Here is a 325,788-nt window from a genome sequence, read left to right on the forward strand (position 1 = left end):
CGAATGGTGAACTCTTCGCCGAGATAGACCCGGCGCACGGCGGCGTCGGCAACGACCTCCTCGGTGGTTCCGCTCATCAGCACCTGGCCATCGTGAAGGATGTACGCTCTGTCCACGATCTCGAGCGTCTCACGGACGTTGTGATCGGTGATGAGCACGCCGATGCCACGGTTCTTCAGGTCTGCCACCAGCGCACGGATGTCGCCAACCGCGATGGGGTCGACCCCGGCGAACGGCTCGTCGAGGAGCAGGTACCGAGGCTCGGATGCAAGCGCGCGGGCGATTTCCACGCGCCTGCGCTCGCCGCCCGAGAGCGACAGCGCCGATGACCGGCGCAGATGGGTGAGGGAGAATTCCTCGAGCAGCCGTTCCAGCCGTTCCCGCCGCTCGTCACGGTTGCGGATGCGCAGCTCGAGAATGGCGCGGATGTTGTCCTCGACATTCATGCCGCGGAAAACGGACATCTCCTGCGGCAGATAGCCGATGCCGAGTCTTGCCCGCCGGTACATGGGCAGGAACGTCGCCTCCTGCCCATCGATCCGCACCTCACCCGCTTCGGGCGTGATGAGCCCGGCGATGGCATAGAAGGTGGTTGTCTTGCCCGAGCCGTTTGGCCCGAGAAGGGCAACCACCTCGCCACGGCGCAGATCGAGGCTGACGCCGCGGATCACCACGCGGCCGCGATAACCCTTCATCAGGTCGCGCACGATCAGCCCGCCTGCGGGCTCGATACCGGACGCGCCGGGGCTCATGCTGTCGTCGCGCGCGGTCACTGAGACTGCTTTGGCACGAGCAGGGTGTTGACGTTGCCTTCCATCAGCCCCTGTCCGGTGTCGAGACGGTAGGTGAGCCTGTCACCCGTCACCACCGTATCGTTCTGGGCCACGAGCACGTTGCCGGTCATCACGATGGTCTCGGTTGCCAGTTCGTACACGGCATGGTCGCCCTCCGCGATGTCGGGCTTGGCGCCGGGCTGGTCGGGCTTTGCCTGGATCAGCACCACATTGCCATCGGCCGTGAGGCGGCGCACCTCGGTATAGCCACCTTCCTCGTTCGTCGTGTACTCGACGAGCAGTCTGTCTGCCTTGAGCGTCATGGAGCCCTGACGCGCGATGACGTTGACTTCGAAGAGAGCCGTGTTCGCCTCGCGGTCGAGGCGCAGCTTCTCTGAAGTGATCTCGATCGGCAGGCCGGAATCCTGACGGCCGAGGTCCATTGCCGCGCCTCCCTGCGCCGGAGGATCGGCGGTGATCGTGCCATCGCCCTGGGCAAGCGCCGGGCTCGCAGGCGGCAGGAAAAGCGTGGCGGCCATTGCGGTGCCAAGCATCATGAGCAAGCACAGGCGTCTCACGCGAAATCCTTTCCGCTCTGCGTCAGGCAATGACTGATTACCCTCGAACCGCGTCAGGGAGCAAGGCTTGCCCCGGATTGCCCGGCCCCGTGCACGGCCGTTTCCGGCTAATGGGCGAAGATGTCGATCTCGGACCAGCCGGCGAGGTCGAGCAGGGCGCGGTCGGGCAGGAAGTCGAAGCAGGCCTGCGCGAGCGCGGTGCGCCCTTCGCGCTCGAGCAGGCTGTCGAGCACCTCGCGCAGCCGGTGCAGGTAGAGCACGTCGGAGGCGGCATAGTCGAGCTGGGCGGCGGTGAGCTCGGGCGCGCCCCAGTCGCTCATCTGCTGCTGCTTGGAGATGTCGATGCCCAGAAGCTCCTGGGTGAGGTTCTTCAGCCCGTGCCGGTCGGTGAAGGTGCGGCAGAGCTTCGAGGCGATCTTGGTGCAGTAGACGGGGCGGGCGACGACCCCGAAGGCGTGCGCGAGCGCGGCGATGTCGAAGCGGCCGAAGTGAAAGAGCTTGAGCCGCTCGGGGTCGGCGAGGAGACGGGTGAGGTTTGGCGCCTCGCGCTGGCCGGGGGCGATCTGCACCATGTGCGCGTCCCCGTCGCCGGCCGAGAGCTGCACCAGACACAGCCGGTCGCGGTGCGGATTGAGGCCCATGGTCTCGCAGTCGATGGCCACGACCGGGCCGAGATCGAGACCCTCGGGCAGATCGCCCCTGTGCAGATGATTGGCCACGGCGCCGCCTCCCTTCTTCTTCGCCTTCGCCACTAGGCAATTCGCGTTCCGCCCGCAAGCGGGCAGCGCATGGCATCCGCTTGGACAGGGGCGCAGATTCGCGATAACAGGAGGCAAGCTTCACCAGCGGGAGAACGCCCTTGAGCGACAGCACCGACAAGCGGCGACGTCCGCTTACCCTGCGGGACGTCTCCGAGGCGGCGGGCGTGAGCGAGATGACCGTGAGCCGCGTGTTGCGCAACCGCGGCGATGTCAGCGAAGCCACGCGCCAGAAGGTTCTGGAAGCCGCGCGGCGACTTGGCTACGTGCCCAACAAGATCGCCGGTGCGCTGGCCTCGCAAACCGTCAACCTCGTTGCCGTGATCGTGCCGTCGCTGTCGAACCTCGTCTTTCCCGAGGTGCTCGCGGGGATTTCGGAGGTGCTCGACGAGACGCCGCTGCAGCCGGTGATCGGCGTCACCCAGTATCAGCCCGAGCGCGAGGAGCGGGTGCTCTACGAGATGCTGTCATGGCGCCCCTCGGGGGTGATCGTGGCGGGGCTCGAGCACACCGAGGCGGCGCGCGCCATGCTCAAGGCGGCCGACATGCCCATCGTCGAGATCATGGACAGCGACGGCGAGGGCGTGGATTCGGTCGTGGGCATCTCGCATCGCCGGGCGGGGCGGATGATGGGCGAGGCGATCGTGGAGAACGGCTATCGACGCATCGCCTTTCTCGGCTCCAAGATGCCGCTCGATCACCGCGCGCGGAAGCGTTTCGAGGGCTTCACGGAGGCACTGGCCAAGGCCGGCATCGAGGTTGCCGACCGCGAGTTCTACGAGGGCGGCTCGGGGCTGGTGAAAGGCCGCGAGATGACCGAGACGGTGCTCAGGCGCACGCCCGATCTCGACTTTCTCTACTACTCCAACGACCTGATCGGGGCGGGTGGGCTCTTGTGGTGCCTCGAGCAGGGCATCGACGTGCCCGGGCAGGTGGGGCTGGCCGGCTTCAACGGCCTGCGGCTTCTTGACGGGTTGCCGAAGAAGCTCGCCACGATGGACGCCTGCCGCGCAGAGATCGGCCGCGAGGCGGCGCGCATCGTGGTCGAGCGTGCGCATGGCGTGCGTATCGAGCTCGAACCCCGGCTCGAGCCGGGGGACACGCTGATTCGCCCGCGCGGCGCCTGAGCTTGCGTCACCCGTCGTGGGGGCCTCCAGGCCGGCGCTCCGCTCCCGCGGGGCTGCGGGGGCGCCGGTCAGGAGGCTTCCGCCCCGCCAGAGGTGAGGCGCTCGATCAGGGACTGGAGCCGCTCCGCCCCGTCGGAGATCAGCGCGTTGCTCTTCGCGCGAAGGGCCTCCACCCAGGCCGCGTAATTCTCGACCCAGGGCTTCGCCGCGGGCAGGCTGCGTCCGATCTCGGGCGCGAGCAGGTAGACGATCGCGCCGAGCGAGACGGTGAGGACGGCCAGCGAAAATCCCATTCGGAAACCGCGGCGTCGGCGGAGCGAGGCCGGCGCCGGTGTCGTCGCGGCAGGGGCTTCTTCCTCAGCCCGCTCCGGTGCGGCGGCCGGGCGGAGGGTGGAGCTGATCTCCTCCACCTCCGGCAGGGCGTGGCGCCGGCCCTGCGGCGCAGGCGGCGCCTCGGCTTCGCTCTCGACCTCCTCCGGCGCGTCGAGGGCATCATGAGCGTCGGCAGCGGAGGGGCGGCGGGAGGGGGTCTCGAGGCCCAGCTCGGGCTGGGATTCAACCGCCTCGCCGCGACGGGCGCGGGCCTCGCGCTCGGCCTCTTCGCGCAGCAGTTCCGCCACCGCCGGGTCAAGCCGGCGCCGGGGCGCGGGCTTTTCCTCCGCCACCGGCCGCCTCGTCTGCGGGGGCTCTGCCCCGCTCGCGTGGTTCTCGGGAGCAGCTTCCTCTTCGGGGAATGCCTCTCCCAGCTCCTCGGCAAGCTCCCGGTCGAGATGGGCGGGACGCTGAAACCAGGTGTGCCCGCAGTTCGAGCACTGCACATCGCGCCCCGATTCCGGGATCACGGCGTCATCCACCTCATACTGGGCGCCGCAGTTGGGACAAATGATGCGCATCCGAACTCCCCGCCCGGCTCAGTCGTCTGGTGCCGGCCCCACGCCTTCGCGCCGTGCCGCGCGTTGGCCGAGTTGTAGCAGGCATGCCGCCCCCTTTAAAAGCCTGCCGAGGCGGGCGCAATTGCAAGGCCCGGCGTCTTGCGGCACAACGGGCACAACCAGGCGCGCGAGGCAGGCGGTGATCGAGTTTCGGGATGTGGCCTACAGCTACGGCGGGGGCGAGCTTCTGACCGGCATCACCCTGTCGCTGGCGCCGGGGTCGTTTCACTTTCTCACCGGCCCCTCGGGCGTGGGCAAGACGACTTTTCTGAAGCTCTGCTACGCCGAGCTGATCGCCACCGCGGGCACCATCGAGATCTTCGGTCAGGACACCCGCAGCATGAGCCGCGATGCCATCGCCCGGTTGCGCCAGCGTGTGGGTGTCGTGCATCAGGATTGCGAGTTTCTCGACCACCTGCCGGTGGATGAGAATATCGCCCTTCCCCTCACCGTTTCGGGCCGGGAAGCGCAGATCGGCAATGACCTTGACGAGCTTCTCGCGTGGGTGGGCCTGCGCGAGCGGCGCCATGCCCTGCCGCCGGAGCTCTCGGGTGGCGAGCGGCAGCGCGCGGCACTGGCGCGGGCGGTGATCACCTCGCCCGAACTCATCATCGCCGACGAGCCCACCGGCAACATCGACTGGGAGATGTCGCTGAAGCTTCTGAAGCTGCTCATCGAGCTCAACCGGCTCGGAAAGACGGTGCTAATCGCCACCCATGACCTCAACCTCATCCGCGCCGCGCGGGCCGCGCAGGCCTCCGCCCGCGTGCTGAGAATCAGGAACCGCCGGGTCGAGCCCGCGGGGGCGGAGCTTTGAGCGTGCTCGGCGATCTTCTCGCGCTTCTCGCCGGTGACCGGCGCGCCGACCGCGTGGTGCCGCCCACCGGCTTTACCGCGCGACTGACGGTGTTCGCTTCCGCTGCAATGGCGTTTCTGGCCGTCTTCGCGCTGGCACTGTCGCTGGCCACGGGGCGGCTTGCGGAACGCTGGAGCGAGGAGCTCGCGCGCTCCTCCACCATTCGCATCTCCGCCCCGCCGGGGCAGGTGGAGGTGCAGACGCAGGCGGTGCTGCGCATTCTCGCGACCACCCCCGGCGTGGCCTCGGCGCGCGCGCTGAGCGCGGCGGAACAGCGCGCGCTGCTGGAGCCGTGGTTCGGGCCTGACCTTGACCTCTCGGCGCTGCCGGTGCCGCAGCTGATCGACGTGGTCGAGACGGCCGAAGGGTTTGACGCCGAGGGGCTGCGCCTGCGCCTTGCAGCGGAGGCGCCGGGCGCGGTGCTGGACGATCACACCCGCTGGCGTCGCCCGCTGGTCGCTGCGGCCGGGCGGCTCGAGGCGCTTGGGCTGATGTCGCTGGCGCTGATCGGGGGCGCGACCGCGGCGATGATCGTGCTGGCCGCGAGTGCGGCGCTCGCGGCCAATGCGCGGGTGATCCGGGTGCTGAGGCTCGTGGGCGCGCGGGATGTCTACATTGCCCGCGCCTTCGTGCGCCGCTTCACCCTGCGCAGCATGGCCGGGGCCGGGGCGGGCACGCTCGCCGGCATGGCCGCGGTGGCGCTTCTGCCCGAGCCGGGGCCGGAGGCAAGCTTTCTGACCGGCCTCGGCTTTGTCGGAGCGGGCTGGCTTGCGCCGCTCGCCATCCCCGCTCTTGCGGGTGCGGTGGCCTTTGCCGCCACCCGCTTCGCCGCCTTCCGAACGTTGAAAGGGCTGACATGAACGCGCTTGCCTGGTCCTGGCAGTGGCTGCGGTCGCTTGCCTTCAACACCCAGATGTATGTGATGATGGCGCTGATGGCGCTGTTCTTCACCCCGCTTGCGATGGTCTCGCGCGCCTGGGCCTTCCATGGCGTGCACACCTATTGCCGCTGGGTGCGGTGGACGGCGCGCTGGATGGTCGGCATCCGCACCGAGGTGCGCGGGAAGGTGCCCACCGGCGAGGTGCTGATCGCCGCGAAGCATCAGTCGTTTCTCGACATCATCATCATTGTCTCGGTCACGCCGCGCCCGAAGTTCATAATGAAGAAGGAGCTCAAATGGGCGCCGATCCTCGGCTGGTATGCGCTCCGCATCGGCTGCATTCCGGTCGATCGCGGCAAGCGCGGCGCGGCGATCGCGCAGATGGTGGCGGCGGCGGCGAAGGCGCGGGGCGAGCCGCAGCAGCTCATCATCTACCCACAGGGCACGCGCGTGCCGCCCGGAGAGAAACGGCCCTACAAGGTGGGCACCGCCGTGCTCTACGAGACGCTCGGCGTCCCTTGCGTGCCGGCGGCCACGAATGTCGGCCTGTTCTGGCCGAAGCGCGCAGTGATGCGCAGGCCGGGGCTTGCGGTGGTGGAGTTCCTGCCGCCGATTCCGCCCGGCAAGCCGGGCCGCGCCTTCCTCGCCGAACTCGAGGAGGTCATCGAGAGCGCCTCCGACAGGCTGATGGAAGAGGCTGGATTTCACCTCCCCAAGCCTGGTGCCGCCGCTGCAAGAGGCGGTTAGCACGCAGCGACTTCCCCAGATCAAGCGAGGTGTTCGCCTCGGGGCGTTTGGCTAGCCTGTGCGCCGGGGGTGTCTTCGGGGCAAGCCGGGGACGGGAAGACATGAAGGGTGACAGTCGAAGGAGGCGCATCTCCTTTCCGGTGACCGTATGGTATGATGAGGAAAGGGAGGAAATCTTCATCGCCCGGTTGACCGGGCAGGTGTTCGTGACCAGCGTCAGCCGTCATGAAGGGGACGAGCGCTTCCATGCCGAGCTGTTCGAGGCGCTCGGCGAGGTTCTTCGCGAGGCGGGAGCCCCGGCACCGGCCCGGGGCGGACCGATCCGCCGGCACTGAAAGCCGAAGCTGCCCTGCCGCCCCGATTTCAGAGCAGTCCTTGCGCTAGAAACCGCTTTCGGAGGTCTTCCTGAGGGCGGGCGCCGAGGTGGGAGATCACCTCTGCCGCGGCGGAGTTGCCCATGCGCCCGCAGCTCTCTAGGTCGTAGCCGTGCGTGAGACCCCAGAGAAAGCCTGCGGCAAACAGATCGCCCGCGCCGGTTGCGTCCACCACCTGCGTCGGCAGGGCGGGCACGTGCCAACGGCGCCCCTCCGAGAGGATATGCGCGCCGTTCTCGCTGTCGGTGCAGACGACCGTGTCGATCTCCGCGGCAGCGCGGGCAAGCGCCAGCTCGAAATCGTCCGTCTCATACATCGAGAGGATCTCGGCCCGGTTCGCGAAAAGCAGGTCCACATCCTCGCGCAGCATCCGTGCGAAGGCCTCGCGGTGACGCTCGATGCAGAACGGGTCCGACAATGTGATGGATACCCGCCCTCCGGACTCGCGCGCCGCGCGGATGGCGCGGGCAAAGGCCTCATGGCTTTCCGGCCCGTCAAAGCGGTAGCCTTCGAGAAAGATCCACTCCGCTTCCGCGATCTGGTTCACGTCGATGTCGGAGGGCGAGAGGAATTCCGTCACGCCAAGATAGGTGTTCATCGTGCGCTCGCCGTCGGGGGTGACAAGCACGATGCAGCGCCCCGTCTCGGCGGGGTGATCCGCCGGCGCGAAAGGGGTTTCGTAGACCGCGCCCTGCGCACGCAGGTCATGGGCGAAGATGGCGCCAAGCTGGTCGTCCTTGACCTTGCCGACATATGCCGTTCGCCCGCCAAGCGCGGCGATGCCGGCGATGGTGTTGGCCGCCGAGCCGCCCGACATCTCCTCGGCCGGGCCGATCCGGTCATAGAGCTCCAGTCCCCGCCGCCGGTCGACGAGTTGCATGATCCCCTTCTGGATGCCGTTCTCTTCGAGAAAGGCGTCGTCGCAGTGGGTGAGGATGTCCACCATGGCGTTGCCGATGCCGACGACGTGGAAGCGCTTGGTCACTCGGTCTTCTCCTCGTAGGGACACAGATCGCGGATCAGGCAGTCAGGGCAGCGCGGCTTGCGCGCCTTGCAGATATAGCGGCCGTGCAGGATCAGCCAGTGATGCGCATGGCGCTGGAACTCGACCGGCACGTTGTCCTCGATGGCGCGCTCGACGGCCAGAACATCCTTGCCCACCGCGATTCCGGTCCGGTTGCCGACGCGGAAGATGTGCGTGTCCACCGCCTGCGCGGGATAGCCGAAGGCCACATTGAGAACGACGTTGGCCGTCTTTCGCCCGACGCCCGGAAGCGCCTGCAGCGCCGCGCGGGAGTCCGGAACCTCGCCGCCGTACTGCTCGACGAGGATGCGAGAGAGGGCGATCACGTTCTTTGCCTTGTTGCGGAAGAGCCCGATCGTCTTGATGTATTCGATCAGCCCTTCCTCGCCGAGCTCGAGCATCTGCGCGGGGGTGGTGACGCGGGCGAAGAGCGGGCGCGTCGCGCGGTTCACGCCCGCATCGGTTGCCTGGGCGCTGAGCACGACGGCAACCAGAAGCGTGTAGGCATTGACGTACTCGAGCTCGCTCCTCGGTTCGGGATTGGCGTCCCTGAACCGGGTGAAGATCGCCCTCAGCTGGTGATAGTCGAGCTGCTGTGCCATCGCCCCCTCATGCCGTGCGGCGCGCGTGTGCACAAGACCGGCCAGAAGTCCTTCGCGCAAGTTCCGGGTCGAAGCGGAAGCGGCATGCGCGCTATACCGTGCGGCATGCAAGCCATTTCGCGGAGCGTGAACGTGACCGACGGGAACCCCGAGCGCGCCTATCACTACGCGGTAATCCGCCGCGCCATCGAGATCATCGACGCCGCCTGGCCCGAGCCGGTGTCGCTCGAGCGGCTCGCGGCCGAGATGAAGATGAGCCCCGCGCACTTTCAGCGCGTCTTCAGCCGCTGGGTGGGCGTCTCGCCCAAGCGCTACCAGCAGTATCTCGCGCTCGATCACGCCCGTGCGCTGCTGCGCGAGCGTTTCACCACGCTTGAGACGGCGCAGGCGGTGGGACTTTCGGGCAGCGGGCGGCTGCACGACCTGTTCCTGCGCTGGGAGGCGATGAGCCCCGGCGACTACGCCCGGCGCGGGGCGGGGCTGACCATCCGCTGGGGCTGGTTCGACAGTCCCTTTGGCGAGGCGCTCGCCATGGGCACCGAGCGCGGCCTTTGCGGGCTGGCCTTCGCCGCCGAGACCGGGCGCGCGGCGGCGATGGAGGACATGACAAGCCGCTGGCCGGAGGCGCGCTTCGTCGAGGACGCCGCGGCCATCGCACCGTGGGTGGAGGCGGCCTTCGGCCTTTCGGGCGAGGCGCGATTGCATCTCATCGGCGCGCCCTTCCAGATCAAGGTGTGGGAGGCCCTTCTGGCCATTCCCTCGGGGCACGTGACGACCTATTCCGCAATCGCCGGCGCCATCGGCCAGCCGCGTGCGGTGCGCGCCGTGGGCACCGCGGTGGGCCGCAATCCGGTCAGTTGGCTCATTCCCTGTCACCGCGCGCTCCGCAAGACAGGCGGTCTGGGCGGTTACCACTGGGGGTTGCCGGTGAAGCGCGCGATGCTCGCCTTCGAGTCGGCACGTGCCGAGGGTGCGGCGAAGGCGTGATCCGATCGGCGAAGTATGGCCCATGCCGGGGCTTCTGCAGGCACGGCGATGCAGGTGCGTTTCCCTTGCAGGGATCAGGTGTTATGTAAGGGGCAACTAAAATAACCGCATGAGGCATGCCATGGCACGAGCACGCTTGAAGACCGTCACCGCAATCGTCGCAGCGCTCGCCGTTTCCGGCTGCTCGATCTGGGATCGCATGAGCGAACAGGAACAGACGACAACTGCCGCGACGGTCGGCGCCGTCGGCGGCGCGGTGGCGGGAGCCCATGTCGCCGGGGGCGGAAACCGTACGCTGGGGGCGCTGCTGGGTGGAATACTTGGTGCCGGCACCGGCGTTGCGGTTGCAGACAGATACTGAGTTTCCCGGCAATTGCCGGACATGTCACGGGAAGGGGTAACCGATGATCCTGCGAACGGTTGTATCGCTTGTTGCGGCTGCGGCGCTTCTGGCCGCCTGCGCCGATCCCGAAACCGATCCGCGCGCGCGCACGAAGACCGGTGCGCTCCTCGGCGGGCTGACGGGCGCGTTGATCGGCAGCCAGATCGACTCGAAGGACGGCAACAACACCGAGGGTATCATCATCGGTGGCGTCGCGGGGGCGCTCACCGGCGCCGCGATCGGCGACGCGCTCGACAAACAGGCTGCCGAACTGCGGCAACGGCTTGATGGGCGGGTGCGCATCGTGCGGCAGGGCGACGAGCTTGTCGTCGTGATGCCGAACGACATCCTCTTCGAGTTCGACAGCGCCGAGGTGGCACCCGAGCTGGTGCCCGACCTGCGCGAGCTCGCCGCCAGCCTCAAGCGCTACCCCGGCACCATCGTGGAGGTTCAGGGGCACACCGATGGCGTCGGCTCCGCGGCCTACAACCTGCGCCTGAGCAAGGAGCGCGCCGACAATGTGCGCGCCATCCTCGTTGGCGCCGGTGTCGAGCCGAGCCGTGTCATCGCCGTCGGCATGGGAGAAAACGTCCTGCCGCCGGGGGTGTCCGCCATTCCGGAGAACAACCCGCTGCGCCGTCGGGTGGAGATCTACATCCGGCCCGCACGCTAGCCGCAGGGCGGGGCGGCAGGGCGGCCTCGAGCGCTTGCCTTGCCCCCTTTCCGGGCGATAATCGACGGGGAGGGGGAGTGATGAGGCCATGCCGTTCCAGAAGATCGAGCCCGAGAAGCTGGCGCAGGCGGTGATCCGGCAGATCGAGCTTCTGATCCTGCGGGGCATCCTGCGACCGGGGGAGAGATTGCCTTCGGAGCGGGAGCTGGCGCAGAAGCTGTCGGTTTCGCGCCCAAGCCTGCGCGAGGCGCTGGCCGAGCTCCAGGAGCGCGGGCTTCTGGTCACCCGGCCTGGCTCGGGTGTGTATGTGGCCGATGTTCTCGGCTCGGCCTTTTCGCCGGCCCTGATCCGCCTGATGGGCGCCCATGACGAGGCGGTGTTCGACTACATCTCTTTCCGCCGCGACATGGAGGGACTTGCCGCGGAGCGGGCGGCGCGGCTCGCCAGCGAGACCGATCTGAAGGTGGTGGCGGCGATATTCGCCAGGATGGAGGCCGCGCATCAGCGCCGCAACCCGGAGGAGGAGGCGCGGCTTGATGCGGAGTTCCACCTCTCCATCATCGAGGCTTCACACAACATCGTCATGTTGCACATGATGCGCTCGATGTACGACCTGCTGCGGCAGGGCGTGTTCTACAACCGCCGGATCATGTTCGAGCAGCGCACCCGGCGCATCAGCCTCCTCGACCAGCATCGGGCAATCAATAACGCCCTGCAGGCCCGCGACCCCGAAGGCGCGCGCGCGGCGGTGGAGGCCCACCTCGACTACATCGAGGCCTCACTGCGCGATCACCGGAAAGCGGAAGCCAACGAGGCGGTTGCGCGACAGCGCTTCCAGCACGTGCAGGCGCGACGCTGACAACCCGTCTGACGAGGCACACGGCCCGCTCCGTGCCCGCGAAGCAGGGCAGGCGGGGTTTCGGAAGAGGGAACGATCCGGTTGCCGCGCTATCCTTGGCTGCGAAACGATTCGTTTACCTTCTTTGGGCTGGATCGTTTTTCTCTAAAATAACGAATCTTGATTGTGTGACCGGTGCGATTGCAGCATCGCGCTGGTTCGCGTGGGCAGGGTTGCCCGTCCGAGGCAAGGACTTCGTGGCAGCGCCGTCAGGCGGGCGGGATCAGAGAGGAGCGAAAGATATGACCGAGAAGGTTGATGCTGGGCGCCCCGAGCAGGGCTCGCAATCCTTCGGATCCCGTCCCGCGGCTGGTTTGACCTTCACTTTCGACGAGGCGCTCAGCGATCTGATGCGTAGTTCTGTCGAGGTGTCGGACCCTTAGGCGCTCGGACTCTTTGTGCGCGATGCGGTCCTCACCTACCTGCATCTGGGGCAGCTTCGCGCCGCGGGGGTTGAACTGCTTGCCCGGCGCGCCGAGGACGGCCGCGAGTTCCGGCTGCGGCTGCCGGACGAGCAGAGTTCGCAACTGCAGGAAGCAGAAGCGGGCGCTGCCAGGGCGAAAGGCGGCAGAGCATCTGGGCGCGCCGGCTGAATCCGTGGCCTGTGTGGGTTTGCGCATCCGGCTGAGCGCCTCCAGGGCAGATTGCTGAACAGCGCGGTGGACAAAAGATGAGCTGCTGGCGGGTGCGAATGGGGAAAGGGGGCGTACCATGACGGTTTACACGAATTACCGCATCGTCGGATCCAACGATTTTGGCGCCGCTCTGACGGCGGTAGGCGATATCGATGGTGACGGTATCGTAGATTTCGCCATTGGTGCGCCCAACTGGACGTCGTGGGGGGACTGGGAAGGGACCGCGTGGTTGGTTTCGGGGGGCCGACCTCGCCGCGGCCGATGCCGCCGATGGGACGGTTGATGGCATCATTCAGGCCGAGAACCTGCACAGCTTCGCCGGCAGTTCGAGCTACCGCTTTCTTGCCGGACAGTTCAACAACCTTGCGTCCAACGGTGCCGGGACCACGCTCGCGTCCGGCGACGTGATCGGCGACAGCCGACCCGAGATCCTCATCGCCCACCCCGACGCCACCCGGAACGTGCCCGGCTGGGGCGGCGTGAACGTGGGCAAGGTCTACATGATCGCCCCCGAGGATATGGCGGCGCTCGATGCCCAGGACGGCGCCACGGATCATCAGATCGACCTCGGCAACACCCGCCTCGCCGGATGTTACAGCTACGAGTTCCGGGGCGAGGCGACAAATCCCGATCTCCATCTCAGCGCGGTCATCGGTGGGCAGGCCGGCGCGTCGGTGGGCACGGTTGACGACCTGTGGGGTGACGGCAAGGACGAGATACTGATCGGCGATCCCCGCTGGCAGCGCCCCACAAGCTCGGACCTCTATGTCGGCAATTATTGTCCCGGCGCCAGCGCGGTTACCCCGGCGCCAGCGCGGGCGCGCTTTATGTGATCGATTCGTCTTCCCTGGCAGCTGCCGATGCCGACGGAAGCGGCAGCCATGATCGCCAGATCGACCTCGAGGACGTCGCCAAGTACGGCCAGACCTACAAGATCGTCGGTGGATGGGGTGGGGGGAACAACCCGTTTGGCGAGCCGATCGTCTGGGCCGGCATGGGCTCTTCGGTAGCCACCGGGGATGTGCTCGGCGACAGCCGGGAGGATATCCTCGTGGGTGCCGGCGAGAGCAGCATGCAGGGTCCGTTTTCCGGCGCGGTCTGGCTTGCTGCACCCGGCGCGATAGAGGATCACTCGACCACGGCGCCCGATGGCCAGAAGATCGTCAATCTCAACGACGACTGGGTCGGGGGGACCAACCAGAACTGGTACACGATCTCTGGCGAGAAAGGCTACGACGAGCTGGCCAGCGGGCCCAACAGCCTTGACGCCGGTGCCGATCTCGACGGCGATGGCCGGGCCGACATGCTGATGGGCGCGCGTTTCTACGACTGGAAGCCCGGCCGGACCCTGCATGTGCCCGCGGACGCCGATCTGGAGAATGTGGGCGCCGCCTATCTAGTCGCGTCGAGCGAGCTGTCCATCATTGACGGCAACGACGACCATTACATCAAGCTGCAAGATGTCGTCGACCGCAATCAGCCGGGCGATCCGTATCCGTCGCTGAACACCCGATACAGCTACAAGTTCCTCGGCGAGGAAGCGCACGATCAGGCCGGCATGGCGGTCAAGATGCTCGGCGACGTTACCGGCGATGGGGTGGCCGACCTTCTGATCGGCGCGCCGCGCGGCAACACCGAGCCCGGCAAGGCCTATCTGATCTCGGGCGGCGCGCTCGAGGATCTCGATAGCCTCGACAGTATCGATCAGCTGATCTACCTCGGCAATGTCGCTGGCGTCGGTGGCTCCTACAAATTCGTCGGAACCTCGATTGACGTGTTCGGCGACGGTTCGGTCATTACCGGCGACGGTGCGGGCTCGAGTTTTGCCGATCTCGGCGACATGGACGGTGACGGCCGGACCGACTTTGCGATCGGCACTTCCACCGGCAAGAGCTACGTGATCGGCTCGACGGACCTTTACAACCTCGACGCTGTTGACGGGGCGGTCGACGGGGTCATCCACCTCGAGAACGTGCCCTACGAGCCCGAACTCGTCACCTACGACGCGATCCGCACGTCGATTCCAATCAGCGGCTTGCAGGCACAGAGCCCGCTCAGGGTGGCCGACGGAGAACTCGAATCGGTGGTGGAGCCAATCACCTTCCAGCTTGCGACGCATGGCAAGCTGAGCGAGGGCGACATCGCGACGATCGACGGAGTGGACTACGTGGTCTACAATGTCGCCGACGGCAAGGGCACGGCTATCCTGGATACCCCGGGCCCCGGTACCACCCCCAAGGGGATGAACTTCACCGCGTTGCGGATGAACCCTGTGGTGTCGGGAACGGGCCCCAGCCTCACGCTGATCATTCCCGACGACCCGGATGGCGACTTCGAGCGGATCAACGCCATACAGGTGAATTCGATCAACGCTGCGCCCTCCAACACTGCGGCGGCATTGGTCGATGGCGACAACCTGGTCACGTTGGTGTGTTTCGCCGCCGGGACGCGAATCATCACGCGCCATGGCGAGGTGACGGTTGAGCGGCTCCAGCCGGGTGATGAGGTGCTCACGCTTGACAACGGCTTCAAGCCGCTGCGCTGGGTGGGGTCCACCAGGCTGCGCACTTGCGAGCGTACCGCGCCGATCCGTATCCGCGCCGGCGTGTTCGGCAACAGCGAGGACCTGTTCGTCTCGCCGCAGCACCGTATGCTGATCCGCTCGCCTCTGGCCGAACTGCTTTTCGGCGAGCACGAGGTGCTGGTTGCCGCTCGCCATCTGGTGGATGGTGAACGGGTCGATCGTGTCAGTGGCGGCGTGGTGAGCTACTATCACCTGCTTTTCGACCAGCACGAAATCATCTTCGCAAACGGCGCGCCGACCGAGTCGCTCTATCCCGCCCCGGACGTGGTGGCCGAGCTGCCCGAGCCCATGCGCCAAGCGCTGTATGAGCGGCTTCCTGCACTGCGGGACGGGCGCACGCCCGGTGGTTTCGAAAGCCTCGCGCGGGTCGCGCTTCGTGGCAGGGAGGCCCGGATCCTGTGGCGTGAGATGGCGCGAGGCCGGGAACATCAGCCACAGCGGCAGGTGGCGCCGGCCAGCTACGCCTTGGCGCGCTGAGCGTCGCCCGACCGGCCCCGTCAGCGGGCGCCGCGGACGGCCACAAGCCTTCCCCCGCCTGGCTCAAGCCGGTTCCGCCGCTTCAGCCGAATACCGCGTCAAGAGCCGCCCGCTGCTCCGGCGGGCGGCATCTGCCATGTTGCGCCTGCCCGCCGGGCCAGGCTGCAGGCGCCACGGTCAGCGTCAATGGTGCGTGCGGCAAAGTAACGAACGCGCATCATGGTCGCCCATGTCTCGAGGGAAACCTTCCTCGAACTTGCAGAGCTGGGCGCCGTGCTGATGCTTGGTAGCGGAGGAGGGACTCGAACCCCCGACACGCGGATTATGATTCCGGACCAAAAATCAATGACTTCAACAATCGCGATTGAAAACCGGGGCCGGACATAGCGGGAACGTAGAGCGAAAGTTGAAAACCGGCTCACGCCCGGCGAATCGCCCGTGATGCCGCCGCTCGCGCCGGATCAGGTCGGCACGCCGACCGTCAAATAGTGGATCGCGAGCCGCACCGCGCCGCCCGTGAAGCTGCCGCCATTGGCCGTCAGCACCACCGGCGTGTCGGCATAGAACGCCGTCGGACCGATCACCCCCGCATTCGAGCTCCCGGCCGCTACGCCCAATGAGCCGCCGAACTTCGCGGGCTCCCCGGCGATCCCGCAGTCGTAGCTGGTGGCGCCCGTGATCTCCGTGCTCGTCCGCGTCGACACCCCGAGACAGATCGCGCGGTTCGGAATCACGATCCCCGACGTGACCGAGGCGCCCGACAGCCCCGACAGCTCCTCCTCCGTCACCGCGACGCCCGTAGACCCGCCCAGCGCGCCGCGCGCCACCTCGACGGACTCCCCGACCGACAGCAGGCCCAGCGCCGCCCCAAGCGGCTGCCAGATCGCGCCATCGTAGACCAGGAGCGCGCCCTCGTCCTCGACCCACAGGCGCCATCCCGCGCGGGGCGGCAGGCGCATCCACGCGCCGTCAGTCCAGAGCGCGACGTTCAGATCCCAGCCCGACCATTCCGCGCTGCCGCCGGAGGCTACCAGGTAACGATCGCCCTCGGCCGGCGAGGAAGGCGGTGCGGCGAGATCCCGGTCCTTGACCGAGAGCTGCACAAGCCCATCGAGCAGCCGCAGCGCCTCGTTATGGGTGACGTGCTTTTGCGCCTGGGCAGCCTCGAGGAAGGGCAGAAGGAGATGCGTGCTGGTGGCCATGACGATACCTCAGAACCTGAGAGTGACTGCGGCCGGCGTCCCGCGCCCGACCGCCTGCGAGAGCTGGAAGATGCGGATCGAAAGGCTGTCGCCGGGCCCGAGCGGCGCGCCCCAATCCGCGACCTGATCGGCCTCGGAGTAGAGCACGCTGGTGGTGGTCGAGCTGAGCACCCGCCTGACCGTGGCACCATCAAGGATCTCGACCTCCCAGGCCTCCGCCTCCTCCAGGAACGGCACCTCGAGGCTTTCCCAGCTGTCGGCCGAGAGCGCCCGTGAGCGCCGCACCCAGCGGATGGTGTAGTCGCCCGGCACGCGACCGCGCCGCCAGGGCTGCTCGACATGCGCCGGCGCGAAGGGCCGGAGCCCCACGCCCGCCGGCGTGAACGACAGCGCCGTGTAGGAGGCATCATCGACCGGTCGCACCGACGGGCCGATCCGCCAGTTGAAGGCCGTGCCGATCTCCGCTTCCGAGACCTCGAGCGGGAACAGCGCCTGATCGAGCACCACCACCCGCGCCCCGGTCGGCGCCGGATCGCCCATGGCCCATTCCGTGCCGCGCTGGCCGCGCAGGAGCCGCGTGAGCCGATACCGCCCCGGCGCCTGCAGCTCGGCCGTGCCGGCCTGCAGGATCTCCCACAGCCCCGCCGCGCTCTCGACCGCGAAGGCATTGGCGCCCGCGAAGAGCTCGAGATCGCTCACGCTGGCAAGGCTCCCATAGGCCAGATCGAGGATGAGCTCGTTGCCGAGATCGAAGCGCGATGTGGGCCCTGCATGGAGATCGAAGGCAAGCCGGCCGAGCCGCGCCCGCCGCGTCACCGTCCGGTTCAGCGTCCAGCCGTCGAGCGTGTGGCTGCGGAACACCGCCATCTCGCCCGGCCAGGGCGAGGCATCCGCCACCATCCAAGGCCGATGCGCCGGGATGTCCTCGCGCAGCTGCGGCAGATCGAGGATGCGCATCGCGGGCGCGCCGAACACCGCCGGCGTGGCGACCGCGCTTTGCCGTGCCGGCCCCGGAGGCAGGTCATAGGCCTCGCGGTCCACCGCCACCGCCTCGATCCCGCGCGCCTCCGCATCCGCCGTCGAGACGATGCGCAGATCCCGCGCATGCCCCCCGGCCGTGAAGGCAAGGAGATCGGCAGGCTCGAGCGCGAGCCGCGAAGGTGGCAGGCGGAAGCTGACCCCGTCGCGCCCCGTCCATGCCTCCATCAGCGCCCGACGGCAGCGCCGCTCCGCCTCCTCGGGCGCGACCGCCAGCGGGAAGCTTTCCGAGCCGATGCGGGCGGAATCCACTGTGATGCGCCGCGCCTCCACGAGCGCGGCGTCATAGTCGCCGTCGGCCCGCGCGACGCGCCACTTGAGCGCCTGCGGCAGCTCCGTCTCCTGCGCCCGCACGATCTCGAAGGCCTCGCCCTCGCGCGCGGCAACGAGATCGTCCTCTGACAGCGTGGCCACCGGCGCCTGCGTCCGCATGCGGAAGCGGATCACGCCCTCGCTCTCGACGGCATCGAAGCCGAAATGCCGCGCCAGCATGGAGATCGACGTCCGCGGCGACTCGAGCGCCGTGATGACATAGCCCTCCACCGCGCCCCACAGCCCCGAGACGTCGATGCGCTCCTCCGCCAGCCCCGCGCGAAGGCAGAGATGCCGCACAAGAGCCGCGAGCGAGACCGCCCCGAGCCGGCCCGTGAGCCAATGCCCGAGCCGCCAGTTGTCCCCGTCCGTCCAGACATCCGTCAGCGCCGGGAAGAAGGGATACGGCCGCGCGTCCCATGTCCAGGCGGCGCACTCCGCCACCTCCACCATGGGCGCGCGGTAGACGCCCGAGGCGGGATTGTTCGACGGATCACCCCAATAGAGCCAGCTCGCCTCGAGACAGGCCCGCTGGATGGCGTCGTCCCGCCAGCCGCGGGAGAAGTATGGCAGCGCGCTCTCCGAGGATTTCGGATCGACGAACACGTTCGGCTGATTGGTGCCGCGATCCACCGCCGGGCAGCCGAGCTCCGTGAAGCGGATGGGCTTCGACTCCACCACCCAATCCGTGCTCGAGCGCCCCTCGATCACCGCCTCCATCCCGAAGGCGAGCACATCCTCGCCGGCCGTGGCCGAACGCGGCCCGAGGCGCAGCTGGTAGTTGGTGGCGGCAATGGTGACGTCCACCACCATGTCGATGCGCCAGACGCCGGCGCCGAGATCGACAAGCGCCTTCGAGACCATCGGGTTGGGGCCCTCGAACCAGCTCTCGATGGCGCCGGAGCTGAAATTGATCACCACCCCCGTGTCGCCCGCGCCCGAGGCCGCGAAATCGAGCATGGCCTTGCCCGAGCTTCCCGCCGAGACATAGGCCGAGATCGCGACCCGGTCGCCCGGCGTGAATGTGAAGAAGCCAGGCGTCGCCCCGTGCCACGTCGCCCCGCCGCTCCCGATCAGCGCCGGCGCGGTGAAGCCGCGATGGCTGCCGGCGCCGGACGTGAGCGTGACACCCGAACCGACGGGATTCCAGCCGAGCGGCGCCGCGCCCTGGCTCACGATGCCAAGCCGCATGCCGGCCGGCCGGTCGTGATGCGGCTCCCGCCACCAGCTCGCCAGATCCTTGAAGCGCCAGATCCAGTCCTCGCCGTAATCGCCATCCGAGATCGGGCTGCGCAGCTGGGCCTCGCGGTCCGCCGCGCTGGCATAGAACCAGTCGAAGCCCTCGCCCCCGGCGATGTTCGATTGCAGGTAGGCACGGTCATACACCGCCGGCGCGCCCGCGACCGCGTCCGCGTGCTCGAAGCCGTCGCGCCAGTCGGAGATCGGCATGTAGTTGTCGATGCCGACGAAATCGATGTTGGCATCCGCCCACAAGGGATCGAGATGGAAGAACACGTCACCGCTGCCGTCCTTCGGCTGGTGGCCGAAGTATTCCGACCAGTCGGCCGCATAGCTGATCTTCGTGGATGGCCCGAGGATGGAGCGCACATCCGCAGCAAGCATCTGCAGCTCCGCCACCGCCGGATAGCTGGTGGCACTGTCGCGGATGGTCATCAGCCCCCGAAGCTCCGAGCCGATCAGGAAAGCATCGACCCCGCCCGCCGCCGCGCAGAGATGCGCGTAGTGCAGGATCATCCGCCGCAGGCCCCAGTCGCCTGACGGGCCGGTATAGCTGACCGACTCGCCCGAGACCGCGAAGTCCGCCGGCGTCGCCTCACCGAAGAAGGCAGAGACCTGCGCCGCAGCAGTCGCTGTCTTGTCGACCGTGCCCGCGTAACCCGCCGCCGGCGAGCAGGTGATCCGCCCGCGCCAGGGATAGGCCGGCTGGCCCACCGCGCTGGCATTATCCGACCAGGGATCGGGCAGCGCGTTGCCGGGCGGCACGTCCATGAGGATGAAGGGATAGAAGGTCACTCTAAGCCCACGCGCCTTGAGCTCGCGGATCGCCTGCACCACTGCGAAGTCCGCCGGCGTGCCGCCATAGACAGGCCGGCCCTCGCCGTCCGTGGACACCAGATGCGCCTGCTCGCGGGAAACGCCGTTGACCGACCACTCCTGCGGCGTCGTGGTCTTCGCGGCAAGCTCCACCCCCGGCCGGATCTCGCAATCCCCGGCACGCAGATCCGTGCCGAACCAGGCGACCACCAGCGACACGCTCTCGACCGCCGGCGCCAGCGCCTCGAGCCGGTCGAGCGATTCCACGATGTCGGCGTTGACGCTCGAGGCGTTCTGGTTCTCCGCCTCCTCCTCGCCCTCGCCAAGCACCTTGCGGATGGGCTCCGTCGCATAGGCGAAATCGCCCGAGGCCGGGATCATGGTGACCGCCCGGCAGAGGCCCTCCGCCGTGTCCGGATCGGCCAAGGGCCGGAACACCTCGAAGGTCAGCTGCGGGATGCGATTCCCGAAGGGCGTGAGATCGAGCTCCTCGAACACCGCATAGGCCGTGCCGCGATAGGCAGGCGTCTGCCCGGCGCCCATCTTCGCCTCGATGAAGGGATCGGGCAGCTGCGCCTCATCACCGGGATACCAGCGCCAGGTCACGCCGGTCAGGTCGAGAAGCTCCGCATCCGCCCATATCCGGCCGATGCCGGTGATCGGACCCTCGCAGAGCGCGATCGCGAAGGAGGCCGAATAGGAATACTCCGTGGTGGTGACCGTCGGCCCGCCGCCCTTGCCCCCGCCCTGCGTTGTGGTGGTCACGTGCTCGGTGAAATCGGTCGCCCAAATGACGTTGCCGCCGATCCGCATGCGCCCGAAGGCGCGCGGCAGCACCGCGCCCTCCGTCGAGGACGTGACGCGAAGGGACTCGAGCCGCGCGCCCTCATACCGCTGGTCGGGCTGCAGCGAGCCGATGATCCAGCTGTCGACGACCGAGCCCAAGGTCGACCCGAGAAACCCGCCGATGGTGGCGGCAGACACCCCGAGGATCGAGCCTCCGATGGCGCCGCCGATGGCCGAGCCGACCGCACCGAGAATGAGCGTCGCCATCAGCGCCTCCGGGCTTGCGGATAGAGGAAGGCGAAGGCCTGGCGCCGCCGCCAGAAGCGGGTAAAGGGTTCCTCGATCACGCCGAGCCGCTCACGCGCGTGGATGAGGGTTCCGACGTCGGTGAGGATGCCGAGATGCTTGGCGATGGCCCGCTCGCGCATGCGGAACATCAGGAGCGTGCCGGCAGGCGCCTCCGCCGGAACAACCTCGATCATGCAGGACCGCGCGCCCTCGGCGAGCACCTCGCGCGGCCCGGTCTCGCCCCAGTCGCGGGAATAGGGCGGGATCGGGAAGGGCTCCGGCCCCACCACCTCGCGCCAGACGCCGCGCGCAAGCCCGAGACAGTCGCAGCCCGCGCCGCGCAGGCTGGCCTGGTCGTGGTATGGCGTGCCGAGCCAGCCGCGCGCGGCCGCGATCACCTTACCGCGCGCGGCCGGGCGCCGGATGAAGCCCACGCTCACAGCACCTCTCCCGAATTCGCGCCGCCCTTGCGGGCATAGCGCAGCACCGCGTCGTCACCCGGAATGTGCGGAAAGCCCCGGAAGTTGAGCGCATTTGCAAACTTCGCCGCGCATGTGCCGAGCGCCTTGTCGCAGCCAGCCCGGATCTCGAACGCATCTCCCGGCGCGATGCCGCGCACGGGCTTCTCGAGAAGCGAGATGGTCACGCCCGAGCTCGTCACCGAATGCATCGAGACCTCCGCGCGCCGGCCGGCATTGGCGCCGGACGTCCAGCTCACCGTGCCGAAAGAGAACCACCCCGCCGCGAAGCCCGAGAGGCCGGAGGCGGAGAAGGCCCGGTCACGCAGCACCTCCACCACGCTGCCCGCTCCCTTGAAGGCGGGATCCTCGAGGTTCACCCCGCAGCGCGCGTCCCCGAGCTCCGCGTCGCAGGAGAGCTGGTAGGTCCGCCCGACCGTCTGGTTCAGAACATGCGCAAGGCTGCGGACCTCGGCGGTGAAGGCGACGCGCCCGCGCCGGATCTGGCCGATCGAGCCCAGCCGCATCAGCACCCGCTGCGAGACGTCCTGCCAGTTGACGCGCCAGACCTCGACCGTGGCGTTGTCCCAGCGCCCGTCGAGGATGTCCGTCTCGGTGATCGCATCCGAGCGCAGCACGCCCTCCGCGTCCTGCGCATCGACCGCCAGATCGGAGCCCGCGCGAATCTCCGAGGCCGCGAAACCGCTGTCGGGCTCAAAGCTCGTGCCGTCGAAGTTGAGCGTCCGGTCGTGGTCGGTGAAGCCGAACACCTGGGCATCCGCGCGCGTGATCCGCCAGCACCAGGCGAGCGTTGTCGTGCCCTCGTCGAGATGGGCCTGAAGTGCGGGATCGAGCGCCTTCATCGGCACGCCCCCGTCATGCGGTCATCGAGATCGGCGATCCACGCCGCCCACGGGCGCGGCACCTCAGCCACCGACGCAGCTGGCGGGCGCGCCAGACGTGCCTCGGCATAGGCCGCGCAGCCCGCATCACCAGGCGCCGTCGTTGCGGCGCAGCCGCTCAGCAGGATCATCGCCGCCGGCGCGGCCCTCCGCCACCGCCGCGCGGCCCCGCTCCATCCGCTCAAGAGTGTCCTCCAGCGCATCGCGCTCCGCCTCCCGCCGTCCCTCGCGCCGCCCCTGCGCCCGGCCGAGCAGCCGGCCGGCCAGAAGCCCCCCCAACAGCCCGGCCGCGCCCAGCGCCCAGGCCAGAAGCTGTCCGAGATCACCGATCACCCCGGAACCCCCGCTCGATCCGGTCTCGCAGGCCGATCAGGCCGAGACCGAGGAAGATGAGCCCGGCGGGCGAGGCGTCACCCGAACCGGCAAGCAGCGAGATCAGGCGCGCCAGCTCCGACAGCGAACCGCTTGGAGGCAACACCACCGACGCGACGCCCGTCGCAACCGAGAGAACCCCCGCCCACCAGGTCAAGGATTTCGGTCGGATGTAGCGCAGGCCCATCAACGCCTCCTCCCCAACAGCCGCCAGAGCGCCGAAATGAGCCGCCCCGGCCACCCCGCATCCCCGGATGCATCCGCCGCGCCCGCATCAAGCCATGCCAGAATCGCCGCCGGCTGCAGCAGTCGCACCGGCGCGGAGAAATCAACCTGGCCCCTCTCGTCGGCGCGCCAGACCGGCACCGACCCGATCACATACCGCCCGGTCCGGAACAGCTCCTGCTCCGCCTCGCGGCGCGGAATGATCGCCTCCGGCCGCCGCCAGCCCATGAAGGCCCGCGCCGCCGCCTCCCGATCACCGGAATTCAGATGCCGCGTCAGCGCCGCGCGGCCGATCCCGCCGGTGTTGAAATGGAAGGAAACGAGCGCGTCGAACTCATGCTGGGCGAGCGGCACCCGCACCGCCTCGAGCACTTCCCGCTCGACCCGCCGCAGATCGCCGCGGAACAGCTCTAAGGCCTGGGCCAAGGCCGCGTCCAGATCCTCCGGCATCCCGCGCGGCATGCCAGCCGGATCCGGAGGCCCGGCCGCAGCCGTGTGACCGATTCCGAACGTCCACGTTCCCCCGGAGTCACGATACGGCGCAGGCACGATTCCCTCGTGCCGCGCCAGGGCCATCATGCCCCGCGCGCTTGTCCTCATTCAGCCCTCGCAGATTGCCGTCGTCAGACGAGCGCGGAGATCACCAGGATCACCACCGCTCCAATCACCCCGATCCGGACCCGCCGCCAGAACAGCTCGACGGGATCGAGTGAGCGCTCACGCGCCGCCTGAACGCGCCGCACAAGCCCGCTCATTTGTCCTCCTGATCCGACACGTCCCGCTGCGCCGCCCGCAGCCGAGCGTGAACCATCTCCACGAAGGCCGCCCCGAACACCCCGACGAGATACGCCGCCGACCCCGCCGCTCCACCCGCCGGGATCGCCGCCTCCGGAAGTCTCAGCCATGCCGCGATCACCACCATCGACAGACTCCCCATGCCAGCCGCGATGAACGCGCCGATGACGATGTGCCGCAATGCGTCGCGCAGACGCATGCGCGTGGTCAGCGCGCTCGTCGCGCCGCCCAGCGCCCCCCACAGAGCCAGGATCACCGTGCTCGAGGCGAGCACCTCCCTCATGACCGCCGCGATCCATCCGCCACCCGGCTCGCTCATCACCTGCACCACATATAGACCGATCAAGCTATTCGCGCACCTCGACAAGGGGAATCGAGGCGATCGAGCCGAGCCGCTCGACATCGAGCGTCACGTCCAGCGCATCGCTCTCGAACCGCACCGGCACGTCGAACTCGAAGCCGGCCGAGATGGTGACCCCCGCCCCCGGAGGCACGTCGAAGGTCACCACGCCCGTGCCGGTATCGACCGTCCAGCCGTCCGCCTGCTCGAAGCCGTCGAGCGCCACCCGCACCGTCCCCGCAACCGGCTTGCGGATCGCCCGCGTCCAGCTCTGTGCGCCCGAGGCGTAGGCCTTCGCCAGCTGAAAAGCCGTCGTCGCGCCGTCCCCGGTGCCGATCACCTGATCGGTCGCCGAAGGCGTCTGCGATGGCAGGCAGGACTTGTAGTCGGCCCAGTCCTTGAACCGGAAGCCGTAAAGGCGCCCGTTGCGCGCCTCGAAGAAGGCGACGACGGCAGCGAGATCATCGGCGCGCCGGATGCCGTAGGCGACGTCATAGCGCCGCCGCGAGTCGGCCCAGCTCGCGTTGCGCTCCTCGAGTCCCGAGGCAAGCTCCACGATCTGCGTCCGCCGCTCCGGCCCGCCGCGAGCGCGCCGGCTGATGTCGTCGGGAAACCGCACATCGTGAAACGCCATGGCTCACAGCCCCCGCCGGCCCAGCGCGACCGCCCGCGCGATATCCGCCGCAACCTGCGTGCGCGACTGCCGGAAGCTCTCCACGTCGCGCGCGACGATGGTCACATTCACCCCGCCGCCCCCGGCGAAGGCCTGCGCCTCCCGCCGGCTCAGCACCCGCTCGCCACGCTGCAGGATCGCCGGAACCTCGTCCGCGCGAAGCCCGGCCCACCCGCCGGAATGCATGCGCGGCGCGCCCGCGAAGGCGAGCGCCGGCACCATGCGCGATGGCGCCGGTCCTCCGACCTCGCCACCACCATGGAAAATGCTCGCGCCTATGCTGCCGAGCACGCTCGACAACCCTGACGCCAGCGGCCCGACGATGTACTTCCGAGCAGCCAGCCGCGCCAGATCGGCGATGATCGACGTCACAAGCTCCCCCACCTTGAGCTGCCCCGTCCTGACGAACTCCGCCACCGCGTCCTCGGCACTGCGGAAGGCATTGACGAGGCTCTCCCCGATATCGCCCGCAATGCTGCGCGCCTGAGCGGCGTACTCCGAAAGGCTCTTCACCACAGCCGCCAGGCCCTGCGCCTGCGCCTCACCGCCGCCTCCCCCGGCTCCGCCCGCCGCCGCGCCAGCCTGCTCGATGCTCCGCGCGAGCTCCTCCGCCACCTCCTGCGCCTCCTCGAGAGCCTGCGCGCCCTCCTGGCCCGCCGCCCGCATCGCCTCCCGCAGAGGCTCAAGCGACTCGAGCGGCCTCATGATCCGGTCCGCCAGGATATCCGCCTGATCGCCAAGATTGCCGGCGTAATACCGATACTCCTCGGCTGTCTTGCGCAGCTCATCCACCGCCTGCCCCGCGAAGGCCGCGTCGAGTCCGACGTCGAGCGCGAGATCCTTCATGCCGGGAATCTTGAACAGCCCCTCCGACAGGAGCTTCAGGAACCGCGCCCATTTGTCCTGCATGAAGGCGAGCGCGTCGACCCAGGCCGCCCTCATCCGCCAGCCGACAGCCTCCACCCGAAGCGCGATGGTCCAGGCACCCTCGCGGATCCGGCCCCACACCTCGACCGCCACATCCCCCAGGAGCTTCAAGGCCTCACCGAAGCCGCCCGCGCCCTGCACAAGCCTCGAGAACTGGTAGATGAGCTCGCCCGCACCGACGATCAGCGCGCCGATGCCGGTCCGGATGAGCGCCCCGCGCAGGACAACGAGCGCCGTGGCGAGGCCCTGCACCGACAGCGCCGCCCCCGCCAAGCCCACAACCCATCGACCGGCCATGAAGGCGGCGAAGGTCGTGGCGTAGGTGCCGAGACGCGCCAGATTATCGAAGACAAGCGTGATCGCCTGCCCGAGCAGCCCCGACCGCTGCGCCACCGCCGCCAGCGCATCCGCCACCGCCTCGAGCGCCGGCGCGGCCGCGACCGCCAGCTGGTTAGAGAGCCCCCGCCAGATCAGCCCGAGCCGCGAAATTGCGTCATTGGTGCGCTCGATCTGGTCGGCATCCGCCTCCGACACCGCCACCCCGAAGGCCTCGACATCCGCCGCCGCCTGCCGGAGCGTGGCCGTATCCACCCGGCTGAGCGCCACATAGGCCGTATCGCCGAACAGCTGCGAGAACAGCGCCGCCTGCTCCGCCTCCGATCCCTGCTCGCGGATCGCCTCCGTCACGCGCGCGATCCGCTCATCGAGCGGCAGCGCCAGCAGCTCCTCCGCATTGAGCTTCAGCCGCTCGATGGCCTTCGCGCCCGGCCCGCCGCCATTCTCCGCGAACAGCGACAGGCGCCGCGTGAGCCGCGATGCACCCTCCTGCAGGCCCTTGAAGGCAACCCCCGAAAGATCGGCCGCGCGCGCCAGCACCTGCACCGACTTGACCGTGGTCTGCAGCGACTGCGCCAGTTTCGCCTGCGCATCGACCGTCTCGAGACCCGAGCGCACCATGGCGACGCCCGCCGCGGCAACCGCCGCGGCCATCGCCGCCGCCGCCAGCTTCGCCTGCCGCGCGATCCCGGCAAGCCGCGCATTCGCCGCCTGCACCTCCGCAGACAGACGCCGGAAGCCGCGCTCGCCCGCCCGGCCCGCGTCCTCGAGCTCCGCCTTGAGCTGCCGGCCCCCGACCGCAACGAGCCGGACGCTCACCCGCTTTTCAGCCATCGCGCTCCCCGATCCTCGCATTCAGCGCGCGCACAAGCACCGCCTCGATGGGCGGCACGAGCTCCGCCACCGCCGCCGGAGGCACGCCCAGCGCGGCTGCCAGCGCCAGCACCGCCGTCATGTCATAGCCGAGCACGGCCCCCGGCACGGCACGCAGCTGCCCGCCCGCGCGCTGCACCACATCCCATACCTGCGCGCCCTCCAGCGTCCGCGCGGCGTGCTCCCTCATCGGGCAGTCCGGGCACTCCTGAACGCAGGCTCCACAGTAGTCGGCGCCCCCGCCGAAGACCCACTCGGCGAGAGCGCAGAGGCGTTTTTTTCCTGCTCCAGCAACAGGCCCTTCGAGACATAAACAGCCTGGAAGGCCTCGAAGACCGGCCACAGATCCAGAAACGCATCGATCGCCTCCGGCGACGGCTCAAGCGCGTTGCCCTCCCCGTCTCCGACGCCCTCCCAGGCCAGCACCGCCCGCCGCGCCAGCGCCTTTGCGAAGGCCAGCGCCCGCTCCTCATCCGAGGCCTCCGCCGGCACCGCCTCCACCGCAGGATCCCCGCGCGCCCCAACCATCAGCGCCGTGGTCAGCGGGCGCAGCTGCACCCGTACGCCCGGCGCCAGCTCATACCAGCGCGGCTCATTGGACAGATCGAGCCTCAGCATCAGTAGGCCGCCACGTCGTTTACCAGCTCGACGGTGCACATCCGGCCGAGCGCGCCGTCCACCGCCGCCTGCCAGTCGAAGGAGGCCTGCACGCCGCGCGGCCCGTCGATGGAGATGCGCGGCACCGGCAGATAGACCTCATGCGCCGTGAAGGTCAGCCGCTCACCCGAGGCGCGCGTGTATTCGAACACAAGCTCGCAGGCCGTGCCGGCAATGGCCTGGTCCACAAGCGTCGAGTCCGCGAAGCGCACGTCGATCGAGCCGGTGAGCGCCGCGATGGAGGGATCGGCGCCGTCGATCTTGCCGTCATCGCGGATGGTCTCGATCCGGTCCAGATTGTTCGCGTAGCTCACCTCGGCAGACACCACATTGCCCAGGGCAACACCCTCGCGCCGGATCTCGCCGTTGAAATGCCCGAAGCGCTCGATCGTGACCTCCGCCGGCGTGCCGGCCCCCGAGCTCGAGGCGACCGCCTCGCCCTGCGCAACGAGCTGCGCCGTCGCCGTCAAAAGCCCCGACCGCTCCATCCGCCAGCCCAGCCGGTCGAGAACGCAGCCCGAATACATCGCGAAGCGCGGCACCTCCGGCATGCCGATCTCGACCGACATGCTCGGCAGCGACCAGGAGCCCGAGCGAAACTCATGCGTATAGGGCCCCGCGCCCGTCGTCGTCGGATCCCCGAACGCCGCCTTGAGCCAGAAGCCGAAGGCCTCGGCGTCGAGCGGCACGGTGATGTCGCCATCCGCCGTGACCGCGTCCTTCAAGGGCGCCAGCGGGTCGCGGCCGTAGCCCAGCAGGTCCGATTCCAGAAGCGGCTGCTCCGCCCCGAGCGAGCTCGAGACGAACGGCATCTTCGTATATCCCGAGACGGGCGCCACCCCGTAGCTCGACTCCCACGCCAGCGCCATCTGCGCCCGCGCGCCCTGTGCCCGCGCCATTTCCTGCTCCTTCCGATGATCAGATCACTCAAGCGGATCGCCGGTCGCGTAGTGCAGCACCACCGGCACCACCGCCGCCTTCATTCCCTCGCCGCCGTCCTCGGAGAGCTCCTCGGGCGCCGGCGCCTCGGGCTCCGCCCAATCGCAGACCCCGCCAAGCGTCCGGTCCCCCGCCAGGGCCACCCCTATCGCCGCGCAGAGCGAGTCGAACACCGCCTCGCGATTGGACCCGTCCGCCAGCACCTCGAGCTGCGCGCGATGCTGATAGACGTATGTCGGAGGCGACAGCAGCACCTCCGGCTCGCCGGGATCCCCGTCCCGAAGGATCACAAGCCCCCCGGCCGGCACCCTCGCCGGCAGCGAGCCCCCGCGCCGGAACGCCGCGCCCGCCGGCAGGCCCGCCTCGATCACCGCCGCCAAGGCCTGCAGCACCTGCTCGGATTTCCGCATTCACCCCTCCAGCGCCGCAGCGCCCGTGCCCGTTTTTGGCACCTACTGGTTGGTCGAAAAAACGGGCATGCCCTACGCGACCGGCCCCGAGCGCTCCCGCTCGACCAGGCAATCCACCACGGCGCCGATCACGCTCGCCGCCTCCACCTCCAGACCCGAGAAGGTCGCGACCTCGACACGCCCGAGCGATCTCTGCAGATCCTCTGCCCGCGCGCCCCATTGCAGCGCCAGCGAGATCACCACGCAGGCATCATCCAGCGCCGCCGCCACGTCGGAACCGTAGCGGAAGCCGGAAGCAAACACCTCGCGCGGCGCGCCGGTCGCCGGATCGAGCCCGATCGTGACCGCGATCTCGCCCCCGCGCCATGATATCACCCGCGTCTCCGACGGACGGCGCTCAGGCAACCTCTGCCGCATCAGTCCCTCCACGCCGCCACGATCCGCCCCGGAATTTCCGCCTCGATCCGCCGCGTGTCCCGATCGAGATCGAGCCGCTTCTCGAGCCGCACCTGCGGCACAAGGACGAAAACCGGAATCGAGGCCAGACCCCGGCCGGTCTTCGAGCGCGAGCGCATGGCGCGGCCGCGCTTGTTCAGCCTGCCCTCGGCCACCAGGATGCCGCCGCCCGACCGGCGGCGGATGAAGCGCAGCCTGATGCCCGTCCGCGCCTCGAATTCCCTCGGGCTCGGCCGCCTGCCGCCGCGTCCGCGCCCCGCCGCCGGCAGCGGGATGGCCAGAAACCGGCCCCCGCGCGCCCGCACCACCGCGCCGTCGTCGAACGTGCCCACGATATGCGAAGCCCGCGACCATACCAGCGCCGCCGCACGGATGCTCTCGCCCTCACGCGGATAGCCCTGCGAGCGGATCGAATTCGCGAGCCGCCGACCGAGGCCCGCCCGCTGGATCTGCGCGCGCCACGCCGCCTTGAGCTCCGCGCCCGCGCCATGCACGCCGCGCGTCACCGCCCGCTCGCCGTCGCGCACGACCTCGCGCATCGCCGCCGCCGCGCCGGCAACCTCACGCAGCTCCAGCCGCATCAGACCGGCCTCACCTCCGCCGTCCAGACAAGCCGACGCTCGTCACGCCGCGGCTCACCGACCACCTCGACCGTCTCACCGCCGATCTCGAAGCGATCCCCGATGGCCAGATCCGGCACGCTCCCGACCGGCACCCGCACCACATAGCCGTCCCCGACCGCCACCGTGCCCTGCCAGTCGACAAGCTCCTCCGGCCGCGCGCGAATGATGCGCACCGGGATGCCGGGCCCGGCGCCACCCGGCAGCCACGTCGCATCGTCGGCCATGTTGCGATCCGCGAACAGCGCGCGGATCGCAGTCTCCAGAGCGCTCATACGGCCGCGCCGTTGAGCCGCACCCGCCCCGTGGTGTCGGCCGAGCCCGCCGCCTGCCAGGCGACCCCGATAAGCGTGTTCGCCCCGGCGCCGTCAGACGTGGTGCACTGACCGGCCCCCACGTCCCAATAGACCTTGTCGCCCGCGCTCCAGGCCTGCGCCCCGGCCTTGGGCAAGTCATAGACCCCGGTCAGCACGATGACGCCCGAGGCGCCCGAGGCGATGTCGCCCTCGGCCACCCCGAAGATCGAGCCCACAAGCACGCCCTGGCCGCTCGCGATCGCGGAGCCGGCCGTGATCTGCATCCGGTCGCCCGGATAGACGAAATTCCGCATGAGTTTTCCCTTTCGATTTCACTCGCGCGCGGGAGCGGCAGCGCCGCCCCGGCGCATCCCCCGCCGCCGGGAGGATTGACGGCAGGAATGGACACGCCCGGACCCCGCCGGACGCATGTTCGGTTCCCGGCCGGGGCGACCGCCGAAACCCCGGCCGGGAAGGCCGCGCAGACCCTCAAACGCGCGGCCAAGGCGCGCCGCCAAGGAGAGCAACGGCGCGCAACCTCACTCAGGATCAGGCGCCGGCGTTGCGGAACAGACCCCGCCAGTCGATGGCCTTCGCCGCAAAATCGTGGCGCGCCTTGATCTCGACGCCATCGACCTCGAAGCCCTGACGCACCTCCGTGTAGACGCCCTCCTGACCCTCCAGATAGGCGTACTCCACCGTGTCGATGCGCGCCGCATCCGCCGCCAGGAACCACGGATCGGTCCCCGAGTCGGGCAGCAGCCGCGGCTCTTCCACCACCTCGAGCTGGCCCGCGAAGGCATTGACGTCCGAAGCCGAGGCCGGCGTGGTCGCCGTCACGTGCTTGCGCGCCTCGACCGCCCGCGAGCCCGGAGGCACGATCAGCCACCGCGGCAGCACCGAGATCTTGCGCCCGTCAAGGCCCGTCTGCGCGGCGAACTTCCGGTAGGCCTCCGCCAGCGAGTCCTCCGTGATGGCCGCGGCCGTGCCCTCGTTGCCGTGAGCGGCATCGAACAGAGGATTGCCGTCGCCCATCTGCGGGTTCGTCGACAGGATCGAGTAGACGATGTCCGACTCCAGATCCGCCGCCGCCGCGCCGAACGCCGCCGGGATCCGCGTGAAGGCGTCGAGATCGTCGTTGATCAGCACCTGCCGCGTGATCCCGATGATCCGCCCGTAGGTCAGCAGCGCATAGACCTCCCGGCTCTCCGAGATCGTGCCATAGCGGAACTCGCCCGACTCCGGCACATACACAAGGCTCGGCGCGCCGGAGAGCTGCGTCACCGAGACCTGCTTGAAGTCGGAGATCGTCCGGCGCCGCGCCCAGCGCGTGAAGGTCCGCGCTGCCCGCGTGTAGGCCTGGCGCAGCGTCTTGTTCGCCACATTCGCCAGGATCAGCGGGAAATCGCTCGTCGAATGCATGCCGGCCCGCCCGAGAAGCGCGGCGCCCGCAAGCTCCATCCGGCCCATGCCGCGCGTCGACACCCCGCCGCGCTCGAGCGCGTGGCGCGCCAGCTCCAGAAGCGAGCGCCCGATGAACTCCCGCGAGCCGGAAGGCAGCTCGAACTCGGTCGGGCTGTGCCGGTGCAGCAACGCCGCCGCCATCGCCTCGCGATAGCCGCCGTCGTCGCGCCGCGCCTGGGCAGGCGCCGGCTCGCCGCGGCGCGGCGCCTCCGCCTGCGCCTCCGCCAGATGATCGAGGATCGCCGCGCGCGCCTCATCCAGCGCCACGCCACGCTCGATCAGATCGGCCCCGAAGGACTGCGCCAGACCGTGCCGCTCGCAAAGCCGCAGGATCTCCGCCGCCGTCCGACGCGCCTGCGCCGCCGCATCCGCGCCCGCCGCGGGCTTCTCCGCCGGCTCGCTTCGCTTTTCGGCCTGCGCCTCACTGCGCTTCTCCGCAGTCCCGGCATCCACCGCCTGCGGCTCCTCCACGGCCGCCGCCGCGACCGCGCCCTTCTCCGTCCGTTTCATGGTCGTCCCTTTCGATTTCGCCGCCCCGCCCGCGGCACCTCTCCACTCGAGCACGCACTCCGCGCGCTCGCCCTCATCGGAGCGCACCCGCGCCCCCGCGTCCGCCGGAATGGCCACCGCCGAAATCTCCAGCGGCTCCCAGTCCACCGCCCGCCACAGCTCACGCTCGCCGTCGCGCTTCTCGATCTCGTAGCGGTGCACCCGGTAGCCGACCGAGACCGCCACATGGCCCTCGAGGATGCGCCGCACCACCGGCCTCGCATCTTCGGCCTGCGTGAGCCGCACCTGCGCCACCCCGATGCCGCCCTCGAGCCGCACCGAGCCGGGCACCACCGAGCCCAGGATCGAATGCACCTGACCGGCCCAATGCGTGTCCAGGAACGGCGCCCCGGCATCGAGCCGCTCGAGCCGCACGGCGCCGGGCTCCACCACGAGCTCCTCGTCGTACTCCGTCACCGAATCCCAACCCTCGAACCGCCGGCGCTGCACCCGCGCGCCCGTGGTCCAGACCACCTCGATGACGTCACCCTCCTTCGCCCCGCCCGAACCCTGGACGCGCCTCACCTCCGCCGCCCGCCGTTCGACGGGCAGCATCACCGTATCCCTCGGCATGACCATGCTCCTGTTACTGATCGCCCGACTCCGACGGGCCGGATGCCGCCGCAGTCTCCGACGGCTGCTCCGAGCCGCCCTTCGTCGTCCGCCGCGGATCGCTGTCGAAAACGAGCCCCGCCGCGTCCATCATCTCCGCCGCCTGCGCCCATTCCCCCAACACCGCGTCCGGATCATAGCCGCGCTTCGCGATCATCTGCTGCGGCGTGGCGAAGCCCGCACGCACCTCGAGGATGTCCGCCTGCACGTCCTGCAGCGGATTCACGCTCTCGAAGCGCGGCGGTCCCCACTCGGCCGGGATGTCCGGCCGCGGCACGAGCCCCGCCGTGAATGCCGCGTCCATCACCCAGCCCCAGATCCGCTCGCAGAACATCGGGATGACCGTGTGCCACTGCACCGCCTCGACCATCCGCCGGAACTCGTTGAGCCCGACCCGCGAGCTCGAGAAGTTGACCTGGGAGAGATCGCCCGTCAGCAGCGCATACGGCACCCGGAAGCCCGCCGCGATGGTGTGCTGCTGCACCCGATTCCACTCGTAGATCCCCGACGTCGACGCCGGATTGTTGAACTTCACGTCCTTGCCGTGCCGGACGTAGGAGATGAGCCCCGGCTCAAACTGCTCGACCCGGTTCCCGTCGCTGTCGATCACCACCGGCGCGATGGACTCGCCCTCCTCGTCGGCAAAGACGAAGGCGACCGTCGAGGCCTCGATCTTCTTCCGCGTGAGCTCCGCCGTCCGCCAGTCCCCGAGCTCGCGCAGGCCCGTGATGGCCGGCACGCCCCAGGGCACGCCCCGGTTCTGCACCCGCTGCCGCTCGAACAGATGCGCCACGTCCTCGGCCGGCACCCGCTGCGACTCCATGCTCCGCCCGACCCAGGCCGTCCGGTCGCCGGGATGATCGCGATAGAGCCAGTAGGCCCGGCGCCGCCCCTGCGCGTCGTACTCGATCCCCGACACGATGCGCCCGCCATCGGGCAGCTCCTCGTTCTTGCCGTCGTCCAGATGATCCGCCTCGAGGATCTGCACCTGCAGCGGCACCGGCAGGCCATCGGACGTCCGGCGCCGGATGCGCCGCGCGATCACCTCGCCGCCCTCGATCATCTCGCGCACCGCCAGCGCGGTCAGCCCGTGAAAATCCGTATGCCCGTCGGCATCGGCGCGCGCCGCCCAGCGCCGCCACACCTCGTCCGCCCGCCTGTTCTCCTCCGCATCCGGCCCGGCCGCCCGCGCCCGGATCCCGGCGCCAACGATGTTCGAGACAAGCACCTGCACCGCGTTTGCCGCGAGCGCGTCGTTGCGTACGAGATCGCGCATCCGCTCCCGCAGGGCCGGGCCCGCCGCCGCGATCTCCGCGTCCGCGCTGGTCCCGGCCGCGATCCAGCCCTCGGTGCCGCGCCCGCGCCGCGCCGCCTCGTACTCGCGCCGCTCCGGCGCGGCGCGTCCACCGCCCAGCGCCCCGAGTATGCGCCCGAGCATGGACCGCCGGCGCCTCATCGCGGCCTCCTGAAGGAAGCGAATCCTGCGACCGCGGCCGGGCCCGAGGCCGACGCCAGACGCTGCTCAATGTAACGGATCCGCGCCAGCAGATCGGCCGCCGAGCCGTAGGTCACCTGATGCTCGCCGGTTTTCACCGTCAGCGTCCCCGACGCATAGGCCCGCCGCAGCGCCTCGAGCTCCTCCTCCGAAAATCCGCTCATCCCCTGCCTCCTCTCGGCCCGAGCCAGCTCTGCCGCCGCTTCGGCAGCTGCGCGGGATCCGGCCCCGCGCCGGGCTCGCTCACCACCCGCCGCGCCTCCGCCGCGCCTCCGACCGGCTGAGGCGGATCGAGCTCAAGCTCGCGCTGGATCCAGACCCCTTCATCCCACCGATCGATCCCGACAAGCCAGGCTGCGGCGCGCGCGTAGACCCGGCAGTCCAGCGCCTCGTTGCGCTCACGGACCTGCTGCCACTCCAGCCTGGTCCGGCCGCCCCGGAGATTGACCGTAACCAGCTGCTCCGCCGTCAGCTGCCGCACCCACTCCGACGTGATCCCGCGCGGAATGTGGATGTAGCCCGCCGGCCACCCCTTGCCCTCCGCCAGCTCCTCATCTGTCGGCGCGTTCAGCCGAAGATAGCGGTAGGTCTCGGACTTGAAGAAGCCCACCTGGATCGTCCACAGCTGCACCCCGCGCCTGACCTTCCGCCCGCGCCGCGTGACCTCCACCCAGCGCGGCCCGTCCACCGGACTGCCCGAGGCCGCGTGATGCACGCCCTTGATCGCCATGACCCGATCGCGCGACTGCCCGCGCACCCAGGCGTAGACCGCCTCCGTCGTGACCCCGTCGCCGGAGTCGATGGCCAGCCGCTGGATCGGCATCTCCGAGCCGCCCGGATGCCGCCAGGTCCGGCGCAAGAGCTCGTCGAGCGCCCCGATCACCCGCGGCGCGCCCATCTCGCCCTCGATCACCACATGCTCGATCAGCCACGACCGCAGATTGCGACCCCAGCCCCACACGTCGACCTCGACCCGGTCGCGCTGCACGTCGGCCCCGGCCGTCAGCAGGACCGCGCCCTCGGGCAGCTCCCCGAGCTGGTGCGGACCGCGCCGCTCATAGAGCCGCTCCCAGTCGGGCGCCTCGCCCCGCTCCGCCCAGGTCTCCCCGAGCATGGTGTTCTTCACCACCTTCAGCGCCGCGTCGTTGCCCTGCGCCGCCTCCCAGGCCCGCGCGATCGCCTCCCAGCTCTGCCAGCCGAGCGGCGAGTAGAGCGCCGAGAGATGGAAGCCCACCACCCCGGCCCGCCGCGCCTCCTCCACCTGCTCGGGCGGCGCCGTCGGGATCCAGCACGCCCCGTGCTCCTCCCGAAGGATGCGCGCCTTGTGCCGCTCCTCGAAGGGCTCCTCGCAATGCTCGCAGACGTAGGCGACCTGCTCCGGCAGCCCCTTCGGCCAGCGCAGGCGCTCGAACTTCAGCCACTGTAGCCCGCCGCAATGCGGGCAGGGAACGTGGTAGCGCCGCTGATCGGACGCCAGAAACTCCCGCTCGACCCGGCTCACGCCCCGGATCGTCGGCGTCGACACCACGAACACCTTCGCGCGATGCCCGTACGTCGCGGTGCGCGCCTCCGCCAGCGCCACCGGATCGCCCTCGCCGTCGACGTCGCCGGGATAGGCGTCGACCTCATCGAGGAACACGAACCGCGCCGGCATCGAGCGCAGCCCCGCCGCCGAATTGGCGCCGGTCAGGATGAACTGCCCGCCGCGGAACGACTTCGAGAACGTCGTGTTGCCCGAGTCGCGTGAGCGCGCCGGCGCCACCAATTCCCGCAACGCCGGGCTCTCCGAGATCAGCGGATCGATCCGCTGCTGCGACAGACGCTTCGCGAGCTCCGTCGTCGGCTGCACCGCCAGCACCGGCGCCGCCGCGCGGTGCATGATGTAGCCTATCCAGTTGTTGCCCACCTCCGTCGCGCCGATCTGCGCGCCCTTCATGAACACCACCTTGCGGGCCGGCGACATGGGCGACAGCTCGTCCATGACCTCCCGCAGATACGGCGTCCGCGCGGTCCGGTACGGCCCCGGCTCCGCCGCCGCCCGCTGCGGCAGGATGCGGTGCCTGTCAGCCCACTCCGAAACCGTCTGGCGCGGATCCGGCGCGAGGCCCGAGAGCCAGGCCGCCCGGAGCGCCGCCTCGCCCTGGAACGCCTCAGCCTGCGGCATTCCGACCATCGCCCCCCAGCTTCACCTTCACCTCCGACTGCTCGGCCAGAAAATCCCACAACGCCCGCTCGAGCACCTGCTCGAGCTCCCGCGCCTCAACCCCAAGCTCCGCCGCCATCTCCGCCGACACACGCGTCGGCCACGCCAGCAGCGCGTCGCGGACCCGCCGCGCCAGCGCCGTCACCATCTTCTCCGCCGCCTCGCGCGGAACAAGCTCGCCCTCCTGCTGCCGGAACTTCTGGCGCATGAGCTGCGCCTCGTAGAAGGTCTTGGCCGTCCGCGCCTTGTTGATGTCGATGCCGCCCGCGCCCTCGATCCCGGCACCCGGCGCCACGCCCGGCCTGGCGCCCGCCCGCTCGCGCGCATCCGCAGCCTCGTCGAACTCCCGAACCGCCTGCCGCTGCTCCTCCGTGAAATTCTCCGCCCGGCGCGCCACACGCTCCAGACGGCGCTGCTCCGCTTCCCGGCGCCGCCGCTCTTTCTCCTCCGGCGAAAGCGCCTTCCCCGCGTGAACCCCCCGCTGTTTCGCCGGATCCGTGTTCGCATCCCACTCGCGCATCGCGCGCTCGGGATCGATCGACCCGTCCGGTTCGAGCGAGATCCGGCCCGAGGCGATGGCCTTGTTGACCGCCGCGCGGCTCACGCCCCGAAGCGCCGCGAACTCGGCCTTCGTCACCCCCATCGCGACCGCCTCAATCCCCGAACCAGGCAGCGAACTCCTCGGCCGTGATCAGGCCCGACCCGCCGCCCGCGCCCTCATGCGGATCCGATGCAGCTCCCCCGGACCCCTGCGACAGCCAGCGATCATAGACCGCCTGGATGATGGCGCGATTGTCCCGCGACCTCCCCGACCAATCCCACAGCCCGTCGAACCACTGCCCCCAGAACTCGGCGATCCCGTCGTCCACCGAGATGTCGAAGTTCTCCGTCCGCAGGTTCTTGTTCAGGTTCATCGAGGACCGCCACGCCGCCCGCCGTCCCGGCCCGCCGTCCACCACGATGACCTTCGCATGCACCGCGCAGCAGCGGAACGTATCCACCCCGAAACGCTCGATCATCGGGCCCGCGAACTGCGGGCTCTTCTCGAAGGTTGCCCGGTCCAGCAGGAAGCGCACGTCCGTGGCGAGACCGAGGAACTTCAGCTCCTGCAGCCGCTCCACGTCATAGATCCCCGTCGTCCAGGTCGAGACCCGCACCGAGCACGGATGCAGCTGCTCGACCATGTGCTCGACCGCGTCGATGGCCGAGAACTGCCCCGCCGTGGCGCCGGTGATGTGCACGCCCGGCTCAAGCGGGCCGATGCACTCCGCCGCCGTATCCACGCGGCTGATCACCTTCTGCACCGACGCGCCAACATAGCGCAGCGCGCGCGGGCGCCGCAGCCGAGCGGGCAGCGCCGGCTCCTTCCGCCTGCGGCTCATGCCAGCACCCCGTTTTCACGTTAGACCGATTTTTATCGTTGTTTTTCAGCGTGTTAGCTTGGCGAATCGAGTGTTTTCTGCCATGGTGGAGACATGGAAAGGAGACCCGCCATGACCCCCAAGACCCGCCCCATGAACCTGATGGAGGCCCTCCAGAACCCCGAACTCCGCGAACTCATCGACAGCATCGAAGACATGATCGTCTCGATGCGCGGGCGCGGCCACGACCCCATCCTGGCCGAGGCCTTCGAAAACGCCTGCGCCGAGCTCGAGCGCCGCACCGGCATCGATTACCGCAACTGACCCCGCAGGGAGACACCGCCATGATCGCCAACCGCCGCCGCTCCGCCATCCCGGCCATGACCACCGCCGAAAAGGCCAAGCTCCTGAGCGGTCCCGCCCTCATTGACCTCGCCACCGGCCGCAGCAACTGGTGGCGCGCCATCGCCCTCGCGGAACTGCGCGAACGGATCGCCACCGGCGACGTCAACGACATCGACCATGACGCCGCGGAAGCCCTCGGCCTGATCTGATGCACCCGAACCAGGCACGCGAACTTCACCGGCAGGCCTCCGACAAGGAGGCCTACGGCATCACCAACACAGGCCCCGCATGGAACCGACTGCAGGAGAGCCGCCGCCGCCGGATGCACCCGGCCCTCCGCCGTCTGGCCGAATGCCTCGATCTCTTGACAGACGCTGCCCTGCTCGTCCTCGGATGGGGGGCAGCGCTCGCGCCGCTGCTCCTCCTGCTCCTCCCATGACCGCCAAGCCAACTCACGCCGCCTCGCGACGGCGCGTCCTCGCAACCGCCTCAAAAGACCGGCCGTCCTCGTCCACCGCCTCAAGGCCCGAATACCCCTCCCAGCGCCGAACGATCACGTCCACGAAACGCGGCTCGAGCTCCACAAGCCGCGCCCGCCGCCCGAGCTTGTGGCAGGCGATCAGCGTCGACCCCGACCCGCCGAAGGGATCCAGCACCACGTCCCCAGCCTGGCTTGAATTCTCGAGCATCTCCGCGATCAGCGCCACCGGCTTCATGGTCGGATGATCAGATGAGCGGCTGGGCTTGTCGTGGCGCAGCACCGAGCCCTCCACCGCCTCGATCTCGAGGCCCGACCCCGAGATGATGAGGCACTGGCCCGCGATCTCCACCTGCACGCGCCCGTCGGGCAGGATCTGCACCGGCGCACCCGGCCGCTCCATCACCGTCGTCCGCGCCCGGCCCCCATACCAGGGATGAGCCGCGCCCGGCTTCCAGCCGTAGAGGATCGGCTCGTGCCTCCATTGGTAGTCCGACCGCCCGAGAACCAGCGACTGCTTCACCCATATGAGGCACCCGCTGAGCTTCAGCCCGGCATCGCGGAAGGCGCGCCGGAAGGCGAGGCCCTCCGTGTCCGCATGCGCCACATACACCGGCCCCCCGGCCCGAAGATGATCCGCGGCAACCGACAAGGCAGAGACCAGGAAGCGCCGGAAAGCACCATCGTCCATGTCGTCGTTGGCGATCCGCCCGGCCTTCGACTCATAGGCCACGTTATAGGGCGGATCCGTCCACACCATGTCCGCCAGATGCCCATCGAGCAGCCGGCCCACCACCTCGCGATCGAGCGCGTCACCGCAGATGACCCGGTGCTCCCCGAGGATCCAGAGATCCCCCGGCCTCGACACCGGAGCCGCCTCCGGCTCGTCCTCCGGCACATGGTCCTCATCGCCCAGCGCCGGCGCGGGCACGTCCCCCTCCAGATCGCCGGCAAGGAGCGCATCGAGCTCGTCGTCCGCAAAGCCGAGCACGTCGAGATCGAAGCCGCTCTCGAACAGCGCCTGCAGCTCCGCCGCGAGAATCTCCTCATCCCAGCCGGCATTCTCCGCGATCTTGTTGTCGGCGATGACGAGCGCCCGGCGCTGCTCCTCCGTCAGATGCCCGAGCTCTATCACCGGCACCGACTCGAGCCCGATGCGCTGGGCGGCAAGCAGGCGTCCGTGGCCCGCGATGATCACCCCCTCGGCGTCAACCAGGATCGGATTCGCGAAGCCGAACTCGCGGATCGAGGCCGCGATCTGCGCGATCTGCCACTCCGGATGCGTCCGCGCGTTGCGCGCGTAAGGCGCCAGAGCGCTCACCGGCCGGTATTCGACCCTGAGCTTGCCAGATCTGCTCACGCCACGTCCCCCGAAATCCACACCGCCGCCGCCGAAGGCGACACTCCGCGCCAGCGCAAGAGCCCGAGCGCCTCCTCGACGTGCCATCCGCTTGTGGCCACATCGTCGACAACCAGCACCGGCCCGCGCGCTTCCCCGATCAGCTCGAGCGGCTCGATCCGGCCCGCCCGGCGAGGATGCGACGATCCGCCCTCGACAACCCGGTCGCCGAACAGCTGCACATGGTCGAGCCCGAGCTCGCTCGCGACCGCCCGCGCAAGCCGCTTGCCGAAGCACTCCTCCGTGCCGCTGTTCCCGCAGGCGATGTTCGTCACGCGCCAGCCCTCGAGGCCACCGAACAGTCGCCGGATCACCACCGCAAGCTCCTCCGATGCCGAGCGCAGGAGCGGCTCCGGAGCCGAGCGCTTCGCCTCCCGAAACGCCGCCACGTCCCGCTTGCGCGTCCGGCACCGCCAGGCCCGGCAGGCGATCCAGGACACATCGTGGCGCGAGAACACCGCCGGCCGCCAGACCGTCTGACCGACGATCCCCTCGCACCCGCTCCGGCTGTCGACCCCGCGCTCACGCCGCCGCCGCAACGGACGCGCCTCGGCGCCCGACTGCCCGAGCATGCGCACCGGCAACAGATCGAGCCCGAGCCGCTCCGCTGCCAGCACCCGCGCCGCGCCCGCGACAACCCGGCCGTCCTCCGAGATCACCACCGCTCCCCGCGCGGTGCCGGAAAGGAGCTCCCGCTCTGCCAGCTCCACCGCATCCGCAGGCGCCTCCGGCGCGAACTTCGCAACGAGCTCGGCCGCGCGCATCATCCGCGCAGGCATGGTCAACCCCCGCCACTCTGCCCAGCGCCGTTAACCCAAACCCGAAACCCAAACCCGAAACCCAAACCCGAAACCCAAACACGGAACCCAAACGAAATGCCTGACGCTAGCGAAGCACGGGGCCCCGCCCGCCCGCATACGTTTCCGCGCCGGGAAGGACCCGAGGCGGGCCCCCCGGCCCCTGAAGCGAAAGGGAAAGCCAGAAAAAAGGCGCGAGCCATGCGGCGCGCGCCCCTCCGATCTTGCCGGGAATCATCCCGAAAAATGGGCGAATGGGCAAGGATTTTTTTCAACCGCGGCGATAGCCGTGCTCCAGCAGGCTTGCACCGATTTCTCACCCCCATCCCGCGACTGCTTCAACGCCCATCCCGCCAAGCCGCCAGAAGATCCTCGATCCCGCGAGCGCGCGCATGCTTCAGCCGGTCGCGGCTCAGTCCGCTCTCCGCCTGAACCTTCCGTCCAGGCACTCCCGCAGCGAGCGCATAAACCGCGCGGCGGATGCGCCGCCAGTCACCGAGACCGCGCAGCGCGTGCCCGTGCCAGACCTCGAGCACCTCGTCGCGCAAGGCGATTTCCGTGGCGTCCGGATGCGGAGCCCGCGCCGCCGGCGGCTCGACCTCCTCCGTCTCGCCCCGCAGCGCCGCAGCCACCCGCTGCCACCAGGTCACCTCGTCCGGCGCGAGCCAAGCCCCCGGCGACGCCGACGGATACCCCGACCTCGGAGGCGGAGCGTCCGCGCGCGCGGAGACACGGATCGCGTGGCAGAGCATGCCCCACATCACCGCCCGATCGTCGAGCTTCGAATTCCCATGGGCATAGCGCGCAGCGAGATCATGCTGCACCGCCCACCGCCAAAGCCGCTCCCGTCGCGACACCGCCGCCGCCCGCGCATGCCGGGTCATGCCCCGCCTCCCTTCACCGCCTCCCCCGGAACAGATCGCACACACCGCGCCCGGACCCGCACGCCGGCCTCCGACAGCGCCCCGAGCGCGTCGTCAATCGAACGCACGAGCGCCCAATGATGCCCCTGATCCTCGACCGCGTCGCGGAACGCACGCTGCGCCGCGCTCACCCGCCCTCCCGGCGCCTTGACCTCGAGAAACACCACGCGCCCGCCGGCCAGCACCACAAGATCAGGCCAGCCCGGACAGACGCCCATCCCGACCAGGATCGCCTGCGCCCGCCGCGCGGCCTTTCCGCCGGCACGCCGCTCGTTCGGAGAGTGATGGATGATCGCCGTGCCCGGCAGCGCAAGCCGCAGAGCCCGTACGATGGCCCGCTGGATCGCCGCCTCCCGCGCCCGTGCCATCAGACGCCGCCCTCCGTCCCGCGCGCCGCAGCCACCGCGTCCAGCACCCGCGCCACCGCCTCCTGCAGCGCGCCGCGATCAAGCCCCGCGCGCCCCGGACCCTCGCGCGCCTCCATGACCCGCACCGCCCCGTCGTGCAGACGCTCGAACTCCTCGAGGCGCCGCCGCGCCGCCTCCTCGCCGTACACCTCGATCCACCGCGCAACCAGTTCCCGCCGGCGCTGGGCGATGACGTCCTGCGACACCGCGCCGGTCCGCAACATCTCCAACGCATCCCGTCCCCACAGATCGCCCTCGCCGAATCCGGCGCCCTCGTTCACCCGGCGCGCCCGAACCTTGAGCGACCAGCCCCATGACCCCACGTCCCCGTCGCAGCCCGACCCCTCCGGCACAGGCACCTGCGAACGGGCATCAAGACCCGCGCGCTTGACCTCGCTTGCCATCGGCCACGCCCGCGTCCGCGCCCGCTCATCGAGCAGATCCAGCACCCGGCCGATCCACAGATCGACCCCGTGGGGCGGAGCCGTCCGCAGGAGCACTCGCAGCAGCGTGTCCGCCTCCTCCTGCAGCGCCTCGTCCGTCGTCAGATACCGCGGCGGCTGATACCGCTCGAGCCACGCGTTCAGCCGGTCCGCAACCATGCGCTTTTCAGCCGCCTGCATCGCCACCGCCCCCCTCGATCTCCTCGGGCAGACGCGCCCGCACCCGACGGCGCGCCGGCTCACCACCCGCCACAGGCGCCGCCACGCCAGCCGCCGCGCGCGCCTTCTCCTCCGCGAACCGCTTCATCGCGAAATCGAAGGCCTCCGGCCCCCGAGACGGCTCCCGGTAATTCGCCTGCGTCTCCGTGACCGCCCGCACGATCTCATCGTCCGAAAGACCGAGCGATCGCCACCCAGCCACGTGCAGCAGCGCGGCAGGCGGCATCCACCGCGCCGGCAGATGCCCGGAGCGATGCCCGGCTGCGAACAGCACGCGATCAAACAGCTGATCGAGGCCACCAGATGTTGTGTCCGGCGGATTACTCGCGCACGCGCGCGCCTCCCCACCCCCCCCTTGTTCAAGGATGGTTCTAGGATGGTTAGGGTGAATCTCCTTCACCCCATGGGGTGAATCTCCTTCACCCCTGGGGTGAATCTCCTTCACCCCTTCCTGGCCCGAGGGGTGAATCTCCTTCACCCGTGAATCTGCTTCACCCCAAGATGTAGTGTCCGTCCGCCGCGCCTCCTCACGCGTCGACGGCAGCCCAGCGATGACCTCGATGGCCAGCCGGTACTCGATCGTCGCGCCGTTCCGGCACGGACGGGTCCCGACCTCGACCAGGAACCCCGCATCGACAAGCGCCTTCATCGCCGTCTGGACCGCGCGCTTGCTGAGCTCCAAGTCGGCCGCGATCCGCCCCTTCGCAGCCCAGATGCCGCCGCCGTCGTCGCACGCCAGATCCGCCAGATACATGGCCACGGCCTTTGCCGTGGCCCCGAGGCCCAGCCGACTGCGCCGGATCAGGCTCGCCACCTCCACGCTCATGGCCAGTCTCCCGCCCGATCCAGCGCTTCCCGGCACGGCGGCAGCCAGCACAGCCGCGTCCCGCCTGCCCGCACCTGAGCCTCGAAATCCCACACCAGCCAACAGTAGGCCGTGGCCGTCGAACCCCGCCGATCAAGCCGGCCCCGCAGCATCGGAACCCGCTCAGCAAACTGCAGCACGGCGCTGGGCGGATGCACAGAGTACAGCCGCTCCCACCGCCCGACGCCCTCGAGGAACTGCGTCCGCACAAGCATCGCGACACCGCGACGCGATGTCGACAACGCGATCCAGATGAAGCTCTCGGCGAGCCGGAACGGCGGATTTGTCACCGTCCAGTCAACCCAGCGCAAATGCCACTGCGACAGGTAATCCTCGACCGCGTCGAGATTGCCCGCGCCGTAGTCGTGCACGTCGATCTGCTCGACCGTGCCGAAGTACTCCCCGAGCGCCCGCGCCAGATCCCCGCGCCCGGCCGCCGGCTCCCGGCACCGCTGCTGCGCGAGATCATGCCCCTGCCGCAGAAGCCACTCGCAGAGCGCCCGGCCGGCCCAAGGCGGCGTCGGGAAATCGTCCAAACCGGCCACGTCCGGCCCGCGGTGCGCCATCACCGCGCTGCCGCCGCGCGGCATGCCCCCATCAGGCTCCGGCATCTCGCTCCCCCGTCGAACCGCCAGCACTGGAAACGCTGTGTTTACGGACAAGGCGATGGACCTGCCCACGCGGCACGCGCACCGTGGTCTCCCATGCCTGCCAATCGATCATCCAGCGGCTTCCCTTCTCACCGCATGGGCCGCGACGAGATCGTCAGCGGTGACCGCCAAGCCTCTCCGCTTGGCTCCCGCCAGCAACGCTTTCCAGTAACGAGCCGGCACCGACCCGCGTTGAAACCACCTGTGGACGGCCACGATCGAAAGGGTCTCATCCGCAACGCGAGCGTCCTCCCAGACCGATGCGCGGTCCGGCCACAGCCGCAAAATTCCGATCACCCGGCTCTTCGACATGCTCCAACAAAATGACCGAATCGGTCACCTGTCAACATGCCAAAGCGGAAATTGCCTCAAGGCCACAGCCGGAGCACGGTAAGCACATGCTCAAGACAGACAACGCGCGCCTTAGTGACCATACGAGACATCAGATGAGCCCCGAGCAGATCGGGCGCCGGCTCGCGCTGCTGCGCCGCGCACTGGGGTTGCGGCCATCGGAAATGGCGGACCTTCTCGGTATTCCGCGCACCTACTGGTCGCGCTTCGAGGGTGGCAAACGGGCGATATCAGACACCGTGGCGGCACTTCTTGTCGAAAAATTCGGTGTTACACTCGATTTCATCATCCTCGGTCGGTGGGATAAACTCCCACTCGACCTCGCTGAGCGGATGCGTGAAATCGAGCGCTCCGACCAAGCCTCCTCACTGCCGAAGAACAGCTGATCCAGGCTCTCGCCCGTAGTCTCCGCCAAAAGCGCCAGCAGCAGCAACCGCGGATTCGATGACCAGAACCGCATACGAGACTCCCTCTTGCACGTTTCCCGCATTGAGTGTGGAGGTGCGTATCCGCGCGATCAACAGGCCGGAGCAGAGTGACCAAATAGGTCATTTATTGCATTGACGATGACCGATTTGGTCATTACGCTGCGTTCAGATCAGATCACAGGCGCAGCCATGTACCCGCAGCACACCCTACCCGCCGAGCCTGTCCACATCATCGCCAACCCACAGCGCTACAGGGACCGGCCCGAGCTGATCGTCCTTGCCTGGGCCGCGCTCCTGACCGCGCGTGGCACACGCATGCGGCAGTCCCGAATCCTCCCTGCCTGCGGCATGAACCGCAGCGACCGGGCGGCGCTCTCAACCGCCGCCCCACCTGCCGGCCGGGAGCCCAGTTTCCCACACCACTCACGGATCCCGGCCGGCCTCTGTTCAGGAGGCACAATGCAACCGATCGACCGGATCAGGCAGAATACCCTCAGTGCCCCGAATTGCACCTTCTGGTGCGGAGATCCCGTCTTCTTCCGGCGCGGTCCCGCAGCGCCCGAGGAAAGGGGGCGCGTGGTCGGCCGTACCTTGGGCCCGCGACCGACCTACGACATCGAGACCGGCGACGGAACCCTTGTCCCTGGTGTCGCGATAGTGCGGCTCGACGAGGAGACGCTCACCGCCCAGCGCGCGGCACAGACGCTGGATGGCGAGGCAGCCAATGGCGGATCGTGAATTCAGCCGCGCCGAGCCGCCGCTCTCGACGAAGCACGAATGCGCCAGCGCGTCTACCGGCGCTGGATCGCACACGGCCGGATCACCGAGACCGAAGCCGAATACCGGATTGCGATCATGAAATCCATTGCAGCCGACTATGCCGAGCCGGAGGCGCCGAACCTGTTCGGAGACCATGATGAGTGAACGGACGATTCTCCGCGCAAGCCAGATCGAAGCCGCCGTGCGGGCGGCAATGCGCGCCGGGCTCAGCCGCGTCCGCGTCGTCGTTGACTACCGCGCCGGCCGCATTGAGATAGACGGCGCCCCTGACGAGGATCTGGCCGGACCGCCGTCCTTCGATTTCGTCGACTTCCGGGCCCGGCAATAGACCCCGCCTGAAATGAAGCGCCACGCACCGCCATACGTCTACCGCCGCACCGCCAAGGGCCGCACCTACTGGTACTATGAGCGCGGAGGCGTCCGCGTCCCCATGCCGCCGCCCGATCACCCCGATTTCCCCGAGAAATACGCACTCGCCAGACGCGGCACGCCGCTGAAGCCCGCGCCGAACCGGCGCACCTTCCGCCGACTGATCGAGGACTACCGCGCCTCAGCGCGCTGGGCGAAGCTCGCGCCGCGCACACGCCGCGACTACGAGCGCGTGCTTCTGTGGGCCATCGACAGGATCGGCGAGCTCGACCCCGCGAAGATGGAGCGCCGCCACGTGCTCCGCGCCCGCGACGAAAACCGCGACCGCATGCGCTTTGCGAATTACATCGTGCAGGTTCTGAGCGTTCTGTTCGAGCAGGCCATCGACCAGGGCTGGATGACCCACAACCCCGCGCGCGGGATCCCGATGCTCAAGAAGAAGGGCGACGGACCGCACCGCCCGTGGCCACAAGACAAGCTCGAGGCCTTCGCCGCCGCCGCTGAGCCAGACACAATCGCACGCACGGCCATGGAGCTCTGCATCGGCACCGGCCAGCGGATCGGCGACGTCCTGAAAATGCGCTGGTCCGATATCCGCGACGGCGGCATCGAAGTCCGGCAGGGCAAGACCGGCAGCCGCCTGTGGATCCCCTTCACGCCACGCCTCGCCGCCTACCTCGCGCGTCTGCCCCGCCGCGGGATGACGATCGTCTGCGGTCGCGACGGCCGGCCTGTCACCTACCACTACGCCGCAGCCGAAATCCGTCGCATCAGAGACCGCATCGGCGCGCTCGACTACACGATCCATGGATGGCGCTACACCGCCGCCGCCGAGCTCGCCGCAGCGGGTTGTTCCGACGATGAGATTCAGGCGATCACGGGCCACAAGGCTCTGGCGATGGTCGCGAAGTATGCCGGGCCGAGCCGGCAGGAGGCCCGAGCGCGGGCCGCGCAGGCGCGCCGCTCTGGGCGGAAGGGCGGCGCATGACCGCTTCTCTCATAGCCTTTCACGGAATCCTTTCGGCGCGCGCTGACCTCCGAAGGATTCGATTGAAACGAGCTGGCTTCGTTGATTTTGGTCCTGAGCGTGCGGGGCGCGGCGAGCGCGAAGAAGACGGCCGGTGACCTAGAGTTTTCCGTCGGGTACCCATAGAGGCAAGTACCGCGCAGGAAGTGACAAAGGGGGCAAACGTTTGGCGGAGGGCATCGTTGCGATAGACTTGTTCTGCGGCGCCGGGGGGCTGACGCTTGGTCTCGAGCGAGCGGGTGTCAAGGTAGCTGCCGGAGTGGATCTCGACGACCGATTCCGCTGGGCCTACGAGAAGAACTCAAGGTCGTCCTTTCTGCACGCAAACGTAGCCCGATTGTCTGCGGAGGATCTCAAGCCATTCTACGCCAGAGCGCGCGTTCGCGTCCTCGCGGGCTGCGCGCCATGCCAGCCATTCTCCACATACGGCAGAACGAGATCCGCGCCGGACGATCGCTGGGCGCTGCTGAAGTCATTCGCGAGAATCGTGTCGGAGCTGCGCCCGGATGTAGTGACCATGGAGAACGTGCCCGGGCTGCGGGATCATGAAGTGTTCGATCGATTCGTCTCCTCGCTCCACGACAACGGCTATGGCGTCGGCCATGACGTGGTTGACTGTGCGAACTTCGGAGTGCCCCAGCATCGACGACGGCTGGTGCTCGTCGGCGTGCTGCAGGGACGCGCCGCGCTGCCTCGCTCGACGTCAAGCGAAGCCCCGAGCACCGTGCGCGACGCGATCGGCCATCTGTCGCCACTGCGGGCCGGCGAAACTGACCCCCGCGATCCTCTGCACGTCGCGTCCCGACTTTCGCCCCTCAATATGGCGAGGATCCGAGCCTCGCAGCCCGGCGGAACGTGGCGCGACTGGCCCGAGGACCTGCGCGCAGCTTGCCACCGGCGTGGCACTGGGCGCACCTATCCCTCCGTGTACGGAAGAATGAGGTGGGACGAACCTGCCCCGACGATCACAACTCAATGCTATGGGTTCGGCAGCGGGCGCTTCGGCCACCCCGAACAGGACAGGGCGATATCGCTGCGTGAGGCGGCTCTGCTGCAGTCCTTTCCCCCCGACTGGCAGCTATTCCCGCAGGGAACTCGGCCCATATTGAAGGCCGGCGGCACGGCGATCGGCAACGCCGTGCCACCCAAGCTAGGGGAGGCGATAGGCAGGGCCATCCTCAGGAGCGTCGAGGAAGCACCGACCGCAGCAATTTCGTGAGCCCTTCGCAGCCCACCGTTTCGCATTCCCAGATGGTGACGACATTCCAGCCCTCGGCCGTCAACGCGTGCCCATTCGCCTCGTCGCGAGCGACGTTTCGAGCGAACTTCGCCTCCCAGAACTCCGCGTTGCGTTTCGGTGACGTCGCCCTCTTGCAACCCGGATGCCGGTGCCAGAAGCAGCCGTTTACAAATATGCAGGTGCGATACCTCGGAAGCACGATATCCGGCGTGCCGGCAAGATCGCGTCTGTGAAGGCGGAACCTGTAGCCCATCGCATGCAGGCACTTCCGGACTCGCAGCTCCGGCGTCGTGTTCTTCCCTCGAACCGCGGCCATGATGTGGCTACGGGAAGGGTCGGTGCCGCCGTCAGGCATCGATGGTCCCATCCTCCGCGTGGGTCTCGCCAATCTCGATCTCTTCGTCAAAGAGGCGATCCAATGTGGCGAGCTTGTTGGTCTTCTCCATGAATTCGGAGTACGCGCGGTTGGCCTTGTCCAAGAGGTGCTCGTACGTCACGACGACGGCGGAAGGCTCGACGGTTCGCATGAGCTTCTCGGCCTTCTCACGATCCTTTTCTGGCATACCTTGGCCGACCACTACGACGATCGTGTGTCTTTCGCGGGTGGCGGCGTCCAGATATTCCTTGTAGGATTCGCACTGCTCATAGAGCTCGGTGGCCTTTGGCCTTGCGGTGTGGCGCTTGAGTTCGACAAGAACATATCCTCCTCCCGCCCGTCGCAGACGGATATCCACCCTCTTGAATTTGTCCTTGGTCGCCTCGTCGTCTGCGAAGGCGTCGCCCCCTAGAGTCCAAAGCTGCCTCTCCATTACCTCGTCGTCCGTAGCGTGGTCCCACGACGGGTCGAGCAGCCACAGGTGGTCGAAGAGATGCTTCTGAAACACCTTTTCGAGGGTGCTGTGGTCCTCAAGGAGCTTCTGAAGGTCCTTGACCGCTTGGATCCGGCCGCGAACGATGTCCCGATATGCGGCGACTTCCAGTTCGTCGTAGTTGGTCAGGATCCTAATGACCGCCTCCGGGTCTGACCGCTCTGCCGCCTCGCGAAGCTCGTCTTCGCGTCCGTTCAGTCTGATCCGCTCGAAGCCCATGACGGCCGCACGAAGAAGGGGCTTCTCGTCTTTGACCGGGAGCGCGTCCTCCGCTTCGAGTTCGGCAATGGTGCGAAGCAGGTTCGCTGCCTTGTCGCGCCATCCCTCCGGCAGGCCATCCAGCCACTCCCTCAGCTTAGGATAGCGCCGCAGCCGGTCCTCGTGCTTGTTCGCCGACCGGAGTCTCTTCCATTCCGCCTCCATCCGTCCCAGCTGCTTTCGAAGGAATTCCTGCAGCTTCGCGACGCGCTCATCGTCCTCCAGAAGCCGTTGACGGTCCGAAAGGATGATGTCGGGCTTGTCGTCGAGGTCGAGGAAGTCGGCCGCGATCTGGCCGGTGACGTAAGAGTAAAAGTGCTGCTTACCCTTCACCTTCGGAAGGACATTCTCGGCGGCGATCCGCCCCCTGGCGAAGATTGGCAGCGCATTGGCCTCCCCGCCGATCGGGCGCCTGGTGGTCGCGATCCAGCCCTCGACCTTCCAGTCATTCGGCCAGTCCTCCTCCCTGCCGGGGAACGCGAAGGTTTCCAAAGAGGCAGCCGCGGCCGGGAGAGGCACCTCCACGCCTTCAGTCTTCCACAGGAATTCGATGTCTTCGAGATCCTTCCGATCCGACTGATCGATCTTTTGTCCGTTCACCAAAACCGAGAAGTCGCTCCCAAAGAGGACGGCAAAACGGCGGGCGAGCGCGCGGCGAATGTTGTCGATTCCGGTCGCCCGCACCCTGTGCGCCCGTAGGCCTTGCAGAATCAGCCTCGTGCCATGCGGGGTTGGCGCGTCTTCTGCCGGTTCGGCAGGCAGTTCGAATTCCGGCACCTCCGCGCCCTTCCGCGCGGTTCTACGGATTTCGGCCACGTTCATGAGGAAGCCGACCGGTGCGGACCCCTCCCTTCTCGTCGCGATCCGGATCTGATCGGCGATGCTCATGAGAGAGAGCTTGCCGAGGCCCTTGCGCCCCATCACCTTCCTGCCGCCGGGCGTACGGTCGCCTTCGTTCCGGCGCTGGTATCCGATCGTGAGGAACCGGTCCTGGACGGCTTCGCGATCCATGCCGTGGCCGTCGTCCTCTATGACCAGCTTCTGCGCATCGCGGAAGTTATCTGCAAGTCCGTTCTCGCCGCAAATGTAGATGGACACTTGGCTCGCGTCCGCGTCCCACGCGTTGGCCACGGCCTCTGTGAGCACGGCAGCCACGTTGCTGTAGAGCCCGTCAGACAGATGATCGAAGATCGATAGCTGAACGCGAAACTGGAACCTGTCGTCGTTGGAAGCATGCATCCTGCGCGCCACCGCTTGCTGCCTCAAGGCTTCGCCACTCTAATTGCACGATGATGTCGCGACAATCGTCCCGCGAGACATTATCCGGAAATTCGCCCGGCATCCGCACGCCGTCCCGAAAGTGAAGGATGAGCCGAGGATCCAACCCTTCTCCGGCGAGCTTGCCGACTCCTCCAATGGGCGGTTAACGGTTCAGCATGGACCGCCTGACCCCCGCCGCCCGCTCCGAAAACATGTCGCGGATCCGGAGCCGTGATACGAAACCGGAGCTGCGCGTCCGGAAGGCACTTCATGCAATGGGCTTCCGCTTCCGATTGCACCGCCGCGATCTGCCAGGTCGGCCGGACATCGTCCTGCCGAAGCATCGCACCGTGGTGTTCGTCCACGGATGTTTCTGGCACCGTCATTCGGGCTGCCCCAACGCCGCGGAGCCCAAGACCCGCGCGGAATTCTGGCGCCGGAAATTCGAGGCCAACGTGGCGAGAGACGCCAAGGCGCGGGCGGAGCTCGAACGTGCAGGATGGAAGGTCGTGGTGATATGGGAGTGCGAGACCGGGAACCCCGAGACGCTCGAGCGCGTCATCCGGGAGCGTCTGCCCGCGCCTGCCGTTCGCGCACCAGCCCGAGAAAATCGTGGAACCGCATGAGCCAGCCCTCCGCGGTGCGGTCGTAGGCCGCGTGCAGACTTTGCGGAACCACGAGGCGCAGGCTGTTGCGCCGCATCTCGTCCATCTGGTGGACGGAGACGCCGGCCTGCAGGGTCAGGAGGTGCTTCTCCGGTATCCGCTCCGCCTCGGCCAGCACCTGCCGCCAGCGATCCTTCAGCGTCGACTTCACGCCGAGCATCGTCAGCAGCCGCGCATCGAAGGCCCGATCGTGGTACTCGCGCGCGCCCGGAAACAGAAAGTCCGGACGCGACCTGCCCTCGGTGGACGCGCCGCGGTCGTAGCGCAGGCGCCACGCGCGGATTGCCTCCTCGACGTGGTGCTCGAGCGAAAGGCCCATCCGCGACTTGCGCCGGTTGAGGAAGGAAAGCGCCATCTTCAGTAGTCCTTCGACATCCGGATCGCCGCCGGCGCTCCAGTGTTCCGGCAGGTGCATGACGAACCAGCTGCGCTCGAGACGCCGGAAGAGCGCTTCCTCGAAGTCCAGCCATGCCATCAGCGCGCCGTCCGGATCCTCCCGCGGATCAGGCGCCTCCGCTTCCGCGCGCGCCAGACCGGAAACCACGCTTGTGGAGGGGAAGCTGCCGCCGGAGGCCCGAAGCAGGTTTTCGGCCAGCTCGTCCAGCCGTCCCTCCTCCGGGCTGCCGGCATCGATCCCGAGCTCGTCGAGAATGAACCGTGCGGCGAAGTCGAGCTCACGGTCGCTGTGCGCGATATCCTGGAACAGGAAGCCGCTCCCGACCTCGTCCCCGACGTCGAACAGCCAAAGGATGCCCGGCTCGAGCTGCGAGCCGGCCGGGACGACGACAACGAGAAGCTCGCCGTCCGGTCGCCTGGCGATGAGCAGAAGGTCGCCTTCCGACGCCAGCTCCATGACCTCGTTGGACGGGAAGTACAGTCGCCATTCCGAGCGCGTGGGATGCCGTTCGCGCGCGTCGTACCATGTCAAAAAGCCGTCGGCCGAGAGGCCTTCGTTCTCGCCTCCCAGCCAGATGAATTTCGCGGGCATGCGTTCACGCCGCTCCGTGCCGAGCAAGCGCCGCAGCGCCAGCGTGCCATTGAACTCATGCTGATTCGAGGCAGCCGGCTCCGCCTCCACCGCGGCAAGCCGCTTGACCGCGACGCCCGTGAACAGACGGGAAAGGCGCTCCCTCCGCACGCCCCGCCCTCTATTCCGCAGCGACGCCCGCCGGGTGACGGCTGACCGCTCCGGCGAGGGATGCGATGGTCGGCTCCATGTGCCGGGCAACGGCCTCGACGACCGGAACGACAACCGCGTTTCCGAACTGCCGGTAGGCTTGGGTGTCGGAGACGGGAATGACGAAGTCCGCGCGGCCGGGCCGCTCGAAACCCATCAGCCGGGCGCATTCGCGCGGCGTCAGACGCCGCGGATTTCGGCCGTGGCCCTGCGGCACGAGGATCTCCGAGCCGTCCTTGTAGTAGCGGGCCGAAAGGGTTCGGGCCACGTCATCGGGCCCTGCGAGGCCGAAACCGAAGCCGTTCCCACGGCGCCGGTGCTTCTCAGCATAGTCCTGCAGGTAGCGCCACAGCTTGTCCGAGAGAGTGTATTTCGGGAGCACGCGGCCGGCGTCATCCAGGTAGGCGGGGTCACGGGGCTCGGTGCCATCCTCGGCATGCAGGATCGTGCGGAGCTTCGGTCCCGCTGCCGGATCCGGAACCGCCATTTGCGAAAGGTCCACAGGCGCCGCCAGATCGCGCCGGACGCCGGCGATGAAGATGCGCTCGCGGTGCTGCGGCACGAACCCCTTGGCGTCTATCACCCGCCAAGAGACGTCGTAACCGAGCTCGCGCTCGAGGGTCCGCATGATCACGCTGAACGTGCGGCCGCGGTCGTGGCTCGTCAGGTTCTTGACGTTCTCGAGAAGGAACGCGGCCGGCCGGTGGTGGGCGATGATGCGGGCGACGTCGAAGAACAGCGTGCCCTGCGTGTCGCAGGCAAAGCCGTGAGCGCGGCCGAGCGCATTCTTCTTGCTGACGCCCGCTATGGAGAAGGGCTGGCACGGAAAACCGGCGAGAAGGACGTCATGCGCAGGGATTTCCTCAGCCCCGACCGCCCGGATGTCGCCGGCGAACACATGGTCGGGACCGTCGCGGAAGTTTGCCCGGTAGGTCGCCTGCGCATGCCTGTCCCACTCCGAGGTGAACACGCAGCGACCGCCGATCGCCTCGAAGCCGAGGCGCAGGCCACCGATGCCGGCGAACAGGTCGATGAACCGGAAACGCTCGGGGCGCGGGGCGGGCATACCGGCGATCTTCTCGAGCGCTCTCAGGACGTGCGCGGGCGCGCGGGCCTCGCCGTTCTCCCAGCGGTAGGCGGAGCTCTTTGAGACACCCAGCCTCGCTGCGGCTTCGGGAACTGACACGGCTGCGGCTCTGCGCAGTCTGGAGAAGTCGCTCATGGTTCCTGCCCTGGGTCAGTTTTTCCCACATTGGCATGGGAACAATGACCGAACAAGGTCTAACCTGAGATGAACGGGATTCCGGGTCAGGACAGAACAGGAACGGAACGGGAAAGTTGAAAACCGTTTTGAAAACCGCCTTCGGGCCGGCAGCGGCAAGAAGGCAGGCGAAGCGGAATCAGGCAGGAAAATCAGAGGGTAAGCCTGGTAGCGGAGGAGGGACTCGAACCCCCGACACGCGGATTATGATTCCGCTGCTCTAACCAACTGAGCTACTCCGCCAGCGCGGCAGGGAGGTAAGCGAGTCCGCCGCGCTCGTCAAGCAAAATCCATGCCCCGCCCGGCACCTCCTAGGCCAGCGTGCGCGCGGCGATCCGGGCGATGCCGCGGCATTCGGGAACCGGCGTGAGAACCGTGCCGTCGCGGAAGAAGCTCGAGAGGTTGTCGCAGGTGAGATCACCCATCGCCTGTCGCGTCTCCACCGTCGCCGAGCCGATGTGCGGCGTGAGCACGACGTTCTCCATGGCCTTCAGCGCATCGGGGATGTGCGGCTCCTTCTCGAACACGTCGAGACCCGCGCCTCCGAGAGCCCCGCGCTGGAGGGCGTCGATCAGCGCCGCCTCGTCCACCACCGAGCCGCGCGAGACATTCACGAGGATTCCCTCAGGCCCCAGCGCCTCGATGACATCGGCATTGACAAGATGCCGCGTCTCCGCCCCGCCAGGGGTGATCACGAACAGCACCTCGGTCCCGCGTGCAAGCTCGACCGGCGTGGCGGCGTAGCTCCAGGGCACATCCTTGGGTGCGCGGCTGTGGTAGCTCACCCTGGCGTCGAATGCCTCCGCCCGGCGTGCGATCGTCTCTCCGATCCGGCCGAGACCCAGGATGCCCACCCGCCGGCCCTGCACCGAGTGGGTGAGCGCAGGCGCGCCCTCTCGCTCCCAGCGGCCCGAACGCGCCCAGTTGTCCATCACCACCAGGCGCCGGGCCACCGCGAGCCAGAGCATGATGGCGGTATTGGCAACCTCGTCATTGAGCACGTCAGGGGTGTGGGTCACGACAATGCCCCGCGCTGCGGCCGCCTTTGCGTCGATGGCGTCGTAGCCGACGCCGAAGCTTGAGATGATGCGCAGGTTCGGCAGCGCCGCCATCAGCTCCGGGGGGACTCCCCAGTGCCCGTCGGTCGCCACGGCTTCGATCTCGGGGGCATGGGCGGCGATGAAGGCGTCACGGTCAGGCTGTCTGAACAGCTCATGCACGGTGAACTCCGCCTTGAACCGCTCCATCATCCGCTCGGTGACGTTGCCGATCACCAGAAGCCCGGGCTTCCTCTCGCCTGCCATGCGCGTTTCTCCCTCCCGTCTGCCTGTTCCATGCCCTAGCCGAAGCGTGGGTGGAATCCTAGTGTGGGAAGAGGGGTTTGTGACGGAGGCAAGGGAGGAGCCGATGAGCAGGCTTTTCGATCTGACGGGCCGGCGCGCGCTGGTGACGGGGGCGAGCTCGGGGCTGGGGCTGGCCATTGCGCGCGGACTGGCCGAGCATGGGGCACATGTGGTGCTGAATGCGCGCAACGCCGAGCGTCTCGCGGCCGCCACCGAGTCGCTGAGGGCGGACCGGCTGTCGGCAAGCGCCGCGGCCTTCGACGTCACCAATCCGGCGGAGGTGGCCGAGGCGGTGGCCGATATCGAATCTCGCGGCGCCATCGACATTCTGATCAACAACGCCGGTATCCAGCACCGTGCCCCGCTGGAGGAGTTTCCGGAGGAAAAGTGGCAGGAGCTCTTCGATACGAACGTACGCGGCGTCTTTCTGGTGGCGCGGGAAGTGGCGCGCGCGATGATCCGTCGTGGACGGGGCAAGATCGTGAACATTGCCTCGGTGATGTCTGAGCTCGCCCGCCCGGGGGTGGCGCCCTACACCGCGACGAAGGGCGCCATCCGCAATCTCACCCGGGGAATGGCCGCGGACTGGGCGCGGCATGGGCTGCAGGTCAACGCCATCGCGCCGGGCTATTTCCGCACCCCGCTGAATGCCGCTCTGATCGAGGACGAGGCGTTTTGCGCCTGGCTCGAGTCGCGTACCCCTGCCGGCCGCTGGGGCGAACCGCACGAGCTTGTGGGCGCGGCGGTGTTCCTTTCGAGCGATGCCTCTTCCTTTGTCAACGGTCAGGTGATCTATGTCGACGGCGGCATTACCGCCACCGTCTGAGGGGGAGAGCGAAGCACATGACCGACAATCCGACCATTGCCTTTCTCGGCACCGGACTGATGGGCATGCCCATGGCGCGCAATCTGCTGGCCGCTGGCTTTCCCGTGAGGGCGTGGAACCGTACTGCGGCGAAGGCCGCGCCACTGGCCGCCGATGGTGCGACGGTCTGCGCAACCCCCGCGGAGGCGGTGCAAGGGGCGGATGTGATCATCTCGATGCTTGCGGACGGGAGCGCCACTGCATCGGTGCAGGCCGACCCGGCGCTGCGGGCGGCGCTGAAACGCGGCGCGATCTGGATCGAGATGGCCTCGGTGAAGCCCGAGGAGGCGCGCAATCAGGCCACCGATCTCGCCACGCTGGGGGTGGCCCATCTCGACGCGCCGGTTTCGGGTGGCACGAAGGGGGCGGAAGCGGGAACCCTGGCCATCATGGTTGGCGGGCGCGCCGAAGACTTCGAGCGCGTCCGGGCGGTGCTGGAGGCGATGGGCAATCCGGTTCTTGTCGGCCCCTCCGGGGCAGGGGAGCTGGCCAAGCTCGCCAACCAGGCAATCGTCGGAATCACCATCGGCGCGGTCGCCGAGGCGATGTTGCTGCTCGAGCGGGGCGGTGCCGATCCTGCTGCGGTGCGGCAGGCGCTCAAGGGAGGCTTCGCCGATTCAATCATACTGCAGCAGCACGGCGCGCGGATGACCGACCGCGACTTCGCGCCGGGCGGGCCGGCGCACCTGCAGCTCAAGGATCTCGACAACGTGCTCGCGGAAGCCGCGGCCGTTGGCGCAACTCTTCCGCTCACAAGGGAAATGCGTGACCGGTTCGACCGTCTCGTAAACCGGCTTGGCGGGCGTGAGATGGACCATTCGGCACTGTTTCTGGAGCTTCTCGAGCGCCAGGCCGAGGCCGGCTGAAGCGCTCAGATCAGCCGTTGCCATCGCGCCCCGCAGCGCAATGCGCGTCCGGGCAATGCTGCGCGTGCGAAGGTCTGCGCCTCTGACATGCTACGATATGTGTGGTATATCAAGTTGTTGTTGCATTGGTCGGACCATACGTTAGGCTGCCCTTGGTGGACGCGCGCGGTGTCGCGCCGTGCGGTCCCGCAACTCGACCATCTGGGAGGAGGACATCATGACCCTTTTGAGATCCGCTGCGACGGCCGTCGGCCTTGCCGCTCTCTTCGCCGCCGGTGCGGCCAGCGCCGAGACGGTGATTCGCCTGCAGACGCACTATTCGCCGGAGCACCCCTCGGGCCAGCTCGTGGCCAAATATGTCGACAACGTCGAGACGATGTCGAACGGCGAGATCAAGTTCGAGGTGTTCTATTCCTCGTCGGTGGTGAAATCCCCCGAGACCTTTGACGCCGCGGCCACCGGCATTCTCGACTGCGACATGACCGGCGGCGGCTATCAGGTCGGCAAGAACCCCGCCTTCCAGTTCGTGGGCGACATCATGGGGGGTTATGCCACGCCCTACCAGCAGCTCAGCTGGCTCTACTACGGCGGCGGCTGGGACGCGGCCCAGGAACTGTACAACAAGTACAACATGCAGCTGATCGGCTGGTGGGTGTACGGGCAGGAGTCGCTTTCCTCCTCGAAGCCCCTGCCGGGCATCGAGGCGCTGAAGGACTGGAAGTTCCGCTCGCCGCCGGGGATGGAGACGCGCATTTTCGAGAAGCTGGGCGCCAAGCCCATCGTGATGGACTTCACCGAGATCTTCACCGCGCTCGAGACCGGCATCATCGACGGGGCGGATGCCTCGGGGCTCGCCAACAACGTCGGCCTTGGCCTCTATGACCTCGTGAAGCACGCCACCTTCCCCGGCTTCCACTCGATGCCGTCCGACCACCTCGCCTGCCGCAAGGATCTGTGGGATTCGCTCGACCCGCATCTGCAGCGCATCATGCTGGTGGCCATGGAGTCGCTGGCGCTGCACACCGCCATCTCCACCGAGGTGAAGAACAACGAAGCCGCGGTGATGCTGCGCGAGAAGGGCGTGACGCTGTGGAGCTGGTCCGAGGAGGACCTGAAGAAGTTCCGCACCGTGGCGCAGGAGACCTGGGACGAGTTCGCCACCACGCCCGAGGCGAAGGCGCTCGTGGCCAGCCACCGCGCCTGGATGAAGAAGCTCGGACTCGTCGACTGATCCGACATCCGGCCTGCAGGCCAAAGGCAACCGGCAGGCCTCCCGCAAGCGGGGGGCCTGCTTTCCGAAAGGCTGGAAGGCGGCCTTGGCCGCCTGTCGATACGGAGTGGAGAAGTGACATCCGAGGCGGCTTCCAAGGGCGTCTTGCCCGAGACCAGCAACGGCCAGTTGCGCGAATGGTTGCCCGCGGTGGGGGTGGTGGCGCTGGCGGCATGGGTGATCTGGAACATGCCCTCCTACATGCTGGTGACCATCGGCGGCAACGCCAACATGCAGGAGACCTACCGCACCGCGACATGGCTCGATTGGGTGATCCTGGCGCTGCTGCCGGTCGTCTTCATCCATGGCGTGCTGACCGTGCAGCGCAGCCACCTGGAATATGCCGAGTGGGGCGTCTTCGACCGCGTTTCCGTCTTCATCGGGCGGGTGACGATGCTGCTCGTCGTGCTCATGGTCTCGGTGATGATATTCGAGGTCGTGCTGCGCTACGTCTTCGAACGCCCAACCCTCTGGGCCAACGAGCTGACGCTGTGGATCGCCGGGTTCCTGTTTCTGTTTGCTGGCCTCTACGCGATGCAGCAGCGCAGCCACATCGCCATCTATCTCGGCTATGACTTGATGCCGCGCTGGGCGCAGCGCCTGGCGAATGTCCTGACAGTCATTTTCATCCTGCTCTTCAATGCCGCGCTGATCTGGGGGGGCTGGGGGGAGGCCAAGGCGCAGTTCCTCCGCTGGGAGACTTTCGGCACCGCGTTCGACCCGCCGATTCCGGCAACGCTTTCGCCGATGATCCTGATCGTGGTCACGCTGGTGTCGATTCAGGCGGTGTCCAATCTCATTCGTGACTGGAACCGGGAGCCGGAACATCACTCGGCGGTTGACGAGGTCGACCCCGAAGAGATCGCCGCGATCAAACGCGCGCTGGGGAGAGACGACTGATGCTCGATATCGGCACCATTTCGCTGATCCTGCTTTTCGGCATGCTGTTCCTGCTGGCCATCGGCATGCCGCTGGGTTTTGCCTCCGCCTTCCTCGCCGTCGCCGTGCTGGTGATGCGCTTCGGGCCCGACCTTCTGTTCCGTCAGTTCGGCTCGGGACCGCTCGCGATCCTCTCTAAGCGCATCTACGACCTGATGACGGATTACGTGCTCATATCGGTGCCGCTGTTCATATTCATGGCGGCGCTGCTGGAGCGCTCGGGCATCGCCAAGGAGATGTACAACTCGCTCAACGTCTGGCTGAGCCGGACACGGGGCGGCATTGCTATCGTCACCTCGATCATGGCCGTCATCATGGCGGCGATGTCGGGGATCATCGGCGGCGAGGTGGTGCTTCTGGGGCTGATCGCGCTGCCGCAGATGCTGCGCCTTGGCTACAATCAGAACCTTGCCATCGGCACGATCTGCGCCTCGGGCAGTCTCGGCACGATGATCCCGCCCTCGATCGTGCTGATCATCTACGGCCTGATCACCGAAACCTCGATCAAGGCGCTCTTCACCGCGGCCTTCCTGCCGGGCTTCATGCTCGCTTCCTTCATCATCATCTACATCATCATCCGCACCCAGCTCGATCCTGCGCAGGCGCCGCTGCCCGAGCCCGGTCCCGACGATCCGCCGAGCGGCGAAAAGACGGTGCTGTTCCTCACCTTCCTGTCGATCATCACGGCCGGCGTTTCGGCGCTCGGATTTGTGCGGGCGGTCTTCTTCACCGTCACCGGCCAGAACGTGGCGATCGAAAACGTCGATCCGATCATCTTCGGCACGCCCGACTACATCTGGAAGACGGCCCTGATTTTCATCGTGTCGCTGGCGTTGATCTTCTTCGTCTTCGGCACGCAGCGTGCCATCCGTGCATGGCAGATGGGCAAGGGGCTCGTCGCGCCGCTGGTCATCATCGGGGTGGTGCTGGGCTCGATCTACATGGGCATCACCGGCATCACCGAGGCCGCCGGCATGGGGGCGGTGGCGGTGTTCTTCATCACCGCGATCCTGCACAAGTCCTGGCCCGAATGGCGTCAGCGCCTGTGTGAGACATGGGTCTGGCTCCTGGCCGGCCTTGCAGGCGCCGTCGTGCTTGCATGGGCGCTGAGCCTGACCGGCAGGATCGGCTTTCAGGAGGCGCTGGTGGTGCTTGTCGGCATCGGCATCGTGAGCCTCGTCATGCGCCTCGAGGACATGCCGGTGATCGTGTGGGAAAGCCTGATGCGCACCCTGAAATCCACCGGCACCATCATCTGGGTGACGATCGGGGCGACCGCGCTGGCCGGCGCCTACACCATTGCCGGCGGGCCGACCTATGTGGCCAACCTCATCGTCGGCGCCGACATGCCGACCATGGGCATCATCCTTGTGATGATGGTGATCTTCCTGTTCATGGGCGCCTTCATGGATTGGGTGGGCATCGTGCTGCTCATCATCCCGGTCTTCCTGCCGATCGTGCTGCGCCTGCCGGTCGAGGAAATCGGCGTCTTCGGTCAGCTCGACCCGCGGCATGTGGCGATCTGGTTCGGGGTGGTGTTCTGCATGAACATGCAGGTCAGCTTCCTGTCACCGCCCTTCGGGCCGGCGGCCTTCTACCTCAAATCGGTGGCACCGCCGCACATCTCGCTCACCGACATCTTCAGGGGCTTCCTGCCCTTCATCGTGATCCAGATCCTCGCGCTGTCGGTGTTGCTGATCTGGCCGCCGATCGTGTCGCTGCTGCTGCCGTGAGCGTGGTGGCGCCGATGACCGGGGCCAAAACCGTGCGCACCGGCCTGATCGGTGCGCACATCGGCGCCTCGCGCTTTGCTGCGGCACTCGAGCTTCTGGCCCGGGACAACGGGCTGGAGCTCGAGTTCCGCAGCATCGACACCGCCGGACAGGAGAACTTCGACCTCTGTGCAACGCTCGCCGCCCTGGCCGCCGAGGGGCGGACGGGCACCGCAGTGACCCACCCCCACAAGCGGGCCGCGGCCGGCTGCGCGGGGATGCGGCTCGCCCCGGAGGTCGCCCGCGTGGGGGCGATCAATACCGTTCTGTTCAGTCCTGACGGGGCGATCGGCGACAACACGGACTACCTTGGCTTCCTCGGCGCATGGCGGGCGCAAATGGCTGACCGCAGCCCAGGCCGCGTCGCAATGGCCGGGGCGGGAGGCGTGGCGGCGGCGGTCGGCCATGCGCTCAAGCGGCTCGGCGCCGAGGAGATCGCCATCTGGGATCTCTCCGCCGATGCCGCGGAGTCGCTCGCGCGGGCCATTGGCGCGCCGGCGCGCGCGGTCGCTCTCGCGCAGGCCGGGCAGGCGGTCGCCGCTGCGCAGGGGCTTGTGAACTGCACACCGCTCGGCATGCATCATCATCCGGGCGACGCCTTTGCCGGAATGAGCCTTTCGGGGGCTGAATGGGCCTTTGACGCCGTCTACACGCCCACCGACACCGTCTTTCTGCAGCGCGCTGCCGCGGCGGGGCTGCGCACGATCACCGGCTTCGAGCTGTTCCGGCACATGGCGATTGCCTCGTTCGAGCGCTTCTCGGGCATCCGTGTCGAGGAGCAGGCCGCGCTTGAACGGCTCGCAGAACTCAGGCCGGCGGAGGCGGCGCCATGAGCCAACCGGCCGCACAGCGCCGGCTCTTGGGATGACGGAGCGCGAGACGAGAAGGATGGAGGCACCGTCCAACGCACCACCCAGGGTCGCCTGTATCGGCGAGGCGATGGTCGAACTCGCCCTCGACGACGTTGCGCCTGACGTCGCGCGGGTGGGCTTCGCGGGCGACACCCTCAATACCGCCGTCTACCTCAAGCGCGCCCTGCCCGAGGCGCATGTCGCCTACGTCACCCGGCTCGGAACGGACCGTTTCTCGGAGCGCATGATCTCCTTCATGCAGGCCGAGGGCCTCGCGACCGATCTCGTCGGACGCAGCCATGAGCGCGTTCCCGGCCTTTATGCGATCACCACCGACAGGGCCGGCGAGCGCTCCTTCACCTACTGGCGGGACCGTTCGGCGGCTCGTCAGCTTTTCGAGGTCGAACCGCCGGCCCTCGAGGATCTGGCCGGATTCGATCTTGTCTTCCTGTCGGCCATCAGCCTCGCCATCATGTCGGCGGAAGCGCGCGCGGCGTTGCTCGAATGGCTGCCGGCATATCGTGCCGGCGGCGGGCGCTTGGCTTTCGATTCCAACTGGCGCCCGGCGCTCTGGCCCGATCGCCCCACCGCGAGGGCCATCATCGAGGCCGCCTGGCGGCAGACCGACATCGCCCTGCCAAGCCTCGATGATGAGCTGGCGATCTTCGGTGAACGGCAGGAGGGCGAGGTGCTCGCCCGGCTTCGGGAATTCGGCGTGCGTTCGGGAGCGCTCAAGCGCGGTGCCGCGGGGCCGCTGGCGCTTGACGGAACGCCGGCCGGCCCCTTTGCACCTGCAACGCGCGTGATCGACAGCACCGCCGCCGGCGACAGCTTCAACGCCGCCTACCTGGCGGCCAGGCTTCGGGGGCTTTCCGAAGCGGAGTGTCTTGCCGCGGGTCACGCGCTTGCAGCTCGGGTGGTGGGCGCGCGCGGCGCCATATTGCCGCGCGAGGAAACGGGCTGAGCGCGGCATGCTGACCTTTGCCGCCGCGGTGTTCTTTCTCATCATCACCCCCGGTCCGGGCGTTCTTTCAACGGCCGGTGTGGGGGCCGGTTTCGGCGGCCGCGCCGGGCTGCGCTACGTGGCGGGGCTCTGCATCGGCACCAATCTCGTCGCGCTCGCCGTGGTCACGGGGCTTGCCGCGGTGATCCTCGCCGACCCGCGCATTCGCTGGGCACTCTTTGCCGCCTCGACCGCCTATCTTCTCTATCTCGCCTTTTGCATTGCCACGGCCGGCGCGCGGCTCGCCTTCATCCGCCACGCCCGCGCGCCGGGGCTCGTGAACGGGGTGATCCTGCAATTCATCAACCCCAAGGCATATGCAGTGAACACCGCGCTGTTCACCGGCTTTCCCTTCCTTGGCACCTCGTATCTGGGCGAGGTTCTGGCCAAGTTCGCGATCGTCAATGCGATCTGGCTGCCCATCCACCTTCTCTGGCTCTGGGCTGGCATCCGCCTCCATGAGCTTGATCTCAGCCCCGCCGCACACAGGGCGATCAACATCGGCATGAGCCTTGCCATGCTGGCGGTGGTGGCGCTTGCGGCGGGGGATTTTTTCGCGCGGTTCTGAGCGCCCCTCAGCCGTAGCGGCGCACGAAATTGCGCAGGATCAGGGGCGGTGCCTCCACCGGCGCGGCGTGGCACATCTCGATGAGCCTGTCGGCATCCTCGGGCGGGAAATAGCCGTGGTTTCGATAGGTGCGGATGCGGGTCTCGAACACCGCGCCGTCGGCCTCGGGGTGAAACTGCGTGGCATAGACGTTGCGGCCTGCGCGGATCATCTGAAACGGGCAGGTCTCGGAAGCGACGAGATGCGCCGCGCCCTCGGGCAGCGCCTGCAGCGCCTCCTTGTGGCCGACGAACGCCACGAATTCGTCCGGGCAACCTTCCAGAAGCGGATCGCGCCGGCCCTCCTCGGTCAGCCGGCAGGCCGAGGTGCCCACCGGCTCCGACCAGCGCGCCTTGCTCACCGGCGCGCCGAGGAAATGCCCCAGGATGCCGATGCCGTAGCAGCAGCCGAGAAAGGGTACATCCTCGCCCACGATCTCGGGCATGAGCCGCATGACCGCCGCCTCGCACTGCGCCTCCGCAGGTGTCTTCTTCTCCGGCGGGTCGGAAACGCAGCCAGGGCCCCCTCCCACGATCACCCCGGCGAAATCGCGCGCGCTGAGACCTTGCGGCAAGGGCTCCTGATCGAGCCGGATGCGGTGGGCGCGGGCGCGAGGCAGCCCGCCCTTGTCGAGGAGCGCCTCGAATTCCTCTTCGGCCGCGTCGCTCTCGGGCCGCAATTGCAGGATCAGGAAGGGTTTCATCGGTGCGCTCCAAAGGGTGTCCTGCCCGCTAGCGGCCCCGGAGGGCCAAGGTCAAGCCCGCGCGATGTCGCGCGCGTCGCGCCAGCGGTACCACGCCACCACAGCGGGCAGGAACCAGGGCCGGCCGGTGTAGAAGGGCCGGGTGGGGAAGGGCAGGTCGTCAAAGGCTGTCGCGCCCTCCGCGCGGCCGAGGATCTTCAGCCCGAGCTTCCAGCCAAGCCAGCTCGCCATCCCCACGCCCGAGCCGCAGTAACCGGCGGCAAACCAGATGCCCTCGTGCCGGCCAATGTGCATGAGCGTGTCGAAGGTGTAGCCGACAAGCCCCGACCAGCTGCGCTCGATGCGCGTTTGCGAAAGCTCGGGGAAGAGCCGGGCGAGCTCGGCCCTGAGCCGCGGCCCCGACACCTCCGGCCCCACATCGCCCGCCGCCACCCGACCGCCGAAGATGACGCGGGAGCGGTCGGGAGAGGCCGAGTAGTAATAGACCACCCGCCGGCTGTCGGAGATCACCCGGTCGGTGGGAAAGAGCCTGTCCATCAGCGCGCGGGGCACCGGCTCGGTCGCAATGACATGGCTGCCGATGGGAATGATCCGCCGTCTCAGCCAGGGCAGGAGCGGGCCCGAATAGCCGTTCGTCGCCACCACCAGCTCGCGCGCCGCGATCATGCCGCGCGTGGTCTTCACGGCAAAGCCCGCGCCGTCGCGCGCGATGGCGCGTGCGGGGCAGTGGCCGACGACCGTGGCGCCGGTCGCCTTCGCCGCGGCGAGATAGCCGGCAAGCAGCTTGCCCGGATGCACCCGCGCATGGCGCGGATAGACCACGCCGCCGTGATAGAGCGCGCTGCCGAGCTCGCGCGCCTGCTCGCTTCGCGGCACCACATGCGCCTCGATCCCCTCCTCGCGGTGCAAACGCTCGGCCTCGCGCGCGAGCGTCTCGTAGGCCTGCGGGGTATGGGCGGCGTGAAAGCGGCCCGCGCGGCGGAAGTCGCAGGAAATCCCAAGCTCGGCGATGCGCGCCTCGATCCATTCGAGCTGCTCCTTGCCCGCCTCGCGGATCGCCCGCGCCCGCTCCAAGCCAAAGCGGCGCGACAACTCCTCGAGCGAGGGTTTGACCGAGGTGCCGATCTGCCCGCCGTTGCGGCTCGAGCAGCCTTCGCCGGGCGCGCCCGCGTCGATGACCACCGTGTGCCGGCCCGCCCGTGCCGTTTCGATCGCCGCGTTGAGCCCGGTGTAACCCGATCCGATGACAAGCACATCGGCGCGCGCGGGCAGGCGCGCCTCGCCCCTGTCGCCCAGCTCGGGGATGTCGCGCCAGTGGCTGCGCGGCGCGTAAGCGGGGGAGAAGAGATCGTCTGCCAATCTGCCCTCTCTCACATCTCGCCCGGTGCTACCTGGCAGCCCGTGACGAGCGCCTGCCGGATCGCCTCCACCACCTTGAGCGTCGCAAGCCCCTCGCGCGCGGGCACGAGCGGCGCCTCCCGCCCCTCGATCACGGCAGCGAAGTGGCGGATCTGGCGCAAGAGGGGATCCTCGCGCGTCACCGCCACCGTTTCCGGGGCGATCGGCTCCCACCAGCCGCGTGCGCCGGGGTTGCGCCACAGCCGCATGTCAGGGACCGAAAGCGCGGCACGAGTGCCGGCGATGCGGTAGCAGGACTGGCCGGTGACCGGATAGGCGGGGTTCTCGGCCGCCGTCAGCTCCCAGCTCCAGGGGGCAACGGCGGTGTCGGAGACGCTGAGCGTAGCCACCGCGCCGGAGGCGAACTCGAGGATCACCGCGGCGGTGTCCTCTACCGCGAAGCCGCGCCGGGCGCTGGAGGCCGTGGCCTGCACGCCCGCCACCTCGCCCATGAAATGGCGCATCAGGTCGATGTCATGGACGAGGTTGATCAGGATCGGCCCGCCGCCCGGCTGGCGCCGCCACTCCGGCGCGAAGTAGTCCTCGGGCTTGTAGAGCCAGCAGATGCCGTCGGCGGCGACAAGCTCGCCGAGCGCCCCGGTCTCGATCAGCCGCTTCGTGGCCGCGGCGAAGGGGCTGTGACGGCGGTGATGGCCGACGAGCACCGGCACGGCCGCGGCCTCGGCTGCCTCCACCAGCCGCGCTGCCTCCGCCGTCGAGGTGGCGAGTGGCTTCTCCACCAGCACGGGCACGCCCGCGGCAACGCAGGCAAGGGCCTGTTCGACATGCAGCCGGTTCGGCGTGGCAAGGATCACGCCTTGGGGCGCAGGGCTTACCTCAAGGGCGGCAGCGAGGTCGGGAAACCACGCTCCGCCTGCGCCCTCGGCCACCGCCTGCGCTGCGGGATCGGGGTCGATGACCGCGTGAAGCCGCACGGCACCGCTTTCGGCGATTGCCTTGATGTGCTGGCGGCCCATGAGCCCGCCGCCGGCCACCGCGATTGCAACGCTCATCGCGCGCTCACTCCTTTACCCGCCGCACCGGCTCGAAGCAGAACATTCCGCCCTGATAGCGGTGCACGGGGTCGTCGGGGCGGGGCGGGCCGTCACGCTCGATGATCCTTGCGCGCCACTTCTCGCTTGAGTCCCTCGGCCGCCAGCCAAGCCAGGCGGTCTTGGAGTTGTCCCACCAGCCCGCCTCGTTGTCGGAGGCGCCATAGACGATCGGGCAGCCCAGCACCGGCACCTCGAACATCCGCTCGATGAGCGCCACCATGTCATCGGCCGAAAGCCAGGTGGAGAGCATCCGGTAATCCTTCGGCTCGGGAAAACAGGAGCCGATGCGCAGGATCAGTGTCTCCTGCCCGAACTTGTCGAAATACATCCGCGCCAGCGCCTCGCCGAAGCATTTCGAGACGCCGTAAAGCGAATCGGGGCGGATGGGCGAATCGGCGTCGAGCCGCTCGGTGACCGGGTGAAAGCCGATCGCGTGGTTGGAGGAGGCGAAGAGGATGCGCGGCTGCCCGTGCGCGCGGGCCGCCTCGTAGAGGTTGAAGAGCCCGATGATGTTGGCCTGAAGGATGGGCTCCCATGGCTGTTCGGTGGAGATCCCGCCCATGTGCAGGATCGCGTCGCAGCCCTCGACCATGGCATCGACGGCCGCCGCATCGGCGAGGTCGCACTGCACGATCTCTTCGCCCGGCTGCGGGTCGGGAATGGGGGCGATGTCGGCAAGGCGCACCACCCGCGCGCGCCCGCGCATCCGCTCACGCAGCATCGAGCCAAGGCCCCCGGCCGCTCCGGTGATCAGCAATCTTTCCATCAGTGTCCCTTTCTCCTGCCCTTGCCGCCCGGCGGGCTTTGGCCTTCACTGTCGCGGGCAGGCGCGCCGCCTGCAACCCCGCCCGTGATCCCGCCTATCGAGGAGCTGCCCATGAAGATTGCCGCCATCACGCCCCACCTTCTGCGTCACCGGCTCGAGACGGAGGAGCAGTTCCAGTCTTCCTTCTCCACCTTCACCGACCGCTGGGCCTGCCTCGTCGAGATCACCTGCGAGGACGGCACCATCGGCTGGGGCGAGTGCCTCGGCCCCTCGCGGACCATCGCCGCGGCGGTGGAGGAAATCGCGCCGCTTCTGATCGGCCGCGATCCGCGCGAGGTCGAGCGGCTGTGGGGCGAGGTTTACGCGGCCATCCGCGATCAGGGGCGGTCGGGGCCGCAGTTCTCGGCGCTCTCGGGCATCGACATCGCGCTGTGGGACATCTGCGGCAAGGCCTATGGCCAGCCGGTGCACCGCCTTCTGGGGGGCGCGTGGCGGCGCGAGGTTCAGGCCTATGCCACCGGCGGCTTCCGCCCCGTGACCGGAGAGCATCACGCCCGCGTGCTCGAGGAGGTCGCAGGCTATGTCCGGCAGGGCTTTTCGGCGGTGAAGATCAAGATCGGCTATGACGCGCGCGAGGATGCCGAGCTGATCCGCGCGGTGCGGGCGCGCATCGGCCCCGGCGTGCGGCTGATGATCGACGCCAATCACGGCTACGATGCCGTGGAGGCAGCCTGGCTCGGCCGCGCGGTGGCCGACTGCGACATTCACTGGTTCGAGGAGCCGGTGGTGCCCGAGGCGCTGGGCGCCTATGCTGAGCTCAAGCGCGCCCAGCCGCTGGCGCTTGCCGCCGGCGAGACATGGTCCGGCCGGCATGAATTTGCCCGGCCGATTGCCGAGCGGGTGGTGGAGATCCTCCAGCCCGACCTGTGCGGCTGCGGCGGCTTCACCGAGTTCCGCAAGATCGTGGCGATGGCCGAGACGGCCGGGCTCAGGGTGGTGCCGCATGTGTGGGGCTCGGGGGTGGCGGTGGCCGCGGCGCTGCAGGCCATTGCCGCCCTGCCGCCTATTCCCAAGCGCCACGCGGCCGCGCCGGTGATGCTGGAGTTCGACCGCACGCCGAACCCGTGGCGGATGGACATTCTCGCCCGGCCCATCGAGCATCAGCGCGGTATCGCCGCCGTGCCGGAGGGTGCGGGGCTCGGCATTGAGGTCAACCGCGCCAAGGTGCTTGCCTGGTCGCCGGACCCGTGAGGCGGCTCAGCCCTCGGCCGCCTCGACCACTTCCTTGAACTTCGAAAAGAACTGGGCGGAGAGCTTCTTCGCCGTGCCCTGGATCAGCCGGCTGCCGAGCTGGGCAAGCTTGCCCCCGATCTCGGCGCGGGCGGTGTAGGCAAGAATCGTGGCATCGCCATCTTCGGTGAGGGTGACATTGGCGCTGCCCTTGGCAAAGCCCGCCGGCCCGCCCTTGCCCTCGCCCGAGAGGCTAAAGCTTTCTGGGGCGTTTGAAGGGTCGAGCGTGACCCTGCCCGAAAAACGGGCCTTCACGGGGCCGACCTTGAGCGCGACCTTCGCCTCGAGATCGGTGTCGGAGTGCTTGACGAGTTCCTCGCATCCAGGGATGCACTGGCGCAGGATCTCGGGGTCGTTGAGCGCGGCATAAACGCGGTCCCGTGGCGCGTTGATGCGGATTTCTTCGCTGAGTTCCATCGGCCGGTCTCCTCCCTCCTTGGCGCGGTGGAAGAACAGAAGCCGAGCGGCGGCCGGGCGTCAACCGCGCCGGGGGGCTTGCCCCCCGGACCCCCCAGGGTACTTTCGCCAGGATGATGGGCACTTGGGGTCTTCCCAATCAGCGGGGGCGCGGAAATGGCCGAGAGCAAGCTGGCGGTGGGATTTGTGGGCGTGGGGCTGATGGGACATGGCATGGCCAGGAACATTCTTGCCGCGGGGCATCCCCTGACCGTGATCGCCCACCGCAACCGCGCGCCGGTGGAGGATCTGGTCGCGCGGGGCGCGCGCGAGGCGCAAAGTCTCGAGGAGCTTGCCGCTGGAAGCCATGTGATCTTCATCTGCGCACCCGGCTCACCGCAGGTCGAGGCCATTGTCGAGGGGCTTTGGGAAGGGCTGCGGGAGGGGGCGGTGGTTGTTGACTGTTCCACCTCCGATCCGGCCTCGTCCGCGCGGTTGGCCGAGCGGCTGGCGGCCCGCGGTGTGGGATTTGCCGACGCCCCGCTCGGCGGCACGCCCGTGCAGGCCGAGGAGGGGCGGCTTCATACCATGGTGGGTGCGACCGATGAGGTGTTTTCCCGCATCGAGCCGGTCATTGCCACATGGGCCGAGCGGATCGTGCATATCGGCGGCCCCGGCGATGGGCATCGCATGAAGCTCATCAACAACTTCCTCTCGCTCGGTTACGCCGCGATCTATGCGGAGGCGTTGACGCTTGCTGCCAAGGTGGGGCTGGGGCCGAAGAAGGTGGACAGTGTGCTGCGCGGCAGCCGCATGGACTGCGGCTTCTATCAGACCTTCATGGGCTACATCATCGAGGGCAACCGCGAGTCCCACAAGTTCACACTGGCCAACGCCTACAAGGATCTGCGCTATCTGGAATCGATGGCCAATGCCGCCGGTGTGGCCAACCCCGTGGGCAATGCCGCCAAGAACAACTTTGCTCTCGCAGTTTCCGCCGGAGGCGACGGGCCCAAGGACTATGTGCCGCATCTCGTGGAGTATGTGGGGCGGCTCAACGGGGCGACGTTTTCACCCGGCAAGGAATAGCCCGGCGCCCTCGTCGGAGCCTTGTGGCGCGAGGAATTTCCGCAACGCTATTCGGCCGCGCGCCGCAGCGACAGCATCAGGTTGAGAAACTTCTCGCCCTGCACCGCCACGTGCCGGCGCAGAGCCTCGGCCGCCTCTTCGGCATCGCCGCGCTCCAGCGCCTCTACGATGGCCTCGTGCTCGCTCATCGACTGGGCCATGCGCCCGCGCAGGCGGAGCTGGCGACGCCGGAACGGTTCCAGCCGTCTGTGCAGCGCGCGCGTCTCGGCTTCCAGAAAGCTGTTGCCCGACTCGCGGTAGATGATCTGGTGAAACCGGGCGTTGGCGCTGTAATAGCTGTCCGGGTCACAGGCATCGACGGCTGCCTGGCATCTGGCGTTTGCGTCGCGCAGTTCCGCCAGGGCTGCCTCGGAGATGCGCCTGGCCGCCAGGCGCCCGCAAACGACTTCAAGCTCGGCCATCACCTCGAACATCTCGACGAGTTCGACCGGCCCTGGCTGGCGCACGAAGGCACCGCGGCGCGGAACCAGTTCGACCAGCCCGGACAGCGCCAGCCGCTGAAGCGCCTCGCGCAGGGGCGTGCGTGAAACCCCGAAGTGGCGCGCAAGCCGCACCTCATCGAGGCGCTCGCCATCGGCGTAACTGCCGTCGAAGATACGCTCCTCGATCTCCTTGGCGATGATGTCGGCGCGGCGCAATTCCATGACGGCAGCCTATCAGCACGTGACTCAGAACACAATCACGACGATCTTGTATACAAGATGGTTGACCGCCAAAACAGAACGTGCCTATCGTTGCGTCACTTTCCGGCCCGCGGCCGGAACCTGACGGGAGGAAGACATGAATACCATGCTCAAGACCGCGGCAGCGGTGGCGATTTTCGCGCTGGGTGGCATCGCCGAAGCGCGCGAGCTGCGCCTGTCTCACCAGTGGTCGAACCAGGACGTGCGCCACCAGGTGGCGCAGATTGTCGCCGACGAGGTCGCGAAGGCGAATGTGGGGCTCGAGATCAGGATTTTCGGATCCCAGTCGCTGTTCAAGGCGCGCGAGCAGTACAAGCCGCTCTCGCGCGGCCAGCTCGACATGACTGTTCTGCCGCTTGCCTATGCCGCCGGCCAGCAGCCGGCCTACAACCTGACGCTGATGCCCGGGCTGGTGAAGAACCACGACCATGCTGCGCGGCTTTCGCATTCGCCGTTCATGAAGGCGCTTGAGGAGAAGATGGCCGAGGACGACGTGATGGTGCTCGTCCACGGCTACCTTGCGGGCGGTTTTGCCGGCAAGGACAAGTGCATCACCAAGCCGGAGGACGTGAAGGGGCTGCAGATGCGCGCCGCCGGCAAGGCCTTCGAGCAGATGCTGGCGGGTGCCGGCGCCTCCATCGCCTCGATGGCGTCTTCCGAGATCTACAACGCCTTCCAGACCGGCGTGCTCGATGCGGCCAACACCTCGTCGTCGTCTTTCGTGAGCTACCGGATCTACGAGGTGGTGAACTGCTACACGCCCGCGGGCGATGTGGCGCTGTGGTTCATGTATCAGCCTCTGCTGATGAACAAGAGCACCTTCGAGAGCCTGACGCCGGAGCAGCAGAAAGCCCTGCGCGATGCGGCGGCGAAGGCGGAGGCCTTCTATCTGGAGGAGGCCAAGAAACAGGACGCCGAGTCGGTTGAGGTGTTCCGCAAGGCGGGCGTTCAGATTGCCCAGATGACTCCGGAGGATTTCGAGGCATGGCGGGAGATCGCCAGGCAGACGTCCTACAAGGCGTTTCTCGAGGACGTGCCGGATGGGCAGAAGCTTCTTGATCTTGCGCTTTCCGTGGAGTGACACGGTGGCGGAGTGGCTCTCGGGCCGCTCCGCCTCCTCGTCTTGCTCCTGATCTGCATCGCGGAGGAAAACGCCGCCATGGTTGGAATGACGCGCACCGTCGTCGCCCGTAGCGGGAACAACCCCTTTCTGCGTGCCGTTGGGGTGCTGTCCACCCTGGCCGGCTGGTGCTCGGCCGGCATGATCCTCGCCGCGGTCCTCATCACCTGCCAGATGATCGTCATCCGCTTCGTGCTCAACGGGTCGACCATCTGGCAGACGGAAGCGGTGGTTTATCTCATGGTTGCGGCGACGCTGATCGGACTTCCCTATGTCCAGCGTCTGCGCGGGCATGTGAACGTGGACCTGCTGCCGATGTCGCTGCCGCGGCGATGGCGCCACGCTCTGGCCGTTCTTACCCTGTCGGCCTCGATCGCCGTTGTCTCGGTGATGCTGTTCTACGGCTTCGAGTTCTGGCACATCGCCTGGGAGCGCGGCTGGCGGTCGGACACCGTCTGGGGCGTGCGCCTCTGGATCCCCTATCTTTCGATTCCGGTGGGCTTCGGGTTGCTGCTTCTTCAGCTCGTCGCTGACCTTGTCGCGGTGCTGACGGGGGTTGAAGAGCCCTTCGGTCTGGAGGAAGCCTGATGGACCCGCTCCTTCTCGGCGCTCTGGTGGCGGTGGCCACAATTCTGGTTCTGTTTTCGGGAGTCTCGGTGGCGATTGGCCTGCTGATCGTCTCGGGCGGTTTCCTTCTGGTGTTCGATGGCGTGCGGTCGCTGGAGCTGATGCCGGAGATCTTCTTTGGCAAGCTCGACAGCTTCGCGCTCCTGTCGATCCCGATGTTCATCATCATGGGGGCGGCGATCTCCTCGACACGGGCAGGCGCCGATCTCTATGAGGCGCTGGAGCGCTGGCTGACCCGCGTGCCGGGCGGGCTTGTGGTCTCCAACTTGGGCGCGTGCGCGCTTTTTGCGGCCATGTCGGGCTCAAGCCCGGCCACCTGTGCCGCGATCGGCAAGATGGGCATCCCCGAGATGCGCAAGCGCGGCTATCCCGACGGGGTGGCGGCGGGTTCCATCGCCGCGGGCGGCACGCTCGGCATTCTGATTCCGCCCTCGGTGACGATGATCGTCTACGGCATTGCCACCGAAACCTCGATTGGCCGGCTGTTTCTCGCGGGCGTCATCCCGGGGCTGATGCTGGTTGGGCTGTTCATGGCCTGGTCGCTCTACTCCACCTGGGCCTCGGGCAACGCCGCGACCCTCTCGCCCGGGCGCTACAGCTGGCGCCAGCGCTTCGAGATCCTGCCGCGAGTGCTGCCCTTTCTCGTAATCATCCTCGGCGTGCTCTATGCCATGTATGGCGGGGTTGCCACGCCTTCGGAGACCGCCGCGGTGGGCGCGCTTCTGTGCCTTCTGATCGCCATGGTGATCTATCGGCTGTGGGATCCGCGCGCGCTATGGGCCGTCTTGCGCGACAGCACCCGCGAGAGCGTGATGATCCTGTTCATCATCGCTGCGGCCGGGGTGTTCTCCTACATGCTGAGCTCGCTCTTCATCACTCAGTCCATTGCCGCCTGGATCGGCACGCTCGAAGTCAACCGCTGGGTGCTGATGGGGGCGATCAACATCTTTCTGCTGGTCGCGGGGTTCTTCCTGCCGCCGGTGGCGGTGATCCTGATGGCCGCGCCGATCCTGTTGCCGATCATCACCAGCGCGGGTTTCGACCCGATCTGGTTTGCGGTGGTGCTGACCATCAACATGGAAATCGGGCTGATCTCGCCGCCGGTGGGGCTCAACCTCTATGTCATCAACGGCATCGCGCCCGACATCTCGCTGCGCACCATTCTCGTGGGCTCCCTGCCCTATGTGGCCTGCATGGTGCTGGCGATCATCCTCCTGTGCATCTTCCCCGGGCTCGCCACCTGGCTGCCCGATCTGGTGATGGGGCCCAGCTTGTGACGCGGCTTGCCGACCTTCTCGCCACGGTCTTCGAGCGACGGCCGCGGCGGCTCTCGCGCGGGCGCGTCGACGACCGCCCGCTCGTGGAGCTTGCCCGCGAGCTTCTCGGCTCGGCGGGGGAGGCCTCGGGGCTGGCGCTGGCCGATGCCATCCTGACCCGCTATGAGGCGCTTACCGACGAAGGCAAGCTCGCCTTCCTCCGGCAGATCGCCGCCGAGATGGACATTGACCCCGAGGCGGTGCGGCGTGCGCTCGCCGCCTATGAGGCCCGGCCCTCGCGCGCCACTTACCGCGCCTTTTCCGCCGCTGCCGAACCGGCGCGGCAGGAGCTCATCCGGCGGCTTAACCAGGTGCCGGGCGCGACGGCACGGCTTGTGCGCATGCGGGCCGATCTGTTGCGGCTGGGGCAGGGGGAGGCGCCGCTCGAGGCGCTAGATCTCGACTTCCGCCATCTCTTCGCCTCCTGGTTCAATCGCGGCTTTCTGGTGCTGCGACGCATCAGCTGGGAGAGTCCCGCGCATATCCTCGAGAAGATCATCGCCTATGAGGCGGTGCATGCCATCGACAGCTGGGATGACCTGCGCCGCCGGCTGCAACCGGACGACAGGCGCTGTTTCGCCTTCTTCCACCCCGCCATGCCCGATGAGCCGCTGATCTTCGTCGAGGTGGCGCTCACGCGCGGCATCCCCGGCTCCATCCAGAAGCTCCTGGCCGAGGATCGCGCGCCGATGGCGGCGGAGGAGGCCGACACGGCCGTGTTCTATTCCATCTCCAACTGTCAGAAGGGGCTCAGGGGCATCTCCTTCGGCAATTCGCTCATCAAGCAGGTCGCGCACGACCTCGCGGCCGATCTGCCGGGACTCAAGACCTTCGTGACGCTCTCGCCGATACCGGGTCTCATCGGCTGGCTGAAGGATCAGGGCATCGCCCATGACGTACAGGACGGCGAGGCGATGCGGGCGCTCGCCGCGCATTACCTTCTGCACGCCAAGGCCGCCGACGGGCTTCCGCTTGATCCGGTGGCGCGGTTTCACCTCGGCAATGGCGCGATACTGCATGAGGTGCACGCCAATGCCGACATTTCGGCGAAGGGTCTCGCCCAGTCGGGCGGCACGATGGTGAACTACCTCTACAAGCTCGACCGGGTCGCCCAGAACCATGAGCTCTTCGTCACCAGGCGCGAGGTTGTCGCCAGCCCCGAGCTGCGGGCGCTGGCCGAACGCGCGCCGCTCGAGACAGGCAAGGAACGCTGACGACATGGCCAATCCGCTCTACGACACGCTCTTCGCGCCGCATGAAGGCAAGACCAAGCCTTTCCTGCTTCTGCCCGATGGGGGAGAGGTCAGCTATACGGCGTATCTCGACACCGCCGCGCGGCTTGCCAACACGCTGCGCGATGCCGGCCTGAAGCCCGGCGATCGCGTTGCGGTGCAGGTGGAGAAGTCGCCCGAGGCGCTCGCCCTTTATGCCGCGGCGGTGCGCTCGGGTGTGGTGTTCCTGCCGCTCAACACCGCCTACACGGTCGAGGAGCTGAGCTATTTCATCGAGGACAGCGGCGCCGGGCTGGTCGTCTGCGACCCCGCGCGGCGCGAGCTGCTCGCCCCGGTCGCCGCCCGTCTCGGCGCCGGGCTCGAGACGCTGTCGGCCGACGGCGGTGGCTCGCTGATGGAGCGCGCGCGCCGGATGCCGACCCGCTTCGAGACGGTCGATCGGGGGGAGGATGACCTTGCCGCGCTCCTGTACACCTCCGGCACCACCGGCCGCTCGAAGGGTGCGATGCTGACCCAGCGCAACCTTCTGTCGAACGCGCTGACGCTGGTCGAGGCCTGGCGCTTCACCGAGGATGACGTGCTTCTGCACGCGCTGCCGATCTTTCACACGCATGGCCTGTTCGTGGCGACCAACGTCATTCTCGCCGTTGGCGGCAGCATGATCTTCCTGCCGAAGTTCGACATCGACCAGATCATCGCCAATTTGCCGCGCGCCACGGCGATGATGGGCGTGCCCACCTTCTACACCCGCCTTCTGGACGACCCGCGCCTCACGCGCGAGCTCGTCGCGCACATGCGGCTCTTCGTCTCCGGCTCGGCGCCGCTTCTGGCCGAAACCCACCGCGCCTTCGAGGAGCGCACCGGCCATCGCATTCTCGAGCGCTACGGCATGACCGAGACCAACATGAACACCTCCAACCCCTATGATGGCGAGCGGCGGGCCGGCACGGTGGGCTTTCCGCTGCCGGGGGTGGAGCTGAAGATCACCGACCCGGAGACAGGCGAGGAACTGCCGCGCGGCGAGATCGGCCAGATCGAGGTGCGCGGGCCCAACGTGTTCATGGGCTACTGGAACATGCCGGAGAAGACGAAGGAGGAGCTGCGCGAGAACGGCTTCTTCATCACAGGCGATCTGGGGCTGATCGACGAGGACGGTTACGTGCACATCGTCGGCCGCAACAAGGATCTGATCATCTCGGGCGGCTACAACATCTACCCCAAGGAGATCGAGATGGTGCTCGACGCCCAGCCCGGCGTGAAGGAAAGCGCCGTCGTGGGCGTGCCGCACCCCGATTTCGGCGAAACGGTGCTGGCGGTGATCGTGCCCGAGAAGGAAGGACGGCCCGAACGCGCCGCGCTCGAGGCGGCCGTCCGCGAAAATCTCGCCAGGTTTAAGCATCCGCGCGAATACATCTTTCTGGATGAGCTGCCGCGCAACACCATGGGCAAGGTCCAGAAGAACGTGCTGCGCGAGAAATATCGCGACCTGTTCACCGGTTGATTCAGGCGGGTCCATGCTGCCTTTCCCAGGAAGGCGCAAGGCTCATTGCTGCGGCAAGGTATTGCCGCCGGCGCCGTTTATGGCGAGGTTGGCCTTGAGAGCCGAGCCGGGGGAGGGGGAGCACGATCGTGCCCGGAGACCAGCGGATCATCGTGGCCCATGATCTCACCGGGCGTTCGACCGATGCCCTGCAAAGGGGCGCCCGGCTGGCCCGAACGCTCGGCGCGCGGCTGGTGATCGTCCACGCCGTGGATGACGGCCTTCCCGCCCGTCTGTCCGAAACGGTGTCCTCGCTCGCCCGCGACGAACTCGAGAGGCTGGCCGCCCCGCTTCGCGCCGAACTCGGCGAAGGGCGGGTAGACGCGTTGCTGCTCCACGGGTCACCGTGGAGGATGGTTGTCGAGGCGGCGAATGCCCCTGATTGCCGCCTTCTGGTCATCGGTCCCCACCGATGGCGCGGGCTCGGCGAGCTTTTCGCGGGGAGTTTTGCCGAAAGGATCCTTCGCGCGGCACAAAGAGACGTCCTCCTGGCCCGCCTGCCGGCGGTGGACGACCATGGCCGCGTTCTGGTGGGTATCGATTTCTCTCCCGCGTCCCGCCGCGCGCTGCTTTCGGCGGCCGAACTGGCCCCCGGGGCAGAGATCATTCTGGTTTCGGCCTATCACGTCCTCTTCAGGGGTATCATCGCACGCGGTCACGATCCGGGGGAGGACCCCGCCCTGGAGGCCGAGAAGAGACGCCTTGAGCGGGAGATCGGATCGCAGATGGACGATTTTCTTGCGGACATGCCCGAAAGGCTGCGCGGCGCCCGGCGCATCATCGCCGAGGGCGGGCCGGCGGCGCTGCTCTCCTGCCTCGCCGAATACGAGGAGGCGGATCTGATCGCCGTCGGCGCCCATGCGCGCGGGCGCCTGGCCGAACTGCTTCTGGGCTCCACTGCTCGCGATCTCGCCGATTTCGCGCCCTGCGACCTCCTGGTCGCGCGATAGGGCCCATCAGACAGGCAGGGGACCGACAGTTGCGGCAGTTCTTGGGGCGCCTCGCGTCCGCGTCATGCCGCGTGACTTTTCGCGCGGCTGAATCGGTGCAAGGCTGCGACAGGCCGCGTGGCCGACGGCTGCCGGCTGGGATAGTGTCTTTTTCGACGGATGAAGCGAAGAGCGCCGCCGAGATGAGGAGCGGCAGGAGGAGCGGCGCGACGAACCGCCTGAAGGCGATGACGCCGCTTTCGGTGAGCGGCACCTGGCCAGGCGGCAACAGCCATGAGATCAGCACCAGAAAAGCCAATTGGATGAGGCTCGAGAATACCTGTGCCTGTCGCGTCGAGCGGGTGCACCACGGCGCCGAATGGCCCCCGCCGAGGTGGCACGAGGTTCCGAATTCCTGAACCGCGGTGATGAGGCGAAGAAGCAGCGAGAGGGACTCCCAGCCGCTGAGCCGCGGCGGCGGCGGTCCCGGCCCCTCATGTGCGGGCGCCGGCCGCAAGTGTACCGAAGAAGTGAAGGCAATGGGCCTCCGAAACGACATCGGTGAAGGCAAGCGCCAGTCGCATGCCGCCCCGAGTCCCCGCTGAGCCGGCGAGGCCCTGGCGCCATGACGGTCAAGCCGGGCGATATTGTGGCGGATCGCGGTACCGAAGGCCCAGGCGAGCGCACACAATAGCCCCATGGCCAGCGGCGCGGCACAACCGTAGGAGTCGAAGAGTATTGGCCCCGGGATGAGAAAGCCGTTCCCGATGATCGAGACGAGCGGCGTCACGATTGCGCGCCAGACCTCGCGCATCCACAGCCGCGGTCGCAGCAGCGCGACGAGAACGGCGAGCGAAGTTCCCGCGATCATCGCGTCTTCGAGCATCGACGCCTCTCCCGTCACGGCGCCCATATGGACAAGTTTGCCCCGCTGTGAAAAGAGCGCGGCGACAGGAGTGAGCCAGATGACCACAACCCGCTTCGCCCCCTCGCCCACGGGCTATCTGCATGTGGGCAACCTGCGCACCGCGCTGTTCAACTTCCTCATCGCGCGCAAGGCGAAGGGCACCTTCATCCTGCGTCTCGACGACACCGACCCGGAGCGCTCGAAGGAGGAATATGTCGAGGCCATCCGCGAGGATCTGACCTGGCTCGGCCTTACGTGGGACCGTGAAGAACGCCAGTCGGCGCGGCTCGACCGTTATGCCGAGGCTGCCGACCGGCTGCGCGCGGCGGGCCGGCTCTACGAGTGTTTCGAGACGCCCACCGAGCTTGAGCTCAAGCGCAAGAAGCAGCTCGCCATGGGCCGCCCGCCGGTCTACGACCGGGCGGCGCTGAAGCTCAGCGAGGAGGAGAAGGCGAAGCTCCGCGCCGAGCGCCCCGCCCACTGGCGGTTCAAGCTCGATCACGAGCGCATCGAGTGGGAAGACGGCATCCTCGGCCATCAGTCCATCGATGCGGCCTCGATCTCAGATCCAGTGCTCATCCGCGGCGACGGGCAGGTGCTCTACACGCTTGCCTCGGTGGTGGACGACCTCGAGATGGGCGTGACCGACGTGGTGCGCGGCGCCGACCATGTGACCAACACCGCCACCCAGATCCAGATCATGCGCGCTCTCGGCGGCACGCCGCCGCGTTTTGCCCACCATTCGCTGCTGACCGGCCCCAAGGGCGAGGCGCTGTCCAAGCGGCTGGGCACGCTCGCCCTGCGCGACCTGCGCAAGCGCGGGGTGGAGCCGATGGCGCTTCTGAGCCTTCTCGCCCGCCTCGGCTCCTCCGACCCGGTGGAGCTGCGTCACTCGATCGACGAGCTCGCCGAGGGCTTCGAGCTCAGCCACTTCGGTGCGGCGCCGACGAAGTTCGATGTGAACGACCTCTTCCCGCTGACCGCGCGCTACCTGCAGTCGCTGCCCTATGAGGCGGTGGCCGAGGACATCGCCGCCGCCGGCGTGCCCGAGCATCTGGCCCGCCGCTTCTGGGAGGTGGTGCACGAGAATGTCGAGACCCGCGCCGATATCGCCCGCTGGTGGCGCATCTTCCGCGACGGCCCCGAAACGCGGCCGATCGCCGAAGAGGACCGCGCGTTTGTCGAAGAGGCGCTGAAGCTGCTGCCCCCCTTCCCGTACGGCCCCGACAGCTGGGCGGAATGGACCGGGCGGGTGAAACAGGCGACAGGCCGCAAGGGGCGGGCATTGTTCATGCCGCTGCGCCTTGCCCTCACCGGCGAAGAGCGCGGGCCGGACATGGCCGGGGTGATGGAGCTTCTGCAAGAGCCCCCGCGCCTTTGATGCCTCCTCCCTTTCATCACCCTGCGAAAAATACCCCGGGGAGCGCGAGGGGCAGCGCCCCTCGCTCCCGTCATCGGTGCCGGGGGCTCAGGTCGCCTGAATGACGCGGGCCTCGATGTCGCGCAGCCAGTCATCCACGAGCACGCGCTCTTCGGGCCGCAGCGACCGGGCGCGCGGATAGCGCGGGCCGTCGCGGTCGTTCAGGATCGGCGCATCCCAACCCGCGGTGGTGAGAAAGAACCGCGCCACCCCCTCTTCGCCGAACTCGCGCAGATAGCCCTGCACCACCGTGTCGAGATAGCTCAGAAGCACCGGATGCGCCTCGTCCGGGCGGCCATGCCGACCCTCCGGGATGGTATAGATGTGCACCGCCACCGGCCGGCCCACGGGGTGATCGGCGGCCTCCGTCACCGGCCGCCGCTCATAGGCCCGCTCGCGTTCATCCAGCGCCCGCCAGTCGCCACCCGGCACTGCGGCCATCAGCCCCTCGATCTCGACGTCCGGCGCCGGCTCGGCGGTGAGAAAGGCCACCGGCCGCAGCGCCGTGTGCCGCCACACCCGCCGCCAGCCCTTCACCCGCGCAGGGTAGGCATCGACGTAGCCATGGGTGGCGCGGTTCACGAGGCTGCCGTAGCCAAAGAAGAAGGGGTCTGCCATGGCCCGCAACATCGTCATCGTCCGGGCCGCGCGCAAGGGCTTGCCCGCCCGTGCACGATGGCATACCGTGAGACGCGTCCGCAGAGGGAGAATCCGGCTTCGCGCCGGTGCCGAAGGAGCAACCGCCCCGGTAAACTCTCAGGCCCCAGGACCTTTGCGGGCGAAGACACTCTGGAGAGAGGCGCGAAAGCGTCCGCCGAAGGGATAACGATCTCAGGCGAAAGGACAGAGGGGGCACCAAAGCGGGCGGGGGACGCTCGCGAGGGTGCCGGGCGCGCGTGATCCGCCCCGGCCGCAATGGCAGGAGGGGCGGCATGGCCGAACTGAGACGCACCGCGCTTTACGATCTTCATCTGGAGCTTTGCGCGCGCATGGTCCCCTTCGCCGGCTGGGAGATGCCGGTGCAATTCCGCCTTGGCGTGATGAAGGAGCATCTGCACACCCGCGCCGCCGCCGGGCTCTTCGATGTCAGCCACATGGGGCAGGTGATCCTGCGGCCTCGCTCAGGCTACATGGCCGAGGCGGCGGCCGCGCTCGAGGCGCTGATGCCGGTCGATGTCCTCGGTCTTGCCGAAGGGCGTCAGCGCTACGGCTTCTTCACGAATGACGACGGCGGCATCATCGACGATCTGATGTTCGCCCGCCGCGCCGATCACTTCCTGCTGGTGGTCAACGCCGCGCGGCGGGAGGTCGATCTTGCGCTCCTGAAGGGCGCGCTTGAGGACCGCTGCACGGTGGAGGAGGTGCCAAACCGCGCGCTTCTCGCGCTCCAGGGCCCGGCGGCGGAGGCCGCGCTGACGCGGATCGTACCGCAGGTGAGCGCCATGCGTTTCATGGATGCGGGCGTTTTTCACATCCCCGGCGCCGATCTTTGGATCTCGCGCTCGGGCTACACCGGCGAGGACGGATTCGAAATCTCGGTGCCCGAGGCCGAGGCGGTGAGTTTCGCGCGCAGACTGCTCGAGATGGAGGAGGTCGAGCCCATCGGGCTCGGCGCGCGCGACTCGCTGCGCCTTGAGGCGGGACTGTGCCTCTACGGCAACGAGATCGACGAGGCGACAAGCCCGGTGGAGGCGGGACTCGTCTGGGCGATCCCGAAGGTGCGCCGCCGCGGCGGGGCGCGCGAGGGGGGCTTTCCCGGTGCCGCGCGCATCCTGCGCGAGCTCGAGGAAGGCCCCGCGCGTCGGCTCGTCGGGCTCCTGCCGGAGGGGCGCGCGCCGATGCGGGCGCACACGCCCCTGTTCGCATCCGAAGAGGGCGGCGATGCGATCGGCGAAGTCACATCCGGTGCCTTTGGCCCCTCGGTCGAGCGGCCCGTGGCGATGGGATATGTCACGACCGGCAACGACCGGGAAGGCACGGCGATTTTCGGTGAAGTGCGGGGCAGGCGGCTGCCGGCGCGTGTTGCGCGGCTGCCCTTCTTCCCTCACCGTTACAAGCGATGACTCAACACGTGCGAGAACGGAGAACGGGACATGGCCGTGAGCGAGACGAAATATACCGAGGAACATGAATGGCTGCGCCCCGAGGATGACGGGGTGGTGGTCGTCGGGATCACCGAATACGCCGCCGAGCAGCTTGGCGACATCGTCTATGTCGAGCTGCCCGAGGAAGGCACAACCGTCACCAAGGGTGACGAGATCGTGGTGATCGAAAGCGTCAAGGCCGCCTCCGACATCGTCGCCCCCGTCGATGGCGAGATCGTCGAGGTCAACGAGGCGCTCGCCGACAACCCCGGCCTCGTCAACGAGGACCCGCTCGGCGACGGCTGGTTCTTCAAGATCAAGCCTTCCGACATGAGCCAGCTCGACGAGTACATGGACGAGGACGCCTACAAGGAAATGATTTCCTGAGGAGTGCCGGGCGATGACCTTCACCCCCACCGACTACAAACCCTACGACTTCGCCAACCGCCGCCACATCGGCCCTTCGCCGTCGGAGATGGAGGAGATGCTGAAGGTGGTGGGGGTAGAGAGCCTCGATCAGCTCATTGACGAGACGATCCCCGCCGCGATCCGCCAGAAGGAGCCGCTCGACTTCGGCAAGCCCAAGTCGGAGCGGGAGCTCCTGTGGCACATGCGCCAGGTGGCCAAGAAGAACCAGGTCTTCACCTCGATGATAGGGCAGGGCTTCTACGGCACTGTCACGCCCTCCGTCATCCAGCGCAACATTCTCGAGAACCCCGCCTGGTACACCGCCTACACCCCCTATCAGCCGGAGATCAGCCAGGGCCGGCTGGAGGCGCTGCTGAACTACCAGACGATGGTGGCGGACCTCACCGGCCTCGAGATCGCCAACGCCTCGCTTCTCGACGAGGCGAGCGCGGCGGCGGAAGCCATGACCATGGCGCGGCGTCTGTCGAAGTCGAAGGCCAATGCCTTCTTCGTTGACGAAAACTGCCACCCCCAGAACATCGCGGTGATCGAGACCCATGCCGAGCCCCTCGGCATCGAGATCGAGGTGGGCGATCCCGAAGCGATGGACGCGAGCCGCTATTTCGGCGCCATCTTCCAGTATCCGGGCACCTACGGGCACATCCGCGACTTCACCGCGCAGATCGCCGCGCTGCATGAGGTGGGCGCGCTCGGTATCGTCATCGCCGATCCGTTGGCGCTGACCATCCTGAAGGAGCCGGGCGCGATGGGGGCCGACATTGCCGTGGGCTCGACCCAGCGCTTCGGCGTGCCGATGGGCTATGGCGGCCCGCATGCCGCTTACATGGCGTGTCGGGACTCGATGAAGCGGGCGATGCCGGGGCGGCTTGTGGGCGTTTCCGTCGACAGCCATGGCCATCGTGCCCTGCGCCTTGCCCTGCAGGCGCGCGAGCAGCACATCCGCCGCGAAAAGGCCACCTCCAACGTCTGCACCGCGCAGGCGCTTCTGGCGGTGATGGCCTCGTTCTATGCGGTTTTCCACGGGCCGGAAGGGCTCAAGGCGATCGCCCAGCGCATTCACCGCAAGACGGTCCGCGTGGCGCGCGCGCTCGAGCAGGCAGGCTTCACGGTCGAACCCGAGGCCTTCTTCGACACCATCACGGTGGAGGTCGGCCCGCTTCAGGGCGTGATCTTCGACGAGGCCGCACGCCAGCGCATCAACCTGCGCAAGGTGGGCCGCACGAAGCTCGGTATCTCGCTTGACGAGACCACGCGGCCGGCGACCATCGAGCGGCTGTGGTCCGCCTTCGGCATCCACCGCCGCGATGACGATTTCACCCCCGAATACCGCATCCCCGACGCGCTGCAGCGTACCTCGGAGTATCTCACCCACCCGGTCTTCCACATGAACCGGGCCGAGACCGAGATGATGCGCTACATGCGCCGGCTCGCCGACCGCGACCTTGCACTCGACCGGGCGATGATCCCCTTGGGCTCCTGCACCATGAAGCTCAACGCGGCGACCGAGATGATGCCGCTCTCCTGGCCGGAGTTCAGCCAGATCCACCCCTTCGCGCCCGCCGATCAGGTGGCCGGCTACACCGAGCTCATCGAGGATCTGGCCGAGAAGCTCTGCCAGATCACCGGCTATGACGCCATGTCGATGCAGCCCAATTCCGGCGCGACGGGCGAATACGCGGGGCTTCTGACCATCAGGGCCTGGCACCGCTCCCGCGGCGAGGGGCATCGCAACATCTGCCTCATCCCCGTCTCGGCGCATGGCACCAACCCGGCCTCGGCGCAGATGGCCGGGATGAAGGTGGTGGCGGTCAAGTCGGCGCCGAATGGCGACATCGACGTGGAGGATTTCCGCAGGAAGGCCGAGGAGGCGGGTGACAATCTCGCCGCCTGCATGATCACCTACCCCTCGACCCACGGGGTGTTCGAGGAGACGGTGCGCGAGATCTGCGACATCACCCATGAGTTCGGCGGGCAGGTCTACATCGACGGCGCCAACCTCAACGCCATGGTCGGGCTGGTGAAGCCCGGCGAGATCGGCGGCGACGTGAGCCACCTGAACCTTCACAAGACCTTCGCCATTCCTCACGGCGGCGGCGGCCCGGGCATGGGGCCGATCGGGGTGAAGGCGCATCTCGCCCCCTTCCTGCCGGGCCACCCGATGACCGACGGCCGCCCCGGCGCGGTGGCGGCCGCGCCCTTCGGTTCGGCCTCGATCCTCACCATCAGCTGGGCCTACATCCTGATGATGGGCGGGGCGGGGCTGACGCAGGCCTCGAAGGTGGCGATCCTTTCGGCCAACTACATCGCCAAGCGGCTCGAGGGCGCCTATGACGTGCTTTTCAAGGGCAAGGGCGGGCGCGTGGCGCATGAGTGCATTCTCGACACGCGCCCCTTTGCCGACAGCGCCCATGTCACGGTGGAGGACATCGCCAAGCGGCTCATCGACAACGGCTTCCATGCGCCGACGATGAGCTGGCCGGTGCAGGGCACGCTGATGATCGAGCCGACCGAGAGTGAGACCAAGGGTGAGCTCGACCGCTTCTGCACGGCGATGCTGGCCATCCGCGAGGAGATCCGCGCGATCGAGGAGGGCCGGATGGACGCCGAGAACAACCCCCTGAAGAACGCCCCCCACACGGTGGAGGACCTCGTCGGCGAGTGGAACCGGCCCTATACGCGCGAACAGGGCTGCTTCCCGCCCGGCGCCTTCCGCATCGACAAGTACTGGCCGCCGGTCAACAGGGTGGACAATGTCTATGGCGATCGCCATCTGGTGTGCACATGCCCGCCAATGGAGGCCTATTCCGAGGCGGCCGAATAGCGGAAGTCGCGATGCGGTCCTTCATTGCCGTCGATCTGCCGGAGGAGCTGCGCGAGGCGCTCATGGCGCTGCAGCGGGAGATCCCGGTGGGCCGCATCATGGACCCCGAGACACTTCACCTGACGCTGGCATTTCTCGGCGACGTGCCCGAGCCCGTGCTGGCCGAGCTCGACGAGGAGCTTGCGGCCATCCGCACCGAACCGCTCACGCTCAAGGCGGCCGGCCTCGGGACATTCGGCGAGCCCGAGCCCTTCGTGCTCTGGGCGCGTGTGGAGCCTACGCCCGAGCTCGAGCGGCTGCAGGCGGCGGTGCGGCGGGCGGCCGAGCGGGCGGGCCTGCGGCTCAAGCGCGAGCGCTTTCGCCCGCATGTGACGCTTGCGCGCTTCCGCCATCCGGGCCCCGGCGAGTTGCGGCGGCTCGGGCAGTTCCTGCAGAGCCACGGGGCGGTGAGTCTTCCCGAGGCGCGGGCCTTGAGCTTTGGCCTTTACCGCTCGCACCTGCGCCCGGACGGCGCCGTGCATGAGCCGCTGGCCGTCTATCCGCTGCGCTGAAGCCGCCTGACGGCGAGGTATCAGAAATCCACCGCGATGCCTTTGCGCTCCCAGTCGCCATAGCGCGTGGGCTCGGGGCCTTCGCGCCCACCGATTTCCTTCGGCATCGGCCGGGCAGCAGCCTCGGCGGCGCGGCGCCGCGCCTCGGCCTCGGCCAGCGCGCGGCGGGCGGCTGGCGGCAGATCGGGGCGTTCGCCCTGTTGTCTGTTCTCGGGCATTGCCTGTCTCCCCGGTTGCGAGGTGATCGGGCAGTGTTATATCCCCCCGGACCTGTTCCACAAGCCAAAGGCGTGCCGCTCATGAGCAAGGGACTGGCGGCGCGTGCCGCCGCGCTCGACATTCTCGTCACGGTTCTGGAGCGCCGCCTGCCGCTGTCGGAGGCGGTCCCGCCCGCCGTCGCCGGGCTCGAGCCCGCCGAGCGCGCCCGTGCCGCGCGGCTGGCCGGCGAGACGCTGCGCTGGCTCGACCGCGCCGACCGCATGCTGAAGCCCTTCCTCTCGCGCCCGCCGCCCCTGCGGGTGCGCAATGTGCTGCGGCTCGCTCTGGTGGAGATCTTCGTGGCCCAAGCCCCGCCGCACGCCGCCGTGGACGCGGCGGTGAGCCTCGCGCGCCGCGGGCCGCGCGGCAAGGCGATGGCGGGGCTCGTCAACGCGGTGCTGCGGCGCGCGACGGCAGAGGGGCCGGAGCGATGGGAGGCGTTGGCCCTCCCGCGTCTGCCCAAATGGCTGCGGGCGCCTCTTCTGAAGCGCTGGGGGCGGGAGGTGGTGGAGGCCATCGAGGCGGCGCATCTGCGCCCCGCGCCCCTCGACCTCACCCCGCGCGACGGCGATGCGCAGGCGCTGGCGGAGCGGCTGGGCGCCATGGCGCTGCCCACGGGCAGCGTGCGCCTTCAGGACAGCCCGCAGCTCTCGGCCCTTCCGGGCTATGCTGAAGGCGCGTGGTGGGTGCAGGATGCCGCCGCCGCCCTTCCCGCGCGGGTGCTGGCTGCGAAACCGGGGGAGCGCGTGCTCGACCTTTGCGCCGCCCCCGGTGGCAAGACGATGCAGCTCGCAGCCGCCGGGGCGCAGGTGACGGCGCTTGATCTTTCGCCCGAACGGCTCGAGCGGGTGGCCGAGAACCTCGCCCGCACCGGCTTGCAGTCCGAGCTTGTCGCGGCCGATGCGCTCGTTTGGGAGCCGCCCGGCGGGGCGCTCTTCGATGCCGTTCTCGTCGATGCGCCCTGTTCGGCGACGGGTACGATCCGCCGCCATCCCGAATTGCCGCATATCCGCGACGCGCGCCGTCTGGGCGAGCTCACCGCGCTGCAGGCGCGCCTGCTCGACCGCGCGGCCGCGCTCACGCGGCCGGGTGGGCGCATCGTCTTCTGCACCTGCTCGCTCCTGCCTGCGGAGGGCGAGGATCACATCGCGACCGCGCTCGCCCGCAACCCCGCGCTGCAGCTTGACAGTGTCGCCCTCGATCTGCCCGGCGTCGAGCCCGGATGGATTGGTGCCGAAGGGCTCAGGACGCGCCCCGACTACTGGGGCGAGATCGGCGGAATGGACGGCTTTTTCATTGCCGCCTTGCGCAAATCCGCCTGACCGGCGGGCTTGGGCGATGACAGACGCCCGCCCAGCGCGTATGATCGCACGAAAACGGCTCCGGCAAGAACAAGATCGAGGCAAGGCAGGACGTGTCCCGTTCCGAAGGCTGGGCGGCGCGGCGGACGCGCTGGATGAACCGGTTGCATGCGCGCCGGGCCGCCTTCGCGCGCCCAGCCACCGGCTTTGTCTCGCAGCCCGAGCCGAAGAGCATCGGCCGCTACGCCCGCGGCCGTCAGCTTGTCGCCGGCAACCTGCAGTTCGCGGGCCACATGGTCGAGGCGCCCGGCGCCATGCTGTGGGAGGTTCCCGCCCCCGACCTTGCCTATGAACTCGAGCGGCAGGGCTTTGCCTGGCTCGACGATCTCGCCGCCTTCGGCGACGGAAAGGCCCGCGCCTGCGCCCAGAGCTGGACGGCCGGCTGGATCGAGCGTTACGGCCGCGGGCGGGGGCCCGGCTGGACGCCTGACCTCACCGGCCGGCGGCTCATTCGCTGGATCAACCACGCGCTGTTCCTGCTCAACGGCCAGTCGCGGGAATTCTCCGAAAGCTACTACCGTTCGCTGGCCCAGCAGACGGTGTTTCTCAGCCGCCGCTGGCATGCGGCCTCTCCGGGCCTGCCTCGCTTCGAGGCGTTGACCGGACTCATCTATGCCGGGCTTTCGCTGATCGGGATGGAGCGGCTCGTCGGCCCGGCCGTTGTTGCGCTTTCACGCGAGTGCGAAAGCCAGATCGATGCGGGCGGCGGCATCCCCACCCGCAACCCCGAGGAGCTTCTCGAAGTCTTCACCCTGCTCACCTGGGCGGCGTCGGCATTGTCGGAGGCCGGGCAACTCGCCGATGCCGCGCACATCGCCGCGATCGAGCGCATTGCGCCGACCCTGCGCGCCCTTCGCCATGCCGATGGAGGGCTGGCGCGGTTCCATGGCGGGGGGCGTGGGGTGGAGGGCCGGCTCGATGCCGCCCTTGCAGCCTCCGGCGTGAGAACGCAGCCCCAGCCTGGCCGCCGTGCCATGGGGTTTGCGCGGCTCTCGCATGGACGCACCACCGTCATCATGGATGCCGCGGCGCCACCCTCCGGGCCCGCGAGCCACAACGCCCATGCCTCGACGCTTGCCTTCGAGCTCACCTCCGGGCGGCGGCCTTTGATCGTCAACTGTGGCTCGGGCGCTCCCTTCGGCGAGCAATGGCGGGCGGCGGGGCGCGCCACGCCCTCGCACTCGACCCTGTCGATCGACGGTTATTCGTCGTCGCGTCTCGGCGGGCGGCGGCTGATCGGAGGGATCGAGCGCGAATTCCTGGAGGACATCCCCCGCGACGTGCGCTTTCGCGCGGGCGAAGATTCCGGCGGCAGCTCGGTCATCGCCGGGCACGACGGCTATGTGCCCACGCACGGCCTGACACATGCGCGCGCGCTCGAGCTTGCCACCTCGGGCCGCGCGCTTGCCGGCGAAGACACGCTCGGCTGCGTCCGGCCCGAACACCGCAGGCTCTTCGACGCGGCGATGGACAGGGTGAAGCTCGCCGGCATCCCTTTTCGGATCCGCTTCCACCTGCACCCGGACGTGGATGCCGAAGTGAACATGAACGGCGCAGCCGTGTCGCTGGAGCTGAAGTCGGGCGAGATCTGGGTGTTCCGGCACGACGGCAGGGCCAGGCTCACGCTGGAGCCTTCCGTCTACCTCGAAAAGGGGCGGTTGCGGCCCCGGCCGTCGCTGCAGATCGTGCTCTCCGCGCGCGCGCTCGAGCCGGCGACACGGATACGCTGGACATTGGCCAAGGCCACCGATACCCCAAGCGCCGTGCGCGACCTCGCGCGCGACGATCTCGACCTCGCCACCTGACGAACAGACATCCGAGAACCGGACCCTGCTGCCATGACCGATCTTTCCCCCGTGCGCCGCGCGCTGATTTCCGTATCCGACAAGACAGGTCTCGAAGAGCTCGCCCGCGCTCTTGCCGCGCGCGGGGTCGAGCTGGTCTCCACCGGTGGCACCGCGCGGGCGCTGCGCGCGGCCGGGCTCGAGGTGACGGACGTGGCCGAGATCACCGGCTTTCCCGAGATGCTCGACGGGCGGGTGAAGACCCTGCACCCGATGGTGCATGGCGGGCTTCTGGCGCTGCGCGACAACCCCGAGCATGTCGCCGCCTGCGAGGCGCATGGCATCCGCCCGATCGACCTTCTCGTGGTCAACCTCTACCCCTTCGAGGCCACCGTGGCCGCCGGTGCCGACTACGAGGACTGCATCGAGAACATCGACATCGGCGGGCCGGCGATGATCCGCGCAGCGGCGAAGAACCACGCCCATGTGGCCGTGGTGGTGGATGTGGAGGACTACGGCGCGCTCCTTGCCGAGCTCGACGCCCACGATGGGGCGACAAGCCTTGCCTTCCGCCAGCGGCTGGCGCTCACCGCCTATGCGCGCACGGCCGCCTATGACGCCACCGTCTCGGGCTGGCTTGCCGCGGCGCTGGGCGAGGAGGCCCCGCGCCGGCGCGCCTTTGCGGGGCGTCTGGCGCAGAAGCTGCGCTATGGCGAGAACCCCCACCAGCGCGCCGCCTTCTACGTTGACGGCTCCAACCGGCCGGGTGTGGCCACCGCGACCCAGCATCAGGGCAAGGAGCTTTCCTACAACAACATCAACGACACCGATGCCGCTTTCGAGCTCGTTGCCGAGTTCGACCCGGCCGAGGGACCGGCCTGCGTGATCGTCAAGCATGCCAACCCCTGCGGCGTGGCGCGCGGTGAGACCGCCCTTGACGCCTACCGCGCCGCCTATGACTGTGACCGCGTCTCGGCCTTCGGCGGCATCGTCGCGCTCAACACCACGCTCGATGGCGACACCGCCCGCGCCATCACCGAGATCTTCACCGAGGTCGTCATCGCCCCCGAGGCCGACGAGGAGGCGCGCGCCGTCTTCGCTGCGAAGAAGAACCTGCGGCTCCTGACCACCGGCGGGCGCCTGCCCGACCCCGGGGAACCCGCGCTTTCCTTCCGGCAGGTCTCGGGCGGCTTTCTGGTGCAGGACAAGGACGTGGGCCAGCTTGCGACCCATGCGCTCAAGGTGGTGACGAAGCGCGCCCCGAGCGAGCGTGAGATGGCCGACCTGCTGTTTGCCTGGACGGTGGCAAAGCATGTGAAGTCGAACGCCATCGTCTATGCCAAGAACCGCGCCACCGTGGGCATTGGCGCGGGGCAGATGAGCCGGGTCGATTCCACCCGCATCGCCGCGCGCAAGGCGCAGGACATGGCCGAGGCGCTGGGGCTTGCCGAGCCGCCCACCCGCGGCTCGGTGGTGGCGTCGGATGCCTTCTTCCCCTTCGCGGACGGTCTCCTTGCCGCCGCCGAGGCCGGGGCGACGGCGGTGATCCAGCCCGGCGGCGCGATGCGCGACGAGGAGGTGATCGCGGCGGCGGACGAAGCGGGGCTCGCCATGGTCTTCACCGGCATGCGCCACTTCCGGCACTGAGCGCGCGCCCGCGATGCGGCTCACGATCCTCGCAGCGCTCGCCGTTTTCGCGCTCGACCAGTGGACGAAGATCGCCGTCGTCCACTGGATGAACCTGCGCCATCTCGGCACCATCGAGGTGCTGCCGCCATGGATCACCTTCCGCATGGCGTGGAACTACGGGGTGAATTTCGGCCTCTTCGCCGACCACTCCCCCGCAACCCGCTGGGTGTTGGTGGCGCTGGCGCTGGCCGTCTCGGCCTGGGTGCTGTGGTGGGTGCGCCACGATCAGGGACGCGCGGTGCGGCTCTTCGCGGGCATGCTGGTGGGCGGGGCGCTTGGCAATGTCGTTGACCGCATCCTCTATGGCGCGGTCGCCGATTTTCTCAATGTCACCTGCTGCGGCATCGACAACCCCTTCGCATTCAACGTGGCTGACATTGCCATCTTCATCGGCGCGGCCGGGCTCGTCTTTACGCATCGCGGGCACAACAGCAGGTGACGGCGCTGCGGCGATGGTCTAAACCATGGTGCGAGCGGCGCAGGATCCGGCAAATGGGGGTAATGCAATGACGAGGGGAACGGCGAGACTACTGCCGGCGCTTCTGGTCGTGGCCGTTCTCTCGGCCTGCGCAAGCGATGAGCCGAAGCTGCTCAATCTGAAGAAGACGGGTGCCGGGCCTGACGAGTTTGCCGTGGTTCCCTACAAGCCGCTGCAGCAACCGCAGGATTACGCCTCGCTTCCCGAGCCCACGCCGGGGGCCGGCAATCTGGTCGATCCCACGCCGAAGGCCGATGCGATTGCGGCGCTGGGCGGCCGGCCAACAGTGGCGCGGGGCGTTCCGGCAGCGGATGCGGGGCTCGTCTCCCATGCTTCCCGCTACGGAGTGGACGGAGCGATTCGCACGCGCCTTGCCGCGGAGGATCTCGAATGGCGACGCCGGAAGAGCCCACGGCTTCTGGAGCGGCTGTTCAGCGTGACCACCTACTACCGCGCCTACCGCAGGATGGCGCTTGACCAGCATGCCGAGCTCGAGCGTTTCCGCGCCGCCGGTGTCTGGACCCCTGCCGCCCCGCCGGAGCGCAAGTAGCATTGCGCTCACATTCGCGTGGCCGGGGTTGACGGCGGAGGTGCGGGACCCGATCCATCGGTCGCGGACCATCGGGGAGGCACCATGCGTCACATCCTGATCTCAGCGCTTGCATGGCTGGCCGTGGCGATTGCCGCGCCTGCGGCGGAGATGTCGAGCTTCACCCTCGACAATGGGCTTGAGCTGGTGGTTCTCGAGGATCACCGCGCGCCGGTGGTGGTGCACATGGTCTGGTATCGCGCCGGCGCCGCCGACGAGCCGCCGGGCCGCTCGGGCATCGCCCATTTTCTTGAGCACCTGCTGTTCAAGGGCACCGACGAGCTGGCGCCCGGCGAGTTCTCGCAGATCGTGGCGCGTCAGGGGGGCTCCGACAACGCCTTCACCTCGTGGGACTACACCGCCTATTTCCAGCGCGTGGCCTCCGATCGGCTGGAGCTGATGATGAAGATGGAGGCCGACCGGATGCGCGATCTCCGCCTACGCCCCGAGGACATCGCCACCGAGCGCGATGTCATCATCGAGGAGCGCAACCAGCGCGTCGAGAACGACCCCGGCCGGCTGTTTCAGGAGCAGAAGGCGGCGGCGCAGTTTCTCAACCACCCCTACGGGCGGCCCGTGATCGGGTGGAAGCACGAGGCCGAGGCGCTCACGCTCGAGGACGCGCTTGCCTTCTATCGCCGCTTCTACGCCCCCAACAACGCCATCGTCATCGTCGCCGGCGATGTCGAGCCCGACGAGGTGCAGGCACTGGCCGAAAAGCACTATGGCCCGCTTGAGCCCACCCCCGGCCTCGGCCCCCGCATCCGCCCGCAGGAGCCGCCGCAGACGGCGGCGCGCCGGCTCACCTTCCGCGATGCGCGCGTGGGCCAGCCCTATGTGACGCGCAGCTATCTTGCGCCTGTGCGCGAGCCGGGCGACCAGCGGCAGGCCGCGGCGCTGATGCTGTTCGCCGAGCTTCTGGGCGGCGACCCGCAGACCTCGGTTCTGGCGCGCAAGCTGCAGTTTGAAGAGAAGGTGGCGCTTTACACCTCCGCCTTCTATGACGCCGTGGCTTATGACCCTTCCACCTTCGGCCTCGCCATCGTGCCCGCACCGGGGGTGAGCCTCGCCGAGGCCGAAGCCGCGCTTGACCGCGCGGTGGCCGAGTTCTTGGAGGATGGGGTGGACGAAGCCCATCTCGCCCGCATCAAGATGCAGCTCCATGCGCAGGAGATCTACGGGCAGGACAGCCTGCAGGGGCTCGCTCGCCGCTACGGGGCGGCGCTCGCCTCCGGCCTCACGCTCGCCGACATCGAGGCGTGGCCCGAGATCGTGCAGTCGGTGACGGCCGAGGAAATCATCGCCGGTGCCCGCGCGGTGCTGGTGGAGGAGCGCTCCGTCACGGGCTGGCTCATGCGCCCCGAGGATGGGGCGGCGCAGATGCAGGAGGTGAGCCAATGATCCGCGCCGTTCTTTCCGCGCTCATGGCGGTTGTCGCGCTTGTCGTGACCGCGCCCGCGCAGGCGGCCATCGAGATTCAGGAGGTCACCTCGCCCGGCGGCTTCAAGGCCTGGCTGGTGGAGGAACATTCCATCCCCTTCGTGGCCATCGAGCTGCGCTTTCGCGGCGGCGCCTCGCTTGATGCGCCGGGCAAGCGCGGGGCGATCAACCTGATGACGGGGCTGCTGGAGGAAGGCGCGGGAGAGATGGACTCGCAGGCCTTCGCCGCCGCCCGCGAGGCGCTTGCCGCCCGCATCAGCTATGACGTGGGCGATGACGCGCTGGCGATCTCGGCGCGGTTTCTCACCGAGAACCGCGCGCAAGGGGTGGAGCTTCTGCGTGCCTCGCTGGTCGAGCCGCGCTTTGACGAGGACGCCATCGAGCGGGTGCGCGCGCAGGTCATTTCCATCATCCGCTCAGACGCGAAGGATCCCGAAGCCATCGCCCATGACACCTTCGCGCGGCTGGCCTTCGGCGATCACCCCTACGGCTCGAACCCCAATGGCACCGAGGAGAGCGTCGCGGCGCTCACGCGCGATGACATCATCGATGCCTGGCGGCGGGTGATCGCGAAAGACAGGGTCCATGTCGCGGCCGTCGGCGACATCACCGCCGAGGAGCTTGCCGCGATCATGGACCGGCTCCTTGGCGATCTGCCCGAGACCGGCGCGCCCATGCCCGGACCCGCGCCCTGGCTTCTGAAAGGCGGGCTCACCGTGGTGCCCTTCGAGACGCCGCAATCGGTGGCCGTCTTCGGCCAGCCGGGGATCGAGCGTTTCGACCCGGACTTCTTCGCCGCCTATGTGCTCAACCACATCCTTGGCGGTGGCGGCTTCTCCTCGCGGCTGATGACTGAGGTGCGCGAGAAGCGCGGGCTCACCTACGGCATCTACACCTGGCTTGCCGACAAGGATCACGCCGATCTCGTCATGGGGCAGTTCGCCTCCGCCAATGACCGGATCGCCGCGGCGATCGAGGTGGTGAAGGACGAATGGCGGCGCATTCACGAGGAAGGCGTGACCGAAGAGGAGCTCGCCGACGCCAAGACCTACCTTACCGGTGCCTACCCGCTGCGGTTTGACGGCAACGGCCGCATCGCCTCCATCCTCGTCGGCATGCAAATGGTGGGTCTGCCCATCGACTATGTGAAGACCCGCAACGCCAGGATCGAGGCGGTCACGCTCGAGGATGTCGCGCGGGTGGCCAAGCGGCTCCTCGACCCCGGCACGCTTCACTTCGTCGTGGTCGGTCAGCCCGCGGGGCTTGAGGCGAGCAACTGAGCATACTGGCCGAATCGCGAAGGCTCATGCTAGTGCTTGTGGCATGGGCCTTGCAGACACCAAGATAAGCCACGCGCTGCCGCAGATCCGCCAGCTGGACGAGGCGGCGATCAACCGTATTGCCGCGGGCGAAGTGGTGGAGCGGCCGGCCTCGGCCGTCAAGGAGCTCGTGGAGAACGCGCTTGACGCCGGCGCGCGGCGCATCGAGGTCGACTACGCCAACGGCGGCAAGACGCTGATCGCGGTGCGCGACGACGGCCACGGCATCGCCGCCGATGCGCTGCCGCTCGCGCTTGCCCGCCACGCCACCTCGAAGATCGACGGCTCGGACCTCACGAACATCGCCAGCTTCGGCTTTCGCGGCGAGGCGCTGCCCTCGCTCGGCGCGGTGGGCCGGCTGCGCATCGCCAGCCGCCCCGCAGGCGCGGAAGGGGCGGAGATCACCGTGGAAGGCGGGCGCATGGGGCCGGTGCGCCCGGTGGCCACGCCCTTCGGCACGGTGGTGGAGCTGCGCGACATCTTCTTCGCCACACCGGCGCGGCTGAAGTTCCTCAAGTCCGACCGCGCCGAGGCGCAGGCGATCGCCGATGTGGTGCGCCGTCTGGCGATGGCCGCGCCCGACACCGCCTTCACGCTCACCGACCGCACCGGCGGCGCGCCCCGGGTGGTGTTCCGCGCCGAGGCGGAGACGGGTGACCTTTTCGATGCGCTCGGCGCGCGGCTGGCGCGGCTTCTGGGCGCGGAGTTCCGCGACAATGCGCTGCCCATCGAGGCCGAGCGCGAGGGCATCCGCCTGACGGGTTTTGCCGGCCTGCCCACCTTCTCGCGCGGGGCGGCGAATGCGCAGTATCTCTTCGTCAACGGCCGGCCGGTGCGCGACAAGCTTCTGCACGGCGCCCTGCGCGCGGCCTATGCGGATGTGCTCGCGCGCGACCGTCACCCCGTGGCCGCGCTGTTCATCGAGCTCGCTCCCGCCCGGGTGGATGTCAACGTCCACCCCGCCAAGGCCGAGGTTCGCTTCCGCGAGCCGGGGCTTGTGCGCGGGCTCATCGTCTCGGCGCTGCGCCACGCGCTGGCCGAAGCCGGGCACCGCGCCGCGACCACCGTGAGCGCCGCCACCCTTGGCGCCTTCCGGCCGGAGCCCGTGGGGCCGCGCGTCTACCAGATGGACCGCCCCTCACCGGCAGCACGCGCGGCAGGCTACGCCGCGCAGGCCCCCGCACCCGGCTTTGCCGAAGCCGCGCCGCCGGCCGCGCGCCCTGCCGAGGCGCCCGCAGAGCCGGGCGAGGAGGCGCTTTCCCGCCCGCTCGGGGCGGCGCGCGCCCAGCTTCATCGCACCTACATCGTCGCCCAGACGGCCGACGGCATGGTCATCGTCGATCAGCACGCCGCCCATGAGCGCCTCGTCTATGAGCGGCTCAAGGCGCAGATGGCAGAGACGGGTGCCGCGAGCCAGGCGCTGCTCATCCCAGAAATCGTCGAACTCTCCGAGGCCGACGCCGAGCGGCTTCTGGCCGAGGCGGAAACGCTCGCGCGCCTCGGGCTTGTCATCGAGCCCTTCGGCGGCGGCGCGGTGGCGGTGCGCGAGACCCCGGCCATTCTCGGCCCCGTCGATGCCGCAGCGCTCGTCCGCGATATCCTCGATGCGCTTGACGAGACCGGCGAGGCGCTGGCCGTCTCGGCGCGGATCGAGGCGATCCTCTCGCGCATGGCCTGTCACGGCTCGGTCAGGGCAGGGCGCGAGATGCGCGTGGACGAAATGAACGCGCTTCTGCGGCAGATGGAGGAGACGCCGCTCTCGGGCCAGTGCAATCACGGCCGGCCGACCTATGTGGAGCTGAAACTGGCCGACATAGAGAAGCTTTTCGGACGCAGATGATCGAGATTGCCGGCCAGAGCTACGCCCTTGACGACCCGCTAGTGATTGCCGCGCTCGCCGGCGGCGCGCTGGTGCTCGTCGTGCTCGCGCTTCTGATCCTCGCCGTGCGCAATGCCGGCCGCGCCTCGCGCCTGGCCGAGCCGCTGGCGCGCGAGCTCGGCCGGCTTGGCGAGACGGTGCAGACGCTCAGCGCAGGCCAGCAGCAGCTGGCCGGCGGGCTCACCCATGTCGCCGAGGCGCAGGCCGCGAGCCAGGCCAGCATGCTGCAGCTGATGGAGGCGCGGCTTGCCGAGGTCTCCCGCCAGATGGGCGAGACGCTTCAGGGCTCGGCCACCCGCACCGCGCGCAGTCTGGGTGAGCTTCAGGAGCGGCTCGAGGCCATCGACCGCGCCCAGGCCAAGATCGAGAAGCTTTCGGGCGATGTGCTGAGCCTGCAGGACATCCTGTCGAACAAGCAGACGCGCGGGGCGTTCGGCGAAATCCAGCTCAACGACATCGTCAGCAAGGCGCTTCCACCTGACAGCTTCACGCTGCAGGCGACGCTGTCGAACGGCCGCCGCGCCGACTGCCTCATTCACCTGCCCAATCCGCCCGGCCCCATCGTCATCGACGCCAAGTTTCCGCTCGAGGCCTATGAGCGCCTGCGCGCCGCCGGCGACAAGCGCGAGGCGCAGGAGGCGGCGCGGCTCTTCCGCACGGCCGTGCGCACCCATATCCGCGCCATCGCCGAGCGCTACATCATCGAGGGCGAGACGGCCGATGGCGCGCTGATGTTTCTGCCCTCCGAGGCCGTTTATGCCGAGCTGCACGCGAATTTCGCCGATCTCGTGCGCGAGGGCTTCGCGCTGAGGGTCTGGACGGTCTCGCCCACCACGTGCATGGCGACGCTGAACACGATGCGCGCGATCCTGAAGGACGCGCGCATGCGCGAGCAGGCCGGTGCCATTCGCAAGGAACTGGCGCTTCTGCACGCCGATGTCGAACGCCTCGGCACGCGGGTGGCGAATCTCGACCGCCATTTCGGGCAGGCGGCCAAGGACATCGACGAGATCAAGATCTCTGCCGAGAAGGCCAGCCGCCGGGCTCGCCGGCTCGACAGCTTCGATTTCGAGGAACTGGCACCGGAGGCCGATGGAGCGCCCGTGGCCGCACTTCCGCGCCGGACGGGCGGCGAGGGCTGAAGAGCTTGGGCTGATCGAGATCAAGGAGCTTCCCGACGCCACGCCGCAATCTGAGTGCGACATGTGCAAGGAGGTGCAGGGGATGCTGCAGATCAGGCCAAGGCGGGTTGTCCACGTCATTGTCCGCGCCCGCGAGCTCGACGCCAAGGTGGGCCGCTGGGACAGCCCCGGCGACAGCGAGGATATCGAGACCATCCTCGAGATGCGCCGCGGCGATGCCACCGAGCGCGAATTGAGCGCCTTCATCCGCGCCCTCAACGAGGACGAGAAGGCAGGTCTCGTCGCGGTGATGTGGATCGGCCGTGGCAGCTTCGAGCCCGAAGAACTCGAAGAGGCGATCGAGACGGCGAAGGCCGAGGCGACATCTCCGACGGAGAGCTACCTTCTGGGCATCCCGCTTCTGGCCGACTACCTCGAGGAGGGGATGGAGAAGCTCGGCTACGACGTGAGCGCGCTCGAGGAGGAGTTTCTCTGACCGATGCATCGCGATGCGCGGTCGAACGGCCGTTCAGTTCAGCGCAGACATCCCGTCGGGACGAGGGCATGCGCGCAGGGCCATCGGCATAATCCTGCCGAGGTTCAACCATGCGGAGTCTTTCGAGAGTCTGCTTGCGTGCAGGATTTATACTTCAGGGTTGAGGAGAGATAAATTCCGTTCATGATTTGTTGCCTTCAAGAAGCGATGTGATTGCGTCTGCCTCGTGTATCGCAGCGGAAATTCGCGAATGGGAAGACAATGATTCATTGATTTCGATACCGATGAGTAATAACAGGGGCCATCTCGAATACAGCGGTATCGAACCTCCAGGAGAAAAACATGAGCGAAGCGGATGATCGCGCGCTTGTCGAACTGACGGCCGAAATCGTTTCGGCCTATGTCAGCAATAATCAGCTTTCGGCAGGCGAGCTTCCCGGGTTGGTCAGGGATGTGCACGAGGCACTCTCGGGGCTGAGCGGAGACAGGGAAGGTGCGGATCAGCAAGCCGCCGCGCAGCAGGCGGAGCCCGAGCCAGCGCGCGCGCCGGCCGTGCCGGTCAACGCCTCGGTGCGCGACGACGCCATCACCTGCCTTGAGTGCGGCAAGTCCTTCAAGACCCTCAAGCGACATCTCTCGAGCGAACACGGCCTTGACCCGGCTGCCTATCGCGAGCGCTGGCACCTGTCGAAGGATTATCCTCTCGTCGCCCCCGCCTACAGCCGCAGCCGCGCGAAGACCGCCAAGTCGATCGGCCTTGGCCGCAAGGGCGGAAGGCGCAAGAACGGGTAAGCCAAAGCGAGCCAACCGGCTGTTAACTGGTTGGCGCTAGCGTCGGGGCATGATCGTTTCGCACTCCCGGCGCATCGTCTTCTTCTCCTTCCCCAAGACCGGGTCGGAGACACTGCGCAGTCTGCTGGCACCGATAGGGGAGGAGCCCGTGCTCCCCTATCACTCCCGCAGCCGGCTTTACCCGTTCTATCCGCACATGCCGCCGCGCGAGGCCGAGGCTGTGTTCCGCGCCCGCGGCTGGGACTTCTCGGCCTATCGGCGCATCACGGTCGTGCGCAATCCCTATCCACGGCTGGTGTCGCTCTACCGGATGATCCTCGAGGCTGACGGGCTGTGGCGCCTGCGCCGGCGCCTCGGCCTCGGGGTTCCGGACTTCGAAAGATGGCTTGTGTCGACACGCCCTGACGGGCGGGGCGGGGGCGGCCGGGCGCATCAGCGCTGGCGGCGCTTCGGCACGTGGTCGGCGCGGGCCTGGCTGCATGATGCCAAGGGCCGCCCGCTCGTGACCGACGTCCTGCGGCTGGAGCGGCTCGCCACGGACCTGCTTCCGCTTCTCGCCGATCTCGGGCTTGCCGTGCCGGCGCAACTGCCGATGATCAATGCGAGGCCCCGGGTGGATTGGCGCAGCTGGTACGGCGAGATGACGCGGGCCCTGATCGCACGCCGCTACGCGTGGGATCTGCAGACCTTCTACCCGGAGGAACGCCCCGATGAGCTCCTGCCGCGGGCAGCATGAGACATGGTCCGGCGATGCCCGGGGCGCGGCGGCCCCTTGCCGCGCGCCGGAGGCCGTGGTTGTCATTCCCACCCTCGACGAGGAGCAGCACATCTCGGCAGTCCTCGACGGCATCCGCGCCGATGACGCGGCGGTGCCGGTGCTCGTCGTCGATGGCGGCAGCCGCGATGCGACGCCCGCCATCGTCCGCAGGCGCATGGGGTGGGACAGCAACCTTTATCTCCTCCGCAACCCGCGGCGGTTGCAGGCGGCTGGCGTCAATCTCGGGGCGCTGGTGGCGCGCGACATGGGCGCGCGCATATTGCTGCGCCTCGACGCGCATGCCCGCTATCCGAAGGGTTTCATCCCCGGCGTGTTGGCCGCTCTCCGACAATCCGGGGCCGACAGTGTCGTGGTGCCGCTGATCGCCGCCGGGGCGCCCGGCTGGCAGGCCGCCGCGGCGGCGTTGCAGCGCAGCTGGCTCGGGCATGGCGGCGCCGCCCACCGGCGCGGCGGGCGGCGCGGCTGGGTCGAGCATGGGCACCACGCGGCATTCAGACTCGAAACCTTCCTGCGCCTCGGCGGATATGATGCCGATCTGCCTGCCTGCGAAGATGTGGAATTCGACATGCGCCTGTGCGCCTGCGCGGGGCGCATCTGGATGGAGGATCGCTGGCCGGTCTCCTATCGCCCGCGCTCCTCGCCGGGGGCGCTGTGGAGGCAGATGCGCCGCAATGGCCATTGGCGCCTCACCGTGGCGCGTGCCCGGGGCCAACCCCTCCGCGCCCGCCAGCTGCTTCCGCTTGCCGCGACGGGCGGGGCCGCGGCCTCGCTGTTGGCGGGCCTGTTCGTGCACCCGGCCCTGGCGTTGCCGGCGGCAGGCTATCTTGGACTTGTCCTTGCGCTATCCCTCGCCGCGGCCGGTATCGGCCATGCTCGCCGGGTCTTCCTGCTCGCGGTACTTTCCCACACCGCCTACGCCGTCGGGATGCTCGGGGCGGCGATGGCCGCAGCGGCATCGCGATCTGCGCGGACGGTCCATCACGCCGGAAGCGGGCGCCGCGGCCTCATGGCGCGCGGGAGGGTCGCATGAGCTGGCCGAACCTGTTTCTGATCGCCGCGCCAAGGGCCGGCTCCACGCAGCTCGCGCGCTGGCTCGACAGCCACCCCGACATCGCGCTCGCGCCGATCAAGGAACCCAACCATTTCTCGGCCCACGAATTTCCCTGTGACTATGTCGCGCGTCACCACCTCGATGATGTCAATCCGGCGCGCTACGTGCGTTCGCTCCGCCGCCGACCGGCGCAGTTCGCCATCTTCCGCGATGCCGGGCACTATCGCGCCCTCTTCGCCCCCCTCACCGCGCGCTGGCGGTGCGATGCCTCCACCACATATCTCGCCTGCCCGGAGGCGCCGGCAGCGATCCTCAGCGCCTGCGGTCCGGGCGCACGTGCCATCACGCTCACCCGCGATCCGGTGGCACGCGCGATTTCCCACTATCGCCTGGCGCTTCGCACGGGGCGCTGGCGCGGTTCCCTTCGCGCGGCGATCGAGCGGGAGCTGTCGCCGCTCTGCCCGCTGCCCGAGCGCTTCGTGCTGCGTCCGTCGCGCCAGGCCAAGGGAGTGACGCGCGTGGCGGCCGTTTTCGGGCCGGAAAGGCACCTTGCCCTGACCTTCGAGGAGATGACCCGCGATCCTGCCGCGACGCTCGCGCGGGTGGCCGCCTTCCTCGATGTCGATCCGGCCGGATTCGACCTCTCGCGGGAGGGGCGCAACGCCAGCCGGGCGCCGCGCTGGCCCGCCCTCAACGCATGGGCGCAGGCAACCGGTCTCAAGACGGCGCTGCGGCGGGCGCTGCCCCCGCGCGCCAAGCGCGCACTCGGCCGGATCTATTTCCGCGACTTCCCGCCGCCGCTTCCGAGCCGCGAGGAGATTGCCCTGCTCGAAGCGGCGCTGGCCGGCGAGATGGAAGGGTGCGCAGCATGAGGTTGTTGCTGGCGCATGGGGATCTCGCGGCCGCCGGAGGGGCCGAGGCCTACGCGGAGGCCATCATCGCATCGCTCGCTCGAATCGGCCATGCTCCGGACGTTCTCGACATCCACGGCCTCAGGCGCTGTGACGCGGCGCGGGTGGATCGCATCCTGCTCCGCCTTGGGCGCATGCCGGTGCTGCGCAGATTCCACCTGCTGAAATATGCACTCGTCTGCCGGCTGCTGCCGCGCGTGGCCAGAGGCTACGACGGTGTCATCCTGAGCTATGGCGAAGGGCCGCCGCTTGAGGTGCCGACACTGGTCCTGCGCCACGCACCGGCGCTGTTCTCGGCGCGGCGGAGCGATCTCGAGGCTCTCGGCGCCGCCGGTCGCGGGGCGCTGTACCTGCGCACGCGTCAGGCCTATGCCCTTGCCATGCGGTGGCTTGCCGGCCCGAAAACGCCGGGGCCGGCCTCGATGACCGTGACCAACTCACGATGGACGGCAGCGCGCCTTCCTCGCTCCGCACGGCCCGCCACGCTCGTGTATCCGCGCGTGGTCCCACCACGCGTGGGGCCGCAGCGTCGCTTGCGCCACCGCATCCTCATGCTCGGCCGGATGGAGCGCAACAAGCGCATCGAGGAGGGCATTGCGATTGTCGAGCGGTTGAGGGCCGAGGGGTTGCCGGCCGAGCTCGACGTGGCCGGTCGTGCCGCGACGGCCCATGCCCGGCGCCTGCTGCGCCGACACGCCGGCCGGGAATGGCTGCGGTTCCATCCTGATGCGTCGCCGGCAACCGTGGCGACATTGCTTGCGCAGGCACGCTTCGGCCTGCACTGCTATCGCAACGAACACTTCGGCATTGCCGTGGCGGAGATGATCTGTGCCGGTCTCGTTCCGGTGGTCTTCGACGGCGGAGGGGTTTGCGAACTCGTCACCGAACCCGAATTGCGCTTTGCCAATGCGCAGGAAGCGGCCGCGCGGCTCTTTGCGCTGATGATGCGGCCCGCGGCCGAGCTTGAAGACCTCTCCCGCCGCCTGCGGCAGGGCGAGGCGCTGCGCGCGGCGCTGAACTTCGAGGATCGGCTTGAACCCGTTCTCGCCCGGTTTCTGGATAAGGCCGGATGAAGGTGCCGATCGAGGTCCTCGCGCTCAGGGTCTGGGCGCTTGCGGCAGGGGTGGCGCTCTGGATGCCGGCGCTCATGGTGCCGGTTGCCGGCCTGCCGTTTCAGCCGCTTGATCTGATCGTGCCCGCGGGCTGGCCACTCATCGCGGCGCATGTGCTGCGGCTGCCGGCGGGGCTGATGGCGGTGCTTTTGGCGACACTGCTGTCGCTCGGGCTCTCCTGGCTGGTTTCGGGAGGCGAGGCGATCGTGCTTGCCTGGACGCTCGCCTTCGCGGTGCCATTCGTGCTTCTTGTCGGGCTCGCGGTGGCGGAGAAGGGGGCCTGCCGCGGCTTTCTCCGCGGTTTCCTTGCTGGCGCCGGGGGTTCGCTGGCGTTGTTCGCGCTGCAACTGCTGGTCGGGGCCGAGGCGCTCGACTTCCGCAACAACCACGCATTCCGCCTGCCGCCGCAATACGGGCGCGGCTTTGCCCTCATGCCCGAGGTCTCCACATTCGCCGTTCACGGGATCATCGCGCTTGCGGCACTGGTGCCCTTCGCGCTTGCCGGCGCGCAGGGGGCGGTGCGGCACGCGGTGCGGCACATGGCCCGGCTTCTCGCCTTGGTCCTCGTCATCGGGTTGCTCTTCACCCGATCGACGAGTCTGCTCGTGCTGATGCCGCCGCTCACGGCTCTCGCGCTGGCCAAGACGACGCGCGCGAGCTTCAACGCCTTGCTGCTCACCGCCATCGTGATGAGCGGCGTTGGGCTCCTGGTGGTGCTGTTCATGCAATCCTTCTACGTCGAGCGGTTGGAGAGCGCTTCGGCCGAGCGTTCGGCGGCGATGCGCCTTGCCTCGCTCATCGGCGGGCTGTCGGTGCTGTGGGGGGAGGAGATCTTTGGTGTCGGGGTCGGTCGCAACGATCTGGTGGCGCACCGGGCCTTCGAGGTGGCGCGCATGCTCGGGTTGAGCTTTGGCGCCTTGCCCGAGGGCGTGAACGCCCAGCTCGTCGGCCGCATCTTCGAGGAGGGCTGGCCGGCGACGCTGGGTTTTGCCGTCGCGGGCTTAATGCTCATGAGCGCGCTACGTCGGGCGCGGGAGCCGGAGGATGTGGCCCTGGCACTTGTCGCCGCGGGCAGCCTGATGAGCGCGGCGATCGTCGTGGGCTACCGTGGCATCTACACGAACTGGCTGTGGCTGGCGATACCGGCCGGGCTGCTGGCCCGGTGGCAGGCTGCGCGCAGGCGCGCGGCAAGCATGAAGGCGGGCGAGGCTGCCTCGATCGAGGAAAACCTCGGCGCGCTGCTGGCTCCGGGCTGGCGGTGTCCGCCCTGCAACGGGATGCGGGGTGGCCATGACGGGGCGCCGACAGTGGGATGACAGGCGCGGGGATGACAGGCGCGGCGGTCCGGCGGACAGCCAGGGCAGGGCGCGCGCCCTTTCCACCCGCATCAGCCGCGCGCCTTTGTGCGCCGGTGTGCTCCGGGTTGGGCGGCTGCCGCGTGCCGGGGCGCCGCGCCTTGCAACGCGGCGCGGCCGTCCGGGTATCGCGCGGCCACGCTCAGTCGCGTGGCGTGAGGCGGTCGGCGAAGGCTTCCATCACGCGGGCATACACCTCGCGCTTGAACGGCACGATTCGTTCGACCAGATCGCGGGGGCTCAGCCAGGCCCATTCGGAGAACTCCGGGTGTGCCGTGGCGATGTTGATCTGGCTGTCGTCGCCAAGAAACCGCATCAGGAACCACTTCTGTTCCTGCCCCCGGTAGCGGCCCTTCCAGACCCTGGAGCGGATTTCCGGCGGAAGATCGTAGCGCAGCCAGCCGGGGGTTTCGGCCTCGATCCGTACCAGCTCGCGCGGTACGCCGGTTTCCTCCTCGAGTTCGCGCAGCGCCGCCTCAAGGGGGCTTTCCCCCTCGTCGATGCCCCCCTGCGGCATCTGCCAGGCGGGCGTTTCACTGTCACGGCGCTGGCCGGCAAAGACCATCCCGTCGCGGTTGACGAGCATCACGCCGACGTTGCGGCGGTAGGGCAGATCCTGCTCTGCCGCGTTCCCTGATCCCATGCGAAGCTCTTCCGTCTTGAGGGAGGGGCGCCTGGCCATGAGCCCGGCGCCCCTTCGCGTTCAGCGCCGCGCCGCCGCCTCGAGCGCGCGCAGGCCGCGCAGCAGGTCCACCACATAGGCAAGCTGGAAGTCCTCGTCGCGCAGCTTCGCGGCCTCCTCGGCGGCCTTCAGCTCCTGCTCGATCTGCTCGCGCTCCTCGGGCGTAAGGCTGTCATTTTCGAGCCGGCCGCGCAGGTCGGCCTCCGAGCGCGTGCGCCGGGCGGCGCTTTCGTCTTCGTCTTCGCCGCTCTCCCGCGGCGGCAGCTGGTGCACGACGATGTCGGGGGCGATGCCGAGCGCCTGGATGGAGCGGCCCGAGGGGGTGTAGTAGCGCGCCGTGGTCAGACGCATGGCGCCACCATTCCTGAGCGGCATCACCGTTTGCACCGAGCCCTTGCCGAAGCTCTTGGTCCCGACCACGATGGCGCGGGCATGGTCCTGCAGGGCACCCGCGACGATCTCGGAGGCCGAGGCCGAGCCGTCATTGATCAGCACGACGATGGGCTTTCCTTCCGCCATGTCGCCGGGCGTGGCGTTGTAGCGCTCGGTGTCCTCGGGGTTGCGGCCGCGGGTGGAGACGATCTCGCCCGCATCGAGGAAGGCATCGGCAACGTCGATCGCCGCTGGCAGGAGCCCGCCGGGGTTGTTGCGCAGGTCGATCACGAAGCCGTCGACATTGTCGATGCCGCCAAGCTCCTCCACCGCCTTCTTCAGCCCTTCCTCGAGATTGGGGAAGGTCTGCTCGTTGAAGGTGGTGATGCGCAGCACCACCGTCCGGCCCTCGGTGCGGGTGCGCACGGCGGTCAGCTTGATGGTGTCGCGGATGATCTTCACGTCAAAGGGCTCGTCGACCCCTTCGCGCACCACGGTGATGGTGATCTCCGAGCCGACCGGCCCGCGCATCAGGTCCACCGCCTCGTCAAGCGTCATGCCGAAGATCGACTGGCCGTCGACATGGGTGATGTAGTCGCCAGCCTGAATGCCGGCCTCGGCTGCGGGCGTGCCGTCGATGGGGGAGACGACCTTGACCACGCCATTCTCCATCGTCACCTCGATGCCGAGGCCGCCGAACTCGCCACGGGTCTGGATGCGCATCTCGGCGGCATCCTCCGGCGAAAGATAGCTCGAATGCGGGTCGAGCGATGTCAGCATGCCGTCGATGGCGGCCTCGATCAGCTCCCCTGGGTCCACGGGCTCGACATACTGGGCGCGGATGCGCTCGAAGATGTCGCCAAAGAGGTCAAGCTGCTCGTAGACCGTCGCCCGGTCGGCCTTTTCCTGCGCAATGAGCGGGCCGGCGACCTGGGTGGCCACGAGGCCGCCGATGACGATGCCCGACAGGGCGGCGATCAGGAATCTCTTCATCGCGTCCTTACCTTTCATCCGGCGGTGAACCAGGGTTCGGGGTCCACCGGCTCGTTGTCCTTCCTCAGCTCCATATAGAGCGTTTCCGACAGCTCTCCGCCACCCCCGCGCGGCGCCTGCGACAGAAGCTCCCGCGCCTCGGGCGCTTCCCCACCCATCAGGCCCACGGGCGCGCCGGCCTCGAGAACCTCCCCGATCTCCCCATAGACTTCATCGAGCCCCGCCAACACAAGCAGATAGCCGCTCGCGGGCTCAAGTATGATCACGTTTCCGTAGTCGAGCAGCGGGCCGCGGTAGCGGATGGTCGCGGGCCAGGGGCTGGTGACGAGAGCCCGCGGCGGGGTGGCGATGACGAGGCCGGGGCGGCGGATGCCGGCGGCATCCGCCTCGCCGAAGCGGCGCAGGATGCGCCCTGTCACCGGCAGGGGCGTGCGCCCCCGCATCCGCTCGAAGGCGGGCATGACCGGGCCCTCCTCCGGGGCGCGGCCGCCGATCTCCGCCAGACCGCTGGCGAAGGCGGCGAGCGTCTCGCTCGAGGCGATGAGCGAGGCCACCGCCTGCGGGTCGGCGAGAAAGCGACGGGGTAGCTCCTCGCGGTTCGAGATCGCTTCGCTGAGCCGCGCGCGTGCCTCCTGCACGCCGACAAGCGCCTGCTCGAGCTGGTCGGCCGCCCTGGACTGAAGCTCGCGGAGAATGGCGAGTTCCTCAAGCTCGCGGCGCAGCGCCTCGGCCTGTTCCTTGAGCGCCGGCGTGACGTCGCCAAGGATCATCCCCGCCCGCGCGGTCGCCAGCGGGCCGGCGGGGTGAAGCAGAAGCTCCGGCACCTCCGCCCCGCCGATGCTCATCAACGCGCCGAGCAGCCGCGAGAGCTTCTCGCCCTCGGCCTCGAAGCGGCGGGTCAGCTCTGCCTCGCGGATGGCGGCGCGCCTGAGCCCCTCGCGAAGCGCCATGAGCCCCTCCTCATAGGCGCGGATCACCTTGGTGAGCGCCGCCACGCGGTCGTGCGCCCCTTCTGCGCGCTCGAGCGCGATCTGTGCCTGCTCAAGGGCGTGCGCGGCGCGCAGGGCGAGCTGGGCAGGGTCGGTCGGGGCGGCGGGCAGCGGCCGGGTGAGGGCAAGGCCCAGGAGAACAGCTGCCGCGAGCCGCCGCCATCTCATCGCCGGATGAGGCTCTTGCCGGTCATCTCGGGGGGCTGGTCAAGGCCCATGAGCTCAAGCACCGTGGGCGCGAGATCGGCCAGCCGGCCGGAGGCAAGCGACACGCCCTGAGGCCCGCCCACCAGCACCACCGGCACGGGGTTCATGGTGTGGGCGGTGTGCGGGCCGCCTGTCTCGGGGTCGATCATCATCTCGCAGTTGCCGTGGTCGGCGGTGACGATGATTGCGCCGCCCGTCTCCTCCACCGCCTCGAGCGCGGCGCCTAGCCCGCGGTCCACCGCCTCGCAGGCCCTGATCGCCGCCTCTAGGCTGCCGGTGTGGCCGACCATGTCGGGGTTGGCGTAGTTGACCACGATGAAATCGTAGCGCTTGCGGATCGCCTTCACGAGATGTTCGGTGACCTCGGGTGCCGACATCTCGGGCTTGAGGTCATAGGTCGGCACCTTGGGCGAGGGGGCCATGTAGCGGTCTTCGCCCGGCTCCGGCTCCTCCACCCCGCCGTTGAAGAAATAGGTGACGTGGGGGTATTTCTCCGTCTCCGCGATGTGGAACTGGGTGAGCCCCTTCGTCGCGATCCAGTGCGCGAGCGTGTTCTTCACCACCACGGGGGGGAACATCACCCCCATCAGCTCGTCGAGCCGCTCGCCGTAGGAGGCCATGCCGCAAAGCGCCGCCCAGCGCGGGCGCGGGCCGGGGTCGAAGGCGTCAAACTCGGGGTCGACGAGGGCGGAGAGGATCTCACGCGCGCGGTCGGCGCGGAAATTGACGAAGAAGAGGCCGTCGCCGTCCCGGGGCGGCTCGTAGCCTTTGATGCGGGTCGCGCGAATGAACTCGTCGGTCTCGCCGGCCTCGTAGGCGGCCTTCACGGCGCTCACCGCATCGGGCGCCTCGCGCCCCTCGCCGCGCAGCACGAGCGCGGCGGCCTCGGCCACCCGCTCCCAGCGCTTGTCGCGGTCCATCGCGTAGTAGCGGCCGATGACCGTGCCGATGCGCGCGCCCTCGGGCAGCGCGGCCATGATCTCGGCGAGCTGCTCGGCAGCCGATTGCGGCGGCACGTCGCGCCCGTCGGTGATGGCGTGGATCTGCACCGGAATGCCCGCCTCGGTCATTGCCCTGACCGCGGCCAGCATGTGCGCCTGATGGCTGTGCACGCCGCCCGGCGAGGCGAGCCCGATCACCTGCGCGGTGCCGCCCGAGGCTTTCAGCCGGTCGATGAAGTCGCGCAAGGCGGGGTTCTGGAAGAAGGAGCCATCCTCGATCGCCAGATCGATGCGGCCAAGCCCCAGCGCCACCACGCGCCCGGCGCCGATGTTCATGTGGCCCACTTCGGAATTGCCCATCTGGCCGGTGGGCAGGCCCACGTCGGGGCCGTGGGTGACGAGCGTGGCGCGCGGGCAGCTTGCCCAGATGCGGTCGAAGTTCGGCGTGTCGGCCAGAAGCGGCGCATTGCCCTCGCGCTGCTCGCTCAGGCCCCAGCCGTCGAGAATGCAGAGGACTACGGGTCTTGGTGTGGTCATGGAGGGCTCCGTCTCGCTGGCGCGGTTCTAGGGCGGTGCGGCGCGCAGGGCAACCGTATCAAGGAGCCGCCGCCCGAGTGGCATCTGCGCGACCATTGAGGCGCGGGGGCACTTCCTCGACGCGCAAGCCTCACGCGCGGTGATAGGGCGCCCCGGCAAGGATCGAGGCGGCGCGGTAGAGCTGCTCGGCCAGCATCACCCGCGCGAGCATGTGCGGCCATACCATGCGCCCGAACGACAGGGTGAAGTCGGCCTCGGCGACAAGATCCGGCGAAAGACCGTCGGCGCCGCCGATCATGAAGGCGACTCCGGCGCGGCCGGCATCGCGCCAGCCGGCCAGCCTTGCGGCAAAGTCGGGCGAGGAAAGCTGCTGCCCGCGCTCGTCGAGCGCCACCACCACGGCGCCACGCGGCAGGGCATTGCGCAGTAGACGGGCTTCGGCGGCCGGGCCGCCGCCCTTGCGATCCTCGACCTCCGTCAGCCGGAGCGGACCGAGGCCGATGGCGCGTCCCGTGCGCTCGAAGCGGGCCACATATGAGTCGACAAGCTCCCTCTCGGGCCCGCCGCGAAGGCGCCCGACGGCACAGATGGCAACCCGCACGCGCGCCTCAGGCGCCCGCGCGCGCCCGCTCGGCCGGGCTCATCCACATCTTCTCGAGTTGGTAGAACTCACGCACTTCCGGCCGGAAGACATGAACGACGACATCGCCGGCATCGATCAGCACCCAGTCGCCGGCTTCCTTGCCCTCCACCTTGCTGGACAGGCGGAACGCCAGCTTGAGCCTTTCGACCAGCTTGTCCGCGATTGAGACGACCTGCCGGCTGGAGCGGCCGGAACAGACAACCATGTAGTCTGCCACATCCGACTTGCCGCGCAGATCGATCGAGACGATGCTTTCGGCCTTGTCGTCTTCGAGTGAGGAAAGAACCCTTTCAAGCAGCACTTCGCTTGAGGGATTCTCGGGTTCGGCGGCGAGCAGCGCCGCCTCCCCTACGGTCGCATGACGGACCGTCTGGGCAGTGTGAGACAGGGTCGCACCCTCCTTGCTGCACGCCGATCACGCCCCGGCGCCGGGCATGGTGAAGAAATAGCATTGCAGGGGTGAAATCTCAATGACAGCCAGAGCCTGTCGTGCCGCGGTGTGCGCGATTCCGCAAGTTCGGGCAGGCGCGTGCACCGGCCGTCTGGCGTCGACCGCGCGGACAGGCTAGCAAAACCCGGCGGAACCGTGCAGACAGACGGGGGATCTTCCATGAGACTTGCGGGCAAGACCGTGCTTGTGACCGGGGCCAGCCGCGGCATCGGCCGGGCAGCCGCGGAGGCGTTTCATGCCGAGGGCGCCAATGTGGTGCTCGTGGCACGCTCGGAGAACGCGATTGCCGAACTCTCCGGCAAGCTTGGCGAGCGTTCACTGGCGGTGCCTTGCGATGTCAGCCGTCTGTGGGAGGTGCAGGCCGCGGTGGATGCGGCGGTGAAGGAATTCGGCGGTCTTGACGTTCTGGTCAACAACGCGGGGGTCATCGAGCCCATCGGCCATCTTGGCGAGGTCGATCCCGAGGCCTGGAGCCATTCGCTCGACATCAATCTCAAGGGCGTCTTTCACGGCATCCGCGCCGCGCTGCCGGTCATGCTTGCGGCCGGCGGCGGGACGGTGCTGAACGTCTCCTCGGGGGCGGCGCACCGGCCGCTTGAGGGCTGGAGCCAGTACTGCGCCGCCAAGGCCGGGGCGGCGATGCTGACGCGCTCTCTCGATCTCGAGTATCGCGCCCGCGGCATTCGCGCGATGGGGCTGTCGCCGGGTACGGTGGCCACCGACATGCAGCGCGCGATCCGCGAGAGCGGCATCAACCCCGTCAGCCGGCTCGACTGGTCGGAGCACATCCCGCCCGAATGGCCGGCGCGGGCGCTTGTCTGGATGGCAACGCCCGAGGCCGACGCCCACCTCGGCGAGGAGCTGTCGCTGCGCGATCCGGCGCTGAGGGCGCGGCTTGGGCTTGGTGACAAGGGATGACCGGCGCCCCTTTCAGCGCCGGAGACGGCGCGGGCCGGGCGTGCGGGAGTGAAAGGCGGGCGGGCGGCGCTTCACCCAGGCGATGAAGCGGGCAAGGCGGGGATGGGCGCGCAGCGCCTCGATGGTGTTGTAGGCGCGGGCGAGTTCCGCTTCGGTGAGCGTGGCGTGGATTTCGGCATGACAGATCTGATGCAACAGCACCACCGGCCCGCCCTTGCCGCCCTTCGAGCGCGGGACGAGGTGATGCAGGCTGGCGCGTGCCTGCGGTGGAATCGGGCGGTCGCACAGCGGGCAGATCGGATGCTCCTCGCTCATGGCCGCATGGTTGTGCCGCAGCGCGCGGCGGTGCAAGGGATTTGGCGATGACGGCGACGGAACGCGAGGCGGCGGCGCTGGTCATTGGCGGCGGGCCGGCGGGGCTTGCGGCGGCGGAGGTGCTGGCCGAGGCGGGCGTGCCGGTTCTGGTCGCCGAGGCCAAGCCGAGCGTGGCGCGCAAGTTCCTGATGGCCGGAAAATCGGGGCTCAACCTGACAAAGGATGAGCCCTTCGCGCAGTTCCTGGCGGCTTACGGCGGGGCAGCGGCGCGGCTCCGGCCGATGCTCTCGGCCTTCGGGCCGGAGGAGGTGCAGCGCTGGGCGGAGGATCTTGGCGAGGCGCTCTTCATCGGCTCGACGGGCCGCGTGTTCCCGCGTGCGATGAAGGCCTCGCCGCTCCTTCGGCGCTGGCTCGGCCGGCTCGAGGCGGGCGGTGTCACGCTGGCCACCCGCTGGCGCTGTCTCGGGCGCGCGGGGAAGGCATGGCGCTTTGCCACGCCCGAGGGCGAGGTGCGGGTGCGGGCGCGCGTCACCGTGCTTGCGCTTGGCGGGGCAAGCTGGCCGCGGCTCGGCTCCGATGGCGCGTGGGCCGCGTGGCTCGGTGACGCGGGCGTTCCGCTCACCCCGTTCGTGCCTTCGAATGCCGCTTTGCGGGTGGAGTGGTCGCGCCACATGGCCCGCCATTTCGGCGCGCCGGTGAAGGGTGTCGCGCTGGAGGCGGGCGGGCAGAGAAGCCGCGGCGAGTTCGTGATCTCGGCGCAAGGGCTTGAGGGCGGGGGCATCTACGCCCTGTCGGCGGCGCTGCGGGAAGGGGCGCCGCTCGTCCTCGACCTTGCGCCCGATGTGCCTCTGGAGAGGCTTGCCGGCCGGCTCGCCGCCCCGCGCGGCAAGCGCTCGCGCGCCAGCCATTTGCGCAAGACCGCGCGGCTTGAGGGCGCCAAACTCGCGCTCCTCAACGAATTCGCCCGGCCGTTGCCCGAGGAGCCGGGCGCGCTTGCCCGACTCATCAAGGCGCTGCCGGTGCCGCACCTGGGGCTTGCCGGGCTTGAGCGGGCGATTTCCTCGGCCGGCGGCATCCGCTGGGAGGGGCTGAGCGAGGGGCTCGAGCTTCTCGCCATGCCCGGGGTCTTCGCGGCGGGCGAAATGCTGGACTGGGATGCGCCGACGGGCGGTTATCTGCTCACCGCCTGTCTGGCCACCAGGCGCTGGGCGGGGCGGGCGGCGGCGCAGAGGCTCACAGGCTCCAGTCGATGAGCGGCCCCCTGGGCACGATCCCGAGCGGATTGCGCAGGGGCGAGGGCGCGAAATAGCCCTGCTTATAGGCCTCGAAATCCACCGTCCCCGCGACGCCGGGCATGTGATAGATGCGCCGCGCATAGGCCCAGAGGCGGGGGTAGTCGACGAGCCGGCGGATATTGCACTTGAAGGCGTAGTGATAGGCGACATCGAAGCGCGCGAGGGTGGGAAAGAGCCGCAGGTCGGCCTCGGTGAAGCGCTCGCCGACGAGCCAGTCGCGGCCCTCGAGATGCGCCTCGATGCGGTCGAGCGTGTCGAAGAGCGCCGTCACCGCCTCGTCATAGGCGGCTTGGGTGCGCGCAAAGCCCGCGCGATAGACGCCGTTGTTGACGGTGCGGTAGATGAGCGCGTTCCACTCCTCGATTTCGGGCGCGAGCCCCGGCGGGGTGAGGTCCGGTCCGCGCCCGAAGCTGCCGAACATGCGCACGATGTCGGCCGATTCGTTGGAGACGATCTGTTCTGTCTGCCTGTCCCAAAGCACCGGCACGGTGACGCGGCCGGTGTAGGGCGGGCGCTGGCGGGCATAGACCTCATGGAGCGCGCGCACATGCAGGCAGGGGTCGGCATGGGGGCCGACATCGTCGAACACCCAGCCCTCCTCGGTGCGGCGGACGCGCGCGTAGGAAACCCCGATGGCCTCCTCGAGCCCGAGGATCACGCGGGCCAGAAGCGCCCGATGCGCCCAGGGGCAGTTGATGGCGACGTAAAGATGATAGCGCCCCGGCTCGGGGGTGAAGGGGCCGTCAGGCGTGATCCAGTGGCGGATGGTGGAGCGCGCGCGCAGGAAGCGGCCGTGCTCGTCGGTGCCGGGGCCCGGATCCTCCGGGTGCCAAACGCCCTTGACCATCAGTCCCATGACCGTGACCTGCCGCCTATTGGCCAAGCGCCCGGCGGTAGGCGGGGCGGGAGAACATGCGCGCCAGATACGCCTCGAAGGCAGCATTGTCGACAGGAAACTTCGCCGCCTTTGCCCAGCTGCCGCAATGGGCCGCGATGATGTCGGGCACGGTCATCTTCTCGCCCATGAGAAACGGCCCCTCGCCCAGCCGCTCGACGAATCGTTCCACGCTGGTCTCGAACTCCCATTTCAGGCTGTCCTTGACCTCGGGCACGCGCCAGTCCTCCGGCAGCACGAAGCTGTGGCGCGCGGCCGTCCACAGAAGCGCGTCGAACTCGTCGAGGAGAAAATGGGTATGCCCGTCCTGACGGGCGCGCTGGAGCGTGCCGGCGGGAAAGGTGAGCGCGCCGTGCCGGTCGGCGAGATACTGCATGATTGCCGTCGAATCGGTCAGCGCCTCGCCCTCGACCAGCATCACCGGCACCTTGCCCGCCGGATAATGGGCGCGCACCTCTTCGGACTGCGGGGCGGCGGGCATGTGCTCGTAAGGCGCACCCAGCTCCTCGAGCATCCACAGAACCCGCAGCGTGCGGCTGCGGCGGTTTCCGATCACGGTGTACATTGGCGTCCCCTCCCGCATCCCATGGCGATATGAGCGCATGGGGGCATGAATGACCAGCGCCCGCGCCTCATCGCCGGCGGTTCATCATCGCCAGCCGAATCAGGGCCCGCTCCACAAGCGCCATCTGCGGGGCGTGCTGGCCGGCCGAGCGCAGCTCAAGGTCGGTGTCGATGAGCAGTTGCAACGCCCGCGCCGCGCGCTCCGCTCCCCAGCCCTGGGCCTGCCGCAACAGCCTGTCGCGCCGCGGCCCGTAGACGGGCGGGCGCAACCGCCCCACGCCCTCGGCCGCGCCGTCGGGGTGGCTGGCCACCGCAAGCAGGCTGCGGAAGTGGCGCGTGGCCCCGATGAGCACCGTTGCCGGGGCCACACCCTGCCCGGCGAGGCGCTGCATCATGAGCCCGACATCGGCGGCCCGCCCCTCCGCGACGGCGGTGATGAGCGCGTCGAGATGCGCCTCGACGGTCAGCGGCGCGACCGCCTCCACATCTTCAACCGTGACCGGCCCCGGAGGGTCGAGCTTGTAGAGGGCGAGCTTTTCGACCGTCTGGCGGAAGTCGCCGGGGTCGAGTGCACGCGAGAGGTGCACGAGGGCTTCCATCGCCTCCGCCGTGACCTCGCCAACGCCCGCCGCGGCAAGCGCGGCCTCGATCTCGGCGCGCGAGGGCGGATCGTCATAGATGCCGATGGCGAAGGCGTGGCGCGCGCCCTCGAAGAGCTTGCGCAGGGGCGAGCGCGGCGCGAGCTGGCCAGCGGTGACCACGAGCTGGGCATCTCCCGGCTGCCAGGCCTCGAGCGCAGCGGCGATGGCCGGAGCGGCGGCATCGCCCGCGCCTTCCACATGCACCACGCGCGGGCCAGCGAAGAAGCCTTGTGCCTTCATCGCGTCGGCAAGCGCCGCCGGGTCACGCCGCAGGTCGGCGCCCTCGATGCGCTCAAGCCGCATCTCCGCCTCGCCCTCGGGGCCGATGAGCGCCGCAATCACCTGCTCCCGACGCAGCGCCACCCGCATCGCATCGGCGCCGTAGAGAAGCACGCCCGCGGCCTCCCGGGAGGGTTTGGCGAAAAAGGCCTGCGCGTCGCGGCCGGTGAGCTTCATCGTCGCATCACAGTGGCGCGGTCAGAAGGCGCGCCACCAGCTTGTCGGCCAGAATGGTGATCAGCCGCTCGCGCGCACCCGTAGCGGCCGCATCATCGGCGATGGCGGCGGCGGTCGTGGAGTAGGCGGTGAAACTCTCCACCTCGCCGCTGTCGAGCGTCTCGCCCGTCGCGGCGTCGCGCAGCGTGTAGCTGAGCTTGCCCACCAGATGATAGCGCGTGGTGCTGGCGGAGCTGTTGATGCCAAGGCCGCTTGAGGAAATCGACAGGCTGTAGCTGAGCCGGTAGCGCGGGTTGCGCGGCACGCCCAGGCGCCGCTCCAGTGCCTCGACAAGGAGGAAACCGTCGCGGTTGGTCGGGTCATCCGCCTTGACCTGGCCTTCGAGCGCCGTGCCCTTGCCCCCCGGTGCGTAGGCAGGACGGAAGCCGCAGCCGGCGGCAAGCGCCAGCGCGGCGAGCCCGGCAAGGGCGCGGCGGCGATCAAACCACGACATTCACGATCCGTCCCGGAACCACGATCAGCTTCTTCGGCGCTCCACCCTGAAGCGCCCTCTGCACAGCCTCGTCTTGAAGCACGCGCTTTTCAACCTCCTCGCGAGGCAAATCCTTGGGCACGACGATTTCCGAGCGCCGCTTGCCGTTGATCTGGATGGGCAGCGTCACCGTGTCCTCGACCAGCATGGCCGGGTCGGCCTTGGGCCAGGGCGCCTCGGCGATCAGCCCCTCACCGCCCAGCATCTGCCAGACCTCCTCGGCCAGATGCGGGGTCATCGGCGCCATGAGCTGGGCCAGCGTGCGCATCGCCTCGCGCTTGGCCTCCGCCCCCGCCTTCGAACGCGCAAGCGTGTTGGTGAAGGCGTAGAGCCGGGCGATGGCGGCGTTGAAGCCGAAGCTTTCCACCCCCATGGTCACGTCATGGATGGTGCGGTGCATGGCGCGGCGCAGCTCCTCGTCGGCCTCTGGCGAGCCCGCCTCGGATGAGGCGGCGATCTCCGCCGCCAGCCGGTGCACCCGCGCCAGATGCTTGTGCGCGGCCTCCGCACCTGCGGCCGTCCATTCCACGTCGCGCTCGGGAGGGCTGTCGGAGAGGACGAACCAGCGCGCGGTGTCGGCGCCGTATTGCGCGATGATCGCCTCGGGGTCGACGACGTTCTTCTTCGATTTCGACATCTTGGCCGAAGGGATCACCTCCACCGGCTCGCCGGTGGCCTTCAGCCGCGCGCCGGCCTCGGTCTTCTCCACCTCCTCGGGCAGGTGGTACACGGGCCGGCCGCGCTCGTCGCGCGTCATGTAGATCTCATGCGTGACCATGCCTTGCGTGAAGAGCGCCTCGAAGGGCTCCTTCGACTTCGCCGGCAGATGGCCGCAAATGTGCATGGCGCGGGCGAAGAAGCGCGAATAGAGAAGGTGCAGGATCGCGTGTTCGATGCCGCCGATGTACTGGTCAACGTTCATCCAGTAATCGACATCCTCGGGCACCGTCGGCGTCTTCGCCCAGGGGTTGGTGAAGCGCGCGTAATACCACGAGGAGTCAACAAAGGTATCCATCGTGTCGGTCTCGCGCTTTGCCGGCGCGCCGCATCGGGGGCAGGGCACGTCGCGCCATGTCGGGTGACGGTCGAGCGGGTTGCCGGGGCGGTCGAAGGTCACGTCATCGGGCAGCAGAACCGGCAGGTTCTCCTTCTTCTCCGGCACGGTGCCGCAGGCCTCGCAATGCACCACCGGGATCGGGCAGCCCCAGTAGCGCTGGCGGCTGATCCCCCAGTCGCGCAGGCGGTACTTGGTCACGCCCTGACCAATGCCGTGCTTCTCGCAGAAGCGGATGGCGGCCTCGATCGCCTCCTCGCCGGTGGCGATCTCGGGCCAGGCGAAGTTCTTGAGCCAGCGCACCTTTTCCGTCTTGGGCGGGACGAAGGCGGCATCCTTCACCGGCTCGCCCCCCTCGAGGGCAACGAACGTGTCGATCACCGGCAGGCCGTATTTGCGGGCGAAGTCGAGGTCGCGCTGGTCATGGGCGGGGCAGCCGAAGATGGCGCCGGTGCCATAGTCCATCAGCACGAAATTGGCGATCCAGACGGGCAGCTCCCAGTTCTCGTCGAAGGGATGGCGGACGCGCAGCCCCGTGTCGATGCCCTTCTTCTCGGCGCGCTCGATCTCCTCTTCCGAGGTGCCGAGGCGGCGAGCCTCGGCGTTGAAGGTGGCGATCTCGGGGTTCTCGCGCTCGAGCACCTTTGCCAGCGGATGGTCAGGCGAGATGGCCACGAAGCTTGCGCCCATCAGCGTGTCGGGCCGGGTGGTGTAAACCTCGATGCGGTCATGGCCGTGCGGGCCGTTCACGAGCGAGAAGGCAAATTGCAGCCCGCGGCTCTTGCCGATCCAGTTTCGCTGCATCGTCTTGACCTTCTCGGGCCAGTTGTCGAGCGAATCGAGCGCCTCGAGAAGCTCCTCGGCGAAGTCGGAGATGCGGAAGAACCACTGCGTGAGCTCCCGCCGCTCCACGGGCGCGCCCGAGCGCCAGCCCTTGCCGTCGATCACCTGCTCGTTGGCAAGCACGGTCATGTCGACCGGGTCCCAGTTGACCACTGCCGCCTTGCGGTAGACGAGCCCCTTTTCCATGAAGTCGATGAACATCGCCTGCTGCTGGCCGTAATAGTCGGGATCGCAGGTGGCGAATTCGCGCGTCCAGTCGATGGAAAGGCCCAAAGGCTTCATCTGCCCGCGCATGGTGGCGATGTTGGAATAGGTCCAGTCCTTGGGGTGGCCGCCACGCTCCATCGCCGCGTTCTCGGCGGGCATGCCGAAGGCGTCCCAGCCCATGGGGTGCAGCACGTTGAAGCCGGTGGCCTTCTTGTAGCGCGCCACCACGTCGCCCATGGTGTAGTTGCGCACATGGCCCATGTGGATGCGCCCCGAGGGGTAGGGGAACATCTCGAGCACGTAATACTTGGGCCGGCTCTCGTCGCGCCGGGCAATGAAGGTTTCGGCCTCTTCCCAGGCCTTTTGCCACTTCGGTTCGATCGCGGCGGGATCGTAACGCGACATCTGCGCCTTCCTCCGGACATGACAACGCCGGGCGGCGTGATACTGTGGCCGCGCGGGCGCGTCCAGCGGCGCGGGAGATTCAGAGCTTGCTGTCGGCCACGCGAAGCTGGCGGGCGCGGGTGAGGATGGCGTCCTCCACCGCGCGCACCGTATCGGGGCTCACGGGGCCCGAGCGGGTCATCAGCGAAACCTGCAGCGAGCGGGCGTCAAGCGCCGGGTCGCGCACGTAGATGATGGCGCGGTACGGCCGCCCGCCGCCCGGCGGCGTGCCGTAGCCGGTGACGATCACGCCCGAGAACGGGTCCACCGCCTCGATCGGCAGGAAGGAGAGCACGTCGAGCGCGGCGTTCCAGATGTAGCGGTTGACCTCGACGGTGGTGTTGGGGTCGTCCTGGTCGGTGAAGAGATCCCAGATCGTCTCGCGGTCCTGCTCCTCGCCGGTGGCGGTGGCGTCGCCGCCCACGCGCAGCTTGAAGAAGTCGCCGCGGCCCTGCCCGGAGCAGCCGGCAAGCCCGAGCGCGGCGGCCAGCATAAGCGGCATGAAGAGATGGTGTATCGAGGATCGAGTCTCCACGGGCGCCCCCCAACAGCCTGTTCCGGCCTCCGGTCTTTCAGGGTGTAACCCGCGCGCGGGGGGCAAACAAGGCGTTATCTATGGCGGCTTTCCGCCGAAATGCCGCCCCGCTGCCGCCCCACTGTGGCATGGCTGCATCAATCGCGCGGGCATCTCGGGCCGAGGGCGGGGGCGTTCTTGCATTCCCCGGCGGCTGGCGCGACATACCGCACATACTCAAGTCGGAACCACCGGGTTGAGGTGCTTCTTTTAACGAGATGAGGGAAAACCATGAAAAAGGTTCTCTTTGCGACGACGGCGCTGGTGGCTTCCGCCGGCTTCGCCTCCGCCGAGATCGCGCTGTCGGGCTCCGGTGAGATCGGTGTGTTCGGCGGTGATGCTTTGGCCGGCGCGCCGTACACCGGCAACCTGCAGTTCCACACCGATGTGGACGTGACCTTCAAGATGTCCGGCCAGACCGACGGCGGCATCGAGTTCGGTGCGGTGGTCGATCTTGACGAGAACAGCGCATTTGATCCGGAGACGCAGGGCGGCGAATACCTCTATGTGAAGGGCGCCTTCGGCACCCTGACCATGGGCGACACCGACGGCGCCTACGACTTCGCGCTGACCGAGGTCAACCTCGCCGGCGGTTCGCTCATGGACGACGAGACCGAGCACGGCGGTTTTAACGGCAACGCGGGCCTCGACGGCTTGTTGGGCTTGGGCGACGGTCAGATCGCGCGTTACGACTACGCCTTCGGGGACTTTGCCTTTGCTCTGTCGGTCGAACTGGATGACACCGGCGTCTCTTACGATCCGATTTTCGGTGTCGGCGCCAAGTACTCGGCCTCGATGGGCGACATGACCGTTGGCTTCGGCATCGGTTATCAGACGGTATCTTATCCGGGCGGCGACACGAGCATCATCGGCGCTAGCGTTAACGCGGATTTCGGCAATGGCTTCCAAGCGGCGGTGAACTACTCCGATCTGTCTTCGACGCCCACGAGTCCGCTCGATTATACCCACTGGGGAGTCGGCGTTGCCTACGAGATGGACGCGTGGACCTTTGCCGCGAACTACGGCACCTACGACCGGGTGCTCGTCGGTGCTGATGCCGAAGGTTTCGGCGTTGTCGTGAACTACGACCTCGGCGGCGGCGCGGTCATCCAGGCCGGCTACGGCAACACCAGCCCGGAAGTTGGCACCAGCTACGACACCTACTCCTTCGGTCTGTCGATGTCCTTCTGATCCGGCCGGATCAACGGACCACGGGAAGAGCGGGCCCTGCGCCCGCTCTTTTCGTTTGCCCCGTGCTGCGCTAAGCCGCGGGGCAGCGCTTACCCGCGAAGGAAGGCCCATGCTGCCGCTCAACCCCGCGCGCATCCCCGCGCTTTACAGGGAAGCTGTGAATCACCTCGCCGCCGGCCGCAGGGCCGAGGCACGGGCGCTTCTCGAGCGGATCCTCGCGGTGAACCCCAGGTTCGCCGAGGCGCAGTTTCAGCTGGGCCGCGTGGCGCTGGCCGAAGGCAAGCCGGACGAGGCCTGCGCCGCCTTCGCCCGCGCCGCGGCGCTGAAGCCGGACGAGGCGGCGATCTGGCGGTCATGGGCCGAGGCCGCGGCGAAGGGCGGGGCGGCGGCCTCGGCCGAACTCCTGCGCGCGGCGCGCAAGGCGCGCCTGCCCGAGCCGCTCATGCGCCAGGTGGAAGCCGCCCTTGCCCCCCCGGCGCGCCCTCGCCCCTCCACCGGTGGCGCCCCGCCCGAGGCGCTGAAGGCGATTGTCGCGGCGCTCGAGAAGGACCGCTTTGCCGAGGCGGCGGCGAAGGCGCGCGCCCTTCTCGCCCGATATCCCAGCTCTGCGCCCGCTCATGCCATGCTGGCGGCAGCGGAAGGCGGGCTTGGGCGCTTGGAGGCCGCCGAGGCGGCGCATCGCAAGGCCATTGCGCTGGCGCCCGACTATGCCGAAGGGCGCGCGAATTTCGGCCGCTTTCTCGTGGAGCGCGGACGGCTCGAGGAGGGGATCGCCGAGTTGCGCGAGGCGATTCGCCTGAGCCCCCGCCTTGGCCTTGCCTGGGGTCACCTCGCGCTCGCGCTGGAGCGCATGGGCAAGACCGACGCCGCCGCCGAGGCCGCGAAGCGCGCGCTGGCCCTCGGGGCGGACGGGGCGGAGACGCGGCTTGTTCTCGCCCGGTGCCAGATGGCGCAGGCTGAGCCCGAACCCGCGCTCAAGACCCTTGCGCCGCTTCTGAGCGCAAAGGCGCCGCCGCTCGAGGCGCTTCTTCTGCGGGCCGAGGCTCTCGCCCTTCTCGACCGCACGGATGAGGCGATCGCCGCCTGTGACGCGGCCATCGGGGCGGCGCCCGACAGCCCCGCCCCGCTTGCCGAGAAGGCGCGGCTCATGCAGCGGCTCGGCCGCTTCGACGAGGCCGAGGCGCTCTTCCGTGCCGCCATCGCCAAGGCGCCCGAGGACGGGCGGGCCTTTCGCATCTTCATGGCCAGCCACCGCGCCACGGCGGACGATCCGCTGATCGCCGAGATGGAACGGCGCTGGGAAGACCCGGCGATCACCGGCATGAACCGCGCCGAATTCGGCTTCGCGCTTGCCAAGGCGATGGAGGACATCGGCGCCCACGACAAGGTTTTCACCTATCTGCGCCCGGCAAACGCGATCATCCGCGCGCGCTACCCCTTCGACCGCGAGGCGCTGAGGCGCGATCTTGACGCGATCATGGAGGCCTGCGCGGCGCTCGATTTCTCGCCGCGCGAGATCGAGGGTGCGAGCGACTATGCGCCGATCTTCGTGGCCGGTCTGCCCCGTTCGGGCACGACGCTGGTCGAATCGATTCTCGCCGCGCACAGCGCCGTGACGGCGGGGGGCGAGCTGGGGCTTGGGCGGGGAGCGGCGGCGCGGCTCGTCTTCGGCACCGGGGGCAAGGCGACCGCGCCTCTGACCGAGGCCGCCATTGCCGCCGCCGGCCGCGAGGCCGAGGCGGCGATGCGCGCGCGCTTCCCCGCGGCGCTGCGGCTCACCGACAAGTCGGTGCAGACGCACAATTTTCTCGGCCTGATCCGGCTGATGCTGCCGCGTGCCGCGCTGGTGGTGGTCGAGCGCGACCCGCGCGATTCGCTTCTGTCGATGTATCGCAACCTCTTCGCGTTCGGCCGGCACCGCTACGCCTATGACCTTGACGACCTGGCCTTTTACTGGCGCGAATACCGCCGCATCATGCGCTTCTGGCGCGAGCGCATGCCGGGCGGCTATCACGTCGTCCGCTACGAGGATCTCGTTGCCGACCCGGAGGCGCAGGCCCGCGCGCTGATCGCCGCCTGCGGGCTTGAGTGGGAGGACGCCTGCCTTGACTTCCACAAGACCAAGCGCCGGGTGGACACGCTGAGCCTTCACCAGGTGCGCCAGCCGATCTATCGAAGCTCCATGAAGGCTTGGGAGCGTTACGCGGACGAGATCGCGCCGCTTCTGGAGGCGATCGAGGAGATCGAGGCGGAGGAGGCAGCGCATGGGCAGTGAGACGGGGCTCAAGGCGATTCTCGAGCGGCTGCGCGCGGCCGAGCGCCGGGCTGGGCGGCCCGAAGGCTCGGTGACGCTCATCGCGGTGTCAAAGAAGCAGCCGCTCGAGCGGATCGAGGCGGTGCTTGAGGAAGGCCACCGCGTCTTCGGCGAGAACCGGGTGCAGGAGGCGGCCGGCAAGTGGCCCGCCTTCCGCGAGCGTTACGAAGACATCGAGCTGCACCTGATCGGCCCGTTGCAGACCAACAAGGTGCGGCAGGCCTTCCGCCTCTTCGACGCCATCCAGACGGTCGATCGCCCCAAACTCGCCCGCACCATCGCCCGCATCGCCGAGGAGGAGGGCCGTTGCCCGCGGCTCTTCGTGCAGGTCAACACCGGGGCGGAGCCGCAGAAGGCCGGCGTGCTGCCGCAGGAGGCGGATGCCTTCATCGCCGAGTGCCGAGATCTGGGGCTCGTGATCGAGGGGCTCATGTGCATCCCGCCGGTGGATGAGGAGCCGAGCCTGCATTTCGCGCTTCTCGCCAAGATCGCCGCGCGCAACGGCATCACGGGGCTCTCGATGGGCATGAGCGCCGATTTCGAAAAGGCGGTGGCGTTTGGTGCCACCCATGTGCGGGTGGGCTCGGCCATCTTTGGCGAACGCATGGAGGGCTGAGTGCCGCGCCACCTTGTGCCGCGCCCCGCCGCCCTCTACATCGGTGCCCATGCGTCGCTGGATCCCCTTCGTCAAATCGCCGCCGCTGGTCGCGGTCATCCGTCTCTCGGGGCTGATCGCCGCCGGCAACCGTGTCGGCGCCCTCAACGATCAGGCGCTCGCTCCGGTCATCGAGCGCGCCTTCCGCCGTGGCAAGCCTGACGCCGTGGCGCTTGAGCTCAACTCGCCGGGCGGCTCGCCCGTGCAGAGCGCGCTCATCGCTGCGCGCATCCGCCGGCTCGCCGGGGAGCGCGGGGTGAAGGTCTACGCCTTTGTCGAGGACGTCGCCGCCTCCGGTGGATACTGGCTTGCCTGCGCGGCTGACGAGATCTGGGTGGATGAAAGCTCAATCGTCGGCTCGATCGGGGTGATCTCGGCCGGCTTCGGCTTTCACGATTTCATCACCCGGCACGGGATCGAGCGGCGGCTCTACACCGCCGGCAAGTCGAAGGCGCGGCTTGATCCCTTCCTGCCGGAGAAACCGGAGGATGTGGCCCGGCTTCGCGAGCTGCAGGATTCCATCCACGCGGCCTTCATCGAGCAGGTGAAGAGCCGCCGGGGAAGCCGCCTTTCCGACGATCCGCGCCTCTTCGAAGGCGAGGTGTGGACGGGGCGCGCGGCGGTCGATCTCGGGCTTGCCGACGGGCTGGGGCATCTGGTGCCGAAGATGAAGGAGATCTTGGGCGACAAGACCCGTTTCCTGCGCTACGGCCCGCGGCGGCCGTTTCTGGGCCGGCTCGGCGCGCAGGCGGCGGAGGCCGCGCTTTCCCTTGCAGAGGAGCGCGCGGCCTACGCGCGCCTCGGTCTCTGACATGCTGATCAAGGCCGTTTCGCTTTTCCTTGTCTTCATCGCCGTGCTGGCGATTTTCGGCAAGCTGCGGGTGCCCGGCGTGGGGCGCATCGCCTCGCGCAAATGCGACAGGTGCGGGCGCTATCGCATCGGCAAGGGGCCATGCGATTGCGGCAGATCCTGAGGACTTTGCAGGCGGCGCGGGGTTGCTATCTTCGGAACGGAGCAGTTGGCGGGTGACGATGTCGGATCGGCGTGCACTGGTGACCGGGGCAGGAAGGCGACTTGGCCGGGCGATGGCGCTTTACCTTGCCGGGCGCGGCTTTGACGTCGCGGTGCATTACGCAAGCTCACGCGAAGCCGCGGAGGAAGTCGCCGCAGCGATCCGCAAGATGGGGCGGCGGGCGGTGGCGCTGCCTGCCGATCTGCTGCGGGAGGAGGAGACGGAGGCGCTGGTGCCTCAGGCCGCGGAAGCGCTCGGCGGGCCGCTCGGCGTGCTTGTGAACAATGCCTCGATCTTCGAATACGACAACATCACTACCATGACCCGCGAGAGCTGGGACCGGCACATCGAGTCGAACCTGCGCGCGCCGGTCCTGCTGACCCAGCGCTTTGCCGGGCAGGCGCCGGAGCCGGAAATCGACCCGATGGGTGAGCCGGTGGCGCGGGCGCTCGTGGTCAACATGATCGATCAGCGCGTGCGGCGGCTGACGCCCGAGTTCATGTCCTACACGGTGGCCAAGATGGGGCTCTGGGCCTTCACCCGCACTGCCGCTCAGGCGCTGGCGCCCCGGGTGCGGGTCAATGCCATCGGACCCGGGCCGACCCTGCGCGGTCACCGTCAGAGCGAGGAGCACTTCGCCCGCCAGCGCGCGGCGACGATTCTGCAGCGCGGTGCTAGCCCCGATGATGTTACGGCGGCGCTCGGCTATTTCCTCGATGCGCCGGCGGTCACTGGGCAGCTTCTGTGCGTCGATGGCGGCCAGCATCTGGCGTGGCAGACGCCCGATATCCTCGGCCCCGAATAGGGCGCAACGTTGCGCGGCCCAGGGATGGCAGGCGGCATTTGTGCACCGGCTCGCCGGCGCGTTACAGGGCCGTCACAATTCTCCTTGTTTTTCATGGTTTTGTAAGGCGTCAGTTTTTTTGTATCATGAAATCAATACCTTGCGGATTTGCCTAAAATTTAGGCAAACCGAGCGAAGGCGGGGGATTCAACGAAAATCCGGCGCCGGCGCAGAGTTTTCACCAGAGTTGTCCACAGGAATCGTGGAAAGCTTTCCTCTTGCCTTCCGCGCCCCAGATATTGCAGCGAGATACGGAATCAGATGATCGAGCAAATGGACGAGGAAACTCCCCGGCAGGAGCAGCAGGCAGGCCCGGTCCGCGCTGGTGTGGAAGTGATCCGAGGCTACCTGCGCCAGCTTGACGGCTCGCCCGGCGTCTACCGCATGCTCGATGCGAAGGGCGCGGTTCTTTACGTGGGAAAGGCGCGCAATCTGAAGAAGCGTGTCTCGAATTATGCGAAGCTTTCGGGGCATTCGCCGCGGATACAGCGCATGATCCGCGAAACCGCCTCGATGATGTTCCTGACCACACGCACCGAGACCGAGGCGCTGCTTCTGGAGCAGAACCTCATCAAGCAGCTCAAGCCGCGCTACAACGTGCTTCTGCGCGACGACAAGTCGTTCCCCCACATATTGGTGGCGAAGGATCATCCGTTCCCGCAGATCCGCAAGCACCGCGGCGCGCGCAGGGAGAAGGGCAGCTATTACGGCCCCTTCGCCTCGGCGGGCGCGGTGAACCGCACGCTCAATCAGCTGCAGAAGGCGTTCCTGCTGCGCAACTGCTCGGACTCGGTGTTCGAGAGCCGCACGCGGCCCTGTCTTCTCTACCAGATCAAGCGCTGCAGCGCGCCCTGCGTGGGGCGGATCTCGGAAGAGGACTACGCGGCGCTGGTCGCCGATGCGGAACGCTTCCTCCAGGGGCGCTCGACGAAGGTTCAGGAGGAGCTGGCGGCCGAGATGCAGGCGGCCTCCGAGGCGCTGGAGTTCGAGCGCGCCGCGGCGCTGCGTGACCGCATCCGCGCGCTCACCGAGGTGCAGGCGGTGCAAGGCATCAACCCGCGCGGGGTGTCCGAGGCGGATGTGATCGCGCTGCACATGGAGGGCGGGCAGGCCTGTGTGCAGGTCTTCTTCATCCGCGCGAACCAGAGCTGGGGCAACCGCGACTTCTACCCGCGCACCGGCTCCGGTGCGGGGCCGGAGGAGGTGATGCGCGGCTTCCTCGGCCAGTTCTACGACAACAAGACACCGCCGGCGCAACTCATCCTTTCCCATGACGTGGAAGACCGCGAGCTTCTGGAGGAGGTTCTCTCCGAGCGCGCGGGCCGGCGCGTGCGCATCTTCGTGCCGCAGCGGGGTGAGAAGGCCGAGCTTGTCGCGAACGCCCTGCGCAACGCGCGTGAGAGCCTTGCGCGCAAGATGTCGGAGTCGGCCACCCAGGCCCGGCTTCTGGAGGGGCTGGCGGAGGCCTTCGGGCTCGATGCGCCACCGCGGCGGATCGAGGTTTACGACAACTCGCACATTCAGGGCGCGAATGCCGTGGGCGCGATGATCGTGGCCGGGCCGGAGGGTTTCGAGAAGGGGCAGTACCGCAAGTTCAACATCCGCGGCGAGGAGCTGACCCCCGGCGACGACTTCGGCATGATGCGCGAGGTGCTGACCCGGCGCTTCAAGCGGCTTCTGAAGGAGGACCCGGAGCGGCAGGGCGCGGGCTGGCCCGACCTTCTGCTGATCGACGGCGGCGCGGGGCAGGTGAGCGCCGTGGTGGGCATTCTCGAGGATCTGGGGGTGGGGGATGTGCCGGTGATCGGGGTTGCCAAGGGGATTGACCGGGACGCCGGCAAGGAGGAATTCCACCGCCCCGGCAAGCCGCCCTTCGCACTCAAGCGCGGTGATCCGGTGCTCTATTTCGTGCAGCGGCTCAGGGACGAGGCGCATCGCTTCGCCATCGGCGCGCACCGGGCAAAGCGCGCCAAGGCCGTGGGCGCGACACCGCTTGACGAAATTCCCGGCGTGGGGCCTGCGCGCAAGCGGGCGCTATTGGCGCATTTCGGCAGTGCCAAGGCGGTCAGCCGGGCGGGCCTTGCCGACCTCAAGGCGGTTGACGGGATATCGGACGCGCTTGCCGAGACGATCTACGGCTTCTTCCACGAAGGGGGGTGAGGGCGGTTGTCGAAACGGCGAGCGCCCGGCCGTCAGACCGGGCGCTCGGGCGTCCTTTCAAGTGCCCCGTCAGTGGCGGTGGACCGCGCCCCTCACATCCCCGGATAGATCGGGAACTGTGCGCAGAGTTCGGCAACCTTCGCCTTCACCGCCGCCTCGACATCGGCATTGCCCTCGGGGCCGTTCGCGGCCAGCCCGTCGATGACCTCGACGATCCAGTCGCCGATCTGGCGGAATTCGGCCTCGCCGAAGCCGCGCGTGGTGCCGGCCGGCGAGCCGAGGCGGATGCCCGACGTCACGGTCGGCTTCTCGGTGTCGAAGGGAATGCCGTTCTTGTTGCAGGTGATGTGCGCGCGACCAAGGGCCTTTTCGGTGGTGTTGCCCTTCACGCCCTTCGGCCGCAGATCGACCAGAAGCACATGCGTGTCGGTGCCGCCTGTCACCAGCTCGAGCCCGCCCTTGACGAGCTGATCGCCGAGCGCCTGGGCATTGGCGATGACCTGCCGCGCATAGGCCTTGAACTCGGGCCGAAGCGCCTCGCCGAAGGCCACGGCCTTGGCGGCGATCACATGCATGAGCGGGCCGCCCTGGATGCCGGGGAAGATCGCCGAATTGACCTTCTTCGCGATCTCCTCGTCATTGGTCAGGATCATGCCGCCGCGGGGCCCGCGCAGTGTCTTGTGGGTGGTGGTGGTGGCGACATGCGCGTGGGGGAAGGGTGAGGGATGCACGCCCGCCGCCACGAGCCCGGCGAAATGGGCCATGTCCACGAGAAGATACGCCCCCACCTCGTCGGCGATGGCGCGCATGCGGGCAAAGTCGATCTGGCGTGGAATGGCCGAGCCGCCGGCGATGATGAGCTTCGGCTTGTGCTCGTGTGCGAGTGCGGCGACCTGATCGTAGTCAAGCCGCATGTCCTGCCGGCGCACGCCATATTGCACGGCGTTGAACCACTTGCCCGACTGGTTGGGCCGCGCGCCGTGGGTGAGATGCCCGCCGGCATCAAGGCTCATGCCAAGAATGGTGTCGCCCGGCTTCAGAAGCGCCGTGTACACGCCCTGATTGGCCTGGCTTCCCGAATGCGGCTGGACATTGGCGAAGGCGCAGCCGAAGAGCCGTTTGGCGCGTTCGATGGCCAGCTCCTCGGCCACGTCCACCCATTCGCACCCGCTGTAGTAGCGCCGGCCCGGATAGCCCTCGGCGTATTTGTTGGTGAGCACCGAGCCCTGCGCTTCGAGCACCGCGCGGGAGACGATGTTTTCCGAGGCGATGAGTTCGATCTCGTTTCGCTGACGGCCGAGCTCACCCATGATGGCGGCGTAAAGCTCGGGGTCGCGGCTCTCGAGCGGTTCGGTGAAGAAGCCGCTGTCGCGGTGGGTGACGTTCATGTGGCGCAGTCTCCGCAATTGTCGAGGCTCGCGGCTCCATAGCGCAAGGGGGGCGGGCGCAAAAGGCCCGGCGCGGCATCTGCGGCGATTGGCGCGACATTCCCGCCCGCCATGCGAAAGGCTTGTGTTTCGTCTTGCGCGCGGCAATCGTGTTGGCGATGCGCCGGGGAGCCTGCATGCCAAAGCCGCCGAGAATAGCCTTTCTTGCCAGTGACATTGCGCTTGCGCAGGAGGCGCGGCGCGTGCTTGCCGCACGCTACGGCGACGTGCCGGTGGAAGAGGCCGATGTGATCGTGGCTCTCGGCGGCGACGGGTTCATGCTGCACACGCTGCATCGCACCATGGACCTCGAGACGCCGGTCTATGGCATGAACCGAGGCACCGTGGGCTTCCTGATGAACGCCTATTCCGAGGACAATCTCATCGAGCGGCTCGCGGCGGCCGAGGAGACGGTGATCAACCCGCTCGAGATGCTGGCGGTTGACCCCGAGGGGGGCGAGCACCGGGCGCTCGCGATCAACGAGGTCTCGCTTCTGCGCGCGGGTCCGCAGGCGGCCAAGCTGCGCATCTCCATCGACGGGCGGGTGCGGATGGAGGAGCTGATGTGCGATGGCGCCCTTGTCGCCACGCCGGCGGGCTCGACCGCCTACAACTATTCCGCCCACGGGCCGATACTGCCGATCGGCTCGGATGTGCTGGCGCTAACGGCGATTGCCGCCTTCCGCCCGCGCCGCTGGCGCGGCGCGCTCTTGCCGAAATCGGCGCATGTGCGCTTCGACGTGCTCGAGCCCGAGAAGCGCCCGGTGATGGCCGATGCCGACAGCCGCTCGGTGCGCCGCGTGCTGTGGGTGGAGATCCAGAGCAAGGACACGATCCGCCATCGGCTCCTTTTTGACCCCGGCCACGGGCTCGAGGAGCGGCTGATCCGCGAGCAGTTCGTGTAGCCCCGGGCAGCCTAGCCAGTGCTCTTTTCCGGCATCGGTGGGCGCGGCGGGGCGTGAAACATGGGCGCGCTGTCATCCCGCTCGCTCTGGAACGGGCGACGCATGCGCACCCCTGTGCCGTTTTCCTCCGCCTCGGCCTCGGCGCGGCGCAGCGCCTGCGCCACCTCCCGTGACCATGGCAGCGCATAGGCGCGCGGGGCTTCCTCGCCCGGCAGCAGCAGCCAGAGCCAGATCGCCTTGCCTTCCATGTAATGCGAGGCAATGAGCCGCGCCTCCTCGCTTCCCGCCTCGATCAGCTCGAGCCGCACCGGCTTCGGGCGCCCCATCAATTCGGCTCCGGCGATGTAGCCGGCGGCAAGCCCCGTCGCTGCGAGCCCGAGCGCGGCGGCCCGCCAGGGGCGCGAAGCGGTTGCGCCCGCAACACCTGCAAGGGCCAGGATCGGCAGGGCGATGGCGAGGAAGGCGAAGAACAGGATCGAAAGGCTCATCGGGTCTCTCCCTCAGCCCGCCGTGCGCAGCGGTTTGGGCAGATCGTGCAGGCTGCCGGGTTCCAGCCTTCCGCGCGCGTCCAGGCGGAAGCGCGCCACCGTGATCTCTTCGTTCTCGCGGCGAAGCACCACCTTGCGGCTGGTGATCCGCGTGACGCGGGCGCTTTCGGGGTGGCGGAGGGAAATCGTCACCGTCACCGCGAGCGGCAACGGCGAGCGGCGCGCGTTGAAGAGATGCAGGTTCACCGTATACTCGCCAGCGGGCGCCCCCCGGGAAAAGGCGAACTCGTAATTGAGCTCGGTCTCGTCACGCTCGATGCCGAGATCGTCGCGCAAGAGGTCGAAGACCCGCCCCGACTTGCGCGAATACCCCACCGGCTGGTCGCCCGGCCCCTGCACCCAGAGGTCCACATCAGCCGGCAGCCCGTCGGCCCAGCGCGCCTCCACCACCACATTGCCCGCAGCAGGCGTCTCGCCCTCGGCGGCAGGCGGGTTGAGATGCGGTATCATCAGGATCACCATGGTCACGAAGCCCGCCAGCGTCAGCATGATCAGATCGCGGAAGACGGTGCCTTCGCTCTCGTCAAACCCGTCAGTCTCGAGCATGGGCCTCCCCCTCCTCGACAAGAGCGAGCACCAGCGCCGAAGCCGCGGACGACAGGATCTGGTGGTTCACGGTCAGCCACAGGCTCAGCACCGAGCCCTCGAGCGTGGTGTAGAGCGCAACCGACATGCCCTCGATGAGCCGGGTGACCATCTCGCCAACCTGCCCCGCATCGGTGGCCATGCCGGCGCTGACACCCGAAAGCGCCATGATGAAGCCGAGCACGGTGCCGATGAGGCCGAGCAGCACGAGGCTGCCGGCGATCTGGCGTATGGGCTGGAGGCTGCCGGCCACGCGCGCCCGCAGCGCGTTTGCGGCTATGGCGCGGGCGGGCGCGCTGCGTGCCTGTGTCGCGGCGCGATGTTCGGCCACCCAGCTTCCGGAAGGCGCCAGGCCCTCGCGGGCGCGGTTTTCGGCTCCAAGGCGATGCGCCCGCAGGAAACTCAAGAGGAGCCCCACGGCGAAAAGTGCGGTAATCACCGAAGTCAGCCCCGTCGTGTCGGCGGAGAAGACGGCCTGCGCCCAGCCCTCGCCGAAGGCCGCGCCGAGCGCGGCGAGTGCCCCGAGGTTGAACAGCGACAGGCGGAACATGACACCGCCCCGAAAGCTCCTGTGGCGCGTCGGGCTCATGGGCCAGCCCATGGACGAGGTGGCGTTGTCAATGAAGGTCATGGCGGGTACTCCGGCCGCTTGAGTTTCGCGTTCCGTATGCAACGGCGCGCCGGGGCCGTGCCGCAGACGGGCCACGTGCAGCCGGGCCCGGGCATGATTTCGCTCGACGGTCGCCGCAACGGGACGACTGCAAGCGTCGACAGAAATGTTTTCGATCGCGTGAAGGTTTTCCGCGAGACGTTTACCGCCCCTTAGCGCACCGCGCGTAACGGCGCAGACTGGCGGGGCGATTCGCGCGTCACAAAGGGCGCCCGCGATCGTGCGCAGGCGCCCTGAGCCTCGTTTGGCGAGCGGTCAGCCCTTCGGATATCCGAGCGTCTTCAGCGCCTCGGCGATCTCGTCGAGAATGGCCGGGTCGTCGATGGTGGCCGGTGTCTTGAACGGCTCGCCATTGGCGATCTTCACCATCGTGCCGCGCAGGATCTTGCCCGAGCGCGTCTTCGGCAGCCGCTCGACCACCACCGCCTGCTTGAAGGCGGCCACCGGGCCGATCCGCTCGCGCACGAGGCTCACGACTTCGGCCACGATTTCCTCATGCGGGCGGTTGCAACCAGCGTTCAGGCACAGAAATCCCACCGGAAGCTGCCCCTTGAGCTCGTCGGCAACCCCGATGACCGCGCATTCGGCCACATCCGGGTGGCTCGCCAACACCTCTTCCATCGCGCCGGTCGAAAGCCGGTGGCCGGCGACGTTGATGACGTCATCGGTGCGGGCCATGATGAAGAGGTAGCCGTCCTCGTCCTTGTAGCCCGCGTCGCCCGTCTCATAAAAGCCGGGGAAGCGGGACAGGTAGGACTTGATGAAGCGCTCCTCGGCGTTCCAGAGTGTGGGCAGGGTGCCAGGGGGCAGGGGCAGGCGGATGACGATGGCGCCAAGCTCGCCCGCTGGCAGCTCCTTTCCCTCCTGATCGAGAATGCGCACGTCATAGCCCGGCATCGGCACGGAGGGAGAGCCGTACTTGATCGGCAGAAGCTCGATGCCGAGGGGGTTGGCGGCGATGGCCCAGCCGGTCTCGGTCTGCCACCAGTGGTCGATCACCGGCACCTTCATTACCCGCTCGGCCCACTGGATGGTGTCGGGATCGGCGCGCTCGCCTGCGAGAAACAGCGCCCGCAGATGCGAGATGTCGTAGTTCTCTATGAGCTTGCCTTCGGGGTCGTCGCGCTTGATGGCGCGAAAGGCAGTCGGCGCGGTGAAAAAGGAGCGCACCTTGTGCTCGTCGATCACCCGCCAGAAGGTGCCGGCATCGGGCGTGCCCACCGGCTTGCCTTCGAAAACGATCGTCGTGTTGCCGTGAATGAGGGGCCCGTAGACGATGTAGCTGTGGCCCACCACCCAGCCCACGTCGGAGGCCGCCCAGAACACCTCGCCGGGCTCCACGCCGTAGATGTTCTTCATCGTCCAGTTGAGCGCCACGAGCTGGCCGGCGGTGTGGCGCACCACGCCCTTGGGCTGGCCGGTGGTGCCGGAGGTGTACAGGATGTAGCTGGGGTGGTTGCCCGCCACCGGCACGCAGTCCACCGGCTCGGCATCGGCAACGAAGTCCTGCCAGTCGATGTCGCGGCCCTCGACAAGCTCGGCGCGCTGCTGCTCGCGCTGGAGGATGACGCAGAACTCGGGCTTGTGGGATGCCATCTCGATGGCACCATCAAGAAGCGGCTTGTAAGGCACGATGCGCCCCGGCTCGATGCCGCAGGAGCCGGCGATGATCGCCTTCGGCGTGGCGTCATCGATGCGCACGGCAAGCTCGTTGGCGGCGAAGCCGCCGAAGACGACGGAGTGAATCGCCCCGATCCGCCCGCAGGCGAGCATGGCGATCACCGCCTCGGGCACCATCGGCATGTAGATGACCACGCGGTCACCCTTCTCCACACCCCGCGCGGCGAGCGCGCCAGCGAGACGCGCCACCCTGTCTTTCAGCTCGGCGAAAGTGATGCTGGCCTTGGTGTTGGTGACCGGGCTGTCGTAGATGATCGCCGGCTGCTCGCCGCGCCCCGCTTCAACATGGCGGTCCACGGCGTTCCAGCAGGTGTTGCACAGCGCATCCGAGAACCACTCGTAGATCGGCGCCTTCTCGTCAAAGAGCGCCCTTGACGGCGGGCGGACCCAGTCGATGGCCTCGGCGGCCTTCATCCAAAAGCCTTCAGGATCCTCCTGCCAGGATTTGTAGACCTCGGCGTATCTCATGATAGTAGCTCCTCCCCCGATCGCGATCCTGTTAACGCGGTGTTGCCCATGCGACAAGCAAGCGCCCTGCGACCGGCCGTCACTGTTGACGCTAAAGCGGCGCGGCGGGCATGTGTGCGAAGCTCGAAAGGGCTTCATCGGAAAAGGGCGCGGCGCCGAAGGAAGAAAAGTGAAGATGACACGGCTGGCTTTGGCGAGTGCCTGTCTTGCGGTGGCAATCGAAGGCTTGGGCGCCGCGGCCTCGGCCGATGGGCTCGAACCCGGTGCGCTGTGCATCGGTTGTGACTTCGCGCAGATTGACCTTGCCGGGCGTGACCTCGCCGGTGTCGATCTTTCCGCCGCACGGCTGACCCGTGCGGTGCTCGCGCGCGCAAACCTTGCAGGGGCTCTATTTGCCGGCGCCGATCTGCGGGGCGCCGATCTCTCGCATGCGGTTCTTGCCGAAGCGACTCTCGTGGCCACTCAGATGGCCGACGCCCTCCTTGTCGGAGCCAATCTCGCAAGCGCCGACCTCAGCGCTGCGACGCTCGACGGCGCCGATCTGTCGGATGCATCCCTGGTCGGAGCGCGGCTTCTGGGCGCGTCACTTCGCGGCGCGCGGCTGTCCGGCGCGGCGTTTTCAGGCGCGGATCTGACCGGCGCCACCCTTCAGGGCGCGGAGCTTGGCACTGCAACCCTCGACGGCGCACGCCTTTGCCACACGATCATGCCGGACGGCCGGGTGGAAAACGCCGGCTGCTGAACCGGGGCCGGCGCTCACCCGTAATGCGCCACCGGCGTGCCGGCGAGCGCGGCGATGTTGAGAAGTCCGCGCGGCGTGATCGACGGGGTGACGATATGGGCGCGGTTGCCCATGCCCATGAGGATCGGCCCCACCTCCAGCCCTCCCGCGCGCAACTTCAGGATGTTGCGCACGCCGGACGCGGCATCGACCGAGGCAAAGATCAGCGCATTCGCCCGGCCCTCGATACGCGAGCGCGGAAACAGGCGCGCGCGCAGCTCGGGGTCAAGCGCGGTGTCCACATGCATTTCGCCTTCATAGACGAAATCGCGGGGCTCGGAGTCGAGGATTTCCAGAGCCGCGCGCATCCGCCGCCCGCTGTCGATGTCGAGGTTGCCGAACTGCGAGTGCGAACAGAGCGCAATCTTCGGCCGCATCCCGAACCTGCGCATGTGGCGTGCGGTGGCAATGACAGTTTCGGCTATCTGCTCGGGAGTGGGCTGGTCGTGAATCTGGGTATCGGCGATGAACAGGGGGCCTCCCTCGAGGATCATGAGGCTGAGCGCGCCCACCGGGTGCAGCCCGTCGCGGGCAAGCACCTGGGCAACGTAACGCAGATGCCAGAGATACTGGCCAAAGGTGCCGCAGATCATGCTGTCGGCCTCGCCGCGGTGCACCATGACCGCGGCGATTGCGGTGGTATTGGTGCGCATCACCGCCCGCGCGATGTCGGGTGTGACGCCGCGCCGTTCCATCAGCTGGTGATAGGTTGTCCAGTAGTCGCGATAGCGCGGGTCATTTTCCGGGTTCACAAGCTCGAAGTCGCGCCCGGGCCGAATGGGCAGACCGGCGCGCTCGGCACGCGACTCAACGACCTCCGGCCGGCCGATCAGGATCGGCTTGTCGGTCGTCTCCTCGATCATGGCGTTTGCCGCGCGCAGTACCCGCTCGTCTTCACCCTCGGCAAAGACGATGCGCCGAACCGCGGTGGCGGCGGCTTCAAACACCGGCCGCATGATCAGTGCCGAGCGGAACACCGAGCCCTCGAGCTGGCGGCGGTAGGCTTCCAGATCGGGCAGCGGACGCGCGGCCACGCCCGACTCCATCGCCGCCTTGGCCACGGCGGGCGCGACGGCGCTGATGAGCCGCGGATCAAAGGGCTTGGGGATGAGGTAGTCGGGGCCGAAGGTCAGCGTCTCTCCGCGGTAGGCGGCCGCGGCCTCGGCCGAAGTTGTCGTGCGCGCAAGCGCCGCGATCGCCTCGACGCAGGCAAGCTCCATCGCGTCGTTGATCTCCGTGGCGCCGACATCGAGCGCGCCGCGGAAGATGAAGGGAAAACACAGGACGTTGTTGACCTGATTGGGATAGTCGGAGCGGCCGGTGGCAATGATCGCATCCGGCGCCGCCTTGCGCGCTTCCTCCGGCATGATCTCGGGCACCGGGTTGGCGAGCGCGAAGATGATCGGCCTTCTGGCCATCCTTGCCACCATGTCGCGGGTCAGCACTCCCGGCCCTGAAAGGCCGAGAAAGAAGTCGGCGCCCTCGATCACCTCCGCAAGGCTGCGCGGCCCCCCAGGCTGGGCGAATTCGGCCTTTTGCGGGGTCATGTCCTCGGTGCGGCCCTCGTGCACGAGCCCATGGAGATCGACGAGCCATATGTTCTCACGCTTCACCCCGAGCTTCAGCAGCATGTTGAGGCAGGCAATCCCCGCCGCCCCACCGCCGGTGGAGACGACCTTGATGTCCTCGAAACGCTTGCCGGCGACGGCAAGAGCGTTGGTGGCGGCGGCTCCGACCACGATCGCCGTTCCATGCTGGTCATCGTGAAAGACCGGAATGTTCATGCGCTCGCGGCAGATTCGCTCGACAACGAAGCAGTCGGGCGCCTTGATGTCCTCGAGGTTGATCGCGCCGAAGGTCGGCTCGAGCGCGCAGATCATCTCCGCCAGTCTCTCGGGGTCGGACTCGTTGAGCTCGATGTCGAAGCAATCGATGTTGGCGAACTTCTTGAACAGGACGGCCTTGCCCTCCATCACCGGCTTGGAGGCCAGTGCCCCGATGTTGCCGAGCCCGAGCACCGCCGAGCCATTGCTGACCACGCCCACGAGATTTCCCCGTGCAGTGAGGCGGCTGGCCTCGGCGGGGTCGGCCTTGATGGCAATGCTGGCCTCCGCGACCCCCGGCGAGTAGGCCAGCGACAGGTCCCGGCCGTTGGCGAGTGGCTTGGTCGCCCGAATCTCGAGCTTTCCGGGCCTCGGTTCGGCGTGATAGCGCAGCGCCGCTTCGCGGAATGCCTCCTGGCGCTTTTCCCTTGCCTTCTTCGTCTTCGCCACGGCACGACTCCTTCAAGAGGGTTGTTTAACGTTAAACCATCGCCGCGGGCGCGCATCAAGACGCGGTATGCGCGCCGTGCGCTTGCCAACGCGGGGGACCCGATCCACTCTGGGGCGGGATGATGGTTCGGAGAGGTGAGGGATGTCCCTGATCGATGCCGCGCGCGCGGTGCGTGACAACGCCCATGCGCCCTATTCGCAGTTCAAGGTCGGCGCCGCCATTCGCACGGCATCAGGGCGGGTCTACGCTGGATGCAATGTTGAGAACGCCGCATACCCGGAGGGCACCTGCGCCGAGGCGGGGGCCATCGCGGCCATGGTCGCGGCAGGCGAGCGGGAGATTGCCGAGGTGGCGGTGATCGCCGACGCACCCGAGCCGGTGCCGCCCTGCGGCGGCTGCCGCCAGCGACTGGCGGAATTCGCCGGCCCCGAGGTTCCGGTGATCATGGCGACGGTTCACGGCCGGACGCGCACCGCGACGGTGGGCGAACTGCTGCCCGGAGCGTTCCGCAAGGTGCATCTGCCGAAGGACTGAGCCTATGGACGCTCCTGCGATCCTCTATCGTCTGCGCACCGGTCAGCCCCTGTCAGACGAGGAGCTTGCGTGGTTTGCCCGTGGGCTGGCTGACGGAAGTGTCGGCGACGCGCAGGCCGGAGCCTTTGCCATGGCTGTGTGCCTCAAGGGCCTCTCCGAGGCTGAAAGGGTGGGGCTCACATTGGCCATGCGCGACTCCGGTCATGTCATGGCGTGGAGCCTGCCGGGGCCGGCCATCGACAAGCACTCCACCGGCGGGATCGGGGATGCGGTGTCGCTGATCCTTGCCCCCGCGCTTGCCGCCTGCGGCGCCTATGTGCCGATGATCTCGGGGCGGGGGCTTGGCCACACCGGGGGCACGCTCGACAAGCTCGAGGCGATTCCGGGGCTGTCCACCGAGGTGGATGAGGAGCGTTTTCGCGAAATCGTGGCGCGCTGCGGCGCCGCGATCGTCGCCGCCACCGCCGAGCTCGCCCCGGCCGACCGGCGGCTCTACGCGATCCGCGACATCACCTCGACGGTCGAGAGCATCGACCTCATCACCGCCTCGATCCTCTCGAAGAAGCTCGCCGCGGGGCTCGAGGCGCTGGTGCTCGACGTCAAGGTGGGCTCGGGCGCCTTCATGGCCACGATGGAGGAGGCGCGGGCGCTGGCGCAATCGCTGGTCAGGGCGGCGAACGGGGCGGGCTGCCCGACCCGCGCGCTTATCACCGACATGGATCAGCCGCTCGCCCGCGCCACCGGCAACGCTTTGGAGGTGGCCGAGGTCATGGCTGTGCTGACCGAAGGGGCAGAGGGGCGGCTCAGGGAGTTGAGCGAGCGGCTTTCGGGCGAGCTTCTTGCGCTTGCCGGTCTAGTCGCCTCGCCCGAGGAGGGCGCGGCGCGCGCGGCCGACGCCATCGCCTCCGGCGCCGCGGCCGAGCGCTTTGGCCAGATGGTCACGGCGCTGGGCGGGCCGACGGACTTTCTTCAGAATTGGCGCACGCAGCTTCCCGCAGCCCCGGTGGTCCGCGAGGTGCCTGCGCCGCGTGCGGGCTATGTCGCTGCCATCGACGGGCGGGCGCTTGGCAATGCCGTGGTGCGGCTGGGCGGCGGGCGGCTTGTTGCGGGCCAGAAGATCGACCCTGCTGTCGGGCTGTCCGACCTTGCGCTTTTGGGGGAGCACCGGGCAGAGGGAGAGCCGCTGGCCTGCGTCCATGCTGCAAGCGAAGAAGCCGCCGCGCGTGCCGCCGAGGCCGTGGCCACCGCATACGGGCTTGCCGAGACGCCGCCCGCGCTGCCGCCGCTCGTCCATGAAAGGATCGCCTGATGCCGCGCGCTTTCCTGATCGTGCTCGACTCGGTTGGCTGCGGTGGCGCGCCGGACGCTGCCGATTTCGGCGACGAAGGCGCCAACACCCTTGCCCATATCGCACAAGCCTGCGCCGCGGGCCGCGCCGAGGAGGGCCGCTCAGGGCCGTTGCGTGTGCCGAACATGGACCGTCTCGGCCTCGGCGCCGCGGTGCGGCTTGCCTCGGGAGAGGCAACGCCCGGTCTTGAGGCCGAACCATTGGGATTCTGGGCCGCGGCGACCGAGGTCAGCCCCGGCAAGGATACGCCCTCGGGCCACTGGGAGCTTGCCGGCGTGCCTGTCCCCTGGCAGTGGCACTACTTTCCCGACACCGAGCCCTGCTTTCCGCCCGAACTCGTCGCCGAGGTCTGCCGGTTCGCAGGAACGACAGGCATTCTCGGCAACCGCCACGCCTCGGGAACGCTGATCATTGAGGAACTCGGAGCCGAGCACATGCGCACCGGTTGGCCGATCTGCTACACATCGGTGGACAGCGTCTTTCAGATTGCCGCGCATGAGGAGACCTTCGGCCTCGAGCGGCTCCTGAAACTGTGTGCCGATCTTGCGCCTACCCTGCACGCCATGCGCGTGGGCCGGGTCATCGCCCGCCCCTTCATCGGCGATCCCGAGCACGGCTTCGTGCGCACGAGGAACCGCCGCGACTTCGCCATTCCGGCGCCTTCGCCCACGCTGTGCGACTGGGTGCATGATGCTGGCCGGCCGGTGCATGCGGTGGGCAAGATCGGCGACATCTTCTCGCATCGCGGCATCAGCGACGAGGTGAAGGGCACCGACGCCGAGCTTTTCGAGCACATCGTCGATCTGGCAGGTCGCGCCGAAGAAGGCTCGCTGACCTTCGCCAATCTCGTCGAGTTCGACTCGAAATACGGCCACCGCCGCGACGTGTCGGGCTATGCGCGCGCGCTCGAATGGTTCGACGCCGAGCTTCCGCGCCTTCTTGAGCGTCTGCGCGACGGTGATCTTCTGGTCATCACCGCCGACCACGGCAATGACCCGACCTTTCGTGGTACCGACCACACCCGCGAGCGGGTGCCGGTGCTGATCCACGGCCGCGGAACGGGTTCGGCCGGGCTCGTCGGTTTCGTCGATGTCGGCACCTCCGTTGCGGCGCATCTGGGCGTCGCCGCGCAAGGACCGGGGAGGAGCTTTCTGTGAGCGAATGGCAGGAATTCCCGAAGATCGAGCTGCACCTCCATATCGAGGGCGGCGCGCCGCCCGAGTTCATCCGCCAGCTTGCCAGCGAGAAGGGGGTGAGCCTTGAAGGCGTCTTTGCCGAGGACGGCGCTTACGCCTTTCGCGACTTCGGTCATTTCCTTCAGGTCTATGAGGCCGCGACCTCGGTGTTGCGGACGCCCGAGGATTACCTGCGCCTCACCCGCGCCGTGCTCGCCGAAAGCGCCGGTCATGGCGTGATCTACACGGAGATGTTCCTCTCGCCCGATTTCTGCGGCGGGCGCGATCTGGCCGCCTGGCGCGAGTATCTCGCCGCCATCGGGGAGGGCGCGGCCCAGGCCGAGCGCGAACATGGCATCATCATGCGCGGCATCGTCACGCCCATTCGCCACTTCGGCCCCGACAAGGCGAAGGAAACCGCGCTGTGCGCGGCCGAGACGGCGGGCGATTTCATCACCGGCTTCGGCATCGGCGGGGACGAGCGGGCGGGCAAGCCCCGCGACTTCGCCTGGGCCTTCGACTGCGCCCGCGAGGCGGGGCTGAGGCTCACGGCCCATGCCGGCGAATGGGAGGGGCCGGACTCGGTGCGCGCCGCGCTTGACGATTTGCGGGTGGAGCGCATCGGCCACGGCGTGCGCGCCATCGAGGACCCCGGGCTTGTGGAGCGGCTCGCGCGCGATGGCGTGGTGCTCGAGGTCTGCCCCGGCTCAAACGTCGCGCTTGGCCTTTACCCGCGGCTTGAGGATCACCCCATCGCGCGGTTGCGCGAGGCGGGGGTGAAAGTGACCGTCTCGACGGACGATCCGCCCTTCTTCCGCACCACCATGACGCAAGAATACGATGACCTCGCGCGGGCTTTCGGCTGGGGGGCGGAGGATTTCGCCGAGATCAATCGCGTTGCGGCGCAGGCGGCCTTCTGCGATGAGGCCATCCGCGATGCGATCGTCAAACGTCTGGAGGCCGCGCCATGAAGGATCACCTCAACATCGTCCGCCACCCGCTGGTGCAGCACAAGCTCACCCTGATGCGCGACAAGACCACGCCAACGGCGGTGTTCCGCCAGCTTCTGCGCGAGATCAGCCAGCTTCTGGCCTACGAGGTGACGCGCGAGCTCGACATGACCACGCGCCATATCGAGACGCCGCTGGCGGAGATGGACGCCCCGGTGCTTGCCGGCAAGAAGATGGCGCTGGTGTCGATCCTGCGCGCGGGCAACGGGCTTCTCGACGGGGTGCTTGAGCTTATCCCTTCGGCGCGGGTGGGCTTCATCGGCCTCTATCGCGACGAAAAGACGCTTCAGCCGGTGCAGTACTACTTCAAGGTGCCCACCGAGCTTGGCGAGCGACTGGTGATCTGCCTTGACCCGATGCTGGCCACCGGCCATTCGGCGGCAAAGGCGGTTTCGCTCCTGAAGGAGGCGGGTGCAGACAACATCCGCTTCCTGTGCCTGCTCGCCGCGCCGGAAGGTGTGGCGTGCATGAAAGCCGAACACCCCGATGTGCCCATCGTCACCGCCGCGCTGGACGAGAGGCTCAACGAGCAAGGCTATATCGTGCCCGGCCTCGGCGATGCCGGTGACAGGATGTACGGCACGAAATAGCGCCGGAGTGCCTGCCGTCGCCATGCGAGCGTGATCGGCTTGGCTGCCTTGTCCGTGGCTGATCTCCTGAAGGGAAGTTCAGCGGCGAATCTCTTCGCGGTGCACATCGGTCGCCTCGGCCTCGTCAGCCAGTGACAGACAACGCGCCAGCGCGGAAAAGCTTTCGGCAATACCCTGCGGCTCGCGCTCTGCGATGAAGGCATCAAGCGCTGGCCAGGCGCGGATGGCGGCATCAAGCTCCGGATCGGAGCCGGGGCTGTGGAGGCCTGCCCGTATCATCAGCTCTGATTGGGCATAGGCGCCGAGGAGCCGCCGGGCACGGTTGATGAGCGCGTTCTCCTCCGCGCTGGCAGCCTCCGGCAGCGACCGCGACACCGAGCGCAGCAGGTCGATCGCCGGGAACCTGCCCCGCTCGGCGATCTGCCGGTCAAGCACGACGTGGCTGTCAAGCACGCCCCGCAGGATGTCTGCAACCGGCTCCTCCATATCGGAGCCGGGAACGAGCACGCTGAAGACGGCGGTGATGTCGCCGCTCGCGCCCGCGCCGGGGCCCGCGCGCTCGCACAGTTGGGTGATGAGCGGGGCAATGGATGGAGGGTAGCCTCCAAGACTCGCTGTCTCGCCCGCGGCCAGTGCGACCTCCCGGTGCGCCTCCGCAAGGCGCGTCACTGAATCGCACAGGAACAGAACCTGACGACCCTGGTCGCGGAACCATTCCGCAATGGTCATCGCGGCTGGGGCGCAGCGGCGTCGCAGCATCGGCGGCTGATCGGAGGTTGCCGCCACGACCACGGCCCGGCGCATGGCGGTCGGGCCAAGAACGCGGTCGGTGAACTCGCGCAGCTCCCGGCTTCGCTCACCGACCAGCGCGATGACCACGACATCCGCCGCGAGTCCGACAGCCAGCCGCGCGAGGAGAGTCGACTTGCCGACGCCCGAGCCGGCAAACAGGCCGATGCGTTGACCTCTCACGATTGGCAGCAGGGTGTTGAACACCCTCATGCCCGTCTCCAGACGGGCGCCAAGCGTGCGCCGCTGCGCGGCGGGAGGAGGTGGGCCTGCCGTGTCGCGCGCCGTGGAGCCGCGCAACAGCTCTCGTCCGTCGAGAGGACGCCCCAGAGGGTCGATGACGCGGCCGAGCCAGCCGTCATGGGGCGAAAGCCGTGCGGCTCCCACCAGAAACACCCGCTCGCCGACGGCCAGTGCCCGGTGGCCCGTCCCGGCGGCAAGGACCGTGACGCTCTCAGGAGTGATCGCGACGACCTCGCCAAGCGCACCTTCGGGCGGGGGCGCGCCGATATGCACGAGATCACCGAGGCACGCCTCCTTTTCGAGACCGCGCAGCCGCAGAAGTCCGGCCTCTATCGCCTCGATCCGTCCGACGCTGAAGGCGCGGCGGATGGCCGACAGCTCGCCACCCAGAAGCTCAAGCCCCGGCATCTGTGCTCCTTCATGCTCGCGTGCACGACAACCGTTTCTAAACGAATCGCGGTTAAGCCAGTGTTGAAACGGCTCGTGGGAGAAGCCCCGATGCACGATGGATTGGAGATTTTCCGGCTGGCCTCCGGCCTGGCCCGCCATGCCGGAGCCCGCCAGGCGGTGGTTGCAACGAACATCGCCAATGCCGACACTCCAGGTTACCGGGCACGCGACCTCGTTCCCTTCTCGGAAGTTCTCGCCGAGCAGCCTCCGCACCCGTGGAAGGCGACCCGGGCAGGGCATTTTGCGATGGACGGAGAACGTGCGGAAGAGAGCGCGCATCTCATCCGCGTCGATGTTGCGAGCCCTGCCGCCCCAAACGGCAACAGCGTCTCGCTTGATACCGAAATGATGCGCTCCGCCGAGGTGCGCCAGCAGCACGATCTGGCGCTGTCGGTCTATCGCTCGGCACTTGGTGTGCTGCGCAGCGCGCTCGGGCGGGGGAGATAGGTCATGGGCATGCTTGGCGGCCTTCTCGAAAGCCTTCGGCAGGCGGCAAGCGGCATGCGCGCGCAAACGACGCGACTGCAGGTCGTCAGCGAGAACGTGGCCAATGCCGACACGCCCGGCTACCGCCGCAAGACCCTGTCGTTCGAGACCCATGGAACCGAGAAGGGCGCGTTGCCCCTAGTGCGGGCAGGACGTGTCAGGCTGGACGGCAGTCCACTGAGGAAAATTCACGATCCGGGCCACCCGCTCGCCGGGCCGGACGGGAGTTATTTCGGCTCCAACGTGAATCTGATGATCGAGCTGGCCGACGCCCGCGAGGCACAGCGCAGCTATGAAGCGAATCTGCGCATGTTCGACCAGGCGCGGCAAATGTCGGCCGGTCTCCTCGAGCTCTTGCGCAGGTAGGAGGGCAGGCAATGGATATCCGTCAGGGTTATGCGGCGCTGGCCTATGCGGCAGGCCGTCAGCATGCCGCACCGTCACGCAACGCCGAAGCGCAGCCGGGAGAGGCTCTTGGCAAGCTGGCGCGTGACTTTGCCGAAACGCTTCAGCGTGGAGAGGAAACAGCCCGCGCGGCGATGACCGGCGGAGCCGACCCGCAGGCACTCGTGGAGGCGCTGGCGCAGACCGAGCTGGCGGTGGAGACGGCGGTGACCGTGCGCGACAAGGTCGTCGAGGCGTATCAGGAAATCCTGAGGATGCCGGTGTGATGTCTGAACTCGTGCTTTACGACACGCTGCGGCAGGGGCTGTGGATCGCGGTGGTCATTTCCGCCCCGATGCTTTCGGTCGCGCTGGTGACAGGCGTGGTCATCGGCCTGTTCCAGGCGCTGACCTCCGTGCAGGAAATGACGCTGACCTTCGTGCCCAAGCTCGGGGCGATGCTCGCCGTCTTTTGGGTGAGCATGAGCTTCATGACCGAAGCGCTGGTTGAATTCTTCACCGCTGGCCTCGTGCCGCTGATCGCGGGAGGCTGAGCGATGGCCAATGTCGGCTATGTCACCCTGACCCGCCTTTCGGGCCTGAAGCGCGAGTTCGACGCAATTGCGCAGAACGTCGCCAACATGTCGACCACCGGATACCGGCGCGAAGGGGTCATCTTCTCCGAATTCATCGCTCGTGGCGGAAACGCGGGGGGGGCGCTGTCCATGGCGGCGGGGCGCGCGCGCGTCTTCGACATGGCGCAAGGCGGTTTGCAGCAGACTGGCGGTCGCTTCGACTTCGCCATCGAGGGAGAGGGCTTCTTCCTGCTGGAGACGCCCGATGGCCCGGCGCTGACCCGTGCTGGCAGCTTCACGCCGAGTCCCGAAGGCGAACTGGTGGCGCCCGACGGCGCGCGGCTTCTCGACGCGGGCGGCGCGCCGATCTTCGTGCCGCCTGACGCGCGCAACATCGCGCTTGCCACCGATGGTACGCTGACGGCGGACGGCCAGCCGATCGCCCAGGTCGGGCTCTATGCCGCTTCGCAGCCGGAGCGGATGAGCCGTCTTCCCGGCGCGCGCTTTGCAGCCGAAGGGGGCGTCGAACCAGTTGCAGGCGGGGTGATTCTCCAGGGGTTTCTGGAGGGTGCGAACGTTCAGCCGGTCACCGAGATCGCCCGCATGATCGAAGTCCAGCACGCCTATGAGGCGGGCAGAAACCTTCTCGAACGCGAGGACGAGCGCATTCGCGATGTTCTGCGCACGCTTGGAAAATAGGGAGGCTCACGATGCGTGCCCTCAGAATTGCCGCCACCGGAATGAGCGCCCAGCAGATGCGTGTCGAGGTCATCTCGAACAATCTCGCGAACATGTCGACCACCGGCTACAACGCCCGCCGTGTCGAGTTTGCCGACCTGCACTACCAGCAGGTCATGCGGGCGGGCACGATTGCCGCGGCCGATGGCACGATCGTGCCCACCGGGGTCCAGCTGGGCCTTGGGGTGCGCCCGGCCTCCGTCACGGTGCAGCTTGCCCAGGGCTCGCTCAGCAATACCGGGGGCGATCTCGACCTGGCCATCGAGGGGCAGGGCTACATAGAGGTTACCTTGCCGTCGGGAATATCCGCCTACACCAGGGACGGCGCGCTCAAACGCTCGGCCGACGGGCTCATTGTGACCTCCGAAGGTTACCCGGTGGTTCCCGACATCACCATTCCCGAAGATGCCCGGTCGATCTCGATCAATGCCGAGGGCGAAATCTACGCCTATTTCGCCGACCGCGTTGAACCGGAGCTGCTTGGGCAGATCGGCCTGACGGGGTTTGCCAACCCCAAGGGGCTTGAGGCGATCGGCGGCAACCTGTTTCTGGAGTCCGCCGCCTCGGGTCCGCCGCTCGTCGGCACGGCCGGCGAGAACGGCCTTGGAACCTTCCGCCAGGGGTATCTGGAGGACAGCTCCGTCGATGCGGTGCGCGAGATCACCGAGCTGATCGAGGCGCAGCGCGGCTACGAGCTCAATTCCAAGGTGATATCGGCGGCAGATCAGATGCTCGCGGCAACCTCGCAAGTGCGCTGATGGCGCGCATCGTCTGCATGGTCCTGATCTGTCTGGCCGGCCCGGCCCTTGCCGAGGCTCTGGTCGCGGCACGCACGATCCGCGCGCAGGAGGTCATCACTGCGGCGGATCTGAGCGTCACGCCGGCAGCGATCCCGGGGGCGCTCTCTTCTCCCGAAGAGGCGATCGGGCTGGAGGCGCGGGTGGCGCTCTACGCGGGCCGCCCGATCCGTCCAGAGGATCTCGGACCCCCAGCCGTCATCGAGCGCAATGCCATCGTCACTCTCGTCTACCGGAAGGGCCGTCTGACCATCACCGCCGAGGCGCGGGCGCTGGGCCGAGCAGGAGTCGGAGACGTGCTGCGCGTCATGAACCTCGCGTCCCGCAACACGGTGGTGGGGCGGGTGCGCGAGGACGGCTCCGTGCTCGTCGGAGAGGCGCGGGCGGTACAGCCGGAAAGGAGGGCTAGCCGATGAGAGCAACTCCCCTTCTGATGATAATCTGCATCCTTGCCGGATGCGGCCGGCTTGCCGAGGTGGGCAAGGCGCCGGACTTCACGCCGCCGGGCCAGAGCCTGGAAGTCCAGGTAATGGAGTCGGCTTCGGGATATCTGCCCTTCGCCGATGACGGCGCGCCCAAGGCTGCTTCGTTGTGGACGCGCGAGCCGCGCTCTCTGCTTGGTGACCGCCGGGCGCGTGAGCCCGGCGACATTCTCACCGTCGTGATCGAGATCGACGATCGCGCCGAGATTTCAAACAGCACCAAGCGCAGCCGGAGCGGATCGGAAAGTCTCGACATCGGGGCGTTGTTCGGGCTGCCCGAGCGCGCCGGCAGGATACTGCCGGAAGGTGCGGGTCTCGACCCCGCCGTCAAGACTGACTCAAGTTCATCTTCATCCGGCGACGGATCCGTGCGGCGCAAGGAGAAGCTCACGCTTCGCATCGCTGCAACGGTCGTCCGACAACTGCCAAACGGCGTGCTCGAGATTGCCGGAAGCCAGGAAGTGAGGGTGAATTTCGAGATGCGCGAGCTTCTGGTCACGGGTTTTGTCCGCCCCGAGGACATCTCGCGCAAGAACGAGATCACCTACGACAAGATCGCCTCGGCGCGCATCAGCTACGGCGGTCGCGGGCAGATCACCGACGTGCAACAGCCGCGCTATGGCCAACAGATAGCCGACATCATCCTGCCATTCTGAGGGGGCCGATGCTTGCCAGACTTCTGCCGCTGATGCTGGCCCTCACGGGGCTGGGTGCGGGCGTGGGCGCGGGGCTCGCGCTCAGGCCGCCAGCGCACGCCAACCCCACGGACGAGAGCGACGTCACGACATGTCTGCCTGCGGCAGCGGCCGCCGATATCGCCGCGGTCGCGCCGCCGGAGAAGAGCGGCGAGGTGGAATATGTGAAGCTCAACAACCAGTTTGTCGTGCCGGTGGTGGCTGAGGGCAGGGTGCGGTCCCTGATCGTCCTGTCGATCACGCTCGAGGTCGCGCCGGGGCGCACCGAGCTCGTGTATGCGCGGGAGCCCCGGATCCGCGATGCCATGCTGCAGGTACTGTTCGACCATGCCAACACGGGCGGGTTCTCCGGAAGCTTCACCGACGGTACGCGCATGGCAGTGCTGCGCCGCGCCCTCAGAGAGGCCACCGCCAAGGTTCTCGGGCCGGCACTCTACGACGTTCTCGTCACGGATATCGTGCGTCAGGATGCCTGAGGTCCTTCACCTGCCGGTTCCCGGCTGACCGCCCTTCACCAGCATTTTCAGCACCTCCGCACGTCCGTGGGCGTGCGCCGCTTCCGCCCTCGCTTTCGCCAGTGCGTTCGTCGTTGTCTCGAGTTCGGCGGTGAGAGATGCGATCCTGCAAGCACACCAGCGCCGGTGGCGTTCGGCAGCGAGCGCCTCTTCCGCCCAGCGGCCTGAAATCGGTGCCTCGCGAGATCCGGGGGCGCGTCCGGGTCGGGCCTGGTCCCGAAGTTGGGCGATTTCCTCGGCCAGGGCGCGGTGCCGGGCTTCGGCCTGTGCAAGCGTGGCCATGCTCCGTTCCGCCAGGGCATGGGCGAGCTGCGCGAGTTTCCGAAGTTCCCGCTTCTGTTCCGAGGTCATCGCCAGCTCCGTTGGGCTTTCTCCCGCATGCGGTCGGCAAAGCGTATGGCCGCGGCGACGGCACGGTAGTGCTCGGGGCGGATCTCCTCTCCGATCTCCACCGTGGCATGCAGCGCGCGCGCGGTTGGTGGATCGCGGCGGATCGGCACGCCGGCTTCTTGTGCCGCCTCTCGGATGCGCAGGGCAATTCTATCCACGCCCTTGGCCACGCAGACCGGGGCGGAGCCGGGCGCGCGGCTCCACTGCAGTGCAACCGCATAATGCTCCGGGTTGACGATGACGACGTCGGCGCGCGACACCTCCGAGAGCATCGCATTCGTTGCGATCTCGTAGGCGCGCTGCCGTCTTGCCTGCCGCAAATGCGGATCACCCTCTGTTTGCTTGGCCTCATCCATGAGTTCTCTGCGCGACATGCGCATGCGCCTGAGGTGTTCGGCACGCTGGAAAAGGGCATCAATCACCCCGATGACTGCGGAGATGCAGACCACAATCGCGAGGAACTGCAGTGTCAGGCCAAACAGCAGTGCCGTCGCCTGGCGCGGAGATTCGAAAAGCGCCGAAAGAATCTGCTCGAGACGCAGGCTGATGAAAGTAAACAGTAGAACTCCGAAGACACAGAGCTTGAGGAAGCTCTTCCCGAACTCGAAGAGTCCGGCGCGGCCGAATTTTTGTGCCGCGTTCGAAAATGGAGATATGCGAGTGAGGCGCGGCTGCAGCTTCTGTGGAGCAATGACCAAAGCGCGTTGGAGCAGGAGGGAACAGAGAACCACGGCAGCCGGGACGCCGAGCCACGGAATTGCGTGGCCGACCGCCGTGACGATTATTCTTCCCGCTCGTGATTGGGCCGGCTCGGAGAACAGTTCGGCGGCAAGATCGGGGGCATGCGATACGAGCCCGGCGAATGAGTGTCCCATGCTTCCGAGGCTCGTGCTTCCGAAGGCAAGCGCCGCCAGGACAAACCCTCCATAGGCCGCAGCCGTGTTGAGATCTTGCGACCGGGCAATCTCGCCGCGCTTGCGCGCGTCGGCCAGCTTCTTTTCGGTGGCCTCATGCGGCTTGTCGCCACTGCGCTCGTCTTCGTCACTCATCGTGCTCAAGGCGCGTAAGGGTTCGCGAGCGTGGCCATCAGCCAGGCGTTCCAAACTGACAACAGCGCCGGAAGTGCGAGCAGAAGCATCACGAGGCCACCGGCGGTGATCGCCGGAGCCCCGACAAAGGCGACCATGAGCTGGGGCATGGCGCGGTTGATGACTCCGAGCGCGACATTGTAGAGCAGCGCGCCGATCGCGAAGGGAGCCGCGAGGCTGAAGGCCATGGCAAAGGCGCGCGCCACAGTCCCGATCCCCCACTCCGAGACAGCAGCAGCATCGGGCAATCGGCCGGCCGGCAGCGGGCCATAGGACATGATGATCGCTTCGGCGATTTGCAGGTGCAACCCTGTGGTCATGGCCAGGGCGAGACCGCTTACATACATCACTTGAGCGATTGCCGGCTGCGGCTCGGGTCCGCTGGAACCGAGCAATTGCGACAGCGAAGTTGACTGAGCGATGATCGCTCCTGCCATCTGCAGCGCCTGCACCATGAGCCGCAGAGCAGCCCCAAGCGCCAACCCCGCGGCGGTTTCGGTGGCGACAAAACGAAAAAGCTGCATCGGTCGGGAAACGGCAAGATCCGCTCCTGCGGTCGGAGCTATGGCCGGCGCGACGACCGCGGTGAAGGCGAGGGCAAGAACAAGCCGCACCCGGACTGAAAGCTGAAGCGAGCCGAAACCGGGCAACAGAGCCATTGCAGCGCCGACGCGGAAGAACACGACGCTCCAGAGCAACGCCATACTTTGCAAGGGCGCAAGTAGCGGCAGATGAAGGACATCGGAAAACGTGCCCGTTGACGGACTCATGCCGCGACCGTCCCAACCAGTGTGGGGCGGCTCTCCGTCCCGATTTCCTCGAATGAGAGCACCGGATTCGTAAGCCCTCTCGCCCGAACAATGGCTGCCAGGTACCGCCGCCGGCGGGCGGAGGTGACGAGTCCGGGGAAATTCCCGCCCTCGGCGGCGTGCGCGAGACAGTCCGTGATGCCTTTCGTCAGCTTCTGAAAATGCTCTGGTGGCAGTGCGACATCGCAAAGCCCTGTCGGGCGTTCCAGTTCGTGGGTCTGGAAAAGCTGTTCCCAGACTGGGTCTAGCTGTATGAGCGGAAGGGTTCCGTCCGCCCGACGGATCTGGGCGACTATCTGAAAGCCCAGCCTCTGGCGCACATGATCCGCGATGCCCTCGGCCGTGGAGTGCAGATTGCGCGCTTCGGCTATGGCCTCGAGGATCAGTGGCAGATTGCGGATCGAGACGCGCTCTTCGAGCAGGAGCCGCAGAACGGTGAGCAGCAGATCGGTCGGCACCTTGTCAGGAATGAGTTCGTCGAGGAGGCGGCGGTTGGCCTGAGCTCGCTCCGGGTCCGAGACAGAAGTGAAGGCGTCGAGCAGGCGCCTCAGGCCTCGCAAGCTCAAAAGGCGCGGGAAATTCGACTTGACGACTTCGAGCATATGGGTGGCCAATACCTCATTGGGGGTAACGATTGTCGCCCCGGCGAGCGCCGCACTTTCCTGATCGGCCGGGCTTATCCAGCGGGCGGGGGCGCCGTAGACCGGCTCGCGAACGTCCTCTCCGGCAGGCAAGGACGCCGTTTCATCACCAGGAATGGCCAGGACGCGTTCCACACGCAGCCTGTCCTCGGCCTGAATGACCCCTTGTATCCGGATGCGGTACCCCCCGGATGGGAGTGACGGCTCGTCGGTCAGGCGGATCTCGGGAAGGATCAGGCCGTAGGTTGTGGCAATGTGGCTGCGCATGCTCGCAATGCGTGCGTCAAGTCCCGTTGCCGGTTCGAGAACGGTTGCAACAAGGTCCGGCGCAAATTCCAGGTGAATTTCGTCAAGGTCGAGCGTGTCGCCAAGCGAGGGAGCGGCGGGGCGCGCCTCGCCTTGAGCGGCTTCCGTCTCCTTTACGTCGTGGGCGGTGGCGCGGCGCTGAATGTGGAAGCCGGTCCCGGCGAGGGCAATGGCGCCAGCCATAAAGGGGACCATCGGAAGGCCCGGCACCAGGGCGAAAAGGGCCAGCAGCAGCCCTACCGTTATCAGCGCGGCGGGATACCGGCCGAATTGCGAGATGAGCGCTACATCGGTTGACCCGGTCGCTCCACCGCGAGCGAGGAGAAGTGCAGAAGCAACGGATATGATCACCGCCGGGATCTGGCTCACGAGCCCGTCCCCAACCGTGAGAATTGCATAGGTCTCAAAAGCGCGCGCAAGCGGCATGCCATGGGCGAGAACGCCGATGGAAAGCCCCATGACCAGGTTGAGCAATGTGATCAGCAGGCCTGCAACAGCGTCACCTTTGACGAATTTCGATGCACCGTCGAGCGATCCGAAAAAGGTTGTCTCCAGCTGTTCCTTTTCGCGGCGTGCCTTGGCCTCGGCGTGGTCGATGGCACCAGCGGACATGTCGCTGTCAATCGCCAGCTGCTTGCCCGGCATGCCGTCAAGGGCGAAGCGCGCTCCCACTTCTGCCATGCGTGCGGCGCCTTTGGTGATGACGACGAAATTGACGATGAGAAGGACGCCAAAGACGACCAGGCCAAGAAAGATGCTGCCGCCCATGACGAACATGGCGAAGCCCTCGATCACCTCGCCTGCCGCATCAGTCCCCGTATGGCCGTTGCCGATGATCAGTTTTGTCGATGAGACGTTGAGCGCCAGCCGCAGCATGAGAGACGCGAGCAGGACCGTCGGAAAGGAAGAGAAATCGAGCGGCTTTTCGATGAACAGCGTGATGGTGAAGATCAAAATGGCGAGCCCGAAGGAAGCGGCCAACCCCACGTCGAGCACCCATGCGGGCATGGGCAAGATCATCATGGTGATCACCGCCATCAAGGCGAGCGCCAGCACGATCGTGGGCTGGAACAGCGCCGAGCGCAGTGTCTTCATGGCTTGAGACCTTGGACAAGCGGCATTGGGCCTTGCTGCACAAGCGGTACCAGCGAGCCGAGCCGAGGCTCGTGTGCGCGCGCAGAGGACAACAGCGGACCGGTGGCGTTACCCTGTAGCGTCCTGTCCGTCGATCCTGCGGGAGGATCGCCTTGGGTTGATGCTGGCACTTCGAAACGCGCGAGTATTGCGCGAAACCGGTTCCGATAACGGCTGGCATGAACCTCTTTCCGAGAGTGATAGGCACCCGCCGCAGTCACCCAATCGCCGGTCTCGCGGTGCAGCTGCTTCAGGAAGCGGGCAGCGTACATAGCGCTGGCGACGGGGTCGAACATCTCCGCCATCGACGAAAATGCGGAGCCGTGCCAGCGGTAATTGATCTGAAAACATCCGAGGTCAAGATTTCGCTCACCTCTTGCGTGGAGGGCTCTGGCAAAGTCGAGCGCTTCGCGTCTCGATTCAAACCAGTGGCCTTCTCCGGCAGCGTTGACCGTCCAAGGCCAGGGCCCGAACCGCTGACCGAGAGGCCGCCCGGATTCGGCCAAGGCGATGGCCTGAAGAACGCGGTCGGGCACACCGTATGCCGCCGCGGCACGTCGGGCGGCCCGCTCGCAAGTCGCCGCCCATGCGCTAGCCGGATTTGGCGCAGAAACAAGTACGGTAAGCAGCGCCATCGAGAACGCAATGAGCGGAGGGATCAATCTCCATCTTTCAGTGCGCGTCATGAAGACAGACCCCGAATGGCAAACGTTGAACCTCGTTGGAGAAGACTAGCGAGAAGGCCTTACCAACTCATTGTCGTCGACAGGCTCCTTGGCGGCGCGACTGAGCAGTGCGGCAACTTGCCCGCGCAACATGGCGCTCTCGGAGAGAAGTCGTCGGCTCGAGGCCAGTGTCGGTGCGGATGTAACACTGCTGCCGGTCGCGGGAGGAAGGGCGGAGGTGCCTTGGCTGTGGGACAAGCTGGAAGTCGGGGAACTGTCGCCCTTCTCTCCCGGCGCCCCGGGCTCTTGCAGTGCATTGCCATGGCCTCTGGAAATTCGCTGGGTCGTGGCTGCCGGCGGTTCATGCTCAGGCGACCCCGCATGTTGCAGGAGCATGGAGGCTCCGTAGGCTCTTTGCTGTGCGCGCAGGATCCGGGTGCGCAGCGTGCGGACCGGTTCGCTTTCGTTGTCAAGACCTTCGATCATTCGTCCCGCGAGATCGGGAAGACCGTGCCGCGCGAGCCCGGTAGCCAACGCGAGCCTTGCTCTTTGCTTTGCGGGGCCTGTCGGGATACGCCGGCCGAGACGCAAACAGAGAGGCAACAAGCGCGGGAACTGTGTTGATTGAACTGTCCGCTCGATGGTTTCGGCCGACAGAATCGCCAGAGTGTCATTGGGGGCTGGTCGGGCGTCCAGTGACCTGATCAATTCCTCGATTGCATCTTGCCACCGACCGGAGGCCATGAGGGCCTCGATATGCTGCTGCTTGAGCGCATCGCCGAGGGGAGTGCCTCTGAATTCCACCGAGCGCGCCGAGAGTTCCTCGATCATTGCGCGCCCGGCAGTTCGACCTGCCGCCAGTTCGCGCTTTGCAAGGGCGAGCAGGGCCCGCGCCGCTTCCTCGCCGGTTCCGCGCCGCAATGTCATGAGCGCCGCACGGGCCTCTGCTTCCGCGTTCTCGCCGGTCGACAGTGCCGAGGCGAGCCGCATCGCCGCGGTCACCGGGCCCGGCGCCCTTTCGTAGCTCGACCTGATCGCGAATGCGGGCTGGGGCAGGTTGTCGGCGGTGAGGCGAGCCACCAAAGGCGGACCGAGAAGGCGTCGCAAGTGGGATGGAAGCTCAGCGAACGCGTTGACAATCGCCTGGGCATTGATGTCATGCGGCCGATCCATCTCGGGTTGGGAGAGATAAGCCCAGAGCGCAGCCCGCCCGGAACAGGAATGTTGACCACTGAAGATGTCTGCCGCGTCTCCCAGGTGTCCATCGATAATGCGCGCGATCGCCTTCAGGCTGGCGCTGTCCGAGGGCGCTTGAGCCCCGAATGCCTCAAGCACGGCGATGGCTTCCGCGCCGAATCCCCAGAACAACAGGTGCCGGGCCCTCGAAAGCACCATCTCCGGCACGGGCCTGTCGCGGTCGTCGAGCAGCTGGGCGCGGTGTCGGGACAGGTCCGGAAAGGGCAACTCATCGCTCCAGGACGGGACGTCGAGAAGCTCGTCGGGCAAACACGGAATGCCTTGATCGGTCACGGGGGGCTCTTCCGCGCCACTTCCGAACCATTCGTCTATGACGCTTTCCACCTGAATATTGGAGCTTTCCCTTTCCCCCGGTTCGCCAATGCGGTCCGTGCTTGTGCGGCTCGAGGGGGCGCCGCGCTCCCCGGCCTCTGGTGAAGGCTTGCGGTTATGCATGGCGGCACTCTGGCGAGAACTCGCGCTGTCGCCAGCCTCGGGAGTGGGCAAGCCAGTGGCGATGGCGACGAGGCCCTGGCTGGCGCCGCGCGCGAGGTCTTGCAGAAGCGCATGGAGTAGATCCCCTCGCCGCCCATCGGTCGCATGCATGGAGGATGCCTTGGGGAGCACCATCGGGGTGATCGTCTGGACAGTGCCCGGCTGATTGTCTCCCGGCTTGCTCTGCGTCGGCCGAGATTGCGTTTCGGCATGTGGCTTCCGGCCGTCGGCGATGACCCGCCAGATCGCGAGAGTGTCTCCGTGGAAGGCGTTGAACGTCGAGGAAGATGGTTTGCCTGTGGGAGCGCGGTCGGGGGTGGCGGCGGGGGCATCCATGACATCGACGACGAGGCCCGCGTCGACGAGAAAACTGCGTATGCGACAGTCGCAAGCCAGCCCGATCTCGATGCTGTCGGGGCCGGTGCGAGATATCCGTTCGATCCGGTGACGCGTGATGAAGCGGAAAACATCCTGCGTCACAAAGCGATGCTCTCCTTCGATCCAGACTGACACTCGCCGTTCGTCCGTGTCCACGCTCCAATCGGGCATCGGCGAAATCAGGAATACGAGTCGCGAGAAGTCGGGGTGATCGCCTGAGCGAACGCGTATCGTCGCCCCCCAGGAAGGTTCCGCGAAGCTCAGGATCAGGGTGATGAGAATGATTGCAAGTCGTGGAATCGCTCGGGTGGCGGTGCATCGGGCCGCCGGGATGGCCTTGAGGAAGGGGCCTCTGACAGTCGTCGCTCCGCTGTGGCGGCCCGGTGCACTTATCGAAAACCTTGCCGGTGAACGGTCCGGCTGGCACGCGGAGGCGCATCGCAGGGCGTCGCGTCCCGCGCGGTCGGACAAGGCGCGGCGGCATGTTCGGCGCCTCATGCTGCCTCCTGCTTCACTTTTCGAAGCGCATCCTCGAGTTCGCCATAGCTGGGACGAACATTGTGGGGCGTGTTCTGCCGGCCGACCTCGATACAGATATTTGTTGCGTGATTATGAAGATTTGCGACCAAGACCTCGCGGATGAGCTGGTAAAATTGCGCGTCCTCCTCCACCACGGCCTTCAATCGCGCGGCGAAGGGGCCCACGATCCCGTAGGCGAGGAATACTCCAAGAAACGTACCGACGAGCGCGCCGCCGATCAGCTTTCCAAGGATTTCGGGAGGTTGGTCGATCGAGCCCATGGTCTTGATCACGCCGAGCACTGCGGCAACGATCCCCAGGGCAGGCAGACCATCGGCCATGGTCTGCAGGGCGTGGCTGGAGTGAAGCGCGTGATGAAGGGATGCCTCCATGCGCTTTTCGAGCACCTCCTCGACCTGGTGGGGATCGTCATAGTTCATCGACGCGGAGCGGAGCGTGTCGCAGATCAGTTCGATCGCCTCGTGGTCCTGCAGGATTCTCGGGTACTTCTGGAAAATCGGCGAGTTTCCGGGCGCTTCGATATGCTCCTCGAGGGCAACAGCGTTTTCGCGCGCAAGCCGGATAAGCTCGAAAAGCAGGCACAGCAGGTCGCGGTAGTCGGGAGCTTTCCAGCGCGTGCCCTTGAAGACCTTTCCGAGGTCCCTGATCGTGCTTTTTATTGCTGCCAGATCGTTTGACAGCACGAAAGCCCCGACCGCAGCCCCGCCGATCATCGTCAGCTCATAGGGCAGGGACTTGACTATGATGGACATCTTGCCGCCGGCAGCGAGATAGCCGCCGAAGACCATGACGAAGATTACGATGATACCGACGACACCGATCATGGGCCTGTTCCCGTCCCTCGCGTCGACAAGGATCGTCGAGACCGGTTAAGGGAGGCTTTGCGCTGTGGGATTCTTCTGCGCTGAGGCGCGCACTATTCCCTGGGCGCTCCGGCGTTGCGCCCGGCGAGCACGACGCTGATCGCATAGGCTGCCCGAGGTGTCAGGCCCGCCATGATTGCGGCGGCCGCGTCGGGGCGCATCCGGGCCAGGAAACCGGCCGCAAAATCCGGAGCCATCTGGCTGAAGAGTTCGGCCGCCTCCTTCGGTTTCATGTTCTCGTAAACAGCCGTCAGGCGGGAGATGTCATCCTCGGCGCCGGTCTCGACACGGCTGATCGTGCCTGACAGGCGCGCCTCGGCGTCTTCGAGTGCCTCGAGCTTCTGGAGTATTTCCTTCCTGGTCGCCGCCAATCTGGCCTCTTGAGCGGCGATCGCTGCCTCACGTTCTTCCACCTTTTTGAGGCGCGTGCTCAGCTCCGTGACCAATGCGCCGATCTCGTCATCCGAGGGACAGCTGGTCACCGTCCTGGTTCCTGTCGCTGGCTCCGCGGGAGACGGGTGCACCTCGATCCCGAGCGTCGCGGCGTCCCGCGAGGTCAAGGCGTGCCCTCCGCCGTAACCGGCCGCGGCGCGCACCACCGCAGAGGAGACAAGGAGCGCGGCGATCAGCATCAGCACGCCTCCTCCCCGCGCAATCCGCCTCGACCGGGTGTTGGCAGGGTTGATCGCTCGCTTCATTCGGCGGCCTCCCGCGGATTGGGCCGTCGGCTTCTGAACAGCGTCCCGACGCGCTCTTCCTTTGCAAGTGCTTGTTTTACAGCGGCTTCGCCTTCCTGGCGTTGCGTGCCCGTGCGCATGATCGTGGAAGCGCCATCGCTGGCTCCGCCATCTCGCGCGCTCTGCTTCTCAGTCCTCGAAGTGTCGGAAGCGCCGGGAATGTCGTGCATGGACGCGACAAGCAGCTCCAGTTTGCGGGCAACGGCGTCGGCTCTTCCGGTCAGCTCGGCCAGGTCCCGCGTGGCGCTTCCGGCCGTGTCCTGTGCGCTCTGAAGCGCTCTGGTCATGTCGTCGACCTGGGCAGAAAGAACGGCGATTGCGCCACCGACGCCCTTCTCAAGATCGGTGAAGCGGCTCAGGCGGCGCGACAGGATGAAACAATAAAACGCCGCCCCGGCTGCTCCCCCGATCAGCAAGATGTCGGCGATCTGCTCAAGCACTGGCATGGACGGCTCGCTTTTCAGTTCAGGACGAATTCCATGATGAGCAGGTCGCGCACGCGCTCCTCCCCCGCGACGAGCTGGATCCGTCGGAGCAGCTGCGCCCGCAGGCGAATCAGCGCAGAGGGCGCCTCGAGCTCGGAGGGCTCGACGGCGCGAAGATAGCCGTTGATGACGTCAACCACGCGCGGCATCAGCGCGGCGACCTCGGTTTCGCTTCCGGCGCGGACTTCGAGCTCGGAGCGGAATTTCAGATGTCGGTTCCGACCCGCCCGGCCAAGGTTGATCACCACTGGCTCGACGGGAACAAAGGCGATGTTGTTCAACGGGCTGTCACTTGTTTCGGTCGCGCCCTCGACGCCGTTGTGCGCGCGCGTTGCACCGTCGTGCTCGGCCTTTCCGGCGCCTTCACCGATGGGAAGCAGACCGAGGTAGCTCGCTGCGAAGCCGCCGGCTCCCATGAGCAGGAAGCCGACAACCCCGATCAGGAACGGCAGTTTCGACCGCTTCCTTTCCGCTTCGGCCGCTGCCTCGGTTTCCGGTGCCCCTGTCAAGCAGACCCTCCATCGATCGCCTCTGCCGCGGCTCGTCATAACCCCGGAGCAACTAACCGATTGTTAAGTCCGGTCGAACAAGGATGCGTTGCAGCGAATTTGGCGTTCGCGCGCCGGGGCGGCCGGCAAGTGACTTCCAGAAGGAGGTGTCGTGCAGGAGATTCTCTCGCGGCTTGCGGCGCTGGACATGCGGCGGCGGGTGGTCCTCGCGGTCGCGGCTCTAGCCATGCTCGCGGCGTTTCTGGGGATACTGCGCATTGCGGCGATCCCGGAAAGGGCGCTGTTGTACGCCGGCCTAGAGCCGGGCGCTGCCGGCGAGGTCATCGCGGCTCTCGAGCAGCGGGGCGTCGCATTCGAGGTTCGCGGAGAGGCGATCTTCGTTCCCGTCGCCGAGCGTGACGCGCTCCGCATGGCGCTTGCCGCCGAAGGGCTGCCGGCCAATTCGCCCAAGGGCTACGAGCTGCTCGATTCGCTCACGGGTTTTGGCACAACATCGCAAATGTTCGATGCGGCCTATTGGCGGGCCAAGGAAGGCGAGCTTGCGAGAACCATTCTCGCGTCGCCGGGCATGCGAAGCGCGCGCGTGCACATCTCCAGCCCGTCGACCAACCCTTTCAGGCGCGATGTGCGGCCCACGGCCTCGGCCAGCGTGGTCGCGCAGTCGCGCCTGAGCCCGGCGCAAGCGCGCGCCATCCGGTACCTGATCGCCTCCGCGGTGGCCGGTCTCACGCCCGAGGACGTATCGGTCATCGATGCGGCGGCGGGAGTGGTCGTGACGGGAGACGACGCGGACGAGGCCGCCTCGGCAACCGATCGGGCGGAACGGCTGCGGCGCAACATCGAGCGGATCCTCGAGGCGCGAGTGGGTCCAGGGCGCGCCGTGGTGGAGGTGAGCGTCGAAACCGAGCGCGCGCGCGAGGCGATTACCGAGCGACGTTTCGACCCGGAGGGACGGGTGGCCATCAGCTCCGACACGCGAGAGCGCACCAGCACGTCTCAGGAAAGGGGCGGTGCCGCGGTCACGGTGGCCAGCAACCTGCCCGACGGAGACGCAGGCGGGGACGAGGCGAGCCAGGCCGAAGACAGCGAAACGCGCGAGATCGTCAACTACGAAGTCTCCGAGATCAGGCGCGAGGTGGTGCGAGCGCCGGGGAGTGTGCGGCGCATCTCGGTCGCGGTGCTCGTCGATGGCATCCGCGAGACGGATCCGGCAACCGGCGAGATCGGCTGGCGCCCGAGAAGCGAAGAGGAACTGGCGGCTCTGCGGGAGCTTGTCGCCTCGGCCGTGGGCTTCGATGCCGACCGCGGTGATACGATCACATTGAAGTCGATGGAGTTTCCCCCGCTCGAGCCGGTCGGAACCGAAGCGGCGCCTACACCCTTCGCGTTGGCCGAGTTGGACCTCGCGCGGCTTGTTCCGCTTGCCGTTCTGGCCCTTGTCGCGCTTGTCCTCGGCCTTGGGGTTGTAAGGCCGATTCTGGCGGCAAGGGGCCGGCCGGAGCCGTTGGCGCTCACGCCCCGGGAACGGGCGGCGCCGGCGCTCGTCAGCGGCGCGGGCGGTGCAGGCATGCCGCGGGAGCCGACAGGCCTGCCCGCCACGGAACCGGCGCAGGCGATTGCGGTGTTGCCCTTCGAGGCCGGTGAGGGGCGACCCGAGGGCGCCGCGGAGGGGCCGCGCACATCGGAGGATCCCGTCGAGCGTCTGCGGACCCTGATCGAGGCGCGGCGCGAAGAAACCGTGCGCATCCTGCGCAGCTGGATGGATGATCACGAGGAGGCGGGCTGATGTGCGCGGCGGTTCTTCTCGAGGAGTTCGCGCAGGAGCCGGGCCGGCCGGGCTCGGACGCGGAGCCGCCGGCCGGCGGCAGTCCTTCCGCAGCGCAGTCGTTGCAGCCTACGTCCGTGCAGGAAGCGTGTGCCTCGCGCACATGGGAGCAGGGTTACCAGGCGGGCTGGGACGACGCGGTGCGGGCGGAGGCTGAGTCGCGGCAACGGATCGGGGCGGAATTGGCCCGCAGCCTTCAGGAGATCAGCTTTACCTTCTTCGAGGCGCGCGCGGAGGTGAGCGCCGCGCTTCAGCCGCTGCTTCGGCAGATGGTCGAAGCGGTGTTTCCGGCCGTCGTGGCCGATGCGCTTGCCCTTGCCCTGTCCGAGCAGATCGACGAGCTCCTCCTCGAAGCCTCGCCCGGGCTCGAGCTTGTCGTCGCACCCGGGGCGTGGCCAGCCATTGCGGAGAGGTTTGCAGAAAGGCTCCCACCTTCGGTGACGATTGTGGAGGCGGCGAGTCTCGCGGAGGGGCAGGCGTATCTGCGCGCCGCGCGCAGGGAGCGGCTGATTGACGTGAACGCGGCGATCAAAGCGGTCCGGACGGCGGTGGAAGCGTTTTTCGAACAGCAGAGAGAGGAGAAAGCTGCCAATGCCTGAGAACAAGCCGCAGCCCGCCGCGCCGCCGGGCGATGGTTCCGGCCGCCCCTTCTGGGAGGTTCCGATCGAGGTGCGGGTCTGCGTGGGGCACGCGCGGCCACGGATCGGCGAGCTTCTGGCACTTGGTCCCGAGGCGGTCCTGCCCCTAGATCGGCGGGTCGAGGATCCGGTTGAGCTTTATGTGGGTGACCAGCTGATTGCGCGGGGAGAGCTCCAGGAGCTCGACGGCGATCGGGCAGGCCTGCTCGCGGTGAAGCTCACCGAGCTGGCGCGCTCATCGGCCAGGGAGTGAGGCGATATGGAAGGTGGCCGAAATGCGTGATCCTGCGGTCCGCGACCGGCGTTCCGCGGACCGGGCTTGCGGCAAACCAGGCGCGTGGCGGGGCGTTCGGGCCGCTATCGCCGTGGCGCTGCTGCTCTGTGCGGGGACTTGGGCACAGGAGCTTCAGGCACAGGAGCTGACGATTGATCTCGGCGAGGGCGGGAGCCTCGCGGCGAGGACGATCCAGCTCTTGCTGCTGGTCACCGTGCTCAGCCTCGCGCCGGGGCTCGCGATGATGATCACGTGTTTCCCGTTCATCGTCACCGTGCTGTCGATCCTGCGCCAGGCGATCGGGCTGCAACAGGCGCCCCCCAACATGCTCATCGTCACTCTGGCGCTGTTTCTGACCTATTTCGTCATGGAGCCGGTCTTTACACAGGCGTGGGATGCCGGGGGCAAGCCGTTTGCCGATGGCGAGATGGAACTCGAGGAGGCCTTTTCGGCGGCCATCGAGCCGTTTCGAGCCTTCATGCTTGCCCGTGTGGAGCCCGAGACCCTGAGCCGCCTTGCCGCGCTGCGGCCGCAGCCGCCGGGTTCCCCGGGAGCGCCTCTCTCGATTCTGGTGCCGGCGTTCCTGCTCAGCGAAATCGCCCGTGCCTTCCAGGTGGGGTTCGTGATCTTTCTGCCGTTTCTCATCATCGATCTCGTGGTGGCGGCGGTGCTGATGTCGATGGGCATGATGATGGTGCCTCCGGCGGTCGTTTCCCTGCCATTCAAGCTTGCCTTCTTCGTGGTTGCCGACGGCTGGACGCTGGTTTCCGAGGCGCTCGTGCGCGGCTACCTCTCGAACTGAACGGCGCGCGTCGCACGAAGCCTCGCGGATGTCCTGCCCGTGTACGGCCTGCACCGTCACGTGCCTGCGATTGCACGATGCAACTTGCGGGCAAGCAGAGAGAAAAATCTGGAACGTGAGGCTCGGACGTCGCGGCACTTGGCCTTGACCTGTGGTGCAAAATCCGCACACACTGCCTCACGCAGAGGGGGGACCACTGCCTTCGCACGTTTTGGCCGGTTGCGACCGGCCATCCAAACCGCTTTGAAAGGCGGACAATCAGGAAGAGGTAAAAATGAAGACAACCGCTTTGCTTGGGGCTCTGACCGTGGCCGGTCTTTCGGCCGGCGCCGCCGCGGCGGCAACGCTCGATGACGTCAAGGCCCGCGGGCATCTAAACTGTGGCGTGACCACCGGCCTGGCCGGGTTTGCCGCGCCGAATGCCAACGGGGTGTGGGAAGGTTTTGACGTGGCTGTCTGCCGCGCTGTTGCCGCGGCGATCTTCGGCGATCCGATGGCGGTGGAATTCACGCCGACGACGGGACAGACCCGCTTCACCGCTCTCGCTTCCGGCGAGGTGGACATGCTGGCGCGCAACACCACCTGGACCTTCACCCGCGATGTCGACCTGAAGTTCGACTTCGTCGGCATCAACTATTACGACGGTCAGGGTTTCATGGTGCCCAAGTCGCTCGGCGTCAGCTCCGCCAAGGAGCTTGATGGCGCCACCGTGTGCATCCAGACCGGCACCACCACCGAGCTCAATCTCGCGGACTTCTTCCGCGCCAACAACATGGCTTACGAGCCGGTGCCGATCGAGACCAACGCCGAAGCGCAGCAGCAGTTCCTCGCTGGCGCCTGTGACGTCTACACCACCGACGCCTCCGGCCTTGCCGCGACGCGCGCGACCTTCGAGAACCCGCAGGACTACGTGATTCTGCCGGAAATCATCTCGAAGGAGCCTCTCGGCCCGCTCGTGCGTCATGGGGACAACGAATGGGGCGATCTGGTGCGCTGGGTGCTCAACGCGCTGATCGCGGCGGAAGAGCTGGGCATCACCTCGGCAAACATCGACGAACTGGCCAAGGGCACCAGCAACCCCGAGATCAACCGCATTCTCGGCGTCGAGGGCAATCTTGGCGAGATGCTCGGCCTGTCCAAGGACTGGGCGATCAACGCGATCAAGGCCAACGGCAACTATGGCGAGATCTTCGCCAAGTACATCGGCGAGAACACCCCCATCGGGCTCGCCCGTGGCCTGAATGCCCAGTGGAAAGACGGCGGGCTGCTTTATTCGCCGCCCTTCCGCTGATATCGGAGACTGCAGTGGGGGGCGCGGTCGGCTGATCGCGCCCCTTCCGCATACCCGGGAATCGGCAAGCAAGGCCGGACCTGACCGCGCCGGGCGGGACGGGAGACCCGCGGCGGCGCTGCGGAAAGGGAGCATGGGGGAGCGCCCGCGATGACAACCGTGACCGACCCGCGCAGCGAGTCGTTTCGTCTCAGCCAGCTCATCTACGACACGCGCTATCGGTCGCTGACCATTCAGGCCGTGGCAATGGCGTTGATCGTGCTGATGCTCAGCTGGCTGGTCAGCAACACCGTCCAGAACCTGCAGGCGCTGGGCAAGGACTTCGACTTCGGGTTTCTTTTCGAGCGCGCCGGTTATGACATCAACCAGCGACTCATCGAATATGATTCGAACTCCACCCACGGGCGGGCCGCGCTCGTCGGAATACTCAACACGCTTCTGGTGGCGTTTCTCGGCTGCGTGACGGCCACCGTCCTTGGAATATTCGCCGGCGTGCTGCGCCTCTCGAAGAACTGGCTCGTCTCGCGGCTGATGGCGGTTTACGTCGAGGGGTTCCGCAACGTTCCGCTGCTTTTGTGGATCATCGCGTTCTTCGCCATCATGACCGAAGCGATGCCGGCTCCCCGCGCCTTCAGGACGGGTGAGGCGGAGATGGCGCTGTTCGACACCGTGGCGGTGACCAACAGGGGCGTCTACATTCCCGCGCCGGTCCTGCATGACGGTGCGGGGGTGCTCATCACTGTCCTTCTCGCCTCGCTCGCGGGTATCTGGGCGTTTCGCCGTTATGCGCGCCGCCTCCAGGACGAAACCGGCAGGATCCTGCCGGTCGGCTGGATCTCGCTCGCCATTCTCGTCTTGCCAAACCTTGTCGCCTATTTCCTGCTCGGCCGCCCGATCACTCTCGACTACCCGGAGCTTGGCGGCTTCAACTTCAAGGGCGGGCTGCATCTGCGCAACTCGCTGATTGCGCTGTGGCTGGCGCTTTCGGTTTATACCGGGGCGTTCATCGCCGAGATCGTGCGCGCCGGCATCCTGTCGGTCAGCAAGGGGCAGACCGAGGCCGCCTATGCGCTGGGGCTCAGGCCCGGGCGGACCATGCGGCTTGTTATCCTGCCGCAGGCGCTCAGGGTGATCGTGCCGCCGCTGATCTCTCAGTTCCTCAATCTCACCAAGAACTCCTCGCTGGCGATCGCGGTCGGTTACATGGATGTGCGCTCGACGCTTGGGGGGATCACCATCAACCAGACGGGGCGCGAGCTCGAGGGCATGCTGCTGCTGGGCGGTTTCTACCTTGCGGCGAGCCTCATCATCTCGGCGGTGATGAACTTCTACAATGCCTCCATCAAGCTGAAGGAGCGGTGAGATGAGCGAGACCCACGCAGAAGCCGGGCTTGCCTATGTGCGGGAGACGATGCTCCCGCCGCTCGAGCCGCCGCTCACCGAGACCGGCGCAATCAAGTGGATTCGCGAAAATCTGCTCTCGTCATGGCTCAACGTCATCCTGACGGCGGCGTCGATCTTCGTGATCTGGTTCCTGTTGAGCCATATCATCCCATGGCTGTGGCACACGGTGTGGAATGCGGGTTCGCTCAACGAATGTCGCGAGGTGCGCGATGCCCTGTGGGGGCCTGACGTGCCCTCGGCCTGTTTCGCCGTGATTCACGAGCGTTGGAACCAGTTTCTCTTCGGCTTCTATCCGGCCGAGCTCTACTGGCGTCCGGTTCTGGCCCTGGTGCTGTTCTTCGTCGCGCTCGCCCCGGTGCTTTTTTCGGAAAAGGTGCCGGGCCAATTGCTGGTTGTCACGGTCGTCTACCCCTTCGTCGGCCCCTGGCTGATCTGGGGCGGGTCGTTCTGGTTTCCGGGGCTGATCGCCCTCGGTTTCGTGGCCGCGTGGCTTGCTTGGAGACTGACCTCTTCTCGCTGGGGGGCAATCGTCGGGACGCTGGCAGCCATTGCCGCAGCCGTCGTGTGGTGGGGGGTGCTCACCCCGCTTCTCGATGACGGAATTAATCGGCTCGTCGGCGGCTTGAAGATGGAAGCAACCGAAGCGCGACTGGCGGAGGCGGTGGAGACACTTCCCCAGCGCATCAGCGCGCTCGAAGAGACTCGCGATGCGCTCGACATTCGTATCCGCGAGGCGGAGGAGCGCAAGGCGGAGCTGATCGCGCAAATCGTCGAGGCACGCGCGAACGGTCGTGTCGACGCGCTCGACACCCTGCGCACCGAGCTTCTGGCACAGATGAGGCTTCTTACCGACCTGCGCCTTGAACGGCAGGAGCTGAGCCAGCGCATTGGCCGCCTTTCTGCCGAGCTGTCGGAGACCTCGGGCCTGCTCAGCTCAATTCGCTCGCTGCCGGAGCGTCTCGCGGCTCTACCGGAGCTCAAGCGCAAGGAAAGGGAGCTGCGTGACGCCCTGCCGCCCGAGGCGGCGGCGCTGGGCCGTCTCGTGCCGATTCCGCCTGACCTGCCGGCCGAGGCCGCCGAGGCGCTCAAGGCGTGGCGCGCTGCGGCTGACGCTGTGACGACAGCCGAGCAGAGCATTCAGCACACCTACGCCGCGGTTGCGCTCACCGGGCTCAAGCCCGTTACCAGCCGGGAAATCGGCGGCTTCATGCTGGCGCTTATCATCGGCATCGCCGGAATCGTGCTGTCGCTGCCGCTGGGTATCCTGCTGGCGCTCGGGCGGCAATCCGAGCTCCTGATCATAAACAAGTCGTCGGTGGCCTTCATCGAAACGATCCGGGGCGTGCCGCTGATCGTGTGGCTTTTCACCGCCTCGCTGTTGCTCAACTACTTTCTGCCGCCGGGCACCAATTTCGACCTCATGTTGAGGGTGATCATCATGGTGACCCTTTTCGCCGCGGCCTACATCGCCGAGGTGGTGCGCGGCGGCCTCGCGGCATTGCCGCGCGGTCAGTATGAGGCCGCGGCGGCGCTCGGGCTCGATTACTGGAAGTCGATGCGGCTCGTCATCCTGCCGCAGGCGCTTAAGATCTCGATCCCGGGGATCGTCAACACCTTCATCGGCCTGTTCAAGGATACCACGCTCGTGGTGTTCATCGGGCTTCTGGACCCGATCGGGCTGACCAACACCGTGCGCGCCGACAGTGCATGGAACGGCATCTACTGGGAGCTGTTCGTCTTCATTGGCGCGCTGTTCTTCATCTTCTGCTTCGGCATGGGGCGCTACTCGATCTATCTCGAGAAGAAGCTCCACACCGGGCACTGACAGGGAGGGCCTAGAGCATGGCCGATGTGGCAACCGTCTCCATTGCCGAGCGCGAGATCAACCGGAGCCAGATGAAGGTTTCGGATGAGGTCGCGATTCAGATCGAGAACATGAACAAGTGGTACGGCTCGTTCCATGTTCTGCGCGACATCAACCTCACCGTCTATCGCGGCGAACGTATCGTCATCTGCGGGCCGTCGGGCTCGGGAAAGTCGACGCTCATCCGTTGCATCAACCGGCTTGAGGAGCATCAGAAAGGACGCATCGTCGTCGACGGCACGGAACTTTCCTCGGACCTGAAGAACATCGACAAGATCCGCTCCGAAGTGGGGATGGTGTTTCAGCACTTCAATCTGTTTCCCCACCTGACCATCATGGAAAACTGCACGCTCGCGCCGATCTGGGTGCGCAAGATGCCGCGCAAGGAGGCCGAGGAAATCGCCATGCATTTCCTCACCAAGGTCAAGATCCCCGAGCAGGCAAACAAGTATCCCGGCCAGCTTTCCGGTGGCCAGCAGCAGCGCGTGGCGATTGCCCGCGCGCTCTGCATGCGCCCGAGGATCATGCTGTTCGACGAGCCTACCTCGGCGCTTGATCCGGAGATGATCAAGGAAGTGCTGGACACAATGATCGAGCTGGCGGAAGAGGGCATGACCATGCTCTGCGTTACCCACGAGATGGGTTTTGCCCGCCAGGTGGCGAACCGTGTCATTTTCATGGATCAGGGCCAGATCGTGGAACAGAACGAACCCGAGGAGTTCTTCAACAATCCACGCTCGGACCGCACGAAGCTGTTCCTGAGCCAGATCCTCGGTCACTGATGCCGCCGGCGGCCCGCCGTCAAGCGCGCCGTGGATCGGGTGGTTCCATCAGGGTGATCGGTGAGCCGGGCGCTTTCGCGGGAAGCGGGGCGCCCGGTCTCAGCCGAGGTCGCGGGGCACGGTGAAGGCGGCGACCTCGCCCATGCCCCACTCTGTTTCGCTCCAGTCGTTGACCGGCATGTCAATGACGGTTGTGGCCGCCGTGGGGTAGCGTTCGAAACGGGCATGGCGCGGGGGCTCCGAGACGAGAGCCCGCGCGGCGAGGCCGACGCCTGGATTGTGGGCGACGAGAAGCACCGGGCTTGCCGCGCCCGCGCGCCGCAGCGCCGCAAGGATGTCGTGGGGCGGGGCATGATAAAGTTCCGGAAGCCATCGCACCTCGGCGCCACTTTGCAACGCTGCTTCCATCTCTTCCCAGGTCTCGCGGGTGCGCCGCGAGTCCGACGAGAGAACCAGCTCGGGCACATCGCCCCGTTCCCGCAACCATGCCCCGATGGCGCGGGCCGCGCTGCGCCCGCGCGCATTCAGCGGACGGGCGTGATCGGTCAGAGTGGGGTCGTCCCAGCTTGATTTGGCGTGTCTGGTGAGAATGAGGCGCAGGCTCATGTCAGAAAGGCCTTCATGTGGAATGACGCTTGTGCCTCCTTCTGGAGATGGTCTCGCGAAAGCGGACAGGCGCAACGTACGGCGCAGCCGCGTCGCATGCAGCTCTGCCCTTCCTCGCCGCGCAGCCAGGTTCGGCAGGCGCGGACATCATACCCGTCCGGCCCGATGGCTCCAACCGGGCAGGCGCAGAGGCAGGGACGGGTGGCGCAGCTGTCGCAGGGCCGGGTGGACGCCGTTTCCGGCAACGCGATGCGGCGGCTGAAGATCAGTGCGCCGCGGTAGGAAACCATGAGGCCGGCGCGGTCGTGCACGAGCATGCCTGTGGGCGAAGGCCAAGCCCTCCCGCTGCGACGCGCCCAGGCGAGAAAGGGCGGGTAGGGCGGCCCGTCAGAGGGGAAGATGGCCCTCGCACCGAAGGAGCGCGCGATCGCACCGATGACCCTCTTCGACCATCGGTCGAGCGGGTCTGGCAGCCCGTCGCGCGATTCTGGGCTGTCGGTGAAGCGTTTCCACATCGCGCCCGCCGGTCCGGGGCCGACGAGCAGGAGAGTGGCGGCGGTGGCAGGCAGTGCATCGCCGGCGGTGGGGTGGAAACCGCCCAGCACCGCAAGGCCGTGGGCGGCGGCCGCGGCTTCGATATTGGCAAACGCGTTGGCCAACTGGATCAGCCGGCACGAATGAGCGTGCCGGCACCGTGATCGGTGTAAAGCTCCAGAAGGCAGGCGTTGGGTGCGCGGCCATCGAGGATCACCACCGCGCGCACGCCGCCAGAGATGGCGGCCAGCGCGGTTTCGGTCTTCGGGATCATGCCGCCCGAAATCACGCCCTCGGCGGTCAGGCGGCGGATCTCGGCGGCGGTGAGCTGGGTCAGCACGTTGCCTTCGGCGTCCTTCACGCCCTCGACATCGGTGAGCAGCAGCAGCCGGTCGGCTGCGAGGGCCGCGGCAATGGCGCCGGCAGCCGTGTCACCGTTGACGTTGAACGTCTCGCCGTGCCGTCCCGTCCCGATGGGCGCGATCACCGGAATCATCTCGGCTTGTGCGAGCCGCCGCAGGAAGCCGGCGTTCATGTCCTTCGGCGTCCCGACAAAGCCAAGCGCAGGGTCGGCCGGCTCGCACACCATCAGGTTGGCATCCTTGCCCGAAAGCCCGATCGCCTGCCCGCCCTGGGCGTTGATCGCCTGCACGATCCGCTTGTTCACCCGCCCCGAAAGCACCATCTCGACGACTTCGACGGTGGCCTCATCGGTCACCCGCTTGCCGCCGACGAACTCGGAGACGATGCCAAGCTTCTTGAGCATGGCATTTATCATCGGCCCGCCACCGTGAACGATCACCGGATTCACGCCGACCTGGCGCATCAGCACCACATCGCGGGCAAAAGAGTCGAGCGCCGCGTCATCTCCCATGGCGTGGCCGCCGAGCTTGATGACGACGGTGGCGCCGTCGTAACGCTGAAGATAGGGCAGCGCGGCCGACAGGGTGCGCGCGGTTGCGATCCAGTCTCGGTTCATCGGCTGTCGTCTCATCGGCTGTGGCTCCGGCGGCGGTGGGCAATGTGGTAGCCCGAGGGTGGCGGCGGCTCAAGCCTGCGAGTCGATGCCGGCGATGATGGCCCGCAGGGTGGCCATGCCCTCCCCCGTCTGCGAGGAGGTCATCAGGATCTCCGGATAGGCGGCGGCATGGCGCGCGAGCCGCTCGCGCACCTGATCCAGCACCCTTTTGCGGCCGCCTGCCTTGATTTTGTCGGTCTTGGTCAGCACCAGCTGAAAGGTCACCGCCGAGCGGTCGAGAAGGTCCATGATCTCTTCATCGACCGGTTTCACCCCGTGGCGCGCGTCGATGAGAAGGAAGGCGCGGCGCAGGTTGGGCCTGCCTGCGAGGTAGGATTTCATCAGCTTCTGCCAGCGCTCGACGGTCCTGACTGGCGCGTTGGCGAAGCCATAGCCGGGCAGGTCAACCAGATAGTGCGTCTCGCCGAGGGCGAAGAAGTTTACCTCCCGAGTGCGCCCCGGCGTGTTGGAGGCGCGGGCCAGCCCCTTGCGTCCGGTCAGCGCATTGATGAGGCTTGACTTGCCAACATTGGAGCGGCCGGCAAAGCAGACCTCCACCCGGTCTCCAGGCGGCAGCCCCTCCATGCTCACCACGCCCTTGAGAAACGATACCGGCCCGGCGAAGAGCCGGCGCCCGGCCTCTGCGGCCTCGGCCTCCGGTTCACCGGCAAGCGGAAAGGAAAGGCTCGTCATCTCACGCCGCCCTTCATGTCAAAGCGGCTCAACCGGATCGCCAACGGCAACGCGCCCCCCCGCCACGACTTCCGCGTAAATACCGAAGTCGCGATGGCCCCAGCCCTCTTCCAACACGCCGAGCGTATCGGCATCGCGTCGGCCGGTATCGGGGTTTGCCGTCGTGGCAAGGCAACGCGCGATGCGCTCACGCACCTTCAGGCGCGCCTGGCCAAGTCGAAGCTCGCGGCCGATCCATTCGAACTCCTGCCATGGGGCGAGCCCCTCCAGCCAGAAGTTGCCCCGCCAGCGTTTGGGAGAAAGCGGCCGGCCAAGGCGCTGCTCAACGGCGCGGTGCGAGGACAGATTGGTGATGCTCACCGAGGGATAGTCGGTATCTGTCCATCCCCTTTGCCTGCCCGCCCGCACCAGTGCCACGGGGGCGGCGCGCCCCTCGGGCATCAGCGGACGAACCCAGTCCAGAAAGGCCGCCTGCTCGCATTCGGGGTCGAAGGAGAGCGACCCGATCTCGGGATGATGCAGCGTCAACCGCCCTGAAGCCTCCTCAAGACGCGCCTCCATCGCCATCAGCGCCGGCGCTTTCGCGCCTCTCGTGAAATTCACGCACGGGGCCCATCCGCCATCCTCGGGCAGGCGCGCGGCCTCGTGTGCCACGGCCCAGCGGCGATCCCACGGCAGGGTGGCACCGGCTGCAAGCGTCACCGCCTCCAGCGCCTCCCGCCCGTGTCCCTTCACGGGATAGCGCCAGATGCCGGCGACCAAGGCGGTCATTTCTTCGCTCCGCTTCCCTTCGTCCTGCCACCGGCCGGCTTGTCTTCGTTCGCCTTCCTGTTGCGGCGGAAGCTCGCGAGGATGTTGCCGAACACATCGGGCTTGTAGCCGTGCATGCGCATGATCGTGTACTGCTGGATGAAGGTCAGCGTGTTGTTGGCGATCCAGTACAGGATCAGCCCCGAGGCGAAGTGGCCCAGCATGAACATGAAGATCCACGGCATCCAGGCAAATATCATCGCCTGTGTGGGGTCTGCGGGAGCCGGGTTCAGTTTCTGCTGCAGCCACATGGTGATGCCGAGCACGATGGGCAGGGCACCGATCGAGAAAAGGTACAGGATGGAATCAGGTCCCGGCGCGTCCCACGGCAACAGGCCGAAGAGGTTCATCCAGCTGGTCGGATCGGGCGCGGAAAGATCGCGGATCCAGAGAATCCACGGCGCGTGGCGCAGCTCGAGGGTGACGAAGATAACCTTGTAGAGCGAGAAGAAGATCGGGATCTGCAGCAGTATCGGAAGGCAGCCCGAGGCCGGGTTCACCTTCTCCTTGCGATAGAGCGCCATCATCTCCTGCTGGAGCTTCTGGCGGTCGTCGCCGGCGCGTTCCTTGATCTTCTCCATCTCCGGCTGGAGCTCTTTCATCTTCGCCATCGACACGTAGGACTTGTAGGCGAGGGGAAAGAGGATCGCCTTGATGATCACCGTGAGGCCGATGATCGCCCAGCCCATGTTCCCGATCAGCTTGTTGAGCCAGTGCAGCGCCATGAAGATCGGCTTGGTGAGGAAGAAGAACCAGCCCCAGTCGATGGAGTCGACAAAGCGCTCCACCCCTTCCTCGTTCTGGTAGCGCCGGATCGTCTCCCACTCCTTGGCGCCAGCGAAGAAGCGGATGGTCGAGGAGGCGGTTTCACCGTTCGCCAGGTCGCGGGCAGGCATGATCGCCTCGGCCTGATAGATGTCCCGGCGTGCGTCGTACTTGGCCACGGCGCGGAAGGCGCTCTGCTGATCGGGGATCAGCGTGGTCATCCAGTAGTGGTCGGTGAAGCCGATCCAGCCGGAGCGTTCGACGGGCGTGACCTCGGCCCGCGCGCCCAGCGTCTCGTCATAGGGGTAATCGGCGATGTCGTCGTAATCGGCCTCGGTCAGCGTGCCGTCGGCCATCTGGATGAGGCCTTCGTGCAGGATGAAGAAGTTCTTCAGATCCGGTGGCAGGCCGTGCCGGGCCACGAGCCCGTAGGGGGCGAGGCGGACGGTCGCGCCCGAAGTGTTCGTGACGCTCTGGGTGACGGTGAACATGTAGTCCTCGTCCACCGCGATGGTGCGGCGGAAGACGAGCCCCGCGCCGTTGTCCCACACCAGCGTGACCGGTGAGCCCGGCGCCAGGGTCTCGCCCTCTTCGACCCGCCATGGCGTGCGCGCGCCGGGCACCGCGTCGAATCCGAGGCTGCCGCCGGGGGCCCACCCGAAAAGCGCGTAGTAGGCATGCTCCTCTCCCGTCGGCCGCAGAAGCGAAACCTCCGGGCTGTCGGGCTCGATCGTCTGGCGGTAGTCCTTGAGCCTCAGCGTATCGATCCGCCCGCCGGCAAGGGCGATGGCACCGTCAAGGCGGGGCGTGTCGATGGCGATCCGTCCCATGTCCTCGATGGAGGCGTCCGCCGCCGTGGCGCCGGGGGCCGAGGGCGCCGTGGTGGCGGTGGCTGGCGCCGGGGTGGACGAGCCGGCAATCGGAGCGCTGCTGACCGGCAGTTCCGGTGGCTGGGCGTTTGGCGACGGCTCCTCCGGCGGGAAGAGCACGAACCAGACCAGGATCACCAGGAAGCTCAGCGCCGTCGCCAGGATCAGGTTCTTGTTCTGATCATCCATTTTCGGCCACCACTCGCGTTTTCAGGTGGGGCCGGTTCAACAGCCCGTCTCGGCAAAGGTCAAGCGGAATTGAGGGCTGATTCTCGCTGTCTCGCCTGCAACCGGTCCGCCGGGAGGGGCGCGCAACGCACCCGGCGCACGGCCGGGTGCAGACCCGCAGACGTGTGCCGAGGTGGGCCACGCGGCACGCGGGCGGCCCGCCGCTCAGCCGGCGGCGCGACGGTGCACCGCCGCGGGAATGGCCTTTCGTCGCCGTTCGGCCAGCCAGCGCAGGCTGTCGGCGAACGGCATCGGCCGGGCAATGCCGTAGCCTTGCACATGACCGCAACCGAGCTGTGCGAGGATTGCGTGCTCGCCAAGGCTTTCAACCCCTTCGGCCAGAGTGTCCACCCCAAGGCGTGCCGCGAGTTCGAGGATGGCCGACACCATGCGGCGCTGTTCCTCGTCGCTGTCCACCCGGGTGACGAGCGAGCGGTCAATCTTGATGCGTCCCACCCGGAACCGGCGGATATTGGCAATTGCCGCGTGACCGGTGCCGAAGTCGTCAAGGTCGATGTTGCAGCCAAGCTCGGCAAGCTGTGTCACGTTGCGGATGATGACGTCCGCGCCCATTTCCGAGATGGCCGACTCCAGCACTTCGACGACCAGACGGCCTGGGGCGATTCCGGCAGAATCACGGGCCCAGAGGATGCGTTGCGGGAGTAGCGGGTCGGCAAGATCCTCGTGGGAGAAGTTGACGGCAACCCGCGGCACGTCAAACCCGGCCTCGTCCCAGCCCTGAATGGCCCGGGCGGCCTCGCCGATCATGCGGTCGGTGAGCTTGCGTTGCAGCCCTGCGGACTCGATCACCGGCAGGAATGCCGCAGGCGCAATCACGCCCCGCTCTCGATGCACCCATCGGGCAAGCGCTTCCATGCCGCTCACCGCGCCCGTCTCGGTCGATACCTGCGGCTGAAACCAGGCCACGATCTGGCCCTCCTCGAGTGCCGTGGCAATCTCGGCCTCGATGCCGCCGGTCGCCTTCGCCCGGCGCGCCGCCGACGCTCCCGGTACATGGGCACGGATCGAGCCGGGCCCGTTCAGTCGCGCGGCGCGCAGTGCCTCGTGGGCGGCGCTGCGGCACGCCGCCCCGCAGGCTTCGGGTGCGTGCCACGGCAGGCAGAAGCCCACGGACGCGGTCGCGTGGAGCCGCTGCCCGCCAATCGCAAGGGGGGTGGCAAGCGCCTTCTGCAGGCGTGCGGCCAACTCGATCAGGGCTTCAAGATCAAGGTTCTGAACCGGCGCCAGGGCAACGGAGAACCCGCCTTCTCCGTCCCGGGCAACGACATCTCCGGCGCGCAGGGCGCCCTGTAGCCGCCAGCCCCATTCCCGCATCGCTGCGGCCCAGGCGGGCTCGCCGAGCCGCGGCCGCAGCGTTTCCCAGTCATCGATCGACAGGGCCAGACAGGCGCTTCTGCGACCGGTTTCCTCCGCCTCGGCATACGCCATGTCAAGTGCCGCCTCGACGGCCAGCGGAAGGGCAAGACCGGTGTCCGCGTCCCGTCCGCCGTCGAACTGATTTCGCCTGTTGCCGCCGAAGAGATGCAGAAGACCTGTCGCCGCCGGCAGGAACATCGCCGAGACGAGCAGCATCGCTTCACCGCCATACCAGTAGCCGGCCAGAGTGAGTGCGGGGACGAAAGCCAGGAGCTGCGGACCCATCAGAAGGGTGCGCAGCGCGGCAAGGCCCGCAGTGGTGATCTGTATCAGTCGGTGAAGCATCGATCCCTCTCCGAGAGGCCAGGGGAGTGCCCGGAGTGATCCGGGCTCGCGGGCTCGATGCTAGGAAGCCGTTCGCGAAGGGGCGGTTAATCCTCGTCGTCAAGTTGCGAAGGATTTTCCCGATCACCCGCCGTTTCCTTCCGTTGCAGCCCGGCGAAGTCGAAGAGGGCAGGATCGAGCAGGTGCGACGGGCGCGCGTTCATCAGCGCGCGGAACATCTTCTGCCGGCGCCCCGGATGCGCCTTTTCCCATTGGTCGAGCATCGCCTTGACGGCCATGCGCTGCAACCCGTCCTGGCTGCCGCACAGATTGCACGGGATGATCGGGTAGCCCATCGCACGGGCGAAGCGCTCGCAGTCGGCCTCGGCCACATGTGCAAGCGGACGCAGCACGAAAAGATCGCCCTCCTCGTTGAGGAGCTTGGGCGGCATCGTGGCCAGGCGAGAGCCGTGGAAGAGGTTGAGAAAGAATGTCTCGAGGATGTCGTCGCGATGGTGGCCGAGCACCACCGCCGAGCAGCCTTCCTCGCGGGCAATGCGGTAGAGGTGGCCGCGGCGGAGGCGCGAGCAGAGAGCGCAATAGGTACGCCCTTGCGGCACCTTGTCGGTGACGATGGAATAGGTGTCCTGATACTCGATGCGGTGCGGCACGCCCATGCGCTCGAGAAACTCCGGCAGCACCGTTGCCGGAAAGCCCGGCTGGCCCTGATCGAGATTGCAGGCCAGAAGCTCGACCGGCAGAAGCCCGCGCCATTTCAGCTCATGCAGGATGGCCAGAAGCGTGTAGCTGTCCTTTCCGCCCGAGAGGCAGACGAGCCAGCGTGCGCCGCGCTCGACCATGCCGTATTGCTCGATCGCTTCCCGCGTCTGCCGGACGATCCGCTTGCGCAGCTTGCGGAACTCGGTCGTCGAGGGCGCGCCGTGAAACAGCGGATGGATCTCGTCGGTGTCGTCGAGCATTGGGATCCTCAAGGCCGGCTGGCCTGCCTTATCCGAGCAGCGGCGAGAGCGTCAATGTCCGCGGGCGCCAGGGGATGCGGCACCCGGCCCCCAAAAGCAAGGCCTAATCGGGCACGTTGTCCACGCCCGAACCGCCCCAGGGGTGGCAGCGGGCGATGCGGCGGGCGGCGAGCCAGCTGCCCTTCAGCGCACCGTGCCTTTCGAGCGCTTCAAGGGCATATGCCGAACATGTGGGCTCAAAGCGGCATGAATGTCCGACCCATGGCGAAAGCAGCAGCCGGTAGGCGCGCACGGGCAGGGCGACGAGATGGGCGAGCGGGCTCATTTCCCTTCCCTGGTGTTGCGATGCAGAGCCTCGAGCGCGCGGCGCAGCTCCTCGCGCATGGTGGCAAAGTCGCGGCTCGCCGTCACCTCCCTGCGCCCGACAAGCACATAATCCCATCCGGGCCGCCCATGGGCCGGCAGTTCGAGCCGGGCGATCTCGCGCAGCCGCCGCTTGGCTCGGTTGCGCTGCACGGCGCCGCCAACCTTCTTCGAAGCGGTGAACCCGACGCGGATGCGCCCCTCGTCGGGCTCGTTCTCGCCGCGGCGGCGGGCCTGAAGGATGAAGCCGGGTGTGGCCCGGCGCTGGGCCCGGGCGGCACGCAGGAAGTCCGCGCGGCGCTTGAGCCGCTCGACACGAATCGAAGCCGCCGGGCAGGGCGCGGCCGGCCTTTCGACTGGCTCGCGCGTGCCCGACGGCCCGTGCATGGTCTGATCCGGCGCTGACGCCCTCAGGCGCTCAGCCGCTTGCGCCCGCGCGCGCGGCGGGCGTTGATGATCTTGCGCCCCGCCTTGGTGGCCATGCGCGCGCGAAAGCCGTGACGACGCTTGCGCACGAGGTTGGAGGGCTGGAAAGTGCGTTTCATGTCCGTCTCCGTCTCGTCGCCCGAACCGCGCTTGCTGCAGCGGCGGACGACCCTCTTGCTGAACCGCTTGCCGGGCCTCTCGGGGCCGGGAAATCCTCGAAGCCCGCCTGTTAGCGGCAGGCCGGGGCGGTGTCAATCGCGCGGTGCGGGATGCGACTTCCGGGCTCACGTCACATCAAGGCGGCGTGAGCGGACTTCCACCCGGTTGCGGCGCCTATCATGTTGTTGCGACGGATTGTGCCAGTCGTGAAGGACGAAGGGATGAGCGAGATGAGCGAACCGGCGCGCCGGCGGGGCGCGCTCCATGTGCTGCCGCTGATGGCAATTCTCGGCGTCGCCGTGGTCGGTGCCCTCACCCTGCGCGATTGGCTGACCTTCGAGATCCTCGCCGCCAACCGCGAGGCGCTTATCGCCCTGCGCGACGCGAATTATCTGGCTGCGGTCGGTCTCTTCATGGCAGCCTATGTGATCATCGTCGCCTTCTCGCTGCCCGGCGCGACGCTTGCCACGCTGACCGGTGGCTTTCTGTTCGGCACCTTTCCGGGCGTGTTCGTCAACGTCACCGCCGCCACTCTCGGCGCAACGGTGATCTTCCTGGCCGCGCGCTGGGGGTTCGGCGAGCGCCTTGCCGCGCGGATGGACGAGAGCCAAGGCGCCATCCACCGCATCAAGCAGGGGATCGACGAAAATCAGTGGTCGGCCCTTTTCCTGATTCGGCTTGTGCCCCTGATACCCTTCTTCGTGGCCAATCTCGTCCCGGCCATGCTGGGCGTGCCGCTGCGGCGCTTCGTGATATCCACCTGGCTCGGCATCATGCCCGGCGCTTTCGTCTACACCTCTGCCGGCGCGGGGCTTGGCGCGGTCTTCGACGCCGGAGATGCACCCGACTTTGGGGTGATCTTCACCCCGCCGGTGCTGATCCCGCTCATCGGCCTCGCGGCGTTGGCGGCGCTGCCGATGCTGCTCAAGCTTCGCCGCCACGCGCGAAGGGCTTGACCCATGGCGCGGATCAACACGGATGTCTGCGTGATCGGTGCCGGAGCCGGGGGGCTGTCGGTGGCCGCGGGCGCCGCCCAGATGGGCGCGCGCGTGGTGCTCGTCGAAGGCGGGCGGATGGGCGGGGACTGCCTCAATTACGGCTGCGTGCCGTCAAAGGCGCTGCTGGCGGCGGCGAAGCATGCGCAGGCCATGCGCGAGGGCGCGCGGTTCGGCATCACCCCGGTGGAGCCCGAGGTCGATTATGCCGCGGCGATGGAGCACGTCGCGCGCACCATTGCGGCAATTGCCCCCCATGACAGCCAGGAGCGCTTTGAAGGGCTCGGCGTGAAGGTGATCCGCGAGTGGGGGCGTTTTCTGTCGCCGCGCGAGCTTCAGGCCGGCCCACATGTGATTCGCGCGCGCCGCTTCGTCATCGCCACCGGATCCTCGCCGCTGATACCGCCGATCCCGGGGCTTGATGGCGTGCCCTACCTGACCAACGAAACGCTCTTCGACCTGCGCGAGCGGCCCCGGCATCTCATCGTCATCGGCGGCGGGCCGATCGGGCTGGAGATGGCACAGGCCCATCGCCGGCTGGGCGCTGCGGTAACGGTGATCGAGGGGATGAAGGCGCTCGGCCGCGAGGATCCCGAATGCGGCGCGATCGTGCTCGACCGATTGCGCCGCGAGGGGGTGGAGATCGCCGAGCACATCCCGGCCGAGGCGGTCCGCCTGACGGAGGACGGCGGGGTAGAGGTGATCGGCGCCGACGGCAGGCGGTTCGCCGGTTCGCACCTGCTGGTGGCGGTGGGTCGCAAGGCCAATATCGAGGGGCTCGACCTTGAGCGCGCCGGAGTCGCCCACGACGGGGTGATCCGCGTTGACCGCGGGCTGCGCACCACCAACCGGCGCATCTATGCGATTGGCGATGTGGCCGGCGGGCCGATGTTCACCCATGTCGCGGGCTACCACGCCAGCGTCGTCATCCGATCCATGCTCTTCGCGCTGCCCTCGCGGGCAAGGCAGGAGCATCTGCCCTGGGCAATCTACACCGACCCCGAGCTTGCACAGGTCGGGCTTGCGGAAGCGCAGGCCCGCGCGCGCCACGGCGATCGCATCGAGGTGGTGCGCGTCTCCTATGCCCAGAACGACCGGGCAATGGCCGAGGGCCGGACGGAAGGGCTCATCAAGGTGGTCGTCCACCGCGGGCGGCCCGTGGGCGTGAGCATCGCCGGCGCTCAGGCCGGCGAGCTTGCCAGTCTCTGGGCGCTCGCCATCGCCGCGCGGCTCAGGATGAGCCATGTCGCGGGCATGGTCGCGCCCTATCCGACGACCATGGAGCTTGGAAAGCGGGCGGCGGGTGCCTATTTCTCGCCGCGTCTTTTTGATAGTTCTGTCGTGAGGCGCGCGGTAAGGCTGGTGCAGCGGCTGATCCCCTGAGGCGCCCATGACGGGGTAGGGTCATGTTTCTCAACACCCTCTCGGGCCGCTTCCTGATCCTGACGGTCGTGTTCGTCATGCTGGCCGAGGTGCTGATCTTCGTGCCGTCCGTGGCGCGGTTTCGTCAGGATTACCTCGTCGCGCGGCTCGAACGCGCCCAGATCGCGGCGCTGGCGGTGCTTGCCGACGACATGATCGACGAGACCCTCGAAAGGGAGCTTCTCAGCACCGCAGGGGTCTACAATGTGGTGCTGGTGCGCGACCAGTCGCGTCAGCTGATGCTGAGCTCACCGATCCCGAGCCCGGTTGATGCAACCTACGACATGCGCGACCCGGGGCCGTTGGAGCTGATCGTGGATGCTTTCGCCTGCCTGATGTCGCCGGGCGACAAGGTGATTCGGGTCATCGGTGCGCCGGTCCGCCATGCGGGGCAGCTGATCGAGGTGACCATGCCCGCGGCACCGTTGCGCGCGGCGATGATCGAATACGGGCTGCGCATCCTGGTGCTCTCCGCCGTGATCTCGATCATTACCGCATTCTTCCTGTTCCTGGCGGTGCGCCGCGTGCTCGTCAGGCCCATCGCGCGGGTGGTGGAGGCCATGACCCGCTACGCGGAGGCGCCCGAAGACGCGCGGCGGATCATCGAACCCTCCGCGTCGGTGGTCGAGCTCCGGCAGGCAGAAGAGGCTCTGCGGGCGCTGCAGACGCAGCTGACCGCCGCGCTTCGGCAGAAGCGGCGGCTTGCCCAGCTTGGCGAAGCGGTGGCGAAGGTGAGTCATGACCTGCGCAACATGCTCACCACCGCCCAGCTTCTGGCCGATCGTATCGAGCGCAGCGCCGACCCTTCGGTGGCGCGCGCCGCTCCGAAGCTCGTGGGGTCGATCAGCCGCGCGGTATCGCTGTGCGAGTCGACCCTCGCCTTCGGCCGGGCCGAGGAGCCGCCACCATCGCTGCAGCGTCTGTCGCTGGCCCAGCTGGTGAGCGAGGTGATCGACAGCGAGGCGCTTGCCATGAGCGATGGCGCGCGCGTCTCCTTCATCGATGATGTGCCCGCAGGCATGCAGATCCGCGCCGACCCGGAGCAGCTTTACCGTGTTCTTGACAATCTGGTGCGCAATGCCCGGCAGGCCATCGAGGCAGCGGGGGTGCCCGGCGAGGTGCGCATCTCGGCCCGCGAGGACGAGCGAGAATGGATAATCAGCGTCAGCGACACCGGCCCCGGCCTGCCGGAGCGCGCGCGCGACAAGCTCTTCACGCCGTTTGAAGGCGGCACGCGAAAGGATGGCACCGGTCTAGGGCTTGCCATCGCGATGGAGCTGGTCCGCGGGCACGGGGGGCGCCTCGAGCTTGCCGAGACGGGTCCGGGAGGAACCACCTTCGTCATCCGCCTGCCCAAGAGCATTGTCGCTCTCGAGGCTGCGGCGGAATGAGCGGGATTTTGGCCAACTCCCCCCTTGTCAATCGCGGCCGGTGCGATTAGGTGAACGCCGCACGCGCTGGTAGCTCAGTTGGATAGAGTGCTTGACTACGAATCAAGAGGTCGGGGGTTCGAATCCTCCCCAGCGCGCCACTTCTTTCCTCTTCCGAAAAGCTGAAACCGCGCCCAGCATGTCGCATGCGATTGCGCGGCGGCGTCAGGTCTGGAACAACTGCGCCACGCGCATTGGCGAGCGGAGGCGGCGGTGAAAAGCTACAGGATCGCGTCCATACCCGGCGACGGGATCGGGCCCGAAGTGATCGAGGCCACGCTCGAGGTGCTGGGTGTGCTGGCGACGCGCGACGGCGGTTTCGGGCTTGACGTGACCGGTTTCGACTGGGGGTCCGAGCGCTATCGCCGCACCGGCGCGCTCATGCCGAAGGACGGGGTGGAGCAGCTGAAGCGCTTCGACGCCATCCTCTTCGGCGCGGTCGGAGCACCCGATGTGCCCGATCACGTCACGCTCTGGGGGCTGCGCCTGCCGATCTGTCAGGGGCTCGACCAGTATGCCAACGTCCGTCCTACGCGCATCCTGCCAGGTATCGCCTCGCCGCTTGCCGGCATCGGTGCGGGTGATCTCGACTGGGTGATCGTGCGCGAGAACTCCGAGGGCGAGTATTCCGGCCACGGCGGGCGCGCGCATCGCGGGCTGCCGCTCGAGGTGGGCACCGAAGTGGCCATCTTCACCCGTGCGGGCGTGGAGCGGATCATGCGCTTTGCCTTCGAGACGGCGCGATCGCGCCCGCGCAAGCTTCTGACCGTGGTCACGAAATCCAACGCCCAGCGGCACGGCATGGTGATGTGGGACGAGATCGCCGAGGAGGTCTCGGCCGAGTTTCCCGACGTGACGTGGGACAAGATGCTCGTCGACGCGATGACGGTGCGCATGGTGAAGAATCCGCGCTCTCTCGACACCATCGTGGCGACCAACCTTCACGCCGACATCCTCTCCGATCTTGCCGGCGCGCTTGCCGGCAGCCTCGGCGTGGCGCCAACCGCCAATCTCGACCCGACGCGCCGCAACCCCTCGATGTTCGAGCCGATTCACGGATCTGGTTTCGACATCACCGGCAAGGGCATCGCCAACCCGGTGGCCAGTTTCTGGACCGCGGCCATGATGCTCGAGCACCTGGGCGAGGCGGCATCGGCCGGCCGGCTGATGCGGGCGGTGGAAAAGGTCTGCGCGGCGGGCATCCTTACGCCCGATGTCGGCGGCAGCGCCACCACGCGCGAGGTCACCGAAGCCGTTTGTGAGGCGATTCGCGCAGCCAACGCCTGAGGCTCCTCGCCGAACGGCGCTAACGTTGCGTCAACAGGGCACGCTCCTGCCCCAATCCTGCCCATTTCCGCGGCCACACTGGGGGCTGCGCGGGGCATGATCCGCGCGCCTGACGGGCAGAAAAGCGGCATCAGACCGCGGCTTGACGCCGATGCGAAACGACGGGCAGGGGCAGACATGAAACATCAGTGGCAGCCCGCGCGTGCGGGACATGGGTTCATTTCCATCTGGGGTCACGTTGCTGGAAGGCTGGCGTTCATCCTTCTTTCAGCCTGCCTGATGCTTCTGGGCGGCAGCCCCCGGCCCGCCGCCGCCATGCCGGAACACGATGCCACCATGGTCGTGGGCGTGCGCGCGCATCTTGGTGTGCATGACGCCATCCGGCGCTGGCAGCCCACGATCGATTACCTGAACGAAAAGATCGCCGGCGCGCGCTTTATCCTCAAGACCTATCCCACTCCCGAGTCGGTGATCGATGGGGCCGCCATGGGCGAGTTCGATTTCGTGATCACCGACCCGGGCAGCTTCGTGACAATGGAGGTCGAGCACGGGGTCAAGAGCCTCCTGTCGCTGGTGGTGTCCTGGCAGGGGCGGCCGGTGCGGCAATTCGGCTCGGTCATCTTCACCCGGAGGAGCGACTCGCACATCGTCTCGCTCGGTGATCTGCGCGGGCGCACGCTGATGGCGGTTGCCCCTGATGCCTTTGGCGGCTGGCTCGTGGCGAAGGAAGAGTTTCACGAAAAGGGATACACGCCGGAAAAGCATCTCAAGAGCATCTTGTTTGCCGGCGGTAACCAGCGGAATGTCGTGCGTGCGGTTCAGGAAGGGTGGGTTGACGCGGGCGTCGTGCGCACCGGTACTCTCGAGCAGATGGCGGCGGAGGGGCGGATCGACCTGTCGGCCTTCCACGTCGTCGCGCCGCGCCGCGTCCCGGGCTTTCCGTTCCTGCTGTCAACCGATCTCTACCCGGAATGGGTTCTCGCTGCGAGCCCGGCGGCGCCGGAAGCGTACAGGGCTGCCGTGATCGATGCCCTGCGCGCCCTCCCGCCGGACAGCCGCGCCGCGCGCGAGGGCGGCTATGTCGGCTGGACGCTGCCGCTCGACTACTGGCCGGTGCATGTTCTCTTCCAGGAGCTCAAGGCCGGCCCCTACACGGACTATGGCGAGGCCACGCTTGCCGATGCGCTGTGGGAAAACCGCTACTGGCTCGTCGGCATCGCCGCATCCGTCATCGGCCTGATCTTCGCACTCGTGATGCTGGCGCGCCATGAGCGGCGACTCGCGCGCGCCAATGCCGAGCTTGCCGGGCTGCGCGGCACGGAGATCGAGTTCTATCGCCATGTGCTCCAGTCGCACGCGATCGTCACCATCACCGATGCCGACGACTGCATCGTCTATGCCAGTGACCGGTTCCTGGAGATTTCCGGCTACAGCCGCGAGGAAGTGATCGGGCGGCGCCACGACTTCCTGCGCTCGGGGCTGCATCCGCCGGAATTCTACGAGGAGATCCGCCGCACGGTCCGCCGGGGCGAGACCTGGACCGGGGAAATCTGCAACCGCCGCAAGGACGGCTCGCTGTGGTGGGTGCAGACCTCGATCATCCCGAAGATGGACCCGACCGGGCGCATCATCGGTTATGCCTCGATCCGCACCGACGTGACCGCACTCAAGGCCTCGCAGCGGGAGATGAACCTGCGCGAGTTTCTCGACTGCGTTCCGGGCGAGAGCTACAAGTTCTGGGCCGAGGATCATCGCATCTTCTTTGCCAACAGCCTGGCGCTCAAGGCGACCGGCCTCAGCGAAGGCGAGATCAAGGGCCGCACGCTGTACGAGTTCCTGTCGCCATGCGACGCGCATCGCCTGCGTCAGCTTCTCGAGGACATGCCTCTTGAGCGTGGCCAGACGGTGGAGTTCGAATGCGAGCGCCGCATGCCCGATGGCCGGCGCGTGCCGACGCGCTTTCATATCCACCTGCTCATGCCCGAAGGGGGCGCGCCGTGCTTTCTGGCGACGCTTCACGACATCTCGGGTCTCAGCCACGCCCGCGATCAGGTCGAGCAGCTTTCGGCGACGCTCGACGAGTTCCAGGAACAGATATACATGTTCTGGCCCGAGAACCGCCGCTTCTTCTACGTCAATCGCGCCGCGCGCGAATGGGTCGGGCTGCCGGAGGAGGAGATCTTCCGGCTGACCCCGGCCGATCTCGAGGGTGGCTTGAGCGAGGAGGAATGCGACCGGCTTCTTCGCCCGATGATCGAGGGCAGGCGCCACCAGGCCGTCTTCTGCCGTGAGCTGCGCATGAAGGACGGGCGGCTTCGCACCATCGAATATGACGTGAAGTATGTTCGCCCTGAAGGCCGCCGCCCCCGTTTCGTGGCCGTTCTGCGCGACGTCACCGCGCGCGCGCGCGCCGAAAGAGAGGTGCGCCAGCTCAAGAGCACGCTCGATCTCATCGATACCGAGATCTACATGTTCTGGCCGGAGAGCTACGAGTTCACCTATCTCAACAAGAAGGCGCTGAGGCGCATCGGCTGGCGCGAGACCGAGTGGCACGGCAAGCACACCTACGACAACATCACCGAGCAGCAACAGGCGCTTCTGGAAGAGCGCTGCCGCAAGCTCATCGAGGGCCCCGAGCGCTCGATGGTGTTCGAATACCGTGATCGTCACGGAACGCCGCTCGAGATCTATCTGCACCTGATCGAGCCCGAGGGTGAACCGCCGCGCTTCATCTCCGTCTATCGCGACATATCCGAACGCAAGCAGGCGGAAAAGGCCAAGAGTCAGTTCCTTTCCACCGTAAGCCACGAGCTGCGCACGCCCCTGACCTCGATCAAGGGCTCGCTGGGGCTGCTCAAGGCCGGGCTTGGCTCGGCCGACCCGGCGCGCGTCGCCTCAATGATCGACATCGCCTACGCCAACGCCGATCGCCTGCACCGGCTGGTTGACGACATTCTCGACTGGGAGAAGATCGAGGCCGGCAAGATGACCTACCACATGGAGGAATGTGACCTCGTTGAAGTTCTGCGCGATGCGGTGACCCACAACGAGGCCTACGGCCGCCAGCATGGCGTTCGGTTCCGGCTCGATGCGCCCAGGCATCCGGTGATGTGCCGGCTCGACCGTGACCGGATCGCCCAGGTGCTGGCCAATCTGCTGTCGAATGCGGCCAAGTTCTCCGGCGACAGCGACGAGGTTGAGGTGATTCTCGAGCTGGCGCCGAGCGGCACCGAGGCGGTGGTGCGTGTTCGCGACCACGGCATCGGCATTCCCGAGGCGGCCAAGGCAACGATCTTCGATCGCTTCACACAGGCCGACTCCTCCGACGTGCGCAAGGCAGGCGGAACGGGTCTTGGTCTCAGCATCAGCCGCGCCATCGTCGAGGCGCACGGCGGCACCATGGATTTCGAGAGCACCGAGGGCGTCGGCACGGTGTTCTACTTCGACCTGCCGCTATCGATTCCGGCCGAGGCAGGCGACAGCCCCGAGAAGGATGCCGGCAAGCTCACGGCTGAAGAGGACGGGCCGCGGGTGCTTGTCATCGAGAGCGGCACCGAAATGGCGATGGATCTGTGGCTGCGCCTTGAGCAGGCCGGGTGCCGCGCCCGTGTCGTGACCTCCGCGCCGGCGGCGCTCGAAGCCATGGCCGCCGATACGTTCGAGGCGGTCGTCATCAATGCCGCCCTCGCCGGAGGGCGGAGCGCGGCGCTGTTGCGCAGGGTGCGGCGCGACTCCGCGACCAAAGGCTGCGATGTCATCCTCTACACCCCGGCCGACGGCGGGGCGGATCGTGACGAGCGGCTCGACACGATTGTCGCGACCACGGTCGCCCGCCTGCAGCACGGGGGCGCAGGCAACGTTGCCGCGCAGGCTGCAGCTGCGGGCGCGACGCCGGGCGGCAAACGGCGCCGGGCACTGGCCATCGGCGATCGCCACGCCGACCCCGAGCTTGTCAACTCGCTCGCACGCTCCGGGGCGGAGGTTATCCGCGTCGGTGCGCTTTCACAGGCAGGCCGCCGGCTGGAAGGGGCCCTTTACGACGTGGTCGCGCTGGATCCCTCGGAAGCGGTGTTCGAATGGGAAAAGGCGCTTGAAGCCTTCATCGGCGGGGCATGGCCGCGCGTATCTGTGATGGTCTTCGCCGGGCGTCGCAGCGGCGGCAACCAGGGCCCCGGAGGGAACAGCGCCGGCCACGCGTTCTCAGCGTCTGCACGCCCGGAGGGGAAGCGCAAGCGCAGCGCGGGCCGCGACGGGCCGGACACGGCCAAGGCAGCGCCCGCCGCAAGGAATGGCGCGGAAGCGATCAAGGGATGACAGGGAAAGGTCCGAGGGAAGAGAAATGCGAGAATTGAAGAAAATTCTTCATGTTGAGGATGACCCCGATATTTCGGAGATCACGCGCATGGCGCTCGAGGGGCTGCACGGCTTTGCCGTCTGTTCCTGCCTGGAATGGCGAGACGCGCTCGAGAAATGTGTGGAGTTCAAGCCCGATCTCTTGCTTCTTGACGTGATGATGCCCGGCAAGACCGGCCCCGAGCTGCTCACGGAGCTGCGGCGCCTGCCCGGCATGGAGCGGACGCCGGCCATATTCATGACCGCCAAGGTGCAGGCCTCGGAGATCGAGGCATTTCTTGCAGCAGGCGCCATCGCGGTGCTGACAAAGCCCTTCGATCCGATGACACTCGGTGATCAGATCCGCGCGGAGTGGGCACGCCACGCATCCGCCGCGGCGGCCGAAGCCTGAGCTTCCCCGGCGCCAGCCCGCTCGTGCCGGTTCGGAGAGACCGGCGTCGGCGCTGCCGGCGCCGGCTTGTCGCCTTGGGAGGCCGGACCGGGCCACGCCCGGAAGAGTGGCGCTGCGGGCCGCGTGCCTGACAGGCGCGGCCCTCGCGTTCGCCAGGATCGGCCATTTCGGGGCTCGTGAGGTGCCGGGCAGGCGCCATTCCTGACGCCGCGTCCCGGTTCGTGTCGGCGGACGTTTGCGCGTTCGGCCGGGTCAGCTGGCGCGTTCGGCGCGCTCTATTTCGCGGATGAGCAGCTCAAGCCGCGCCGCCACGCGCGCCAGAGCGGCGGGAGCGACATTGCCCGCGGCGAGCTGCGCCTGGGTTTCGTGCTCGCACTCCGCGGCGCGCGTGCCGAGTTCGGCGAACCCGAGTGTTGCGGCCGTGCCGTGTATCTTGTGAGCGCGAAATTGCACCTCTTCCAGGATGTCCTGCGTTGCCCGGCCGGACACGAGTTGATCAAGAAGCGGGCGCAGCCGCGCGCCATGCTCGCGAAGCTGCTCGGCGTAGCGTTTGCGGATCCTGGCGATGGCGTCTTCCATCGGCATCCGGCATGGCCTCCCCTAGCAAACGGTCGAATGGCCGCCCGCGCAGCACCACCCGCCTACCAGTAGACGTGCGTCAACTCCCTTTGCCGCGGCGCGCCGCCCGTGACGGTGGGCAAAATGGCCGCGCCAGCTCGCTTTCCGGCGACAACGCGCAAGGCCTTTTTCTCGACCGCCTCGATCGCCTCGTGCAGCGGCGCCAGCGCGCCGCCTGCGCGGAAGAGACGGTGCGCCGCGGGTTCGCCGATGACGGCCGCAACCGGAATCGGTGTCGTGTCGTCATAGACCGGCATGATCTCGTCGAGCCGCACCTGCAGGTTTGCCTTGAGGTCGGCGCACAGCGCGTCGGCATCGCGGCGGTCGCAGGCGATGGTGAAAAGCCCCGAGCCGCGGTAGGCCATCAGATAGGCGTGGCCGCGCATGCTTTCGGCCAGAGCCTCGGCGATGTCGGTGAGGAAAAAGCGGAAGCTTCGCGCCGAGCAGCGCTCGAAGATCTCGGCGATGTTGGCCACTTTCGCCGCCAGGATCGACGACATGAACTGACGGCCGCGGCTCAGTTGCAGGAGGTAATTCTCGAAGGCGAGGTATTCGATCATCCCGTCGATGTCGGGGATGCTCACCGGCTCGGTGAGCAGCGCGCGGTCCTTGATCTCGCTTTCCTTGCGCGCCGACATCAGTGCGACCTGGTGTTCAAGGGCGCGGCGGCGCTCCTCGATGATGGTCTCGGCGTTGCGCAGCCGGGTGATGAGCTCGATCACCTCGAAGGGCTTGGTGATGTAGTCCGAGGCACCGGCGGCGAAGGCGCGGTCGATATAGGACTTTTCGGCCATTGCCGTGAGCATCAGGATCGGCGCCCGCGCATATTGCGGAAACTGTCTGATGCGCCGGCACAGCTCGATGCCGTCCATCTGCGGCATCTGGATGTCGAGCAGAAAGCAGTCGAAGGGTTGGCGCGCGGTGTTCAGGATCTCGAGCGCCCTGGCGCCCGAATCGGCAACTTCAATGTCGGCGTATCCGGCGCTGGCCAGGATCTCGCGCAGCAGCTCGAGGATGATGGCGTCGTCATCGACCGCGAGGATCCGTATCATCTGCTCCTGCCTTTCCCTCTTCCCGCGGAGCCTTTCACGCTGCGGGATGGCTCGATTCATGTTTGATTCGAGTGTGGGTTGTAATTGTGGCGAAATCTCGACCATTTCGGTCAAGCGGACAGGATGCAGGGTCCTTTCGGAGTCATTCGCTGGCGACGGAAGACTGGCTGGGGTGGTAGGATTCGAACCTACGGTACACGGTACCAAAAACCGCTGCCTTACCACTTGGCTACACCCCAGCGGTGGGCAGCTAGTTACTCAACCACGGCGCCCACTGCAAGAGCCGCGTGGTGAAATTTTCCGGCGACGGAAGGGTTCAGAAGCCCGTTCGGCGCGCCTTGGCAACGCGGTCGAGAGCCACCAGTTCGGCCAGCAGATCGGGCAGCCACGAGAGGGGCAGCATGTTGGGCCCGTCCGACGGCGCGCGGTCGGGGTCATCGTGGGTTTCGAGAAACACGGCCGCAACGCCGACAGCCACCGCCGCCCGGGCGAGAACCGGCGCCATGCGCCGGTTGCCGCCCGATCGCCCCGAGGCCCCGCCGGGGGACTGCACGGCGTGAGTCGCATCCATCACCACCGGATGGCCCGATGCCCTCATGACCTCAAGGCCGGTCATGTCGGCAACCAGTGCGTGATAGCCGAAAAAGGTGCCGCGCTCGGTAAGAACCACCGCCTCGCCACCGCCTGCCGCAACCTTCGCCGCGGCATGAGTCATGTCCGCGGGGGCGAGAAACTGCCCCTTCTTGATGTTCACCGGCTTGCCGGTGGCTCCGGCCGCGATGAGAAGATCGGTCTGACGGCACAGGAACGCCGGAATCTGCAAGAGATCCACCGCCTCTGCGGCCGCGGCGCACTGGCCCGGCAAATGCACGTCAGTTGTGACCGGAAGGCCGAAGTCGCGCTTGATCCGTGCGAGAATGGCGAGCCCCTCTTCCATCCCCACGCCGCGCGGCGCGTCGGCCGAGGTGCGATTGGCCTTGTCGAAGCTGGACTTGAAGATGAGAGGCACACCTGCCGCCTCGGCGATGCCCGCAAGACGGCCGGCCATCATGCGCGCATGCGCCTCGCTCTCGATCTGGCAGGGACCGGCAATCAACGCGAGCGGCAGGTCATTGCCGAGTTCGACCCCCCCGACGCTGACGTGTCTCACCGCGCGCTCATCCCGAAACCTGCTCGCGCAACACCGAGGCGGTGAGCGAGATCATCAGGTAGATGCCCGAGAAGATGACGAGCGCCAGCACGGAATTCTCGAAGGCGCGCGGATAGGTCGCCTCATCGGGGGCCACCGGGCTCACGCCCATCGACAGGAAGCGGGTCTGGCGATTGGCCTCGATTCGCGCTGCCTCGAGCTGCTGCAGCGCCTGGGTCATCATCAACTGCCGTGTCTGCAGCTCGGTCTCGGCCAGCCGGAGCTGCCCGGTGATCTGCGCGAGCGAGGCGGAGTTGGTGCCGCTCTGGGTCATCTGTGCGCGCAACTCGGCGATGAGCGCCTCGAGGCGTTCAATATCGCCCCTCACGCCCTCCACGCGCGCCCTGTTGGGGCGGGGGTTGTCGAGGAGCTGCTGCAGTTCCAGCCGTTTCTGGAGCAGTTGAGTTTCGAAGGTGGTGATCTGTCCGAGCAGCGCGCCGCTTTCGGCGGCGGGGTCGAAAACGCCCAGCCGCTCCTGCAGCTCCTGCACCCGGCGCTGGGCCTCGATGAGCCTGGCTTCCGCCTCCTCGAAGGCTTCGCGCGCGCCCTTCATCTGATCTTCACGCAGGCGATGGGTGAGCTGATCGACCTGCTCTTCGGCATATTCGATCAGCTTTCTCGAGAAGGCGACGCTCAGTTGGGGGTCGGGCGCGATCACACGCATCTTTACCACGCCTTCCGTCGGATCGTAGCCGACCTTCACCACCCGCCGATAAAGCTTGTAGGCGTCCTCCATGGAGGCGTTGGGATCCAGCCTTTGAAGCGGGTCGATCGTGGGGGCGCTGAAGTGCTTGCGAAAGCCCAAGTCCGCGTCGAGGCGCAGCATCGCATCGCGCGACTGCAGATAGCCCTGAACGGTGATCGAGTCCTGCGATGTGGCGAAGCCGGTTCCCGAAAACAGCCCGCCGAGCTGAGAGGTGGAAGGGGCGTCCGCCTTCTGGATGACGAACTCGGTGTTCGTCTCGTACATCGGTGTGGCGATCGCGAAGTAGTAATAGCTCGTGATGATTGTCGGCAGCACCACGAAAAAGAACAGCCGGACCACGAGCTGCGCCATCTTGCGCCGGCGGCGGCGGACGATGTCGCGCTGCATGCGCATGATCTGGGCCGCACGCTGATCTTCGGCGAGAACCTGGGTCGAGGGGACAGGCGCTGCCTTCACCGTTTGCGGGAGCTTCGGCTCGGTCTCCTCGCCGCCGCCGCGGTTGGGGACCACGAGCTCAAGCATGTTGGCGCGCTCGAAGGGGTCGATTCCCCGCTGGCGCAGCAAGCGCACGGCATCGAAATCGGACGTGGGCGAGAGCCCATGCCTCTGGGCCACGCGCCGCGCCATGCGAAGCTGGCGGCCGGTGAGCCCTTCGCGGCGGATGGCGTCGATTTCGGCCTCGGCCCTCACTTCGGCGGCCGATGACACCTCGGCTCCGGCCCGCGCGGTGGGATAGGCGCGGCTGCCCAGCCCGTCCTCGACTTCGGTGTCGAGCGGATTCTCACCCGAGGCGCGCTGCCCGGCTTCGGGGCGCGGCTGCGCGTCGGCGGCAGGTGCCTCGGCGGCCGGACCGCTTCTGCGGATGCGGAATTTCCTAGCCTTGGGCTTGGTAGTCATAGAGGGCCCTCGCTTCCTCGAGCGTATCGAACATGTAGAGCTGCCCGTCGCGAAGGACAGCGGCCGAGCGGCAGAGCTTTTCAAGTGTCTTCGGCTGATGCGAGACGACCACAACCGTGCGGTCGCGAAGCCGCTCGCGCAGGATGTCGCCAGCCTTGCGGTTGAATTCCACGTCCGTGGATGAGGGCATGCCCTCATCGATCAGGTAAAGGTCGAAATCGAGCACCAGAAGCAGCGCGAAGTTCAGCCGCGAGCGCATGCCCGAGGAATAGGTTCCGATCGGCATGTCGAAATATTCCTCAAGCCCGCATACCCAGCGGCAGAAGGCCTCCACGTAATCGGGGTCGAGCCCGTAGAGCCGGGCGATGTAGCGCACATTTTCCCGGCCGGTGTGCCGCGGCACCAGCCCGCCCATGAACCCGAGCGGAAAGGAGACGCGGCCATAGCGGCGGATCCTGCCTTCATCGGGCTTCTCCAGGCCGGCCATCATGTTGACGAGCGTGGTCTTGCCGGTGCCGTTCGGCGCGAGAATCCCGAGCGAATTGCCGCGTTCCACGACAAAGGAGGCGCGGTCAAGGATGACCTTGCGACGCTTGCCGGTCCAGAAGGACTTCGACACGTTCTCGAATTCGAGCAGTCGCTCCGCAAACACCGTTCCGCCGCCCTGTCCTGCCTGCCTGACGTGTGGCCTCTTCTGCCGCGGCTTGCCGCCGCTCGTGCCATCGCGGTCAGATAGCGCGGATTTTGGTCAAGATTATGTCCAGACTGTTTTTCGGAACTCAACAGTTGACGCAACGGTGTCCGTGAAGTGACAGGGGCCGCACACTTGCCGCGCGGCCCCTTTCGAGTGGCATTCCTCGCGGCGGTTCAGCCGTGCTGCTTCTGCACCCGGAAGAGAATGCCGGCGATGACCGACATGGCAGCCGCCCCGAAGCTGAACAATGCGCCCATCTTGGCCGCGTCCTGCACCGGGCCGGCCTCGAACGCGACCGAGGCCACGAACAGGGCGACCGTGAAGCCGATGGCGGCCACGCAGCCAAGCACAAACAGATCCGCCATGCGCATGCCGACCGGCAGGCCGAGCTTCAGCGGCCCGGAGGCGAGCCAGCCGAACAGGAAGATGCCCACGGGTTTGCCGACGAGCAGCCCGGCCAGGACCAGCCAGGTCGGCGTACCGATGGCGGCGAACTCGACGCCGGCGTTGGCCAGCCCGAAGAAGAACAGAATCACCTCCACGGGCTGCTTGAGCATGTGCTCGATGTCGTTGAGCAGATCGTGAAGGAACCTTTCCGCGTCCGCAAAGATGCCGAATGCCCGGTCGGCGTGCGGAATCGCCGGAATGACCGGCAGCAGGCCGAGGGCCGGGTGCAGCCCCGCCTCCTGAAAGCCGTACCAGCTCAGCGCGCCGGCAATCGCATAGGGCCAGAATGACAGCCGCTTTCGCACCCATGTGGAGTTGGGGCGGGCCTGATTGCCGCGGTCGAGCCGGCGCGGCAGCCAGTTGAAGAGGACGAAGGCGGCCAGGGCCGCTCCCGCCGAAAGCAGAAGCCACTGTGGCGCGAGTTCGCCGGAAGGGTAGAAGACGGCCAGAATGATGAGCCCCGCGGCGTCATCGGCGATGGCAAGCAGCAGCAGGAAGCGCACTGCAGGGTGACCGGCGCCGAAGACCATCCGTCCCACGAGATAGGAGAACGCGATGTCGGTGGCCGTCGGTATGGCCCAGCCGCGCGCAACTGCATCGTAGACATCCGAGCCGAGGAAGGCGGCAAGGCCGAGATAGACGGCGACCGGGCCCGCCATGCCGCCAATCGTGGCGATCAGCGGCGTCGCGGCCTTCCGGCCGCGCAGCGAGCCGTTCTCGAGGATGATGGCTTCCCACACCTCCTTGCCGGCGATGAAGAAGAAGAAGGCCATCCCCACGTCGTTGACGAGGTAGTGGAGGGTCAGCGTCCTGTGCACTTCTCCGGCTTCGTCGTAATGGGCATGGCCGATGATGAAGTCGTCGATCAGCACGTACTCGACGAAATCATGGTATCCGTGCGGGTCCAGGTTGGCCCACACCAGCGCGACGAGTGCCCCTCCGATCAGCAGAAGCGAATACTCGGAGAGGAAGTTCCAGACCTTGTACATGCGAATTCCCTGTTGCTGATCGCCGCTTCGGATAGTGGAATCGCCACAGACCGGCAAGCGCGGCAGCGGGTGCGGCGGCGCGGGTCGATTTGCACTTTTCCGGCGATCGGCTACACGGGCTTCATGCAACCTGCCACCGCCGCCGAATGGCTTGACACGCTTAAGGCCGAGATCAGGCGCTGCCGCCACTGCGCCGCGCGCTTTGCCGCCACGGCGACGGCCCATGAGCCGCGGCCGGTGGTGTGGTTCGGCGCGACGGCGCGCATTCTCATTGTCGGTCAGGCGCCGGGAATGCGCGTGCATGAGGCGGGCGTGCCCTTCCGCGACCCTTCCGGCGACCGGCTGCGCGAATGGATGGGGGTGGATGAGGCCACCTTCTATGACATCTCCCGCATCGCCATCGTGCCGATGGCCTTCTGCTTTCCAGGCTATGACGGGCGCGGTGCCGATCTGCCCCCGCCGCCCGATTGCGCGCGAAAATGGCGCCAGCGCGTGATGGAGGCATTGCCGCGCCCGCGTCTGACGCTGCTCATCGGCGGCCATGCCCAGCGCTGGCACCTCGGACGGGAGGCCGCACGGGCCGGCGTCACGCGCACCGTGGCAAACTGGCGTGCCTGCGCGCCTGATGTCCTGCCCTTGCCGCACCCGTCCTGGCGCAACACGGCCTGGCTCAACCGCAACCCCTGGTTTGCCGAGGAGCTCATCCCCGAGCTGCGCCGGCGCGTGAAGGAGGCTCTGGCCACATGACCGCGCCCACCCCGCTCGACCGCGCCCACGCCGCCATGGCCGCCGCGCCCGAGAACGAGGCCGCCCGGCTCGCCTTCTACCGCCGCCTTGCCGATGCGGAGCTCTTCCTGATGCTGCGGGAGGAGCCGCGCGGCGAGGAGATCGAGCCCGAGGTGTTCGAGGTGGAGGGCGCGCCCCATGTGCTTGCCTTCGACACCGAGGAGCGGCTGGCCGACTTCGCCGCCCGCCCGGTGCCCCATGTGGCACTTTCGGGTCGCACGCTTGCCCGGCTTCTGGCCGGGCAGGGGGCAGGGCTTGGGCTCAATCTCGGCGTGCGCGCGTCCGAAACCGTGCTGCCGCCCGAGGCCGTGGCTTGGCTTGCGGCCGCGCTCCCGCCCGAGCCGCGCCGCAGCCAAGGGCGGATCGTTGAAGCCCGCCCACCCGCGGGTGTTCCCGAAGCGCTTCTCGAGGCGCTCGCCGAGAAGCTCGCGGCGGCGGCGGGTCTGGCGCAGGCCGCATGGCTGGCCGAGGTGCGCTACGAGAGTGGGGCGCCAGCCCAGCTCCTCGCCTTCGAGGGCGCGCTGCCCGGTGCCCAAGAGGCACTGGCGCGGGCCTGTGGCGAGGCGCTCTCGCTCTCGGGCATCGACGCGGGCGCGCTCGATGTCACCTTCCTTGAGCCGGGCAGCCCGGCGATCGAGCGTCTTTCGCGCGTGGCCCTGCGCTTCGACATTCCCGAGGCGCCGACCGAAACCGTATTGACGCCTGCCGCGCCCGGTACCGATCCGGGAAGTCCGCCGAAGCTGCGCTGAAGGCGCGGGGAATGCCGCCTCAATAGCCGCGTTCGCGATCGACCAGATGCAGGAGCGGCTCGCCCTTCTCGGCGCGGGCGATGTTCTCGGCAATCATCCGCGCCGCGCTTGAGGGGCGCGTCTCCGACGCGATGTGCGGCGTCACCGTCACCCTGGGATGGGTCCAGAACGGATGCCCCGCAGGGAGGGGCTCGGTGCGGAAGACATCGAGCGTGGCATGGGCGAGATGTCCCGAATCGAGCGCCGCGAGCAGCGCCTCGTCGTCGATGAGCGCCCCCCGGCCGGGGTTGATGAGCACGGCGCCGCGCGGCAGCCAACCGAGCCGTTCGGCGTTCATGAGCCCGTCGGTGTGCGGGGTCAGCGGCAGGAGAAGCACCACGATTTCCGCCTGCGCGAGCACCGCCCTCAGCCCTGCCTCGCCATGATGGCAGATGACACCCGGCATGTCCCTGGGGCTGCGGCTCCAGCCGCTCACGGCGAAGTTGAGCCGCGCCAGCGCCTCGGCGGCCGCGCCGCCAAGCGCGCCAAGGCCGAGCACCGCAACGCGCCGGTCGCGTGCGAGGGGCGGCGGCGTCGGCTCCCAGCGGTGCTCCGGGTTCACGATATGCGCATCCATGCCGAGGTGGTGGCGCAGCACGTGGCCGACGACATATTCGACCATGCCTTCCACAAGGCCCGGATCAACCATCCGCGTCAGCGGCTGGGTGAGGGTGGGGTTGGCAAGGAAGCTCTCCACCCCGGCCCAGGTGCTCAGAACCGCCCGTGCCCGGCTGTAAGGCGAGAAGTCCCGCACCGGGCCGTTGGGGGCGGCAACGATGTAGTCGACCGACGCCGGGTCATCGAAGGCGGTTGCCAGCTCCACCTGCAAGCCTTGCGCCTGGAACGCCTCGCGCAAGGGCGTCTCCCACTCCGCCCAGCGTTCCGTCGGTGCCGAGAACAGAACACGCAACGGTCTCATCCGCGGCTCCTTGGCCTGTGCACATGGGCGCTCTGAACGAGCCCGAAGGCGCCCATGAGAACCATCATCGCCGAGCCGCCGTAGCTGACCAGCGGCAAGGGCACGCCGACCACCGGCGCGAGCCCCATCACCATCGACATGTTGACCGCGAAGTAAAGGAAGAAGGTCGCGGCTATCCCCAGCGTCAGCAGCGCGCCGAAACGGTCGCGGTTGGTCAGCGCCGAGTGGATGCAGAAGCCGACAATGAGGACGTAGAGCAGCAGCAGCGAGAAGCTGCCGACGAAACCGAACTCCTCGGCGAGCGTGGTGAAGATGAAGTCGGTGTGCTTTTCGGGCAGGAAGTTCAGACGCGTCTGCGTGCCCTGCATGTAGCCGCGCCCCGCCCAGCCGCCCGAGCCCAGCGCGATCTTGGCCTGGGTGATGTGATAGCCGGCGCCGAGCGGGTCGCTGGAGGGGTCGAGAAAGGTGTCGATGCGGCGGTACTGATAGTCCTTCAGAAGCTGCCATGAGGTGCCGCGGCTGGCAAAGACGGCGCCGACAAGCCCGCCCGCAGCCCCGGCGACGGCGGCGAAATAGGCCCAGTGAACCCCGGCGAGGAACATCACGACCGCCCCGCCGGCCAGAAGCAGCAGCGCGGTGCCAAGGTCCGGCTGCTTGAGCACCAGCGCCGTGGGTATGAGGATGAGCACGAGCGGCACCGCAACCCACAGCGGATGTGACACCTTGCGCACGTCGAGCCAGTCGTAATAGGCGGCCAGCACCATGACGAGGGTGATCTTGGTCAGCTCCGAGGGCTGAAGCCGGATCGGGCCGAGAGCGATCCAGCGCTGGGCGCCCATGCCGGTGACGCCGAAGAACTCCACGAACAGGAGGAGGACAAGGCTCAGCGCAAAGGCGAGGCCGGCGACGTTGCGCCAGAACCAGATCGGCACCATGGCGACCCCGAACATCACCCCGAGACCGAGCGCAAAGCGCTTCATCTGCGGCTCGGCCCAGGTCGAGAATGCCCCCCCCGACACCGAGTAGAGCATCACGAAGCCCACCGCCGCGACCGCGAGGGTGAGCAGCACCAGCGGCCAGTTCATGTAGAGGATCTTGCGCGGCCCGGTCGGAATGCGCTGGACGGTGTATTCGAGATAGCTCATGCCCGACTCCTGCCCCGGCCGTCCTCGCCGTTGCGATACTGGCGCAGGTTGAGCGCCCGCAGCCGGTCCCCGATCTCGCGGCGCTGGGCGGCGGGATAGGCCTCGAGCGGCGGCATCCCGCCGCTGAGCGCGGCCAGCATGATGTCACGGGCGATGGGGGCTGCAGCCGTCGAACCGCCGCCGCCATGCTCGACCACCACCGAGCAGGCGAGGCGCGGTGCGTCATAGGGGGCGAAGGCCACGAAGAGCGCGTGGTCGCGCTGCTCCCAGGGAACCTCGTCATTGTCGAGCACGCCGCTCTCGCGTTCGGCGGCGGAGATGTTGCGCACCTGGCTTGTGCCGGTCTTGCCGGCAATCTTCATCTCGGCAAGCTCGACTCGCGAGCTCCAGGCCGTGCCGCGGCGGTTGTTGGTGACGGCGAGCATGCCGCGCCGGACGAGACGAAGGTGGCCCGGATCGATTCCCAGATCCCGGGCCGGGGCAGGGGGCTGCTCGGCTTCTCCGAGCCGGCGCACGAGGCGCGGCTCAAGCGCGCGTCCGCTCGCCAGCCGCGCCGTCATCACGGCAAGCTGCAGGGGCGAGGCGAGCACATAACCCTGACCGATCCCCGCGTTGAGCGTGTCGCCGATCAGCCAGTCGGCGCCGCGGTTGCGCCGCTTCCAGTCCTTGTCCGGGGTGAGCCCGCGCGCCACGGCCGACAGCGGCAGGTTGAACTGCGCGCCAAGCCCCAGTCGTCGCGCCATGGCGGCGATCTTCTCGATGCCGACCTTCTCGGCGACCTCGTAGTAATAGACGTCGCAGGATTGCTCGAGGCTGTCGATCAGGTTCACATGCCCGTGCCCGCCCCGCTTCCAGCAATGGAAGCGCCGGCGCCCCAGCTCCTTGTAGCCGGGGCACCACACGGTTTCTTCAGGCTTGATCACGCCCTCCTCGAGCGCGGCCAGCGCCACCACCATCTTGAAGGTGGAACCCGGCGGGTAGGTGCCCTGAACGGCCTTGTTGGCCAGCGGCCTGAGCGGCGTGTCGGTGAGTGCGCGGTAGTCCGCCACCGAGATGCCGCGGACGAACTTGTTCGGATCGAAGGACGGCGAGGAGGCAAGGGCAAGGATATCGCCGGTTTCGGTGTCGAGTACCACGGCCGACGCGCTTTCGCGGCCCAGCCGCGCCTGCACGAAGTTCTGCAGCCCCGCGTCGATGGTCAGCTCCACATCCGCCCCCGGCTGACCGGGCTGCCGGTCAAGCTCGCGCATGACGCGGCCGACGGCGTTGACCTCGATGCGCCGCGTGCCGGCCCGCCCCCGCAGGGCGTCCTCGAGCTTGGCCTCGACCCCCGTCTTGCCGATCTGGTAGCGCGGGATCTGCAAGAGCGGATCAGGATTCTCGATGCGCGACAGGTCATAGTCGCTGACCGGCCCCACATAGCCCACCACATGGGCAAAGTCCTCGCCCAGCGGATAGACGCGCGACAGCCCCACCTCCGGGTTGACGCCGGGCAGGGCAGGGGTGTTCACGGCCACCTCTGCGACGTCTTCCCAGTGCAGCCGCTCGGCCACGGTGACGGGGACGAAGGGGCTGCGGCGGTAGATCTCGGCGCGCACCCGCTCGATGTCTTCCGTCTCGAGCGGCAGGAGCCGCGCCAGCCGCGCAAGCACCTCATCCACATCGCCCGCGTCCTCGCGCACGATGACGATGCGGTAGAGCTGTTCGTTGTCGGCCAGCACCTCGCCATTGCGGTCGAAGATGCGCCCCCTAGGTGGCGGCAGCAGGCGGACGTTGATGCGGTTTTCCTCGGCGAGCAGGCGGAATTCGCTCGACTGTTCAAGCTGCAGGTGGCGCATGCGCGCAACGAGGATCCCGACGACTCCGAGCTGGGCGCCGGCCAGGATCAGCCCGCGCCGGGTGATCCGGCGCTCGCTCTCGGCCTGATCGCGGGGTGTGCGCTTCATACCCGGCCCTCCAGCGGATCAACCTCGCCGGGCGCGGCGCGCCGTATGCGCAGAACCTGGCGCACGACAAGCACCGTGAGCGGATAGGCCAGAAGCGTTGCCGCCGCGCCGGCTGCGGCCATCGTAAGCGGGGGCTGCGGCACCATGGTCAGCCAAAGGACAGTGCGGTAGGCGAGAAGCATGGCCAGAAGCGTGCCTGCCACGGTGAGCCATTCGGTGACGAAGGGGGTTTCCTCGTTCACGGACTGGTGGACGCGCAGGTATTCGGTGCCGAGCACGACCATGGCCGTCCACAGTCCCGGTGGCCGCATGTAGAGAAGGTCGGTTGCCAGAAACACCGCCGCGATGAGCGGAGCGGGCAGATGGCGCGGGCGGCGCATGACGATGGCGAAGGTCAGGGCAAGCATCACATCAGGGCCGGGATAGCGCCCGGCCTCGACGCTGATCGGGAGGATGTCAAGAAAGATGAGAAGCGCGCACAACGCCACATAGAGCGCACGGTTCGTCCAGCGCCGCAAGGCCTTGGGATCAACCATCGCCCACCTCCGCGCCAGCCTGCCCGGCGGGACTCAAGACGGGCGGTGCTTCGTCGGGAACGACAAGCGCGCCGGGATCCTCGATTCTCTCGACCGGGTACGAGCGCAGCACGCGCAGAAAATCGAGTCGCTCGTAGTCGGCGGCGAGGCGCACGCGAAAGCGCCCTTCAGGATCCTGCACCACCTGACCCACGAGAATGCCGGCGGGGAATACCCCCCCGTCGCCCGAGGTCACCACCCTGTCGCCCGGGCGGACAAGTTCTGGCTTCTCGATGAACTCGATCGGCGGCAGGTTGGAGTTGTCGCCCGAAAGAAGCCCGGTCTGGCCCGAGGGCTGGATCGTCACCGGAACGCGGGAGTTGGAATCCGTCAGCAGCAGCACGCGCGAGGTCCGCTCGCCCACCCCCGAGATGCGGCCCACGAGCCCGAGCCCGTCGGTGGTGGCCCAGCCATCGACGATGCCGTCACGGTGCCCGACATTGATCAGCACCGACTGGCGGAAGGGCGAACCGGCGTCGGCCAGCACCACTCCCGTCACCCAGGTGAGCTTGGGGTCAAGGCGCACCTTGTTGAGATCGAGAAGCTTGGCGTTCTTCTGTTCGAGCTGCAGCGCGGCCTCCTTCCAGGCCTTCATCTGCTGCAGCTCGCGCCTGAGTTCCTGGTTCTGCTCGTAGATCCGGGCATAGCTCTGGAACTCCGAGATCATGTCGGCCATTCGCGCCACGGGAATCAGCGCCCAGTCGAAGGAGGGCAGCACCCGGTCGATGATCTGCGCCCGAAGGCGCTCGACCCGCGGGCTGTCGATGCGCCAGAGCAGGAACAACGCCAGAAGGAACACCACCAGCGTTCCGATCAGAATGCGCCTGATCGGGCGGACGTACGTCTCGCCATTGCCCCGGTCTCTTGCCACGGTCGCCCCTCGCCCAGGCTTCGGTCGATCCGTCCCCCGCCCGCAAACCGCGCCCGGCTTCCGGGCACGGTCTCGGGTCTCAGCTCTCGTAGTCTATCACGTGGCGGAGCTGTTTTTCGTATTCTAGGGCCTTGCCGGTTCCGAGCGCCACACAATTCAACGGCTCGTCTGCCACCGAAATCGCAAGCCCGGTCTGCTCCCTGAGCGCCAGATCGAGATCCCCCAGAAGCGCGCCGCCGCCGGTGAGCATCACGCCGCGGTCGACGATGTCGGCGGCAAGATCGGGCGGCGTGGCCTCGAGCGCGGTCATCACCGCCTCGCAGATCTGCTGCACCGGCTCGGCCAGCGCCTCGGCCACCTGCGCCTGGTTGATCTCGATTTCCTTCGGCACCCCGTTCAGGAGATCGCGCCCGCGGATCTGCATGCTTGCGCCGCGCCCGTCGTCGGGCATGCGCGCGGTGCCGATGGAGGTCTTGATCCGCTCGGCGGTGGACTCGCCGATGAGCAGGTTCTGCTGACGTCGCAGGTAGCTGATGATCGCCTCGTCCATGCGGTCGCCGCCCACCCGGATCGAGCGCGCATAGACGATGTCGCCAAGGCTGAGAACCGCCACCTCGGTGGTGCCGCCGCCAATGTCCACGACCATCGAGCCAGTCGGGTCGGTGATCGGCATGCCCGCGCCGATGGCCGCGGCGATCGGCTCGGCGATGAGCCCCGCGCGCCGCGCGCCCGCCGACAGCACCGACTGGCGAATCGCCCGCTTTTCCACCGGCGTCGCGCCATGGGGCACGCAGACGATGATCTTCGGCTTGGAGAAGGTCGTGCGCTTGTGCACCTTGCGGATGAAGTGCTTGATCATCTCCTCCGCGGTGTCGAAGTCGGCGATCACGCCCTCGCGCATCGGCCGGATCGCCTCGATCGAGCCGGGCGTGCGCCCCAGCATCAGCTTGGCGTCCTCACCCACCGCGAGCACCTGCTTGCGCCCGTCCTTGACGTGGTAGGCAACCACCGAGGGCTCGTTGAGGATGATCCCGCGGCCCTTGACGTAGACGAGCGTATTGGCGGTGCCGAGGTCGATCGCCATGTCGGAAGAGAACAGGCCGGCGAGAGAAAGCATGTCGTGTGATGTCCCATTGCCCGAAGGGGCCGATACCGGCCCGGCCCAACGGCCGCCCGGCGCCCCCGTCCGTCGCTGCGGGTTATAGGTAGTCGCCGGGCCGAGGGAAAGGCCCCGACCCGGCGCACCGGCACATTTCCGCCGCGGTCCCGCGGCGGCTGCGGGCGCTCAGCCCGCGTCCTTGTAGGAGATTTCCTTGCGGTCGCTGCCCAGCTTCTGGCGGCGCATGATCAGGCGGTTGAGCGCCATGATATAGGCCTTGGCCGAGGCCACCACCGTGTCGGTGTCGGAGGCCTGCCCGGTGGCGATGCGCCCCTCCTCCTCCATCCGCACCGAGACGGTGGCCTGCGCATCCGTTCCCTCGGTGACGGCATGCACCTGATAGAGTTCGAGCCGGGCGTCGTGCGGGTAGATCTTCTTCACCGCGTTGAAGGCGGCATCCACCGGCCCGTCGCCCGTGGCGGTCACCTGATGGTCCTTGCCGTCCACGCTCAGGATCATGTCGGCCGATTGCGGCGCCTCGGTGCCGCAGATCACCCGCAGGAACTTCAGCTGCAGATGATCGGTGGCGTGATCGGCGGCCTGATCCTGCACGAGCGCGATCAGGTCGTCGTCGAACACCTCCTTCTTGCGGTCTGCAAGCGCCTTGAAACGCACGAAGATGTCGTTGAGCTGGTTGTCGGCGACCTCGAAGCCGAGTTCCTTGAGCTTGGCGCGCAGTGCCGCCCGGCCCGAGTGCTTGCCCATCACGAGGCTGGTGGATTTCAGCCCCACATCCTCGGGCCGCATGATCTCGAAGGTGTCGGCGCTCTTCAGCATCCCGTCCTGATGGATGCCGGACTCGTGGGCGAAGGCGTTCTTGCCGACGATCGCCTTGTTGTATTGCACCGGAAAGCCCGACACGGCCGAGACGCGGCGCGAGATGTTCATGATCTTGGTGGTGTCGATCCGGGTGCGGTAGGGCAGGATGTCGTTGCGCACCCGCATTGCCATCACCACCTCCTCGAGCGCGGTGTTGCCGGCGCGCTCGCCGAGCCCGTTGATGGTGCACTCGATCTGCCGCGCGCCGCCTTCCACGGCAGCCAGCGCATTGGCCGTGGCCATCCCGAGGTCATTGTGGCAGTGGGTGGAGAAGATCACCTCATCGGCCCCCGGCACCTCTTCGATCAGCCGGCGGATGAGGCGGGCCGATTCGAAGGGCACGGTGTAGCCGACCGTGTCGGGAATGTTGATGGTGGTTGCACCCGCCTTGATGGCCACCTCGACCACGCGCTTGAGGTAGTCCCACTCGGTGCGGGTGGCATCCATCGGCGACCACTGCACGTTGTCGCACAGATTGCGCGCGTGCGTCACCGTGTCGTGGATGCGCTCGATCATCTCCTCCTTGGTCAGGTTGGGGATGGCGCGGTGCTGGGGCGAGGTGCCGATGAAGGTGTGAATGCGCGGCTGGCGCGCGTGGCGCACCGCTTCCCAGCAGCGGTCGATGTCCTTGAAATTGGCGCGCGCGAGCCCGCAGACGACCGCGTTCTTCGTGCGCTTGGCGATCTCGGAGACCGCGAGAAAATCACCTTCCGAGGCGATGGGGAAGCCTGCCTCGATGATGTCCACGCCCATCTCGTCGAGAAGCTCGGCGATCTCCAGCTTCTCCTCATGGGTCATGGTGGCGCCGGGGCTCTGCTCGCCGTCGCGCAGCGTCGTGTCGAAGATCAGGACGCGGTCCTGCTCGGTGGTGGTGGCGGTATCGGTCATGGTCGTGATCCGTTCGAGTTCCTTAGGCCAGTGTGTCTGCCGGCGCGGGCGGATACCTCTGAGCGTTCGCGCCGAAGGGCACGCTCAGAGGCGGCTAAGGAGAAGCAGGGTCGGGGCAAGCGGATGCGGCGCGCGCGCGGCGCACGGAACCGGGATATGAACGCAGCCCATCATGGCGCGCATCATAGGCCGAACGGCGCGCGAGGCAACCGCGGAATCGCCTCTCAGGCCATCAGGCCGAGTTCGGCGTCGTCGGCGATGCGGTCGTACTTGTCACGCGGCGGCCAAGGGCGCTCGCGCCAGTGGGGTGAAAAGGCAAAGCTCGACTTCTGCCGCCCTTCGGGCAGGGCTCCGTTGCCCACACCCACGGCATAGTCATAGTAGAGCTTGATGATTTCCTCGCGGCTCACCTGTTGCACGGCGGGATGCGCGAGGCATGCGTCGCGCCAGCGCCGGGCGCGGTCGTAGTCCTCCCCCTCGGGCAGGTCGAAGCCCTCGTAGTAGTCCAGAAACCAAAAACGCATGAACATCGGCGTATAGACTGCCTCGACGAGGCCGAAGTCGTCGAACAGGAAAGTACCGCCGGGATTGAAGTGCCCGAGCTCGGCGTTGAGCCAGCGCCAGTGCGCCAGGTGCGCCTCGCGCAAGGCGTCGGTGCGGGCGCGGTCGCGGTTCATCACGAACAGGTAGCCCGACATGGTGAAAGGCCCCTCGCGCGAGATCAGGAAGCGTTCCACCGAGCGTTCCCACGGGTCGCGCCGGGCCACTGGCCGGGCGTCGAAGGCTTCCTCGACGTATTGCAGGATCACGAGGCTTTCCTTGATCACCCTTCCGTTGCCGAGATCCATGATCGGCAGCGCGGTCGTGCCGCGCGAGAGTGCCAGAAGATTGGCGTCGCGCGGCCGGGTGATGTCGACGACCTCGAAGCGGATGGCATCGGAAATGCCTTTGAGCGCAAGCAGGATCTCCACGCGCTGGGAAAAGGGGCAGACGGGAATGTGGTAGATGCGAGGCACCATTCGCCGACACTATCGGCGGCGTTCCATCCCGCGCAAGAGCAACCTTCTATTCGCTCACGGTTCCTGCGCCGGCATCCGCCCCCGCCGGCTCCACCAGCGCGCCGTTTTCCCACATGCCCGAGGCCTCCTCGCCGCCGGCATAGCGGATGGTGCCCTGCCCCTGCCGCTTGCCGTTGACGAATTCGCCTTCATAGACCGAGCCGTCGGGATAGCGGGCCACGCCGCGGCCGCTGATCTCGCCGTTCTTCCATTCGCCAGTGTAGGTGAACCCGTCGGGCATGGTGATGGTGCCCTGACCGTGGCGCTGGCCGTCGCGGAATTCGCCCTCGTAGACGGTGCCGTCGGGATAGACGGCGCGGCCGGTGCCGTGGCGTTTGCCATCCACCCAGTCGCCCTCGTAGACGTAGCCGTCGGGGTAGGTCATCTTGCCCTTGCCGTGGATGCGCCCGCCGAGGAACTCGCCCTCGTAGACGAGCCCGTTGGCATAGCGCGCCACGCCCGTGCCCTCGATCACGCCGGCGCGCCACGCGCCCTCGTAGGAGGAGCCGTCGGGATAGGTGATCTTGCCCGTTCCATCGGCCAGATCGTTGCGGAACTCGCCCTCGTAGACCGAACCGTCGGGGTAGGTCACGCGGCCCACGCCCTCGATGTGCCCGTCAACCCATTCGCCGTCATAGACATAGCCGTCGGTGGCGGTGAAGACGCCGCGGCCGTGACGCTTGTCGTTCAGGAACTCGCCTTCATAGGTGTCGCCATTGGCGTAGATGACCTTCCCGCGCCCCTGCCGGCGGCCATTGACGAACTCGCCCTCGTAGACATCGCCGTTGGGCTGGGTGAGCGTGCCACGCCCGTTGATCTCGCCGCCCTTCCATTCCCCCGAGTAGACGGTGCCGTCGGGCAGGGTCAGCGTGCCGAAGCCTTCGCGCAGCCCGGCAACGAGATCGCCCTCATAGACGGCGCCGTCAGGGTAGGTGATGCGCCCCTTGCCCTGCTTGACGCCATTGACCCAGTCACCCTCGTAGACATAGCCCGAGGGGCTTTCCATCCGGCCCTTGCCGTGATGCATGGCGTTGAGAAAACCGCCCTCATAGCGCACGCCATTGGCATAGACGGCCACGCCCTCGCCGGTGATCTTGCCCTCGACCCAGTCACCCTCATAGGTGCCGCCGTCGGCAAAGGTGATCTTGCCGTAGCCGTGCGGCTTGCCCTTCTCGAAGCGGCCCTCGTAGACCGAGCCGTTGGGAAAGCGCGCCGTGCCCTGGCCCTTGATCTCGCCCTCGACCCATTCGCCGGTGTACTGATAGCCGTTCGGCAAGGTGTAGGTGCCGAAGCCGTGCATCTTGCCGTCCTTGAAGGTGCCCTCGTAGACACCCCCGTCATCGAACTGCTTGACGCCTTCCTCGGTGCCGGACTGGGCAAGAAGCCCTCCGGGCGCCATGCCGATCACCAAGGAGGCCACCATCGCCGCAGTGAAGGCGCGCACGCTCATCCCGGCCCACGTCTTTCGATCCCGCATCTTCATCATACTGCCCGAAAGCCCCCAACTCGCTTTCGTCAAACTAGGCCAGCAGCCCGCATCTGGCAACGTCCTCGGCCTGCGGCTGCTTTCCCCCCGCGCGCGATCTGGTAAGACAAGGCGGCAGCGACGAGGAAAGGCGCGAGATGGCAGAAACGTTCCGCATCACCCTGGCCCAGCTCAACCCGACCGTGGGCGCGATCGACGAGAATGCGTGCCGCGCGCGAGAGGTATGGGCCGAGGCAAGAGAGGCCGGCGCGGACATGGTCGCCTTTCCCGAGATGTTCGTCACCGGCTACCAGACGCAGGATCTGGTGATGAAGCCCGCCTTCACCGCGCACGCCATGCGCGCCATCGAGGCGCTGGCGGCGGACTGCGCCGATGGTCCGGCCATCGGCATCGGCGGGCCGTTTGCCGCGCAAGGGCGGCTCTACAATGCCTGGCACGTTCTGGACGGGGGCACGGTGCGCGCCCGTGTGCTCAAGCACCGCCTGCCCAACGAGGGCGTCTTCGACGAGGTGCGCCTGTTCGACCCCGGCCCGATTTCGGGGCCCTACCGCATCGGCCCCATCCGCATCGGCACGCCGATTTGCGAGGATGCCTGGCACGCGGAAGTGCCCGAGGCGCTGGCCGAGACCGGGGCGGAAATCCTGCTCGTGCCGAACGGTTCGCCCTATTACCGCGGCAAGTTCGACAGGCGCATGGCGCACATGGTTGCCCGCAATGTCGAGACCGGCCTGCCGCTCGTCTATCTCAACATGGTCGGGGGGCAGGACGACCAGGTCTTCGACGGCGGCAGCTTCGTCTTGAACCGCCGCGGCGCGCTCGCGGTGCAGATGCCGCTGTTCGAAGAGGCCGTGACCCATGTGGACTTCGAGCGCCGCGAAGAAGGCTGGGTGGCGCTGCCAGGCGAGCGCGCGCGCTTTCCCGACGAGTGGGAGCAGGACTATCGCGTGATGGTCGAGGCCCTGCGCGACTACCTGCGCAAGACCGGCTTCTCCAAGGTGCTGCTGGGGCTCTCGGGGGGCGTGGACAGCGCGCTGACCGCGACCATCGCCGTCGATGCACTCGGCCCCGAAAACGTGCGCTGCGTGATGCTGCCCTCCGAGTACACGTCGCAAAGCTCGCTGGAGGATGCCGCCGCCGTGGCCAAGGCGCTGGGCTGCCGTCTCGACACCCTGCCCATCTCGGGGCCGCGCGCGGCGGTGACCGAGGCGCTCGCCCCCTTCTTCGAGGGGCTCGAGCCGGACGTGACCGAGGAGAACATCCAGTCGCGCCTGCGCGGGCTTCTTCTGATGGCGCTTTCGAACAAGTTCGGCGAGATGCTCCTGACCACCGGCAACAAGTCGGAGGTGGCGGTGGGCTATGCCACGATCTACGGCGACATGTGCGGCGGCTACAATCCGCTGAAGGATCTCTACAAGACCCGCGTCTTTGAAACCTGCCGCTGGCGCAACGAGACGCATCGGCCGTGGATGAAAGGGCCGGCCGGCGAGGTCATCCCTCAGAGGGTCATCGACAAACCGCCCTCGGCCGAACTGCGTCCCGATCAGAGGGACGAGGACAGCCTTCCGCCCTATCCCGTGCTTGATGCGATCCTCGAGGGGCTCGTGGATCGCGAGGCCTCGGTGGCCGAACTTGTGGCCGACGGGTTTGACGAGGCGACGGTGCGCAAGGTGGAGCGGCTCATCTACATCTCCGAGTACAAGCGCTTCCAGGCCGCGCCCGGTGCGCGCCTGACCAGCCGCGCCTTCTGGCTCGACCGCCGTTACCCCATCGTCAACCGCTGGCGCGACCCCGGCGAGCCGCTCTGAGCCGCGCTCAGAGCTGCGTGAGTTCGCACTGGGCGAGCAAGGTCTCGGTAAGCTTTCGGTCGCACAGCCGCGTGGCCTCCGAGGCGACCGCCGCCGCCGCCGCGGCCACGCCCGCCTTCAGCGCTTCCGCCACCGGTTCGCCGCGCGCGAACCAAAGCGCGAAGGCGCCAACGAAGCTGTCGCCCGCGCCCACCTTCGAGACGACCGGCACGCGCGGCGCGACCGCATGCCAGCGCCCTTCGGCGTTGGCGAGCACCGAGCCATCGGCGCCACGTGCCACGATGACGTTTCTCGCCACGCCGCGCGCGACGAGCTCGCTGGCGAAATCCGCGCTGTCGGTGCGGCTGGGCAGCTTGCGGCCGGCAAGCGCCTCGGCCTCGGCGTCATCCATGCGCAGGCAGAACACCGTCTCATGCGGCTGGCCGGCAAGATGCACGAGCGCCGGGCCGGAGGTATCGACGATCAGCCGCGCGCCGCGCCCGCGCACGTGCTCCGCAAGGATCGAGGGAAACTCCTTGGCCACCCCCGGCGGCTGCGAGCCGGAGAGCACCACCAGCGTGCCGTCGCCAGTGGCCTGATCGATGGAGACAAGGCCACGCGCGACATCCTCCTCCTGCCATGCGGGGCCGGGCATCACGAATCGGTACTGCTCGCCGCTGGCGGCATCGGTGACCGAAAAGCTCATCCGCGTCTCGCCGGGCCCCTGAAAGGCGACGGTCGGAACACCTTCGAGCGCCAGAAGCTGCAACAGCCGCGCCCCGTTCGCCCCGCCGATGGCGATGAGCGCCGTCGCCTGCCCGCCAAGCATGCGGATGGCGCGGGCCACGTTGATGCCGCCGCCGCCTGGGTCCACATGCGGCTCCGAGCAGCGCAGCTTCACGTCGGGAATGATTCTCGGTGCGGTGGTGGCAAAGTCCACCGCCGGGTTGAGCGTGATGGTGAGAATGTCGGTGCGCATGCGCCCTCCGCCTCGCGCGAATGATGCCGCCCCATGCCATGAAACGGCAGGTTAGCGCAAACGGCTTGCATGGCCACCGGGCGATGGGCTTGACAGGCCGTCGCCGCCGGTTAGGGTCGGGCTCAGTCAGGGGAGTCCCGCCAAGGGGACTGAGAGGCTGACGGGGTTTCCCGAAGGGAACCCGGCGAAGCGACCCTTTGAACCTGACCCAGTTGATACTGGCGTAGGAAGACCGGGAGGATTTCCGCCACAAGCGATCACGCGGCGGTCCTTTCGGGCCGGAGCGGCCCATTCGTGCAGGCGCACAGCAATGCGGGCCGCCTCTGTCCCCTTTCTGCAAAAGTCGTCTTCTGGGTCTCGTCGCAAGAGGAGACCGAGATGAAGGACACCGCCACCCCCACCGTCACCACCGGCCCGCTGCCGGCCTCGCGCAAGATCCATGTCGCGGGGCAGTTGCACGACATCCGGGTGCCGATGCGCGAGATCGCGCTGAGCGGCGAGCCGCCGCTCACCGTGTATGACAGCTCCGGCCCCTATACCGACCCCGAGGCGCGGATCGACATCGCCCGCGGCCTGCCGCGTTGGCGCGGTGCGTGGCTGCGCGCGCGCGGCGACGTGGAGGAATGGGACCCGCGCCCCGTCACCGCCGCCGACAACGGCTTTGCCAAGGGCGCGCGGCTTGCGCCGGAATTCCCCGTGCGTCACCGCCCGCTGCGCGCGCGGGAAGGGCGCGCGGTGACGCAGCTGGCCTATGCCCGCGCCGGCATCATCACGCCCGAGATGGAATATGTCGCCATCCGCGAGAACGAGCGCCGCACCGCCGCCCATGCGCGCGATGGCGAGCCCTTCGGCGCCGACATCCCCGACCTCGTGACGCCGGAATTCGTGCGCCAGGAAATCGCCGCCGGCCGCGCCATCATCCCCGCCAACATCAACCACCCCGAGCTCGAGCCGATGATCATCGGCCGCAACTTCAAGGTGAAGGTCAACGCCAATATCGGCAATTCCGCCGTCACCTCGGGCATGGAGGAAGAGGTGGAAAAGATGGTCTGGGCCATCCGCTGGGGCGCGGACACGGTGATGGACCTCTCGACGGGGCGGAACATCCACAACATCCGCGAATGGATCATCCGCAACAGCCCCGTGCCCATTGGCACGGTGCCGATCTATCAGGCGCTCGAGAAGGTGGGCGGCGTGGCCGAGGATCTGACCTGGGAGATCTTTCGCGATACGCTGATCGAACAGGCCGAACAGGGGGTGGACTACTTCACCATCCACGCCGGGCTGCGCCTGCACATGATCCCGATGACCGCCAAACGGGTAACCGGCATCGTCAGCCGGGGCGGCTCGATCATCGCCAAGTGGTGTCTGCACCATCACCGCGAGTCCTTCCTCTACGAGCATTTCGAGGAGATCTGCGACATCGCGCGCGCCTATGACGTGAGCTTCAGCCTCGGCGACGGGCTGCGGCCCGGCTCGATTGCCGACGCCAATGACGAGGCGCAGTTCGCCGAGCTGCGCACGCTTGGGGAGCTGACGAAGATCGCCAGGGAGAAGGACTGCCAGGTGATGATCGAGGGCCCCGGCCATGTGCCCATGCACAAGATCCGCGAGAACATGGAGGAGCAGCTCAAGCACTGCCACGAGGCGCCCTTCTACACGCTGGGGCCGCTCACCACCGACATCGCGCCGGGATACGACCACATCACCAGCGCCATCGGTGCTGCGATGATCGGCTGGTTCGGCACCGCGATGCTCTGCTACGTCACGCCGAAGGAGCATCTGGGCCTGCCCGACCGCGATGACGTGAAGACCGGCGTCATCACCTACAAACTGGCCGCCCATGCCGCCGATCTGGCCAAGGGCCACCCCGGCGCGCGGGCACGCGACGACGCGCTGAGCCGGGCGCGCTTCGAGTTCCGCTGGGAAGATCAGTTCAACCTTGGGCTCGACCCCGACACCGCCCGCGCCATGCATGACGAGACCCTGCCCGCCGAGGCGCACAAGCTGGCGCATTTCTGCTCCATGTGCGGGCCGAAGTTCTGCTCGATGAAGATCAGCCACGACATCCGCGCCGAGGCCGAACGCCAGAAGGGCATGCAGGAGATGGCCGGGAAATTCCGCGAGAAGGGCGCGCTCTACGTGCCCGCCGAGGCGGAGGAGGGGTGATGATCTCGGTCCTTGGTGGGGGAGTGGCGGGGCTCTGCGCCGCCACCGCCCTGGCCGAGCGGGGGCTGGCGGTGGAGGTCATCGAGTCCGAGGAGGCGCCCGCGCCAGTCTCGCTGCTCGCCGGCGGGATGCTCGCGCCCTTCTGCGAGGGCGAGGCGGCGCCGGCTCAGGTGGTGCAAATGGGGCTCTCGGCCGCCGACTGGTGGGAAGCGCATGGCGCCAAGGTGCACCGGCGCGGCACGCTGGTCGTCGCGCCCGCGCGCGACGCGGCCGAGCTTGACCGCTTTGCGCGGCTCACGCGGGGCCATGAATGGGTCGATCCCGGCGCGCTGGAGCCCGACCTTGCGGGCCGATTCGCGCGTGGCCTCTTCTTCCGGGTCGAGGCGCACATGGACCCTTGCGCCGCGCTTGCCGCACTGCGCAGGCAGCTGGCGGCGCGCGGGGTGCGCTTCCATGCCGGACCGGCGCGCGGGCGGATCGTCGATTGCACCGGCTGGGCGGCGGCGGCGCATCTGCCCGACCTGCGCCCGGTGCGCGGCGAGATGTTGATGCTCCGCGCGCCGGAGGTGACGCTCTCGCGCACCGTGCGGCTCCTGCATCCGCGCTTTCCCTGCTACATCGTCCCGCGCGGGGACGGGCAGTACATGATCGGCGCGACCATGGTGGAAAGCGCGCGCCCCGGCCCCGTCACCGCGCGGGCGGTGATGGAGCTGCTGTCCGCCGCATGGACCGTGCACCCCGCCTTCGCCGAGGCCGAGGTCACCGCCACCGGCGCGGGCCTGCGCCCCGCCTTTCCCGACAACATTCCCGCGATCCGGCGCGCGGGCGAGCGCATCCACGTCAATGGGATGTATCGCCACGGCTTTCTGTGCGCGCCGCATCTGGCCGAGGCCCTTGCGGGCGAACTGGTCGAGGAGCTTGCCCCATGCGCATCGAACTGAACGGACAACCGCTCGAAACCGAGGCCCCCGATCTCGCCGCGCTTCTCGCCGAGCGCGGGCTCACGCCTGAAACCGTCGCCACTGCGCTCAACGGCGCCTTCGTGCCGCGCGAGCGCCGCGGGGCAACGCCGCTCAGCGAAGGCGACAGGGTCGAGGTTCTCTCGCCCATGCAGGGGGGCTGAAATGTTCTATGGCGTCGAATTGACCTCGCGGCTGATGCTGGGCACCGCGCAATACCCCTCGCCCGCCGTGCTGCGGGCGGCGATCGCGGCCTCGGGCACGCAGGTCATCACCGTCAGCCTGCGCCGCGAGGGGGCGGAGGGCGCGCGGTTTCGCGAGATCATCGCCGAGGCCGGCTGCCGCATCCTGCCCAACACCGCCGGCTGCCACAGCGCCCGCGAGGCCGTCACCACCGCGCAGATGGCGCGCGAGCTGTTCGGCACGAACTGGATCAAGCTCGAGGTGATCGGTCACGCCGACACTCTGCAGCCCGATCCCTTCGCGCTGGTGGAGGCCGCGCGCATCCTCTGCGCCGAGGGCTTCGAGGTTTTCCCCTACACCACCGAGGATCTGGTGCTGGGCGAGAAGCTGGTCGAGGCGGGTTGCCGGGTGCTGATGCCCTGGGGCGCGCCGATCGGCTCGGGGCAGGGGTTGCGCAATGTCGAGGGGTTGCGCGCGATGCGGGCGCATTTCCCCGACACGCCGCTCGTGATCGACGCCGGGATCGGCACACCGTCGGACGCCGCGCGCGCGATGGAGATGGGGTTTGACGCGGTGCTTCTCAACACCGCCGTGGCGCGGGCGGGCGACCCTGTCACCATGGCGCGCGCCTTCGCCCGCGCGGTCGAGGCCGGGCGGCTGGGGTTCAAGGCCGGGCTGATGCCGCGCCGCGACATGGCCCAGCCGTCGACCCCGGTCTTCGGTATGGCGGAGCTCGGCTGATGCTCGACCGTTTCTATCTCATCTGCGGCGATGCGGCGCTGATCGAACGGCTTGTGCCTTTGGGCGTGCGCACGGTGCAACTGCGCGCCAAGGGCCTTGCCCCCGAAGCACTCCGGGCCGAGGCGCTGCGCGCGCGCGACATCTGCGGGTGCCACGGCGCGACGCTGATCCTGAACGATCATTGGCAGCTTGCGCTCGATCTCGGCATCGGCTGGGTGCATCTGGGGCAGGAGGACCTGGACAGCGCCGACATCACCGCCCTGCGGCGCGCGGGGGTGCGCTTCGGGCTCTCCACCCATGATGAGGCCGAGCTTGATCGCGCGCTTGCCCTGGACCCCGCCTATGTGGCGCTCGGGCCGGTCTGGCCGACGCTTCTGAAGCAGATGAAATGGGCGCCTCAGGGCCTTGGGCGCGTGAGCGAGTGGAAGCGCCGCATCGGTGCGCTGCCGCTGGTGGCGATCGGAGGCATCACGCCCGAGCGCGCGCCCCTGGTGCTTGATGCCGGGGCCGACAGCGCCGCCGTCGTCACCGACATCGCCACCGCGCCCGACCCCGAGGCGCGTTGCCGCGAATGGCTTTCCGTCACCCGAAAGGCGGCGCCATGAGCCGCTACAGCCGCCAGGAAATCCTGCCCGAAGTCGGGCCCGCCGGTCACGCCCGCCTTGCCCGGTCGCATGTAGTGGTGGCAGGTGCGGGCGGGCTTGGCGCGACGCTCCTGCCGCTTCTGGCAGGCGCAGGCGTGGGGCGCATCACCCTCTATGACCCCGACCGCGTGGAGGAGCACAACCTCCACCGCCAGACGCTCTACCGGATGGATGACATCGGTCGCCCCAAGGCCGAGGCCGCGGCGCGGCACCTCGCCGCCCTCAACCCCGAAATCGCCGTCGAGGCAGCCGCGCGCCCGCTCTGGCCCGACCTCGAGGCGCGGAGCCTTGCCGGTGCGGATGCGGTGATCGACGCCGCCGACATGCTGGCGGCGAGCTATGCGCTTTCCGACCATTGCCACGCCTCGGCCACCCCCTTCATTACCGCCTCGGTGCAGGGGCGGCGGGGCTATGCAGGCGGCTTCTGCGGCGGTGTGGCGCCAAGCCTGCGCGCCGTCTTCCCCGACCCGGACCCCGGCGCACAGAGCTGCGCGAGTGCGGGGGTGATGGGGCCGGCGGTGGCGCTTCTCGGCGCGCTGCAGGCGCAGATGGCGCTTGCGGTGCTGCTCGGTCACGAACCCTCGCCGCTCGGTCTGATGGTCAGCACCGATCTTGCCAGCTGGCAGATCTCCCACTTCCGCTTCGAGGGCGCGCCCGAGCCCACCCGCCCGCTGCCGGAGGTGGTCGCGCCGGGCCAGATCGCAGCGGGAGACGTGGTGATCGACCTGCGGCGGGGCGAGGACGCAACGGCCGAAGCGCCCCGGGGCCGCCGCGTCGTGTTTCTCTGCGCAACCGGGCTGCGCGCCTGGCGCGCGGCGCGCGCGCTCATCGCCTCGGGCCATGACCGCGTGGCCATTGCCGCCGCCGGGGCAGGCCCGTGAGCGCGCGCGTTCTCTTCATCGGAGGCACCGACTCGAGCGGCGGGGCCGGGCTTGCGCGCGACATCACGACTGCCGCGCGGCTTGGTGCCGAACCGGCGGTGGCGGTGACATCGGTCACGGCGCAGTCCGATGAAGCGGTCGCCGCCGCGCATCATCTGCCGCCCGCCCATGTCGCCGCGCAGATCAGCGCGGCGGGTCCGGTCGCCGCCGTCAAGTCCGGCATGCTGGCCAATGCCGCCATCGTCGAAGCTGTTGCCCGGAGCCTGCCCGACGCGCCGTTGGTGATCGATCCGGTGCTGGCGGCGAGTTCCGGTCACGCCCTGATCGATGCGGAAGGCGTGGAGGCGCTTCTTGCCCTGCTCCTGCCGCGCGCGGCCCTCCTCACCCCAAACCTGCCCGAGCTTTCCCGTCTTGCCCGGCATCTGGGGCTGGCACCGGATGCGCCGGTGCACGCCTGCACCGGGGCGCTTCTTGCGCAGGGCTGCGGCGCGGTGCTGGTCAAGGGCGGGCATGGCGCGCCCGCGGCCGTTTGCACGGACGCGCTCTATACCGCGCCGGACAGGCCGCCCCAACTCTTCGAGGGGCCACGACTTGCCGGCAGCCTGCGCGGAACCGGTTGCAGGCTCGCGAGCGGCATCGCCGTTTTCCTCGCCCGCGGCCTTCCTCTCGAGGCAGCCATCGGGCGCTCGCGCGCCGAGCTCCTCTCGGAGTTCCGCCGCGCCATTCCGGCGGGTGCCGCCAAGCGGTGACCACGGCGCGCGGCCGTGGCCACCTGCGTCGCAATCAGCTCGGGATCGAACCCTTCAGCCCCTCGACATAGAAGTTCATGCCAAGAAGCGTGCCATCGTCGGCCACCTCGCCCTCGGCGAGCCAGGGCGAGCCGTCCTGCTTGTTGAGGGGCCCCGTGAAGGGGTGATATTCCTTCTTCCGCATCGCCTCGATCAGCGCCTCGGCCTCGGCGCGCACCTCGGCCGGCAGCCGCTCGGACATCGGGCCGATCTTGACCATGCCCTCGGCGATGCCTTCCCAGGTCTGGGCCGGTTGCCAGGTGCCGTCCATCACCTCGCCCACGCGGCGGATGTAGTAGGGCGCCCAGTTGTCGATGATCGAGGTCACCCGCGGCCAGGGGGCATAGGCCGACATGTCCGAGGCCTGCCCGAAGGTCATCACATTGCCCGCCTCCTTCGCCACCGCCTGCGGCGCGGTGGAGTCGGTGTGCTGCATGACCACGTCGCAGCCCTGATCGATCAGCGCCTGGGCCGCGTCCCCTTCCTTGGCCGGGTCGAACCAGGTGTAGACCCAGACCACCACGAACTCGACATCCGGGTTGACCTTGCGCGCATGGATGTAGGCCGAGTTGATCCCCCGGATCACCTCCGGGATGGGATAGGAGGCGATATAGCCCACCTTGTTCGTCTTGGTCATGCGGCCGGCGATGGTGCCGATCACCGCGCGGCCCTCGTAGAAGCGCGCCGAGTAGGTGGCGACATTGGGCGCGGTCTTGTAGCCCGTGGCATGCTCGAACTTCACGTTCGGAAACTTCCTGGCCACGTTCAGCGTCGCATCCATGTAGCCGAAGGAAGTGGTGAAGATCAGCCCCGCGCCCGAAAGGCACATCTGCGTCAGCACCCGCTCGGCATCGGCGCCCTCGGGCACGTTTTCCTGATAGAAGGTCTCCACCTTGTCGCCGTAATGGGCCTCGACGGCGAGCCGACCCTGATCATGCTCATGGGTCCAGCCCAGGTCACCGATCGGCCCGACATAGACGAATCCCACCTTCAAGGGATCGCCTGCCGCCCTCAGCGGCGTGGCCAGAGTGCCCGCAGCCGCGGCCGCCATGCCGCCCAGAACCGTCCGTCTCTTCATCTCCATCATCCTTTCCCCCTGCTGGTTTCGGGCGGGATTGCCCGTCCTTTCCACGTTTACGCCGCTATGTGGTGGCATGAAAGACCCGGCCGAGCGAGGCCGGCGCGTTCAGCGCCGCCCGGCCCCGCCCCGATGACATGACGACGAGCACGAGAATCGTCACCACATAGGGGCTCATCGACAGGTACTCGACCGGCACGGCGAGCCCTGCTGCCTGCAGATTGAGCTGCAGCACGGTGACCCCGCCGAAGAGATAGGCGCCGAGAAGCACGCGCCACGGCCGCCACGAGGCGAAGACGACGATGGCAAGCGCGATCCAGCCCGCGCCGGCCGTCATCCCTTCCGTCCACTGCGGCACGCGGATGAGGCTGAGATAAGCCCCGCCGAGGCCCGCACAGGCCCCGCCAAAGGCGATGGCGCCAAGGCGGATCGCCACCACCCGGTAGCCCAGCGCGTGCGCCGCGTCATGGCTCTCGCCCACCGCGCGCAGGATCAGCCCCGCGCGGCTTCGGTTCAGAAACATCCAGACAGCGGCGACGAGGGCGAGCGAGAGATAAACCATCGCGTCATGTCCGAAGAGCACGCGCCCGAAGAAGGGGATATCGCCGAGCGGGCCGAGATCGAGCTTGGCCATCGCCGGGGGCGTCACCCCCACGTAGCCCTGCCCTACAAGCGCCGAGAGCCCCAGCCCGAACAGCGTGAGCGCAAGCCCCGTCGCCACCTGGTTGGACAGGAGAAACTGCGTGAGCACCCCGAACAGCATCGACAGTGCCGCCGCGCCCGCCGCCGCGCCGAGAAAGCCGAGCGCGGGGCTGCCTGTCTCCACCGCCACGGCAAAGCCGCAGATGGCGCCAAAGATCATCATTCCCTCGACCCCGAGGTTCAGCACGCCCGCCTTCTCCACGACGAGCTCGCCGATGGCCGCCAGCAGGATCGGCGTGGAGGCGACCATCAGGGCCGCGATCAGAACCTCGGGGGAAATTCCGCTCAGATTCACCGCGCCACCTCCCCGCGCCCGAGCCGGACGCGGTAGTTCGTCAGCACGTCCACCGCGAGCAGGAAGAACAGCAGCATGCCCTGAAACGCCTGAATGGCCGCTGCCGGCAGGCCCAGCATGAACTGCGCGAGCTCGCCGCCGATGTAGGTGAGCGCCATCAGAAGCCCCGCAAGCAGAATGCCCAACGGATGCAACCGGCCGAGAAACGCGACGATGATCGCCGTGAAGCCATACCCCACGTTGAAATCGATCGAGATCTGCCCCGAAGGCCCGGAAACCTCGAAGAGCCCGGCGAGCCCCGCGAGCGCGCCCGAGACGCCGAAGCAGAAAACCACCAGCGCATTCGGCCGTACCCCGGCAAAACGCGCCGCCTTCGGCGCCTCGCCCGCCAGCCGGATGTGAAAGCCGGTGATGTGGCGGTTGAGCAGCACATAGGCGCCGATCACGGCCAGAAACGCCGCCACCACGCCCCAATGCATCCCCGTGTTCGCCAGAAGCTCGGGATTGTGGGCGGAGGGGTACTGCTGAAGGTTGCGGCTGCCCGGAAAGCCCCCGCCCTCGGGGTTGCGCATCGCTCCCAATGCCATCGAGGCCAGGAGCTGCTCGGCCACGTAGACCAGTAGAAGCGAGACGAGAATCTCGTTGGTGTTGAAGCGTGTCTTCAGGATCGCGGGGATCATCGCCCAGAGAAACCCGCCAAGCGCCCCGGCCAGAACCATCGCCGGAAAGATGAGCGCGGACTCTGCCGGATAGAGCGCCAGCGCCACCCCCGCCCCGCAGATCGCGCCGATGATGTACTGCCCCTCGGCGCCGATGTTCCACACGCCGGCGCGAAATCCCAGCGAAAGGCCGATCGCGATCAGGATGAGCGGGCCCGCCTTCACCAGAAGCTGCGGCCGCGAGTAGGCCGCGAACTGCTCGTTGAACAGCGGATCCCAGAAGATGGTGCGGATCGCCGCCACCGGATCCTTGCCGAGCGCGGCGAAGAGCGCGCCGCCCGCCAGCATGGTGAGCGCCACCGCCAGAATCGGGGTTGCCGCCGTCCATGCCCGCGAGGGCTCAGGCCGCCGCTCGAGCCGGATCATGCCCGGCGCCCCATCATCCTGGTGCAAATACCCCCGCCGGAGGCTTGAAAGTCTTGGCCCTCAGCCCGCCACATGCGCCACCTCCATGTCATGCGCGCCGCCCATCATCAGCCCGATTTCGTCCACCGTCAGCTCCGCCGTCGGGCGCGGCGCACTGAGCCGCCCCTCGTTGAGCGCGGCGAAACGGTCGGAAATCTCCATCAGCTCGTCGAGATCCTGGCTGATCACAACCACCGCCGCGCCCTCGGCGGCGAGATCCATCAGCGCCTGCCGGATCGCCGCCGCCGCGGCCGCGTCCACCCCCCATGTCGGCTGATTGACCACAAGCGCCAGCGGGCGCTGCAGAATCTCCCGGCCGATGACGAATTTCTGCAGATTGCCCCCCGAAAGCGAGCGCGCCGCATGCTCGGGGCCGGGGGTGCGCACGTCGAAGCGCTCGATGATGCGGCAGGCAAACTCCCGCGCCGCGCCCCAGCGCACGAAGCCCCGGTTGAGAAGCCGCTGGCGCACCGCCCCGGTCATCAGCGCGTTCTCGGTCAGCGTCATGTCGGGCGCCGCCGCATGGCCAAGCCGCTCCTCGGGCGCCGCGAGAAGCCCCAGCCGCCGCCGCGCGGTGGGGCCGAGCTGACCCACCTCGATGCCGCAGAGCCGGATCGCGTCGGCCGGCGCCAGCATCTCGCCCGAGAGCGCGGCCAGAAGCTCGTCCTGCCCGTTGCCGGCCACCCCGCCGATGCCGAGAATCTCCCCCGCATGCACCTGCATGGTCACCGACTTGAGAGAGGTGCCGAAGGGGCTCGGCGAGGCCAGCGACAGCGCCGCCACGTCAAGCACCACCTCTCCGCGTGGCGCGGGCGGGCGCGAGGGCGTCATCAACTCCTGCCCCACCATCATCTCGGCCAGTTCCCGCGCCGATAACGCCTGCGGGTCCGCGCGGCCCACCACGCGCCCGAGCCGCAGGATCGTCGCCCGGTCGCACAGCGCGCGGATCTCCTCGAGCTTGTGCGAAATGTAGAGAATCGACGTGCCCTCGCCCGCCAGCCGGCGCAGCGTGGCAAAGAGGATCTCGACCTCCTGCGGGGTCAGCACCGAGGTCGGCTCGTCCATGATCAGAAGCCGCGGCTCCTGCAGAAGGCAGCGGATGATCTCCACCCGCTGCCGCTCGCCGGCGGAGAGATCGCCGACCACGCGCGCGGGGTCGAGCGGCAGCCCGTAGGTCTCGCTCACCTCGCGGATGCGGTGGGCAAGCGCGCGCATGGGCGGCGGGTTCTCCATGCCAAGCGCGACGTTCTCGGCCACGCTCAGCGCCTCGAAGAGCGAGAAATGCTGAAAGACCATCGCCACGCCGGCCGCGCGCGCCTCATGCGGGCTTGCCGGGGCGTAGGGGCGTCCGTCGAGCGTCATGCGCCCGGCATCGGGGCGCACGAGCCCGTAGATCATCTTCACCAGCGTCGACTTGCCGGCGCCGTTCTCGCCCAGAAGCGCGTGAATCTCGCCCTTGCGGATGTCGAAGGAAACGGCGTCATTGGCCAGCACGCCCGGATAGGCCTTGGTCAGCCCCTCGATGCTGAGAAGCACGTCGCTCACGCCGCCCCCTCCCGTGCCGCGGCCGCCGGCGGGGCGGCCAGGAATTCCGCCGCCACCCCCACGGCGATGGCCTGCGGATGCTTGCCGAGCTCGGGCCGGCCGATCGGGCAGCGGATTCGCGCGATCGCCTCCGGCCCGTGGCCGAGGGAGGCAAGCCGCGCCCGGAACCGCGCCCATTTGCTGGCCGAGCCGATGAGCCCCGCCGCGGCAAAGCCGTGGCCGAGCAGGAGGTGGCATATCTCCAGATCGAGGGCGTGGGAATAGGTGAGGATGAGATGCTCCGCCTGCCGCGGCGCCGCGGCCACGGCCGGGGCGGGGGTGGCGGCAACGAGCATGGTCACGCCCTCGGGGATGGTTTCGGGAAAGCGTTCCTGTGCTGTGTCGATCCAGGTGATCGCCACGTCGGGCAAGGGCGCCATGACCTGCACGATCGCCCGTCCCACATGGCCCGCGCCCCAGACCCAGAGCTGGCGGACCGGCGCTGCGAGGGGCTCGATGAGCCAGCCACCCTCAAGCCGTGTCGGCGCCGCCGCGCCCTCGCTGCGCGCCCGCGCGGCAAGGCGCGCGAGCGCAAGCGGCGGCTCGGCGCTCGCGCCCTCGACCCGGCGCAGGGCCGCTCCCGCGCCGAGCGCAGCGAGACGCGCCTCGTCCCAGACCTCGGTCACCAGCGTCACCGCGCCCCCGCAGCACTGGCCGAGCGCAGGCCCGAGCGGCACGCGGCTGACGAAGGCCGCGCGCCCCGCCGCGAGTGCCGCGCGCGCCGCCGCCACCGCCTCGAACTCGAGTGCGCCGCCCCCGATCGTGCCTTCCTGACCGCCTTCCCAGACAAGCATCGCCGCGCCCGCCTCGCGCGGGGCGGAGCCGGCGACGTCGGCCACCAGCACCCGCGCCACCGGCCCATGCCGGGCAATGGCCCTCTCAAGCGCGGCGCGGTCGAAGCTCATCTCGCGCGCACCCTCTCCACCGCCGCCAGCACCCGCTCGGGCGTGGCCGGCGCGTCGAGCGCGGGGTAGGCGGCGCCGCAGGCGGCGATGGCATCCGACAGCGCCATGAAGGCCGAGATTGCCAGCATGAAGGGCGGCTCGCCCACGGCCTTGGAGCGGAAGATCGTCTCCTCCCGGTTGCGCCCCTTCTCCCACAGCCGCGCCTCGAACACCGCCGGCCGATCGGAACAGGCAGGGATCTTGTAGGTCGAAGGCGCGTGGGTTCTGAGCCGCCCCTCGTCGTCCCACACGAGCTCTTCGGTCATCAGCCAGCCCGCGCCCTGCACGAAGCCGCCCTCGACCTGGCCGAGGTCGATCGCGGGGTTCAGCGAGCGGCCCGCGTCATGCAGGATGTCCACCCGCAAAAGCCGGTTCTCGCCGGTGAGCGTGTCGATCACCACCTCCGAGACCGCCGCGCCATAGGCGAAGTAGTAGAAGGGGCGGCCCTGGCCGCGGATGCGGTCCCAGCTGATCTTCGGCGTGGCATAGAAGCCGGTGGCCGAAAGGCTCACCCGCCCCTCGTAGCACTCGCGCGCGGCCTCGGCAAAGCTCAGCCGGTCGGCGCCGACGCGCACTTCACCGTTCTCGAACACCACGCTTTCCGGGTCGGCCTGGCGCGCGGCGGCCAGATGCCGGGCCATGCGCGCCTTGATCGTCTCGCACGCCTCGCGCACCGCCATGCCGTTGAGGTCGGAGCCCGAGGAGGCCGCCGTGGCGGAGGTGTTGGGCACCTTGGCGGTGTCCGTGGCGGTGATGCGCACCGCCTCGAGCGGTACGCCGAAGCTCGCCGCCGCCACTTGCGCCACCTTCTGGAAGAGGCCCTGACCCATCTCGGTGCCGCCGTGGTTCATGGCAATCGAGCCGTCCTGATAGACATGCACGAGCGCGCCGGCCTGGTTGAGATGGGTGAGCGTGAACGAGATGCCGAACTTCACCGGCGTGAGCGCAATGCCGCGCTTGAGCACGGGGCTCTCGGCGTTCCACGCCGCGATCGCCCGCCGCCTTGCGGCATAGTCCGCGCGCTCGGCAAGCTCTTCGACGAGCTCGTGAAGGACGAAATCCTCCACCGTCTGCCCGTAATGGGTGGTCTGCAGCGCGGGCGCGCCCATCGGCGCATAGAAGTTTGCCCGCCGCACTTCGAGCGGGTCGTGCCCCAGCGTGTGGGCCACGTGGTCGATCACCCGCTCGATGCCGAGCATCCCCTGCGGCCCGCCGAAGCCGCGAAAGGCGGTGGCCGACTGGGTGTTGGTCTTCAGCCGGTGCGAGGTGATGCGCACGGCCGGCAGGAAATAGGCGTTGTCGGCATGCAGCATCGCCCGGTCGCACACCGGCAGCGAGAGATCCTGGCTCCAGCCGCAGCGGGCGTAATGGGTGAAGTCCACCGCGAGCAGGCGCCCCTCGTCGTCGAAACCGGCGCGGTAGTCGATGCGGAAGTCGTGCCGCTTGCCGGTGATGAGAAAGTCGTCGTCGCGGTCATAGCGCATCTTGCAGGGCCGGCCGGTGCGCTGGGCGGCGAGGGCGCAGGCCACGGCGAGATGGGCGTTCTGGCTTTCCTTGCCGCCGAAGCCGCCGCCCATGCGGCGCACCTCGACGCGCACCATGTGCATCGGCACGCCCAGCGCATGGGCCACATGGTGCTGGATCTCGGTGGGATGCTGGGAGGAGGCGTGAATCACCATCTCCCCCGCCTCCTGCGGCAGCGCCAGCGCCGCCTGCCCCTCGAGATAGAAATGCTCCTGCCCGCCGATCTCGATCCGCCCCTCCACATGGCGCGGCGCGGCGGCAAGCCGGGCCTCGACATCGCCGCGGCTCCAGATGCGCGGGCCGTCCTCGAAGCGGGAGTTCGCCGCCAGCGCCTCCTCGATGGTCAGGATCGGCTCCTCGGGCTCGTAGAGCACGGCCGCCTTGCGCGCCGCCCGCCGGGCGGCAAGGTGGCTCGTGGCCACGACGCAGAAGATCGGCTGGCCGGCATAGAACACCTCGCCCTCGGCCAGGAGCGGCTCGTCATGCGCCGAGGGCGAGACATTCACCCGCCGGGGAAGGTCGGCGGCGGTGAAGACATCGACGACGCCGGGCGCGGCGCGCACCTCGGTCAGGTCGAGGCTGGCGATGCGCCCGCGGGCGATTTCCGAGAGCCCGAAGGCCAGCGAGAGGGTTCCGGCGGGCGTCGGAATGTCATCGACATAGCGCGCGGTGCCGGTGACATGGCCGCGCGCGGCGTCATGGGGCAGGGGGCGGTGCACGCTCACGGGGTGACCTCCAGCACATTCACGTCCAGCACATTCACTGGCGCGCCAAGATCCTCGAGCAGGCAGCGGCGCAGCATGTTCCGCGCCGCCGCAAGCCGGTAGCCGGCCGAGGCGCGCATGTCCGAGATCGGGGTGAAATCCTCCGCGAAGGCGGGCAGGGCGGCTTCAACGGTCTCTTCCGTCCAGGGCTCGCCGGTGAGCGCCGCCTCCACCGCGCGGGCGCGTTTCGGTATCTCGGCCATGCCGCCGAAGGCGATGCGCGCCACGCTCACGCGGCCATTCTCGACGGTGATGTTGAAGGCGCCGCAGACGGCCGAGATGTCCTGATCGAAGCGCTTGGAGAGCTTGTAGACGCGCAGCCGGTCGGGCTGGCGGGGAAAGCTCACCGCTTCCACGAACTCGCCCGGCCGCCGGTCCTGCCGGCCATAGGCGACGAAGAACTCCTCGAGCGGCATCTCGCGCCGCTCCTCCCCCCGCCGCAGGTGCAGGCGGGCACCAAGCGCGATCAGCGCCGGCGGGCTGTCGCCGATGGGCGAGCCGTTGGCGATGTTGCCGCCCACCGTGGCGGCGTTGCGCACCTGCACCGAGCCGTAGCGGCGCAGCATCTCGGCAAGGCCGGGGTGCAGATCGGCCATGGCGGCGTGAAACTCGGCCACCGTCACCGCCGCCCCGATGCGCACCTCATGCTCGCCGATCTCGATGCCGCGCAGCTCGGGGATGCGGGCGATGAAGGCAACGGGCGCGAGGGTGCGCAGCTTCTTCGTCACCCACAGCCCCACATCGGTTGCGCCGGCAACGAGCATCGCGTCGGGGTGGGCGAGATACCATTCGGCGAGCGCTTCGGCGCTTTCGGGTATGAACGCCATCTCGTCCGCTTCCTGCGCGCCGCGAGGCAGAGCCCCGAAATCCTCGGCAAGCCAGTCGGGCACCGGCGCCTCGGCGGCGGCGCGGGCGGCGCGGATGATCGGCGCATAGCCGGTGCAGCGGCACAGGTTGCCGGCCAGCCGGTTGTCGAAGTCACGCTCGCCATTGGCATGGGCGGCGGCGAGGGAGACGACGATGCCGGGTGTGCAGAAGCCGCACTGGCTGGCGTGATGGTCGATCATCGCCTGCTGGACGGGGTGCAGCCGGCCGTCGGGCGCGGCGATGCCCTCGATGGTGCGCACGGCAAGCCCGTCGAGCTGCGGAAGGAACAGGATGCAGGCGTTGACCGTGCGCCAGCGCGCCTCGCCCGGGGCGCGGACCATCACCGTGCAGGCGCCGCAGTCGCCTTCGTTGCAGCCCTCCTTGGTGCCCTTGAGCCCGCGCTCCTCCCGCAGCCAGTCGAGCAGGGTGCGCGTCGGCTCCTCGACCTCGATGCTTACTGCGGTGCCGTTCAGCAGAAAGGTGATCCGCATGTTTCCCCCTTCACGGGCGGCGGTGCCAGTCATGTCACGTTTCCGGTGCCCCCCGGCAAACTGCCGTGGTGCCGGGGCAGTCCGCCGGTGGCTTCCGCGGAGTCCGATGTGACAACGGATCAGCCGCGGCTGGCAAGAGGGACGGGCCTTGCGGGCTTCGGCGGGGCGTCAGCAAGCACCTTCCAATAATGCCGAAAGATCGGGGGCGATCATAATGGACAGGGCGAAACTGATCCTTCCGGGGCAGTGTGCCTCGCGCGCCACGCCGCAAGCAGAAGTGTCGAGGCCCATGCATGACCACAACTGATAGCGAATCGTGATTCACTTCGCTGCGGCGGGGCGCTACTGTGTGCCCATGGGCCAGGCACCGCGATTCATCCATCTGCGCGTTCACACCGAATACTCGCTGCTCGAAGGAGCGGTGCGGCTGAAGACGCTGCCCAAGCTTTGTGCGCAAATGGGCATGCCGGCGGTGGCGGTGACCGACACCAATGCCATGTTCGCCGCGCTGGAGTTTGCGGTGACGGCCTCTGCGGCTGGGATCCAGCCCATCATCGGCTCCCAGATCGATCTCGACTACGACACTCCCGCCCCCGGCGAGCGGTCGCGCCCGCCCGCGCCCATCGTGCTCCTGGCCAAGGACGAGACCGGCTATCTCAACCTGATGAAGCTGCAGAGCGCGCTCTACCTCGACCCCGCGCGCGAGGCTCCGGCCGTGGGGCTTGAAGCGCTCGACCGCCACGGCAAGGGGCTCATCTGCCTCACCGGCGGGCCGGACGGGCCGGTGGGCCGCCTCCTTCAGGCCGGTCAGCGGCAGAAGGCCGAGGCGCTGGTGGTCCGCCTTGCCGAGATCTTCGGCGACAGGCTCTACATCGAGCTGCAGCGGCATCCGGGCGAAGGCGGCGCGTTGCCCGAGGCCGAGCGGCTCACAGAGCGCGGGCTTGTCGAGATCGCCTATGCCCGCGACCTGCCGCTTGTGGCCACGAATGACGTCTATTTCCTCGACGCCGAGATGTTCGAGGCGCATGACGCGCTCATCTGCATCCGCGAGGGCGCCTATGTCGACCAGCAGGAGCCGCGCCGCCGGCTGACCCCGCAGCACTATTTCAAGTCGCCCGAGGAGATGGCCGCGCTCTTCGCCGATCTGCCCGAGGCGATCGAGAACACCGTCGAGATCGCGCGGCGCTGCGCCTTCTGGCCGGAAAAGCGCAAGCCGATCCTGCCGCGCTTTGCCGAGAACGAGGTGGAGGAGCTGCGCCGACAGGCGCGCGAGGGACTCGAGGCGCGGCTGAAGGTGATCGAACCCGCCGCGCCGGAGGAGGAGTATCGCGCCCGTCTCGAATTCGAGCTCGGCATCATCGAGCAGATGGGCTTTCCGGGCTACTTCCTGATCGTTGCCGACTTCATCAAATGGGCCAAGGCGCAGGGCATTCCCGTCGGGCCGGGCCGGGGCTCGGGCGCTGGCAGCCTCGTGGCCTATGCGTTGACCATCACCGATCTCGACCCGCTGCGCTACTCGCTCCTCTTCGAGCGCTTCCTCAACCCCGAGCGCGTGTCGATGCCCGACTTCGACATCGACTTCTGCATGGACCGCCGCGAGGAGGTGATCGCCTACGTGCAGGAGAAATACGGCCGCGAGAAGGTGGCGCAGATCATCACCTTCGGCGCGCTTCTCTCGAAGGCGGCGGTGCGCGACGTCGGCCGCGTTCTGCAGATGCCCTACGGGCAGGTGGATCGGCTGTCGAAGATGATCCCCGTGGAGGGGGTAAAGCCCGTCTCGATCGAGCGCGCGCTTGCCGAGGAGCCGCGGCTGCGCGAGGCCGCCCGCGCCGAGGAGGTGGTGGACAGGCTCCTGACCTACGGCCAGAAGCTCGAGGGGCTTCTGCGCAACGCCTCCACCCATGCCGCGGGCGTGGTGATCGGCGATCGCCCCCTTGACGAACTCGTGCCGCTCTACCGCGACCCGCGTTCGGACATGCCGGCAACCCAGTTCAACATGAAATGGGTCGAGGCGGCGGGGCTCGTGAAATTCGACTTTCTGGGGCTGAAGACGCTCACCGTCATCCAGCACGCCGTCGACATGATCCGCGCGCAGGGGCGCGCGCTGAACATAGCCGCAGACGGACGCGTGCTTTACGACCCGCCGCCGGGGCACGAATACGACATCGGCCAGATCCCGCTCGATGATCCGGCCACCTACCGGCTCTATTCGGAGGCGCGGACCGTGGCGGTGTTCCAGGTGGAAAGCTCCGGCATGATGGATGCGCTCAGGCGCATGAAACCCACCTGCATCGAGGACATCGTGGCGCTCGTGGCGCTCTACCGGCCGGGGCCGATGGAAAACATCCCCAAGTACTGCGAGGTCAAGAACGGGCTGCGCGAGCGCGAGTCGATCCACCCCAAGATCGACCACATCCTCGAGGAGACGCAGGGCATCATCGTCTATCAGGAGCAGGTGATGCAGATCGCCCAGGAGATGGCGGGCTACACGCTGGGCGGCGCCGACCTGTTGCGCCGGGCGATGGGCAAGAAGATCGCCGAGGAGATGGCGAAGGAGCGGCCCAAATTCATCGAAGGCGCGGTGAAGAACGGGGTCGACAGGGCCAAGGCCGAAGAGGTCTTCGCGCTTCTGGAGAAATTCGCCAATTACGGCTTCAACAAGTCCCACGCCGCCGCCTATGCCGTGGTCAGCTACCAGACCGCGTGGCTCAAGGCCAATCACCCCGTCGAGTTCATGGCCGGGGTGATGAACTGCGACATCCACCTTACCGACAAGCTCGCCATTTATGCCGAGGAGGCGCGGCGGGGGCTCGGGATCGAGATCGTGCCGCCTTGCGTCAATCGCTCCGGCGCCATGTTCAGGGTGGAGGAAGGGCGCATCCTTTATGCGCTGGGCGCGCTCAAGAATGTTGGTGTGGAGGCGATGCGGCTCATTGAGGAGGCGCGCGGCCACAGGCCCTTTACGACGCTCTTCGATTTCGCCCGCAGGGTGGATTTGCGCCGCATCGGCAAGCGCGCGATGGAGATGCTGGCGCGGGCCGGCGCCTTTGACGCGCTTGAGCCGAACCGCGCCCGCGTTCTCGCCTCGGTCGATGTGCTGATGGCCTGGTCGGCGGCGGTGCACGAGGAGCGCGCCTCGGCTCAGGTCTCGCTTTTCGGCGAGGCGGGGGAGGGGCTGCCCGAGCCGCGCCTCGCCCAGTCCGAACCCTGGCTGCCGGGCGAGCAGCTGCGCGAGGAGCATCAGGCGATCGGCTTCTACCTCTCGGGCCACCCGCTTGACGATTACATGGCCTCGCTCAGGCGCAAGGGCGTGCTGACGCTCGCCGAGCTTCAGGAGCGCGCGCTCCAGGGGCCCCTGGTGGCGAAGATCGCGGGCACCGTCGCCGGCCGGCAGGAGCGCAAGTCGGCACGTGGAAACCGCTTTGCCTTCGTGCGCCTGTCCGACCCGACGGGGCTGTTCGAGGTGACGGTGTTCGCCGACACGCTGGAGAGCGCCCGAGACCATCTGGAAGCCGGCGCCAATGTGGTGCTGACGGTCGAGGCGGAGGCCGAGGCCGACCAGCTCAAACTCCGCGCCCGCGCGGTGGCACCGGTGGAAAGCATCGCCGAGAGTGGTGCCGGCGGCTGTCTGCGCGTCCATGTTGCCGAGGAGGCCGCGGTGCGCGCGGTGGCCGATCTTCTCGAGCGTGTGGGCAGGCAGTCGGGCCGGGGCGCGCGCGGCGAGGTGCGGCTGGCGCTGATGGCCCCGGACCTGCCCGGCGAGGTCGAGATGATCCTTGGCGACAACCTGCCCGTTGCGCCTTCGGTTAAGGCGGCGCTGCGATCGTTGCCCGGTGTCGTGGCGGCAGAGGAGGTGTGAAATGATCGCGCGGCACGCACTCGCGGTGATGATCTGCCTCCTTGGCCTTGGCGGCTGCGGACTGTTCGGCAGCAGTCTCGAACCGGCGAACCGGCGCGACGCGGAGCTCGTCGTCAGCGACGTGCCGGGGCAGGAGCAGACGGTTTTCGTCCGCTCAACCCGGCCGCGGCTTCTCGGTCAGATCTTCCGGCGTGTGCCCGGTGATCCCGGCCCGGCGCGGCGTGCCGAACTCGCGGCGGCAGCGGCGGAACATGTCGAGGCCGTGCCTGCCGGGACGGTGCTTGTGCCGGACTGCGAGATTGCAGAAGCCGAGCTCGGCCCGCAAGTCGATACCACGCCTGCAGGCTTTGCATTGCATGACCCGTCACCGGGAAGCACCGAGCCTCGCGACATGTTCGTCACGGGTTTCGCCGACGGCTGCTCGCGCAGGCTGGTGGCCGCATCCGCGACCCTTGGAAGTGCAAGCGCGCATGAAGCCGTGCGCTACAACCCGCTCAACGAAGCGCCCTGGTCGGCGACGGATATTGCCTATCAGCACGCGCGGCTTCCGTTTTGCGGGACCGCGATGCAAGCCTGTCCGCCGGCCGCGCTCGACGAACTTGATCGCCGCTTTGCGTTTCTCAGCCATTACGACCGTTTCGGTCCCGAGGCGCGCTGGCAAGTGATTCTCCTGCGCGCCCCGCACCAGACGCTGCAACAGCCTCGGGAAACGGGCGACAGGCTAGCCATGCGCTAAGCGCCAGACCCTCGGCTCAGGTCGCATGTTGGCCGGCGGGGCCCAAGCCCTGACTGCGCGGCTGCGCCAACCGCCTCGGGCGGCTGGATGCGGCGTCACGTGGCGCGGCTGCGGTTGGCGCTGAAACCAGCGCCTTCGGTACGGGTGTTCGGCGCGCGGGGGAGAGCTCCGTCTGATCCGGGAGCCCCGCCGGATCGCCAGAGAGAGTGCGCGCGGCATGCGCGGGCATGATCGGCAGGGCCTGCCTGTCTCCGTTCGCCCCGGATCCTCGTGACGGTCTTGCGCGCCTATTGCACGATGAATTCGGCATGAAGTGCTCCCGCCGCCTTGATCGATTTGAGGATGTCGATCATGTCGCGCGGCGAGACGCCCAACGCGTTGAGCCCCGCGATCACCTCCGATAGCGAGGTTCCGGCCGGCACCTCGGCAAGACCGATCCCCTGCTGTTCCTCGATCCCGGCCTCCGATCGCGGAACAACCACCGTCTCTCCGGCGGCAAACGGGTCAGGCTGCACGACAAGGGGGGCCTCCTCGATCCGCAGCGTCAGGTTGCCTTGGCTCACGGCCACCCGCGAGATGCGCACGTCCTCTCCCATTACGATGGTACCCGAGCGCTGGTCCACGACCACCCGGGCCCTGCGCTGAGGATCGACGGGAAGATTCTCGATCCGGCCGATGGCGTGCGCCGCAGAGGCATCGCCCGCGCGCGCGACGTCAAAGCGCACCGTGCCCGCGTCCAGCATCCGCGCGACGGGTCGGCCATAGGCCTCGTTTATGGCCGCCTCGATGCGCGCGGCGGTGGTGAAGTCGGGCGTTCGCAGCGCGAGCCGCACCTCCGAAAGCGAGCTGAAATCGAAATCGACCTCGCGCTCGATTCGCGCACCGGAGGGAATCACGCCGGAGGTAGGGACGCCCTGAACCACCCTCGCACCTTCTCCCTCTGCCGATGCGCCGCCGGCGATGATGGTGCCCTGCGCAACCGCATAGACCTGCCCGTCAGCGGCATTGAGCGGGGTCATCACCAGCGTGCCGCCAAGCAGGCTCTTGGCATCGCCGATGGCCGAAACCGTCACGTCGATCGTCGATCCGGCGCGCGCGAAGGGCGGCAGTTCGGCGGTGACGAAAACGGCGGCGACGTTCTTCGGCCGGAACTGCTCGCCGGTGACGTTGACACCCAGCCTCTCGAGGAGACTGGACATGATCTCTTCGGTGAACGGCGCGTTGCGGATCCCATCGCCGGTGCCGTTGAGGCCCACGACAAGGCCGTAGCCGATCAGATCGTTGCCGCGCACCCCGTCGAAATCGACGAGATCCTTGATTCTCACCGGGCTCGCAAACGCAGGGGCAAGCCAGCCCAGAATGCACAGTGTCAGCAGCAAGCGTCGCAGTGTCATCGCAGATACTCCACCAACGTCAGGCGCGACATCCGCCCGGTCATGGCATAGAGCGCCTCGATCTGACCGCGCACCTGCTCAAGTGCCGATGCGGTGGCGTAGGGATCGGCCGACACGAGCTCGCTGCGGGCGAGCTGAAGCGCGGTGATCTCGGCCCCGTTCGCCGCCTTCGCTTCCTCGATCCGCGCCTCGGCCCTGCCCACTGCGGCCGAGAGGGCGGCCAGCTCGCCCGCTCCGGTCAGGATGCGCTCGCCGGCCTCCCGGGCCAGCGCCGCTCGCTCCTCGTGCCGCCCCGAGAGCGCACCGCGCGCGAGCAGCCCTGCCATGGCATAACCCTTGAGCAAGCGCCGTATCTCGGCATCCCCCGCGGTGATCTCGAAGCGGGCATCCACTCCCGACCCGACTCGCATCGGCGCAAGCGGGGTGTCCGCGCCGAGATAGCCCAGACTGCCGTAGCCGCCACCCGTGGCGTCGAACCAGGCGTCGACGCGTGCCGCGACGCCCTCGGCCGTGGTCTCCGAGGCGATCTCCGCCTCCAGCGCGTCGAGCATGGTGTCGGCATCGGCGACCGCCGGACCCGACGTGGCAACGCCGGCAAAGATCGAGCGGTCGGCAACGCGGGTGTTCAACGCGGCGAGCACCGTTTCGAATTTCGCGAGGGTGTCGACGGCGGCGGCATGAAGCTGGGTCGCCTCGCCATGGGTTCCGGCCTGAACGAGCGCGGTTCCGGCGTGATTGCCGCTGCTCTCGAGCGTCGCCAGGGCGGCCTGGGCGGCGCTGCCGATGAGCGCGGCTTCGGAAGCGCTCACCTGATAGGCTTCCAGGGTCGAGATTCCCGCCTCGATTCCGGCCAGCGCTCCAAGATCGCGACCGAGTGCCTGAGAGACATCGCGCAACTTGCCGGTGGTCAGCTCGCCCGCCAGCGCCTGTATCTCGCGTTTGAGCCGCAGATTGGCCAGCCGGTTCTGGAAACCGAGGGCAAGATCGCCGATCGCGCTGAGGCTCATGGCTCAGATCCTCGTGATTGCCTGCAGAAGCTCATCGAGTGTGGTCAGAACGCGGGCATTGGCGGCAAAGGCCTGCTCCACCTGCATGAGGATCTGCAGTTCCATGTCCGTGTCGACTCCACCTTCGAGCTCCATCTGTCGCAGGGTTTCGCTGCGGGCGGCGGCAAAGCTCTCGTCGCGTTCGCTGGCCTGGCGTTCAGCGGCAACGCCGGAGACGAGGTCACTGATGAGGCCCTCCGAGGTGCGGGCGACGCCGCCGAAGTCCCCGGAGGCCGGCACCCTCGGGGCAAGGAGGGCCTCGCGGCGGGCCTGCAGGATGCGGGCATCACCCGGCGGGCCGGGAGCGGCGGCGGCGAGGCCGTCGCGCAGACGCCAGAGCTCGCCCGCCGCAGGGTCGACAAGGGGATTGAGGAAAATGCGTGCCGCAAGCCCGGTTTCGTCACCGCCCGAGAACGCCGCGCCGGCGTCGGTGAAGAGCCCCGGCGCGCCCGCTGCAAGTGTCGGATCGCTGGCCGGATCGGAGAGGCGCTCGACGAGGTCGCGGGCGACGGCATCAAGCCGTGCCTGAAGCGCGGGCGCCTCGGTATCGCGCAGGGCGAAGAGCGCGGCCAGCTCGCCTCCGCCAAGGCGGGCGCTTCCGCCGGACGTGGCGACCGGGCGGCCATTGAGCGCAAGCCCGGACAAGGCGCCCCCCGCCAGCGTCATTTCCGGGGTGATGACCCCGACAGGCGTGAATTCGAGCCGGGCCGGGCGACCCTCCAGCAGCGGCGCGCCGTCGAGGCTGTAGAGCGCGATGCGCCCATGGTCCTGCGGCACGATCCGCACCGGCACCAGCGTTGCGATGCGATCCACGAGCCGCTGCTGCTCGTCCGCGAGCGCGGAAGTGTCCCGACGGGCGGCGGAAAGCCGGGCGATCTGGCCGTTGACCTCGGCAAGCTGCTCGAGGGTGGTGTTGATCGTGGCCACGGCCTCGCCAATGGCGGCATCGGCACGCATGCGCTCCTGCTGCACCAGCGCGGAGGCCTCGTTGAGCTTGGTGGCCACGGCCTCGGCGCGTCGGGCGATGTCCTCGAGACGCGCGCCACTGTCGGGGCGGCTCGCAGCCGAAATCAGCGCGGCGTCGAGATCGGCAAGCCGGGCGGAGAGGGAACCCGCCTGATCGGGTGTGCCAAGAGCCTTTTCGGCATTCGCGTGAAACTCTGCAAGGCGGGCGGTTGCTGCCCGGGAGGCCTCGGCGGTGCGGCGGTCCTGCAGAAGCTGAAGGTCGGTGTGCCGCAGGATACCTGCAACGCGCACTCCATTGCCCTGCCCGTCGAGCACCTGGGTGGCGCGCTGCAATTCCCGCCGTGCGTAACCTTCGGTCAGCGCATTCGAGACGTTGCCGGAAATCACCTCGGCATTGCGCGACGCAACGCCGAGGCCCGAAAGGGCGGCGGTCATGGCCGAGGAGATGCTCATGGGCGCAATACCTCACGGGGCGCGCGGCGGCCCTCAGCGTTTGATGTTGGTTGTCTCCTGCAGCATTTCGTCGACCGTCTGGATGACCTTGGCATTGGAGGAGTAGGCGCGTTGGGTCTGGATGAGCTGGGTGAGCTCGGCGGCGACGTCGGTTGCGCTTTCTTCGCGGGCGAAGCCGATCACCTCGCCGGTGGGGCCATCGCCGGCATCCCACAGGAAGAAGGGGCCGCTTTCGGGCGAGATTCGGTACGCCTGGTTGGGCAGGGCCACGAGACCGTTGGGATTGGGCACGGCGACAAGCGGGATCTGGTAGATCTTGCGGGTGAAGCCGGTGTCGTAGATGGCGTGCAGATAGCCGTTGGGATCGACCTCCACCGATACGAGATTGCCCACAGGCGAGCCGTTCTTCGAGATCGAGACCGGCGCGAAGCTGTCCGAGAGCTGGGTCATGCCCGCCGGATCACCCAGAACGCCGATGTCAAGCGACAGGGGGCCGCCGGCGAGGTTGAGCGCGATCTCGCCACTGGCAGGATCGTAGGCCCCGCCCGAGATGACGCTGACGGACTGGAGCGTGCCGCCATCGCCACGGTTGCCGCTGAAAGTGAGCACATACTCGCCGACGGTCGCGCCGCCGGAGGCCGAGTCGCGAATGGTCATCGTCCACTCGTTTGAGGCGCCCGAAGCCGGCACCGTGGGCGTGAAGCTGATGTCGAGCGTCTCGGATGTGCCGAGGTTGCCGAAATACTCGATGGACAGATCCTGGGCATTCCCCGCGGCGCCGGCAACGGTCTCGGTGGCCGGGAGATTGACGCCGAGTGAGATCGCGGTGGTGGGGTCGCCGGCGAACTGATTGCCGTTCACCCTGACCGGCTCGAGCCCGGCCACGGTGTCGCGCGGGAAGCTCGGGATCGTTCCGTCAACTTCCGCCGGCCAGCCCATGAGGACATGCCCCGCCTCCGACACCAGCAGACCCTCGTCATTGGGGCGGAAGGAGGCGGTTGTCATCAGCATGAGGGGATACTCGCCATTGTCATTGTTGACATCGACGAGTGTCGTCACCGGCAGCATGCCTCCGCCGGAGACGGCGATGTCGGTGGGGTTGGATGTGGAAATGAGCGGGCCGCGCTCGTCGATGAGGCGCTGGCTAGAGGCGCGTACGCCGCCGGCCGAATAGCTCGTGCCGCCGCGGGTCTGGATGACCATCGAATTGAAGTCGGCCTGCACGCGCTTGTAGCCGTAGGTGGAGGAATTGGCGATGTTGTCGGAAATTGCCGCAAGGCGCGTGGCGTTGGCGTTGAGGCCCGAGACGCCGGCCGCGAGGGAGGAGGAAATCGTCATCAGATGCGCCTTTCTGCTGCACCGCGCTGTCTGATGACGATTTCTAAACCGCCGGACTTAACAGCCGGCTAATGTCAAAAATGCTGGCGAATTTCCCACCGTATCAGAAGTTTGCGTCGACTCCCGGCAGGCGCAATTCCTTTATCAGGTCGCGCAGCTCCTGGCGCGCAGCGAGATTGGAGATGTTGAGCTGCTGCACGCCGATGTCCTTCAGGTCGAGAAGCGTGAGGCCGCGCGGAAAGAGCTCGCGGAAGATCACCCGTTCGCTGAAACCCGGCGCCACGCGAAAGCCGATGCGGCGGGAAAGTTCGGCCAGTGCCTCGCCCATCTTCTTCTTGTTGTGCATCTGCTGGGCGCCGAGACGGTTGCGCACCACCACCCAGTCGATGGGCTTCAAGCCCGCCCGGGCGCGCAGCTGCCGCGCGCTCCAGACCATCTCGGAATAGATCGATGGGCCGAGAATCCGGTTGGTCTCGGGGTCGACACGGGCGAGAAGATCGAAATCGACAAAGCTGTCGTTGAGCGGCGTGATGAGCGTGTCGGCGAGCGAGTGGGCCACCTGACTGAGGCGCGTGTGGGAACCGGGGCAGTCGAGCAGGATGAAGTCACACCGTCCTTCAAGCGCGGCCACGGCCATCGAGAGGCGCCTGTCGTAGATGTTTTCGCCCTCTGCCAGACTGGCGCGGTCAACTTCGGGCAGATCCTGGAACTCCGGCACAGGCAGGCTGAGGGAATGGCGCTGCATGAAGCTCAGGCGGTTCTCCATGTAGCGCCCGAGCGTCTTCTGCCGCAGATCGAGATCGATCACGCCGATGGCATGGCCCATCCGCGCCAGCGCCGTGGCAACATGCATTGCCACGGTGGATTTCCCGGCACCACCCTTTTCGTTGCCCACGACGATAATATGCGCCACGTCTGCCGTTCCTTGCCCTGTGAACCGCCGCCGGCGGGATCGGCGCGACTATAGGGTCCGCGAATCGGTTATTGAAGCATTCGCGAATTGCGTCGCGCGGATTTTGCCGGGCGGCTTGCCGAGACGAAGACGCCGCCCCGGAGGGCGGCGCCAGGAAGACCCATGGGAAGGCCCGTCAGAAACCGAGGCCTTCGTATTTCTTCTTGAACTTGGAGACGCGCCCGCCGGTGTCGACCAGTCGCTGGCCGCCGCCCGTCCACGCGGGATGCGAGGAGGGGTCGATTTCCAGTGCCAGCGTGTCGCCTTCCTTGCCCCAGGTGGAGCGCATCTGAACCACCGTGCCGTCGGTCAGCTTCACCTCGATCAGGTGGTAATCGGGATGGATGTCCTTCTTCATCGCGCCGCTCCTCAGGCTTCGGCTTCGCCCGACACGGGCTTGTAGTTGCTGTCTTCGGCGATCCGGGCCGACTTGCCGCGGCGCGAGCGCAGATAGTAGAGCTTCGAGCGCCGCACGCGGCCACGACGGACCACCTCGATGTATTCGATGTTGGTCGAGTAGAGCGGGAAGACGCGCTCCACCCCTTCGCCAAAGGAAATCTTGCGCACCGTGAACGAGCCGGAAATGCCCTTGCCGTTCTTGCGGGCGATGCAGACGCCTTGGTAGTTCTGCACCCGGGTGCGGTTGCCCTCGGTCACCTTGTAGCCCACGCGCACCGTGTCGCCGGGCTTGAAATCGGGAATGGTCTTGCCGAGCTGAGCGATCTGCTCGGCTTCGATCTGGGCGATCAGGTCCATGCCTGTCACTCCTCTCTTGCCTCCGGTTCGCCCGGAGAGTTGATGCCGCCCCAGAGCTCCTGGTCTTCTGCCGGGTCCGCGCCGCGCGCGCCCGCCGGAGAGTGAGGTCGCCGTTTGCCGTGTTCCAAGCCGCTCGGCCTGCCTGTCCGCGGTGATGCCGAAGAAAGCGCCACCCGTTGCCGGTCACGCAAAGGCACAAGCGTCCGAGTCGGTCGCCCGCCCGGAATGCGCGGCTTCTAGGCGATGGCGGCGGCAAAGGCAAGCCCGGCGCGGCTCATTTCCCGTCATCCGTTTTGCCGTGCCGGCGCAGCCAAGCATCCCACAGGTCCGGCCGGCGCGCGCGGGTGACCTGTTGCGCCATCTCGTGGCGCCACTGGGCGATGCGGCCATGGTGCCCGCTCATGAGAACCTCGGGAATGGCCCGCCCGCGCCACTCCGCCGGCCGCGTGTATTGCGGATGCTCCAGAAGCCCCTCGGAAAAGCTTTCCTCCTCGGTCGAACTCTCGTTGCCGAGAACGCCCGGCAGAAGTCGCACCGTTGCATCGATGAGCGCCATCGCCGCGATCTCGCCGCCGGTCATCACGAAGTCGCCAAGCGACAGCTCCTCAAGCTGGTATTCCTCGATCACGCGCTCGTCGAGGCCCTCGAAACGGCCGCAAAGAAGCGTCGCACCCTGCGCCCGCGAAAGCCGGATCGCATCGGCCTGCCCCATGCGTCTGCCGCGCGGGGTGAAGTAGATCACCGGCCAGCGGGAGCGGTCGGCGGGGACGCCTTCGGCGGCGGCGTCGAGGGCGCGCCCCACCACATCGGGGCGCAGCACCATGCCGGCACCGCCGCCGGCCGGGGTATCGTCAACGTTGCGATGGCGCCCGACACCGAAGTCGCGCAGTGCAATCGTCTCGAGCCTCCACAACCCGGCGGACAGCGCGCGTCCGGTCAACGACAGCCCGAGAATGCCGGGAAACGCCTCCGGCAGGAGCGTGATGACGCGTGCCGTCCACGCATCTTTCCACGCCGGGGGCTCGGCCATGAGATCACGCGGTCGGGCGCTGGGCCGGATCGAGAGCCTGCCATGGGATCGGGGCTTGCCAGTCATCTCTTGCCGGTCATCTCGCTCTGCAACTGCGGCATTGGCGGACATCTCGCCGTCGGCGCGCCCGCCTCACGCCCCGCTCCCGCCTTCACCGCTGCCGGAGGAGTCCGGGAACAGCCCGGCTGGCGGATCGACGACGATGCGCCCCGCCTCCAGGTCCACGGTCGGAACCACATCGCGCGTGAAGGGCACGAGCACTCCCGCGCCAAGCCCCGGCCCGCGCACCTCGAGAAGATCGCCCGCGCCGTGATCGAGCACCGCTGCCACGCGCCCGAGAAGCTGCCCGCCCGTGTCGCGCACCTCGAGGCCGATCAGATCGGCGTGATAGTATTCCTCCTCGCCCGTGGGCGGAAGCGCGTCACGGTCGGCATAGAGCCGCATGCCGCGCAGGGCCTCGGCCTCTTCCCGCGTCTGAACCCCGGACAGACGCGCCGCGAAGCCGCCCTTGATCGGGCGCTCGAGCCTGATCTCGAAGCAGCGCGTTCCGTCCTCGCTCCAGAGCGGGCCGTAGGCGGCGATCGCCTCGGGCTCGGAACAGAAGGATTTCAGCCTGACCTCGCCGCGCACGCCGAAGGCGCCGGCGATGGCACCGAGGCAGACGCGGGCGGGCCGTGTGCGGTCCTGCGGCATTTCAGCGAAGCTCCACGACGGGCAGGCCGCGGCGGGTTTCCCAGCCGGCGCGCTCAAGCTCGGGTATGTCGCTTTCCTCGGCGGGCCAGCCAAGGCAGAGGTAGGCCACAAGTTTCCAGTCGCCGGGCACGGAGAGTGCCCGCGCCAGCGCCTCGGCGTCGAGAATCGACACCCAGCCGAGCCCGAGCCCGCGCGCCCTCGCGGCCAGCCACATCTGCGTGATGGCGGCGACCACCGAGTAGCGGCGGGTCTCGGGCATCGTCGCTGCGCCCAGCCCCATGCCCTGCTCGGTGGCCTCGTCGCAGAACACCGCCAGCTGCACCGGCGCTTCGCGCATCCCCGAGAGTTTCAGCCGGCTGTAGAGCGCGGCGCGCTCGCCGGCGTAACCGGCAAGCGCGCGGGCATTGGCGGCCTCGAAATTGGCCAGGGCTTCGGCGCGGGCGGCGGCACTTTCGATGCGTATGAGGCGCCAGGGCTCGCTCAGCCCCACCGAGGGGGCCATGGCGAAGGCGGCGAGGCACTCATCGAGGGTTGCCTCGTCCACCGGATCGGCGCGGAAGCGACGCACGTCACGCCGCCAGCGCATCAGCCTGGCCAGCTCGGACCGGAAAGCCGGGGAGAAGCCGGGCATTCGAGGCGTGCTGTCCTGCCCGACGCTCATGCGTCGGTCGAGGCCTCCTCACCCGCGCCATCGGCTGCCTGCGCGGCGGCGGCCTTCTCGGCCTTCTCGGCGGCGCGCTCCTTGGCCTTGGCGCCGGGCTCGCCTTTCTTGGGGTTGTGGCGCTCGCGCTTTTCGAGAATGCCTGCGGCCTCGAGGAAGCGCGCCACCCGGTCGGTCGGCTTGGCGCCGAGCGAGAGCCAGTGCTTGACGCGCTCGACGTTCATCTTGACGCGTTCCTCGCTGTCCTTGGGCAGGAGCGGGTTGTAGGTGCCGAGCTTTTCGATGAAGCGGCCGTCGCGCGGCATGCGCGAATCGGCGGCAACGATCGAATAGTGCGGGCGCTTCTTCGAGCCGCCGCGGGCAAGGCGGATTTTCATGGCCATGGTCTGTCACTCCTTTGTCGTTGGCCTGAGGGGCGAAGGCCCCGTCGTTCACGGGTGTGCGTTTCGGCTCAGATCATTTCTGAAACCGCTTGTGGTGCTGAATGACCTCCGAGATGATGAAGGCAAGAAACTTTCGTGCGAATTCGGGGTCGAGATCGGCCTCAGCGGCGAGCCACTCGAGCCGCTCGATCTGCTTGGCCTCGCGATCGGGATCGGCGGGCGGCAGATTGTGCTCGGCCTTCAGCTGGCCCACAGCCTTGGTGTGCTTGAAGCGTTCGGCCAGCGTGTAGACGAGAATGGCGTCAAGCCGGTCGATGGAGGCGCGGTGCTCGGCGAGGATCTCCGCGGCGCGGGTCGCATCGTCGCGAATGGCGTCGTCGCTCATGGGCGCTTCTCCGGTCGGGGATGGCGGTAGACACAGGCAGGCTCGGCAAGCCGCGCCTCGGCGGCCGCGTCGCGGCGCGCGCCCAGCCTCAGGGCGAGCTCGATGGCGCGGGTGTTCTCGGCGTCGATGTAGCTGACGAGGCTTTCGAGCCCCAGACGGTGCCAGGCAAAGTCGCGCGCCGCCGCAGCGGCCTCGCGCGCAAACCCCTTGCCCTCCACCTCGCGCGCGAAGAGAAAGCCGAGCTCGGGTTCTGCGTCTCCCGGTTCAAGGCCGATGACCACGAAGCCGATGGCAAGGCGATCAGCCCTGGTCTCGACGCACCACAGGCCGTGGCCATGCAGCAGCCAGCCCGCCACCGCGCGGGAAAAATCGCTCCATGCATCGGCGCGCGTGTAGGGGCCGCCAAGATGGCTCCCGCGCGGGCTGCAGACAATGCTGGCGTAAAGGTCGAAATCCCCGATGCGCGGCGCGCGCAGGCGCGTGCGCTCCGTCTCGAGCACCGGTATGGCGGCGGCGATGGTCTCGGCCAATGCTGCGGCACTGCCGGCGGGCGGCATTTCGTGGCGCGGGATCATGTCATTGCCTCCGGGCCGGGATAGCGCCAGATCTCCACCGGCCGGCAGGCGGGATCGGCGGGGTTGGAGACGAAGGTCTCGCCCGTATTGACCGCGCCAAGGCGGCGGGCGACGGACTGGCTCGCGGTGTTCTCGGGGTCGATCAGGCTGATGAGCGTGCGCCAGCCCAGCGTGCCATAGGCGTGGTCGATCACCGCGCGGCCCGCTTCGGTGGCGTAGCCCTTGCCCTCGCTGCCCTCGTAGAGGTGATAGGCAAGCTCGGACTCGGGCCACTCGCCGGGGTGCCAGAGTCCAACCATGCCGATGGCGCGGCCCGAACCCTTCTCCTCCACCATCCAGGAGCCATAGCCCCTGAGCGCCCAGTGGCCGAGCTGCGTGGCCAGGAGCCGCCAGACGCGGTAGCCCGGCAGCGGGCCGCCGACGAAGCGCGACCGCTCGCTTTCCCAGAAGGGGATTTCCACCTCGAGGTGACGCTCCTCGGGGGCGACGAGGCGCAGGCGCGCGGTCTCCAGCGTGGGGATGGGCAGGGACATCACCGCTTGGCCCTCCAACCGAGCGCGCGCCCGGCACGGGCGGCGGAAACTGGGTATTTGCACCAGGATGATGAAACCATCAGCGCTTCTTCCCCAGACCGGAGAGCCCGGGCGGCAGGCCGAGCCCCTGGTTGCCGCCGAGGCCGGGCAGGCCGCCCGGCAGGCCGCCGCCGGCCTGGTTCTGCAGCGCCTGCAGCTCCGCCGGCGAGGGGCCACCCTTGCCGAAGAGCCCGCGCATCGCCTGTTTCAGGGCGCCGCCCTTTCCCATGCGGCCGAGCTTCTTCATCATGTCCGACATCTGCCGGTGCATCTTCAGAAGCCGGTTGAGATCCTGCACCTCGAGACCGGCGCCGCGGGCGATGCGCTTCTTGCGGCTGGCCTGCAGGATCTGCGGGTTGGCGCGCTCCTTCTTCGTCATCGAGTTGATGAGCGCGATCTGGTGGCGGATCACCTTGTCGTCGAAGCCGGCCTCGGCGATCTGCTTCTGCATCTTCCCCATGCCGGGCAGGAGGCCCATGATGCCCTCCATGCCGCCCATCCTGAGCATCTGCTCGAGCTGCATCTTCAGGTCGTTCATGTTGAAGCGGCCCTTCTGGAACCGCTTCATCATGCGCTCGGCTTCTTCGGCCTCGATGGTGGCCTGTGCCTTCTCGACGAGCGCGACGATGTCGCCCATGCCGAGGATGCGCCCGGCGATGCGTTCGGGGTGGAATTCCTCGAGCGCATCCATCTTCTCGCCGGTGCCGACGAACTTGATCGGCTTGCCGGTGACCGCGCGCATCGACAGCGCCGCGCCGCCGCGGCCGTCGCCGTCCATCCGCGTCATCACCACGCCGGTGATGCCGATCTTGTCGTCAAACTCCTCGGCTACCTCCACGGCGACCTGGCCGGTGAGCCCGTCGACCACCAGAAGCGTTTCGCGCGGGGAGACGATGTCGCGCACCTCGGCGGCCTGCTGGATCAGCTCGGCGTCGATGTGGAGCCGGCCGGCGGTGTCGAGCATGTAGACGTCATAGCCGCCGAGCAAGGCCTGCTGCTTCGCGCGCCGGGCGATCGCTTGCGCGGTTTCGCCCTTGACGATCGGCAGCGTGTCCACCCCGATCTGGCGGCCGAGGATCTCGAGCTGTTCCATCGCCGCGGGGCGGTTGGTGTCGAGCGAGGCCATCAGCACGCGCTTGTGCTCGACCTCCTTGAGCCGCTTGGCGAGCTTCGCGGTGGTCGTCGTCTTGCCCGAGCCCTGCAGGCCCACCATCAGGATCGGCGCGGGCGGGTTGTCGATCTTGAGCCGGCCGATCTCGGCGCCGTCGCCGGCGAGGACCGCGACAAGCTCGTCATGGACGATCTTGACCACCTGCTGGCCGGGCGTGACCGATTTCGTCACCGCCTGGCCGGTGGCCTTTTCCTGGACCCGGCGTACGAAGTCGCGGGCAACGGGCAGCGAGACGTCGGCCTCGAGAAGCGCCACGCGCACTTCGCGCAGCGCGGTGCGCACGTCGTCCTCGGTCAGCGCGCCCCGGCTCGTCAGCCGCTCGAAGACACCCGAGAGGCGTTCCGAGAGAGATTCGAACATGTATTCGGCCCCTTTCGCCGGTTGATCTCATGCCCCCAGATGGGGAGCGCGCTGCCAAATGCCAACGGCACCCGCGGGCGAACCCTCGCTGACGGGTGGCGATCCCCGGCCACGACCCGGGGACCGGAAGGACATCACGTCTTCCGGAGCGGCGCCCGCCTACGCTGCCTCCGCTCTCATGTCAAGACTGCGCGCTTCCCGCCAATGTTCAGACATTGATGGGATGATAGGATGCAAGCCATGCCTTGGCCTTGTCGCGCTCGGCGAGATGGTACACCCGCAGCTCAGCGCCGATGAGGGGAGCAAAGAACTTGGCGGCGAGCCTGAGCCACTCCTTGTCGGTGACCACCGCCACGCGGGCGAACTCGCCAAGGTGCTTGAGCCCCATCTTCGCGTCATCCCATGCGGCGCCGGCGGTGAAGCCCTCGAAATCCTCGCCGCATTCGAAGTAGAGGTGAACCTTGCCCTCCTTCTCGATGCGCTCGTCGACGAGTGGCATCAGCGTGTTCTCGTAGTCGTCGCTGTCGATGACCCCATGCGCCGCCACGGCGACAACATCGGCCGGAAAGCCCTCGAGAACCTCGAAATATCCCTTGTCGGCCTTGCTCATCGCTAGTCCTCCTCCGGCGTTTCGCTTGCATTGCTCCTGCCCGCTCCTTGCAGATGAGAAGGGTCGGACGTGCGTTCAACCCCGCTCCCTCGGCAGGGGTCAGGCGACTTTCAGCACGATCTTGCCGACATGCTCGGAGCTTTCCATCCGGGCATGGGCGGCAGCGGCCTCATCGAGGGGGAATTCGCTGTCCATCACCGGGCCGATGCGCCCGGCGTCGAGCAGCGGCCAGACATGGGCGGCGAGTGCCTCGGCGATGCGGGCCTTGGCGAGGTCCGATTGCGGGCGCAGGGTGGAGCCGGTGACGGTGAGCCGGCGGGTCATGATCTGGGCGAAGTTGAGCTCCACCTTCGGGCCGGAAAGAAAGGCGATCTGCACGAGCCGCCCGTCATCGGCAAGGGCGGCGATGTTGCGGGGGATGTAGCCGCCGCCGACCATGTCGAGGATGAGGTTGGCGCCGCCGGCCGCGCGCAGCACCTCCACGAAGTCCTCCTCGCGGTAGTTGATGGCGCGCTCGGCGCCAAGCTCTTCGCAGATACTGCACTTCCGGGCGCTGCCCGCGGTGGTGAAGACGCGCGCGCCGAAGGCATGGGCAAGCTGGATCGCGGTGGTGCCGATGCCGGAGCTTCCGCCGTGGACGAGAAAGCGCTCGCCCGCCCGCAGCCCGCCGCGGTCGAAGACATTGGTCCAGACGGTGAAGAAGGTTTCGGGCAGGCAGGCAGCGCGATCAAGGCTCATGCCTTTCGGCACGCGCAGGGCATGCGCCGCGGGCGTGACCGCATATTCGGCATAGCCGCCGCCGGGCAGGAGCGCGCAGACCTCGTCGCCCTCCTTCCATTCGGTCACGCCGGGGCCGACGGCGGCGACGGTGCCGGCCGCCTCGAGGCCGGGCAGGTCGGAGGCGCCGGGGGGTGGCGCATAGGCGCCGGCGCGCTGGAGCGCATCGGGGCGGTTGACGCCGGCATAGGCAATGCGGATCAGGATCTGCCCATACCCCGGCCGCGGGACCGGGCGCATGGCCGGTTTCAGCACTTCCGGCCCGCCTGGGGCGGTGATCTCCACCACGCGCATGGTCTGGGGCAGGCTCATGGGCTTTCCTTTCCTTCCCTCGGAGGGGATGGCCAGCGGCCGGGCAGGTCGTCGCGCGGCGCGGCGGGCGCGCGGACGCGTGCGAAAAGGCGTGCGGGCAGGGCGGCGAGGCCCTTGAGGGCCGGGCTTTCGCTGATCTGTGCCTTGAGTTTCTCGATGCGCATGACGTCTTCGATGCGGCGGTCAAGAAAGTCCCATGTGGCAGCGTGATCGGGGCTTTCGTCCCCGAGCCAATAGAGAACGGTGGCCGAATAGACCGCCGACAGGGTGGCGCGCTTGGAATACCAGTTGATATCCTGCGAGGTATCGCCGAGCGCCGTCCAGATCGCATCGGCCGTGCCCCAGATGAGTTGCGCGCCGAGGGGCGCGTTGTGGGGCAGGGCGAAGAGCGCGGCGGCACGGCGCACCGCCTCGCGGTCGCCCGCAGCCTCGAGACGGTAGCGCACGGCGCTGGCCACACGGTCCCGAAAGCGCAAGGACGAGAGATCGGCCGCGGCCAAACGCGCGATCATCTCGCGGTCGCCGCGGCGGTGGAAGGCGGCGGCGAGATCCACGGCACCGCGCGGAAGAAGCCGGCGTGCCTCGTCGGGGGAAAGCCCCGCATCCCGAGCGGCTGCCCGCAGCGTCACTTCCGACCAGCCGTCGAAGGCGACATGGGGCAAGGCGGCGTCCACGAGGCGCGCGAGCGCGGGGTCTTCGGCGGCGGCGTGCGGCTGGGTCATCGGTTTGCTCCTCGGCCCGATCCTAGCCGGCGCAGGCGCCGGCGCAAGGCGGTGGACAGACGCGGCCGGGCCTGCTAAACGAACGCTTCCTGCATCTTCAGTGCAACTCTAACCCGGAAAGGTGGTGAAAACCGCATGCAGGTAACCGTTCGCGACAACAACGTCGATCAGGCGCTGCGCGCTCTGAAGAAGAAGCTCCAGCGCGAGGGCGTGTTCCGCGAAATGAAGCTCCGTCAGCACTACGAGAAGCCGTCGGAGAAGCGCGCCCGCGAGAGGGCCGAGGCGATCCGCCGCGCCCGCAAGCTCGCGCGCAAGAAGGCCCAGCGCGAAGGGCTGCTCTGAGGAGCGAACCGCGCCAAGGCATTCGGCCCGCCGAAGGGCCACTGAAGCCCCCGGCCGCAGCAGCGCCGGGGGCTTCGTTTTGTCCTGTGGTTTCCGCTCCACCCCCAAGGCGCGTGGAAAACACCCCGCCCATGCCCCCGTCGCCATGCTTGACACCCCGCCGTGTGCAGCGCGAGGCTTCCCGTGGGTTTCGGCCAGCAGGTGGCGGCAGCAGGTGTGGAGAACAGAGCGATGGACTATCTCGACAGGCGGATTCAGGAACTGATGAGCGAGCGTGACGCGCATCTTCTGCGCGCCTCCCAGCCGCACGGCTGGTTGGGCATCACCCGGGCGATGCGCACCGGCAAGCTTGCATGGCTGTTCTGGGTCACATGGATTCTGCAGCTCGTCTTCCTCGTCATCGGCCTCTGGGCGGCGGTGCGCTTCTATCAGGCCGCCGAGGTGCTGGCGGCGGTGAAATGGGGGTTCACCGGGGCGGTGTTCCTGCTCGGGGGGCTGCAGATCAAGCTGTCGATGGCCCCCCACATCCATGCCGAGCGCATCCTGCGTGAGCTCAAGCGGGTGGAGATACTCATCCTCGCCCAGGAAGAGCGGCTCAGGGAGCGCGCGCCCGCCGCCGAGGCAGGCAGCGGAACAGACGGCTGACCAGCCAACGGCGCCCTTGACCGGCAAGGGTGACCGCGGCACGCAGTCGCGGCCCGGGCTGCCCCCTCTCCCCGCCGACATGGCTCGGACGGCCTGGTGACGTTTGCGCCTGGTGGGAGGCGCTCAGTCGGGGAGTTCGTCGTGCACCTGCCCGTAGGTGATGAGCGCGAAGATGGCGGTTCCGCCGACGATGTTGCCGGCCAGCACCGGCAGGAAGAATGCGCCGAGGGCCTCCAATGGCCCCAGCAGACCCTGCCAGATGAGAATTGCCGCCTCCACCGAGCCCGCGACCACATGCGCGAAATCCCCCGCCGCGATCAGCCAGGTGAACAGGATGACGATCAGGGCCTGGTTGCCTTCCGATTCGGGCAGCATCCAGACGATGGCGGCAACCAGCACCCCGGCCGGGATCGCGCGGAAGAACCCGTCGACCGCCCCGAGCCCCGTGGCGTGATGAGACAGTTCGGTCAGCACCGGCAACAGCGCTTCCGGAATCACGGGGGTTCTCGCCAGCACCCCTCCCACCGCGAGGGCGCCGATCACATTGGCCAGAAGCACGACCGCCCACAGCCGCACGAGGCGAAGCAGCATGGCCCGCCGGGGGTCGGCCATTGCTGGAATCACGGTGGTGATCGTGTTCTCCGTGAAAAGCTGCATCCGCCCGAGGATCACGACGAGAAATCCCAGCGAGTAGCCGAAATTCTCGACCAGATGCCGCCACGGCGCATCGGGCAGGCCACTGCGCAGAACCGCCTCGCCAAGCACCGACAGGCTGATCATGATGCCTGCCGCGATGCCTGACCAGAACAGGCTCGAGAACGGGCGCCGAAGCTCCTCCTCGCCATCGCGGCGGATGACCTCGAAGATCATCCGCGGCGAAAGCTTGCTGACCTCCTCGATCCGTTCACGCTCCTTGGCGGCAAGGTCTTCCGCCCCCGTTTCCGTCGTGCTCATTCGCCCCTCCTTGCCCAAGCTTCGGCGCCGGTCGGCCGACAGTTGCCCACGTGTTCCGTCCGCGCAAGGCTCGACGCTCTTGGCGCGGCTTCAACGGCGATGACTGTGGAAAGGTGAACGCCACCGCGGGCGGATCGGGAAGATCTATGGTCGGAGTGGCGCGATTCGAACGCGCGGCCCCTGCCTCCCGAAGACAGTGCTCTACCAGGCTGAGCTACACTCCGACCGTGCCCGCGCAATTAGACAAGGCGCGGGCGATTTGCAAGGGGCTCATTGGCCGCGAGCCGAGCCCCTTGCATTGCCGGCCTCAGACCTTGAGGCTCGGAATGATCTGCTTCTTGCGGCTCATGATGCCGGGCAGCACCACCGTGTCGCCCTCGACCTTGGCGCCGAAGCTCTTCTCGGCCACCTGCCTGACGAGATCATTCGGCACCAGCAGCGTCGCTTCCTCGTTGAGGATGTCGACGACAAAGAGCAGCACCTGATCGACGCCATCCTCCTCGGCGACCTGCTTCATCGCCTCCATGAGCCCCGCCTTGCGGTCGAGGATCGCCTTGGGCGAGGTCGTCTCCAGCACCGAGACGCGAAACTTCACGCCGCCGACCTCGTATTCCTTCGAGTCCATCCGCAGAAGCTCGGCATCGGAGAAGGCCGAGACGTCGGACTTGGCGGCGAACATCTCCGCGGCGTAGTCGGGGATGGAGATGCCAAGCTCGCCGGCAAGCTTCTCTGCCAGCGCGCGATCGGTGTCGGTGGTGGTGGGCGAGCGGAACTCCAGCGTGTCCGACAGGATGCACGACAGCATCAGCCCCTTGATCTCGCGCGGCATCTTTGCCGCATCCTCGCCCATGAGCTGATGCATCAGCGTCGCGGTGCAGGCCAGCGGCCGGATCGTCACAGAGATCGGCGCCGAGGTCTCCAGCCCGCCGGCGAGCTTGTGATGGTCGATGATCTCGCGGATGTCGGCCTTGTTGATGTTCGCCGGCAGCTCGGCGGGATTGTTGGTGTCGACGATGACCACCGGCGCGCCTTCCTCGACATCCTCTATGATCGCCGGCTGCGCCTGACCCCAGCGCTCAAGCACGAATTTCGCCTCGGTGTTGGGCTCGCCCAGAAGCACCGCTTCGGCGGCGGTGCCCTTCACCTCGCTCAGATACCAGGCCCAGATGATCGGCGAGCCGGTGGAATCCGTGTCGGGCGAGCGATGCCCGAAAACCTTGATCGTCATGTCACTGTCCATCATGGGTGGGTTGATCGGCGCCTCTATAGGCGCTGTCGGCCGCGTTGTCACGCGCGACGCCGCAGCGCAGAAACGCGCCGGGCGCCGCGCCGCTCCCCCGGCTTGGTGGCATCCGCTTCGGCGCACAGTCCCTGTGCGCGGCACATGCGTTGAAGATGGGGACGTGCACGCCGATATCTGTGCCGAAGCGAAAGGAGATGCGTTCATGTCCATCCGTCCCGTCCGTTCGATCAGCCATGCCCGGCCAACGCTCGAGGGCGCGGGCGTGCATCTGCACCGGGTGTTCGGCTTCGGGGATCCGTCCGAGACCGACCCCTTCCTGCTGCTCGACGACTTCCGCAACGACGACCCCGCGCATTACCTGCGCGGCTTCCCGTGGCATCCGCACCGGGGCATCGAGACGATCACCTATGTTCTGGCGGGCGAGGTGGAGCACGGCGATTCGCTCGGCAACCGCGGCGTCCTCGGCCCCGGTTCGGTGCAATGGATGACCGCGGGCCGCGGCATTCTTCACCAGGAGATGCCGAAGGGCGACGCGCAGGGGCGCATGCACGGCTTTCAGCTCTGGGCCAATCTGCCCTCTTCCGAGAAGATGTGCGCGCCGCGCTACCAGGACATCGCCGGCGCCGACATCCCCGAGGTGGTCGATGACGACGGCACGCGGGTGCGGGTCATCACCGGCGAGTTCTGGGGCACGCGCGGGCCGGTTGACGGCATCGCCGCCAACCCGCTCTATCTCGACGTCTGGGTGCCGCCCGAGCGCACCAAGCGCCTTCCCGTGGACACCTACGCCAACGCCTTCGCCTATGTCTTCGAGGGCGCCGCGCGGTTTCGCGACGCGTCCGACCCCGTCGGCGTGAAGGTGGAGAAGGAGTATCAGGGCAGGGAACTGAACATCCGCGACATGAGCGGCAACCGCACGCTCGTGCGCTTCGATACCGGCGACGAGATCGTGGTGACGGCGGGGCCTGAAGGCGTGCGCTTTCTGCTCGTCTCCGGCCGGCCGATCCGCGAACCGGTGGCCTGGCATGGGCCGATCGTGATGAACACGCGCGAGGAACTCATTCAGGCCATCGAGGAGCTGCAGGCGGGCACTTTCATCAAGCCCTGACGACGGCAAGAGCAACCCGGCTACCCCAGGGGCGGCAGATTTTTTTCCGGTTGTCGCGTGAAGCCTGTTGACAGCCACGAGGGCGCTGCCTATCTCGCCGGCTGTTAGCACTCGCCTTCGGGGAGTGCTAACAAGAAACAATGGAACGCAAGGAGCGTCTGACATGGCTTTCACCCCGTTGCATGACCGTGTTCTGGTCCGTCGCATCGAAAGCGAGGAGAAAACCAAGGGCGGCCTTATCATCCCCGACACCGCGAAGGAAAAGCCCGCCGAGGGCGAAGTGATCGCGGTTGGGGCCGGCGCCCGGGACGAAGACGGTGATCGCATCCCGATGGACGTCAAGGCCGGTGACAGGGTGCTCTTCGGCAAGTGGTCGGGCACGGAAATCGTGCTCAACGGCGAAGAGCTCCTCATCATGAAGGAAAGCGACATCCTCGGCATTCTGACGGACTGATCAGGTCTGATCATCCGCAAGCCGGGACACCGGAACCAACAGTCAATCTGGAGCACGCAACATGTCTGCCAAGGACGTGAAGTTTCACACCGACGCCCACGCGAAAATCCTGCGTGGCGTGAACATTCTGGCCGATGCGGTGAAGGTCACGCTCGGCCCCAAGGGCCGCAACGTGGTTCTCGACAAGTCCTTCGGCGCCCCGCGCATCACCAAGGATGGCGTAACGGTGGCCAAGGAGATCGAACTTGAGGACAAGTTCGAGAACATGGGTGCGCAGATGGTCAAGGAAGTGGCCAGCCGCACCAACGACGAGGCTGGTGACGGCACCACCACCGCGACCGTTCTCGCCCAGGCCATCGTGAAGGAGGGCATGAAGGCGGTTGCCGCCGGCATGAACCCGATGGACCTGAAGCGCGGCATCGATCTCGCTGTCGACAAGGTCGTCGAAGCGATCAAGGCCGCGGCGCGGCCCGTGTCCGGTTCCGACGAGGTGGCCCAGGTGGGCACGATCTCCGCGAACGGGGAAGAGCAGATCGGCCGCATGATCGCCGACGCGATGCAGAAGGTCGGCAATGACGGCGTCATCACCGTCGAGGAGAACAAGGGCCTCGAGACCGAGGTGGAAGTGGTCGAGGGCATGCAGTTCGACCGCGGCTATCTCTCGCCCTATTTCGTCACCAACCCCGACAAGATGGCCGTCGAGCTTGAGGACGTGCTGATCCTGCTGCACGAGAAGAAGCTCTCCTCGCTGCAGCCGATGATTCCGCTTCTCGAGCAGGTCATCCAGTCGCAGAAGCCGCTTCTCATCATCGCCGAGGACGTCGAGGGCGAGGCGCTGGCCACGCTCGTCGTCAACAAGCTGCGCGGTGGTCTGAAGGTGGCTGCCGTCAAGGCGCCGGGCTTTGGTGACCGTCGCAAGGCCATGCTGCAGGACATCGCCATCCTGACCGGCGGTCAGGTCGTGTCCGAAGAGCTTGGCATGAAGCTCGAGAACGTCACCATCGACATGCTCGGCCGTGCCAAGAAAGTGGTGGTCAAGAAGGACGACACCACGATCATCGACGGCGCCGGCGACAAGAAGGAAATCGCGGCCCGCGTCGCCCAGATCCGTCAGCAGATCGAGGAAACCACCTCGGACTACGACCGCGAGAAGCTGCAGGAGCGCGTGGCCAAGCTCGCCGGTGGCGTGGCGGTCATCCGCGTTGGCGGCATGACCGAGGTCGAGGTGAAGGAGCGCAAGGACCGTGTCGACGACGCGCTCAACGCGACCCGCGCGGCGGTGCAGGAAGGCATCGTCGTCGGTGGTGGCGTGGCGCTGGTGCAGGCCTCCAAGAAGCTCGAAGGCCTCAAGGGCGCCAACTCCGACCAGAACGCGGGTATCGCCATCATCCGCCGTGCGCTTGAGGCGCCGCTGCGTCAGATCGCTCAGAACGCGGGTGTTGACGGCGCCGTTGTCGCCGGCAAGGTGCGCGAGTCCGACGATCCGACCTTCGGCTTCAACGCGCAGACCGAAGAGTATGGCGATATGTTCAAGTTCGGCGTGATCGACCCGGCGAAAGTCGTGCGCACCGCGCTCGAGGACGCCGCGTCGGTGGCTGGTCTGCTGATCACCACCGAAGCGATGATCGCCGACAAGCCCAAGAAGGAAGAGCCCGCGGCTGCGGGTGCCGGAATGGGCGGCATGGACTTCTGATCGCGCCACGCGATCGGAGTTCGGGAAGGGGCGCCTGCGGGCGCCCCTTTTCAGTTCCCGCTGCGGTCAAGCGAGAAGCACACCGCCAGAAGCGCCGAGCCGGCGAGGAGAAGCGCCACAAGGGCGGCGAGCACCAGCCCGTAGCCCCCCAGGCTCCACACCAGCGACGCCAGCCAGGGAGCAGAGGCCGCCCCGAGCAGGTAGACAAGCGCCAACGCGCCTGATTTCGCCCCGAACGCCTCGCCGCCCAGCACCTCCCGCGCGATTATCGGCCGCAGGATCGAGATCGTTCCGTAGGCGCCGCCGAAGAGCACCACGAAGGCAATGAGGAAGGCCGCCGCCCGTCCGGCCACCGCGAGGTTCAGGATCGCCATGGTCATCAGCAGAAGGGCGCCGAGAGCCAGCGCACGCGGCGAAACTCGGGCGCCGACTGCGGCCATGGCCAGACGACCGGCGACCTGCATCGGCCCGATGAAGGAGGCCGCCACCACGGTGGCCGTCGCTGCCACCCCCCGGTCGGCAAGGATCGGCAGAAGATGGTTGATGGTCGCTCCGTGAGCCATTCCGGCCAGGGCGAAACCGAGTGCGAGCATCCAGAACAGCGGGCTTGACAGAAGCTTCCGGCGCGCAGTGCGGGCCTCCTGCGGGGTGCGCCTGAGCGGCGCGGGGCGGTGATGCGCCTCGAGCGCCGCACCTCCGGCCCAGAGAAGCGGCGCGCCAAGGCCCGCGACCACGGCGGCGAAGACCATCGCCGCGCCTCGCCAGCCCATCGCTTCCGCCAGCAGATGCGCCGCCGGAAAGCTCAGCGAGCTGGCAAATCCCGCCACCAGCGTGATCAGCGTGATCGCCCCGCGCGCCTCGGCCCCCCGCGCGCGGGTGACAAGGGCGAAGCAAGGCTCATAGAGCGCGCCGGCCATGGCAAGCCCGGCCACCGCCCAGACAAGATAGAACTGCCAGATCTCGCGGACCCCGCTGAGGGCGAAGATGGCGAGCGCGCCAAGGAGCGCCGAGAGCCCCATCATCACCGGGCCACGGCCGGCGTCGATGAGCCGGCCGGCCAGCGGTGCGGCCGCGGCCGAGATCAGGACGGCGAGGGTGAAGGCGCCGGTGAGCGCCTCCTTGGGCCAGTGCTCCGCCTGTTCCCAGCGCAGGATCAGGGCGGGGAAGATGTAGAAGATGCCGGCCCAGACGAGCGTCTCGCCGAGGGCAAGCATGACGATCGCGCCCCTTGCCTGCATTGCCGTCCCCTTGCCGCTTCTGCCGGCATCGAAGGGGGTGGGCGAAGCGGCGTCAAGCGCGTCAGCGGACCAGCGGTTCGAGCGGGTCGTAGATCGCGCCGCATGTGCCCCATGCCGCTTGCGCCAGGCGGTCCGGCTTGAAGCGTATGGCGCTCAACTCCTCGCGCGAGAAGAAGCGCCGGCGCGAGACGATTCCGGCCGGATCCTGCCATGCGGGGTCAAGCCCGCCGCCGGTGATGCGGCAGCGAAAGAATACCTCCACCTGGTGATAGCCGCTTTCGGGCTCGAAGAACTCGTTGACGAGCGCCGGAGCGCCGACCTCGACCTCGAGCCCCGTCTCCTCCCGCACCTCCCGGCGCAGGTTCTCCGCAAGCGACGTGCCTCGCTCGACCCCGCCACCGGGCGCGCCCCACAGATCGCTCGTCTCGCCGGGGTAGGCGTTGACGAGAAGGAGCCGCCCCTCATGCAGGACCAGCGCGCGCACAGCGAGGCGGAGAACCGGGGGGAAGGGCATCGCCGTGCCTTCAGCCGGCCGGCCCGGTGATGCGGTTGACATGGCCCATCTTGCGCCCCGGCCGCACCTCGGCCTTGCCGTAGAGATGGATGGTCGCGTTACGCTCACGCGCGATCTGCGGCACGCGCGCCACATCTTCACCGATGAGGTTCTCCATAGTCACATCGGCATAACGGCTTCCGTCGCCAAGCGGCCAGCCGGCAATGGCGCGGATGTGCTGCTCGAACTGATCCACCGCGCAGCCCTGCTGCGTCCAGTGCCCGGAGTTGTGCACGCGCGGGGCGATTTCGTTGACGATGAGCCCGCCGGGCGTGACGAACATCTCAACGCCCATCACGCCCACGTAGTCGAGCGCGTTCAGGATGCGCCCGGCAACAAGTGCCGCGTCCGCCCTCTGGCTGGCGCTGAGGCGGGCAGGCACGGTGGTTGTGCGCAGAATTCCCTCACGGTGCACATTCTCGCCCGGGTCGAAGCAGGCCACCGTCCCATCGAGACCGCGCGCGGCGATCACGGAGACCTCGCGCTCGAAGTTCACGAAACCCTCGAGGATCGCCGGCGCGCCGGCAATGGCCTGAAGGGCAGCGGGCGCGTCCTCAGCGCCTGTGAGGCGCACCTGCCCCTTGCCGTCATAACCGAGCCGCCGCGTCTTGAGGATTGCCGGCAGGCCCACAGTCTCGATCGCCGCTTCCAGGCTGTCGGCATCCTCCACAGGCGCAAAGGGCGCCACTTCAAGGCCAAGGCCGGAGAGAAAGGTCTTTTCCGTCAGCCGGTCCTGGCTGACGGCAAGCGCGCGACGGCTGGGGCGGATGGGACGCTGCGCCTCGAGCAAATCCAGCGCCGCCACCGGGATGTTCTCGAACTCGTAGGTGATGACGGAGACCTCGGCAGCGAAGCGTTCCAGCGCCTCGGCGTCGTCCCAGGGGGCGGTTGTCGCCCGCGCGGCCACGTGGGCTGCCGGCGGGTTCGGCGCCGGGTCGTAGACGTGGCAACGGTAGCCGAGGCGCGCAGCCGCGACCGAGAGCATGCGTGCCAGCTGCCCGCCGCCGAGAATGCCGATGACCGCACCGTAGGGAAGCGCCTCAGGCATCAGAGGGCTCCTCGGGGATCGAGGCGGAGAGCGCAGCGCGCCAGCGTTCCAGCCGCTCGGCGAGCGCGGCATCGGATAGCGCCAGGATCTGAACCGCCATCAGCCCGGCATTGTAGGCTCCCGACGCCCCGATCGCCATGGTCGCCACTGGAAAGCCGCGCGGCATCTGCACGATGGAATAGAGGCTGTCCACGCCCTTCAGCGCCCGTGTCTCCACCGGCACACCGATGACCGGCAGCCGGGTCTTGGATGCCATCATGCCCGGAAGATGCGCCGCACCGCCTGCGCCGGCGATGATCACCTTCAGTCCGCGCTCCACGGCGGAGCGCCCGTATTCCCAAAGGCGGTCCGGCGTACGGTGTGCCGAGACGATGCGAGTCTCATATGCGACCTCTAGTTCATCGAGCGGGGCGCATGCCTCTCGCATTGTCGCCCAATCCGACTGGCTGCCCATGACGATCCCGACCCTGATTGCCACCTCGGCCCCCTTCATTTCATGTTCCAGCCCGGCAGCTGCGCCGGAGCGCGCACTATACTCGCGCCAAGGGTTCGCACAATCCAGCGCGCCGCATGGCGGCGATCGGGCGATGTGCCGGGCAATGCAGCGTGTCAGGCAATGATGTCGGGAAAGAGCCTGTCCTCGATCGCGGCGATCCTGTCTTTCAGAAGAAGTTTCTTCTTCTTCAGGCGGCGGATCTGCAGCTGGTCGCCGCGGCCGCTTTGCTCGAGCGCGGCAATGGCGGCATCAAGGTCACGGTGCTCGCTGCGCAGAACCTCGAGCTCGTAGCGCAGCACCTCGTCATGTTCCATGCGGGCGGCATCTTCCATCGGCGGGCAATCCCCCTTCATCTTGCCGCAGTTTCGCGCAACAAAATAAGGCGTCCGGGGGCTGATTCCAACCCGCTTGGCGCCACGGGCCTTGCAGGTTGGAGAGCCGCTTCCCATATCTTGTGCAGGCTGCCGCTTCGGGGCCGGAAATGCACTGTCGCTTGTGAAAAGGACGTGTGGATGACGAAACTGAACCTTGGCTCGCATCCCCAGCTTCTGGGGTTCGAGCAGCTCGAACGGCTGTTGGAGCGCACCGCGCGCAATGACAGCAGCGGGTATCCGCCCTTCAACATCGAGCAGACGAGCGGAAACTCCTACCGCATCACTCTGGCCGTCGCCGGGTTTTCGGAGGAGGATCTCTCGATCACCGTCGAGGATCGCCAGCTGGTGATCCGCGGGCGCCAGTCCGACGACGGCAGGGAGCGGCATTTCCTGCATCGCGGGATCGCGGCGCGCCAGTTCCAGCGCAGTTTCGTGCTGGCCGATGGCGTGGAAGTGACCGGGGCGCGACTGGAAAACGGGCTTCTGCATATCGATCTGAAACGGGTGGAGCCCGAACCGGTCGTCAGGAAGATCCCGATCAACAACCGCGTCGGCGCGGCAGGAAGCAGAAAGGGGGAAGACGCCAATGAATGAGAAGTTCGAGTTCGAGAAGGGCCAGGAAAGCCGGATCGTCTATGTCCGGCCGGTGAAGGTTTCGGATCTGCCGGCGGAAGTGCGTGCACATGCCGGCGGGCTCGAGAAGCTCTATGCCGTGCACGGCGCAGACGGAGAACGGCTGGCGCTGGTGCGTGACCGCAACCTCGCCTTCGTGCTTGCGCGCCAGAATGATCTGGCACCTGTCAACGTGCACTGACGCGCAATCGTGACGAATGACGGCCCCGGCTCGCTCGGGGCCTTCGTCATTGAGCCGGCCGCATCCGAGGCTCGCGAGCGGCATGCGGGCGGACGGTGCCACAAAGTACCGCGACTTCCTTGCACGCGCAGCCTGTTCACCCGCAAAGACGACGGCAAGCGCAGCGCCTCCGCGCGAATCCTCGACAAGCGCGCCGTGCGATTGCCTGTAGGCACCGGGCCTTCAGACTGATCTTTTCGGAGGAGAGTTCTGGAGCGAGATTTTTTGGTGGAGCCAAGGGGAGTCGAACCCCTGACCTCTTGAATGCCATTCAAGCGCTCTCCCAACTGAGCTATGGCCCCACCGAGGTCCGGCCGGCTTCCCGGCCGCCCGCGTTAGTTAGTGAAAGCCGCTTCCGGGATCAAGACCCAAATTGCCGGCTTCCAGCCATTTTTCCGAGGCGCTTCTCAGCTCTCGTCATCGTCCGTGGCGACGTCGGCGATGTCGTCGAGCGGGACGCTGTCATCGTCGTCGTCCTCGAGCAGGTCGTCGTCGATGTCGACATCGGCATCGGCGTCGTCGAGAACGTCTTCGTCGTCCTCGAGCACCAGATCCTCTTCCTCGTCCTCGGTCTTGTCGGCAATGGCGATGCGGCTGCGGGTGCCGGCGTCAATCTCCACCACCTCGCCCGTGTAGGGGCTGATCACCGGGTCGCGGTTGAGGTCGTAAAAGCGCTTGCCGGTGGTCGGGCAGACCCGCTTGGTCCCCCATTTTTCCTTCGGCATGTCATTCCCTCGCATGTTCATCTTGGCGCGATCCGCGCCGCGTGCCACAAGCAGATGGGCTTGACAAGGGTTTTTGCAAGATCAGCGGGCAGCAGTGCAGGGAAGGGCGGCAATGGGCAAGGCGGAGGCGGAGAGGAGCTTCCTTCTGGACGGGGATCCGCCGGTAGAGGTGCTTGTCAGGCGCTCGGCGCGGGCGCGGCGCCTGTCGCTCAGGGTGTCGGCGCTTGATGGCCGGGTAACCCTCACCCTGCCGCGCCGCGCAGAAGTGGGCGAAGCGCTGGCCTTCGCGCGCTCGCGGGCAGGCTGGATTCGTGAACATCTCGCGCGCCAGCCGGAGCCGGTGCACGTGCGCCCCGGCGTGCGCCTGCCACTGGCCGGCGGCATGGTCACGATTGCCACCGGGCCGGTGCGCGCGCTGCGCTTGCGTGGCGACAGCCTCGTGATCCCCGAGCATCGCGCAGGGCAGGCGGCAGCGGTGGTGCGCGGCTGGCTCAAGGGCCGCGCGCGCGATGCGCTTGCCACCGCCTGCGACCGTCATGCCACCGCGCTCGGCCGTGGCTACGGGCGTCTGACGTTGCGGGACACGCGCTCTCGCTGGGGGTCCTGCTCGGCGGAAGGGAACCTGATGTTCTCCTGGCGATTGATCATGGCGCCTCCCGAGGTGCTCGATTACGTCGCCGCCCATGAGGTGGCGCATCTGGTCGAAATGAACCACTCGCCGGCATTCTGGGCGCTCGTCGAGAAGCTGTTCCCTGCGCATCGCGCCGCGCGACGGTGGCTCCGGGAGCACGGGACAGGGCTGCATCGCTATCGATTCGACGGCGGCTGCGAGGATTGACCGGGGACTTTCGATCCGACACCTTTGCGCCATGTCCAGCGCCGCCAGAACTTCCCGCAATCCCGAACAGACCGCCGCCCATGACCGGGTCTATCGCAGCCTGCGCACCCAGATCATGCATGGCGAGCTGCCGCCCGGCGCGGCGCTGACGCTGCGCGGGGTGGGCGCGCGCTTCGGGGTGTCGATGACGCCCGCGCGCGAGGCCGTGCGCCGGCTGGTGGCCGAAGGGGCGCTCACGCTGTCCGCGTCGGGGCGGGTGGCCACGCCCGAGCTTTCGCCCGAACGCATCGAGGAACTCGCGGCCTTGCGCGGCCTTCTGGAACCCGAACTTGCCAGCCGGGCCCTGCCGCGGGCGCACACGGCACTCATCGACCGGATGCAGGCCATCAACGCCAATATCGCCGAGGCCGTGCAGTCGGGAGATGCGGTTGCCTACATCCGTTCAAATCTCGAGTTCCATCGTCTGCTCTATCTGCGCGCGCAGGCGCCGGCGATGCTGGCCATGGTCGAGACGGTCTGGCTGCAGCTTGGCCCCACCATGCGCAGGCTCTATGCTCAGCGCGAGCGGGGCGAGGTGCCGCGCCACCATCGCATGATCCTGGCCGCCTTGCGCGCAGGCGACGAGCCGGGGCTGCGCCTGGCGATCCGCACCGATGTGACGCGGGGGCTCAAGTTCCTTGTGAGCTGAGGATCGGGGCGGAACGCCTCAGCCGGCCACCTTGCGCATCTCGAGAAGCGTCATCATGCCCATGGGTGGCAGCGAGGTGCGGCGCTCGACGCGCAGGGCGGGCTCGCCGAGGACCGTCTCGATGCGGAAATCGGAGTGCCAGCCGAGCAGGTCCGAAAGTGGCGCCGCCGCCTTTTCAACCCGCGCAAGGGGGCCGCGTTCGCGCGCGAAATGGTTCAGGATCACGAGCCGGCCGCCCGGCTTCAGAACGCGCGCGATCTCGCGCATCACCCGTTCGGGTTCGGGGACGACCGAGAGCACATGCATGGCCGCGACGGTATCGAAGCTCTCGTCGGCAAATTCCAGCGCGCGGGCATCCATGCGCAGAAGCGCCTTGACGTGGCCGAGGCGAAGCTCGGCGACCCGCCGCCGCGCCTTCTCGAGCATCGGTTCGCTGAAATCGATGCCGGTGACCGAGACTCCGGGCTTGTAGAGAGGCAGGGCAAGCCCGGTGCCTACACCCACTTCCAGCACCTCGCGCCCCTCCCGGCAGACGCAGGCCACTGCACGGCGGCGCGCCCGTTGGGTGATGGCGCCGAATGTCCGATCGTAGATCGGCGCCCAGCGGGAATACGAAGCCTCGACCGCCTCAATGTCCATCGAGTTCCTTTCCTCCCTTGTCGGTCCTGGCCGGCCTGTTCCTGCCGCGCCTGATCTCGCGGACTACCGCCCAGAGCACGCTGGCGCCGTAACCAAGGCTGATGGCGACAAGAGTGGTCCAGGCGTAGGTCAGGAGCGCCGCGCCCAGGAATACGGCGCCGACGAGAACGAACTTCACGTTCGCGCGGTAGATCCGGGCATTCTTCAGCGAAAGTGTGGGAATTCGGCTGATCATGAGCAGAGCGATCACCACCAGATATCCGGCGATCAGCGGCGCGGGAAGCAGAAGCGCATCATCGGTGGCGAAGGCCAGGTACATGGGCAGCATCGCCAGGAGCGCCCCGGCCGGTGCCGGAACGCCCACGAAATGCGGCTGTGGGGGGGCTTTCGGCCCTGCACCCACCTCGACGTTGAACCGCGCCAGCCGCACCGCGCAGCAGCAGACGTAGATCAGGACCGCAATCCAGCCCTCGCTCTGGAACTCCCCGAAGGCCCAGATGAAGATCAGCGCGGCAGGGGCGACGCCGAAATTCACTATGTCGGCCAGCGAGTCGAGCTGGGCGCCCATCGGGCTGTCGGCCTTCAGAAGGCGCGCCAGCGCCCCATCGACGGCATCGATCACCGCAGCCGCCAGCACAAGCTGCACGGCAAGAAGATAGTTGCCGCTCATTCCCATCCGCACTGCGGTCAGGCCTGCGCAGAGCGCCCCGATGGTGGCCAGGCTGGGCAGGAGCTGCACGAGCGCGATCTGTCGCATCTGCCGCGGGTGATGGCCCGAAGCGCTCATCGTCTCAGTCGCTCCCCTGCCCGGGCCAGGGCGCGAGCGCGGCAATCACCGTCTCGCCGGCGATCATGGTCTGGCCGAGCTCGACGAGGGGTTCGACCCCCTCGGGCAGGTAGACATCAAGCCGCGAGCCGAAGCGGATCAGACCGAAGCGCTCACCGGCCTCGAGCCGCTGCCCTTCCTTGACAAAGCAGACGATCCGCCTGGCAACGAGCCCCGCGATCTGGACGACGGCCACCTCGCGCCCGTCGTCGAGCTCGATGACGACGCCGTTGCGCTCGTTGTGAACGCTCGCCTTGTCGAGAGAGGCGTTGAAAAATCTCCCCGGATGGTAGGCGATGCGCTTCACCGTGCCGGTGACCGGGCTGCGGTTCACGTGGCAGTTGAAGACGTTCATGAAGATGCTGATGCGCGTGCGCGGCGCCTCCCCGAGGTCCAGCTCGGGCGGCGGCGCGGCCGGGCCGATCTGGGAGACGACGCCATCGGCGGGGCTGAGCACGAGGCCTGGGCGCCTGGGCGGCACACGCTCGGGGTCGCGAAAGAAGTAGTAGCACCAGACGGTGAGGCCGACACCGAGCCAGCCGAGCGGCTCCCACAGGAGGAACAACAGTACGGTGACAGCCGCGAAGGCAGCGACGAAGCGCCGGCCCTCGCGGTGCATCGGCTTGAGAAATGTGCTCGCCATGTTCACGCTGTCAGCCCCCGGCGCCTTGCCCGGCCATTTCTAACGGCTTTTCGGGGCGCTGCAACGCAGGCCCTCTCCTCAGGCGTGAATCGGCCCGTCGCCGCAGGCAAGCGCCGCCTCGCGCACCGCTTCCGAGAAGGTGGGATGCGCATGGCAGGTCAGCGCCACATCCTCCGCCGCGGCGCCGAATTCCATCGCCACACACAGCTCGTGGATCATTTCGCCCGCCGAGGGGCCGAGGATATGCGCGCCAAGGATGCGGTCGGTCTCGGCATCGGCGAGGATCTTGACGAAACCTTCGGCCGCCAGCGCCGCCTTCGCCCGCCCGTTGCCCATGAAGGAGAACTTGCCGACCTTGTAGGCGCGCCCTTCCTCCTTGAGCTCTTCCTCGGTCTTGCCCACCGCGGCCACCTCCGGGTGGGTGTAGATGACCGAGGGGATGACGCCGTAATTCACATGCCCCGCCCGGCCCGCGATCACCTCGGCCACGGCCATGCCCTCATCCTCGGCCTTGTGGGCGAGCATCGGACCCGGAATGCAGTCGCCGATCGCATAGATGCCGGGCACGCTCGTGCGCCAGTGGCTGTCCACCTCGATCACGCCGCGCGCGTCGGTCTTCACGCCGAGGGTCTCGAGGCCGAGCCCGCGGGTAAAGGCGCGCCGGCCGGTGGCCACGAGCACCACGTCGCCCTCGGCAGTGGCCTTGGTGCCGTCCTTGCGCAGGGTGTAGTTGACTCTGGCCTTGGTCTTGAGCGCCTCCACGCCCTCCACCGCCGCGCCGAGCACGAAATTGAGCCCCTGCTTCTTCAGCGTGCGCTGGAAGGTCTTGGAGATCTCGCCATCCATGCCCGGCGTGATGTGGTCGAGATATTCCACCACCGTCACCTCCGCGCCGAGGCGGGCATAGACCGAGCCAAGCTCGAGCCCGATCACGCCCGCGCCGATCACCACCATGCGTTTCGGTATCTTCGGCAGCGACAGCGCGCCGGTGGAGCTCACCACCGTCTTCTCGTCGATCTCGACGCCGGGAATCGTGGCAGGCTCCGAACCCGTGGCGATGACGATGGCGCGCGCCTCGTGCACCTCCTCGCCCACCTTCACCTTGCCCGCCGCGGGAATCGTGCCCCAGCCCTTGAGCCAGTCGATCTTGTTCTTCTTGAACAGGAACTCAATGCCGCGGGTGTTCTGCGCCACCACATCGGCCTTGAAGGCCTGCATCTTCTCCCAGTTGACCGAGGGCGCCTTGCCGACAAGTCCCATGCGGGCGAAGTTCACCTCCGCCTCATGCAGCTGGTGGGTGGCGTGCAGAAGCGCCTTGGAGGGGATGCAGCCGACATTCAGGCAGGTGCCGCCGAGGCTCTCGCGCCCCTCGACCACGGCCGTCTTCAACCCCAGCTGCGCGCAGCGGATGGCGCAGACATAGCCGCCCGGCCCGCCTCCGATGATGATCACGTCGTAACTTGCCATGATGTCATTCCCCTGTCTTTGCGCCGCCTGACCGCGGGGAGCGGATGGCGCCGGATTTCATTCAAGAACGGCGAGGTAGAGCGAGCCGCAGGCCAGAAGGCCCACGAGCCAGGCGATGCTGCGCAGCCACGGCACCCCCGCAAGGTAAAGCGGAAGGTACAGGACCCGCGCCGCAAGGAAGACCTGGGCGGCGAGAAGAGTCTCGCCGCCGGTCCGGTCCATGCCCTGAAGCGCCAGCACGGCCGGTGCGAAATAGGCAAGCGCGGCAAGCGAATTGTCGGCCGCGCGTTTCGCCCGCCCATGGAACCGGCCGAATTCGCGCGGCTCGTCGCGGGCCGAGACCATCCAGCCAAGCCCGGCGTCGCGCATCCCCGCCAGCGACTGCACGCCCCAGGTCAGGGCAACCATCAGCGCATAGATGGCGAGGATGGAGAGCTCGGCGGTGACCATCCGGTGCCTCCCGGCCTCCCCGACTCAGAGATCCATCAACAGCCTGCGCGGATCCTCGAGCGCCTCCTTGACCCGCACGAGGAAGGTCACCGCACCCTTGCCGTCGACGATGCGGTGATCGTAGCTCAGCGCCAGATACATCATCGGGCGGATCACGATCTCCCCGTTCACCACGACGGGCCGCTCCTGGATCTTGTGCATCCCGAGAATGCCGGACTGCGGCGGGTTCAGGATGGGCGAGGACATCAGCGAGCCATAGACGCCGCCGTTGGAGATGGTGAAGGTGCCGCCCTGAAGCTCGGCCATGCTGAGCTTGCCCTCGCGGGCGCGGCGGCCAAGCTCGGCAATCTCCTTCTCGATCTGGGCGAAGCTCTTTTCATGGGCATTGCGCACCACCGGCACGACAAGGCCCTGTTCGGTGCCCACGGCCACGCCCATGTGAACGTAGTGCTTGTAGACGATGTCGGTGCCGTCGATCTCGGCGTTGACCTCGGGCACCTCGAAGAGCGCATGGCAGCAGGCCTTCACGAAGAAGGACATGAAGCCGAGTTTTACCCCGTGCTTCTTCTCGAAGAGCTCCTTGTAGCGGTTGCGGATGTCCATCACCGCCGACATGTCCACCTCGTTGTAGGTGGTCAGGATGGCGGCGGTGTTCTGGGCCTCCTTGAGTCGCCGCGCGATGGTCTGGCGCAGACGCGACATGCGCACCCGCTCCTCGCGAGCGGCATCCTCGGCCGGCACCGGGGCGCGCGGCGCCTGCGCCGCCGGTGTGCCCGCGGCGGGGGAGGCGGCTGGCGCGGGCGACGGCGCAGAAGCGGACGCTTGGGCACTGGCGGCCACCGCGCGCGCCACATCCTCCTTCATGATCCGCCCGTCGCGACCGGTGCCTTCGACAGCTTCGGGTGAAAGCCCGGCCTCCGCCATCGCCTTGCGCGCCGAGGGCGCGTGTTCGACGTCGGCGTGCTTCGCGCCGGCATCCGCCGCAGGCGTCTCGGCCTGCGCCTGCCGGGGAGCGGCGCTGGTACCCGCCTCCGAGGCGCCCCCCGATGCAGCGATCACGGCCAAGGGCGCACCGACCGACACCGTCGCCCCTTCTGGCGCGAGAATTTCGGCCAGGGTGCCGGCGGCGGGCGCGGGCACCTCGACCGAGACCTTGTCAGTCTCGAGCTCGCAGAGCATCTCGTCGGCGGCCACGCTGTCGCCAACCTTCTTGAACCAGGTGGCCACGGTCGCCTCGGTGACGCTCTCGCCGAGCGTGGGCACCTTGACCTCGACGCGATCGCCCGCGGCGTCGGCGGCGGAGCCTTTGGCCGCGCCGGCACCGGCGGCCTCGCCGCTCTTCGCGGCCGAGCCGGCAGCGGCCTGCGCGCCTTCCTCGATCGTCGCCAGAAGCGCGCCCACGGCCACGGTCGCGCCCTCCGGGGCGAGAATCTCGGCCAGTCGCCCGGCGGCGGGGGCGGGCACCTCGACCGTCACCTTGTCGGTCTCGAGCTCGCAGAGCATCTCGTCGGCGGCCACGGTGTCACCGGGCTTCTTGAACCAGGTGGCAACGGTGGCCTCGGTGACGCTCTCGCCGAGCGTCGGTACGCGGACTTCGATGGTCATTGGACTGATTTCCTACTCTTCGATCCCGAGCGCGGCATTGACCAGCGCCTGTTGCTGCTGAATGTGCTGCGACATGAGGCCCGTGGCAGGCGATGCCGTGGCCGGACGGCCGGCATAGGCGGGGCGCTTCACGCGCGCGCCGATGCGGTTCAGCACCCATTCGATGTTGGGCTCGATGAAGGTCCACGCGCCCTGGTTCTTGGGCTCTTCCTGGCACCAGATCACATCGGCCTGCTTGAACCGCTCGAGCTCCCGGACAAGGCTCAGCGCCGGAAAGGGGTAGTACTGCTCGATGCGCAGCAGGTAGACGTCCGACAGGCCGAGCTCGTCGCGCTTTTCAAGAAGGTCGTAATAGACCTTGCCCGAGCACAGTACGACGCGGCGGATGTCCTTGTCGGGGGCAAGCTCGAGTTCCGAATGTCCCTTCTCGGCGTCGTCCCACAACACGCGGTGGAAGCTCGAGCCGGTGAGGAAATCCTCGGCATCCGAAATGCACAGCCGGTGACGCAGGAGCGATTTGGGCGTCATCAGGATCAGCGGCTTGCGGAAGGTGCGGTGCAGCTGACGGCGCAGGATGTGGAAGTAGTTTGCCGGGGTCGTGCAGTTGGCGACGATCCAGTTGTCTTCGGCGCAGAGCTGAAGGAAGCGCTCGAGCCGGGCCGAGGAGTGCTCCGGCCCCTGGCCCTCGTAGCCATGCGGCAGCAGGCAGACGAGGCCCGACATCCTGAGCCACTTGCGCTCGCCCGACGAGATGAACTGGTCGAACATGATCTGCGCGCCGTTGGCGAAGTCGCCAAACTGTGCTTCCCAGGCGACAAGCGCATTGGGCTCGGCCAGGGAATAGCCGTATTCGAAACCGCAGACGGCATATTCCGAAAGCATCGAATCGATGACTTCGAAGCGCGCCTGCCCCTCACGGATGTGATTGAGCGGATAGTAGCGCTCCTCGGTCTCCTGATCGACATAGGCCGCATGCCGCTGCGAGAAGGTGCCGCGCGTGGAGTCCTGCCCCGAAAGGCGCACCGGGTAGCCCTCCAGGAGAAGCGAGCCGAAGGCCATCGCCTCGGCCGTCGCCCAGTCGAATCCGCGGCCGGTCTCGAACATCTGCCGCTTGGTCTCGAGCAGACGCGCCACCGTCTTGTGCAGGTTGAATCCGTCGGGCACGCGCGTGAGCGCGGCGCCGAGCTCGGCCATGGTCTCGGGCTTGATGCCGGTCTTGCCGCGCTGATACTTGGTGCCTTGCGGATCGAGATGCTTCCAGCGTCCGTCGAGCCAGTCGGCCTTGTTGGGGCGATAGTCCTTCGCCGCCTCGAACTCCTCGTTCAGCTTGGCCTGGAAGGCGGCCTTCATGTCCTCGATCTCGCCTTCGGGAATGAGCCCGTCGGCCACCAGCCGCTCGGTGTAGAGCTGCAGCGTGGTCTTGTGCCGCTTGATGCGCCGATACATCACCGGGTTGGTGAACATCGGTTCATCGCCCTCGTTGTGACCGAAGCGGCGATAGCAGAACATGTCGATGACCACGTCCTTGTGGAACAGCTGGCGGAATTCGGTGGCCACCTTCGCGGCGTGGACCACCGCCTCGGGGTCGTCGCCGTTGACGTGGAAGATGGGCGCCTCGACCATCAGCGCGATGTCGGTGGGGTAGGGCGATGAGCGCGAGAAGTGCGGCGCCGTGGTGAAGCCGATCTGGTTGTTGATGACGATATGGATGGTGCCGCCGGTGCGGTGGCCGCGGAGCCCCGAAAGCCCGAAGCACTCCGCCACCACGCCCTGACCGGCGAAGGCCGCGTCACCATGCAGGAGCAGCGGCAGCACCTGTGTGCGCTCGGTGTCATGGTGCTGATCCTGCTTGGCGCGCGCCTTGCCGAGCACCACCGGGTTGACCGCCTCGAGATGGCTGGGGTTGGCGGTGAGGCTCAGGTGCACCTTGTTGCCGTCGAACTCGCGGTCCGAGGAGGCCCCGAGGTGGTATTTCACGTCGCCCGAGCCGTCCACCTCCTCGGGCTTGAAGCTGCCGCCCTGGAACTCGTTGAAGATGGCGCGATAGGGCTTGCCCATGACGTTGGCCAGCACATTGAGCCGACCGCGGTGGGGCATGCCGATGACGATTTCCTTCACCCCGAGCGCGCCGCCGCGCTTGATGATCTGTTCCATCGCCGGGACCAGCGACTCCGCCCCGTCGAGCCCGAAGCGCTTGGTGCCCATGAACTTGACGTGGCAGAACTTCTCGAAGCCCTCGGCCTCGACAAGCTTGTTGAGGATCGCCCGCCGCCCCTCGCGGGTGAAGCTGATCTCCTTGCCGTAGCCCTCGATGCGCTCCTTCAGCCACGCCGCCTGCTCGGGGTCGGAGATGTGCATGTACTGCAGCGCGAAGGTGCCGCAATAGGTGCGCCGCACGATGTCGAGGATCTGCCGCAGCGTGCCGAATTCGAGCCCGAGCACGTTGTCGAGAAAGATCGGGCGGTCCATGTCGGCTTCGGTGAAGCCGTAGGACCGGGGGTCGAGTTCGGGGTGCGGGGTCTTCTCGCGCATCCCCAGCGGGTCGAGGTCGGCAATGAGATGGCCCCGGATCCGGTAGGCGCGGATAAGCATGAGCGCGCGAATCGAATCGAGCACCGCGCGCCGCACCTGCTCGTCGGTGATCGCCACGCCACCTTCTGCGGCCTTCTCGCGGATCTTCCGCTCGGCAGCGCGCGCCTCCTTGCGCAGCCCCTCGCGCTCCTCGCCCGCAGGCCACATGCCGTCGAGCGCATGGGTGATCTCGTCATCGGGCAGCGGCGGCCAGTCGCGCCGCGCCCAGCTCGGCCCTTGCGCCTCCTTCTTCACCGAAACCGCGTCGTCGCCGAGCTGGCGGAAGAACGCGCGCCAGGCCTCATCCACCGCATTCGGGTCGCCGGCGTAGCGGGCGTAGAGCTGCTCGACGTATTCGGCGTTGTGGCCCTGAAGGAAGGAGGAATTGTGGAAGAATTCGTTGGGGGACTGTCTGGTCATGGCGTCACCCGTTCTCTCGGCTGGGCAGGACTTGCACGTAGGCGGGTTCGAAGGAGAAGGCGCTCGAGCCGCTGATCTCGTCGGGAACATGGCCGGAAATGGCCGCGGCCATCGCATCCGCTTGCAGCACGGCAAGCGTCATGCGCGGTGAGCCTTCGCGCATCACGAGGACGGGGCTGGAGCGTTCGGGCTGGGGCGACATCGCCACTGCCGACCGCGCGGCCTCGGCCAGAACCTCGGGGCCGGAGAGGGCGCAGTAGGGATCGTCGCCGAGGCCAAGCGGGGCTACGGTCACACCCGCGCGGGTGAGCACCATGTGCCCCTCGGGGCTGGCGGCCTTGTTGAGCATGGTGGCCACGAAAAGCGCGCCCTGAGCCGTCTCCTCCGGTGCCTCCGGGTCGAACACGAAGGCAAGCGCGGTCTCGACGGTGAAGGTGACAAGCTCGGCCTCGCCGCCGCGCTTCCATCCGTTCTCCTCGAGCTTTGCCACGAGCGTTTCGCGCCCGGCAGGCAGCTGGAGGCAAAGCGTCAGCGCCTCCTCCGCGGCGGCGCGCGCCTCGCCGGCAGCCTCTGCCCCTTCGCCCGGCGCGAGCGCGAGGCAAACCGCCAAGGCCGGCCACAGGGCGCGCCGCGCGAGGTGTGATCTTATCATCTGCGGTCTCCCTCCGCCGAGCGCCCTTGCGCGCCGCGGCTATTTGCCGATGGCCTGCAGCACCGCTTGCCCGAGGCTTGCGGGGCTGTCGGCGACGACGATGCCAGCCGATTTCATGGCCTCGATCTTCTCCTCGGCACCCCCCTTGCCGCCACTCACGATCGCGCCAGCATGGCCCATGCGCCGCCCCGGAGGCGCGGTGCGCCCCGCGATGAAGCCGGCGACCGGTTTCTTGCGGCCACGCTTCGCCTCATCCTTGAGAAACTGCGCCGCCTCTTCTTCCGCCGAGCCGCCGATCTCGCCGATCATGATAATGGCCTGAGTCTCGTCATCGGCAAGGAAACGCTCGAGAACGTCGATGAATTCCATCCCCTTGATGGGGTCGCCGCCGATGCCCACGCAGGTGGACTGGCCGAGCCCCACATCGGTAGTCTGCTTCACCGCCTCGTAGGTCAGCGTGCCCGACCGGCTCACCACGCCCACCGAGCCGCGCTTATGGATGTGGCCGGGCATGATGCCGATCTTGCAGGCCTCCGGCGTGATCACGCCCGGGCAGTTGGGGCCGATGAGGATGGTCTCGCTGTCCTGCAGCACCCGCTTGACCTTCATCATGTCGAGCACCGGAATGCCCTCGGTGATGCACACGACCAGCGGGATCTTCGCGTCGATCGCCTCGAGGATGGAATCGGCCGCAAACGGTGGCGGGACATAGATGACCGAGGCGTCGGCGCCCGTCGCCGCCACCGCCTCGTGGCAGGAGTTGAAGACCGGCAGGCCCAGATGCGTCTGCCCACCCTTTCCGGGGGTGACGCCGCCGACCATCTTGGTGCCGTAGGCAATCGCCTGTTCGGTGTGGAAGGTACCCTGGCTGCCGGTGATGCCTTGGCAGATGACCTTGGTATTTTCGTCAACGAGGATGGACATGCCGCTTATCCCTTCACCGCTTTCACCGCCTCGACGATCTTCTTCGCCGCATCGGCCAGATCGTCAGCCGCGATCACGTTGAGCCCGCTTTCGTTGAGGATGCGCTTGCCCTCCTCTACATTGGTGCCCTCGAGCCGCACCACGAGCGGCACGTTCAGACCCACTTCCTTCACCGCCTCCACGACGCCCTCGGCAATGATGTCGCAGCGCATGATCCCGCCGAAGATGTTGACGAGGATGCCTTTGACGTTCGGGTCCGAGGTGATGATCTTGAAGGCCTCGGTCACCTTCTCGCGGGTCGCGCCACCGCCCACGTCAAGGAAGTTCGCAGGCTCGCCGCCATAGAGCTTGATGATGTCCATGGTCGCCATGGCAAGGCCCGCGCCATTGACCATGCAGCCGATCTCGCCGTCGAGCGCGATGTAGTTGAGATCGTATTTCGAGGCTTCGAGCTCCTTCGGATCTTCTTCCGAGGTGTCGCGCAGCTCGGCAATGTCCGGGTGGCGGCCGAGCGCGTTGTCATCGAAGCTCATCTTGGCGTCGAGGCAATGCAGGTTGCCTTCACGCGTGATGACCAGGGGGTTGATCTCGAGCAGCTCGGCATCCTTTTCGGTGAACAGCCGGTAGAGCGCCCCCATCAGCTGCACGCACTGCTTGACCTGCTTGCCCTCGAGGCCGAGCGAGAACGCGATCCGGCGCCCATGAAACGGCTGGTAACCCGTGGCCGGATCAACGGCGAAGGAGAGGATCTTCTCGGGCGATTTCGCCGCCACCTCCTCGATGTCCATGCCACCTTCGGTGGAGGCGACAAAGGCGATGCGGCTCGTCGAGCGATCCACCAGGAGCGCCAGGTAGAGCTCGCGGTCAATGTCCACGCCTTCCTCGATATAGACGCGGTTGACGGTCTTGCCCTTGGGGCCGGTCTGGTGCGTGACCAGCGTGCGGCCAAGCATGCGACGCGCTTCCTCGGCCGCCTCCTCCACCGAGCGGGTGACCCGCACGCCACCCTTGTCGCCCGCATCGGACTCCTTGAAATGGCCCTTGCCGCGGCCGCCGGCATGGATCTGTGCCTTGACGACCCATATCGGGCCGTCGAGCTCGCTCGCTGCCGTCTTGGCTTCCTCGGCCCGCATCACCACGCGCCCGTCGGAGACCGGAGCCCCATACTCGCGCAGGAGCGCCTTCGCCTGATACTCGTGGATGTTCATGAAACCGTCCCGTCTCGCGTCCGTTCCGCGGCGTGTTTGCACGCTCCCGCGCCGTGCTCAAAGCCGCAATCGGCGAGAGAGCGCAAACAAGGCGAAATGGGCCGTTTTGCGTGATCACACTTTCATTCGTGTGATCACAAAACTCCGCAAAAGCGTGTCGCGGCGCCTTTCCGGGTGCCGAGGCCTCGCGAGCGGAGGTGATTCGAAATGCAACCGGCGCCGGACGGGAAGCGCCGGCGCCGGCCGGGCCACGGTTGGGCCCGTCTCGATGTGACCAGCGGTGTCAGCCGCCCAGCGAGGCGTCGATGCCCTTGCAGGCGGCCACGAGTCCCCGCACCGCTTCGACCGACTTGTCGAACATTGCCTTCTCTTCCTTCGACAGTTCGATCTCGACGATGCGTTCGACGCCGCCAGCCCCCAGCACCGTGGGAACGCCCACATAGATGCCCTTGAGACCGAAGGCGCCGTCCACCCAGGCGGCGCAGGGCAGCACGCGTTTCTGATCCTTCAGATAGGCTTCCGCCATCTCGATGGCGCTCGCGGCGGGCGCATAAAAGGCCGATCCGGTCTTGAGAAGGCCGACGATCTCGGCTCCACCGTCCCGCGTGCGCTGGACGATGGCATCGAGCTTCTCCTGCGTGGTCCAGCCCATCTTCACGAGATCTGGCAGCGGAATGCCGGCCACGGTGGAGTAGCGCACCAGCGGCACCATGGTGTCGCCATGCCCGCCGAGGACGAAGGCGGTGACATCGCGCATGGAAACGCCGAATTCGAGGCTCAGGAAGTGGCGGAAGCGCGCGGAGTCGAGCACCCCGGCCATGCCAACGACCTTCTCATGCGGCAGGCCCGAGTATTCGCGCAGCGCCCACACCATCGCGTCGAGCGGGTTGGTGATGCAGATGACAAAGGCGTTCGGCGCATGGGTCTTGATGCCTTCGCCCACCGCCTTCATCACCTTGAGGTTGATGCCCAGAAGGTCGTCGCGGCTCATGCCGGGCTTGCGCGGCACGCCGGCGGTGACGATGCATACATCCGCACCTTCGATGTCGGCATAATCGTTTGTGCCTTTGAGTACCGCGTCGAACCCCTCGACCGGGCCTGACTCGGCGATGTCGAGCGCCTTGCCCTGCGGAATCCCCTCGGCGATGTCGAACAGTACGACATCTCCGAGTTCCTTCATCGCGGCGAGATGGGCGAGCGTGCCCCCGATCTGCCCCGCACCGATCAGCGCGATCTTCGGTCTGGCCATGGCTTGGTCTCCGGTCAGCTTGAATTCGCCGGTTGCCTAGCCATTCGCGCCCGTTCGCGCAACCCCGCTGCGGCGCGGCATGAGGGCGCCGCGACGATGCGGTTGCGTCAACGGTCCCGGGAGTCAGGCTCTCAGGCGTCGTGGCCCGTGCCGGGCAGCGGCTCGTCGAGCCGCTCATAGGCCTGACCGGAAGCGAGCAGGCAGGTGACGCCGGTGGGCAGCGTCATGATGATGGTCCAGGAGCCGGTTTCCCGCGAGGCGAAGACCTCGATGACCGCATTGTTCGAGGCCAGGCCGATCGACTGGCGCGTTTCGCCGTATCGTTGCGCAAGATGCTCGAGCACCCTCGCGCGCTCTGCGCAGTTTCCAGCCGTCTCCCGTGCAGTCGCGGCGCCGGTAGCAAGCCCAAGGGTGCCAAGAAGAAGGCTCGAGATGAGGCGCGTCATTGATCTGTCCTTTCGCTCGCGCCACGCCGTGATGGCGGTGACGAACGCGAGGAAGCGTGCGGATCAAGGCTGGAAAATTGGTTAATCGCGCGTGCGCGCGGCGCGCGAGCGTCGGCCGGGGCTCGCTGCGCTGCGGCGAGATTTCGCTTGCGGAATGGTGCCCAGTTGTGCTCGCTTGCGCAACAAAATTGCCGAATGAGGGAATCAATGACTGCCACGCATCGCCCCTACCGCTCGGTGCTCTACATTCCCGGGTCGAATGCGCGCGCTATCGAGAAGGCGCGGGGGCTGAAGGCGGACGCGCTGATCCTTGATCTCGAGGATGCCGTGAGCCCCGACGAGAAGCCGGCCGCCCGCGCCCGTGTTTCCGCGGTGCTTTCCGAAGGCGGGTTCGGCGGGCGCACGCTGATCGTGCGTATCAACGGGCTGGACACCGAATGGGGCCGCGCCGATGCCGAGGCGATGGCGCAAGCGGGTGCGGAGGCAGTGCTTTTGCCCAAGGTCTCCTGTCCCGCCGAGCTCGATGCGCTGGCCGCACTCGTGCCTCAGGCCGCGCTCTGGGCGATGATGGAAACGCCGGCCGGCGTGCTGAACGCCGCGGCCATTGCTGCGCATCCCCGGCTCGCGGGTTTCGTCCTTGGCACCAATGATCTTGCCAAGGATCTGGGCTGCCTTCACCGGCCCGATCGGCTGCCGCTGATCACCAGCCTTGAGCTTTGCCTTCTGGCGGCGCGCGCGCATGGCCGCATCTGCGTGGACGGTGTCTACAACGCCTTCCGCGACACCGAGGGTTTGCGCGCCGAGGCCGAACAGGGCCGCGCTCTCGGCATGGACGGCAAGACGCTGATCCACCCTGCCCAGATCGACGTGGTCAATGAGGTCTTCGCGCCGACGGCCGAGGAAATCGAGCTCGCCCGCCGCCAGATCGCGGCCTTCGAGGCGGCGCAGGCGGAAGGAAAGGGTGTGGCCGTTGTCGATGGCCGCATCGTCGAGAACCTGCATGTGGAAACGGCGCGCGCGACGCTGTCCAAGGCCGATGCGATCGCCGCGCTCGAGACGGAGTTTGCGCGATGAGTTGGCTTGTTCTTGGCATTGCTCTGTGGTGGGCGGGGCATCTTTTCAAGCGTGTCGCCCCGGACCTGCGCGCATCGCTCGGAGCCAGGGGCAGGGGGATCGCCGCGGCGGTTATCCTCGCCGGTCTGGTTCTGATGGTGATCGGTTACCGCGCGGCACCGTTCGAGCCCGTGATGACACCGCCTGCCTGGGGCATTCACGCCAACAACCTTCTGATGCTGCTGGCAGTCTTTCTGGTCGGGCTGGGCCATTCGAAAAGCCCGCTGCGCCGCCACATCCGCCATCCCATGCTCACCGGCGTCTTCGTCTGGGCCACCGCGCATCTGCTGGTCAACGGCGATCTTGCCTCGCTCGTTCTCTTCGGCAGCTTCCTGGCCTGGCCGGTGGTGGAAATCCTTCTCATCAATGCTCGAGAGCCGCAGTGGACGCCGCCACAGGGCGGCTCGGCGACCGGCACGCTGAGGCTGGTTGTCATCAGCCTTGTTGCCTACGCGGCGATCGCGGCTGTCCACATGTGGCTCGGGCACAACCCCTTTCCCGGAGCGTGACATGCGTGCTTACCGATTGCTGACCGGCCCCGACGATTCCAGCTTCTGCCACAAGGTCACCGAGGCGCTTGCCCGCGGCTGGGAGCTTCACGGCAGCCCCGCCTACGCCCACGACCCGGCCACCGGCACGATGCGCTGCGCCCAGGCGGTTGTGAAGGAGGTGGAGGGCGACTACGACCCCGCGCTGAAGCTGGGGGATCTCTGAACATGGCAGGCAAGACCCACGCCGGCCGTTTCTTCGAGGACTACCGGCTTGGCGAGGAGATCATCCACGCCGTGCCACGCACCGTGTCGGGCGGCGAGCGGGCGCTCTATCACGCGCTCTATCCCGCGCGCCACGCGCTGTACTCTTCCGACGAGTTTGCGCGCGCATGCGGGCTGGAGGCCGCGCCCATCGACGATCTCGCCGCCTTCCATCTGGTCTTCGGCAAGACCGTGCCCGACATCTCGCTCAACGCCGTGGCCAATCTCGGCTATGCCGAGGGGCGCTGGCTCAGGCCCGTCTGGCCCGGCGACACGCTGCGCGCGGTGAGCAAGGTTATCGGGCTGAAGCAGAACTCGAACGGCCAGTCGGGTGTCGTCTGGGTGCGCACCACAGGCTTGAACCAGCGGGATGAGCCCGTGCTGAGCTATGTGCGCTGGGTGATGGTGCGCAAGCACGACCTTTCCGCGCCCGCGCCCGAGCCGGTGATTCCAGAGCTTGCCGCGGCCGTGGCCGCGGAGGATCTCGTGATCCCCGAGGGGCTCGATTTCACCGGCTATGATTTCACTCTTGCCGGCGAGCCGCACAGCTGGGCCGACTACGAGATCGGCGAGCGGATCGACCATGTCGATGGTGTCACCATCGAGGAAGCCGAGCACATGCTCGCAACCCGGCTCTGGCAGAACACCGCCAAGGTGCATTTCGATGCCAGCCAGCGGCCCGACGGGCGGCGACTCATCTATGGCGGACATGTGATCAGCCTTGCGCGTGCGCTCTCCTTCAACGGCCTTGCCAATGCCCAGATGGTCATCGGCCTCAATGCAGGCACCCACGCCAACCCCTGTTTCGCCGGCATGACCGTGCGCGCCTGGTCGGAGGTGCTCGACAAGGCCATGACGCCGGCTCCAGGAGTCGGTGCGATCCGTCTGCGCACGGTGGCGACGACCGGCGAGCCTTTCGTTCTGAAGGGGTCGGACGGCCGCTACCTTCCCGAGGTTCTGCTTGATCTCGACTACTGGGCGCTGATGCCGCTGTGATGCGCAATCCGTGCCGGGAAGCAAGTGATCACAAGCTTCCGTCAAGTGATCACGATTCCGGGGAGGCAGGGAAAATTCCGGCATCGAATGCGGTTTTTTTGCCCTCGGCCCGTGACAACGTCAACGAGGCTGCTATCAAGCGATCAGAGTTCACGGCTGCTCGGCAGACTCGGTCAGCTCCGCCTCGAGCAGGCCGCAAGGAGAGGAGCCGCAGGGAGAGGAGACAGCGATCATGGCTGATGCAAACCGGGCGAACCGTCCCCTTTCGCCTTTCATGATCGGGCCGTATTATCGGCCACAGCTGACCTCGATGACGTCGATCTTCATCCGCATCACCGGCAATGCGCTGCTGATCGGCGCCTTTCTCGTGGTCTGGTGGTTTCTCGCGGCGGCGAGCGGGCCGGAACACTTCACCTTCGTCAACGCCGTGATCACAAGCTGGTTCGGCGATCTCGTGATGTTCGGCTCGCTCTGGGCGCTGTGGTATCACGCGCTGGGCGGCCTGCGGCACCTCATTTTCGACGCCGGCTACGGGCTTGAGCTCAAGCAGGCGGAGCTGATGGGCTGGGGCATGATCCTGGGTTCGGTCCTGCTCACGCTCCTCACCGTGGTCGTGATCTGAAGGAGGGGGAGATGCGCTTTCTGACCGATCGCAAGCGTGCGCGCGGCCTTGGGGCCGCCCATAGCGGGGTGGAGCATCACTGGTCGATGATCGTCTCCTCGGTCGCCCTTCTCGTGCTGGTGCCGCTCTTCGTCTTCACCTTCGGCCCGGTGCTCGGCGCGCCCTACGAGGAGGTCGTGGCCCACTACGCGCGCCCCTTCCCGGCGCTCGTTGCCGCGCTCACCCTTGTCGTGGGTTTCCTGCACTTCAAGAACGGAGTGCGGGTGCTGATCGAGGATTACGTCGGCGGCCTCTGGCGCGAGGTGCTCATCGTTGCCATGACCTGTCTGTCATGGGCAGCGATTGCCGTCGGTCTTTTCGCGCTGGCGCGCCTCACGCTTTGAAGTCTGGCGCTGTGACAGGAAACGGAGCGGACAATGGCAGCGTATGAATACGAGACCCATCACTACGACGTGGTGGTGGTGGGCGCGGGCGGCGCGGGGCTCCGCGCCACGCTGGGCATGGCCGAGCAGGGGCTGAGGACGGCCTGCGTCACCAAGGTGTTCCCCACCCGGAGCCACACCGTCGCGGCGCAGGGCGGCATTGCCGCGAGCCTCGGCAACATGGGCCCCGACCACTGGCAGTGGCACATGTACGACACCGTCAAGGGCTCGGACTGGCTCGGCGACGTGGATGCGATGGAGTATCTCGCCCGCGAAGCGCCGGCCGCGGTCTATGAGCTTGAGCATTACGGCGTGCCCTTCTCGCGCACCGAGGAGGGCAAGATCTACCAGCGCCCCTTCGGAGGCCATACCACCGAATTCGGCGAGGGGCCGCCGGTGCAGCGCACCTGCGCGGCCGCCGACCGCACCGGTCACGCCATCCTGCACACGCTCTACGGCCAGAGCCTCAAGCAGAAAGCGGAGTTCTTCATCGAGTATTTCGCCATCGACCTGATCATGGGAGAGGACGGCGCCTGCCAGGGTGTGCTCGCCTGGAGGCTCGATGACGGCACGCTGCACCTGTTCAGCGCCAAGATGACGGTGCTCGCGACGGGCGGCTACGGGCGCGCCTATTTCAACTGCACCTCGGCGCACACCTGCACCGGTGACGGCAACGGCATGATCGCCCGCGCCGGCCTGCCCCTGCAGGACATGGAATTCGTCCAGTTCCACCCGACCGGCATCTACGGCGCCGGATGCCTCATCACCGAGGGCGTGCGTGGCGAGGGGGGGTATCTCACCAACTCCGAGGGCGAGCGCTTCATGGAGCGCTACGCCCCCACCTACAAGGATCTCGCCAGCCGCGACGTCGTCTCCCGCTGCATGATCCTCGAGATCCGCGAGGGCCGGGGAGTGGGGCCGAACAAGGACCACATCCACCTCAACCTCATGCACCTGCCGCCCGAGGTGATCGAGGAACGTCTCCCCGGCATCGCCGAATCGGCGCGCATCTTCGCCGGCGTTGATGTGACCAAGGAGCCGATCCCGGTGCTGCCCACGGTGCATTACAACATGGGCGGCATCCCGACGAACTACTGGGGCGAGGTGCTGAACCCCACGAAGGAAGATCCCGACCGCGTGGCGCCCGGTCTGATGGCAGTGGGCGAGGCGGCTTGTGCCTCGGTGCACGGCGCCAACAGGCTTGGCTCCAACTCGCTCATCGACCTTGTGGTTTTCGGCCGCGCCGCGGCGATCCGCGCCCGCGAGGTGGTGAAGCCCGGCGAACCCAACCCCGAGCCCAACAAGGCCTCCATCGACAAGGCGCTCGCCCGTTTCGACCGATTCCGCAACGCCAACGGCTCGGTGCCGACGGCAGAGCTGCGGCTCGAGATGCAGCGCACCATGCAGGAGGATGCGGCCGTCTTCCGCACCGAGGAAACGCTGGCCGAGGGCGTGAGGAAGATGGAAGCGATCGCCGCCAAGCGCGCCGACCTCAAGGTGACCGATCGCTCGCTGATCTGGAACTCCGACCTGATGGAGACGCTCGAGCTCGACAACCTCATGGCCAATGCGCTGGCCACCATCGTCTCGGCCGAGGCGCGCAAGGAGAGCCGCGGCGCCCATTCGCGCGAGGACTACCCCGAGCGCGACGACAAGAACTGGCGCAAGCACACCCTCGCCTGGGTGGAGGAGGACGGCACCGTGCGGCTCGACTACCGCCCGGTCCACACCGAGCCGCTCACCCCGCCCGAGAAGGGCGGCATCGATCCGGCAAAGATCGCGCCCAAGGCGCGGGTCTACTGAGGAGGCAGGCAGATGGTCCAGTTCACGCTTCCGAAGAACTCGAAGGTGCGCATCGGCAAGACCTGGCCCAAGCCCGAGGGCGCCAAGCGCCTGCGCACCTTCCGCATCTACCGCTGGGATCCCGATACCGGCGAGAACCCCCGCCTCGACACCTATTTCGTCGATCTCGACGACTGCGGGCCGATGATCCTCGACGGGCTCATCTGGATCAAGAACAACATCGACCCGTCGCTGACCTTCCGCCGCTCCTGCCGTGAGGGTATCTGCGGCTCCTGTGCGATGAACATCGGCGGCATCAACACGCTCGCCTGCATCCACGGAATGGACGAGGTGAAGGGCGACATCAGGATCTACCCGCTGCCGCACATGCCCGTCGTCAAGGATCTGGTGCCGGATCTGACGCACTTCTACGCCCAGCATGCCTCTGTCCGCCCCTGGCTCGAGACGGAAACGCCGGCCCCCGAGCGCGAGTGGCGCCAGTCCATCGAGGATCGCAAGAAGCTCGACGGGCTCTATGAGTGCGTGATGTGCGCCTCCTGCTCCACCGCCTGCCCGAGCTACTGGTGGAACGGCGACCGTTACCTCGGCCCGGCCGCGCTACTGCACGCCTATCGGTGGATCATTGACAGCCGCGACGAGGCAACCGGCGAGCGGCTTGACGATCTTGAAGACCCTTTCAAGCTCTACCGCTGCCACACCATCATGAACTGCACCAAGACCTGCCCCAAGGGTCTGAACCCGGCCAAGGCGATCGCGGAAATCAAGAAGCTGATGCTCGAGCGCCAGCTCTGATCCCGACGCGGCGCGTGCCGATCGAGCGAGCGCCGCCCGTGGGCTGAAGGGCACAGCGATGGGGAGGTTCTGCGCGCGGCTCGTGCCCGCTGTGCCTGCGGGCCTTTCATTCATGCCTCGCGCCGAGTGATGCTGAATTGCAGGGAGGTAACATGGGAGAGCCGAACCCCGCCGCGATGGAGTTCCTGCTCACGCGTCGCTCGCGCCCGGCGAAGACACTGCGCGCGCCCGGACCCGGCCGCGATGAAATCCGCACGCTTCTTACCGCCGCGGCCCGCAGCCCCGATCACGGCAAGCTCGAGCCCTGGCGCTTCATCGTGCTGCAGCGCGGCGCGCTCGACCGCCTTGCCTCGCTCGCCGAGCGCCGCGGTCAGGCGCTCGGGCTTGATCCCGACCAGATCGAGAAGACCCGCCGCCAATTCGCCGACGGGGTGGTGGCCGTGGCGGTGATCGAGGTGCAGAAACCGTCCCAAAAGGTGCCGCCCATCGAGCAGAGCTACTCCGCAGGCGCGGTGTGTCTTGCGCTTCTGAATGCCGCTCTCGCGTCGGGTTGGGGGGCAAACTGGCTCACGTCATGGGCTGCCCATGACCGCGAGTTCGTGCGCGAAGGCTTGGGGCTCGCCGAGAACGAGCGGGTCGCCGGCTTCATCTTTCTCGGCACCGAGACGGTGACCCCGCCCGACCGCCCCCGCCCCGACATCGACGCCATCACCACCTGGATGAGCGACTGAGCCCGTGAAGACTCGTCTGATCGTCGGCGCACTCGGCTGCGCTCTGCGCCAGCTCGGCGACCCTCGGCTCATTGCCCCGCTCCTCGGCGCCTTTCTCGTCGTGGTGTTTCTTACCGCGCCCGTCGCGGGGCTCTTCGTCGGGATCGCCTGGCTGATCGAGTCGCTGACACCGGCTGAAGTGGCCCTGCCCGGCGTGGGAAGGATGAGCTTTCTCGGTGCCTTCACCGAGGGCCTCGCCTCGCGCGCGGGCTGGAGCTTCTTCGCCTGGGTGACGGCTCCGCTCGTTCTGGCGACCGTGGGTTTGTTCCTCGAACGAATTGTCGAAGCAGTCGAGCGGCGCCATTATCCTGCGCTTCCCGCGCCACGCCGGCGGGGGATGGGTGAGGCCATCATGGTCTCATTGCGGCTTCTCTGGTTGACGGCTCTCGTCAGTGTCGCCGCCTTCCTCGCCTCGCTCGCCGCGGGCTGGCTCTCGCCCTTGGTGTTCCTCGCCGCCAACGGGTGGCTGATCGCGCGGGAGTATTTCGAGACGGTGGCGCTCAGGCGCCTGTCACCGGCCGAGGCTGCGCGGCTCGCCCGTGCGGAATGGCCCACCCTCTGGGCCGCCGGGGTGGTGGTGGCGCTGGGGCTTGCCGTGCCGCTTGTGAATCTTCTCGCGCCGGTGATTGGCGCGGCGGCCTTCACCCATCTGTTCCATTCGCTTGCGAGGGCGGCGCCATCCGGTTGAAGAAGTCGAGATCGCGCACGGTGATACCGCCCCACAGGATGATCGACGCAATCACCGCCCAGAGCACGGTGGAAATCAGCGTCACCCGCCGCACCATCTGCCAGACCTTGAAGTCATGCGGGGCGCCCTCATGAGTGCCCTCGACAACCTCGCCCTCATCGCCCTGGGTGCGCAGGCCGATCGGCAGGGCGATGAACATCACCATGAACCAGATCACCGCATAAAGGACGAGCGCCGAGGTGATCGCCATCAGACTTCCTCCAGCTCGATCAGCGTGCCGTTGAAATCCTTCGGGTGCAGGAACAGCACCGGCTTGCCATGCGCGCCGATCTTCGGCTCGCCCGAGCCCAGCACGCGCGCGCCCTGTGCCACCAGCCGGTCGCGCGCGGCGAGGATATCCTCGACCTCGAAGCAGATGTGATGGATGCCGCCGGCGGGGTTCTTCTCGAGAAAGCCCTTGATCGGGCTGTCTTCGCCGAGCGGGTGCAGAAGCTCGAGCTTCGTGTTGGGCAGCTCGATGAACACCACCGTCACCCCATGCTCGGGTTCAGGCTGGGGCGCGCCCACCCTGGCGCCGAGCACGTCGCGGTAACGCGCGGCTGCGGCCTCCAGATCAGGCACGGCGATGGCAACATGGTTCAGACGTCCGATCATCAGCTTCCTCCGTTTGCGGGGCTTATGGCGAGATGGCCCGGCCTGCGCAAGCGCCGCAAGGTCGCGCCTTAACCCTGCGTTCACGATGTCCGGGGCCTAATCGGAGGGGAATCAGGAAGGAGTGCTGCCATGCCCGAAGTCCCTGACCCTCCGCTGCCGCCCCTTGCCACGCCGACGCCGGAGCGCCCCTTGTGCGGGCTTACGGTTCTGGTGGTGGACGACAGCCGCTTTGCCTGCGAGGCGGTGCGGCTGATGTGCCTGCGCTCGGGCGCGCGGCTCAGGCGCGCCGACAGTCTCGCCGCGGCCGAGCGGCATTTGCGCGTCTACCGCCCGTCGGTCCTGCTCGTCGATCTGGGCCTGCCTGACGGCAACGGTCTGCGACTCATCGAGCGGCTCGATGCCGCCGAGCCGCGCATTCCGGTGATCCTTGCCACCTCCGGTGACGAGGCCGCGCTTGCCGAGGCGCGCGCTGGGGGGGCCGACGCGGTGCTCGCCAAACCGCTCGAGTCCATCGGCGCGTTTCAGCAGGCGATCCTCGCCCATCTGCCCCCCGAGCGCCGGCCGAGGGCGCCGAGGCCGTTGCCTTCCGAGGCCGTGGCGCCTGACCCGATGGCGCTGATGGAGGATCTGGGGCGCGCCCGCGAGGTGCTGGCGAAGGGAGAGGATGAGGCCGCGCTCGACTATGTCGCCTGCTTTCTGGCCGGTGTCGCGAAAGGCGCCCATGACCGGGCGCTCCTGCGCGCCGCCGAGCGGCTCTCGCGGCGGCGCGAGGCTGGCGAGCCGCTGGTGCCCGAAGTGGCGCGGCTCGCAGGGCTTCTGCAACAGCGGCTACAGGGGCGCGCGGCGGTGTGATGCCCGCGGCGCGCCTGGGGTGGCCAGCGAACCTTTCGGTCTTCCCGCCGGAAGACGCCGAGGGGTGACATCTGACAGATGGCCGCGCGACTTGCGCCCCCGAGAGGCGGAAGGCTGCCGCCTTGGGCTCAGTCCTCCTCGCGGATGATCCTGATCCCGAGCTCGCGCAGCTGCTCGTTCGTGGGCTCGGAAGGCGCCCCCATCATCAGATCCTCTGCCCGCTGGTTCATCGGGAACATGATGACCTCGCGGATGTTGATCTCGTCGGCGAGCAGCATCACCATCCGGTCGATCCCCACCGCGCAGCCGCCGTGCGGCGGCGGGCCGTAGCGGAAGGCAGCCGCGAGGCCGGGGAAGCGGCGCTCGACCTCCTCGCGGGTGTAGCCGGCGATCTCGAAGGCGCGGAACATGATCTCCCGGTCATGGTTGCGGATCGCGCCCGAGACAAGCTCATAGCCGTTGCAGGCAAGGTCGTATTGCTGGCCGATGACCTCGAGAGGGTCGCCCTCGAGCGCCTCGAGCCCGCCCTGGGGCATCGAGAAGGGGTTGTGCGAGAAGTCGATCTTGCCGGTTTCCGGATCCTTCTCGTACATCGGGAAGTCGACGATCCAGGCGAAGGCGAAGCGGTCCTCCTCGAAATGGCCGAGCTCCCGGCCGATCTCGACCCGCGCCTTGGCGGCCACCCGCTCGAAGGCCTCGGGCTTGCCGCCGAGAAAGAAGGCCGCATCCCCCTTGCCGAGCCCCAGCTGGCGGCGGATCGCCTCGGTGCGCTCGGGGCCGATGTTGCGTGCGATCGGCCCGGCGGCTTCGAGCTCGCCGTCCTTCTCGCGCCAGAAGATGTAGCCCATGCCCGGCAGGCCCTCCTTCTGGGCGAAGGCGTTCATCCGGTCGCAGAAGGCGCGGCTGCCGCCGCCCTGGGCGGGAATGGCGCGGATCTCGGTGCCTTCCTGCTCGAGAAGCCGGGCGAAGATGGCAAAGCCCGAGCCGCGGAAATGCTCGGAAACATCGGCCATCTTGATGGGGCAGCGCAGATCGGGCTTGTCGGTGCCGTACCACTTCATCGCATCGGCGTAGCGGATGCGCGGCCAGGCACTGTCGACCTTGCGACCACCGCCGAAACGCTCGAAGCTTGCTTGCAGCACCGGCTGGATGGCGGCGAAGACGTCCTCTTGCGTGACAAACGACATCTCCATGTCGAGCTGGTAGAAGTCGGTTGGCGAGCGGTCGGCGCGCGGGTCCTCGTCGCGGAAGCAGGGGGCGATCTGGAAGTAGCGGTCGTAGCCTGCCACCATGATCAGCTGCTTGAACTGCTGGGGCGCCTGCGGCAGGGCGTAGAACTTGCCCCGGTGCAGCCGTGAGGGCACCAGAAAGTCGCGTGCGCCTTCGGGGCTCGAGGCGGTGATGATCGGGGTCTGATACTCGGTGAAGCCCGCCTGCCACATGCGCTCGCGCAGGTCGCGGATGACGTTCGAGCGCAGCAGGATGTTGCGCTTGAGCCCTTCGCGACGCAAGTCGAGGTAGCGGTAGCGAAGCCGCGTCTCTTCCGGGTATTCGTGATCGCCGAAAACCTGCAGCGGCAGCTCGGCTGCCGGCCCCAGCACCTCGATGTCGCGGATGTAGACCTCGATTTCGCCCGTGGGAATTTTCGGGTTGATGAGCTCGTCGTCGCGCGCCTTCACCTCGCCGTCGATGCGAATGCACCACTCGGCGCGCACCTTCTCGACCTCTCCGAACACGGGGCTGTCGGCGTCGGCGAGGATCTGGGTGATGCCGTAGTGGTCGCGCAGGTCGATGAACAGCACCCCGCCGTGGTCGCGAACGCGGTGCACCCAGCCGGCGAGGCGGACGGTCTGACCGACGTGCGCGCGGGTCAGTTCGGCGCAGGTGTGGCTGCGGTAGCGATGCATGGGCTGTCCTTTTCGGCTCTCTGGCGCCGCGGGGGCGCGAAATCGGCTGCGCGCCGATACACAAGGACGCGCGCGCGAAGTCAAGGCGGCGTTGCGCCAGCCTGCCCGGGGCACTACCTCACAGAAGGGCAAGCTCGGGGACTTTCATGGCTGCGGATGCCGAACACTGGAACGCCGTTTACGGGCGGCGGGAGGAAACATCGCTCAGCTGGCATGAGGGCGATGCGGAGCGCTCGTTCCGGCTGGTCTCGGGGCTCGTCGGCCCCGGGGAAAGGGTCATCGATGTGGGCGGAGGCACCTCCCGCCTCGTGGACAGGCTGGTGGCGGCAGGGCTTGGCCCGGTGACGGTGCTTGATCTCTCAGACGCAGCGCTTGGCCTGGCAAAGACCCGCCTTGGCGCGGCTGGGGAGGCTGTCGACTGGGTCGAGGCGGATGTGACGGGCTGGCAGCCGGCGCACAGCTATCAGCTCTGGCATGACCGTGCGGCCTTTCATTTTCTCACCGATCCCGGCGATCAGCGCCGGTATCTTGCGGTGATGGATGCGGCGTTGGCCCCCGGCGGCCATGCGATTCTCATCACATTCGCCGATGACGGGCCGGAGCGCTGCTCGGGGCTGCCGGTTCAACGCTGGTCGCCCGAGGCGCTCGCCGAGGCGGTCTCATCGGCCCTGCCGGGCCGCTTCGAGGCGGTGGAGGCGGAGCGATTTGCCCATCTCACCCCGGCCGGCGCGACCCAGAATTTCCAGACCAGCGTGTTCCGAAAACTTCGCGAGGCACGCTGAAGGGGCGCTTTTCTGGACCCCTTCTTGATCTTTTGCCAAAATGCCGCAGTCTGCACCGACGCGTGGCAGCTTGCGGGGTGAGTGCCGCCGTCTGTTCTTGTGGGGGGGCGAAATGTGATGTGGGACAACCTGTTCGATCGCGCGGTGAGGCAGATCATCCGCTCGGGCACGCTCATCGTCGAGATGCCCGACGGCAGCACGCGGCGTTACGGCGACGGCACCGGCAACCCCGTGAAGGTGACGCTGACCGAGCCTGAACTTCTCCGCAAGCTGCTGCTGAACCCCGAGCTGCACGTCGGCGAAGCCTACATGGATGGCACCCTCGTCATTGAGGATGACGACCTTTACGGTTTTCTCGGACTTGTGCTTTCCAATGTGGCCGAGGGCAACAGCTCGCTCGTCCAGCATGTCAATCGGTACCTGCGCCGCGCATTGCGCGTCGTGCGCCAGTACAATCCCGTGGGCCGCGCAAAGGCCAATGTCGCCCATCATTACGATCTCTCCGGTGAACTGTACGAGCTGTTTCTTGATGAGGATCGACAGTATTCCTGCGCCTATTTCCGGTCGCCGGACGACACGCTGGAGCAGGCGCAGAAGAACAAGAAGGCGCATATTGCCAGGAAGCTTCTGATCGAGCCGGGCATGCGCGTGCTCGATATCGGTTGCGGCTGGGGTGGGCTTGCCCTCACATTGGCGCAGGAGCACGGGGCCCGGGTGCTTGGTGTCACGCTCAGCGAAGAGCAGCACAAGGTCGCCTGCGCCCGTGCCCGCGCCGCGGGGCTTGATGACCGGGTGGAGTTCCGGCTGACCGACTACCGCAACGTGAAGGAGCGTTTCGACCGTATCGTTTCGGTCGGCATGTTCGAACATGTGGGCGTGCCGCATTACCGCGAGTTCTTTGCCCATGTGCGCGACAAGCTCGAGGAAGACGGCGTGGCCCTCCTGCACACCATCGGCCGCTCCAGCCCGCCGGGCGCCACCAACCCCTGGATCGACAAATACATCTTCCCCGGCGGTTACATCCCGGCGATGTCCGAAGTGATGGCAGCGATCGAAAAGGAAGACCTCATCACCACCGATGTGGAGATCCTGCGGTTACACTATGCCGAGACGCTCAAGCACTGGCATGACCGTTTCATGGCCAACCGCGATCGGGTGCTCGAGCTCTATGACGAGCGCTTCTGCCGCATGTGGCGCTTCTACCTGGTGGCCAGCGAGCTGACCTTCCGGCTTGACCGGCAGGTGGTGTTTCAGTTCCAGCTCAGCCGCAAGCTCGACACGGTGCCGTTGACGCGCGACTACATCTATCGGGACGCTGAAGAGGTGGCGGCCAAGAGCGGCAAGCGGTTGCGGGCGGCGGAGTAGGGCTCAGAACGGCCGGGTGACGTTGCCGGAGTAGAACCAGACGCCGGCCCCGAGGGCAAAGAGGATCACGCCCGCGACTGCGTGCAGCACCACCGCCTCGGGAAAGTTGCCGCGCACCCGGTAGGACCAGGCAAAGACGAGGCCCCCGGCGAAGGTGAGCGCGGTGACGACCCAGCTCCAGTACATCAGATGCGCTAAGGAGAAGAGCGCGGCATTGAGCAGCAGTTGCGCCGTGATCCAGCGCGGCAGGAGCGCGCGGTAGCGTGTGAAGAAGAGCGGGCGGAAGATCAGCTCCTGCGGCAATGCCGAGACCAGCGGGTAGAAGGCCGCGATGAGGCCCATGAGCCGGGGGTTGTGGCGCGGCAGGAACAGGAAGGCCTGCGGCGCGAGCGCAAGCACGATGGCGGTGCCGATCGCGCCAGTCGCGAGCGCGAAGACCGCAACCAACCTGAAGTCGATCCGGGCGGTGCCGGCCAGAAGATCGCGCCAGCGAAAGCCGGGCGTTCGGGAGAGGAGCACAAGACCGATGGCGGTGACGGCGAAGAGAGCGGGAAACATCCACTGCGGTGGAAGCAGCAGCGCCATCACCAGCGGGGCGATGAGGTAAAGCGCGACGAACTCGAGCGCAAGTTGCGCGCGCCTGTCCCGCAAGGCGGCATGTCTCGGTTGGGTCATGTCCTGTCTCCCTGATCGCGGGGTGCGCGCAGTCGCCAGATAGGCGCGGCCGCTGGTTGCGCCAACGCGATGGCACGCGCCCGCCCATTCTGATACGCTCGCGCGGAGCCACGCGTTCGAGGCTGCGGGAAGCGGACCATGTTCGAGTTGCTGAAGACCATCCATCTTCTCAGCCTTTACGCCGGCGGCGGCGCGGCCATTGGCAGTGCCGTTCTGGCGGCTCGGGCGGGAACGGCCGCCGGTGACGGGAGCGTGTCACCGCGGTTTGTCGCCGGGACGATGGCCGCTCTGGGGCGGATCGGGCTTGTAGCCATTCTCGCCATCTGGGCGAGCGGACTTGCGATGGTATGGAGAGAGCCGTTCCTTGCAGGGGGCTGGGTCTACTGGATCAAGCTGCTTGGCGCCGTGGTGGCCCTGCTTGCGGTGCTCGCACTCGCGCGGGAACGATGGGCGGCCGCACGGTCGGGTAGCACCCCCGAACCGGCGCGCATGAAGCTTCTGGGACAGGTCGCGATGGCGGCGACGATCGCGACTGTCATCTTCGCGGTGATCGCCTTCAACTGACGCGCACCATTCCGGCCCCCTTGCACCGCCGCCCTCAGGCTCTATAACCCGCGCCGACCATCAGGGCCGGGGGGCAGCCTCCGGCTCCATTGACGCGCGCGGGGGCCCATGCCGAAGAGAACCGACATCGAATCGATCCTGATCATCGGGGCCGGACCCATCGTCATCGGCCAGGCCTGCGAGTTCGACTATTCCGGCGCGCAGGCCTGCAAGGCGCTGCGTGAGGAGGGCTACCGCGTCATCCTCGTCAACTCCAACCCCGCCACCATCATGACCGATCCGCAGCTTGCGGACGCAACCTACATCGAGCCGATCACGCCCGAGGTGGTGGCCAGGATCATCGAAAAGGAGCGGCCCGATGCGCTTCTGCCCACCATGGGCGGGCAGACCGGGCTCAACACCGCGCTTGCGGTGGCCGACATGGGCGTGCTCGATCAGTTCGGGGTGGAGCTCATCGGCGCAAAGCGAGAGGCGATCGAGAAGGCGGAGGATCGCAAGCTCTTCCGCGAGGCGATGGAGCGGATCGGGCTCGAGAATCCGCGCGCGGCGATTGCCAACAACCTTGATGAGGCGATGGCCGCGCTCGAGACGGTGGGTTTGCCGGCGATCATCCGGCCCGCCTTCACGCTGGGCGGCACGGGAGGCGGGGTGGCCTACAACCGCGACGACTATCTGGCGATCTGCAAGCAGGGGCTCGATGCCTCGCCAGTGAACCAGATCCTGATCGACGAGAGCCTTCTGGGCTGGAAGGAATACGAGATGGAGGTCGTGCGCGACCGCGCCGACAATGCCATCATCGTCTGCTCCATCGAAAACGTCGATCCGATGGGCGTGCACACGGGTGACTCGATCACCGTCGCCCCGGCGCTGACGCTGACCGACAAGGAATACCAGATGATGCGCTCGGCCTCGATCGCGGTTCTGCGCGAGATCGGGGTGGAGACGGGCGGCTCGAACGTGCAGTGGGCGGTCAATCCGGCCGACGGGCGCATGGTGGTGATCGAGATGAATCCGCGGGTGAGCCGCTCCTCGGCGCTTGCGTCAAAGGCCACGGGCTTTCCCATCGCCAAGGTCGCGGCCAAGCTTGCCGTGGGCTACACGCTCGACGAGCTCGACAATGACATCACCAAGGTGACGCCGGCGAGCTTCGAGCCCTCCATCGACTATGTGGTCACCAAGATCCCGCGCTTTGCCTTCGAGAAGTTTCCCGGCGCCAAGCCCGAGCTGACCACGGCGATGAAGAGCGTGGGCGAGGTCATGGCCATTGGCCGGAGCTTCCACGAAAGCGTGCAGAAGGCGCTCGCGGGGCTCGAGACGGGGCTTTCGGGCTTCGACGAGATCGCCATTGAAGGCGCGCCCGATCACGCCGCGATCATCAAGGCGATCAGCGTGGCCACGCCCGACCGGCTGCGGCTCATCGCCCAGGCCATGCGGCATGGGCTTTCGGACGAGGACATTCACGCCGCCACCTCCTATGACCCGTGGTTCCTCGCCCGCATCCGCGAGATCGTGGAAGCCGAGGAGGAGGTGCGCCGGGACGGGCTGCCGGTGACGGCCGAGGGCATGCGACGGCTGAAGATGATGGGCTTCACCGACGCGCGACTCGCGCATCTCACGGGCCATGACGAGGCCGAGGTGCGGCGGCTGCGGCTCTCGCTTGGCGTGACAGCCGCCTTCAAGCGCATCGACACCTGCGCAGCCGAATTCGAGGCGCAGACGCCCTACATGTATTCCACCTACGAGGCCCCGGCGATGGACGAGGTGGAGTGCGAGGCGCGTCCCACCGACCGCGAGAAGGTGGTGATCCTCGGCGGCGGGCCGAACCGCATCGGGCAGGGCATCGAATTCGACTACTGCTGCTGCCATGCCTGCTTCGCGCTGTCGGACGCGGGGTTCGAGACCATCATGGTCAACTGCAACCCCGAAACCGTCTCCACCGACTACGACACCTCCGACCGGCTCTATTTCGAGCCGCTGACCTTCGAGCATGTGATGGAGATCCTGCGGGTGGAGCAGGAGCGCGGCACGCTGAAGGGCGTCATCGTGCAGTTCGGCGGGCAGACGCCGCTGAAGCTTGCCAATGCGCTTGCCGATGCGGGCATCCCGATCCTCGGCACCACGCCCGATGCCATCGACCTCGCGGAGGACCGGGAGCGCTTCCAGAAGCTTCTGCACGAGCATGGCTTGCGTCAGCCGGCAAACGCCATTGCCCGCTCGCCCGAGGAGGCCTTCGCCGCCGCGCGCGAGGTGGGGTATCCGCTGGTGATCCGCCCGTCCTACGTGCTTGGCGGCCGGGCGATGGAGATCGTCCGCGATGACGCGCAGCTTGAGCGCTACATCCGCGATGCGGTGGTGGTCTCCGGCGCGAACCCGGTGCTCCTCGACAGCTATCTTGCCGGCGCGATCGAGGTGGATGTGGATGCGCTGTGCGACGGCGAGGCGGTGCATGTCGCCGGGGTCATGCAGCACATCGAGGAGGCAGGCGTGCATTCGGGCGACTCGGCCTGCTCGCTGCCGCCCTACACCCTTGACGCGGCGACCGTGGCCGAGCTCAAGCGCCAGACCGAGGTGCTGGCGCGCGCGCTCAACGTCGTGGGCCTCATGAACGTGCAGTTCGCCATCAAGGACGGCACGATTTACGTGCTCGAGGTCAACCCGCGCGCCTCGCGCACCGTGCCCTTCGTCGCCAAGGCCACCGACTCGGCCATCGCTTCGATCGCTGCGCGGGTGATGGCGGGCGAGAAGCTCTCGGCCTTCCCGCGGCGCGCGCCCTACCCGAAGGGCGCCGGCCCCGACGACCCGCTGCCCCTGGGCGACCCGATGGAGCTGGCCGACCCCGACATGCCCTGGTTCTCGGTCAAGGAGGTGGTGCTGCCCTTCGCCCGCTTCCCCGGCGTCGACACGCTGCTCGGCCCCGAGATGCGCTCCACCGGCGAGGTGATGGGCTGGGACCGGACCTTCCCCATGGCCTTTCTCAAGGCGCAGATGGGGGCAGGGGTGAACCTGCCGGAGAGCGGCACGGTGTTTCTCTCGATAAAGGACAGCGACAAGACGCCCCAGCTCGTGGAGACGGCGCGCATTCTCGTCGAGCTTGGCTTCAATATCGTCGCGACCTCGGGTACGGCGGCCTTCCTCGCCGAGGCGGGGATTCCGGCGGAGGTGGTCAAGAAGGCCTATGAAGGGCGGCCGAACATCGTTGACCTGATGAAGGATGGCGGCGTGCATCTGGTGATGAACACCACCGAGGGCGCGCAGGCGGTGGAAGACAGCCGCTCGATCCGCGCGGTGGCGCTGATGGACAAGATCCCCTACTACACGACGCTTGCCGCCAGCCACGCCGCGGCGCTGGCGATGAAGGCGCGGCGGGAAGAGGAGCTGAAGGTGCGCAGCCTGCAATAGGCCGCACGTTCAGTCCGGCGTGCGGAAGGTCAGCGAAGCCCAGAGCGATTCCCACACCGGATCGCTCCGCTCGCTGGCCTCGAGCGGGCGGAGCACCACCGCATCGATGAGGTATTCCGTGCCCGGTGCCGTCTCGATCACCGCCACGCCCTCCGCATCGGTGCGGGTGAAGCTGTCGCTCACCGTGCCGTCGGGGGCGCGCGCGAAGATCTCCACCTGCGCATTGGCACGCGGGCGGCCCTCGTAGAGCACACGCACCGGCAGGCCTTTCGAGAGATCGTCGGTGTAGGGGTTGGCCAGCGCCACGATCTCGGTGAGCAGCCCCACTTCGCGGTCGGAGCCCTGCCCATCGCCCACGGCGACGAGGCTCTTGGCGTAGCGACTGTAGCGCTCGCGAAAGCCCGTCTCCGGCAGGCCGCGGCGGCGGTGTTCCTCGAGAACCCACAGCGCATCCTTGTGGCGCAGGAAGTCCTCGAACTTTTCCCGCTCGCTCCAGGTCAGGAAGTTGTGACTGGTCTCGTGCACCACCACCCACAGCCCTGCGCCGGGCGCAGGCATGTTCAGGGCCGGGCGGTCGCCGATCCGCGCCGTCACAGACACCGCCCGTTCCCCCTGCATCAGCTCGAAGCGGCGGAAATTCGCTGGGATGAACGGGTAGGCCGCGCCGGAAAACATCTGGCCGACCCTGAGCTCCGCCGCAATGACGCCGCCGGGCTCGACCTGATAGGAAATCGGCGATATCCAGAACTCATGCGCCGCCGCAGCAAGGGCGGTCGCGGCGAGAGCCAGGGTGGCAAACAGGGCAGAGACAGGACGCATGGAAAGAAGCTCCCTGGGCATGGTCCCTTTCAAGCTGCGCGGCATCGGCCGGCTGTCAAGCCTTGCGCTTGCACTCACTGCTCTCCTTGCCGCCCTTCTTGCGTCCCTCGGCCCTGCCCGTGCGCATGAGATCCGTCCGGCCATCGCCGACATCGAGGTGCGTCCGGACAGCGCGGAGCTGACCATCCGTCTGACGCTGGAAACGCTTGTCTCCGGCATCGACGTCGCGGGGCTCACGGATACAAACGAGGCAGAAGGGGTCGAGCGCTATGACGCCCTGCGGGCCCTGCCGCCGGAGGAGCTGGAGGAGCGATTCCGTGCCGCCTGGCGCGATCTCGCACCGCGCATCCTGTTGCGCAGTGGCGATCACGTGCTGGTACCCGAGCTCGTGTTTGTCGAGGTGGGAGAAGTGGGTGACCCCGGCCTGCCGCGCGAGAGCGTCATCGGCCTGCGTGCGGAGCTTCCGCCGGGCGATGCGCCGGTGAGCCTTTCCTGGCCCGCCGCATGGGGGCCGATCGCGCTGCGCCAGATGGGAGTGGAAGAGGCCGAGGCCTACACCGGTTACCTGACCGGCGGGGAAGAGAGCGCCCCCATCCCTCGGACAGGCACGGCCAGCGAGTCCTGGGCGCGCACCTTCATCCGCTATGTGGTGATCGGCTTCGAGCATATCGTGCCGCTCGGTGCCGATCATATCCTGTTCGTGCTGGGACTGTTCTTCTTTTCCCTGCGTCTGCGCCCGCTTCTCTATCAGGTGACCGCCTTTACGGCGGCGCATACGGTCACGCTGGCCCTGGCAACGCTCGGGGTCGTCTCGGTGTCGCCTGCGCTGGTCGAGCCGCTCATTGCCGCCTCCATCGTCTTTGTCGCAGTCGAAAACATCGTCTTTCCGCGCATGAATCCGTGGCGGACGGCGATCGTTTTCGGCTTCGGTCTGCTGCACGGGCTCGGCTTTGCCTCGGTGCTCGGCGAGATCGGGCTTTCGCCTTCGCGGCTTGTCACCGGGCTTGTCGGTTTCAACATCGGGGTGGAGCTCGGCCAGCTCGCGGTGATCGCAGCGGCCTTCCTGCTCGTGGGCCTGCCCTTCGGGCGCCGGCCCTGGTACAGAGGTGTCGTGGCGGTACCCGCCTCGGCCGCTATCGCGCTCGTCGGCGGCTGGTGGTTTCTCGAGCGAACGGTGTTGTGACGGGGCGGCGCGGGTCGGCCGCCGATCAGCCCGCCTCGAAAAGTTCGGGATGCGCACGCTCTAGCGGCTCGAGCTGTTTCTCGAGCTGACGCAGATGCGTGCGCATGCTCTGGCGGGCGCGCTCCGGGTCACGGGCCTCGAGCGCTTCCACGATGGCCTGATGCTCCTCGAGCGACACCTGGATCCGCCCCGGCTGCGGCAACGCCAGCTGGCGTGCGCGCGTTACATGCACGCAGACCATGTCGGTCAGTTCGGCGAGGCGTGAATGCCCGGTGAAACCGAGGATAAGCCGGTGAAACGCCTCGTCGAGCTGATAAAATCCCTCAAGATCCTGGTGCGCCACGTCCGTTGCCTGCATGCGCAGGTTGCGCTGGAGCGCCGCAAGCTCGTCGTCAGTGATGCGTGAGGCAAGCTCCTCGACCGCCGCAAGTTCGAGCGCCTCGCGCAGAAATGCGCTCTCGCGGATTTCGGCCATCGACAGCTTCGACACGAAGCTGCCCGCCTGCGGCACCACGCGTACCAGCCCCTCTGCCGATAGCCGTGCCAGCGCTTCGGACACCGGAGAGCGCGAAACGCCGAGCTCCGCGCAGATGTCATGCTTGTTCAGTTTTGCTCCCGGTTGCAGGCGGAGCGTGAGGATTGCCTGCCGCAACGAATGATACACCCGCCGTGACAGCGACCCCTCGAAACGATCGAGTGGTGGGAGGGTGCTGCTCATGCCCGTTTCCACCTCTTGCGCCTGCCGAATCCGTGGCCTACTCATACTAACATGTCAGCGGCTGTGTCACCGTCCCTGATTTCCGCGGGTTCCCCATGTTGAACCTGACACGCGGCCGGGTGCGACACAAGGAGACGAAATGAATCCCAGCTCAGATGCATCTGCGCCGATCTTGCGCCTGCACCCTTCGGACAACGTCGTGATTGCGCTCGCCGATCTGGCTGAGGGCCTCGAGATTGCCAGCGAGGGTGTGCAGACCCGTCAGCGCATCCCGCGGGGACACAAGATTGCCACCAAGGTCATCGGGCCCGGGGAAAGCGTGCGCCGCTACGGCCAGATCATCGGGCAGGCGACGGCCCGGATAGAACCGGGAGAGCATGTGCACAGCCACAACCTCGGCATGGGCGAGCATGATCGCGACTACCGGTTCGCGACCGACCTGCGCCCGCTGCCGCCGGTCGAACGGAAACGCCAGTTCATGGGCTATCACCGCGCCGACGGCCGTGTAGGCACGCGCAACTATCTCGGCGTTCTCACCTCGGTGAACTGTTCGGCAACCGTGGCGCGGCTTATCGCCGAGGAAGCCGAGAAGTCGGAGTGGTTCGCCCGGCTTGAACATGTCGACGGGATCGTGCCGCTCGTGCACGGCACAGGCTGCGGCATGGCGATAGAAGGGGAAGGCTACCAGACGCTCTTCCGCACGCTTGCGGGCCACGCGCGGCATCCGAATTTCGCCGGCATCCTGCTGGTGGGGCTTGGCTGCGAGGTGATGCAGATCCCCGATCTGGTCGGCCGCGCCCGCATGCAGGAGAGCGACGGCTTTCGGTACATGACCATTCAGGCCGCGGGCGGCACCCGCAAGACGGTCGAGCGCGGAGTGGCGATCCTGCGGGAGATGGCCGAAGCGGCCGAGCGCGCCCGCCGGGCTCCGGCCGAGCTGTCGCATCTCATCGTGGCGCTGCAATGCGGGGGATCCGACAGTTACTCGGGCATCACCGCCAACCCCGCGCTGGGTCATGCCTCCGACCTTCTTGTCGCCCATGGCGGGACCACGATTCTTGCCGAGACCCCCGAGATCTACGGCGCCGAGCACCTTCTGACCCGCCGCGCGGTGAACGAGGAGGTCGGGCGCAAGCTGATCTCCCTCATCGAGTGGTGGGAAGACTACACCGCCCGCAACGGCGGCCAGATGGACAACAACCCCTCACCCGGCAACAAGCGCGGAGGCTTGACCACTATCCTCGAAAAATCGCTCGGTGCGGCAGCCAAGGGCGGCACGGCGCCGCTGGCCGGCGTCTACCGATACGCCGAGCCGGTTGATGTGCAGGGCTTCACCTTCATGGACAGCCCCGGCTACGATCCGGTCTCGGTAACAGGGCAGATCGCCTCCGGGGCCAATCTCGTCGCCTTCACCACGGGGCGCGGCTCGGTTTCCGGCTTCAAGCCGGCGCCGACGATAAAGCTCGCCACCAACTCGGAGATGTATGCGCGCATGAGTGAGGATATGGACGTGAACTGCGGCGACATCATCGATGAGGGCGTGAGCGTCGAGGAAAAGGGGCGAGAGATCTTCGAATTGATGATCGAGGTGGCCTCGGGCAAGCGTTCCAAGAGCGAGGAACTCGGCTTCGGTGGCGCCGAGTTCGTGCCGTGGCAGATCGGCGCGGTCATGTGAAAGGGAAACGGATCATGCGGCTTGAGGGAAAGACGGCCTTCACCACGGCGGCAGGACAGGGGATCGGGCGGGCCACGGCGCTTGCCTTCGCGCGTGAAGGCGCGCGGGTGATCGCCACCGACATCAACCCCAAACTGCTCGAGTCGCTCGCCGCCGAGGCCCCGGCGATCCAGACGGCAGTGCTCGACGTGACGGACGCGAACGCCGTGCAAGAGATGGCACGGGAGGTCGGCGCGGTGGATGTGCTGTTCAACTGCGCAGGCTACGTCCACCACGGAACGATCCTCGACTGCGACGAAGCGGCCTTCGATTTTTCGGTGAATCTCAACATGAAGGCGATGTATCGTGTGATGCGCGCCTTCCTGCCGGCCATGCTCGATGCCGGCGGCGGGGCGATCGTGAACATGGCCTCGGTCGCTTCCTCCATCATCGCCGCGCCCAATCGCTTCATCTACGGCGCAACGAAGGCGGCGGTGATCGGCATGACCAAGTCGGTGGCGGCCGATTTTGTCACACGCGGAATCCGCGCCAACGCGATCTGTCCCGGCACGGTGGAAAGTCCGTCGCTTGAGGAGCGGATGCGCGCGCAGGGCGACTATGCGGCCGCGCGCGCCGCCTTCATCGCCCGCCAGCCGATGGGGCGAATCGCCAAGCCGGAGGAGATCGCCGCGCTCGCGGTTTATCTCGCTTCGGACGAGTCGGCCTTCATGACCGGGCAGGCCATCACCATCGACGGCGGGTGGAGCAACGTCTAGACACGCGCGCGGCCCGCAGGGATTCAAACGAAAGGACAAGGGACGGCATGAAACTTCTCAGATACGGCGAACGGGGGGCGGAGAAGCCCGGCATGTTGAGTGCCGAGGGGCACATCCGCGATCTTTCCGGGGTTGTGGAGGATATCGCCGGTGCGACTCTCACCCCGGAGGGGCTGGCGCGGCTGCAGGAGCTCGATCCGACGAGCCTGCCCATTGTGGAGGGCTCGCCGAGGCTCGGCCCCTGTGTCGGGCGCATCGGCAAGTTCATCTGCATCGGCCTCAACTACTCCGATCACGCCGAGGAGACCGGGATGGAGGTGCCGCCCGAGCCGGTGATCTTCGGCAAGGCCACGAGCGCGGTTTGCGGGCCGAACGACGACGTGATCATTCCCAAGGGGTCGGAAAAGACCGACTGGGAGGTCGAGCTCGGCGTGGTGATCGGCAAGGAAGCCCGCTATGTGTCGGAAGAGGAGGCTATGGATCACGTCGCCGGCTATTGCGTGGTGAATGACATCTCCGAGCGCGCCTTCCAGACCGAGCGTTGCGGGCAGTGGATCAAGGGCAAGTCCGCCGACACCTTCGGCCCGATCGGGCCGTGGCTCGTCACCCGCGACGAGGTGCCCGACCCCCAGAACCTGCGGTTGTGGCTCGAGGTCGACGGCGAGCGGCGGCAGGACGGCACCACCGCCACCATGGTCTATGGCGTGCGGTTTCTCGTTCATTACATCTCGCAGTTCATGTCGCTGCAGCCCGGTGACATCATTTCCACCGGCACGCCGCCGGGAGTGGGCCTCGGTATGAAGCCGCCGACATTCCTGCGGCCAGGTCAGGTGATGCGGCTGGGCATCGAGGGTCTTGGCGAGCAGCGCCAGCGCGTGGTGGCCTGGGCGGGGTAACCCGGCCGGCGGGACGCTTGAAGAAGGGACGCAGAGCGGCCGCGGGCGCGTGGCCCGCCCTGCGTCTCCGACCAAATCTCAGAAGTCGAGGTTTTCGACGCTCAGCGCGTTTTTCTGGATGAATTCGCGCCGCGGCTCCACCACATCGCCCATCAGCTTGGTGAAGAGGTCGTCGGCCTCGGCGAGATCCTCGATCTTCACCTGCAGAAGGGTGCGCGCCTCGGGGTCGAGCGTGGTCTCCCAAAGCTGGTCGGGGTTCATCTCGCCCAGACCCTTGTAGCGCTGCAGGGTCACGCCCTTCTCGCCCTCGGCGAAGATCGTCTCGAGCAGCGAGAGCGGCCCGAAGATCGGCACCTGCCGCTCGCGGCGGATGAGCGTGGCCTCGCTGCCATAGGTCTCACGCAGGCTGTCGGTGAACTGCCCCAGCTTGCGCGCCTCGGCCGAGCGCAGCACCGGCCCGTCGATCACGCGCACCTCGTCAACCCCGCGCAAGACGCGGCTGAGCCTCAGCCCGTGGTCCTGCGTCGGGCGGCCCTGCCAGCCGCGCTCGTATTCGGGCGCGATGAGGTCTAGGCGGGCAGCCACCTTGTCGGCCACGCCCTGCAGGTCGGCATCCGCCGCCCCGGCCACGAAGGCCCCGGCGATTGCCGCCTGCTCGAGGATCTCGCGGGGGTAGTGGGTGGGAAAGGCATTGAGGATGCGCCGCACCTGCCGCGCCTCCTCCACCACCCGGCGTAGATCCTGCCCGACGATCTCCTCGCCCGACCCGAGCCGCAGCACCGCGGCTTCGACACCCTGTTCGATGAGGTAGTCCTCCAGCGCCGCCTGATCCTTCAGATACACCTCCGACTTGCCGCGCGTGACCTTGTAGAGCGGGGGCTGGGCGATGTAGAGATGCCCGTTTTCGATGATGTCGGGCATCTGGCGGAAGAAGAAGGTCAGAAGCAGCGTGCGGATATGGGCACCGTCCACATCCGCATCCGTCATGATGATGATCTTGTGATAGCGCAGCTTCGAGATGTCGAACTCGTCGCGCCCGATGCCGGTACCAAGCGCAGTGATGAGCGTGCCGATCTCCTGGCTCGAGAGCATCCGGTCAAAGCGCGCGCGCTCGACGTTGAGGATCTTGCCCCTGAGCGGCAGCACCGCCTGATTGGCCCGCGCGCGCCCCTGCTTGGCCGAACCGCCCGCCGAGTCTCCCTCGACAAGAAAGAGCTCGCGCTTGGCCGGGTCCTTCTCCTGGCAGTCGGCGAGCTTGCCGGGCAGGCTGGCCACATCGAGCGCGGATTTCTTGCGCGTCATCTCCCGCGCCTTGCGCGCGGCCTCCCGCGCCACCGCCGCCTCGATGATCTTGCCAACGATCAGCTTCGCCTCGGCCGGGTGCTCCTCGAGCCACTCGGCGAGCTTTTCATTGACGAGACCCTCGACCGCCGGCCGCACCTCGGAGGAGACGAGCTTGTCCTTGGTCTGGGAGGAGAACTTCGGGTCCGGCACCTTGACCGAGAGCACGCAGGTCAGCCCCTCGCGCGCGTCATCGCCGGTGAAGTTCACCTTCTCCTTCTTCGAAAGGCCGGAGCTTTGCGCATAGCGCGTCAGCGTGCGGGTGAGCGCCCCGCGAAAGCCTGCAAGATGCGTGCCGCCGTCGCGCTGGGGGATGTTGTTGGTAAACGGCAGCACCATCTCGTTGTAGCCGTCGTTCCACCACATGGCGATCTCGACGCCGATGCCGTCGCGCTCGCCGGCGATGTAGATCGGCTCCTCGATCAGCGGGTGCTTGTGACGGTCCACGAAGCGCACGAATTCGCGCACGCCGCCCTCGTAGCACATCTCCACCCTGAGCGGCTCGGCGGGGCGCTCGTCCTCGAGGATGATGCGCACGCCGGAATTGAGAAAGGCGAGCTCGCGCAGCCGGTTTTCCAGCGTGCGGAAGTTGTAGTCGAGGTTGGAAAAGGTCTGCGTAGAGGCCAGAAACCGCACCCGCGTGCCGCGGCGGCCCTGCGCATCGCCCACCACATGCAGGTGCTCGACCGTCTCGCCGTGCTCGAAGCGGGCGAAATGCTCCTTGCCGTCGCGCCAGATGGTCAGCTCGAGCCAGTCCGACAGCGCATTGACCACAGAGACGCCCACGCCGTGCAGGCCGCCCGACACCTTGTAGGAATTGGAGTCGAACTTCCCGCCCGCATGCAGCTGGGTCATGATGACCTCGGCCGCGCTTACCCCTTCCTCGGGGTGGATGTCGACAGGGATGCCACGGCCGTTGTCGGTGACCGACACGCTCGAGTCAGCATGAATGGTCACGCGCACCTCGGTGGCGTAGCCGGCCAGCGCCTCGTCGATGCCGTTGTCGACGACCTCATAGACCATGTGGTGCAGGCCGGAGCCGTCATCGGTATCGCCGATGTACATGCCAGGCCGCTTGCGAACGGCCTCCAAGCCCTTGAGAACCTTGATGGATTCGGCGCCATAATCGTCCGGCTGCCGGATGGTGTCCGCCATGCGGGAATTCCTCACTCGTTGCGGGGCAAATCTACGATTTCATGGGGGAAATGTCACGCCCAACACACAATATTTGGTGTCAGGTGAAGGGGATTGCCACCCCCACGGCGACGAGCAGGAGCCCCGCCACCAGATTGAGCCGCGCCAGCGCCGCGGGTGACTTCAGAAGCGTCCGGATGCGCCCCAGAAAGGCCGCCATGACGAGGTTTCCAGCAAGCGGCACCGCCATCGAAATGGCCATGATCGCGCCGACATCGCCCGCGGTGACGTGGCCGAGATCGAAGAAGCCGGGCAGGGCGCCCATGTAGAAAAGGATCGCCTTGGGATTGCCCAGGATCACCGCCAGCCCTGCGGTAAATCCGGCCCATGCACCGGGGCGGGTGAGGCGGTTGTCGGCGGCGACGACCCGGTGGCGGCGGCGGATGAGCCCCAGCCCCATGACAAGGAAGATGCCGCTTGCCACGAGCCTCAGCGTTGCCATGAAGCCGTCGAACACCGAGACCACCCAGGCCACGCCAAAGACAGCCAGCGCCGGCCAGAGCGCATCGCCCACCACCACGCCGAGCGCCAGCGGCCAGGCGGCGTGAAACCCGCCCGACAGCGCCCGCGCCGTCAGCGCCACCCACACCGGCCCCGGCGTGGCGAAAAGGATCGCCACGGCGCCGGCATAGAGAGCAAGATCAAGGGCGCTTGCCGACATGCTTCTTCCCGTTTCCCTGCGGTGCCAATGCGGCGGGCAGGCGCGGCTGTCAATCGCGCATCTCAACGAGCGACTGCCCTTGAGCCTCGCGCACCTCGAGGCGCTGAGCCTTCTCGCCCAGCTCGTCAAAGAGCTCCTCCCCTGTCCCGGTCATCCAGGCCTGCGCGCCGAGGGCGAGGATTTCGGCGAAAAGCGCGGCGCGACGCTGCGCATCGAGATGCGCTGCCACCTCGTCAAGGAGCAGGATCGGTGGTGCGCCGAAATCCTCGGCGATGGCGCGCGCATTGGCCAGAATGAGCGAGATCAGAAGCGCTTTCTGCTCGCCGGTCGAACAGTCCCGCGCCGGCACGGCCTTCGCCGCATAGACGGCCACGAGATCCTGCCTGTGCGGCCCAATGAGGCTGCGCCCCGCGGCCATGTCGCGCGGTCGTGAGCGTGCGATCGCCGCAGCAAGCGCGCGTTCGGAGTCGGGCAGCGCTTCTCCCTCGGGCGTCTCGAGGCTCAGCGTGGCGGCAGGGAAGGGGCCCTCGGCCCTTGGCTGCACCGCCGCAAGCCGTGCGATTGCCGCGCGGCGCCCGGCCAGCAATGCCGCCCCGGCGCTCGCCATCTGCGCTTCGAGCGCCTCATACCAGCGCCCGTCGCGCACGCCGTCGCGCAGGAGCCGGTTGCGCTCGCGCATCGCCCGCTCATAACGCAGCGCGATATCGCCGTGCTCGGGAAAAAGGCTCAGCGCGATGCGGTCAAGAAACCGCCGCCGCCCCTCCGCGCCCTCCGTCCACAGCCGGTCCATCGCCGGGGTGAGCCACAAGATTCGCGCAATGCGGCCAAGCTCCGCCTGAGGCGCGGTCTTTCCATCGATCCTGAGCTGCCGCGCCTGTCCCGGCTCCGCCCATGTCTCGATCTCGTGGTGCTGGCCGAGACTGTCCAGCGCTGCGGTAACCTTCCAGCCGACCTCCTCGGGCCGGCGCGCCATCTCGCCGGCCGCCGCGCGCCGCAGCCCCCGGCCCGGTGAGAGCAGCGAGATGGCCTCCAGAATGTTGGTCTTGCCCGCGCCATTGGCTCCGAAGATCGCCACCGGGCGATGGTCAAGCGCCAGCCGCGTCGCCCGATGCGAGCGGAAATGCGACAGGGAGAGCGCCTTCAGGAAAAGCCGGGACACACCCCCGCCTCATCACCCTGGGTCAAATACCCCTGCCGGAGGCACGCCGCGCAGCGGCGTCCGCGCCGCAGGCGCGCCCCCCTCACACCCGCATGGGCATGACGACATAGACGGCGCTCATGTCGTTGCCCTCCCGCATGACGGTGGGATCTGCTGGCGAGTTGAACAGGAACACGGCATTCTCCCGGTCCACCTGCCCGGCGATCTCGAGGAGATACTTGGCATTGAAGCCGATCTCGAGGTGGTCGTCGGCATAAGCCACCGCAAGTTCCTCCTCCGCCGCGCCCGAATCGGGAGCGTTGACGCTGAGGAGAAGCCGGTCCTCGTCGAGGATCATCTTCACGGCGCGTGAGCGCTCCGAGGACACCGTTGCCACACGGTCCACGGCCTGGGCGAATTCGGCGGCGTCCACCTCCATGCGCCGGGGGTTGTTCACCGGAATCACGCGGCTGTAGTCGGGGAAGGTGCCGTCGATCACCTTCGAGGTCAGGGTGATCTCCGGCGTGGCGAAGCGCACCTTGGTCTCGCTCACCGACACCGCGATCTCGGCCTCGTCGTCGTCAAGGAGCTTGCGCAGCTGCTCCACCGTCTTCTTTGGCACGATCACGCCGGGCATGTCCTCCGCGCCCGGCGGCAGCGGCGCATCGATCCGCGCGAGGCGATGCCCGTCGGTGGCCACGCAGCGCAGGACGCGGCCCGTCTCGCCGTCGGCCACATGCATGTAGACGCCGTTGAGGTAATAGCGTGTCTCCTCGGTGGAGATGGCAAAGCGGGACTTGTCGAAGAGGCGCCGCAGCACCGGGGCAGGCGCGGCGAAGTTGGAGCTGTATTCCGATGAGGCCATCACCGGAAAATCCTCCCTGGGCAGGGTGGCCAGCTGAAAGCGCGACCGGCCCGCCTCCACCGAAAGCCGTCCCGAGGCACCGTCGTCGGAAAGCTGCACCAGCGCACCCTCGGGCAGCTTGCGCACGATCTCGTGCAGCGTCACCGCCGCCACCGTGGTCGCCCCCGGGCGCAGCACCTGTGCCGGCACCCGGTCGATCACCTCGATGTCGAGGTCGGTGGCGCGGAAGCTTACCTGCTCGCCTTCCGCCTCGATCAGCACATTGGCCAGAATCGGGATGGTGTTGCGCCGCTCCACCACCGATTGCGCCTGCGCTACGGCGCGAAGAAGCGTGCCGCGCTCGATGCTGATCTTCATGCCGCGGTTCCTCCAAGATGCCGGGGGCGGAAATCTATGCGATTTCCGCCCCGGCTCAAGCACTTTTCCAGATTGTCAGTCCAGTGCCTTCCGCCGTCAAGCGCGGCCGGCACTCACCCCTCAAGCGCCCGGCGCAAAAGCTCCACGTCCTCCGCGAGCTGGCTGTCGGCAGCCATCAGCTCTTCGATACGGCGCACGCCATGCATCACCGTGGTATGGTCGCGCCCGCCGAAACGGCGGCCGATGTCGGGCAGGCTGCGCGAGGTGAGATGCTTGGCCAGATACATGGCCACCTGCCGCGGGCGGGCGATGGCGCGCACGCGCTTGGGGCCGATCATGTCCGAGAGGCGGATGTTGTAGTGTTCGGCCACCCGGCGCTGGATCTCCTCCACCGTCACCTTGCGGTCGGAGGCGCGCAGGATGTCGGTCAGGCACTCCTGCGCCAGCCCCAGCGTGATCTCGCGTCCCACCAGCGAGGCAAAGGCAAACAGGCGCATCAGGGCGCCCTCGAGGACGCGCACATTGGAGGTGATGCGGTGGGCGAGAAACTCGAGCACGCCCTGGGCAAGCTGCAGCTCGGGATACTGGCGGCGGTAGGTCTCGGCCTTCTTCTGCAGAATCCCGAGCCTCAGTTCATAGTCGGCCGGATGCAGATCAACCACCAGCCCGCACTGCAGGCGCGATCTGATCCGTTCCTCGAGATCCTTGATCTCTCCCGGCGCGCGGTCGGCGGAAATGACGATCTGCTTGTGCTGGTCCACGAGCGCGTTGAAGGTGTGGAAGAATTCCTCCTGAGTCGATTCCTTGCCGGCGATGAACTGAACATCGTCCACCATCAGCACATCGACCGAGCGGAACAGCTGCTTGAAGTCGATCATCTGCTGCTCGCGTAGGGCGCGGATGAACCGGTACATGAACTGCTCCGCCGAAAGATAGAGCACCGTCATCTCCGGCCGCCGTGTCCTGAGCTCATGGGCGATGGCGTGCATCAGATGCGTCTTGCCAAGACCCACCCCGCCGTAAAGGAACAGCGGGTTGAAGGTCACCTCACGCCCCTCGGCCACGCGCCGGGCAGCGGCGTGCGCAAGCTGGTTCGGCTTTCCGACCACGAAGCTGTCGAAGGTGAAGCGCGGATCGAGCGGAGCGCCGGGCATGTCGTCATCCCACCCCGCCGCCGCCCCGCGCTGGGTCTCGGCGGCGTCGGCGGGCGCGCATGACGCCGCCGATGTCTTGCCGGCCGCGGGCTGAGGATCACGCCGCAGTGCCGCGACGCGATATTCAAGCCGTCCCACCTCCACGCCCGCGGCGCGCAGTTCCGCCAGAATCTGCTCGCCGAAATTGCGCTGCACCCAATCGCCAAGAAACCTTGTGGGCGCGGCGAGAACCGCGCGCCCCTCGGAGATTTCCAGAAGCTTCAGCGGCTCGATCCAGGTGGTGTAGTTGTTCTGCCCGATCTTCTTGCGAAGCGCTTCGCTTGCCGTCCCCCAGGTGTCTTCTTGCATTTCCTGTCCACCGAAGCTCACGAACCCGTCCCCGAACGACGCCAACCGGCGTGCGACCCCGAGGGAGCTCTTGAGCCGCCCCGCTCGGAATCCGCGTCCAGTTTCGCTGCCTGAGGCGCCATCCGGCGCCGAGGCCGGAGTCTCACGGCAACAGCCCGGCGATGCATTTACGAATGCTGCAGGGTCACCCGCGAGTACGCACCGCCATGAACTGCCCGGGGAGACATCCAGACCAGGGCCTCGCCGCCCGTTGTCTGTCGGTCGCCAGGTGTTGCCCACCCGAACTGGTCGTGTCACACGGCACAGATCCAACGGGCCGAACCCGCAAGGCCTGGCCGGCAACATCACCGAGTCAGCGCTGTGTCCCCCCAAGGACGAACTGAATCGCAGGCATTAGGTAGCAACGGCTTCAAGAGCTGCGCAATCGAACAAAGTTCTTGACGCGATCTTTGCAGAAGCGACTCGCGACAAGCCCTTGATGCGCGGAAACGGCGCTGCGCAGTTGCAACACCGGTGATGAAAAAGACGCGCCCACCTGGGCGCGCCTGTCTCGTGTCGTCCCGATTCGTTCCGGGGAATACCCCGGCAGCCAGGCTCCGCGCCGGCTCAGGCCTGCGAGAGCGCCTTCACCCGGGCGGCGAGGCGCGACATCTTCCGTGCCGCGGTATTCTTGTGCAGGACGCCCTTCGTCACACCGCGCATCAGCTCCGGCTGAGCGGCGCGAAGCGCGGCCTTTGCGGCCTCGGCATCACCCGAAGCGATTGCCTCTTCGACCTTGCGCAGGAAGGTGCGAATCCGCGAACGGCGGGCCTTGTTGATGGCATAACGGCGCTGATTCTGACGCGCGCGCTTCTTGGCTTGAGGCGTGTTGGCCATGTCTGTTTCCCTTTCCCGGGCTCGTCTTTTCACATCCCGCGCGAACGAGACCCTGCCGGGAAAGCATCGGCAACTCCGGCCAGAGCGGGCCTCACGCGCATGTCACAGTGGCGGCGGATACGCCGAATCGGTCACGATGGCAACAGCGATCGCGTTCAGCGGTCGCGGAACTGGGGCTGGCGCTTCTCGAGGAAGGCGGCCATGCCCTCGCGCTGGTCCTCGGTGGCGAAGAGCGAATAGAACAGCCGCCGCTCGAACAGCACGCCCTCCGAAAGCGAGGTCTCGAAACTGCGGTTCACCGCTTCCTTCACAGCCATCGCGGTGAGCATCGACTTCTCGGCGATCTTCTGGGCCGCGGCCAACGCCTCTTCCATCAGCTTCTTGGCGGGCACCACGCGGCTGACGAGGCCCGCGCGCTCGGCTTCCTCGGCATCCATGAAGCGGCCGGTCAGGTGCATGTCCATCGATTTCGACTTGCCCACCGCGCGCGTAAGCCGCTGCGTGCCCCCGATGCCGGCCACCACGCCGAGATTGATCTCGGGCTGGCCGAACTTGGCGTTGTCCGCGGCAATGATGAAGTCGCACATCATCGCCAGCTCGCAGCCGCCGCCAAGCGCGTAACCTGCCACCGCGGCAATGATCGGCTTGCGGCAGTTCTCGATCGCCTGCGCTTCGCGGGCGAAGAAGTTCGAGCTGAACATGTCCACGAAGCTCTTTTCCGCCATCTCCTTGATGTCGGCGCCGGCGGCAAAGGCCTTCTCGTTTCCGGTGATGACGATGACGCGCACGCGCTCGTTGGCGTCGGCCTCGGTCACGGCCTGGGCGAGCTCGCCCAGAAGCTCGCTGTTGAGCGCATTCAGAGCCTCTGGCCGGTTGAGCTTGATGAGAGCGACGTGGTCTTCGATCTCGACGATGATCGTCTTGTAGGCCATGAGCCTGCCTGTGATGGTTCCCCGTCCGGCGCATTCCATACCGATCGTGGGCCGCGTTTCAACCCGTCTGTGGCGCTAACGCTGGCAGGCGGGACAATGGAAACTCGACCGGCCCGACTGCACCACGCGGCGGATCATGCCGCTGCAGCCGGGGGTGGGGCAGGGGGCGCCTTCGCGGCCGTAGACGCGGAAATCATGCTGAAAATAACCCATTTCGCCGCTCGTCTGCCGGTGGTCACGCAGGCTCGAGCCGCCTGCCGCGATGGCCTCTGACAGCACCTCGCGAATGGCGCTGACGAGCCGCTCGAGGCGGACCGCGGAAATCCGCCCTGCCGCGCGCAGGGGCGAGATTTGCGCCCTGTGCAGCGCCTCGCAGACGTAGATGTTGCCGAGACCGGCAACGATTCGCTGGTCGAGAAGCACGGCCTTGATCGGCATCCGGCGACCAGCAAGACGCTCCCGCAGCCACGCCGCCGAAAAGCCGTTGCCCAAGGGTTCGGGACCCAGATCGCGCAACAGCCGGTGCGCCGCTTCCTGCCCCGTGGGAAAAAGATCCATCGCGCCGAAGCGGCGGGCGTCGTTGAAGGTGATGCGCGCGCCGGCCTCGGTGTCGATGACCACGTGATCATGGCGGTCGGGGGTGGCTCGCTCATGCGCAAAAAGCCCCGGTGCGCGGCCCGAGATCAGCATCCGCCCCGACATGCCAAGGTGGATGAGCAGCGTCTCCTCCGAATCGAGGTCGGCAAGGATGTATTTGGCCCGCCGGCGCAACAAGCGCACGCGCCGCCCGGTGAGCCGCGCGGCCATGTCTGGCGGAAACGGCCAGCGCAGCCCCTCCCGCCTGAGCTCGACCCGCGCGATCACCGCGCCCTCGAGCACGGGCACAAGCCCGCGCCGCACCGTCTCGACCTCCGGCAGTTCCGGCATTGCTTCCCTTCACCACATTGCGGCCGCGCCCGCGCGCCCTATAAGGAGGGGCAGATTTCCCCGCGCGGCAAGGGCAGATGGACGAGAACGGCCAGAAGACCACCCATTTCGGATTCCAGACGGTGCCGGAGGAGGAGAAGGCCCGGCGCGTGCATGGCGTCTTTTCCTCGGTCGCCTCGCGCTATGACGTGATGAACGACCTGATGTCGGCGGGCATCCACCGGCTGTGGAAGGATGCGATGATGGACTGGCTCGCGCCCCGGCCCGGCCAGCGCCTGCTCGATGTGGCCGGGGGCACGGGCGACATCGCCTTTCGCTTCCTGCGCCGGGCGCCGGGGGCGAGCGCGGTCGTCCTCGACATGACCGAATCGATGCTTGCCGAGGGGCGCAAGCGCGCCGATGCCGAGAAGCTCGGCGACCGGCTCGACTGGGTGGTGGGCGACGCGATGGCGCTGCCCTTTCCCGACGCGAGCTTCGACGTCTACACCATCAGCTTCGGCATCCGTAACGTCACCCGCCCCGAGGTGGCGCTCGCCGAGGCCTTCCGCGTGCTGCGCCGGGGCGGACGGCTGATGGTGCTGGAATTCTCGCAGCTGCCCAACCCGGGGCTGCAGTGGCTCTATGACCGCTACTCCTTCAACGTCATCCCGGTCATGGGCCAGATCGTTGCCGGCGACCGGGCCAGCTACCAGTATCTGGTCGAGTCCATCCGCCGTTTTCCCGATCAGGAGACGTTCAAGGGCATGATCGAGGCCGCGGGCTTCGAGAACGTCGCCTACCGCAACCTCACCATGGGCGTCGCTGCCCTGCATTCGGGCTGGAAGCTCTGAGCGATGCGCGGGCCGCACAACATCTGGCGTCTGGTGCGCACGGGCGCCACATTCGAGCGCACCGGCGCCATGCGAGAGGTGCTCGATGCGCTCGACGCGCCACCGGCGCTGAGAATCGGCGCGCGGGTGCTCGGCTGGCCCTTCGCCTGGCTCGGAATGCGCGGTGATCCGGCACTGCCGCCACTGACCCGCGCGCTGACCGTGCTCGGCCCGGCCTATGTCAAGTTCGGGCAGATCCTGTCCACCCGGCCGGATGTCGTCGGCGACAGGCTGGCGCGCGAGCTGCGCGTTCTGCAGGACCAGTTGCCGCCCTTTCCCACCGAGGAGGCCAAGCGCGTGGTCGAGGAAGAGCTCGGCCGGCCGGTGGCAGAACTTTTCTCCGAGTTCAGCGAGCCGGTGGCGGCGGCCTCCATCGCGCAGGTTCATCGTGCCCGGCTTGCCGAGGACGGGCGCGAGGTGGCGGTGAAGGTGTTGCGCCCCGGAATCGAACGGGCATTCCGCAAGGACATCGACGCCTTCTATTTCGCCGCCTCGTTGATCGAGCTGCTGTCGCCCGCGTCGCGACGCCTCCGCCCCTCCGACGTGGTCGCCCATTTCGAGGGTGTCGTGAACGGCGAACTCGACCTGCGGATGGAGTCTGCGGGGGCAGCCGAGTTCGCCGCCACCACCGCGCCTGATGCCGGCTTCGTGGTGCCGAAGGTTGAATGGTTTCTCTCGTCCCGGCGGGTCATGACCCTGGGCTGGGCCGAGGGCGTGCCGCTCGGCGAGATCGAGGCGCTGCGGGCTGCAGGCCATGATCCCGAGGCATTGGGCGAGCGGGTTCTCGAGCTGTTCCTGCGCCATGCGCTGCGCGACGGCTACTTCCACGCCGACCTGCACCAGGGAAATCTCAAGGTCGCGCCGAACGGTGACATCGTGGCGATGGATTTCGGCATCATGGGGCGGCTCGACGCCTACACCCGTCGCGTCTATGCAGAAATCCTCTACGGATTCATCCGGCGTGATTACCGGCGCGTGGCGGAGGTGCATTTCGAAGCCGGCTACGTGCCCGCCGATCAGGACATCGACGAGTTCGCCCGTGCCTTGCGCTCGGTAGGTGAACCGATTTTCGGGCTCGAGGCATCGAAAGTCTCGATGGGCCGGCTGCTTGCCCATCTTTTCGAGGTCACCGAGCGCTTCGGAATGCAGACCCGCACCGAACTCATCCTGCTGCAGCGCACCATGGTCGTCGTCGAGGGCGTGGCCCGAAGCCTCAACCCGCAGATCAACATCTGGCGTGTGGCACAACCCATTGTGGAAGAATACATCCGCGAGAACATCGGCCCGCGCGCCATGGCGCGCGACCTGCTGCGCACCGCGCAAGTCCTGTCGCGTTTCGGCCCGAAACTGCCCGAGCTCGCCGAGGCGGCCCTCATCCGCGGGGTCATGCCCGAGCGCAAGGCGCCGCGCCGCGAGCGGTGGCGGTCGCTGGGGCTTGTGGGGCTTGGCGCGGGCCTCACGGCTCTTGGCGTCTGGCTCGGAACGCTGCTGTGAGAAGGAGCGGGGGGGCTTATCCGGCGCCTCACGAGCGCTCATGAGCCTTCGGGCGCTCTTACCGCCGTGACCTCTTCCGCCGAGATGCTGCCGCCGCCGCGCGTGACGAGAACGATGCCCTCCTCCTCGCGGCGGGCTTCGATGATGCGGTGATAGGTCTCGACGGGTGTGACTGCGGCGAGTTCCTCGCCCTTGTAGCTTTCGAGTTCGAAGCTGTAGACACCGGGCGGCAGCGGCGCGCCGTTCTCGTCAACCCCGGCCCAGATGATCTGCTCGTCACCGGGAGGAACGTGCAGGCGCTGGACTTCCCGTTCTGCCGCGTCGCGCACCACCAGCACCGCGCTGTCGGCGCCGGCGGCAGCTTCGCCAAAGAGCGTCAGGGGTGCGCCATCGAAGGCCGTCGCCCCGACCGCGCGCACGTCCATGCCGATCCACCTGGACAGGTTTTGCGGCGCGGCCTGATCGAGCGCCGCGGCAATCCCCTGAAGCAGATCGTTGGTCAGCACCTGCTGCTCCACGCCGGAGAAGGTCGCAAGCTGCACCGCCAGGTCCTCCGAAGCGATCGGGTTAAGCGGATCCTGATTCTCCATCTGGGTCGTCAGCATCTTCAGGAATGTCTCGAAATCGGAAGTGATCGCGGTGGCGCCTTTCGTCCTCGCGTCCGATCTGGCGTCGCTGGTCCCGGCCGAGGGAGCCGATTGCGCGCCCAGGGTCGTGGGTGCCATGTCCATTGCCGTCCATCACCTCCTGTCCGTTGAACGCTGGCCCCGGCCTTGTCGCTGCGCCAGTCTCAGAGCCTCAGGTCAAGCCGTCGACCGTCCGCACGTGGCGCGGAAAATGCCCGCCCCTCGGCGCCCGCGGCGTGCGCGCCCTGATCGGTTGTTCCGTCAATGCCAATCGCGCCAGTCGGAGCCAGGCCAGCTGCGCTCGCGCCACCGTCTTCCCGCTCGGATCCCCGGCGGTCGCCGGTGAACTCGAAGGAGACGTCCGCATAGCCCAACTCGCGCAATTCACTCGCCAACAGATCTATGTGGCGGCGCATGAGCGCGGCGGTCTCCGGCCGCTCGACATTGATTTGCACGCTCATGACGCCATCACTGCCGGTCAGCTGCATGCGCACCCTGCCAAGCTCCTCAGGTTCGAGGACAATCTCGACGGGCCCGTCGGGAAGCGCTCTGGCGACCGCTGCGAGCTGGCCTGCAATCTGGCGGGAAGGATCGGCCCCGATGCCATGTATCGGCATGGGTTGGCCCGAGCCCGCTGCGGAACTCTGGGTCGGGCCGGCCGGGACAATGGCTGCGGCAGGCTCATGGGTATGGTCGCCATCAGCCAGCGGCTCTTCTGCGACCGTGCCCGGCACCGGCGGGTATCGGGGTTCGGGGAAGGCGGTGTTTCCTGGCGACGCCGGGGGGCGGGCTCCGTCCGCCGTGGCTGGCGCATCGGCGCGGGATGCGGAAGCCGCAGGCTGAGGCACGGCATCCGTAGCTGCCCCTGATGGGTCATGTCCGGGTCCGGCAGCGTCGGCCGTGGCAAATCGCAGCACGGGCCGATCGGCGTGCCCCGTGCCGGCCAACGATACATCGGGCCCCTCGATCGACTGCACCGCCTGCGCTTTCGTCCACGCATCTGCGGAATTGTCAGGGGCGAGAGGGGCGGGGGCTGCCAGCTGCTGCCGCATGGCCGCCTGCTCCCGCATCGCCGCAGGTCGGCTTTCCATTGCCGGAAGGTGATGTTCCGGTTCAGGCTTCGTGCTCGGCCCTGCTGCCGGGGCGCCGGTCGGGGCCCGGGCGGCCGCGCGAGGGGCGCTGGTCTCCGCCGGAGCTCTGGTTTCCCGCTCCGCGGCAACATGCGCAGAGCCCGGCGCATTCTGCTGCGCGTCCGGCTCGAGGATCGGCGTGCGCCCGGCATCATCGGACTTATGGGGCGCGGTGCGCGGCGTCACCGGCGCCAGCACCGCGCCTGTCTGGCCGTTGTCTCGGGCCGGTATCGTCTCCGTCCGGGTGCCTGCGGCATGCACGAGAGCCAAGGGCGCCTCGCGCCGAGAGGCTGCGCCGGAAGAGGCCCCCTGCACCGAGTCGCCTTCATGGGTCCCGGCACGGTCCGGGCTGATCAAGTTTCCGCCAGCAGGCATCTGCATGCCATTCGCGAGATCAGGCCCATCTGTTCCCTCTGCTGGGGCGTGCACGCCGCGGTTGGTCACGCCATCGTCACCCTTCATCGGTGAAGCTTCGGCTGAACGCTGATCGGTCGGAGAAGCCGACTTGCGCCCCACGGCGGCGCGTGAGGTTTCGGGCGCCGGAGGGGGGGGCGGTGCGGGCACCTGTCTTTCCCCGCCGCGTGGCGGAATGTCGGCCATGCCGCCTGCCTCGGCTGCGTCCTGTCGAGCCCTTGCCAATGTGTTTCCTGCTCCGTTCTTCACCTGTCTCGCGGCCGGTGTGGATTCACTTCCTTCGTCGTGTTTAGCGGGTTGGGCGGCGTGCGGTGTCGGCGTGCTCGGGAACATGGGCAGCGCAGGCGCGCCTGGCTTGGGCAAGGGCGGCGCGGCGGGCGGGGGCGGTGAATGGGATGCCGATCCCGGCCCGCGCCTTTCCGACGCGCGCGCAAGTGCGGCGGCGAATCTCCGATCCGCACAGGAGCCGTCGCCCGCGGATGCGCCGAAAGGCTCCGCACCGGCAATGTGCGTCGCCGTGCTCACGTTGACGGCGCTCACTCCCGGCGCAGGCGCGGGTTCCGTCGCGGCAGGCATGCTCGCGAACGGCGCGGAAAAGCCGTAGAAGTCCGCCCGATCGCCTGCCTCCTCCCGGGCTCTCGCCCTGTGACGGCGCGGTGCCGCCGGATCTGCATCCCTTGGAAATGCCTCGATGGTGCGCACAACGACGTTTCCGCCCCCTAGACCGATGAATCATGATCTGCGCTTCACAATGGCCGTGGCGGGTTACCGCATCTTTACTTCCGGCAAGGAAACTTCAGGAAAATCGGCACGAGGTTGAAGGAAATGGTTTCTGCTCCACCCATGCGGCCCTTCTCCGATGGCCCCGGTGTGCCGGCGCATGAGACGGCTCAGGCGCGCCGCGAGCGGCTGCGCGCCTTGGCCGGGGAAGTCGAGGCGGAATTCCTGGCCGAGATGCTCGGCGCCGCCGGGCTTGACGCCGCGCTTGGCGCGTTCGGTGGCGGCGCGGGGGAGGAACAGTTCTCGTCGTTCCTGCGGCGCGAACAGGCCCGACTGATGGTCAAGGCAGGGGGTATCGGCCTTGCGCAACAGATCTTCGAGAGCCTCTTGCGCCGCGAAGGGCCTGTTGTTGACAGGAGGGGAGAATGAGCAGGGCCACCGCCCCCGACAAGGAGCCGTTAGGCCTTGCCTCGGAGATCGAGGACCTGCTCGAGCGCGAGCGGCGGGCACTGCTCGAAGCACGATTCGACGTGCTGGAGCGACTGGCGGCGCGAAAGGAGAGCCTGTTGCGTGAGCTGGCCGAGCACCGGCCGAAGGCAGGTGATCTGGAGCGTCTTCAAGCCCTGTCGCGGCGCAATGAGGGCCTCTTCCGGGCTGCGCTGGCCGGAATTGGCCGGGCGCGCGAGCGCGCACGCGCCATCGCCGGCGCTGGCGAATTCCGCACTTACGGACGCGACGGGCGCATGCAAAGTGCCATGCCTCCTGCCGTGGGGCAGCCCGCACGCCGTGCGTGAGGCAGGGATGAGGCCCGTTCAAATTCGCCGCATCTTGCCGGTTCAGCTTAGCAATCTCTTAGGCTTGCTGCCGGACGATCGGCGAGCCCTCCGATGAGGGGCGCGATGCCGGCCGACGTCGGCGCGCAGTGTCAGAACGGCGACCAGTCTGCGCTTCCCCGTGATCACGAGGAAGCGGCTTGGCAACTCAGGCCGCGAAAATGCGCGGTGCAGGAAAGGGACCGGAAATGTCCAGCATTCTTACCAATACCAGCGCCATGGTCGCGCTGCAGACACTGAAAAGCATCAACGCCGATCTGTCGAAGACGCAGAACGAGATTTCCACCGGCAAGGCCGTTGCAACCGCGAAGGACAACGCCTCGGTCTGGGCGATCTCCAAGGTCATGGAAGCCGATGTGAAGGGATTCCAGGCGATTTCGGAGAGCCTTTCGCTCGGCCAGTCGACCGTCGCCGTCGCGCGCGAAGCGACCGAGACGATCACCGACCTGCTGACCCAGATCAAGGGCAAGATCGTCGCCGCGCAGGAGGACAACGTCGACCGAGGAAAGATCCAGACCGACATTGCCGCATTGCGCGATCAGATCAATTCGGTGGTGAACGCAGCGCAGTTCAATGGCCTGAACCTGCTGCAGGGCACCGAGGACGTCAACGTTCTGGCCTCGCTCGATCGCGCCTCCGACGGAACGGTGACGGCCTCGAGCATCACCGTGCAGCGTCATGATCTCACCACTTCGGCGGGGACTTACGGTTCGGGCACGAGCCTCTCGGCGAATGCCACGGTGAGCGCGGCAACCGTGGCCAACACCGCCAACACCGTCACGCTCACGGTTGATGCTGATGCCGACGTGTCCGCAGACAGCTTTCAGGTGACGATCGGTGGCAGCACGGTGAGTTTTGCCGCGGGCGACATCACCGGAGACCAGGACGCTGCCGCCACCGCCATCAGCGCCGCGATCAACGCGCTTGGCCTCGAGGGCATTACCGCCTCCGTCTCGGGCGCGGATGTGACGATTTCGTCCACGCGCGCCTTCGAAGCCGTGTCCGTGTCCGCCCTGAAGAACGGGGCAGGAGCAGGCATGACACTCTCGGCGAGCGAGATCGCCGAGCGCGCCGAGAACGTGACCTTCTCCAATTCGGCCAATGTCAACGAGGGTGACGGCTACCGGGTGACCATAGGTTCATCGGCCTACACCTATGTCGCCGGCAAGAACGAGACCTTCGAGGATGTCGCGCGCGGGCTGAAGGCAGCAATCGATGCGGCCGGGCTTGACGGCATTACAACGCAGGTGTCCCGGGACAACAACGGCGCCTGGCAGCTGAAGGTGGACAATGACGGCGCAAGCCTGGCCTTCGCGGTCACCGGAGCGGCGGGTGGTCAGGCCTCGGGAGGGCTATTCGGCCTTGGCGGCATTGACGTGACGAGCTCGTCGGGGGCCGCGGCCGCGCTGTCAAACATCGAGACGCTGATCGACAAGGCCATCGATGCCTCGGCGGCCTTCGGTTCCTACCAGGGAAGGATCGAGACGCAGGCAAGTTTCGTCGGCAAGCTCACCGATTCGCTCAAGGCCGGGATCGGTTCGCTGGTGGATGCGGACATGGAAGAGGCCTCGGCGCGGTTGCAGGCTTTGCAGGTGCAGCAGCAGCTGGGAATCCAGTCACTCTCCATCGCCAATCAGGCGCCGCAGTCGATCCTGTCGCTGTTCCGCTGACGGCACCACCGGGGCGTGGCCCGGCCGCGCTCCGGCCCTCGTCATCTGATCCCGTCTCCAAAGGTAAGGATTTGTCGTGACCTGCCATCAACAGGCCCACGCCCTTTATTCGCCCGCCGTCGCGCCTGTGCGCACCGCGCGGAGCGTGGAATACGATGCCTTCGCGCGTGTCACCGCCCGGCTCCGGACCGCCACCGAGACACGCAGCCGGGGGCTGGCGCCACTTGCCGAGGCGCTTCACGAGAACCGCCGATTGTGGACGCTTCTCGCAAGCGCGGTGGCCGATCCGGCCAATCGTCTGCCGCATGATCTGCGCGCCAGGATCTTCTATCTTGCCGAGTTCACCGCCCATCACAGCAACCTCGTGCTGAGCGGCGAGGGTGATCCCGCCATTCTGATCGAGGTGAACACCGCGGTGATGAGGGGACTGCGCGGGCAGGAGAAGGCGGCATGAGCGGTCTGGTCCTGAAGCTTGGCCCGAGAGAGCGTGTGCTCATCAACGGCGCCGTGATCGAGAACGGAGACCGCCGCAGCCGGCTGAACATCATCACGCCGGGTGCGCATATTCTCAGGCTTCGTGACGCCATCCACCCCGACGAGGTGACCACGCCCGTGCGGCGGGTGTGCTACATCGCCCAGCTGGTGCTCTCCGGCGATGCGGCGCCTCAGGATGCGCGTCCGCAGCTCCTGCGTGGCATCGAGCAGTTGAGCCAGGCGCTGCGCGATCCCGACAGCCGCGCGCAACTCGCCGCGGCGACCGAGGCGGTGCTCGCCTCGCAATACTATCAGGCGCTCAAGGCGCTGCGCCGGCTTCTTCCGCGTGAGGAGCGGCTGCTTGCACAGGCGCGTCAATGAGTTTCCGGCCCGCACTTCCGTTGACAGGCTGGGCGGGCTGGAAATTTCTCGAGCGGACGCGTGCCGCCCAGCAGTCGGCCTTCGACCGCTCCCCCGGCATCCAGCGTGAGACGGCGTATTTCGAGGCGCGTATCGCCACGGTCGGAAGTGCCGCGGAACTGGTCGCGGATCCGCGGCTTCTGCGCGTGGCCCTCGGCGCCTTCGGGCTCGACGGTGATCTGCCCAACCGCTACTTCATTCGCAAGGTGCTCGAAGAGGGCACGCTCAAACCGGGAGCGCTGGCCAACAGGCTTGCCGACGCCCGCTATCGCGACATGGCCCGGGCCTTCGGTTTTGGCGACAGTGATCCGCCGAACACGGGGCTACCCGGATTCGGAGCGCGGATAGCCCGGCAATACCGCGCGCGTCAGTTCGAAATCGCCGTCGGCCGTCAGGATGAGGCGCTGCGCCTCGCCCTGAGCGCCGATCGCGAGCTGGCCGAGATCGCGCGCGCCAGCACCACCGATGATGGCCGTTGGTTTCTGGTGATGGGGCGGCCTCCCCTGCGCAAGGTGGTCGAGACCGCGCTTGGCCTGCCGGCAGGCATCGGCGCGCTGGATCTCGACCGGCAGCTTGCGGATTTCCGGCGCGCAGCGCAGGAAAGGCTTGGGGATGGCGAAGTCGCGACTCTCGCGGATGGCAGCCGGCGGGAAACCCTGATTCGTCTCTTTCTGGCACGATCGGCTGCGCAACGGACCGGGCTCCCGGCGGCGACTCCTGCAACCGCGGCGGCCGGCGTGGCATTGAGCTTGCTGCAGATGACCGCGCCGGCACGGCGCTGAGCGTACGCCACGCCCGCATCGGGGGCGTGACCGTGACGCCTGTCGGCCATTCCGGGCTCGGGCGCGCTGTCTTGGATCGCCGAGCGGCTCCCTCTGCCCCGGGGCGGTTTTCCAGCGTCACGCCGGTGCAGTCTCCCCCACGCCGATATTGGCGGCGGCGCCGGCCTCAAGGGAGCGGCGGCGATCGAGGTCTGATGACCCTGACCAGCATCATGCGCCTCGTTCCATTCACCGGGTCTCTGTCTTCCAAGGCGGCGAGGGGTGCCGGAGCCATGAGCGGCATGGCGAAAAGGGCACGTCACCGCCGCGAAGGACGATCGGCCCGGCGCCCGAGACGGGGCGCGATTGGGCCAGAGATGCGGACCCATCGACCGCTCGGCCGAGGATCCGCGGCGCGGCTAAGAGGGCAAGCGTCCAGAGAACGGCCGGGGCGACGAGGACTTGGCCCATCAGGCGCGACGCGCCGCGCTCATTGCTGCAGCGCCTCGAGCCACAGATCATGCATCTTCTCTTCAAGCTCGGCATTGGGCGCGGGGTAGAGCCGGGGGCGCACGAGATATCCGGGCTGTTCGCCGTCCAGCACCGCCGTGAGCCACGCGCCGCCGCCGATGACGATATCCACCTCGCCGGTCGCGGGCGCCGTCTGCGCCGCGACCACCCCGGCGAGGCAGAGCGGCGCGAAAAGGGCGGTTCGGACGGGGGTCATCTTGATGTCTCCCTGTCTGTGCGCCCACAGGATGCGCACGGACAAGTTGAACCTGCTCATCTTTCCGGTCAGGCTGATCGGGGAAGAGGCGGCAGGACGGATGACTGGGCTGAGGGAGAGGCAACAGGCGGACCGGCGGCGGCGCAGATGTTTCGCGCAAAGGGCTACCGCAGTGCGCACATCGAGGATGTCGCCGCGCGCGCGGGCGTGTCGGTGGGCACGATCTACAACTACTGCCAGACCAAGGGCGACATGCTGATCGCCACGGTGACGATGGAGGTCGAAGAGGTGCTGGCCACGGGAGAGGCCATCGTCTCCGACCCGCCGGAGAATGTGGCCGAGGCGGTCATGGCGCTCGTCTTCGGTTATTACGACCATTCGCTGAAGTATCTCTCCAAGGAGATGTGGCGCCACGCGATGGCTCTTGCCATCGAGGCGCCCAAGACACCGAACGGGCGGCATTACATGGAGCTCGACCGCCGGCTTGCCGCCCAGGTGGTGGCGCTGATGGAAAGCCTGAAGACCCGCGGGCGGGTGCGGCCCGATGTCGAGCCGCGGGCGATCGGGGAGATGATCTTCAACGATCTCAACCAGCTCTTCGTGGATTTCGTGCGGGAGGAGGAAATGACCCTGGAAGACCTTCGGTGCGCGCTTGCCGCGCATGTTCGACCCCTTGCGCGGCTGATGGCGGTGGCGTCATGAGCCGCCGCTTCAACCAGCCGCTGGGCGGCAACGAGATGCCCCGCTTCGGCGGGCCCGCAACCATGATGCGCCTGCCCGCGCAGGACGGGGCGGACGGGCTGGATGCCTGTTTCGTGGGCGTGCCCATGGATATCGGCACGTCGAACCGGCCCGGAACACGGCTGGGCCCGCGCCAGATCCGCGACGAAAGCCGCATGATCCGCCCCTACAACATGGCCACGGGTGCCGCACCCTTCGACAGCCTGCAGGTGGCCGATATCGGCGATGTGCCGATCAATACCTTCGACCTGAAGAAGTCGGTCGAGATCATCGCCGAGCATTATCGCGCCATCCTGGCCACCGGCGCGATCCCGCTGACGATGGGGGGCGACCACACGCTGACCTGGCCGATCCTTCGCGCGATGAAGGAACGTCACGGCCCGGTGGCGCTGATCCATGTCGATGCCCATGCCGACATCAACGACACCATGTTCGGCGAGAAGGTGGCGCATGGCTGTCCCTTCCGCCGCGCCTGGGAGGAAGGCTGCCTGATCGACGACCGGGTCTTCCAGATCGGGCTCAGGGGCACGGGCTATTCGCCCGAGGATTTCGACTGGGGCCGGGCCCGGGGCTGGCGGGTGGTGCAGGCGGAGGAGTGCTGGCACCGATCGTTGGTTCCGCTGATGGAGGAGGTGCGCGCGCGCATCGGCGATGCGCCCGTCTATCTGAGCTTCGACATCGACAGCCTTGATCCGGCCTTCGCGCCGGGTACCGGCACCGTCGAGCCGGGCGGGCTGACCATCTGGCAGGGTTACGAGATCATCCGCGGCTGCGCGGGGCTGAACCTGGTGGGCTGCGATCTGGTCGAGGTCTCGCCTCCCTTTGATCCGTCGGGCAACACCGCGCTGGTGGCGGCGAACCTGCTCTACGAGATGCTCTGCGCTCTTCCCGGCGTGAAGCGGCGGGTGCCGGGCGGAGCATGACGCATTCCTGTGCCGGCAGGTCGTTGCGCGCGCCCCTTCACAGGCATGCCGAATGCGGCAGCACATAGGGCACGCCCCCGAGGGGCGGCGCGCTGACCCGCATCGTGCAGCCATAGGCGCGCGAGAGGATTTCGTCGCAAAGCACGTCGCCCGGCCGGCCCAGTGCCAGCCGCCGGCCGCCTGCCAGTACCGCCACCCGGTCGCAGAAAAGCGCGGTCAGGTTCAGATCATGCATGACGGTGACCACCCCGCCACCGGCGCGGGCGAAATCACGGGCAATTTCCATCACCTGCAACTGATGCGCGATGTCGAGGCTCGACACCGGCTCGTCCAGCAGAAGCCAGCGCGGCCTGCCGTCCTGGACCGGGTTCCACACCTGCGCCAGAACACGTGCCAGCATCACCCGCTGGGCTTCGCCGCCGGACAGGTCCTGGAACGGGCGGTCGGCGCAATGCGCCAGCCCGACCCGCGCCAGCGCCTGCATCGGCACTTCTGCCCGGTCGCCTGCGGTTCCGGCCTGCAGGCCGATGCGCACCACCTCGATCACCGTGAAGGGAAAGGCAAGCTGGCAGCTCTGCGGCAGGACCGCGCGCTCGGCGGCGAGTTCCCATGGTTTCATCGCCCCGATGGCGCGCCCGTTCAGCCGCACCCGGCCCGAAAAGGGCAGCGTTCCGGCAAGGGCGCCAAGAAGCGTGGACTTGCCCGAACCGTTCGGGCCGACGATCGCGGTGACCTCGCCCGGCCGGGCGGTCAGGCTCACGCCGCCAAGGGCGTCGCGGCGACCGAAACGCACGCGGATGTCTTCGGCGATCAGGCTCATGCGATCGTGATCCCCCGGCGACGCAGCAGGATCCAAAGGAAGACCGGCGCGCCCATGACCGCCGTGACGATGCCGATCGGCAGTTCGGCCGGCGCGATGACGAGGCGTGCAACGACATCGGCCAGGACGAGGAGAATGGCGCCCAGAAGCGCCGCATTCGGAAGCAGCGCGCGGTGATCCGGGCCGCTGGCGATGCGCAGCAGATGCGGCACGACCATTCCGATGAACCCGATCCCGCCCGACACGGCGACGGCGGCACCGGTGGCCGCCGCGACCGCAAGGATCGCGACGGATTTCATGCGCTGCACGTCGACGCCGACCTGCGCGGCGGTTGCCTCGCCAAGCGCCAGCGCATTCAGCCCGCGCCCCAGCGTCATGGCCGCGACCATCGCGATCACGATCAGCGGACCGGCCGCCATCACCTTGGCCCAGCTTGCCCCGGCAAGCGAGCCAAGGCCCCAGAAGGTCAGGTCGCGCAGCTGCCGGTCATCGGCAAGATAGACGAGAATGCCCGACAGCGCCCCCGCCAGCGCGCCAAGCGCGATGCCGGCCAGAAGCATCGTGGCAACCGAGGTCTGGCCGCGGCGCGTCGAGACGCGGTAGAGCAGCAGGGTCGAGCCCCAGCCGCCCAGAAAGGCGGCAACGGGGACAAGCTGGTTGCCGGCGAGAGCGACCGCCCAGACGGGCAGGAACGCGCCCAGAACGATGGCCAGGATCGCGCCGAGGCCGGCGCCCGCCCCGACCCCGACGATGCCCGGATCGGCCAGCGGGTTGCGAAACAGGCCCTGCATCGTCGCCCCCGACACTGCCAGCGCCGCCCCCACCAGGATGCCCAGGGCCAGCCGCGGCAGCCGGATGTCGAAAAGCACGATCCGCTCCATCTGGCCAAGCGCCTCGCCCCGCGCCAGCCTGGCCAGAATGGTCGAGAAGCGCACGTCGGCCGCGCCGATCTCGAGGCTGACAAGCCCGGCCAGTACAAGCGCCGCCGCCAGCGCCCAGTGCAGGGCGCGGGCGCGCGAGAGTCGATCGCGCGGCGGCGCCCCGATCTCGGTCATGACGGCCATGGGTCAGCCCTCCGTGCCATAGAGCGCGGCATTCAGCTGGCGTACCGCCTGAGCCGTGCGCGGGCCGAAGCCCAGCATCAGGAGCCCGTCCATCCGCACGACGGACCGGGTCTGGCCGGCCGGCGTCAGGCGGATCGCGGGCATGGAGAAGAGCGCGTCATCGGCCACCGCCGCACCGCCGCCGCGATCCATCATCAGGATGACATCGGGGGCGGCCAGGCCCACGGCCTCGTCGGTGATCTGTTTGTAGCCCTCGAACCCGGTGATCGCGTTCACCCCGCCGGCCATGCGGATGATGGCATCGGCCGCGGTGCCGGTGCCCGAGGCGGTGATCTTGCCGCCCTGGGTCGAGAGCACGAACATGACGCGCTTCTTCGTGCCGTCGGGCCGTTCGGCATCGGCCAGAGCGGCCGCAAGCGCGCCTGCGACCTCGGCGGCAAGGGCCCTGGCGCGGTCGGGAACGCCAAGCGCCTCTCCGACTACCTCGATCTTGCGAAGGATGCCGGCGGCGCTGGTGGCCTCGGGCACCTCGACGAATCGCAGATCGGCGGCGCGGATCACCTCGATCGCCTCCGGCGGGCCGGCGTCCGCCTCGGCAAGGATCAGCGATGCCCCGACCGAAAGCACGCCCTCGGGCGACAGCGCGCGCAGATAGCCCACGTCCGGCAGGCTCTGGATCTCGGGCGGATAGGTCGAGGTCGTGTCGCGGGCGCGCAGCCGGTGCTGCTGGCCCAGTGCGACGACGATCTCGGTGACCGACCCACCAAGCGACAGCACGTCTCGCGCGGCATCGGGGCTGGCATTGTCCTTGGCGCGGACCGCGCGCGACAGGGCGCAAAAGGGGGCGCCAAAGGCAAGCGCGGTGGCGAGGGCGGTAAAGTTCCGACGTGTGACGGTCACGCTGGCACCCCCTCGACCGACGGCAGCGCGCTGACGATCCGGCCCCATGCGGGCCGCGAGTCGCGCCCCTCCTTGCCGACGCCGAAGATCTGGAAGATCAGCCCGCCCTGCGCATCGAACGCTTCGACCGACACGGCCGGGCCACGCCTGGTGGGCTTGGTCACCGCCCACAGCTCGGCCACCTTGTCGCGTCGCAGATGCAGGTTGAAGCCGGGATCCATGATGTTCTGCCACGGGCCCATCGGGCGCAGATTGCGCACGGGGCCAGTATGGATCTGGATGCAGCCGCGATTGCCGACGAAGATCATCACCTCGATGCCCGCATCGCGCACGGCGGTGAGCATCCCGTCCACGCAATGCGGATCAAGCGGGCGCGCAAGCGGCTCGCCGGCAATGCGATAGGCGCCGAGGCGGTTCATCCTCAGCTTCGCGCACAGCCGCAGGAACTGGTGCGTATCGGTGAGCTTCGCCCATTCGGCGCGCAGGATGTCGGCCTTGTCGGGGCGTGAGATGGCTCCCTCGGCGGGCGGACGCGGGCTTGCATCCAGCCGGTCGGACTGCTCGGGCAGCGCCAGTTCGTCAACGATATCCCGCCATGCGGCGTGATCGGACCCATCACGCAGGTGAATCTTGTGCACCGCGTCGCCCGCCGCGTCGAAAATTTGCAGCGACCGGCGCGGTCCCTGCGCGGTTTCGGTCTCTATCGCAAAGGCATGCACCCAATGCGTGGGAAAGATGCGCAGGTCGATGTTCTCGGTCAGCGTCATCGCCGCATGTTCGCCGGGGCGATAATTGCCGTAGGCGCCGACCTTTTCATGCACGCAGGCGTCCACGCGGGTCAGGGCCATCACCTCGCCCAGACGCTCGACCGCCGGGATGATCCTGTCGGGGTGGGCAGCGATTCGGGTGGTGCCGTGGCCGACACCGGCCGCGACAAGCTGCGCCTCGGCGATGCCAAGCGAGTCGGCGGCATCGCGGGCGCGCATTTCGGGATGCTTTTCCCGGTAGGCGCGGATTTCGGAGGGCAGGGGTACGGTGCGCGGGTTCATGGGCATCCTCGGAGCTAAAGGTGATCCGATGGCTTCGCCCGCGCCGGTGCGGTACGTGGCTGTCTCGAATTGTTGACTGTTTTAGTATGGTAAGGTTAAAGGTGCAACCCGACGCGATCTTTTCGCGGAGCAATCGGAAATCGCCGCGCCAGCCTTCGCAAGCCACGGCCAGTGAACATCGAAGGATGGCCCCATGCACAACTCCCTCCTGCGCGGCACGACCGCGCTTGTCCTCCTGTCGCTTGCCGCGCCCGGCCTCGCGCAGGAGGCCGATCCCGGTTTCCTCGGCACGCTGATCCTGACCGCCGGCAAGCGTGACCTGAGCTTTGGCACGGCGCTCTCGCGCACCGTGGTCGACGAAGAGGAGATCGAGGACCGTCAGGCCAGCACCGTGGCTCAGCTGATCGACTCGGTGCCTGGCGTGACATTGGTCAACGGCACCACCCCGCAGGGCTCGGGCATCAACATCCGCGGCTTCGGGGCGAATACCACCTATGGAACGGACCAGAAGATCGCCGTGCAGATCGACGGCGCCTCGGTCGGGTCGGAAGAGCTTTACCGGATCGGCACGCAGCTGTTCACCGATCCGCTGCTCTATCGGCGGGTCGAGGTCATCCGGGGCACCATCGGCAGCTTTGCTTATGGTTCGGGCATCGTCGGTGGCGTGGTGAAGCTGGAGACGCGCGACGCGTCGGATTTCACGCATGGAGAAACCGGCGTTGGCGGCTCGCAAACATTCGAGTACAGCAGCAATGGCGCGGGCTGGGTCAGCTCGACCAACCTCGCCTGGATGCCGGCACGGGGCACCGAGTTTCTGCTGAACTACACCTATCGCGATCAGGGTGAGCTGAAGGCGGGCGACGGTTCGGTGATCGGCAACAGCTCCTTCCAGACCCCGTCCTATCTTGCCAAGGGCCGGTTCACCTTTGGCCCGGAGGATGCGCATTCGCTCATGTTGAGCCACTCGAACACTGTCGCGGACGACAGGGACGTGCCCTATGACCAGTTCGGCACCACGGGCGGTTCATTCGGCAATGTCGATCGGCGCACCGACACACGGCAAACGGTTCTCGAATACCGCTTCGATCCCGCGAGCGAACTGATCGACTTGCGCGCAAATCTCTCTTACAGCGACCAGCAGATCGACCAGCAATACGTGGCGGGATCGTCACCGCTGGAGAGCAGCCCTTTCTTCGGCTCTGTCAGGGCCCTCGCGGACGCCGATCACCGCTATGAGACGACGAAGCTGACGGTTTCCAACCGGGCGCTGTTCGACACCGGCGTGATCGGGCATGACGTTCTGGCCGGCTTCGAGGCGCAGCGTCGGGTGCGCTCCGAAAACGGCGCGGCCGGCGCGCCGGGCGGCACCAACGACCGTTACGCGCTTTTCGTCATCGACGAGATGAGCATCGGCCGGGTCACGGTGACCCCGGCGCTGCGTTACGAATCGTCGCGAATCGAAAGCGCCGTGCCGCTCGCCGGCGCCCCGGACGTGTTCGAGAAGGACGCGCTCATGGGCGGTCTCGCACTCGCCTATGACTTCGGCAACGGCTTGTCGGTGTTCGGCTCGGCCGCCTATACCGAGGGGCTGCCCATCATCGACGATCTCGGCACGAGCGCAACGGCGCTGCGGCGCATGAACACCTCGGAGAAGTCGCGCACCCTCGAGTTGGGGATGGAATTCACAGGCAGCAGCGTTTTCGCGGCCGGTGACAGCTTCACGATCCGCGCAAACTACTACGATACCGAGCTGTGGGACATCACGAGCTATACCGTGAGCGGTTCGACCTCGACCAACCTCGATCATGTCTCCTCGCGCGGTTTCGAACTGGAAGCGTCCTATGGGCTTGCCAACGGCTTCTACCTCGATCTCGGCGGGCATGTGGGGCAGGGAACCGAGTTCAACCCCGATGGCACCAGCCGCACCTGGCGCAACAGCCCCGCAGACCGCGTGCAGATGACCCTGGGCCGCAAATGGGGCGAACGTCTCGACCTGAGCTGGGAAATCGTGCATGCCACCGACCGGATGGATTCAAGCGGCGCGGTGCTGCCCGACGTGACGCTGCACAACCTGCGTGCCACATGGCGCCCGCGTGGTCAGCGCTGGCTTGACGATACCGAGGTGCGCTTTGGCGTCGAGAACCTTCTGAATGTCGACCATGTGGGCCACCTCGCCTCACCGAGCCGGAAATCCCCCGGCCGGACCTTCAAGGTTTCGCTGACCAAGGCATTCTGAACCCTTGGCCCTCACCCGAGGCCGGCGGGCACTGTCCGCCGGCCCTGCCGCTTCGTGCCGCATGGCCGAAAGCGCAATGCCGTGCCGCCAGAGATTAGTTGACAAATTTACTTGGCTTTTGTAGACCCCTCTTCGGCAGAGGCTTTTCCTCCTCATCAAAGCGGCTCTGCCAACTGTGCAGGAAGTGTCCAGAAAGGTCCCAGCCACCGTCGCGGCAGCCCGGACTTCGCCAACAGGAGTTCGACCATGGCAACGGCCGTCGAAGCTGCGCGACCGCTTTTCCGCAAGCCCGATGCGTTGGCGCATGTGCCGGTCAAGACAATGGCCGGTCACGCCGGGAGTCTGCATGTGGAGATGAAGCAATGGGCGTGATGTCAGACCTGCCGAAGCCCGTCGCGGTCGAGCCTTCGGACGGGACGGCGATTTATGACGCTCGCGCGCTGGTGACCAACGGGGTGAAGGCTTTGATTACCCTCGATGGGCAGATCTACACGCTGCGTATCACCCGTGCCGGCAAGCTGATCCTGACCAAGTAGAAACAGGCCGGGCGGCTGCCGGGCGCGGCATCCATCCATGACAGACAGGAGACCACCACATGGCCTCATTGCGCGACATGGCCGCGGCAGGCATCGGCCTTGCCCTGGCGGCCTCGGGCCCTGGCCCGGCCCACGCCGAAGCGCCTCAGGCCGCAGCGGCCGCGTCGGACTCCGCTCGGCAGATCGCGCTTGAACTCAACACCATCGACCAGACCGATGAGGCCTGCCGGATCACCTTCGTGATCCGCAACGCTCTCGGCAGCGATCTTGAAGGCGCGGTGTTCGAAGCGGTCCTGTTCGACTCCGGCGGGCGTGTCGAACGTCTCACGCTCCTTGATTTCGGCGCGCTGCCCGCCGAGCGCATGCAGGTGCGGCAGTTCGCCCTGCCCGGCCTCGACTGCGCGCGGCTAGGGGCGGTGCTCATCAACGGTGCGGAAAGCTGCGCGGGCAAGGGGGTCGGCGCCGGCGACTGCATGGCGGCGCTATGGCCAACGAGCCGCGTGCAAGGCGTCGAGATGCTGAAATGATAGAACACGTCCTTGATGGCCTGCGGCGCATCGTCGAGTTGGGCGGGCCCGTGGTTCTGCTGCTGGTGGCGCTGTCGGTGCTGGTCTTGGCGGTGTCTCTTTACAAGCTCTGGCAGCATGCCGCGGCGGGAGTGGGCCGGCACCGTGAACTGACGCGCGCGGTGGCGCTGTGGGATGCAGGAGACCGGGCTGGCGCGCGCGCGGCCCTCGAGCGCTCGCGCAGCTATCTCGCGCCGGTCATCGCCATGGCGATGGAAGCCGCGTCGGGCGGGCGGGGCGACGCGGAAAGGCTCGAGGCCGAGGCCGAAGCGCGGTTTGCGCGCCTCGAGAGCGGCTTGCGTCTGCTCGATTCGATTGCGCAGCTGGCCCCGCTTCTCGGACTGTTCGGTACGGTTCTCGGCATGATCTCGGCCTTCCAGGCGCTTCAGGAAGCTGGAGCCCGGGTCGATCCGTCGGTGCTGGCCGGAGGCATCTGGGTCGCCCTTCTGACCACCGCCGTCGGCTTGGGGGTGGCCATGCCGACGAGTCTTGCCCTGAGCTGGTTCGACGCGCGGATGGATGCCGAGCGCGTGACCGCCATGCGCGCATTGCACACGGTGCTGGCGCCCTCGGCCGGAAACATGGCAGGCGCTGCCAGCACCCCGGATTCGCTGGCGGGTCGGCGCAGGGCCCATGCCTAGGCGAAAGGTGCGGCGGCGGCTGTCGATGACGTCGCTCATCGACGTGGTCTTCCTTCTGCTGATGTTCTTCATGCTCACATCGACCTTCTCGCGCTTTGCCGAGATCGAGCTTGCCGCGGCCGGTGCCGCTTCGGGCGGTGCATCGCAGCCTGTGCGCGCCTTCCTGGCGCTTGGCCCCGAGACGTTGCGCCTTGGTCCCGAGATGATCGCACCGGGTGAGCTTCCGGCCCGAATCGCGGCCCTGAGGGCTGAGGATGGCCGTCTCGACGTGCTCGTCGCGCCGGCGCCCGGGGTCACGTCGCAAAGGCTGGCCGAGCTCTTGGTTCTGCTGCGCGGCATCGAGGGCATCACCGTCACGGTGCTGGAGGGGGCATGAGACGCCAGCCGCGCCGGGCCGAACGCGAGCCGACAGTGGCGCTCATCAACATTGTCTTCCTGATGCTCGTGTTCTTTCTCGTCGCCGGTCAGATCGCCGCGCCGGTCGAGCCCGATCTGCGCCTCGTCCGCGTGGAGGGAGCCGAAAATGCGCCGCCCGGCGATGTGCTCGTCGTCCATGCGGACGGTCGGCTCAGCCACCGCGGCCGGCCGGTCGCTTCGGCCGCGGCTCACCTCGCCGCCCTTCCGGAGATCGAGCGACAGCGCGTGCGCCTGATGCCCGACCGCGAGCTGCCTGCCTTGCGGCTGGTCGCGATTGCCCGGGAGTTGACACGCGCCGGAGCCGGAACCGTGGTGATCGTCAGCGGGACGACGGCGCCATGATCCCTTCCTCGCCGCTTGCCCGGATCACGGCGTTCGCTGCCGCGCTGGCCGTGCATGCGCTCGGCGCAGTTGCCATGATGCCGCGCGGCGCCGTGATGATCGAGGCGGCCGGCGGCACCGCGGAGCTGCGGCTGGGAGACGGTTTTGCCGATCTGGCCGCGGGCACCGTTCAGCCGCTCGAGGCCGAGACGGTGAAGCCCGCGCGCACCGAGGCGCGACCGGCGCAGGCTGCCCCGGCATCGGCCACGCGCGCGATGGAGGGCGGGCGCCTGAGCACGGCGCCAACCTCGCCAGCGGCGGAGCTGCTCGCGGCCGGGCAGCCCGCACCAAGGGCCGTGCCGGTTCCGGCTCAAGCGCCCCCGGCGGCGAAAACCGCCGTCATTCCCTCACCGGCAGTCGCCGCACTGCCTGTCACCGCAACGCCGGCGCGCCGGGAATTGACACCAGCGGCACAGGCACGGCAGGAAACGCCTACCGACACGACAGCCGCCGCGCCGAAGGCGCAGCCTGCCCGAACGGTCGTGGCCGATCGGGTGCAGGGCACCGCACCACAGACGGCGCAAGAACAGGCGCCATCGCCCGCAGCCGCGCCCCGGCCTCCGCAGCGGCCAGCCGCGCGGGACGGTGTGCCGCGCGCTGCCCGCGAGACGGCCACGCGCAGCCGGCCCGAAACCTCCCCCGGAACCTCCGTCGCGGCCGCCCCGAGGGGCAGCGCCAGGCGAGACATGCGCGCCGGAGCCGCAACAGGGCAGGCCGAGGCCGGCGTCACGCGGTCGGGCGCGGGCGCGGCGCGGGGGGAGGTCGGCAACGCCGCGGTCTCGAATTACCCGGGCCAGGTCTTCGGTCGGCTGGCGCGCATGGGCAAGCCGCGGGTGCGCGCTCAGGGCGCCGCCATCGTTGCATTCACCGTCGGCACTGACGGGCGGCTGACCGGCATCGCCCTGGCGCGCAGCTCAGGCTCGGCCGAGCTCGACCGCGCGGCGATCCGCCTCGTTCGTGCCGCAGCTCCGTTTCCCCGCCCACCTCTGGGCGCCCGGCGCAGCTTCACCGTCGAGATCCGCGCCCGCTGAAATGCGGGGAGCAGCGCGGGGAGGCCCCGTTGCCTGCGGCGCTGGTCTCAGCCTCGAAGTGGACGGCGCGGCGGGAGGCTCGCCCCTTTGAGGCGCTCGCTCTGCCCGTGCTCAGGGCCACGCCCGCGCGGCCCGCGAACGGGTGTGAGTGCCTTCCGCCTGTCAGGATGGATACGGCCGGGGTCACGCCGACCGCGTGGGACCTTGCCCGTGTTTCGAGCCGAACAGGCAAGTGTGCCAAACACATCGGGCAGTCACGGACTATCGCGGAAGTTGTAGTGGTGCCGGGGGCGGAGTCGGACAAGCGATAAGATCACCGGCTGATCAATAACTTGAGCAATTTTGGAAAATCGCCTGCACCCCGGTGCGTACCCCCGGAACCCACATAAGCGAACCGGGAATCAAACGGGGCCGTGAAAACTTGCCTATTATGAGACCCTACACCTTCTGGGTTACCCGCTAAGTTCAGTACAATGAACTAGGAACATTGTACTCGAACATTTCAATCGCCTGCGCTATCCGGTCCAATCTTGTCCATGAACCATTTGACCAACCCGGGAAGTTCAGATGTTCCACCAGTAAGTGCAACAACGCCAAACCGTACAGCTTTCTTGCCGACTTCGCCGCCGGCTCCTCTGACCGCTTGTTCGATGAATAGACGAAAGAGAGATTTTTCATCGGATGCACCGAGGGCAGACTTGTGCCTCTTCAGCTCTTCTTCAATCTCAGCACGAGATGCGTCCGGCATTACTTCAAATACGAGGGCAAGGAACTTGTCGCCCGATAGTACCAGTATCGAGTTGTTGAATGATGAGTCGACGATGTGACCTGCCCCCCGCTGGTCCCTCATTCATAACGAGAGTCTGCGGGTTTGGGTTTGATAGTCTTCGGTTTCGGTTTGGGCAAGCGCGCCGGGCGCGGAGCCGTCGATTTGCTCAAGCGCTCGGCGCGCTTGCAGCGGCGTCCGGTTTCCGAGTGACGAGTGCGGCCTGATGGTGTTGTAGTCGTAGCGCCAAAGGGCCAGCTTCCGGCGGGCATCGTCCAGGGTGTCAAATATCTCCTCGTTCAGCAGCTCGTCGCGCAGGCTGCCGTTGAAAGACTCGATGTAGGCGTTCTGCTGCGGCTTTCCGGGGTCGATGTAATGCCACGGCACATCGTTCTGG

General features: G+C 67.7%; 331 protein-coding genes, 5 tRNA genes, 1 pseudogene and 2 riboswitches (1 of these 339 running past the window's edge). Of the genes and pseudogenes, 156 read left to right on the forward strand and 181 right to left on the reverse strand.

Features of this window, described 5'->3' with window-relative positions; translation table 11 throughout:
• The 3 genes from lptB to BLQ14_RS09300 form a co-directional block, all read right to left on the reverse strand.
• Nucleotides 1-752, reverse strand: the 5' portion of a protein-coding gene (gene lptB, locus BLQ14_RS09290) for an LPS export ABC transporter ATP-binding protein (RefSeq protein ID WP_092500592.1). The gene continues 4 nt to the left of window position 1, outside the view; 752 of the gene's 756 nt are visible here — the first part of the coding sequence; the start codon lies at nt 750-752; its stop codon lies beyond the left edge, outside the window.
• Between the two features lie 17 nt (nt 753-769).
• Nucleotides 770-1,351 carry a lipopolysaccharide transport periplasmic protein LptA gene (gene lptA / locus BLQ14_RS09295; RefSeq protein ID WP_143004473.1) on the reverse strand — a complete coding sequence of 194 codons (582 nt, stop codon included), beginning with the start codon at nt 1,349-1,351 and terminating at the stop codon, nt 770-772.
• A gap of 107 nt (nt 1,352-1,458) precedes the next feature.
• Entirely contained in the window at nt 1,459-2,070 is a 612-nt protein-coding gene (locus BLQ14_RS09300; RefSeq protein WP_092500593.1) for a ribonuclease D, read from the reverse strand.
• 140 nt (nt 2,071-2,210) lie between these two features.
• Here BLQ14_RS09300 and BLQ14_RS09305 point away from each other — a divergent pair, with 140 nt between their 5' ends.
• Nucleotides 2,211-3,236 carry a LacI family DNA-binding transcriptional regulator gene (locus tag BLQ14_RS09305; RefSeq protein ID WP_245657047.1) on the forward strand — a complete coding sequence of 342 codons (1,026 nt, stop codon included), beginning with the start codon at nt 2,211-2,213 and terminating at the stop codon, nt 3,234-3,236.
• Nucleotides 3,237-3,304: 68 nt separating this feature from the next.
• Here the strand turns inward: BLQ14_RS09305 and BLQ14_RS09310 are convergent, their stop codons facing one another.
• Nucleotides 3,305-4,129: a zinc-ribbon domain-containing protein gene (locus BLQ14_RS09310; protein ID WP_092500293.1), complete on the reverse strand. Its 825-nt coding sequence runs from the start codon at nt 4,127-4,129 to the stop codon at nt 3,305-3,307.
• Nucleotides 4,130-4,307: 178 nt separating this feature from the next.
• On the opposite strand from BLQ14_RS09310, the gene BLQ14_RS09315 reads away from it, so the two are divergent.
• The 4 genes from BLQ14_RS09315 (at nt 4,308) to BLQ14_RS09330 (ending at nt 6,986) form a co-directional block, all read left to right on the forward strand.
• Nucleotides 4,308-4,985, forward strand: coding sequence for a cell division ATP-binding protein FtsE (locus BLQ14_RS09315; protein WP_092500294.1), 678 nt, complete (start codon nt 4,308-4,310; stop codon nt 4,983-4,985).
• Between the two features lie 2 nt (nt 4,986-4,987).
• Entirely contained in the window at nt 4,988-5,884 is an 897-nt protein-coding gene (locus BLQ14_RS09320) for a cell division protein FtsX (protein ID WP_176759536.1), read from the forward strand.
• Complete coding sequence (locus tag BLQ14_RS09325; RefSeq protein ID WP_092500296.1) at nt 5,881-6,651, forward strand: lysophospholipid acyltransferase family protein; 771 nt, start codon at nt 5,881-5,883, stop codon at nt 6,649-6,651. The genes BLQ14_RS09320 and BLQ14_RS09325 overlap by 4 nt, the downstream gene beginning before the upstream one ends.
• A 101-nt stretch (nt 6,652-6,752) precedes the next feature.
• On the forward strand, nt 6,753-6,986 hold the full coding sequence (locus BLQ14_RS09330; RefSeq protein WP_143004474.1) for a hypothetical protein: 234 nt from the start codon (nt 6,753-6,755) through the stop codon (nt 6,984-6,986).
• A 28-nt stretch (nt 6,987-7,014) separates the two neighbouring features.
• Here BLQ14_RS09330 and BLQ14_RS09335 read toward each other — a convergent pair whose 3' ends face one another.
• Both BLQ14_RS09335 and nth read right to left on the reverse strand, forming a co-directional pair.
• Nucleotides 7,015-7,971, reverse strand: a complete 957-nt coding sequence (locus tag BLQ14_RS09335) for an adenosine kinase (RefSeq protein WP_092500595.1) — start codon at nt 7,969-7,971, stop codon at nt 7,015-7,017.
• 35 nt (nt 7,972-8,006) lie between these two features.
• On the reverse strand, nt 8,007-8,651 hold the full coding sequence (nth, locus tag BLQ14_RS09340) for an endonuclease III (RefSeq protein ID WP_092500298.1): 645 nt from the start codon (nt 8,649-8,651) through the stop codon (nt 8,007-8,009).
• A gap of 105 nt (nt 8,652-8,756) precedes the next feature.
• Here nth and BLQ14_RS09345 point away from each other — a divergent pair, with 105 nt between their 5' ends.
• The 4 genes from BLQ14_RS09345 to BLQ14_RS09360 all read left to right on the forward strand — a co-directional run bounded on the left by BLQ14_RS09345 (nt 8,757) and on the right by BLQ14_RS09360 (nt 11,552).
• Nucleotides 8,757-9,638, forward strand: a complete 882-nt coding sequence (locus BLQ14_RS09345; protein ID WP_092500299.1) for a methylated-DNA--[protein]-cysteine S-methyltransferase — start codon at nt 8,757-8,759, stop codon at nt 9,636-9,638.
• 121 nt (nt 9,639-9,759) lie between these two features.
• A complete protein-coding gene (locus BLQ14_RS09350; RefSeq protein ID WP_092500300.1) occupies nt 9,760-9,999 on the forward strand; it encodes a hypothetical protein in 240 nt (79 codons plus the stop codon).
• A gap of 43 nt (nt 10,000-10,042) precedes the next feature.
• The gene (locus tag BLQ14_RS09355; protein WP_092500301.1) at nt 10,043-10,693 is read left to right on the forward strand and encodes a YiaD family glycine zipper/OmpA-like lipoprotein; all 651 of its coding nucleotides are present in this window, start codon (nt 10,043-10,045) and stop codon (nt 10,691-10,693) included.
• An 88-nt stretch (nt 10,694-10,781) separates the two neighbouring features.
• Nucleotides 10,782-11,552 carry a FadR/GntR family transcriptional regulator gene (locus BLQ14_RS09360; protein ID WP_092500302.1) on the forward strand — a complete coding sequence of 257 codons (771 nt, stop codon included), beginning with the start codon at nt 10,782-10,784 and terminating at the stop codon, nt 11,550-11,552.
• Between the two features lie 248 nt (nt 11,553-11,800).
• Here the strand turns inward: BLQ14_RS09360 and BLQ14_RS09365 are convergent, their stop codons facing one another.
• Nucleotides 11,801-12,211, reverse strand: a complete 411-nt coding sequence (locus BLQ14_RS09365; protein WP_092500303.1) for a hypothetical protein — start codon at nt 12,209-12,211, stop codon at nt 11,801-11,803.
• Nucleotides 12,212-12,302: 91 nt separating this feature from the next.
• On the opposite strand from BLQ14_RS09365, the gene BLQ14_RS15680 reads away from it, so the two are divergent.
• The 3 genes from BLQ14_RS15680 to BLQ14_RS09375 are packed head-to-tail and all read left to right on the forward strand — an operon-like array spanning nt 12,303 to nt 15,287.
• Nucleotides 12,303-12,509, forward strand: coding sequence for an integrin alpha (locus tag BLQ14_RS15680; protein WP_143004475.1), 207 nt, complete (start codon nt 12,303-12,305; stop codon nt 12,507-12,509).
• Nucleotides 12,409-13,059, forward strand: coding sequence for a hypothetical protein (locus BLQ14_RS09370; protein WP_170068468.1), 651 nt, complete (start codon nt 12,409-12,411; stop codon nt 13,057-13,059). The genes BLQ14_RS15680 and BLQ14_RS09370 overlap by 101 nt, the downstream gene beginning before the upstream one ends.
• The gene (locus BLQ14_RS09375) at nt 13,056-15,287 is read left to right on the forward strand and encodes a Hint domain-containing protein (protein ID WP_143004477.1); all 2,232 of its coding nucleotides are present in this window, start codon (nt 13,056-13,058) and stop codon (nt 15,285-15,287) included. Before BLQ14_RS09370 ends, BLQ14_RS09375 begins: the two co-directional genes overlap by 4 nt.
• A 461-nt stretch (nt 15,288-15,748) precedes the next feature.
• Here BLQ14_RS09375 and BLQ14_RS09380 read toward each other — a convergent pair whose 3' ends face one another.
• The 25 genes from BLQ14_RS09380 to BLQ14_RS09500 form a co-directional block, all read right to left on the reverse strand.
• Complete coding sequence (locus BLQ14_RS09380; RefSeq protein WP_092500306.1) at nt 15,749-16,489, reverse strand: DUF2793 domain-containing protein; 741 nt, start codon at nt 16,487-16,489, stop codon at nt 15,749-15,751.
• Nucleotides 16,490-16,498: 9 nt separating this feature from the next.
• Nucleotides 16,499-20,947: a baseplate multidomain protein megatron gene (locus BLQ14_RS15530; protein WP_245657050.1), complete on the reverse strand. Its 4,449-nt coding sequence runs from the start codon at nt 20,945-20,947 to the stop codon at nt 16,499-16,501.
• Entirely contained in the window at nt 20,947-21,408 is a 462-nt protein-coding gene (locus BLQ14_RS09390; RefSeq protein WP_245657053.1) for an NlpC/P60 family protein, read from the reverse strand. Before BLQ14_RS09390 ends, BLQ14_RS15530 begins: the two co-directional genes overlap by 1 nt.
• Complete coding sequence (locus tag BLQ14_RS09395) at nt 21,405-22,289, reverse strand: DUF2163 domain-containing protein (protein ID WP_092500307.1); 885 nt, start codon at nt 22,287-22,289, stop codon at nt 21,405-21,407. Before BLQ14_RS09395 ends, BLQ14_RS09390 begins: the two co-directional genes overlap by 4 nt.
• A gap of 126 nt (nt 22,290-22,415) precedes the next feature.
• A complete protein-coding gene (locus BLQ14_RS09400; protein ID WP_092500308.1) occupies nt 22,416-22,661 on the reverse strand; it encodes a hypothetical protein in 246 nt (81 codons plus the stop codon).
• Nucleotides 22,651-22,887: a hypothetical protein gene (locus BLQ14_RS09405; RefSeq protein WP_092500309.1), complete on the reverse strand. Its 237-nt coding sequence runs from the start codon at nt 22,885-22,887 to the stop codon at nt 22,651-22,653. Before BLQ14_RS09405 ends, BLQ14_RS09400 begins: the two co-directional genes overlap by 11 nt.
• A complete protein-coding gene (locus BLQ14_RS09410) occupies nt 22,887-23,504 on the reverse strand; it encodes a lysozyme (RefSeq protein ID WP_245657054.1) in 618 nt (205 codons plus the stop codon). The genes BLQ14_RS09405 and BLQ14_RS09410 overlap by 1 nt, the downstream gene beginning before the upstream one ends.
• 44 nt (nt 23,505-23,548) lie before the next feature.
• Complete coding sequence (locus tag BLQ14_RS15615; protein ID WP_281220847.1) at nt 23,549-23,680, reverse strand: hypothetical protein; 132 nt, start codon at nt 23,678-23,680, stop codon at nt 23,549-23,551.
• The gene (locus tag BLQ14_RS09415) at nt 23,677-24,066 is read right to left on the reverse strand and encodes a hypothetical protein (protein ID WP_245657056.1); all 390 of its coding nucleotides are present in this window, start codon (nt 24,064-24,066) and stop codon (nt 23,677-23,679) included. The genes BLQ14_RS15615 and BLQ14_RS09415 overlap by 4 nt, the downstream gene beginning before the upstream one ends.
• Nucleotide 24,067: 1 nt before the next feature.
• Nucleotides 24,068-24,694 (reverse strand): DUF2460 domain-containing protein, encoded by a 627-nt coding sequence (locus BLQ14_RS09420; RefSeq protein WP_092500311.1) that lies wholly within the window; start codon nt 24,692-24,694, stop codon nt 24,068-24,070.
• Nucleotides 24,695-24,697: 3 nt separating this feature from the next.
• The gene (locus BLQ14_RS09425) at nt 24,698-26,830 is read right to left on the reverse strand and encodes a phage tail tape measure C-terminal domain-containing protein (protein WP_245657057.1); all 2,133 of its coding nucleotides are present in this window, start codon (nt 26,828-26,830) and stop codon (nt 24,698-24,700) included.
• A complete protein-coding gene (locus BLQ14_RS09430; protein WP_092500313.1) occupies nt 26,823-27,059 on the reverse strand; it encodes a DUF7697 family protein in 237 nt (78 codons plus the stop codon). Before BLQ14_RS09430 ends, BLQ14_RS09425 begins: the two co-directional genes overlap by 8 nt.
• Nucleotides 27,056-27,487, reverse strand: a complete 432-nt coding sequence (locus tag BLQ14_RS09435; RefSeq protein ID WP_092500314.1) for a hypothetical protein — start codon at nt 27,485-27,487, stop codon at nt 27,056-27,058. Before BLQ14_RS09435 ends, BLQ14_RS09430 begins: the two co-directional genes overlap by 4 nt.
• Nucleotides 27,487-28,425, reverse strand: a complete 939-nt coding sequence (locus BLQ14_RS09440; protein ID WP_092500315.1) for a phage tail tube protein — start codon at nt 28,423-28,425, stop codon at nt 27,487-27,489. The genes BLQ14_RS09435 and BLQ14_RS09440 overlap by 1 nt, the downstream gene beginning before the upstream one ends.
• 24 nt (nt 28,426-28,449) lie before the next feature.
• On the reverse strand, nt 28,450-28,875 hold the full coding sequence (locus tag BLQ14_RS09445) for an acyl-CoA transferase (RefSeq protein ID WP_092500316.1): 426 nt from the start codon (nt 28,873-28,875) through the stop codon (nt 28,450-28,452).
• 72 nt (nt 28,876-28,947) lie between these two features.
• On the reverse strand, nt 28,948-29,292 hold the full coding sequence (locus BLQ14_RS09450; RefSeq protein ID WP_143004478.1) for a TSCPD domain-containing protein: 345 nt from the start codon (nt 29,290-29,292) through the stop codon (nt 28,948-28,950).
• A complete protein-coding gene (locus tag BLQ14_RS09455) occupies nt 29,292-29,912 on the reverse strand; it encodes a DUF6441 family protein (protein WP_092500318.1) in 621 nt (206 codons plus the stop codon). The genes BLQ14_RS09450 and BLQ14_RS09455 overlap by 1 nt, the downstream gene beginning before the upstream one ends.
• Entirely contained in the window at nt 29,912-30,226 is a 315-nt protein-coding gene (locus BLQ14_RS09460) for a head-tail joining protein (protein ID WP_092500319.1), read from the reverse strand. Before BLQ14_RS09460 ends, BLQ14_RS09455 begins: the two co-directional genes overlap by 1 nt.
• The gene (locus BLQ14_RS09465; RefSeq protein WP_092500320.1) at nt 30,223-30,561 is read right to left on the reverse strand and encodes a DUF2190 family protein; all 339 of its coding nucleotides are present in this window, start codon (nt 30,559-30,561) and stop codon (nt 30,223-30,225) included. The genes BLQ14_RS09460 and BLQ14_RS09465 overlap by 4 nt, the downstream gene beginning before the upstream one ends.
• Nucleotides 30,562-30,796: 235 nt before the next feature.
• The gene (locus BLQ14_RS09470; protein ID WP_143004479.1) at nt 30,797-32,833 is read right to left on the reverse strand and encodes a prohead protease/major capsid protein fusion protein; all 2,037 of its coding nucleotides are present in this window, start codon (nt 32,831-32,833) and stop codon (nt 30,797-30,799) included.
• Nucleotides 32,834-32,846: 13 nt separating this feature from the next.
• Complete coding sequence (locus BLQ14_RS09480) at nt 32,847-34,328, reverse strand: phage portal protein (protein WP_092500323.1); 1,482 nt, start codon at nt 34,326-34,328, stop codon at nt 32,847-32,849.
• Nucleotides 34,325-34,531 (reverse strand): phage head-tail joining protein, encoded by a 207-nt coding sequence (locus tag BLQ14_RS09485; protein WP_092500324.1) that lies wholly within the window; start codon nt 34,529-34,531, stop codon nt 34,325-34,327. The genes BLQ14_RS09480 and BLQ14_RS09485 overlap by 4 nt, the downstream gene beginning before the upstream one ends.
• Nucleotides 34,528-36,531: a phage terminase large subunit family protein gene (locus tag BLQ14_RS09490; RefSeq protein ID WP_092500325.1), complete on the reverse strand. Its 2,004-nt coding sequence runs from the start codon at nt 36,529-36,531 to the stop codon at nt 34,528-34,530. The genes BLQ14_RS09485 and BLQ14_RS09490 overlap by 4 nt, the downstream gene beginning before the upstream one ends.
• On the reverse strand, nt 36,518-37,213 hold the full coding sequence (locus BLQ14_RS09495) for a hypothetical protein (protein WP_092500326.1): 696 nt from the start codon (nt 37,211-37,213) through the stop codon (nt 36,518-36,520). Before BLQ14_RS09495 ends, BLQ14_RS09490 begins: the two co-directional genes overlap by 14 nt.
• 10 nt (nt 37,214-37,223) lie before the next feature.
• Nucleotides 37,224-37,952 carry a phospholipase D-like domain-containing protein gene (locus BLQ14_RS09500; protein ID WP_092500327.1) on the reverse strand — a complete coding sequence of 243 codons (729 nt, stop codon included), beginning with the start codon at nt 37,950-37,952 and terminating at the stop codon, nt 37,224-37,226.
• Between the two features lie 111 nt (nt 37,953-38,063).
• Here BLQ14_RS09500 and BLQ14_RS09505 point away from each other — a divergent pair, with 111 nt between their 5' ends.
• Nucleotides 38,064-38,255 (forward strand): hypothetical protein, encoded by a 192-nt coding sequence (locus BLQ14_RS09505; protein ID WP_092500328.1) that lies wholly within the window; start codon nt 38,064-38,066, stop codon nt 38,253-38,255.
• A 20-nt stretch (nt 38,256-38,275) separates the two neighbouring features.
• Complete coding sequence (locus BLQ14_RS09510) at nt 38,276-38,485, forward strand: hypothetical protein (protein ID WP_092500329.1); 210 nt, start codon at nt 38,276-38,278, stop codon at nt 38,483-38,485.
• Between the two features lie 243 nt (nt 38,486-38,728).
• Here BLQ14_RS09510 and BLQ14_RS09520 read toward each other — a convergent pair whose 3' ends face one another.
• The 7 genes from BLQ14_RS09520 to BLQ14_RS09550 form a co-directional block, all read right to left on the reverse strand.
• The gene (locus tag BLQ14_RS09520) at nt 38,729-40,114 is read right to left on the reverse strand and encodes a site-specific DNA-methyltransferase (RefSeq protein ID WP_211295372.1); all 1,386 of its coding nucleotides are present in this window, start codon (nt 40,112-40,114) and stop codon (nt 38,729-38,731) included.
• Nucleotides 40,111-40,932, reverse strand: coding sequence for a hypothetical protein (locus BLQ14_RS09525; protein WP_092500332.1), 822 nt, complete (start codon nt 40,930-40,932; stop codon nt 40,111-40,113). The genes BLQ14_RS09520 and BLQ14_RS09525 overlap by 4 nt, the downstream gene beginning before the upstream one ends.
• A gap of 356 nt (nt 40,933-41,288) precedes the next feature.
• Complete coding sequence (locus BLQ14_RS09530; protein WP_092500333.1) at nt 41,289-41,834, reverse strand: hypothetical protein; 546 nt, start codon at nt 41,832-41,834, stop codon at nt 41,289-41,291.
• Complete coding sequence (locus BLQ14_RS09535; RefSeq protein ID WP_092500334.1) at nt 41,831-42,241, reverse strand: VRR-NUC domain-containing protein; 411 nt, start codon at nt 42,239-42,241, stop codon at nt 41,831-41,833. Before BLQ14_RS09535 ends, BLQ14_RS09530 begins: the two co-directional genes overlap by 4 nt.
• A complete protein-coding gene (locus BLQ14_RS09540) occupies nt 42,241-42,903 on the reverse strand; it encodes a hypothetical protein (protein ID WP_092500335.1) in 663 nt (220 codons plus the stop codon). Before BLQ14_RS09540 ends, BLQ14_RS09535 begins: the two co-directional genes overlap by 1 nt.
• Nucleotides 42,890-43,768 carry a helix-turn-helix domain-containing protein gene (locus tag BLQ14_RS09545; protein WP_092500336.1) on the reverse strand — a complete coding sequence of 293 codons (879 nt, stop codon included), beginning with the start codon at nt 43,766-43,768 and terminating at the stop codon, nt 42,890-42,892. Before BLQ14_RS09545 ends, BLQ14_RS09540 begins: the two co-directional genes overlap by 14 nt.
• Complete coding sequence (locus BLQ14_RS09550; RefSeq protein ID WP_211295360.1) at nt 43,765-44,418, reverse strand: hypothetical protein; 654 nt, start codon at nt 44,416-44,418, stop codon at nt 43,765-43,767. The genes BLQ14_RS09545 and BLQ14_RS09550 overlap by 4 nt, the downstream gene beginning before the upstream one ends.
• A gap of 362 nt (nt 44,419-44,780) precedes the next feature.
• Here BLQ14_RS09550 and BLQ14_RS09555 point away from each other — a divergent pair, with 362 nt between their 5' ends.
• The 6 genes from BLQ14_RS09555 (at nt 44,781) to BLQ14_RS09575 (ending at nt 48,631) form a co-directional block, all read left to right on the forward strand.
• On the forward strand, nt 44,781-45,194 hold the full coding sequence (locus tag BLQ14_RS09555) for a helix-turn-helix domain-containing protein (RefSeq protein ID WP_170068453.1): 414 nt from the start codon (nt 44,781-44,783) through the stop codon (nt 45,192-45,194).
• A gap of 180 nt (nt 45,195-45,374) precedes the next feature.
• Nucleotides 45,375-45,974 carry a hypothetical protein gene (locus BLQ14_RS15485; protein ID WP_092500339.1) on the forward strand — a complete coding sequence of 200 codons (600 nt, stop codon included), beginning with the start codon at nt 45,375-45,377 and terminating at the stop codon, nt 45,972-45,974.
• 39 nt (nt 45,975-46,013) lie between these two features.
• Nucleotides 46,014-46,160: a hypothetical protein gene (locus tag BLQ14_RS15415; RefSeq protein WP_170068451.1), complete on the forward strand. Its 147-nt coding sequence runs from the start codon at nt 46,014-46,016 to the stop codon at nt 46,158-46,160.
• Complete coding sequence (locus BLQ14_RS09565) at nt 46,153-46,344, forward strand: hypothetical protein (protein ID WP_092500340.1); 192 nt, start codon at nt 46,153-46,155, stop codon at nt 46,342-46,344. The genes BLQ14_RS15415 and BLQ14_RS09565 overlap by 8 nt, the downstream gene beginning before the upstream one ends.
• Nucleotides 46,345-46,356: 12 nt before the next feature.
• The gene (locus tag BLQ14_RS09570) at nt 46,357-47,373 is read left to right on the forward strand and encodes a tyrosine-type recombinase/integrase (RefSeq protein WP_092500341.1); all 1,017 of its coding nucleotides are present in this window, start codon (nt 46,357-46,359) and stop codon (nt 47,371-47,373) included.
• Nucleotides 47,374-47,605: 232 nt separating this feature from the next.
• Nucleotides 47,606-48,631, forward strand: a complete 1,026-nt coding sequence (locus BLQ14_RS09575; protein WP_245657078.1) for a DNA cytosine methyltransferase — start codon at nt 47,606-47,608, stop codon at nt 48,629-48,631.
• Here BLQ14_RS09575 and BLQ14_RS09580 read toward each other — a convergent pair.
• Together BLQ14_RS09580 and BLQ14_RS09585 are read right to left on the reverse strand one after the other, a co-directional pair.
• The gene (locus BLQ14_RS09580) at nt 48,591-49,019 is read right to left on the reverse strand and encodes a very short patch repair endonuclease (protein ID WP_342670240.1); all 429 of its coding nucleotides are present in this window, start codon (nt 49,017-49,019) and stop codon (nt 48,591-48,593) included. The genes BLQ14_RS09575 and BLQ14_RS09580 overlap by 41 nt on opposite strands.
• On the reverse strand, nt 49,000-51,018 hold the full coding sequence (locus BLQ14_RS09585; protein WP_092500344.1) for a BbrUII/HgiDII family restriction enzyme: 2,019 nt from the start codon (nt 51,016-51,018) through the stop codon (nt 49,000-49,002). Before BLQ14_RS09585 ends, BLQ14_RS09580 begins: the two co-directional genes overlap by 20 nt.
• Before the next feature lie 197 nt (nt 51,019-51,215).
• On the opposite strand from BLQ14_RS09585, the gene BLQ14_RS09590 reads away from it, so the two are divergent.
• A complete protein-coding gene (locus tag BLQ14_RS09590) occupies nt 51,216-51,665 on the forward strand; it encodes a very short patch repair endonuclease (RefSeq protein WP_092500345.1) in 450 nt (149 codons plus the stop codon).
• Here BLQ14_RS09590 and BLQ14_RS09595 read toward each other — a convergent pair.
• The 4 genes from BLQ14_RS09595 to BLQ14_RS09610 all read right to left on the reverse strand — a co-directional run bounded on the left by BLQ14_RS09595 (nt 51,598) and on the right by BLQ14_RS09610 (nt 55,446).
• Nucleotides 51,598-52,782: a type II restriction endonuclease gene (locus BLQ14_RS09595; protein WP_245657059.1), complete on the reverse strand. Its 1,185-nt coding sequence runs from the start codon at nt 52,780-52,782 to the stop codon at nt 51,598-51,600. The genes BLQ14_RS09590 and BLQ14_RS09595 overlap by 68 nt on opposite strands.
• A gap of 70 nt (nt 52,783-52,852) precedes the next feature.
• Nucleotides 52,853-54,103 (reverse strand): DNA (cytosine-5-)-methyltransferase, encoded by a 1,251-nt coding sequence (dcm, locus tag BLQ14_RS09600; RefSeq protein ID WP_092500347.1) that lies wholly within the window; start codon nt 54,101-54,103, stop codon nt 52,853-52,855.
• Between the two features lie 205 nt (nt 54,104-54,308).
• Nucleotides 54,309-54,385: transfer RNA gene (locus BLQ14_RS09605), tRNA-Met, on the reverse strand.
• 68 nt (nt 54,386-54,453) lie between these two features.
• A complete protein-coding gene (locus BLQ14_RS09610) occupies nt 54,454-55,446 on the reverse strand; it encodes a 2-hydroxyacid dehydrogenase (protein WP_092500348.1) in 993 nt (330 codons plus the stop codon).
• A 103-nt stretch (nt 55,447-55,549) separates the two neighbouring features.
• On the opposite strand from BLQ14_RS09610, the gene BLQ14_RS09615 reads away from it, so the two are divergent.
• The 8 genes from BLQ14_RS09615 to BLQ14_RS09650 all read left to right on the forward strand — a co-directional run bounded on the left by BLQ14_RS09615 (nt 55,550) and on the right by BLQ14_RS09650 (nt 63,619).
• A complete protein-coding gene (locus BLQ14_RS09615) occupies nt 55,550-56,311 on the forward strand; it encodes an SDR family oxidoreductase (protein WP_092500349.1) in 762 nt (253 codons plus the stop codon).
• Complete coding sequence (locus tag BLQ14_RS09620) at nt 56,308-57,216, forward strand: NAD(P)-dependent oxidoreductase (protein ID WP_281220851.1); 909 nt, start codon at nt 56,308-56,310, stop codon at nt 57,214-57,216. Before BLQ14_RS09615 ends, BLQ14_RS09620 begins: the two co-directional genes overlap by 4 nt.
• Before the next feature lie 217 nt (nt 57,217-57,433).
• The gene (locus BLQ14_RS09625) at nt 57,434-58,447 is read left to right on the forward strand and encodes a TRAP transporter substrate-binding protein (RefSeq protein WP_092500351.1); all 1,014 of its coding nucleotides are present in this window, start codon (nt 57,434-57,436) and stop codon (nt 58,445-58,447) included.
• Between the two features lie 114 nt (nt 58,448-58,561).
• Nucleotides 58,562-59,386 carry a TRAP transporter small permease subunit gene (locus BLQ14_RS09630; RefSeq protein ID WP_245657061.1) on the forward strand — a complete coding sequence of 275 codons (825 nt, stop codon included), beginning with the start codon at nt 58,562-58,564 and terminating at the stop codon, nt 59,384-59,386.
• Nucleotides 59,386-61,158, forward strand: a complete 1,773-nt coding sequence (locus BLQ14_RS09635) for a TRAP transporter large permease (RefSeq protein WP_092500352.1) — start codon at nt 59,386-59,388, stop codon at nt 61,156-61,158. The genes BLQ14_RS09630 and BLQ14_RS09635 overlap by 1 nt, the downstream gene beginning before the upstream one ends.
• Before the next feature lie 14 nt (nt 61,159-61,172).
• A complete protein-coding gene (locus tag BLQ14_RS09640) occupies nt 61,173-62,030 on the forward strand; it encodes a shikimate dehydrogenase family protein (RefSeq protein ID WP_092500353.1) in 858 nt (285 codons plus the stop codon).
• A 31-nt stretch (nt 62,031-62,061) separates the two neighbouring features.
• A complete protein-coding gene (locus BLQ14_RS09645) occupies nt 62,062-63,012 on the forward strand; it encodes a sugar kinase (protein WP_245657063.1) in 951 nt (316 codons plus the stop codon).
• Nucleotides 63,013-63,019: 7 nt separating this feature from the next.
• Nucleotides 63,020-63,619 carry a LysE family translocator gene (locus BLQ14_RS09650; protein WP_092500354.1) on the forward strand — a complete coding sequence of 200 codons (600 nt, stop codon included), beginning with the start codon at nt 63,020-63,022 and terminating at the stop codon, nt 63,617-63,619.
• Nucleotides 63,620-63,626: 7 nt separating this feature from the next.
• Here the strand turns inward: BLQ14_RS09650 and BLQ14_RS09655 are convergent, their stop codons facing one another.
• Genes BLQ14_RS09655 through BLQ14_RS09670 form a run of 4 tightly spaced genes read right to left on the reverse strand, consistent with a single transcriptional unit; the run spans nt 63,627 to nt 67,580 of the window.
• Nucleotides 63,627-64,361 carry a glutamine amidotransferase gene (locus BLQ14_RS09655; protein ID WP_092500355.1) on the reverse strand — a complete coding sequence of 245 codons (735 nt, stop codon included), beginning with the start codon at nt 64,359-64,361 and terminating at the stop codon, nt 63,627-63,629.
• A 51-nt stretch (nt 64,362-64,412) separates the two neighbouring features.
• Nucleotides 64,413-65,720, reverse strand: a complete 1,308-nt coding sequence (locus tag BLQ14_RS09660; RefSeq protein WP_092500356.1) for an NAD(P)/FAD-dependent oxidoreductase — start codon at nt 65,718-65,720, stop codon at nt 64,413-64,415.
• Nucleotides 65,721-65,731: 11 nt separating this feature from the next.
• Complete coding sequence (locus BLQ14_RS09665) at nt 65,732-66,772, reverse strand: Gfo/Idh/MocA family protein (RefSeq protein ID WP_092500357.1); 1,041 nt, start codon at nt 66,770-66,772, stop codon at nt 65,732-65,734.
• A gap of 7 nt (nt 66,773-66,779) precedes the next feature.
• The gene (locus BLQ14_RS09670; protein WP_092500358.1) at nt 66,780-67,580 is read right to left on the reverse strand and encodes an NAD-dependent epimerase/dehydratase family protein; all 801 of its coding nucleotides are present in this window, start codon (nt 67,578-67,580) and stop codon (nt 66,780-66,782) included.
• A gap of 111 nt (nt 67,581-67,691) precedes the next feature.
• On the opposite strand from BLQ14_RS09670, the gene BLQ14_RS09675 reads away from it, so the two are divergent.
• The gene (locus tag BLQ14_RS09675) at nt 67,692-68,831 is read left to right on the forward strand and encodes a mandelate racemase/muconate lactonizing enzyme family protein (RefSeq protein ID WP_092500359.1); all 1,140 of its coding nucleotides are present in this window, start codon (nt 67,692-67,694) and stop codon (nt 68,829-68,831) included.
• A gap of 6 nt (nt 68,832-68,837) precedes the next feature.
• Here the strand turns inward: BLQ14_RS09675 and BLQ14_RS09680 are convergent, their stop codons facing one another.
• On the reverse strand, nt 68,838-69,287 hold the full coding sequence (locus BLQ14_RS09680; protein WP_092500360.1) for an SRPBCC family protein: 450 nt from the start codon (nt 69,285-69,287) through the stop codon (nt 68,838-68,840).
• A gap of 156 nt (nt 69,288-69,443) precedes the next feature.
• Between BLQ14_RS09680 and BLQ14_RS09685 the strand changes: the two genes are divergently transcribed.
• Nucleotides 69,444-70,355: an NAD(P)-dependent oxidoreductase gene (locus BLQ14_RS09685; RefSeq protein ID WP_092500361.1), complete on the forward strand. Its 912-nt coding sequence runs from the start codon at nt 69,444-69,446 to the stop codon at nt 70,353-70,355.
• Nucleotides 70,356-70,402: 47 nt separating this feature from the next.
• Here BLQ14_RS09685 and BLQ14_RS09690 read toward each other — a convergent pair whose 3' ends face one another.
• Nucleotides 70,403-71,059, reverse strand: coding sequence for a GntR family transcriptional regulator (locus tag BLQ14_RS09690; RefSeq protein ID WP_092500362.1), 657 nt, complete (start codon nt 71,057-71,059; stop codon nt 70,403-70,405).
• 136 nt (nt 71,060-71,195) lie between these two features.
• Here BLQ14_RS09690 and dctP point away from each other — a divergent pair, with 136 nt between their 5' ends.
• From dctP to gltX, 7 genes are all read left to right on the forward strand, one after another.
• Nucleotides 71,196-72,179: a TRAP transporter substrate-binding protein DctP gene (gene dctP / locus BLQ14_RS09695; protein ID WP_092500363.1), complete on the forward strand. Its 984-nt coding sequence runs from the start codon at nt 71,196-71,198 to the stop codon at nt 72,177-72,179.
• Between the two features lie 78 nt (nt 72,180-72,257).
• Entirely contained in the window at nt 72,258-72,806 is a 549-nt protein-coding gene (locus BLQ14_RS09700; RefSeq protein WP_092500601.1) for a TRAP transporter small permease, read from the forward strand.
• The gene (locus BLQ14_RS09705) at nt 72,806-74,122 is read left to right on the forward strand and encodes a TRAP transporter large permease (protein ID WP_092500364.1); all 1,317 of its coding nucleotides are present in this window, start codon (nt 72,806-72,808) and stop codon (nt 74,120-74,122) included. The genes BLQ14_RS09700 and BLQ14_RS09705 overlap by 1 nt, the downstream gene beginning before the upstream one ends.
• Nucleotides 74,119-75,375 (forward strand): malonyl-CoA decarboxylase, encoded by a 1,257-nt coding sequence (locus BLQ14_RS09710; RefSeq protein WP_092500365.1) that lies wholly within the window; start codon nt 74,119-74,121, stop codon nt 75,373-75,375. The genes BLQ14_RS09705 and BLQ14_RS09710 overlap by 4 nt, the downstream gene beginning before the upstream one ends.
• Before the next feature lie 4 nt (nt 75,376-75,379).
• Nucleotides 75,380-76,894 (forward strand): malonate--CoA ligase, encoded by a 1,515-nt coding sequence (locus tag BLQ14_RS09715; protein ID WP_092500366.1) that lies wholly within the window; start codon nt 75,380-75,382, stop codon nt 76,892-76,894.
• 128 nt (nt 76,895-77,022) lie between these two features.
• Complete coding sequence (locus BLQ14_RS09720; RefSeq protein WP_092500367.1) at nt 77,023-77,883, forward strand: universal stress protein; 861 nt, start codon at nt 77,023-77,025, stop codon at nt 77,881-77,883.
• A 944-nt stretch (nt 77,884-78,827) separates the two neighbouring features.
• Nucleotides 78,828-80,150: a glutamate--tRNA ligase gene (gene gltX, locus BLQ14_RS09725; RefSeq protein ID WP_092500368.1), complete on the forward strand. Its 1,323-nt coding sequence runs from the start codon at nt 78,828-78,830 to the stop codon at nt 80,148-80,150.
• An 87-nt stretch (nt 80,151-80,237) separates the two neighbouring features.
• Here gltX and BLQ14_RS09730 read toward each other — a convergent pair whose 3' ends face one another.
• Complete coding sequence (locus BLQ14_RS09730; RefSeq protein WP_092500602.1) at nt 80,238-80,807, reverse strand: gamma-glutamylcyclotransferase family protein; 570 nt, start codon at nt 80,805-80,807, stop codon at nt 80,238-80,240.
• 74 nt (nt 80,808-80,881) lie between these two features.
• A riboswitch (glycine riboswitch) is annotated at nt 80,882-80,971 on the forward strand.
• Nucleotides 80,972-81,121: 150 nt separating this feature from the next.
• Here BLQ14_RS09730 and gcvT point away from each other — a divergent pair.
• The 4 genes from gcvT to thpR are packed head-to-tail and all read left to right on the forward strand — an operon-like array spanning nt 81,122 to nt 86,074.
• Nucleotides 81,122-82,252 (forward strand): glycine cleavage system aminomethyltransferase GcvT, encoded by a 1,131-nt coding sequence (gene gcvT / locus BLQ14_RS09735; protein WP_092500369.1) that lies wholly within the window; start codon nt 81,122-81,124, stop codon nt 82,250-82,252.
• Between the two features lie 30 nt (nt 82,253-82,282).
• The gene (gene gcvH / locus BLQ14_RS09740) at nt 82,283-82,660 is read left to right on the forward strand and encodes a glycine cleavage system protein GcvH (RefSeq protein ID WP_092500370.1); all 378 of its coding nucleotides are present in this window, start codon (nt 82,283-82,285) and stop codon (nt 82,658-82,660) included.
• 13 nt (nt 82,661-82,673) lie between these two features.
• Entirely contained in the window at nt 82,674-85,523 is a 2,850-nt protein-coding gene (gene gcvP, locus BLQ14_RS09745; RefSeq protein ID WP_092500371.1) for an aminomethyl-transferring glycine dehydrogenase, read from the forward strand.
• A gap of 11 nt (nt 85,524-85,534) precedes the next feature.
• Complete coding sequence (thpR, locus tag BLQ14_RS09750; protein ID WP_092500372.1) at nt 85,535-86,074, forward strand: RNA 2',3'-cyclic phosphodiesterase; 540 nt, start codon at nt 85,535-85,537, stop codon at nt 86,072-86,074.
• Nucleotides 86,075-86,094: 20 nt separating this feature from the next.
• Here thpR and BLQ14_RS09755 read toward each other — a convergent pair whose 3' ends face one another.
• The gene (locus BLQ14_RS09755) at nt 86,095-86,292 is read right to left on the reverse strand and encodes a DUF1674 domain-containing protein (RefSeq protein WP_092500373.1); all 198 of its coding nucleotides are present in this window, start codon (nt 86,290-86,292) and stop codon (nt 86,095-86,097) included.
• An 81-nt stretch (nt 86,293-86,373) separates the two neighbouring features.
• Here BLQ14_RS09755 and BLQ14_RS09760 point away from each other — a divergent pair, with 81 nt between their 5' ends.
• The 16 genes from BLQ14_RS09760 to BLQ14_RS09835 all read left to right on the forward strand — a co-directional run bounded on the left by BLQ14_RS09760 (nt 86,374) and on the right by BLQ14_RS09835 (nt 104,448).
• Nucleotides 86,374-87,654 (forward strand): RsmB/NOP family class I SAM-dependent RNA methyltransferase, encoded by a 1,281-nt coding sequence (locus BLQ14_RS09760; RefSeq protein WP_092500374.1) that lies wholly within the window; start codon nt 86,374-86,376, stop codon nt 87,652-87,654.
• Between the two features lie 134 nt (nt 87,655-87,788).
• Nucleotides 87,789-89,498, forward strand: coding sequence for a heparinase II/III family protein (locus tag BLQ14_RS09765; protein ID WP_092500603.1), 1,710 nt, complete (start codon nt 87,789-87,791; stop codon nt 89,496-89,498).
• Between the two features lie 33 nt (nt 89,499-89,531).
• Nucleotides 89,532-91,124 carry a bifunctional phosphoribosylaminoimidazolecarboxamide formyltransferase/IMP cyclohydrolase gene (purH, locus tag BLQ14_RS09770; protein ID WP_092500375.1) on the forward strand — a complete coding sequence of 531 codons (1,593 nt, stop codon included), beginning with the start codon at nt 89,532-89,534 and terminating at the stop codon, nt 91,122-91,124.
• Nucleotides 91,125-91,137: 13 nt separating this feature from the next.
• Nucleotides 91,138-91,605 carry a signal peptidase II gene (gene lspA, locus BLQ14_RS09775; RefSeq protein ID WP_092500376.1) on the forward strand — a complete coding sequence of 156 codons (468 nt, stop codon included), beginning with the start codon at nt 91,138-91,140 and terminating at the stop codon, nt 91,603-91,605.
• A gap of 67 nt (nt 91,606-91,672) precedes the next feature.
• The gene (locus BLQ14_RS09780; RefSeq protein ID WP_092500377.1) at nt 91,673-92,194 is read left to right on the forward strand and encodes a DUF3035 domain-containing protein; all 522 of its coding nucleotides are present in this window, start codon (nt 91,673-91,675) and stop codon (nt 92,192-92,194) included.
• 84 nt (nt 92,195-92,278) lie between these two features.
• On the forward strand, nt 92,279-93,634 hold the full coding sequence (locus BLQ14_RS09785; RefSeq protein WP_092500378.1) for a M16 family metallopeptidase: 1,356 nt from the start codon (nt 92,279-92,281) through the stop codon (nt 93,632-93,634).
• Nucleotides 93,631-94,953, forward strand: a complete 1,323-nt coding sequence (locus tag BLQ14_RS09790) for a M16 family metallopeptidase (RefSeq protein ID WP_092500379.1) — start codon at nt 93,631-93,633, stop codon at nt 94,951-94,953. The genes BLQ14_RS09785 and BLQ14_RS09790 overlap by 4 nt, the downstream gene beginning before the upstream one ends.
• A 43-nt stretch (nt 94,954-94,996) precedes the next feature.
• On the forward strand, nt 94,997-96,832 hold the full coding sequence (mutL, locus tag BLQ14_RS09795) for a DNA mismatch repair endonuclease MutL (protein ID WP_092500380.1): 1,836 nt from the start codon (nt 94,997-94,999) through the stop codon (nt 96,830-96,832).
• Complete coding sequence (locus BLQ14_RS09800; protein WP_092500381.1) at nt 96,829-98,013, forward strand: DNA recombination protein RmuC; 1,185 nt, start codon at nt 96,829-96,831, stop codon at nt 98,011-98,013. Before mutL ends, BLQ14_RS09800 begins: the two co-directional genes overlap by 4 nt.
• A gap of 82 nt (nt 98,014-98,095) precedes the next feature.
• Nucleotides 98,096-98,488, forward strand: a complete 393-nt coding sequence (locus tag BLQ14_RS09805; protein WP_092500604.1) for a DUF3775 domain-containing protein — start codon at nt 98,096-98,098, stop codon at nt 98,486-98,488.
• A 342-nt stretch (nt 98,489-98,830) separates the two neighbouring features.
• The gene (locus BLQ14_RS09810) at nt 98,831-99,280 is read left to right on the forward strand and encodes a Ros/MucR family transcriptional regulator (RefSeq protein WP_092500382.1); all 450 of its coding nucleotides are present in this window, start codon (nt 98,831-98,833) and stop codon (nt 99,278-99,280) included.
• Nucleotides 99,281-99,329: 49 nt separating this feature from the next.
• Nucleotides 99,330-100,016, forward strand: coding sequence for a sulfotransferase family 2 domain-containing protein (locus BLQ14_RS09815; protein ID WP_092500383.1), 687 nt, complete (start codon nt 99,330-99,332; stop codon nt 100,014-100,016).
• Nucleotides 99,991-101,088, forward strand: a complete 1,098-nt coding sequence (locus tag BLQ14_RS09820; RefSeq protein ID WP_092500384.1) for a glycosyltransferase — start codon at nt 99,991-99,993, stop codon at nt 101,086-101,088. Before BLQ14_RS09815 ends, BLQ14_RS09820 begins: the two co-directional genes overlap by 26 nt.
• A complete protein-coding gene (locus tag BLQ14_RS09825) occupies nt 101,085-101,981 on the forward strand; it encodes a sulfotransferase family protein (protein ID WP_092500385.1) in 897 nt (298 codons plus the stop codon). Before BLQ14_RS09820 ends, BLQ14_RS09825 begins: the two co-directional genes overlap by 4 nt.
• Nucleotides 101,978-103,093 (forward strand): glycosyltransferase family 4 protein, encoded by a 1,116-nt coding sequence (locus BLQ14_RS09830; protein WP_170068449.1) that lies wholly within the window; start codon nt 101,978-101,980, stop codon nt 103,091-103,093. Before BLQ14_RS09825 ends, BLQ14_RS09830 begins: the two co-directional genes overlap by 4 nt.
• Nucleotides 103,090-104,448, forward strand: coding sequence for a hypothetical protein (locus tag BLQ14_RS09835; RefSeq protein ID WP_092500387.1), 1,359 nt, complete (start codon nt 103,090-103,092; stop codon nt 104,446-104,448). Before BLQ14_RS09830 ends, BLQ14_RS09835 begins: the two co-directional genes overlap by 4 nt.
• Nucleotides 104,449-104,629: 181 nt before the next feature.
• On the opposite strand, the gene BLQ14_RS09840 is transcribed toward BLQ14_RS09835, so the two are convergent.
• The 6 genes from BLQ14_RS09840 to rsfS form a co-directional block, all read right to left on the reverse strand.
• Entirely contained in the window at nt 104,630-105,130 is a 501-nt protein-coding gene (locus BLQ14_RS09840; RefSeq protein WP_092500388.1) for an RNA pyrophosphohydrolase, read from the reverse strand.
• Between the two features lie 60 nt (nt 105,131-105,190).
• Nucleotides 105,191-106,534 carry a S41 family peptidase gene (locus BLQ14_RS09845; RefSeq protein WP_092500389.1) on the reverse strand — a complete coding sequence of 448 codons (1,344 nt, stop codon included), beginning with the start codon at nt 106,532-106,534 and terminating at the stop codon, nt 105,191-105,193.
• Nucleotides 106,535-106,548: 14 nt separating this feature from the next.
• Nucleotides 106,549-107,691: a murein hydrolase activator EnvC family protein gene (locus BLQ14_RS09850; RefSeq protein WP_092500390.1), complete on the reverse strand. Its 1,143-nt coding sequence runs from the start codon at nt 107,689-107,691 to the stop codon at nt 106,549-106,551.
• Nucleotides 107,688-109,208 (reverse strand): 2,3-bisphosphoglycerate-independent phosphoglycerate mutase, encoded by a 1,521-nt coding sequence (gpmI, locus tag BLQ14_RS09855; RefSeq protein WP_092500391.1) that lies wholly within the window; start codon nt 109,206-109,208, stop codon nt 107,688-107,690. The genes BLQ14_RS09850 and gpmI overlap by 4 nt, the downstream gene beginning before the upstream one ends.
• A gap of 130 nt (nt 109,209-109,338) precedes the next feature.
• The gene (gene rlmH, locus BLQ14_RS09860) at nt 109,339-109,809 is read right to left on the reverse strand and encodes a 23S rRNA (pseudouridine(1915)-N(3))-methyltransferase RlmH (RefSeq protein WP_092500392.1); all 471 of its coding nucleotides are present in this window, start codon (nt 109,807-109,809) and stop codon (nt 109,339-109,341) included.
• Nucleotides 109,810-109,816: 7 nt separating this feature from the next.
• The gene (gene rsfS / locus BLQ14_RS09865; RefSeq protein WP_425412096.1) at nt 109,817-110,152 is read right to left on the reverse strand and encodes a ribosome silencing factor; all 336 of its coding nucleotides are present in this window, start codon (nt 110,150-110,152) and stop codon (nt 109,817-109,819) included.
• A 309-nt stretch (nt 110,153-110,461) separates the two neighbouring features.
• Here rsfS and BLQ14_RS09870 point away from each other — a divergent pair, with 309 nt between their 5' ends.
• Nucleotides 110,462-111,220, forward strand: coding sequence for an SDR family oxidoreductase (locus BLQ14_RS09870; RefSeq protein ID WP_092500394.1), 759 nt, complete (start codon nt 110,462-110,464; stop codon nt 111,218-111,220).
• A gap of 12 nt (nt 111,221-111,232) precedes the next feature.
• On the opposite strand, the gene BLQ14_RS09875 is transcribed toward BLQ14_RS09870, so the two are convergent.
• Nucleotides 111,233-111,535 (reverse strand): HNH endonuclease, encoded by a 303-nt coding sequence (locus tag BLQ14_RS09875; protein WP_092500395.1) that lies wholly within the window; start codon nt 111,533-111,535, stop codon nt 111,233-111,235.
• Between the two features lie 47 nt (nt 111,536-111,582).
• On the opposite strand from BLQ14_RS09875, the gene BLQ14_RS09880 reads away from it, so the two are divergent.
• On the forward strand, nt 111,583-112,788 hold the full coding sequence (locus BLQ14_RS09880) for a TIGR03862 family flavoprotein (RefSeq protein WP_092500396.1): 1,206 nt from the start codon (nt 111,583-111,585) through the stop codon (nt 112,786-112,788).
• Here the strand turns inward: BLQ14_RS09880 and BLQ14_RS09885 are convergent.
• From BLQ14_RS09885 to BLQ14_RS09910, 6 genes are all read right to left on the reverse strand, one after another.
• Nucleotides 112,769-113,686: a glutathione S-transferase family protein gene (locus tag BLQ14_RS09885; protein WP_092500397.1), complete on the reverse strand. Its 918-nt coding sequence runs from the start codon at nt 113,684-113,686 to the stop codon at nt 112,769-112,771. The two genes, BLQ14_RS09880 and BLQ14_RS09885, sit on opposite strands and share 20 nt — an antisense overlap.
• A 16-nt stretch (nt 113,687-113,702) precedes the next feature.
• Nucleotides 113,703-114,290 carry a glutathione S-transferase family protein gene (locus tag BLQ14_RS09890; protein WP_092500398.1) on the reverse strand — a complete coding sequence of 196 codons (588 nt, stop codon included), beginning with the start codon at nt 114,288-114,290 and terminating at the stop codon, nt 113,703-113,705.
• Nucleotides 114,291-114,357: 67 nt separating this feature from the next.
• A complete protein-coding gene (holA, locus tag BLQ14_RS09895; protein WP_092500399.1) occupies nt 114,358-115,386 on the reverse strand; it encodes a DNA polymerase III subunit delta in 1,029 nt (342 codons plus the stop codon).
• A 7-nt stretch (nt 115,387-115,393) separates the two neighbouring features.
• Nucleotides 115,394-115,879, reverse strand: coding sequence for an LPS assembly lipoprotein LptE (lptE, locus tag BLQ14_RS09900; RefSeq protein ID WP_092500400.1), 486 nt, complete (start codon nt 115,877-115,879; stop codon nt 115,394-115,396).
• Entirely contained in the window at nt 115,866-118,427 is a 2,562-nt protein-coding gene (gene leuS / locus BLQ14_RS09905; RefSeq protein ID WP_092500401.1) for a leucine--tRNA ligase, read from the reverse strand. The genes lptE and leuS overlap by 14 nt, the downstream gene beginning before the upstream one ends.
• Nucleotides 118,428-118,506: 79 nt before the next feature.
• Nucleotides 118,507-119,001: a DUF3576 domain-containing protein gene (locus BLQ14_RS09910; RefSeq protein WP_425412097.1), complete on the reverse strand. Its 495-nt coding sequence runs from the start codon at nt 118,999-119,001 to the stop codon at nt 118,507-118,509.
• 270 nt (nt 119,002-119,271) lie between these two features.
• On the opposite strand from BLQ14_RS09910, the gene BLQ14_RS09915 reads away from it, so the two are divergent.
• The 7 genes from BLQ14_RS09915 to uvrC all read left to right on the forward strand — a co-directional run bounded on the left by BLQ14_RS09915 (nt 119,272) and on the right by uvrC (nt 127,217).
• Nucleotides 119,272-120,231 (forward strand): porin, encoded by a 960-nt coding sequence (locus tag BLQ14_RS09915; RefSeq protein ID WP_092500403.1) that lies wholly within the window; start codon nt 119,272-119,274, stop codon nt 120,229-120,231.
• A 109-nt stretch (nt 120,232-120,340) separates the two neighbouring features.
• Nucleotides 120,341-122,506: a tetratricopeptide repeat-containing sulfotransferase family protein gene (locus BLQ14_RS09920; RefSeq protein WP_092500404.1), complete on the forward strand. Its 2,166-nt coding sequence runs from the start codon at nt 120,341-120,343 to the stop codon at nt 122,504-122,506.
• Entirely contained in the window at nt 122,496-123,161 is a 666-nt protein-coding gene (locus tag BLQ14_RS09925; protein WP_092500405.1) for a YggS family pyridoxal phosphate-dependent enzyme, read from the forward strand. The genes BLQ14_RS09920 and BLQ14_RS09925 overlap by 11 nt, the downstream gene beginning before the upstream one ends.
• A 49-nt stretch (nt 123,162-123,210) precedes the next feature.
• Nucleotides 123,211-124,011 (forward strand): S49 family peptidase, encoded by an 801-nt coding sequence (locus BLQ14_RS09930; protein WP_092500406.1) that lies wholly within the window; start codon nt 123,211-123,213, stop codon nt 124,009-124,011.
• A gap of 1 nt (nt 124,012) precedes the next feature.
• Entirely contained in the window at nt 124,013-124,174 is a 162-nt protein-coding gene (locus tag BLQ14_RS15420) for a hypothetical protein (RefSeq protein WP_170068447.1), read from the forward strand.
• Nucleotides 124,175-124,232: 58 nt separating this feature from the next.
• Nucleotides 124,233-125,018, forward strand: a complete 786-nt coding sequence (locus BLQ14_RS09935) for an SDR family oxidoreductase (RefSeq protein WP_092500407.1) — start codon at nt 124,233-124,235, stop codon at nt 125,016-125,018.
• 312 nt (nt 125,019-125,330) lie between these two features.
• Nucleotides 125,331-127,217: an excinuclease ABC subunit UvrC gene (gene uvrC, locus BLQ14_RS09940; protein ID WP_092500605.1), complete on the forward strand. Its 1,887-nt coding sequence runs from the start codon at nt 125,331-125,333 to the stop codon at nt 127,215-127,217.
• A gap of 92 nt (nt 127,218-127,309) precedes the next feature.
• Here the strand turns inward: uvrC and glyA are convergent, their stop codons facing one another.
• A complete protein-coding gene (gene glyA, locus BLQ14_RS09945) occupies nt 127,310-128,605 on the reverse strand; it encodes a serine hydroxymethyltransferase (protein ID WP_092500408.1) in 1,296 nt (431 codons plus the stop codon).
• Between the two features lie 176 nt (nt 128,606-128,781).
• Between glyA and BLQ14_RS09950 the strand changes: the two genes are divergently transcribed.
• Nucleotides 128,782-129,549 (forward strand): NAD kinase, encoded by a 768-nt coding sequence (locus BLQ14_RS09950; RefSeq protein ID WP_092500409.1) that lies wholly within the window; start codon nt 128,782-128,784, stop codon nt 129,547-129,549.
• 11 nt (nt 129,550-129,560) lie between these two features.
• Here the strand turns inward: BLQ14_RS09950 and BLQ14_RS09955 are convergent, their stop codons facing one another.
• The 4 genes from BLQ14_RS09955 to BLQ14_RS09970 all read right to left on the reverse strand — a co-directional run bounded on the left by BLQ14_RS09955 (nt 129,561) and on the right by BLQ14_RS09970 (nt 133,500).
• A complete protein-coding gene (locus BLQ14_RS09955) occupies nt 129,561-130,037 on the reverse strand; it encodes a hypothetical protein (protein ID WP_092500410.1) in 477 nt (158 codons plus the stop codon).
• Nucleotides 130,038-130,049: 12 nt separating this feature from the next.
• Nucleotides 130,050-130,643, reverse strand: a complete 594-nt coding sequence (locus tag BLQ14_RS09960) for a hypothetical protein (protein WP_092500411.1) — start codon at nt 130,641-130,643, stop codon at nt 130,050-130,052.
• Complete coding sequence (locus BLQ14_RS09965; protein WP_211295359.1) at nt 130,630-131,313, reverse strand: MotA/TolQ/ExbB proton channel family protein; 684 nt, start codon at nt 131,311-131,313, stop codon at nt 130,630-130,632. The genes BLQ14_RS09960 and BLQ14_RS09965 overlap by 14 nt, the downstream gene beginning before the upstream one ends.
• Before the next feature lie 294 nt (nt 131,314-131,607).
• Nucleotides 131,608-133,500, reverse strand: coding sequence for a propionyl-CoA synthetase (locus BLQ14_RS09970; RefSeq protein ID WP_092500413.1), 1,893 nt, complete (start codon nt 133,498-133,500; stop codon nt 131,608-131,610).
• 175 nt (nt 133,501-133,675) lie between these two features.
• On the opposite strand from BLQ14_RS09970, the gene BLQ14_RS09975 reads away from it, so the two are divergent.
• The gene (locus BLQ14_RS09975; RefSeq protein ID WP_092500414.1) at nt 133,676-134,242 is read left to right on the forward strand and encodes a pentapeptide repeat-containing protein; all 567 of its coding nucleotides are present in this window, start codon (nt 133,676-133,678) and stop codon (nt 134,240-134,242) included.
• A gap of 14 nt (nt 134,243-134,256) precedes the next feature.
• On the opposite strand, the gene BLQ14_RS09980 is transcribed toward BLQ14_RS09975, so the two are convergent.
• Entirely contained in the window at nt 134,257-136,554 is a 2,298-nt protein-coding gene (locus BLQ14_RS09980; RefSeq protein WP_092500415.1) for an NADP-dependent malic enzyme, read from the reverse strand.
• 142 nt (nt 136,555-136,696) lie between these two features.
• On the opposite strand from BLQ14_RS09980, the gene BLQ14_RS09985 reads away from it, so the two are divergent.
• From BLQ14_RS09985 to upp, 5 genes are read left to right on the forward strand one after another with little or no spacing between them, the layout of a single operon-like run.
• Nucleotides 136,697-137,089 (forward strand): cytidine deaminase, encoded by a 393-nt coding sequence (locus BLQ14_RS09985; RefSeq protein ID WP_092500416.1) that lies wholly within the window; start codon nt 136,697-136,699, stop codon nt 137,087-137,089.
• A gap of 4 nt (nt 137,090-137,093) precedes the next feature.
• Entirely contained in the window at nt 137,094-138,398 is a 1,305-nt protein-coding gene (locus BLQ14_RS09990) for a thymidine phosphorylase (RefSeq protein WP_092500417.1), read from the forward strand.
• The gene (locus tag BLQ14_RS09995; protein WP_092500418.1) at nt 138,398-139,594 is read left to right on the forward strand and encodes a phosphopentomutase; all 1,197 of its coding nucleotides are present in this window, start codon (nt 138,398-138,400) and stop codon (nt 139,592-139,594) included. Before BLQ14_RS09990 ends, BLQ14_RS09995 begins: the two co-directional genes overlap by 1 nt.
• On the forward strand, nt 139,591-140,583 hold the full coding sequence (locus BLQ14_RS10000) for an adenosine deaminase (protein ID WP_092500419.1): 993 nt from the start codon (nt 139,591-139,593) through the stop codon (nt 140,581-140,583). The genes BLQ14_RS09995 and BLQ14_RS10000 overlap by 4 nt, the downstream gene beginning before the upstream one ends.
• Entirely contained in the window at nt 140,580-141,212 is a 633-nt protein-coding gene (gene upp, locus BLQ14_RS10005) for a uracil phosphoribosyltransferase (RefSeq protein WP_092500420.1), read from the forward strand. Before BLQ14_RS10000 ends, upp begins: the two co-directional genes overlap by 4 nt.
• A 78-nt stretch (nt 141,213-141,290) precedes the next feature.
• Here upp and BLQ14_RS10010 read toward each other — a convergent pair whose 3' ends face one another.
• Nucleotides 141,291-142,652: a FliI/YscN family ATPase gene (locus BLQ14_RS10010; protein WP_092500421.1), complete on the reverse strand. Its 1,362-nt coding sequence runs from the start codon at nt 142,650-142,652 to the stop codon at nt 141,291-141,293.
• Nucleotides 142,653-142,712: 60 nt separating this feature from the next.
• Here BLQ14_RS10010 and BLQ14_RS10015 point away from each other — a divergent pair, with 60 nt between their 5' ends.
• From BLQ14_RS10015 to BLQ14_RS10055, 9 genes are read left to right on the forward strand one after another with little or no spacing between them, the layout of a single operon-like run.
• Nucleotides 142,713-143,141, forward strand: a complete 429-nt coding sequence (locus BLQ14_RS10015; protein WP_245657082.1) for a FlgB family protein — start codon at nt 142,713-142,715, stop codon at nt 143,139-143,141.
• Between the two features lie 3 nt (nt 143,142-143,144).
• Nucleotides 143,145-143,546 carry a flagellar basal body rod protein FlgC gene (gene flgC, locus BLQ14_RS10020; protein WP_245657065.1) on the forward strand — a complete coding sequence of 134 codons (402 nt, stop codon included), beginning with the start codon at nt 143,145-143,147 and terminating at the stop codon, nt 143,544-143,546.
• 11 nt (nt 143,547-143,557) lie between these two features.
• Entirely contained in the window at nt 143,558-143,851 is a 294-nt protein-coding gene (gene fliE, locus BLQ14_RS10025; RefSeq protein ID WP_092500423.1) for a flagellar hook-basal body complex protein FliE, read from the forward strand.
• The gene (locus tag BLQ14_RS10030; RefSeq protein WP_092500424.1) at nt 143,851-144,117 is read left to right on the forward strand and encodes a flagellar biosynthetic protein FliQ; all 267 of its coding nucleotides are present in this window, start codon (nt 143,851-143,853) and stop codon (nt 144,115-144,117) included. The genes fliE and BLQ14_RS10030 overlap by 1 nt, the downstream gene beginning before the upstream one ends.
• A 3-nt stretch (nt 144,118-144,120) precedes the next feature.
• On the forward strand, nt 144,121-144,837 hold the full coding sequence (locus tag BLQ14_RS10035) for a flagellar hook-basal body complex protein (protein WP_092500425.1): 717 nt from the start codon (nt 144,121-144,123) through the stop codon (nt 144,835-144,837).
• An 11-nt stretch (nt 144,838-144,848) separates the two neighbouring features.
• Nucleotides 144,849-145,634: a flagellar basal-body rod protein FlgG gene (flgG, locus tag BLQ14_RS10040; RefSeq protein WP_092500426.1), complete on the forward strand. Its 786-nt coding sequence runs from the start codon at nt 144,849-144,851 to the stop codon at nt 145,632-145,634.
• Nucleotides 145,634-146,089 carry a flagellar basal body P-ring formation chaperone FlgA gene (gene flgA / locus BLQ14_RS10045; protein ID WP_092500427.1) on the forward strand — a complete coding sequence of 152 codons (456 nt, stop codon included), beginning with the start codon at nt 145,634-145,636 and terminating at the stop codon, nt 146,087-146,089. The genes flgG and flgA overlap by 1 nt, the downstream gene beginning before the upstream one ends.
• Nucleotides 146,086-146,811 carry a flagellar basal body L-ring protein FlgH gene (flgH, locus tag BLQ14_RS10050; protein ID WP_092500428.1) on the forward strand — a complete coding sequence of 242 codons (726 nt, stop codon included), beginning with the start codon at nt 146,086-146,088 and terminating at the stop codon, nt 146,809-146,811. The genes flgA and flgH overlap by 4 nt, the downstream gene beginning before the upstream one ends.
• Before the next feature lie 8 nt (nt 146,812-146,819).
• A complete protein-coding gene (locus BLQ14_RS10055; protein WP_092500429.1) occupies nt 146,820-147,326 on the forward strand; it encodes a flagellar basal body-associated FliL family protein in 507 nt (168 codons plus the stop codon).
• Nucleotides 147,327-147,332: 6 nt separating this feature from the next.
• On the opposite strand, the gene BLQ14_RS10060 is transcribed toward BLQ14_RS10055, so the two are convergent.
• From BLQ14_RS10060 to BLQ14_RS10105, 10 genes are all read right to left on the reverse strand, one after another.
• Nucleotides 147,333-147,716 (reverse strand): hypothetical protein, encoded by a 384-nt coding sequence (locus tag BLQ14_RS10060; RefSeq protein ID WP_092500430.1) that lies wholly within the window; start codon nt 147,714-147,716, stop codon nt 147,333-147,335.
• Entirely contained in the window at nt 147,713-148,804 is a 1,092-nt protein-coding gene (locus BLQ14_RS10065) for an EscU/YscU/HrcU family type III secretion system export apparatus switch protein (RefSeq protein ID WP_092500431.1), read from the reverse strand. The genes BLQ14_RS10060 and BLQ14_RS10065 overlap by 4 nt, the downstream gene beginning before the upstream one ends.
• Nucleotides 148,805-148,809: 5 nt before the next feature.
• Entirely contained in the window at nt 148,810-149,613 is an 804-nt protein-coding gene (locus tag BLQ14_RS10070) for a flagellar biosynthetic protein FliR (RefSeq protein WP_176759538.1), read from the reverse strand.
• A complete protein-coding gene (flhA, locus tag BLQ14_RS10075; protein ID WP_092500433.1) occupies nt 149,610-151,694 on the reverse strand; it encodes a flagellar biosynthesis protein FlhA in 2,085 nt (694 codons plus the stop codon). Before flhA ends, BLQ14_RS10070 begins: the two co-directional genes overlap by 4 nt.
• Nucleotides 151,691-152,419 carry a lytic transglycosylase domain-containing protein gene (locus BLQ14_RS15685; RefSeq protein WP_092500434.1) on the reverse strand — a complete coding sequence of 243 codons (729 nt, stop codon included), beginning with the start codon at nt 152,417-152,419 and terminating at the stop codon, nt 151,691-151,693. Before BLQ14_RS15685 ends, flhA begins: the two co-directional genes overlap by 4 nt.
• Before the next feature lie 45 nt (nt 152,420-152,464).
• Nucleotides 152,465-154,642: a hypothetical protein gene (locus BLQ14_RS10085; RefSeq protein ID WP_143004481.1), complete on the reverse strand. Its 2,178-nt coding sequence runs from the start codon at nt 154,640-154,642 to the stop codon at nt 152,465-152,467.
• Between the two features lie 359 nt (nt 154,643-155,001).
• The gene (gene motA, locus BLQ14_RS10090; protein ID WP_092500436.1) at nt 155,002-155,871 is read right to left on the reverse strand and encodes a flagellar motor stator protein MotA; all 870 of its coding nucleotides are present in this window, start codon (nt 155,869-155,871) and stop codon (nt 155,002-155,004) included.
• A gap of 92 nt (nt 155,872-155,963) precedes the next feature.
• Nucleotides 155,964-156,542, reverse strand: coding sequence for a MotE family protein (locus BLQ14_RS10095; protein ID WP_092500437.1), 579 nt, complete (start codon nt 156,540-156,542; stop codon nt 155,964-155,966).
• A gap of 62 nt (nt 156,543-156,604) precedes the next feature.
• Entirely contained in the window at nt 156,605-157,093 is a 489-nt protein-coding gene (locus BLQ14_RS15425) for a hypothetical protein (RefSeq protein ID WP_176759539.1), read from the reverse strand.
• Between the two features lie 14 nt (nt 157,094-157,107).
• The gene (locus tag BLQ14_RS10105; RefSeq protein WP_245657067.1) at nt 157,108-157,641 is read right to left on the reverse strand and encodes a flagellar basal body-associated FliL family protein; all 534 of its coding nucleotides are present in this window, start codon (nt 157,639-157,641) and stop codon (nt 157,108-157,110) included.
• 151 nt (nt 157,642-157,792) lie between these two features.
• Here BLQ14_RS10105 and fliF point away from each other — a divergent pair, with 151 nt between their 5' ends.
• The 8 genes and pseudogenes from fliF (at nt 157,793) to BLQ14_RS10145 (ending at nt 166,521) form a co-directional block, all read left to right on the forward strand.
• Nucleotides 157,793-159,427 carry a flagellar basal-body MS-ring/collar protein FliF gene (fliF, locus tag BLQ14_RS10110; protein WP_092500439.1) on the forward strand — a complete coding sequence of 545 codons (1,635 nt, stop codon included), beginning with the start codon at nt 157,793-157,795 and terminating at the stop codon, nt 159,425-159,427.
• Nucleotides 159,427-160,065 (forward strand): hypothetical protein, encoded by a 639-nt coding sequence (locus tag BLQ14_RS10115; RefSeq protein ID WP_092500440.1) that lies wholly within the window; start codon nt 159,427-159,429, stop codon nt 160,063-160,065. The genes fliF and BLQ14_RS10115 overlap by 1 nt, the downstream gene beginning before the upstream one ends.
• The gene (locus tag BLQ14_RS10120; protein WP_092500441.1) at nt 160,058-160,357 is read left to right on the forward strand and encodes a FliM/FliN family flagellar motor switch protein; all 300 of its coding nucleotides are present in this window, start codon (nt 160,058-160,060) and stop codon (nt 160,355-160,357) included. Before BLQ14_RS10115 ends, BLQ14_RS10120 begins: the two co-directional genes overlap by 8 nt.
• 118 nt (nt 160,358-160,475) lie before the next feature.
• Nucleotides 160,476-161,180 carry a flagellar type III secretion system pore protein FliP gene (fliP, locus tag BLQ14_RS10125; protein WP_425412102.1) on the forward strand — a complete coding sequence of 235 codons (705 nt, stop codon included), beginning with the start codon at nt 160,476-160,478 and terminating at the stop codon, nt 161,178-161,180.
• 274 nt (nt 161,181-161,454) lie between these two features.
• Nucleotides 161,455-162,471: an amino acid ABC transporter substrate-binding protein gene (locus BLQ14_RS10130; RefSeq protein ID WP_092500443.1), complete on the forward strand. Its 1,017-nt coding sequence runs from the start codon at nt 161,455-161,457 to the stop codon at nt 162,469-162,471.
• Nucleotides 162,472-162,621: 150 nt separating this feature from the next.
• Nucleotides 162,622-163,833 (forward strand): amino acid ABC transporter permease, encoded by a 1,212-nt coding sequence (locus tag BLQ14_RS10135; RefSeq protein ID WP_092500444.1) that lies wholly within the window; start codon nt 162,622-162,624, stop codon nt 163,831-163,833.
• 1,213 nt (nt 163,834-165,046) lie between these two features.
• Nucleotides 165,047-165,700 (forward strand): annotated as a pseudogene (locus BLQ14_RS15670) (amino acid ABC transporter permease); the annotation flags it as partial.
• Between the two features lie 17 nt (nt 165,701-165,717).
• On the forward strand, nt 165,718-166,521 hold the full coding sequence (locus BLQ14_RS10145; RefSeq protein ID WP_092500446.1) for an amino acid ABC transporter ATP-binding protein: 804 nt from the start codon (nt 165,718-165,720) through the stop codon (nt 166,519-166,521).
• A gap of 99 nt (nt 166,522-166,620) precedes the next feature.
• On the opposite strand, the gene BLQ14_RS10150 is transcribed toward BLQ14_RS10145, so the two are convergent.
• The 11 genes from BLQ14_RS10150 to rpmH all read right to left on the reverse strand — a co-directional run bounded on the left by BLQ14_RS10150 (nt 166,621) and on the right by rpmH (nt 175,633).
• On the reverse strand, nt 166,621-167,127 hold the full coding sequence (locus BLQ14_RS10150; RefSeq protein ID WP_092500447.1) for a SixA phosphatase family protein: 507 nt from the start codon (nt 167,125-167,127) through the stop codon (nt 166,621-166,623).
• Nucleotides 167,124-167,786, reverse strand: coding sequence for a ferredoxin (locus tag BLQ14_RS10155; RefSeq protein ID WP_092500448.1), 663 nt, complete (start codon nt 167,784-167,786; stop codon nt 167,124-167,126). Before BLQ14_RS10155 ends, BLQ14_RS10150 begins: the two co-directional genes overlap by 4 nt.
• Nucleotides 167,787-167,791: 5 nt before the next feature.
• Nucleotides 167,792-168,655 carry an acetylglutamate kinase gene (gene argB / locus BLQ14_RS10160; RefSeq protein WP_092500449.1) on the reverse strand — a complete coding sequence of 288 codons (864 nt, stop codon included), beginning with the start codon at nt 168,653-168,655 and terminating at the stop codon, nt 167,792-167,794.
• Between the two features lie 54 nt (nt 168,656-168,709).
• Nucleotides 168,710-169,372 carry a ribosome biogenesis GTP-binding protein YihA/YsxC gene (yihA, locus tag BLQ14_RS10165; protein WP_092500450.1) on the reverse strand — a complete coding sequence of 221 codons (663 nt, stop codon included), beginning with the start codon at nt 169,370-169,372 and terminating at the stop codon, nt 168,710-168,712.
• 18 nt (nt 169,373-169,390) lie between these two features.
• The gene (locus BLQ14_RS10170; protein ID WP_092500451.1) at nt 169,391-170,143 is read right to left on the reverse strand and encodes an MOSC domain-containing protein; all 753 of its coding nucleotides are present in this window, start codon (nt 170,141-170,143) and stop codon (nt 169,391-169,393) included.
• The gene (gene yidC, locus BLQ14_RS10175) at nt 170,140-172,005 is read right to left on the reverse strand and encodes a membrane protein insertase YidC (protein ID WP_092500452.1); all 1,866 of its coding nucleotides are present in this window, start codon (nt 172,003-172,005) and stop codon (nt 170,140-170,142) included. The genes BLQ14_RS10170 and yidC overlap by 4 nt, the downstream gene beginning before the upstream one ends.
• Nucleotides 172,006-172,209: 204 nt before the next feature.
• A complete protein-coding gene (locus BLQ14_RS10180; RefSeq protein WP_092500453.1) occupies nt 172,210-173,766 on the reverse strand; it encodes a bifunctional diguanylate cyclase/phosphodiesterase in 1,557 nt (518 codons plus the stop codon).
• Between the two features lie 86 nt (nt 173,767-173,852).
• Nucleotides 173,853-174,725 carry a tRNA 2-thiocytidine(32) synthetase TtcA gene (ttcA, locus tag BLQ14_RS10185; protein WP_092500454.1) on the reverse strand — a complete coding sequence of 291 codons (873 nt, stop codon included), beginning with the start codon at nt 174,723-174,725 and terminating at the stop codon, nt 173,853-173,855.
• Between the two features lie 103 nt (nt 174,726-174,828).
• Nucleotides 174,829-175,050 (reverse strand): membrane protein insertion efficiency factor YidD, encoded by a 222-nt coding sequence (gene yidD / locus BLQ14_RS10190; RefSeq protein ID WP_092500455.1) that lies wholly within the window; start codon nt 175,048-175,050, stop codon nt 174,829-174,831.
• Nucleotides 175,047-175,475: a ribonuclease P protein component gene (gene rnpA / locus BLQ14_RS10195; RefSeq protein ID WP_092500456.1), complete on the reverse strand. Its 429-nt coding sequence runs from the start codon at nt 175,473-175,475 to the stop codon at nt 175,047-175,049. Before rnpA ends, yidD begins: the two co-directional genes overlap by 4 nt.
• Before the next feature lie 23 nt (nt 175,476-175,498).
• On the reverse strand, nt 175,499-175,633 hold the full coding sequence (rpmH, locus tag BLQ14_RS10200) for a 50S ribosomal protein L34 (protein ID WP_092500457.1): 135 nt from the start codon (nt 175,631-175,633) through the stop codon (nt 175,499-175,501).
• 261 nt (nt 175,634-175,894) lie between these two features.
• On the opposite strand from rpmH, the gene BLQ14_RS10205 reads away from it, so the two are divergent.
• The 7 genes from BLQ14_RS10205 to BLQ14_RS10235 all read left to right on the forward strand — a co-directional run bounded on the left by BLQ14_RS10205 (nt 175,895) and on the right by BLQ14_RS10235 (nt 185,551).
• Entirely contained in the window at nt 175,895-176,629 is a 735-nt protein-coding gene (locus BLQ14_RS10205) for a TVP38/TMEM64 family protein (RefSeq protein ID WP_092500458.1), read from the forward strand.
• Nucleotides 176,630-176,632: 3 nt separating this feature from the next.
• Nucleotides 176,633-178,051, forward strand: coding sequence for a dihydrolipoyl dehydrogenase family protein (locus tag BLQ14_RS10210; RefSeq protein WP_092500459.1), 1,419 nt, complete (start codon nt 176,633-176,635; stop codon nt 178,049-178,051).
• A gap of 23 nt (nt 178,052-178,074) precedes the next feature.
• Nucleotides 178,075-179,481, forward strand: coding sequence for a sensor histidine kinase (locus BLQ14_RS10215; RefSeq protein WP_092500460.1), 1,407 nt, complete (start codon nt 178,075-178,077; stop codon nt 179,479-179,481).
• A 63-nt stretch (nt 179,482-179,544) separates the two neighbouring features.
• Nucleotides 179,545-179,621: transfer RNA gene (locus BLQ14_RS10220), tRNA-Arg, on the forward strand.
• A 112-nt stretch (nt 179,622-179,733) separates the two neighbouring features.
• Entirely contained in the window at nt 179,734-180,807 is a 1,074-nt protein-coding gene (locus BLQ14_RS10225) for a tartrate dehydrogenase (protein WP_092500461.1), read from the forward strand.
• Between the two features lie 315 nt (nt 180,808-181,122).
• Nucleotides 181,123-185,121 (forward strand): PAS domain S-box protein, encoded by a 3,999-nt coding sequence (locus BLQ14_RS10230; RefSeq protein ID WP_170068437.1) that lies wholly within the window; start codon nt 181,123-181,125, stop codon nt 185,119-185,121.
• A gap of 25 nt (nt 185,122-185,146) precedes the next feature.
• Entirely contained in the window at nt 185,147-185,551 is a 405-nt protein-coding gene (locus BLQ14_RS10235; RefSeq protein WP_092500463.1) for a response regulator, read from the forward strand.
• 252 nt (nt 185,552-185,803) lie between these two features.
• Here the strand turns inward: BLQ14_RS10235 and BLQ14_RS10240 are convergent, their stop codons facing one another.
• From BLQ14_RS10240 to BLQ14_RS10270, 7 genes are all read right to left on the reverse strand, one after another.
• Nucleotides 185,804-186,136, reverse strand: a complete 333-nt coding sequence (locus BLQ14_RS10240) for an Hpt domain-containing protein (RefSeq protein WP_092500464.1) — start codon at nt 186,134-186,136, stop codon at nt 185,804-185,806.
• Nucleotides 186,137-186,192: 56 nt separating this feature from the next.
• Entirely contained in the window at nt 186,193-187,221 is a 1,029-nt protein-coding gene (locus BLQ14_RS10245) for a response regulator (RefSeq protein WP_170068435.1), read from the reverse strand.
• Between the two features lie 164 nt (nt 187,222-187,385).
• Nucleotides 187,386-187,460: transfer RNA gene (locus BLQ14_RS10250), tRNA-Gln, on the reverse strand.
• Nucleotides 187,461-187,537: 77 nt separating this feature from the next.
• Nucleotides 187,538-188,371: a 3-deoxy-8-phosphooctulonate synthase gene (kdsA, locus tag BLQ14_RS10255; protein WP_092500466.1), complete on the reverse strand. Its 834-nt coding sequence runs from the start codon at nt 188,369-188,371 to the stop codon at nt 187,538-187,540.
• Nucleotides 188,372-188,378: 7 nt separating this feature from the next.
• Entirely contained in the window at nt 188,379-190,013 is a 1,635-nt protein-coding gene (locus tag BLQ14_RS10260; protein WP_092500467.1) for a KpsE/RkpR family capsule polysaccharide export protein, read from the reverse strand.
• The gene (locus tag BLQ14_RS10265; RefSeq protein ID WP_092500607.1) at nt 189,991-190,650 is read right to left on the reverse strand and encodes an ABC transporter ATP-binding protein; all 660 of its coding nucleotides are present in this window, start codon (nt 190,648-190,650) and stop codon (nt 189,991-189,993) included. Before BLQ14_RS10265 ends, BLQ14_RS10260 begins: the two co-directional genes overlap by 23 nt.
• A 230-nt stretch (nt 190,651-190,880) precedes the next feature.
• The gene (locus BLQ14_RS10270) at nt 190,881-192,143 is read right to left on the reverse strand and encodes a Na+/H+ antiporter NhaA (RefSeq protein WP_092500468.1); all 1,263 of its coding nucleotides are present in this window, start codon (nt 192,141-192,143) and stop codon (nt 190,881-190,883) included.
• A 123-nt stretch (nt 192,144-192,266) separates the two neighbouring features.
• On the opposite strand from BLQ14_RS10270, the gene BLQ14_RS10275 reads away from it, so the two are divergent.
• Both BLQ14_RS10275 and BLQ14_RS10280 read left to right on the forward strand, forming a co-directional pair.
• Entirely contained in the window at nt 192,267-192,890 is a 624-nt protein-coding gene (locus tag BLQ14_RS10275; RefSeq protein WP_092500608.1) for a uracil-DNA glycosylase family protein, read from the forward strand.
• On the forward strand, nt 192,887-193,678 hold the full coding sequence (locus BLQ14_RS10280; protein WP_092500469.1) for an SseB family protein: 792 nt from the start codon (nt 192,887-192,889) through the stop codon (nt 193,676-193,678). Before BLQ14_RS10275 ends, BLQ14_RS10280 begins: the two co-directional genes overlap by 4 nt.
• 19 nt (nt 193,679-193,697) lie before the next feature.
• On the opposite strand, the gene BLQ14_RS10285 is transcribed toward BLQ14_RS10280, so the two are convergent.
• The 9 genes from BLQ14_RS10285 to BLQ14_RS10325 all read right to left on the reverse strand — a co-directional run bounded on the left by BLQ14_RS10285 (nt 193,698) and on the right by BLQ14_RS10325 (nt 204,547).
• Nucleotides 193,698-194,636 (reverse strand): 2-hydroxyacid dehydrogenase, encoded by a 939-nt coding sequence (locus BLQ14_RS10285; RefSeq protein WP_092500470.1) that lies wholly within the window; start codon nt 194,634-194,636, stop codon nt 193,698-193,700.
• A complete protein-coding gene (gene rodA / locus BLQ14_RS10290; RefSeq protein ID WP_092500471.1) occupies nt 194,633-195,781 on the reverse strand; it encodes a rod shape-determining protein RodA in 1,149 nt (382 codons plus the stop codon). The genes BLQ14_RS10285 and rodA overlap by 4 nt, the downstream gene beginning before the upstream one ends.
• The gene (mrdA, locus tag BLQ14_RS10295) at nt 195,778-197,727 is read right to left on the reverse strand and encodes a penicillin-binding protein 2 (protein ID WP_092500472.1); all 1,950 of its coding nucleotides are present in this window, start codon (nt 197,725-197,727) and stop codon (nt 195,778-195,780) included. The genes rodA and mrdA overlap by 4 nt, the downstream gene beginning before the upstream one ends.
• A complete protein-coding gene (locus BLQ14_RS10300; RefSeq protein ID WP_092500473.1) occupies nt 197,724-198,263 on the reverse strand; it encodes a hypothetical protein in 540 nt (179 codons plus the stop codon). The genes mrdA and BLQ14_RS10300 overlap by 4 nt, the downstream gene beginning before the upstream one ends.
• Nucleotides 198,256-199,173 (reverse strand): rod shape-determining protein MreC, encoded by a 918-nt coding sequence (gene mreC, locus BLQ14_RS10305; RefSeq protein WP_092500474.1) that lies wholly within the window; start codon nt 199,171-199,173, stop codon nt 198,256-198,258. The genes BLQ14_RS10300 and mreC overlap by 8 nt, the downstream gene beginning before the upstream one ends.
• A 79-nt stretch (nt 199,174-199,252) precedes the next feature.
• Nucleotides 199,253-200,290 (reverse strand): rod shape-determining protein, encoded by a 1,038-nt coding sequence (locus BLQ14_RS10310; RefSeq protein ID WP_092500475.1) that lies wholly within the window; start codon nt 200,288-200,290, stop codon nt 199,253-199,255.
• Nucleotides 200,291-200,458: 168 nt separating this feature from the next.
• Nucleotides 200,459-202,039, reverse strand: coding sequence for a 2-isopropylmalate synthase (locus tag BLQ14_RS10315; protein ID WP_092500476.1), 1,581 nt, complete (start codon nt 202,037-202,039; stop codon nt 200,459-200,461).
• A gap of 224 nt (nt 202,040-202,263) precedes the next feature.
• Nucleotides 202,264-203,058: a glutathione S-transferase family protein gene (locus BLQ14_RS10320; RefSeq protein ID WP_092500477.1), complete on the reverse strand. Its 795-nt coding sequence runs from the start codon at nt 203,056-203,058 to the stop codon at nt 202,264-202,266.
• Nucleotides 203,059-203,104: 46 nt separating this feature from the next.
• Nucleotides 203,105-204,547: an MORN repeat-containing protein gene (locus tag BLQ14_RS10325; RefSeq protein ID WP_425412098.1), complete on the reverse strand. Its 1,443-nt coding sequence runs from the start codon at nt 204,545-204,547 to the stop codon at nt 203,105-203,107.
• A gap of 173 nt (nt 204,548-204,720) precedes the next feature.
• Between BLQ14_RS10325 and BLQ14_RS10330 the strand changes: the two genes are divergently transcribed.
• Nucleotides 204,721-206,388 carry an NAD+ synthase gene (locus BLQ14_RS10330; protein WP_092500478.1) on the forward strand — a complete coding sequence of 556 codons (1,668 nt, stop codon included), beginning with the start codon at nt 204,721-204,723 and terminating at the stop codon, nt 206,386-206,388.
• Between the two features lie 7 nt (nt 206,389-206,395).
• Here the strand turns inward: BLQ14_RS10330 and BLQ14_RS10335 are convergent, their stop codons facing one another.
• Nucleotides 206,396-207,346: a 1-phosphofructokinase family hexose kinase gene (locus tag BLQ14_RS10335; RefSeq protein ID WP_092500479.1), complete on the reverse strand. Its 951-nt coding sequence runs from the start codon at nt 207,344-207,346 to the stop codon at nt 206,396-206,398.
• 118 nt (nt 207,347-207,464) lie between these two features.
• A riboswitch (TPP riboswitch) is annotated at nt 207,465-207,593 on the forward strand.
• 131 nt (nt 207,594-207,724) lie between these two features.
• On the opposite strand from BLQ14_RS10335, the gene thiC reads away from it, so the two are divergent.
• The 7 genes from thiC to BLQ14_RS10370 are packed head-to-tail and all read left to right on the forward strand — an operon-like array spanning nt 207,725 to nt 213,672.
• Nucleotides 207,725-209,515: a phosphomethylpyrimidine synthase ThiC gene (thiC, locus tag BLQ14_RS10340; RefSeq protein ID WP_092500480.1), complete on the forward strand. Its 1,791-nt coding sequence runs from the start codon at nt 207,725-207,727 to the stop codon at nt 209,513-209,515.
• A complete protein-coding gene (locus BLQ14_RS10345) occupies nt 209,515-210,456 on the forward strand; it encodes an FAD-dependent oxidoreductase (RefSeq protein WP_092500481.1) in 942 nt (313 codons plus the stop codon). The genes thiC and BLQ14_RS10345 overlap by 1 nt, the downstream gene beginning before the upstream one ends.
• Nucleotides 210,441-210,638, forward strand: a complete 198-nt coding sequence (thiS, locus tag BLQ14_RS10350; RefSeq protein ID WP_092500482.1) for a sulfur carrier protein ThiS — start codon at nt 210,441-210,443, stop codon at nt 210,636-210,638. Before BLQ14_RS10345 ends, thiS begins: the two co-directional genes overlap by 16 nt.
• Before the next feature lies 1 nt (nt 210,639).
• Nucleotides 210,640-211,398 carry a thiazole synthase gene (locus BLQ14_RS10355; protein WP_092500483.1) on the forward strand — a complete coding sequence of 253 codons (759 nt, stop codon included), beginning with the start codon at nt 210,640-210,642 and terminating at the stop codon, nt 211,396-211,398.
• Complete coding sequence (locus tag BLQ14_RS10360) at nt 211,398-212,003, forward strand: thiamine phosphate synthase (RefSeq protein WP_092500484.1); 606 nt, start codon at nt 211,398-211,400, stop codon at nt 212,001-212,003. The genes BLQ14_RS10355 and BLQ14_RS10360 overlap by 1 nt, the downstream gene beginning before the upstream one ends.
• Nucleotides 212,000-212,923, forward strand: a complete 924-nt coding sequence (locus tag BLQ14_RS10365) for a HesA/MoeB/ThiF family protein (RefSeq protein ID WP_092500485.1) — start codon at nt 212,000-212,002, stop codon at nt 212,921-212,923. The genes BLQ14_RS10360 and BLQ14_RS10365 overlap by 4 nt, the downstream gene beginning before the upstream one ends.
• Complete coding sequence (locus tag BLQ14_RS10370) at nt 212,920-213,672, forward strand: bifunctional hydroxymethylpyrimidine kinase/phosphomethylpyrimidine kinase (RefSeq protein ID WP_092500486.1); 753 nt, start codon at nt 212,920-212,922, stop codon at nt 213,670-213,672. Before BLQ14_RS10365 ends, BLQ14_RS10370 begins: the two co-directional genes overlap by 4 nt.
• A 34-nt stretch (nt 213,673-213,706) precedes the next feature.
• On the opposite strand, the gene BLQ14_RS10375 is transcribed toward BLQ14_RS10370, so the two are convergent.
• From BLQ14_RS10375 to xdhA, 7 genes are all read right to left on the reverse strand, one after another.
• A complete protein-coding gene (locus tag BLQ14_RS10375) occupies nt 213,707-214,789 on the reverse strand; it encodes a BMP family ABC transporter substrate-binding protein (RefSeq protein WP_092500610.1) in 1,083 nt (360 codons plus the stop codon).
• Nucleotides 214,790-214,853: 64 nt separating this feature from the next.
• Nucleotides 214,854-215,741: an ABC transporter permease gene (locus tag BLQ14_RS10380; protein WP_092500611.1), complete on the reverse strand. Its 888-nt coding sequence runs from the start codon at nt 215,739-215,741 to the stop codon at nt 214,854-214,856.
• A gap of 41 nt (nt 215,742-215,782) precedes the next feature.
• The gene (locus BLQ14_RS10385) at nt 215,783-216,871 is read right to left on the reverse strand and encodes an ABC transporter permease (protein ID WP_092500487.1); all 1,089 of its coding nucleotides are present in this window, start codon (nt 216,869-216,871) and stop codon (nt 215,783-215,785) included.
• 60 nt (nt 216,872-216,931) lie between these two features.
• Nucleotides 216,932-218,455 carry an ABC transporter ATP-binding protein gene (locus tag BLQ14_RS10390; RefSeq protein WP_092500488.1) on the reverse strand — a complete coding sequence of 508 codons (1,524 nt, stop codon included), beginning with the start codon at nt 218,453-218,455 and terminating at the stop codon, nt 216,932-216,934.
• Entirely contained in the window at nt 218,452-219,399 is a 948-nt protein-coding gene (xdhC, locus tag BLQ14_RS10395) for a xanthine dehydrogenase accessory protein XdhC (RefSeq protein WP_092500489.1), read from the reverse strand. The genes BLQ14_RS10390 and xdhC overlap by 4 nt, the downstream gene beginning before the upstream one ends.
• Nucleotides 219,396-221,687, reverse strand: coding sequence for a xanthine dehydrogenase molybdopterin binding subunit (gene xdhB, locus BLQ14_RS10400; protein WP_092500490.1), 2,292 nt, complete (start codon nt 221,685-221,687; stop codon nt 219,396-219,398). Before xdhB ends, xdhC begins: the two co-directional genes overlap by 4 nt.
• Nucleotides 221,684-223,084, reverse strand: coding sequence for a xanthine dehydrogenase small subunit (xdhA, locus tag BLQ14_RS10405; RefSeq protein ID WP_092500491.1), 1,401 nt, complete (start codon nt 223,082-223,084; stop codon nt 221,684-221,686). Before xdhA ends, xdhB begins: the two co-directional genes overlap by 4 nt.
• 355 nt (nt 223,085-223,439) lie before the next feature.
• Here xdhA and dnaE point away from each other — a divergent pair, with 355 nt between their 5' ends.
• Together dnaE and BLQ14_RS10415 are read left to right on the forward strand one after the other, a co-directional pair.
• Nucleotides 223,440-226,943 carry a DNA polymerase III subunit alpha gene (dnaE, locus tag BLQ14_RS10410; RefSeq protein ID WP_092500492.1) on the forward strand — a complete coding sequence of 1,168 codons (3,504 nt, stop codon included), beginning with the start codon at nt 223,440-223,442 and terminating at the stop codon, nt 226,941-226,943.
• A gap of 1 nt (nt 226,944) precedes the next feature.
• On the forward strand, nt 226,945-227,679 hold the full coding sequence (locus BLQ14_RS10415; RefSeq protein ID WP_092500493.1) for a hypothetical protein: 735 nt from the start codon (nt 226,945-226,947) through the stop codon (nt 227,677-227,679).
• A gap of 287 nt (nt 227,680-227,966) precedes the next feature.
• Here BLQ14_RS10415 and BLQ14_RS10420 read toward each other — a convergent pair whose 3' ends face one another.
• The 18 genes from BLQ14_RS10420 to BLQ14_RS10505 form a co-directional block, all read right to left on the reverse strand.
• The gene (locus BLQ14_RS10420; RefSeq protein ID WP_092500494.1) at nt 227,967-229,073 is read right to left on the reverse strand and encodes a flagellar basal body P-ring protein FlgI; all 1,107 of its coding nucleotides are present in this window, start codon (nt 229,071-229,073) and stop codon (nt 227,967-227,969) included.
• Complete coding sequence (locus BLQ14_RS10425) at nt 229,070-230,080, reverse strand: flagellin (protein WP_092500495.1); 1,011 nt, start codon at nt 230,078-230,080, stop codon at nt 229,070-229,072. Before BLQ14_RS10425 ends, BLQ14_RS10420 begins: the two co-directional genes overlap by 4 nt.
• A gap of 3 nt (nt 230,081-230,083) precedes the next feature.
• Nucleotides 230,084-231,538, reverse strand: a complete 1,455-nt coding sequence (gene flgK, locus BLQ14_RS10430) for a flagellar hook-associated protein FlgK (protein WP_092500496.1) — start codon at nt 231,536-231,538, stop codon at nt 230,084-230,086.
• A gap of 33 nt (nt 231,539-231,571) precedes the next feature.
• The gene (locus tag BLQ14_RS10435) at nt 231,572-232,876 is read right to left on the reverse strand and encodes a flagellar hook protein FlgE (RefSeq protein WP_092500497.1); all 1,305 of its coding nucleotides are present in this window, start codon (nt 232,874-232,876) and stop codon (nt 231,572-231,574) included.
• Between the two features lie 103 nt (nt 232,877-232,979).
• The gene (locus BLQ14_RS10440) at nt 232,980-233,789 is read right to left on the reverse strand and encodes a division plane positioning ATPase MipZ (RefSeq protein ID WP_092500498.1); all 810 of its coding nucleotides are present in this window, start codon (nt 233,787-233,789) and stop codon (nt 232,980-232,982) included.
• A gap of 175 nt (nt 233,790-233,964) precedes the next feature.
• Nucleotides 233,965-234,186: a 50S ribosomal protein L31 gene (gene rpmE / locus BLQ14_RS10445; protein WP_092500499.1), complete on the reverse strand. Its 222-nt coding sequence runs from the start codon at nt 234,184-234,186 to the stop codon at nt 233,965-233,967.
• 11 nt (nt 234,187-234,197) lie between these two features.
• On the reverse strand, nt 234,198-234,584 hold the full coding sequence (gene rplS / locus BLQ14_RS10450) for a 50S ribosomal protein L19 (protein WP_092500500.1): 387 nt from the start codon (nt 234,582-234,584) through the stop codon (nt 234,198-234,200).
• 274 nt (nt 234,585-234,858) lie between these two features.
• Entirely contained in the window at nt 234,859-235,680 is an 822-nt protein-coding gene (gene trmD / locus BLQ14_RS10455; protein ID WP_092500501.1) for a tRNA (guanosine(37)-N1)-methyltransferase TrmD, read from the reverse strand.
• 66 nt (nt 235,681-235,746) lie between these two features.
• The gene (rimM, locus tag BLQ14_RS10460) at nt 235,747-236,307 is read right to left on the reverse strand and encodes a ribosome maturation factor RimM (RefSeq protein WP_092500502.1); all 561 of its coding nucleotides are present in this window, start codon (nt 236,305-236,307) and stop codon (nt 235,747-235,749) included.
• Nucleotide 236,308: 1 nt separating this feature from the next.
• Nucleotides 236,309-236,938 (reverse strand): 5,6-dimethylbenzimidazole synthase, encoded by a 630-nt coding sequence (gene bluB / locus BLQ14_RS10465; protein WP_092500503.1) that lies wholly within the window; start codon nt 236,936-236,938, stop codon nt 236,309-236,311.
• 26 nt (nt 236,939-236,964) lie between these two features.
• Entirely contained in the window at nt 236,965-237,351 is a 387-nt protein-coding gene (gene rpsP, locus BLQ14_RS10470) for a 30S ribosomal protein S16 (protein WP_092500504.1), read from the reverse strand.
• A gap of 73 nt (nt 237,352-237,424) precedes the next feature.
• The gene (locus BLQ14_RS10475) at nt 237,425-237,736 is read right to left on the reverse strand and encodes a chorismate mutase (RefSeq protein WP_092500505.1); all 312 of its coding nucleotides are present in this window, start codon (nt 237,734-237,736) and stop codon (nt 237,425-237,427) included.
• Nucleotides 237,733-238,311 (reverse strand): GNAT family N-acetyltransferase, encoded by a 579-nt coding sequence (locus BLQ14_RS10480; protein WP_092500506.1) that lies wholly within the window; start codon nt 238,309-238,311, stop codon nt 237,733-237,735. Before BLQ14_RS10480 ends, BLQ14_RS10475 begins: the two co-directional genes overlap by 4 nt.
• Nucleotides 238,308-238,844: a GNAT family N-acetyltransferase gene (locus tag BLQ14_RS10485; protein ID WP_245657070.1), complete on the reverse strand. Its 537-nt coding sequence runs from the start codon at nt 238,842-238,844 to the stop codon at nt 238,308-238,310. The genes BLQ14_RS10480 and BLQ14_RS10485 overlap by 4 nt, the downstream gene beginning before the upstream one ends.
• Before the next feature lie 79 nt (nt 238,845-238,923).
• Nucleotides 238,924-240,414 (reverse strand): signal recognition particle protein, encoded by a 1,491-nt coding sequence (gene ffh, locus BLQ14_RS10490; RefSeq protein ID WP_092500507.1) that lies wholly within the window; start codon nt 240,412-240,414, stop codon nt 238,924-238,926.
• Nucleotides 240,415-240,622: 208 nt separating this feature from the next.
• Nucleotides 240,623-241,024, reverse strand: a complete 402-nt coding sequence (locus BLQ14_RS10495) for a SpoIIAA family protein (RefSeq protein ID WP_092500508.1) — start codon at nt 241,022-241,024, stop codon at nt 240,623-240,625.
• 99 nt (nt 241,025-241,123) lie between these two features.
• Complete coding sequence (locus BLQ14_RS10500; RefSeq protein ID WP_092500509.1) at nt 241,124-242,113, reverse strand: NAD(P)H-quinone oxidoreductase; 990 nt, start codon at nt 242,111-242,113, stop codon at nt 241,124-241,126.
• Nucleotides 242,110-242,835, reverse strand: a complete 726-nt coding sequence (locus tag BLQ14_RS10505; RefSeq protein WP_092500510.1) for a COQ9 family protein — start codon at nt 242,833-242,835, stop codon at nt 242,110-242,112. Before BLQ14_RS10505 ends, BLQ14_RS10500 begins: the two co-directional genes overlap by 4 nt.
• Nucleotides 242,836-242,970: 135 nt before the next feature.
• On the opposite strand from BLQ14_RS10505, the gene rpsU reads away from it, so the two are divergent.
• Both rpsU and BLQ14_RS10515 read left to right on the forward strand, forming a co-directional pair.
• The gene (gene rpsU, locus BLQ14_RS10510; RefSeq protein WP_092500511.1) at nt 242,971-243,177 is read left to right on the forward strand and encodes a 30S ribosomal protein S21; all 207 of its coding nucleotides are present in this window, start codon (nt 242,971-242,973) and stop codon (nt 243,175-243,177) included.
• A gap of 231 nt (nt 243,178-243,408) precedes the next feature.
• A complete protein-coding gene (locus tag BLQ14_RS10515; protein ID WP_092500512.1) occupies nt 243,409-243,822 on the forward strand; it encodes a DUF6768 family protein in 414 nt (137 codons plus the stop codon).
• Nucleotides 243,823-243,945: 123 nt separating this feature from the next.
• Here BLQ14_RS10515 and BLQ14_RS10520 read toward each other — a convergent pair whose 3' ends face one another.
• From BLQ14_RS10520 to BLQ14_RS10530, 3 genes are all read right to left on the reverse strand, one after another.
• Entirely contained in the window at nt 243,946-244,776 is an 831-nt protein-coding gene (locus BLQ14_RS10520; protein WP_092500513.1) for a formate/nitrite transporter family protein, read from the reverse strand.
• 147 nt (nt 244,777-244,923) lie between these two features.
• Nucleotides 244,924-245,000 (reverse strand) — tRNA-Pro (locus BLQ14_RS10525).
• Nucleotides 245,001-245,083: 83 nt separating this feature from the next.
• Nucleotides 245,084-246,004: a manganese-dependent inorganic pyrophosphatase gene (locus tag BLQ14_RS10530; protein ID WP_092500514.1), complete on the reverse strand. Its 921-nt coding sequence runs from the start codon at nt 246,002-246,004 to the stop codon at nt 245,084-245,086.
• A gap of 217 nt (nt 246,005-246,221) precedes the next feature.
• Between BLQ14_RS10530 and BLQ14_RS10535 the strand changes: the two genes are divergently transcribed.
• The 3 genes from BLQ14_RS10535 to groL all read left to right on the forward strand — a co-directional run bounded on the left by BLQ14_RS10535 (nt 246,222) and on the right by groL (nt 249,274).
• The gene (locus BLQ14_RS10535) at nt 246,222-247,127 is read left to right on the forward strand and encodes a pirin family protein (RefSeq protein ID WP_092500515.1); all 906 of its coding nucleotides are present in this window, start codon (nt 246,222-246,224) and stop codon (nt 247,125-247,127) included.
• Nucleotides 247,128-247,290: 163 nt separating this feature from the next.
• Entirely contained in the window at nt 247,291-247,581 is a 291-nt protein-coding gene (gene groES, locus BLQ14_RS10540) for a co-chaperone GroES (protein ID WP_092500516.1), read from the forward strand.
• Nucleotides 247,582-247,642: 61 nt separating this feature from the next.
• Nucleotides 247,643-249,274 (forward strand): chaperonin GroEL, encoded by a 1,632-nt coding sequence (gene groL / locus BLQ14_RS10545; protein ID WP_092500517.1) that lies wholly within the window; start codon nt 247,643-247,645, stop codon nt 249,272-249,274.
• Between the two features lie 50 nt (nt 249,275-249,324).
• On the opposite strand, the gene BLQ14_RS10550 is transcribed toward groL, so the two are convergent.
• From BLQ14_RS10550 to BLQ14_RS10570, 5 genes are all read right to left on the reverse strand, one after another.
• Entirely contained in the window at nt 249,325-250,512 is a 1,188-nt protein-coding gene (locus BLQ14_RS10550; RefSeq protein ID WP_092500518.1) for an MFS transporter, read from the reverse strand.
• Nucleotides 250,513-250,573: 61 nt separating this feature from the next.
• On the reverse strand, nt 250,574-251,026 hold the full coding sequence (locus BLQ14_RS10555; protein WP_092500519.1) for an NUDIX domain-containing protein: 453 nt from the start codon (nt 251,024-251,026) through the stop codon (nt 250,574-250,576).
• Nucleotides 251,027-251,036: 10 nt separating this feature from the next.
• Nucleotides 251,037-252,113, reverse strand: a complete 1,077-nt coding sequence (locus tag BLQ14_RS10560) for a 5-(carboxyamino)imidazole ribonucleotide synthase (RefSeq protein ID WP_092500520.1) — start codon at nt 252,111-252,113, stop codon at nt 251,037-251,039.
• Nucleotides 252,106-252,606 (reverse strand): 5-(carboxyamino)imidazole ribonucleotide mutase, encoded by a 501-nt coding sequence (gene purE / locus BLQ14_RS10565; RefSeq protein WP_425412099.1) that lies wholly within the window; start codon nt 252,604-252,606, stop codon nt 252,106-252,108. Before purE ends, BLQ14_RS10560 begins: the two co-directional genes overlap by 8 nt.
• A gap of 116 nt (nt 252,607-252,722) precedes the next feature.
• On the reverse strand, nt 252,723-252,941 hold the full coding sequence (locus BLQ14_RS10570; RefSeq protein WP_092500521.1) for a YdcH family protein: 219 nt from the start codon (nt 252,939-252,941) through the stop codon (nt 252,723-252,725).
• Between the two features lie 180 nt (nt 252,942-253,121).
• On the opposite strand from BLQ14_RS10570, the gene BLQ14_RS10575 reads away from it, so the two are divergent.
• On the forward strand, nt 253,122-253,577 hold the full coding sequence (locus BLQ14_RS10575) for an Hsp20 family protein (RefSeq protein WP_092500522.1): 456 nt from the start codon (nt 253,122-253,124) through the stop codon (nt 253,575-253,577).
• Nucleotides 253,570-253,797: a DUF1150 family protein gene (locus tag BLQ14_RS10580; protein ID WP_092500523.1), complete on the forward strand. Its 228-nt coding sequence runs from the start codon at nt 253,570-253,572 to the stop codon at nt 253,795-253,797. The genes BLQ14_RS10575 and BLQ14_RS10580 overlap by 8 nt, the downstream gene beginning before the upstream one ends.
• Before the next feature lie 265 nt (nt 253,798-254,062).
• Here the strand turns inward: BLQ14_RS10580 and BLQ14_RS10585 are convergent.
• Together BLQ14_RS10585 and BLQ14_RS10590 are read right to left on the reverse strand one after the other, a co-directional pair.
• Nucleotides 254,063-254,138: transfer RNA gene (locus BLQ14_RS10585), tRNA-Ala, on the reverse strand.
• 105 nt (nt 254,139-254,243) lie between these two features.
• Nucleotides 254,244-254,561 carry a TIGR02300 family protein gene (locus BLQ14_RS10590; RefSeq protein WP_092500524.1) on the reverse strand — a complete coding sequence of 106 codons (318 nt, stop codon included), beginning with the start codon at nt 254,559-254,561 and terminating at the stop codon, nt 254,244-254,246.
• A gap of 112 nt (nt 254,562-254,673) precedes the next feature.
• On the opposite strand from BLQ14_RS10590, the gene BLQ14_RS10595 reads away from it, so the two are divergent.
• Nucleotides 254,674-255,399: a M48 family metallopeptidase gene (locus tag BLQ14_RS10595; RefSeq protein WP_092500525.1), complete on the forward strand. Its 726-nt coding sequence runs from the start codon at nt 254,674-254,676 to the stop codon at nt 255,397-255,399.
• Between the two features lie 31 nt (nt 255,400-255,430).
• Complete coding sequence (locus BLQ14_RS10600) at nt 255,431-256,087, forward strand: GntR family transcriptional regulator (RefSeq protein ID WP_092500526.1); 657 nt, start codon at nt 255,431-255,433, stop codon at nt 256,085-256,087.
• A gap of 18 nt (nt 256,088-256,105) precedes the next feature.
• Here BLQ14_RS10600 and BLQ14_RS10605 read toward each other — a convergent pair whose 3' ends face one another.
• From BLQ14_RS10605 to BLQ14_RS10660, 12 genes are all read right to left on the reverse strand, one after another.
• Nucleotides 256,106-256,726 carry a class I SAM-dependent methyltransferase gene (locus BLQ14_RS10605; protein ID WP_092500527.1) on the reverse strand — a complete coding sequence of 207 codons (621 nt, stop codon included), beginning with the start codon at nt 256,724-256,726 and terminating at the stop codon, nt 256,106-256,108.
• Nucleotides 256,716-257,513: a CDP-diacylglycerol--serine O-phosphatidyltransferase gene (gene pssA, locus BLQ14_RS10610; protein ID WP_092500528.1), complete on the reverse strand. Its 798-nt coding sequence runs from the start codon at nt 257,511-257,513 to the stop codon at nt 256,716-256,718. The genes BLQ14_RS10605 and pssA overlap by 11 nt, the downstream gene beginning before the upstream one ends.
• Nucleotides 257,514-257,517: 4 nt before the next feature.
• Nucleotides 257,518-258,195: a phosphatidylserine decarboxylase gene (locus tag BLQ14_RS10615; protein WP_170068431.1), complete on the reverse strand. Its 678-nt coding sequence runs from the start codon at nt 258,193-258,195 to the stop codon at nt 257,518-257,520.
• 78 nt (nt 258,196-258,273) lie between these two features.
• Entirely contained in the window at nt 258,274-259,662 is a 1,389-nt protein-coding gene (gene lpdA, locus BLQ14_RS10620) for a dihydrolipoyl dehydrogenase (protein ID WP_092500530.1), read from the reverse strand.
• A gap of 57 nt (nt 259,663-259,719) precedes the next feature.
• Entirely contained in the window at nt 259,720-260,112 is a 393-nt protein-coding gene (locus BLQ14_RS10625; RefSeq protein WP_092500531.1) for an MAPEG family protein, read from the reverse strand.
• A 24-nt stretch (nt 260,113-260,136) separates the two neighbouring features.
• Complete coding sequence (gene odhB / locus BLQ14_RS10630; protein ID WP_092500532.1) at nt 260,137-261,717, reverse strand: 2-oxoglutarate dehydrogenase complex dihydrolipoyllysine-residue succinyltransferase; 1,581 nt, start codon at nt 261,715-261,717, stop codon at nt 260,137-260,139.
• A 12-nt stretch (nt 261,718-261,729) separates the two neighbouring features.
• Nucleotides 261,730-264,708: a 2-oxoglutarate dehydrogenase E1 component gene (locus BLQ14_RS10635; protein WP_092500533.1), complete on the reverse strand. Its 2,979-nt coding sequence runs from the start codon at nt 264,706-264,708 to the stop codon at nt 261,730-261,732.
• A gap of 4 nt (nt 264,709-264,712) precedes the next feature.
• The gene (locus BLQ14_RS10640; protein WP_092500534.1) at nt 264,713-265,360 is read right to left on the reverse strand and encodes a hypothetical protein; all 648 of its coding nucleotides are present in this window, start codon (nt 265,358-265,360) and stop codon (nt 264,713-264,715) included.
• Nucleotides 265,361-265,399: 39 nt separating this feature from the next.
• Nucleotides 265,400-266,284, reverse strand: a complete 885-nt coding sequence (gene sucD / locus BLQ14_RS10645; protein WP_092500535.1) for a succinate--CoA ligase subunit alpha — start codon at nt 266,282-266,284, stop codon at nt 265,400-265,402.
• A 5-nt stretch (nt 266,285-266,289) separates the two neighbouring features.
• A complete protein-coding gene (gene sucC / locus BLQ14_RS10650; RefSeq protein WP_092500536.1) occupies nt 266,290-267,492 on the reverse strand; it encodes an ADP-forming succinate--CoA ligase subunit beta in 1,203 nt (400 codons plus the stop codon).
• 283 nt (nt 267,493-267,775) lie between these two features.
• Nucleotides 267,776-268,741, reverse strand: a complete 966-nt coding sequence (gene mdh, locus BLQ14_RS10655; RefSeq protein WP_092500537.1) for a malate dehydrogenase — start codon at nt 268,739-268,741, stop codon at nt 267,776-267,778.
• A 131-nt stretch (nt 268,742-268,872) separates the two neighbouring features.
• On the reverse strand, nt 268,873-269,187 hold the full coding sequence (locus tag BLQ14_RS10660; protein WP_092500538.1) for a hypothetical protein: 315 nt from the start codon (nt 269,185-269,187) through the stop codon (nt 268,873-268,875).
• 207 nt (nt 269,188-269,394) lie between these two features.
• On the opposite strand from BLQ14_RS10660, the gene BLQ14_RS10665 reads away from it, so the two are divergent.
• The 10 genes from BLQ14_RS10665 to BLQ14_RS10710 all read left to right on the forward strand — a co-directional run bounded on the left by BLQ14_RS10665 (nt 269,395) and on the right by BLQ14_RS10710 (nt 277,145).
• The gene (locus tag BLQ14_RS10665) at nt 269,395-270,261 is read left to right on the forward strand and encodes an HpcH/HpaI aldolase/citrate lyase family protein (protein ID WP_092500539.1); all 867 of its coding nucleotides are present in this window, start codon (nt 269,395-269,397) and stop codon (nt 270,259-270,261) included.
• A complete protein-coding gene (locus BLQ14_RS10670) occupies nt 270,258-270,809 on the forward strand; it encodes an NnrU family protein (RefSeq protein ID WP_092500540.1) in 552 nt (183 codons plus the stop codon). Before BLQ14_RS10665 ends, BLQ14_RS10670 begins: the two co-directional genes overlap by 4 nt.
• A 1-nt stretch (nt 270,810) precedes the next feature.
• On the forward strand, nt 270,811-271,014 hold the full coding sequence (locus BLQ14_RS10675) for a DUF1737 domain-containing protein (RefSeq protein ID WP_092500541.1): 204 nt from the start codon (nt 270,811-270,813) through the stop codon (nt 271,012-271,014).
• Nucleotides 271,015-271,016: 2 nt separating this feature from the next.
• Nucleotides 271,017-272,048, forward strand: coding sequence for a MaoC family dehydratase (locus BLQ14_RS10680; protein ID WP_092500542.1), 1,032 nt, complete (start codon nt 271,017-271,019; stop codon nt 272,046-272,048).
• A gap of 232 nt (nt 272,049-272,280) precedes the next feature.
• Nucleotides 272,281-272,670: a succinate dehydrogenase, cytochrome b556 subunit gene (sdhC, locus tag BLQ14_RS10685; protein WP_092500543.1), complete on the forward strand. Its 390-nt coding sequence runs from the start codon at nt 272,281-272,283 to the stop codon at nt 272,668-272,670.
• 11 nt (nt 272,671-272,681) lie between these two features.
• Entirely contained in the window at nt 272,682-273,053 is a 372-nt protein-coding gene (gene sdhD, locus BLQ14_RS10690; RefSeq protein WP_092500544.1) for a succinate dehydrogenase, hydrophobic membrane anchor protein, read from the forward strand.
• Nucleotides 273,054-273,086: 33 nt separating this feature from the next.
• Nucleotides 273,087-274,895, forward strand: a complete 1,809-nt coding sequence (gene sdhA / locus BLQ14_RS10695) for a succinate dehydrogenase flavoprotein subunit (protein ID WP_092500545.1) — start codon at nt 273,087-273,089, stop codon at nt 274,893-274,895.
• A gap of 12 nt (nt 274,896-274,907) precedes the next feature.
• Nucleotides 274,908-275,687 carry a succinate dehydrogenase iron-sulfur subunit gene (locus BLQ14_RS10700; protein WP_092500546.1) on the forward strand — a complete coding sequence of 260 codons (780 nt, stop codon included), beginning with the start codon at nt 274,908-274,910 and terminating at the stop codon, nt 275,685-275,687.
• 152 nt (nt 275,688-275,839) lie between these two features.
• Complete coding sequence (locus BLQ14_RS10705) at nt 275,840-276,418, forward strand: nitroreductase family protein (protein ID WP_092500547.1); 579 nt, start codon at nt 275,840-275,842, stop codon at nt 276,416-276,418.
• Between the two features lie 4 nt (nt 276,419-276,422).
• Complete coding sequence (locus tag BLQ14_RS10710; RefSeq protein WP_092500548.1) at nt 276,423-277,145, forward strand: EI24 domain-containing protein; 723 nt, start codon at nt 276,423-276,425, stop codon at nt 277,143-277,145.
• Here BLQ14_RS10710 and BLQ14_RS10715 read toward each other — a convergent pair.
• Nucleotides 277,099-277,395 (reverse strand): DUF1467 family protein, encoded by a 297-nt coding sequence (locus BLQ14_RS10715; RefSeq protein WP_092500549.1) that lies wholly within the window; start codon nt 277,393-277,395, stop codon nt 277,099-277,101. The two genes, BLQ14_RS10710 and BLQ14_RS10715, sit on opposite strands and share 47 nt — an antisense overlap.
• Entirely contained in the window at nt 277,395-277,799 is a 405-nt protein-coding gene (mce, locus tag BLQ14_RS10720; protein WP_092500550.1) for a methylmalonyl-CoA epimerase, read from the reverse strand. Before mce ends, BLQ14_RS10715 begins: the two co-directional genes overlap by 1 nt.
• A 129-nt stretch (nt 277,800-277,928) precedes the next feature.
• On the opposite strand from mce, the gene BLQ14_RS10725 reads away from it, so the two are divergent.
• Nucleotides 277,929-278,651 carry a response regulator gene (locus tag BLQ14_RS10725; RefSeq protein ID WP_092500551.1) on the forward strand — a complete coding sequence of 241 codons (723 nt, stop codon included), beginning with the start codon at nt 277,929-277,931 and terminating at the stop codon, nt 278,649-278,651.
• Between the two features lie 128 nt (nt 278,652-278,779).
• Here the strand turns inward: BLQ14_RS10725 and aspS are convergent, their stop codons facing one another.
• Nucleotides 278,780-280,558: an aspartate--tRNA ligase gene (gene aspS / locus BLQ14_RS10730; protein ID WP_092500552.1), complete on the reverse strand. Its 1,779-nt coding sequence runs from the start codon at nt 280,556-280,558 to the stop codon at nt 278,780-278,782.
• A 146-nt stretch (nt 280,559-280,704) separates the two neighbouring features.
• On the opposite strand from aspS, the gene BLQ14_RS10735 reads away from it, so the two are divergent.
• Both BLQ14_RS10735 and BLQ14_RS10740 read left to right on the forward strand, forming a co-directional pair.
• Nucleotides 280,705-281,340 carry a class I SAM-dependent methyltransferase gene (locus tag BLQ14_RS10735; protein WP_092500553.1) on the forward strand — a complete coding sequence of 212 codons (636 nt, stop codon included), beginning with the start codon at nt 280,705-280,707 and terminating at the stop codon, nt 281,338-281,340.
• Between the two features lie 117 nt (nt 281,341-281,457).
• Nucleotides 281,458-282,705 carry a cyclopropane fatty acid synthase gene (locus BLQ14_RS10740; protein WP_092500554.1) on the forward strand — a complete coding sequence of 416 codons (1,248 nt, stop codon included), beginning with the start codon at nt 281,458-281,460 and terminating at the stop codon, nt 282,703-282,705.
• A 3-nt stretch (nt 282,706-282,708) separates the two neighbouring features.
• Here BLQ14_RS10740 and BLQ14_RS10745 read toward each other — a convergent pair whose 3' ends face one another.
• A complete protein-coding gene (locus BLQ14_RS10745) occupies nt 282,709-283,380 on the reverse strand; it encodes a CPBP family intramembrane glutamic endopeptidase (protein WP_092500555.1) in 672 nt (223 codons plus the stop codon).
• A gap of 138 nt (nt 283,381-283,518) precedes the next feature.
• On the opposite strand from BLQ14_RS10745, the gene BLQ14_RS10750 reads away from it, so the two are divergent.
• Both BLQ14_RS10750 and carB read left to right on the forward strand, forming a co-directional pair.
• The gene (locus BLQ14_RS10750) at nt 283,519-283,944 is read left to right on the forward strand and encodes a hypothetical protein (protein ID WP_092500556.1); all 426 of its coding nucleotides are present in this window, start codon (nt 283,519-283,521) and stop codon (nt 283,942-283,944) included.
• A gap of 108 nt (nt 283,945-284,052) precedes the next feature.
• Nucleotides 284,053-287,343: a carbamoyl-phosphate synthase large subunit gene (carB, locus tag BLQ14_RS10755; protein WP_092500557.1), complete on the forward strand. Its 3,291-nt coding sequence runs from the start codon at nt 284,053-284,055 to the stop codon at nt 287,341-287,343.
• Between the two features lie 9 nt (nt 287,344-287,352).
• Here carB and BLQ14_RS10760 read toward each other — a convergent pair whose 3' ends face one another.
• Nucleotides 287,353-288,162: a DUF4198 domain-containing protein gene (locus BLQ14_RS10760; protein ID WP_092500614.1), complete on the reverse strand. Its 810-nt coding sequence runs from the start codon at nt 288,160-288,162 to the stop codon at nt 287,353-287,355.
• Here BLQ14_RS10760 and BLQ14_RS10765 point away from each other — a divergent pair.
• Nucleotides 288,161-289,345 (forward strand): HupE/UreJ family protein, encoded by a 1,185-nt coding sequence (locus tag BLQ14_RS10765; protein ID WP_245657072.1) that lies wholly within the window; start codon nt 288,161-288,163, stop codon nt 289,343-289,345. The two genes, BLQ14_RS10760 and BLQ14_RS10765, sit on opposite strands and share 2 nt — an antisense overlap.
• Before the next feature lie 25 nt (nt 289,346-289,370).
• On the opposite strand, the gene BLQ14_RS10770 is transcribed toward BLQ14_RS10765, so the two are convergent.
• Nucleotides 289,371-290,063, reverse strand: a complete 693-nt coding sequence (locus BLQ14_RS10770; protein ID WP_092500559.1) for a GntR family transcriptional regulator — start codon at nt 290,061-290,063, stop codon at nt 289,371-289,373.
• A 139-nt stretch (nt 290,064-290,202) separates the two neighbouring features.
• Between BLQ14_RS10770 and BLQ14_RS10775 the strand changes: the two genes are divergently transcribed.
• From BLQ14_RS10775 to BLQ14_RS10785, 3 genes are read left to right on the forward strand one after another with little or no spacing between them, the layout of a single operon-like run.
• A complete protein-coding gene (locus BLQ14_RS10775; protein WP_092500560.1) occupies nt 290,203-291,738 on the forward strand; it encodes a UxaA family hydrolase in 1,536 nt (511 codons plus the stop codon).
• Nucleotides 291,739-291,752: 14 nt separating this feature from the next.
• Nucleotides 291,753-292,493, forward strand: a complete 741-nt coding sequence (locus BLQ14_RS10780; RefSeq protein ID WP_092500561.1) for an SDR family oxidoreductase — start codon at nt 291,753-291,755, stop codon at nt 292,491-292,493.
• A gap of 47 nt (nt 292,494-292,540) precedes the next feature.
• Nucleotides 292,541-293,389 (forward strand): fumarylacetoacetate hydrolase family protein, encoded by an 849-nt coding sequence (locus BLQ14_RS10785; RefSeq protein WP_092500562.1) that lies wholly within the window; start codon nt 292,541-292,543, stop codon nt 293,387-293,389.
• A gap of 78 nt (nt 293,390-293,467) precedes the next feature.
• On the opposite strand, the gene gyrB is transcribed toward BLQ14_RS10785, so the two are convergent.
• The 8 genes from gyrB to mutM form a co-directional block, all read right to left on the reverse strand.
• Nucleotides 293,468-295,885, reverse strand: a complete 2,418-nt coding sequence (gene gyrB, locus BLQ14_RS10790) for a DNA topoisomerase (ATP-hydrolyzing) subunit B (protein WP_092500563.1) — start codon at nt 295,883-295,885, stop codon at nt 293,468-293,470.
• A gap of 79 nt (nt 295,886-295,964) precedes the next feature.
• Complete coding sequence (locus tag BLQ14_RS10795; RefSeq protein WP_092500564.1) at nt 295,965-296,585, reverse strand: LysE family translocator; 621 nt, start codon at nt 296,583-296,585, stop codon at nt 295,965-295,967.
• A 49-nt stretch (nt 296,586-296,634) separates the two neighbouring features.
• Nucleotides 296,635-297,744, reverse strand: a complete 1,110-nt coding sequence (gene recF / locus BLQ14_RS10800; RefSeq protein ID WP_092500565.1) for a DNA replication/repair protein RecF — start codon at nt 297,742-297,744, stop codon at nt 296,635-296,637.
• Between the two features lie 82 nt (nt 297,745-297,826).
• A complete protein-coding gene (gene dnaN, locus BLQ14_RS10805; protein ID WP_092500566.1) occupies nt 297,827-298,945 on the reverse strand; it encodes a DNA polymerase III subunit beta in 1,119 nt (372 codons plus the stop codon).
• Between the two features lie 113 nt (nt 298,946-299,058).
• Nucleotides 299,059-300,447, reverse strand: coding sequence for a chromosomal replication initiator protein DnaA (dnaA, locus tag BLQ14_RS10810; protein WP_092500567.1), 1,389 nt, complete (start codon nt 300,445-300,447; stop codon nt 299,059-299,061).
• A gap of 606 nt (nt 300,448-301,053) precedes the next feature.
• Nucleotides 301,054-301,323 carry a 30S ribosomal protein S20 gene (gene rpsT, locus BLQ14_RS10815; RefSeq protein WP_092500568.1) on the reverse strand — a complete coding sequence of 90 codons (270 nt, stop codon included), beginning with the start codon at nt 301,321-301,323 and terminating at the stop codon, nt 301,054-301,056.
• Nucleotides 301,324-301,478: 155 nt separating this feature from the next.
• Nucleotides 301,479-302,255 (reverse strand): enoyl-CoA hydratase, encoded by a 777-nt coding sequence (locus BLQ14_RS10820; RefSeq protein ID WP_092500615.1) that lies wholly within the window; start codon nt 302,253-302,255, stop codon nt 301,479-301,481.
• A 75-nt stretch (nt 302,256-302,330) separates the two neighbouring features.
• Complete coding sequence (mutM, locus tag BLQ14_RS10825; protein WP_092500569.1) at nt 302,331-303,182, reverse strand: bifunctional DNA-formamidopyrimidine glycosylase/DNA-(apurinic or apyrimidinic site) lyase; 852 nt, start codon at nt 303,180-303,182, stop codon at nt 302,331-302,333.
• Nucleotides 303,183-303,259: 77 nt separating this feature from the next.
• Here mutM and ubiE point away from each other — a divergent pair, with 77 nt between their 5' ends.
• Entirely contained in the window at nt 303,260-304,012 is a 753-nt protein-coding gene (ubiE, locus tag BLQ14_RS10830; protein WP_092500570.1) for a bifunctional demethylmenaquinone methyltransferase/2-methoxy-6-polyprenyl-1,4-benzoquinol methylase UbiE, read from the forward strand.
• A 3-nt stretch (nt 304,013-304,015) separates the two neighbouring features.
• Nucleotides 304,016-305,545, forward strand: coding sequence for a 2-polyprenylphenol 6-hydroxylase (gene ubiB / locus BLQ14_RS10835; RefSeq protein WP_092500571.1), 1,530 nt, complete (start codon nt 304,016-304,018; stop codon nt 305,543-305,545).
• 38 nt (nt 305,546-305,583) lie between these two features.
• Here ubiB and BLQ14_RS10840 read toward each other — a convergent pair whose 3' ends face one another.
• Nucleotides 305,584-306,270 (reverse strand): flagellar hook capping FlgD N-terminal domain-containing protein, encoded by a 687-nt coding sequence (locus BLQ14_RS10840; RefSeq protein WP_092500616.1) that lies wholly within the window; start codon nt 306,268-306,270, stop codon nt 305,584-305,586.
• 65 nt (nt 306,271-306,335) lie between these two features.
• Complete coding sequence (locus BLQ14_RS10845) at nt 306,336-307,763, reverse strand: flagellar hook-length control protein FliK (RefSeq protein WP_170068428.1); 1,428 nt, start codon at nt 307,761-307,763, stop codon at nt 306,336-306,338.
• Nucleotides 307,764-308,558: 795 nt separating this feature from the next.
• Here BLQ14_RS10845 and BLQ14_RS10850 point away from each other — a divergent pair.
• The 6 genes from BLQ14_RS10850 to BLQ14_RS10875 all read left to right on the forward strand — a co-directional run bounded on the left by BLQ14_RS10850 (nt 308,559) and on the right by BLQ14_RS10875 (nt 312,614).
• Nucleotides 308,559-308,864 (forward strand): rod-binding protein, encoded by a 306-nt coding sequence (locus BLQ14_RS10850; RefSeq protein ID WP_092500573.1) that lies wholly within the window; start codon nt 308,559-308,561, stop codon nt 308,862-308,864.
• Entirely contained in the window at nt 308,861-309,229 is a 369-nt protein-coding gene (locus BLQ14_RS15280) for a hypothetical protein (protein WP_106176385.1), read from the forward strand. The genes BLQ14_RS10850 and BLQ14_RS15280 overlap by 4 nt, the downstream gene beginning before the upstream one ends.
• A 227-nt stretch (nt 309,230-309,456) precedes the next feature.
• Complete coding sequence (locus BLQ14_RS15620; protein ID WP_092500575.1) at nt 309,457-310,938, forward strand: flagellin; 1,482 nt, start codon at nt 309,457-309,459, stop codon at nt 310,936-310,938.
• Between the two features lie 76 nt (nt 310,939-311,014).
• Nucleotides 311,015-311,392 carry a flagellar biosynthesis regulator FlaF gene (flaF, locus tag BLQ14_RS10865; RefSeq protein WP_092500576.1) on the forward strand — a complete coding sequence of 126 codons (378 nt, stop codon included), beginning with the start codon at nt 311,015-311,017 and terminating at the stop codon, nt 311,390-311,392.
• Nucleotides 311,389-311,793, forward strand: coding sequence for a flagellar biosynthesis repressor FlbT (gene flbT / locus BLQ14_RS10870; protein WP_092500577.1), 405 nt, complete (start codon nt 311,389-311,391; stop codon nt 311,791-311,793). Before flaF ends, flbT begins: the two co-directional genes overlap by 4 nt.
• The gene (locus BLQ14_RS10875) at nt 311,790-312,614 is read left to right on the forward strand and encodes a DUF1217 domain-containing protein (RefSeq protein WP_092500578.1); all 825 of its coding nucleotides are present in this window, start codon (nt 311,790-311,792) and stop codon (nt 312,612-312,614) included. Before flbT ends, BLQ14_RS10875 begins: the two co-directional genes overlap by 4 nt.
• A 469-nt stretch (nt 312,615-313,083) precedes the next feature.
• Here BLQ14_RS10875 and BLQ14_RS10880 read toward each other — a convergent pair whose 3' ends face one another.
• The gene (locus tag BLQ14_RS10880; protein WP_143004483.1) at nt 313,084-313,320 is read right to left on the reverse strand and encodes a hypothetical protein; all 237 of its coding nucleotides are present in this window, start codon (nt 313,318-313,320) and stop codon (nt 313,084-313,086) included.
• A gap of 147 nt (nt 313,321-313,467) precedes the next feature.
• Here BLQ14_RS10880 and BLQ14_RS10885 point away from each other — a divergent pair, with 147 nt between their 5' ends.
• Together BLQ14_RS10885 and speB are read left to right on the forward strand one after the other, a co-directional pair.
• Nucleotides 313,468-314,022 carry a TetR/AcrR family transcriptional regulator gene (locus tag BLQ14_RS10885; protein ID WP_245657073.1) on the forward strand — a complete coding sequence of 185 codons (555 nt, stop codon included), beginning with the start codon at nt 313,468-313,470 and terminating at the stop codon, nt 314,020-314,022.
• Nucleotides 314,019-314,984 carry an agmatinase gene (gene speB, locus BLQ14_RS10890; protein WP_092500580.1) on the forward strand — a complete coding sequence of 322 codons (966 nt, stop codon included), beginning with the start codon at nt 314,019-314,021 and terminating at the stop codon, nt 314,982-314,984. Before BLQ14_RS10885 ends, speB begins: the two co-directional genes overlap by 4 nt.
• Nucleotides 314,985-315,021: 37 nt before the next feature.
• On the opposite strand, the gene BLQ14_RS10895 is transcribed toward speB, so the two are convergent.
• Genes BLQ14_RS10895 through BLQ14_RS10910 form a run of 4 tightly spaced genes read right to left on the reverse strand, consistent with a single transcriptional unit; the run spans nt 315,022 to nt 318,817 of the window.
• Nucleotides 315,022-315,804, reverse strand: a complete 783-nt coding sequence (locus tag BLQ14_RS10895) for a heme ABC transporter ATP-binding protein (RefSeq protein WP_092500581.1) — start codon at nt 315,802-315,804, stop codon at nt 315,022-315,024.
• The gene (locus tag BLQ14_RS10900) at nt 315,801-316,868 is read right to left on the reverse strand and encodes a FecCD family ABC transporter permease (RefSeq protein WP_092500582.1); all 1,068 of its coding nucleotides are present in this window, start codon (nt 316,866-316,868) and stop codon (nt 315,801-315,803) included. Before BLQ14_RS10900 ends, BLQ14_RS10895 begins: the two co-directional genes overlap by 4 nt.
• Before the next feature lie 3 nt (nt 316,869-316,871).
• Complete coding sequence (locus BLQ14_RS10905; RefSeq protein ID WP_425412101.1) at nt 316,872-317,768, reverse strand: heme/hemin ABC transporter substrate-binding protein; 897 nt, start codon at nt 317,766-317,768, stop codon at nt 316,872-316,874.
• On the reverse strand, nt 317,765-318,817 hold the full coding sequence (locus BLQ14_RS10910) for a hemin-degrading factor (protein ID WP_092500584.1): 1,053 nt from the start codon (nt 318,815-318,817) through the stop codon (nt 317,765-317,767). The genes BLQ14_RS10905 and BLQ14_RS10910 overlap by 4 nt, the downstream gene beginning before the upstream one ends.
• Nucleotides 318,818-319,010: 193 nt before the next feature.
• On the opposite strand from BLQ14_RS10910, the gene BLQ14_RS10915 reads away from it, so the two are divergent.
• The 8 genes from BLQ14_RS10915 (at nt 319,011) to BLQ14_RS10945 (ending at nt 324,625) form a co-directional block, all read left to right on the forward strand.
• The gene (locus tag BLQ14_RS10915; protein WP_092500585.1) at nt 319,011-321,053 is read left to right on the forward strand and encodes a TonB-dependent receptor domain-containing protein; all 2,043 of its coding nucleotides are present in this window, start codon (nt 319,011-319,013) and stop codon (nt 321,051-321,053) included.
• A 246-nt stretch (nt 321,054-321,299) separates the two neighbouring features.
• On the forward strand, nt 321,300-321,425 hold the full coding sequence (locus BLQ14_RS15625; protein WP_281220850.1) for a hypothetical protein: 126 nt from the start codon (nt 321,300-321,302) through the stop codon (nt 321,423-321,425).
• On the forward strand, nt 321,425-321,589 hold the full coding sequence (locus tag BLQ14_RS10920) for a hemin uptake protein HemP (RefSeq protein ID WP_176759543.1): 165 nt from the start codon (nt 321,425-321,427) through the stop codon (nt 321,587-321,589). Before BLQ14_RS15625 ends, BLQ14_RS10920 begins: the two co-directional genes overlap by 1 nt.
• Before the next feature lie 77 nt (nt 321,590-321,666).
• Nucleotides 321,667-322,116, forward strand: coding sequence for a hypothetical protein (locus BLQ14_RS10925; protein ID WP_211295358.1), 450 nt, complete (start codon nt 321,667-321,669; stop codon nt 322,114-322,116).
• The gene (locus BLQ14_RS10930) at nt 322,113-322,796 is read left to right on the forward strand and encodes a MotA/TolQ/ExbB proton channel family protein (protein ID WP_092500587.1); all 684 of its coding nucleotides are present in this window, start codon (nt 322,113-322,115) and stop codon (nt 322,794-322,796) included. Before BLQ14_RS10925 ends, BLQ14_RS10930 begins: the two co-directional genes overlap by 4 nt.
• Nucleotides 322,789-323,172 (forward strand): ExbD/TolR family protein, encoded by a 384-nt coding sequence (locus BLQ14_RS10935; protein ID WP_245657074.1) that lies wholly within the window; start codon nt 322,789-322,791, stop codon nt 323,170-323,172. The genes BLQ14_RS10930 and BLQ14_RS10935 overlap by 8 nt, the downstream gene beginning before the upstream one ends.
• Entirely contained in the window at nt 323,169-323,555 is a 387-nt protein-coding gene (locus tag BLQ14_RS10940; protein WP_092500589.1) for an ExbD/TolR family protein, read from the forward strand. The genes BLQ14_RS10935 and BLQ14_RS10940 overlap by 4 nt, the downstream gene beginning before the upstream one ends.
• Complete coding sequence (locus tag BLQ14_RS10945) at nt 323,552-324,625, forward strand: TonB family protein (protein ID WP_092500590.1); 1,074 nt, start codon at nt 323,552-323,554, stop codon at nt 324,623-324,625. The genes BLQ14_RS10940 and BLQ14_RS10945 overlap by 4 nt, the downstream gene beginning before the upstream one ends.
• 502 nt (nt 324,626-325,127) lie before the next feature.
• Here BLQ14_RS10945 and BLQ14_RS15285 read toward each other — a convergent pair.
• The gene (locus BLQ14_RS15285) at nt 325,128-325,475 is read right to left on the reverse strand and encodes a hypothetical protein (protein WP_143004484.1); all 348 of its coding nucleotides are present in this window, start codon (nt 325,473-325,475) and stop codon (nt 325,128-325,130) included.
• On the reverse strand, nt 325,476-325,788 hold a 313-nt coding region (locus tag BLQ14_RS10950), incomplete at its 5' end, for an integrase core domain-containing protein (RefSeq protein ID WP_143004485.1).

It is taken from the genome of Meinhardsimonia xiamenensis (assembly GCF_900102905.1).
Classification (GTDB): Bacteria; Pseudomonadota; Alphaproteobacteria; order Rhodobacterales; family Rhodobacteraceae; genus Meinhardsimonia; species Meinhardsimonia xiamenensis.

Excerpts from the sequence above, each read along its gene's own strand:
- BLQ14_RS09310 (WP_092500293.1), bottom strand. The coding sequence starts at position 4,129 with ATGCGCATCATTTGTCCCAACTGCGGCGCCCAGTATGAGGTGGATGAC.
- BLQ14_RS09325 (WP_092500296.1), top strand. The coding sequence starts at position 5,881 with ATGAACGCGCTTGCCTGGTCCTGGCAGTGGCTGCGGTCGCTTGCCTTC.
- BLQ14_RS09330 (WP_143004474.1), top strand. The coding sequence starts at position 6,753 with ATGAAGGGTGACAGTCGAAGGAGGCGCATCTCCTTTCCGGTGACCGTA.
- BLQ14_RS09335 (WP_092500595.1), bottom strand. The coding sequence starts at position 7,971 with ATGGTGGACATCCTCACCCACTGCGACGACGCCTTTCTCGAAGAGAAC.
- nth (WP_092500298.1), bottom strand. The coding sequence starts at position 8,651 with ATGGCACAGCAGCTCGACTATCACCAGCTGAGGGCGATCTTCACCCGG.
- BLQ14_RS09345 (WP_092500299.1), top strand. The coding sequence starts at position 8,757 with ATGCAAGCCATTTCGCGGAGCGTGAACGTGACCGACGGGAACCCCGAG.
- BLQ14_RS09350 (WP_092500300.1), top strand. The coding sequence starts at position 9,760 with ATGGCACGAGCACGCTTGAAGACCGTCACCGCAATCGTCGCAGCGCTC.
- BLQ14_RS09355 (WP_092500301.1), top strand. The coding sequence starts at position 10,043 with ATGATCCTGCGAACGGTTGTATCGCTTGTTGCGGCTGCGGCGCTTCTG.
- BLQ14_RS09360 (WP_092500302.1), top strand. The coding sequence starts at position 10,782 with ATGCCGTTCCAGAAGATCGAGCCCGAGAAGCTGGCGCAGGCGGTGATC.
- BLQ14_RS09365 (WP_092500303.1), bottom strand. The coding sequence starts at position 12,211 with ATGCGCAAACCCACACAGGCCACGGATTCAGCCGGCGCGCCCAGATGC.
- BLQ14_RS15680 (WP_143004475.1), top strand. The coding sequence starts at position 12,303 with ATGACGGTTTACACGAATTACCGCATCGTCGGATCCAACGATTTTGGC.
- BLQ14_RS09380 (WP_092500306.1), bottom strand. The coding sequence starts at position 16,489 with ATGGCCACCAGCACGCATCTCCTTCTGCCCTTCCTCGAGGCTGCCCAG.
- BLQ14_RS15530 (WP_245657050.1), bottom strand. The coding sequence starts at position 20,947 with ATGGCGACGCTCATTCTCGGTGCGGTCGGCTCGGCCATCGGCGGCGCC.
- BLQ14_RS09395 (WP_092500307.1), bottom strand. The coding sequence starts at position 22,289 with ATGAAGGCGCTCGATCCCGCACTTCAGGCCCATCTCGACGAGGGCACG.
- BLQ14_RS09405 (WP_092500309.1), bottom strand. The coding sequence starts at position 22,887 with ATGGGCCTGCGCTACATCCGACCGAAATCCTTGACCTGGTGGGCGGGG.
- BLQ14_RS09410 (WP_245657054.1), bottom strand. The coding sequence starts at position 23,504 with ATGATGGCCCTGGCGCGGCACGAGGGAATCGTGCCTGCGCCGTATCGT.
- BLQ14_RS15615 (WP_281220847.1), bottom strand. The coding sequence starts at position 23,680 with ATGAGCGGGCTTGTGCGGCGCGTTCAGGCGGCGCGTGAGCGCTCACTC.
- BLQ14_RS09420 (WP_092500311.1), bottom strand. The coding sequence starts at position 24,694 with ATGGCGTTTCACGATGTGCGGTTTCCCGACGACATCAGCCGGCGCGCT.
- BLQ14_RS09425 (WP_245657057.1), bottom strand. The coding sequence starts at position 26,830 with ATGGCTGAAAAGCGGGTGAGCGTCCGGCTCGTTGCGGTCGGGGGCCGG.
- BLQ14_RS09430 (WP_092500313.1), bottom strand. The coding sequence starts at position 27,059 with ATGAGGGAGCACGCCGCGCGGACGCTGGAGGGCGCGCAGGTATGGGAT.
- BLQ14_RS09435 (WP_092500314.1), bottom strand. The coding sequence starts at position 27,487 with ATGCTGAGGCTCGATCTGTCCAATGAGCCGCGCTGGTATGAGCTGGCG.
- BLQ14_RS09440 (WP_092500315.1), bottom strand. The coding sequence starts at position 28,425 with ATGGCGCGGGCACAGGGCGCGCGGGCGCAGATGGCGCTGGCGTGGGAG.
- BLQ14_RS09445 (WP_092500316.1), bottom strand. The coding sequence starts at position 28,875 with ATGCGGAAATCCGAGCAGGTGCTGCAGGCCTTGGCGGCGGTGATCGAG.
- BLQ14_RS09450 (WP_143004478.1), bottom strand. The coding sequence starts at position 29,292 with ATGCGGCAGAGGTTGCCTGAGCGCCGTCCGTCGGAGACGCGGGTGATA.
- BLQ14_RS09455 (WP_092500318.1), bottom strand. The coding sequence starts at position 29,912 with ATGCGGCTGGAGCTGCGTGAGGTTGCCGGCGCGGCGGCGGCGATGCGC.
- BLQ14_RS09460 (WP_092500319.1), bottom strand. The coding sequence starts at position 30,226 with ATGAGCGCTCTGGAGACTGCGATCCGCGCGCTGTTCGCGGATCGCAAC.
- BLQ14_RS09465 (WP_092500320.1), bottom strand. The coding sequence starts at position 30,561 with ATGCGGAATTTCGTCTATCCGGGCGACCGGATGCAGATCACGGCCGGC.
- BLQ14_RS09470 (WP_143004479.1), bottom strand. The coding sequence starts at position 32,833 with ATGCCGAGGGATACGGTGATGCTGCCCGTCGAACGGCGGGCGGCGGAG.
- BLQ14_RS09480 (WP_092500323.1), bottom strand. The coding sequence starts at position 34,328 with ATGAGGCGCCGGCGGTCCATGCTCGGGCGCATACTCGGGGCGCTGGGC.
- BLQ14_RS09485 (WP_092500324.1), bottom strand. The coding sequence starts at position 34,531 with ATGAGCGGATTTTCGGAGGAGGAGCTCGAGGCGCTGCGGCGGGCCTAT.
- BLQ14_RS09490 (WP_092500325.1), bottom strand. The coding sequence starts at position 36,531 with ATGCCGCAGGCTGAGGCGTTCCAGGGCGAGGCGGCGCTCCGGGCGGCC.
- BLQ14_RS09495 (WP_092500326.1), bottom strand. The coding sequence starts at position 37,213 with ATGGGGGTGACGAAGGCCGAGTTCGCGGCGCTTCGGGGCGTGAGCCGC.
- BLQ14_RS09500 (WP_092500327.1), bottom strand. The coding sequence starts at position 37,952 with ATGAGCCGCAGGCGGAAGGAGCCGGCGCTGCCCGCTCGGCTGCGGCGC.
- BLQ14_RS09505 (WP_092500328.1), top strand. The coding sequence starts at position 38,064 with ATGACCCCCAAGACCCGCCCCATGAACCTGATGGAGGCCCTCCAGAAC.
- BLQ14_RS09510 (WP_092500329.1), top strand. The coding sequence starts at position 38,276 with ATGATCGCCAACCGCCGCCGCTCCGCCATCCCGGCCATGACCACCGCC.
- BLQ14_RS09525 (WP_092500332.1), bottom strand. The coding sequence starts at position 40,932 with ATGCCTGCGCGGATGATGCGCGCGGCCGAGCTCGTTGCGAAGTTCGCG.
- BLQ14_RS09530 (WP_092500333.1), bottom strand. The coding sequence starts at position 41,834 with ATGACCCGGCATGCGCGGGCGGCGGCGGTGTCGCGACGGGAGCGGCTT.
- BLQ14_RS09535 (WP_092500334.1), bottom strand. The coding sequence starts at position 42,241 with ATGGCACGGGCGCGGGAGGCGGCGATCCAGCGGGCCATCGTACGGGCT.
- BLQ14_RS09540 (WP_092500335.1), bottom strand. The coding sequence starts at position 42,903 with ATGCAGGCGGCTGAAAAGCGCATGGTTGCGGACCGGCTGAACGCGTGG.
- BLQ14_RS09545 (WP_092500336.1), bottom strand. The coding sequence starts at position 43,768 with ATGAGCGTGGAGGTGGCGAGCCTGATCCGGCGCAGTCGGCTGGGCCTC.
- BLQ14_RS09550 (WP_211295360.1), bottom strand. The coding sequence starts at position 44,418 with ATGCCGGAGCCTGATGGGGGCATGCCGCGCGGCGGCAGCGCGGTGATG.
- BLQ14_RS09555 (WP_170068453.1), top strand. The coding sequence starts at position 44,781 with ATGACCGAATCGGTCACCTGTCAACATGCCAAAGCGGAAATTGCCTCA.
- BLQ14_RS15485 (WP_092500339.1), top strand. The coding sequence starts at position 45,375 with ATGACCGATTTGGTCATTACGCTGCGTTCAGATCAGATCACAGGCGCA.
- BLQ14_RS15415 (WP_170068451.1), top strand. The coding sequence starts at position 46,014 with ATGCGCCAGCGCGTCTACCGGCGCTGGATCGCACACGGCCGGATCACC.
- BLQ14_RS09565 (WP_092500340.1), top strand. The coding sequence starts at position 46,153 with ATGAGTGAACGGACGATTCTCCGCGCAAGCCAGATCGAAGCCGCCGTG.
- BLQ14_RS09570 (WP_092500341.1), top strand. The coding sequence starts at position 46,357 with ATGAAGCGCCACGCACCGCCATACGTCTACCGCCGCACCGCCAAGGGC.
- BLQ14_RS09580 (WP_342670240.1), bottom strand. The coding sequence starts at position 49,019 with ATGGGACCATCGATGCCTGACGGCGGCACCGACCCTTCCCGTAGCCAC.
- BLQ14_RS09585 (WP_092500344.1), bottom strand. The coding sequence starts at position 51,018 with ATGCATGCTTCCAACGACGACAGGTTCCAGTTTCGCGTTCAGCTATCG.
- BLQ14_RS09590 (WP_092500345.1), top strand. The coding sequence starts at position 51,216 with ATGGACCGCCTGACCCCCGCCGCCCGCTCCGAAAACATGTCGCGGATC.
- dcm (WP_092500347.1), bottom strand. The coding sequence starts at position 54,103 with ATGAGCGACTTCTCCAGACTGCGCAGAGCCGCAGCCGTGTCAGTTCCC.
- BLQ14_RS09610 (WP_092500348.1), bottom strand. The coding sequence starts at position 55,446 with ATGGCAGGCGAGAGGAAGCCCGGGCTTCTGGTGATCGGCAACGTCACC.
- BLQ14_RS09615 (WP_092500349.1), top strand. The coding sequence starts at position 55,550 with ATGAGCAGGCTTTTCGATCTGACGGGCCGGCGCGCGCTGGTGACGGGG.
- BLQ14_RS09625 (WP_092500351.1), top strand. The coding sequence starts at position 57,434 with ATGACCCTTTTGAGATCCGCTGCGACGGCCGTCGGCCTTGCCGCTCTC.
- BLQ14_RS09635 (WP_092500352.1), top strand. The coding sequence starts at position 59,386 with ATGCTCGATATCGGCACCATTTCGCTGATCCTGCTTTTCGGCATGCTG.
- BLQ14_RS09640 (WP_092500353.1), top strand. The coding sequence starts at position 61,173 with ATGACCGGGGCCAAAACCGTGCGCACCGGCCTGATCGGTGCGCACATC.
- BLQ14_RS09645 (WP_245657063.1), top strand. The coding sequence starts at position 62,062 with ATGACGGAGCGCGAGACGAGAAGGATGGAGGCACCGTCCAACGCACCA.
- BLQ14_RS09650 (WP_092500354.1), top strand. The coding sequence starts at position 63,020 with ATGCTGACCTTTGCCGCCGCGGTGTTCTTTCTCATCATCACCCCCGGT.
- BLQ14_RS09655 (WP_092500355.1), bottom strand. The coding sequence starts at position 64,361 with ATGAAACCCTTCCTGATCCTGCAATTGCGGCCCGAGAGCGACGCGGCC.
- BLQ14_RS09665 (WP_092500357.1), bottom strand. The coding sequence starts at position 66,772 with ATGAGCGTTGCAATCGCGGTGGCCGGCGGCGGGCTCATGGGCCGCCAG.
- BLQ14_RS09670 (WP_092500358.1), bottom strand. The coding sequence starts at position 67,580 with ATGGAAAGATTGCTGATCACCGGAGCGGCCGGGGGCCTTGGCTCGATG.
- BLQ14_RS09675 (WP_092500359.1), top strand. The coding sequence starts at position 67,692 with ATGAAGATTGCCGCCATCACGCCCCACCTTCTGCGTCACCGGCTCGAG.
- BLQ14_RS09680 (WP_092500360.1), bottom strand. The coding sequence starts at position 69,287 with ATGGAACTCAGCGAAGAAATCCGCATCAACGCGCCACGGGACCGCGTT.
- BLQ14_RS09685 (WP_092500361.1), top strand. The coding sequence starts at position 69,444 with ATGGCCGAGAGCAAGCTGGCGGTGGGATTTGTGGGCGTGGGGCTGATG.
- BLQ14_RS09690 (WP_092500362.1), bottom strand. The coding sequence starts at position 71,059 with ATGGAATTGCGCCGCGCCGACATCATCGCCAAGGAGATCGAGGAGCGT.
- dctP (WP_092500363.1), top strand. The coding sequence starts at position 71,196 with ATGAATACCATGCTCAAGACCGCGGCAGCGGTGGCGATTTTCGCGCTG.
- BLQ14_RS09700 (WP_092500601.1), top strand. The coding sequence starts at position 72,258 with ATGGTTGGAATGACGCGCACCGTCGTCGCCCGTAGCGGGAACAACCCC.
- BLQ14_RS09705 (WP_092500364.1), top strand. The coding sequence starts at position 72,806 with ATGGACCCGCTCCTTCTCGGCGCTCTGGTGGCGGTGGCCACAATTCTG.
- BLQ14_RS09715 (WP_092500366.1), top strand. The coding sequence starts at position 75,380 with ATGGCCAATCCGCTCTACGACACGCTCTTCGCGCCGCATGAAGGCAAG.
- gltX (WP_092500368.1), top strand. The coding sequence starts at position 78,828 with ATGACCACAACCCGCTTCGCCCCCTCGCCCACGGGCTATCTGCATGTG.
- BLQ14_RS09730 (WP_092500602.1), bottom strand. The coding sequence starts at position 80,807 with ATGGCAGACCCCTTCTTCTTTGGCTACGGCAGCCTCGTGAACCGCGCC.
- gcvT (WP_092500369.1), top strand. The coding sequence starts at position 81,122 with ATGGCCGAACTGAGACGCACCGCGCTTTACGATCTTCATCTGGAGCTT.
- gcvH (WP_092500370.1), top strand. The coding sequence starts at position 82,283 with ATGGCCGTGAGCGAGACGAAATATACCGAGGAACATGAATGGCTGCGC.
- gcvP (WP_092500371.1), top strand. The coding sequence starts at position 82,674 with ATGACCTTCACCCCCACCGACTACAAACCCTACGACTTCGCCAACCGC.
- thpR (WP_092500372.1), top strand. The coding sequence starts at position 85,535 with ATGCGGTCCTTCATTGCCGTCGATCTGCCGGAGGAGCTGCGCGAGGCG.
- BLQ14_RS09755 (WP_092500373.1), bottom strand. The coding sequence starts at position 86,292 with ATGCCCGAGAACAGACAACAGGGCGAACGCCCCGATCTGCCGCCAGCC.
- BLQ14_RS09760 (WP_092500374.1), top strand. The coding sequence starts at position 86,374 with ATGAGCAAGGGACTGGCGGCGCGTGCCGCCGCGCTCGACATTCTCGTC.
- BLQ14_RS09765 (WP_092500603.1), top strand. The coding sequence starts at position 87,789 with ATGAACCGGTTGCATGCGCGCCGGGCCGCCTTCGCGCGCCCAGCCACC.
- purH (WP_092500375.1), top strand. The coding sequence starts at position 89,532 with ATGACCGATCTTTCCCCCGTGCGCCGCGCGCTGATTTCCGTATCCGAC.
- lspA (WP_092500376.1), top strand. The coding sequence starts at position 91,138 with ATGCGGCTCACGATCCTCGCAGCGCTCGCCGTTTTCGCGCTCGACCAG.
- BLQ14_RS09780 (WP_092500377.1), top strand. The coding sequence starts at position 91,673 with ATGACGAGGGGAACGGCGAGACTACTGCCGGCGCTTCTGGTCGTGGCC.
- BLQ14_RS09785 (WP_092500378.1), top strand. The coding sequence starts at position 92,279 with ATGCGTCACATCCTGATCTCAGCGCTTGCATGGCTGGCCGTGGCGATT.
- BLQ14_RS09790 (WP_092500379.1), top strand. The coding sequence starts at position 93,631 with ATGATCCGCGCCGTTCTTTCCGCGCTCATGGCGGTTGTCGCGCTTGTC.
- mutL (WP_092500380.1), top strand. The coding sequence starts at position 94,997 with ATGGGCCTTGCAGACACCAAGATAAGCCACGCGCTGCCGCAGATCCGC.
- BLQ14_RS09800 (WP_092500381.1), top strand. The coding sequence starts at position 96,829 with ATGATCGAGATTGCCGGCCAGAGCTACGCCCTTGACGACCCGCTAGTG.
- BLQ14_RS09805 (WP_092500604.1), top strand. The coding sequence starts at position 98,096 with ATGCTGCAGATCAGGCCAAGGCGGGTTGTCCACGTCATTGTCCGCGCC.
- BLQ14_RS09810 (WP_092500382.1), top strand. The coding sequence starts at position 98,831 with ATGAGCGAAGCGGATGATCGCGCGCTTGTCGAACTGACGGCCGAAATC.
- BLQ14_RS09815 (WP_092500383.1), top strand. The coding sequence starts at position 99,330 with ATGATCGTTTCGCACTCCCGGCGCATCGTCTTCTTCTCCTTCCCCAAG.
- BLQ14_RS09820 (WP_092500384.1), top strand. The coding sequence starts at position 99,991 with ATGAGCTCCTGCCGCGGGCAGCATGAGACATGGTCCGGCGATGCCCGG.
- BLQ14_RS09825 (WP_092500385.1), top strand. The coding sequence starts at position 101,085 with ATGAGCTGGCCGAACCTGTTTCTGATCGCCGCGCCAAGGGCCGGCTCC.
- BLQ14_RS09830 (WP_170068449.1), top strand. The coding sequence starts at position 101,978 with ATGAGGTTGTTGCTGGCGCATGGGGATCTCGCGGCCGCCGGAGGGGCC.
- BLQ14_RS09835 (WP_092500387.1), top strand. The coding sequence starts at position 103,090 with ATGAAGGTGCCGATCGAGGTCCTCGCGCTCAGGGTCTGGGCGCTTGCG.
- BLQ14_RS09840 (WP_092500388.1), bottom strand. The coding sequence starts at position 105,130 with ATGGGATCAGGGAACGCGGCAGAGCAGGATCTGCCCTACCGCCGCAAC.
- BLQ14_RS09845 (WP_092500389.1), bottom strand. The coding sequence starts at position 106,534 with ATGAAGAGATTCCTGATCGCCGCCCTGTCGGGCATCGTCATCGGCGGC.
- BLQ14_RS09850 (WP_092500390.1), bottom strand. The coding sequence starts at position 107,691 with ATGAGATGGCGGCGGCTCGCGGCAGCTGTTCTCCTGGGCCTTGCCCTC.
- gpmI (WP_092500391.1), bottom strand. The coding sequence starts at position 109,208 with ATGACCACACCAAGACCCGTAGTCCTCTGCATTCTCGACGGCTGGGGC.
- BLQ14_RS09870 (WP_092500394.1), top strand. The coding sequence starts at position 110,462 with ATGAGACTTGCGGGCAAGACCGTGCTTGTGACCGGGGCCAGCCGCGGC.
- BLQ14_RS09875 (WP_092500395.1), bottom strand. The coding sequence starts at position 111,535 with ATGAGCGAGGAGCATCCGATCTGCCCGCTGTGCGACCGCCCGATTCCA.
- BLQ14_RS09880 (WP_092500396.1), top strand. The coding sequence starts at position 111,583 with ATGACGGCGACGGAACGCGAGGCGGCGGCGCTGGTCATTGGCGGCGGG.
- BLQ14_RS09885 (WP_092500397.1), bottom strand. The coding sequence starts at position 113,686 with ATGGGACTGATGGTCAAGGGCGTTTGGCACCCGGAGGATCCGGGCCCC.
- BLQ14_RS09890 (WP_092500398.1), bottom strand. The coding sequence starts at position 114,290 with ATGTACACCGTGATCGGAAACCGCCGCAGCCGCACGCTGCGGGTTCTG.
- holA (WP_092500399.1), bottom strand. The coding sequence starts at position 115,386 with ATGAAGCTCACCGGCCGCGACGCGCAGGCCTTTTTCGCCAAACCCTCC.
- lptE (WP_092500400.1), bottom strand. The coding sequence starts at position 115,879 with ATGTCGTGGTTTGATCGCCGCCGCGCCCTTGCCGGGCTCGCCGCGCTG.
- leuS (WP_092500401.1), bottom strand. The coding sequence starts at position 118,427 with ATGTCGCGTTACGATCCCGCCGCGATCGAACCGAAGTGGCAAAAGGCC.
- BLQ14_RS09915 (WP_092500403.1), top strand. The coding sequence starts at position 119,272 with ATGAAAAAGGTTCTCTTTGCGACGACGGCGCTGGTGGCTTCCGCCGGC.
- BLQ14_RS09920 (WP_092500404.1), top strand. The coding sequence starts at position 120,341 with ATGCTGCCGCTCAACCCCGCGCGCATCCCCGCGCTTTACAGGGAAGCT.
- BLQ14_RS09925 (WP_092500405.1), top strand. The coding sequence starts at position 122,496 with ATGGGCAGTGAGACGGGGCTCAAGGCGATTCTCGAGCGGCTGCGCGCG.
- BLQ14_RS09930 (WP_092500406.1), top strand. The coding sequence starts at position 123,211 with ATGCGTCGCTGGATCCCCTTCGTCAAATCGCCGCCGCTGGTCGCGGTC.
- BLQ14_RS15420 (WP_170068447.1), top strand. The coding sequence starts at position 124,013 with ATGCTGATCAAGGCCGTTTCGCTTTTCCTTGTCTTCATCGCCGTGCTG.
- BLQ14_RS09935 (WP_092500407.1), top strand. The coding sequence starts at position 124,233 with ATGTCGGATCGGCGTGCACTGGTGACCGGGGCAGGAAGGCGACTTGGC.
- uvrC (WP_092500605.1), top strand. The coding sequence starts at position 125,331 with ATGGACGAGGAAACTCCCCGGCAGGAGCAGCAGGCAGGCCCGGTCCGC.
- glyA (WP_092500408.1), bottom strand. The coding sequence starts at position 128,605 with ATGAACGTCACCCACCGCGACAGCGGCTTCTTCACCGAACCGCTCGAG.
- BLQ14_RS09950 (WP_092500409.1), top strand. The coding sequence starts at position 128,782 with ATGCCAAAGCCGCCGAGAATAGCCTTTCTTGCCAGTGACATTGCGCTT.
- BLQ14_RS09955 (WP_092500410.1), bottom strand. The coding sequence starts at position 130,037 with ATGAGCCTTTCGATCCTGTTCTTCGCCTTCCTCGCCATCGCCCTGCCG.
- BLQ14_RS09960 (WP_092500411.1), bottom strand. The coding sequence starts at position 130,643 with ATGCTCGAGACTGACGGGTTTGACGAGAGCGAAGGCACCGTCTTCCGC.
- BLQ14_RS09965 (WP_211295359.1), bottom strand. The coding sequence starts at position 131,313 with ATGACCTTCATTGACAACGCCACCTCGTCCATGGGCTGGCCCATGAGC.
- BLQ14_RS09970 (WP_092500413.1), bottom strand. The coding sequence starts at position 133,500 with ATGAGATACGCCGAGGTCTACAAATCCTGGCAGGAGGATCCTGAAGGC.
- BLQ14_RS09975 (WP_092500414.1), top strand. The coding sequence starts at position 133,676 with ATGACACGGCTGGCTTTGGCGAGTGCCTGTCTTGCGGTGGCAATCGAA.
- BLQ14_RS09985 (WP_092500416.1), top strand. The coding sequence starts at position 136,697 with ATGTCCCTGATCGATGCCGCGCGCGCGGTGCGTGACAACGCCCATGCG.
- BLQ14_RS09990 (WP_092500417.1), top strand. The coding sequence starts at position 137,094 with ATGGACGCTCCTGCGATCCTCTATCGTCTGCGCACCGGTCAGCCCCTG.
- BLQ14_RS09995 (WP_092500418.1), top strand. The coding sequence starts at position 138,398 with ATGCCGCGCGCTTTCCTGATCGTGCTCGACTCGGTTGGCTGCGGTGGC.
- upp (WP_092500420.1), top strand. The coding sequence starts at position 140,580 with ATGAAGGATCACCTCAACATCGTCCGCCACCCGCTGGTGCAGCACAAG.
- BLQ14_RS10010 (WP_092500421.1), bottom strand. The coding sequence starts at position 142,652 with ATGCCGGGGCTTGAGCTTCTGGGTGGCGAGCTGTCGGCCATCCGCCGC.
- flgC (WP_245657065.1), top strand. The coding sequence starts at position 143,145 with ATGGGCATGCTTGGCGGCCTTCTCGAAAGCCTTCGGCAGGCGGCAAGC.
- fliE (WP_092500423.1), top strand. The coding sequence starts at position 143,558 with ATGGATATCCGTCAGGGTTATGCGGCGCTGGCCTATGCGGCAGGCCGT.
- BLQ14_RS10030 (WP_092500424.1), top strand. The coding sequence starts at position 143,851 with ATGTCTGAACTCGTGCTTTACGACACGCTGCGGCAGGGGCTGTGGATC.
- BLQ14_RS10035 (WP_092500425.1), top strand. The coding sequence starts at position 144,121 with ATGGCCAATGTCGGCTATGTCACCCTGACCCGCCTTTCGGGCCTGAAG.
- flgG (WP_092500426.1), top strand. The coding sequence starts at position 144,849 with ATGCGTGCCCTCAGAATTGCCGCCACCGGAATGAGCGCCCAGCAGATG.
- flgA (WP_092500427.1), top strand. The coding sequence starts at position 145,634 with ATGGCGCGCATCGTCTGCATGGTCCTGATCTGTCTGGCCGGCCCGGCC.
- flgH (WP_092500428.1), top strand. The coding sequence starts at position 146,086 with ATGAGAGCAACTCCCCTTCTGATGATAATCTGCATCCTTGCCGGATGC.
- BLQ14_RS10055 (WP_092500429.1), top strand. The coding sequence starts at position 146,820 with ATGCTTGCCAGACTTCTGCCGCTGATGCTGGCCCTCACGGGGCTGGGT.
- BLQ14_RS10060 (WP_092500430.1), bottom strand. The coding sequence starts at position 147,716 with ATGACCTCGGAACAGAAGCGGGAACTTCGGAAACTCGCGCAGCTCGCC.
- BLQ14_RS10065 (WP_092500431.1), bottom strand. The coding sequence starts at position 148,804 with ATGAGTGACGAAGACGAGCGCAGTGGCGACAAGCCGCATGAGGCCACC.
- BLQ14_RS10070 (WP_176759538.1), bottom strand. The coding sequence starts at position 149,613 with ATGAGTCCGTCAACGGGCACGTTTTCCGATGTCCTTCATCTGCCGCTA.
- flhA (WP_092500433.1), bottom strand. The coding sequence starts at position 151,694 with ATGAAGACACTGCGCTCGGCGCTGTTCCAGCCCACGATCGTGCTGGCG.
- BLQ14_RS15685 (WP_092500434.1), bottom strand. The coding sequence starts at position 152,419 with ATGACGCGCACTGAAAGATGGAGATTGATCCCTCCGCTCATTGCGTTC.
- motA (WP_092500436.1), bottom strand. The coding sequence starts at position 155,871 with ATGATCGGTGTCGTCGGTATCATCGTAATCTTCGTCATGGTCTTCGGC.
- BLQ14_RS10095 (WP_092500437.1), bottom strand. The coding sequence starts at position 156,542 with ATGCTGATCGCCGCGCTCCTTGTCTCCTCTGCGGTGGTGCGCGCCGCG.
- BLQ14_RS15425 (WP_176759539.1), bottom strand. The coding sequence starts at position 157,093 with ATGCCAGTGCTTGAGCAGATCGCCGACATCTTGCTGATCGGGGGAGCA.
- BLQ14_RS10115 (WP_092500440.1), top strand. The coding sequence starts at position 159,427 with ATGTGCGCGGCGGTTCTTCTCGAGGAGTTCGCGCAGGAGCCGGGCCGG.
- BLQ14_RS10120 (WP_092500441.1), top strand. The coding sequence starts at position 160,058 with ATGCCTGAGAACAAGCCGCAGCCCGCCGCGCCGCCGGGCGATGGTTCC.
- BLQ14_RS10130 (WP_092500443.1), top strand. The coding sequence starts at position 161,455 with ATGAAGACAACCGCTTTGCTTGGGGCTCTGACCGTGGCCGGTCTTTCG.
- BLQ14_RS10135 (WP_092500444.1), top strand. The coding sequence starts at position 162,622 with ATGACAACCGTGACCGACCCGCGCAGCGAGTCGTTTCGTCTCAGCCAG.
- BLQ14_RS10145 (WP_092500446.1), top strand. The coding sequence starts at position 165,718 with ATGGCCGATGTGGCAACCGTCTCCATTGCCGAGCGCGAGATCAACCGG.
- BLQ14_RS10150 (WP_092500447.1), bottom strand. The coding sequence starts at position 167,127 with ATGAGCCTGCGCCTCATTCTCACCAGACACGCCAAATCAAGCTGGGAC.
- argB (WP_092500449.1), bottom strand. The coding sequence starts at position 168,655 with ATGAGACGACAGCCGATGAACCGAGACTGGATCGCAACCGCGCGCACC.
- yihA (WP_092500450.1), bottom strand. The coding sequence starts at position 169,372 with ATGACGAGCCTTTCCTTTCCGCTTGCCGGTGAACCGGAGGCCGAGGCC.
- BLQ14_RS10170 (WP_092500451.1), bottom strand. The coding sequence starts at position 170,143 with ATGACCGCCTTGGTCGCCGGCATCTGGCGCTATCCCGTGAAGGGACAC.
- yidC (WP_092500452.1), bottom strand. The coding sequence starts at position 172,005 with ATGGATGATCAGAACAAGAACCTGATCCTGGCGACGGCGCTGAGCTTC.
- BLQ14_RS10180 (WP_092500453.1), bottom strand. The coding sequence starts at position 173,766 with ATGCTTCACCGACTGATACAGATCACCACTGCGGGCCTTGCCGCGCTG.
- ttcA (WP_092500454.1), bottom strand. The coding sequence starts at position 174,725 with ATGCTCGACGACACCGACGAGATCCATCCGCTGTTTCACGGCGCGCCC.
- yidD (WP_092500455.1), bottom strand. The coding sequence starts at position 175,050 with ATGAGCCCGCTCGCCCATCTCGTCGCCCTGCCCGTGCGCGCCTACCGG.
- rnpA (WP_092500456.1), bottom strand. The coding sequence starts at position 175,475 with ATGCACGGGCCGTCGGGCACGCGCGAGCCAGTCGAAAGGCCGGCCGCG.
- rpmH (WP_092500457.1), bottom strand. The coding sequence starts at position 175,633 with ATGAAACGCACTTTCCAGCCCTCCAACCTCGTGCGCAAGCGTCGTCAC.
- BLQ14_RS10205 (WP_092500458.1), top strand. The coding sequence starts at position 175,895 with ATGAGCGAGATGAGCGAACCGGCGCGCCGGCGGGGCGCGCTCCATGTG.
- BLQ14_RS10210 (WP_092500459.1), top strand. The coding sequence starts at position 176,633 with ATGGCGCGGATCAACACGGATGTCTGCGTGATCGGTGCCGGAGCCGGG.
- BLQ14_RS10215 (WP_092500460.1), top strand. The coding sequence starts at position 178,075 with ATGTTTCTCAACACCCTCTCGGGCCGCTTCCTGATCCTGACGGTCGTG.
- BLQ14_RS10230 (WP_170068437.1), top strand. The coding sequence starts at position 181,123 with ATGCCGGAACACGATGCCACCATGGTCGTGGGCGTGCGCGCGCATCTT.
- BLQ14_RS10235 (WP_092500463.1), top strand. The coding sequence starts at position 185,147 with ATGCGAGAATTGAAGAAAATTCTTCATGTTGAGGATGACCCCGATATT.
- BLQ14_RS10240 (WP_092500464.1), bottom strand. The coding sequence starts at position 186,136 with ATGCCGATGGAAGACGCCATCGCCAGGATCCGCAAACGCTACGCCGAG.
- BLQ14_RS10245 (WP_170068435.1), bottom strand. The coding sequence starts at position 187,221 with ATGATACGGATCCTCGCGGTCGATGACGACGCCATCATCCTCGAGCTG.
- BLQ14_RS10260 (WP_092500467.1), bottom strand. The coding sequence starts at position 190,013 with ATGACTACCAAGCCCAAGGCTAGGAAATTCCGCATCCGCAGAAGCGGT.
- BLQ14_RS10270 (WP_092500468.1), bottom strand. The coding sequence starts at position 192,143 with ATGTACAAGGTCTGGAACTTCCTCTCCGAGTATTCGCTTCTGCTGATC.
- BLQ14_RS10275 (WP_092500608.1), top strand. The coding sequence starts at position 192,267 with ATGCAACCTGCCACCGCCGCCGAATGGCTTGACACGCTTAAGGCCGAG.
- BLQ14_RS10280 (WP_092500469.1), top strand. The coding sequence starts at position 192,887 with ATGACCGCGCCCACCCCGCTCGACCGCGCCCACGCCGCCATGGCCGCC.
- BLQ14_RS10285 (WP_092500470.1), bottom strand. The coding sequence starts at position 194,636 with ATGAGACCGTTGCGTGTTCTGTTCTCGGCACCGACGGAACGCTGGGCG.
- rodA (WP_092500471.1), bottom strand. The coding sequence starts at position 195,781 with ATGAGCTATCTCGAATACACCGTCCAGCGCATTCCGACCGGGCCGCGC.
- mrdA (WP_092500472.1), bottom strand. The coding sequence starts at position 197,727 with ATGAAGCGCACACCCCGCGATCAGGCCGAGAGCGAGCGCCGGATCACC.
- BLQ14_RS10300 (WP_092500473.1), bottom strand. The coding sequence starts at position 198,263 with ATGGTTGATCCCAAGGCCTTGCGGCGCTGGACGAACCGTGCGCTCTAT.
- BLQ14_RS10310 (WP_092500475.1), bottom strand. The coding sequence starts at position 200,290 with ATGCTTTCTCTCGCCGGCCTGTTCTCTTCCGACATGGCGATCGACCTC.
- BLQ14_RS10315 (WP_092500476.1), bottom strand. The coding sequence starts at position 202,039 with ATGACCGATACCGCCACCACCACCGAGCAGGACCGCGTCCTGATCTTC.
- BLQ14_RS10320 (WP_092500477.1), bottom strand. The coding sequence starts at position 203,058 with ATGGTGCCTCGCATCTACCACATTCCCGTCTGCCCCTTTTCCCAGCGC.
- BLQ14_RS10325 (WP_425412098.1), bottom strand. The coding sequence starts at position 204,547 with ATGAGCGTGCGCGCCTTCACTGCGGCGATGGTGGCCTCCTTGGTGATC.
- BLQ14_RS10330 (WP_092500478.1), top strand. The coding sequence starts at position 204,721 with ATGGCAGAAACGTTCCGCATCACCCTGGCCCAGCTCAACCCGACCGTG.
- BLQ14_RS10335 (WP_092500479.1), bottom strand. The coding sequence starts at position 207,346 with ATGCGCACCGACATTCTCACCATCACGCTCAACCCGGCGGTGGACTTT.
- thiC (WP_092500480.1), top strand. The coding sequence starts at position 207,725 with ATGAAGGACACCGCCACCCCCACCGTCACCACCGGCCCGCTGCCGGCC.
- BLQ14_RS10345 (WP_092500481.1), top strand. The coding sequence starts at position 209,515 with ATGATCTCGGTCCTTGGTGGGGGAGTGGCGGGGCTCTGCGCCGCCACC.
- thiS (WP_092500482.1), top strand. The coding sequence starts at position 210,441 with ATGCGCATCGAACTGAACGGACAACCGCTCGAAACCGAGGCCCCCGAT.
- BLQ14_RS10355 (WP_092500483.1), top strand. The coding sequence starts at position 210,640 with ATGTTCTATGGCGTCGAATTGACCTCGCGGCTGATGCTGGGCACCGCG.
- BLQ14_RS10360 (WP_092500484.1), top strand. The coding sequence starts at position 211,398 with ATGCTCGACCGTTTCTATCTCATCTGCGGCGATGCGGCGCTGATCGAA.
- BLQ14_RS10365 (WP_092500485.1), top strand. The coding sequence starts at position 212,000 with ATGAGCCGCTACAGCCGCCAGGAAATCCTGCCCGAAGTCGGGCCCGCC.
- BLQ14_RS10375 (WP_092500610.1), bottom strand. The coding sequence starts at position 214,789 with ATGAAGAGACGGACGGTTCTGGGCGGCATGGCGGCCGCGGCTGCGGGC.
- BLQ14_RS10380 (WP_092500611.1), bottom strand. The coding sequence starts at position 215,741 with ATGGTCGCCTCCACGCCGATCCTGCTGGCGGCCATCGGCGAGCTCGTC.
- BLQ14_RS10385 (WP_092500487.1), bottom strand. The coding sequence starts at position 216,871 with ATGATCCGGCTCGAGCGGCGGCCTGAGCCCTCGCGGGCATGGACGGCG.
- xdhC (WP_092500489.1), bottom strand. The coding sequence starts at position 219,399 with ATGAGCTTCGACCGCGCCGCGCTTGAGAGGGCCATTGCCCGGCATGGG.
- xdhA (WP_092500491.1), bottom strand. The coding sequence starts at position 223,084 with ATGCGGATCACCTTTCTGCTGAACGGCACCGCAGTAAGCATCGAGGTC.
- dnaE (WP_092500492.1), top strand. The coding sequence starts at position 223,440 with ATGGGCCAGGCACCGCGATTCATCCATCTGCGCGTTCACACCGAATAC.
- BLQ14_RS10415 (WP_092500493.1), top strand. The coding sequence starts at position 226,945 with ATGATCGCGCGGCACGCACTCGCGGTGATGATCTGCCTCCTTGGCCTT.
- BLQ14_RS10420 (WP_092500494.1), bottom strand. The coding sequence starts at position 229,073 with ATGACACTGCGACGCTTGCTGCTGACACTGTGCATTCTGGGCTGGCTT.
- BLQ14_RS10425 (WP_092500495.1), bottom strand. The coding sequence starts at position 230,080 with ATGAGCCTCAGCGCGATCGGCGATCTTGCCCTCGGTTTCCAGAACCGG.
- flgK (WP_092500496.1), bottom strand. The coding sequence starts at position 231,538 with ATGAGCATCTCCTCGGCCATGACCGCCGCCCTTTCGGGCCTCGGCGTT.
- BLQ14_RS10435 (WP_092500497.1), bottom strand. The coding sequence starts at position 232,876 with ATGACGATTTCCTCCTCCCTCGCGGCCGGCGTCTCGGGCCTCAACGCC.
- rpmE (WP_092500499.1), bottom strand. The coding sequence starts at position 234,186 with ATGAAGAAGGACATCCATCCCGATTACCACCTGATCGAGGTGAAGCTG.
- rplS (WP_092500500.1), bottom strand. The coding sequence starts at position 234,584 with ATGGACCTGATCGCCCAGATCGAAGCCGAGCAGATCGCTCAGCTCGGC.
- trmD (WP_092500501.1), bottom strand. The coding sequence starts at position 235,680 with ATGACTGGCAAGCCCCGATCCCATGGCAGGCTCTCGATCCGGCCCAGC.
- rimM (WP_092500502.1), bottom strand. The coding sequence starts at position 236,307 with ATGCCGCAGGACCGCACACGGCCCGCCCGCGTCTGCCTCGGTGCCATC.
- bluB (WP_092500503.1), bottom strand. The coding sequence starts at position 236,938 with ATGCCCGGCTTCTCCCCGGCTTTCCGGTCCGAGCTGGCCAGGCTGATG.
- rpsP (WP_092500504.1), bottom strand. The coding sequence starts at position 237,351 with ATGGCCATGAAAATCCGCCTTGCCCGCGGCGGCTCGAAGAAGCGCCCG.
- BLQ14_RS10475 (WP_092500505.1), bottom strand. The coding sequence starts at position 237,736 with ATGAGCGACGACGCCATTCGCGACGATGCGACCCGCGCCGCGGAGATC.
- BLQ14_RS10480 (WP_092500506.1), bottom strand. The coding sequence starts at position 238,311 with ATGATCCCGCGCCACGAAATGCCGCCCGCCGGCAGTGCCGCAGCATTG.
- BLQ14_RS10485 (WP_245657070.1), bottom strand. The coding sequence starts at position 238,844 with ATGTCCCTGCCCATCCCCACGCTGGAGACCGCGCGCCTGCGCCTCGTC.
- ffh (WP_092500507.1), bottom strand. The coding sequence starts at position 240,414 with ATGTTCGAATCTCTCTCGGAACGCCTCTCGGGTGTCTTCGAGCGGCTG.
- BLQ14_RS10495 (WP_092500508.1), bottom strand. The coding sequence starts at position 241,024 with ATGAGCAAGGCCGACAAGGGATATTTCGAGGTTCTCGAGGGCTTTCCG.
- BLQ14_RS10500 (WP_092500509.1), bottom strand. The coding sequence starts at position 242,113 with ATGAGCCTGCCCCAGACCATGCGCGTGGTGGAGATCACCGCCCCAGGC.
- BLQ14_RS10505 (WP_092500510.1), bottom strand. The coding sequence starts at position 242,835 with ATGACCCAGCCGCACGCCGCCGCCGAAGACCCCGCGCTCGCGCGCCTC.
- rpsU (WP_092500511.1), top strand. The coding sequence starts at position 242,971 with ATGCAGGTAACCGTTCGCGACAACAACGTCGATCAGGCGCTGCGCGCT.
- BLQ14_RS10515 (WP_092500512.1), top strand. The coding sequence starts at position 243,409 with ATGGACTATCTCGACAGGCGGATTCAGGAACTGATGAGCGAGCGTGAC.
- BLQ14_RS10520 (WP_092500513.1), bottom strand. The coding sequence starts at position 244,776 with ATGAGCACGACGGAAACGGGGGCGGAAGACCTTGCCGCCAAGGAGCGT.
- BLQ14_RS10530 (WP_092500514.1), bottom strand. The coding sequence starts at position 246,004 with ATGACGATCAAGGTTTTCGGGCATCGCTCGCCCGACACGGATTCCACC.
- BLQ14_RS10535 (WP_092500515.1), top strand. The coding sequence starts at position 246,222 with ATGTCCATCCGTCCCGTCCGTTCGATCAGCCATGCCCGGCCAACGCTC.
- groES (WP_092500516.1), top strand. The coding sequence starts at position 247,291 with ATGGCTTTCACCCCGTTGCATGACCGTGTTCTGGTCCGTCGCATCGAA.
- groL (WP_092500517.1), top strand. The coding sequence starts at position 247,643 with ATGTCTGCCAAGGACGTGAAGTTTCACACCGACGCCCACGCGAAAATC.
- BLQ14_RS10550 (WP_092500518.1), bottom strand. The coding sequence starts at position 250,512 with ATGCAGGCAAGGGGCGCGATCGTCATGCTTGCCCTCGGCGAGACGCTC.
- BLQ14_RS10555 (WP_092500519.1), bottom strand. The coding sequence starts at position 251,026 with ATGCCCTTCCCCCCGGTTCTCCGCCTCGCTGTGCGCGCGCTGGTCCTG.
- BLQ14_RS10560 (WP_092500520.1), bottom strand. The coding sequence starts at position 252,113 with ATGCCTGAGGCGCTTCCCTACGGTGCGGTCATCGGCATTCTCGGCGGC.
- purE (WP_425412099.1), bottom strand. The coding sequence starts at position 252,606 with ATGAAGGGGGCCGAGGTGGCAATCAGGGTCGGGATCGTCATGGGCAGC.
- BLQ14_RS10570 (WP_092500521.1), bottom strand. The coding sequence starts at position 252,941 with ATGGAAGATGCCGCCCGCATGGAACATGACGAGGTGCTGCGCTACGAG.
- BLQ14_RS10575 (WP_092500522.1), top strand. The coding sequence starts at position 253,122 with ATGACGAAACTGAACCTTGGCTCGCATCCCCAGCTTCTGGGGTTCGAG.
- BLQ14_RS10580 (WP_092500523.1), top strand. The coding sequence starts at position 253,570 with ATGAATGAGAAGTTCGAGTTCGAGAAGGGCCAGGAAAGCCGGATCGTC.
- BLQ14_RS10590 (WP_092500524.1), bottom strand. The coding sequence starts at position 254,561 with ATGCCGAAGGAAAAATGGGGGACCAAGCGGGTCTGCCCGACCACCGGC.
- BLQ14_RS10595 (WP_092500525.1), top strand. The coding sequence starts at position 254,674 with ATGGGCAAGGCGGAGGCGGAGAGGAGCTTCCTTCTGGACGGGGATCCG.
- BLQ14_RS10600 (WP_092500526.1), top strand. The coding sequence starts at position 255,431 with ATGTCCAGCGCCGCCAGAACTTCCCGCAATCCCGAACAGACCGCCGCC.
- BLQ14_RS10605 (WP_092500527.1), bottom strand. The coding sequence starts at position 256,726 with ATGGACATTGAGGCGGTCGAGGCTTCGTATTCCCGCTGGGCGCCGATC.
- pssA (WP_092500528.1), bottom strand. The coding sequence starts at position 257,513 with ATGAGCGCTTCGGGCCATCACCCGCGGCAGATGCGACAGATCGCGCTC.
- BLQ14_RS10615 (WP_170068431.1), bottom strand. The coding sequence starts at position 258,195 with ATGGCGAGCACATTTCTCAAGCCGATGCACCGCGAGGGCCGGCGCTTC.
- lpdA (WP_092500530.1), bottom strand. The coding sequence starts at position 259,662 with ATGGCAAGTTACGACGTGATCATCATCGGAGGCGGGCCGGGCGGCTAT.
- BLQ14_RS10625 (WP_092500531.1), bottom strand. The coding sequence starts at position 260,112 with ATGGTCACCGCCGAGCTCTCCATCCTCGCCATCTATGCGCTGATGGTT.
- odhB (WP_092500532.1), bottom strand. The coding sequence starts at position 261,717 with ATGACCATCGAAGTCCGCGTACCGACGCTCGGCGAGAGCGTCACCGAG.
- BLQ14_RS10635 (WP_092500533.1), bottom strand. The coding sequence starts at position 264,708 with ATGACCAGACAGTCCCCCAACGAATTCTTCCACAATTCCTCCTTCCTT.
- BLQ14_RS10640 (WP_092500534.1), bottom strand. The coding sequence starts at position 265,360 with ATGATAAGATCACACCTCGCGCGGCGCGCCCTGTGGCCGGCCTTGGCG.
- sucD (WP_092500535.1), bottom strand. The coding sequence starts at position 266,284 with ATGTCCATCCTCGTTGACGAAAATACCAAGGTCATCTGCCAAGGCATC.
- sucC (WP_092500536.1), bottom strand. The coding sequence starts at position 267,492 with ATGAACATCCACGAGTATCAGGCGAAGGCGCTCCTGCGCGAGTATGGG.
- mdh (WP_092500537.1), bottom strand. The coding sequence starts at position 268,741 with ATGGCCAGACCGAAGATCGCGCTGATCGGTGCGGGGCAGATCGGGGGC.
- BLQ14_RS10660 (WP_092500538.1), bottom strand. The coding sequence starts at position 269,187 with ATGACGCGCCTCATCTCGAGCCTTCTTCTTGGCACCCTTGGGCTTGCT.
- BLQ14_RS10665 (WP_092500539.1), top strand. The coding sequence starts at position 269,395 with ATGACTGCCACGCATCGCCCCTACCGCTCGGTGCTCTACATTCCCGGG.
- BLQ14_RS10670 (WP_092500540.1), top strand. The coding sequence starts at position 270,258 with ATGAGTTGGCTTGTTCTTGGCATTGCTCTGTGGTGGGCGGGGCATCTT.
- BLQ14_RS10675 (WP_092500541.1), top strand. The coding sequence starts at position 270,811 with ATGCGTGCTTACCGATTGCTGACCGGCCCCGACGATTCCAGCTTCTGC.
- BLQ14_RS10680 (WP_092500542.1), top strand. The coding sequence starts at position 271,017 with ATGGCAGGCAAGACCCACGCCGGCCGTTTCTTCGAGGACTACCGGCTT.
- sdhC (WP_092500543.1), top strand. The coding sequence starts at position 272,281 with ATGGCTGATGCAAACCGGGCGAACCGTCCCCTTTCGCCTTTCATGATC.
- sdhD (WP_092500544.1), top strand. The coding sequence starts at position 272,682 with ATGCGCTTTCTGACCGATCGCAAGCGTGCGCGCGGCCTTGGGGCCGCC.
- sdhA (WP_092500545.1), top strand. The coding sequence starts at position 273,087 with ATGGCAGCGTATGAATACGAGACCCATCACTACGACGTGGTGGTGGTG.
- BLQ14_RS10700 (WP_092500546.1), top strand. The coding sequence starts at position 274,908 with ATGGTCCAGTTCACGCTTCCGAAGAACTCGAAGGTGCGCATCGGCAAG.
- BLQ14_RS10705 (WP_092500547.1), top strand. The coding sequence starts at position 275,840 with ATGGGAGAGCCGAACCCCGCCGCGATGGAGTTCCTGCTCACGCGTCGC.
- BLQ14_RS10715 (WP_092500549.1), bottom strand. The coding sequence starts at position 277,395 with ATGGCGATCACCTCGGCGCTCGTCCTTTATGCGGTGATCTGGTTCATG.
- mce (WP_092500550.1), bottom strand. The coding sequence starts at position 277,799 with ATGATCGGACGTCTGAACCATGTTGCCATCGCCGTGCCTGATCTGGAG.
- BLQ14_RS10725 (WP_092500551.1), top strand. The coding sequence starts at position 277,929 with ATGCCCGAAGTCCCTGACCCTCCGCTGCCGCCCCTTGCCACGCCGACG.
- aspS (WP_092500552.1), bottom strand. The coding sequence starts at position 280,558 with ATGCATCGCTACCGCAGCCACACCTGCGCCGAACTGACCCGCGCGCAC.
- BLQ14_RS10735 (WP_092500553.1), top strand. The coding sequence starts at position 280,705 with ATGGCTGCGGATGCCGAACACTGGAACGCCGTTTACGGGCGGCGGGAG.
- BLQ14_RS10740 (WP_092500554.1), top strand. The coding sequence starts at position 281,458 with ATGTGGGACAACCTGTTCGATCGCGCGGTGAGGCAGATCATCCGCTCG.
- BLQ14_RS10745 (WP_092500555.1), bottom strand. The coding sequence starts at position 283,380 with ATGACCCAACCGAGACATGCCGCCTTGCGGGACAGGCGCGCGCAACTT.
- BLQ14_RS10750 (WP_092500556.1), top strand. The coding sequence starts at position 283,519 with ATGTTCGAGTTGCTGAAGACCATCCATCTTCTCAGCCTTTACGCCGGC.
- carB (WP_092500557.1), top strand. The coding sequence starts at position 284,053 with ATGCCGAAGAGAACCGACATCGAATCGATCCTGATCATCGGGGCCGGA.
- BLQ14_RS10765 (WP_245657072.1), top strand. The coding sequence starts at position 288,161 with ATGGAAAGAAGCTCCCTGGGCATGGTCCCTTTCAAGCTGCGCGGCATC.
- BLQ14_RS10760 (WP_092500614.1), bottom strand. The coding sequence starts at position 288,162 with ATGCGTCCTGTCTCTGCCCTGTTTGCCACCCTGGCTCTCGCCGCGACC.
- BLQ14_RS10770 (WP_092500559.1), bottom strand. The coding sequence starts at position 290,063 with ATGAGCAGCACCCTCCCACCACTCGATCGTTTCGAGGGGTCGCTGTCA.
- BLQ14_RS10775 (WP_092500560.1), top strand. The coding sequence starts at position 290,203 with ATGAATCCCAGCTCAGATGCATCTGCGCCGATCTTGCGCCTGCACCCT.
- BLQ14_RS10780 (WP_092500561.1), top strand. The coding sequence starts at position 291,753 with ATGCGGCTTGAGGGAAAGACGGCCTTCACCACGGCGGCAGGACAGGGG.
- BLQ14_RS10785 (WP_092500562.1), top strand. The coding sequence starts at position 292,541 with ATGAAACTTCTCAGATACGGCGAACGGGGGGCGGAGAAGCCCGGCATG.
- gyrB (WP_092500563.1), bottom strand. The coding sequence starts at position 295,885 with ATGGCGGACACCATCCGGCAGCCGGACGATTATGGCGCCGAATCCATC.
- BLQ14_RS10795 (WP_092500564.1), bottom strand. The coding sequence starts at position 296,585 with ATGTCGGCAAGCGCCCTTGATCTTGCTCTCTATGCCGGCGCCGTGGCG.
- dnaN (WP_092500566.1), bottom strand. The coding sequence starts at position 298,945 with ATGAAGATCAGCATCGAGCGCGGCACGCTTCTTCGCGCCGTAGCGCAG.
- dnaA (WP_092500567.1), bottom strand. The coding sequence starts at position 300,447 with ATGCAAGAAGACACCTGGGGGACGGCAAGCGAAGCGCTTCGCAAGAAG.
- rpsT (WP_092500568.1), bottom strand. The coding sequence starts at position 301,323 with ATGGCCAACACGCCTCAAGCCAAGAAGCGCGCGCGTCAGAATCAGCGC.
- BLQ14_RS10820 (WP_092500615.1), bottom strand. The coding sequence starts at position 302,255 with ATGGCCTACAAGACGATCATCGTCGAGATCGAAGACCACGTCGCTCTC.
- mutM (WP_092500569.1), bottom strand. The coding sequence starts at position 303,182 with ATGCCGGAACTGCCGGAGGTCGAGACGGTGCGGCGCGGGCTTGTGCCC.
- ubiE (WP_092500570.1), top strand. The coding sequence starts at position 303,260 with ATGGACGAGAACGGCCAGAAGACCACCCATTTCGGATTCCAGACGGTG.
- ubiB (WP_092500571.1), top strand. The coding sequence starts at position 304,016 with ATGCGCGGGCCGCACAACATCTGGCGTCTGGTGCGCACGGGCGCCACA.
- BLQ14_RS10840 (WP_092500616.1), bottom strand. The coding sequence starts at position 306,270 with ATGGCACCCACGACCCTGGGCGCGCAATCGGCTCCCTCGGCCGGGACC.
- BLQ14_RS10845 (WP_170068428.1), bottom strand. The coding sequence starts at position 307,763 with ATGAAGGGTGACGATGGCGTGACCAACCGCGGCGTGCACGCCCCAGCA.
- BLQ14_RS10850 (WP_092500573.1), top strand. The coding sequence starts at position 308,559 with ATGCGGCCCTTCTCCGATGGCCCCGGTGTGCCGGCGCATGAGACGGCT.
- BLQ14_RS15280 (WP_106176385.1), top strand. The coding sequence starts at position 308,861 with ATGAGCAGGGCCACCGCCCCCGACAAGGAGCCGTTAGGCCTTGCCTCG.
- BLQ14_RS15620 (WP_092500575.1), top strand. The coding sequence starts at position 309,457 with ATGTCCAGCATTCTTACCAATACCAGCGCCATGGTCGCGCTGCAGACA.
- flbT (WP_092500577.1), top strand. The coding sequence starts at position 311,389 with ATGAGCGGTCTGGTCCTGAAGCTTGGCCCGAGAGAGCGTGTGCTCATC.
- BLQ14_RS10875 (WP_092500578.1), top strand. The coding sequence starts at position 311,790 with ATGAGTTTCCGGCCCGCACTTCCGTTGACAGGCTGGGCGGGCTGGAAA.
- BLQ14_RS10880 (WP_143004483.1), bottom strand. The coding sequence starts at position 313,320 with ATGACCCCCGTCCGAACCGCCCTTTTCGCGCCGCTCTGCCTCGCCGGG.
- BLQ14_RS10885 (WP_245657073.1), top strand. The coding sequence starts at position 313,468 with ATGTTTCGCGCAAAGGGCTACCGCAGTGCGCACATCGAGGATGTCGCC.
- speB (WP_092500580.1), top strand. The coding sequence starts at position 314,019 with ATGAGCCGCCGCTTCAACCAGCCGCTGGGCGGCAACGAGATGCCCCGC.
- BLQ14_RS10895 (WP_092500581.1), bottom strand. The coding sequence starts at position 315,804 with ATGAGCCTGATCGCCGAAGACATCCGCGTGCGTTTCGGTCGCCGCGAC.
- BLQ14_RS10900 (WP_092500582.1), bottom strand. The coding sequence starts at position 316,868 with ATGGCCGTCATGACCGAGATCGGGGCGCCGCCGCGCGATCGACTCTCG.
- BLQ14_RS10910 (WP_092500584.1), bottom strand. The coding sequence starts at position 318,817 with ATGAACCCGCGCACCGTACCCCTGCCCTCCGAAATCCGCGCCTACCGG.
- BLQ14_RS10915 (WP_092500585.1), top strand. The coding sequence starts at position 319,011 with ATGCACAACTCCCTCCTGCGCGGCACGACCGCGCTTGTCCTCCTGTCG.
- BLQ14_RS15625 (WP_281220850.1), top strand. The coding sequence starts at position 321,300 with ATGGCAACGGCCGTCGAAGCTGCGCGACCGCTTTTCCGCAAGCCCGAT.
- BLQ14_RS10920 (WP_176759543.1), top strand. The coding sequence starts at position 321,425 with ATGTCAGACCTGCCGAAGCCCGTCGCGGTCGAGCCTTCGGACGGGACG.
- BLQ14_RS10925 (WP_211295358.1), top strand. The coding sequence starts at position 321,667 with ATGGCCGCGGCAGGCATCGGCCTTGCCCTGGCGGCCTCGGGCCCTGGC.
- BLQ14_RS10930 (WP_092500587.1), top strand. The coding sequence starts at position 322,113 with ATGATAGAACACGTCCTTGATGGCCTGCGGCGCATCGTCGAGTTGGGC.
- BLQ14_RS10935 (WP_245657074.1), top strand. The coding sequence starts at position 322,789 with ATGCCTAGGCGAAAGGTGCGGCGGCGGCTGTCGATGACGTCGCTCATC.
- BLQ14_RS10940 (WP_092500589.1), top strand. The coding sequence starts at position 323,169 with ATGAGACGCCAGCCGCGCCGGGCCGAACGCGAGCCGACAGTGGCGCTC.
- BLQ14_RS10945 (WP_092500590.1), top strand. The coding sequence starts at position 323,552 with ATGATCCCTTCCTCGCCGCTTGCCCGGATCACGGCGTTCGCTGCCGCG.
- BLQ14_RS15285 (WP_143004484.1), bottom strand. The coding sequence starts at position 325,475 with ATGAGGGACCAGCGGGGGGCAGGTCACATCGTCGACTCATCATTCAAC.